Raw genomic sequence first — 451,938 nt, 5'->3', positions numbered from 1 at the left:
TCTACAGCAGCCTCATTTGCTGTCAAGTGATTATTTTCAGAAGTTTTCGAAGATTTCTTCAACAACTTCAACCACTTGCGCTTCCGATCTCTCGTTAGCGGGAGGCGAATTCTACAGCGTTACACGCTGCTGTCAACACCTCTTTTTCTCCGCTTTCGACCGAGAAGATCGAACCGTCAAAAGAGCCAAACATCACCGCTCTTTCAACTCCTTCCAGGCTTCGATGAACTGAAGCAACCCGCTATCGAAAACTGCGTAACTCATTGAATCTCAAGGAGTTTTCCGTTTCGACTGCGCCGGAAGTGGGGCGAATTATAGACCTCCAGAATCTGCCGTCAACCGTTAATTTCAGTTTTCTTTCAACAACTTACGGATCGGTTAAAAAACATACAAACATCTCTATATATAAGAAGGAAAACCACTCCTTCTATATAGAAGGAACGCTCAAAGCACTCCATCCGCCCTGAGCGCATCCACTGTGCCTGCGCCCAGACCCAGCACCCGCTGCAAAACCTCCAGCGTATGCTCGCCCAACAACGGAGGCGCGCGACGGTACTCGACAGGCGTCTGCGACAACCGGATCGGACTCGCCACCTGCGGAACCATCCCCGCCAGCGCATGCGGGAGTTCTATAGCCAGCCCACGCGCCTTCACCTGCGGATCCTCAAACACTTGGGACAGATCATTGATCGGACCACACGGCACACCCGCTTGCTCCAACTGAGCCACCCATTCGGCGGTGGTCTTGAACACCGTCGCCTGACGGATCAGCGGAATCAACACCGCACGGTTAGCCACCCGCAGCTTGTTAGTCGCGAATCGCGGATCGTCCGCCCACTGCGGCTGGCCCGCCACCTCGGCAAACTTGCGGAACTGGCCGTCATTGCCAACGGTAAGAATGAAATCACCGTCGGCCGTCGGGAAGTCCTGATAAGGCACGATGTTCGGGTGTGCATTACCCAGACGTTTTGGCGCATTGCCGGTAGTCAGGTAGTTCATTGCCTGGTTCGCCAGGCATGCGACCTGTACATCCAGCAAAGCCATATCGATGTGTTGCCCGCCACCGTCGTGATCACGATGCGCCAGCGCCGCCAGTATCGCCACGGTCGAATACAGCCCCGTAAGAATGTCCGTCAGCGCCACTCCCACCTTCACCGGCCCGGCGCCTTCATCACCTTCAGGGCGACCGGTCAGGCTCATCAGCCCGCCCAGCCCCTGAATCATGAAGTCATAGCCCGCACGCTTGGCATACGGCCCGGTTTGACCGAAGCCTGTGATCGAGCAATAGATCAGGTCCGGATTGATCGCCTTCAGCGACTCATAGTCCAGCCCATAGGCGGCCAACCCACCGACCTTGAAGTTCTCGATCAGAATGTCCGACTTCGCCGCCAGCTCCCGTACCAGGTTCTGCCCTTCAGGCCGAGTGAAGTCGATCGTCACCGATTGCTTGTTGCGGTTGGCCGACAGGTAATAGGCCGCCTCGCTGGTGTTCTCCCCATAAGCGTCTTTAAGGAAGGGCGGCCCCCAGGCACGCGTGTCATCGCCATTGCCCGGGCGCTCGACCTTGATCACCTCGGCGCCAAGGTCGGCGAGAATCTGCCCGGCCCACGGCCCGGCCAGCACACGCGATAAATCCAGTACCCGCAGATGCGACAGCGCGCCCATGGTCGCTCTCCTGTTAATAGAACGCCTGCAGACCGGTTTGCGCGCGACCGAGGATCAGCGCGTGAACGTCGTGGGTACCCTCATAGGTATTCACCACTTCCAGGTTGACCAGGTGACGGGCCACGCCGAACTCATCGGAGATGCCGTTACCGCCCAACATGTCACGGGCCATGCGGGCGATATCCAGCGACTTGCCACAGGAGTTGCGCTTCATGATCGAGGTGATTTCGACCGCAGCCGTGCCCTCATCCTTCATGCGCCCCAGACGCAGACAGCCTTGCAGGGCCAGAGTGATTTCGGTCTGCATGTCGGCCAGCTTCTTCTGGATCAGTTGAGTGGCAGCCAGTGGGCGCCCGAACTGCTGACGATCGAGGGTGTACTGACGAGCGGTGTGCCAGCAGAACTCGGCAGCGCCCAAGGCACCCCAGGAAATACCATAGCGTGCGGAATTGAGGCAGGTGAACGGGCCTTTCAGACCGCGCACGTCCGGGAAGATGTTCTCTTCCGGCACAAATACGTTGTCCATGACGATTTCGCCGGTGATCGATGCGCGCAGACCGACCTTGCCGTGGATCGCCGGAGCGCTCAGGCCCTTCCAGCCTTTCTCCAGTACGAAGCCACGGATGTCGCCGGCATCGTCCTTGGCCCAGACCACGAACACATCGGCGATCGGGCTGTTGGTGATCCACATCTTGGCGCCGGTCAGGCTGTAGCCGCCGTCGACCTTGCGCGCACGGGTGATCATTGCGCCCGGGTCGGAACCGTGGTTTGGCTCAGTCAGACCGAAGCAGCCGATCCATTCGCCAGACGCCAGTTTCGGCAGGTATTTCTGTTTCTGTGCTTCTGTACCGAATTCGTTGATCGGCACCATCACCAGCGAGGACTGCACACTCATCATCGAACGGTAGCCGGAGTCGACGCGCTCTACTTCACGGGCGATCAGACCGTAGCTGACATAGTTCAAGCCGCTACCGCCGTACTGCTCGGGAATGGTCGCCCCCAATAGGCCGACTTCGCCCATTTCGCGGAAGATTGCCGGGTCGGTTTTCTCATGGCGGAAAGCTTCAAGCACGCGGGGCGCCAGGCTCTGCTGAGCGAATTGGGTGGCGGTATCGCGGATCATGCGCTCCTCTTCGGTGAGCTGTTGATCCAGCAGCAGGGGATCGATCCAGTTGAAGCTAGCTTTACCGCCCATGAGTGCGTCCTCGCAAATCGGTGAATTAACGTGGCATTGATCCTAGGCCCGGTTCGCCAGCGCAGCAAACGAGGATTTCGCATCCTGTTGTGCTAATTTCTCACTCCGAAACGTCGTTGAATGCCTTTTATGCGGTGCATTAGTGAGGTTGCAGTACATGCGCAGAAAGATTCCCAGTACCACGGCCCTGATCAGTTTCGAAGCCGCCGCCCGGCACGAAAGCTTTACCAAGGCAGCCGAAGAACTTTCCCTCACCCAGGGCGCCATTTGCCGACAGATCGCCAGCCTTGAGGAGTTCCTCAGTGTGGAACTGTTCCGACGCTCGCGACGCGGAGTGAAGTTGACGGAAGCAGGCCTTTCCTACAGTCGTCGGGTGGCCATGCAACTCGACGCCGTCGAGCGCGACACACTTTCGGTGATGGGCCAGCAGGGCACAAATGTGATCGAACTGGCGGTGGTGCCCACCTTCGGCACGCAATGGCTGCTGCCACGGCTCAAGGACTTCCAGCTCAAACACCCGGAAGTAACGGTCAACCTGACCAACCGCACCCGCCCGTTCCTGTTTGCCGACACTGAGTTCGATGCGGCGATCTACTTTGGCGACGCCGATTGGTCGGGTACCGAATCCCACAGGCTGATGGGCGAAAATCCGATGCCGGTGTGCAGCCCCGCTCTCCTCGGCAGCAAGAAACATCTGACACCCAACGAGATTGCCGAGCTGCCTCTGTTGCAGCAAACCACCCGTCCCTACGCCTGGCGGCAGTGGTTCAACTCCCTGAACCTGAACATCCCACGCGACATGACAGGCCCGCGCTACGAGCTATTCTCCATGCTGGCCCAAGCGGCCATGCACGACATGGGCATCGCGCTGATTCCACCGTTCCTGATTCAGCGCGAGCTGGCCGAGAAACGCTTGGTGATCGCCAACCCGAGTGCGCTCTCCAGCATCAAGGCGTATTACCTGATGATTCCGGAGCGAAAGGTCGAATCGGCGTCACTCAAGGCTTTTCGCGATTGGCTGGTCAACCAGGCAAACAGCTACAGCCTAGAAGGATAAGGCCTTACAGCGATTACTAACCCGGTAGTCAGGAAAATCAAAGCCCTACAGATATAAGTATTTGTCGCAAAATCGCAGACTGTATCCGAAAGTCGTACAGACGTCCCACAAGCGCCTGCGGACGTGGCTTTGAGCCTCTATTCACGACTCATTACGGCCTATTCACGCCGCCGATGAGAAATTTTTTCAAATTCAGCCAGAATCCTTACAAGGCACGGCCTGCAAGGGATTCAGCTGGCCATCTGCGACATTCGGTCACGGGATGACTTGTAGTTAATTTTCCGTCACCCGTCATAATCCCTTGAAGGGCATAAAGTTCGCCTGCAAAATGCCGCGCCCCGCCCTGATTTGGCGGGATCGTGCTGATCGGCCGCCCCAGTCGCACCATCCGCAGTGCCTGGGTTTACTCAATAAGATCACGCAGGAGATTTGACGTGCACATTGGTGTTCCTCTCGAAACCCAGACCGGTGAAACACGGGTTGCTGCAACCCCGGAAACCATTAAAAAGCTGATCAGCCAAGGTCATAAGGTCACTGTGCAAACCGGCGCCGGCGTCAAAGCCAGCGTTGTCGACAGTGCCTATGAAGCGGCGGGCGCAACCATTGGCAGTGCCAACGATGCGTTCGCTGCCGAGCTGATTCTCAAAGTGATCGCCCCCAGCGACGCCGAACTGGCGCTGATCAAGCGCGGCACGGTGCTGGTGGGCATGCTCAACCCCTTCAATAACGACACCATCGCCAAAATGGCCGAGTGCGGGATTACTGCGTTCGCCCTAGAGGCGGCGCCGCGTACCTCTCGGGCGCAGAGTCTCGATGTGCTGTCGTCGCAGGCGAACATTGCCGGCTACAAGGCTGTGTTGCTGGCCGCGCACTACTATCCGCGCTTCATGCCGATGCTGATGACCGCTGCGGGCACCGTGAAAGCGGCGCGCGTGCTGATTCTCGGCGCGGGCGTGGCCGGGTTGCAGGCGATTGCCACGGCGAAACGTCTGGGTGCGGTGATCGAAGCGTCTGACGTGCGTCCGGCAGTGAAGGAACAGATCGAATCCCTCGGTGCGAAGTTCGTCGATGTGCCTTACGAGACTGACGAAGAACGTGAATGCGCGGTCGGTGTCGGCGGTTACGCCCGCCCGATGCCGGCGAGCTGGATGCAACGTCAGGCCCAGGCTGTGCACGAACGCGCCAAGCAGGCCGACATCGTCATCACCACCGCACTGATCCCGGGCCGCAAGGCACCCGTATTGCTGAGCGCGGAAACCGTGGCGCAGATGAAGCCAGGCTCGGTGGTCATCGACCTCGCAGCAGCTCAGGGCGGCAACTGCCCGCTGACCGTGGCTGATCAGGTCGTGGTGGAGAACGGCGTGACCATCGTCGGCCCGACCAACCTGGCGGGTGAAGTCGCTGCAGACGCCTCGGCGCTGTACGCACGCAATCTGCTGGACTTCCTCAAGCTGGTGTTCACCAAAGAAGGCCAGTTCGACGTCAACCTCGAAGACGACATCGTCGCCGCGTGCCTGATGTGCCGCGACGGCCAAGTCATCCGCAAAAACGCCTAAGCAGGGATTCAGACGATGGAAGAGCTTATCTCCCCCGGTATCTACAACCTGATCATCTTCGTGCTGGCGATTTATGTCGGTTACCACGTGGTCTGGAACGTTACACCTGCGCTGCACACGCCGTTGATGGCAGTGACCAACGCCATTTCGGCGATCGTGATCGTCGGCGCCATGCTGGCCGCCGCGCTCACCGTCACGCCGCTGGGCAAGACCATGGGCACCCTCGCCGTAGCGCTGGCTGCGGTCAATGTGTTCGGTGGCTTCCTGGTCACCCGCCGCATGCTTGAGATGTTCAAGAAGAAAGCCCCGAAAGCAAAAGAAGAGGCGCCGAAGTAATGAGCATGAATCTCGTCACGACGCTCTACCTGATCGCGTCGATCTGTTTCATCCAGGCCCTCAAAGGCCTGTCGCACCCGACCACCTCGCGGCGCGGCAATCTGTTCGGCATGCTCGGCATGGCGCTGGCCATCCTCACCACCATCGGCCTCATCTATAAGCTCGGTGCTGAGCTGGCAACTGCCGGCATCGGTTACGTGATCGTCGGCCTGCTGACCGGCGGCACTGCCGGTTCGATCATGGCCAAGCGCGTTGAAATGACCAAGATGCCGGAACTGGTCGCGTTCATGCACAGCATGATCGGTCTGGCGGCGGTGTTCATCGCCATTGCCGCCGTCGTCGAGCCGCAATCGCTGGGCATCGTCAAGCAACTGGGCGACTCGATTCCGGCGGGCAACCGCCTGGAGCTGTTCCTCGGCGCGGCGATTGGTGCAATCACCTTCTCCGGTTCGGTGATCGCTTTCGGCAAGCTCTCGGGCAAGTACAAGTTCCGCCTGTTCCAAGGTGCGCCGGTACAGTTTGCCGGTCAGCACAAGCTGAACGCGGTACTCGGTCTGGCGACACTGGTGCTCGGCGTGACCTTCATGCTCACCGGCAACCTCGCAGCGTTCGCGCTGATGCTGGCCCTGGCGTTCGTGATGGGCGTGCTGATCATCATCCCGATCGGCGGCGCCGACATGCCGGTGGTGGTGTCGATGCTCAACAGCTATTCGGGCTGGGCGGCAGCGGGCATTGGCTTCTCGCTGAACAACTCGATGCTGATCATTGCCGGTTCGCTGGTGGGTTCGAGCGGCGCGATCCTCTCGTACATCATGTGCAAGGCGATGAACCGTTCTTTCTTTAATGTACTGCTCGGCGGTTTCGGCAACACGGCTGATGCTGGCCCGGCCGGTGCGAAAGAAGCCCGTCCGGTGAAATCCGGTTCGGCCGACGACGCAACGTTCCTGCTGACCAACGCCGACACCGTGATCATCGTCCCGGGTTACGGCCTGGCGGTGGCCCGCGCGCAGCATGCCTTGAAAGAGCTGACCGAGAAGCTGACCCATCGCGGCGTGACCGTGAAGTATGCAATCCACCCGGTGGCCGGCCGTATGCCGGGACACATGAACGTCCTGCTCGCCGAGGCCGAAGTGCCTTACGACCAGGTGTTCGAGATGGAAGACATCAACTCCGAGTTCGGCCAGGCCGACGTGGTGCTGGTGCTTGGTGCCAACGACGTGGTCAACCCGGCTGCCAAGAACGATCCGAAATCGCCGATTGCCGGCATGCCGATTCTCGAAGCGTTCAAGGCCAAGACCATCATCGTCAACAAGCGCTCGATGGCCAGCGGCTATGCCGGTCTGGACAACGAACTGTTCTACCTGGACAAGACCATGATGGTCTTCGGCGACGCGAAGAAAGTCATCGAAGACATGGTCAAAGCGGTCGAGTAATCCTCCGTGGCGGCACCCAACGCCCCGACTTGTCGGGGCGTTTTTGTTTGCGCAAAACGTCGGACAATTTGCCACGTTGTTGCAGATCCAGTAACGGTGTTTTACTTCAAACCCGCTAAATAGACGCCTCGTTTGCGACCTTGGTAGCGGGACAGGCGCCCGTGAAATTCACTAGACTGCGCATCCTGCTACTCGCTTCCCGAGAAAATAATCCATGTACCGTGACCGTATTCGCCTGCCTTCGTTGTTGGATAAAGTGATGAGCGCCGCCGACGCCGCCGCGCTGATTGAAGACGGCATGACCGTCGGCATGAGCGGCTTCACCCGCGCTGGCGAAGCCAAAGCCGTCCCTCACGCACTGGCCGAGCGAGCCAAGGTCACGCCGCTGAAGATCAGCCTGATGACCGGCGCCAGCCTGGGCAACGACCTCGACAAGCAACTGACCGAGGCCGGCGTGCTGTCGCGCCGCATGCCGTTCCAGGTCGACAGTACCTTGCGCAAGGCCATCAACGCCGGTGAAGTGATGTTCATCGACCAGCACCTGTCGGAAACCGTCGAGCAACTGCGCAACCAGCAACTGAAGCTGCCGGACATCGCAGTGATCGAAGCCGTGGCCATCACCGAGCAAGGCCACATCGTGCCGACCACCTCGGTGGGCAACTCGGCGAGCTTCGCGATTTTCGCCAAGCAGGTGATTGTCGAGATCAACCTGGCGCACAACGCCAACCTCGAAGGCCTGCATGACATCTATATCCCCACCTATCGCCCGACGCGCACGCCGATCCCGCTGGTGAAAGTCGACGATCGCATCGGCAGCACCGCGATCCCGATCCCGCCGGAGAAAATTGTCGCCATCGTCATCACCCAGCAGGCGGACTCGCCGTCCACGGTGTCGACACCGGATGTCGACACCAACGCCATCGCCGAGCACCTGATCACCTTCTTCAAGCAGGAAGTCGACGCCGGGCGCATGACCAACAAGCTCGGCCCGTTGCAGGCCGGGATCGGCAACATCGCCAACGCGGTGATGTGCGGCCTGATCGACTCGCCGTTCGAAGACCTGACCATGTACTCCGAAGTGCTGCAGGACTCGACCTTCGACCTGATCGACGCCGGCAAGCTGAGCTTCGCCTCGGGCAGCTCGATCACTTTGTCGGAGCGGCGCAACAGCGACGTGTTCGGCAACCTGGAGAAGTACAAGGACAAACTGGTGCTGCGTCCGCAGGAGATCTCCAACCACCCGGAAGTGGTGCGCCGCCTGGGCATCATCGGCATCAACACTGCGCTGGAGTTCGACATCTACGGCAACGTCAACTCCACCCACGTCTGCGGCACGCGGATGATGAACGGTATCGGCGGTTCGGGGGACTTTGCGCGCAACGCGCACCTGGCGGTGTTCGTGACCAAATCGATCGCCAAGGGCGGCGCGATTTCCAGCGTGGTGCCGATGGTCAGCCACGTTGACCACACGGAGCATGACGTCGACATTCTGGTGACCGAAGTCGGTCTGGCTGACCTGCGCGGCCTGGCCCCACGCGAACGCGCCCGGGTGATCATCGACAACTGTGTGCACCCGGACTATCGCCAGGCGCTGAACGACTACTTCACCGCAGCGTGCGCCATCGGTGGCCACACCCCGCACATTCTGCGTGACGCCTTGAGCTGGCACATGAACCTGGAAGAAACCGGGCACATGCTGGCGGTGTAATTCACACAGTCAAACCGCCGATGCAAACACAGTTTGTGTCGGCGGTTTTTTTCATCAGCTTCTTCTGTAAAAAACTGTACTACTGTACCGGTGTTTTCCTACAGCTTTTTCCTACTTTCTCCCCCGAATCGAGCAAAAATGCACCAGTTAAGTGCAGACAGGTACAGTTTGCTCAATTTTGACCCGTACACCCCCTATAAACAGTTAACTGGTCACTCACAATACAGTTGAACTGTATCTAGAGAGACTAGGCAAACGAGAGGATCATGGGCACCAGTCAAACCACTACCTGATCCCGCCACAAGCGGAAGGATGTCAACCATGGAACGTACACTCAGTTCCGAACTGTTCTTCGAAGACAAAGCTGCAAAAACCCAGGCTTCCCTGCCTCTGCGCGTTATCGCCAACCTGATGTTGTGGCAGCGCCGCATCTCCAGCCGCCACCAACTGGCTCGTCTGGATTCGCGTCTGCTGGCTGACGCCGGTATCAGCGAAGCACAACGCTACGAAGAGCTGAGCAAGCCGTTCTGGCGCTAAGTAGCGTCGCTGGCTCTGGTCGTTAGACCCACCGCCAGCAACCCGAATCGAACAAACAAGACCCGTCGCGGGAAACCGCGACGGGTCTTGTCGTTTCAGGGTTCGAAAACGCCCGTACAGCTTGGTTTTGGAAGTACAAGTACAGTTTCTAGCAATCAATATCTGAACCAGTACAATTTTCCATTGGTGTATCTGCCGACCAAACTGCATCGGGCGCAGCATGTCCTTAACCTGTCTCGGCTTAAGGGAAACGCCATGAAAGACTTACAGGATGTTTCGGCAATTTCGGCTCAACCTCTCATTCACTCGCACCCGCTGCGGCGCCTTTTTCGAAGCCTGTTGCAAGGACTGGAGCGCGCCAGGACGCGGCGCTTGCTGGCTCAACTGGATAACCGCGATCTGGCGGATCTGGGCTTAAGCCACGCCGATCGACTGAATGAACTGGAGAAACCCTTCTGGCGCTAGCATTTTGCCCACTGTGCGAACCCGGCGCGCAGGCCTAATATCGCCGCCAGAACGTGGCGAATCTTCTGTAACCCGCGTCTGACTCATCAGACACAAGCCACCTCTCTATACGGTTTACTTTCAGGAGATCCACCATGTCCCGTCTTCGCCTGCTCAGCGCTGCCGCCTTGCTGGCCGTGGCTGCCAATGCCAGCGCATCCAGCTTCATCGTGACCACCGACGCAGTGGTTGGCGCATTGAAGTCCTCTTCCGACGCCACCTCCGATGCCACCTCGTCCCTGCGCGACAACAAGGTTGTAATCGCCGCTCGGGACGACGCTGCCAGCTTCGTCGCCAGCGAAGGCCAGATCCGCGGCGTGAAACTGGAAAGCGCTCTGGACCTTATTCGCCATCAGGCACCGCAATTGAACGCGACTGATGCTCAGCTGGCGCAAGCCATCCTGGCAATCTGATCCTGCATTGCTTGAAGGGACACGCCAGTCGTGTCCCGATGTTTCGCCGCTGGCTCTGGCCCGGGCGTTTGCGCTAGCCTTGGGGCTCGTTAACAGTTATCGAGCCCCATGCGTTTACTCAAACTGCTTTTCCCTTCTGTCCTGATCAGCGCCTGCTGGGCGACGTCGGTCGATGCCTTTGATGTCTCCACGCAAAACACCGTGGTCAGCCTTTGGGCGACCGGCATGGTGTCTTCCGCGCCGTTCGACCGTAAACTGATCATCGCTGCTCACGATGATGCGGCTGCGTTTGTTGCCAGTGACGGTGAATTGCGAGGCGCGCAGCTCGAATCCGCACTGCATTACCTACGCAAGAGCCGACCAAAACTTCATGCTGGCGACCTTGAACTGGCGCAGGCAATTCTCGTCCAATAGCTATCCTGATCCCTCGTTAACATTGCCCCTCCGGAGTCGTTCCATGCGTAGCCCGCTGATTGCTGCCGCCCTTGGCCTGTTGTTGTTGGCCGATGTGGCCCAGGCGCACACCCTGGTAGCCACCAGTAACATCATCGTTCGCGCCTCCCAGCGCACCGTTGATTTCACCTCAGACACCACCACCTCGATTCGCGACTCGAAAATCATCCGTGAAGCCCACGACGATGCCGCCAGCTTCGTCGCCAGCAATGGCGACATTCGTGGCGCCAACCTCGAAGCGGCCTTCAATACCTTGCGCAGCCGCGTGCCGGAAGCCCGCGACGCTAGCGACCAGGTATTGGCCGAAGCCATTCTCGCCCTGTGAAGTCACTCAGCGCCTGGCTGCTGGCCAGCGCGTTGTTGCTCCTGGGCAACAGCGCCCACGCCAGCCTGCAATTGCGGCTCAAGACCGACGGTCTGAGCCCTGCCGAACAACAGGCCAGCCAGGCGCTGCTCGATGAAGCGATGCAGAAATTGCCGCCGCGCTTCATCGAGCAACTGGACCGGCGCATCGATGTCGGCTGGACCGACGAAATGCCCGACAACGCCTATGGCGAAGCGGCGCTGGTCTCCGAACTCGATCTGAACCGCAAACTGCTCGCCGGCCTCACCGACGGTAGCGCGGCCAAAGAGAAAACCAACCGCCCCCACGGCACCGTGCGCCAGGAACTGCTGGCAACCGTGCTCCACGAACTCACCCACATTTATGACCGCGCCCGCCTGTGGCCCGCCGCCGAACGCACGCTGATCCAGCGCTGCACTCGGCGCAGCAACAGCGCGGGCCTGATCGGCATTCCCGATGAATGTCGCGGCCAGAACGGTCGCCGCTTCACCCTCAGCGATGACCCACGCCTGCTCGACCTCGCCGGCTGGCAGCAATACGTCGGGCGCCGTGGCGAGCGCGAACAGCACAACCGGCAGATCGCCCGCAGCCCGGACCTTTACGAGATCTCCAGCCCCAAGGAGTTCGTCGCGGTCAACATGGAGTATTTCCTCCTCGACCCGAGCTACGCCTGTCGACGTCCGGCGCTCTATCGCTACTACCAGGAACGCTTTGGCTGGACCCCGCCCGCCAAGGACACCTGCAGCAAGACCTTTGCGTTTCTCAACGCCGGTAACGACTTTGCCAAACAGCCGCTGGGCCAGGTCGATCCGGAACGGGTTTACGCCGTCGACTACCTGCTGGCGGAGGCCAACCAGAACTGGGTCAGCCGCTGGGGTCACAGCATGTTGCGCCTGGTGATCTGTGCACCCGGCCGACCACGGGGTCCGGATTGCCGGCTCGATCTGGATCAACATCTGGTGCTGTCCTACCGCGCTTTCGTCGGTGATGTGCAGCTGTCGAGCTGGGATGGACTGGTCGGCAAGTACCCGTCGCGGCTGTTCGTACTGCCACTGGCGCAAGTGATCGACGAGTACACCAAAACCGAAATGCGCAGTCTCGCTTCGGTGCCGCTGAACCTGTCGCGTACCGAGATTGAAGAGGTGGTCGAACACGCCGCCGAGATGCATTGGAGCTACGACGGCAACTACTTCTTCCTGTCCAACAACTGCGCCGTGGAAAGCCTGAAACTGCTGCGCAGCGGCAGCAACAACAAGCAACTCGTCGGTCTGGACAGCATCATGCCCAACGGTTTGCTCGAAGTGCTCAAAGGCCGTGGCCTGGCCGACATCAGCGTGCTGGACGATCCGAAAGAGGCCTTGCGGCTGGGCTACCGATTCGACTCGTTCCGTGATCGCTATCAGGCGATGTTCGATGTGTTGAAGAAGCAGTTGCCGATCAAACAGACCAGTGTCGAAGAGTGGCTCTCACTTTCCGCCGAAGAACGTCGTCAGTGGTTCGAGCGTGCAGACCTGCGCACCAGTGCCGCATTGTTGCTGCTGGAACAGGCGAGTTACCGCCGCCAGTTATTGCTGGCCCAGGATGAGGTCAAGCAGCGCTACCTCGGCGCTCGGGAGCTGGAAAACGGTGGCATGGACAAAGCCAACGCGACCTTGCAGGAGATTCTTGCCAACAGCGGCTTCCTCAGCCGTCCGGCGGAGTTGCTCGACTCCCATGGCTACGGCCTGCCGCAGCCAAGCGAATTCGGTCGTCTGGAAGCTGAAAGCAGCCAGCGCCAGAAACAACTGCTGGCGCTGAGCGGCGACCTGGACAAAGAAGTACGGGCACTGCTGGAGCCCAAGCGCGCTGCGGAAATTGCGGCCTGCGAGGCCAACGTGAAGCAGGTTGGCGAGCATTTGCGCAAATTGCACAAGGCATCCGGCGGACTTGAGCTGCCCTGAAAAAAAAGATCGCAGCCATAGGGCTGCGATCTTTTTAGGGTCTGTCGATCAGTTCAAAACACCGTCCAGAATTTCGTAGACGATCCCGGTACCTACCGCGATCAGCACAATGTCACCCCCGGCGCGGCGCCACTCATAACCCGGATACACCGGCAGACGGCTCAGCGCCCGCCCGTCCAGCCGCTCGCCGTAGTAACCGTGCGGCAACGGCCGGCCGCGCTCCAGACGAATGCCCGGCGGTGGCGGTGCACCGCGCACGAAGTAGCCGTGGTTGTCGCGAATGGTCTGGCGCACTGGACCAAAATCGCGTGGCGGACCGCCACGGTGGTCGTTTTGCGGGCCACGGTGATCGTCACCGTGGTTCTCGTAATGGCCCGGTTGCGGGCCGCCGTGGTCATGATCATCGCGTGGATCGGCGCTGGCCAGCAGCGGGGTCGCGCTGATCATCAGCACACCCAGTCCGGCAATCAGACGTTTCGGCATTTTCATCGGGTCTTTCCTCACTGCACCAACAGCAAAAAGGGATTCAGAACGTGGTTCTGAATCCCTCGGTCTTGCTCATTAGGTTGCGCAGCGAGACGCTAATTCCTCTGTATCAGGAACTTTACTTTCAGCTGACGCGGGCCTGACGCACGCCTTCGGACAGCGCCTTGCACAGACCCAGCACACCATCGACAGCCTGGGCCGGCGTGGTCGCATTGGCGATATGGTCGATCAGTGCCGAACCCACCACCACACCGTCGGCCAAACGAGCGATGGACGCCGCCTGCTCCGGAGTCCGGATGCCGAAACCGATGCTGATCGGCAGGTCAGTGTGTCGACGCAGACGAGTCACCGCTTCCTCGACGTGTTCCAGGGTTGCCGCACCGGCACCGGTCACACCGGCCACCGACACGTAGTAAACAAACCCGGAACTGCCGTTGAGCACCTTCGGCAGACGCGCATCGTCGGTGGTCGGCGTGGTCAGGCGGATGAAGTCCAGGCCCGCAGCCTGCGCCGGATCGCACAGTTCATTGTTGTGCTCTGGCGGCATGTCGACCACGATCAGACCGTCGACGCCAGCGTCTTTGGCGTCAGCGATGAAACGCCCAACGCCATACATGTGGATCGGGTTGAAGTAGCCCATCAGCACCAGCGGCGTGTCGCTGTTGCCGTCGCGGAATTCGCGAACCATTTGCAGGGTTTTCGCCAGATTCTGCTTGGCACCCAACGCACGGATGTTGGCCAGTTGAATCGCCGGGCCGTCGGCCATCGGGTCAGTGAACGGCATGCCCAGCTCGATCACGTCGGCGCCAGCGCCCGGCAGACCTTTGAGGATCGCCAGCGAAGTGTCGTAGTCCGGATCACCGGCGGTGACGAAGGTCACCAGCGCGGCGCGATTCTGTTCTTTGAGATCGGCAAAACGGGTTTGCAGGCGGCTCATCAGTGTTTCTCCTGCTTCGACTGTTCCATGTGATGCATGACGGTCTGCATGTCTTTGTCGCCACGGCCGGACAGGTTGACCACCATCAGGTGATCCTTCGGCAGTTTTGGCGCGCGTTTGAATACTTCAGCCAACGCATGAGCGCTTTCCAGCGCCGGGATGATGCCTTCGAGGCGGCAGCACTGGTGGAACGCGGCGAGGGCTTCGTCGTCGGTCACCGAGGTGTACTGGACGCGGCCGATATCATGCAACCAGGCGTGCTCGGGGCCGATGCCCGGGTAGTCGAGGCCGGCGGAAATCGAGTGGGCGTCGATGATCTGGCCATCGTCGTCTTGCAGCAGGAACGTGCGGTTGCCGTGCAGCACACCCGGTACGCCGCCGTTGAGGCTGGCCGCGTGCTTGCCGGTTTCGATGCCGTAACCGGCCGCTTCGACGCCGATGATTTCGACGCTCTGATCATCGAGGAACGGGTGGAACAGGCCCATGGCGTTGGAACCGCCGCCGATGCACGCCACCAGGCTGTCCGGCAGACGACCTTCCTGAGCTTGCAGCTGCTCGCGGGTTTCCTTGCCGATCACCGCCTGGAAGTCGCGCACCATGGCTGGATACGGGTGCGGGCCGGCCACGGTGCCGATCAGGTAGAAGGTGCTGTCGACGTTGGTCACCCAGTCACGCAGCGCTTCGTTCATCGCGTCTTTCAGTGTGCCGGTGCCGGCCACTACCGGGATCACTTCGGCGCCCAGCAGCTTCATGCGGAACACGTTGGCCTGCTGACGCTCGATGTCAGTGGTGCCCATGTAGATCACGCAGTCCAGACCGAAACGTGCGGCCACGGTGGCCGTCGCCACGCCGTGCATGCCGGCGCCGGTCTCGGCGATGATGCGTTTCTTGCCCATGCGCCGCGCCAGCAGAATCTGGCCGATGCAGTTGTTGATCTTGTGCGCGCCGGTGTGGTTCAGCTCTTCGCGTTTGAGGTAGATCTTCGCGCCGCCGCAGAACTCGGTCAGGCGCTCGGCGAAGTACAGCGGGCTCGGACGTCCGACGTAGTCACGCTGGAAATAGGCCAGTTCTTCTTTGAATGCCGGATCTTCCTTGGCCGTTTCGTATTCACGGGCCAGATCGAGGATCAACGGCATCAGGGTTTCCGCCACGTAGCGGCCGCCGAACGCGCCGAACAGGCCGTTATCGTCCGGGCCGCTACGCAGGTTGGAGGTGTTCGAAGTCTGGGTCATGATGTGCTCCAGGTGAATTCGGGTAAGAAGACAATGGCGTCCACTCTACCCCTGACCTTCCAGGCTGAAAACCGATAAGATCGCCGCAACCTGTCAGGAAAACTCACAGATACCATGAGCCACGACCTTCCCCCGCTGAACGCCTTGCGCGCGTTCGAAGCCACCGCCCGACTGAACAGCGTCAGTCAGGCGGCCGAACAGCTGCACGTCACCCACGGCGCGGTTAGCCGTCAGCTCAAGGTGCTCGAAGAGCATCTGGGCGTGAGCCTGTTCGTCAAGGATGGTCGCGGCTTGAAACTCACAGATGCCGGAGTGCGTCTGCGGGACGCCAGCGGTGAGGCCTTTGATCGCTTGCGCAGCGTCTGCTCCGAGCTGACGCAGAGCACCGCTGATGCGCCGTTCGTACTCGGCTGCTCCGGCAGTCTGTTGGCGCGCTGGTTTATTCCACGCCTGGGACGACTCAACGCGGACTTGCCGGACTTGCGTCTGCATCTGTCGGCCGGTGAAGGCGATCTCGACCCGCGGCGCCCGGGACTCGATGCCTTGCTGCTGTTCGCCGAGCCGCCATGGCCGGCCGACATGCAGGTGTACGAGTTGGCGGCGGAACGCATCGGGCCGGTGATGAGCCCGCTGTTCAGCGGTTATCAGCGCCTGCAAACCGCGCCAGCATCAGCCTTGCTCAGCGAACCGCTGCTGCACACCACATCGCGCCCGCAAGCCTGGCCGAGCTGGGCACAGCAAAATCACCTCGACGCCAAGGCGTTGAAGTTAGGGCAAGGTTTTGAGCATTTGTATTATCTGCTGGAGGCCGCAGTGGCCGGACTCGGCGTGGCAATCGCGCCAGAGCCGCTGGTGGCCGAGGACTTGAAGGCCGGTCGCCTGGTTGCGCCGTGGGGCTTTTGCGAAACCCCGGCGCAACTGGCGTTGTGGCTACCCAATCGCGCCGCAGACGGGCGCGCCCGGCAACTGGCGCAGTGGCTCAAGAATGAGCTGCGCCAGTCGGATCACTCGCCGCGCTTGAACAGCAAGTAAGCGGCCAGCAGACCGATTGCACCGACTGCCACACCGGCGGTGGTCCAAGGATGTTCCTGAGCGTAATCGCGGGTGGCGATGCCGGTCTCGCGGGTTTTCACTTTTACTTCTTCGTAAGCATCGCTGAGCAGGCTGCGCGAATGTTTCAGCGCGCTTTCAGCGTTGCTCTTGAGCGCCTTGAGGGTCTTGCGCGACTCGTCCGAAGCGTCGTCTTTCAGGCTTTCCAACGATTTGAGCAGACTCTCGATCTCGGCTTCCATGCTTTGCAACGAGGCTTTACGTAAAGAGGTGTTGGCCATGGTGGCTCTCCTGCATTGGTGATGAGTGGCGTGTGTTGTTTGGGACTTCAGCGGTTTGAGAAAGTGCAGAAAATCTGAACTTCACTTGCATCGAGCCGCCGAAATCATCAGTGCAGATTCACTGCTAGTCTCAAATCCACACATCCAGGAGATCGCCATGAGTGACCATCACACGTACAAGAAAGTCGAGCTGGTCGGCTCGTCCACCAGCAGCATCGAAGACGCCATCAACAACGCGCTGGCCGAAGCCAACAAGAGCATCAAGCATCTGGAATGGTTTGAAGTGGTCGATACCCGTGGCCACATCAAGGACGGCAAGGCTGCGCATTTCCAGGTAACACTCAAAGTCGGCTTCCGCATTGCCAGCAGCTGAGTTTGGGCTACGCTTCTGAACTTGCGCGCTGGCCGAGTGCCATAGGAATGGCAAAGCGCTACAAGGTGAGCGCATCGGCACCGCCGGTGCCCGCCTCTTTTAATCCGACCAGGGAGTGCGACCGATGAAGAAGTTCATATTGGCAGTAGGTTTGTTGAGCCTTGCGGGTGGCGCGTTTGCTGCTGGCAAGTCGTGTGATCAGTTGGAGAAGGAAATCAAGGACAAGCTGGAAGCCAAAGGCGTACATGGTTACGCGCTGCAGATTGTCGACAAGGGAAGTAATAAGGGCGCTGACGGCAAAACCGTAGGAAGCTGCGACGGTGGCAAAAAAGAAATCGTCTACAAACGCCATTGATCTCACTGAAAATGCAAAAGCCGACGCAAATGCGTCGGCTTTTTTGTGTACAACACATTCCCAATGTGGGAGCGGGCTTGCTCGCGAGAGCGTTATGTCAGCCGACATCCAAGGTGTCTGACACTCCGTCTTCGCGAGCAAGCCCGCTCCCACAAGGGCGGTATTCCAGAGTCAACCCTTCATGACTTGAGCCAGCAGTTCGTAGGAGTGCAGGCGATCGGCATGCTCATACAGGTCGCAGGTGAAAATCAGCTCATCAGCCTGCGTCTGCTCGACCAGTACCTCCAGCTTCGCGCGGATTTTCTGCGGGCTGCCGACCATCGCCAGGCCAAGGAAATCGCCCACCGCTTCACGCTCATGGGGCAGCCACAGGCCATCCATGCTCTTCACCGGCGGGCGCTGCACCAGACTTTGCCCACGCATCAACGCGAGAATGCGCTGGTACACCGAGGTCGCCAGGTAGTCGGCCTGCTCATCGGTATCCGCCGCCACCAGCGGCACACCGAGCATCACATAAGGCTTGTCGAGTACCGCTGACGGCTTGAAGTGGTTGCGATAGACGCGAATCGCCTCGTGCATGAAACGCGGGGCGAAGTGCGAGGCGAAGGCGTAGGGCAAACCGCGCTCACCGGCCAGTTGCGCGCTGAACAGGCTGGAACCGAGCAACCAGATCGGCACGTTGGTGCCGGTGCCGGGCATGGCGATCACCCGTTGATCCGGAGTGCGCGGGCCGAGGAAGCGCGCCAGTTCGGCGACGTCTTCCGGGAAATCATCGGCACTGCCGGAGCGTTCGCGGCGCAGGGCGCGGGCAGTCATCTGGTCGGAGCCCGGCGCGCGGCCCAGACCCAGATCGATGCGTCCCGGATACAGGCTTTCGAGGGTGCCGAACTGCTCGGCGATCACCAGCGGCGCGTGGTTGGGCAGCATCACCCCGCCGGAGCCGACACGAATTGTCGAGGTGCCGCCGGCCAGATAACCCAGCAGCACCGAGGTGGCGGAGCTGGCGATGCCATCCATGTTGTGGTGTTCGGCGACCCAGAAGCGCGTATAGCCGAATCTCTCGACATGCTGCGCCAGATCCAGCGAATTGCGCAGCGATTGCGCCGGGCTGCCGTTCTCGCGCACGGGCACCAGATCGAGGGTGGAAAACTTTACATCGGACAGTTGCTTCATAAACCTGCGTCTCCGAGTGGTCTGCAGGTTTTTTCTTGCGAACGAAAACCTGCCGAATTCATAAGCGTGTTCTGTGCAATGAGGGCATATACCCGAGTTTCAATAGCTGAGGGAAAAATCCTACTAAAAAAGTCAACGATTCACTCGGGCTGAACTTTGTCCCGGCGTCTATCCTCAGAAGCCTTGCAAGCAAAAACCACGACGGCGCGGCGTTCCGCGCCAGATCTTGAGGAGGCAGACATGGCTATCGTGAAGAAAGCATCCGCGCATTGGGCAGGCGATCTGAAAACCGGCATCGGCTCGATCTCTACCGAGACTGGCGTGCTCAGAGAAGCGCCGTACGGCTTCAAGGCCCGCTTCGAAGGCGGCAAGGGCACCAACCCGGAAGAACTGATCGGCGCGGCGCATGCCGGCTGTTTTTCCATGGCGTTCTCGATGATTCTCGGTGATGCGGGCCTGAAGGCCGAGAGCATCGACACCCAGGCTGAAGTCACCTTGGATCAGGTCGAAGGTGGCTTTGCCATCACCGCGATCAAGTTGATCCTCAAGGCGAAAATCCCGGGCGCTACTCAGGCGCAGTTTGAAGAGCTGAGCAACAAGGCCAAGGAAGGATGCCCGGTGTCCAAGGTGTTGAATGCGAAGATTACCCTTGAGGCTTCGCTGGTCAGCTGAGTCAGCGCTGACTGACCTATTCGCGAGCAAGCCCGCTCCCACCTTTGAAATGCATTCCAATGTGGGAGCGGGCTTGATCGCGAAGGCGATCTGAATAGCACCACAGTCTCTGAAGATGTGAGCGAAGTCAGAACCCGCGCTGCAAAAATATGGTCGAATAAGTGACAGCAGGTTCAGCGCACGCCCGTGCGCGCTGCCCCAGGGAGCTTCAAAATGAAACGTATTGGCTTGGCGATCCTCTGCAGTGCACTGGCCACCTCGGTTCTCGCCGCACCCAAAGACTGCGAAGAACTCAAGAAAGAAATCGAAATCAAGATCCAGGCGAATGCCGTGCCCTCCTACACACTGGAAATCGTCAGCAAGGAAGAGGCCGACAAACATGACGCGGCGATGGTCGTTGGCAAATGCGATTACGGCAGAAAAGCAATCATCTATCAGAAAAACAGCAACTGACTCATCTCAGCTGAGGCAGTCCATGTCGTGATCCTCGGCAACGATCTCACGCTTGGCGTTGTACAACCGTGCGCTTGGTGTGAAGCCGAGTGAACGGCCCTCCAGCATGTAACGCTGCCCGGCCTCGAAATGGTCGTAGCGGATGTACAGATAGCACAGTCGCTCGACAGGGCCGGTCATCAGACTGCCGCCGCCGCCAAACACTTCGAAGTCGTAACGCACCCGCAGCTCATGGCTGCCGGGGGTGACCTGGAAGAAACGCCCGTCGCTCAGGCGTTGATTGTCCAGGCGCTCGGCCATGAGCAATTTGCCGCCCGGGGTCGGCGTCGAGAAATCGACCCAGGCCATTTGTGGATCGACCGGTGGCAATGGGGTCTGGCAGCCGGCGATAACGCCAAACGCGAGCAACAGCATCAACTTGCGCATGATGGATGTCTCAGGATTCAGACCTTAAGCATAGCCCCGATCAAGTGCGCTGACAGCCTGCCGGTGTGCCTTGGCCGACCACATTGTGTTGCTCGTCATAGAGCCTGGCCCATGGCCGGAAACCGATGCTGCCAGCTTGCAGCTGATAACGCTGACCGGCGTTGAAGTCCTTGAATTTCACATTCAACTGGCAGTCGCGCCACAGCGGTTCGGCATCGGGGCCGATGTTGGTGGCTTCGACCGGGAATTGATAGCGCACCTGCAATTGGTGGCTGCCGGGCTCAACCTCAAAATAACGTTTGTCGACGGTCACCTTGTCATCGACTTTCAGCGCTTGCAGCGCGGTGTCCTGTTGCCGGGCATCGAGATCGATCCAGGCTTGCGAGGGGTCAGGATCGGGCATTCCGAATCCGGCACAACCGGCCAGCGTCAGCAGGCCTCCTGTCAGCATCAACATGCGCATAGCGAAGCTCCAAATGGCGGGATAGTCTTGCGGGCAGACTTTCCAAAGGATTTTTATTTTGAGCAGGCCGCTTCCAAGCCATGGGTTACTTGATCGCGTTTTTCGGATTTTGTTTCCGGGTGTGATGCTTTTGTTGCTCAACGGTTGTTCCAGCGTCAGCTATTACAGCCAGTTGGCTGGCGGCCAGTTGCAGTTGCTGCGGGCGCGTGAGCCGGTGGCGGAGGTGATTGCCGACCCGAGCCGCGACGCAACATTGCGCGCGCACCTGGTCCAGTCGCAAAAGGCCCGAGTCTTCGCCAGCGAGCACTTGCACCTGCCGGACAACCAGAGCTATCGGCTGTACGCTGACATCGGCCGGCCCTATGTGGTGTGGAACGTGTTCGCCACTCCGGAGTTTTCCCTGACGCCCCAGAGCCATTGCTTCCCGATTGCCGGGTGCGTGGCCTACCGTGGGTATTACAGTCAGAGCGCGGCCCGTGGCGAGGCGGCGATCCAGCGCCTGCAGGGCATGGACGTGTCGATTGGCGGCGTCGAGGCCTACTCGACGCTCGGCTGGTTCAATGACCCGATTCTCAATTCGATGATGGGCTGGGGCGACGAACGCGTGGCCACGCTGATCTTTCACGAACTGGCGCACCAGCGCTTCTACGTGAAAGACGACACCGAGTTCAACGAGTCTTACGCCACCTTCGTCGAACAGGAAGGTACCCGCCAGTGGCGCGCGTTTCGCGGCTTGCCGCCGGAGAACAGCTCGTTGATCACCCAGCGCGACCAGTTCACCGTACTGGTGCTCGAGACCCGTTCACGTCTGGAGAAGCTCTATACGCAGCCGCTGCCAGCCGAACAGATGCGAGCCCGCAAAGCGGCGGAGTTCGAGCGGTTTCGCCAGAATTACCGGGTGATGCGCGACAGCCAGTGGGGCGGCGACAAGCGTTATGACACTTGGGTCAATGCGCCGTTGAATAATGCGCGGTTGTTGCCGTTCGGGCTGTATGACCAGTGGGTGCCGGCGTTTGCGGCGTTGTTCAGGCAGGTCGGGGGGGATTGGCTGCGGTTTTATGCTGAGGTCGAGAGGTTGGGTGAGCTGCCGGTGGCTGAGCGTAAGGCGGCACTTAGAGCGCTGGCCGAATCCTGATTGCGCATTGGCTGAACCGGCCCCTTCGCGAGCAAGCCCGCTCCCACAGTTGAAATGCATTCACTCTGTGGGAGCGGGCTTGCTCGCGAAGACTGACTGATCAGCGCCGCAAAAACGCCTGATGCAGCTCTGCCAGCGTTTCAAAGTGATAAGCCGGCGCCTCGGCACTCAACTCTTCAAAGCTGCCAAACCCATACCCCACCGCCGCCGCATCCACGCCGTTGCTGCGCGCGCCGATCAGGTCATGTTTGCGGTCGCCGATCATCAGCGTATTGGCCGGATCCAGCCCTTCTTCGGCGATCAGGTGCGCAATCAGCTCGACCTTGTTGGTTCGCGTGCCATCCAGCTCACTGCCGTAGATCACCTTGAAGTGCCGCGCGAAGTCGAAGTGCCGGGCGATTTCCCGGGCGAACTCCCAAGGTTTGGAGGTCGCGATATACAGCTGTCGCCCTTGCCCGCTCAGGGTTTCCAGCAGCGGCGTGACGCCATCGAACACACGGTTTTCGTACAGGCCGGTGACCTTGAAGCGCTCGCGGTAGAAATTCACCGCTTGCCAGGCCTTGGCCTCGTCGAAGCCATAGAACTGCATGAACGCCTGCAACAGCGGCGGGCCGATGAAGTGTTCGAGCCTGGTCAGGTCCGGCTCGTCGATGCCGAGTTTGCTTAAGGCAAACTGGATGGAACGGGTGATGCCTTCACGCGGGTCGGTCAGGGTGCCATCGAGGTCGAACAGTACGGTCTGGTAATGCATGAGAAATCCTGAGCAGGTGTAAGTCGTTTCAGAGCTGGTCGTAGCCTTCGGCCAGATGCAGGTCCTTGAGCTTCACGTAGTTCGCCGCGCTGTAGGTGAAGAAGGCTTGCTCCTTGTCGGTCAGCGGGCGGATCTGCTTCACCGGGCTGCCCACGTAGAGGAAGCCACTTTGCAGGCGCTTGCCCGGCGGCACCAGGCTGCCGGCGCCGATGATCACGTCATCTTCGACCACCGCGCCATCCATGACGATGCTGCCCATGCCAATCAACACGCGACTGCCGACGCTGCAGCCATGCAGCATGACCTTGTGGGCGATGGTCACGTCATCGCCGATCAGCAGCGGGAAACCATCCGGGTTGAACGGGCCGGCGTGGGTGATGTGCAGCACGCAACCGTCCTGCACACTGGTGCGCGCACCGATGCGGATGCGGTGCATGTCGCCACGGATCACGGTCAGCGGCCACACGGAGCTGTCTTCGCCGATTTCGACGTCGCCGATCACCACCGCCGAGGCGTCGACAAACGCGCCTTTGCCGAGTTGCGGGGTGTGATTCTGGTACTTGCGAACGGGCACGATAAGTTCTCTCTCTGTCGCCGATAGCTGCGGTGAGTGTCGATTGTAATTAAGATGGGCGCATGTTTCTTCCAGCCAAGGTGCCAACCGTGAGCGTGAACAACCCTCTTCTGCAGTCCTACGACCTGCCGCCGTTCTCCACGATCCGTGCCGAACACGTGCTGCCAGCCATCGAAACGATCCTGGCCGACAACCGCGCCGCCATCGCCGAAATTCTCAAGACCCAAGGCCAGAACCCGACGTGGGCCGGTCTGGTATTGGCGATGGACGAACTCAACGATCGCCTCGGCGCTGCCTGGAGCCCGGTCAGCCACCTCAACGCCGTGTGCAACAGCGCTGAACTGCGCGAAGCCTACGAGTCGTGCCTGCCAGCCCTGAGCGCCTACTCCACCGAGATGGGCCAGAACCGCGAACTGTTCCAGGCTTATGAAGCGCTGGCCAACAGCCCGGAAGCCGCCGGTTTCGATGTGGCGCAAAAAACCATTCTGGAACACGCCCTGCGCGATTTCCGTCTGTCGGGTATCGACCTGCCGGAAGCCGAACAGAAGCGTTACGCCGAAGTGCAGAGCAAACTGTCCGAGCTGGGCAGCCGCTTCTCCAACCAGTTGCTCGACGCCACGCAAGCCTGGACCAAGCACATCACCGACGAAGCCGCCCTCGCCGGCCTGACCGATTCGGCCAAGGCGCAAATGGCCGCCGCCGCGCAGGCCAAAGGCCTCGACGGCTGGCTGATCACCCTGGAATTCCCGAGCTACTACGCGGTGATGACCTACGCCCAGGACCGTGCGCTGCGTGAAGAAGTCTACGCCGCCTACTGCACCCGTGCGTCGGATCAAGGCCCGAACGCCGGTCAGAACGACAACGGCCCGGTGATGGAAGAGATCCTCGACCTGCGTCAGGAGCTGGCCAAGCTGTTGGGCTTCGCCAGTTTCGCCGAGCTGAGCCTGGCGACCAAAATGGCCGAGTCCAGCGATCAGGTGCTGAGCTTCCTGCGCGACCTGGCCAAGCGCAGCAAGCCGTTCGCTGCGCAGGATCTGCAGCAGCTGCGCGCCTACGCCGCCGAACAGGGCTGCGCTGATCTGCAAAGCTGGGACAGCGGTTTCTACGGGGAAAAACTCCGCGAGCAACGCTACAGCGTCGCTCAGGAAACCCTACGCGCCTACTTCCCGATCGATAAAGTCCTCGGCGGTCTGTTTGCCATCGTCCAGCGCCTGTACGGCATCGAAATCGCTGAACTGAAAGGCTTCGATACCTGGCACCCGGACGTGCGCCTGTTCGAAATCAAGGAAAACGGCCAGCACGTCGGCCGCTTCTTCTTCGACCTGTATGCCCGCGCCAACAAGCGCGGCGGTGCGTGGATGGACGGCGCCCGCGACCGTCGCCGCACCGTCGACGGCGTGCTGCAAAGCCCGGTGGCCAACCTGGTGTGCAACTTCACCCCGGCCGACAGCGGCAAGCCTGCGCTGCTGACCCACGATGAAGTGACCACCCTGTTCCATGAATTCGGCCATGGCCTGCATCACCTGCTGACCCGTGTCGATCACGCCGGTGTCTCAGGGATCAACGGCGTAGCGTGGGATGCGGTCGAGCTGCCAAGCCAGTTCATGGAAAACTGGTGCTGGGAGCCGGAAGGCCTGGCGCTGATCTCCGGTCACTACGAAACCGGCGAACCACTGCCGCAAGACCTGCTGGAAAAAATGCTCGCGGCGAAGAACTTCCAGTCCGGGTTGATGATGGTGCGGCAGCTGGAATTCTCACTGTTCGACTTCGAGCTGCACGCCACCCACGGTGACGGTCGCAGCGTGGCCCAGGTGCTGGAGGGCGTGCGCGACGAGGTGTCGGTGATGCGTCCACCGGCGTACAACCGCTTCCCCAACAGCTTCGCGCACATCTTCGCCGGCGGTTACGCGGCGGGTTACTACAGCTACAAGTGGGCAGAAGTGCTGTCAGCCGATGCCTTCTCCAAGTTCGAAGAAGACGGCGTGCTCAACGCCGAGACCGGTCGCGCCTTCCGCGAAGCGATTCTGGCGCGCGGCGGTTCGCAGGCGCCGATGGTGCTGTTCGTCGACTTCCGTGGCCGTGAGCCATCGATTGACGCACTCTTGCGCCATAGCGGCCTGAGTGAGGACGCAGCAGCATGAGTGAGGCACCTGTGATTACCAAGAAGCGCTTTATCGCCGGGGCTGTCTGCCCGGCGTGCAGCGAGCCGGACAAACTGATGATGTGGAACGAGGACAGCGTGCCACACCGCGAGTGCGTGGCCTGCGGTTACTCGGATACGCTGAACGAGCAAGGGTTGTCGGTTCCCAAGGAGTTGGGCACGCGGGTCAATACCAGCGCGCTCAAGCCGGCGGCGGACAAGACGGTCCAGGCCGTGCAGTTTTTCCCGAATCCGAAACTGAAGAAAAAGTCCGAAGACTGAGCCGGCGATTGACCCTCCACGGTGCAATGCCGTGGAGGGTGCGGTTTACTTGAGGTTGACCGACTGAAACCAGCTCTTCATCGAGCAGGTGGCAAAGGCACTGGTGCTGCAATCGCCGTTGGCCAGCGCGGTGCGCAGTTTGTCGACATCAGCCTGCATCACGTAGCGCACGCTATCTTTGAAGTGACCGCTTTCGCCAAAACCACCTTCGGTCATTTCGCGCAACGCGTCTTCCTTGCTCCAGCCCTGCACCACAATCCGGTACATCGCCGCCATCAGGCCGGTGCGGTCGGAACCATGCTTGCAATGCATCAGCACCGGGCCATTGGTTTCGGCAGCCTGAATCGCGCGCAGGGTCTTGAGCACATCGCTGTCATCAACGTGGTTGGTGCGATATGGCAACTGCACCTGATTGATACCCGGCTCGGACAACCAATTGCTGTCAGCTTCCGGCAGGAAGTTGATCACCGTCACCACTTTCAGATTTTTCAACAACGGCACCACGCCGCCATCCGGCAAGGCACTGCGGTAGAGCGTGGGCGACATCTGAAACAGGTTGTATTGCACTTCCACCGGCTGCGCCCACTCCGGCGGGCGCGACGGCGCAGAGGCGTCAGCCTGGGCCGGCATCAAATGCAGCAGGGCAACAAGCGACAAACACAAAGCAGGAAAAAGGCGCACTCGAGACATGCTGGGCTGACCGTATCGGGATTCATCAATGAAAGGTCCAGTAGTTTCCAGGGATGAGGGTCAAAGCCCTGTGAGGCACTTGTCAAAGAATCGTGAATCCGCACGATTTCATTGAGCACTTCAGTAAAAAACTGTGGGTTTTTCCGCTGAATCGGTTCATCCCGATGTGTAGCCTGCTACCATTTGTCACACGATGTTGCAGGCGTCCCCCTTTTCCCGGTCAACCACCGGGCCACGCCGCGACGAAAAAATGCTTAAGCCGTTCGCAGAAACGGACAACCATCAATGCCTGATGAGGTGCACCCCCATGTCTGATGCAGATCGAGACAACCCCCGGCGTGAGTTTCTGCGCAAATCCCTGACCCTGATTCCCGTGGTCACCCTCGCCGGTACCGGTCTGGGCAGCAGCGTGTTGCAAGCTGCGCCTGAGGCTACCCCGGCGGCGCCAGCAGCCACACCGGCCAAGGCGGACGCCAGTGCTTATCAGCCGAGCTATTTCACCGCCGAGGAATGGGCCTTCATCAACGCCGCCGTGGCGCAATTGATCCCCAACGACGAGCAAGGCCCGGGCGCCCTGGAAGCCGGCGTGCCGGAATACATCGACCGCCAGATGAACACCCCGTACGCCGCCGGTGCCCTGTGGTACATGCAAGGCCCGTTCAACGCCGACGCCGCGCCGGAGATGGGCTGGCAGAGCAAACTGGTGCCAAAAGAGATCTATCGCCTGGGCATCGCCGCGACGGATCAGTGGGCAAAATCGCTCAACGGTAAAACATTTGCCGAGCAAGACAGCGCTACCCGAGACGATCTGCTCAAGCAACTTGAAGCCGGAAAACCGCAGTTCGATGCGGTTCCCGCGAAGATTTTCTTCAGCCTGCTGCTGCAAAACACCAAGGAAGGGTTCTTCTGCGACCCGATCCACGGTGGCAATAAAGGCATGGTCGGCTGGACCATGATCGGCTTCCCCGGCGCCCGCGCCGATTTCATGGATTGGGTGGAACGCAACGAGCAATACCCCTTCCCGGCAGTTTCGATTCGCGGCGAGAGGGCTTGAGCATGGCAACGGTAATGAAGAAGGTCGACGCAGTGATCGTCGGTTTCGGCTGGACTGGCGCGATCATGGCCAAGGAGCTGACCGAAGCCGGGCTCAACGTGCTGGCGCTGGAGCGCGGGCCGATGCAGGACACCTATCCCGACGGCAACTATCCGCAGGTGATCGACGAACTCACCTACAGCGTGCGCAAAAAACTCTTTCAGGACATATCGAAAGAGACCGTCACCATCCGCCACAGCGTCAACGACATCGCCCTGCCGAACCGCCAGTTGGGTGCGTTCCTACCGGGCAATGGTGTCGGCGGTGCCGGTCTGCACTGGTCGGGCGTGCACTTTCGCGTCGATCCGATCGAACTGCGCATGCGCAGCCATTACGAAGAACGCTACGGCAAGAGTTTCATCCCCAAGGACATGACCATCCAGGACTTCGGCGTCAGCTATGAAGAGCTGGAGCCGTTCTTCGATTTCGCCGAAAAAGTCTTCGGCACCTCCGGCCAGGCCTGGACTGTAAAAGGCCAACTGGTCGGTCAGGGCAAGGGCGGTAACCCGTACGCACCGGATCGCTCCAATCCGTTCCCGCTGGAAGCGCAGAAGAACACCGTTTCCGCACAACTGTTCGGCAAAGCGGCGACAGAGGTCGGTTACAAACCCTACAACCTGCCTTCGGCGAATACTTCAGGCCCGTACACCAATCCCTACGGCGCGCAGATGGGTCCGTGCAACTTCTGCGGATTCTGCAGCGGTTACGTTTGCTACATGTATTCCAAGGCTTCGCCGAATGTGAACATTCTGCCGGCGCTGCGTCCGCTGCCGAATTTCGAGCTGCGGCCCAACGCCCATGTGCTGCGGGTCAACCTCGACAGCACCAAGTCCAAAGCCACCGGCGTGACTTACATCGACGGCCAGGGCCGCGAGATCGAGCAACCGGCGGATCTGGTGATCCTCGGCGCTTTCCAGCTGCACAACGTGCGCCTGATGCTGCTCTCGGGCATCGGCAAACCGTACGACCCGATCAGCGGCGAAGGCGTGGTCGGGCGTAACTTCGCCTACCAGAACATGGCGACCATCAAGGCGTTCTTCGACAAGGATACCCACACCAACAACTTCATCGGCGCCGGCGGCAACGGCGTGGCGCTGGACGATTTCAACGCCGACAACTTCGACCACGGTCCGCATGGCTTCGTCGGCGGCTCACCGATGTGGGTCAACCAGGCGGGCAGCCGTCCGATTGCCGGCACCTCGAACCCGCCCGGCACCCCGGCCTGGGGCAGCCAGTGGAAGCGCGCGACCGCCGATTACTACACCCACCAGGTGTCGATGGACGCCCACGGCGCGCATCAGTCCTACCGTGGCAACTACCTCGATCTGGATCCGGTGTACCGCGACGCCTACGGTTTGCCGCTGCTGCGCATGACCTTCGACTGGCAGGAAAACGACATCAAGATGAACCGCTTCATGGTCGAGAAAATGGGCAAGGTCGCCCAAGCCATGGGCCCGAAAGCCATCGCGGTGATCGGCAAGCAGGTCGGTGATCACTTCAACACCGCGGCCTACCAGACCACCCACCTCAACGGTGGCGCGATCATGGGCACCGATCCGAAGAAGAGTGCTCTGAACCGTTACTTGCAGAGCTGGGACGTGCACAACGTGTTCGTGCCGGGTGCTTCGGCATTCCCGCAGGGCCTGGGTTACAACCCGACCGGGCTGGTGGCGGCGTTGACCTACTGGTCGGCCAAGGCGATTCGCGAGCAATACCTGAAAAACCCCGGCCCGCTGGTTCAGGCTTAAGGAGCGATGACCATGAAAAATCTCGTTATCGCCACCCTGGCCCTGCTCGGCAGTGCTGCCGTGTACGCCGCCGACGTCGATCAAGCGTTGATCAAACAAGGCGAATACCTCGCCCGCGCGGGTGACTGCGTGGCCTGCCACACCGCCAAGGGCGGCAAACCGTTCGCCGGCGGCCTGCCGATGGAAACGCCGATCGGCACGATCTACTCGACCAACATCACCCCGGACAAAACCGGTGTCGGTGATTACAGCTTCGAGGATTTCGATAAAGCGGTGCGCCACGGCGTCGCCAAAAACGGCAGCACGTTGTACCCGGCAATGCCGTATCCGTCCTACGCCCGGGTCAGCGAAACCGACATGCAGGCGCTTTACGCCTACTTCATGCACGGCGTCGAACCGGTGGCCCAGGAGAACAAGGCCAGCGACATTCCATGGCCGCTGAGCATGCGCTGGCCGCTGATGGGCTGGCGCTGGCTGTTCGCGCCGAAGGTCGAGGACTATAAGGCCACCTCGGATGATCCGGTGATTGATCGCGGCGCCTATCTGGTCGAAGGCCTCGGCCATTGCGGCGCCTGCCACACGCCACGGGCCCTGACCATGCAGGAAAAATCCCTGAGCGCCACCGACGGCAAAAACTTCCTCGCCGGCAGTGCGCCGCTGGAAGGCTGGATCGCCAAGAGTTTGCGCGGTGATCACAAGGATGGCCTGGGCAGCTGGAGCGAAGCGCAACTGGTGCAATTCCTCAAAACCGGGCGCAGCGACCGCAGTGCAGTGTTCGGCGGCATGAGCGATGTGGTCACCCACAGCATGCAATACATGACCGATGCCGACCTGACGGCGATTGCTCGTTACCTCAAGTCGCTGCCGGCAGTTGATCCAAACGATCAGCCGCACCAGTACGACGAGAAAGCGGCCAAAGCCCTGTGGAACGGCGACGACAGCCAGCGCGGCGCGGCGGTGTACATCGACAACTGCGCGGCCTGCCACCGTACCGACGGCCATGGTTACACCCGGGTGTTCCCGGCACTGGCGGGCAATCCGGTGCTGCAATCGGAGGATCCGACCTCACTGATCCACATCGTGCTCAAGGGCGGCACCCTGCCGGCCACACACACCGCGCCATCGACCTTCACCATGCCGGCGTACGCCTGGCGGTTGTCGGATCAGGAAGTGGCGGATGTGGTGAGTTTCATTCGTGGCAGCTGGGGCAACAAAGGGGCACCGGTCAAGGCCAGTGATGTGGCCGCGCTGCGCAAGGATGATATGCAGACCACGTCCGCTGATGACCTCGGTCAGGTGACGCAACACAACAACTGAGCAATCGCCCGACGGCACTAGTCAGATGTGCTACGCCCCGATACTGTGTGCATATACAGTATCGGGGCGTTTTCATGTCTACTCCATTGCCACCTCGCGGTCGCGGCACCGCGACCAACCCGCACAACCGCTTTGCGCCGAATCGCTCGGTGGTCGAGGACGACGGCTGGTACCAGGAAGTGCCCGAGACGCAGAACACCGAGGTGATGATCGAGACCGCGAAAACCATCATCACCCGCAACACCTCGCCTGACCTGCCGTTCGACCGCTCGATCAATCCCTACCGCGGCTGCGAGCACGGTTGCATCTATTGCTATGCGCGACCGAGCCACGCCTATTGGGACATGTCGCCGGGGCTGGATTTCGAAACCCGACTGATCGCCAAGACCAACGCCGCGCGGGTGCTGGAGGAACAGCTTGGGAAAAAAGGCTATCAATGCGCGCCGATCAATCTGGGTTCCAACACCGATCCGTATCAGCCCATCGAACGCGAGCACAAGATCACCCGGCAGACCCTCGAAGTGCTGCTGCGTTACCGGCATCCGGTGACCATTGTCACCAAGGGTTCGCTGATCCTGCGCGACCTCGACCTGCTTACAGAACTGGCGCAGCAACGGCTGGTGGCAGTAATGATCAGCCTGACCACGCTGGACGACGAACTCAAACGCATCCTCGAACCCCGTGCCGCCGCGCCCAAAGCCCGCTTACGAGCGATCCGGGTGATGCGCGAGGCGGGGATTCCCGTGGGGGTGCTGTGTTCGCCAATGATTCCGATGATCAACGACAGCGAAATCGAAAGCCTGCTGGCCGAAGCCCACGCCGCTGGCGCGCAAAGCGCCGCCTACATGATGTTGCGCCTGCCGCTGGAGGTGGCGCCGCTGTTCGAGGAATGGCTGCAGGCGCACTATCCGCAGCGGGCCGCCCATGTGCTGAGCCTGATCCGCCAGAGTCGTGGCGGCGAGCTCTATGACAGCCGTTACGGCGCGAGGATGCGCGGCGAGGGGCCGTTTGCCGACCTGCTGGCGCAGCGTTTCGCCAAAGCCATTAAACGTCTCGGTTTGAACCACCGTGAAGCCTACAACCTCGATTGCACTGCCTTCTGTCCGCCGGGTCGCCAGATGTCATTGATTTAGCGACAATTAGCCTACGGTTGATGGGTTGGAATCCTTCCGTCGAAACACGCCAGTCACGTTTTTTGTGATCTGGAACACACGTTCTAGAGCGCTTGATTCAGTTTGAGTTAAGTTTCGGCGGCTACCTTGTTCATCGAGTGACTGACGGGTCGGGATGGCCCGGATGTTTTAAACAGCCACTGGCTTCGTACCGGAATACACGGGAACGACTCCCCGAATCCGCCAAAGAGGATGAATCATGAGTGATAAGGATAAACAGCCGTTGGCTGCGTCGGCGCAAGCCGTCCCTGGGGCGGAATCCGCCGATGCAGCGCTGCGAACGATCGTTGACGGCTTTTTGCATTTTCATCATGAGGTCTTCCCCCAGCAGGAAGAACTCTTCAAGAAACTCGCCACGGCGCAATCGCCACGGGCAATGTTCATCACCTGTGCCGACTCGCGCATCGTGCCCGAGCTGATCACCCAGAGCTCCCCCGGGGATCTGTTCGTGACCCGTAACGTCGGCAACGTCGTGCCGCCTTACGGCCAGATGAACGGCGGCGTTTCCACCGCCATCGAATACGCGGTGCTGGCACTGGGCGTGCAGCACATCATCATCTGCGGCCATTCCGATTGCGGCGCCATGCGTGCGGTACTCAACCCGGACAGCCTGGAAAAAATGCCGACGGTCAAAGCCTGGTTGCGCCACGCCGAAGTGGCAAAAACCATGGTGCACGAAAACTGTAACTGCACCGACGAAAAAGAAAGCATGCCGATCCTCACCGAGGAGAACGTCATCGCCCAACTGCAGCACTTGCGTACCCATCCTTCGGTAGCCTCACGCATGGCGAACGGTCAACTGTTCATCCATGGCTGGGTCTACAACATCGAAACCAGCGAAATCAAAGCTTACGACGCGGATCAGGGACGCTTCCTGCCGCTCGACGGCAGCCATCCGATTCCGGTGGCGACACCCAAAGCGCGCTTCTAAATCTTCCTAAAAATCTGTGTGGTTTGACGCCGGCCGCTGTTTCAGCGGCCCGGCCTCGCCATGCCTGAAGAAAACTTCGGGAGAGTCACCATGCGTGCTGCTCAATTGAAAGCGGTTCTGCCACGGGAGCTGCTGGCTTCGGTGGTGGTGTTTCTGGTCGCGCTGCCGCTGTGCATGGGCATTGCGATTGCGTCAGGGTTGCCGCCAGCCAAAGGCCTGATCACCGGGATCATCGGTGGCCTGGTGGTCGGTTGGCTGGCGGGTTCGCCGTTGCAGGTCAGCGGGCCGGCGGCGGGTCTGGCAGTGCTGGTATTCGAGCTGGTGCGCCAGCACGGGATCGAGATGCTCGGGCCGATTCTGTTGCTCGCCGGGTTCCTGCAACTGGTGGCCGGGCGTTTGAAGCTCGGGTGCTGGTTTCGGGTCACGGCACCAGCGGTGGTCTACGGCATGCTCGCCGGGATCGGCGTGCTGATCGTTCTGTCGCAGGTGCATGTGATGCTCGATGCCAAGCCGCAACCCTCCGGGCTGGATAACCTCACGGCCTTCCCCGGCGCGGTGGCGCAGGCCTTGCCGTCGTTCGGCTGGCAGGCCGGGTTGCTCGGGCTGGCGACCATTGCGGTGATGTGGCTGTGGGAGAAGTTTCGCCCGCATTCGCTGCGCTTCATTCCCGGTGCGCTGCTCGGTGTCGGTCTGGCCACGGGTGCCAGCCTGCTGCTGGCGCTGCAGGTCAAACGCGTCGAGGTGCCGGAGAATCTGGCCGAAGCCATCGACTGGCTGAAACCGGCGGACCTGCTCAGCCTTGCCGACCCGACGCTGCTGATCGCTGCGTTTGCCGTGGCGTTTATCGCCAGCGCCGAAACGCTGTTGTCCGCCGCCGCGGTGGATCGCATGCACAACGGCGTGCGCTCGGATTTCGACCGTGAACTGTCAGCGCAAGGTGTCGGCAACATGCTCTGCGGTCTGGTCGGTGCGCTGCCGATGACCGGGGTGATCGTGCGCAGTTCGGCCAACGTGCAGGCCGGCGCGACCACCCGTTACTCGACGATCTTCCATGGTCTGTGGCTGCTGGCATTCGTGCTGTTGCTGTCGAGCGTGCTGCAGAGCATTCCGGTGGCGAGTCTGGCGGGGGTGCTGGTGTACACCGGTTTCAAACTGGTGGACTTGAAAGCGTTTCGCGGCCTGGGCCGTTACGGGCGGATGCCGATGTTCACCTACGCCGCCACGGCGCTGGCGATCATCTTCACCGACCTGCTGACCGGTGTGTTGATCGGTTTCGGTTTGACCATGTTGAAACTGGCCTTCAAGGCTTCACGCCTGAAAATCAGCCTGATCGACCTGCCGCAGGACGGCGAGATGGAGTTGCGTCTGGTGGGCGCAGCGACATTCCTCAAGGTGCCGGCACTGACCCAAGTGCTGGGCAGCATTCCAGCGGGCACAACGGTGCATGTGCCGCTCAATAACCTGAGCTACATCGACCATTCGTGTCTGGAGTTACTGGAAGAGTGGGGCCGGGCGAATGCGGCGAAGGGGTCGAAGCTGTTGATCGAGTCGCGCGGGTTGAAGCGACGGCTTGAAGGTAGGGTTCGGACTAATACCGGGATCGGTGCGGCTGGTTAAATCCCCCGCTTGCAAAGAACCCCTGTGGGAGGGGGCTTGCTCCCGAAGGCGATGGATCAGTCGATATTGATATTGACTGACCCACCGCCTTCGGGAGCAAGCCCCCTCCCACAATTGGGATTTGTACCGGGCTTTGAATCAGGCAGCTGGCTGATCCAGCTCCAGGCCCACACCCAGGCGACGGCCCATGCACGGCCAGCGCTTCCACGCGGCACCGGTATCCGGGCTGATCAGTTTGTCGCGGTAGGCATCTACCGATTCCAGCGCAAAACTATCGTCGTCGAGCATCTTGTCGATGGCGTGATGCACCACTTCGTCCAGTTGATTGGCAAATTCCTCACCGAGCAATTGGTGAGCAATCAGATTGGCGACCGTCATGTCCAAGGGGATCAGTGGCTGGCCGAGGTGCTTGATGTACAGGTCGTTGACCTCTTCGACAAAGCGGTGCGCCAGATAGGCTTCGTCCAGCAGGCTGTCCAGGCCGACCGGCGGCTGGAGGAAGTACTGCTCGGCGATTTTCAGCACCGGTTTGATCTGCGACTCGATTCCCGCTTCCCTGGCAACTTCATTGGCTGCGTCCAGCATGTCTGGTACTTCGTCGATATAGGCGGTGACAAAGCTCGTCAACGCTTCTTCGCGGTTAGCGTCCGGCAACTGGATGGCCGAATGCAGATGAGGCAACTTGGCTTCCAGCTGACGCTTGAGGCGTCCGGTTTCATTTTCGGTTTGTCGGGCTTTTTGGATCTGCTCGCGCAATGCGGCGGTGTTCATGAAAACTCCAGGAAACAAGGCAATGAAATAGGGAAGACATAACTTAGCTGGCTTACGAAAAATGCTAAGACGCATTTGTCATAATTATTTCATCCTTGATACACCTGCGTTATATCGGTTTGCCACCACTCGTCTGCATCCTTCTCCATTCGTGCCCTTGAGCGCAAGTCCCGGCTGTTTCAGATCATTTACGCGATCGCGTTGCAATTCTCCGCCGCTGTCTATACTCGCCATTGAATGGAGTTAGCTGATGACGCCCGACTGCACCCGCAGCAAGGCCCGGCGATTCAAGTTCGTAGTCTGATGCAGCCGCTCCCTTGCCGCAGGCCGAAGCCGGCGGGATAACAAGAACGATAAGGGGAACCCGCAATGATGCGACATCCACACGTCTGGATGGGCCTCCTGTTGTGGTCGATTTTCAGCCCGGCCAATGCGGCCTGGACTGTGAATATGGCGCCTGGAGCGACTGAAATCAGTCACGCAGTATTCGACCTGCACATGACCATTTTCTGGATCTGTGTGGTGATCGGGATCATCGTCTTCGGCGCCATGTTCTGGTCGATGATCGTGCACCGCCGCTCGACCGGGCAGGTCGCCGCAAAATTCCACGAAAGTACCACCGTCGAGATCCTCTGGACCGTCGTGCCGTTCCTGATCCTGGTGGCGATGGCCGTGCCGGCGACCGCTACCCTGATCCGCATGTACGACACCAGTGAACCGGATATCGATATCCAGATCACCGGTTACCAGTGGAAGTGGCACTACAAATACCTCGGTCAGGACGTCGAGTTCTTCAGCAACCTGGCCACCCCCGCCGAACAGATCCACAACAAGGAAGCCAAGGGCGAGCACTACCTGCTCGAAGTCGACAAGCCGCTGGTGCTGCCGGTCGGCGCCAAGGTGCGCTTCCTCGTGACTTCCGCCGACGTCATTCACTCATGGTGGGTGCCGGCGTTCGCGGTCAAGCGCGATGCGATCCCCGGGTTCGTCAACGAAGCCTGGACCCGCATCGACAAGCCCGGCATCTACCGCGGGCAGTGCGCCGAATTGTGCGGCAAGGATCACGGCTTCATGCCGATCGTGGTCGACGTCAAAGAGAAGCCCGATTACGACAAATGGCTGGCCGACCGCAAAGCCGAAGCTGCGCAGCTCAAAGAGCTGACCAGCAAGGAATGGACCCTCGACGAACTCAAAGAGCGCGGCGACAAGATCTACCACACCACCTGCGTGGCCTGTCACCAGGCTGAGGGCCAGGGTCTGCCGCCGATGTTCCCGGCGCTCAAGGGCTCGCCGATTGCCACCGGGCCGAAAGCCGACCACCTGCACCGCGTGTACTTTGGCAAGCCCGGCACCGCCATGGCGGCGTTCGGCAAGCAGCTGTCGGAAGTCGATATCGCAGCGGTCGTGACCTACGAACGTAACGCCTGGGGCAACAACAAGGGCGACATGGTCACGCCAAAAGAAGTGCTGGAGCTCAAACAGGCGGAAAGCAAATGAGCCGGTCTATCGCGTACTTCGTGAACCGGCCGGGGCAACGCGCCCCGGCCAGCCCCGTCCACTCACGTAAAGGAGACCGGCCATGAGCGCTGTAATCGATGACCACGGTCATGCCGACCACGCCCACGGCCCCGCCAAAGGCCTGATGCGCTGGGTGCTGACCACCAACCACAAGGACATCGGTACGCTGTACCTGTGGTTTGCGTTCTGCATGTTCCTGCTCGGCGGCTCGTTCGCCATGGTGATCCGCGCCGAGCTGTTCCAGCCCGGGCTGCAGATCGTCGAGCCAGCATTCTTCAATCAGATGACCACCATGCACGGCCTGGTGATGGTGTTCGGGGCGGTGATGCCGGCGTTCGTCGGCCTCGCCAACTGGATGATTCCGTTGATGATCGGCGCGCCGGACATGGCCCTGCCACGGATGAACAACTTCAGCTTCTGGCTGCTGCCGGCGGCGTTTCTGCTGCTGGTCTCGACCCTGTTCATGCCCGGTGGCGGGCCGAACTTCGGCTGGACGTTCTACGCACCGCTGTCCACCACCTACGCGCCGGAAAGCGTCACCTACTTCATCTTCGCCATCCACCTGATGGGGATCAGTTCGATCATGGGCGCGATCAACGTGATCGCCACCATCCTCAACCTGCGCGCCCCCGGCATGACCCTGATGAAAATGCCGCTGTTCGTCTGGACCTGGCTGATCACCGCGTTTCTGCTGATCGCGGTGATGCCAGTGCTGGCCGGTTGCGTGACGATGATGCTGATGGACATCCACTTCGGCACCAGTTTCTTCAGCGCCGCCGGTGGCGGTGACCCGGTACTGTTCCAGCACGTGTTCTGGTTCTTCGGCCATCCCGAGGTGTACATCATGATCCTGCCGGCCTTCGGCGCTGTCAGCCAGATCATCCCGACCTTCTCGCGCAAGCCGCTGTTCGGCTACACCTCGATGGTCTACGCCACGGCGAGCATCGCGTTCCTGTCATTCATCGTCTGGGCGCACCACATGTTCGTGGTCGGCATCCCACTGGTGGGCGAGTTGTTCTTCATGTACGCGACCATGCTCATCGCCGTGCCGACCGGGGTGAAAGTGTTCAACTGGGCCAGCACCATGTGGCAAGGCTCGCTGACCTTCGAGACACCGATGCTGTTCGCCGTGGCGTTCGTGATCCTGTTCTCGATCGGCGGGTTCTCCGGGCTGATGCTGGCCATTGCTCCCGCGGACTTCCAGTACCAGGACACTTACTTCGTGGTCGCGCACTTCCACTACGTGCTGGTGCCGGGGGCGATCTTCGGGATCTTTGCCTCAGCCTATTACTGGCTGCCGAAGTGGACCGGGCACATGTACGACGAAACCCTCGGCAAGCTGCACTTCTGGCTGTCGTTCGTCGGCATGAACCTGACTTTCTTCCCGATGCACTTCGTCGGGCTGGCGGGGATGCCGCGACGGATTCCGGACTACAACCTGCAGTTCGCCGACTTCAACATGGTCTCGTCGATCGGCGCTTTCATGTTCGGAACCACACAGATCTTCTTCCTGTTCATCGTTATCAAGACCATCCGTGGCGGCGAACCGGCACCGGCCAAACCTTGGGATGGCGCCGAAGGCCTGGAGTGGAGCGTGCCGTCACCGGCGCCGTATCACACTTTCACCACGCCACCGGAAGTGAAATGAAACGCTTCTCTGCTGACACATCCCCTGTGGCGAGGGAGCTTGCTCCCGCTTGGGTGCGCAGCGCCCAGACAATCTTTGGGGCTGCTGCGCAACCCAGCGGGAGCAAGCTCCCTCGCCACAAAGGCTCACTCGCACCTTCGAGGGAGGCATGACTCATGGCTGACTCGATCTCGCTGAAAAAACTGGTCACCCGCCTGCTCGGCGTGGTGGTGGCAATGTTTGTCTTCGGTTTTGCCCTGGTGCCGATCTACGACGTGATGTGCAAGGCCTTCGGCATCAACGGCAAGACCGCCGGGCAGTACGAGGGTGAGCAGGTGGTGGATAACTCGCGGCAGGTGCGCGTGCAGTTTCTGTCGATGAACAACGCCGACATGCCGTGGGAGTTCTACCCCAAGGGTGAGGAACTGGTGACCCATCCCGGCGGCGTAAACGAGATGATCTTCGTCGCCCGCAACCCCACCGACAAACCGATGAGCGCCCAGGCCGTGCCGAGTATCGCACCCAGCGAAGCGGCGGCGTATTTCCACAAGACCGAATGCTTTTGCTTTACCCAGCAGGTGCTGCAGCCCGGTCAGCAGATCGAGATGCCGATGCGTTTCATCATTGACCGCGACATGCCCAAGGACGTGAAGCACCTGACGCTGTCCTACACGCTGTTCGATATCACCGCCCGTCATCCACCGGTGGCTGCAAACACTGGCGGTTAAGCGTGCCCGATAAGGAGAACAATAAATGGCAACTCATGAGCACTATTACGTTCCGGCCCAGAGCAAATGGCCGATCGTCGCCACCATCGGCATGGTCACCACCGTGTACGGCCTGGCGACCTGGTTCAACGATCTGAAGGCAGCGCGCCCCGAATCCCACGGCCCATACATCTTTTTCGTCGGCGGGCTGCTGCTGGCGTACATGCTGTTCGGCTGGTTCGGGGCGGTGATCAAGGAAAGTCGCGCCGGGCTGTACAGCCCGCAGCTCGACCGCTCGTTCCGCTGGGGCATGAGTTGGTTCATCTTCTCCGAGGTGATGTTCTTCGTCGCCTTCTTCGGCGCACTGTTCTACGTGCGGCACATTTCCGGCCCGGCGCTGGGTGGCGAAGGCCCGAAAGGCATCGCGCACATGCTCTGGCCGAACTTCCAGTTCACCTGGCCGCTGCTGCACACCCCGGACCCGAAACTGTTCCCGCCGCCCAAGGAAGTCATCAGCCCGTGGGGCCTGCCGCTGATCAACACGATCCTGCTGGTCAGCTCCAGCGTGACCATCACCATCGCCCACCACGCCTTGAAAAAAGGCCATCGCGGTGCGCTGAAAATCTGGCTGGCGATCACCGTGCTGCTGGGCTGCGGCTTCCTCGCGTTGCAGGCCGAGGAGTACATGCACGCCTATCACGAACTGGGTTTGACGCTGGGTTCGGGCATTTACGGCGCGACGTTCTTCATGCTCACCGGTTTCCACGGCGCCCACGTGACCATCGGCACGATCATTCTGTTCGTGATGCTGATGCGCATCATGAAGGGCCATTTCGATGCCGAGCATCAGTTCGGCTTCGAGGCGGCGAGCTGGTACTGGCACTTCGTCGATGTGGTGTGGATCGGCTTGTTCGTCTTCGTTTACGTACTCTGAGCGCTGATCACCAAGGCGCGTGCGACACCAGTTGGCCGCTGTAGAAGCCCCAGGCGATCAGGCCGACGGTGGCCGCGGCCAATGCCACCCGAACACTCAAGGCGATCACCAGGCGATTGGAACTGCTGTCGTCCTTGACCAGGAAAAACAGGCCGCTGAACAGGCTGATCACCGTGGCAATCAGCAGCAGGACGATGGCTGCTTTGAGCATGGGAAGACTCCGGGGGACAGGCGATGCAGTTGAGTATAGCGATCGCGACGACTGACTTTGTGGCACGGCCATGAAGCGCTTCCGGCCGGGCGTGATACCGACCGTGGTGGTGGCGTTGCTGTTGCCGCTGCTGGTGTCGCTGGGTTTCTGGCAACTGGGCCGGGGGGCGGAGAAAACCGCCCTGCTCGCCACTTATGCCGAGCGCCGCGCGGCTGATCCGATGGCCAGCAGCGAATTGCTGCACAGCGCCGACCCGGCCTTTCGCCGCGTGCATCTGTACGGCCAGTTCGATGGCGCCCACAGCCTGCTGCTCGACAACCGCCAGCGCAACGGCAAGGTCGGTATCGAGCTGCTGCAACCGTTTCAGGATCGGGCCACCGGCCAGTGGCTGCTGGTCAATCGCGGCTGGCTGCCATGGCCGGATCGCCGGGTGACGCCGCAATTTGCTACCCCCACCGACGCGGTCAACCTGGATGCCTGGGTCTACGTCGCCCCCGGCGCGACCTTCCAGTTGCACGCCGACCCGGCCAGCAGCATCTGGCCGCAAACGATCACCGCCGTCGAGCCGGCCAAGCTGTGGAAAACCCTCGAACGCGACGGCTTCGCCTACGAACTTCGTGCCGAACCCGGCCCCGCCAGCTATGAGGCCGACTGGCCGGTTGTCGCCATGGGCCCGGAAAAACACCTTGGATACGCCGTGCAGTGGTTCGCCATGGCCACCGCCCTGCTCGGCCTCTACCTCTACCTTGGATTGCACAACGCAAAGGAGAAACACCATGGGAACGGCCATGAATCCACCCAGCATGTCTGAGGCGAAAACCCCGGCCACCCGCCGCCGCGGGCGGATTCAGCTGCTGCTGATTCTGCTCGGCGTGGTCGGCCCGATGGTGCTGGCGACCGGCATGTACAAACTGCAGTTCTGGGTACCGGAAGGTCGCAGCTACCACGGCGAACTGATCGGCAACGGCCAGACCCGCGCCGACCTCGGCGTACAAGCCGATGACCAGCGCTGGCAGATGCTGGTGACCGCGCCGAAGGATTGCGCGGTGGACTGCCAGCAACTGGTGTACCTCGCCCGGCAGATCCAGATCGGCCTCGGTCGCGACGCCGGTCGCGCCAGCCACGCCCTCGCCGCCGCGCAACCGTTGAGCGCCGACTACGAGGCCAAGCTGACCCGCGAATATCCGCAGCTGCAACGTTATCCACTGGACAGCGCTGCGTTCAGCAAGACCACCGGCGACAAGGCCACGCCGCAACTGTGGATCATCGACCCCCACGGCAACCTGGTGCTGCGCTACGACCCGAGTGTCAAAGGCAAGGATCTGCTCAACGACCTGCGCCACCTGCTGAAACTGTCGAACATCGGATAAGGGCATCGTCATGGCCAAACCTGGATTTCGCCTCGCGTTGTTTGCCACCCTGCTGGCACTGATCGTCGTGCTGCTCGGCGCCTACACCCGCCTGACCCACGCAGGCTTGGGCTGTCCGGACTGGCCGGGCTGTTACGGTTTTATCAGCGTGCCGAAAAGCGAAGCCCAACTGGCGCATGCCGAGCTGCATTACCCCGACTCGCCGGTGGTGGCGCACAAGGGCTGGAACGAGATGATCCACCGTTACTTCGCCGGCACTCTCGGCCTGCTGATTTCGATTCTGGCCGGACGCGCCTGGGTCAATCGTCGTCATCCGGGGCAGCCGCTGAAGCTGCCACTGTTTCTGCTGGCCGTGGTGTTCGCCCAAGCGGCGTTCGGCATGTGGACGGTGACGCTCAAGCTCTGGCCGCAAGTGGTCACCGGGCATCTGCTCGGCGGTTTTGCGACATTGAGTCTGCTGTTCCTGCTGACCTTGCGCCTGTCCGGCGTGCTGCCGGCGCTGACCGTGCCCAAACGCTTGCAGTACTGGGCGACGGCGGGGCTGCTGCTGGTGATCGGCCAGATTGCCCTCGGCGGCTGGGTCAGCTCCAACTACGCGGCGGTGGCCTGCATCGACTTCCCGACCTGCCACGGTCAATGGCTGCCACCGGCGGACTTTGCCAACGGCTTTCACCTGACCCAACACATCGGCCCCAATTATCTCGGCGGCCAACTCGACAGCGATGCGCGCACGGCGATTCACCTGACCCACCGCATCGGCGCGCTGCTGGTGACGATCGTCCTGCTCGGTCTGGCCTGGCAACTGAAAGCCGTCGGCATGACCCGACTCGCCGGGCTGGTGCTGGTCGCCCTCGGCGCACAGATCACCCTCGGTATCAGCAACGTATTGTTCCATCTGCCGCTGCCGGTGGCCGTGGCCCACAACGCCGGTGGCGCAGCGCTGCTGCTGACCATGGTGTTGGTCAATTATCACGCGCGCACCAGTCTGGTTCGGGTCAAACAGCCGGTGCTCGCCCGCTGGCGCCTCAGCCCGCGTAAACACGTGGCGGCGCCCATCACCATTAAAGGAGAAACGCCATGGCGCTTCTGATCGGCGAACGTCCCGCGCAAGCGCTGTGGCGTGACTATCTGGAGCTGACCAAGCCGAAAGTGGTGGTGCTGATGCTGATCACCTCGCTGGTCGGCATGTTCCTCGCGACCCGCGCCGGGGTGCCGTGGACGGTGCTGGTGTTCGGCAATCTGGGGATTGCGTTGTGTGCCGGCGGCGCGGCGGCGGTCAACCATGTGGTCGACCGGCGCATCGATGCGGTGATGGCGCGCACGCACAAACGGCCGTTGGCCGAGGGCCGGGTTTCACCGGCAGCGGCGCTGACCTTTGCGCTGGTGCTGGCGCTGCTCGGGCAGGCGATGCTGCTGACCTTCACCAATGCGCTGACCGCGTGGCTGACCCTCGCTTCGTTACTCGGCTACGCGGTGATCTACACCGGTTTCCTCAAACGCGCGACGCCACAGAACATCGTCATCGGCGGTCTTGCCGGCGCCGCTCCTCCGCTGCTCGGCTGGACCGCCGCCACCGGCCATGTCAGCGCCGAACCGTTGCTGCTGGTGCTGATCATCTTCGCCTGGACCCCGCCGCACTTCTGGGCGCTGGCGATCCATCGAAAAGAGGAATACGCCAAGGCCGATATCCCGATGCTGCCGGTGACCCACGGCGAGCACTACACCAAGGTGCATATTCTGCTGTACACCTTCGCGCTGCTCGCGGTGAGCCTGCTGCCGTACGTGATTCACATGAGCGGCGTGCTCTACCTGATCTGCGCCCTCGCGCTGGGCGCAAGGTTTCTGCAATGGGCCGTGGTGCTGTACCGTGGCACTCGGCCGCACGCGGCGATCAACACCTTCAAGTACTCTATTTATTACTTGTTCCTGTTGTTCATCGCCCTGCTCGTAGACCACTACTTACTGTTGAACCTATGACTCGAACCCAGAAAACCGTCTTCATCCTCGTCGCCGTGATCGCGCTGATCCTGGGACTTACCGTCAACAAAGTGCTGAGTGGCAAGGGCCAGGGCGACCCCACCGCGCTGATCGACGCCGGCATCATCCTGCTACCGCAGAGCCGCACGTTGCCGGGCGTGACCATGACCAATCAGGACGGCCAGCCGGTCGCCATCGACGAGTTGAAAGGCAAGTGGAGCCTGCTGTTTTTCGGCTACACCTTCTGCCCGGACATCTGCCCGACCACCCTCGCCCAACTGCGCCAGATCAAGAGCGAGTTGCCCAAGGATGCTGTGGATAAACTGCAGATCGTGCTGGTCAGCGTCGACCCGAACCGCGACACCCCGCAGCAGTTGAAGCAGTACCTGGGTTACTTCGATCCGCAGTTCGTGGGCCTGACGCCGAAGTCGATCGAAGAACTGCAGAAGGTCGCCAATGCGGTGAGTATTCCGTTCATTCCGGCGGACACCAGCAAGCCGAATTACACCGTGGATCACAGCGGCAACCTGGCGGTGATCGGCCCGGACGGCACGCAGCGCGGCTTTATTCGGGCGCCGCTGAACAACGCCAAACTGGTGGCGCAGCTGCCGGTGATGCTTAACCGCAAGTAACACCAACAGAGATCACCTGTGGGAGCGGGCTTGCTCGCGAATGCAGTGGGTCAGATAAGGAAATGTTGGCTGACACACCGCATTCGCGAGCAAGCCCGCTCCCACAAAGGCTGTGATTCAAACGAAAAAGGGGCGCATTCAATGCGCCCCTTTTTCGTTGCAACAACCCAAATCAGAACGCCGGCAATACCGCGCCTTTGTACTTCTCGGTGATGAATTTCTTCACTTCCGGGCTGTGCAGCGCAGCAGCCAGTTTCTGCATCGCGGCGCTGTCCTTGTTGTCGGCACGGGACACCAGGATGTTGACGTACGGCGAGTCGTTGCCTTCGATCACCAGCGCGTCCTTGGACGGATCGAGCTTGGCTTCCAGCGCGTAGTTGGTGTTGATCAGCGCCAGATCGACCTGGGTCAGCACGCGCGGGATGGTCGCGGCTTCCAGTTCACGGATTTTCAGGTCTTTCGGGTTCTGCGCGATGTCTTTCGGGGTCGACAGAATGTTGGTCGGATCCTTCAGGGTGATCAGGCCAGCCTTGGCCAGCAGCAACAGCGCACGGCCGCCGTTGGTGGCGTCGTTCGGGATCACCACGTTGGCGCCGCTTGGCAGGTCTTTCAGATCCTTGATCTTGCTCGAGTAGGCGCCCAGCGGCTCCAGGTGCACCCCGGTCACAGCCACCAGGTTGGTGCCCTTGGCCTTGTTGAACTCATCGAGGTACGGCTGATGCTGGAAGAAGTTGGCATCCAGGCGCTTCTCGGCAACCTGTACGTTCGGCTGGATGTAGTCGGTGAAGACCTTGACCTTCAGCTCCACGCCTTCTTTGGCCAGGGCCGGCTTCACGAATTCGAGGATTTCCGCGTGCGGCACCGGGGTGGCGGCAACGGTCAGGGTTTCTTCTGCGTGCGCGGAAAAGGCAGCAACGGCAGCGAGGGCAACGATCAGTTTTTTCATTCAGCTAACTCCTTATAAGGCGCCCGTGTGGCGCCTGCCAGCGAATGGCCGGCTCATCTCTTGATTTACAAAAACCGGTTATTTGCGCGAAAAATGCACGACCAGTCGGTCGCCGACCATTTGCAGCACTTGTACCAGAATCAACAGCAACACCACGGTGACGATCATCACGTCAGTCTGGAAACGCTGGTAGCCGAAACGGATCGCCAGGTCACCCAGACCACCGGCGCCGACCACACCGGCCATCGCCGTGTAGGACACCAGAGTAATCGCGGTCACCGTAATCGCTGCGAAGATGCCCGGACGGGCTTCCGGCAGCAAGGCGTTCATGATGATTTGACGGGTAGTCGCGCCCATCGACTGGGTCGCTTCGATGATGCCGCGATCGACTTCACGCAGCGCGGTTTCCACCAGACGCGCGAAGAACGGCGTCGCACCCACCACCAGCGGCGGAATCGCACCGGCCACGCCCAGCGAAGTGCCGGTGATCAGCACGGTGAACGGGATCATCACGATCAGCAGAATGATGAACGGCAGCGAGCGCAGGATGTTCACCGCCAGCGACATGAAGGCGTAGAGGCCACGACTTTCCAGCAACTGACGCGGGCTGCAGAGGAACAGCAACACGCCCAACGGCAAGCCGAGCAACACGGTGAACAGCAGCGATCCGCCAAGCATCAGCATCGTGTCGCCGGTGGCCAGCCAGATTTCGTACCAGTCGATATTGGTGAAGAAACTCATCAGGGCTTCCATTAACGCAGCACCTCCATGTGAACGTCAGCGGCGGTGAAGCGGGCGAAGGCCGCTTCCATGTCGCCACCGGTGACGGCGAGGGTCAATTGCCCGTAAGGAATGTCTTTGATGCGGTCGATGCGACCGGCGAGGATGCTGTAGTCGACCCCGGTTTCCCGGGCAACGGTACCGAGCAACGGCGCGTAGGTTGCTTCGCCCTGGAAGGTCAGACGTACGATGCGACCCGGCACGTGAGCGAAGTCATCGCGCTGTTCACTTTCGTCGATCTGCTCGCTTTCCTGGACGAAACGCTTGGTGGTCGGGTGCTGCGGATGCAGGAACACATCGGCCACCGAGCCTTGCTCGACGATCACCCCGGCGTCCATCACTGCCACCTGATCGCAGACGCGACGGATCACGTCCATCTCGTGGGTGATCAGGACGATGGTTAGCTTCAGTTCGCGGTTGATCTCGGCCAGCAGTTGCAGGACCGACGCGGTGGTCTGCGGATCGAGGGCACTGGTGGCCTCGTCGCACAGCAGGATCTTCGGCTTGGTCGCCAGGGCGCGGGCGATGCCGACGCGTTGTTTCTGACCGCCGGACAATTGTGCCGGGTACTTCTTGGCGTGATCGGACAGACCGACCCGCGCCAGCAACTCGGCGACACGCTGATTGATCTCGCTGCTCGACAGCTCGCCCGCCAGGGTCAGGGGCAGCGCGACGTTGTCGGCCACGGTCTTGGAGGCGAGCAGGTTGAAGTGCTGGAAGATCATCCCGACTTGCTGACGGAAGCGCCGCAGGCCGTTGGCGTCCAGCGCGGTGACTTCTTCGCCGTCGACGATGATCTTGCCGCCGCTGGAGTCTTCCAGGCGATTGATCAGACGCAGCAGGGTACTTTTTCCCGCACCGGAATGGCCAATCAGGCCGAAGACCTGACCATTTTCAATCGAAAGACTGGTCGGGTGCAGGGCGGGGATGTCCTTACCGGCGACGCGGTAAGTTTTGTGGACGTTTTGAAACTCGATCACGTAGCGAACCTTGTGGGGCGCGTTAGAAAAGGATCAGCGGTTAGCCGGGCGCGCATTTTAGCCTGTCCGTATAGAGGTTCTTAGCATTTATTTCGCAATTAACCTTCGATTTGGCAATAACAAGATCAAAGGTCATAAAAAAGGAACGCCCATTCCTGCTCATTGGTCACTAGTTAAGCGACTTGAAACCCTGGGTAACCGTGCCCGGAAACGCTCAAGAGTCCCCGTTGAAACGGGGTCAACCGAGGAGTTTACGTCTGATGAGCAGCAAGAAACCTACGACCGACAAAAGCCAACTGGCCGGAACCGATACCAAGGATCGCGCCAACACCAACGCCAAACTCGACAGTCTGGAGAAGTTTCGCTCCGACGCCACCGGCCAGGCCCTGCGCACCAATCAGGGAGTGAAGGTCGCCGATAACCAGAACACCCTCAAGGCCGGTCCGCGCGGGCCGTCGTTGCTGGAAGACTTCATCATGCGGGAAAAGATCACGCATTTTGACCATGAGCGAATTCCGGAGCGCATCGTTCACGCGCGCGGTACTGGCGCCCATGGTTTCTTTCAGGCCTACGAGAACCATTCGACGCTGACCAAGGCCGGCTTCCTGCAGGACCCGGGGAAAAAGACCCCGGTGTTCGTGCGTTTTTCCACGGTGCAGGGGCCGCGCGGTTCCGGCGATACCGTGCGTGACGTACGCGGTTTCGCAGTGAAGTTCTTCACCGACGAGGGCAACTTCGATCTGGTCGGCAACAACATGCCGGTGTTTTTCATTCAGGACGCGATCAAGTTTCCCGACTTCGTCCACGCGGTAAAACCCGAACCGCACAATGAGATCCCGACCGGCGGCTCGGCCCACGATACGTTCTGGGACTTCGTTTCGCTGGTGCCGGAATCGGCGCACATGGTGATCTGGGCGATGTCCGACCGGGCGATCCCGAAAAGCCTGCGCAGCATGCAGGGCTTTGGCGTGCACACCTTCCGCCTGGTCAACGCCGAGGGCAAATCGCGCTTCGTCAAATTCCACTGGCGCCCGACCGCCGGCACTTGCTCGCTGGTGTGGGACGAGGCGCAGAAGCTCGCCGGTAAAGACACCGACTACCACCGTCGCGACCTCTGGGAAGCCATCGAGATGGGCGACTACCCGGAATGGGAGCTGGGTGTGCAGATCATCGAAGAGGAAAACGAGCACGACTTCGATTTCGACATCCTCGACCCGACCAAGCTGATACCCGAGGAGATCGTGCCGATCATCCCGCTGGGCAAGATGACCCTGAACCGTAACCCGGACAACTTCTTTGCCGAGACCGAGCAGGTCGCGTTCTGCCCGGGCCATATCGTGCCGGGGATCGACTTCTCCAACGATCCGCTACTGCAAGGCCGGCTGTTTTCCTACACCGACACGCAAATCAGCCGACTCGGTGGGCCGAACTTTCATGAGCTGCCGATCAACCGCCCGGTCGCGCCGTTCCACAACGGTCAGCGCGACGCGCAGCACCGCACGGTGATCGACAAGGGGCGCGCGTCCTACGAACCGAACTCGATTGATGGCGGCTGGCCGAAAGAGACCCCGCCAGCCGCGCAGGACGGTGGTTTCGAGACTTATCCGGAACGCATCGACGCCGCCAAGATCCGCCAGCGCAGCGAATCGTTCAGCGATCACTTCTCGCAGGCGCGACTGTTCTTCAACAGCATGAGTGACCATGAGAAGGAACACATCATTGCCGCCTACAGCTTCGAGCTGGGCAAGGTTGAGCGCGAGTTCATCCGTGCGCGGCAGGTGAATGAGATTCTCGCCAATATCGACCTGGAACTGGCCAAACGTGTCGCGGCCAACCTCGGGCTGCCGGCGCCAAGCAAAGGTACGGTCGAGGTGCGCAAGACTTCGTTCGATCATTCGCCAGCGCTGAGTCAGGCCAATCTGCTGCCAGAGAACATCAAAACCCGGAAAGTGGCGATTCTTGCGGCGAACGGCGTCGATGGTGCGGCAATTGATGCCATGAAGAAGGCATTGGCAGCGGAAGGTGCCCACGCCAAGCTGCTCGGCCCGACTTCGGCACCGGTGAAGACGGCCGACGGCAAAGCCCTGCCGGTGGACGCTTCCATGGAAGGCATGCCTTCGGTGATCTTCGATGCGGTGTTCGTGCCCGGTGGCGCGGCGTCGATCAAGGCGTTGAGCGCTGACGGTGTGGCGTTGCACTACCTGCTGGAGGCGTACAAGCACCTGAAGGCGATTGCGCTGCACGGCGAGGCCAAGCAGTTGCAGGATCTGCTGAAGCTTGAAGCGGATGCGGGGTTGCTGCAGGGCAAGGATGTGCCGGGGTTGACCAAGCCGTTCTTCGCGGCGATCGGGCAGCATCGGGTTTGGGATCGCGAGCCTAAGGCCAAAGCCATTCCAGCTTAAGGAAACTGGCTGCCTGAGAGGACGCCTTCGCGAGCAAGCCCGCTCCCACAGGGTTCACGCTGGACCTGTGGGAGCGGGCTTGCTCGCGAAGCTTTTCAGGGTTTAGCTGGAATCAGAACCATCTGCGCCGGCACCGTGCGCAGAATCTGCTTCTCAATGCGCAACTCGAAATCCGGATTCAGTTTCTTCACCCGCTTGCTCAGCAGAGTCGCCAGCCAAGGGTAATCCTGAGTGCGCGGTGCCTGAATGCTCACGGCACATTCGTAATTCACCACATCGGCGGCGATCGCGTCGAGTTGCCGGCGAAGTTTGCGGCTATCGTTGATGTTCAGCGCCACCGTGGTGCTTTCGGCAGTCGGATCGATGACCTTGGCTTTCGGTTTGGCTTCGGCCGCCAGCAGCGCCGCTTCGGCTTTCTCCAGCTCGGCTTTACGGGCTTCGGTGATCGCGCCGTTTACGCCACCGGTCAGCGCCGGGGCCTTGGGCATCAGGGCGCGAGCACGGCTCAGTGCGGTCGCTGCCGCGTTCACATCACCTTTCTGCAACACGATCTGACTGCGGCGCAGGTAGGCCTCGGCCAACTGGCGCTGGTACTGCTCGAGCGACTGATCGTTGGGGTTCTGTGCCTGCAAGGCGGCCAATTGGTCTTCGGCGGTGGCCAGTTCGCTGCTGGCCAGGCTTTGCTCCAGCTGTGCGATGGCCGTGGCCCGCGCGTCGGGGGCTTCGGCCACCGGCGGCGTGCTTTGGCAGGCGCCCAGCAGCACGGAAAATGCGACAAGGAGCAGATAACGGGAGGCGAACGGCTTCATTCCTGCGACTCTCTATTTGCGCAAAAAGCGAGCAAGTCTACACCCCTCGACGGGGCAGAACAAAACTCAGCAGAAACAGTGCGGCTGCCGTCACAACGATTGACGGCCCCGCCGGGGTGTCCTTGAACCATGACAGCGCCAGCCCGCCACACACGGCGAGCATGCCCAGCAGGCTCGCGCCCAGCGCCATCTGCTCCGGCGAACGGGCGTGACGTTGTGCCGCAGCCGCCGGGATGATCAACAGCGAAGTAATCAGCAACACACCGACGATTTTCATCGCCACCGCGATCACCACCGCGATCAACAGCATCAGCGCCATGCGCAGACCCGCCACCGGCAGGCCTTCGACCCTGGCCAATTCCTCATGCACGGTAATCGCCAGCAGCGGCCGCCACAGCGTCACCAGCAGCACCAGCACTGCCGCGCTGCCACCGAGGATCCACGCCAGATCGGTCGGGCTGATCGCCAGCAGGTCGCCGAACAGATAGGCCATCAGGTCGATCCGCACTTCATGCATGAAGCTTAGTACCACCAGGCCAAGAGAGAGCGTACTCGGCGCGAGAATCCCCAACAGCGTGTCCGACGCCAGCGGCTGGCGCTGTTGCAAGGTCACCAACAGCACCGCCAGCAGCAGGCAGCCGACGGTCACCGCGACTGTCGGGCTGACGTCCAGCAGAAAGCCCAAAGCCACGCCCAGAAGCGCAGCGTGGGACAGGGTGTCGCCGAAATAGGCCATGCGCCGCCAGACCACGAACGAACCCAATGGCCCGGCCACCAGCGCCAGCGCCAGACCTGCAAGCAGGGCATACAACAGAAAATCAGCCATGCTTGCAGTTGTCTCCGTGAACGTAGGTGTGGCCCGCACCGGGCGCCTTGACCACTGAACCGTGCAGGTCATGGGCGTGGTCGTGATGGTGGTGATAGATCGCCAGGCTCGGCGCATTCTTGCCGAACAGCTCGACGAACGCCGGATCGCCGCTGACCTGCTCGGGGTGCCCGGAGCAGCAGACGTGGCGATTCAGACAAACCACCTGATCGGTGGTGCTCATCACCAGATGCAAATCGTGCGAGACCATCAGCACGCCGCAACCGTGACGGTCGCGCAGGCGAGTGATCAGGCTGTACAGCTCGGCCTGGCCGGCGACATCCACGCCCTGCACCGGCTCGTCGAGCACCAACAATTCCGGCTCGCGCAACAGCGCCCGGGCCAGCAGCACACGCTGCATTTCGCCGCCGGAAACGGTCTGCACCGGGCTGTCGATAACGTGCTCGGCACCGACTTCCTTCAGCGCAGCCAGCGCACGCGGGCGATCAACACCCGGCACCAGACGCAGGAAACGCAGCACCGACAGCGGCAAGGTCGGGTCGACGTGAAGTTTTTGCGGCATGTAGCCGACACGCAGTTTCGGCTTGCGCCACACGCTACCGCTGTCCGGCTTCAACAGCCCCAACACGGCGCGCACCAGGGTGGTCTTGCCGGCGCCGTTGGGGCCGATCAGGGTAACTATCTGCCCCGGTTCGACGCTCAGCTCGATGTTGTCCAGCACGGTCTGCCCGGCAAAAGTGACGGCTACGTGCTCAAGACGGATCAACGGGTTGCTCATCAAGCCCCCTGGCAACCAGAGCACAGGCCGACCACTTCGACGGTCTGCGCTTCGACGATGAAACCGACATCCTTGGCGCTGTTGATGATCGCGTCGCTGATGGCTTTCTGTTCCAGCTCAATGGCGGCGTGGCAGTCGCGGCAGATCAGGAACTGGCCCTGATGCGCATGCTCGGGATGCACACAACCGACGAAGGCGTTGAGCGAGGAGATGCGGTGCACCAGGCCGTTTTCCAGAAGGAAATCCAGCGCACGATAGACGGTCGGCGGCGCGGCGCGGCGGCCGTCCTGCTCGCTGAGCACCGCCAGAATGTCGTACGCGCCCAGCGGCTTGTGGCTCTGCCACACCAGCTCCAGCACCCGCCGGCGCAACGCAGTCAGGCGCAGGCCTTTCTGGGCGCACAAGTTATCGGCCTCGGTCAGTGCGCTGTGCACGCAATGAGAGTGGTCGTGTGGACGGCTGGCAATCGGTGTAATAGGCATGGGCGGCGACGAGTTTTGATAGAGACGTTATTATGTTACCCGTTCTCGCCTCCTTGAGTGGTCATCGTGTCCCGACTTTTTTCTGTTTTTGTGGCGTTTATCGCCAGTTTTCTGCTGATCGGTTCGGCTCAGGCCGAGGTCAAGGTCCTCACCAGCATCAAACCTTTGCAGCTGATTGCCGCGGCCGTGCAGGACGGCGTGGCGATTCCCGAAGTACTGCTGCCGCCGGGCGCGTCGCCGCATAACTACGCGCTGCGCCCGTCCGACGTGCGCAAGGTGCAATCGGTGGATCTGCTGTACTGGATCGGCCCGGACATGGAAGGTTTCCTGCCACGGGTGCTCAACGGTCGTACGCTGCCAAGCGTGGCCGTGCAGGATCTGCCGGGCATGAAGCTGCGCCGCTTCGCCGAAGACAGCCACTCCCACGCCGAAGACGCCGACGAGCATGACCACGATCATCGCCCAGGCACACTGGACGCGCATTTGTGGCTATCGCCGGTCAACGCGCGGGTCATTGCCGAGAAAATGGCTGCCGACCTCAGCGCAGCCGATCCGGCCAACGCCGAACGCTATCAGAACAACGCCAAGGCTTTCGATGAGCGCCTCGACGCACTGGATGCACGCTTGAAGAAGCGCATGGCTGATGTCGAGGGCAAACCGTACTTCGTGTTCCACGAAGCGTTCGATTACTTCGAAGACGCTTACGGCCTGAAGCACACTGGCGTGTTCAGCGTGGCCGCCGAAGTCCAGCCGGGCGCGCAGCATGTCGCCGCGATGCGCAAGCGCCTGCAGGAAGTGGGCAAGACCTGTGTGTTCAGTGAACCCCCGCTGCGTCCGCGCCTGGCGGAAACCCTGGTGGCAGGCCTGCCGGTGAAGCTGGCGGAGCTGGATGCCCTGGGCGGCTATACGCCGGCGACAGCTCAGGGGTACGAGCAGGTGCTGGAGAAGCTGGGCAACGATTTGGCCGGGTGCCTGGAATCGTTGTAAGCCCACAAGACCTGTGGCGAGGGAGCTTGCTCCCGCTTGAGTGCGCAGCACTCACAAAATATGGCTGACTGCCAGAATTTTGGGGCCGCTTCGCAGCCCAGCGCGAGCAAGCTCGCTCGCCACACTTTAGAGAGCGAACGGCAGCGGCGTATGTACCTGCTGCCGCTGCGCCAAACGCTGCTCGAACTCCTGCGGATCGTGAATCAGCACGTCCTGCCCGGCAAACTGCTCGGCGGCGATCAACCGCGACAGCCAGAACCGCACACACGCCACGCGCAGCATGGTCGGCCATAGCTCCGCTTCAGCGGCCGTGAACGGACGCAGCGCCGCATAGGCACCGAGGAATGCGCGGGCACGCGGCCCGTCAATCAGGCCTTGCTCGTCCGAACACCAGTCATTCAAGGCAATCGCCACGTCGTAGAGCATCGGCCCCGAGCAGGCGTTGTAGAAGTCGATCAACCCGGTCAGGTGCGTGCCTTCGAACATCGCGTTGTCGCGGAACAGATCGGCGTGGATGTTGGCCCGTGGCAGCGCGAGAATTCTGTCTTTCTGCAGGGTGATTTCTTCCAGTGCCTTGTGCAGCAACGCACGCGGCTCGTCACTCAGGTGCGAAAGAAACTCGGTGCCCTCCTCCAGCATCCAGTCCAGGCCACGGTCGGTCTTGCGTTTGATCATGCGCTCGCCCTGGGTCGCCAGGTGCAGATGCGCCTGCAACTCGCCGACCTGCGCGCAATGCTGGGCGTTGGCGACCTTGATGTGCTTGCCGGACAGGCGCGGCTGCAGCAGCGCCGGTTTGCCCTTGAGCTCACGCAGCGCCACGCCGTCAGTGGTGCGCAGCGCGTAGGGCACCGGCAGATCAGCCTCGTGCAGCACGTCGAGCAGGTCGATGAAGAACGGCATTTCCTGCACCGGGCCGCGTTCGACCAGGGTCAGGACGAACTCGCCCTGCTCCAGGCTGATAAAGAAATTGGTGTTTTCGCTGCCGGCGGCGATCCCCTGGAAATCAAGCAGACGGCCGAGCCCGTAAGGGGCGAGAAAGGTTTCCAGCTCGGGCCGAGCCAGGGGGGTGAACACAGACATGGTTAAAAACTGCTCAGTTCGGGCGCCGCGATCAAGCGGCGCCGATTAAAAGTCGGGAATCTTACTTCCAGGTAAAGATTTCCCACGACGGAATCAGCATATCCGGCTGGTCGGAACGGATGTAGTTCGCGTCCGAACCATCGGCGCGCACCAGGAAATACGGTTTACCGCCCTTCGGCGTGACCTTGATCGCATAGACGAAGCCACTGCGGCTGTATTCCTGAATGACCTTGTCGCCTTCGGTGTGCGTGTTAATGGTAACTTCCGGCTCCTTTGACGGCGCATCATCCGCCGCGATCGCGGCCAGCGGTGAGACAGCAATCAAACTGACCAGCAGCAAGCGATTTAACGTACGCATGATAACCTTGTCCCTTTGTCGTCAACGGTCCCGCTATTCTAGCGCCGGGCCCGCCGAAAAGGTTGATTCTGCTCATGAGCCAAGCCCCCCTCGTCCTGGTGGACGGTTCGTCTTACCTGTACCGCGCGTTCCATGCACTGCCACCCCTGACCACCTCCAAAGGCCTGCCGACCGGCGCGGTCAAAGGTGTGCTGAACATGCTCAAGAGTCTGCGCAAGCAGTACCCGGACAGCCCGTTCGCCGTGGTCTTCGACGCCAAGGGCGGGACGTTTCGCGATGAGATGTACGCCGAATACAAGGCCAACCGCCCGAGCATGCCCGACGACATGCGCGTGCAGATCGAGCCGCTGCACCAGAGCGTGATCGCCCTCGGCTTCCCGCTGCTGTGCGTGGAAGGCGTCGAGGCTGACGACGTGATCGGCACCCTGGCCCGCAGCAGCGCGGCGGCGGATCGTCCGGTGATCATCTCCACCGGCGACAAGGACATGGCGCAACTGGTCGACGGTCACATTACCTTGGTCAACACCATGTCCGGTAGCTCGATGGACGTGGAGGGCGTGAAGGAGAAATTCGGCGTCGCTCCCGAGCAGATCATCGATTATCTGGCGCTGATGGGCGATTCTTCCGACAACATCCCGGGCGTACCGGGCATCGGCCCGAAGACCGCTTCCGGCCTGCTGGTCGGGGTCAACGGTGGCCTCACCGAGCTTTACGCGAATCTCGACATCGTGCCGACCCTGCCGATCCGTGGGGCCAAGACGCTGCCGGCCAAGCTCGAAGAGCACAAGGAGATGGCCTTCCTCTCCTATCAACTGGCGACCATCAAGGTCGACGTGCCGCTGGACATCGGCCTCGACGACCTGCAAATGGGCCCGGAAGACCCGGCCAAGCTCTACGAGCTCTACACCCTGCTGGAATTCAAGAGCTGGCTGAATGATCTGGATCGCGACGCCAAGCGCCAGGAACTGAACGCGGCCGCCGAGCCTGCGCCGGCTGGCGATCTGTTCAGCGCGCCTGAAGCCGAAGCGCCAGCCGCTCCCGCTGAAGCCGCTTACGAAACCATCCTCGATCAGGCGCGTTTCGACGTCTGGCTGGAGAAACTGAACAACGCCAAGCTGTTCGCCTTCGACACCGAAACCACCGGCATCGACGCGCAACAGGCGCAACTGGTCGGCCTGTCGTTCGCGGTGCAGGCCAACGAAGCGGCGTACATTCCGCTGACCCACTCCTACATCGGCGTGCCGGAGCAACTGGATCGCGACACAGTGCTGCGCGCGCTGAAGCCGATTCTGGAAGACCCGAACAAACTCAAGGTCGGCCAGCACGCCAAGTTCGACATGAACATCCTGGCCAACTGCGCCATCGGCGGCGATCAGAGCCAAGGCATCAACGTGCGCGGGATCGCCTTCGATACCATGCTTGAGTCCTACGTGCTCAACTCCACCGCGACCCGCCACGACATGGACAGCCTCGCGCAGAAGTACCTGGATCACACCACCGTGAGCTTCCAGGACATCGCCGGCAAAGGCGCCAAGCAGCTGACCTTCGACCAGATCGCCCTGGAACAGGCCGGCCCGTACGCCGCCGAAGACGCCGACATCACCTTGCGCCTGCACCAGACCCTGTTTGAAAAACTCAGCGCAATCCCGAGTCTGGCCAGTGTGCTGACCGACATCGAGATCCCGCTGGTGCCGGTGCTGGCTCGCATCGAGCGTCAGGGCGCGTTCGTCGACGCCGAGCTGCTCGGCATCCAGAGCATCGAGCTGGGCAACAAGATGGTCGCGCTGGAGCGCGAAGCATTCGAGATCGCCGGGGAAGAATTCAACCTCGGCTCGCCGAAGCAGTTGGGCGTGATCCTCTACGAAAAGCTCGGCCTGCCGGTGCTGAAGAAAACCGCCAAGGGCCAGCCATCGACCGCTGAGGAAGTGCTGGCCAAGCTCGCCGAGGATGATCACCGTCTGCCGAAAGTGCTGATGGAACACCGCTCCATGAGCAAACTGAAAAGCACCTACACCGATCGCCTGCCGGAGCAGATCAACCCGCGCACCGGGCGTATCCACACCTCGTACCACCAGGCCGTGGCTTCTACCGGGCGCCTGTCCTCCAGCGATCCGAACCTGCAGAACATTCCGGTGCGAACCGCTGAAGGCCGGCGTATCCGTCAGGCATTCGTTGCGCCAAAGGGCTACAAACTGCTGGCGGCGGACTATTCGCAGATCGAACTGCGGATCATGGCCCACCTGTCCAAAGACGAAGGCTTGATGAACGCCTTCCGCAACAACCTGGACGTGCACACCGCGACCGCCGCTGAAGTGTTCAAGGTTGAGCTGAATGAAGTGACTTCCGACCAGCGCCGTGGCGCCAAGGCGATCAACTTCGGCCTGATCTACGGCATGGGCGCGCAGAAGCTCGGCAAGGACATCGGCGTCGACACCAAGACCGCCAAGGCCTACATCGACACCTACTTCGCCCGCTACCCGGGTGTGCGCGAATACATGGAGCGCACCCGCAAGCAGGCCGCTGATCAGGGCTATGTCGAGACCTTCTTCGGTCGCCGCCTGTATCTGCCGGAAATCAACTCGAACAAGCCGCAGGAACGCGCTGCGGCCGAGCGCACGGCGATCAACGCGCCGATGCAGGGCACCGCCGCCGACATCATCAAGAAAGCCATGGTGGCGGTGGATAACTGGCTGGCGGCTTCAGGGCTGGACGCCAAAGTCATCCTGCAGGTGCACGATGAACTGGTGCTGGAGGTTCGCGAGGATCTGGTCGATCAGGTCAGCCAGGAAATCCGCCTGCACATGAGCGAAGCAGCGAAGCTGGACGTGCCGTTGCTGGTGGAAGTCGGCGTCGGCAACAACTGGGATGAAGCGCACTAAGGCATCTGGCCCGGGCGTTTGCCGCGACACCGTCGCGGCAAACGCCCGAAGCGCGCTTATTTCGAAACGCGCTTGGGGTTATTCCAAAGCTTTTTGAAAAAAATCTGAACTAATCTGACAACTCACTACTCAGAGATACTGAATGGCTGGTGAAGCCCTTCAATGCTCCTATGTTGTGTTAAGTGTTGGCAGATATCTGAACCCCGCCCTAGCGGTTCGGAGCTTAAACCCCGGAACTTCTCCCTCCCCAAATGAAGTCCGGGGCTTTTTTTTGCCTGCGATTTACTCAGCAGGCAATTCGGCACCTTTATCGGCCAGTTCCATCCAGCCTGCCAACACAGTGTAGGCCTCTTCCAGGCCCATGCGTTTTGGCGCCGAGAACAGCTGGATCGTCACCAGATCACCCCAGCCCTTGCGGATTTCCGACTGCACTTTCAGCAGCGTGTTCTTGGCGGCGCCATAGGTCAGCTTGTCGGCCTTGGTCAGCAGAATGTGCATCGGCATGCCGGCGGCAACGGCCCAGTCGAGCATCAGCAGGTCGAAATCGGTCATTGGATGACGGATGTCCATCATCAGAATCAAACCCTTCAAACTCTCGCGGCCACCGAGGTAAGCCTCGAGGTGACGCTGCCAGTGTTGCTTGAGCGGGATTGGTACTTTTGCATAACCGTAGCCCGGCAGGTCGACCAGACGCCGTTCATCGTCTAGCTTGAAGAAGTTCAACAGCTGTGTGCGACCCGGAGTTTTCGAGGTGCGCGCCAGGCTGGCGTGAGTCAGGGTGTTCAGTGCGCTGGATTTACCGGCGTTGGAACGACCGGCGAATGCCACTTCGAAGCCTTCGTCGTCAGGGCATTGATCGACTTTGGCGGCACTGAGCATGAACGTGGACTGTTGGCACAGGCCGAGGATGGGATTCTTGAGTTGCATGGGATTTCCGATGTGGGCGGCGCCGGGATTGGGCGCGGAACGCGGTGTCGCTTCCGTTTCAGTGACGCCAGTATATAATGCCGCAGATTTTGTGTGTGCTTTGTCCCAGCGAAGGATGAAGTTCACGAGAGCCAAAGACCTTGATTGCGCATCAGAACGCAGAACGCTCTCAACCCTGAAAAGGTCGTTTTATGACGAAATGGCTGCTGGCTGCCGGAGTCCTGATACCGCTTTGCGGCGCACAGGCTACACAGGAACCGGAAGCCGTGTACAACCGTGTTTGTGGTGCCTGTCATTCCGGCCAACTACCCATGGCGCCCGAAAGAGGCGATCAGGCAGCTTGGACGCCGAGGTTGGCGAAAGGTATGGAGACGCTGGTGCAACACGTGACCCAGGGTTTCAAGGCGATGCCGCCGCGTGGTTTGTGCATGGACTGCAGTGCCGAGGATTACCAGGCCATCATCCTTTGGATGAGCGAGAGTAAACCCGGTCCATAACTCTTAACCCTTAGCCGTAGTTGGATTAGCTGATGAACAAATTGATCGTGAGTCTGCTGTTGACCGTGGGAATTTCAGGCTTCGCCCATGCTGCCGGTGATGCCGCCGCCGGCCAGGCCAAAGCTGCCGTATGCGGAGCCTGCCATGGCCCGGATGGCAACAGCATGGCGCCAAACTTCCCGAAACTGGCCGGTCAGGGTGAACGCTACCTCGACAAGCAGTTGCACGACATCAAATCGGGCAAGCGCGTCGTTCTGGAAATGACCGGCCTGCTGACCAACCTGAGCGATCAGGATCTGGCCGACATCGCCGCCTACTTCGCCAGCCAGAAAGGCAGCGTCGGCGCAGCCGATCCTAAGATCGTCGCTCGCGGTGAAGCGTTGTTCCGCGGCGGTAATCTGGCCAAGGGTCTGCCGGCCTGCACCGGCTGCCACTCGCCGAACGGTGCCGGCAACGCCGCCGCAGGCTTCCCGCACCTGGGTGGCCAACACGCTCAATACATCGCCAAACAACTGACAGAATTCCGCAAGGAAGAAGGCGGTCGCGCCAACGACGGTGACTCCATGCCAATGCGCACCATCGCACGCAAACTGAGCGACGAAGACATCGCCGCGGTCGCCAGCTACATCCAGGGCCTGCACTAACCGCCCCGAATCGAGCGTTAACGCTGATGGACATCTCCTGCAACGTTAACGCTCGATTAATCCGTCGCAGCAAGTATAAAAAGGGTGGCTTTGGCCGCCCTTTTTTGTGGCCGCTGCCGTTACACTACAGAACTCATGCCCGCCAGGATCTGTCTGAAAACAGGTCGCGCGAGGCGACCAAAATTGTCCAGGAGTAAAGCATGCGTAATCTGATCATCAGCGCCGCTCTCGTCGCTGCCAGCCTGTTCGGCTTCACCGCCCAGGCTGCCGAAGCACCGGCCGCCCCTTATGTCGAGCTGGCCAACCCGGTGCCGGTGGCAGTACCTGGCAAGATCGAAGTGGTGGAGCTGTTCTGGTACGGCTGCCCGCACTGCTACTCCTTCGAGCCAGTGATCAATCCCTGGGTTGAAAAACTGCCATCCGACGTCAACTTCGTGCGTATTCCGGCCATGTTCGGCGGCCCGTGGGACGCTCACGGCCAGATGTTCCTGACCCTGGAAGCGATGGGCGTCGAGCACAAGGTTCACGCTGCGGTATTCAATGCCATCCAGAAAGAACGCAAACCCCTGACCAAGCCCGAAGACATGGCTGACTTCCTTGCCACTCAAGGCGTCGACAAGGACAAGTTCCTGGCCACCTTCAACTCGTTCGCCATCAAAGGGCAGATCGTCAAGGCACGTGAGCTGGCCAAGAAGTATGAAATCACTGGCGTTCCAACCATGATCGTCAACGGCAAATACCGCTTTGACGTCGGCTCTGCCGGTGGCGAGAAAGAAGCGCTGCAACTGGCTGATCAACTGATCGCCAAAGAGCGAGCGGCCAACAAGGCAGCTGCCAACTAAGCGCGGTAATCGCCATGCGCCGCTGGGGCACCGAACGCATCGTTGGCCTGCATGATCCGCAGGTCAACGAGCATCACCTGGAGTCCACGGGCCTGCCCGCAGACCATCGTCTGCGCTTGCTCAGCTTCAACATCCAGGTCGGCATCAGCACCGAGCGCTATCGGCACTACCTGACCCGCAGCTGGCAGCATCTGCTGCCGCACACCGGGCGCTCAGGCAATCTGCAAAAAATCGGCGACCTGCTTGGCGACTTCGATCTGGTCGCCCTGCAGGAAGCCGATGGCGGCAGCCTGCGCTCAGGCTACGTCAATCAAGTCGAACACCTGGCCCACCTCGGCGCTTTCCCCTACTGGTATCAACAACTCAATCGCAACCTCGGCCGACTGGCCCAGCACAGCAATGGCGTGCTCAGTCGCCTGAAGCCGTGGGCGATCGAAGATCATCCGCTACCCGGCCCGAAAGGTCGCGGCGCGATCCTGCTGCGCTTCGGCGAAGGTCCGGAGGCGCTGGTGGTGGTGATGATGCACCTGGCCCTCGGCGCCCGGGTGCGCAGCTTGCAACTGGCCTACATTCGCGATCTGATCGGTGGCTACAAGCACCAGATATTGATGGGCGACATGAACACCCATGCCAGTGATCTGCTACAACACTCACCGTTACGCGATCTCGGCCTGCTGGCCCCGCAGATGGAAGCGACGTTCCCCAGCTGGCGGCCGCAGCGTTGCCTGGATCATATTTTGCTCAGCCCGACCCTGACCCTGGAAAAGGTCGAAGTGCTGGCTCAACCCATTTCCGATCACCTGCCGGTCGCGGTAGAGATCCGTCTGCCGGGTTCGCTCACGGCCGATGCATTGCCCGCGATGAGTCCTGCCCCTCGCGGAACCCCTGAATGAGCGACGACGCCCAGCGCTGGAAAGAGAAGTACCTTAAAAGCATCGAACAACAGGACAAGCTCGAACGTCGCTGGGCCGCCCGGCTCGACTTGCTGCGTCGCGGTCTGGTGCGCAGCACGCTGGCCGCTGAAGGCACCGACAAAGTCGTTGATCAGTGCATGAAAGAGATGCGCGACGTGGTGCGCACCGACGACATGGACGCTGGCCTCGCTGCCCTGCTGCCGCGCCTGGAAAAAGCTGTGCTCGACTCCGAGCAGCGCCGCGAGACCCGAATCGATCAGGTCAGCACCGCGCTGACCGCGCTGGTCACCCAACTGCAAGCCTTGCCGCTGCCTCGGGAAGTCGCTCAGCCGCTGAAAAAATTCGCCAAGCAACTCGACAGCAGGGTCGGTCAGGCGCGGGAAATGCCGCTGCTGCTGAGCGAACTCAGCGGTTTGCAGGGCAAGGCGTTAAGCCAGCTGGAAACACCGGCCGAGCCGGACCGTCCGGGCTTCCTGCAGCGTTTGTTTGGCAGCCGCGACAGTGAAGAGGCAACAGCCGCGCCACCGGCCCCGGATCAGCCTCAAGCGCCTGCGCCATCCAGCGCGGGACCTGCGCCAGAGCCAGAGCCGGTGCCCGTGCCCGTGCCGACAAAAGCAATCGAACCGGTGCCGGCAGCGCCGCTCACCGCAGAGACCATCGCGCAACCACCGGAGGCTGAGCTTCAGCAAACGCCAGCCGTGCAACCCCAGGCCGAATCGCCCGTGGTTTCATTTGTACCACCCGTGGTTGCGGTCGAGCCGATCAGCGAACCCGCTGCCGCGCCCGCACTGCCGGCAACCGAACCAGAAGTCGCGCGGCCGGCCACCCCGATCACATCACCAGCGCTGGTTGCCGCGATCAACCCCGACGAGTTGATCCACCCTGGTGACAGCCCGACACCGTTGCTGCTCGACAGCCTGCCCCTGCCCGAACCGATCGCCCAGGCCCTGGCCGCTATCGATCCGGAGCAACCCGAGCAAGACATACTGTACGCCCTGCCCGACTCGCCGGAGCCGTCCTACAGCTCGGTGGCCAAACACATTGAAGACACGCTGATCGGGCTACTTGACGACTTGACCTTGCCCGAGCGCCATCGCCCGCAGGCCGAGGCGATGCGCGACCGTTTGAAAAATGGCCTGAACTGGTACGAACTGCTGCCGATTCTCGACGATCTTGCGACCTTGATGCTGGCCATCACCGACAGCGGCCAGCACGAGTTCGAAGCCTATCTGCAACAACTCAACGAACGCCTCGAAGCGTTCCAGAGCAACTTGCAGGCCGCCAGCGAGGGCCACGCCGACAACAGCTCGGCGGCGCGGGCAATGGACACGCAGATCCGCGAGCAAGTCGACGGCTTGCAGACCAGCATGCAGGAAGCGGCCGATCTGGATGACCTCAAGCAGGTGCTGGAGAACCATCTCGAAGGCCTGCTCGGCACCATGGACCAGCACCAGAAACAACGCGATGCCCGCGAACAGGAAGTGGCGGCACGTCTCAAGGGTCTGGCCGAGCGCGTGGCGCACATGGAGCAGGAAGCCCTGGGCTTTCGCGAGCACCTGGAAGAACAACGGCAGAAAGCCCTGATCGATCCGTTGACCGGACTGCCCAACCGCGCCGCCTGGAGCGAACGGCTGGAACACGAGATCAAGCAGTGGCAGCAACACGGCAACACCTTGAGCCTGGCGATGCTCGACCTCGATCATTTCAAGCGCATCAATGACAACTACGGCCATCTGGCCGGCGACAAGGTACTGAAGATCATCGCCACCGTACTGCGCAAACGCCTGCGCGGTGCAGATTTCATTGCCCGCTTTGGTGGCGAAGAATTCGTTCTGCTGCTGCCGGCGACCACGCCGGCCGTGGGCGCCAAACTGCTGGAAAGCCTGCGCGCGGCGATCGAAGCCTGCCCGTTTCACTTCAAGGGTGAACGGGTGACGATCACCATTTCCATGGGCCTGGCGTCGTTCAGGACGGGAGAACACAGCGATCTGGTGCTCAAAAGAGCCGATCAGGCGCTGTACCGCGCGAAAAATGCCGGGCGCAACCGGGTCGAGCTGGGCTGAGCAATTGTTCCATTTTGTTTAAATCAGCTCGTCGGCCGTCGAGACGCAAGGCAGTACGTTACACTGTTGCATTACTGTCTTGCGTGTACTGCCTCCTGCCATGAAATTTTTTGCCCTCCTCGCGTCGCTGCTCGTTCTGGCCGGTTGTGCCAGCGCCCCGCGTTACGACACCAGCCATCCTTCGGCCAATCACGACAGCCGCGTGCAGTTCGTGATCGTGCATTACACCTCTGCATCGCTCGCACGTTCGCTGCAGCTGTTGACCCACGGCGAAGTCAGCAGTCACTACCTGATCGGCGACGACAAAAGCGCCACCATCTACAAACTGATGGATGAAAACCAGCGTGCATGGCATGCCGGGGAAAGTCAGTGGCAGGGCCGCACCTGGCTCAACTCCAGCTCGATCGGCATCGAAATCGTCAATCCGGGCTTCAAGGACACGCCGACCGGGCGCCACTGGTTCCCGTACAGCGAAGCGCAGATCCAGTCACTGATCGTTCTGCTCAAGGACATCAGCCAACGCCAGGGCATCAGCCCGCGCCATATCATCGGTCACAGCGACATCGCCCCCCTGCGCAAACTCGACCCCGGCCCACTGTTCCCGTGGAAACGTCTGGCTGCCGAAGGCCTGGGCGTATGGCCCAATGAACAAGCGGTGGCCCGCCAGCAGGCGCAGTTCAGCGCCGAACTGCCGAGCATCAGCTGGTTTCAGGAACAGCTGGCGCGTGTCGGTTACGACACTCCGCAAACCGGCGAGCTGGATGTCGCGACCCGTCATGTACTCGCCGCCTTCCAGATGCACTTCCGCCCTTCACGTTTCGACGGTATGCCGGACGCACAAACAGCCGCGTTGTTGCTGGTACTCAATCAGACAAAATAATGACGCCCGCCCGACGGTCAGGGCGAAACCGTCATCAGCAGCTATAACTCATTGGTAATTCTTCGGATATTCCATGATGGTTGCTACCCGAGCGACGCTGCGTAGCTGGTTCTATCGCCCGTGGTTTTTGGCGATGATCGCGGCTGTCCTCAGCGCTGCGCTGCTGATCACCGGTGGAATGTTCTTCGCCATGCACCAGATCGAACAAAACGAGAGCCAGGAGATGAACGCTCAGGGCGAGCGTTTTCTGGCTCGACTGGAGCAACTGTTCGGGCAATTGCGCGAAAGTCTCGACGACCTCGAGGCGCAGCCGTTACGCAGTTGCGATGACGAAATGATCGCCACCCTGCAACAGGTCACCTTCAACTATCGCTTCGTCTATGAAGCGGCCTACATGGACGGCAAGCGAATCTGCTCCAACCGGCCCCGGCAAGAGGGGCTGTCGGTCGTCCGTGCGCCGGACATCAAAGGCCCGACTTACAGCTACTGGCTCAACACAACCACCGAACCCGATGAAAACCGCGCAGCCCTGATGCTCGGGCGCGGCAATTTCCGCGTGGCCACATCCCGTGGGCATTTGACTGACATGGTCGACTTGCCACCGGACAGCAGCCTGCTGGTGGTGCTCGATCACGGCAAGCGAGCTATTCCGGTACTCGGCAAAGCCCAGGCATGGCCACCGACCGAGGCCTGGCCGCCAAAAAGCCGCGAGGCGCTGCAAGTCACCCAGTCACGGCTGATCTACCGCATGCCAACTAAAAATCCGGAATACCAGTTGGTGCTGATCACGCCACGAACCGGCATGCACATTCCCACCGTCTGGTGGTGGATGGTGCCGGTCTGCCTGCTGCTTGGAGCGTTGTCGGGGTTCCTGGTGTTTCTGCTGGTGCGCCAGCGACAGTCGCTGGACGCCGAGCTTCAGGGCGCGATTCGTCGCGGCGAACTGCAAGTGCTGTATCAACCGATCTTCGACCTCGACAGCCGCAACTGCGTGGGCGCCGAAGCCCTGCTGCGCTGGCGCCGGCCGGACGGTACGTTGACCAGTCCCGACCTGTTCATCCCCATGGCGGAAAACACCGGGCAGATTCGCCAGATGACCGATTTCGTCCTGCAACGGCTGCTTGAACAACTGGGACCGGTGCTGCGCGCCAACCCGCAGCTGTACATCTCGGTCAATCTGGCTGCGTGCGACGTGATGGTGCCGCGCATCGGTCAGGTCATGGCCAAGCTGTTGACCCTGCACCGGGTCGCGGCGCGGCAGATTGCCTTTGAGGTCACCGAACGCGGGCTGATCGACGTGGTGGTCGCGCGGGAGAACCTGCAAGCCTTGCGTGATGTCGGCCACCAGGTGCTGATCGATGATTTCGGCACTGGCTACTGCAGCCTCGCCTATTTGCAGACGCTGCCGGTGGATTGCCTGAAAATCGACAAGGCCTTCATCGATGCCCTCGGCCATGACGCCGCCAGCAGCGGCGTTGCTCCGCACATCATTCACATGGCGCAGGCACTGGATCTGAAGGTGATCGCCGAGGGCATCGAGCACGAAGCACAAGCGGTGTTTCTCAGCAGTGAGGGGGTCAAGTTCGGTCAGGGCTGGCTGTTCGCCCAGGCACTGAGCGCGGTGCAGTTCATCGAACTGATCACCCGTGGACGGCGCCTCGCCGGGCGCCGGCTGGACGACGAAGCCTAGACCGCCAGCGCCATGTAGAACTGAGTGCCCTGCCCCGGCCGCGAATAGACGCCCATCCGCCCGCCATGCAACTGCACAATTTCCTTGCACAGTGCCAGGCCAAGGCCGGCGCCGCCCTTCTTGCGCCCGACCTGCACGAACGGTTCGAAAATCCGCCCCTGCTGACCGTAGGCAATGCCTTCGCCGTTGTCTTCGACGCTGATGATCACCCGCTCGCCATGCCGACGCGCTTGCAGGCGAATCTGCCCGTCGCGGGCGGTATGACGCAGGGCGTTGTCGATCAAGTTGTCGAGCACCCGTTCAAGTTGCGCCTGGTCGGCCTGCAGGCGCGGCAACGGCCCCTGCACTTCGACGTTCAAGGCAATGCCCTTGGCCGCCGCCGAATCGGCGAAACGCGACTGCGACTGCTCCAGCAAATCTTCGATGGAACACGGCGCCAGGGTAAGTTTCTGCAAACCGTTCTGATAGCGCGAGAAGTTGAGCAAGTCGTTGATCAACTGCATCAGGCGCTGCATCTCTTCGTTGACCGTGTCGAGCAGGTCCGCCTCGCGTGACTCCGGGGGAAACTTCGCCCGCTCGCGAAACAGGCCGAACGCCATGTGCATGCCGGTGACCGGCGTGCGCAGCTCATGGGAGGCGCGCAGCACGAACTCACTGCGTACCCGTTCGAAGGCGCGCTGCTCGGTGACGTCGTGCAGCACCATCACCGCGCCAAGAATATGCCCCTGGGTGTGGCTGACCGGAGTCAGGCTATAGGTCAACAAGCGTGATTCGCCATCGACCTCGATGCTCAAATCCTCCGGAGCGCGCTCAAGGGTGCCGCCGCGCAGCACCAGTTGCAGCTGCGCGTCGAGCTCCGGGCGCTCAAGCGCAGTGCCAAGGCCCTGCCCCAAGCGGTCACTGTCCCAGCCCAACTGGCGCTGGGCCACCGGATTGAGGTGCTCCAGATGCCCTTCGCGGTCGATCATCAGCAAGCCGTCGTCGATGCTGTCGAGCACCGCCTGCAAGCGCTGCTGACCGGCCAGCAGCTCGTCGATGTTGGTCGCCTGATGCTCGCGCAGTGCCTCGGCCATGAGGCCGAAGCGTTTGGTCAGCTGGTTCATTTCCATCGCCGAGGAAATCGGCAGCGTGACTTCGAAATTGCCCTGGCCGATGTTGTCCGCCGCTTGCGCCAGCGCCTCGATCGGCGCGCCGAAGCGCCGGGCAATCGCGTGGGCAGTGACAAACCCGATGATCAACACCGCCAGCCCTACCAGTCCGAGCAAGCCAGAGACCAGCAGCGCCCGCTCCCGGGCGTCATGCTGTACCGCGTTGATGTTGTCCAGCGCATGCTTGTGTTCGGCGATCAGACCGTTGCGCAAGGTGTTGAAGCGCTCTCTGAGTTCGCTGTTGCCGCTGAGCACGTTGCCGGGGTCACGCGACTGCTCGAACGCCTGGAGAAAACTCAGGTAGTCGGCTTTGGCCTGGGTAAACCCGTACTGTCGGCCATCGCCGTCTGCCTCCTGCGAAATGCCTTCATCGAGTAATTGCAGGTAATGCTGCTTGGACGCCTCGAACGCCGCAGGATCGGGCTTTTCAGCCAGCATCAGCACCAATTGGTCGCCGAGGGTCTGGCGCAATTTGAGCCCCAGATCCAGGGTCACGAAGTTGCTGCGAATCGTTGCTTCCTGAGTACCGGCCATCTGCATCACGCTGACCAGCCCGAGCAACAGCCCGAGCAAGGCAACCGTGATCAGCGCAGAAATACTCAGGAACAAGCGAGTGCGCAACTTCATCGCCAGCTTCATCGTCGGGCGCTCACAGGTTGTACTGCTTGCGTTTGCGATACAGGGTCGACGCATCGATGCCCAGGGTTTTCGCCGCCTGATCGAGGGTGCCTGCCGTCGCCAGCACCGCGCCGATGTGGGCTTTTTCCAGCTCATCGAGACTCAGCGCCGCGCCGACCCGTGGTGCGTTGTTCGCCGGCTGCTCGGCCATGCCCAGGTGGCTGATTTCCACGCGTTCCTGCGGGCAGATGATGCTCGCCCGCTCCACCACGTTGCGCAGCTCACGGATGTTGCCCGGCCAGCGATAGCCCAGCAGTGCCTCCCGCGCCTCGTCACTGAAGCCCCGGGCCGGACGCGCGTACTCTTTGACGAAGCGCGCGAGGAAACGGTCAGCCAGGGTCAGAATGTCTTCGGCACGCTCGCGCAGTGGCGGCAGATGCAGGGTGATTACGTTGAGGCGATAGAGCAGGTCTTCACGGAAGCGCCCGTCGCGCACCATGTCCTCGAGGTTGAGGTTGGTCGCCGCGAGAATCCGCACATCGGCGCGGCGGGTCACCGGATCCCCTACCCGCTCGTACTCCTTGTCCTGAATAAAACGCAGCAACTTGGGTTGCAATGTCAGCGGAAAATCGCCGATCTCGTCGAGAAACAGCGTGCCGCCGTCAGCCTGATTGACTCGACCAAGCGTGCTTTCGCTGGCGCCGGTAAACGCACCGCGACTGTGACCGAACAGCTCGCTTTCCATCAGTTCGGCAGTCAACGAAGGGCAGTTGATGGTCACGCAGGATTTCTTCTCGCGCTTGCTCCAGCCGTGAATGGCCCGGGCCAGTTCGCCCTTACCCGTGCCGGATTCGCCGAGGATAAGTATGTTGGCGTCGGTACCGGCGACCTGACGTGCGGTTTCCAGCACGACTTTCATCGCCGGGCTGTGGGAGTCGAGGCCGTCCTTGGGTTTGCGGATCTCGCCTTCGAGCGCTTCCAGGCGCGCCGAGAGCTGGCGCACTTCCAGTTGCTTGGCGGTGGCCAGACGCAACTGGTCGGGGCTGCACGGTTTGACCAGATAGTCGGCGGCGCCCGCCTGGATCGCGTCCACGGCGGTATCGACTGCCGAGTGCGCGGTGACGATCACCACGCGCATCCACGGCGCCTGAACGCGCATCTGCGCCAGTACATCGAGACCGTTGTCTTCACCCAGACGCAAATCAAGGAAGCACAGGTCGAACACCTGGCGTTGCAACAATGCCTCAGCCTGGGCCGCGCTGTTGGCGGTGGCCACCGTATAACCTTCGTCTTCGAGGCAGTAACGAAAGGTTCGCAGGATGGCGGACTCGTCGTCCACCAGCAGAATGCGGCCTTGATGCTCAGTGGCAGATTCCATTTTTCCTACGCTCCATAGTGATTGATCTTGGGTTAGTCCCGGAAAAATCGGGCAAGTTGCATGGTTGATTCTGAACGATGCGAGCCATAGGAGGGTAGCTCTCTCCTGCCTTAACGGCCAATCCATTGATTTTGTTGAGTTTTTAAACAATCACCGATTTGCAGGGGGTTCCCTGCGTACTTTTCTGACATCCGGGACGTGCTCTCAATTCAATAAGAATGAAATCTCCTACGAAATAATCGTGCATTCCGCACGACCGTAGACGACCCATCGTGCAGGATGCGTCCGTCGCTGAATTTTCATCGCTTATAACTTATTGATTTTATTGAATATTTTTCAAATAAAAAACTGGCATGCAGCCTGCAATAACTCATTCAGCCCGGGCAGATTCCACTGCCCCCACCGAATAAGAGTGAGGAACCCAGGATGACTCGCCAACGTGCCGCCCAAGTGCGTATCTCGCCACTGCATATCCAGCAAGGCCTGTTTGGCGTACTTGCGCTGTTGATCACCCTGATCGCCTGCCAGCAATACCTGAGCTGGGAAAACAGCCAGAAGCCTGAGCCACTGATCTCGATTCAACACAGCACGCAGACGCACTTCAGCGCCGTCAGCAGCAGTCAGGCCGAAAGCGCCTCGATGCGCATGATGGATGTCGATCAGCCACAGCCGCTGGATCAACTGCCACGTGAAGAGCGCTGGGTTTTCTGACGAACCGAAGAATTCGGGCGCATCGCGCCGGAACACGCAATATCCCTAAATAGAGAAGTAAGGAGAATCACCATGTTGAGCTGGGCAATTACATTCTTGATCATTGCCATCATCGCCGCCGTACTGGGCTTCGGTGGTATCGCGGGCACCGCCACGGGTATCGCCAAGATTCTCTTTGTCGTGTTCCTGGTGATGTTCATCGCTTCCTTCTTCTTTGGCCGTCGCGGCCGAGGTTAACGATGATTGCTTTAAAGACACTGGCAGCCGCCCTGCTTCTGGGCGGTAGTGCCATGGCGATGGCGGCCAATGATGGCCAGGCGCGGGTCAACGAGCTGCTCAGTTCGAACTCGCAATACCGGGAAACCTGGCAAGGCGTTGTGAAGCACGAAGAACGCCTGCCGGAATGGGTGATGAACCTGTCCGGTACGCCAGACCAGCAGATGAATGCCGTGACTGAAGACGGCGACAAGTACTTGGTCGGCCCGCTCTGTGAATCCGCAGACAAGTGCCTCAACCATCGCTTGATCGTAGCTTTCAGCTTCGACAAGAAAGATGCGTACGCCATGCTCGTCGATGTGCCCGAAGGATTGCCGGCCGACAAGTCGCCCACGCGACATGCCACCTACCGCTTCCTTGGCAAACCGAATCAGGGCATGCAGAACCTGTTGATGGAAACGCTGAAGAAAGATCCGAACTGGTACTGATTCGAACATGAGGGCAGCGCCCCGCTGCCCTTTATTGCGCCTGCCCGAGGAAGGCCGGCGCATGACCAGGGGGCCGGGACGTTCTGACTGTTACAGGGTCGGAGTGACCTACGGGTACAGGGAGTGCCTGCGTGAGGGCCGGGTCAGGGTAAAAGCTGCGACGCAGGTTCGCCGACCCACAGCGGTTCGACGGACTTGCGCTGAGCTTTGTCCGATGCAAAACATTGATCTAGAGCGTCCTGCTCGTCTTTTAATGCCTCACACTGCGCGCGAAAACATTTCGCGGTGTTTCCTGGCGACCGTATATCGAGAAAGAGTCCCTTTAAACAGTGGGAGATCTAGTCTGCAAATGTAGGCTTTTTCCTAAATTTTCCGACGAATTCACTCGTTCAAAAAATAACCAACCTCGGCTGTAATGGCCGGTTCACGGCACTTATGCCGGCTGAAATGTCGTAATCGAACCGGTTGGGACGCCAGTTTCATTTAAAAAAGCTCATGCCGATTCGGCATAGGGTAGGCGTTTACGGCATTAGACGGCGCAACCTTGCATCGGAATAGTTGCGCCTTTTTTCGCCTGCCGAAGAGCCGTAAACACGCGCTTCGGGGCACCTTATACGGAGGCAGATGCACAGACTTTTCCGCTGAAAGAGCGTTCCAGTTCCTGCATGTGCCTGAGTCAAACGCAAGTAAGGGTAAAGATAATGAAGAAGGCAAAACTCAGCCTCGCCTGGCAGATCCTCATCGGTCTGGTATTAGGGATTGCAATCGGAGCGTTGCTCAACCACTTCAGTGCCGAGAAAGCCTGGTGGATCAGCAACGTCCTGCAACCGGCAGGCGATATCTTTATCCGTCTGATCAAGATGATCGTGATCCCGATCGTCATCTCTTCCCTGATCGTCGGCATTGCTGGCGTGGGCGACGCCAAGAAGCTCGGGCGTATCGGCCTGAAGACCATCATCTACTTCGAAGTCGTCACCACCATCGCGATCCTCGTCGGTCTGGTGCTGGCCAACGTGTTCCACCCGGGCGCCGGCATCGACATGAGCACCCTGGGCACAGTGGATATCTCCAAGTACCAGGCGACCGCCGCCGAAGTGCAGCATGAACACGCGTTCATCGAGACCATCCTCAACCTGATCCCGTCGAACATCTTCGCGGCCATGGCCCGCGGCGAGATGCTGCCGATCATCTTCTTCTCCGTGCTGTTCGGTCTCGGCCTGTCGAGCCTGCAGTCGGACCTGCGCGAGCCGCTGGTGAAGATGTTCCAGGGCGTCTCGGAAAGCATGTTCAAAGTCACCCACATGATCATGAACTACGCCCCGATCGGCGTGTTCGCCCTGATCGCGGTGACCGTGGCCAACTTCGGCTTCGCCTCGCTGCTGCCGCTGGCCAAACTGGTGATCCTGGTTTACGTCGCCATCGCTTTCTTCGCCTTCGTGGTGCTAGGCCTGATCGCCAAGCTGTTCGGCTTCTCGGTGATCAAGCTGATGCGCATCTTCAAGGATGAGCTGGTCCTGGCTTACTCCACCGCCTCCTCGGAAACCGTGCTGCCACGCGTCATCGAGAAGATGGAAGCCTACGGCGCACCGAAAGCCATCTGCTCCTTCGTGGTACCGACCGGCTACTCGTTCAACCTCGACGGTTCGACCCTGTACCAGTCGATCGCCGCGATCTTCATTGCCCAGCTGTACGGCATCGACCTGTCGATCAGCCAGCAACTGCTGCTGGTGCTGACCCTGATGGTCACCTCCAAAGGCATCGCCGGCGTACCGGGCGTGTCCTTCGTGGTGCTGCTGGCGACTCTGGGCAGCGTGGGTATCCCACTGGAAGGTCTGGCGTTCATCGCCGGTGTCGACCGCATCATGGACATGGCGCGTACCGCACTGAACGTGATCGGCAACGCCCTGGCAGTCCTGGTTATCGCGCGTTGGGAAGGCATGTACGACGACGCCAAGGGCGAGCGCTACTGGAACTCCCTGCCGCACTGGCGCAGCAAGGAAAAACTGCCGGCTGGCGAAATTTCCAAGCCGTAATGCAAACCCCTGTGGGAGCGAGCTTGCTCGCGAAGAGGCCGGCACATCCAACAATTATGTTGATTGACACACCGCCTTCGCGAGCAAGCTCGCTCCCACAGTGACTGATGCAAGCCTTACCGACAAACCCCGGAGCAATCCGGGGTTTGTCGTTTCTGGCGACCCCGCTATCATTCGCCGCATCTTCCGGGGGATTTGACTGATGCTTAATGGCCTGTGGCTTGGCTTCTTCGTCGTGGCGGCAATATCTGCGCTGGTGCAGTGGCTGGTCGGTGGCAACGCCGGGATTTTCGCGGCGATGGTGGAAAGCATTTTCGCCATGGCCAAACTCTCGGTCGAGGTCATGGTGCTGCTGTTCGGCACGCTGACCCTGTGGCTGGGATTTCTGCGCATCGCCGAAAAGGCCGGGATCGTCGAATGGCTGGCCAAGGTGCTCGGCCCGCTGTTTCTGCGGCTGATGCCGGAAGTCCCGGCCGGTCACCCGGCACTCGGTCTGATCACCCTGAACTTCGCCGCCAACGGTCTGGGGCTGGACAACGCCGCCACGCCGATCGGCCTCAAGGCGATGAAAGCGCTGCAGGAGCTCAACCCCAGCGCGACCATCGCCAGCAACGCGCAGATCCTGTTCCTGGTGCTCAACGCCTCGTCGCTGACCCTGCTGCCGGTGACGATCTTCATGTACCGCGCCCAGCAAGGCGCGCCGGACCCGACCCTGGTGTTTCTGCCGATCCTGCTGGCGACCAGTTGCTCGACCATCGTCGGCTTCCTCTCGGTGGCGTTCATGCAGCGCCTGCGTATCTGGGACCCGGTGGTGCTGGCCTATCTGATTCCCGGCGCACTGATCCTCGGCGGCTTCATGGCGCTGCTGGCGACGATGTCGGCCACAGCGCTGGCCGGGCTGTCGTCGATCCTCGGCAACCTGACGCTGTTCGGCCTGATCATGCTGTTCCTGGTGATTGGCGCGTTACGCAAGGTCAAGGTCTACGAAGCGTTCGTCGAGGGCGCGAAGGAGGGCTTCGACGTCGCCAAGAACCTGCTGCCGTATCTGGTGGCGATGCTCTGCGCGATCGGCGTGCTGCGTGCTTCCGGAGCATTGGACTTCGGCCTCGATGGCATTCGGCATCTGGTGCAGTGGGCCGGCTGGGACACACGTTTCGTCGATGCGTTGCCGACCGCGATGGTCAAACCGTTTTCCGGCAGCGCCGCACGGGCGATGCTGATCGAGACCATGAAGACCTCCGGCGTCGACAGCTTCCCGGCACTGGTCGCGGCGACGATTCAGGGCAGTACCGAGACCACGTTCTATGTGCTGGCAGTGTATTTCGGTGCGGTGGGGATTCAACGCGCAAGGCACGCGGTGGGTTGTGCGTTGCTGGCGGAACTGGCTGGCGTGCTCGGCGCCATTGGCGTCTGCTACTGGTTCTTCGGTTAACCACAAATCAAAAACTGTAGGAGTGAGCCTGCTCGCGATAGCGGTAATTCAGTCACCACTAATGTGATTGGTAAACCGCTATCGCGAGCAGGCTCACTCCTACATTGGTTTTGCGTGGGGCTTAAGGTCGGGGTTGTTGGCTGAATTGCTGGCCTTGCTGAACAGCCCACGCGACAACCTTGGCCGTCAGCCGATCACTGGCCTGCCCAAACCCCGCCACCACCGCCGGCACCTGCACATCGTTCAACGGCTGACGCTCTTCGAAGCGGCGGCTGGCGAGGATCTTCTGGTCATAGCCGCGCACCAGCAGCGCATCGACGCGCACCACGACGCTGGCCTGATTGCCCTGATACTCGGTCTGAAAGGCCTGCAAATTGCCGCCCAGTTCCAGATCCGCGGCGAAGTTGCTGTCATCGGTACTGAGCAGCGTCACCCGACCATCCCGGGCAAAGCCATCCAGCAGCCGATTACGCACCAGCACCGGCGCCGGATCGCTCCAGCGCGAAGCCTTGTAGCTGCTGATCACGTCACCCTGGGGAATCACCGCGATGTTCGGCCGGTTCAGCGCTTCGCTGGCCTGCAACTTGTTCAGGCGCAGCGACCAGTGCTGGGTCGCTGCTGAGCTGGCCGAGGCGGGCGCTTGCGCGGCGGGCAGGCGATAGACGTCCGAAGGCTCGGCCTTGGGCAGGATCGAGCATGCCGAGAGCAGGGAGAAACTGGCGAGGAGAGCGAAGTGAGTCAGCTTCATGGGGTGAATTCCTTGTTCTTGTCACTGCCCAGCAGGTAGCCGCTGGGGTTGGCCTCAAGGCGTTGGGAAATGCCGCGCAGCGAGGTCAGGGTTTCGCGCAGTTCGCGGATCGCCGGGGCCAGGCCATTGAGGCCCTGCAGGCCGTTGTCGAGGGAGTTCTGGTTCTTGCTGAGCAAGCCGTTGATGGTGGCGCTGCTTTGCTCCAGCGACTTCATCGCCTGCTCGGCACTGCCCAGCGCCTGCTTGCCCTGATCGTTGAGCAGGCCGTTGGCGTTGCGCATCAACGCCGAGGTTTGCTCGAGCATGCTGCCGGCCTGCTTGCCGACGCTCGCCAGTTGCTGCATGGCCTGGCGCAGGTCGCCGCGCTGATCGTTGATCGAACCGGTGGTTTGCTCCAGATGCGCCAGGGTGTTGCTGACGCGCTCGACGTTCTCCGGGGAAAACATCTGGTTGGCATTGTTCAGCAGGGCGGTGATGCCGGTCATCAGGTCGTTGCTGTCGTTGAGCAGCCGGGAAATGGGCGAGGGCGCCGCGACGATGGTCGGCAATTCGCCATCATGTCCGCGCAGTTTCGGGCTCTCCGGGGTGCCGCCGCTGAGCTGGATGATCGAAGTGCCGGTGATCCCGGCCAGCGCCAGTTTGGCCTGGGTGTCTTCCTTGACCGGGGTGTCACCGCCCAGACGAATCCGCGCCAGCACCCGGCGGGGATCTTTCGGGTCGAGACGCAGGCTGACCACGTCACCGACCTTGATCCCGCTGTACTGCACCGGGCTGCCCTTGGACAGGCCGCTGACCGCCTCGTTGAAGACCACTTCGTAATCCTTGAACTCGCTGTCGACGCTGGACTTGGCCAGCCACAGGCCGAAGAGCAGGGCGCCTGCCACGACAATCACTGAGAACAGGCCGATCAACACATGATGGGCTCGGGTTTCCATGTCAGACCTCGTTGAGCAATTTGGCGGCGTCCAGCGCCGAGCGGCCGCGCGGGCCGTGGAAGTATTCGTGAATCCACGCGTCGTTGGTTTCCGAGACCACATCGATCGGGCCGGCCACCAGCACTTTCTTCTGCGCCAGGACTGCCACGCGGTCGGTGATGGTGTAGAGCGTGTCGAGGTCGTGGGTCACCAGAAACACGCTCAGGCCCAGTGCATCGCGCAGGGTCAGGATCAGTTGATCGAACGCTGCCGCGCCAATCGGGTCGAGGCCGGCGGTGGGTTCGTCGAGAAACAGAATGTCCGGATCCAGTGCCAGAGCCCGGGCCAACGCGGCGCGCTTGATCATCCCGCCGGACAGCGAGGCCGGGTATTTGTCCGCCGCCGACAACGGCAGCCCGGCCAGCGCCAGCTTCACCGCCGCCAGATGCTCGGCGTCGTTGCGGCTCAGGCCGGCGTGTTCGATCAGCGGCAGGGCGACGTTTTCGGTGACGGTCAGCGAGGAGAACAGCGCGCCTTTCTGGAACAGCACGCCGAAACGTCGCTCAACCAGCGAACGCTCATGCTCGGACAGGCTCGGCAGGTTCTGGCCGAACACCTTCACGTTGCCTTCGCTGGGCCGACGCAAACCGACAATGCTGCGCAGCAGCACCGATTTACCGCTGCCGGAACCGCCAACCACGGCGAGGATTTCGCCTTTGTACAAATCCAGATCAAGGTTCTCGTGCACGCTCTGGCTGCCAAAGCGATTGCACAGGCCACGGACTTCGATCACCGCCTCCGAGGGCGCGCGGGGTAGACGACTCACCAGCCCATCTCCATGAAGAACAGCGCAGCCACCGCATCGAGCACGATCACCACGAAAATCGACTGCACCACGGCAGACGTGGTGTGCGCGCCGACCGATTCGGCGCTGCCGCTGACCTTGAAGCCTTCCAGGCAACCGATCGTGGCGATCAGGAAAGCAAAGATCGGCGCCTTCACCAAGCCGACCAGAAAGTGCTGAATACCGATGTCGCTTTGCAGCAGCGAGAGGAACATCGCCGGCGAAATCCCCAGCGACACCGCGCACACCACACCGCCGCCGATGATCCCGCAGAGCATCGCCAGAAACGTCAGCATCGGCAGCGCCACCAGCATCGCCAATACCCGCGGCACCACCAGCAACTCCATCGGATCGAGGCCGAGGGTGCGGATCGCGTCGATCTCTTCATTGGCCTTCATCGAGCCGATCTGCGCGGTGAACGCACTGGCGGTGCGCCCGGCCATCAGGATCGCCGTGAGCAGCACACCGAATTCACGCAGGAAGGAGAAGCCCACCAGATCCACGGTGAATATCGTCGCTCCAAAACTGGCGAGCACCGTGGCGCCGAGAAACGCCACCACCGCACCGACCAGAAAGGTCAGCAGCGCCACGATCGGCGCGGCGTCGAGACCGGTCTGTTCGATGTGGGCAACGACGGGGGTGATGCGCCAACGCTTGGGGCGCAGCAGATTGCGGGCGATGGTTTCGAGGATCAGGCCGATGAAGCCCAGCACTTGCAGGGTGTCCTGCCAGACCGTTTCCACCGCGCGCCCGATGCGGGTCAGCAGTTGCACGCTGACGCTGACTTCCGGCTCCTTGATCGGCACGCAGAAATCGGTCAGCGAGCGATACACCGTTTGCAGCAGTGCGCGGTCAGCCTGGGAAATCGTGCAGTCGGGGTGTTCGGCGGATCTGCCCAGACGCTCGGAGCCGAGCAGTTCCACCAGCAACGAAGCGCCAGCGGTGTCGAGGGCGCCGAGGCTGTTGAGGTCGACCACGGTATTGGCGTCGTACTGGCCGCGGAGTTTTTCGGTCAGGTGCTTGAGGTCGGCGTAATGGGCAAGCGTCCAGTCCCCGGAAACCCGCAGGCGGGCAGGGCTGATCGAGGTGTCCAGCTGGGCATTACCGCTCATTGAGCTGCTGATCATAAGCTCCGTGCTTGTTCGGCTAAATACGCTGGCATACGTAATAGCACGAACCGGATTACTTTTCTTTGATCGCTGTGCTGTCGGTCACTTCGAAACGCAGCACGCCGATCACCTGACCGTCCTCGGTCAGCACCCGCACCTGCCACTTGCCCGCCGGGTTGCCGGGGAAGTTCTGCTTGTGCGTCCACGCCCGGTAGCCTTCCTTGCGCCCGCCGTGGATGTCGAGGGCGATGCGGTCGACTTCCTGACCGTTGAACTGCCACACATGGTAGATCCGCTCATCCAGCCCGCGCGGCGCATTGATCGCGGTGTAGGCGTAGAGGCCGCCGTTGCGGATCTGCTCGGCACTGACCTGTTCGAGGCTGTCGCCCGGGGTGCGATCCTGCAACTGAGTGCTGATCGCCACGTCGGTCATCCACAGCGTTGCCGGCGGCACCCACGAGCGCAGGGTCCAGCCGACCGCGCCGATGCCGACGGTAATGCACAGGATCGCCAGCGCGTTGCGCACCGTACGGATCGGGAAGATCGACGCCAGGCTCGGGAATGACAACACCACCGCCGTACCCAGCGCCCATTTGAAACTCTGCGCGGTGGTCAGGTGCATGATCACCGGCAACGCAGTGAGCAGGGCGGCGAACAGGGTCAGGGTGTGCAACGCGAGAAACGCCCAGCGCCGTGGCGCCAGCCATTTGTAATAGAGCGGATCGACAATCGAGATCAGCGCGGCGATGCACAGCAGCCCGGTGAAGATCAGTTGGCCGCTGTTCCAGGTGGTGGTGATGAAGAAGAACGGCAGGACGAAAAACAGGCTTTCCTGATGGATCATCTGCGTCGCGTAACGCAGCAGCGGCTGGGGGATTTCCCGCTTGAAGATGCGCGTGAACAGGCCGGTCAGGGTGTTTTCCAGCATCAGCCAGATCCAGCTGAGCAGCATGATGATGGTGATCCAGCTCGCCAGCCCCTGCTGGCGGTCGACCAGAATGAAACTGCCGACCCCGGAGATGAAACCGCCAAGCGCAATCACCCCGGGATAGCGCTTCATCAGCTCGAGAATACGCTGGATCAGGAGGGGGATTTTCGGCATGTGGGCGGTTCACGACTGGATAGGAAAAAACCTCGACAGAGTACCGTCCGCCGGGCGACGTGGCGAGGCTCCCGGTCAGTAAAATCACCACAGTTCCCTGTGGGAGCGGGCTTGCTCGCGAAGGCGGTGTGTCATTCAGCAATGATGTCGACTGACACGGCCCCTTCGCGAGCAAGCTCGCTCCCACAGGTTCAGTGGTCGGCTGGCTTACGGCGGTGCAAGCGCCAACCCACCAGAATGAGCAGCACGACGCCCAATCCACCCGCCACCAGCCACAACACCTCATCATCACTGAGCAACGGTTTCTCGATCCGCAGATACCCCGGTTGCAACAGCAACTCGCGCATGGCCTTGTTCGCCGTTTCCAGCGTCACGCCTTGCAGCTCACGGGCGGGGTTGGCGAAGCGGCCGTCTTCGTAGTCGCCCAGCGCGCTCCAGTAGTAATCGGCCATCGCGCTGTTGCCCTGGACCGCCCAGGCCTGATGGGCGATGGCGGCTTGTTTGATCCGGGCGAAGGTGTCCGGGTCGAGGCCGTTTTTCAGCAGATCGGCCTTGAGGTCTTCCAGCACCTGTTGGGCTTCGGCGAGGTCATCGCGATCGACGTCAGCATTGAGGCTCATGAAACCGACCCCGCCAAACACTTCACGCTCGGCCCACGGCCCGTAGGACAAGCCATGGTTCAGGCGGATCTGCCGGTACAGCGCCCAGTCGAGGTAGTCCTTGAGGATGTCGAAGGTCTCGTCGTATTGATCGTCGAGCATCGGCTCCGGCACCAGCCAGTGCAACTTGGCGCTGTCGCCGATGAAGCCGCGGGTGAGGGTGCGTTCATGGGCGGCGCTGGTGCGGATGTCCGGCAGCTCACGGTGCTCCGCCGGGTCCACCGCTTCGAGCGCGCCCCAGGTGCGTTCCAGATAGGCTGGCAGCAGTTTGTCGAGCTCGCCGACGACGATCAGGGTCATGTTGTTCGGCGCGTACCAGGTCTTGCGCACCTTCTCCAGTTGCTCCTGGGTCAGATGGCCGACTTCGGCGCGTTGCGGGCATTTCAGGCCCAGTTCCACGGCCAGTTGATTGCTCGCGGTGTGGCCCAGATCCTGGCGGTCGAGGAAGCGCTGCAGGCGCGTGTAATGGCCGCCGTCCTCACGCTCGACCACACGTTTGGCGGCGTTGATCGCGTTGTCGTCGATGCGGGTCTGGGTCAAAAGGTCGAGCAGCAGGTCGAGCACCTTGCGCTGATTCTTCGCCGGGGCTTCGATGACGAACGTGGTGTCGGCGTTGCTGGTGAACGCGTTCCACTCGCCGCCCAGCGCCTGCATGCGCTCCTCGAGCCCGCCTTCGCCCGTGGCATCGACGCCGCTGAACAGCAGATGCTCAAGCAGATGCGGCAGCTCTTTTTCATCGCAATCGAAATCGTCGAGACCAACGCCCACCACCAGACGAATCGCCACATGCCCGCGTTCGGTGCCGGGCTTGAGCAACAGCTGCAAACCGTTGGGCAGCGCATAGCCTTCGACCTGAAATCGATCAACAGCGAAGGCGGGCAGGGAACCGAGCAACAGACAGGCGAACAACAGGCAACGCATAACAGGCTTCCATACGGCTGATTTGGAGATCCGTGTCGTCAGTCAGGCCCTCGTCGCGAGCAGGCTCACTCCTACATTTGAAACGCGTTCCCCCTGTAGGAGTGAGCCTGCTCGCGATAGCGCCCTGAAGGCTGAATCAATGTTACTGACTGGCCCCAGCCCCAGACGTTCAAGGCGAATGCGTAATGTCTACCATATCGTCCGACTCCAGCGCCCCGGTGTCCGAGGTTTCCAGCACCACATAAGCACTGCTGCAAAACAGCGAATTCAAGCGTTTCATATCCGCAATCAACTCCAGATGCAGGGAGCTGGTTTCCAGACTCTGCACGATCTTGCGTTGCAAACGGCTGACATGCGCATGGGCCAAACGGCGTTCCTGTGCGCGGAAACGACGTTTCTCGCGTAACAGTTGCCGAGCACTTTCCTTGTCGCCGCTGAGGAACACCGACAGGCCCAGGCGCAGGTTGGCGATCAGTTGCTGATGCAACCCGGCCAGCTCTTCCAGACCGTCCTCGGAGAACGAGCGACGCTGCGAAGTCTTCTGCTGCTGCACCTTGCGCAGCATGCGTTCGATCAGGTCGCTGGCCAGTTTCAGATTGATCGCCAGCTCGATGGTCTCCGCCCAGCGCCGACTGTCCTGCTCGCCAAGGTCCTCGCGGGGCATTTGCGCCAGATACAGCTTGATCGCGCTGTACAGCGCTTCGACGTCATCGGTCAGACGGCGCATTTCCTGGGTGATGGCGGTCTGCTTGCCGCGCAGCACATCGAGCATCGCGTCGAGCATGTTGTCGATCAGGTCGCCCATGCGCAGGGTCTCGCGGGCGGCATTGGCCAGCGCCAGGCTCGGGGTGACCAGCGCCGTTGCATCGAGATGGCGCGGCTTGGCGGTGCCGTTGACCTCCGCACGCTCCGGCAGCAGCCAGGCACACAGCCGTGCCATCGGCGCCACGCTGGGCAGCAGGATCAGGCAGCGTGCGGTGTTGTAGAGCAGGTGGAAGCCGATGACCATTTCCTGCGGGCTGAAATCCAGGCCGTCCATCCAGTGCACCAGCGGATCGAGCACCGGGATGATCAGCAGCAGGCCAATCAGCTTGTACAACAGGCTGCCCAGCGCCACTTGCCGGCCCGCCGAGTTCTGCATGCTGGTGCTCATGAACGCCAGCACGCCGCTGCCGATGTTGGCGCCGATCACCAGACCAATCGCGACCGGCAGGCTGATCACGCTGGCGCCAGCGAGCGTTGCGGTCAGCAGCACGGCAGCGAGGCTGGAATAGGAAATCATCGCGAACAACGCGCCGACCAGGGCGTCGAGCAGAATGTCGCCGGTCAGCGAGGCAAAAATCACCTTCACCCCTTGGGCATGGGTGATCGGCGCAGCGGCCTCGACGATCAATTGCAGCGCGAGAATGATCAGTCCCAGGCCAATCGCCACCCGGCCCATCTGCCCGAGCCGCGTCTGTTTGCGCGACAGAAAGAAAATCACCCCGAGGAAAATCAGCAGCGGCGACAGCCACGACAGATCGAACGTCAGCACCCGCGCCATCAGCGCGGTACCGACGTCGGCGCCGAGCATGGTCGCCAGCGCCGGGGTCAGCGCCATCAGGCCCTGGCCGACGAAGGAGGTCACGAGCATGGCGGTGGCGTTGCTGCTCTGCACCATCGCGGTCACGACGATGCCGGCGACGAACGCGAGCCAGCGTTTAGACATGTTCTGGCCGATCACATGGCGCAGATTGGTGCCGTACACCCGCAGGATGCCGGTTCGGACGATATGCGTGCCCCAGATCAACAGGGCCACGGCAGAAAGCAAATTGAGCAGGGTGAGCATGCAGACCCCCTGTAATGGCAGCGCCCCAGAGGGGCAAGTTGACGGTACCGCGCGGTTTCTACGTTTTTGATACTTAAGCTGTAGTTGGCTAACGGACTGGGCGCCAGCATTGCACAGCTAAAGTGCGGATTGAAACAAAAGTGTCATGAAAATGGGTTTATTCACCTCATCTGAAATCAACGCGGTCCCCTGTAGGAGTGAGCCTGCTCGCGATAGGTCCATCAACTTCAACATCGTTGTTTACTGACGGACCGGCGATCGCGAGCAGGCTCACTCCTACAGGTATTACGGCTGCCCCGGATTCTTCTGTACCCCTGAACAACTTTGGGAGCGGGCCTGCTCGCGAAAGCGGTGGATCAGCCAACATTGTTGTCGACTGACACTCCGTCTTCGCGAGCAGGCTCGCTCCCACAGGGATGTTGCGTGATTCAGGACTACCGGATTACTGCCCCGGAACATCCTTGCGCAGTTTCACCGGATCTTGCTGCTGTTTCTTCCTGGCCATCGCGCCGCGCAGTTTGATGTTGATCGCTTCCACGGCCAGCGAGAACGCCATGGCGAAGTAGACGTAGCCTTTCGGTACGTGCACGTCGAACGATTCGGCGATCAGCACGGTACCGACCACCAGCAGGAACGACAGCGCCAGCATCTTCAGCGACGGGTGCTTGTCGATGAACTCGCTGATCTTGCCCGAGGCCGCCATCATTACCAGCACGGCGACGACGATTGCCGCGACCATCACCGGCACATGGGAAACCATGCCGACAGCGGTGATCACCGAGTCCAGCGAGAACACGATGTCGATGATCGCGATCTGGATGATCGTGTAGAGGAAGTTGCCGCCCTTGCCCGAAGGCTCGTCGCCGCTTTCGTCTTCGCCTTCCAGCGCGTGGTACATCTCTTGCGAGCTCTTCCACAGCAGGAACAGGCCACCGAAGAACAGGATCAGGTCACGCCCGGAAATGCCTTGGCCAAACACCACGAACAGGTCGGCGGTGAGGCGCATGACCCAGGTGATCGACAGCAGCAACAGGATCCGCGTGATCATCGCCAGGCCCAGGCCGAAGATGCGCGTGCGCTGCTGCATGTGCTTGGGCATGCGGCTGACCAGGATCGAAATCATGATGATGTTATCGATGCCCAGAACGATTTCCAGGGCGGTCAGGGTAAAGAAGGCAACCCAGATTTCGGGGTTGGTCAGCCAATCCATGTGTATTCCTTTGAGCGAGTGTTAAACCATGACGCCAGCAAGCAGCTGGCGTCATGGTGAGTGAATGCCGTTACAACGTGCTGAACAGCGGGAAAGTCCCCAGCAGCAAGGCGGCCACCAGTATGCACAGGCAGACCAGCACTGCCCACTTCAGGGTGAAACGTTGGTGATCACCGAACTCGATGCCGGCCAGCGCCACCAGCAGGTAGGTCGACGGCACCAGCGGGCTGAGCAAGTGGACGGGCTGACCGACGATCGAGGCACGGGCCATTTCCACTGCGGTGATGCCGTAATGGCTGGCCGCTTCGGAGAGCACCGGCAACACGCCGTAGTAGAACGCGTCGTTCGACATGAAGAACGTGAACGGCATGCTCACCAGCGCCGTGATCACCGCCAGGTACGGGCCGAGGAAGTCCGGAATCACTGCCAGCAGACTTTTCGACATGGCGTCGACCATGCCGGTTCCGGACAGAATACCGGTGAAGATACCCGCAGCGAAAATCAGACTGACCACCGACAGCACGCTGCCGGCGTGGGCCGCAACGCGGTCCTTCTGCATTTGCAGGCACGGGTAGTTGACGATCATCGCGATGCTGAACGCCACCATGAACAACACCGGCAGCGGCAGCAGGCCGGCGATCAGGGTGCACATCAGCGCCAGGGTCAGCAGGCCGTTGAACCAGATCAGCTTCGGACGGCGGGCATCGGGGAATTGCGACACGCTGATTTCGCTGTGGTCGATTTCGTCGCCGATCAGGTGCAGCTCGCCCAGACGCGCACGCTCACGTTTGCCGTAGAAGTAGGCAATGATCAGGATCGCCACCACACCGGCGGCCATGGCCGGGATCATCGGCACGAAGATGTCCGACGGGTCCACATGCAGCGCACTGGCGGCACGCGCGGTCGGGCCGCCCCACGGGGTCATGTTCATCACGCCACCGGCGAGGATGATCAGACCGGCCATGATCCGCGGGCTCATGCCGATGCGGCTGTACAGCGGCAGCATGGCGGCCACGCAGATCATGTAAGTGGTCGCGCCGTCACCATCGAGGGAAACGACGAGCGCCAGCACGGCGGTACCGACCGAAACTTTCAGCGGGTCGCCCTTGACCAGTTTGAGGATCTTGCGCACGGCCGGGTCGAACAGGCCGGAGTCGATCATCAGGGCGAAGTACAGAATGGCGAACATCAGCATCACGCCGGTCGGCGCAAGCTTGGTAATACCTTCGAGCATCATCGGGCCGATCTTCGGCGCGAAACCACCGAACAGGGCGAACAGGATCGGGATGATGATCAGGGCGATCAGCGCAGACAGGCGCTTGGTCATGATCAGGAACATGAACGTGATGACCATGGCAAAGCCAAGGAAAGTCAGCATGGGAATACTCCAAGCGTAGCGCGGCTAATTGAGTGAGCGGATCGGAGGGGATCAGCGCAGAACGGGAAGCACGAGACGTACGGGTGGAGTGACAGCGAAGAGGCGGGTTACAGAGGACATCAGATCACCATTGTTGTTGTTAATTGGGCCTGACGTGCGAGCGATCACACGCGCTGGCCAACCGGTCTGTTGCCGGTAGTGGCGGCGATCCTAATCGGGCAACCTTTCAGCTACCTTTCGCGGATGAAAGGTCTGACGAGAGGCGCGGCCACTTTCATGCAACCTGAAGGAGATACAACGATGAACGTCGTAAGACCTTTCTGTAGTTTCTGAGGGAGCGTCTTCACCCGCTGTATGGAAGGGAAACGCAATGCTAGGCTTGCGCCACTGCAATGTTTGAGAGGAGCTCCAACCAATGCTTAATAGCGTTGAATTAGATAATTTCGGCCCGCTACAAAAAATCCGCTGGGGCAAGCTCTCAAACTTGAATCTGATTATCGGAGCAAACAGCAGCGGCAAGACGTTTTTGCTCAAAGCGCTTTACTGCACGATGCGCACGCTCGAAGAGTACCAGCGTGGAAATGAACAACGTTCCGCCGCGGAGATACTGGCAGACAAACTTTACTGGACGTTTCAGGCAGACAAGATTGGCGACCTGGTAACAAAAAGCGCAGACGGTCCGTTGATGTGCAAGGTCAACGTTGACTCTCGAGCGTTTCGGTACGGATTCGGCAAAGACACGACAAAGAACATTGCCACGTTAGAAAATCACGTCCCTCCACGAGGCAGCAACTCAATATTTCTTCCTCCCAAGGAAGTACTTTCCCTGCAACACATTATTCTGAAAAGCCGTGACATCGATAAAGACTTCGGTTTCGACGACACCTATTACGATCTGGCGAAAGCACTCCGCCTCCTACCGACGAAAGGAAAAAATCACGCTCATTTCGCAAAGGCCAGGGAGAATCTGGAGGAGATGTTCGGCGGCAAGGTGGAATTCGACAGCAGTACAAATCGCTGGCAATTCAAAAAAGGCAATCAGAAGTTCCAGATTGGCTCTACTGCTGAGGGCATCAAGAAAATTGCCATTCTCGACACCTTGCTGGGCAATCGATTCCTGACCAAAGATTCCATGGTATTCATCGACGAACCCGAGTCGGCCTTGCATCCGGTAGCCATCACCAGGCTCGTCGATATCATTGTGTCTCTGGCCGAAAGCGGGATTCAGTTTTTCATTGCCAGCCACTCGTATTTCGTCATTAAAGCGCTGTATCTCGCGGCGCAAAAACAGAACATGTCTATCCCTGTTCTCTCGTCAATTGACGGCGAATGGCTCGGTGATGATCTTCTCAAAGGTATGCCGGACAACCCCATCGTCGATGAGTCCATTCGTCTTTATGAAGAGGAAGTGGAGCTGGCTCTGGGATGACTATTTCAATCGAAGAATCAGGGATGATTTTCGGGCCGTTTTCAGAGGATCAGCTTTTTCCGATCGAAAACAGTCCACTGTCCAAAAAAATAGGAAACGGCATCAAGGTCACTGAGTTTGTTCTACTTCGCGATCTTCAGGACAAACCTCAGGAAGTCTGGTTTGTAGAGGCAAAATCAAGTGCTCCTCGGCAGACCGAAGTATTCGTAGAAGAGATCAGGCAAAAATTCACCAACTCAGTGCAATTGACGCTTGCGGCCTGCCTTAGGCGGCACCCTCACAGTGATGAACACCTTCCAGCGGGTTTCTTGAATCTTGATCTCTCAAACTGCGCCATAAAATGCATTCTGGTCATAAACCAATTTCCAAAGGAATGGATGATCGGACTACGTGACGCGCTGAATAAGGCAATGAGCTCTTTAGCGAAGACTCTCGGGCTAAAACCGGGCTCAGTCGTCGTCATTAATGACGAAATGGCACGGGCCAGGAATCTGATAAGTTAACTAAGAGGGCAGGCGATGACTTTATCGCACAGCGGTGGCTGCCATTGCGGACATATCCGCTATCGGTTCAGCGGGCCATTGCAGGACATTGCCCACTGCCACTGCTCGATCTGCCGCAAGGTCAGCGGTGGAATCGTCACCACCTGGATCACGGTTCCGGCAGCCAGCTTTCATTGGCTGGCGGGGACGCCTTCGCGCTATGACTCGTCGGACAGTTGCGCGCGGTATTTCTGTCCGCGTTGTGGCGCGCAGCTGGCTCTGGTGACATTGCTCAGTCCCGAGAGCATCGATGTGACCATCGCCACGCTGGATCACCCGGAGCGGGCGCCGGCCGAGCGGCACATCTGGACCGACAGCCAATTGCCCTGGCTGCATCTGGACGAGCATCTGCCGGGCGAGCCTGAAGAAACGCTTTGATCAGAAAATAGACAGATCCAGCGGACGCATCGCTCCCATCCAGATCGCATGCTCAGTGTGATCGAGCAAGTCATCGCCGGTGTCCGGGTGGAGGAACACCACCAGCCCCTTGCGATTGAGCGCCAGCCACGGCAACAGATCGCCGATCAGCTGCGGGCCGAAAGCCAACTGGCAGCTCCAGTCCGGGTGTGGGCCGACCGGACGTTCGTGCATCCGGCCCATCTGCACTGGAAACAACTGCGCGGCCTGTTCGCACAAGGCCCGGGCCTGAGCAATCGTGCTGGCGTCGTAATAAATATGGGCGTGGTAGCCCTTGATCGTGTGCATTTGAAAGCCTCTGAATCGAATTCGAACCCTCGCCGTTTCCTGTAGGTCACACGCCATATGACAGGAACAGGAGCTCAGCCATGAAAAATGCCGAAACCCCGACGGTGAAAGTGGTGCTCTATGGTGCCATGGCCAGCCTCGGCGGTGCGTTGATGGCTGAATTGCTGCGACGGCAGCACGAAGTGATCGCGATTCTCGACGATTTGAACGTACTCGCACCACGTCCCGGCCTGCGCACCAAAAGCGGCGATCTGTTCGATGCCGAGCGGGTCAAGCAAAGCGTAGCGGGCAGCTCGGCGGTGATCTGTCTGCTGGATGCTCCGGGTTTGCCGTTCAGCAGCGACCATGTGGAAAGGTCCGTGGTGCTCGGCCCGGTGGAACAGGTGCTGGCGGTCGATGCGTTGGTCGACGGCCTGCAAGCGGCCAACGTTTCCAGGCTGTTCCTGGTGGGGAATTTTGCCGTGCTCGACGAGCCGGAGCTGGACGACGGGCTGCAACGCCACGCCGCCGAAGAAATCCGCGAAGCCCTGCAAAGCAGCCCGCTGCAGTGGACACTGGTTAATGCGCCCCACGGGGTAGCGGGGCTGACCATTGAGCATTTCAGTCAGGTGGGCGGCAATCTGGAGCCGGGACTGGCGGAGCCGCTGGAACGGCTGAACCGGGTCGCGGTGGGGATTGCCGATGAGCTGCGATTGAACCTGCATGTGGGGCAACATGTGAATTTTGTCGCCGCAACTGGCTGAGCGTTCAAACCGCAATCGACGGTAACGCTAACCCGGCGAGAGATTCGGCGCTGCTGGCCTGTTCCGCCATCAACCAATCGACAAACTGCTGAATCAACGCGCCCCGGCGTTTGCGTTGCGGCAGCACCACGTAATACCCCAGACGCGACAACGTGGTCTCGGCGATTGGCCGACAGAGCAAGCCTTGGCTCAGCAAGTTATCCACAAGGTGGCGCCAGCCGATGGCCACGCCCTGACCGCCAATCGCCGCTTGAATCAACAGCGTGTAATTGTCGAAGCGCAATTGGCCCGGTGCTGGCGGGGTGCTGATACCCAGTTCGCGAAACAGCCCGCTCCAGTCAAACCAGTTGCTGCTGTTCTCCCCGCGCAGGTGCAGCAGCGGCAACTCCAGCAATGCCTGAGCGGGCAAGGGCAGGGCACGCTCCTTGAGCAATTGCGGACTGCATACGGGAAACACTTCTTCGCTGAACAGCCAATGGCTTTCGCCCTGCTTGAAGCGCCCGTCTCCAAACAAGATCGCGACATCGATGTCGGTGCGCAGCATGTTGTGGTTGCGCTCGCTGGTGACCAGGCTGACGTCGACATTCGGATTGGCTTCGTGGAAGCGATGCAGGCGCGGCATCAGCCAGTACGCCGCAAACGCGAAGTCGGTGGCGACCTGCAATACCTCATGCTGTTGCTGCGCGCTGATCGCGCTCAAGCCTGCGTCGATGTTCTGCAAACCGAGCTGAACCTGCTCGAACAGGATTGTCCCGCCCTCGGTCAGTTCGATGCCGCGGTAGATCCGGTCAAACAGTCGTGCGCCCAGCTGTTCTTCCAGACGCTTGATCTGCTGGCTGATCGCTGGCTGTGTGGTGCCCAGCTCCACCGCCGCCGCGGTAAAGCTGCGGTGACGGGCCGCCGCCTCAAAGGCGCGCAACAGGTCGAGAGACAGATTGCCGAGGGCTTCATACATAAGCTGTGCTTATCCTAGTCATTGTCCGGCGCGGGCTTTACCGGACACAGCATGGACTCCATGCTCGATCGCAGCAATGTCGCATAAATATTCACTATGGAATGCCGCGATCACATGAAGCGCAAGAACATTCTCTTCATCATGGCCGATCAAATGGCCGCGCCAATGTTGCCGATCTACGGCCCGTCGCCAATCAAACTGCCGAATCTTTCGCGCCTCGCCGCTCAGGGCGTGGTGTTCGACGCCGCTTATTGCAACAGTCCGCTGTGCGCGCCGTCGCGCTTCACCCTGGTCAGCGGCCAGCTGCCGAGCAAGATCGGCGCCTACGACAACGCCGCCGATTTCCCCGCCGACATTCCGACCTACGCCCATTACCTGCGCCGCCTCGGCTACCGCACCGCGCTGTCGGGCAAGATGCATTTCTGCGGCCCGGATCAATTGCACGGCTACGAAGAGCGCCTGACCAGCGACATCTACCCGGCCGATTACGGCTGGGCGGTGAACTGGGACGAGCCGGACGTGCGCCCGAGCTGGTATCACAACATGTCGTCGGTGCTGCAGGCCGGGCCGTGCGTGCGCACCAACCAGCTCGACTTCGATGAAGAGGTGGTGTTCAAGGCCCAGCAATACCTGTTCGATCACATTCGCGAGGACGGCGATCAGCCGTTCTGCCTGACCGTTTCGATGACTCACCCACACGACCCATACACGATTCCCAAGGCGTTCTGGGATTTGTACGACGACGGTGACATCCCGTTGCCGACCACCCCGGAACAACATTCCCTCGATCCACACTCGCAACGCCTGCTCAAGGTCTACGACCTTTGGGACAAACCGCTGCCTGTGGATAAAATTCGCGATGCGCGCCGTGCCTATTTCGGCGCGTGCAGCTATATCGACGCCAACGTCGGCAAACTCCTGCAAACCCTCGAAGATACCGGGCTGATCGACGACACCATCATCGTCTTCTCCGGCGACCACGGCGACATGCTTGGCGAGAAAGGCCTCTGGTACAAAATGCACTGGTTCGAGATGGCCGCGCGGGTGCCGCTGTTGATCAGCGCTCCGGGGCAGTTCGCTGCCGGCCGGGTCAGCGCTGCGGTGTCCACCGCTGACCTGTTGCCGACCTTCGTCGAACTGGCCGGCGGCAGCCTGGAACCGAACTTGCCGCTGGACGGCCGCTCGCTGCTGACGCACCTGCAAGGGCAGGGCGGGCATGACGAAGTATTCGGCGAGTACATGGCGGAGGGCACGGTCAGCCCGCTGATGATGATCCGTCGCGGCGCCTACAAATTTATCTACAGTGAAAGCGACCCGTGCCTACTCTTCGATGTGCACAACGATCCGCGTGAACTCGAAGAACTCAGCCAGTCGCCGCAACATCGCCAGCTGTTCGACGAATTTCTCGCCGAAGCGCGGGCCAAGTGGGACATCCCGGCGGTTCACCGCGAGGTGCTCGCCAGCCAGCGTCGCCGACGTTTTGTCGCCGACGCCCTGACCATCGGCAAGCTGAAGAGCTGGGATCACCAGCCGCTGGTGGACGCCAGTCAGCAGTACATGCGCAACCACATCGACCTCGACGATCTGGAGCGCAAGGCCCGTTATCCACAACCCTGCCAAAATCAATAATGTAAGGGGAAGTCCATGCGCAAGTTATCCACAGCACTGACGATTGGCCTGCTGGCTCTGGGCAGTGCTTCGGCATTCGCCGAGCAAAGCTGCGAAACGGTGAAAATGGCCGACCCGGGCTGGAGCGACATCGCCGCGACCAACGCCATCGCCGGGTTTCTGCTGGACGGCATGGGCTACAAGGCGAAGGTCGACACCCTCGCGGTGCCGATCACCTTCGGTGGTTTGAAGGACGGTCAGGTGGATGTGTTCCTCGGCAACTGGATGCCGGCGCAGCAGGGCTTCTACGACAAGTTCGTCGCCACCGGTGACGTCACGCAACTGGCGAAGAACCTCGACGGCACCGAGTTCACCCTCGCCGTCCCGGATTATGTGTGGGACGCCGGTGTGCATGACTTTGCCGACCTGAACAAATACGCCGACAAGTTCGACAAGAAGATCTACGGCATCGGTTCCGGGGCGCCCGCGAACATTTCGCTGCAGGAAATCATCAAGAAGAACGACTTCGACCTCGGTCAGTGGAAGCTGATCGAATCCAGCGAACAGGCGATGCTCGCCGAAGTCTCGCGGGCGGTGAAGAAACAGAAATTCGTCACCTTCCTCGGCTGGACCCCGCACCCGATGAACGTGCAGCTGAAGATGCATTACCTCAAGGGCGGCGAGAAGTATTTCGGCGACACCGGCAGCGTCTATACCCTCACGCGCAAGGGCTACGCCGAGGCCTGTCCGAATGTGGGCAAGTTGCTGACCAACCTGGCGTTCACCCAGGACATGGAGAACAGCATCATGGCTGAGGTGGTGAACAAGAAAGTCAGCAATGCCGATGCGGTGAAGGCATGGATCAAAGCCAATCCGGCGGTGCTGGACAAGTGGCTGGATGGGGTGAAGACCGTGGATGGCAAGGATGCTTTGGCGGCTGTAAAGGCAAAGCTTTGACCGTGGGGTGGCTTTGAATTTTGCTCGGCTTGAGATTTTTGCCCCCTCACCCCAGCCCTCTCCCCCAGAGGGGGCGAGGGGGAAGGGAGCCGATCTTTATGTTGTTCAGAACCTGAGTTCGACTGGATATCTCAGGTCGGCGTACTTCCCTCTTTCACCTCGATCAGTGCCCTCTCCCTCCGGGAGAGGGTTAGGGTGAGGGCCTTTACCCTGGCACCCTGATAACCTTGAACAAAACCCGCCCGCGAGGACCCATGGCCCTGCCCAGTCGCCATTCACTTTTCCCCTTCCTCACCTGGCTGCCCCGGCAAACCCGCGCCAGCGTCGGCCGGGATCTGGTCGTTGGCCTGAGCGGTGCCATTCTCGCGCTGCCACAGTCGATCGCCTACGCGCTGATCGCCGGCCTGCCGCCGGAATACGGCCTCTATGCCGCGATCATCCCGGTGCTGATCGCCTGCCTGTGGGGTTCCTCGTGGCATCTGATCTGCGGCCCGACTGCAGCGATTTCGATTGTGCTGTATGCCAGCGTCAGTCCCTTGGCCGTGCCCGCGTCCCAGGACTACATCACTCTGATTCTGCTGCTGAGCTTTCTGGCGGGGATTTTTCAGTGGCTGCTCGGCCTGCTGCGCTTCGGCGCGCTGGTGAATTTCGTCTCGCATTCGGTGGTGCTCGGCTTCACCCTCGGCGCGGCGGTGGTGATTGCCATCGGCCAGTTGCCGAATCTGCTGGGGCTGGATCTGCCGGCCAAAGCCACGGCCCTGGACAGCCTGATGGATCTGCTGCAGCACCTGCAGGCTGTGGATAAACCTTCATTGGTATTGGGCGTGGCCACGGTGGTGGTCGGTTTCGTGCTCAGACAATTGCTGCCGCGCTGGCCGACCCTGTTGATAACGCTGGTGCTCGGCAGCCTGCTGGTGTGGCTGTGGCCGACGATGTTCGGCCACGTGCATCGGGTCAGCGCCTTTGTCGGGCGCTTGCCGCCGTTCAGCGCGTTGCCGCTGGATCTGGATCTGGTGCTGCGTTTGCTGCCGAGCGCCGTGGCGGTGGGCATGCTCGGGCTGGTAACGAGTCTGTCGATTGCCCGTTCGATTGCCGCGCGCTCCCAGCAGTTGCTCGATGCCAATCAGGAAGTCCGTGCGCAGGGTCTATCGAACATCGTCGGGGCGTTCTTTTCCGGCTCGTTGTCCGCCGGCTCGTTCACCCGCTCAGGTCTGAGTTACGAGGCCGGTGCCTGTTCGCCGCTGGCCGGGGTGTTTTCGGCGATCTGGGTCGCGCTGTTCGCGATTTTCGGCGCCGGGCTGATTTCACACATTCCCATTCCGGCGATGGCCGGAAGCATTCTGCTGATCGCCTGGGGGCTGGTGGATCATCGCGGGATTCGTTCGCTGCTGCGGGTCAGCCGCGCCGAGTTCGTGGTCATGGCCCTGACCTGCCTCGCCACCCTGCTGCTGGAATTGCAGACGGCAATCTACGCCGGAGTGCTGGCGTCGCTGTTCTTCTACCTCAAGCGCACCTCGCAACCGCGGGTACAGCACTGGCGCGAGGGTGAGGAGGATGTGTTGCGGGTTGGCGGCTCGATTTTCTTCGGCGCCAGCCATTACCTGCAAGTGCGCCTGCAACGGCTGCACGGCACGCGGGTGGTGATCGAGGCGCAGCAGATCAACTTCATCGATTATTCGGGGGTGGAAATGCTGCATCAGGAGGCGCGGCGCCTGCTGCGTCAGGATCGCAGCCTGACCCTGCGCCGAGCGCGGCCGCAGGTGGTGGAGGAGTTGAGAAAGCTGGAAGGGCCGGAGAAATGCCCGATCCGGTTTGAGGATTGATCCAGAATCGGCGGTGCGGCCATTCGCGAGCAAGCCCGCTCCCACATTTGATCGCATTCCAATGTGGGAGCGGGCTTGCTCGCGAAGCTTTTAAAGGGCCAACTGGCGGCGTAGTTCGGCGAGCACCGGCGCCGTATCCGGACGTACCCCGCGCCACAGGAAAAATGCCTCGGCAGCCTGTTCAGCCAGCATCCCCAGGCCATCCATCGACACCGCCGCGCCATGCTCGCTGGCCCAACGGCAGAACGCGGTCGGTTCCTTGCCGTACATCATGTCGTAGCACAGGGTCTGGCCCGGTTCGATCAGGCTCGGCGCAATCGGCGGTACATCGCCGGTCAGACTGGCGGAGGTGGCGTTGATGATCACGTCCACCGGCTCCTGCAACCAGTCGAAACCACTGGCCGACACCGGACCCAGATCACCGAACAACTCTGCCAGCAGCTCGGCCTTGTCCACCGTGCGGTTGGCGATGATCACCGATGCCGGCTTCTCGGCCAGCAACGGCTCCAGCGCGCCACGCACCGCGCCGCCAGCGCCGAGCAGCAGGATGCGTTTGCCGGTCAGGCTGAAACCGGCATTCACCGTCAGGTCGCGCACCAGTCCGGCGCCATCGGTGTTGTCACCGAGCAACGAGCCGTCGGCCAGTTTGCTCAGGGTGTTCACCGCACCAGCGCGTTGCGCACGAGCGGTCAGGCTGTTCGCCAGGCGAAAGGCTTCTTCCTTGAACGGCACAGTGACGTTGGCGCCGCGCCCGTCCTGGAAGAACGCCGTGGCGCAGGCGCTAAAGTCGTCGAGTGGTGCCAGCAGGGTGCTGTAGTCGAGGCGCTGGCCGGTCTGCTCGGCGAACAGTTTGTGAATCATCGGCGACTTGCTGTGCCCGATCGGGTTACCGAAAACGACGTAACGATCCATCAGCAGTCCTCAGGCCTCGGCCAGCCAGTCGCGGTCTTGCAGGAAGTAGTCGGTCAGGCGCGCTTCTTCGCTGCCGGGCTCGGCCTTGAAGTCATAGGCCCAGCGCACTTGCGGCGGCAGCGACATGAGGATCGACTCGGTACGCCCGCCCGATTGCAGGCCGAACAGCGTGCCACGGTCGTAGACCAGGTTGAACTCGACGTAGCGGCCACGGCGGAATTCCTGGAATTCACGCTGTTTCGCGGTGAACGCATCGTTCTTGCGGCGTTGCACGATGGGCAGGTACGCATCGATGTAAGCGTCACCGATGGCGCGCATGAAGGCGAAACTGGTGTCGAAGTCCCACTCGTTCAGGTCATCGAAAAACAAGCCGCCGATGCCGCGCGGTTCGTGGCGATGCTTGATGTGGAAATAGGTGTCGCACCACGCCTTGTAGCGCGGGTAGACGTCCGCACCGAACGGCGCGCAGGCCTGTTCGGCGACGCGGTGCCAGTGGATGCAGTCTTCTTCGTTGCCGTAATACGGCGTCAGGTCGAAGCCGCCGCCGAACCACCAGACCGGCTCTTCGCCTTCCTTCTCGGCGATGAAAAAGCGCACGTTGGCGTGGGACGTCGGCACATGCGGGTTGTGCGGATGGATCACCAGCGACACGCCGAGGGCTTCGAAACCGCGACCGGCCAGTTCCGGACGGTGGGCGCTGGCCGACGGTGGCAGGCCGCTGCCGAACACGTGGGAGAAGTTGACGCCGCCCTTTTCGATCACCGTACCGTTCTCGATCACGCGAGTACGACCGCCACCGCCGGCAGGCCGGGTCCAGGCGTCTTCGACGAAGCGCGTGCCGCCGTCTTCGGTTTCCAGCGCGGCGCAGATGCGGTCTTGCAGGTCGAGCAGATAGGCCTTTACGGCGTCGGTGCGGGTCGTCATGGCTTCACCTTGAATCAGGGGCATCACTACGCGGGCGCCCCGCAGGCAGGGGGCGGCGCAAATGGGCGCGTAGCATAACACCGCAGACCCGAGCGCCGCAGTTGACGAAGATCAAGCATGGGAGTTGGATAGGGGCCTCGCAAAACGACCCAAGGAGTAGGCAGATGGCAAAGCGTATCCAGTTCCGCGCCCACGGCGGACCCGAAGTACTCGAGTATGTCGATTACCAGCCCGCCGCCCCCGGCCCGCAACAGGTGCGAGTGGCCAACAAAGCCATTGGCCTGAACTTCATCGACACCTATTTCCGCAGCGGTCTCTATGCGCCACCGGCGCTGCCATCGGGTCTGGGCGCTGAAGGCGCGGGTATCGTCGATGCGGTGGGCAGTGAAGTCACCCGGTTCAAGGTCGGTGATCGCGTGGCGTATGGCAGCGGCCCATTGGGTGCCTACAGCGAGTTGCACGTGCTGCCCGAAGCCAACCTGGTGAAACTGCCGGACGAGATCAGCTTCGAAACCGCCGCCGGGGTCATGCTCAAGGGCCTGACCGTGCAGTACCTGCTGCGCCAGACCTATGAACTCAAGGGTGGCGAAACCATTCTGTTCCACGCTGCTGCGGGGGGTGTCGGTTCGCTGGCCTGCCAATGGGCCAAGGCACTGGGCGTGAAACTGATCGGCACCGTCAGCTCGAAGGAAAAAGCCGAACTGGCCAAGGCCAACGGCGCCTGGGCAACCATCGACTACAGCCACGAAAACGTGGCACAGCGGGTGCTGGAGCTGACCGACGGCAAGAAAGTCCCGGTGGTGTACGACGGCGTCGGCAAGGACACCTGGCTGACCTCGCTCGACAGCGTCTCACCGCGCGGGCTGGTGGTGAGTTTCGGCAATGCCTCCGGTGCGGTGGACGGGGTGAACCTGGGGATTCTTTCGGCCAAGGGCTCGCTGTACGTGACCCGCCCGACCCTGGCGACCTACGCCAACAACGCCGAGAACCTGCAGCGTATGGCCGACGAGCTGTTCGAGATGATCATCAGCGGCAAGATCAAGGTGGACATCAGCCAGCGTTATCCACTGGCTGACGCGGCAAAGGCGCAGACCGAACTGTCGGCGCGGCGCACCACCGGCTCGACCATCCTGCTGCCCTGATCAACCTTCGGCATCTTGCCAGTCAGGTTTGAAACCCCATGGCTGGCAAGACAGTTCGAACGCGTTCAGCACCTCGGCAGAGGACACTCCAACGGTTTTTGCACCAGGTGGCCAACCGTCGCGTGATCGGGCTGTTGAACCGCCGCGAGGATTTGCCGCCACTCGGCTGACAACACCCAGTAATCGCCGCGTGCGCGCTGGTCGATGTGCAGCGCATTGGAGGCGATCGGCATCAGGCCGAAACGCTGATAAAAGCGCAGTTGTTGCGATCTGCACAACGCGGTCACCCCCTGATAACCGCGTTTTATCGCCCACTCGGTAGCGGCCGCCAACAGACCGTTGATCGCGATTGGCAGTTGATTGGGCGTGTACGAGATCAAGCGGCTGAATTCGACATGGCGCGACAGCGCCACCGTGGGCGAAACATGTTGCTGCGCCAGCGATACCCATTCGAACGGCGCCGGAGTCGCCCTCAAGACTGCCAACAGTTGATCGTGCCGATACAGCAGAAAGTGGGTACTTCGCGACTTTATCGCCAGTCTGGTTTCGAGCATCCGCGCCCGTGATGTCAGCATGTAATGCTGCAGCCGGAGTCGAAATTGCCGATCGACAAACCGGTCGAACTCCTGAGTATCCGCCCCCGCTTCAAGCATCACGATACGGCAACCCTCATGGTGACTCTTTAACGTCACCTGAAGCGCCTGCAGATAATCCGTGAGTTGCAAATTCGTAGTGTCCATTCTTTCTCCGCAGACCTTAACTTATCGAAGTATTTCGAGTGCAGGGAAAGGATGGTTGCTTTTGGCGATTCCGCCACGCCAGAAAGTCTGATAATCCGGTGGGAAAACTCAATGAATCCGGGTACTTGGCGACTTTTCCGACATAGAAACGGGCGTCATTGCAGGACAAATCGCACGTACGCGTAGTCCTCCTCGCCATCAAGGCGAAGAGGACTCACGTAAAGGTTTTCGAGCCAGGATCAGTCGGGACGAATGACCTTGCCGGTCGCCAGATCACGGATCACGCTGGGGTTCTTGCGCCCACCCAGTTGCCCGCCGAGGATCAGGTCGATCTGCCCACGGAAATACTGCTCGACGCGCAACCGCGTGCGCGCCGCCGGCCGTCCTTGCGGGTTCGCCGAGGTGGAGATCAGCGGCCCGACCATCGAGCACAGATCCCGCACCTGCGGATGATCGCTGACCCGCAGCGCCACCGTGTCATGCACGCCCGTCACCCACTCCGGCAGCAGGTTTTGATGCGGCACCAGCCAGGTGTTCGGCCCCGGCCAGGTACTGGCCATGCGGTCGAGCCACTCTTGCGGGAAGTCTTCGAACAGGAAGTCGAACTGGCGAATGTTGTCGGCGACCAGGATCAGGCCCTTGTCCACCGAACGGTTCTTGATCGCCAGCAGACGATCCACTGCCTCTTCGTTCCACGGGTCGCAACCCAGCCCCCAGACGGCTTCGGTTGGATAGGCAATCACCGCCCCGGCGCGAATCTCTCGTGCGGCTTGCTGCACACGCCAACTGTTGACCATGAAAAAACTCTCCGCAAACAGGTTTTGCGCAGTTTACCGATCTTCCCTGTAAAACCTAGCGTGTCCTGGCCTGCCAGCGACCGTTTTCACACACTGCCCGGCCTTCCATTTCCAGCTCGGTGAGTGCCGCGAGAACTTTGGGCAACGCCCAGCCGCTGCTGTCGACCAACGCTTCGCTGGTGTGCGGCGCCGCGTGCAGCAGGCGCAGCAAGGGGTGCCCGGCATCCGGCGTGTCTGTGGATAACGGCACATGCTGCCAGCCGCGCAGGGCTTCGAGGATGTGTTCGATGGTTTCGACCAGCACCGCACCGTCGCGGATCAACTGGTGACAGCCGCGTGCGCCAGGGTGATGGATCGAGCCCGGAATCGCGTACACCTCGCGGCCCTGCTCTGCCGCCAGCCTGGCAGTGATCAGCGAACCGCTGGCAACACTCGCTTCGACCACCAGCACACCGAGGGACAAACCGCTGATGATCCGATTGCGTCTGGGGAAGTTGCTCGCCGTCGGACCGGCGTCCAGTGGAAACTCCGAAAGCACCGCGCTGCCCGAGGCAATCATCGCGTCGGCCAGTCGGCGATTGCGCTGTGGATAAAACTTTTCCAGGCCGGTGCCGAGCACGCCGACGGTTTGCCCGCCGACGTCCAGCGCCGCTTGATGGGCAGCTGCATCGATGCCCAGCGCCAAGCCACTGGTGATGACAAAACCGGCCCCGGCGAGGCTGCGGGAAAATGCTGCAGCGGTGTCCATTCCCGGGCGTGAAGCACTGCGACTGCCGACCATCGCCAGTTGCGGTTTTTCCAGAATCAGCGGGGCGCCCGCAACAAACAACAGCGGTGGTGGGTCAGGGATCTGCGCCAGCAGCGCCGGATAATCCGCCTGGTCCAACAGCAATAGGTGCTGGCCGGGCCGCTCTAGCCAGCGCAATGCATGGCTGGCGCCGTCGCGCACTTCGGGGCTGCGCCGGGCCTCGGCCGACGCCGCCGGCAACCCCAGCGCACGCCAGGCACTGGCCGGCGCGCTCAGGGCTTTTGACGCAGAGCCGAAGGCTTCAAGCAGTTTGGCAAAACGTTTCGGACCGATTTCCGGCAAGCGGTGCAGGCGCAAACGCGCTTCCAGTTCCGCAGGGGAAACCGGCGTACAGGCAGACAGCATCGTGGATCATCCTTGATCGTTATAAGTCCCGAACCATTCGGAACAAGCTGTGGATAACTCTGTTGGTAACTTGTGAAGCCAGCTAAGGATTTCGTACCTTGTCGAGCACCGCCAGCGAGCGCGATGCGTTGAGTACCAGGCCATAACTGATTTTTTCGTAGGTGCGGAACACCATCAGCAAACCGGCGCGTTCGTCGGGGATTTTCAACGGCTGGCCGGTTACCCGGTCACGTACGGTTTCCCCGGTTTTCATCACTGCCAGAACGTTGCCTTCGACCAGGCCGTCGCGCTGGCCCTTGTTCAGGGTGACCACGTCCATCACGCCGATCTGCGTGACGCCGCGCGGCACGTCGATGATCAGGCCGTTGATGTTGGTGCTCGGGGCGCTGGGCATGAAGGTCGAATTGATCGAGCGCTCTTCGCCGCTGAACAAACGGTCGCCGAGGCGCACTTCCTGCGTGGTGCGTTGCAGGGCGAGGGTGGCGACATCGCCTTCGGTGGCAACGATTTCGCCGCCACCAACGTCATCGGCGTTGATCCCCAGGAACTCCTTGGTCTGCGGGTCGGTGTAGACCTTGCCCTGGCGGAAGATGCCGTACACCGGCTGACTGGGGTCGAAATGGCCACGGGCATAAATCCGGTCACCGGTGCCGGAAAGCACCCGCTCCGCATCGCCGGCGACGATATAGGGTGCCTTGTCGAAGTCCTCGACCTTGTCGACGATGCGGTTGCTCAGCAGAAAGGCGTTGATCGATTTCAGCGGAATGCTCGGGATCGCCTCGGCCACCGGGCTGGTGCGGATGCGTGGCGACAGTTTGATGGTGCCGCGCGACTCGCCGCGATTGACGGTCAGTCGAGGCTGGCCGTCGACATAACTCAGCGTCAGCGTGTCGCCGGGATAGATCAGGTTGGGGTTTTCAATTTGCGGGTTGGCCCGCCACAGCTGTGGCCATTGCCAGGGCTCGCGCAGGTATTTGCCGGAAATGTCCCAGAGTGTGTCTCCCGAAACCACCGTGTATTGCTGTGGAAAACCATCCCTGAGTTGCACTTGCCCTTGCGCCACGCCGGCCGAGACCAGAAGCAGCAGGGCGAGTAGTGTTTTCCTCATGCAGCGAATCCCTTTATCATGTGCGTTCGCGTGAACCGTCAGAGCCCCCGTGGCTCGCTACTGCAAATTGCATTAGCTACGCTTCACAACGGTAGCCTGCATCTTCGGACCTGCCAGGCCATCGACCCGACTTTACTCAATACGTGCAGCAATCAGCCTATGGCCATTTTAAACATCCTCGAATTCCCGGACCCGCGTCTGCGTACTATCGCCAAGCCTGTGGCTGTAGTGGACGACGAAGTGCGTCAGTTGGTCGATGACATGTTTGAAACAATGTATGAAGCGCCGGGCATCGGCCTCGCCGCGACCCAGGTCAACGTGCACAAACGTATCGTCGTGATGGACCTTTCCGAAGACCGCACCGAACCCCGGGTGTTCATCAACCCCGAGTTCGAATCGCTGACCGACGAGATGGATCAGTACCAGGAAGGCTGCCTCTCGGTGCCGGGTTTCTACGAAAACGTCGACCGCCCGCAGAAGGTCAAAATCAAGGCGCTGGACCGCGACGGCCAGCCTTACGAACTGATCGCCGAAGGCCTGCTCGCGGTGTGCATCCAGCACGAATGCGACCACCTCAACGGCAAGTTGTTCGTCGATTACCTGTCCACGCTCAAACGCGACCGGATCAAGAAGAAACTGGAAAAGCTGCATCGCCAGAACGCTTGATGCCCTCCTTCAAAGGCTTGCTGCGGCAAGCCTTTTTCTTTTTATGAGACGCCCTTCATGACTGAGCCACTGCGCATCGTTTTTGCCGGTACCCCGGAATTTGCCGCCGAACACCTCAAGGCCCTGCTGAACAGCCCTTACGAGATCGTTGCGGTCTACACCCAACCGGATCGTCCGGCCGGTCGCGGGCAAAAACTGATGCCGAGCCCGGTCAAACAGTTGGCCCTGGAAAATAATATCCAGGTGTTGCAGCCGCCGACCCTGCGCAACGCTGACGCTCAAGCCGAGCTGGCCGCGCTGAAACCGGACTTGATGGTGGTGGTCGCCTACGGCCTGATCCTGCCGCAAGCGGTGCTGGATATTCCGCGTCTGGGCTGCATCAACAGCCACGCCTCCCTGCTGCCACGCTGGCGCGGTGCGGCGCCGATCCAGCGCGCCGTGGAACACGGTGATGCCGAAAGCGGCGTGACCGTGATGCGCATGGAAGCGGGCCTCGACACCGGGCCGATGCTGCTCAAGGTCGTGACCCCGATCAGTGCCGACGACACGGGCGGCACGCTGCACGACCGTCTCGCCGAAATGGGCCCGCCCGCCGTGGTCCAGGCGATTGCCGGCCTGGCCGCCGGGACCCTCGAAGGCGAAGTGCAGAACGACGAGTTCGCCACCTACGCCCACAAACTGAACAAGGACGAAGCGCGCCTCGACTGGAGCCGTCCGGCGGTTGAGCTGGAGCGTCTGGTACGCGCCTTCAATCCATGGCCGATTACCCACAGCACCCTCAACGGTGAAGCGCTGAAAGTACTGGCCGCGACCCTGGCTGACGGCAAAGGCGCGCCGGGTGCAATCCTCAGCGCCAGCAAGGACGGCCTGATCGTCGCGTGCGGTGAGCAGGCGTTGTGCCTGACCCGTCTGCAACTGCCCGGCGGCAAGGCGCTGAACTTCAGCGACCTGTTCAACAGCCGTCGCGAGAAATTCGCCGTCGGTACCGTGCTCGGCGCCGTGGTGGACGCGCAATGAACCCGCGTCTGGCTGCCGCCAAGGCACTCGCTGCCGTCCTCAGCGGCAAGGCTTCGTTGAACAGCTCCCTGCCGACGCAACTGGACAAGGTCGAAGACCGTGATCGCGGCTTCACCCAGGATCTGGCGTTCGGCACCGCGCGCTGGCAGCCACGGCTGTCGGCGCTGGCAGAAAGACTTCTGCAGAAGCCGTTCAAGGCTGCCGACGCCGATGTCGAGGCGCTGCTGTTGGTCGGTCTCTATCAACTGCTCTACACCCGCGTGCCGCCGCACGCGGCCATCGGCGAAACCGTCGGTTGCGCCGACAAGCTGAAAAAGCCGTGGGCCAAGGGTCTGCTCAACGCCGTGCTGCGTAATGCCCAGCGCGAAAGCGAGACGATTTTTGCCGAACTGGAGCGCGATCCGGTGGTGCGCACCGCCCACCCGCGCTGGCTGCAAAAATCCCTGAAAGCCTTCTGGCCGGAGCAATGGGAAGCGATCTGCGCCGCGAACAACGCGCACCCGCCGATGATCCTGCGGGTCAACCGCCGGCATCACAGCCGCGACGCCTACCTCGGCTTGCTCAGCGACGCCGGCATCGTTGCCACGCCCTGCGTCTATAGCCGCGACGGCATCGTCCTTGAGGCCGCTGCCGATGTGCGCAGCCTGCCGGGGTTTGCCGAAGGCTGGATCAGTGTGCAGGACGAAGCCGCGCAACTGGCCGCCGATCTGCTCGATCTGGCCCCGGGCCAGCGAGTGCTCGACGCCTGCTGCGCCCCCGGCGGCAAGACCTGCCACATCCTTGAAGCCGAACCGGCGCTGGCCGGCGTGGTGGCGGTGGATCTGGAAGCCAAACGTCTGGTGCGGGTGAAGGAGAACCTTGAACGGCTGGGCCTGAGCGCCGAACTGATCGCTGCCGACGGTCGCGATACCGCCGCGTGGTGGGACGGCAAACCGTTCCAGCGCATCCTGCTCGACGCGCCATGCTCGGCCACCGGCGTGATCCGCCGCCATCCGGACATCAAGCTGACCCGTCAGGCCGACGACATCGCCGCCCTCGCGCTGCTGCAAGGCGAGCTCCTCGACGCCCTGTGGAAAACCCTCGAAGTCGGCGGCATCCTGCTCTACGCCACTTGCTCGACCTTGCCCACCGAGAACACCGAAGTCATTGCCGCGTTCCTTGAGCGCACGCCCGGTGCCCGCGAGCTGGATCTGGCCACCACGGCCGGGATCAAACAGCCCCATGGTCGCCAATTGCTGGCCCAGCAGGGCGGGCATGACGGGTTCTACTACGCCAAGCTGATCAAGATCGCTGCCGCGCGCGGCTAAACGGATTCAATGGAGTGACTGGATGAAAATCATCATCCTCGGTGCGGGGCAGGTCGGCGGTTCGCTGGCTGAACACCTGGCGAGCGAAGCCAACGACATCACCGTGGTCGACACCGACGGCGAGCGCCTGCGCGACCTCGGCGACCGCCTCGACATCCGCACCATTCAGGGCCGCGGCTCGCTGCCTTCGGTGCTGCGCCAGGCCGGCGCCGACGATGCCGACATGCTGGTGGCGGTGACCAACAGCGACGAGACCAACATGGTCGCCTGCCAGGTCGCCCACACGCTGTTCCACACCCCGACCAAAATCGCCCGGGTGCGCGAAGCGTCCTACCTCAATCGCGAAGAACAGCTGTTCCAGAACGAAGCGATTCCGGTCGACGTGCTGATCAGCCCCGAGCAGGTGGTGACCAACTACATCAAGCGCCTGATCCAGCATCCAGGCGCGCTGCAAGTGATCGACTTCGCCGAAGGCCAGGCGCAACTGGTGGCGGTGCGCGCCTATTACGGCGGGCCGCTGGTGGGCCAACAGCTGCGCCAGCTGCGCGAACACATGCCGAATGTCGAGACGCGTGTCGCGGCGATTTTCCGCCGCGACCGGCCGATCCTGCCGCAAGGCGACACGGTGATCGAGGCCGATGACGAAGTCTTCTTCATCGCCGCCCGTGAGAATATTCGCGCGGTGATGAGCGAAATGCGCCGCCTCGACGAAACCTACAAGCGCATCGTGATTGCCGGCGGCGGGCAGATCGGCGAGCGTCTGGCCGAGGCCATCGAGAGCCGTTATCAGGTGAAGATCATCGAGATGAACCCGGCACGCTGCCGCTACCTCTCGGATACCCTCGACAGCACCGTGGTGCTGCAGGGCAGCGCGTCGGACCGTGATCTGCTGCTGGAAGAGAACATCGCCGACGCCGACATCTTCCTCGCCCTGACCAACGATGACGAAGCCAACATCATGTCGTCGTTGCTGGCCAAACGCCTGGGCGCGAAGAAGGTGATGACGATCATCAACAACCCGGCGTACGTCGACCTGATCCAGGGCGGCGACATCGACATCGCCATCAGCCCGCAACTGGCGACCATCGGCACCTTGTTGGCCCACGTACGGCGTGGCGATATCGTCAGCGTGCACTCACTGCGTCGGGGCGCGGCGGAAGCCATCGAGGCGATTGCCCACGGTGATGCGAAGTCGAGCAAGGTCATCGGCCGACCGATCGAAAAAATCGGCCTGCCACCGGGCAGCACGATTGGCGCGATCATCCGCAACGAAGAAGTGATCATCGCCCACGACGATACGGTGATCGAAACCGGTGACCATGTGATTCTGTTCCTTGTGGATAAAAAGCATATCCGCGATGTGGAGAAGCTGTTTCATGTGGGTCTCAGCTTCTTCTGATCCGGATTACTGGGTGATCAGACTGGCCCCATCGCGAGCAGGCTCACTCCTACAGGGGAACGCATTCCAAATGTGGGAGCGGGCATGCTCGCGAAAGCGGTGTAACTGACACCGATCAACACCTGACACTCCACAGAAAAGGACTCCGCCCATGCTCGAATCCCTGGAAAAAATGCTCGCCAAGGGTGTGGATAACTCACTGCTGCGCTTCGGCCTCGGCAAGGGTTATCTGGATTTGGGCGAGAACGCCAAAGCCGCCGAGCATTTCCAGCGCTGTGTCGGCTTCGACCCGAAGTACTCGGCGGCGTGGAAGCTATTGGGCAAGGCGCAACTCGCACTCGGCGATCACGCCGCCGCAAGGCAGGCATGGGAACAAGGTCTGGAAGCCGCCCGCGCCCATGGCGACAAGCAGGCCGAGAAGGAGATGGCGGTGTTTCTGAAGAAGCTCGATCGTCAGGCGCAATAAGCTAGAGATAGCGCAGGCCGATGCCCTCGGCATCCACCGTCACCACTTCCATTCGCACCCGTGGCGCGCCTGTGGGTAAATCCTGCACTTGGCCATAAACCACCGCACCCTTGGGCAGCGAAGCCAGGCGCGGATGCTCGACATACACCCCGGTGGCCGACAGATTGCGCGTCTGGCCCAGGCATTCGCCAAAGCTGTCGTGGGTGATCTTGATGCGAAACGACTTGCGGTGTTCGGACATCTTCTTGCGCCCTTGAATGAACGTTGTGGATAACCTCGACGCAAGGTTATCCACAGATCATGCCAATATCGTTGAATCCAGCTCAGTACCAGCGCGCTTCGCCCGGCGGCCGCTTTTTGAAACGCTTCATGCTCCACATGTACTGGCTCGGATATGCCGCGACATAGCGCTCGACCACCTTGCTCATGGCCGCGCAGGATTCCTCGGTATCGGTGCTGTACATGGCTTCCGGCGCCGCTTCGAGGATCACTTTGTAGCCAGAACCGTCCGGCAGACGCAAGGCATGCAGGAACACGCCGACCGCTTTGCCGCCGGCGAGCATGTTCGGCACGAATTTGCTGGTCAGCGCCTGGGTGGCGAAGAACGGCACGAAGATCCCGGCGGATTCGGCCGGTTCCGGGTCAGCCGGAATGCCCACTGCACCACCTTTGCGCACTTCCTTGATGACGCTGAGGATGCCTTCCTTGGTGGAAGCGGCGACTTTGTTGCCCAGTTGCACGCGTTGTTTGCGCAGCAGCTCATCCACCGCTTTGAGCTTCGGCGGGCGGTAGAAAATGATCGGTTTGCACTGGCTGCAATAGAAGTGGTTGAGCACTTCCCAGTTGCCCAGGTGGCTGGTGATGCCGACCACGCCTTTGCCCGAGGCCAGCGCCTCCTTGAGGATGTCGAGGCCTTCGACTTCGCGCACCAGATCGATGGAGCGCTGGGCCGGCCAGATCCACGCGCAGGCGCTTTCGGTCAGGGACTTGCCGATGTCTTTGAGGCTCTGGCCGACCAGGCGCTCGCGCTCGGCCGGGTCCATCTGTGGAAAACATTTGGCGAGGTTGATCCGCACCACGTCGCGGGAGCGGTTGGGGGTTTTCCACATGATCCAGCCGATCGCCGAACCCACGGCCTGCACGGCCCGCCATGGCAGCAGGGCAAACAGCCGCAGAGCGCCTACCAGCAAGGCGCCTTTAAACTTTTCCACAGGTCACTCCTGATTTTGTGCTGTGCGCGAGGCGGCCATTCTAACCGCCGTTGACCAGCTGCGCGTAGCGGTCGCAGTCCTGAGTGTGATCCATGACCATGCCCGAGGCCTGCATCAGCGCATAGCAAATGGTCGGGCCGACGAAGGTGAATCCGGCCTTTTTCAGGGCTTTGCTCATCGCCACGGCTTCGGGGGTGATGGCCGGGACTTCGCTGCGATCCTTGAAATGATTGATGACCGGTTTGTCACCGACAAACGACCAGAGGAAGGCCACCGGATCTTCCAGCGCCAGCCAGGCCTGGGCGTTGCGCCGGGCGGCATTGAGTTTGAGGCGGTTGCGGATGATCCCCGGATCAAGCATCAACTCAGCGATTTCGGCGTCGCTCATCTGCGCCACGCGCTGCACGTCGAAGCCGTACAACACCTCGCGGTAGCGCTCGCGTTTGCGCAGCACAGTGATCCAGGAAAGGCCGGCCTGGAACCCTTCGAGCAAAAGCAACTCGAACAAACCCTGCGCATCGCGTAGCGGCGTGCCCCACTCCTGATCGTGATAAGCCATGTACAGCGGATCTTCGGTACACCAAAAGCAGCGTGGCATAAGGCTCCAGGGGGTGGAGGTGCGACTGAATCGGGTATACTCCCGCTCTTTAAATCGCAGCCCAAGAAACAGGTGAATTTCGTGAGCCAGCCTACGCCAGCCGTGCGTACCTTCCAAGACTTGATCCTCGCGCTCCAGCAATACTGGGCCGAGCAAGGTTGTGTGGTACTTCAGCCCTACGATATGGAAGTAGGCGCCGGCACTTTCCACACCGCGACCTTCCTGCGCGCCATCGGCCCGGAAACCTGGAACGCCGCGTACGTGCAGCCAAGCCGCCGTCCGACTGACGGCCGCTACGGGGAAAACCCGAACCGTCTGCAGCACTACTATCAGTTCCAGGTCGTCCTGAAGCCGAACCCGGACAACTTCCAGGAACTGTACCTGGGCTCGCTCAAGCATGTCGGCCTGGACCCACTGGTCCACGACATCCGCTTCGTCGAAGACAACTGGGAATCGCCGACCCTCGGCGCCTGGGGTCTGGGCTGGGAAGTCTGGCTCAACGGCATGGAAGTGACCCAGTTCACTTACTTCCAGCAGGCCGGCGGCATCGAATGCTACCCGGTGACCGGCGAGATCACCTACGGTCTCGAGCGTCTGGCCATGTACCTGCAGGGCGTGGATTCGGTCTACGACCTGGTCTGGGCCGACGGTCCGTTCGGCAAGGTGACCTACGGCGACGTGTTCCACCAGAACGAAGTGGAACAGTCCACCTACAACTTCGAACACGCCAACGTCGACAAACTGTTCGAACTGTTCGACTTCTATGAAAGCGAAGCCAAGCGCCTGATCGAACTCGACCAGCCGCTGCCGTTGCCGAGCTACGAAATGGTCCTGAAGGCCTCGCACACCTTCAACCTGCTGGATGCGCGCCGGGCGATCTCGGTGACCGCGCGTCAGCAATACATCCTGCGCGTGCGCACCCTGGCGCGTTCCGTTGCGCAAGCCTACCTGCTGGCCCGCGCCAAGCTGGGCTTCCCGATGGCGACCCCGGACCTGCGTGACGAAGTACTGGCCAAGCTGGAGGCTGCACAATGAGTGCTCAAGATTTTCTGGTTGAACTGGGCACCGAAGAACTGCCACCCAAAGCCCTGAACACCCTGGCTGAAGCGTTCCTCGCCGGTATCGACAAGGGCCTGCAAGCTGCCGGCCTGAGCTACGAAAGCAAAACCGTCTACGCCGCACCGCGTCGTCTGGCCGTGCTGATCACGGCGCTGGCCACCCAGCAGCCGGATCGCAGCATCAACCTCGACGGCCCGCCGCGTCAGGCTGCGTTCGACGCTGAGGGCAACCCGACTCAGGCAGCCCTGGGCTTTGCCAAGAAGTGCGGCGTCGAGCTGAGCGAAATCGACCAGAGCGGTCCGAAACTGCGCTACAGCCAGAACATCGCCGGCAAGCCGACCGCGAGCCTGCTGCCGACCATCGTCGAAGATTCGCTGAACGACCTGCCGATCCCGAAACGCATGCGTTGGGGTGCGCGCAAGGAAGAGTTCGTGCGTCCGACCCAGTGGCTGGTGATGCTGCTCGGTGATCAGGTCATCGACTGCACCATCCTCGCGCAAAAGGCTGGCCGCGACTCCCGCGGTCACCGCTTCCATCACCCGGAAAGCGTGCGCATCGGTTCGCCGTCGAGCTATCTGGCCGACCTGCGTGCCGCTTATGTCCTGGCCGATGCCAACGAGCGTCGCGAGATCATCAGCAAGCGCACCGAAGAGCTGGCGACCCGTCAGGAAGGCACCGCGATCGTGCCGCCGGCGCTGCTCGACGAAGTGACCGCGCTGGTTGAATGGCCGGTGCCGCTGGTGTGCTCGTTCGAGGAACGCTTCCTCGACGTGCCGCAGGAAGCGCTGATCACCACCATGCAGGACAACCAGAAGTATTTCTGCCTGCTGGATGCCGACGGCAAGTTGCTGCCACGGTTCATCACCGTCGCCAACATCGAAAGCAAGGATCCGCAGCAGATCGTCGCCGGTAACGAGAAAGTGGTTCGCCCACGCCTGACCGACGCCGAGTTCTTCTTCAAGCAAGACAAGAAGCAGAAACTCGAAGACTTCAACCTGCGCCTGCAGAACGTGGTGTTCCAGGAAAAGCTCGGCAGCGTCTACGACAAGGCCGAGCGCGTGTCGAAACTGGCGGCGTACATCGCCGCACGTATCGGCGGCAACGCTTCGTGGGCGGCCCGTGCCGGCTTGCTGTCGAAGTGCGACCTGGCCACCGAAATGGTCGGCGAGTTCCCGGAGATGCAAGGTGTCGCCGGTTACTACTACGCGCTCAATGACGGCGAGCCGGAAGACGTCGCGCTGGCGCTGAACGAGCAGTACATGCCACGCGGTGCCGGTGCTGAACTGCCGGCGACCCTGACCGGTGCGGCCGTGGCAATCGCCGACAAGCTCGACACCCTGGTCGGCATCTTCGGTATCGGCATGCTGCCAACCGGCAGCAAAGACCCGTATGCCCTGCGCCGTGCGGCACTGGGTGTGCTGCGCATCCTGATCGAGAAAAAACTCGACCTCGATCTGAACGATGCTGTGGCTTTCGCCGTGGCCGCGTTCGGTGCCAAGGTCAAGGCTGCCGGCCTGAACGACGCGGTGCTGGAATTCATCTTCGACCGTCTGCGTGCGCGTTACGAAGACGAAGGCGTCGATGTCGCCACTTACCTGTCGGTACGTGCGCTGAAGCCGGGTTCGGCGCTGGACTTCGACCAGCGTGTGCAAGCGGTTCAGGCCTTCCGCAAACTGCCGGAAGCGGCAGCGCTGGCAGCGGTCAACAAGCGTGTGTCGAACCTGTTGAGCAAAGTCGAAGGCTCGGTGCCGACCGTGGTCGAAGCCAAATACTTCGACAACGCCAACGAGTTTTCGCTGTACTCGGCGATCCAGCAAGCGGATCAGGCGGTGCAGCCAATGGCCGCAGCGCGTCAGTACAACGAATCGCTGGCACGTCTGGCTGCATTGCGTGAGCCGGTAGACGCGTTCTTCGACGCCGTCATGGTCAATGCCGAAGACGCCAAGGTCCGGGCCAACCGCTACGCGCTGCTGGCGCGCCTGCGTGGTCTGTTCCTCGGGGTTGCCGACATTTCGCTGCTGGGTTGAGGGACTGCTGTTGAAACTGCTGATTCTCGATCGGGACGGAGTGATCAATTACGACTCCGACGCTTATATCAAGTCGGTGGAGGAGTGGATTCCTTTGCCCGGCTCGATCGCAGCGATTGCGCAGTTGAGCAAGGCCGGCTGGACGGTGGCGGTGGCCACCAACCAGTCGGGCATTGCTCGCGGCTATTACGACCTCGCCACCCTCGATGCCATGCACGCGCGCCTGCGCGAGCTGGTGGCGGAGCAGGGCGGTGAAGTCGGGCTGATCGTGTACTGCCCGCATGGCCCGGATGAGGGTTGCGATTGCCGCAAACCGAAACCGGGGATGTTGAAAACCATCGCCGAGCATTACAACGTGGCGCTGACGAATGTCTGGTTCGTCGGCGACAGCCTTGGTGACCTGGAGGCCGCCAAAGCCGTCGATTCACAGCCCGTTTTGGTAAAGACCGGGAAAGGCGAAAAAACTCTGGGCAAGACCCTTCCGGTCGGCACCCTGATTTTTGACGATCTGGCGGCGATTGCCGCAGAACTTATCCACAACTAGAGTGCTTCTGAAGTTCCTGACCAGGGATTGATCGGGAGTGCGCTTGAACAGTCGGGCATCGCCCGTAACGGTAAACGTCGCCATGTCGATACTGCAGGCCATCAGAATCTTCCTCTTTTACCTGCTGCTGGGCACCACTGCCTTGCTGTGGTGCAGCCTGAGCTTTTTTATCGCGCCCTTTTTGCCGTTCAAGGCGCGCTATCGTTTCATCAACGTGTACTGGTGCCGTTGCGCCTTGTGGTTGACCAAGGTGTTTCTCGGCATTCGTTACGAGATCAAAGGCGCGGAAAACGTGCCGGACCGGCCCTGCGTGATTCAGTCGAACCACCAGAGCACTTGGGAGACGTTCTTTCTCTCCGCTTATTTCTCGCCCTTGAGCCAGGTGCTCAAGCGTGAATTGCTGTACGTGCCGTTCTTCGGCTGGGCCATGGCCATGCTGCGGCCGATCGCGATTGACCGCGACAACCCGAAAGCGGCACTCAAGCAAGTGGCCGCCAAAGGCGATGAACTGCTCAAGGATAACGTCTGGGTATTGATCTTTCCTGAAGGCACCCGCGTTCCTTACGGCACCGTCGGCAAGTTCTCCCGCAGTGGCAGCGCGTTGGCGGTGAATGCGGCGCTTCCGGTACTGCCGATTGCACACAATGCCGGCAAATTCTGGCCGAAAATCGGCTGGGGCAAGCAGCCGGGCGTGATCACCGTGGTCATCGGCGAGCCGATGTATGCCGAAGGCACTGGCCCGCGCGCTATCGCCGATCTGAACGACCGGGTACAAGCCTGGAACGAACGGACTCAGCGCGAAATGGGTTCGCTTCCGCCGGCACCGCAGGCGCCTGCAGCCAGTGATCAGATGGCTGTCTGAGATTTTGTGGATAACCTGTGTACGGTTTTGTTAAAAAGGCCTGAATCTTTAATTTAAGTAACTGATTTACTTATATATTTCTCAAGCTCATAAAGCACCGTAAAAGGTGCATAAGTTTTTTTCGGAAGTAAAAAAACCGGCTGATATAGCCGGTTTTTTTGTGCCTGTTCACTCAGCGATCAGCGGTAACTGCAGCCGGAACGTGGTGCCTCGATCGACGATGCTATGGCACTCGATGCTGCCGCCATGATGATCAACTACTGCCTTGACCATCGACAGCCCTAAACCCACACCATCGATACCTTGCGCCGATGAAAAGCGTCGGTACTGCATGAACAGATCCGGCAATTCCTCAGCGGCGATGCCTTTGCCCTGATCGCTCAGTTCACAGCGCAACCAGTCGCCCTGGCAACTGACACTCAACTCGATCGTTGTGTCGGCCGGGCTGTACTTGATGGCGTTTTCCAACAGGTTGAACAAGGCGCGGGTCAGCAGGCCTTGATCAGCGTTGATCAGACGCTCCTGGGATTGTTCGTCCATCGTGTGCAGCAGTTTTATGCTTTTCTGCTGGGCGATGGGCAACGCCTGATCCAGCACGTCCAGCACCAGCATCGCGAACAGGCTGGGCTGAAACTGGTAAGCCTCGGATTCCGCCCGCGCCAGCAACACGAAGCCATCGGTCAATTCCAGCGCGCGGCGTACCTGGCGCTCGATCTGCTCGAACAGCGGTGAATCCGCTCCGGCCTGATGGCGATGCACATCGAGCAGAGCAAGGATCGCCGAATGCGGGGCGCGCAGGTCGTGGGACAGAAAACGCAGCAGTACGCCGCGCTGTTCTTCAGCGGCGCGTTCGGCACTCAGGTCGGTGAGGCTCAGCAGCCAGCCAATGGGAGTATCGCCGTCCACCGGCAGCAATGCCGCCCGCTCCAGACGCAGGCTGCGTTCCTTGTGATCGCGAAACTCCAGCAGTGCCAGGGTGGACAATGCCGGGCGCGGTTCTGTGGACAACTCCGGGTAACCGAGACGGGCCAGTTGCTCGAGAACGTCGCCGCCCACCAGCGGGTGATCGAACAATACCCGAGCCTTGCGATTACCCAAGAGAATCTGCCCCTTGGGATCGCTGATCAGCGTCGCCACCGGCAGGTACTCCAGACCGTCGGCAATGAAGCGCCGGGTATCGCGGGTGCGGCTCATGGCTTGCTCCAGCGCCATGATCTGGCCCTGCAGCTGATCAGCGCTGGTGAATTGCGCGCGGCGCCGTTCCGGAAATACTTTTGGCTCGCGGTCCAGCCGCGCCAGCTCCCAGCCAAAGTACGTCAGCACCACGCTCAGGCGCCGCCAGTTCCAGATCAGGTAACCGAACAACATGCCGAGCGCCGATGGGGTCGGTGACCACCAGTGCCGAACTTCCGCCAGCCCGGCGCTGGCCAGCAACACGCACGCCACCCCGCCCAATGTTACCCAGATCGCCCAGCGCGGGCGCCACAGCAGCAAGCCGAGGACACACGCCACCAGCCCCACCGAAAGCAATGCGCTCAAGCCCGGCGACGTGTCATGCAGATTGATCTGCGCGCGATACGACAACAAGGCAGTCAGCGGCAACAACACTAGACTTATCCACAACCACTCACGGACCAGCCGCCGAAACAGGCGCTGGACCTGACTCGGCTCGCGGCTTTCACGCCGACGCGGGCTATTCATGACAAACAGGGCAGGTGACAGTGAATGGTTTCATGGGTCACAGGTCTGAGGATGTAGATCCGAAGAATCATAGCGGACGACGACCGATGGTGGATTGCTTACTTTCACCGCACAGGCCAAGCCGTTATGGTGGCCGGCCACTGCCCAAGCAACAAGGAACCCACGCGTATGCGCGTTGCGATACTGGACGATGAACCCGCCGAACTGCGTCGGGTCGAGCAAACCCTGCAGCAGATGGCTGCGGTGGGAGACCAGCCCTGGTCGCTGCACAGCTTTGAGCGGGGCGAGGATCTGCTGCGCCAGTTGCGCCGGGACACCTTCGACCTGCTGATCCTCGACTGGCAACTGCCCGACCTGACGGGCCTGGCGCTGCTGCGCTGGACCCGTGAGCACATGGAGTCGCCACCCGCCGCGATCATGCTGACCAGCCGCGACGGCGAAAGCGATATCGTCCAGGCGCTGAACGCCGGTGCCGACGATTACGTGAGCAAACCGTTCCGCCCCAACGAGTTGAAAGCCCGAGTCGCCGCCGTACTGCGCCGGCATAGTCAGCAACGCAGTACCGCTGCCGAAGTCCTGACCTTCAATGACCTGACCTTCGACGATGCCGAACTGAGCGTCACCCGCGAGGGCAAGGCAGTCATCATGACCGAGCGTGAATACCGCCTGGCGCGCTGCCTGTTCAGTAACCTGGGTCGACCGTTGTCGCGCGAGTACCTATACGAACGCTTCTGGCCCCATGAAGAAGTGGCGTCGTCACGGCCACTGGATACGCACATCTATCGCCTGCGCAACAAACTGGGGCTGACGGCGGATCGGGGTTGGCAGTTGCTGACCATTTATGGGTATGGCTATCGATTGGAAAGCGTAACGCCAGCTCAGGAATAAAGCCCACCGCATCGTAGCCTTCGGCAGCCCGACAAGAGATCAATGAAGCGTCAGCCCTAATAGCCCGATTGCCAGTTCACGCTCATCATCGCCCATACCCAATTCACGAGGGCTGATGGCGAGGGGAAGATTGAACTTGAGACGCATGAAGCCTTCGCGCGCTATCGACGCTCGTACTTCGGCCGGGAGCGTAATGTCGAATGTGTTGGAAGCGGTGGTCAGGCTGGCGCCAAGGACCTGGAAATCATTAATACGGATCTCCATTGCCTGGCGTGGGTAGGCCTGGGTCACGAAGGTATTGGTTTCGAGCGACACAGCGCTCACATCTGCGCTGGGTCTGAGTATCACTTCAGCCTCTTTGCCGACTGAACCGGTGCCCCATGCTTCGGAGTCCCACCAGCCTTTGGCAAGCGCGGTACTCCCCGTACTTCCTTCCGTGAACTGGATTCTCTCGCCGAGCCTGACCGCGGGGATCAGCTCGTGCAAATCGGCTTCAGGAAATTGTGGGCACTCGGAACAGCGTTTCCAACCCGGTGCGAGCACCTGAAAACCGTCGACTTTTATCAGCGAATCGGTACTTCGATCGATGGTGAATGCCGCTTGAAGCGTTGAACGCTGATCGAGAACGTAGAGGGAATCAGCCTCGAAACGTCCTGATGCAATGACCTTGGCTGCCGCGCTCTGCGCGGACTGCAGAGACGCATAATTCACTCTTCCCAGATAAACCGCGTCCGTTGCGAGATGGTATTTACCCGCGTAATCGGCAAGTTCTATCCAATGGGTCGAATAGCTTTGTGGCTTGATCCATCGCACCTTTTGATAGTGCGACGCTGCGATGCTCCAGAAAGGATCAACCAATGGGGTTTTCCATTGCGCGCTGGGGGAGGCCATCAGTTTGCTGCGAATGGTTTCCCAGCCCGCACGGGTATCGACCACCTGCAGCACGAGTGCTGTCGCGAATAACAGGACCGCAGTACGAGACCTGTAACCACGCACAATCACAAACAGCACCGCAAAGATCGTCGCGTACATGACGGGCCAGATCATCCGGCCAGCTGCGCGGAAAACACCGGCTTTCGCGATGATGAATTCCGGTAGCCAATAGTGGAGTTCGAAGGGACCAATGCCGACATTATTGGAAAACGCATAGATCATCAGCCCGAACAGGGCGAGCAATAACACCCAACGCGGACGAATAACAGAAAGGAACTGACTGCGACCCGACAACAGCAACGGCAGCGCGCAAACGGTTAGAAAAAGCACCCCCAGCCCTGGAAAAGCCAGCCCATCGATATCGCCCGGTACGCCGGGCAAATCACCCAGTACGTAGGACCATCCGGCAGAGTCGAAGAAGGTCAGCACATTGGCGCGCAACAATCCAAACCCGATTAAACCGAGTCCAGCACTATCGACACTGAAATAGCCTGCCTGCCAGCAGCAGAAACCCGTCAGCACCAGGATGCCGGCCAGTTCGGCAAAGGCTTTCCCCGGCGTCAGCTGGCGTTTGATGGTTCTCGCCAGCAGATCCGCCAGCCAGATCAACGCGACCATAGCCAGCAGATAGGCATGCACCAGCGCCGATGCAACCAACAAAGCTGCCCAGGCAAAGGATTGTTTACGGGTAGAAGGGCGCAGGGCCAGATACAAAGCGGTCAGGACCAGAAAATGCCCCGCGAGGGACAAGTGCTCGCCCATCCGAAGAATCATCGCGGGAGCGAAGAGAAAGAGCGCCGAACCGAGCAAGCGCACCATCAGGTGGTCGCTGGCCAAACCCATCAGCTTCCACGCAAACCAACTCTGGAGCACGAAACACATCAGGAACCAGAGACCGAAATATTGGAACGGTTCGGGCAATAACGCTGCGAACGGCTTGAAGAGCAACGCAAAGAGCGGGTTTGAATCCGAAAATACGATGGCGTTGCTCAGTTCCAGCCCGTACGACGGATTGAGTCCGACAGGAAATGACCAAGGCGCATTCCTGAAAAACACCCACCCCAAATAATGCGTAGCCGGATCGCCACTGCTCAGCCATGCGATGTTTTGCGGATTCAGCGCTCTGGGGCCAACGACAATCAGAAAGGCCAGCACGCCCATCAATAGAGGTAAAAGATTGACCGGCAAGCGTTTGACCAGATCCTTCATCGATAAACGTCCATTTGTCATGCGCCCGTCAATGTGCAGGCAGAAATCGAGCTGTATCGTACGTAAAAAAAAGCCCGCTTGCGCGGGCTTTCTCTTGCTTTGGCAGGCCGCCCTGAAGGGTGCCCGAGCGGTCACTGACCTGGATCAGAAGTCCAGGTTGGAAACCGCCAGCGCATTGCTCTCGATGAAGTCACGGCGAGGTTCGACCGCATCACCCATCAGGGTGTTGAAGATCTGGTCTGCGCCAATGGCGTCTTCGATGGTGACTTTCAGCATGCGGCGCACGCTTGGGTCCATGGTGGTTTCCCACAGCTGATCCGGGTTCATTTCGCCCAGACCTTTATAGCGCTGGATGGTGTGGCGCTTGGTGCTTTCGGCCATCAGCCAGTCGAGGGCTTCCTTGAACTCGGTGACCGCTTTCTTGCGCTCGCCACGCTGGATGTACGCGCCGTCGTCGAGCAGGGTGCTCAGTTGAGCGCCGAGGGTGACGACGGTCTTGTAGTCGTTGCTGCCGAAGAAGTCGCGGTTGAAGGTGACGTAGTTCGACAGGCCGTGGGAGATCAGCTCGACCTCTGGCAGCCACACGCCACGTTCACGATCTTCACGCAGGCTGGCCTTGTAGACCAGACCCGACTTCTCGACGGTGCGCAGACGTACTTCGTACTGAGCCAGCCAGTCTTGCATCTTCGCGTGGTCGCCGAGCATTTCCAGGCTCACGGCAGGCAGGTAGATGAAGTGCTCGGTCAGTTCCTGCGGGTACAGGCGCGACAGACGTTTGAGGGTCTTCATCACCATGCGGAAGTCGTTGACCAGACGCTCGAGCGCTTCACCGGAAATGCCCGGGGCCTCTTCGTTCAGGTGCAGGCTCGCATCTTCCAGGGCCGACTGCGTCATGTACTCTTCCATGGCGTCGTCGTCTTTGATGTATTGCTCTTGCTTGCCTTTCTTGACCTTGTACAGCGGCGGCTGGGCGATGTAGATGTAGCCGCGCTCGATCAGCTCCGGCAACTGACGGAAGAAGAAGGTCAGCAGCAGGGTACGGATGTGCGAACCGTCGACGTCAGCATCGGTCATGATGATGATGTTGTGATAGCGCAGCTTGTCGATGTTGTACTCTTCGCGCCCGATACCACAGCCCAGTGCGGTGATCAGCGTGCCCACTTCCTGGGACGAGATCATCTTGTCGAAGCGTGCTTTCTCGACGTTGAGGATCTTGCCCTTCAGCGGCAGGATCGCCTGGGTCTTGCGGTTACGCCCCTGCTTGGCAGAGCCGCCCGCGGAGTCACCTTCCACGAGGTACAGTTCAGACAGCGCAGGATCTTTTTCCTGGCAGTCAGCGAGCTTGCCCGGCAGACCGGCGATGTCCAGCGCGCCTTTGCGGCGGGTCATCTCACGGGCCTTGCGCGCCGCTTCACGGGCACGGGCCGCGTCGATCATCTTGCCGACGACCAGCTTGGCTTCGTTCGGGTTTTCCAGCAGGAAGTCGGAGAAGTACTTGCCCATCTCCTGCTCGACCGCGGTCTTCACTTCGGAAGACACCAGCTTGTCTTTGGTCTGCGAGCTGAACTTCGGATCCGGCACCTTCACCGAGATGATCGCGGTCAGGCCTTCACGGGCATCGTCACCGGTGGTGGCGACTTTGTGCTTCTTCGCCAGACCTTCCTGCTCGATGTAGTTGTTCAGGTTACGCGTCAGTGCGGAACGGAAACCCACCAGGTGAGTACCGCCGTCGCGCTGTGGAATGTTGTTGGTGAAGCACAACAGGTTCTCGTTGAAGCTGTCGTTCCACTGCAGGGCGATTTCCACGCCGATGCCGTCTTCACGCTGGATGTTGAAGTGGAACACCTGGTTGACCGCAGTCTTGTTGGTGTTCAGGTATTCAACGAACGCACGCAGGCCGCCTTCGTACTTGAACAGTTCTTCCTTGCCGCTGCGCTCGTCCTTGAGGACGATGCCGACACCGGAGTTGAGGAAGGACAGTTCACGAATGCGCTTGGCCAGGATGTCCCAGCTGAAGTGAATGTTCTTGAAGGTTTCGCTGGAAGCCTTGAAGTGGATCTGGGTACCGGTGGTTTCGCTGTCGCCAACGATCGCCATCGGCGCCTGAGGTACACCGTGGATGTAGGTCTGTTCCCAGATCTTGCCGCTGCGGCGTACGGTCAGTACCAGCTCTTCGGACAGGGCGTTCACGACCGAAACACCTACACCGTGCAGACCGCCGGATACCTTGTAGGAGTTGTCGTCGAACTTACCGCCAGCGTGGAGGACGGTCATGATGACCTCGGCGGCGGAAACGCCTTCCTCTTTGTGCACGTCTACCGGGATGCCACGGCCGTTGTCTTTGACGGTGATGGACTCATCCGGGTGGATGATGATGCTGATGTCGTCGCAGTGGCCAGCGAGGGCTTCGTCGATCGAGTTGTCGACCACCTCGAACACCATGTGGTGCAGACCGCTGCCATCGTCGGTGTCACCAATGTACATACCGGGACGTTTGCGTACGGCATCCAGGCCTTTCAGCACTTTAATGCTCGTTGAGTCGTACGTATTTTCTTCGCTCAATGCCTTCACTCCCGATGGTCGTGGGTCTGGGTGATACGGCCCTGTTCCACGTGGAACAGAGCGACTGGCGTTTCCGTCTGCCAGCCTTCCCTCAATAATTCGTGATCTACACAGGTGATGAACACCTGGCAGCGTAAGTCTTCCAGCAAGCGGCACAGCGCGCGACGGTGGCTCTCGTCCAGCTCGGACGGCAAGTCATCCACCAGATAAATACACTGGCCGCGTCGGGCCTGGCTTACCAGATGCCCCTGGGCAATTCGCAAGGCACAGACCACCAGCTTCTGCTGACCCCGGGACAAGATGTCCGCGGCATTGTGTGCGCCCAATCTAAGACGCAAATCAGCCCGTTGCGGCCCGGCCTGGGTATGACCCATTTGCTGGTCCCGTTGCACGGAGCCAGCCAGTACGGCACTCAATTCCCGGTCCTTGTCCCAGCCTCGGTAATAGCTGAGCGTCAAACCTTCAAGCTCAACCAGTTCGCTCAAGGTTTGTTCAAAGACTGGTTTCAAGGCTTTGATGTAAGCGCGGCGGTATTCATCGATTTCAGCGCTGGCCTGGCACAGTTCCCTGTCCCAAACCGCTTGCGAAACGGCGTCAAGTGTACCATGCCGCAGCCAGGAGTTTCTCTGGCGCAAGGCCTTCTGCAAACGCTGCCAGGTCGACATGAAAAGCGGTTCGACGTGGAACACACCCCAATCGAGAAACTGCCGGCGAATCTTCGGCGCACCTTCGAGCAGGCGAAAGCTGTCGGGGTTGATCAGCTGCAACGGCAGGATTTCTGCCAGTTGCGCGGCGCTGCGGGCGTTCTGCCCGTCGATGCGGATCTGGAACTCTCCCTGACGGTCGCGAGATATCCCCAACGCACTGTGGCCACCCTCGGCCAATTCGACCTGACCGAACACGGTGCAGGCGAGTTGTTCGTACTGGATGACCGGCAACAGCCGCGTACTACGAAACGAACGGGCAAGCCCGAGCAGATAAATGGCTTCCAGAACACTGGTTTTGCCGCTGCCGTTGGCGCCGTAAAGGATGTTGATGCGGGGGGAGGGGGAGAAGGTCACCGGGTGCAGATTGCGCACCGCGGTGACCGAAACACGACTTAAGGACATCCAGGATCAGCTGATTACAGACGCATCGGCATGACAACATAAGCCGAGTCGTCATTGTCGGACTCTTGCACCAGCGCACTGCTGTTGGAGTCGGACAGGATCAGGCGAACCTGCTCGGTGGTCATCACGCCCAGCACGTCGAGCAGGTAGCTCACGTTGAAGCCGATTTCCAGCGAGCCGCCGTTGTATTCAACGCCCACTTCTTCTTCCGCTTCTTCCTGCTCCGGGTTGTTGGCCTGGATCTTCAACTGACCGTTGGCCAGTTGCAGACGGATGCCGCGGTACTTCTCGTTGGAAAGAATCGCGGTACGGCTGAACGCTTCACGCAGGGCCTGACGATCGCCCAGTACCAGCTTGTCGCCGCCCTTCGGCAGAACGCGCTCGTAGTCCGGGAATTTGCCGTCGACCAGCTTCGAGGTGAAGGTGAATTCGCCGGTGGTGGCGCGGATGTGGTGCTGACCCAGAACGATGCTGACGTTGCCATCCGGCTCGGTGAGCAGACGCGCCAGTTCCAGAATACCCTTGCGCGGCACGATCACCTGATGGCGATCCGGCTGACCGATATCGGCCTGCATCGAGCACATCGCCAGACGGTGACCGTCGGTGGCCACGGCGCGGATCACACCGGCCGAAACTTCCAGCAGCATACCGTTGAGGTAGTAGCGCACGTCCTGCTGGGCCATGGCGAAGCTGGTCCGTTCGATCAGACGACGCAGTTTGCTCTGCTCCAGGCTGCAGGTCAGCGAACCCGGCCCTTCTTCAACCGTCGGGAAATCGTTGGCCGGCAGGGTCGACAGGGTGAAACGGCTACGGCCGGCCTTCACGACCAGCTTCTGCTCGTCGACCTTGATGTCGATCAGCGCGTCGTTGGGCAGGCTCTTGCAGATGTCCATCAGCTTGCGCGCAGGCACGGTGATGGAACCGGTTTCGGCCGGCTCTTCGAGTTGTACGCGACCCACCAGCTCGACTTCCAGATCGGTACCGGTCAGCGACAGTTGCTGGCCATCGACGACCAACAGCACGTTGGACAGTACCGGCAAGGTCTGTCGGCGCTCGACGACGCCTGCGACCAGTTGCAGGGGTTTCAACAGGGCTTCGCGTTGAATGGTGAAATGCATGGTCTAGTCCCTTGCCTTAATAAGCTGCGCTGGTGTTCATCAAGTGGTCAGTGTACGCAGCAGGTTCTTGTAGTCCTCGCGGATGTCCGCGTCGGATTCCTTAAGTTCGTTGATCTTGCGGCAGGCGTGCAACACCGTCGTGTGGTCGCGACCACCAAACACATCGCCGATTTCCGGCAGGCTGTGGTTGGTCAGTTCCTTGGACAATGCCATGGCCACCTGACGCGGACGAGCCACCGAGCGCGAACGGCGCTTGGACAGCAGGTCGGAAATCTTGATCTTGTAGTACTCGGCGACAGTGCGCTGAATGTTATCCACAGAGACCAGTTTGTCCTGCAGTGCCAACAAGTCCTTCAGGGATTCGCGAATCAACTCGATGGTGATGTCGCGGCCCATGAAGTGCGAGTGGGCGATCACGCGTTTCAGCGCGCCTTCCAGCTCGCGGACGTTGGAACGAATTCGCTGGGCAATGAAGAACGCCGCGTCGTGCGGCAACTCGACTTTGGCCTGGTCGGCCTTCTTCATCAAGATCGCCACGCGGGTTTCCAGTTCCGGCGGCTCGACGGCAACCGTCAGGCCCCAGCCGAAACGCGATTTGAGGCGCTCTTCAAGGCCTTCGATTTCTTTCGGGTAGCGGTCACTGGTGAGAATGACCTGCTGGCCACCTTCAAGCAGGGCGTTGAAGGTGTGGAAAAACTCTTCCTGGGAACGCTCTTTACGGGCGAAGAACTGAATATCGTCGATCAGCAACGCGTCCACCGAACGATAGAAGCGCTTGAACTCGTTGATCGCGTTCAGTTGCAGCGCCTTGACCATGTCGGCAACGAAGCGCTCGGAATGCAGGTACACGACCTTGGCATTCGGGTTCTTCTTTAATAGATGGTTACCCACCGCGTGCATCAAGTGGGTTTTACCCAAGCCGACGCCGCCATAAAGGAACAGCGGGTTGTAGCCGTGCTTCGGGTTATCCGCTACTTGCCAGGCCGCCGCACGGGCGAGCTGGTTGGACTTGCCTTCGACGAAGTTCTCGAAGGTAAAGGTGCGGTTCAGGTAGCTGGTGTGTTTGAGCGCGCCTTCGACCTGCACAGTGCGCTGTTCGGCGCGAACCGGGGCCTGTTGCGACGCCGCACCGGCCATCGGATCAAAGCTGTCGCGGGACGGCTCTTCACTGACTTCCTCGGTTTTCTGCGTCGAGCGCTTGGCCGGGGCTGCGCTCGGCGCTGGCGTTGGCGGGCTGGCCGGCGCGGCATTGGCCTGAGCTTGCGCCGCAGCCAACGGTGCATTCGGCGCGGCGCGCGGTGCCGAGCTGCGTTTGCTGCCTATTAATAAGGAAAGCGCTGGCGCCATGCCGTTGCCGTGCTCATCCAGCAGTTCAAGGACGCGACCGAGGTACTTTTCGTTGACCCAGTCCAGCACAAAACGGTTCGGTGCGTAGACGCGCAACTCGTCGCCTTCGGCTTCGACCTGTAGTGGACGGATCCAGGTGTTGAATTGTTGGGCAGGCAGCTCCTCGCGCAAAAGCTCCACGCACTGCTGCCAAAGTTCCACTGACACGGATATCCCCTAAGTTGAAAGCCGGTGAGGCAAAAACAAGCGGCCATTGTAACGGCGAGCCGTCCACTTATCCACATGCAGGTTGTGTGGTGACCATGATTAATCAATGCGTTAACCGGTAAAAAGGCGACCAACGGTGTGTGAATAAGCTCTGTGGATAACCGCCTCTGAGGGCACTGGACAACTGGGGGTGGAACTCGGTGGATAACCTGCCTGTGGATAACTGACGATTCCACACACAGGTTATCCGACAGCGCAGCACAGGCTGACCACGGTTTTCCACTGTAGTTGTCATTCTCTGTACATCAAGCCAGACAAGGGCTCAACGTGGTTATCCACAGAAGACTGTCGCCCTAGCTCTTATAAACTTTACAGAAAAGCTTTAAATAATTCCCTTCTTTATTTTTATGTTTGGCAGGCAAGGTCTTGGTTCTGGATGCTCCAGATATCTATTTATAAGGAAACGTTGGTTGGAAATTGACCTGAAGGCTTGCTTTCTCTAGAATCCCCGGTCTCTTAAAACGGGGGCCATTCCGGCCCGTTGTGGACGAACCAGGTAACACGACATGAAACGTACTTTCCAACCAAGCACTATCAAACGCGCTCGTACCCACGGTTTCCGTGCTCGCATGGCTACCAAGAACGGTCGTGCCGTCCTGTCGCGTCGCCGCGCCAAAGGTCGTGCGCGTCTGGCAGTTTGATAATCCGGCACTGGAGGTGAGTCAGGACTTCAGTCGGGAAAAGCGTCTGCTTACCCCCCGGCATTTCAAGGCAGTCTTTGACTCCCCTACCGGCAAGGTTCCGGGGAAAAATCTCCTGCTCCTTGCGCGCAACAACGATCTCGATCACCCCCGTCTCGGGCTGGTTATCGGGAAAAAGAGCGTAAAGCTCTCCGTTGAGCGCAATCGCCTCAAACGTCTGATGCGCGAATCGTTCCGTCTGCACCAGGACTCACTGGTCGGCTGGGACATCGTTATCGTCGCGCGTAAAGGTTTGGGCGATGTAGAAAACCCCGAATTGATTCAGCATTTCGGCAAACTCTGGAAGCGCCTGGCCCGTAACAAGCCAGTTCCAGCAGTCAACACCGAAACTGTAGGGGTAGACAGTCCAGATGCGTAAACTGGCCCTCGTTCCGATCCAGTTTTATCGCTATGCCATTAGTCCCCTGATGGCTGATCACTGTCGTTTCTACCCCAGTTGTTCCTGCTACGCGTTAGAAGCCATCGAAAATCATGGCCTTCTGCGCGGTGGCTGGCTGACCTTTCGTCGTTTAGGTCGCTGTCATCCGTGGAATCCCGGTGGTTATGACCCGGTTCCACCTATCCCTACCTCCCGTTCTTCTTCGATGGCCGAGTAATCATGGATATCAAACGCACGATCCTGATCGTCGCCCTGGCAATCGTGTCCTACGTTATGGTTCTTAAATGGAACCAGGACTATGGCCAAGCTGCCCTGCCGACTCAGAATGTTGCTTCCAGTACGACTGCATCCGGTTTGCCGGACACCGTTCCTGGCAATAACGCTTCCGCCAGTGACGATATTCCGCGTGCCGCAAGCGATACCAGCGCGCCTGTGGAAACTCCGGTCGCTGCCAGCAAGGATCTGATCCAGGTCAAAACCGACGTGCTCGATCTGGCGATCGATCCACAGGGCGGTGACGTTGCTCAACTGACTTTGCCACTGTATCCACGTCGTCAGGACCGTCCTGATGTGCCGTTTCAGCTGTTCGACAACGGCGGCGAGCGTACTTATCTGGCACAAAGCGGCCTGATCGGCACCAACGGTCCGGACGCAAGCCCGGCCGGTCGTCCGGTTTACTCCTCGGAGAAGAAAAGTTATCAACTGGCTGACGGTCAGGACCAACTGGTCGTCGACCTGAAGTTCAGCAAGGACGGCGTTAACTACATCAAGCGTTTCACTCTGAAACGCGGCCTGTATGACGTGACCGTGACCTACCTTGTGGATAACCAGAGCGCTCAGCCTTGGTCCGGTTCGATGTTCGCCCAACTGAAGCGCGACGCCAGTGCCGATCCTTCGTCGACCACTGCCACCGGTACCGCGACTTACCTGGGCGCCGCCCTGTGGACAAGTTCCGAGCCGTACAAGAAAGTGTCCATGAAAGACATGGACAAAGGTCAGCTCAAGGAAACCGTCACCGGTGGCTGGGTAGCCTGGCTACAACACTACTTCGTGACTGCATGGGTTGCGCCGAAGGGCGAAAACAACATCGTTCAGACGCGTAAAGACAGCAAAGGCAACTACATCATCGGTTACACCGGCCCTTCGCTGACCGCTGCACCGGGTGCCAAAGTTGAAACCAGCGCCATTCTGTACGCCGGTCCGAAAAGCCAGGCCGTGCTGAAAGAGTTGTCCCCAGGTCTGGAGCTGACTGTCGACTACGGCATTCTGTGGTTCATCGCTCAGCCGATCTTCTGGTTGCTGCAACACATCCACGCGATCGTGGGTAACTGGGGCTGGTCGATCATCTTCCTGACCATGCTGATCAAGGGCATCTTCTTCCCGCTGTCGGCTGCCAGCTACAAATCCATGGCGCGCATGCGTGCCGTGGCGCCGAAACTGGCTGCACTGAAAGAGCAACATGGCGATGACCGGCAGAAAATGTCGCAAGCCATGATGGAGCTGTACAAGAAAGAGAAGATCAATCCGCTGGGCGGCTGCTTGCCGATCCTCGTGCAGATGCCGGTTTTCCTTTCGCTGTACTGGGTTCTGCTGGAAAGCGTGGAAATGCGCCAGGCGCCGTTCATGCTGTGGATCACCGACCTGTCGATCAAGGATCCGTTCTTCATCCTGCCGATCATCATGGGCGCGACCATGTTCATCCAGCAGCGTCTGAACCCGACTCCGCCGGATCCGATGCAGGCGAAGGTCATGAAAATGATGCCAATCATCTTCACCTTCTTCTTCCTGTGGTTCCCTGCTGGTCTGGTGCTGTACTGGGTTGTGAACAACTGCCTGTCGATTGCCCAACAGTGGTACATCACGCGTAAGATCGAAGCGGCGACGAAAAAAGCCGAGGCGTAACTTACTCTGTGGATAACACCACTCAAAACGCCCCCTAGTGGGGCGTTTTGCTATCTGCCACTTTTGTCTGGATACCGGTTTATGAGCGCACCTCGTGAAACCATCGCTGCTGTCGCCACCGCTCAAGGTCGCGGCGGTGTCGGCATTGTCCGCATTTCCGGGCCGCTGGCCAGCGTTGCGGCCAAAGCCATTAGCGGCCGTGAACTGAAACCGCGTTACGCGCATTACGGTCCGTTTTTCAGTGATGACCGGCAGGTGCTGGACGAAGGTCTGGCCCTGTATTTCCCGGGACCGAACTCGTTTACCGGCGAAGACGTGCTTGAACTGCAGGGGCACGGTGGCCCGATCGTTCTCGACATGTTGCTCAAGCGTTGTCTGGAAGTGGGTTGTCGTCTGGCTCGCCCGGGTGAATTCAGCGAGCGCGCGTTCCTCAATGACAAACTCGACCTGGCTCAGGCCGAGGCCATCGCCGACCTGATCGAAGCCAGTTCTGCACAGGCTGCACGCAATGCCTTGCGCTCCCTGCAGGGGGCGTTTTCCCAGCGTGTGCATAACCTCACCGAACAACTGATCAGCCTGCGCATCTACGTCGAAGCCGCCATCGATTTCCCGGAAGAGGAAATCGACTTCCTCGCCGATGGCCACGTGCTGAGCATGCTCGACAAGGTGCGTGAAGAGTTATCCACTGTGCTGCGTGAAGCCGGGCAGGGCGCGTTGTTGCGTGATGGCATGACCGTGGTGATCGCCGGTCGTCCGAATGCCGGCAAGTCCAGTCTGTTGAATGCCCTGGCCGGCCGCGAAGCCGCGATCGTGACGGAGATTGCCGGCACCACCCGCGATATCTTGCGCGAACATATCCACATCGACGGCATGCCGTTGCACGTGGTGGACACCGCCGGTCTGCGCGATACCGATGATCAGGTAGAAAAAATCGGCGTCGAGCGTGCGTTGAAGGCGATCACTGAAGCGGATCGGGTGCTGCTGGTAGTCGACGCCACCGCGCCGGAAGCTGCAGATCCGTTTGCCCTGTGGCCGGAATTCCTCGAAACCCGGCCGGATCCGGCCAAGGTCACCTTGATCCGCAACAAGGCTGACCTGACGGGTGAAACAATCGCTCTCGAAGTCAGCGACGATGGCCACGTAACCATCAGCCTGAGCGCCAAATCCGCCGGCGAAGGTCTGGAATTGCTGCGCGAACACCTCAAGGCCTGCATGGGCTACGAGCAAACCTCGGAAAGCAGCTTCAGTGCCCGTCGCCGGCATCTGGAAGCTCTGCGCCACGCCAGTGCAGCGCTGGAACATGGTCGTGCACAGCTGACCTTGGCGGGTGCCGGTGAGCTACTGGCCGAAGATTTGCGCCAGGCACAGCACTCTCTGGGCGAAATCACCGGGGCATTCAGCTCCGATGACCTGCTTGGGCGGATCTTTTCCAGCTTCTGCATCGGCAAATAACCCTTCTGCTGTTCACAGACAGGCCCGTTCGCGGCCTGTCTGCACTCATCATTTCTCAATTCCTTTCTCCAGTGCCGGGCAGATTCTCTCGCCCTGAGCGGATTTCCGTTGCCCGCCAATCACTCATTCAGCTGATTTCTGTGGATTAAGCCCTGTGAATAACTGCCAATGAGGTCAGTTGATAACAGGGCCTAAAAACTGGATATAACTGCCTCTGTGGATAACCGCCCCATTCATCCACAGGCTTAAACCGGTTATCCAAGGGCCTCATTGGCACCTGATAACAGGGTTTTGAAACTCTGTACACATTGAATAATAAGGCCTGTAGCAATCTATCCACAGAAAGGTCGGTCAGTAAAAATAAACATAAAAACAAAGGTTTTATAAATTTCTCTCTTTTTTATTCTTTTAACTTCGAGTTCTCCACAGCTGGTTAAATTTTGTGCAAAGGGTTCTTTAGGAAGGGCGAAGTCCCTATACTTGTCGACCAGGTCCAGAAACCTGATCTCAAACTATTCCTGAATTACCTACTTAAGCAGGCACGAGGTGCGTGGTGGATTTCCCTTCCCGTTTTGAAGTGATCGTCATCGGCGGCGGTCATGCCGGTACCGAGGCAGCACTGGCCTCAGCACGTATGGGGGCAAAAACCCTGTTGCTGACGCATAACGTGGAAACCCTCGGTGCCATGAGCTGCAACCCGGCCATCGGCGGCATTGGCAAAAGCCATCTGGTCAAGGAAATCGACGCCCTCGGCGGCGCGATGGCCGTGGCTACCGATCTGGGTGGCATCCAGTTTCGCGTGTTGAACAGCCGCAAAGGTCCGGCCGTGCGGGCGACCCGTGCGCAAGCCGACCGGATTCTGTACAAGGCCGCTGTCCGCGAAATCCTCGAAAACCAGCCGAACCTGTGGATATTTCAACAGGCCGCTGACGACCTGATCGTCGAGCAAGAGCAGGTACGCGGTGTTGTCACCCAAATGGGTCTGCGTTTCTTCGCTGATTCCGTGGTGTTGACCACCGGTACCTTCCTCGGTGGACTTATCCACATCGGTTTGCAGAATTTCTCCGGCGGTCGCGCCGGTGACCCGCCGTCGATTGCCCTCGCGCATCGTCTGCGTGAACTGCCGCTGCGTGTCGGTCGCCTGAAAACCGGTACCCCACCACGCATCAATGGCAAGTCTGTGGATTTCTCGGTCATGACCGAGCAACCGGGCGATACGCCGATCCCGGTCATGTCGTTCATGGGCAACAAGGAACAACATCCACGCCAGGTCAGTTGCTGGATTACCCACACCAACGCCCGTACCCACGAAATCATCGCGGCGAACCTCGATCGTTCGCCGATGTATTCCGCTGCCGGCGAAATCGAGGGCATCGGTCCACGGTACTGCCCGTCGATCGAAGACAAGATCCATCGCTTTGCCGACAAGGAAAGCCATCAGGTGTTCATCGAGCCGGAAGGCCTGACCACCCATGAGCTGTACCCGAACGGGATATCCACAAGCTTGCCGTTCGACGTGCAATTGCAGATCGTGCAATCGATCCGCGGTATGGAAAACGCGCACATCGTGCGTCCGGGTTATGCGATCGAGTACGACTACTTCGATCCGCGCGACCTGAAGTACAGCCTGGAAACCAAAGTCATCGGCGGTCTGTTCTTCGCTGGCCAGATCAACGGCACCACCGGTTACGAAGAGGCCGGTGCGCAAGGTTTGCTCGCCGGGGCCAACGCCGCGTTGCGTGCCAAGGGCAAAGAAGCCTGGTGTCCGCGTCGCGATGAGGCGTACATCGGCGTGCTGGTCGACGACCTGATCACCCTCGGTACCCAAGAGCCGTACCGCATGTTCACTTCCCGTGCCGAGTACCGCCTGATCCTGCGCGAGGACAACGCCGACCTGCGTCTGACCGAAAAAGGTCGCGAGCTGGGTCTGGTCGATGACGCGCGTTGGGCGGCTTTCTGCAAGAAACGCGAAAGCATCGAACTCGAAGAGCAGCGCCTGAAAAGCACCTGGGTTCGCCCTGGCACGCAGCAGGGCGATGCCATTGCGGAAAAATTCGGTACGCCGCTGACTCACGAATACAACTTGCTCAATCTCTTGAGTCGTCCGGAAATCGACTACGCTGGTCTGGTCGAAGTGACCGGGCAGGGCGCCGAAGATCCACAGGTTGCCGAACAGGTCGAGATCAAGACCAAGTACGCCGGTTACATCGACCGTCAACAGGACGAAATCGCCCGCCTGCGCGCCAGTGAAGACACGAAACTGCCTGTGGATATCGATTACACCAACATTTCCGGTCTCTCCAAGGAGATCCAGAGCAAGCTCGGTGCGACGCGTCCGGAGACGCTCGGCCAGGCTTCGCGGATCCCGGGTGTGACCCCGGCAGCGATTTCGCTGTTGATGATTCATTTGAAAAAACGCGGCGCGGGCCGTCAGTTGGAGCAAAGCGCTTGAGTTCTAAGGTCACTTCGCAACACGCCGAAGAGTTATCCACAGGAGCCCGCGAGCTCGGTGTCAATCTCAGCGCAGCCCAGCACGAATTGCTGCTGGGTTACCTGGCCCTGTTGATCAAATGGAACCAGGCCTACAACCTGACCGCCGTACGCGATCCCGACGAAATGGTCTCGCGGCACCTGCTCGACAGTCTGAGCGTGATGTCGTTTATCGAAAACGGTCGCTGGCTCGACGTCGGCAGCGGCGGCGGCATGCCCGGCATCCCGTTGGCGATCCTGTATCCGGACTCGCAAGTGACCTGTCTGGACAGCAACGGCAAGAAAACCCGCTTCCTGACTCAGGTCAAACTCGAACTCAAACTGGATAACCTGCAAGTTATCCACAGTCGCGTCGAAGCCTTCCAGCCTGCCCAGCCATTCAACGGGATCATTTCCCGGGCGTTCAGCAGCATGGAGAACTTCACCAACTGGACTCGCCACCTCGGCGATGCCGACACGCGCTGGCTGGCAATGAAGGGCGTCCATCCGGCCGATGAGCTGGTAGCATTGCCGGCAGACTTCAAACTCGATAGCGAACACGCCTTGGCCGTACCCGGTTGCCAAGGCCAACGCCATCTGCTGATACTGCGCCGCACGGCATGATTGGGAACACAAGCAAGAATGGCTAAGGTATTCGCGATAGCGAACCAGAAGGGTGGTGTGGGCAAGACCACCACCTGCATCAACCTCGCAGCATCCCTGGTCGCGACCAAGCGCCGGGTGCTGTTGATCGATCTCGATCCACAGGGCAACGCCACCATGGGTAGCGGTGTGGATAAACATGGCCTGGAAAACTCGGTCTACGACCTGCTGATCGGCGAATGCGATCTGGCCCAGGCCATGCACTACTCCGAGCACGGCGGTTATCAACTGCTGCCTGCCAACCGCGACCTGACCGCGGCCGAAGTGGTTCTGCTGGAAATGCAGATGAAGGAAAGCCGTCTGCGCAGTGCGCTGGCGCCGATCCGTGAAAACTACGATTACATTTTGATCGACTGCCCGCCGTCGCTGTCGATGCTCACCCTGAACGCACTGGTTGCCGCCGATGGGGTGATTATCCCCATGCAGTGCGAATACTTTGCGCTCGAGGGTTTGAGCGACCTTGTGGATAACATCAAGCGCATCGCCGAACTGTTGAACCCGAACCTGAAAGTCGAGGGTTTGCTGCGGACCATGTACGACCCGCGCCTGAGCCTGATGAACGACGTCTCGGCGCAGCTCAAGGAACACTTTGGCGAACAGCTGTACGACACGGTGATCCCGCGCAACATCCGGCTGGCCGAGGCACCGAGCTACGGTATGCCCGCACTGGCCTACGACAAGCAATCGCGCGGCGCTCTGGCCTACCTGGCCCTGGCGGGCGAGATGGTTCGCCGTCAGCGCAAAAATTCACGCATCGCCGCTGCCCAGCCAACTTAAGGAATCCCCATGGCCGTCAAGAAACGAGGTCTCGGACGTGGACTGGATGCACTGCTGAGTGGTCCGACCGTCAGCGCGCTGGAAGAACAGGCGGCGCAGGCCGATACCCGTGAACTGCAACATCTGCCGCTGGATCTGCTGCAGCGTGGCAAATACCAGCCGCGCCGCGACATGGATCCACAGGCGCTGGAAGAGCTGGCGCAGTCGATCAAGTCGCAAGGCGTGATGCAGCCGATCGTGGTTCGCCCGATTGGCGGTGGCCGTTTTGAGATCATCGCCGGTGAACGCCGCTGGCGCGCCAGCCAGCAGGCCGGGCAGGAAACCATCCCGGCAATGGTCCGTGATGTGCCGGATGAAACTGCGATCGCCATTGCGCTGATCGAGAACATCCAGCGTGAAGACCTGAACCCGATCGAGGAAGCAGTCGCCTTGCAGCGCCTGCAGCAGGAATTCCAGCTCACTCAACAACAGGTTGCCGAGGCTGTGGGTAAGTCTCGCGTGACTGTGGCTAACCTGTTGCGGCTTATTGCACTGCCGGAAGTCATCAAGACCATGCTGTCCCACGGTGACCTGGAAATGGGTCATGCCCGGGCTTTGCTCGGTCTGCCGGACAATCAGCAGGTGGAAGGGGCGCGACATGTTGTCGCACGCGGCCTGACTGTGCGCCAGACTGAAGCACTGGTTCGCCAGTGGTTGAGTGGTAAACCGGAGCCTGTGGAAGCTGCCAAACCCGACCCGGATATCGCCCGGCTCGAACAGCGTCTGGCCGAGCGCCTAGGCTCTGCGGTGCAGATTCGCCACGGGAAGAAGGGAAAAGGTCAGTTGGTGATCGGTTACAACTCCCTCGATGAGCTTCAAGGTGTGCTCGCACACATCCGCTGAAACATTTCCTCATGTAGCGCGCAGTCGGAAATCACTACCTGACAGTTGAATAGGGGCAGAACCGCCCCTATACTCTGCGCGCATTTTGTCGGCACAAATTATGCCAAGTTATTGAATTTCGGCAGCCGACCATTGGAGAGCAATCGTGATGGAAACCCGCAAGCCAAACCGCCTGCCGTTCCATCGCCTGGCGGTTTTTCCGGTGTTGATGGCTCAATTTGTCATTTTGCTCATTGCCGCTTTGGCGCTCTGGCAATGGCACGGAGTCGTTGCCGGATACTCGGGACTTTGCGGAGGCCTGATAGCCTTGCTGCCCAATGTTTATTTCGCTCACAAGGCATTTCGGTTTTCCGGCGCCCGAGCAGCCCAGTCCATCGTCCGGTCATTTTATGCCGGCGAGGCAGGCAAACTGATTTTGACGGCAGTGCTGTTTGCACTGGTGTTTGCAGGTGTGAAGCCATTGGCGCCGATCGCAGTATTCGGCGCTTTCGTGCTGACTCAGTCGGTCAGCTGGTTCGCTCCCCTGCTGATGAGAACAAGACTTTCGAGACCTTAGGGCGTTTGAGGCAACCATGGCAGAAACAACCGCTTCGGGCTATATCCAGCACCACTTGCAGAACCTGACCTTCGGTCAGCTACCTAACGGCGGCTGGGGCTTTGCCCACACCGCAGCAGAAGCCAAGGAAATGGGCTTCTGGGCTTTCCACGTCGATACCCTCGGCTGGTCGGTCGCGCTGGGTCTGATCTTCGTTCTTCTTTTCCGCATGGCGGCAAAGAAAGCGACTTCGGGTCAGCCAGGTGCTTTGCAGAACTTCGTTGAAGTATTGGTCGAATTCGTCGATGGCAGCGTGAAAGACAGCTTCCATGGCCGTAGCCCGGTGATCGCACCGCTGGCACTGACCATCTTCGTCTGGGTGTTCCTGATGAACGCCGTCGACCTGGTACCGGTCGACTGGATTCCTCAGCTGGCCATCCTGATCACCGGCGACCACCACATCCCGTTCCGCGCCGTGTCGACTACCGACCCGAACGCGACCCTGGGCATGGCGTTCTCGGTTTTCGCACTGATCATTTTCTATAGCATCAAGGTCAAGGGCATCGGCGGCTTCATCGGCGAACTGACCCTGCACCCGTTCGGCAGCAAGAACATCTTCGTTCAGGCCCTGCTGATCCCGGTGAACTTCCTGCTGGAATTCGTGACTCTGATCGCCAAACCGATCTCTCTGGCTCTGCGTCTGTTCGGCAACATGTATGCCGGCGAGCTGGTGTTCATTCTGATCGCTGTGATGTTCGGCAGCGGCCTGCTCTGGCTGAGCGGCCTGGGCGTTGTTCTGCAGTGGGCGTGGGCGGTGTTCCACATCCTGATCATCACCCTGCAGGCGTTCATCTTCATGATGCTGACCATCGTCTACCTGTCGATGGCGCACGAAGAAAACCATTAAGAGCAGCCTCGGCTGATCTGATGTCCCTCCCGGTCAAACGGGAGGGGGCTCTTAAACGGGCCTCTGAAACGATTTGTTTTACCGCTTTAATCTAAAAAACCTAAACCATACGACGTAAAAGTCGGGAGGAAAGATGGAAACTGTAGTTGGTCTAACCGCTATCGCTGTTGCACTGTTGATCGGCCTGGGCGCACTGGGTACCGCAATTGGTTTCGGCCTGCTGGGCGGCAAGTTCCTGGAAGGCGCAGCGCGTCAGCCAGAAATGGTTCCAATGCTGCAAGTTAAAATGTTCATCGTTGCCGGTCTGCTCGACGCCGTAACCATGATCGGTGTTGGTATCGCTCTGTTCTTCACCTTTGCGAACCCGTTCGTTGGTCAGATCGCTGGCTAATTACCCGGATTCTTCCGAGTAATTTGGTGTGATGGACAACGTAACTGCGAGGTGTTGGCGTGAACATTAATGCGACCCTGATTGGCCAGTCCGTTGCGTTCCTGATTTTTGTACTGTTCTGCATGAAGTATGTATGGCCTCCGGTCATCGCTGCTCTGCACGAACGTCAAAAGAAGATCGCTGATGGTCTGGACGCTGCCAGCCGAGCAGCTCGCGACCTGGAGTTGGCCCAAGAGAAAGCGGGTCAGCAACTGCGCGAAGCGAAAGCTCAGGCAGCTGAAATCATCGAGCAAGCCAAGAAACGCGGTAACCAGATTGTCGAAGAGGCTGTTGAAAAAGCCCGTGTCGACGCTGACCGTGTGAAGGTTCAGGCTCAAGCCGAGATCGAACAGGAACTGAACAGTGTCAAAGACAAGCTGCGCGCCCAAGTGGGCTTGCTGGCTGTCGGCGGCGCCGAGAAGATCCTGGGTGCCACAATCGATCAAAACGCGCACGCAGAGCTGGTTAACCAACTGGCTGCTGAAATCTAAGCGAGGGCGATCATGGCAGAACTGACCACGTTGGCCCGACCTTACGCTAAGGCGGCCTTCGAGCACGCTCAGGCCCACCAGCAACTGGCCAATTGGTCAGCCATGCTCGGCCTGGCAGCAGCGGTGTCGCAAGACGACACCATGCAGCGCGTGCTCAAGGCCCCGCGACTGACGAGCGCAGAAAAGGCCGCCACGTTCATTGACGTGTGCGGCGACAAGTTCGATGCCAAGGCACAGAATTTCATCAATGTCGTTGCCGAAAACGACCGTCTCCCGCTTCTGCCGGAGATCGCCGCTCTGTTCGACCTGTACAAGGCCGAACAAGAGAAATCGGTAGACGTTGAAGTGACCAGTGCTTTTGCATTGAACCAAGAACAGCAAGACAAACTCGCCAAGGTTCTCAGTGCACGACTCAACCGGGAAGTGCGCCTGCAAGTCGAGGAAGACAAATCCCTTATTGGGGGTGTTGTCATCCGCGCCGGCGACCTGGTTATCGATGGCTCGATTCGCGGCAAAATCGCGAAACTTGCCGAAGCATTGAAATCTTGAGTTTGAAGGGGCAGCAGAGCAATGCAGCAACTCAATCCTTCCGAAATAAGTGAAATTATCAAGGGCCGCATCGAAAAACTCGATGTGACCTCCCAAGCCCGTAACGAAGGCACTGTCGTCAGCGTATCTGACGGCATCGTGCGGATTCACGGTCTGGCCGACGTCATGTACGGCGAGATGATCGAGTTTCCGGGCGGCGTCTACGGTATGGCCCTCAACCTGGAGCAAGACTCCGTAGGTGCCGTTGTACTGGGCGCATACACCAGTCTGGCTGAAGGCATGAGCGCCAAGTGCACTGGCCGCATCCTCGAAGTTCCGGTTGGCAAGGAACTGCTGGGTCGCGTAGTCGACGCACTGGGTAACCCTGTTGACGGCAAAGGTCCACTGGGCAACACCGAGACCGACGCGGTCGAGAAAGTTGCACCGGGCGTGATCTGGCGTAAGTCGGTAGACCAGCCTGTACAGACTGGCTACAAGGCTGTCGATGCCATGATCCCTGTCGGCCGTGGCCAGCGTGAGCTGATCATCGGTGACCGTCAGATCGGTAAAACCGCTCTGGCGATCGACGCGATCATCAACCAGAAAGACAGCGGCATTTTCTGCGTCTACGTGGCAATCGGTCAGAAGCAATCGACCATCGCCAACGTGGTTCGCAAGCTGGAAGAAAACGGTGCACTGGCTAACACCATCATCGTTGCAGCGAGCGCTTCGGAATCTGCAGCACTGCAATTCCTGGCTCCGTACTCCGGTTGCACCATGGGTGAATTCTTCCGCGACCGCGGTGAAGACGCGCTGATCGTTTATGACGATCTGTCCAAGCAGGCAGTGGCTTACCGCCAGATTTCCCTGCTGCTGCGCCGTCCACCAGGCCGTGAAGCTTACCCAGGCGACGTGTTCTATCTCCACTCCCGTCTGCTGGAGCGCGCATCCCGCGTTTCGGAAGAGTACGTAGAGAAGTTCACCAACGGCGCAGTGACCGGCAAAACCGGTTCCCTGACCGCACTGCCGATCATCGAAACCCAGGCTGGCGACGTTTCCGCGTTCGTTCCGACCAACGTGATTTCCATCACCGACGGTCAGATCTTCCTGGAATCGGCCATGTTCAACTCGGGCATCCGCCCTGCAGTGAACGCCGGTGTTTCGGTATCCCGTGTGGGTGGTGCCGCTCAGACCAAGATCATCAAGAAGCTGTCCGGTGGTATCCGTACCGCTCTGGCTCAGTACCGTGAACTGGCGGCATTCGCCCAGTTCGCTTCTGACCTGGACGAAGCGACCCGTAAGCAACTTGAGCATGGTCAGCGCGTTACCGAGCTGATGAAGCAGAAGCAATACGCGCCAATGTCGATCGCCGACATGTCGCTGTCGCTGTATGCCGCTGAGCGTGGGTTCCTGACTGACATTGAAATCGCCAAGATCGGCAGCTTCGAGCAAGCGCTGATTGCTTACTTCAACCGCGATCACGCCGATTTGATGGCCAAGATCAACGTTAAAGGTGACTTCAATGACGAAATCGACGCTGGCCTCAAAGCCGGTATCGAGAAGTTCAAGGCCACCCAAACCTGGTAAGCCGCAGCGGGAGCCGCAAGGCTCCCGCTTGCTAACCTGATAGGTGTTACATGGCAGGCGCAAAAGAGATTCGCAGTAAGATTGCGAGCATCAAAAGCACGCAAAAAATTACCAGCGCCATGGAAAAAGTGGCGGTCAGCAAAATGCGCAAGGCACAAATGCGCATGGCTGCTAGCCGTCCTTATGCGGAGCGTATCCGCCAGGTAATTGGGCATCTGGCCAACGCCAACCCGGAATACCGCCACCCGTTCATGATCGACCGCGAAGTAAAGCGTGCCGGTTATGTCGTAGTGAGCAGTGACCGTGGTCTGTGCGGCGGCTTGAACACCAACCTGTTCAAGGCCCTGGTCAAGGACATGGCGGTAAACCGCGAAAACGGCGTCGAGATTGATCTGTGTGTAGTGGGTAGCAAGGGTGCGGCCTTTTTCCGCAACTTCGGCGGTAACGTCGTTGCAGCTATCAGCCACCTGGGTGAAGAGCCGTCGATCAATGATCTGATCGGCAGCGTCAAGGTGATGCTGGATGCCTACCTGGACGGCCGTATTGACCGCCTGTCCGTGGTATCCAACAAGTTCATCAACACCATGACGCAACAGCCTACCGTGGAGCAGTTGATTCCACTGGTGGCGACCCCGGATCAAGAACTCAAGCACCACTGGGACTACCTCTACGAACCAGACGCCAAAGAGCTGCTTGACGGCTTGATGGTGCGCTACGTGGAGTCGCAGGTGTACCAGGCGGTGGTCGAGAACAACGCGGCCGAACAAGCTGCGCGGATGATCGCGATGAAGAACGCTACCGACAACGCCGGTGATTTGATCAGCGATTTGCAGCTGATCTACAACAAGGCGCGTCAGGCTGCGATCACCCAAGAGATCTCGGAAATCGTCGGCGGCGCTGCCGCGGTTTAACGGTTCAAATATTCAGAGGATCCAGCTATGAGTAGCGGACGTATCGTTCAAATCATCGGCGCCGTTATCGACGTGGAATTTCCACGCGACAGCGTACCGAGCATCTACGACGCCTTGAAGGTTCAAGGCGCCGAAACCACTCTGGAAGTTCAGCAGCAGCTGGGCGACGGCGTGGTACGTACCATTGCGATGGGCTCGACCGAAGGCTTGAAGCGCGGTCTGGGCGTCAACAACACTGGCGCAGCCATCTCCGTACCGGTCGGTAAAGCGACTCTGGGCCGGATCATGGACGTACTGGGCAACCCGATCGACGAAGCTGGCCCGATCGGCGAAGAAGAGCGCTGGGGTATCCACCGCGCCGCTCCTTCCTTCGCTGAACAAGCTGGTGGCAACGAGCTGCTGGAAACCGGCATCAAGGTTATCGACCTGGTTTGCCCGTTCGCCAAGGGCGGTAAAGTCGGTCTGTTCGGTGGTGCCGGTGTAGGCAAAACCGTAAACATGATGGAACTGATCCGTAACATCGCCATCGAGCACAGCGGTTATTCCGTGTTCGCCGGTGTGGGTGAGCGTACTCGTGAGGGTAACGACTTCTACCACGAGATGAAGGACTCCAACGTTCTGGACAAAGTGGCACTGGTTTACGGTCAGATGAACGAGCCGCCGGGAAACCGTCTGCGCGTAGCTCTGACCGGCCTGACCATGGCCGAGAAGTTCCGTGACGAAGGTAACGACGTTCTGTTGTTCGTCGACAACATCTACCGTTACACCCTGGCCGGTACTGAAGTATCCGCACTGCTGGGCCGTATGCCTTCGGCAGTAGGTTATCAGCCGACTCTGGCTGAAGAGATGGGCGTGCTGCAAGAGCGCATCACTTCGACCAAGCAAGGTTCGATTACTTCGATCCAGGCGGTATACGTACCTGCGGACGACTTGACTGACCCGTCGCCAGCTACCACCTTCGCCCACTTGGACGCCACCGTCGTTCTGTCCCGTGACATCGCTTCCCTGGGTATCTACCCGGCGGTAGACCCACTGGACTCGACTTCGCGTCAGCTGGATCCGAACGTGATCGGCAACGAGCACTACGAAACCGCTCGCGGTGTTCAGTACGTGCTGCAGCGCTACAAAGAGCTGAAGGACATCATTGCGATCCTGGGTATGGACGAGCTGTCGGAAGCCGACAAGCAGTTGGTAAACCGTGCTCGTAAGATCCAGCGCTTCTTGTCGCAGCCGTTCTTCGTGGCTGAAGTCTTCACCGGTGCTTCGGGTAAATACGTTTCCCTGAAAGACACCATTGCTGGCTTCAAAGGCATCCTCAACGGTGACTACGACCACCTGCCAGAACAAGCGTTCTACATGGTTGGCGGCATCGAAGAAGCGATCGAGAAAGCCAAGAAACTGTAATCCCGGCGCCCGGCAACGGGCGCTAATTTAGGTTGAGGCAATCAGATGGCTATGACAGTCCATTGCGATATCGTCAGCGCGGAAGGGGAAATCTTTTCCGGCCTGGTCGAGATGGTGATTGCGCACGGTGCACTGGGTGATCTTGGTATCGCTCTGGGTCACGCGCCGCTGATCACTAATCTGAAGCCAGGTCCGATCCGCCTGATCAAGCAAGGCGGGGAAACCGAGGTGTTCTACATCTCCGGTGGTTTCCTCGAGGTTCAGCCGAACATGGTCAAGGTTCTTGCCGACACTGTGCAACGTGCCGCCGACCTGGATGAAGCTCAGGCTCAAGCAGCCCTCAAGGCTGCCGAAGCTGCTCTGCACGAGAAGAGCGCAGATTTCGATTACGGAGCTGCGTCCGCACGTCTGGCCGAGGCTGCAGCTCAGCTGCGCACCGTCCAGCAGATCCGCAAGAAGTTTGGCGGTTAATCCGTCAGCCACTTGTTGTGTGATTGATAAAAAAGGGTAGCCTCGGCTACCCTTTTTTCTTTTCCGATTTTTACAACCCGGTCGCAGTTGCTGACCACCCAGGATTGGTAGCCAGTCATGTCTCTCGAAATCGTTATCCTCGCGGCCGGTCAAGGCACCCGTATGCGTTCGGCGTTGCCGAAAGTGCTGCACCCGGTTGCCGGCAATTCCATGCTTGGCCATGTTATCCACAGCGCGCGGCAGCTTGATCCGCAGCGCATTCACGTGGTCATCGGTCACGGTGCTGATGTGGTGCGCGAGCGCCTGGCGGCTGACGATCTGAATTTCGTGCTGCAGGACAAGCAATTGGGTACTGGTCATGCAACGGCTCAGGCTGTGCCGTTCATCACCGCCGATACCGTGCTGATTCTCTACGGTGATGTGCCGCTGATCGAAGTCGAAACCCTGCAGCGTCTGCTCAAGCACGTCGTACCGGGCCAGATGGGCCTGTTGACGGTAGAGCTCGAAGATCCGACCGGTTACGGCCGTATCGTACGCGACGCGAACGGCAAGGTTGCCGCCATCGTTGAGCATAAAGATGCCAGCGAAGCTCAGCGCGCAATCACCGAAGGCAACACCGGCATCCTCGCCGTTCCGGCCAATCGTCTGGCTGACTGGATGAGCCGTCTGTCGAACAACAACGCACAGGGCGAGTACTACCTGACCGACGTGATCGAAATGGCGGTCAACGATGGCCTAGTGGTCGCCACTGAACAACCGCACGACCCGATGGAAGTGCAGGGCGCCAACGATCGCAAGCAACTCTCCGAGCTGGAGCGACATTACCAGTTGCGCGCCGGCCGCCGGCTGATGGCGCAAGGCGTGACCCTGCGTGACCCGGCGCGTTTCGATGTGCGCGGTGAAGTGACCGTTGGTCGCGATGTGCTGATTGACGTCAACGTGATTCTCGAAGGCAACGTTGTTATTGAAGACGACGTGGTGATCGGCCCGAACTGTGTAATCAAGGACAGCACCTTGCGCAAAGGCGTGGTGATCAAGGCCAACAGCCACATCGAAGGTGCGGTTCTCGGTGAAGGCAGCGATGCCGGTCCGTTCGCCCGTCTGCGCCCAGGCACCGTGCTCGAAGCACGCGCACATGTGGGTAACTTCGTCGAACTGAAAAACGCCCGCATGGGCGAGGGCGCCAAGGCCGGGCATCTGACCTACCTGGGCGATGCCGAAATTGGCGCACGCACCAACATTGGCGCGGGCACCATCACCTGCAACTACGATGGCGCCAACAAGTGGAAAACCGTGTTGGGCGAGGACGTGTTCATCGGCTCCAACAACTCGCTGGTGGCGCCTGTGGATATCTCGTCCGGTGCAACCACGGCGGCCGGTTCGACCATCACGCAGAATGTGGATAACGCCCAGTTGGCCGTTGGTCGCGCGCGGCAAAAGAATATCGATGGCTGGAAGCGGCCGGAGAAGATCAAGAAGAACTGAGTTATCCACAGCTGCACTTAATGCTTGAATCCAAATGTGGGAGCGGGCTTGCTCGCGAATGCGGTATTTCAGTTTCACATTTCAGTGACTGACCCTCCGCATTCGCGAGCAAGCCCGCTCCCACTTTCGTCTGGGTCGTTTCTAAAATTTTCGATCTGTCGCTTGACGATTTATGACCGATAGGTTTTGATTTCTTCCGTTATCTTTCGAATCGAAACTTAAGCCGCCATGTCGAAACGCAATACGCCCCAACGCCGGCACAACATCCTCGCCTTGCTCAATGAGCAGGGCGAAGTCAGTGTGGATGAACTGGCCAAGCGCTTCGAAACATCGGAAGTTACGATCCGCAAGGATCTGGCCGCGCTGGAAAGCCATGGACTGTTGCTGCGCCGTTACGGCGGGGCGATCACCATGCCGCAGGAACTGGTGGCAGAACCCGGCCAGAGCGTTTCGAAATACAAACAGGCAATTGCCCGCGCTGCCGTCAAACGCATTCGCGAGCACGCCCGCATCATCATCGACAGCGGCAGCACCACCGCCGCGATGATTCCCGAGCTTGGCCTGCAGCCGGGCCTGGTGGTCATGACCAACTCCCTGCACGTTGCCAACGCTTTGAGCGAACTCGAACACGAACCGGTGCTGCTGATGACCGGTGGCACCTGGGATCCGCATTCGGAATCCTTTCAGGGCCAGGTGGCCGAGCAGGTACTACGCTCTTACGACTTCGACCAATTGTTTATCGGCGCTGATGGCATCGATCTGGTGCGCGGTACCACCACGTTCAATGAACTGCTCGGTTTGAGCCGAGTGATGGCCGACGTGGCGCGGGAAGTGATCGTGATGGTCGAGGCCGACAAGATCGGCCGCAAGATTCCCAACCTGGAGCTGCCGTGGAGCAGCGTCCATACCCTCATTACCGATGATCGCCTGCCTATCGACGCACGCGATCAGATTCAGGCCCGCGGTATCACCGTGATTTGCGCGGCTGTCAGTCAGGAGAAATAAGCATGTGTGGAATTGTCGGCGCAGTTGCTGAACGTAATATCACCGCCATCCTGCTCGAAGGCCTCAAGCGCCTTGAATACCGCGGCTATGACAGCGCCGGCGTGGCGGTTTTCACCAACGATGAAAAGCTTGAGCGCATGCGCCGTCCGGGCAAGGTCAGCGAACTGGAAACAGCGCTGGCCGCACAGCCGCTGGTTGGCCGTCTCGGTATCGCCCACACCCGTTGGGCCACCCACGGCGCACCATGCGAGCGTAACGCGCACCCGCATTTTTCCGGCGATATCGCCGTGGTGCACAACGGCATCATCGAAAACCACGAAGCCCTGCGTGAGCAATTGAAAGCGCTGGGTTACGTGTTCACTTCGGACACCGACACCGAAGTCATCGCTCACCTGCTGAACCACAAACTCAAGGATCAGCCTGACCTGACCGTCGCGCTCAAAGCCACGGTCAAGGAACTGCACGGTGCCTACGGTCTGGCCGTGATCAATGCACAGCAACCGGATCGCCTGGTTGCCGCACGCAGTGGCAGCCCGTTGGTGATCGGCCTGGGCCTGGGCGAGAACTTCCTCGCGTCCGACCAGTTGGCCCTGCGCCAGGTCACTGACCGCTTCATGTACCTGGAAGAAGGTGATATCGCCGAAATTCGCCGCGATAGCGTGCAGATCTGGGATGTTGATGGCAAAACCGTCGAGCGCCAGACCGTACAATACAGCGATGGCGCCGAAGCCGCCGACAAGGGCGAATTCCGTCACTACATGCTCAAGGAAATCCATGAGCAACCGTCTGTGGTACAGCGCACCCTCGAAGGTCGTCTGAGCCCGAACCAAGTGCTGGTTCAGGCTTTCGGTCCACAGGCTGCCGAGCTGTTCGCCAAAGTGCGCAACGTGCAGATCGTCGCCTGCGGTACCAGTTATCACGCCGGCATGGTTGCGCGTTACTGGCTCGAAGAACTGGCCGGTATTCCGTGCCAGGTCGAAGTCGCCAGCGAATTCCGCTACCGCAAGGTGGTGGTGCAGCCAGACACCCTGTTCGTGACCATCTCGCAGTCCGGCGAAACCGCCGACACCCTGGCCGCGCTGCGTAACGCCAAAGAGCTAGGCTTCCTCGCCAGCCTGGCAATCTGCAACGTCGGCATCAGCTCGCTGGTGCGTGAGTCCGACCTGACTCTGCTGACCCAGGCCGGTCGCGAAATCGGCGTGGCCTCGACCAAAGCGTTCACCACGCAACTGGTTGGCCTGTTGCTGCTGACCCTGTCTCTGGGTCAGGTGCGCGGGACCTTGGGCAAAGACGTCGAAGCCACGTTGGTGGAAGAGCTGCGTCGCTTGCCGACTCGTCTGGGCGAAGCGCTGGCGATGGACAGCACGGTGGAAAAGATCGCCGAACTGTTCGCCGAAAAGAACCACACCCTGTTCCTCGGCCGTGGCGCGCAATTCCCGGTGGCGATGGAGGGCGCCTTGAAGCTCAAGGAAATCTCCTACATCCACGCCGAAGCCTATCCTGCTGGCGAGCTGAAACACGGTCCGTTGGCGCTTGTGGATAACGACATGCCGGTGGTCACGGTGGCGCCGAACAACGAACTGCTGGAGAAGCTCAAGTCCAACCTGCAGGAAGTCCGTGCCCGTGGCGGTGAACTGATCGTGTTCGCCGACGAGAAAGCCGGGATGACCAACGGCGAAGGCACCCACGTGGTGCAGATGCCGCACATCCACGACATCCTCTCGCCGATCCTCTACACCATCCCGCTGCAGTTGTTGTCCTACTACGTCGCCGTGCTCAAGGGCACCGACGTCGACCAGCCGCGCAACCTGGCCAAGTCGGTGACGGTGGAATAAGTTATCCACAGCTGACATTGACCCGCAAAAATCGCAGCCTCGGCTGCGATTTTTGTATCTGATTCGAGGACATCCATGGACCGCTTCCAGGAAATGCAGATCTTCGCCACGGTGGCCCAGGAGCAGGGCTTCTCGGCAGCGGCGCGGCGTCTGGGTTTGTCCGCCGCCAGTGTCACCCGGGCGGTGGCGGCGCTGGAGCAGCGCATCGGTACGCAGTTGTTGATTCGTACCACGCGCAATATGCACCTCAGCGAGGCCGGTCAGCGTTATCTGGAAGACTGTCGGAGAATTCTCGTCGAGGTGCAGGAAGCCGAGGATTCGGCGGCCGGCAGTCACGCCCAGCCCCGTGGGCAATTGACGGTGACGGCGCCGGTTTTGTTCGGCGAGTTGTTCGTCACGCCGCTGATGGCCGGCTATCTGACGCAGTACCCGGACGTTTCGATCAATGCGCTGTTGGTCGATCGGGTGGTGAGCATGGTCGAGGAGGGCATTGATGTCGCGGTGCGCATCGGTGAGTTGCCGGACAGCAATCAGCACGCGATCCGTGTCGGCGAGGTGCGGCGGGTGATCTGTGCTTCGCCGGCCTATCTGGCACAGCACGGTCGTCCCGAGCATCCGCAGGCGCTGGCCGGCGCGCCGGTGGTGGCGACTTCGTCCATCGGCCAGTTGCGTAGCTGGCCGTTTGTGGACCAGGGCGAAGCGATCAGCGTGCGGCCCGAGCCGAGGCTGGTGGTCACCGCCAATCAGGCGGCGATTGCCGCGGCCTGCCTGGGGTTGGGGCTGACCCGGGTGTTGTCCTATCAAGTCGCCGGCAAGGTGGCGTCAGGTGAGCTGGAAATCGTCCTCGCCGACTTCGAACTGCCGCCGCTGCCGATCCACGTGGTGTATCAGGGCGGCCGCAAGGCGCCGGCGCGGGTGCGCAGTTTTGTCGACTATGCGGTGAAGGCTCTGCGTGAGCATCCGGCGCTGCAGAACGCGGCGTTATTTCATCCGGTGAAATAATCGATTGCGATTGCTGGTGATTCTATTGCTTTGAGGATGGGTGGAAGATGGCCTCCATCGGCGCTGCCATCCCGAACGGCGCCACCTCCAGCGGAGTCGACCATGCAAGCGATCAAACTCTACAACTTCCCGCGTTCCGGCCACGCCCATCGGGTGGAGCTGATGCTGTCCCTGCTGCAACTGCCGACTGAACTGATCCTGGTCGATCTGGCCAAGGGTGAGCACAAGCAGGCGCCATATCTGGCGATCAACAGTTTCGGCCAGGTGCCGGCGATCGACGATGGCGGCGTGGTGTTGGCCGATTCCAACGCGATTCTGGTGTATCTGGCGCTCAAGTACGGCAATGGCCGTTGGCTGCCCACCGATCCGCTGGGCGCTGCGCGGGTCCAGCGCTGGTTGTCGGTGGCGGCGGGGCCGATTGCCTTTGGCCCGGCGGCAGCACGCCTGGTCACGGTGTTCGGCGCGCAACTGAATGCCGAGGAACTGATCACCCGCGCGCACAACCTGCTCAAGGTGATGGAACTGGAACTGGGCAAGACCCCGTACCTGGCCGGCAGCGAGCCGACCATCGCTGACGTATCCGCCTACAGCTACATCGCCCATGCGCCGGAAGGCAACGTGTCGCTGGATGACTACGCCAACGTGCGTGCCTGGCTGGCGCGTGTCGAAGCCTTGCCCGGTTTTGTCGGCATGCCGCGTACCGTCGCCGGTCTGCAGAAGACTGCTTGAGGGTTGGGCCCGATCTGATCGAGTTATCCACAGTGCGCCAGCGGCGCGGGGAGATGCGTGATGGAACGTTCACCGTGGCACGCTGGCGAGCAACAACTGCAGGCCCATGTCGGCGTTGCCGAACGCATGGAAACCTTCGGCCGCAAGGTGATTCGCGACTGGATGCCGGATCAACACCGCGCGTTCTATGCGCAATTACCGTTCATGCTGTACGGCGCGGTCGATGCCGAGGGGCGTCCATGGGCCAGCGTGCTCGAAGGCGCGCCGGGGTTTGCCGGTTCGCCCGATCCGCAGCACCTGCAATTGTCCAGTCTGCCGGCGGCCGATGATCCGGCGCAGTTGCACGACGGCGCCGCCATCGGTTTGCTCGGCATCGAGTTGCACACCCGGCGGCGCAATCGTCTCAACGGTCGCGTCGGCAACTTCGACGCCAGCGGTTTCGCGGTGACGGTGGATCAGTCGTTCGGCAACTGTCCGCAATACATTCAACTGCGCCAGTTCCAGCGCGTGCCGCTGAGTGATCCGCAGACGCGGCCAGCGCAGCATGGCAATGGTCTTGATGACGCGGCCCGGGCCATGATCGAAGGCGCCGACACCTTCTTTGTCGCCAGTTACGTCGAGGTCGACGGGCAGCGTGCAGTGGATGTTTCCCATCGCGGCGGTCAGCCGGGTTTCGTCCGGGTCGAGGGGAACCGCCTGACCATCCCGGATTTTGCCGGCAATCTGCACTTCAACACCCTCGGTAATCTGTTGCTCAACCCCCGTGCGGGACTGCTGTTCATCGACTTTTCCACAGGCGATCTGCTGCAACTGAGCGGGCGTACCGAGATCATTCTGGAAGGGCCGCAGATCGAAGCCTTTCAAGGCGCTGAACGCCTGTGGACATTCGAGGTGGAGCAACGGGTGTGGCGTCCGGCGGCACTGGCCTTGCGCTGGCGCTTCGACGGCATGTCGCCCACCAGCCTGTTGACCGGCACCTGGGCCCAGGCCGATGCACGCTTGCAGGCCAAGGCACTGGGTGACCGCTGGCGGCCGCTGCGAGTGACCCGCATCGAGCGCGAAAGCCAGCACATCCGCTCGATTTACCTGCAACCGGACGATGGCGCGGGGATGCCGGTGTTTCAGGCCGGCCAGCATCTGCCGCTGCGCTTCAAGCTGGGTGATGAAACGCCTATCCGCACTTACAGCCTGTCGAGTGCGCCATCGGATGATTTCCTGCGTATCAGCGTGAAACGCGAGGGCCTGGTCTCAGGCCATTTGCACCAGCAGATCCGGGTCGGCGATATCCTCGAGGCGCGGGCGCCACAGGGGCAATTCACGGTGGCGCCGCTGGAGCAACGACCGCTGGTGTTGCTGGCAGCGGGGGTTGGTATCACGCCATTGCTGTCGATGCTGCGCGAGGTGATTTATCAAGGCCTGCGCACCCGCAGGATCCGGCCGACGTGGCTGCTGCAGAGTTCGCGCAGCCTGGCTGATCAACCGTTTCGTCAGGAACTCGATCGCTTGCTGGAAAAAGCTGGCGATGCAGTGCGGGTGGTGCGCCTGCTCAGTCAGCCGGAGGCCGATCTGCAGGAGGGCGAAGATTTCGATCTGCGCGGGCGCATCGACGCTACGGTGCTGCGCGATCTGCTGGACGTCGAGGATTACGACCAGATCGATTTTGCGGTCTGTGGCCCCGGCGCTTTTACCCAAAGCGTCTACGACAGCCTGCGCGACCTCGATATTCGCGATGCGCGGATCCATGCCGAAACCTTCGGCCCTTCGACGCTCAAGCGCCAACCGGACCCGGATGCCGTGGTCATAGAGCAGCCGCCGGCCGCCATCACTTCGGTACCGGTAGTGTTCGAGCGTTCGGCAAAGGAAGCGCGCTGGCAGCCGGACGGCGGCAGTCTGCTGGAGCTGGCGGAAAGCCGTGGCCTGCGCCCCGAGTTCAGTTGCCGTGGAGGTTCGTGCGGCACCTGCAAGACGCGGTTGGTCAGTGGCGCGGTGAATTATCCACAGCCCCCGGCAGACATGCCGGAAGCGGGGCAGGTGCTGATTTGCTGCGCGGTGCCGGCGCAGAGTGAACAGCCGCTGGTGCTGGATCTCTGACGGCTCATTTGAAATCACGACAACCCCCCTGTGGGAGCGGGCTTGCTCGCGAAGGCGTCAGGTCAGTCGACATGATTGTTTACTGAAAGATCGCCTTCGCGAGCAAGCCCGCTCCCACAGGGGATGTGTTTCAGCAACGGGTCAGGCGTAGGACAGGTCTTTCTCTTCCAGCAGCTCCTGATACAGTTCGGTCCACTTGCGGGCCATCTCGTCGGCGGTGAACAGCTGCCGGTAACGCGCCTCGGCCTTGATGCCCATGGCTGCCGCACGTTCGGGGTTTTCCCACAAGGTGCGCATCGCCTCGCGAAACGCCAGTGGATTGCTCGGAGGCACCACCAGGCCGGTTTCATTGTGGATATTGATGTAGCTGGTGCCGGTACCGATTTCACTTGAGATCATCGGTTTGCCATACATCGCGCCCTCAAGCAGTGAAATGCCGAACGCTTCGGAGCGCAGGTGCGACGGGAACACGATGGCGTAGCTCAGTTGCAGCAGGGCGACCTTGTCTTCATCGCCCAGGCGTCCGAGGAAGTGGATATTGCGCAGGCCCAGCGCAGCGGCCTGGGCATGCAGCTCCAGTTCCAGCGGCCCGGCGCCGACGATTACCACCGGATAGTCCACGTCCTTCAAGGCATCGAGCAGGATGTGCAGGCCCTTGTAATAACGCATGACCCCGACGAACAGGAAAAACTTATCCCCAAGCTGCTGGCGCCAGCGATTCATGCGTTCGTTGTCCGCCTGTGGATAACCGGCCTTGTTCAAGCCGTACGGAATCACCCGGGTCTTGTCCTGGAACTGCTGCAACACGTCGCTGGTGTGCAGGTAGTTCGGCGATGCCGCGACAATCCGGTCGGCGCTGGCGAGGAAGCGGTTCATCAGCGGTCGGTAGAGTTTGAGCAGATGCTTCTGGCGGATGATGTCCGAATGGTAGGTCACCACGCTCGGCTTGTTCATGCCGCTGGCGAAGTGCACCAGGTCCATGAACGGCCAGGGGAAGTGGTAGTTGACCACATCGGCTTCGGCGGCCAGCTCGCGAAACTGTTTGAACACGCTCCAGGAAAAACCGGTGGAGGCGAACTGGATGTCGAGTCTGGCGCGATGCACTTCATGTTGACCGAGTTGCACCACGGGCGGGGTCGGATCGGCGCTGAGGGTCAGCACCTGACCGTCGATGCCATGATGCGCGCCGCTTTCGCACAGCTGGAAGATCACCTGTTCGATGCCGCCGACCGAGTCAGGCAAGTAGGTTTTGAAAAAGTGAAGAACTCGCATTCAGCCTCCCATGGCCTGGCGGTAGGCACCGGCGGTGGCCTGTGCGCAACGTACCCAGGAAAAAAGCCGCGTCCGGTGCAGTCCGGCTTCTCGGCAGGCCTGCCAATGCGCTTGATCGTCGATCAGGCGATTCAGCGCATCGCGCAAGCCGTGTGCATCGTCAGGTTCAATGTAGTTGCCTGCCGCGCCGGCGACTTCCGGCATGGCTGAAGATCGGGTGAGGATCACCGGGGTGCCGCTGGCCATGGCTTCCAGTACCGGCAGACCGAAACCTTCATACAGTGATGGAAACACCAGCGCCCGGGCGCCCGCCAGCAGCTGGGCGACGTGTTCATCCGGCAGATAGCCGAGCAGGCAAACGTGTCCTGACGCCAGGGCCTGGCGCAGTTCGTCGCTGAACTGGGCCTGTTGCCAGCCGGCCATGCCGACGATCAGCAGCGGAAAGCGCTGGCGTACGGCATCCGGCAGCAAGGCGTGGGCACGCAGGGCCAGGCTCAGGTTCTTGCGCGGTTCCAGGGTGCCGACACACAAAAAATATTCTCGCGCGGCAACGGCATGCGCTTTGAGCACCGCTTCGATGGCGTGTGGTTCCCGTGGGTGGAAGCGCTCGGCCACACCCAGTGGCGCCACCACGAAACGCTCGGCCGGCAGACCAAAATAAGCCTGCGCCTCGTCGGCAATCGCCTGCGAGTCGGTCACGATCCGTTGCGCCTGTTGCACGCCAGCAGCCAGGCGCCGTTCGATTTCCTTGAGGCGCGCCGCCGGTTGCGAATCAGGAAAGTGCAGATGGGTCAGGTCGTGCAGGGTGATCACGGTCGGGCCATCGAAGGCCAGCGGCCACAGGCTCGGCTCGTGATACAGGTCGATGCCTTGCGTGCGGCCCTGATCGAAGCGTTTCTGCTCCAGCCAGCGCCGCGCCTGATAGGCGCCGGGGATTTGCCGCAGCAGCGGCGTCAGGCGCGAATAGCCGGGCATCGCTGCTTCCGGCAGCGCCGAACTCCAGCCCCAGCCGTGGAACAGCGCCACTTCGACATCGGTGGTGCTGCGCAAGGCGCGAACCAGTTCGGCGACGTAATGGCCGATGCCGGTGCGTGGTGCCTGCAGGATCCGGGCGTTAAGGGCAATGCGCATACGGCCTCGCTGGCGCCGATGGCGCTTTCAGGACGTTGTGTGCGGTGCGTTCGGTCAATTGCGCGCTGGCCTCGCGCCAGCCGATCCAGCGCCAGTCAGCCACATTGCGGGCAGCGGGGAACTGACCGCTTTGCTGGAACCGGATGATCAACTCGGCGAGGCTTTGCGGGTCCTGCAAATCGAAGTAGGCCATGAACTCGCCACCAATTTCGCGGAACACCGCGATGTCACTGCCCATCGCCGGCAAGCCGCGCTGCATGGCTTCTACCAGTGGCAGGCCAAAGCCTTCGACAAACGAGGGGAACACCAGTGCACTGGCGTGGGCGTAGGCATGTTCGAGGCTGGTGTCGCTCAACTCGTTGAACATGAACAGGCGGCGATTCAGTTCGGGATGATTGTGCACCCGGGCGAGCAGAGCGTCGCACTTCCAGCCGATGCGTCCGGCGATGCACAGCCGCGCCGTGCAGCCGGCGGCCCAGGCCCGCTCGAAGGCATCGAGCAAGTACGTGTGGTTTTTGCGCGGTTCGATGGTGCTGACCATCAGGAACACGGGCTCCGGTGTACTGAACAGTTGTTGCAGGCGCGGTTCGACGGTAGCCCTGGCGCTGTGCAGATCCAGTTCGGAACCGAGATGAAAATAATCGAACCAGAGTCTGTCGGTGTGTGCCGGGCCGACCCGTCGCTGCAGTTCGGCGCGCAGCTGATCGCGCACCGTTGCGGAAATCGCCATGTAGCCATCGGCGGAACGGGTGATCCAGTCGAACCATGCGCTGAAGACCTGCACCAGCCGCGTGTCGTAGAACTGCGGGTGGGTCAGCGGGATCAGGTCGTAGATCACGGCGACGATACCCACCCCGTCACGCTTGAGTTGTTCGGCGTGGGGAAAAAAGTCCGAATGCCAGGACGAATCCAGTAGCACCAGTTGGTCGCCAGGCTGATGTTGCAGTGGCGTGCAGCGCTTGAGCAGTTGCTTGCGGTTCATCAGCCTGATCAGGCGCAGCGGACAACCAAACAAGCCGAAGGAGGTCAGTCGGTAAGCGACGTACAGAACGCGTCGGGTGAATTTCGACGGACAGCGTGGATCAAGGCGCTGGTGCCACTGCCAGAATCGGTGGGCGAGGCGTTCCAGCCGCTCGCCAAAGGCTGCAACGGCGTTGAGCAACGGCGCGTCCAGCGGGGCCAGGCGTGTGACCCGATAGAGCTGGTCCCTCAGCGAAATCACCGGCAGGCACTCGACATCACCCACCCGCTCGGGTAGTTGCTTGATGACGTTACGCACTACTCGTTGAATACCGGAGTTGATCGTCGGGTGCTTGAAGACGTGGGTGCACTCCACCAGCAGCCGGGTCATGGTGCACGCTCGGTCAGCTCTGCCTCGGTATGGCGGGTGATCGAGGTCTTGGCGTTGAGCCAGGAACAGCCGACGAAATCTTCCTGGCGGTTGTTGATCACATGAAACACCAGACCGTAATCGCGCCATTCGAAGTTGCGGTCCAGGTGCGAGTCCAGGCGTGACAGGCTCAGCGATACGGAATAGTTGCCCTTGCCCAGGCCCATGACGAAGGCAAAGCGGTAAGTGAAGCGTTCGCCGGCGTGCAGGTCAGTCAGAGCCTTGTTCAGGCGATGGGTGTTGATGCCATACATCATCTGGCCCAGACGATCCTTGAGGATGAAGCCGAGCACCAGTCGTTCAATGTCGCGCCGAACCTCCACCTGAACTTCCAGTACCACTGGCTGGCCGACCTCGGCAGCGTCGATGGCGCGATCGTGTTCGTCCAGCAGGCGCACACTGAGAATGCCTGCCTCGCCGGTGCCGGACACGGTTTGCACCTCGCCGCCGGCGAGCATTTCCTGACGCACGATCTGCCCTTCGCGTTCGGCCATCAGGGCGTTGTAATAATCGAGCACCACTTCTGGCTTGTCGTACAGGGCCATGCGCCCATCCTTGAGCAGGATGGCCGAATCGCAGATCGACTGGATGGCCGAGCGATCATGGGAGACGATCAGCAAAGTGGTCCCGGCCTTGCGGAAGCTGCGGATGCGTTCGAAGCTCTTGTGCTGGAAGTAGGCGTCACCCACCGACAGGGCCTCGTCGACGATCAGAATGTCCGGGCGCCGCGCGGTGGCGACGCTGAACGCCAGGCGCATTTGCATGCCGCTGGAGTAGGTGCGGACCGGATGGTCGATGGCTTCGCCGATTTCCGCGAAGTGTTCGATGTCCGGCATCAGCGCTTCGATCTCGCTGACCTGCAGGCCCAGCAACTGCCCGGCCATGAACGCGTTCTGGCGACCGGTGAAGTCCGGGTGAAAGCCCATGCCCAGCTCCAGCAGTGCGGCCACGCGACCTTCGATTTCGATCTTGCCGCACGTGGGCTGAGTGGTGCCGGTGATCATCTTCAGCAACGTGCTCTTGCCCGCACCGTTGGCGCCGACGATCCCCACCGCCTCGCCGGGCGCGATCTCGAACGCGACATCCTGCAGTACCCAGTGCTGATGGTGACGAACGGGTGAAAAAGGTATCAGCCATTCCGCAAGGCGACTCCAGCGCGTCGGGTACTGTTTATAGGCCTTGCCCAGCCCTGTAACGCGAATATGCCCCATCAGAGTTCATCCACCATTTCGCCGACGCGCTGGCGAAACAGGCGCAGGCCGATCAGACACATCAGTACGGCGGCGATGAACGCCGGTAGCAGCGAACTCCAGACCGGCCATTGCCCATACAGGAACAGGTTCTGATAGCTGCCGATCAGGCTGGTCAGCGGGTTGAGCTGCAACAGACGCTGGACCCACTCCGGCAGAATCGTGATCGGGTAAACAATCGGCGTCAGCCAGAACCAGAACTGCAGGCAGATGGCGAAGAGCTGGCCGACATCACGGAAGAACACGTTCAACACGCCAAGAATCATTCCCAGCCCGGCGCAGAACATCATTTGCAGCGCGATCAGCGGAATCAGCGCCAGCAGCGCCATGCCCGGCCAGCGCCCGGTGACCAGCAGGAAACCCAGAAAAAGGGCGATGATGATCGCGAAATTGATCCCGGCGTTGATCAGCACGATCACCGGCAGGCAGATACGCGGGAAGCTGATTTTCTTCAGCAGGTTGGCGTTGTCCAGAAACATGGTCTGGCTGCGCAGGGTGATTTCCGAAAACATTCCCCAGGCCAGCAACCCGGCGCAGAGATAGACGCTGTAGGCCATGCTGTCGTCCACACCCGGCAGGCGCGCGCGCATGATGTGCGAGAAGATCACGGTGTAGACGATGATCATCGACAGCGGATTGAAGATCGGCCACAGAGCGCCGAACAGTGAGTTGCGGTACCGCGCTTGAAACTCCCGCTGCACGCTGCCGAGGATGAAACCCCGGTAGCTGTGCAGCGAGCGGTAAAGGGAAAGCAGCATTCAATCCGTCCTGCCGTATTGGTCTTCGAAGCGCACGATATCGTCTTCACCCAGGTATTCGCCGCTTTGCACTTCGATGATCACCAGGTCGATCACGCCAGGGTTTTCCAGGCGATGCCGGTGTCCGGCGGCGATGAACGTCGATTCGTTCTTGGCCACCAGATGGGTGCCCGTGCCGTTGTTGGTGACCTTGGCCATGCCTTCGACCACGACCCAGTGTTCGTTGCGGTGATGGTGCATTTGCAGCGACAGCTTGCCGCCGGGCTTGACCACGATGCGCTTGATCTTGAAGCGCGGGCCTTCCTCGAGCACGGTGTAGGTGCCCCATGGCCGGCTGACGGTGCGGTGCAGGCGATAGGCTTCGTGGGATTTGTCCTTGAGCTGCTTGGCGACACGCCGCACATCCTGAGCGCGGTCGGCGTGGGCCACCAGCACGGCGTCGGCGGTGTCGACGATGATCAGGTTATCCACACCGACGGCGGCCACCAGCCGGCCTTCGCTCTGCACGAAGTTGTTGTGGCTGTCGATGAAGACCGCTTCGCCACTGGCGCGATTGTTGTCGGCATCGGCCGGCACCAGTGCGGCCACGGCGCCCCAGGAGCCGATGTCGCTCCAGTCGAAACCGGCGGGCACCACCACGACTTTTTCCGAGCGCTCCATCAAGGCGTAGTCGATGGAGATGTCGGTGATTTCGGCGAACAACGCCGGTGACAGTTCCTGTTGCAGGCAGCCGACGGTTTCCACCGGGGCGCTGGCGTCCATGCACGCGCGGGTCTGTTCCAGCAGCTCCGGGGCATGCCGTTGCAGCTCGTTGATCACGGTCGCGGTGGTGAAACAGAACATGCCCGAGTTCCACAGGAAGTTGCCGCTTTCCAGGTAATGCGTGGCGGTCTGCAGATCGGGTTTTTCCACGAAACGCTGCACTTTTGCCGCGCCTCTGGCGTCCAGTGGCGCGCCGGTCTCGATGTAGCCGAAGCCGGTTTCCGGGGCAGTCGGCAGCACACCGAAGGTCACCAGATACCCGTCCTTCGCCAGGTTGACCGCGTGCTCGACGGCACTCTTGAGTGCGTCCTGGTTGACGATCAAATGGTCGGCGGGCATCACCACCATGATTGCGTTGTCGCCGTGCAGCGCCTGCAGTGACAGGGCCGCTGCGGCAATCGCCGGGGCGGTGTTGCGCCCGGTCGGCTCCAGCAGAAAGTGCCCGCGATGGCGCGACACGTGTGCGGCGCAATAGTGATCCTTGCTCTGGAAGTAGTACTCGCGGTTGGTCACCGTGACGATGTCGCCCCAGCCGTCGAGCAATGCTGCCGCCCGCTGGTAGGTCTTGCCGAGCAGCGACTGGCCGTCGGGCAGGGTCATGAACGGCTTGGGATGGCCCTCGCGGGACACCGGCCACAAACGAGTACCGGCACCGCCGGACAGAATCACGGGGATCAGCATGACCTACTCCTTGGCGACGCGTTTCATGTCCGCATCCATCATCATGCGGATCAAGGTGTCCAGATCGGTTTTCGGCTTCCAGCCCAGTACGCGCTGAGCCTTGGCCGGGTTGCCGAGCAGCACTTCGACTTCGGCCGGGCGGAAGAACGCCGGGTCGATCTTCACGTAGTCGCGGTAGTTCAGACCGACGTGATCGAAGGCGATGCGGCACATTTCGCGCACGGTGGTGGTGACGCCGGTGGCGACCACGAAATCGTCAGGCTTGTCCTGTTGCAGCATCAGCCACATGGCTTCGACGTAGTCACCGGCAAAACCCCAGTCACGTTTGGCGTCGATGTTGCCCAGGGCCAGTTCCTGCTGCTTGCCCTGCTTGATGCGGGCCGCGGCGTCGGTGACCTTGCGGGTGACGAACTCGATGCCGCGCAGCGGCGACTCGTGGTTGAAGAGGATGCCGCTGCTGGCGTGCAGGTCGAAGCTTTCGCGGTAGTTGACGGTGATCCAGTGGCCATAGAGCTTGGCCACGCCGTAGGGGCTGCGCGGGTAGAACGGGGTGTTCTCGTCCTGTTGCTCGGCCTGGATCAGGCCGAACATTTCGCTGGTGGAGGCCTGATAGAAACGCGTGTGCGGGCTGAACTGGCGGATCGCTTCGAGCAGGTGGGTCACGCCCAGGCCATCGACGATGCCGGTGGTTACCGGTTGATTCCAGGACGCGGCGACAAAGCTTTGCGCGGCAAGGTTGTAGACCTCGTCCGGGGCTGACTTGATGACTGCGCGCTGCACCGAGCAGGCGTCAGCCATGTCGCCATCGAGGTACTCGATGTCGGCTTCGACGCCCATCTCGCGCAGGCGCCAGCGCGAATCGCTGCTGCGCCGGGCAACCAGGCCGTGAACCTTGTAACCCTTGTCGAGCAACAGTCTGGCCAGATAGGCACCGTCCTGTCCGGTGATCCCTGTGATCAATGCACTTTTCATTCTTGTTGTACTCGCTGCTCCCAGTCGGACAGGATCGCCCGCAGGGATTGTTGTGTTGTGATTTCAGGCGTCCATCCTGTGGTTTGGGTCAGTCGTGCGTGACTGCCGCAAACGCGACGCTGATCGGCACGACGCATGCGTGCCGGATCCTGAACCAGTTGCACCTGGACCTGCGCCAGATCGCTCAGCTGTTCGATCAGACTGCGGATGCTCTGCTCGCGGCCCGAGCAGATGTTGTACACCTGCCCCGGCGTGCCTTTTTCCAGCAGTGCGAAATAAGCCGAGAGCACATCGCCGACATCGAGGAAGTCCCGCGTTACGTCAATGTCGCCGACCTCCAGTTGCGGGGCTTGCAGGCCCTGTTTGATGCGGTTGATCTGGCGCGCAGCGCTGGCGATGACAAAGCTGTCTTTCTGCCCGCCACCGATGTGGTTGAACGGCCGCGCCACCAGCACCGGCCAGCTTTCGCTCAAGCCCCATTGCAGGCTGAGAAATTCTGCCGACAGTTTGCTCACCGCGTAGGGATTGCGCGGGCAGGGCGGTTGTTGTTCGGTGATCGGCAGGGCGGACTCGGCGACCTGGCCGTAGACATCGCCGGAGCTGACGTACAGGAACGTGCCGGCAAAACCGCGAGCCTTGAGGGCCTGTAACAGATTGAGGGTACCGAGCAGATTGATCTCGAGGGTGCGGGCCGGGTCGCGGAAGGCTTCGGGAACAAACGTCTGGCCGGCCAGATGAATCACCGCGTCGGGCAATTGCGGCCACAGGTCGACGAGACTGTCCGGCACCGTGAGGTCGTAGGGCGATGCGCCAGGCAGCAGCTGCCATGTCGAATCAGGCGACGCCAGACGCGACTGGATATGTTGCCCCACGAATCCACCCAGCCCCGTGACGAACAGACGCTTTTTCAAACCGCGACCCCTTGGTCTTGAATCTTCGCCATTTCCCACAGCCTCTATGGGCGTGTCTGTCAGAACGCTGGTAAATACCGGTCGGACATCGGGCGAAGTCATTGTTGTAGTTGTTTGGTTGCCAATCTGTGCCAATTACGCAGCAATTTCAACAGGCCAAACCGTGACTGGTCAGTTCTCGTCAGAGTAGCCTGATTTATTCTCGCCGGGTGGTTCGCGAATCCTCGACGGATGTGTTTAGAATGCCCCTCGTCGCGTTCTCCCGGTGTTGTCCAGCGTTACTGCAATCCCGGCTGCAACCGACCACTAAAACAAGAACAAAGACGGGCCCGAAGACGCAGGACGAGTGCCGGCATGCCGACCACGATCCAGCGCTTGGCCGTCATGGATTGAAGCGGCCGGGATGGCGACTTCATCGTGGGATGCCATGAATTTCATTCTTTACTCGGACGTCAACGACAGCTCCATCAGCCAGAGTCTCGGGCGTCCCGAATACAGTTATTACTTCGTACTCAAGGCCTATCGTCCGGTGCTGGAAAGCCTTGGGCGGGTGCATGTGGTGTCCTCCAGCGCCGACGTCGATCCGCTGTACCGCCAATTGCGCGCGGCCGGCGAAGACAGCCTGTTTCTCTCCTTCACCCCGCCGCAGAAAACCCCGACCGACCTTGAATGCCCGACCGTCTGCGTGGTGGCCTGGGAGTTCGACTCGATCCCCGATGAGCAATGGGACAATGACCCGCGTCAGGACTGGACGCAGATGCTCGCACGTCAGGGCCGGGTCATCACGTTGTCGAGCCATACTGCGCGGGCAATCCGCCGGGCCATGGGGGATGACTTCCCGGTGCTGGTACTGCCGACGCCACTGTGGGAAAACTTCGCTGCCATCCGCGCACGTCACGTCAGTGAGCCGGTCAATCCCGGCACAACGCTGGCGATCAAGGGCTGCGTGTTCGATAGCCGCACGCTGGGCTTGTCTGCCGATGCGCTGATTCCGATACCGCCGACTGCCGAGGAAGAGGCGGCGCTGGCCGCTGAAATCGAGGCTGCGCGTCCGCCACCGCTGACCCTCAAGCGGCGCTTTGTGATTGCCCGCCACTACCTGCGTCTGTGGGCCCTGGATTCAGGCCGCGAGCAAGTACCGGCGGTGCCACGCGTGAAGTTTCTGCATCACTGGTACTGGGAAGGTGTGCGCGATCTGCTGTCAGACAAGGCGCATGCCTGGCTCGAACAGCGTTTGCCGAACATCGCCGGCGCCCCCGCCGTGCCGGTCATCGAACCTGCGCCTCTGGATTTGCCGGACACCTCATCGGTTGTCGAAACCTGTGTCGATGGCGTGGTCTACGTCAGCGTGTTCAACCCTAGGGACGGCCGCAAGAACTGGCACCACATCGTCACCGCGTTCTGCTGGGCCTTTCGCGACAAGCCCGACGCTACGCTGGTGCTCAAGATTACCCATAACGATCTGACGTCCTACTACAGCGAATTGATGACCCTGCTTGCGCAGTTGTCGCCGTTCGCCTGCCGGGTGCTGGTGCTGCACGGTTACCTCGACGACGGGCAATACGCGCGGCTTTACGAAGCCGCCAGTTTTTACGTCAACGCCTCGCGCTGTGAAGGCCTGTGCCTGCCGTTGATGGAGTTCATGTCCAGCGGTAAGCCGGTGATCGCGCCGGATCACACTGCGATGGAAGACTATATCGACGATTCGGTGGCGTTCGTGGTCGAGTCCAGCGAGGAACTGACCATCTGGCCGCAGGACAGCCGTCTTATCTATCGCACGCTGCGCCACCGGCCGGACTGGGGTTCACTGAAAAACGCCTACGAAATCAGTTATCGGATGGCCAAGGCTCAGCCGCAGGATTATCGGCGCATGTCCACGGCCGCGGTCGAACGCATGCACCAATACTGCGCTTTCGCGCCCGTGCAGCAACGTATGGCGGACTTCTTCGGGCTGGTTGCACACACGCCGCAGGCTGTGTCAGTGACGGATAACGCCTCATGCTGATCATCATTTATTCGGAAACCAACCAGCACACCATCGCGCAGAACCTGGGACGCTCGGAGTACAGCTATTACTTCGTGCTCAAGGAATACCGGCCGGTACTCGAGCGGCTCGGGCGGGTGGTGGAAGTGCTCGATCCGCAGACCGAAGTCGACGCGCTCTATCGGGAGTGCGCCGCCCGGGGCGAGCCGTGCGTGTTCCTGTCGTTCTCGCCGCCGCACCGCACGCCGCTGAACCTGGCGTGCCCGACGCTGCCGGTGTTCGCCTGGGAATTCAGCACCATCCCCGACGAGCCGTTTGCCGGTGAGCCGCGCAACGATTGGCGCACCGTGCTGCGCGCCTGCGGTGCGGCGATCACTCATTCCAGCTACACGGTCAATGCCGTGCGCGAGGCGATGGGGGCCGATTACCCGATTGTCGCGGTGCCGGCGCCGGTGTGGGATCGTTTTGCCGCACGCGGTGCGCAGTTGCCACGTGAGCCGCAGGCGGGCCCGCTGCGCCTGAAGATCAAGGGCCTGGTGGCCGACAGTCGCCAGCTCGACCTGAACGCGTACGCTCCGCTGCAACTGCGCAGCGGCGTCGGCATTGATTTTGAAGCCCCGGTGACCGAGCAGGAGTTGCTGCTCGACGGCGTGGTCTACACCTCGGTGTTCAACCCCGGCGACGGGCGCAAGAACTGGCAAGACATGCTCAGTGCATTTTGTGTGACGTTCCGCGACAACGATGACGCGACGCTGGTGCTCAAGCTCACCCACCATGATGCCGAACTGGCGATGAGCGACATCCTCCATCACCTGTACAAGAACCAGTCCTATCGCTGCCGCATCGTGCTGATCTATGGCTATCTGGCGGATGCCGATTACGAGCGACTGGTGCAGGCGACCCGCTACGTGGTCAACACCTCTTACGGCGAGGGCCAGTGCCTGCCGCTGATGGAGTTCATGTCCTGCGGCAAACCGGCGGTCGCCCCGCGCACCACGGCGATGATCGATTACCTGAGCGCCGACAATGCGTTCCTGATCGACTCCACCGATGAACTCACTGCCTGGCCGCACGACCCGCGCAGTGCTTTCCGCACCTTGCGCTACGTGACCAACTGGGCGTCGTTGTGCGTGGCCTATCGCGCCAGCTACGAGGTGGCCAGACGCGATCCGCAACGGTATGCGCAGATGGCAGCGCAAGCGATTAACAGCCTGCAGGGTTTCTGCAGTCAGTCAGTGGCCGAGCAGCGTTTACAAATGTTTCTGACGCAGTTGTTCGACCGCCTGCCTGCCGCCCATGTAGAGATTTCCGGGGCATGAGCAGCAAACAGATCATGGACATCGAAGTGCTGCGGGCAATCGCGGTGCTTGGTGTGCTGTTTCATCATTTGCAGGGCAGCCTGTTCACCGATCCGGTGCCTCTGCTGGGAAACATTCACGCCTGGGCGCAGTCGTGGTGGGGCGTCGATCTGTTTTTCGCAATCTCCGGATTCGTTATCGCCCGCAGCCTGATCCCGGCGCTGCGAGCTTGTACGACCCGGCAGGAATACTGGGCGCAGACGCGTAACTTCTGGCTGCGACGGGTATTTCGTCTGTTGCCGTCGGCGTGGTTGTGGCTGGCGTTGATGCTGCTGGCGAGCGTGTTTCTCAACCGTTCCGGGGCGTTCGGCACCCTGCACGCCAACTTGCAAGCGACATTGGCCGGGGTGTTGCAGTACGCGAACTTCCGCTTTGCCGACAGTTTCTTTAACTACGAATACGGCAGCAGCTTCGTCTACTGGAGCCTGGCGCTGGAGGAGCAGTTCTACCTGTTGTTCCCGCTGCTGATTCTGGTGTGCCGCAGACACCTGGTCTGGGTATTGCTGGCGCTGGTGGCGGTGCAATTGTTCACCCTGCGCACGCCAATGCTGATGGTGGTGCGTACCGATGCGCTGGCCCTCGGCGTGTTGCTGGCGATGTGGAGCGTGCAGCCGGGTTATCAGCGCTGGCAGCCGACGTTCCTGCAGCGGCCATGGGCCGGCGTATCGACGCTGATTTTGCTGGCACTGATGCTGAGCTACATGGCCACCGACCGCTTCACCTTTTCCTCTTACCGCATCGGCTCGATTGCCGTGCTCAGCGCGCTGCTGGTGTGGATCGCCTCGTACAACCGCGATTACCTGCTGCCGGCCGGTGGTCTGCAACGGTTGATGGCGTGGATCGGCAGTCGGTCCTACGGCATCTACCTGATCCATATTCCGGCCTATCTGCTGGTCCGCGAGCTGATCTTCCGCTTGCAAAGCGCCGGTCTGCCGAACCCGGCCGGGCACCCTGTACTGACCATCCTGCTGGCGTTCGGCCTGATCGTGCTGCTCAGTGAACTCAATTACCGCTTTATCGAAATGCCGATGCGCAATCGCGGCGCTGCGCTGGTGCGTCGCCTCGATACTTCGCGAACCGCCGTCCCATCCTCTGGAGCCACCTCATGCTGAGCCTTTTGAAGAAACTCAGGGCAGCGTCGCCTGCGCCGGTCCCCGCGCCGTCTGCTGCGGACAAAGTCGACCCGTACATGCTCGGCCTTTACGACGCGAAGCTCAGCGGCTGGTTCAACCAGGAGACCGACGAGTTGTTCACCGGGTTCCGGGTGAGTGCTGACGACATCCTGCTTGATGTGGGGTGCGGGGACGGCGGCAACGTGTACTTTTGCGGCATGCGTGGGGCGAAGATCATCATTGCCGACATCGACGGTGCCAAGGTCGAGGCTACTCGCCAGCGCCTGAGCGATACGCCGGCGCGTGAAATCGAATGCCATGTCACCGACTGCAACCCGCTACCGATCGCCGATGCCACCGCCACTCGGGTGGTGTCCACCGAAGTGATTGAACACGTCGACGATCCGGCGCAATTTCTCGCCGAGCTGGTGCGCGTCGGCAAGCCGGGCGCGCTGTACCTGCTGAGTGTGCCGCACCCCAGTTCCGAAGACCTGCAGAAGGACATTGCCTCGCCGGAGTATTTCCAGAAGCCCAATCACATTCGCATCATCAGTGAAGAACAATTCAAGGCAATGGTCAGCGATGCCGGGCTGGAGATTATCAGCCATAGCCAGTACGGCTTTTACTGGTCGATGTGGATGCTGCTGTTCTGGGAGGCCAAGGTCGATTTCAGCAACCCGGATCACCCGTTGCTCGAGCATTGGGCCAACACCTGGCAAACCGTGCTCGACTCGCCACGCGGTGCGCAGATCAAGCAGGCGCTGGATGCGGTGGTGGCGAAAAGTCAGGTGATCATTGCCCGCAAGCCTTGAGCGGTTTGTGTAACCTTGCAGCCTGATGTCTCAGGGATCTGCAAGGTATGCGCGTTATCGTCGGCTTGTCGGCCATGCTGGCTGTGTTGTTGCTCTGCGCCTGTGAACGACAGGATGCAGCGCCGCTCGATCAGCAGCTCTACGTCTGGCAGCGGCATTGGACGCCGGCTCATGAGCTTGCACTGAAAGACAGTCGCGGCGACTTTTCGACGCTGCGGGTGCTGGCGTTGCAGGCCTTTCCGAATGCCGGATGGAGCCGCGCGCGCATCGATCCGGCGTTGCTCAAACAGGATGCTCGGCCGTTGATTGCGGTGATCCGGCTTGACGGCCAGCTCAAGGCGCTCGACGAGCAACAAGTCACGGCACAGATCCTTCAGGTGCTGGCGGACTGGCAAGGGCAGGGGCTGACCCTGAGCGGCATCGAGATCGATCACGACGCCGGGAATGCGCGTCTGCCGGCCTATACCGAATTCCTTCTCCATCTGCGCGGCGCATTGCCGGCCAGCCTGCCGCTGAGCATCACTGCGTTGCCGGCCTGGCTCGACAGTCCGCAACTGCCGGCGCTGCTGGCAGCTGTCGACAGCAGTGTGCTGCAGGTGCATGCGGTCAGCGATCCGCGTCGCGGCCTGTTCGACCCCGAGCAGGCGCGGCGCTGGGCCGAGGCTTGGGGACGGGTAACCGACAAACCGTTTTATCTGGCACTGCCGGCCTACGGGGTGGCGCTGTTGCCGGATGCTGACGGCGCCCCGGTGGTGGAAAGTGAAGTGCCACTTGAGCGCGGCGGACAACGGCGCGAATTGCTCGCCGATCCGCAGCAATTGAGCCGACTGGCCAAGGAGTTGCGTGAAGATCGCCCGGCGCATCTGGCCGGTCTGATCTGGTTTCGCCTGCCGCTGGTCAACGATCGTCGCGCGTGGAGCCTGAGCACGCTGCGTGCCGTCGCCCGTGGCGAAGCGTTAAGCAGTCAACTGAGCCTGACGCTCAGCGAGAGTAATGGCCTCTATGACATCGCCCTCAACAACCGCGGTAACCTCGACAACGCCTGGCCCGCACGCATCAGCGTGAAGGCGCGCGATTGCGAAGGCGCCGACGCGCTCGCCGGTTATGCGTTGCAACAAGGCCCGGATCTGCTTACCTTCACCCGCCAGCGCGACGGTCGTCTGCCGGCGGGCGGGCAACGCGCCATCGGTTGGGCGCGCTGTGCATTTATTGATCAAGGAGGTTCGCATGTTGACCCGTAACTGGCCCCGCCATCTGCTCTGTCTGAGCCTCAGCCTGCCGCTGGGTTCGGCGCTGGCCTGCGGCCCGGACTTCCCGATGCGCCTGCTCGACAATCGCGGGCAGACCCTGGCCGAGCTGCCGGAGGGCAACTTCAACTTTGAGCTCAGCCGCCTGGGCAAAGCCATCCCCGGGCTGAAGAACGTCACCGCGGCGACCTACAACCCCAACGATTTTTACGCTGAACCGACCGAGCCTGCCAATCAGCGTGACAAGGCCGAGCAGGCCGGTCTCACAGCCGAACAGCAAGCGCTGGTCAAACAGCTGCGCAGCCTGACTGACGCGCATCAGGTCGATGTGCAGGGCGCCAGCCTGCCGGCGGAGATTCGCCTGTACCTGGCCGGTGCCGTGGCGTTCGGCGCGGGCGACTATCAACTGGCGGTCGAGTATTTCCGCCAGTTGCTGGCGTTGCCGGCCGAGCAACGACCGTTGCGCAGCACTTGGGCGGCTTACTCGCTGGGCCGTGCGTGGGTGGCCAGAAGTACCGAGGCCAACAACGCCATCGATGCACTGGAGCAGGCACGGGATGCCTTCCGCCAGGCTCGGCAGTTGAGCATCGACGGTTTCAGTGACCCGTTGGAACTGGGCGTCGCCAGTCTCGGCGAAGAGGCGCGGGTACTGCGCACTTCGGGCGATTGGGCCGGCGCCATCGAATTGTACGAAGCGCAGAACCTGCACGGTTCGGCGGTGGGCAATACCTCGCTCAAGCTGCTGATGAATGATCTGGCGCAGTTGCCCGAGGAGCCACTGGCGAAGTTGCTCGAACACCCTTCGGTGCAGCAACTGGTCACCGCCTCGTTGATCAGTCGTCAGGGCTGGTCATTCGGCGATGAGCCGCCAAACCAGAAGAAACTGGTCAAGCTCCTGCAGAACAGCACCCGCGGCAGTTTCGACAACGCCGACCGGCTGGCGGCGGTCAATTATCAACAGGGCGATTACACCAACGCCAAGGCCTTTCTCGAACACGCCGGTGACGGCGGCCTTGCGTGGTGGTTGCGGGCCAAACTGGCGGTGCGTGACGGCGATAAAAATGCCGCGGCTGCCGCCTATTCCAAAGCCGCGCAGGCCTTTCCGCAGACCGAGGACTGGGGATATCGGCGCACGCAGGACTGGGACTTTGAAACCGTTCAGCCCAAATGCCGGGTCGAAGGCGAGAGCGCGATCCTGGCGCTGCAACGCGGTGAATACCTGCAAGCCTTTGTTCAGTTGTACCGCAGCAACAATATCTATTGGTTCGACGCCGCGACGGTGGCCGAGCGGGTGCTGACGGTCGATGAACTGAAACGCTACGTCGATGACAACGTGCCGGCGCCACCGCCGCTGACCCAGCAGGAGCGCGACAACTATGTGCAGTTGCCGGTTGCCGCCAGCCTGCGCAATCTGCTGGGCCGACGTCTGTTGCGTGAGGGGCGGTATGAAGAAGCGGTCGGCTACTTCGACAATCCCGACCTGCAAAACAAAGCGAAACTCTACGGCCAGCAGCGTCTGAAAGCCGACAGCGCCTGGTGGCCGACCAAACGCGCCAGTGCGTTGTACAACGCTGCCTGGACGGCTCGCGAGTGGGGTATGGATATTCTCGGTTACGAGATGGCACCGGATTACGCCACGTTCGGCGGCAACTACAGCCTGGAAAACGCCGCGCTGAAAGTCGGGCCGCTGGTGGCTGAAGACGAAGTCAAACGTCAGCAAGCCAGCGAAGCCAAGCCGGACGAGCGTTATCACTACCGCTTCGTTGCCACCGCGCTGGCCAGTCGTGCCGCCGACAACCTGCCGCACACCAGTCAGGCGTTTGCTGCCGTGTTGTGCAACGCCGCCGGTTGGAACAGCAGCCTGCAGGAGCAGAGCGATCTCTATGAACGCTATGTGAAGGAAGGGGCGTACGTGCCGTGGGCGGTGGATTTCGGTCATCAGTGCCCGTACCCGGACTTTGAAAACGCCGACAAGCGCTACGTCACCCAAGTCACCGATGCCGCGCGCTCGGCACTGCGCCCTTACAAATGGCCGGTGCAGATCGGTGGGGCGGTGCTGCTGGTCGGCGTTGCGTTGTTCCTGATCACTCGTCGGCAACGCCGGGCGCGCAAAGACTAGGCCTGTTGCACGAACGTCAGGCGCAGGGCGAAGCCGATCAACAGGCTGCCGAACAGCCACTGTTGCAAGCGTTGGGCCGAGGGACTGCGTTGCAGCCAGCGGCCCAATGCGGCGCCGATCAGCGCGTAGGTCGAGTCAAACAGCAGCCCGGCAGCCACCAGCAACATGCCGAGGATGGCGAACTGCGTCAGCACCGGGGCACCGTCGGCGACGATAAATTGCGGAAGCAGCACCGAGCAGAACAGCAGCGCCTTGGGGTTGAGCAGATTGGTCAGCAAGCCACGGCGGATCGCTTCACGCCATTGTCCGTGGATGTCGGCCTCACCGGCGGCATTCAGGTTCGGCAGCAAGGTACTGCGCAGGCATTGAATGCCGATCCACAGCAGATAGGCCGCCCCGGCCAGACGCACCACGTCGAACGTCCACGGCGCGGCTTTGAACAGCGCCGCCAGTCCCAACGCCGCCAATGCGACATGACATCCCCGAGCAATCGCCAGGCCCACCGCGGTGGCCAGCGCGGCGCCGCGGCCCTGCCGGGCGCCGGTTTGCAACAGCAAGATCATGTCCGGCCCAGGCAACAGATACACCACCGCCAGCGCCAGAAAAAACATCCACATACCCGCCATGCTGCCGCCCTTTCGTTGTCGATTCGGTCGGCTCAGTCTATGGCCGAAGGGTGGGGCAGGTGCTTGCGTAGTCGGCTTCAAAATGGGCCAGTATTGGCATAACCTGCTTTCTTTTTTCGATCTGACCATCAGGATCTGCCAAACATGAAACTCGACGCCTTCGACCGCAAGATTCTCGCCGCCCTGCAACGGGACGGACGCCTGAGCAACGTCGAACTGGCGGACGAAATCGGCCTGTCGGCGTCACCGTGCCTGCGCCGGGTGCGGATGCTGGAGGAGGCCGGGGTGATTCGCGGCTATCAGGCCAACCTTGATCGCGATGAAGTGGGACTGGGGCTGACGGTATTTGTCGGGGTCAAGGTCGAGCGCCACAACGATGAACAGGCCGAAGCCTTTTATGCGGCGGTGACGGCGTTACCGGAGGTGATCTCGGCGTTTCTGGTGTCGGGGGAGTCGGATTTTCTGTTGCAGGTGGTGGTGCCGGACTTGCGCGCGTATGACCGGTTTCTCAGCGGCTGCCTGCTGAAGCTGCCGGGGGTGAGTGACATTCGCAGCAACTTTGCGATTCACACGGTGAAGACCCCGGGGGCGTTGCCGTTGGGGCATCTTCCGGATTGAAACCGGGTGGCCTTCATCGCGAGCAGGCTCACTCCTACAATTGATCGCGCTCCTCTGTAGGAGTGAGCCTGCTCGCGAAAGCGGTCGTCCGGTCACCCAAACTTTTGCTGACTACATCTGTGTCGCCATTCCTTCCACATTCATCGCCGCCTGACGCAGCGCCTCGGAGCGGGTCGGGTGCGGATGGCAGGTCAGCGCGATGTCTTCGGCCGAGGCACTGAATTCCATGGCCACGCAGTACTCACCGATCATTTCGCTGACGCTCGGGCCGACCAGGTGCACGCCGAGGATTTCGTCCGTGCGTTCGTCGGCAAGGACCTTGGCGAAGCCTTCGGTCTCGTGGTTGATCTTCGCCCGGCTGTTGGCGGTGAACGGGAACTTGCCGACCTTGTAGGCGCGTCCTTCGGCCCTGAGCTGTTCTTCGGTCTTGCCGACGCTGGCCAGCTCCGGGCGGGTGTAGATGACGTTGGGAATCAGGTCGTAGTTGACCTCGCCGGCCTTGCCGACAATTTGTTCCACGCAGGCCATCGCTTCGTCTTCGGCCTTGTGCGCGAGCATCGGGCCGGACGTTACGTCACCAATCACCCAAATGCCGGAGGCTTCGGTGCGGTGCTGGCGGTTGGCGAGCATGCCGCGCTTGTCGGTGCTCAGGCCGACGTTCTCCAGGCCCAGACCTTTGGTGTACGGGCGCCGGCCGATGGCGACCAGCACGTAGTCGGCTTCCAGTAACTCGGCGCTGCCACCCGCTGCAGGTTCGACGCTGAGCTGTACGCCGCTGGCCGAAGTCGTGGCGCTGGTGACCTTCGAACTCAACTTGAAGCTGATGCCTTGCTTGCTCAGTGAGCGCTGCAGGGTTTTGCCGGCCTCGCCATCGACGCCGGGGCAGATGCGGTCGAGGTATTCGACCACGGTCACCTGGGCGCCGAGACGGCGCCAGACCGAACCCAGTTCCAGGCCGATCACCCCGGCGCCAATCACCACCAGATGCTTGGGTACTTCGCTCAGTGACAGCGCGCCGGTGGAGTCGAGGATGCGCTGATTGTCGATCTCGACGCCGGGCAGGGGCGTGGGTTCGGAGCCGGTGGCGATGATGATGTCCTTGGCGCTCAGCTCGGTCTTGTTGCCTTGATCGTCGCTCACCGTGACTTTGCCCGGGCCATCGATGTGGCCCCAGCCCTTGATCCAGTCGACCTTGTTTTTGCGAAACAGAAACTCGATGCCTTTGGTCAGGCCGCTCACGCTCTCGTCTTTCTGTTTCATCATTTGCGCGAGGTTGAGCGTGGGTTTGACCTCGATCCCGAGGTTGGCGAATTCGGTACCCATGGCCGCGTCGTACAGCTCCGAAGCATGCAGCAAGGCCTTGGATGGCATGCAACCGACGTTCAGGCAAGTGCCGCCGAGGGTGGCGCGGCCTTCCACGCAAGCCGCCTTCAGGCCCAACTGGCCGGCGCGGATCGCCGCGTTATAACCACCCGGGCCGCCGCCCAGAATCACCACGTCATAGTTGCTCATGCTGTTACTCCTGGTTGGGAATGCGGATCGCTAAAAGTAGTAGTCGAATAAAATTACGAGCGTAATATGTGCATTTCCGGACATTTCGGTCAAGGCTTCAGGCAAACGACAGGTTGTGCATCTTTAGATAAGCGAATTTGTGTACGAATATTTCACGCTTTTCGTTATATCGTAACGAATGGGCGAATGAACCAATGGTTTTGGGGTGATATGCAAGTCGATCTGGATGTCGATGGCACGCAAGTGACCGGGTTGCCGCGCTTTCAACAAGCGGCCACGCAGGGGCGGCGATTGCGTCGTCTGGCCATCGGTCTCGGCGCCTTGGCCGGGGCAGGGTGGGTGCTGGCGCTGTTTGTCGAGCTGTTTGCCGCGCAATCGATATGGCCGGCGTTGCTGATGAATCTGGGCGCGGCGTTGCTGGTGCTGGTCGCTGGCCTGCAGTCGGCGTGGTGGGTGACGCAATGGCGTGCGCGGGTCATGCACCCGGTGGCGCAGGAACCGCTGAACGAGGTCGAGCAAACGGCCCCTGATGGCTGGTACGAACGGCTGCTGGAGCGTTTGGGTCAGCGCGGCCTGCACCTGCTCGGTCAGATCGGCGCGGCCGCGTTGTGGCTGGGTGGCTGGTCAGTGCTGATAGTGCTCAGCATCGAACAGGTGTGGAATCTCGCGTTGCCGGCCGCGACCGTCGGTTTATCGGCCACGGTGGGCGCAGCGCTGATGTTGCTGTTGGGTTTCGGCTTGCTGGTGCTGGAGCGGCAACTGGCTCAGGAAACCCCGGCGCAATGGCCGGAAGCCGGAAACCTCGCACAATTGGCGCGGGTGGCGATCATCAGTCTGGTGCTGGGCGCGTTGTGCCTGTTGTTCGCCAGCGACGCTTCGGTGTGGCCCGTGCGCCTTGCGGTATTGATTGGAATCTTGCCGGGAATGGTCGCGATCGAGTTGCTATTGCGCGCGGTCCTGTCGGTTTTCAGTCCCCGTCGCGAGCAGCTCGAACCGACCCTGCTGGCACGCAGTTTTGTCGCTGACATGCTGCGCTGGCCGCCGCAGCCGCTGCTGGCCTTGCAGCACGAATTGCACAATCGTTTCGGCATCGATCTGCGTCAGATCTGGGCGTTCAGCTACATGCGCCGCGCCTTTCTGCCGGTGCTGGCACTGGTCGCTGCTGTCGGCTGGATGCTGACCGGGATCCACGAAATCCCGCTGCAAGGGCGCGGTATCTACGAGCGTTTCGGCAAACCGGTGCAGGTGTTCGGCCCCGGATTGCACGCTGGGTTGCCGTGGCCGTTGGGCCGCGTATTGAGCGTCGAGAACGGCGTGGTGCACGAGTTGGCAACCAGCGTCGGCGATGCGCCTGCGCCGACCCAGGCAGAGCCTGCCGAAGGCCCGGCGCCGGTGACTGCCAACCGCTTGTGGGATGCCAGCCACGTCAACGACAAATCCCAGGTGATTGCCAGCAGCCGTGGCGATCAGCAGAGCTTTCAGATCGTCAACATGGACGTGCGCTTCGTCTATCGCATCGGCCTGCGGGATCAGGATGCCTTGGCGGCTACCTACAACAATGCCGATGTACCGACGCTGATCCGCAGCACCGCGAGCCGGATTCTGGTTCATGATTTCGCCTCGCGCACCCTCGACGGTTTGCTCGGTGCCGACCGGGTAGGGCTGGGCGAGGAAATCGGCCGCGCGGTGCAAAACGATCTGCAGCAACTCAACAGCGGCGTGGAAATTCTCGCCACGGTGGTGGAAGCGATTCACCCGCCCGCCGGTGCTGCCAATGCTTACCACAGCGTGCAAGCGGCGCAGATCGGCGCGCAGGCGTTGATCTCCCGTGAGCGTGGCGCTGCGGCCGAAGCCAGTAATCAGGCGCAATTGCAGGCCAGTCTCGCCCGCGATCAGGCCAGTGCCAGCGCCCGTGAAATCAACGCCACAGCGCAGGCGGCGGATCTGAAGTTCAGCGCTGAACAGAAAGCCTACGCCAGCGCCGGCCAGGCATTCGTGCTGGAACAATATCTGAGTCAACTCAGCCTCGGCCTGAGCAAGGCCAAACTGCTGGTACTCGACCACCGTTTAGGCGGCAGCAGCAATGCGCCGACCATCGACCTGCGTACGTTCACGCTGCCGGCTGATCCGACGCCCGCGCGCACCCCCGCTCAACCAGGAGTTGCCCCTTGAGCCAGTCGCACACTCACGATTCCCATGACCACAGCGGCCACGATCACGGTCATGCCGGCCACCATCATCATGGGCATCATCACCATCACCACGGTGCGCCGGAAGAGGCCGGGCCGTTCCCGTGGCGGCGGATGGGCTGGGCGCTGTTGCTGGTGGCGTTTGCCATCGCTGCGGCAAGCCTGGTGCAGGTGCGCTCGGGCGAGGCGACCGTTATCACCCGTTTCGGCAATCCGTCGCGAGTGTTGCTAGATCCCGGTTTGAGCTGGCGCTGGCCGGCACCGTTCGAGGCGGCGATTCCGGTGGACCTGCGCCTGCGTACCACCTCCAGTGGTTTGCAGGATGTCGGCACCCGCGATGGTTTGCGCATCATCATTCAGGCTTACGTGGCGTGGCAGGTGCAGGGCGACCCGGACAATGTGCAGCGTTTCATGCGCGCGGTGCAGAACCAGCCGGACGAAGCGGCACGGCAGATTCGCACCTTTGTCGGCTCGGCGCTGGAGACCACCGCCAGCAGTTTCGACCTGGCGGATCTGGTGAACACCGATGCCAGCAAAGTGCGTATTGCCGATTTCGAAGCGCAACTGCGTCAGCAAATCGACCAACAGTTGCTCGCGACTTACGGCGTTCGCGTGGTGCAGGTGGGCATCGAACGCCTGACCTTGCCTTCGGTCACGCTGACGGCCACGGTTGATCGGATGCGCGCCGAGCGTGAAACAATCGCCACTGAGCGCACCGCCATCGGCAAGCGTGAAGCCGCGCAGATTCGTTCCGCCGCCGAGCGCGATGCGCGAATTGTGCAGGCCGATGCCACGGTGAAAGCGGCAGAAATCGAAGCGCAGTCGCGAGTCGAAGCCGCGCAGATCTATGGACGCGCCTACGCTGGCTCGCCGCAGCTATACAACCTGCTGCGCTCACTCGATACCTTGGGCACCATTGTCACCCCGGACACCAAGCTGATCCTGCGCACCGATGCCGCGCCATTCCGTGTGCTGGTGGACGGTCCGCCGAATGTTGAAAACAAATCCGGATCGCAACCATGAGTGATGAAGTTCCACGTGGAACACATTCGTTGAGCAGTCCGTGGATTCAGGCCGGACGCGTGGCGTTTTTCGCCTTGTACGCAGTGACCGTATTGGCGGCGTTGGCGTGGGCGTTTTCCAATGTGCGGCAGATTGATCCGCAGAATCGCGCGGTGGTTCTGCACTTTGGCGCACTGCAGCGCATCCAGAATGCCGGCCTGTTGTTGGCCTGGCCGCAGCCGTTCGAGCAAGTGGTTTTGCTGCCAGCAGCGGATCGGGTGATTGAGCGCCGAGTGGAAAATCTGCTGCGCAGCAGTGAGGCGATCAAGGCTGATCGCGTTGCGACTTTCGCCACACCCTTGAGTGATGCGCTGGCCGGCTCCGGCTATTTGCTGACCGGCGACGCCGGCGTGGTGCAACTGGATGTACGGGTGTTTTACAAAGTCACCGATCCCTATGACTTCGTGCTGCAAGGCGATCATGTGTTGCCGGCACTGGATCGGCTGGTCACGCGCAGCGCTGTGGCCCTGACCGCCGCACGGGATCTGGATACGATTCTGGTCGCTCGACCGGAGTTGATCGGTGCCGACAATCAGGCCGCTGAGCGCCGCGAACGCTTGCGCGGTGATCTGGTGCAAGGCATCAACAAGCGTCTGGCTGAATTGAAGGCGAGCGGGCAGGGCATCGGCATCGAAGTGGCGCGGGTAGATGTTCAATCGAGTCTGCCCGACCCGGCCGTCAGCGCGTTCAATGCCGTTTTGACCGCCAGCCAACAAGCCGACAAAGCCGTCGCCAATGCACGCACCGAGGCGGAAAAGCTCACCCAGACCGCCAACGAGCAAGCTGACCGCACCCTGCAAGTTGCCCATGCGCAGGCCGGTGAGCGGCTGGCGAAGGCGTCGGCCGACACCGCCACGGTACTGAGCCTGGCCAAGGCGCAGCAGCAGGGGACCGACCCGCAGATGCTGCTGCGGCTCTACCGCGAACGTATGCCGAAGATTCTCGGCCAGGCCGGTTCCGTGACCACGGTCGATCCGAAAGACGATTCCCGCCTGATCATTCAGGGAGCCAGTAAATGACCGCGACCACTGCCGCACCGAGCCTGTTGTCCTCGGCCGAACAGCGCCGCGCTGCACGGCAATTGACCCTGGCGATGCTCGCCCTTGGCTTGCTCGCCCTCGGTCTGATCTGGCGTTGGCTGGTGCCGGAGCAAACCGGTGTCAGTCAGTTGCTGCTGGGTTTCGCCTCCTTATTAGTGGCGGTGCCGGTGATGCGCTCGGCGTGGTACAGCCTGCGTTATCCAAGCCTGCACGGCATCACCGATCAACTGATTGCCCTGGCGATGCTCGGTGCGTGGGCGACCGGCGATCTGCTGACGGCGGCGTTGCTGCCAATCATCATGATCTTCGGCCATGTGCTGGAAGAGCGCAGCGTGATCGGCTCGCAGGAAGCGATTCATGCTCTTGGCCAATTGACCCGCAGCCACGCGCGCAAGATTCAGGCGGACGGCTCGATCATCGAAGTCGATAACGGCACGCTCAAACCCGGCGACACGGTCGAGGTGCGTGCAGGAGATCGGGTGCCGGCGGATGGCCGAGTGCTGTTCGGTCAGGCCAGCCTCGACACGGCGTCGATCACCGGCGAATCGGTTCCGGTGGAAACGGCGGTGGGCATGACGGTGTTTGGCGGGGCGATCAACCTCGACGGCTTGCTGCGCATTGAGGTGACCCGTACCGGCGATCAATCGACGCTGGGCAAAGTCATCGCGCTGATGCAGAACGCCGAACGCTCGAAGCCACCGATCACCCGCCTGCTTGAACGTTATGCCGGCAGCTACATGGTGCTGGTGTTGCTGTTGGCGGCGGTGACCTGGTTTGTCACCCATGACGCGCAAGCGATGCTCGCGGTGCTGGTGGCGGCCTGTCCCTGTGCCTTGGTGCTGTCGGCACCGGCCACGGCGATTGCCGGAGTGGCGGTGGCGGCGCGCCACGGCATTCTGATCCGCAGTTCGGCGTTTCTCGAAGAACTGGCGGACCTCACCTCGTTGGTGGTCGACAAAACCGGCACCCTGACTTACGGCACCTTGCGTCTGCAATCGATCAACAGCCCGCGTCTGCAACAGTCCGCGGTCATGGCGTTGGCGGCCAGTCTTGGCGCGGCCAGCAGTCATCCGGTCAGCCGGGCACTGGCGGGGCTGGTGAGTCAGGAGCAGAGCCTGGCGCTGACGGACATTCACGAGCGTCAGGGCCTCGGGGTCGTGGCCATGACCGCGCAAGGCGAGGCGGCGCTGGGGCGTCCCGAACTGTTCGCGCAACTGGGCATCGTCACGACGTCCGTTCCCGAGCACGATGGGCCGATCGCCGGGTTGGCGCTGAATGGCGAGTTTGTTGCTTGGTTGTTGTTGGCCGATAGCGTCAAGCCGGAAGCGCGCTTTGCCCTCAATGAATTGCGTGAACTGGGTCTGGGTCGCCAACTGCTGCTGACCGGCGATCGCCAGAGTGTCGCCCAGACACTGGCCCGCGAAGTGGGCCTGCAAGAGGTGGAAGCCCAGGCGCTGCCCGAGGACAAACTCAACCGCGTGCTCAAGGAAATCGACAACGGTTTCCGGCCGATGGTGGTGGGTGACGGCATCAATGATTCGCTGGCGCTCAAGGCCGGCGTGGTCGGCGTGGCGATGGGTGCCGGCGGGGCCGACATTGCGCTGGCCTCGGCAGATATCGTGTTGATCGGCAGCGACCTGCGCCGCCTCGGCACCTGTGTGCGGCTCAGTCGCCAGTGCCGGCGAACCTTGCAGGTCAATGTGATCATCGGTCTGGGCTGGACCCTGGCGATCGTGGTGTTTGCGGCATTCGGCTGGCTCGGCGCGGCGGGGGCAATGATTGCGGCGCTGCTGCACAACCTCAGTACGCTGCTGGTGTTGGGCAATGCCGGGCGTCTGCTGCGGTTTCAGGAGCCGCTGCTCAAGCTCAAGGATGATCACTGAAGCGGGTTTCATCGAACTGTGCGCCGAATAGACAGTCAGCTATGGAAGAGGGCGCACACTTCTTTGCCGTTACTTGGACTGAAACGTGGGTGCATGACGGCATGTTGGAGCGTCTGGAACGATAGTTTCGGCTAATTAAATCGATAGCCTGCTATTTTTCAAGGATGGTCTACCCTCAGATCTGACGTCTGAAACAAGGGGGATTTTCCATGCTCGCGCAACTTCCACCAGCCTTACAGAATCTGCAGCTTCCGCTTCGCCTGCGACTCTGGGACGGCCATGAATTCAATCTGGGTCCGGCGCCCAGCGTTACCATCGTGGTCAAGGACCCGCAGATGGTCAGCCAGCTTACGCATCCAAGTCTCGACGCGCTGGGGGCGGCGTTTGTCGAAGGCAAGCTTGAGCTGGAAGGCTCGATCAGCGAGGTCATCCGGGTCTGCGACGAATTGAGCAGCGCCTTGCTCAATGAGGACGACGATGCACAGCCTGTGCGTTCGGTGCACGACAAGGAAACCGACGCCAAGGCCATTTCCTATCACTACGACCTGTCCAACGCGTTCTACCAGTTGTGGCTGGACAGCGACATGGCGTATTCCTGCGCGTATTTCGAAACCGGCAGTGAAACTCTCGAACAGGCACAACAAGCCAAGTTCCGGCATCTGTGTCGCAAGCTGCGTTTGCAGCCGGGCGATTACCTGCTGGATGTCGGTTGTGGCTGGGGCGGTCTGGCCCGTTACGCGGCGCGTGAATTCGGCGCCAAGGTGTTCGGCATCACCCTGAGCAAGGAACAGCTGGAACTGGCCCGCGAGCGCGTCAAGGCCGAGGGCCTGGAAGACCAGGTTGAACTGCAATTGCTCGACTATCGCGATCTGCCGCAGGACGGGCGTTTCGACAAGGTGGTCAGCGTCGGCATGTTCGAACACGTCGGCCACGCCAACCTCGCTGAGTACTGCAAGGTCCTGTTCGGCGCGGTGAAGGAGGGCGGTCTGGTGATGAACCACGGCATCACCGCCAAACACACCGACGGCCGTCCGGTAGGGCGCGGCGCCGGCGACTTCATCGAGAAATACGTGTTCCCCAACGGCGAGCTGCCGCACCTGGCGATGATCTCGGCCGAGATCAGTGAAGCCGGGCTGGAGATCGTCGACGTCGAAAGCCTGCGTTTGCACTACGCGCGCACACTCGACCACTGGAGCGAGCGCCTGGAGGACAACCTCGAAGCCGCCGGGAAACTGGTGCCGGATCAGGCGCTGCGCATCTGGCGGCTGTATCTGGCCGGGTGTGCCTACGCGTTCGCGCGTGGCTGGATCAACCTGCACCAGATTCTCGCGGTGAAGGCGCATCCGGATGGCAGCCATGAACTGCCCTGGACTCGCGACGACATCTACCACCCTTGATGCCTGAACCATGCCCTCTCGCTCGGAGAGGGTGATGGGGCTTGCTAGAGAATCGGCGAAATGAGCCGGGCGATCCGCATGCCGAGCTGTTGCAGGCGGTGGACTTCCCGGCTCTCTTCTTTGGCGACTTCGTAAGCCTGCTCGAAGTCATCGTTGAGCATCTGTTCTACGCTGGCAGCGAACTCGCAGTCGACGGTCAACAGCATCACTTCGAAATTCAGCCGGAATGAGCGGTTGTCCAGATTGGCGCTGCCGATGGCGCTGATCTCACTGTCGATCAACACCACTTTCTGATGCAGGAACCCCGGCTCGTAGCGGAACACCCGCACGCCGGCGCGCACCGCTTCGAACGCATAGAGGCTGGAAGCGGCGTAGACGATGCGGTGATCGGGGCGCGATGGCAGCAGCAGGCGTACATCGACGCCGCGCAGCACCGCCAGGCGCAACGCGGCGAAGACGGCCTCATCGGGAATGAAGTAAGGACTGGTGATCCACACCCGCTCGGTCGCGGCGTGGATTGCTTCGACGAAGAATAGCGAACAGGTTTCGTAGGCATCGGCCGGGCCGCTTGCCAGCAACTGGCAGAGCACGCCGTCCTCCGGGTATACGTCCGGCAGGATCAGCGGCGGCAACGTGCGCGCGGCCCAGAACCAATCCTCGGCAAACGACTCCTGCATGCAGGCCACCACCGGCCCACGCACTTGCACGTGGGTGTCGCGCCATGGCGCCAGTGGCGGCTTCTCGCCCATGTATTCATCGCCGACGTTATGCCCGCCGACAAAGCCGAGCACGCCATCGACCACGACGATTTTGCGGTGGTTACGGAAATTTACCTGGAAGCGATTGAGCCAGCCGCTGCGCGTGGCGAAGGCTTTGACCTCGATACCGGCATCGCGCAACGCCTGCACATAACTGTGGGGCAGGGCGTGGCTGCCGATCCGGTCGTAGAGCAGATGAATCGCCACGCCCTCAGCCGCTTTCTTCAGCAACAGATCGCGCAGGCGCTGCCCGAGGCGGTCGTCATGGATGATGAAAAACTGGATCAGCACGGCTTCGCGCGCTTGATCGATTGCCTGGAAAATCGCCTCAAAGGTGGCGTGTCCATTCACCAGCAGCTGCACTTCGTTGTTTGCCAGGCACGGCATGCGCCCCAGCTTGGGCATGGCGCGTAGCGAGGCATAGGCTTTCGACGCGCGTGCGGTGAGCGCTTCTTCCACCCACGGGCGCCAGTTCAGCTCGGATATCGCCTGGCGCATCTGTTCGTTGGCCTGACGGCGCGCCTTGATGTAACCGTCGAAAGTGCTGCGGCCGAACACCAGGTAGGGGATGAGGGTCAGATAAGGAATGAAAATAAGCGACAATGCCCAGGCGATCGAGCCTTGGGCGGTGCGTACCGTCAGCACTGCGTGGATCGCGGCGATCAAGCCGAGGCTATGTATAAGAGCGATCAGATAACCGAAAATGTGCGGTCCAAAATAATCCATGGGGCAACCTTGCTCCTGAAGATTCAATGCGTAACAGACCATGTTCCGAGGCGATTGTCGCTATTTAATTGGCGCATGAACCGAAGCAATCGGCCGGCGTCTAACGGCCACTACTGATCAGGAGTTTTTCGATGAACGTTCGTCTGCTGGGTTTGGCACTGGGCCTGGGTTTGGCAATGCCAGTGATTGCGCAGGCACAAATGCTGCAGCCGGGGCTATGGGAAATGACCTCGAGCAACGTCAAGGTCGATGACCAGCCAATGGATGTGCAGTCGATCCTCGGTCAGTTGCAAGGCCAGATGACGCCGCAACAGCGCGCGGCGCTGGAAAAGAACGGAATCAACATCGGTGGCAAGGGCATCCGTGCCTGCCTGACACCGCAGCAAGTGGCGACCAACGATATTCCGCTGGCCGATCCGCAGTCGGGCTGCAAACAGCAGATCACCGAGCGCACCGGTAACCAGTGGAAATTCCGCTTCAGTTGCCCGAAAGCGCAAGGCACCGGTGTCGCGACGTTTGTCAGTGATCGTGAGTTCACCACCGTGGCCAACGGTACGTTCAACGCCATCGGGATCAACCAGAAGGGCAGCCTGGAAACCCGCGCGGTGTGGTTGGGTCAGGATTGCGGCACGGTGAAGCCAAGAGCTTAAAAGCTTCGCAAGCAGGCTCGCTCCCACAGGGCCAGTGCGATTCCTTGTGGGAGCGAGCCTCGCGAAGACGTCCTGTCAGACACCTGATCATTCAGCGCATAAACCGCAGCGGCAGCCCCTGACATCCTTCGTTGATACGCTGCTCGCGCCAGGCAATCTGCCCCGACACCAACGTCGTATTCACCCGATAGCGGAAAGTCTTGTCAGCAAACGGCGTCCACCCGCACTGCGACAGAATCGGTTGCCGCGACACCTCCAGAGCCGCTGGCTCAACCAGCACCAGATCCGCCCAATACCCCTCCCGCAAATAACCTCGATCCGGAATCGCAAACAGATCCGCCACCCGATGGCTGGTCTTCGCCACCAGCGTGGTGATCGGCAGCACGCCATCGGCCACCAGCTCCAGTAGCGCCGGCAAAGCGTGTTGCACTAGTGGCAATCCGGACGGCGCTTCGGCATATGGGCGCTGTTTTTCCGCCCAGGTATGTGGCGCGTGATCGCTGCCGATCACATCCAGTCGATTGCTCAGCAGCGCCGCGCGCAAAGCATCGCGGTCGGCTCGGGTCTTGATCGCCGGGTTGCATTTGATCAGGTTGCCGAGTGCTGGATAGTCGCTTTCATCGAACAGCAGGTGATGCAGGCAGACTTCAGCAGTGATGTGTTTTTGCGCGAGTGGTTTGTCTTCGAACAACGCCAGCTCGCGGGCGGTGGTCAGGTGCAAAACGTGCAGGCGAGTGCCGTGACGTCTGGCCAGTTCCACCGCCAGTGAAGAAGAGCGGTAGCAAGCCTCGGCATCGCGAATCAAGGCATGGATATTGGCCGGCAGGTGCTCACCCAGGCGCGCGCGCAGTCGGACTGCGTTGGCCTCGATGCTCGGCGTGTGTTCACAGTGGGCCAGCAGAATCGTCGGCACTTCGGCAAACAGGCGCTCGAGAACCTTGGGATCATCCACCAGCAGATTGCCGGTGGAGGCGCCCATGAACACTTTGACCCCGGCGACTTCGCAGGGGTTGAGCGCGGCGACGGTGTCGAGGTTGTCCCGGCTCACACCGAAGTGAAAGCCGTAGTTGGCCACGGAGTTGATCGCCGCCCGACGCTTTTTATCCGTCAGCGCTTCGAGGGTGAGGGTGGCCGGTTGGGTGTTGGGCATGTCCATGAAACTGGTGATGCCGCCCGCCACCGCCGCTCGAGATTCGGTGTGAATGCAGCCCTTGTCCGGCGCCCCCGGTTCGCGAAAATGCACTTGGTCATCAATCATCCCCGGCAACAGCCATTGGCCGTTGGCGTCGATTTCCACCCGCGCAGTTTCACCGTCGATGCTGCGCGCAATCTTGACGATGCGGCCATGGCTGACCAACAGATCGCCGTCGAACTCGCGTCCTTCGTTGACCAGTCTGGCGTTGCGAATCAGCACGCTGCTCATGGTTCAGAACTCGTTCTGCAAGGCTTTGTAACCGCGCACCAGATCGACGTTGGTGCGTGCCACGTCTTCGGAAAACTCCGAGGCGCTGACACTCACCGGCGGAAACTGCGAGAGGTCGGTGTTGGGGCCGATGCGGGTAGTGGAGGGCACGTAGAACGCGGCCGGCAAATCGCGGCCATCGACCACCGAGTTGTGCCGCACCACGCAGCCATCACCGACCACGCAATTGAACAACACACTGTTGAAGCCGATGAACACGCGGTCGCCAACCACGCACGGACCGTGCACGATCGAGCGGTGAGCGATCGAGCTGAACTCGCCGATGGTCACTGCCGCGCCGGATTTGGAGTGGATCACCACGCCGTCCTGAATATTCGAATTGGCACCGATGGTGATCGGCTCCATCGTGCCCGAAGCATCGACTTCGTCGGCGCGGATCACCGCGTAGGGGCCGACGAAAACGTTCTCGCCGATGATCACCTTGCCGCAGATGATCGCGGTTTTGTCGACGTAGGCCGACTCGGCAATTTGCGGCAGATCGCCTGAAGGATTCTTGCGGATCATGGCTGGCTCAATGCGTCGTAAAGGGTGTTGAGGTTGTATTCGAACAGCCCGGTAAAGGTGCTGGCCGGGCCGCTGGCGGCGAGAGCATCGGAGTACAACGTACCGCCGATATGTGCGCCGCTTTCATCAGCGATCTGCTTGAGCAGGCGCGCGTCCTTGATGTTTTCCATGAACACCGCTTTGACCCTGGCCTGACGAATCTGGGTAATCAACGCGGCGACTTCGGCGGCCGATGGCTCGCGTTCGGTGGACAGACCTTGCGGCGCCATGAAGTCGATGCCGTAGGCCTGACCGAGATAACCGAAGGCATCGTGGCTGGTGACGATCTTGCGGTTGCCCGGCGGCAGTGAACCGAGCTTGGCCTTGGCTTCGGCGAGCAGGGCGTAGATCTGTTTCAGATAGGCCTGGCTGTTGCGCTGGTAGTCGGCCTTGTTCGCCGGATCGGCGGCGATCAGCGCCTTGGTGATGTTGGCGATGTACAACTCGGTGTTCGCCAGATTGTGCCAGGCGTGCGGGTCGGGAACGCTCTCGCCGTCTTCATCCAGCGAGCGTGGAATCACGCCGTGACTGGCACTGATGACAGGGGCTTTGGTCTCGGTGCTGGTCACCAGGCGATCGAGCCATGGTTCGAAACCGAGGCCGTTCTTGATGATCAGCCTGGCCTTGAGCAGCGCTTTGGCGTCATCGGGCGTCGGTTCATACGTGTGGGCATCGGCGTCCGGGCCGACCATGTTGGTGATCTGAATATGCTCGCCCCCCACCTGATGAACCATGTCGGCAAGGATGCTGAAGCTGGTGACCACCGGCAATTTTTCCGCCGCCGACAACGACATCGACAGCATCAGGCTGAACAACACGAGTAGAGCACGCATCGGGAAACACCTCATTGGGATGTGAGCAAAGGCGGGCGGCGCAGCAAACCGTGCACCGGTCCGAACACCACGGACAGCAGATAACCGATGCCGGCGACCAGCACGATCGCCGGACCGCTCGGCAGCGAGTAGTAGAACGAGATCAACAATCCGCACCCCACCGAGAGGCAGCCGATCAGCGCGGAGATGGCAATCAGGCTCGGCAGGCGCCGACTCCAGAATCGTGAAGCGGCGGCGGGCAGCATCATCAGACCCACCACCATCAAGGCGCCGATGGCCTGGAAACCGATCACCAGATTGAGCACCACCAAGGTCAGGAACACGCCGTGGGCGAGTGGACCGAGACGGCTGACGGTTTGCAGGAATAGCGGATCGAGGGTGTCCAGCAGCAGCGGTTTGTAGATCAGAGTCATGGCGATCAGGCTCAGCCCCGACACCCACAACATGCCGTTGAGGGTCGGACCGTCGACGGCGAGTGCCGAGCCGAACAGCAAGTGCAACAGGTCGAGACGCTTGCCGGCGATGCCTAGAATCAACACACCGCTGGCGAGCGAGATCGGATAGATCGCGGCGAGGCTGGCGTCTTCGCGCAGACCGGTGCGACGGGTGATCCAGGCGGCGAGACCGGCCATGCCCAGGCCGGCGCCGAGGCCGCCGAGTGTCAGTGCCGGCAGACTCAGACCGGCGAACCAGAAGCCCAGCGCCGCACCGGGGAGGATGCCGTGGGCGACGGCGTCACCGATCAGGCTCATGCGCCGCAGGATCAGAAACACGCCAAGCGGAGCCGTGCTGCAGGCCAGTACCAGACCGCCGAGCAGTGCGCGGCGCATGAACACAAACTCGTTGAACGGTTGCCAGAGGTGGCTGACGGTGAGCATCAGGCCACCTGCGTGTTGGGTGTTTGCTGGATCAGTTCGGCACTGGGGCCGAACACGCACTGACGATTTTTGATCAGCAACGTCTGCGGGATGTGTTGGCGTACCGCGGCGAGGTCGTGGCAGACCACCAGCAGTGTTCGCCCTTCGGCATGCCAGGCGTGGAGGTGTTGCCAGAGTAACTGCTGGCCCAGCTCATCGAGGGCAGCGTGGGGTTCGTCGAGGAGTAGTAACGGAGCGTCGGCCAGACTCAAACGGGCGAGCAGCGCGCGTTGCAATTCGCCGCCGGAAAGGGCCATCAGCGGACGCTTTTCCAATCCGCTCAAGTGCCAGTTTTCCAGTGCGCTGGCGAGTCGTTGCGCGCGCAGTTGCGTCGACAATCGGCGGCCCCAGAAACCCGCGGCCACCAGTTCTTCGAGGCTGATGGGGAACTGTCGGTCGAGGTGTTGCTGTTGCGGCAGGAACGCCAAGCCGCCCTGACGTGGAACACCCAGTGCGACTTTTCCGGATAAAGGCTTCTGCAATCCGGCGATGACTTTCAGCAGGCTGCTTTTACCGCAGCCGTTGGCGCCGATGATGGCGCTGAGGCTGCCGTGTTCCAGCGAGAGCGTCAGTGGCGAAGTCAGTGGTTGGCCGAGTGCGCCCCAAGTCACGGTTTGGCAACGGATCATGCGAGTTCTCGGTGCCAGTGGCTTTCGGCGACAGCGTCGTGGGCGTGCAGGCTTTCGGCGTGGATCACCCGCAGGTGGAAACCACTGACGCCGGGGGAGCGGCGCAGGGCCAGATTGAGTCGTCGCGCGGCGTCTTCGCAGAACATCAGATTTTGCCCATTGGCCAGAGCGAAGGCTTGTTCGTCGGCGCGTTTCACGGCGGTTTGTACGGCGGTGCCGAGTGCCGCTTCGGCATCATTGATGATGACGCTCAGAGGTAGCTCGTCGATGAACTCGTCGAGATGCATATGCAGTTGCGCGGTGCTGCGTTGGCTGTGCGGGGTGGCGACAATGCCTTGGCTTGATCCAAGCCAGGCCAACACTTCGGCATGTTGCAGTGGCTTGTTGGCGAAATCATTGATGAATTGCTGCTGAATCAACTGCCGCGCCAACGCTGCTGAGCAGGGGCAAGTTGAGGAGTAAGGCACTTCGATTTTCAGTTCCACGTGGAACACTTTGCTTTTCAGGGTCGCACAAATACTCACTGGATAGCTCTTCCAACCGGCCAGAGGGCTGACTAACGCAGGCCTTTTCAGCAGTACTTCGCAATGGATGTTCAGGTAGGCGCTGTTGGATAAACCTTCGTGACTGACCAGAAAATCATCGAGTACCTCGCGCAATAAGACGGGAGAGAGGTTGTGCCGTTCAAGCGCCGCCAGCGCCAGATACAGCCGCGACATGTGAATACCGCGCGCCTCGCCATCCTCGAGACTGACGCCTGCATCTGCTTTTGCGCTCAGACGTTGGCCTTCCAACAGAACAGGCAGAGCGATACCGCACATGCCCACCCAATCAAGCGGTAACGCCTGGCGAGCGACTTGAGTCGCTATATCCGGAAGTGTCAGCGAATTCATGTTCGGAACCATCGTGTTGATTGAATTGAATGTTACATTATAACAATTCAAATCACGATAGCTTTTTCATGAACGGGCTTTCATATGCACAGACGTCATCTGCTCAATCTGCTGCTGGCCAGTACGGCCTTGGCTTTCCCCTTCAGTGTCTCGGCTACACAGATTCGCAATGCGCGGCTGTGGCGTTCGGATGAAAAGCTGCGATTGGTGTTCGACCTGAGCGGTCCGGTGCGCTACAAAACTTTCTCCCTGAGCGCTCCAGAACGCCTGATCATTGACCTTTCAGGGGCGAGTTTGAGCGGTGATTTTAGCCAGTTGGTGCTTGCCGATACCGCCATTCGCTCCATTCGATCAGGTCACTTTGGTCAGGGTGATACGCGGATTGTTCTCGACCTGAACCATCCAGTGCTGTTGAACAGCTTCCTTTTGGCGCCCGAAGATGGCCAAGGACACCGCTTGGTGCTTGATCTGGTGAACGCCAAACAGGCATCAAGTGCGGCAATGGTTCCACGTGAAACACCCTTGAATAAAACTCACCCCAAGCGCGACATCATCGTCGTCGTAGACCCCGGGCACGGCGGAAAAGACCCGGGCGCGGTTGGTGCCAAAGGTGAGCGGGAAAAAGATGTGGTGCTGTCCATCGCGCAATTACTCGCCAAACGGCTGAAGAGGGAGAAAGGCTTCGACGTGAAACTGGTGCGCAATGATGATTTCTTCGTGCCACTTCGCAAACGGGTGGATATAGCGCGCCAGCACAAGGCCGACATGTTTATCTCAGTGCATGCCGATGCGGCGCCACGTCTGACGGCGTCGGGAGCGTCTGTGTATTGCCTGTCCGAGGGTGGCGCGACGTCTGCGACTGCGCGCTTCATGGCGCAGCGGGAGAATGGCGCTGATCTGCTCGGTGCGACCAGTCTGCTCAACCTCAAGGACAAGGATCCGATGCTCGCCGGAGTGATCCTCGACATGTCGATGAACGCCACCATCGCCGCCAGTCTGCAACTCGGCAGCACGGTTCTCGGCAGTCTGGCAGGCATTACCACGCTGCATCAGAAGCGCGTGGAGCAGGCAGGATTTGCCGTGTTGAAGTCGCCGGACGTGCCGTCGATTCTGGTGGAAACCGGCTTCATTTCCAACGCCCGAGACAGTCAGCGACTGATCACGCCTCGGCATCAGCAAGCCGTGGCGGATGGTTTGTTCGAAGGGCTACAGCGTTACTTTCAGAAGAATCCACCAGTCGACAGCTATATCGCCTGGCAGCAGGAGCAGCAAAACGCGCAGGTTTAGCAGCCAGTGATCCGGCTGCAGGTGAACTTCGCGCTACTGCCGCCAGAGCTGGAAAAACGATTGATCGTCGTCCAGCCGACGCGACGGGTGTAGCCCACCCAGGCTTCCCCGTCAGAGGCGATCCCGGTAAAGAACGTCAGTTGGCCGAAACGGCTGTTGGTCTGCGCCCAGTAGCGGTTGCCGTCCTTTTCAAAGCCCCGCAGATAAATTGTGCTGCCCACCGTGTTCACGCTGTAGGCATTGCCTTGCGCGTCGATGCAGGCCAGCAGATTGGCGCTGTGTGTGCAGTTGGCGAGTGCGGGAATTTGCCCCCAGGCGTCGGCCCCCGACAGCAACGCGAGACTCAGCAGCGAGCATTTCAAAGCAGTTTTCATCTCGGTTCTCAATGGGCAGATTGCGTGCAGCTTCCTGCGCTTTATCGGTTTGGGCAAGAGCGGGGCTGGCTTATTCGTATTGTTATACTATAACATCAATTTGAATTGAGTCTGAGCTCGCCGATTTCAAGCGTCTGCTTCTACCAGATCGCTGTTTTGAAGCCATAGAACGCGGTGCGCTACGCCAAACCAGGCCAAAGTGCACATCGGCCGCCATCTGATGAGGATTATCCAATGTCATCTCCGCTTCCCGTGACCGTTCTTTCGGGCTTTCTCGGTGCCGGAAAAAGTACACTTTTAAATTACGTACTACGTAATCGAGAAGGCTTGCGCGTTGCTGTTATCGTTAACGATATGAGCGAGATCAACATTGATGGTAGCGAAGTTCAGCGCGATGTCAGCTTGAACCGTGCTGAAGAAAAACTGGTGGAGATGAGTAACGGTTGTATCTGCTGTACGTTACGCGAGGACCTGCTCGAAGAAGTCAGCAAGCTCGCCCGCGAAGGACGATTCGATTACCTGCTCATCGAATCCACCGGTATTTCCGAGCCGCTACCGGTCGCCGAAACGTTCACCTTCCGTGACGAGCAGGGCCAGAGCCTCGCCGACGTCGCACGCCTCGACACCATGGTGACGGTAGTCGACGGCGTGAATTTCCTCCTCGACTACCAGGCGGCCGAAAGCCTCGCGTCCCGAGGCGAGACCCTGGGCGATGAAGACGAGCGCTCGATCACCGATCTGCTGATCGAACAAATCGAGTTCGCCGACGTACTGCTGATCAGCAAAATCGACCTCATCAGCCGCCAGGAGCGCGAAGAGCTGATGGCAATCCTCAAGCGCCTCAATGCCCAGGCGGAGATCATTGCAATGGTGATGGGCGAGGTGCCGCTGGAGAAAATCCTCAACACGGGCCGATTCGACTTCGAGAAAGCCGCTCAGGCCCCGGGCTGGTTGCAGGAATTGCGCGGTGAGCACGTGCCGGAAACCACGGAATACGGCATCGCCTCGACGGCCTACCGCGCACGCCGCCCGTTCCATCCGCAGCGCTTCTTCAACTTCATCGATCGTCCATGGCCGAACGGCAAACTGCTGCGCTCCAAAGGCTTCTTCTGGCTCGCCAGCAAACCCTCCGACGCAGGCAGTTGGTCGCAGGCCGGCGGTTTGATGCGCCATGGTTTCTCAGGCCGCTGGTGGCGTTTCGTGCCGAAAAACCAATGGCCGCAGGATCAGGAAAGTACCGCAGCGATCATGGAAAACTGGACGCCGAGCGTCGGAGATTGTCGTCAGGAGCTGGTATTCATCGGCCAGAACATCGACTTCGTACAGCTCAAGTCGGAGCTCGATGCCTGCCTGCTGACTGACGAAGAAATGGCCATTGGCGTAGACGGTTGGCGCCGGCTGCCGGATCCGTTCGGCCCTTGGCACGAAGAGGCCGCCTGATGCTCGCGCTCAAGTTGCAGCAAAACCGGGCGCGCCATCAGCATCAGGGAGCGACGCCGAAAACGCTGACGCGAATCCTCGAAGACGACGTCAATCTTGCGGTCTGGCAGCGTCAACTGCCGCTGCACATCGCCGAATTTGCAGAGTTGCTGCTGTCGCTCAACGAGCCTCTGGCGGAATCGCTGTGCATCGAATTGCCGGATGAAGACGCCGAACCTGATCTAAAAGGATTGGCCGCCGGATTCCGTGATTTGCAAGGCTACGAAGCCTTCATCGCTGACCTGCAATGGCTGGTGAGTGCCTTCGCCTGTCTGCTGGGGGCACGGCGTATCGGTTTGCGCCTGCGGGTGTTGGATAAAGCCATGTGCCCACGTTTCCATGTCGATCATGTGCCGGTGCGCTTGATCACAACCTTTGCGGGGATTGGCAGCCAGTGGCTCAAGGAAGGCGTGATGGATCGCGAGCAACTGGGCCAGGCCAACGCCGAGCCACAGGGCATGAGCCAAATCCAGCAACTCAAACGGGGTGATGTGGCGCTATTGAAGGGCGAGAAGTGGCTCGGCAATGAAGGCTTTGGCCTGATTCATCGCTCCCCGCAACCGGCGCCAGGTGAGCGACGGCTGCTGCTGACCCTCGACTGGCTCGGCTGACAGCTCAAGGCTTGAGCCACTGGCCCTGGCTTTGGCCTTCGCAGTACGGCTGCAAATACGCCGCGTCGGAGGCGACGCCGTAATAGTGGATATCCTGGCGATAGGGCATATTGGCGACTTGCGCGTTGCTGCACACGCCGAACGCGCCGCTCGGACATTGATCGACGTACTGCACCTCGACTTTCTGCCCGGCCAGCGTCGGTTGGCAGAAGCCGTCGCTGAACAGTTTCTCGGGAATACTGCGGTTTTGCTGGCAGACTTTAACGTCAAGTCGCTCGCCCTGGCTGCGCACCACGCAGGCCTGGGCCCAGGCTTCGCTCGACAGCAGCATCAACAGCAACGACCATCCCATCCAACGCATGCCCAATCCCCTCAGAAAACTCCCAGTCATGTTGCAGAACATTCCTACCCATGTCATCGCCGGCCCTTTGGGCGCCGGCAAGACCAGCCTGATTCGCCAGCTCATGGCCCAGCGGCCGGAAGGCGAGCGCTGGGCGGTGCTGATCAATGAGTTCGGCCAGATCGGCCTCGATGCCGCGTTGCTGACCCGCGACGCCGATGGTATCGCACTGGGCGAGGTCGCCGGAGGGTGTCTGTGTTGCGTGAATGGTGCGCCGTTTCAAATCGGCCTCGGCCGTTTGCTGCGCAAGGCCCGGCCGGATCGGCTGTTCATTGAGCCGTCCGGGCTGGGCCATCCGGCGCAGTTGCTCAAGCAGTTAAGCGAAGCGCCGTGGCGTGGTGTACTGGCGGTACAGCCCTGTGTGTCAGTGCTGGATGCCCAGGCGCTGGCAGCCGGGAAAGCGCTGCCGCCCGCTCAGCAGGACGCTTTGGGCAGCGCCGGTCTGCTGTTACTGAACAAGGCAGAAAGTCTGAATGAGGCTGTTCGGCAGACCATCGCCGAGCGTTTGCCGGCAGTCAAACTGATCTGGACGCAGCAGGCGCAATTGCCCTTGCATGAGTTGCCGGGTGTGGCTGCGCAAGCAACGGCAGGTGTGGATAACCTCATCGTGCCGCAGGGATTGGCGTCGATTCCGGCGATCTGGAGCGATCCGGCCGTGCCGATCTGCCTGAGTCAGGCACAGGAGGGCGGTTGGAGCATCGGCTGGCGCTGGCACCCGGGACAGAGGTTCGATACGCAACGCCTGAGCCAATGGCTGCAAAGCCTGGACTGGCGACGGGCGAAACTGGTTATCCACAGCGCACAGGGTTGGGTTTCAGCCAATGCCCTGGATAACGCTGAACTGGACTGGCAACCCAGTGAGTGGCGCCGGGATTCACGTATCGAGCTGATCTTTGCTGACGCGCAAAGTGTCGAGGATTTGCAGGCAGGCCTGGCGCAATGCCGGGTTCAAGTGGGTTAGCTCAAGGCTTCCACTTGTTGTGATCCTGACGCCACTGGCTCAGCTCGATCACTTCGGCCCGTGGGCGGGTGACCTCGACCACGGGTGGCGTGTCGTCGAACGGTGCCGGGTAGGGCGCCAGTTCGATCTGCGCGCTGTGTGCGCCAAACTGGGTGATGGTGCCGTTGTGCCGGGTTTCGCCGGTCACGGTGAACTCGAAGTTGTAGACCCGGGCCAGGCGCCGCCGGCCGCTGGCATCCTTGATCAAACCGACTTTTTTCAACGCGACGTTACCGTCCAGCAGTTCGACGCCGACATTGATGCAATGCTGCTTGACCCGTTCCAGCGCCCGCTCGCGCAAGCCGTGGTTGTGCCAAAGCCATGCGCCGGCAGCGGCGAACAGCATCAGCACGAAGATGTTTTCGAGGGTCAGCATCAACAGGAAACTCCAAAAGATAAGCTCAGCTTAACTGCGTCGCCGGTCTGTCGTACAGGCTGTGTTTCGTCGCATACTGCGCGGCTTGAATTTCAATCGTTTTACGGAATAACCCGAATGAAACGTACGCCTCATCTGCTCGCCATTCAGTCCCATGTGGTCTTCGGCCATGCCGGCAACAGCGCCGCGGTTTTTCCGATGCAGCGGGTCGGGGTGAATGTCTGGCCGCTCAACACCGTGCAGTTTTCCAACCACACCCAGTACGGGCAGTGGGCCGGTGAAGTGCTGTCGCCGCACCAGATCCCCGAACTGGTCGAAGGCATTGCCGCCATTGGCGAGCTGGGCAACTGCGACGCCGTGCTCTCCGGTTATCTGGGCAGCGCGGCGCAGGGCCGGGCGATTCTCAGTGGTGTCGAGCGCATCAAATCGGTCAATCCGAAGGCGTTGTACCTGTGCGACCCGGTAATGGGTCATCCGGAGAAAGGCTGCAGTGTGCCGACCGAAGTCAGCGATTTCCTGCTGGAAGAAGCGGCAGCCGTGGCGGACATCATGTGCCCGAACCAGCTGGAGCTGGACAGCTTCTCCGGGCGCAAGCCGCAGTCCTTGTTCGATTGCCTGGGGATGGCCCGGGCACTGCTGGCACGCGGCCCGAAAGCGGTGCTGGTCAAACACCTGGATTATCCGGGCAAACCGGCGGACGGTTTCGAGATGTTGCTGGTGACCGCCGACGAAAGCTGGCACCTGCGCCGTCCGCTGCTGGCGTTTCCGCGTCAACCGGTGGGTGTGGGCGATCTGACGTCCGGTTTGTTCCTGGCACGGGTGCTGCTCGGTGACAGTCTGGTGGCGGCGTTTGAATTCACTGCAGCGGCGGTGCATGAAGTGCTGCTGGAAACCCAGGCGTGTGCCAGTTACGAGCTGCAACTGGTGCGGGCGCAGGACCGGATCGCGCATCCGCGGGTGAAGTTCGAGGCGACGGCGATCAGTCTGTAAAACCGCGTTACACCCATTCGCGAGCAAGCCCGCTCCCACCTTCGACCGCGTTCTCATGGGCGGACTGCGATTGAAGGTGGGAGCGGGCTTGCTCGCGAAGGCTATCTATAAAAGCAACATCATTCCAAAGGATCGATCAGGCGTCGCCCTTGATCTCCTGATAGCGCTTCTCCAGCTCCTGGCGAATCTGCCGGCGCTGCTGGGCCTGCATGTAGCGACGCTTGTCTTCGCTGTTCTGCGGTTGCAGTGGCGGTACGGCGGCAGGTTTGCGCTGGTCATCCACCGCGACCATGGTGAAGAAGCAGCTATTGGTGTGGCGTACCGAGCGCTCGCGGATGTTCTCGGTCACCACTTTGATGCCGACCTCCATCGAGGTGTTGCCGGTGTAGTTGACCGACGCAAGGAAGGTCACCAGTTCGCCGACATGGATCGGCTCGCGGAAAATCACCTGATCCACCGACAGCGTTACCACGTAGCGGCCGGCATAGCGGCTCGCGCAGGCGTAGGCCACTTCGTCGAGGTATTTGAGCAGGGTACCGCCGTGGACATTGCCAGAGAAGTTGGCCATGTCGGGGGTCATCAATACCGTCATCGACAGTTGGGCGTTTCCGGGTTCCATAACGTTCTCACGGATCAAGGCTGGATGGCTGGAAGCACCTCTGCGGGTGCCTGGTGGCTTTTTCAAAAGCACCGTTATCGGGACGCCAGACGACTGGCTGCCGTCACGCCGCGACCGATCTGTTTCCTTATATTGCACCGCCTTCCAGCCGGAAGTCGCGGTGTTAACCTGCAAAAGGCCCTGCCCAAGGGCAATTCCCACACGAAAAGCGGATTTTTACCCAGCTCGCTCAGACCTTTCTGATGTCTGACGGCGGGTCACGTCATACAAGGAGCCCACACCATGCATGCCATCAGCTTTATTCAGGACCTGGCAGTGATCATGTTGGTCGCAGGTGTGGTCACCGTGCTGTTTCACCGCTTCAAGCAGCCGGTGGTGCTCGGCTACATCGTCGCCGGTTTCATCATCGGGCCGCACACGCCGCCGTTTGGCCTGATCCACGACGAAGAAACCATCAAGACCCTCGCCGAGCTGGGGGTGATTTTTCTGATGTTCTGCCTCGGGCTGGAATTCAGTCTGCGCAAGTTGTTCAAGGTTGGCGCCACGGCGTTTATCGCGGCGTTCCTCGAAATCGTCCTGATGATCTGGATCGGGTACGAGATCGGTCGCTGGTTCGACTGGAACACCATGGACTCGCTGTTCCTCGGCGCGATCCTCGCCATCTCCTCAACCACCATCATCGTCAAGGCGCTTAACGACCTGAAGATGAAGAACGAGCGCTTTGCGCAGCTGATCTTCGGCGTACTGATCGTCGAGGACATCCTCGGCATCGGCATCATCGCCTTGCTGTCGAGTATCGCGGTCAGCGGCACGGTCAGCTCCGGCGAAGTGTTCTCCACGGTCGGCAAGCTGTCGCTGTTCATGATCGTTGCGTTGGTGGTCGGCATTCTGCTGGTGCCGCGTCTGTTGGCTTATGTCGCCAAATTCGAAAGCAACGAGATGCTGCTGATCACCGTGCTCGGCTTGTGTTTCGGCTTCTGCCTGCTGGTGGTCAAGCTCGAATACAGCATGGTGCTCGGCGCCTTCCTGATCGGCGCGATCATGGCCGAGTCGCGGCAACTGCTGAAGATCGAACGGCTGATCGAGCCGGTTCGCGACCTGTTCAGTGCAATCTTCTTCGTCGCCATCGGCCTGATGCTCGATCCTATGATCCTGCTGCAATACGCGTGGCCGATTGCAGTCATTACCGTGGCGGTGGTGCTCGGCAAGATGTTGTCCTGCGGCCTCGGGGCGTTTATCGCCGGCAATGACGGACGAACCTCACTGCGTGTGGGGATGGGGCTGTCACAGATTGGCGAATTTTCCTTCATCATCGCCGCGCTCGGGATGACGCTGCAGGTCACCAGCAACTTTCTGTATCCCGTCGCGGTGGCGGTGTCGGTGATCACCACGCTACTGACGCCGTACCTGATTCGCGCGGCCGACCCGTTGTCGATCAAGCTCTCGGCGGCGGTGCCCAAGCGTCTGGGCCGGGTGTTCGGCATGTATGGCGAATGGCTGCGCAGCATTCAGCCGCAAGGTGAGGGCGCGATGCTGGCGGCGATGATCCGGCGGATCCTGTTGCAGGTCGGGGTCAATCTGGCGCTGGTGATCGCGATCTTCTTCAGCGGCGCGTTCTTTGCCGGACGGCTGTCGGTGTGGATGCAGGACTGGATCGGTGATCCGAGCTGGCAGAAGGCGTTGATCTGGGGCGGGGCGCTGCTGCTGTCTCTGCCATTCCTGATCGCGGCGTATCGCAAGCTCAAGGCGCTGTCGATGCTGCTGGCGGAAATGGGCGTGAAGCCGGAGATGGCCGGGCGTCACACGCAGCGAGTGCGTCGGGTGATCTCCGAAGTGATCCCGATCCTCTCGCTGCTGGTGATCTTCCTGCTGTTGGCAGCCTTGTCGGCCAGTATCCTGCCGACCAACAAGTTGCTGGTGCTGGTCGCCGTGGTCGCGGCCGCCGTTGCGGCGCTGCTCTGGCGCTGGTTCATCCGCGTGCACACGCGGATGCAGGTGGCCCTGCTGGAAACCCTCGACAACCACAAGGAGTCGTCGGGGCACTGACCGGCCCGGGCATCTGGCTAATCAGCTCTCCAGCCAGACGTCCCGCGCCCAGTGCCACACCGATTCCCAGGATTCTTCGGTGATCAGCTCTTCTTCGCCGGACCACAGCACTACGGTGCCGTCTTCTTCGACGCAGTAGTAGTTGTCGCCGTCCTGGCAGATCGGGATCAGGTCGCGCGGTACGCCGATGTCCCAGGCGTTGGCCGCCACGTCCGGCAGATAGGTGTGCGATTGCGGGTCGGTGACGGTCACCGGCTCGAGGCTGCCGTACACCACGTCACTGACGGTCAGCAGAAACTCTTTGAAGACGAACGGGATGTTGATGAAGAGTTCTTCTTCGATTTCTACCAATTGGTCTTCGTCGGGCAATTCCAGGGGAACCGGTACGGGTTCGTTGGCTTCGCGCAGTTGTTCGATGATTTCTTCCACGTCCGGGATCCTCTTGCTTGAATGGCGCGGTTTATATGGGCCGGTTTATACAGTAGCTCGCTATAGATGCAACCGTGAAATAGAAAACCCCGGCCGAGGCCGGGGTTTTTATTACCACATGCGTAACGCGATGGGGATCAGCCGTTCTGGCGAATACCGGCCACCAGCCAAGGCTGGTTTTCGCCCTGTGGACGTTCCATGTTCCAGCTTTCACTGAACACTTCACCCTGGTCGAAACGCGAGGTCTTCGACACACCGCTGAAGGTCAGGGTGGCGATGGTCTTGTCGGCACGATCATCCACGCCGTCCAGCTGAACCTGCAGGTTTTCGATGTAAGTCGACTGGAAGCCGTCGCCCAGATCCGCACGCTCACGCTTGAGGAAGTCGAGCATCTGCGGGGTCACGAACTCGGCGATCTTGTCCATTTCGTTGGCGTCCCAGTGCTGCTGCAGCGCCTGGAAGTGGCTGCGCGCGGCGGCAAGGAAGTTCTGCTCGTTGAACCAGGCTGGTGCGTTGATCACCGGACGAGCGGCAACCGGCGCGGCCGAACCACCGAAGATCGAACCCATGGCAGCAGGCTTCTGCTCGAATACTTCACGCTGCATCGGCGCGCCGGCCGGAGCCAGGTGCTCCTGCTGCTTGCGTCGACGAGCGGCGATGAAGCGGAAGATCACGAACGCGATCACGGCCATGATCAGGATGTCGAAGATCTGCATGCCCTGGAAGCCGCCGCCCATGAACATGGAAGCGAGCAGGCCACCGGCGGCGATACCGGCCAGAGGGCCGAGCCATTTCGAAGCGCCGCCAGCCTTGGCCGCGGCACCGGCAGCGCCGGCAGCACCAGCGGTCGCTGCTGCGCCGCCCATGCCTGGGGAAGAAGGAGCCATCTGGCTGGTCTGGTGCGTCGGCGCAGCGCCGGCGCTTTTGCCACCACCAAAGCGCTTGGCGTTGGCGTCGAGGCTCATCGTCAGGCCGATGCACAACGCCATGGCGATGCTAAGAAAACGTTTCATAAAGGGAATTCCCGTTTGTGGAGACACGCGCGCCATGTTGCACAGCTGAAGTGTTACTGGCTAGCGAGAGAGTGTTTCGGGCTTTTGCCTGACAGGTTATGTTCAGCTCCGTCGAAGCAATAAGGCCATGTACTTTTGTCTGTAGGAAAATGGGATAGGTTCAGCGGGAAACTTGCTTATCGACGCAACGCCAGCAGCACCACACCGGCGGTGATCAGGCCGATGCCGCCCCATTGGCGCAGGTCGAGTTTCTCGCCCAGCAGGATCACGCCGAGCACCGCCACCAGTACCACGCTGAGTTTGTCCACTGGCGCAACCAGCGAGGCCGGGCCGACTTTCAGCGCGCGGAAGTAGCATAGCCACGACGCGCCGGTCCCCAGACCGGACAACAGCAGGAACAGATAGCTCTTGGCGGAAATCGATCCCAATGACTGATATTGGCCCGTCGCGTACAAAATCAAGGCCAGACTGACCAGGACCACGATGGTGCGCAGCAGGGTGGCGAAGTCGGAATTGACGTTTTCGATGCCGATCTTGGCGAAGATCGCCGTCAGCGCGGCGAAAGTCGCCGAGAGCAGGGCCCAGAATGTCCAGGAAGAAAAGAAGCCTGAGCCCATGGAAATGTCCTTGTTAGATCATCCAACGCCGACCCCTGTGGGAGCGAGCCTGCTCGCGAAAGCCACACTGCCGTTTATCAGATCAACCACGGTGATGTCATTCGCGAGCAGGCTCGCTCCCACAGAAAAGCGAAACCGGCGTCAGATGGCTTCCAGCTTGGCGTACCCCAGCATCAGCCACTTGCTGCCTTCACTGAAGTTCACCTGCACCCGCGCCTGCGCGCCGGCGCCTTCGAAGTTGAGGATCACGCCGTCGCCGAAGATCGAGTGACGCACTGCCTGACCCAGGCTGAAGCCGGTTTCCGGAATCTCGCTGCCGCTGAACAGGTTGCTGCCGCTCATCGACTGGTTGCCGCCGAACGGTCGGCTGACGCTGTTCGACAGGCGTACTTCCTGAATCAGACCCTTCGGCACTTCACGGACGAAACGCGAGACCTTGTTGTAGGTTTCGCTGCCGTACAGGCGTCGGGTTTCAGCATAGGTCATCACCAGGTTCTGCATGGCCCGGGTGATGCCGACGTAGGCCAGACGACGTTCTTCTTCAAGGCGACCCGGTTCTTCCAGGCTCATCTTGTGCGGGAACAGACCTTCTTCCATGCCCACCAGGAACACGTAAGGGAATTCCAGGCCCTTGGCGCTGTGCAGGGTCATCAATTGAATGCTGTCTTCGTGTTCGTCGGCCTGAGTGTCGCCGGCTTCCAGCGAAGCGTGGCCGAGGAACGCCGCCAGCGGCGTCAGCTCTTCGTCTTCTTCGGTGTTCTCGAAGTTGCGCGCGGCGCTGACCAGTTCCTCAAGGTTTTCCACCCGGGCCTGGCCTTTCTCGCCTTTTTCCGCTTCGTGATAGGCGATCAACCCCGATTGCTCGATGACGGTCTGGGTCATCAGGTGCAGCGGCATTTCCATGCACTTGGCGGCAAGGTTCTCGATCAGCTCGATAAACGCACCCAGGGCGCCGGCAGCACGACCGGTCAGGCCTTTATTGGCGACCAGTTGGCGCATCGCTTCCCACATCGACACATCGCTGTGGCGTGCATGGTCGCGGATCGCTTCGACGGTTTTCTCGCCAATACCACGGGTCGGGACGTTGATCACCCGCTCCAGTGCGGCGTCGTTGCCACGGCCTTCGAGCAGGCGCAGGTAGGCCATGGCGTTCTTGATTTCCGCGCGTTCGAAGAAGCGCTGGCCGCCATAGATGCGGTACGGAATGCGCTCGCGCAGTAACGCTTCTTCCAAAACGCGCGATTGGGCGTTGGAGCGGTAGAGAATTGCGATGTCGCTGCGGGCCAGGCCGGTTTTCAGCGCGCTTTCGATGGTTTCGACAACGTAGCGCGCTTCGTCGTGTTCGTTGAACGCGGCGTACAGGTTGATCGCTTCGCCGTCGCCGCCGTCGGTCCACAGCTCTTTGCCGAGACGCCCGGTGTTGTTCGCGATCAAGGCGTTGGCGGCCTTGAGGATGCCGGCGGTGGAGCGGTAGTTCTGCTCCAGACGAATGGTCACCGAATCCGGGAAGTCTGAGGAGTACTGATGGATGTTCTCGATTTTCGCCCCACGCCAGCCGTAGATCGACTGGTCGTCGTCGCCGACCACCATCAGGCTGTCGCCGCCCTTGCCGAGCAGACGCAACCAGGCGTACTGCACGGCGTTGGTGTCCTGGAATTCGTCGACGAGGATATGGCGGAAGCGCTTCTGATAGTGCGCCAGCAGGCCCGGATGGTCGCGCCACAGGTCGAGCGCGCGCAGCAGCAGCTCGGAGAAGTCGATGACGCCGGCGCGCTGGCAAGCAGCCTCGTAGGCCTCATAGATGCCGCGCATGGTGGCCAGGTACAAGTCGCCGCTGGCCTGAATGTGTTGCGGACGCAGACCTTCGTCTTTCTGCCCGTTGATGAACCACTGGGCCTGACGGGCCGGCCAGCGCTGTTCGTCCAGCCCCAGCTCGCGGATCACCCGCTTGACCAGTCGCTGCTGGTCGTCGCTGTCGAGAATCTGGAAGGTCTGGCTCAAGCCTGCTTCTTGCCAGTGCGCGCGCAGCAAGCGGTGCGCCAGGCCGTGGAAGGTGCCGACCCACATGCCGGCCGGGTTGATACCCAGCAACTGCTCGATGCGATGACGCATCTCGGCAGCGGCCTTGTTGGTGAAGGTCACCGACAGAATGGAGTGGGGCGAGGCGTTTTCGACCTGGATCAACCAGGCGATACGGTGCACCAGCACTCGGGTTTTACCGGAGCCGGCACCGGCCAGGACCAACTGACGGCCAACGGGGGCTGCTACGGCCTGCCGTTGGGCATCGTTGAGGGAGTTCAGCAGAAGGGAGAGATCATCGCGCATCGGGGCATTCTAGGGTGCGCCGCAGGCCCGGGCAAACCGAGCTTTGCATTAGCCGATGAAAGTGCCGCCAATGACGACCGGTCGGTCATTGGCTACAGGCTTCGGCCCGCCTCGCTCTGCGGGTTTTGTCGGCGCTGCGGGGGCGAAAAGTTTCGCTGAAATTATGATCTGGAGCAGTTTGGCAACTGGATCGGCTTGTGTATGCTCCGTGCACATTTCGGGCGCATGCCCGTCCTAATAAGAACAAGAACGTTGCCCATGACCCTCAGCTCCGAACTGTCGGGCCCCTCTGTGGAACCCCGGGTTATCCGCAAACACTACGCCACCGAGATGGCGGTCGAACGCACGCGTCTGCTTTATCAGGGCTCATTGCTGCCCACACTCTTCATGTTGATCAATGGTCTGGTCTGCGCCGGTTTGCTCTGGAGCCCGCAGCGCTATTTCGTGGTCAGCATCTGGCTGGTCTGGCTGCTGTCGCTGGTGGCGTTGCGGGTGATTCAGGTCGCGGCCTTCGATTCGGCGATCCCCGATCGTCAGGCCCAGCCGATCTGGTTCCGCATGTTCCTGCTCGGTTCGACCATGACCGGCCTGACGCTCGCCGGGGCCGGTATTGCGTTGGTGCCCGCCGACAACTTCATGCAGCAGGCCTGGGTCTTTGGCCTGATCGGTGCTGCGACATTGTCGGCCAGTGTTGCCTACGCGGTCAGTCTGCCGGCGTTTCTTTCCTTCACCTTGCCGTGCCTGCTGCCGGCGATCGGTTACCTGTTCTGGGGCGGCGATGAACTGGCGCGCGGTTGGGGCTGGCTCGGGCTGATCCTGCTGGGCTCGCTCAGCGTGGTGGCGTGGCAAGTCAATCGGCTGATTGATCGCGGCCTGCTGCGGCGCTTTCAGAACCAACACCTCATCGAACACTTGCAGCGGGCACAGAGTCGCAGCGAACAGCTCAATCAGGAACTGGGCAAAGAGATCGAACAGCGGCGCTGCGCCGAGGGCCAGTTGCGCGAGGCTCAGGTCGAACTGGAAGATCGCGTGGCCCTGCGTAGCCGTGAACTGGATGTGGCCAGCCAGGCACTCATCAAAAGCGAAGCCCGTCTGGCCTTGGCGTTAAAGGCCAGTGAGCTGGGGTTGTGGGACTGGAACCTGCAAACCGACGAAGTCCATCACACGCAGATCCAGGAACTGTTCGGCCTCGCGCCGGAGTACGTCACGGCGATCCTGCGCGACCTCAAGCCCCGCCTGCACCCCGAGGACGTGCCGTCGCTCAAGCAGGCGCTGATCGAACACCTGAAAGGGCGCACCGAGGATTATCAGATCGAATACCGCGTGCGCCACGGCGACGGCCATTGGGTGTGGATCGAGGACCGCGGTCGCGCCGTGGAGCGCAGTGAAAGTGGGCGGGTGATCCGCATGGTCGGTACCCGGCGCGACATCAGCGCGAGCAAAAGTCTTGAAGAACAGCAGCGACTGGCGGCCACGGTGTTCGAAGCGGCCAGCGAAGGCATCGTCATTCTCGATCCGAACTACGCGCTGATCGCGATCAATCAGGCGTTCAGTCGTGTCACCGGTTATGACATCGACGACATGCTCGGGCGCAATGTCGTCGAGCTGCCGTGCAGTCGTGATGCGCGGCGGCATTACGTCTCGATCCGTCACGCACTGGAGCAGCACGGCAGCTGGCAGGGCGAACTGGTCGAAACCCGCAAGAACGGCGAGCTGTATCCGCAGTGGCTGCAACTCAACGCGGTGCGCGACAGTCGGGGAAATGTCAGTCATATCGTCGGCTTCTTCGCCGATCTTTCGGCGCGGCGCGAATCCGAGGAGCGCATGCGCTTCCTGACGCACTACGATGAACTGACCGGGCTGGCCAACCGCTCGCTGTTCCGCGAACGCCTGCACGAAGCCCATCAGCGCGTGCGGCAGGGCGGGCGCCGCAGTCTGGCGCTGCTGCACATCAATCTGGATCGTTTCAAGCTGCTCAACGACAGCCTCGGTCACGAGGTGGCGGATCAGCTATTGCAGAAAATGGCACGACGGCTGGTCAATGCGTTGCCGGAGGCCGACACCATCGCGCGGCTCTCCGGTGATGAATTTGCCGTGCTGTTCGATGCCTACGGCAACCTGTCGAGCCTGGCGCGGGTCGCCACGCGTCTGTCGAGCAAGCTGCGTCTGCCGTTGACGATCGAAGGGCATGAGCTGGTGGTCAGTGCCTCGATGGGCATCAGCATGCTGCCGGACAACGCCCGGGAGATTTCCGCGCTGGTCAGTCAATCGAACATGGCGATGCAACACGCCAAGCATCTGGGCGGCAACAATTTCCAGTTCTACACCGACAGCCTGCAGGCCAGTACTCTTGAGCGCTTGCAGCTGGAAAACCAGTTGCGCAAAGCCATCGAGGACAAGCAGCTCAAGGTGTTCTACCAGCCGAAGCTGTGCCTGCAGACCGGGCGCCTGAATGCGGCGGAAGCGCTGGTGCGCTGGGATCACCCAAGCATGGGCCGGGTGCCGCCGGGGGACTTCATCGGTCTGGCCGAGGAAACCGGACTGATCGGCCCGATCGGCGAATTCGTGCTGCGCCAGGCCTGCTGGCAGGCGTGCGAATGGCAGCGCCAGGGGCTGGAGCCGATTCGGGTATCGGTGAACCTGTCGGTGCATCAACTGCGTCAGGGCAAACTGGTCAGTCTGGTGCGCCAGGTGCTGGAAGAAACCGGGCTGGCGCCGCACTACCTCGAACTGGAACTCACCGAGAGCCAGTTGCTCGACAGCGTCGAACACATCATCGCGACCTTCCAGCAGTTGCGCGATCTGGGGGTGAAGCTGGCGATCGATGACTTCGGCACCGGCTATTCGTCGCTGAGTTACCTGAAACGGATTCCGGTGGATTACGTGAAGATCGATCAGGCATTCATTCGCGGACTGGGGCAGGGCAGCGAAGATGCGGCGATCACTCGGGCGATCATCGCCATGGCCCATGGGCTGTCGTTGAAAGTGGTCGCCGAAGGTGTCGAGCGGCAAGAACAGCTGGATTTTTTACGTGCTGAACGCTGCGATGAGGTGCAGGGGTATCTGATCAGTCGTCCAGTGGAGGCCGAGCGTCTGGCCGGGCTTTTGAGCGAACAGGGAAATTCGTTTTAAGGGCTACATGTAGTCCATCGCGCCTGATACGGGGACATGGAGTTACGCATTGAGCAGGCAAAAAGCCAATTCATGTAGTATAACTACAAGCGTGCTACATCCTTGCCCATAAGAAGAGTCCAGCCCCTTGAATCTGCTGCAACACATCGCCCAGTCACGTCACCTGTTACGCAAGTCGGAGCTCAAGGTCGCCGACCACGTGCTGCTTGACCCTGCGGCCGTGATGCACAGTTCCATGGCCGACCTGGCTCACAGCGTCGGCATCAGCGAGCCGACCATCGTGCGTTTCTGCCGGGCCATCGGCTGCTCCGGGTTTCAGGATCTCAAGCTCAAACTGGCGCAAAGCCTGGCCGCCGGTGCCAGTTTCGGTCAGTTCGCGATCCATGAAGACGACTCGGTCGCCGACTACAGTCTGAAAATTTTCGACACCACGTTGCATACCTTGATGGAGGTTCGCGAGAAGCTCGATCCGGTGGAATTGCAGCGCGCGGTGACGCTGATGTCTCAGGCGCAGCGTGTCGAGTTCTACGGCTTTGGTGCGTCGGGCGCGGTGGCGGCGGATGCGCAGCACAAGTTCTTCCGTTTGCTGCTGACGGCGGCGGCGTATTCCGACCCGCACATGCAGGCGATGTCGGCGGTGACCTTGAAGCCGACCGATGTGGCGATCTGCATTTCCCAGTCCGGGCGCTCCAAGGATCTGCTGATCACCGCCAACCTGGTTCGCGAGAGCGGCGCATCGTTGATCACCCTGTGCCCGAGCCAGACGCCGCTGGCTGAGCTGTCGACCGTCAACCTGGCGATCGATGTGCATGAAGACACCGAAATCTATACGCCGCTGACCTCGCGCATCGCCCATCTGGTGGTGATCGACGTGCTGGCGATGGGCGTGGCCATGGCGCGCGGGCCGAGCCTGGTCAATCACCTGAAGAGCGTGAAGCGCAGTCTGCGCAGCTTGCGGCTGTCCCCGAAAGCTGCAAAAGCGCTGGATGACTGAAGCCTGCTTTTGTGGCGAGGGAGCTTGCTCCCGATGGGGCGCGCAGCGGCCCTGAAAGGCCGGGCCTGCTTCGCAGTCCAGCGGGAGCAAGCTCCCTCGCCACAATGAAACGCAATCGGCAAAGTTTCATCGCACTGTCATCCCCGCGCAGCCAAACCGTCATCCCCTACGCCTATCGTGAAACTCCCGTACTCGCCTTGGGAGACTCGAAATGGCTCAGCCCTACGAAGAACGCAACAGCGCCGCGAAAACCCGTCGTCAACAGGAAGACCAGCGCCGCATGGAATTCCGTCGCGCCATCGAAGATCGCTTCGAACTCCGTCAGCTTCAGAGCGAAATCAACGATTTTCCCGAGGACATCGAACTCAACTACTGGCAGGCAGCACCGGCAGCTTCCCGTCGAAGCGCTCAACCAGTGCGCTGATCTGCACGCGTTCGCTGCGGATAAACGCCAGGAAGGCGTGCGCCACCGGTGACAGCCGTTTGGCCTTGGCTTGCACCAGGCACCAACTGCGAAACAGCGGCAACTCTTCGACCGGCAGCTCGACCAGGCCGCCGGTTGCCAGCTCCAGGTTCAGGGCGTGGCGCGTCAACAGCGCCAGGCCCAGACCCGCCACCACGCATTCGCGCTGAGCTTCGGCCGAGGCCACTTCCTGAGTCTGGGTGAAGTGCACGCGTTTCTCTTTGAAGTATTCCTCGCAGGCCAGTCGTGTGCCCGAACCCGGTTCGCGGATCAGCAACGTGTAAGGCTCGAGATCCTGCAAACGCAGCGGCCCCATGTGCGCCAACGGATGATCCGGGCGCGCCACAGCGACAATCGGATTGTTCAGGAACGGCAGAAATTCCAGGCCCATGTCCTGCGGCACCATCGACATGATCACCAGGTCGTCGCGGTTGTCCGAAAGACGACGAATCACCTGGCCGCGGTTGACCACGGTCAGTTGCAGGTTCACTTCCGGGTGCTGGCGCTTGAAGGCGGCGAACAGGTGCGGCACGAAGTATTTGGCGCTGGATTCCACTGCCAGTTTCAGCTGGCCCTGCAGCGAGCCCTGCATGTCCGACAGCTGCATGTCGAGGTTTTCCAGGCGCCCGAAGATGTCCCGGCTGGCACGCTGCAGGGCCTCGGCAGCCTCGGTCATGTAGAGTTTTTTGCCGACATAATCGAATAATGGCTGGCCGATCAGCTCTTCAAGCTGACGAATCTGTAGGCTGACGGCCGGTTGCGTGAGAGACATTTCATCGGCGGCGCGGCTGTAGGAACGTAAATCACACACTTCGTTGAAGATCTGCAATTGGCGTAATGTCATACGCATCAAGGACTTACGCATTTTTTATGGGCTCTGACGGCAGGCTGATGGTTTAACTATAAGTCTTTGCTTATGCCTGACCCAATTTTAATTCATTTTTGTTAATCCCTTGCGAGGGCTAGTGTGGGGTCGCGACCAGATTGAAACATTTGGTCACGCGTCGACCTGGGTCTAGCAGGTCGTGGTGCCACCGGCTCAAGGGAATTTCCAAGTGATAAAAAAGATCCTGATCGCCAACCGTGGTGAGATTGCCGTACGAATCGTGCGGGCCTGCGCCGAGATGGGCATTCGCTCGGTAGCGATTTTTTCCGACGCTGACCGCCATGCCTTGCATGTGAAGCGTGCGGACGAAGCCCACAGCATCGGTGCCGAGCCACTGGCCGGTTACCTCAACCCGCGCAAGCTGGTGAATCTGGCGGTGGAAACCGGTTGCGATGCATTGCACCCCGGTTACGGCTTTCTCTCGGAAAATGCCGAGTTGGCAGACATCTGCGCCGAACGCGGAATCAAATTCATCGGCCCGTCGGCAGAAGTCATTCGCCGCATGGGCGACAAGACCGAAGCCCGCCGCAGCATGATCAAGGCCGGTGTGCCGGTCACCCCGGGCACTGAAGGCAACGTGTCGGGTATCGAAGAAGCGCTGACCGAGGGTGACCGCATCGGTTATCCGGTGATGCTCAAGGCCACCTCCGGTGGTGGCGGGCGCGGCATTCGTCGCTGCAACAGCCGCGAAGAACTCGAACAGAACTTCCCCCGGGTGATCTCCGAAGCGACCAAAGCGTTCGGTTCGGCGGAAGTGTTCCTGGAAAAATGCATCGTCAATCCCAAGCACATCGAAGCGCAGATCCTCGGCGACAGCTTCGGCAACGTGGTGCACCTGTTCGAGCGTGACTGCTCGATCCAGCGCCGCAACCAGAAGCTGATCGAGATCGCCCCGAGCCCGCAACTGACCCCGGAACAGCGCGCCTACATCGGCGACCTGTCGGTGCGTGCGGCCAAGGCTGTGGGTTACGAGAACGCCGGCACCGTGGAGTTCCTGCTCGCCGAGGGCGAGGTGTACTTCATGGAGATGAACACCCGGGTGCAGGTGGAGCACACCATCACCGAAGAAATCACCGGGATCGACATTGTTCGTGAGCAGATCCGCATCGCCTCTGGCCTGCCGCTGTCGGTTAAGCAGGAAGACATCCAGCACCGTGGTTTCGCATTGCAGTTCCGCATCAACGCTGAGGATCCGAAAAACAACTTCCTGCCGAGCTTCGGCAAGATCACCCGCTACTACGCCCCCGGCGGCCCTGGCGTGCGTACCGACACAGCGATTTACACCGGGTACACCATTCCGCCGTTCTACGATTCGATGTGCCTGAAACTGGTGGTCTGGGCGTTGACCTGGGAAGAGGCGATGGACCGGGGCCTGCGCGCCCTCGACGACATGCGTCTGCAAGGCGTGAAAACCACCGCCGCGTACTACCAGGAAATCCTGCGCAATCCGGAATTCCGTAGCGGCCAGTTCAATACCAGCTTCGTTGAAAGCCACCCGGAACTGACCAACTACTCGATCAAGCGCAAACCCGAAGAGCTGGCCCTGGCCATCGCCGCCGCCATCGCCGCCCACGCAGGCCTGTGAGGAATACAACAATGACCAAGAAAATTTTCGTAACCGACACCATCCTGCGCGACGCCCACCAATCGCTGCTCGCCACCCGCATGCGCACTGAAGACATGCTGCCGATCTGCGACAAGCTCGACAAAGTCGGCTACTGGTCGCTGGAGTGCTGGGGCGGCGCGACGTTCGACGCCTGCGTACGTTTCCTCAAAGAAGATCCGTGGGAACGCCTGCGCCAACTGCGCGCCGCGCTGCCTAACACCCGTCTGCAAATGCTCCTGCGCGGGCAGAACCTGCTGGGCTACCGCCACTACAGCGATGACGTGGTCAAAGCCTTTGTTGCCAAGGCCGCGGTCAACGGCATCGATGTGTTCCGCATCTTCGACGCGATGAACGACGTGCGTAACCTGCGCGTAGCCATCGAAGCGGTGAAGGCTGCGGGCAAACACGCCCAGGGCACCATCGCCTACACCACCAGCCCGGTGCACACCATCGACGCGTTTGTGGCGCAAGCCAAGCAGATGGAAGCCATGGGCTGCGACTCGGTCGCGATCAAGGACATGGCTGGTCTGCTGACCCCGTACGCCACCGGTGAACTGGTCCGCGCGTTGAAAGCCGAGCAGTCGCTGCCGGTGTTCATCCATTCGCATGACACGGCTGGTCTGGCGGCGATGTGCCAATTGAAAGCCATTGAAAACGGCGCTGACCACATCGACACCGCGATCTCCAGCTTCGCCTCGGGCACCAGCCATCCGGGCACCGAGTCGATGGTCGCAGCGCTTAAAGGCACCGAATACGACACCGGTCTGAATCTGGAACTGCTGCAGGAGATCGGTCTGTACTTCTACGCCGTGCGCAAGAAGTACCACCAGTTCGAAAGCGAGTTCACCGCCGTCGATACCCGCGTGCAAGTCAACCAGGTGCCGGGCGGGATGATCTCCAACCTCGCCAACCAGTTGAAAGAGCAGGGCGCGCTGAACCGCATGGGCGAAGTCCTGGCGGAAATCCCGCGGGTGCGTGAAGACCTTGGTTTCCCGCCACTGGTGACGCCGACTTCACAGATCGTCGGCACCCAGGCGTTCTTCAACGTGCTGGCCGGCGAGCGCTACAAGACCATCACCAACGAAGTGAAGCTGTACCTGCAAGGCGGCTACGGCAAGGCGCCGGGCGTGGTCAACGAGAAGTTGCGTCGTCAGGCCATCGGCAGCGAAGAGGTGATCGACGTACGTCCGGCCGATCTGCTCAAGCCGGAAATGACCAAGCTGCGTGCCGACATCGGCGCACTGGCCAAGTCCGAAGAAGACGTGCTGACTTTCGCCATGTTCCCGGACATCGGGCGCAAGTTCCTCGAAGAGCGTGCCGCCGGCACCCTGACCCCGGAAGTGCTGTTGCCGATTCCTGAAGCCGGCAAGGTCGCCTCAGCGGGTGGCGAAGGCGTGCCGACCGAGTTCGTCATCGACGTCCACGGCGAAACCTACCGCGTCGACATCACCGGGGTTGGCGTGAAGGCCGAAGGCAAGCGTCACTTCTACCTGTCCATCGACGGCATGCCGGAAGAAGTGGTGTTCGAACCGCTCAACGAGTTCGTCAGCGGTGGCAGCAGCAAGCGTAAACAGGCGTCTGCGCCGGGCCACGTCAGCACCACCATGCCGGGCAACATCGTCGATGTGCTGGTCAAGGAGGGCGACACCGTCAAGGCTGGCCAGGCGGTGCTGATCACCGAAGCGATGAAGATGGAAACCGAAGTCCAGGCGGCGATTGCCGGCAAGGTCACGGCCATTCACGTTGTCAAGGGTGACCGAGTGAATCCTGGCGAAATCCTGATCGAGATCGAAGGCTGAGATAACTGCCGCGATCCAACGCTTTAAACCTCGGGGGGGCATGTGCTCCCCTTTTTTTGCCTGCAATTTACCGTCCTCTGTAGGAGCTGCCGCAGGCTGCGATCTTTTGATCTTCAAGAGCAAAGTCAAAAGATCGCAGCCTGCGGCAGCTCCTACACAAGCGCGTTGTGTCAGAACGCCATTCGCCACTGGCCTGTCACGCCGTAACTGCGGCTGTCGTTGCCGGCCTCGCCAGTGAGGCCAATGCCCAAGGTGTTGCGGGCGGACAGAGTCAGATCCAGACCGGCGTCCAGCGTAAAGCTGTTGCGATCCATCTCGGCTCCGGTGACTTCAAAGCTTTTGCCACCCCTGACCAGTTGCTGGCGCGTTTCGTTGTCGAGCTCACCGTAGGTGTGTTTTACGCTCGCGCTCAGGCGCGGCGTCAGCTGCATGCCATTGGACAGGTGGCTGGTGTTCGCCATGCGCAGGCCGAGGGTGCTGCTTGGATTCGCCCGTGTTTGCCCGTGAACCTTGAGTGCCGCATCGCCACCTTTCTCGGTGTAGCCGTCACGCTGGTAGCGTTGATAACCCACGCTGGCGAACGGTTCGATGCTGACGTTGCCACGACCGAGGTCGTAGCCGACTTCGGCAAAGACCTGCTGGGTGCTGGCGTCATAGCTGCTCTTGAGCCGATCACTGAAACCATTGAAGTCGACGCGACGTTTGCCGTTGCCGTCATGATGGCCGTACGAGGCACCCAGGCGCAGGGCGAACGGGCCTTCCTGCCGCAGCGCGTAGGCACCGAGGTGCCAACTGTCGAGATCGCCGTCGAAGTGTCGGGCGTCGAAGTGGGTCTGCGCTTTTGCGCCCATCAGGCCGACATGCCATTGCTCGTCGAGTCGCCAGTCGGCACCCAGTACCAGACCTTGGGTGGAATGCTTCAGGACACTGTCGGCGTCACGATCGACCTTGCCGCCGTGCCCCAGCGCTTGCAGCCAGACCCGCCCGTTGCCTTCGCCGCCAGCCGCCAGACGCGGCGCATTCCCCGATCCCTGCGCTGCATTACGGTTGTCCAGTTGATGCATCGCCGAGAGCATGCTGGCGCTGACCGGATTGACGCTGCTCAGTGTGGCTTTGGCGAGGTTGGCGTTGCTGCCGGCGGCGAGTTGGTCGAGGGCGATGACGGTGGCGGTCTGGTCGGCCGTCTGCAGGGCCTCGACCGCCGCATTGTCCGGGGCAGCTATTTGCCGGGCGGGCTCAGGTGCCGGGGCTGGCAGAGTCTCTGGCTTTTTCGCCTGAACCGGATCGGGCGAGGAGGCTGGTTTTTGAATGCTTTTTTTGATCGCACTGCCGTTTTCTGTCGGGACGATTTTCTTCGGCGGAGCCTCACCCGGCGGATGGCCTGGCGCCACAGGCGTCTGCGCTCGGTCGGCGGCTTTTTCTGGAAGCGGATCGCTCTTTGCTGCTGTTTCCCCAGCGTCCATCGGCTTCGGCGTAACGGGCTTTTCCGTCTTCTTGCGCGGCTTCTTTGGCTTCACCTCGGCGTTGACCTGAGGTTCCGTTTGCTCGGCCAGTGAAAACTCTACGCACCCGACAGCCAATGCAACGGCCAGGACCAGATGTTGAAGCTTGTAGGTGTGAATGGGCATGCAGTTGGTCTCTCGAAGAATGAGACCAAACTCTAAAAGTCGATGCCGGTGCGCCGATGCCGGGCGATTCCGAGCAGAGTGCAGGTTTTGCGGGCTGGTTGTGTAGCCGGGTCACTGGCAAGTTTCGAATCTGCCTCGTTTACCCGACTGTCCAGACGCCTTTGCCTACAACACCTGCTGAAGTATCGATTGGCGAAATCTCAGAAACTCATCTGCCACTGCCCGATCAACCCATGGTTGCGGCTGTTGTTGCCGATCTCGCCGCTGTAGCCGACGCCCAGTGTGTGCCGGGCGGAAATCCCCAGATCCAGCCCGGCTTCCAGCACCAGACTGTTGCGATCCAGCGCGCTGCCATCAACATTGAATGCCGTGCCGCCGACCACAAATGCCTGACGCGTCGAGCTGCTGACATCGCCGTAGGTGTGTTTCCAGCCAGCGGCCATGCGCGGGGTCAGGCTCATGCCGTTGTCGAGGCTGTTCAGGTGCGCCAGGCGCAGGCCGAAGGTGCTGCTGAAGTTGTCCTGGGTCTGGCTGTCGACGTCGAGTGCGGCGGCGCCACCCTTTTCCTGGTAACGGTCGCGGTGGTAGCGCTGGTAGCCGAGGCTGGCGAACGGCTCGGCGCTGAGGCGACCGCTGCCCATGGCGTAGCCGAGTTCGGCGAAGGCTTGCTGGCTGTCGGCGTCGTAATCGCCTTTGGGCCGATCACTGAAACCATTGAACGCCACCGTGCGTTTGCTTTCGCCCTGATGGCCACTGTAGGCGGCGCCGAGGCGCAGGGAGTACGGGCCGCTCTGACGCAGTGCGTAGACGCCGGCGTGCCAGCTCTCGACATTGCCATCGACGCCGGTCGTGTCCAGATCAGTCTTCGAATAACCGCCGAGTACGCCGAGGCGCCAGTGCGGATTCAGTGCCCAGTCGGCACCCAGTACGCTGCCCTTGGTGCGTTGCTCCAGGCCGCTGTTGCCGTGCTCGCCGTCGAGCTTGCCGTAGCCGCCGATGGCTTGCAGCCACAGGCGTCCGCGCGCGTTCGGGTCATTCAGGTTGCGCGCCTCGGACGGTACGCCGTTGGCCGCCAGCACCGGGGTGTCGCGTTGATCAAGGCCAACCATCAACCCCGGGCTGCCGCCCATTTGTTGCATAGCCGACAGCATGCTGTTGCCCACCTGACTGCTGGCGCCGAGCGTGGCGCTGGTCAGGTTGGCGTTGCTGGCGCCGGCCAGTTGTTCGATCGCCGCGCCGGCCGTGCTTTGGGTGGTGTTGAGCAAGGCGTTGTACAGCGCGTTGTTCTTGCCCATCGTGGCCAGGCTGTTGGCCGCGTTGCTGCCGTTGCCGGTCGCCGCGAACTGATTGAAGGCCACGTCATTGCGGGTGTAGGTCAGGTCGACTTGTGTCGGCGTATAGGCCAGCGTCGGCGTGAGGAACGCGTAGTGGCTGGTGACGTTGCCGAAGGTGCCGTTGACGTTGGCGGCTTGCAGCACGGTGTAATGGCTCTGCCACGGATAAGTGCCGCTGCCGGGGTTCACCGCCAGGGTCGCACCATTGAGGCTGGCGGTGCCGCCGACCTGAACCGGGGCGCTGCTGCCATCGGCGTTGACGCCGTAGACGAGGGTCGAGCCGCTGCCCATATTCAAGTCATGGACGATGGTTGCGCGACCGAGGCCGGTGTCGGTACGCAGCGTGCCGTTGACGTTGAGATTGCCCACCGAGCCGCCACCGGCATACACACCGCCGGCGTCTACGGTCAGGCTGCCGGCAATGCCGCCCTGGTTGATCAGGGTCGCGCCATTGCGCACCGCGCCGCCATCGCTGAAATCGCCGCTGCCGGTGAGTGTCCACGCACCTTGCCGGACCTCCAGCCATTCGAAATTGCGGCTGGCGCCGAAGCTGCCGCCCGCCGCATCGTCCATCACCACCCGGTCGTACCCGCTGCCGCCATCAACCACGCCGACGAAGCGACTGCCGTTGCGCAGGGTCAGGCTGTCGTCGCCGCCACCGAGGTCGAGTGCCAGGCCGTTGCTGCCGCTGATGGTGCCGCCGTTGATCACGTTGTCGGCAAATTCGCCGACGAACTTCACGCCGAAGCCGTCGAGGCCTTGAATGGTGCCGTAGTTCTCCAGCGTGGTGGCTGCCAGCCCCGAACCACCGCTGCCGTCGTCCACCAGAATCGCGCTGTTGGCGCCGCTGATCAGTGCGGTGCTCGCGTTGAGAATGTAGCCGCCGCCGAGGGCGATGCCCTCGCTGCCGTTGGCAAATCCGCCCTTGTCCACGCCTCCCGCACCGACGCCCTGAATGGTGCCGTAGTTTTCGATGTGGGCGATCTTGTCGATGTCCACGCCATCACCGTCACCGTTCGCCTGCAAGCCTGAGTAAGCACCGGTGATGGTGCCGTGGTTGATCACCGTGCCATCGCCGTCGGAACCGAATCCGGAACCATTGCGTCCGGTGATCTGCCCATAGTTGACCAGCGTCGCACCGAGGTCGGTGGTGATGCCATGGCGGCCGCCGGAAATCACCCCGTAGTTGGTCACGCTGACACCGCTGGCCGAGTCGATGTCGACGCCATCGAACTTCTCATCGGCGTTGTGCGAGTCGCCGGTGGAGATCTCGCCGTAGTTGGTAATCGTCGCGTTGGCGCCGGTCTTCATGCCGTCGCTGGCATCGCCACGAATCAGTCCGCCAGCGCGGTTGATGAGGGTGGTTTTGACGCCGTTGCTGCGCAGCGCATCGAGGTCCAGGCCTTGGCCGCTGGTCGAGCGAATCACGCCGCTGTTGTCGATCAACAGACTGCCACTGACGAAGTTGCTGTCGATACGCAAAGCGTCATTGGCACCGAGAATCTGCCCGCCGCTGCGGTTGTAGATCTGGTAACTGCGCGCCTGGGTCAGGTCACCACTGCTGTCGATGGCCCGGCCACCGCTGGAAACGATTTTCCCGGCGTTATCGATCACCACACCGGCGCCGCTGGTGCCGTCCTTCAGGCTTACCGCCTTGCCGCTGTTGGTGATGCTGCCCGGTGCCGAGATCGTCAGCGTGTCACTGCCGCCAAGGGTTTGCGCGGCAGTAGTGGCAGTGTCGATCTGCACGGTCTTGCCGTGGGCGGTGCCTGCGGTGATCAGCAGAACGGCAGCAAGGGACAAGCGCTGAGGCGGGAAGGTCATGGACGGACGGCCTTTTGTTATAAGCGGGCCGTCCTGTATAGCGATGGGTTTTTACAAAATGATGTCTGTTGTCGGATCAGCTCAGCTACGCCGCACATAAGCCTTGCCGTAATGCCGCTCCATTCGCGCCTGAATCAACTCCAGCACAATCGACATCAGCCAGTAAATGATCGCCGCCGTGGTCAGCATCTCGATGTAGCGGTAGCTCGAGCGGCCGTAGGACTGCGCCAGAAACATCACTTCCCAGACGCCCATCACCGAGATCAGTGATGAGTCCTTGAGCATCGAGATGAACTGGTTGGTGGTCGGCGGGATGATCGTGCGCATCGCCTGGGGCAGGGTGATGCGCCAGAAGATCACGCTCTCGCGCATGCCCAGCGCCAGCGAAGCTTCGCGTTGGCCGTAGGGCACGCCGAGGATGCCGGCGCGGAAAATCTCGCTGAGGTAGGCGCCATAGTTGAGTGACAGGGCAATGATCCCCGCCACCACCGCGCCGGGTACGACGCCCAGTTGCGGCAGGCCGAGGTAGATCAGCAGGATCTGGATCAGCAGCGGCGTGCCGCGAAAGAACGAGGTGTAGAAACTGGCGATACCGAACGCCACGGCGCTTTTCGACAGGCGCGCGAGGGCGGTGACGAAGCCCAGCAAGGACGAGGCGACGATCGCGCACGCGCAGAGAAACAGGGTCAGTGCCGCACCCTGCAGAAAGCCGTTGGGCGCCAGGTGCACGCCGAGCAGATTCGGCAGCTTGTCGAGGATGATCGAGAGCTTCAAATCGAAGCTCAGGAAAAACCCGGCGAACAGGCTGAACATCGCCGCCCATGTCAGGTACAGGCGCGTGCGGAAACCGAACAGCCGTTGCAGGCGCGATTCAGCCACCGGTTGTGGCGGCTGTGGAGGTGTCGGGAAGGCAGTCATTGGCTGATGTCGGCGCCGATCCATTTCTGCGACAGCTTGCTCAGCGTGCCGTCCTGCTTGAGTTGCGCAAACACCTCGCGCACTTTGGCGTCCCACTCGGCGTCACCCTTTTCGATGGCCACCGAGTTCGGCTCCGAGTACAGCGGCGTGCCGGCCAGTTTGAAGCGCTGGTCCTGATTCAGGCGCGGCTGCGCGGTCACCAGGTTGGTGAGGATGGCGTCCAGGCGCACACCGGCGCCCAGGCCCAGGTCCTGGAAGGCAACGTTGTCGGTATCGTACGGAGCGATCTGCACATCTTCGAACGGGTATTCCAGGTGCGTGTCTTCGGCGCCTTCGATGACCAGATTCTTGTTCAGATAACTTTCGTAGCTGCTGGCGCTGGTCAGGCCGACTTTCTTGCCGCTCAGGTCCTTGGCGCCGTGGATGCGATCGTCCTTGGCGTTGACCACGATCACGGCAGGCGAGGCGTAGTACTCGACCGGGAAATCGAACACTTCGGCGCGGGCCTTGCTCGGCGTCATGGAGCAGATGCAGATGTCATAGCGCCCGCTCCAGCGGCCGGCCGCAATGACGTCCCAGGACGGCGTTTCGAGGCGCAGCTTGACCCCCAGCTTGTCCGCGACGGCTTTGGCGACGTCCACGTCGAAGCCGTCGAGCTGGTTTTGCTCATTGAGGAACGAGAAGGGTGGGTAGCTTTCCATCAGCACGCCGACCAGTTCTTTTTTCTGTTCGATGCGATCGAGTGTGGCGCCGCCGAAGGCTTGAGTGGACGCGGCCAGAATCGTCAGGCCCAGGGCCAGTAGCGGTTGAAATTTCACAGTCGACACCTGAAAAAAGGGGTTGTTATTAACCGGATGGTGCGTATTAAATAGTTATAAGAACCACTCTGGTAGTGAGTAATTATCATAAGCATATGAGTGAAAAGCATATGGGCACAGCAAGCACGGTAATTCTCGATGGCGGCATGGGCCGTGAGTTGCAACGCGCCGGGGCGCCGTTTCGGCAGCCCGAGTGGTCGGCGCTGGCCCTGATCGAAGCGCCGCAAGCGGTCGAAGCGGTACACGCCGCCTACATCGCCAGTGGGGCCGATGTGATCACCAGCAACAGCTATGCGGTCGTACCGTTTCACATCGGCGAGGCGCGGTTTGCTGCTGAAGGTCAGGCACTCGCGGCGTTGGCCGGAGAGCTGGCGCAGCGTGCGGTGCAGGCGTCGGGCAAAGCGGTGCGGGTGGCCGGTTCGTTGCCACCGCTGTTCGGCTCCTATCGCCCGGACCTGTTCGAAGCAGCGCGGGTGAACGAGTTGCTGGCGCCACTGGTGACCGGCCTGGCGCCGCATGTCGACCTGTGGCTGGCGGAGACCCAGAGCTCGATCATCGACGCGCGCTCCATCCGCGCCGGTCTGCCGCAGGACGGCAAGCCGTTCTGGCTGTCGTTTACTTTGAAGGATGAAGACACCGATGAGGTGCCGCGCCTGCGTTCCGGTGAATCAGTGGCAGAAGCGGCAGCCGTGGCGGCCGAGTTGGGCGTCGAGACGCTGCTGTTCAACTGCAGCCAGCCGGAGGTGATCGGCGCGGCGATTGATGCGGCGCGCGATACCTTCGAACGCCTGGGTGTGCAGATTCACATCGGCGCGTATGCCAATGCGTTCCCACCGCAACCCAAAGAGGCGACCGCCAACGACGGCCTCGACCCGTTGCGCGACGATCTGGATCCGCCGGGGTATCTGCACTGGGCGCAGGATTGGCAGCAGCGCGGTGCCAGCCATTTGGGCGGTTGCTGCGGGATCGGCCCGGAACACATCGCGGTGCTGGCGCAGAAACTGGGGTAAACAACAGATCAAAAGATCGCAGCCTGCGGCAGCTCCTACATGGGATTGATGTTCACCCTGCAGGAGCTGCCGCAGGCTGCGATCTTTTGCTTTGACGATTTAACTACGGCATTCAACCAAGCCTTTCAGCTGCCCGTCGGGCGTCTGATTTTCATCGGACAGCCACCTCTCGAACCCTGCCGCAATCGCCGGCCACTCCGCATCCACAATCGAATACCACGCGGTATCGCGGTTCTGTCCCTTGACCACCATGTGCTGGCGGAACACGCCTTCGAAGCTGAAACCCAGGCGTTCGGCGGCGTATTTGGAGCGGGCGTTGCCGTTGTTGCACTTCCATTCCAGGCGCCGGTAGCCCTGTTCGAAGGCGTATTTGGCCAGCAGGTAAACCGCTTCGGTGCTCTTCGGCGAGCGTTGCATCGGCGCGCCGAAGGTCACATGGCCGATCTCGATGCGACCCTGCGCCGGGACGATCGACATCAGGCTGAGGATGCCCTGCACCTGACCTGTGACGCGGTCGATGACGCTGAAGAAATATGGATCACTGCTGGCCGCATGGTTGTTCAGCCAGTCATTGAAAACGCTGCGCTGCGGGAACGGCCCATAGGGCAAATAATCCCAGAGCTTCGGGTCGGCGCCGGGGCCTTCGAGGGCATTGAATAACTCGTCGCCGTGGCGCGCCGGGTCGAGGCGTTCCAGGCGGATGAACCGGCCTTCGAGCAAGGTGGCGGTGGGGGCGGGGACGCCTTTCCAGTCGGCAAGTGCGGTGGTCATGTACGCGGCTCCTTAAATGGCTTTGCGAAACTGGATGAATCCGGGGCGTTCGGCGATGCGCTCGTAGAGCTGGATCGCGGTGGCATTGGTTTCGTGAGTCAGCCAATGCACCTTGCAGCAACCGTCGGCCTTGGCGGTGGCGTAAACGTGTTCGATCAGCAAGCGACCGACGCCGGTGCCACGAGTCTCTGGCGCCACCAGCAGGTCCTGCAGGTAGCAGGAGTTTTCGATGCTCCAGTTCGAACGGTGGTAGATGAAATGCACCATGCCCACCGCTTTGCCGTCGGCCCAGGCGAGGGCGGCGTGGGTCGGCTCGCTCGGGTCGAGGAAACGCTGCCAGGTGCTGTGGCTGACGGCGTCCGGCAATTCGCTGTTGTAGAAGCGCAGGTAGGCTTGCCACAGAGGCAGCCAGGCGGCGTGGTCGCCGGCAGTCACCGGGCGGATGTCGATCTGACTCATGCTGATTTCCTTAACGCATCAAGTGGGCGAGGGTCTGGTCATTGATGTCGGGGCTGGCAGCCAGGCCTTCGCGCACGCCGGCAATGTCTTCGGCGCTGCGGTTCTGGCTGAGCTTGCGCTTGCCTTCGAGACGGTCGATGGGAATGGCAAAACCGACGATGGCCTTGAGCATGCCGTCGATATAGTCGGCCGGCGCATCGTCGACCTTCCACGGTTGCGCGCGGCCGGCTTCATGGCGATCAGTCAGCGTGCTGACGATGTCGAGCAGGCGCCCGCCGTCGCTGAAGGTTTCGGCGTGACCGTAGGCGTGCACCGCGACGTAGTTCCAGGTCGGCACGACTTTGCCGTGCTCGGCCTTGCTCGGGTAAAACCCCGGGCTGACGTAGGCGTCGGGGCCGGCAAATATCAGCATCGCTTCAGCGCCGTCGCGCAGGTCTTTCCACTGCGGATTGGCTTTGGCCAGGTGCCCGTACAGCGTGCCGTTCGGGCCTTGTTCGCGGTGCAGCAGTACCGGCACGTGGCTGGCTTGCAGGCCGTTTTCACCGTGGCTCACCAGAATCGCGAGACGGCTGGCGAGGATCAGTTCGTGCAGTTGCGACAGTTCGTCGATGGCAAAGGCGCGGGGCGTGTACATGGAGAGATTTTCCTTGGCGAATGCCTGCATCCTAGGCAGGCTATTGGTCTGTTGTAAGAGCCATTGATGACCAATTTCATAGGTCCATTGTCATGCCCGAATCGCCCACGCTGTCCATGCCGTTCAATCCGGCCGGTATCGAGCTCGACCGTCGTCAGGGTTTGAGCCGCCAGCTCTATCAGGCGCTGCGTCTGCGCGTGCTGGACGGGCGTCTGGCCAGTGGCACGCGGCTGCCGGCCAGCCGTGATCTGGCGACGGCGTTGGCGATTTCCCGCAACAGCGTGGTGCGCGCTTACGATCAGTTGTACGCCGAAGGCTTCATCGAAGGCCGGGTCGGGGACGGCACGTATGTCGCTCAATTGCCGCAAAGCGCATTGCCCACGAAAAAACTATCCACAAAAGTATCCACAGGGTTTTCAACAGGCTTACCCACAGCCTTATCCACAAATTGGCTGGATTTACCTGTGATTCCATCCAGTAAAGTTATCCACAGCGGTGCTGCGCAGCGTCTGGAAAACAACCATTTATCGTTACCGCCAAGTGGCCCGCCGAAGGCTTTTCGGGTCGGTGTGCCGGCCTTCGATCTGTTCCCGTTCGAGGTCTGGGCCAAGCTCAACGCGGCTTTCTGGCGCAAACCCGATCTGCAGCAACTATGTTACGGCGATCCGGCCGGGGATCAGCGTCTGCGCGGATTGATCGCCGCGTATTTGCGCAGTTCGCGCGGCATGCAATGCACCGCTGAGCAAATAGTGATCACCAGTGGCGCGCAGCAGGGCATCAGCCTTTGTGCACAGCTGCTGGTGGAGCCGGGCGATGCGGTGGGCATCGAGAATCCCGGCTACCGCGCAGCCGGCCATGCCTTTGCGGTAGCCGGGGGCCGGTTGCACGGGGTGCCTGTGGATCAGGACGGCATTGATTGCACAGCACTGGGGCAAATTGCCGAGTGCCGGCTGGCCTATGTCACACCTTCCCACCAGTACCCGACCGGTGTGGTCATGAGCCTCGCCCGGCGGCTTGAACTGCTGGCCTGGGCCGAGCGCAGCCAGGGCTGGATCATCGAGGACGATTACGACGGCGAGTACCGTTACAGCGGCGCACCGCTGGCTCCGTTGGCGGCACTGGATCGTCAGGGCCGGGTGCTCTACGTCGGCACCTTCGGCAAAGTCGCCTTTCCGGCGCTGCGTCTGGGCTATCTGGTGTTGCCGCAGGGGCTGGTGCAGGCCTTCGCCCGACGCCGGGCGGTGGACGTGCGGCATTCGGAAGTCAGCACCCAGGCGGTGATGGCCGAATTCATGGCCGCCGGACATTTTCAACGGCATATCCGCCGGATGCGGCGCGCCGCCCTGAGTCGGCGCAACTGCCTGCTGGCGCACTGGCCGGAGTCCATCGAAGGCGTTGGCGGGCTGCCTGCGGTGGCCGCCGGTTTGCACCTGACGGTCGCCGTGGACAGCATTGCCCGTGAGCGTGAGCTGATTGCCCAGGCCGAGAGCGTCGGTGTCGAGGTCAACGGCCTGAGCAGCTACTGGTTGCCTGACTCGCGCACCCCGATGGATCGGCGCGCGGGTCTGGTGCTGGGTTTCGCCGCCGTGCCGGAGGCCGATATTCAAGCGGCTCTGGCACGGCTGCGCAGGGTCTGGTGCGCCTGATCGCGTCGACGCTTTTCAGCCAGCGGCCGGCTCCTGCTGGCGGGGGTGGATAAACAGGTCCCTGATGGTCGGGCTGACGATCCGCCGCAGCGCGTTATCCACGGCATCGAAGCGCTCCAGCTCCAGCCGGGTTTTAGCCGGCAGTTCCTGCAGATAGCCATCGGCGATTTTCAGGTGTGCGGCGGTGAAGCGGTCGCTCGGATCGGTCAGCGAGTTGTAGTGGAAATGGGCGACCCACAAGGGTTTGTTCTGGCGACGCTTGTCGAGAATCTGATACTCCTGAAAGTAGTCCTTGCGCTTTTTGGTGCGGATCCGCCCGTGGTCGTTTTTGACGATCTGTACCAGACCGTGTTGATGCAGCCATTGCAGATAACTCTCCCGAGGTCTGCGCCCGGTGAGCATGCTGCCGTAGACGCTGATACCTTCGCGACGCAGGCGCGCCGCCGCCTCGCGCAGTTCTGTAGGGAGACTGCCCACCGGCAGTTCGGCGCGCCGCCGGGCGAGTATCGCGTCGATATCTGCCGCCCGCTGATCGAGGCGGGTGGCCTGCTGGTCGAAGAGATCCTGCATGTCGGCGGGAATGCGCGACGGACGCTGGGCATCGGTGCGCCAGCGCCGGATCAGCGGCTCAAGTTCCTGGAGCATCTGCATGGCACTGCCGACCATTTGCTCATCGCTGAGGTTTGGGGTCGTAGCCGGTTGTTTGTGAATGGTCCTGATCAGCGGCAGTTCTTCCTGTGCATGCGTCGTGGAGGTTGCGCTGGACGCGGGCCTGGGGGTTTCGATGACCCGCGGCCGGGACTTGTTGACCTTGCCGGTGGCGCGGGAAGTGGAGGGCGTGGGTTCGGCTCTGGCGGTGACGGTCGCCGGCAACTCTTGCGGTTCCGGCAGGAGCTTGAGCAAGTGCTCGCGCGCGATCTGGTGAAAATCGCTGACCAGATACTGAATGCGCTGGAAGCGAACCGGCTCCAGCTGTGCGGACGAGCTTGCAAATACATCCTCCAGGCGGCGCTCTGCATCGGCGAGCCGGTCGACCACGCTGCTCAATTTCTCGACGTTCGGCGTGAGCTGGTGACGCCGCTCGACCAGTTGATGGCCGGCGTCCGCCGCGCTCTCGAAAATCGGTCCGATCAGCTCCCGTAACGGCTCCAGCACGCTGTCCGGCGCCTCCAGCATCGACAGCTCGATGGACATGCCGATCTCATTGGCGTGCAGGTCGCGGCGGCTGAACGAAGGCATCAGCCGCTTGAGATCAGCGGCCACCTTGCGCGTGCCTGAGGTGTGCTTTTGCAAGGTGTTCAGCGAGCTGTACAGATGCTCGAGACGCTCGACCATTTCGTCGCTGACGGCGATGGCCTTGCTCGCGGCTTGCATCTGCACTGACCGCGAGCGGGTCTGTGCCGGCTCCAGCGGGCTGATTTGCGGCGCGACAATGTGCGCGTATTCGCGCAATTTCATGCGCATCCAGCCGCTGAGGAAGCGGTGCTGTTCGACGGTCATGCGCATGAGTTCAGCTTGATAAACACCTCCGGTGCCGCCCGCCTCGCGCCACTTTTCCAGCTCTGCCAGGGCCTGCCGGTAGCCTGTGGACAAATCGTCGGCCTTGGCGATGTAGGTGCTGATCGCCTCTTCAGACAACGGCGTGTTCTGGTCGCCAGTGTCCAGGGGCAACAGGGCCTCGTCCAGACCGGCCTTGCGGGGGGCCTCCTGTGCGAAGAAACGACGCAGTGCCGCCCAGGCTTCGTCCTTGCGCGCCTCCCGTTCCCGGACAAAGGCGTCGATACGCCGCGTGGGGCCACCGCCACGCAGGCGCAGGCGCAAATCCCAGTGCCAGCGCAGGCTCTTGGGGTCGAGCCGGATGCACAGGCCGGGGCGCGCCGGATGCTCCGGGTCGAGGATCTGCACCGGCTCGTCCGCCTCGGCGCGGACCTGGAACCAGCGTTCGCCGACCTGGGCATACAGCTTTCCGGCGAACTCGTAGAGATGACGGGCGTTGGCCTGAGCGTTGGCGGCAAGGGCCGGCCTCGGCACTTTCAAGCGCTCGATCGTCAGCAGGAACGAGGGCTGCGTGTTGCGCGTGAGCGGGGTGGATACCAGCAGCGACGGCTGTGGCGCGGGATCGACGGACGTCAGTTCCACGGGGTCGTGAACGACGCGGGGTGGTGCCTCGTGGGGTATCGCGATCGCCGGCAATCGGTCGGAGCGCAGGCGGTATCCCGCAGTATTTTCGCTGCGCGGGCCGGAGGGCTGGATGCGCCGAATCGCCACCTTCTGCACCAGCAGAATGCTCAGTGTCAGCAGCACGTCGCCGATCGACGACCATTCAACCGAGGTTGCGCCTTGTTCATGGGCATCCAGCGCCTGCTGGATCTGGCTGATGGTTTGCCAGACCCAGACCGCCGCGCCCGCCGGGCCGCTGAGGAAGTTGGCGGCAACGCCGAACAGCGCCCAGCCGCTGTCCACCAGCAGGGCCCAGCGGCGCTCGGCGTTGGAGGTCGACTGGCGATCGGCAAGGTCGGCCATCGCCTGACTGTTACTGGCAAACAGCGTGGCGAAAATATCGCCGCTCAGGGGAGTGTTGGCCAAGTCGACGGCGGCGGTCAGGTCGAGGTGAATGAACGGCTCGAAGGCCAGTTCGGTCACGGTCCATGGCGAGGGCAGGCCGCTGGAAAACACGTACTGAGCGTACTCGAAGCTCAGTGCCCGGGTCGGCAGCCAGGCGAGTATCGAGTCCTGCAGTTCGCCGGGCTGGTAAAACGCGTACAGCAGGTTCTGCGCGGAGGGGAACTGGCGCAGCGGTTGCTCGAGCAGCGGTCGATACAGCAGACACGGACCGCTGCTGCCGTCCCGTGGGCCGATGATGTACATGTTCGCCACGGTGTCGGACGTGTGCCCCAGACGAAAGCGCGGGACGAACGCCAGCGGACGGATCTGCACCGGCCACTGCGCGACGGGCGTCTGCGCGGTGATCGAATCGAGCAACTGGCGAACCAGACGATAACCCTGCTCGTCGACATCGCCCTGATGCTTGAGTTTGCACTCCAGCGCCAGGATCGACAGCAGCCATGGCAACTGGCGGCAGTAGCGGGTCTTGTGGCGCCGGGCTTGAACCGGGTCATCAATCAGGGTGCGCTTGATCAACTGCGGGTAGTGTTCACCGATATTCACTTCACTGGCGATGCGTTGCAGCAGTTTGACGGTCAGCCAGGCTGGCGCGGACGTGCCGTCGGCGTAGTCGATAGTGGTGAGGTAGGCAGGTGTGTTGCGCAGGGCAAATTCGCCGAGGCTCAACTCGCGGATGCTGTGCGGATCGGGCAGAACGAATCCGCCGGCTTCGAAGCTGTCAGTGAGGGTGATCCGCAGGTCATCCAGGCGCAGCAGTGAAGCCTGTTCAGGAGGCTGCTCGGCGAGGATGGCGGCGCGCATCTTCTGCTCGGCATAGTCGAGGATCAGCGGGACTTCCCGGACATCGAACGCGTCGCTGTCGGGGCCGCCCCGCAAGTTGCCCAAGGCGCTCAGGTCAGTGCTGTAGCGCTGGATATCTTCAAGCGATGCGTTCTTGAGCCATTCGGGGATGGCCTGCTCCAGTTGTTCGAAACGTGCGTTGTCCTGCGACTCGATGACCTCGCCATAGGGCTGGCGTGCGCCGAACCGGGCCAGCGGCGAACGGCTGGCGGGATCCAGAGACTCGATCGCGTCGAGCTGACAACCCACCAGCGCCTGGACCATGGCATCGAAAATATTGCCGTCGGGTTCATACAACCGCCACTTCAGACCCCGGCCGCTCAAATCCATGTCGATGCGCTCAGGCAACGTGGCGGCCAGTTGCGCCAGTGAACTGAACGATTCGTAGCCATCTTCGATGGTGTACAGCGCGATCAGCTCTCGATCGCCGGCTGTTGCGGTCAGCACCAGCGCACCGGCGAGCATCAGGTGCCGGGTGCGGCTGCTCTCCGCGAGGTCGAAGACCAGATCGAGGTCAACCAGACGCGCGCGTATGTTGGTCAAACCGCCACCGGCCGTCGCGCGCAGCGTCTTCTCCGGCTGTTGTGCGACGTGCCGGGCGAGGCTGCACTCATCGACCGTCCAGCCGTTGGCGGTGTGTACGTTCAGGGCATTTCTCAGGTTGTCGGACAGCTGTTGCCAGCGCGGCTGGCGGTCAACGGTTTCATTCCAGTAGTGCAACTGACTTTTGGCAAAACCGAGGAACAGCGCCGGGGCCGTTTCGTTGAGGATTGTGGTGATCGCGTCCATGCCGACCGGCAGGTGCACCGGCTCGGCGTCGTTCGGGGACAGGGTGAGGAAATGCTCGCCTTCGATGTAATTGGCGCTGTCCTGGGTGAACGCCTGCCGCGCCAGCGCATGGGTCAGCGATTCGAAGTGGCTGCTGTGGCTCACCAGACGTTCTCCCTGCGCCTGCCAGAGCGGGGTGATCAGCATGGCTTTGTCCGGGTCGATCGGCAGTTGCGGAATATGCTGCTTCAGGCTGATGCGCAACAGGTGTGCGGCGGCGTCGTGGAGGATCGGACCGCCGCTGGTCTGCTCGATCAGGCGACTTTTGTTCTGCAGTTGGGGGACAACGTTGGTTCGGGTTGTGTCACTCATGGAATCTGCACCGGTAGGAGGGTGGATGGCGCGGCACCTGCCGCATGCAACCGACAGTAGCGAGGCCTCCACCGGCCCGGGTGGTAGATATGTATAGGGTGCATCCAGACCCGCGCGGTGTGCGCGGGCCTGGATGCCGGTCAGGCGAAGAACACCGCAGCGGCTTGCGTATGGCTGATGCTGCTGCGGTGAATCGCGATCAGCTCCTGGTTGCTGCGGTTGTCGCGTTCGACGTAAGCGCCGCCCAGGAGCCGTTGCTCAACGGTTTTCAGGTGCGCGGCGGTGAAGGCGGTCAGCGGGTCTGTCGGGGCAGCGTAGTGAAAGTGCGCGTACCACAGGACTCGGCCGCTCGGTCGGTCGAGAATCGAGTATTCCAGCAGGTAATCCTTGCGCGGCCCTTTGAGGCGCCGGCGCTCGGTGGTTTTGCCGATGCTCACTTCGCCCTTGCCGAGCAGCCACTCGACGCGCGCGGCCGTGGGCGGTTGTTGTTTGGTCAGGCTGATTCGGGCGCTGCGCCCCGTGGCATACAGTGCCTTGGCCTCGGTATCGAGTTGCTGGCGCAGCGCCGAAGCGGAGACCGTGCGGCTCTCGGTGTGGTTGCCAGCGACCAGTGCCTGATCGACTTTTTCCATGGCCTCGTGCAATCGCGTGGCGTGCAGATAGTAGGTTTCCTCGATTTCCGTCGGATTGCGTTGCGCCCGATCAATGTGCGCCTGGGTACGCCGGCGAAACACCGGCAAGCCGTCGATCAGGGCTTGTCCGTCCTGCAGGCTTTTCGCCAGATCGGGGCTCGGGCGAGGTGACGTACCTGGCCTGGCCGGTACCCGTTCGACCCAGTTGCCAGGGGTCTTCTCGTGGAACGTGGCGATCACGCGGCCGGTCAGCGGCGCGCGCACGTCGACCAGATCGCTGTCCTTGCCGTCGGCACTGCGCCGGGGCTGGCCGACCAGCGTGCCCTTGTAACGGGTCTTGATGATTTTGCGCGCCGGGGGTGTCGGCGATTTCGAGGGGCCGGCCACCGGTTCCACCAGGCGTTGTTCGCGCAGCAGGTTGGACAGCTGCTGCACGGCGTCCTGCTGGAATCCGCCCACGCGTTTTTTGATGTCCTCCAGCCGTTCGGTCATCAGCTCCTGCGGATACTCGGTGACGAGATCGGTGAAGCGCTGTTCGATGACGTCGAACTGTTCCACCAGATTGTTCATCGCGTCGATACGTTCGCCGAGCTGTTCCAGGCTCTCTTCAGCGCTCAGGTCCAGCGCGCTCTGAATATTCAGCGAGGCATCTTCGATCAGGCTTTCCAGATCGACACGGGCTTGTGCGCGAAACTCACCCGGCTCGGCCGTCAGGCACAGCTCTTGCCCCAGCGTGATCTGCAGCAGCTTCAGGTCGTCGAGGGAAAATTGCGGCAGCCGTGGCTTGTACTGCCGGATGGTATCCACCCCCTCTTTGCCCAGCAGGCTCAGTTCGGCGAAGCGCTCGTGGGCGAACTCGATTTTATCGATGATGCCTTTGGTCAGTTCGGCCATTTTCTCGAAGGGATCGCTGCGATCGCTGGCCGCGTTGTCAGCGGTTTCATCGAGCAATCCAAGGGTGACTTCCATGCTCTGGCGAAAGGCCGGGTAGGTTTCTTCGATCCATGACTGCATCAGAAACAGTTGCAGGGAGATGCGGTCGACCATCGCGGTACGGTAGTTGGGCACCGCTTCAAGAATGTTCAGCTCTTTGAGACCGTCGATGTGCACGCTGTAGGCCTGCATCTGGCTCTCGAGGGTATCGAGAAACTGCTGGCGCGCGGCTTCGGCTGTCTGCGGCGTGGACTCGAGCATGGCGCGGCGCACCGTGACAAGTTGGCTGCGCTGGTTTTCCAGGCTTGCTTCGAAGTCGCGGATGGCCTGTTTTTTCTGGCGTAAATTTTCCGCGTTCGCCTCCTGCAACTGCTTGCGCCGGCTCTTCAGGCCGCCGGCGCGCAGGCGCAGGCGCAGGTCGATGAACCATTCACCGCGGGCATTGCCGATCAGCAGGGGGCCGCTGCGGGGCGGTTGCTGACGGCTGTCGATGATCTGCACGTCATCGTTGTCGTTGAGTGCGACCTCGAACCAGCGGCTGCCGACCTCGGCGTACCATTTTTGTCCGGCACTGCGCAGATGGCGATGCGCGCCCTCGCTGGCGGGAGCGGACAGGGCTTCGGGCCGGCTGACTTTCAGGCTGTCGAGGAAGGTGCCGAGGTCCGCGGGTGCAGGGTGCAAGGCCCCGAGAATGTGCAATGACAGTTGATGGTCGTCCGGCAGTTGCGCACCGCCGATGTCCGGCAGGCGGGAGACGCGGATCAGCGGGCGGGTGGTGGGGCTGCTGATCGGGCGAGTCTGTTCATGGGGGCTTTCCACAGCCTTGTGCGGTACCGGTTTGCGGGTGGCGGCGCGATGGGCCAGAACCATGCCCAGCGACAGCAGCAGGTCGGTCAGCGCTGTCCAGTCCAGCGTCTGCTGTTGGTCCTCGGTGTCGGCGAGGCTTTGCAGGTCATCGAGGATTTGCCACACCCATGCAGCAGTGCCGACGCCGCGTCCCAGAAATGGCAGCGCCGCATTGAACAGCGCCCAGCCGCCCTGCTTGAGGCTGGCCCAACGCGCCTCGGCATTCGAGGTGCTGCTGCGATCGGCCTGGGTCACCAGTGCTTCGGCGTTGCGCTGAAACAGGGTCGCCAGCAGGTCGCCTTCAAGCACGCGGGTGCCCAGGGTCACATTGGCATCCGGGTCGGGCGCCGCCGTCGGGTCGATCAACAGCTGCGGGATCGTCCATACCGAGGGCAACGCCCCGGGGAACACATACTGTGAATAGTTGAAGCGCACGCGGTCCGGCAACCAGGCCAGCACCGACTGGCGCAACGTTCGCGAATGCTTGATGGCGTACAGCAGGTTGGCGGTTGACGGGTACTGCAACAGCGGTGCTTCGAGCAGCGGGCGATACAGCAGGCACGGGCCGGAGTCCGTCGCGCGCGGACCGATCACGAACATGTTGAGCACTTCGTCGCTGTTGCCGCCCATGACGAAGGCGAGCGGGCGAATCACGATGTCCTGGCCGTCGACCTGGCGGTCCGCCGGCTCAGCGGCCAGTGCGGCGGCCACATAGCGATAGCCCAATTCATCCACACCGGCTTCGCCGCGGATCTTGTGTTGCAGCGCCAGCAGCGGCAGTTCGATCGGCAACTGACGGCTATAGAGCTGGCGCAGGCGGGCAGCCTGGGTCGCGTCTGTGATCAGCCGGTTTTGCAGAAACTGGGGGTAGGCCTTGCCGATGTTCACCTTGCTCACCAGGGTTGTCAGATACACCGGGGTCATCCAGGACGGAACTGCGGTGACGCCATCGCGGTAGCGCACGCTGAAGTTACCCAGCGGCAAGCCCGACAGATTCTGCAACGCCAGTTCAACCAGGGACAGGGTCAGGGTCTGTTCATGCTCCGGTGCCACGAACGTGCCCCAGACCACCACGCTGGTGTCGGTGAGTTCCACATCCTGCAATGCGAACTTCTTGTCCGGTGCCAGATGGATGGCGTCGTTCAACTTTTCCAGGGTGAATGCCTGAATGCCCGGCACCTCGGTCTGGAAGGTCTTCCCGGCGTTCTGTTGCTGCACGGCGACCAGATCCAGCAGATGGCGGCTGTAGCGGGCCTGATCGGCGGGCGCAGCGCTGGCCAGCCATGCCGGCAACGATTGCTCGACGCGGACGATGGCGGGCGAAGGGTGGGGGGCGGCGCTGTCGTCATCGCGACGGGAGCGCGACATCCCGCGCCCGGTACGCTGGAAGAAGTCGATGTCACCAATCGCCTGGGCTTCCAGCGCAATCAGCGCGCAGGCCTGGTGAGCGAAAAAATTGCCCTGGGGTTCGAACAGTCGCCACTTCACGTGGATGTCGCCAACGCCGCCTGCCACGGGCCAGTGCAGTGATTGTTGCAGCTCGGCGAAGCTGTCGAAACGCTGGAAACCTCGGGGTGGCGAATGGCTGATGATCAGGGTGCGCGGGCCGACGGTTCCGACCAGCACGACCGTGTCGAGAATGTTGAGGTGGCGGCGGGTGGATGCTTCATCCAGGTCCAGATCAATCAGGCAGGCGCGGGTCTGATAGGGATCAGCGGGGGCGCGCAGGCGTTTGTCCGGTTGATTGAACACGGCACGCGCCATGGCACGCTGATCGGCGTCCCAGCCGTTGTCGTCGCTGACGTTCCACAGCTGCTGCAACGACTGCGAGAGCTGATGCCAGCGCGGCACGGAGGGGCTGACGATATCGTTCCAGTACTCGATCTGTTGCTCCTCATAGGCCTTGAACAATAGCGGGGCGAGTTCGTTGAGCAGAGCGCCGATGGCCTCGATCTTCACGGGCAACTGGATACCCGATTCCTGGGTCAGAAAGTGTTCGCCGCCGATGAAGGTGACCGCTGTGCCCGACAGGCTCAGGCGGACCAGCGCATCGGTCAGCGATTCGATCTGGTAAGGCCCGACCTCGATCCCGTCGTCATCGACCAGCCAGGTCGGGGTGGCAATCAGCGCCAGCGCCGGGTCGATAGTCACCGGCGGATCCATCCCGGCGAGAGCGGGGCGCAGGGCCCCTGAGGCGACTTCGGTGAGCGAGGGGCCGCTGACCAATTGTGTAAGTACATCGACAGCGCTGGGGGCGGTGCTTTCGGGCATGACCAAATCCTTGTCTGACGTTGGCGGCCTGCGGTGTGCAGTGCCGGACAAGGGCGAAGGTAGGGCGCTGGTCAGGACGTCGGGTGGTACATAGATATCGCCAGCAAAAAAAGACCCGCAACGGTGCGGGTCTCGGGTTTAGCGGCGGCTCAGGTGCCGGACTTGATCTTGGTCCAGGCCCGGGTGCGTGCCCGCTCGGCATCCCGCGGCAGCGGTTGCAGGGTGTAGAGCGTGCCCATTGCCGCATCGGTCGGGTACAGATTGGGGTTGTTACGGATCGCCGGATCGACCAGTTGCGTGGCGTCCTTGTTCGGGTTCGGGTAACCGACAAAGTCGCTGACTGGCGCAATCACCGCCGGTTGCAGCAGGTAGTTGATGAAGGTGTAGGCGTCCTCCGGGTTCTTCGCGCCCTTGGGAATGGCGAGCATGTCGAACCAGATCGGTGCGCCTTCCTTGGGCAGGCGCATGTCGACCACGACACCGTTCTTCGCTTCCTTGGCGCGGTTGGCCGCCTGCGAGAAACTGCCGGAGTAACCGACCGCGACGCAGATGTCACCGTTGGCGATATCGGCCATGTATTTGGAGGAGTGGAAGTAGGTGATGTACGGCCGGATCTTCATCAGCAGCGCTTCAGCTTTCGCATAGTCCGCCGGGTTTTTGCTGTTGGGGTCCAGACCCAGGTGCTGCAGCGCCAGCGGCAGGATCTCCGACGGCGAGTCGAGCAGGGCGACGCCGCACTGCTTGAGCTTGCTGATGTTGTCTTCGTTGAAGATCAGGTCCCAGCTGTCCACCGGCGCATTGTCGCCAAGCGCGGCCTTGACCTTGGCCGGGTTGAAGCCGATCAGGATCGTGCCGTACATGTACGGCACGGCGAACTGGTTGCCCGGGTCGTTGGCCTCGATCAGCTTCATCAGTTTCGGATCGAGGTGATTCCAGTTCGGCAGCTTGCTGCGATCCAGCGGCTGAAATACGCCGGCCTCAATCTGCTTGGCGAGGAACACGTTGGACGGCACCACTACGTCATAGCCGGAGTTGCCGGTCAGCAGCTTGGCTTCCAGTGCTTCGTTGGTGTCGAAGATGTCGTAGACCAGTTTGGTCTGGGTGTTCTGTGCCTTGAAGTCTTCCAGCGCCTTGGGCGTGATGTAGTCGAACCAGTTGTAGACGCGCAGGGTGCGTTCTTCGGCGTGGGCGCCGACGCTGAGCAGCGCCGCGCACAGGGCTGGCGCAATGCAGTGCTTGAGTCGGCTCATTGTGCAAAACCTTCCAGCACGTTCACTGCGTTGATGCCGATTTCTTCCACCGCGTAGCCACCTTCCATGACGAACAGCGTCGGTTTGCCGAGGGCGGCGATGCGCTTGCCCATGGCCAGGTAATCCGGGCTGTCGAGTTTGAACTGCGAGATCGGATCGTCCTTGAACGTGTCGACGCCCAGCGACACGACAATGATGTCGGCGCCGTAGCTGTCGATCTCGTTGCAGGCCTGTTCCAGCGCCGCGCTCCAGGTGTCCCAGCCGGAACCGGCCGGCAGCGGATAGTTGAAGTTGAAGCCTTCACCGGCACCTTCACCGCGTTCATCTTCGTAGCCGAGGAAGAACGGAAACTCGGCTTCCGGGTGGCCGTGGATCGAGGTGAACAGCACGTCGCTGCGCTCGTAGAAAATCGACTGAGTGCCGTTGCCGTGGTGATAGTCGACGTCAAGGATCGCGACTTTCTTGTGGCCGGCATCGAGAAATGCCTGGGCGGCGATGGCGGCGTTGTTGAGGTAGCAATAACCACCCATCAAATCGCCGGCGGCGTGGTGTCCCGGTGGCCGGCACAGGGCGAAGGCGCTGTGCGCGCCGCGCTGGATTTCGGCCTGGGCGGTGAGGGCGACTTGTGCTGCGCTGTAGGCTGCTTGCCAGGTGCCGGCGGTGATTGGCGCGCCGCCGTCGAAGCTGTAGTAACCGAGCTGGCCGTGCAGGCTGGTCGGTTTGATCTGCCGCAGGGTGCGCGCTGGCCAGGTGTAGGGCAGCAGGTCGCCGTCAGTGTTGAATTCGGTCCAGCGCGCCCATGCGCCTTTGAAGAAGTCGAGGTAGTCGTGGCTGTGAATCCGCGCGATCGGTTCGAGACCGAAGTCCTTCGGCGCTTCCACCGGGCCGAGATTCTGATTCTTGACCCGTTGCAGCACGTGGTCGGCGCGCGACGGCATTTCGAAGCACGGCTTGAGCTGGCCGTCGATGAGTTCGCAGCGGCCGTGGTGCAGGTGGTGATCGTCCGAGTAGATCGTCAGCATTTGTTGTTCTCCGCAGGGGGCTGATTCGGTTGCCCCCAGTGTTGCGGCGCGCGGCGAATCGGAGAACGGCAGGAAAGGCCAAAAGGGGATCGATATGGCCAAAACCTCTGACCGCAATTCGCCCCTCCTCTCAATGCAGTCAAGCTCCGATTCAGCCATGCAATGCGTCCTTGTGGGAGCGGGCTTGCTCGCGAATACGGTATGTCAGATGCAATGATGGCGACTGACACTGCGCATTCGCGAGCCACATTAAAAACTCAGAAAATTATGCGCAGCTAATCATGGTTGATAAGTTGGAAATGATCTTGAAGTTTGGTTTTTAACAGTGAGTGAGAAGTTTTTAAGTCGGTCTATAATGATTTTTTATTATTGTATTTAGTTGGCTTAAGGCATGACGCATGCCAATTTTAAAGTTGAAAACATGCGCGGTCTACTGTCAGAAATTACAGGTTTCTCTCGAATTCAATACCGTTTGTCGCATATTTTTATTTATATATTTGTTTTTTGACAGCCTGATAAGTTGGGTCTAGGTTGCCAAATGCTTACCTCTGGCTGTTTGAGGGTAGAGGTGGGCTATTCCTATGAACATTGACTTGATGATTTGCAAAAGGAGATTTGTATGAGTACTTCAAAGTTTGAAAAATATTCGCCGGAGTTCTTTCGGGGCATCAAAAAGGCAACCGAAGGTCAATTCGACATTAAAATTAACGGTAAAAAGCATTCCCTTCCGGTCAGTCATGCCGAAATACGCGAAAAAGACATTGTTCTGAGATTCGATCTGAGTGGGGGGAATCCTGAAGTTAACCACCTTATTTCAATAATTATTGAGAAGCAGTATTTGAATAAAAAAGTGGAATTTACCGGGGGAGGTAAGCCCGTTTATTTCCTGTTTCAGAATGCCAAGCAAGAGTGGTTGGCGGAAAAAGGCTGGATTCATGTGGATTGGCAAGAGAACAGCAAGAAAATCACTGGGCTGGTGGACGATGTGGAAAGCGGCCGGCCTGGTGACTCCAAACTGGAGCAAGGTAAATTTGAAGTAACCTTAGCTTGATTGTTAAACCTTCCTGCGTGAGTTTTGCAGGAAGGTTTATTGATGCTCCGAATCGCATTTTCAAGTTTTTATCAGATCAGTTCGCCACACAGGTCGAATTCGATCAGTCGGCTCACGTCAGCCGACTCCAGTCTGGGAGCTGCCCAAGCCAGCGATCTTTTGATCTTCAGGGTCTGTACTGACTCGGCGCAACACCGCTCCAGCGCACGAACGCATGGCGGAAGCTCGCGGTCTCGCTGAAACCCAGGGTCTCGGCGATGCGGTAGATCGGCAGTTGATCCTCACACAGCATCTGCTTGGCCCGCTCGAAGCGCAGTTCGTCGAGCAGTTCCTGATAGCTGCTGCCCATGTCCTTCAAATGGCGGCGCAAGGTGCGCGGCGAACATTTCATCTGCTGGGCCAGTCCCTCAAGCCCCGGTGCTGCATTGAGCTGGGCGCTGAGCAACTGGCGGATCCGCCCGAGCCACGCTTGCCGTCCGGTGAACTCGATGTTCTGTTTGCGGCAGCGTTCGGCCATGGCCTGGTGGGTGATGCTGTCGGCCAGCGGCAACGGTTGATCGAGCCAGCGCCGGTCGAAGGCGAAGGCGTTGTCCTTGGCGGCGAAATGCAGTGGACTGTTGAAGTGCTCGGCATAGCTGTCGCGATAATCCGGTGCGGCATGTTCAAAACGTGTCGCCCGCAACGGCAGCGGATGCCCGAGCAAGTCGTCGCAGATGACCTTCAACGACACCAGGCAGAATTCCGCGTTGAACACCGCCATCGACGGACTCTCGCGGTAATCGGCGGCGACGAACCAGACCTGCTCGCCATCGTCTTCCAGGCTCAGTTCGAAAAGTGTTCCCAGCAGCGCCGGATAGCGAATCGCCAGACGTAAAGCGTCACCTAAGGTGGCACTGGTGAGCAGCGCGTAACCGAGGATGCCGTAGCAGGACACGTGCATCCGCCGCCCCAGTTCCAGGCCAATGTCATGCTTGAGTGCGACGGCGTTGGCGCAGACCTGCATTTCCTGATTGGTGGTGATGCGCGTGTCGGCACGGGCCAGATCTGCCGTGCTGATGCCGCTGCCGGCCAGCAGCGCGTCGCTCGACAAACCTTCAGCCTTGAAGGTGTTGAGCACCAGCGAGACGGCGTTGAGCGTGGTGAGGTGGGAGTGCAGCATAAGATCTTCCAGCCTGGGGGATGCTGGAAACGGCAGCAAGTTATATGCCGCACGCGGATCAAACTGTACGAGGGCTGTTGTGGCGAGGGAGCTTGCTCCCGCTGGGGCGCGCAGCGGCCCCAAAACACTGCGACGGCTGCGCAGTCGAGCGGGAGCAAGCTCCCTCGCCACAGGGGCTCACTCCTGCAAGGTATTGCGTTGCGTCAGATAAGTTCGCCACACAGGTCGAGTTCGATCAGGCGCCGCACTTCGGCCGATTCCAGGCCTGCACCCAGCAGTGCCTGCAATTTGCCGAACGCCGCTTCGCGGGTCATGCCGCCACCGGACAGCACGCCAACGCCGCGCAAACGGCTGCCGGCTTCATACACATCCAGCTCGACCCCGCCTTCATGGCACTGCGTGACCGCGACCACCACCACACCGTTGTCCCGCGCGCGGCCGAGGCTGGCGAGGAATTCTGGATTGTCGCTCGGCCCGGTACCGCTGCCGTAGCACTCCAGCACCAGACCTCTGATACCGCTGGCCAACAGGCCATCAACCACCTCGGCGCCGATGCCGGGGAACAGTGGCAGCACAGCAACCTTGGCCAGTTGTTTCGGCTGGTTGTAGTTCAGTGCGGCCGGAATCGACGGCGCTTTCACCCCGCCGCCCTGACGCTCCAGGCGCTTGAACGGATGACGACCGAAGCTGCGTACTTTCGCGCAGCGGGTCGGCGCCAGCAGCTCGCCATGGAAGTACAGGTGCACGCCCGACGCCAGACCCTGGCCCAGAGCAACCAGCGCGCCACCGAGGTTTTCCCAGGCATCGCTGTCGGTGACGCCGGCTGGCAGCATCGAGCCGGTGAAACACACGCGGGCATGCAGGCCGAGCAACTGGAAACTCATCGCCGCAGCGCTGTAGGCCAGGGTGTCGGTGCCGTGCAGGATCAGCACGCTGTCGCAGCCTTGTACGTCCACCGCATCGACCACTGCTTCACGCAGTTGCTGCCAATAGGCCGGGGTCATGTTGGCGCTGTCGATCAGCGGCGCCATTTCCCGGAAGCGCCACTGCGGCACCACCAGCTCAGGCTGGCTGTGCAGGTAGTCGCGCATGCGGGCTTCGAAACCGGACGCCGGGGCCAGACCGTTGGCGCTGGCCTGCATGCCGATGGTGCCACCGGTGTAGAGCACCATGACGTGTTGGGCGGCGGGATAAGTCGAAGGGTTCATAGGATTCTCCGAAACGATGAGTTCCTGTGGGAGCGGGCTTGCTCGCGAATGCGGTGGGTCAGATACAGGAATGTCGACTGATCTGCCGCTTTCGCGAGCAAGCTCGCTCCCACAGGTATTGCATCACAATAACTGACGGGCGCAGGGGATGCGCCCCTCATTCACCCGTCAGCGTTGCGCTGCAGGGACGCCTTGCGGCTCGGCTGCGGTCTTGCCGGCGGCTGGCGCCTCGGCCGGCCAGGCCTTCAGGTCCAGGTCCAGATCGGCAAATTTGCTCGAGTCGAACACGGGCTGCTTGATGCCGGCGCGGCGCTGCTCGTCGTAGTCGCGCATCACGCGCATGCCGACCTTGAACAGCATGGCCAGGGCCATCAGGTTGACGAAGGCCAGGCAGGTCATGGTGATGTCAGCGAAGGCGAATACGGTCGAGAGGTCTTGCATCGAACCCCATACCACCAGCGCCAGCACCAGGCCGCGGAAAACCATCAGCAAGGCGCGGTTGCGGCTGAGGAACTGCAGGCTGTTTTCGCCCAGGTAGTAGTTGTAGAGGATGCAGGTGAAGACGAACAGCGACAGCGCGACGCTGACGAAGATGCGGCCCCAGTCACCGACCACGGCGGCCAGCGAGTTCTGGGTCAGGACGATGCCGTCACCTTCGAAGCCCGGGGTGTAGAAGCCCGACAACAGAATCAGCAGCGCGGTGCAGGTGCAGATCACGAAGGTGTCGAGGAACACGCTGAAAGCCTGAACCACGCCCTGAGCGCCCGGGTGTTTCACCGAGGCCACGGCGGCGACGTTCGGCGCACTGCCCAGGCCTGCTTCGTTGGCGAACACGCCACGCTTCACGCCCATGACGATGGCGCTGCCGAGCAGGCCGCCGAAGGCCGGGTCGAGACCGAAGGCGCTCTTGAAGATGGTTTCCAGCATGGCTGGCACGTGTTCGATCTGGGTGCCGATCACGTACAGGGTCACGCCGATGTAGGCCAGGGTCTTGACCGGTACCAGCAGGTCGGACACCGCGGCGATGCGCTTGATGCCGCCGATGAAGGTGATGGCCAGCAGCACCGCCAGGACGATCCCGGTGTGGCGTGGGTCGAAGGCAAAGGCGTTCTGCAGCGAGTGGGTCACGGTGTAGGACTGCAGGCCGATGAAGGCGAAGCCGTAGGTGACCAGCAGCAGGATCGAGAACACCACCGCCATGCCTTTCAGCTTCAGGCCGTGCTGGATGTAGTAGGCCGGGCCGCCACGGTACAGACCGTCGCCATCGGCGCGCTTGTAGACCTGAGCCAGGGTGCATTCGAAGAAGCTGCTGGACATGCCGACCAGTGCGGTCACCCACATCCAGAACACCGCACCTGGCCCGCCGAGGGTTACGGCGATGCCGACACCGGCGATGTTGCCTGCACCGACACGGCCGGCAAGGCTGAGCATCAGGGCCTGGAACGAGCTGAGTTGCCCGCCGCTGCTTTTGAGGCTGTCGCGGAACACCGCGAACATGTGGAAGAAGTGCCGCAATTGAACGAAACGCGAGCGAATCGTGAAGTAGCTACCGAGCCCGACAATGAGCACGATCAGTACTTTCCCTGAGAGGAAGTCGTTGATGACTTCGAGCATGGATTTTTCCTCGCTGTTTTTTGTGTAAGCAAATACTGGACGGTGGAAACATCGTGTTACACCGGTGTGCACGCGGCACGACAGGTGAGGCGATGGTTTCGTCCCGGATCCATTTCGCGGGTTTGTTATTAGTTCGGGTTTCGCATGGGTTATGGCCTCGTTACCGACGACCGCTCACGCGAAGAGGGGCGGCACTATACCGATCAGTGCGGCGCCCGTCTGCACGCTCGTGGTGCAAGCGACGAAACGAAGCTTTGAAACACCCGGCGTTACCGGCGCCGGGCTTGTGCGGGAATTGCTCTTTTGTGGGAGCGGGCTTGCTCGCGGATGCGGTGTGTCAGGTTCATTCTGTTCGACTGACACGACGCCTTCGCGAGCAAGCCCGCTCCCACATGAAGCAGTCCCCAGACATACGGGTCTCAGGGTCGGAAAGTTAAAAAAAAGGGCTTGGGGACTGATCCCCAAGCCCTCAAAAGGTGAGAGGTGTCTAGTCCCTCGACCTGGTGAGCGGTGCTACAAGTAACGCGTCGGCTCAGGCTTTGAGCGGAACCAGACGCGGGGCAATCATGTTTTCCGGGCGCAGGATGTCGGCGAGCATCGCTTCGTCGAGCAGGCCTTCTTCGCGCACCAGTTCCAGCACGCCGCGGCCGCTTTCAAGGGCGATACGGGCGATGCGGGTGGCGTTTTTGTAGCCGATGTACGGGTTCAGCGCGGTGACCAGACCGATCGAGTGCTCGACCAGTTCGCGGCAGCGCGCTTCGTTGGCGGTGATGCCCACGATGCAGTGCTCGCGCAGCATGTCCATGGCGCGTTGCAGCAGGCGGATCGAGTCGAGGATCTTGAACGCGATCAGCGGCTCCATCACGTTCAGCTGCAGTTGGCCGCCTTCGGCTGCCATGGTCAGCGCCAGATCGTTACCGATGACCTGGAAGGCCACCTGGTTAACGGCTTCCGGAATCACCGGGTTGACCTTGCCGGGCATGATCGAGCTGCCTGGCTGACGCGCTGGCAGGTTGATCTCGTTAATGCCGGTACGTGGGCCGCTGGACAGCAGGCGCAGGTCGTTGCAGATCTTCGACAGCTTGACCGCGGTGCGCTTGAGCATGCCGGAGAACAGCACGAAGGCGCCCATGTCGGAGGTGGCTTCGATCAGGTCGGCGGCGGGCACCAGCGGCTGACCGCTGATCAGTGCCAGGCGTTGTACGGCCAGCGCTTGATAACGCGGGTCGGCGTTGATGCCGGTGCCGATCGCGGTGCCGCCCAGGTTCACTTCAGTCAGCAGTTCCGGGGCCAGCGTCTTCAGACGGGCCAGGTCTTCGCCCATGGTGGTGGCGAAAGCACGGAACTCTTGACCCAAAGTCATCGGCACGGCGTCTTGCAGCTGGGTACGACCCATCTTCAGGACGTGGTTGAATTCTTCACCCTTGGCCGCGAAGGCCTGAATCAGGCTGTCGAGGCTGGCCAGCAGCGCGTCGTGACCCAGCAACAGACCCAGGCGGATCGCGGTCGGGTAGGCGTCGTTGGTCGACTGCGCCATGTTGACGTCGTCGTTCGGGTGCAGGTACTGGTACTCGCCTTTCTGGTGACCCATTGCTTCGAGTGCAATGTTGGCGATCACTTCGTTGGCGTTCATGTTGGTGGAGGTACCGGCGCCACCTTGAATCATGTCGACCACGAATTCTTCGTGGAAATCACCGCGGATCAATCGGGCACAGGCTTCGCTGATGGCAGCGTGCTTGGCTTCGCTCAGATGACCCAGCTCACGGTTGGCGTCAGCAGCGGCCTGTTTGACCATGGCCAGACCGACAACCAGTTTCGGGTAATGCGAAATCGGGACGCCGGAGAGACGGAAGTTGTTCACCGCTCGCAGGGTCTGGATGCCGTAATACGCTTGAGCCGGTACTTCGAGGGCGCCAAGCAGGTCATTTTCTGTGCGGAAAGATGCAGCGGAGGACATGATAGAAATCATCTCGATATGGACCCGGTCTATGCCGGAACGCTGCGAATGCTAGGCTTCCGGGATTTTTTGGGCCAATGCTGTTAAACACTGGCCTATGCACATTCGGCATAATGCCGGTGTGACGCCGCGTGCGCGGCAGACGTGTGACCTGTTTTGGTGCGTGTCCGGGAGGACGTGATGAATCTGGAAAGCAAATGGCTCGAGGACTTCAGTGCCCTGGCCGCCACCCGCAGCTTCTCGCAGGCGGCCGAACGGCGCTTCGTGACCCAGCCGGCCTTCAGTCGGCGAATCCGCAGCCTCGAGGCCGCACTGGGGCTGACGCTGGTCAACCGTTCGCGCACGCCGATCGAGCTGACGGCGGCCGGGCAACTATTTCTGGTGACCGCGCGCACGGTGGTCGAACAGCTCGGTGAAGTGCTGCGTCATCTGCATCATCTGGAAGGCGGGCAGGGCGAGGTGATCCAGGTCGCGGCGGCGCACTCGCTGGCGCTGGGCTTCTTCCCGCGCTGGATCGCGCAACTGCGCAACGAAGGCTTGAACATCGCCACGCGGCTGGTGGCGACCAACGTTGGCGACGCGGTGCACGCGCTGCGCGAAGGTGGCTGCGACCTGATGCTGGCGTTCTACGACCCGGACGCGGCAATGCAGATGGACCCGGAAATCTTCCCGTCGCTGCACCTGGGCCAGACCGAAATGCTGCCGGTGTGTGCAGCGGACGCCGATGGCAAACCGCTGTTCGATCTGGAAGGCGAAGCCAGTGTGCCGCTGCTGGCCTATAGCGCCGGGGCGTTTCTCGGGCGTTCGGTGAATGGTCTGCTGCGCCAGCGTCAGCTGCGCTTTACCACCATTTACGAAACCGCCATGGCCGATAGCCTCAAGAGCATGGCGCTGGAAGGCCTCGGCATTGCCTGGGTGCCGCAATTGAGCGTGCGCGCCGAACTTGGCCGAGGTGAACTCGTTGTTTGCGGCGGCCCGCAATGGCATGTGCCGCTGGAGATTCGTCTGTATCGCTGCGCGCTGGTGCGCAAGGCCAACGTGCGCTTGTTGTGGCGCAAGCTTGAGGGCGGGGCAGCCGGCCCGGCGACTTGAGGGGCCCAGGCGTGAAAGTCCCAATGGGCTTTCACGCTGTTGTTCATGATTTAAAGCGTTTCAAGCATTTTCTTCGAGATACTTGCGGATTCTTTCCCGGTTTTTATCACTGAAGCGTTTGGCATTGCCTCTGAGAGAGGATTCAAGCGATCCGGAGGCCATGATGGTTTCATCCCACCAACCGTTGTAATAAACCTCGAAGTCTTCATGGCGTGCGCCGAACATATGCCCCACTTCATGCGCGGGCGTCTGGTCACCGTTAATGGATGCAATGGCAACAAAGCCCGTTTGACTTGCAATCCCTGCAACCGTGCTGCTGAGATTGTCGCGTGTCAGCAGAAGATACTTGCGCGTGTGGTTGGTATAAGTGTCGGCGGGTTGGGTCTGTTTATGCTGTTCGACTTTTTTAGACCAGGAAAGAAGTGTCTGTTCCGGGCTGTCAATCTTGTAGCTCAGGTCTGTGAGGGCCGGCGCGTCTGAGGGTGACTTGAAAAGGATTGCGAGTGGCCGTCCGGAAAGTGTTTCGAATTCCTTGGCCAACCATTTGAATTGTTTTTCGTAAATATCATCAGCGTCATGATCTGCCAGATCTTTATGAACAAACACTAATAACAACAATGGGTGCGGCATTTAAATACTCCAATGGTTTCTGGATTCGGCGGTGGGTGCCGAAAATATTGATAATTGAATAAGGGCGAAATATTTTATTAAGTTGAAGTTAGCAAGTTGCCGGGACTTCACGTTGTTTATATAACATTGGTAGCGTGTGACGCGGCTGGTTAGTGTTTTAGCGTTTATTTCCTGATGCTCTTTACTTGGCGTTTATCGGGTGCAGTTCAGGGGCGATGTTCTTGATTCTCGAGTCAATAAAACCGCTGTATTGCCTCGGCTGACAGATGGTCGAATCGGGGGCTGTTTATTGCTTTCTTTGCGGTATACTGCGCGGCCTTCGGCCGGCACGTCCGGCCATTTTTCGTACAATCAAGCCACGCAATCCTGCGTGGCTTGTTGTTTTTGACGCGCCTGCGGGCGCCCAGAGAGAAGAGGCGCGACGATGAGTGCACTGGTTGGCGTGATCATGGGCTCCAAGTCCGATTGGTCCACCCTTAGCCACACCGCCGATATGCTGGAAAAGCTCGGCATCCCGTACGAGGTCAAGGTGGTTTCTGCCCACCGCACCCCGGATCTGCTGTTCCAGTACGCCGAAGAGGCTGAGGGCCGCGGCATCGAGGTGATCATCGCCGGTGCCGGTGGCGCAGCCCACCTGCCAGGCATGTGTGCGGCCAAGACCCACCTGCCGGTGCTGGGCGTTCCGGTGCAGTCGTCGATGCTCTCGGGCGTCGATTCGCTGCTGTCGATCGTGCAGATGCCGGCGGGCATTCCGGTTGCCACCCTGGCCATCGGCAAGGCCGGCGCGATCAACGCTGCGCTGCTCTCGGCGAGCATTCTCGGCGCCAAGCATCCACAGTTCCACGCGGTACTGAAAACCTTCCGTGCCGAGCAGACAGACAGCGTCCTGGACAATCCAGACCCACGTATTGCCTGAGGTTGTTGAGATGAAGATCGGTGTAATCGGTGGCGGCCAGTTGGGCCGCATGTTGGCGCTGGCGGGCACTCCGCTGGGCATGAACTTCGCTTTCCTCGACCCTGCGCCGGACGCTTGCGCCGCGGCACTGGGCGAACACCTGCGGGCCGATTACGGCGATCAGGATCACCTGCGCCAGTTGGCCGATGAAGTCGATCTGGTGACCTTCGAGTTCGAAAGCGTCCCGGCCGAAACCGTGGCGTTCCTCTCGCAATTCGTGCCGGTGTACCCGAGTGCCGAAGCCCTGCGCATCGCTCGCGACCGCTGGTTCGAGAAGAGCATGTTCAAGGACCTGGGCATCCCGACCCCGGCCTTCGCCGACATTCAGTCGCAAGCCGACCTGGATGCCGCCGTGGCTGCCATCGGTCTGCCGGCCGTGCTGAAAACCCGCACCCTGGGTTACGACGGCAAGGGCCAGAAAGTCCTGCGTAAGCCGGAAGACGTGGTCGGTACGTTCGCTGAACTGGGCAGCGTTGCCTGCCTGCTGGAAGGCTTCGTGCCGTTCACCGGCGAAGTCTCGCTGATCGCCGTACGTGCCCGCGATGGCGAAACCAGGTTCTATCCGCTGGTACACAACACCCACGACAGCGGCATCCTCAAGCTGTCGGTGGCCAGCACCGATCACCCGCTGCAGGCGCTGGCTGAAGACTATTCCAGCCGCGTGCTCAAGCACCTGGATTACGTCGGCGTGATGGCGTTCGAGTTCTTTGAAGTCGACGGTGGCCTGAAGGCCAACGAAATCGCCCCGCGCGTGCACAACTCCGGGCACTGGACCACCGAAGGCGCCGAGTGCAGCCAGTTCGAAAACCACCTGCGTGCCGTTGCCGGCCTGCCGCTGGGTTCGACGGCCAAGGTCGGCGAGAGCGCGATGCTCAACTTCATCGGCGTGGTTCCGCCGGTGGAGAAGGTCATCGCCATCGAAGATTGCCATCTGCACCACTACGGCAAAGCCTTCAAGGCCGGGCGCAAGGTCGGTCACGCCAACCTGCGCTGCGCCGACATGGCCACGCTGCAGGCGCAGATCGTCAAGGTCGAAGCGCTGATCGCCGAGTAAAAGCAGTTTCATCTGGCCGCGGCGGAACCATTGCGGGGCCGCCGTTCTCTGATGGCAGGATGCGAAAGTCTGACTAGGCTTTCGCATATCTACTATTCAGAGGGAAATGCCATGGGAATTATCGGAACCATCTTTATCGGCTTGATCGTCGGCCTGCTGGCACGCTTTCTCAAACCGGGCGATGACAGCATGGGCTGGATCATGACCATCCTGCTCGGTATCGGCGGTTCGCTGGCAGCCACCTACGGCGGCCAGGCCCTGGGCATCTATCAGGCAGGTCAGGGCGCAGGCTTCATTGGCGCACTGGTCGGCGCGATCATCCTGCTGGTGATCTACGGCCTGATCAAAAAGAACTGATCCAAAGCGACAAAGCCCTCTCTGCCAAACCGGTGGGGAGGGCTAGAATGCGCGGCGACTGTTCGTCCCTTCTTTTTTACCGAGCTCCTCCATGCGCCGCATTTTGTTGACTCTCCTTTTTCTGGGCAGCGGTTTGGCCCACGCCGGCGAACTGCCGGAAACCGACTGGCTGGAACTGATGCCCAAGTCGGACCAGAAAGCCCTCGAGGCCATGCCTGAAATCGATCACAACTCCCCGGAAGCCACCGGCACTTTCACCCAGAAGGGTGGCATGAAGCAGGCCAAGGGTTTGCCGGCGGTGATGTATTCGACCAAGACCGTGGCGGCGATGAACGACAAGCACATTCGTATCGGTGGTTATCCGGTGCCGCTGGAGTCCGATGCCAAGGGCCGCAGCACGGTGTTCTTCCTCGTGCCGTACCCGGGCGCTTGCATCCATGTGCCGCCACCGCCGCCGAACCAACTGGTGCTGGTGCGTTATCCCAAAGGCTTGAAGCTGGACGACATCTACACGCCGTTGTGGGTGACCGGTACGCTGAAGATCGAGAAGGTCAACAACGATCTGGCGGACGCGGCGTATGCGCTGGATGCGGACAAGGTGCGGGTGGTGCAGGAGTCCGATCTCTAAACACCTGGCGCAGAACCCAATGTGGGAGCGGGCTTGCTCGCGAATGCGGTCTATCAGAGAGATTAATGTATCTGACACACCGCATTCGCGAGCAAGCCCGCTCCCACAGTTTGTTTCGCACCAGGGTTTAGAGCGGTTTGCTGCCGACGCTGACACCCATCGTATGGCTCACACCCGAGCCCAGCGTGACCACGTCATCCATCACATTCGCCGTCTCGATGCACAGCATGCGCTGCCAGCCATCGTTGTCCATGTCGCTGAACGCCGCTGCGCGGTCGATCCATGGGTTCCAGATCACCGCCGTGCGTGAGCCAGTGGCGGTCAGCACGATGCGCCGTTTCCAGGTCGGATCGACGATGCTCAGTTGCGGCGGAGCGTCGAGGTAGATGCGGTCGGTTTCCCCGGCGAAGCGTAGTTCGCCCTGCTGTTTGTGGGTATTCCAGTTGTCCAGAGTCTCGATGTAGTCCAGGCCGTCCACACCGTCGACGTGCACGTTGCGCACATCGCTGACCGCGAAGTAACTGTGCAGCGCCTGGCTGATGCTGACGCTTTCGGCGCCCCGGTTGTGGCTGGTCAGGCTGATGTGCAACTGATCATTCAGGTGCAGGGTCAGGGTCAGATCGACCTGGTGCGGCCAACCCGGGAAGCCACCTTCGGGGTAGGGCAGCTTGAACTCGACCTTGATGCCATCGTCCTCGGCTTCGATGCCGCCCAGTTGCCAATCCATCGCCCGGACGAAACCGTGGGACGCTGCCGGTTCTTCGCTGACGCGCATGGCTTGCACGCTTTGCGGGTTGCGATCAAACACACCGAACCACGGCCAGCACACCGGCACACCGGCGCGGATGCTCTTGCCGGTCTTGAACAGCGCCTTGTCGTTGAGCCAGATGATCGGCGGCTGACCGTCAACCTGATAACTGAGGATGTGCGCGCCTTGCTGGGCCACCAGCACTTCGGCCTGACCGTGGCGGATGCGCCAGCAGTTCAGTTCATCCAGTTTCACGGCTTCAACGTTGGGCGTGTTCATGGGACAGCTCTCGATCAGACACTTGGGACGACTATCGACCGCAAAACCGCGGCGAGGTTTAACGCGCGCGTGGCGGTACCGAACGGGTACGACCGCTGCCGTCGATGGCGACGAAGACGAACACCGCCTCGGTCACTTTACGCCACTCGCTGGACAGCGGATCGTCGCTCCACACCTCGACCATCATCTGGATCGAGCTGCGGCCGATTTCCAGGGTCTGGGTGTAAAAGGACAATTGCGCGCCCACCGCCACCGGCACCAGGAACGCCATGCGGTCGATGGCCACGGTCGCCACACGGCCACCGGCAACCCGGCTGGCCATCGCAGTGCCGGCCAGATCCATCTGCGCCACCAGCCAGCCGCCGAAAATATCGCCAAAGCCGTTGGTTTCGCGGGGGAGTGCGGTAATTTGCAGGGCCAGGTCGCCTTGCGGGATCGGATCTTCTTGTTCGAGCTCTATCATGCCGGGGGTGCCTCTGACCCGTGACTCTTCTTTGGTATTGCTGGTGGTAGCCGTCTTCAGGAAAAACGATTCAGCACCGAACATACTGCGTTCGTCACGTTTTCCATAAGGCAACTAAAGGGGAAACTCTGCGAAACCGGCTGATCCCGTTCAAAGGCCGGGCCAACGACGTTTTCGCACAGCAACCCCCTACAAACCGGAGCAAGGTTGCGAGTATATCGGTCGGTAGACTCCGCGACGACCATCGGGTTCTGATTTTGACCGTCAAATACGCGCCTCTATGTGCTTTTTCGAACAATTTGCTATGGTGCCGAACCTGCCGAAGCCACAGCCAGCGTTGTGGTGGCGGCGGATCCGACTATAAGAGAAGCCCTTGCCATGACCACAGCGCCTTCGAGCCTCGCGCAGCCCGAGCAACCTGCACGCCCCCTGACCCGCAATGACTACAAGACTCTGTCGCTATCGGCCCTGGGCGGTGCGCTGGAGTTTTACGATTTCATCATCTTCGTGTTCTTCGCCACCGTGGTCGGCAAGCTGTTTTTCCCGGCCGACATGCCCGAGTGGCTGCGCCTGATGCAGACCTTCGGCATTTTCGCCGCCGGCTACCTGGCGCGGCCGCTGGGCGGCATCGTCATGGCGCACTTCGGCGACCTGCTGGGACGCAAGAAGATGTTCACCCTGAGCATTTTCATGATGGCCGTGCCGACCCTGATCATGGGCCTGCTGCCAACCTATGCGCAGATCGGTATGTGGGCGCCGATCCTGTTGTTGCTGATGCGAGTGATCCAGGGCGCGGCGATTGGTGGTGAGGTGCCGGGGGCGTGGGTCTTCGTTTCCGAACACGTGCCGCAAAAGCACATCGGCTACGCCTGCGGCACCCTGACCAGCGGCCTGACGGCGGGCATCCTGCTCGGCTCTCTGGTCGCTACGGCAATCAACAGCATTTATACGCCGGGGGAAGTCGCGGATTACGCCTGGCGCATCCCGTTCCTGCTCGGTGGTGTATTCGGTCTGTTCTCAGTGTATCTGCGCCGTTGGCTGCACGAGACCCCGGTGTTCGCCGAGCTGCAACTGCGCAAGGCGCTGGCCGAAGAAGTGCCGCTGCGCGCGGTGCTGCGTGACCATCGCGGGGCGATTGCGATCTCGATGCTGCTGACCTGGCTGCTGTCCGCCGGGATCGTCGTGGTGATCCTGATGACCCCGACCGTGCTGCAGACGGTCTATTACTTCTCGCCAACGGTGGCGCTGCAATCGAACAGCCTGGCGATCGTGTTCCTGAGCGTTGGTTGCATCATCTCCGGTGCCCTGGCGGATCGTCTCGGCGCCGGCCGGGTGTTTGTCTTCGGTTCGCTGGGCTTGCTGATCAGTTCCTGGACCTTCTATCACAGCCTCGCTGATCACCCGAACTGGCTGTTCCCGCTGTATGCGCTGACCGGTCTGCTGGTCGGCACCATCGGTGCGGTTCCGTACGTGATGGTCAAGGCGTTCCCGCCGGTGGTGCGCTTCAGTGGGCTGTCGTTCTCGTACAACGTGGCGTACGCGATCTTCGGTGGCCTGACGCCAATGGTGGTCAGCCTGCTGCTTAAAGAGAGTGCGATGGGCCCGGCTTACTATGTGGCCGTCCTTTGCACGATGGGGATTCTGGTGGGGGCGTGGCTCTGGAAGAAGGGGCGCTGAAAATCTTTACCTGTGGGAGCGGGCTTGCTCGCGAATGCGTTGTGTCAGTCTGCATATGAATAGGCTGACACGGCCTCTTCGCGAGCAAGCCGCTCCCACATTGGTTCTGTGTTGTTCTCTGAGATCTTCGAATCATCTTGCAAAACCCCGATACTGGCCTTTCATCCAATTGTCATATTTCAGCCATAGAGTGTTCACACGGCCTGCTGATACTTGGCCCCGACTTAACACCCCCTATCTGCTAGGAGTAAGGCATGAAACTGAAGCGTTTGATGGCGGCAATGACTTTTGTCGCTGCTGGCGTTGCGACTGCCCACGCGGTAGCCGCTGGCGTTGACCCGTCAATTCCGGCTTACACCAAAGTCACCGGTGTCTCGGGCAACCTGTCCAGCGTTGGTTCCGACACTCTGGCCAACCTCATGACCCTGTGGGCTGAGAACTACAAGAAAGAATACCCGAACGTAAACATCCAGATTCAGGCCGCTGGCTCCGCCACCGCGCCACCTGCGCTGACTGAAGGCACCTCCAACCTGGGCCCGATGAGCCGCAAGATGAAGGACACCGAACTGGCGGCCTTCGAGCAGAAATACGGCTACAAGCCAACCGCAATCCCGGTTGCCGTGGACGCCCTGGCGGTGTTCGTGCACAAGGACAACCCGATCCAGCACCTGACCATGGAACAGGTTGACGCGATCTTCTCGTCCACCCGTCTGTGCGGCGCCAAAGCCGACGTGAAAACCTGGGGCGACCTCGGCGTAACAGGCGACCTGGCCAACAAGCCGGTGCAACTGTTCGGTCGTAACTCGGTATCCGGCACCTACGGCTACTTCAAGGAAGAAGCCCTGTGCAAAGGCGACTACAAGCCTAACGTCAACGAACAGCCAGGTTCGGCGTCGGTCGTGCAGTCGATCAGCTCCTCGCTGAACGGCATCGGTTACTCGGGCATCGGCTACAAGACCGCCAGCGTGAAAACCGTTGCTCTGTCGAAGAAAGGCAGCACTGACTTCATCGAAGACACCGAAGAAAACGCCCTGAACGGCAAGTACCCGCTGTCGCGCTTCCTCTACGTTTACGTGAACAAGGCCCCGAACAAGCCTCTGGCCCCGCTGGAAGCCGAGTTCGTGAAACTGGTTCTGTCCAAACAGGGTCAGGAAGTCGTAGTGAAAGACGGCTACATCCCACTGCCGGCCAAGGTTGCTGCAAAAGCACTGGCTGACCTGGGTCTGCAGGAAGGCGGCGCTGAAGTCGCAAAGAAGTAACAAATTGAGTCAGGGGTGAACCCCGCCTGACTCAAGTGTGGGGCCCGGCCCGCAAGCGGCCGGCTCCCACACCCTCCGAATTTTTCTATCCACTGCCAGTACCCCGCTGGCGGCGGATTTGGTGCGTCACTGCATTGTCATCTTTCTGTCATACAGGATCGCTAGGGTGTGCGCATGAATGATCTGGCCAATTCCCCAATGACTACGACTTCCCCTCCCAAGCGCATTGATTTCAATACGCCTGAGCTGCAACGCAAGCGCCGCATTCGCGCGCTCAAGGATCGCTTCACCCGCTGGTACGTCCTCGTCGGCGGCCTCGCCGTGCTGGCAGCCATCACCCTGATCTTCTTCTTCCTCGCCTACGTCGTTGCACCGTTGTTCCACGGCGCCAGCCTGACCGCGAAGGATGCCATTACCCCGGCCTGGATGCAGGACGCTGGCAAGCCGCTGATGATTTCGCTCGAAGAGCAGAATCAGGTGGCGATGCGCGTTTCCGACAAGGGCCAGGCGCTGTTCTTTGACATCGACAGTGGCGCTGAATTGAAGCGCGTCGATCTGCCGGTTCCTGCCGGCGCCAGCGTAACCTCCATCGGTGAAGACCAGCCAGGTCATCCACTGGTCGCCGTGGGCCTGTCCAACGGTCAGGCGCTGGTGTTCCGTCACACCTATAAAGTCAGCTACCCCGATGGCAAGAAAACCATCACTCCGGCCATCGAATACCCGTATGGCGAAGCGCCGATCGCGGTGAACGAGGGCGGCGGGGCGCTGGAGCACGTCAGCCTCAACGCGACCGATTCGACCCTGATGCTGGTGGGTTCGACCGGTTCGCAGCTCAATGTGCTGGCGCTGACCAGCGAAGAAAACATGATGACCGGCGAAGTCACCAACGAGCAGAAGCGTATCGAGCTGCCGCAGATGACCGAGCCGGTGAAGAACATCTTCGTCGACCCGCGCCAGCAATGGCTGTACGTGGTCAACGGGCGGGCCCAGGCCGACGTGTTCAGCCTGCGCGACAAGAGCCTCAACGGTCGCTACAAACTGCTGGAAAACGCCGACGCCCAAGTCACGGCCTCGACCCAACTGGTGGGCGGTATCTCGCTGATCATCGGTGATTCCACGGGTGGTCTGGCCCAATGGTTCATGGCTCGCGATACCGATGGCGAGTTGCGTCTGAAGCAGATCCGCACCTTCCAGATGGGCACTGCGCCGATCGTTGAAATCACTGCCGAAGAGCGTCGCAAGGGCTTCGTTGCCCTCGATGCCAGCGGCAAGCTCGGCGTGTTCCACAGCACCGCGCACCGCACCCTGCTGGTCGAGCCGGTCGCCGAAGGCCAGGGCCTGTTCGGTCTGTCGCCGCGTGCCAACCGGGTGATCGTCGAGGCCGGCGGCAAGCTGCAACCGCTGCTGCTCGACAACCCGCACCCCGAAGTATCGTGGAGCGCGTTGTGGAGCAAGGTCTGGTACGAAAACTACGACGAGCCTAAATACGTCTGGCAATCGACCGCCGCCAATACCGATTTCGAACCGAAACTGAGCCTCTCGCCACTGACCTTCGGCACCCTGAAAGCCGCGTTCTACGCGATGTTGCTGGCCGCGCCGCTGGCGGTTGCCGCAGCGATCTACACCGCGTACTTCATGGCCCCGGGCATGCGCCGCAAGGTCAAACCGGTGATCGAGCTGATGGAAGCGATGCCGACGGTGATCCTCGGTTTCTTCGCCGGTCTGTTCCTCGCGCCGTATGTGGAAGGGCATCTGCCGGGCATCTTCAGCCTGCTGATGCTGCTGCCGATCGGCATTCTGGTCGCCGGTTTTACCTTCAGTCGTCTGCCTGAGTCGATCCGCCTGAAAGTCCCGGATGGCTGGGAAAGTGCGCTGCTGATTCCGGTGATCCTGTTTGTCGGTTGGTTGTCGCTGTACATGAGCCCGTACATGGAGAACTGGTTCTTTGGCGGTGACATGCGCATGTGGATCTCCCACGACCTGGGCATCACCTACGACCAGCGCAACGCTCTGGTGGTTGGTCTGGCGATGGGTTTTGCGGTGATCCCGAACATCTACTCGATCGCCGAAGACGCCGTGTTCAGCGTGCCGCGTGGCTTGACCCTCGGCTCCCTGGCACTCGGTGCCACGCCGTGGCAGACCATGACCCGCGTGGTGATCCTCACCGCCAGCCCGGGCATTTTCTCGGCACTGATGATCGGCATGGGCCGTGCGGTCGGCGAAACCATGATCGTGCTGATGGCTACGGGTAACACCCCGGTCATGGAAATGAACCTGTTCGAAGGCCTGCGCACCCTGGCCGCCAACGTCGCGGTGGAAATGCCCGAGTCGGAAGTCGGCGGCAGCCACTACCGCGTGCTGTTCCTCTCGGCGCTGGTGCTGCTGTTGTTCACCTTCGTCATGAACACCCTGGCAGAACTGATTCGTCAGCGTCTGCGCAAGAAATACTCGTCGCTTTAAGAAAGGTAGAAGTCTGTGAAACAGAACTCCCTGAATGGATGGTTCAAGAGCGGCGCCCCGGGCGTCTGGATCAGCGGTGGCGCGGTGTCCATCGCGGTCATCATGACCATTGGCCTGCTGGCGGTGATTGCCGTGCGCGGTCTGGGTCACTTCTGGCCGGCGGACCTGATCCATGCCAGCTACGACGTACCGGGCCAGGCCAATCACCTGGTCATCGGCGAAGTGGTACAGAAAGAAGAAGTGCCGCGTGCACGCCTGAAAAGCGCCGGCCTGCCGGTGCCTGATCAGGGCCCGGAATTCATGACTCGCGAGCTGATCAAGGTCGGCAACCGTGACCTGAACGGCAACGACTTCACCTGGGTGGTCGGCGAGTGGCTGACCAACCAGACCACGCCGCCGGAACTGATGGCGATCGAGCGTCGCGAGTGGGGCAACTTCTACGGCTACCTGGTCAACGTCAAACAGGACGGCAAGGTGATCGCCGAAGGCGAAGCGGCCTGGCCTGAGCTGCAAGCGCGGATCGACCGCGTGAACAAGCTCGCCGCGCAGCTCAAGTCGCTGGAAAAGACTGATATCGGGGCGATCAACGCAGGCCTGGAACGCATCCGTCTGCACGGTCGCAAACTGGAGCTGGACGGCAAGCTTGATGCCACTGCGCAAGCGGACATGGACGCCGAACGTGCCGAGCTGAACGCGCGTTATCAGGACATCGAAGCGCGTCTGGCCGATCTGCATGCGCAGTTCAACCGCGACGCTTTGACCGCTCGCGATGCCAACGGCAAAGAGATCGAAATCGGCCTGGGCAAAGTCGTTCACGCCTATCAGCCGAACGCGATGAGCACCTTCACCAAGGTCGGTTTCTACTTCAGCAAGATCTGGGAATTCCTCTCGGATGACCCGCGTGAAGCGAACACCGAAGGCGGCATTTTCCCGGCGATTTTCGGCACCGTGATGATGACCCTGATCATGGCGATGATCGTGACTCCGTTCGGCGTACTGGCGGCGGTGTACCTGCGCGAATACGCCAAGCAGAACACCCTGACGCGGATCATCCGGATCGCGGTGAACAACCTCGCCGGTGTTCCGGCGATCGTCTACGGCGTGTTCGGTCTGGGCTTCTTTGTTTATGTGTTGGGTGGTTCGGTCGACCGTCTGTTCTTCCCGGAAGCTCTGCCGGCACCGACCTTCGGTACACCGGGCCTGCTCTGGGCGTCGCTGACTCTGGCGCTGCTGGCGGTGCCAGTGGTGATCGTGGCGACCGAGGAAGGTCTGGCGCGTATCCCGCGTACCGTCCGTGAGGGCTCGCTGGCCCTTGGTGCGACCAAGGCGGAAACCCTGTGGAAGATCGTTATTCCGATGGCCAGCCCGGCGATGATGACCGGCATGATCCTCGCCGTGGCCCGCGCCGCCGGTGAAGTGGCGCCGCTGATGCTGGTGGGTGTGGTGAAACTGGCGCCGTCGCTGCCAGTGGACGGCAACTACCCGTACCTGCACCTGGACCAGAAGATCATGCACCTGGGCTTCCACATCTATGACGTCGGCTTCCAGAGCCCGAACGTCGAAGCGGCACGGCCACTGGTGTACGCCACGGCGCTGCTGCTGGTGCTGGTGATCGCGATCCTCAACCTGTCGGCGGTGTGGATTCGTAACCACCTGCGCGAAAAATACAAAGCTTTGGACAGTTGATATCCCTGTGGGAGCGGGCTTGCTCGCGAAAGCGGTGGGTCAGGCGACATTGATGTTGAGTGTGCCGGCCTCTTCGCGAGCAAGCCCGCTCCCACCCTAGATTGAGTACAGCCGCACCAAGCGGCTAACCGAACCGAATTTGTTAGCACAGGGAGCCTCCCATGCAGCACGAAACACCTACCCACGGCATCAACATGTCGGCCCTGGGGCGCGACAAGCAGAGCCTGAATCTCGAGCAGGAAACCGTGGCCATCGAAGTGCCGGGCCTGAGCCTGTACTACGGCGACAAGCAAGCCCTGTTCGACGTCAGCATGAACATCCCGAAACAGCGCGTGACCGCGTTCATCGGCCCGTCCGGCTGCGGCAAGTCCACGCTGCTGCGTACCTTCAACCGCATGAACGATCTGGTTGACGGCTGCCGTGTCGAAGGCGCAATCAACCTGTACGGCAACAACATCTACCGCAAGGGCGAAGACGTCGCCGAACTGCGTCGTCGCGTCGGCATGGTGTTCCAGAAGCCCAACCCGTTCCCCAAGACCATCTACGAAAACGTGGTTTACGGTCTGCGCATCCAGGGCATCAACAAGAAGCGCATCCTCGACGAAGCGGTCGAGTGGGCGTTGAAAGGCGCGGCGCTGTGGGACGAAGTCAAAGACCGTCTGCACGACTCGGCACTCGGCCTGTCCGGCGGTCAGCAGCAGCGTCTGGTGATTGCCCGCACCATCGCCGTTGAGCCGGAAGTGTTGCTGCTCGACGAACCGTGCTCGGCCCTCGACCCGATCTCGACCCTGAAAGTCGAAGAGCTGATCTACGAGCTGAAGTCCAAGTTCACCATCGTCATCGTCACCCACAACATGCAACAAGCGGCGCGGGTGTCCGACTACACGGCGTTCATGTACATGGGCAAACTGGTGGAATTCGGCGATACCGACACCCTGTTTACCAATCCGGCGAAGAAGCAGACCGAAGACTACATCACCGGTCGTTACGGCTAGCAGATGCTGGTTGTCGCTCACTGAATTGACTGCGGCCCGCCGCACCTTACCGGACGCTCCAAGGACGCCAACATGATTAGTAAAGAAGGCCTTACCCACCACATTTCCGCGCAGTTCAACGCTGAACTGGAAGAAGTGCGCAGCCACCTGCTGGCCATGGGCGGGCTGGTCGAGAAGCAGGTCAACGACGCGGTCACCGCGCTGATCGAGGCCGACTCCGGCCTGGCCCAGCAGGTGCGCGAGATCGACGACCAGATCAATCAGATGGAACGCAACATCGACGAAGAATGCCTGCGCATTCTCGCCCGTCGTCAGCCGGCGGCGTCCGACCTGCGTCTGATCATCAGCATCTCCAAGTCGGTGATCGACCTGGAGCGCATTGGCGACGAAGCGACCAAGATCGCCCGTCGCGCCATTCAGCTGTGCGAAGAAGGCGAAGCGCCGCGTGGTTACGTCGAAGTGCGTCACATCGGCGACCAGGTGCGCAACATGGTCCGTGATGCGCTGGACGCGTTTGCCCGTTTCGACGCCGATCTGGCCCTGTCGGTGGCGCAGTACGACAAAGTCATCGACCGCGAATACAAGACCGCGCTGCGTGAACTGGCCACCTACATGATGGAAGACCCGCGCTCTATCTCGCGGGTTCTGAGCATCATCTGGGTGCTGCGTTCGCTGGAGCGGATCGGCGACCACGCGCGCAACATCTCGGAACTGGTGATCTACCTGGTGCGCGGCACCGATGTGCGTCATCTGGGCCTCAAGCGCATGAAGGAAGAAGTTGAGGGCACAAGCGGCGAAACCGCTAATGTTCCCGGCAATGCTGACGATAAGTAAGATTGCCTGAGAAAAGCGCCCGGCCCTTTGGCCGGGCGTTTTTGTTTGGGCGCTAGAATCAGGAAACCGAATTAAAAAGCAGCACCCGCGAACGAAAAGTCCCGGCGTGACTGAAGATTGTTGGCAATGTGCCATCAGCAAAGCGGTATGCTTGCCGGGATTTTTATAGGGGTGTTGGATGAGCAAGATCAGTGTGTTGGTCGTGGACGACGCTTCGTTCATTCGCGACCTGGTGAAAAAGTGCCTGCGTAACTACTTCCCGGGGATTCGTACCGAGGACGCCATCAACGGCAAAAAGGCCCAGGCGATGCTGGCCAGGGAAGCGTTCGACCTGGTGCTGTGCGACTGGGAGATGCCGGAAATGTCCGGCCTGGAACTGCTGACCTGGTGCCGCGAGCAGGACAACCTCAAGACCATGCCGTTCATCATGGTCACCAGCCGTGGCGACAAGGAAAACGTGGTGCAGGCGATTCAGGCTGGCGTTACCGGCTACGTCAGCAAGCCATTCACCAACGAACAGCTGCTGACCAAGGTCAAGCAGGTGCTGAACAAGGTTGGCAAGCTCGATACCCTGATGAACAGCGCGCCGACCAAGATGAACTCGGCATTCGGTAACGACTCCCTGAGCGCGTTGACCGGCGGCAAGCCTGCCGTGGTCGGTGCTGCGCCGGCGGCCGCTGCTGCGGTGAATCCGTTCGCCAAGCCTGCTGTTGTCGCGCCAGCGCCAGCCGCTGCGCCGTCGCGTGGTTTGCTCAACAGCCCGCCGGTGCAGGCACCGGCTGCCTCGAAAGCGCCGGTCGGCGGTCGTGGCCAGGGCCAGTTGCGCTTGCCGAGCGGCACCCAGCAATGCGTGATCAAGGCCCTGAGCATCAAGGAAGCGCTGTTGGTGGTGAAACGCACCGACACCCTGCCACAGATCCTCGACAGCGCCGTGCTCGATCTGGAGCAGGGCGACAACGCCGAAATCGCCCGTCTCAATGGCTATCTGCACGCTGTGGTCGCACACGAGCCGAAGCCGGACAGTGAATGGCTGCAACTGACTTTCCGTTTCGTCGACCAGGATGCGCAGAAGCTCGATTACATCTCCCGCCTGATCGCCCGCGGCACGGCGCAGAAGCACTTCGTTCCGGGCGCTTGATCTTCGTCGCCTGACACACCGCTTTCGCGAGCAAGCCCGCTCCCACCTTTGAAATGCATTCCAAGGTGGGAGCGGGCTTGCTCGCGAAGGGGTCATCACTGACGACGTCCATTTTCCAGACTGCCCAATTTGAAACATCTGTCGACTAGCCTGGTCTGTCTCAGCTGCTAGGCTCTTTTCCAGGCCTTACTCGACAGAACCTTTGCCCATGCTCGCGCGCCTGCTGTTTTTCTGTGGTCTTTTCATGGCCTCCACCTCGACTGTGGCCATGACCATCTACAAATCCACCGATGCCAACGGCGTGGTCTCGTACAGCGACCGGCCGAGCAAAGGCTCGCAGGTGTTCGTGTTTCAGGACCGCATGGTCGAGCACCTCGAGCGCCAGGTGTATCTCGATATCAAGAAGCAGAAGGGTACCGACGTGGTGTTCGTGCGCAACGACCTGTATGCGCCGGTCGAGGTGGCGCTGGCGTTCACCGGCATGAGCAATGTGCGTGGCGCCCCGGCGCAAACGATCCGCCGGGTGCTGCCGGCGCGCAGCAATACCCGGTTGGCACTGCTGACGGCGATTAGCGGCAGCCAGCCGCTGGTGTATACGCCGCAGTTCCAGTACTCGCTGGGCGACCCCGCTGGCGCCGCGCAGAGCTATCGCTATCCGTTGCCGTGGCGGGGCGGGCCGTTCCGTCTGAGTCAGGGCGCCAACGGCCAGTACAGCCACTACGGGCCGAAGAACAAGTACGCGATGGACATCGCCATGCCGGTGGGCACGCCGATCATTGCCGCACGGGCCGGGGTGGTGGTGAAAACCGAAAACTCGCAGAGCGGGCGCGGCAATGATGCCTCCGGCAATTTCGTCCGGGTGCTGCATGACGACGGCACCATGGGCGTGTACCTGCATCTCAAGCAAGGTTCGGTGAGCGTACGTGAGGGGCAGCGAGTGACGGTCGGCAGCCCGCTGGCGCTGTCCGGCAACACCGGCAACAGCAGCGGCCCGCACCTGCACTTTGTGGTGCAGCGCAATACGGGGCAGGGGCTGGTGTCGATTCCGTATCAGTTCAACCAGCCGCTGGGGGCGCTGCCCAACTTTGCGTTGGGCAAACAGTAAAGGCAGTGGAGCTCAACTGTGGCGAGGGAGCTTGCTCCCGCTGGGCTGCGAAGCGGCCCCAAAAACCTGAAACCGCTTTCGATCAGATACACCTAGCACACAGTTCTGCGACTGCTGCGCAGCCGAGCGGGAGCTAGCTCCCTCGCCACAAAAGCTGTCCTGCAATCGCGATCAATCCAGCATCAACACCTTCGCCAGCACAATCTTCGGCCCTTTCATTTTCTTGATGATGATCCGCAGGCCTTCGACTTCCAGCACTTCTTCCTCTTCCGGCACCCGTTTCAGGGTTTCGTAAACCAGGCCAGCCAGGGTTTCGGCTTCGATGTGGTCCAGGTCGATCCCCAACAGGCGCTCAACCTTGAACAGCGGCGTATCGCCACGCACCAGCAGCTTGCCCGGCTGATACGCGAGGATCCCGCGCTCGGCCTTGCGGTGTTCGTCTTGAATGTCGCCGACCAGCACTTCCAGCACGTCTTCCATGGTCAGGTAGCCGATGATGTTGCCGTCGGCCTCTTCAACCACGGCGAAGTGCGAGCCGCCCTTGCGGAACTGCTCCAGCAGCTGCGACAGCGGCATGTGCCGCGACACGCGCTCCAGCGGACGGGTCAGTTCAGCCAGGTTGAACGACTCCGGAATGTGGTCCAGCGCCGCCAGTTCCAGCAGCAGGTCCTTGATGTGCAGCAGGCCGACGAACTCCTGGCGCTCGCTGTCGTACACCGGATACCGGCTGAACTTGTGGCGACGGAACATCGCCAGAATTTCTTTCAGCGGCGCGTTGAATTCGAGGGTGATCAGGTCTTCGCGAGAGTTGGCCCAGTCGACCACTTCCAGTTCGCCCATCTCCACCGCCGAGGCCAGCACGCGCATGCCTTGGTCGCTCGGATCCTGACCACGGCTGGAGTGCAGGATCAGTTTCAGTTCTTCGCGGCTGTAATGGTGTTCGTGGTGCGGGCCGGGTTCGCCTTGGCCGGCGATCCGCAGAATCGCGTTGGCGCTGGCATTGAGCAGGTAGATCGCCGGGTACATCGCCCAGTAGAACAGGTACAGCGGCACCGCCGTCCACAGCGACAGCAGCTCGGGTTTGCGGATCGCCCACGACTTGGGTGCCAGCTCACCGACGACGATGTGCAGGTAGGAAATGATGAAGAACGCGGTGAAGAACGAAATGCCCTTGACCACTTCCGGCGACTGCACGCCGACCGCGCTCAGCAGCGGTTCGAGAATGTGCGCGAATGCCGGCTCACCGACCCAGCCGAGGCCGAGGGAGGCGAGGGTGATACCGAGCTGACACGCCGAGAGGTACGCATCGAGCTGACTGTGGACGGTGCGCAGGATGTGCCCGCGCCAGCCGTTCTTGTCAGCGATGGCCTCGACCCGGGTCGAGCGCAGTTTGACCATGGCAAATTCCGCCGCAACGAAAAAGCCGTTGAGCAAAACCAGGATCAGAGCGAAAAGAATCATGCCGAAATCGGCGAAAATCGTAGCGAGGGACAAGCCAGGGGAAGGGTCCATGATGGAGTTTTGCAGGTTCCGTGTGATTCGTAAGAGAGAAGAAATCGCGCCTGAAAGGCAGACGCAAGTCAGCCAATGTAGCGGCTGACATGGCGATTGCCTAGTGGCGCGTGCTGGCCGGTATCACTCGGCGGCGCTGATGGCCCGTGCCTGGGCCACCTGGGCCGGGGCGAAATGGCAGGTGAACGTGCTGCCATGACCGGGCACGCTGCTGATCTCCATCCGCGCGCGGTGGCGCAGCAACACGTGTTTGACGATCGCCAGGCCCAGCCCGGTGCCGCCGGTGTTGGAGTTGCGGCTGGAGTCGACGCGGTAGAAGCGTTCGGTCAGGCGCGGCAGGTGCTTGCTGTCGATACCGATCCCGGAATCCTGCACGCTCAGGTGCGCGCCTTGCTCGTCGCCCCACCAGCGAATGCGGATGTTGCCCTCGGCCGGGGTGTACTTCACCGCGTTGAACACCAGGTTGGAGAAGGCGCTGCGCAGTTCCGCCTCGCTGCCCTTGAGCAGGATGCGCGCATCGGCTTCGAGGGTGATTTTCTGGTTCTTCTGCCCGGACAACTGCTGGGCGTCGCTCTTGATTGACTGCAGCAGGGCGTCGATCTGCACTGGCTGGTTGTCCGACGGGTAATCGGTGGCCTCCAGTTTCGCCAACAGCAGCAGGTCGTTGAGCAGCGTCTGCATGCGTCCGCCCTGTTGCTGCATCTGCTGCAGCGCGCGGCTCCAGCGCGGGTTCACTTCCTCGACGTTGTCGAGCAGGGTTTCCAGGTAGCCGCAGATCACTGTCAGCGGTGTGCGCAGTTCGTGGGAGACGTTGGCGATGAAGTCTTTGCGCATCTGTTCCAGCTGATGGATGCGCGTGACGTCGCGTACCAGCATCAAGTGTTCGTTGTTGCCGTAGCGCGTCAGGTACAGCTGAATGCGCACGCGATCATTGGTCGGAGAAGGGATTTCCAGCGGTTCGGCGTAGCTTTCCTGCTCGAAGTATTCCTTGAAGCGCGGATGCCGTACCAGGTTGGTCACCGGTTGGCCGCTGTCCTGCGGGGTCTTGAGGCCGAGCAGGGTTTCGGCAGCGCGGTTCCACCATTCCAGGTTGCCGTCGCTGTCGAGCATGATCACCGCGTCTTTGAGCGCGGCGGTGGACTCCTGCACCCGGTCGATCACCGCTTGCAGACGCCCGCGTACCCGTTGATCGCGGCGTTGCAGGTGGTAGATGCTGTCGAACACCTCGCCCCACAGGCCATAGCCGTCGGGCGGTGCTTCATCGGGTTGGTGCAGGCGCAGCCATTCGTGCAGACGCAACAGTTGCTTGAGCGTCCAGGCCAGGTAAATGCCCAGGCCTGCTGAGAGGCTCCAGCCGTAGTAGCCGGTGATCAGGCCGATCACCAGACACGCTGTGACCAGCAACAGCATGTGGCGAATCAGGGTGCCATGCCAGTTTTGATTCACGGAAAATACGGTCCTTGTCAGCGAGTCTGGCGGTCGGATCAGGCCTTGGTGGAAAACCGATAGCCGGTGCCGCGCACGGTTTGTACCAGATTTTCGTAGGCGTCGCCGAGGGCCTTGCGCAGGCGGCGGATGTGCACGTCGACGGTGCGCTCTTCAACATAGACGTTGCCGCCCCAGACCTGATCCAGCAACTGTCCGCGCGTGTAGGCGCGTTCCTGGTGGGTCATGAAGAATTGCAGCAGACGGTATTCGGTCGGGCCCATCTCGGCCGGACGGCCGTCGATGGTCACGCGGTGGCTGATCGGGTCGAGCAGCAGGCCGCCGACTTCGATCGGCGCTTCGCCATCGGTCGGACCGGCGCGGCGCAGTACAGCCTTGAGGCGGGCGACCAGTTCGCGTGGGGAAAACGGTTTGGTGATGTAGTCGTCGGCGCCGACTTCAAGACCCTGGATCTTGTTGTCCTCTTCGCCCTTGGCGGTGAGCATGATGATCGGGATGTCCCCGGTCAGCTCGTCACGCTTGAGGCGGCGGGCCAGTTCGATGCCGGAGGTGCCGGGCAGCATCCAGTCGAGCAGGATCAGGTCCGGTTTGCGGTCAACGATGATGGCGTGTGCCTGCTGCGAGTTCTCCGCCTCGAGGCAGTCATAGCCGGCCATTTCCAACGCAACGGCGATCATTTCGCGAATGGGCGCTTCGTCGTCGACGATCAGAATGCTCCTGCCAACCATGCCTTAATCCTCTTGTCATTTAACTGTCTTGCGCCGCATTAGATAACGGAATTATTGCAGTCGTGTGACAGTATTTTAGTCGCCCGGCGGTTGGCGCGATCCTGGACTAAGCTCTAAGTCCGAATCCTGACAACCACAAAAGAAGGTTTCCATGACACAAATGACTGCTTCTTTCAAAGCTCTGCTGCTGGCTGCTGCCGTTGCTTTACCGACCATGGCGTTTGCTGCTGAGCCAGCGATGGAGAAGGACGGCATGTTTACCGATCACAAGGGCATGACCCTGTACACGTTCGCCAAAGACTCGGCGGGCAAGTCCATGTGCAACGACAAGTGCGCAGCGAACTGGCCACCGCTGATGGCTACGTCCGGCGACAAGTCCATGGGCGACTGGACCGTGATCAAGCGCGATGACGGCAAGATGCAATGGGCCTACGAGGGCAAACCGCTGTACACCTTCGTGATGGACAAGAAGGCCGGTGACATGACCGGTGAGGGCAAAATGGACGGCGCCTGGCACGTCGCCAAAGCCAAGTAAACGCAGACCCCTTGTAGGAGTGAGCCTGCTCGCGATGACGGTGTATCAGTTAACAGCAATGTGGCTGATACACCGTCATCGCGAGCAGGCTCACTCCTACAGGTTGTGTTTAGCGCAATGCATAATCCAGCACGATCCCGACAAAAATCGCCAACCCGGCCCAGTGGTTGTGCAAAAACGCCTTGAAGCAACGCAGGCGGTCGCGATCACGGGTGTACCAAAACTCCCACGCATAGCATCCAGCGGCCACCAACAGGCCGAGATGGAACCAGATGCCCAGCTCGAACTTCGACCCGGCCAGCAACAGGCAGCCCAGCGACAGCGCCTGCAACGTCAGGATGATCACCCGATCCGCATCGCCGAATAGAATCGCCGTGGATTTCACGCCGATCTTCAGGTCGTCGTCACGGTCAGTCATCGCGTAATAGGTGTCGTAACCCACCGTCCACAGCAGATTGGCGATCCACAGCAGCCAGGCGGCGGCGGGCACCGCGCCGGTCTCGGCGGTGAACGCCATTGGCATGCCCCAGGAAAACGCCGCGCCCAGCACCACTTGCGGGTAATAGGTGTAGCGCTTCATGAACGGGTAGGTGAACGCCAGTGCCAGACCGCCCAGCGACAGCCAGATCGTCGGCGCGTTGGTGCACAGCACCAGCAGGAAACTCACGCCCATCAGCAGCGCGAAGAACACCAGCGCCTCTTTCGAACTGATCTTGCCGCTGGCCAGAGGGCGTTGCGCGGTGCGTTTGACGTGGCCATCGACCTTGCGGTCGGCCCAGTCGTTGATCACACAGCCACCGGCACGGGTCAACACCACGCCGAGGACAAAAATCGCGATGTTGGCCAGCGATGGCGAACCCTTGCCGGCAATCCACAGTGCCCACAGCGTCGGCCACAGCAGCAGGTAAATGCCGATCGGCTTGTCCATGCGCGTCAACTGAATGAAATCCCAGGCGCGCGGGTTCAAGCGGTTCAGGGACTTGAGCAGGCTCTGGTACATCAGCAGTTCTCCGGATGGGCGCGGGCGGCGTTCCACAGGGTCGGCAGGAAAATCTCCGCCACCAGTACGCTCAAGGCGCCACGGTCGAAACGCGAGCGGCGGCCCCACAGCTCGGGGGCGCGGCAGGTTGGCGGCAACCAGTCCTGCGGGTAGTGACAGACCTCGATGGCGCGGCGCTGGAAGGCGTGGTCGCAAAACAGCAGTTCGCCCAGCGAGCGGCTGCCGAGTTCGTCCATGTGCAAGCCGTCGCCTTGCAGGGCGGCGCGTGAAGCCACGCTGCGGGCGAACACCCAGGCTTCGCCGTGACCGCGCAGATACACCTCGCGCACCCAGCCTTCGCTGCCTTCGGCCAGATCCAGCGCCGCGCATTCGTCGCTGCGCAGGGTGTCCCAGCCTTCGAACAATGGCATGACGCTGAAGCCGTCGTTCGACAGCCGCGTCAGGCGGCGGGTCAGCGAACCTTCGTCGAACAACCAGTCCAGGGTCAACGAATCGGGAAGGGGCGTCAGTCGGCTTTGAGTCAGCCAGAGCGGGGCCGGGCAGGCATTTGAATGTTGCACAATGAGTCATTATTGGCCGCAAATGAGGCGGCGAGCTTAACATGGCGTGCTGCGAATTTGATGGATCCGGGGCGCCGTTGCGCCGAACAGGCTTGCATCTGCCCGGCACCCTCAGTACAAAACGCCCTGAGCCGGATGGCAGCGCAACCACCATCGACCATCCGCGCCGACAAAAGCCTGAATCCTGAGGAAGTACCTGAATGAAAAAGTGGCAATGCATCGTCTGCGGCCTGATCTACAACGAAGCTGACGGTTGGCCGGATGACGGCATCGCGCCGGGCACCCTGTGGCAGGACGTGCCGGAAGACTGGCTGTGCCCGGACTGCGGCGTGGGCAAGTCGGACTTCGAAATGATCGAAATCAACTGAGAAAAACCAAGGAGTAAGGCATGAACGCACCTGTCGTAATCGTCGGCACCGGGCTTGCGGGTTACAACCTGGCCCGGGAGTTTCGCAAACTCGATGGCGAAACCCCGCTGCTGCTGATTACCGCCGATGACGGGCGCTCTTACTCCAAGCCGATGCTTTCCACCGGTTTCGGCAAGAACAAGGACGCCGATGGCCTGAGCATGGCCGAACCCGGCGCCATGGCCGAGCAATTGAAGGCCGAAGTGCGCACCCACACGCGCATCAGCGGCATCGACGCCGGCCACAAGCGCCTGTGGATCGGCGAAGAAGCGGTGTACTACCGCGACCTGATCCTTGCCTGGGGCGCAGAAACCGTGCGTGTGCCGATCGAGGGTGATGGCTCCGAGCTGGTATTCCCGATCAACGATCTCGAAGACTATGCGCGCTTTCGTGCCGCCGCTGCGGGCAAACGCCGCGTATTGCTGCTGGGGGCGGGCCTGATCGGCTGCGAATTCGCCAATGACCTGATTCTCGGTGGTTACGAGGTGCAACTGGTGGCGCCGTGCGAGCAAGTGATGCCGATGCTGCTGCACCCGGCCGCTGCGGCCGCCGTGCAGGCCGGGCTGGAAAGCCTCGGCGCGCGTTTTCACCTCGGCCCGGTGCTGACCCGCCTGCAAAAAGTCGCAGACGGGCTGGAAGCGCATCTGTCCGACGGGCAGGTGATTGCCTGCGATGTGGTGGTGTCGGCCATTGGCCTGCGCCCGCGCATCGATCTGGCCGCGGCGGCCGGGGTGCAGGTCAATCGCGGCGTTGTTGTCGACCGCTACCTGAAGACTTCCCACGCCAATATCTACGCCTTGGGCGACTGCGCCGAGGTCGATGGGCTGAATCTGTTGTACGTGATGCCCCTCATGAGCTGTGCGCGTGCGCTGGCACAAACCCTGGCGGGCAATCCGACGGCCGTGAGTTACGGCCCGATGCCGATCACGGTGAAAACTCCGGTGTGCCCGTTGGTCGTTTCGCCACCGCCACGGGGCAGCGAAGGCGTCTGGACCGTCGAAGGGCAGGGCACCGACATCAAGGCCCTGTGCCACAGTGCCGATGGTCAGTTGCTCGGCTATGCGCTGACCGGCGCGGCGGTGATGGAAAAACTTGCTCTGAACAAACAGCTTCCGGCCCTGCTGGCGTAAATACCGGTCGTTCTGTCGGAATCACCCCGCTTTTGCCCCTACAAAGGTCGCGGGGAGACTGGCGCCGCCGGTATCCGCGTGCCATTCTCACTCCCGTCTGCCGCAGAGTAGAGCCTGCGGCGCCTTGGGCGCTGTTCCAACGAGAACAGCACGGACATAACAACAAAAAACCGTCAAAGGGGCTTCACTAATGCGTAAACCAGAACTCGCCGCTGCAATCGCTGAAAAAGCGGATCTGACCAAAGAACAGGCCAACCGCGTTCTCAACGCCGTCCTCGAAGAAATCACCGGCGCTCTGCACCGCAAGGACAGCGTCACGCTGGTGGGCTTCGGCACCTTCCTGCAACGCCACCGCGGCGCCCGCACCGGCAAGAACCCGCAAACCGGTGAGCCGGTGAAGATCAAGGCCAGCAACACCGTGGCATTCAAGCCAGGCAAGTCGTTGAAAGACAGCGTCAATCCTTAAATTGCGGCGAACTCCCTGAATGACGGGGAGTACCGCAATAAAAAATGGGCACACCGATTGCGGTCGGGTGCCCATTTTTTGTGGCTGACGATTAGCCGGATCAAGCCGAGAAGAAGTACCGGGTCAGGTGAAAGAAGGTCGGTGCGGCGAAGCAAATCGAGTTCATTCGATCAAGCATGCCGCCGTGGCCCTTGATCATCGTGCCCCAGTCCTTAGCACTCAGGCTGCGTTTGATCGCGGACATGACCAGCTCTCCGAGAAAGCCCATCACTACAATCACCCGTGATATCAGCAATGATTGCCAAAAACTGAACGGCGTCATCCAGAACATGCAGCCACCGATCAGCGTCGCTCTCGAGCCGCCGCCAATCAGCCCCTCGACGGTTTTCGACGGGCTCACCAGCGGCGCCACTTTGTGTTTACCGAAGAGCTTGCCGAACACTTACTGCAGCACATCGCTCATCTGCACCACGAAAACCAGATAGAACAACAGCAGTGCGCTCTGCCCTTGGAAACCCTGCAAATCCAGCAACGAGAGCGCCGGCGCGTGACTGATGCAGTAAATGCAGATCATCACGTCCCACTGAATTTTCGCCATACGCTCCAGAAAACCCTCGATGTCCTGGCTCAGCAAGGTAGTGGCCGGCAGCAAGAGGAAGGCATGCACCGGCATCAGCAGCGTGAACATCGAATAATTAGTAGTTACCTACCGTGCAGCAGTCTTTGGATCGCAGTGCCGGGCAAGGTGCCGTCTATTCGGTCATGCGAACTCTTAAACGCAATGTCTTATCTTGGATTTGCTCCAACCCTAGCGTGCCCAAAACTTTATCGTTCGACGTCTGCCCTTTGCATTCAAGTTCCTGTTTGAAGACTTTACTTAATCGGGAGTCTGAGTACTTGCAGTCGACTGACAGCAAATTCTCATCTGGCCCAAACCTTCTCAGTTCTTCATCGGCCAAGTCATCAACGTGTATCCAGACAGCGCTTAAGCCAAGCCTCTCTGGATCCTCGGTCATGTCCATAATCCAGAGTTTTATTCCGCTCAGTAGCGAGAGGCAGCCGCCAAGACTGGGGAGTAGTTTCACGTCGAATTTAGAGGTATGTGCAGTGGGCTTTGCGGGTTGGCTAAATTTCTTGACCCCAACGTTGGGGGCGCTCGGGTAGTTCTCGGGTACAAAACAGTAATGAGATGAAATTGGCTGATAGTACGCTTCGGCGTCAACCCTGATATTCGCAGGGACATCCATATTCAGTGTCGCAGAGCTTGAAAGTGAACCGCATGCAGTTCCGAATATTATGACGCTGGCCAATATCAAGGTTCGAAACCAATGCGCTGCAGTGGCGAGGTACAGGCTAGGCGTTAACAAGAGCATCAGTACTTCCTTATTGACTAAATTGATTTAGACGAACGAATCAATCTCCAGCTGAGATGGCGCTCCAACGGCATGTCCCCCGTCATTGCCGCGATCGCTGCATCGTGGCCCTGGGCGCCGGGAGGAATCATCGCCAGTTGCTCCTGAACGAGGTTTTCCGGGTGTGCATCCCGGCGCAGCAGGTTCTCCTGCACCCACTCGGGCTGTTCGGCATGGCTGCCGTAAACATAAGCCTCGGTGACTCGCTGGTTGCGCAAAGCGCAAAGCAAAACCGGCGACCGGATTAGGAGTTAGTACCACTCCGTTTGCGGTATGCATCGGCTTGGGTCTGGCGCAGGAGTTCATCCAGGCGGCGGGTAAGCTCGGCACGGGGTCGTCCTGGTTGACGATGCGGTGGTGGACCAGTGGCTGGACGCTGTTGATGAAAGTCGAATCGCTGGCGCGCGGTGCGCCGTAGGTGTAGAGCAAGATATCCGGTGAGTACTGAGGGTCGCGGCGCAGCATCTCGGACAAGATCAGTACTATTGCCCCGGCCCAGGCTGTGTCCGGTAATCAGCAGTTTTTGCCCGCTATAGAGTCTCTCGACCGTCAGATTCTGGAAAACCCGCTGATCATGACTGAACTGCAAATAATGCAACGCAGGCATCAGCGTCAGCTCATAGTGGGTCAGGCGTTTCCGCTTTCACCCACCCGCACATCTTCAATGCGCCCGTGAATACCTTCGTTGTCGAACCCGAATTGCAGAAATGCCGGCTGACTGAGCAGGCTTTCCAGATCGATATCTGCACGTTCGCTGGCTAGCTCGACCCGGATCGCGTATAGGCAGCTGATGGCTTCTGCACCATCAAATGCGAGCACCTTGGAGTCGTGGCGAAAGCCGGGATTCTGCAGGGTAAAAGGCGCGCAACTGCCCGTGCTGAACATACGCTTGTCCTTAAGCAGGTGAGTCGATGCGCGGTGTTCGAGCGTCCCTGATCGCCACGCGAAAAGAATTTGCCCAAGCAAGCTAGCAATGCGAGAAATAAATTGATGTAAGAAATATCCCTGACATTTGTCAGAGTATTCCGAAGTGAAAGTGTTGTGCGGATTGAAGGAAATGACTGTAGGAAGTCACTTCGATAATTATTGAGTTGGCACTGAAGTACAGCATTCACGAGATGAATAAAGTTTCAGAAAAATGAATTGCCATCAAATTGATGGCACTTTTTTTGTTGAGCGTTGTCGCCGCTGAATTGTTTGTAATTCCAGCGGGTTTTCGGAAAAATCCTACTTCTATTTTTTTCGAGAGTTGTCATGCTGGCCCCCGTGTAATAGGACGGATGTTCGACGCGATTCGCGCAGGCTGGATCGGGCCGCTCTGGATCAAGGGTTCTGAGGGCGCAGGGCAAATGTTCACAATATAATTCGCCATCAGGGATTCCCCTGCCACATATAGGGCGATCTCCTACACGGCCCAATGAACACTTCGTCTTGTTGTTTAACCAGATGCTTGCTAGTGGCCATCATAGTGATTACGATGCGCCCACTTGAAAGAGCACATCTCAATTGGATGAGTCGCTTCACCGCTCTTCGATACTGTCCCGCGCCGTGGCAACTCCAATAGGCGCATGACTGTAATCCTAATTAAAGGCCATGGATGTCCTACTCAAGCAAACTTTCCGCCCATTACCTCGAACTCGCAAAAGTCTCTGTTTCCAAAGAGAATTTCGCGGGCGAAGACGTTCGTTTTTCGAGCGAATTCGAGGCGCTGGAAAGCGAGCTGGCCAAGGCTTCGTCGATGCACGAAAGCGGGCAGATCGACTGGCTGAAAATCCGTGAAAACAGCGAAAATCTGCTGCGCACCCAATCCAAGGATTTGCGCGTCGGCGCCTGGCTGACCTGGTCGTTGTACCAGCGTGAATCCTTCCCCGGGCTGCTGGCCGGCCTCGGTCTGCTGCACCATCTGTCGGAAAATCACTGGGCCGACGTTCACCCGCTCAAACCACGCACCCGTGCCGCCGCCATCGGCTGGCTGGTGCCGCGTCTGGAGCAGGTGCTCACCGAAAACATCGCGATCAAGGAACAGCTGCCGATGTTCCGGCAGTTGTCCGAGCATCTGGCCGGCCTCGATGCCGCGTGCACCGAGCACTTGGGCGACGACGCGCCGCTGTTGCTGCCGCTCTCGCGTCGCTTGAAAACCATGATCCAGCGCGCCGCCGACAACCAGCCGGCCCCCGGTGTGGTGGGCGCAGCGGTGGCGCAGGTCAAGCAGGCCGCGAGCCAGTTGCTGACCCCCGGCGCACCGATCGACAACGAAAAAGACGCTTACAAGGCCCTGCGCGCCCAGCAGGAAAGCGCGCGTCCGTTGTGTGCCTGGTGGCTCAAGCAGAAGGCCACCGACCTGCGCGCCCTGCGTCTGAACCGCACTTTGCTCTGGCTGCCGATCGACGCGGTGCCTGAGCGTAATGCCGAGCAGATCACCGTGCTGCGCGGTCTGCCTGTCGACAAGCTCAAGCAGTATCAGGATCGCTTCGATCAGGGCAAATACGCCGACCTGCTGGTGGAACTGGAGGCGAGCCTGGCGAAGGCGCCGTTCTGGTTCGATGGTCAGAGGATGGTCTGGGAATGTCTCCAGAACCTCAACGCCGAGATGGCAATGCGCGAAGTGGAAATCCACTTCGCGCTTTTGGTTCAGCGCCTGCCCGGCATCATCGAATGTCGTTTCCATGACGGCGCGCCGTTTGCCGATCCGTCCACCCGGGCGTGGATCGCCGGCAATGTCATGCCGCACCTGCAAAGCGCCAGTGCGCCGCGCAAGGTCGAAACCGACGACGTTGAAACCCAGCCGGCCTGGGAAAAGGCCCTGCAGGAAGTGCTGCCGCTGCTGCGCAAGGAAGGCCTGAAGCCTGCCGTACAGATTCTCAAGCAGGGGCTGCAGTCGGCCCACGGTGGCCGCGAGCGGTTTTTCTGGCAGTTCGCCCTCGCCCGGCTGTGCTTCATGGCCAAGAAGTACGAACTGGCCAAGAACCAGCTCGAAACCCTCGATCAGACATTACAGGACTCAGGCCTGCACGCCTGGGAGCCCGATCTTGCATTGGAAGTGCTGCACCTGCTGCACAGTTGCTGCGAGTTGTTACCGCAGAACCATGCAGTGCGTGAACGCAAGGAAGAGATTTATCGCAGGCTGTGCCACCTCGATCTCGAAGTGGTACTCGAATAGGCCCCAGGGCCACAACCGCAAGGAGAAAAGCCATGGCCAAAGAAGGCTCGGTAGCCCCCAAGGAACGCATCAACGTCACCTTCAAACCCGCCACCGGCGGTGCTCAGGAAGAGATTGAACTGCCGCTGAAGCTGCTGGCAATCGGTGACTACACCCACCGCAAGGACGATCGCAAAATCGAAGATCGCAAGCCGATCAGCATCGACAAGATGACCTTCGACGAAGTGTTGGCCAAGCAAGAACTGGGTCTGACGCTGAGCGTGCCGAACCGTCTGCAGGAAGATGGCGAGGCCGACGAGCTGGCTGTGCAATTGCGCGTCAATTCGATGAAGGACTTCAACCCGGCCAGCCTGGTCGAGCAAGTGCCTGAGCTGAAAAAACTGATGGAACTGCGCGATGCGCTGGTGGCCCTCAAAGGCCCGCTGGGTAACGCACCTGCGTTCCGTAAAGCGATCGAAGGCGTGCTCGCCGACGACGAATCCCGCGGTCGCGTACTCGGTGAGCTGGGCCTGAACGCCGCAGCCCCGGACGCCTGAGACTCCAGCCAAGGAAGCCAACACAATGAGCACTAGCGCAGCACAAGAGAAGAGCGCCGAAAGCGGTGAGTACAGCATTCTCGACAGCATCATCGCCGAAACCCGTCTGACTCCGGACGACGAAGCCTACGACATCGCCAAGCGTGGCGTGTCGGCGTTCATCGAAGAACTGCTCAAGCCGCAGAACAACGGTGAGCCGGTCAAGAAGGCCATGGTTGACCGCATGATCGCCGAGATCGATGCCAAGCTCAGCCGTCAGATGGACGAGATCCTGCACCACCCGGACTTCCAGGCTCTGGAATCGTCGTGGCGTGGCCTGCAGTTGCTGGTCGATCGCACCAACTTCCGCGAAAACATCAAGATCGAAATCCTCAACGTCTCCAAAGAAGACCTGCTGGACGATTTCGAAGACTCGCCGGAAGTCATGCAGTCGGGCCTGTACAAGCACATCTACACCGCTGAATACGGCCAGTTCGGTGGTCAGCCGGTGGGCGCGATCATCGCCAACTACTTCATGTCCCCAAGCTCGCCGGACGTGAAACTGATGCAGTACGTGGCCAGCGTTTCGTGCATGTCCCACGCGCCGTTCATCGCGGCGGCCGGCCCGAAATTCTTCGGTCTGGAAAGCTTCACCGGCCTGCCGGATCTGAAAGATCTGAAAGACCACTTCGAAGGCCCGCAATTCGCCAAATGGCAGAGCTTCCGTACTTCGGAAGACTCCCGTTACGTCGGTCTGACCGTGCCGCGTTTCCTGCTGCGTAACCCGTACGATCCGGAAGAAAACCCGGTGAAATCGTTCGTGTACAAGGAAACCGTCGCCAACAGCCACGAGCACTACCTGTGGGGCAACACCGCGTTCGCGTTCGGCACCAAGCTGACCGACAGCTTCGCCAAATTCCGCTGGTGCCCGAACATCATCGGCCCACAGAGCGGTGGCGCAGTTGAAGACCTGCCGTTGCACCACTTCGAAAGCATGGGCGAAATCGAAACCAAGATCCCTACCGAGGTTCTGGTCTCCGACCGTCGTGAATACGAACTGGCCGAGGAAGGCTTCATCTCCCTGACCATGCGCAAAGGCTCCGACAACGCGGCGTTCTTCTCCGCCAGCTCGGTGCAGAAGCCGAAGTTCTTCGGCATCAGCGCAGAAGGCAAGGCGGCAGAGCTGAACTACAAGCTCGGCACCCAACTGCCGTACATGATGATCGTCAACCGCCTGGCTCACTACTTGAAAGTGCTGCAGCGCGAGCAACTCGGTTCGTGGAAAGAACGCACCGACCTCGAGCTGGAACTGAACAAGTGGATCCGCCAGTACGTGGCCGACCAGGAAAACCCGAGCGCCGAAGTCCGTGGCCGTCGCCCGCTGCGTGCTGCGCAAGTGATCGTCAGCGACGTTGAAGGCGAGCCGGGCTGGTACCGCGTCAGCTTGAACGTGCGTCCGCACTTCAAGTACATGGGTGCCGATTTCACCCTGTCGCTGGTTGGCAAGCTGGACAAAGAGTAAGAGCAGCTCATGGACGGATACGGCAGCCTTTTCGAACGCCTCAACGGCGATGCGGAACTACGCAAGGGCAGGAGCCTCGAGGCTTCTGCCATGGCGTCGGTGGCTGCCCATCTGGCCAAAATGCTCAGCACCCGGGCGGGCAGCGTGCAAACGCTGTCCGACTACGGGTTGCCCGATCTCAATGACATGCGCCTGAGCCTGCACGACTCCCTGAGTCAGGCCCGCCTGGCCATCGAAAGCTTCATCGAAGCCTACGAACCGCGCCTGAGCAACGTGCGTGTCATTTCCCTGCCGCGTGACCACGACCAGCTGCGGCTGGCCTTCAGCATCGAAGGCCTGCTGGAAGTCGAGGGTTTCAAGCGTCAGGTCAGTTTTTCCGCGCGCCTGGATGGCAGCGGTCAAGTGAAGGTCACCTAAGGAGATTCCCGATGTCTGGCAAACCCGCAGCACGCGTATCCGACCCCACCGCTTGCCCACTTCCAGGCCACGGTACCAACCCGATCGCCGCCGGTTCCGGCGACGTGTTCTTCGACGGCCTCGCGGCCGCCCGCCAAGGCGATGCCTCGGCGTGTGGTGGTGCGTTGGTTGGCGATCTGGCGACCACCGTTTTGATCAATGGCAAACCAGCTGCGACCGTAGGTTCGGTTGGTTCTCACGGCAATAAAGTCACGGCAGGTTCCGGGACGGTGATTATCGGGAATTCGCATTCGCCGGCGCCGTTTGTGCCACCAATTCCGTTGAACATATTTGGCTTTGATGTACGTGTTCAGTTAATGGACCCAGTATCGGGAGCCCCACTTAAAAATATTGCATACACCGCTACGCTTGAGGATGGTTCGGAAATTCGAGGCGTAACAGACGATACCGGACTATCCAAGTCGCTGGGCTCAAAAGCTCAAGTCCAAAATATACAAATTTCGGCTATACCAAATTGGTTGGTTAGGGGAGAGTGAAATGCCTCAAGCCGTAAAAGTCGCAACTGTAGCGACCACTCCTGCTAAGGATAAGACCCCAGTACAAATTTACTTGGTAAGTGATCATGATTTTGTGATTCCTGTTGTGTTTCCGGACTACAAAATTCATGTGGAGGCTTTGGGTATTAGTCATAAGTTCTCTGACCTAGGTCACGCAGGTGTACTAATTGTCAACGGTAAAACGGGGCTGACGAAGTACGGAGAGTACGGGCGTTATGAAGGAGCAGGTCCACCGGGAATTGTGAGGTTACGCCCCGTTCCTAATGTGACGATCAAAGGCGGAGCGATTACTGAGTCATCACTCAAAAAAACGTTGAGAAGTATGTCTTTAGCTTATGGTCAGTCGAGCAATGTGTCTGGGGTTGTGCTCAGGGGGGCCGCTTTTTCTCAGGCCGAAGCGTGGCTTAAAAATAAAGAAAAAGACAACGACAACATGAATAGAGAACCGTACAGCATAAGAAGCCACAACTGCATGACGTTTGTGGCTGATTTAGTTGATAGTCTGGATCTCGGTGCGCCTAAAAGATCCTATTTTGCAGTGATACCAAAAGATTATATGGAGGATTTCCAAGAAACAAAGCCAGATCTGGATTACACATTCAGCAGCGATACGTTGGAGATAAAAGATTGATCTGGTTGAAGCGTTTTCTGATGGCCGTTGGTGCACTGTCTCTGTTGATAGCATTCGGGGTAATGTTTTTTATGGATTTTTCAGAAGATAAGCCGCATGTACTCAGCGAATATCCAAATGCTCATTGGAGAGGTGGTGCTGATGGAGGTCAATACATTGAAGTGACTAAGTCAGAACCTCCATATTATTTCGTTCAAGTCAGGCATGAAAGTGGTGAGTTGTGGGATGAAGGATGGCTCAAGTTTGGAGACGAGAATAGCGAGCCACTCACATCTAACAGTGTAATTGCCTTTTCAGGAGAAGGTGTTATTTATCTTCAGCAACGCAAAGTCCTAAGTTCTGAAAAAGCTAAAGCGAAATAGCTATGAGCAAATATTGAAAGGCATTCTTGGGTATACGTTGGAAGCTGATGAAAATATCTGAAGCAGGTGAAATTCAAGGCTACCTCGCCTTTGTTGCCGACAGCGACCTGTTCGGCTGGCTGGCCCTGTTGAGCTTTTTTTTACTCGCGGCAGCAATTTTTCCCGCTGCTCGGAAATCGCGCCTGCACCGTGTGATGACGTTTTCGGTTCTGGTAGCCATTGTTGCTATCCATGGCTTTGGTTCGTGGTATGGGAATTTGAGGCTTGCATGAGTAGCTACGTTCGTCTCGCCCTATGCCTATTAATCCACGCCCTCGGATGCGTGGCTTATGCATTTTTGAATGACGCGGTTGTGCATGCTTACAGGCTTTTTAACGGCGGATTTACCTCCCATGGTGTCGCCATCGGCATTGCGAGTTACGCACTGTTTTACATTTTTCTGGGCGTCAACCTGATCGTTGCGCTGATTCCAGGTCTGGTCGCCAAGCTGGCCATCCTTTTTCTGATGGTGGGCTTCATCCTGCTCTGGATGCTACCCGACAACCCGTTAAGAGCCCTGTTTTACGGCGTAGCTCAAGGCTGCGTCACGTTGCTGGCGATCCTCACCACTCAAGTCATCGAGTTGCGTTGGGCTTTGCGAAACATCGCAGGTCGCATTCAGCCAAGTCAGCCTGCAGGTGCAATCCAATGACCAGGTCGGACATCCAGCGTAATCCGCAGGACAGTTATTCCATGAGTTCCACTACCAGGCAGGTAACCCGTGTCCTTTAACCACTACTACCAAAGCGAACTCACCGCACTGCGCCAACTCGGTCGCCGTTTCGCCGAGCGTAGTCCGGCGTTGGCGCCGTTCCTGGGCCAGGCTGGGCGGGATCCTGATGTGGAGCGGTTGCTGGAAGGCTTTGCGTTCCTCACCGGGCGGCTGCGGCAGAAGCTCGATGACGAGCTGCCGGAGCTCAGCCATTCGCTGATGCAGTTGTTGTGGCCGAACTACATGCGCCCGCTGCCGGCGTTCAGCATTTTGCAGTTCGATCCGTTGAAGCGTTCCGGGCCGGCGCTTTTGGTCGAGCGCGATACGCCGATTGAAAGCAAACCGATCGAAGACGTGCGTTGCCGTTTCCGCACCTGCTACCCGACCGAAGTGCTGCCTCTGGATCTGGCCGCGCTGAACTACTCGGTGAAGGGCGACGGTTCGCTGCTCAGCCTGCGTCTGGAGATGAGCGCCGACGGTCACCTCGGTGAGCTGGAGTTGAGCAAACTGCGCCTGCACTTTGCCGGCGAACGCTACATCAGCCAGATGCTCTACCTGAGCCTGCTGCGCAACCTGGAAGGCATCGAGCTGATCCCGCTCGACGGCGCCGGCAAGCCAATCGATGGCGTGGCCGGCAAACCGATGGCGTTCAAGATTCCCGGTGACCGGGTCAAGCCGGTGGGCTTTGCCGAAGAAGAAGCGTTGATCCCGTATCCGCTGAACACTTTCCGTGGCTATCGCTACCTGCAGGAATACTTCGCCTTCCAGGACAAGTTCCTGTTCGTCGACGTCAACGGTCTGGACATCCTCAAGGCGCTGCCGGAAGACACCCTCAAGCAGATGCGCGGCCTGGAGTTGCGTTTCGATATCCGCAAGAGCGGCATCATGCGCATGCGTCCGACCCTGGATAACGTGAAGCTGTTCTGCACGCCGATTGCCAACCTGTTCGCGCACGACGCCTTGCCGATCCGCCTCGACGGCAAGCAGGATGAATACCTGCTGCTGCCGGCGGAATACGATCTGGAAAACTGCGGCGTGTTCTCGGTGGAAACCGTCACCGGCTGGAAGCCCGGCGGCCTCGGTTATCAGGAGTACGTGCCGTTCGAATCCTTCGAGCATGACCCGAGTTTCGACGTGCCCAACAGCCGTCCGCACTACAGCATCCGCCAGCGTTCGTCGTTGCTGCATGACGGCCTCGACACCTACCTGAGCTTCGGCATCCGCCACACCGAAGCCCACGAAACCCTGTCGATCGAGCTGATGTGCACCAACCAGAACCTGCCGCGCAAGCTCAAGCTCGGCGACATCTGCATGGCCTGCGAAGAGACTCCGGAGTTCTTGAGTTTCCGCAACATCACCCCGGCCACTTCGAGTTTCGCGCCGCCGCTGAACCGTGACTTCCTGTGGAAGCTGATCAGCAACATGTCGCTCAACTATCTGTCGTTGGCCGACGTCAACGCGTTGAAGGTGATTCTCGAAACCTACGACCTGCCGCGCTACTACGACCAGCACGCGGAGAAGGTCAGCAAACGCCTGCTCGGCGGCCTCAAGCACATCAAGCACCATCACGTCGACCGGCTGCACCGTGGCTTGCCGGTGCGCGGTCTGCGCACCGAGCTGACCATCGACCCGGAAGGGTATATCGGCGAAGGCGACCTGTTCGTTTTCGCTTCGGTTCTTAACGAGTTTTTCGCGCTTTACGCCAGTCTCAATTCGTACCACGAGCTGCGGGTAAAAAGCACACAGGGAGAGGTGTACCAATGGACACCACGTATGGGCCTGCAGCCCCTGCTTTAAGCGGGCTGACCAAGGTAATACGCGAGTACTCGCTGTTTCAGGCCGTGCTGCTGGTGATCGACCGGCTGCGCGAGGCGCACCCGTACCTCAGCGAAGACGATTTGTACGATCAGGTGGAGTTCCAGGCCAACCCTAGCCTGGGCTTTCCGCGCAGCGACGTCGATCGCGTGGAGTTTTTCGAAGAGCACGGGCAGATGCGCGCGCGCATGCGTTTCAACCTGATCGGGCTGGTCGGCTCCGGTTCGCCGCTGCCGGCGTTCTACGGCGAACAGGCCTTGGGCGACAGCGAGGACGGCAACCCGACGCGCAACTTCCTCGACCTGTTCCACCATCGCCTGCAACGACTGATGCTGCCGATCTGGCGCAAGTACCGCTATCGCGCCAGCTTCCAGAGCGGAGCGATCGACCCGTTCTCCTCGCAGCTGTTCGCGCTGATCGGTCTGGGTGGCGACGAGATCCGCAAGGCCAAGGAACTGAACTGGAAGCGTCTGCTGCCATACCTCGGGTTGCTCAGCTTGCGCGCGCACTCCGCGGCGCTGATCGAAGCCGTGCTGCGTTACTACTTCAAGCACGAAGACCTGGTCATCGAGCAGTGCATCGAGCGTCGCGTGGAGATCCTCGACGAGCAGCGCAACCGTCTCGGTCGCGCCAACAGCCTGCTCGGTGAAGACCTGGTGCTGGGCGAACAGGTGCGCGACCGCAGCGGCAAATTCCGCATTCACATCACCGAACTCGACTGGGAGCGATTCCACGAATTCCTGCCGATCGGTTTCGGTTACCAGCCGCTGTGCGCGCTGGTGCGGTTCACCTTGCGTGACCCGCTCGATTACGACATTCGCCTGGTGCTGCGCCCGGAAGAAATCCGCGAACTGCGCATTGGTGAGAAGAACGACTGTCGCCTGGGGTGGACCAGTTGGCTGGGCTGCGAAAAGGCAGACGGCGTGGTCACCCTGGGCAGCAAAATTCATTAAGGACGTGAGCCATGATCAACGTAGACCTGCAACAACTCATCCAGGCGCTGGACGCCGAAACCCGTCGCGATCTGGAGCGTTCCGCTGAACGTTGCGTGGCCCGTGGCGGCAGCAAGATCCTCGTCGAAGACCTGCTGCTGGGTCTGCTGGAACGTCAGAATGGCTTGCTGTCCCGCGCTTTGCAGGATGCCGATGTCGACGCCGGTGAACTGAGCGCCGCGCTGCAATCTCGCGTTGAACACAGCGCCTCGCGCAACCCGGTATTCGCCCCGGAACTGGTGCAGTGGCTGCAAGACGCGCTGCTGGTGGCCAACCTCGAACTGGGCCAGACCCAGGTCGAAGACGCCGCGTTGATCCTCGCGCTGCTGCGCAACCCGATGCGCTACGCCGGCAGCCGTTACCAGCCGCTGCTCGCAAAACTGAACATCGATCGCCTGAAGGAATTTGCCCTGTCGCAACAGGAGCAACCGGCCGCCAACGGCAAACCGGCGGCGCAAGGCGAATCGCTGCTGCAGCGCTTCACGCACAACCTGACCCAACAGGCCCGCGACGGCAAACTCGACCCGGTGCTGTGCCGCGATGGCGCGATCCGGCAGATGGTCGACATCCTTGCCCGTCGCCGCAAAAACAACCCGATCGTGGTCGGTGAGGCCGGCGTCGGTAAAACCGCCATCGTTGAGGGCCTGGCCTCGCGCATCGCTGCCGGTGAAGTGCCGCAGGTGCTCAAGGGCGTCGAGCTGCTGTCGCTGGACATGGGCCTGCTGCAGGCCGGTGCCAGCGTCAAAGGTGAATTCGAGCGTCGTCTCAAAGGCGTGATCGACGAGGTCAAAGCCTCGCCGAAACCGATCATCCTGTTCATCGACGAAGCCCACACCCTGATCGGCGCGGGCGGCAATGCCGGCGGATCCGACGCAGCCAACCTGCTGAAACCGGCGCTGGCCCGTGGCGAGCTGCGGACCATCGCCGCCACCACCTGGGCCGAGTACAAGAAATACTTCGAGAAGGATCCGGCGCTGGCCCGGCGTTTCCAACCGGTGCAGTTGCACGAACCGACCGTCAGCGAAGCGGTGACCATTCTGCGTGGTCTGGCGCAGGTCTACGAGAAGAGCCACGGCATCTACCTGCGGGACGACGCGGTAGTTTCCGCTGCCGAGTTGTCCGCCCGCTATCTGGCCGGTCGCCAACTGCCGGACAAAGCCGTCGACGTGCTCGACACCGCGTGTGCCCGCGTGCGCATCAGCCTCGCCGCCGCCCCGGAAAGCCTCGAACGCCTGCGCGGCGAACTGGCCGAAGGTGGCCGTCAACGTCAGGCTCTGCGCCGCGATGCCGAGGCCGGTTTGCTGATTGACTACGAAGCGCTGGATGCGCTGGAAGCGCGACTGGACGAAGCCGAAAGCGAAATGGTCGCGCTGGAAAGCCTGTGGACCGAACAGAAGCAGCTGGCCGAGCGCCTGCTGGAACTGCGTCAGCAACTGGCCAAGGCTCGTGAAGCTGCTGCCGTCGAGCCGACCGTCAGCGTTGAAGAAGACGCCGAAGGCACGGTGATCGAAACCCTCGCCGCCGAGGTCGAGGAAGGCCAGAGCGTCGAAGCGCTGGAAGCCGAGCTGCACCAGACCCACAGCGCCCTGACCGCTGCGCAGGTCAAAGAGCGTCTGGTCAGCTTCGAAGTCTGCCCGCGTCTGGTGGCCGAAGTGATCAGCGCCTGGACCGGCGTGCCGCTGGCGCAACTGGCCCGCGAACACAACGCCAAGGTCGCGAGTTTCGCCACCGACCTGCGCACGCGCATCCGTGGTCAGGAACAAGCCGTGCACGCTCTGGATCGCTCGATGCGCGCCACCGCCGCTGGCCTGAACAAACCGGACGCGCCGGTCGGCGTATTCCTGCTGGTCGGCCCGAGCGGCGTCGGCAAGACCGAAACCGCGCTGGCCCTGGCTGACCTGCTGTACGGCGGTGACCGTTTCATCACCACCATCAACATGTCCGAATTCCAGGAGAAGCACACCGTCTCGCGTCTGATCGGTGCGCCACCGGGCTACGTCGGTTATGGCGAGGGCGGCATGCTCACCGAAGCGGTGCGGCAGAAGCCGTATTCGGTGGTGCTGCTCGATGAAGTCGAGAAGGCCGATCCGGACGTACTCAACCTGTTCTACCAAATCTTCGACAAGGGCGTGGCGAACGACGGCGAAGGTCGCGAAATCGATTTCCGCAACACTTTGATCCTGATGACCTCGAACCTGGGCAGCGACAAGATCAGCGACCTCTGCGAAGACGGCGCCCGCCCGACCGCCGAGCTGCTGGAAGAGACCATTCGCCCGGTGCTGAGCAAACACTTCAAACCGGCGCTGCTGGCGCGGATGAAAGTGGTGCCGTACTACCCGGTCGGCGGCCCGGTGCTGCGCGAGCTGATCGAGATCAAGCTCGGTCGTCTCGGCGAGCGCCTCAACCGTCGTCAGCTGGATTTCAGCTGGTGCCAGAACCTCGTCGACCACCTGTCCGAGCGTTGCACGCAAAGCGAAAGCGGCGCGCGCCTGATCGACCATCTGCTCGACCAGCACGTGCTGCCGCTGGTAGCCGACCGCTTGCTCGATGCGATGGCCACCGGTGAAAGCCTCAAGCGTGTGCATGCCACGCTCGACGGCAACGCCAGCGTGACGTGCGAGTTCGCCTGAGGTGGGTGTGATGTTCACTCAAGTGCCGCAGCCACTGGTCTATGCCGAAGCCTTGCTGGCGCAGTTCGCCAGCCTGTCGCGCGCGGCGGACGGTGCTGCGCTGCTGGGTGACTTCGTGCGTGGTCTGGCCGAGCTGAGCGGTTGCGAATTGACCCAGCTGTACCTGCTCGACGCCACCCACACCTGCCTGGGGATGAACGCCGAATGCCTCGACGGCGCGCTGCAACCGCGCGCCGCCACCAGCCTGCCGGCGGACTACAACGGTGAGCAGTTGCTGCAGTTTGCCCTGTGCCAGAACCGCGTGGTGTGCCTGGATGATCTGGGTGCCAGCCTGCACGAAACCAGTTTCCTGCCGGCCACCGCCGGAGCCTGGCAATCGCTGCTGTGCGTGCCGCTGGTCAATCAGCAGAAGGCGGTAGAAGGCCTGCTGCTGTGCGCCAGTCGTCGTCACGTTGACCTGCAGGGTTTTGCCGATTCCCTCGGCCAGCTCGGCTCGTTCGTCCTTGGTCAGTTGCACTTGCTGCAACGCCTGCGTCAGCCGGTCGGGGTCGAGACGCCAGTGAGTCGTAGCGTGCCGAGTCTCAACGGCTATGGCCTGATCGGCAAAAGCGCGGCGATGCGCCAGACCCACTCGCTGATCAGCAAAGTCCTGCACAGCCCGTACACCGTGCTGTTGCGCGGCGAGACCGGCACCGGCAAGGAAGTGGTGGCGCGGGCGATTCACGATTGCGGTCCCCGTCGCTCCCAGGCGTTCATCGTGCAGAACTGCGCAGCGTTCCCGGAAAACCTGCTGGAAAGCGAGCTGTTCGGCTACCGCAAGGGCGCCTTCACTGGCGCTGATCGCGACCGCGCCGGACTGTTCGATGCGGCCAACGGCGGCACCTTGTTGCTCGATGAAATCGGTGACATGCCGCTGTCGCTGCAGGCGAAGATTCTGCGGGTGTTGCAGGAAGGCGAGATCCGCCCGCTGGGTTCCAACGACACGCACAAGATCGACGTGCGCATCATCGCCGCGACGCACCGCGACCTGGCGGTGCTGGTCAGCGAAGGCAAATTCCGCGAGGACTTGTACTACCGCCTGGCACAGTTCCCGATCGAACTGCCGGCCCTGCGTCAGCGCGAAGGCGACATCCTCGATCTGGCCCGGCACTTCGCCGACAAGGCCTGCGCTTACCTGCAGCGCGACCCGGTGCGTTGGTCCGACGCGGCGCTTGAACACCTGTCCGGTTACACCTTCCCCGGCAACGTGCGGGAACTCAAGGCACTGGTCGAGCGCGCGGTGCTGTTGTGCGAGGGCGGCGAATTGCTGGCCGAGCATTTCTCCCTGCGCATGGAGCCGATGCCCGAAGACCATAGCGGCCTGAACCTGCGCGAACGCCTGGAGAAAGTCGAACGGACTTTGTTGCTCGACTGCCTGCGCAAGAACGACGGCAACCAGACCCTCGCTGCCCGCGAACTGGGCCTGCCGCGCCGCACGCTGCTCTACCGCCTCGGGCGCCTGAATATCAACCTGGGTGACTTCGATGGTTGATCTGCAGAAGTGTCCTGAATCGGAATATTCCCCTGTGGCGAGGGAGCTTGTCGAATCGTCGCACCGTCCCGCTCGGCTGCGCAGCAGTCGCAACCCGATGAACTCGGTTTCCCTGAGGCACCGCAGTGTCTGGTTTTGGGGCTGCTGCGCACCCCGGCGGGAGCAAGCTCCCTCGCCACAAATTGCTCATTTGCCACAAGAGGTGCGTGCACCTCGCTGGTCTGGCTCAAGGCCCCGATGTAGAGCCTTCGAGACCACCCAAAGAATTAATTTCAGCGCCGCCCGCAAGGGTCGGCGCTTTGTGCTTTGTCTACCCCTGGAGACCCTCTGATGTCTGTTCGTCACTGGCACGCTGTCCTGCTGACCCTCGTCGTTCTATGCGGCCTTGGCGGCTGTAGCGGCAATTACAAATTCAACGACAACGACTATCGCCCGTTGGGTGATCCGCAAGCGGTCAATCGCGGCAAGTGACCGCAAGGAGCATCAAACATGGAATTGGTTTTCGAAATGCTGAACACCAAGCAGTTCGTGCCCACCGAGTTGTGCCAGAAGACCTTCAAACAGGCTGGCGGCGTGATCGGGCGGGGCGAGGACTGCGACTGGATCATTCCTGATCGCAAGCGTCATCTGTCCAATCACCACGCGATTGTCAGCTACCGCGAGGGCACGTTTTTCCTCACCGACACCAGCAGCAACGGTGTCCAGGACGGCGACAGCGGCGCACGCCTGCACAAGGGCGAACCGGTGCGCATCGAGCACGGCAGCACCTACGTGCTCGGTGACTTCGAGATTCGTGCGCGGCTGGTGCGTGACCCGGCGACCTTCGACGGTGAAGTCGGCCGTCCGCGTGCCGCTGGCAGCATCATTCCGGACGACGCCTTCCTCGATCTTGATCCGCTGAACGCGATTGAACAGCAAGAGCGCGTCTATTCGGAAATCGACGAACTGTTGGCCCCGACCGCCAAGCCCGAGGACTCCCGTCAGCGCGCCGACTATGCGCGCATCGACATGGAAAGCCTGATGGTGCCGGAGCTGATCGCCCCGGTTGAGCCCGAGCCAGCTCCGGCCCCGAAGGTCGTCGAGCGGCAGAGCGAGGGTTTCTGGGAGCATTTCGGCGCGGCGCTGGGCGTTGACGTCAAAGGCCTGGATCACGACGCCCGCGAAGCGCTGGCACTCAACGCCGCACGCCTGCTGCGGCAGAGCATCGGCGGTTTGCAGCAGAGCCTGCGCACCCGTTCGGAGCTGAAAAACGAACTGCGTCTGGCCCAGACCACCGTGCAAGGCACCAACAAGAACCCGCTGAAATTCGCCGTCGATCCGAGCGAAGCGCTGGAGATTCTGTTGCAGCCGCACAAGCCCGGGCACTTGCCAGCCGAGCAGGCGATCTCCCGTGCGTTCCGCGATCTGCAAGCGCATCAGGTCGCGCTGCTCACCGCCAGCCGCGCCGCCGTGCGCGGCACCCTGGAGCACTTCTCGCCAGAGCAGTTGACCCTGCGGTTCGAGCGCGACAACAAGCCGTTGATCGCCACGTCGGGCGGGCGCTGGAGAGCGTTCGGCCGTTACCACCAGGCACTGCGTCAGGACGATGACTGGAGCGAGCGCCTGCTGGCCCGCGATTTCGCCCAGGCCTACGAAGAACAGATCCGCCTGATCTCCACCCTCCACACCGACCACCAAGGATGATGCGCATGTCTCGCCGCTCGACCGCTTTTTTCAAGACGCTGACTGCGCTCACCGTACTGGTGCTGCTCGCCGGTTGCTCGTCGCTGTCGCCGTACTCGAAAGTGACCAAAGTCAATCTGAAGCTGACCGGCAGCGATCAGCTCAACCCGGACCTCAACGGTCGTCCGTCGCCGATCGTTGTGCGCCTGTTCGAACTCAAGCACCCGGTAACCTTCGAGAACGCTGATTTCTTCAGCCTCTACGAGCGCGCCAAGGAATCCCTCAACCCGGATCTGGTGGCCAGCGAAGAACTCGAACTGCGCCCGGGTGAGACCGTGGAAATGAAGCTCAGCGTGGAGGAGGGTAGCCGCTACGTCGGCGTTCTTGCCGCCTACCGTGATCTGCCGGAAACCAAGTGGCGCTACACCGTGCAGGTCACGCCGCTGGAACTGACCGATGCCGATCTGACCCTGGATCAGGCCGGTATCCGCAACACCCATGAAGCGCTCGCCAAGGCGGATGACTGAACATGAATACCCATAAAGTCATTTGGCAGGAAGGCATGTTGCTGCGGCCGCAGCACTTCCAGCACAACGATCGCTACTACGATCACCAGATGAAAACCCGCACCCAGTTGCTGGGTGGCTACACCTGGGGTTTCCTCAATCTGGAGATCGACCTGCAGTTCCTCAACATGGGCAAACTGGTGATCAGTGCCGCCTCTGGGATCCTGCCGGACGGCAGCCTGTTCGAACTCGGCGGCAACACCGAGCCGCTGGCGCTGGACGTGCCGCCGAACACCGGCAACACGCCGATTTACCTGGCGCTGCCGTTGGTCACCGGTAATCACATCGAGGCGCGCCGTCCGGAGCAGTCCGATGTGCTCGCGCGGTACACCGCGTATGACGCCGAAGTGGCTGACTCCAACGCCGGCGACGATTCCGCCAGCCAGGTCAGCTGTGGCCGCCCGGACTTCAAGCTGTTGCTCGGCGAGCAGCAGAGCGATCAGGCCTATGTGAAGCTGAAGATCTGCGACGTGCTCGACACTACGCCGGACGGCGTGATCAGCCTCGATCCGGATTTCGTACCGACTTACATCCAGGCCCACGCTTCCAGTTATCTGCTGTCGTGCCTGAAAGAAGTCATCAGCATGCTCAACCACCGTGGCGACACGATTGCCGAGCGGATTCGCTCCAACGGCAAGGTCGGTGGCGCGGAAGTCGGCGACTTCATGATGCTGCAACTGATCAACCGTACCGAACTGCTGCTGCGCCACTACCTCGGTCTGGAGCAGGTGCACCCGGAAGAGTTGTACCGCACGCTGCTGACCATGCTTGGTGATCTGGCGACCTTCTCCAGCGACAGCAAGCGCCCGCGTCTGGACAGCCGCTATTCCCACGCCGATCAGGGCGCGAGCTTCCGCAAACTGATGGAAGCGATTCGTCAGGTGCTGTCGATGGTGCTGGAACAGCACGCCATCGAACTGATCCTGCAGGCGCGTCAGTACGGGATCATCGTTTCGCCGTTGCACGACCACAAACTGCTCGGCTCGGCGTCGTTCGTGCTGGCGGCAAGTGCCAACTGCGACTCCGAAGAACTGCGCCACCGCTTGCCGGCGCACCTCAAGGTCGGCCCGGTGGAGCGCATCCGCCAACTGGTCAACCTGCACCTGCCGGGGATCAAGGTCAAACCGTTGCCGGTGGCCCCGCGGCAGATCGCGTTCCACTCGAACAAAACCTACTTCATCCTCGAACTCAGTTCCGAAGACCTGGCGCAACTCGAGCGCTCCGGCGGCTTCGCGTTCCACGTGTCCGGCGAATTCGCCGAGCTTGAACTGAAATTCTGGGCCATCAGGAACTGACCGACATGATCAAGGAAACGGATTACAACCAGGACGACAAAACCGTCCTGCTCGATCGTCAGGGCCACGGACCGGCAGCCAGTCCGCTGACCGACTTCGCCGCGCCGCCGCGCTTCGAGCAACTGGAAGAACGGATGATCTACGCCGCGCGCCTGCGCCCGGCGGAGGCGTTCAACATCAGCCTCAATTCGCTGGTGGCGGCGTCGTCCGAACTGCTCTCGGAAGTGGTGCGCCTCAAGCACAGCGAAACCCGCGAAGACCTCTACGCGCTCAACGAGCGCCTGACCGCCGGGCTCAAGCTGTTTGAAGTGCGCGCGTTGCACAACGGCGCCGAAAGCAGTCAGGTGATGGCCGCCCGTTACGTGCTCTGCACCGTGGTCGACGAAGCTGTCGTGACCACACCGTGGGGCAACGAAAGCGAGTGGTCGCAGATGAGCCTGCTCAGCAGCTTCCACAACGAGACGTTCGGCGGCGAGAAGTTCTTTCAGCTGCTTGATCGGCTGTCGAAGAACCCGGTCAAACACCTGCCGATGCTAGAGCTGATGTACCTGTGCCTGTCCCTCGGTTTCGAGGGCAAGTACCGCGTGCAGGCGCGTGGCATGCTCGAGCTCGAAGGCATCCGCGACGCCCTGTACCGGCAGATCCGCCAGTTGCGTGGCGACGTGCCGCGCGAGTTGTCGCCGCACTGGGAAGGCCTCAACGATCAGCGCCGCAACCTGGTGCGCATCGTGCCGGCGTGGATGGTGGTGCTGTTCACTGTCGTCTGCCTGGTGGTGATGTATTCGGGCTTCGCCTGGGTTCTGGGCGAGCAGCGCGACACTGTTCTGCAACCCTATCAGCCGATCGATCCGGCCGCGGTTCAACCGCAGTCGCAGCCGTAACAGGGACGTGTGATGAAAAAGTTTTTCAAGAAAGTCGGCGCCTTCCTGCGCAAGACCTGGGTCTGGACCTTGCTGCTGGTGCTGTTCGTGGCATTGCTGGTGTGGTTCGTCGGCCCGTTGTTGGCGGTGGATGACTACAAGTTCTGGGAGAGCGCGACCTCGCGCCTGCTGACCATCAGCGTGCTGTTCCTGATCTGGGGCCTGACCATGGTCTTCGTCAGTTGGCGCGCGGGCATCCGCAAGAAAGCCGTCGAAGAAACCGAAGACGGTCAGGATCGCATTCGTCGTGACGAGCTGATCGAAGAAGAGCAGAAAGAGTTGAAGGCGCGCTTCAAGGACGCGCTGAAAACCCTGAAGACCTCGAGCCTGTATCGCGGCCGCAGCGAACGCTGGCGCAACGACTTGCCGTGGTACCTGCTGATCGGTCCGCAGGCTTCCGGCAAGACCAGCCTGCTGGACTTCTCCGGGCTGGAATTCCCGATCAACAAGATCGACCGCAAGCTGACCCGCGACACCCTCGGCACCCGTCATTGCGACTGGTACTTCGCCGACCACGGTGTACTGATCGACACCGCCGGACGTTACACCACACAGCCGGACGCGGAAGTCGACGGCAGCGCCTGGACCACCTTGCTCGAGTTGCTGCGCAAGCGTCGTCGCGGGCGTCCGTTGAACGGTGTGCTGGTGACCATTCCTGTGGAATCCCTCACCGGTGGCAGCGAGCAGGACATCGACACCCTGGCGCGCCAGGTGCGCGGTCGTCTGCAAGACGTCTATCAGAAACTGCACGTCGATGTGCCGGTGTATCTGGTGCTGAGCAAGGCGGACAAGCTGCTCGGTTTCGACGAGTTCTTCGATCAACTGACCCGCGAAGAAAGCGATCAGGTGCTGGGGACCAGTTTCCGCAAGGATCAGGTCGGCACCGACGTGGCGGTACTGCGCAGCGAGTTCGAAGAGCTGCTGCGGCGCCTGAACAATCAAGTGATCATGCGCATGCACTCCGAGCGCGATACCCAGCGCCGTGGCCGCATCCTCGACTTCCCGCATCAACTGGGGCAGATCGGCGAGCGCCTGTGCCTGTTCGTCGACCTGGCGTTCACCGGCAACCGCTACCAGCGTGCGACGCTGTTGCGTGGTTTCTACCTGACCAGCGCTCCGCATCTGACGCAGGAAATGGACGCGAACACCGCCGGCATCGGTGCCAACCTGGGCATGAATGCCGGTGTGCTGCCGACCCTGCGCAGCGGCCGTTCGCGCTTCATCCATCATCTGCTCAGCCGGGTGATCTTCCCCGAGTCGGATCTGGCCGGTCTGGACAAGCGCGAGCGCAGCCGCATTCATTGGGGCCAGCGTGCGTTGTACGTCGGTGCACTGGCGGCACTGGCGCTGTTCGGCATGCTCTGGGCCGGTGGTTTCTCGGCCAACTATGAGCGTCTGGAAAACCTGCGCACACTGGCGCAGAACTGGACTCAGCAGCGTTCAGCGCTGACTCCGCGTGATGATGCGATGGGCGTGCTGAAAACCCTCGACACCAGCTACGCCGCGACTCAGGTGTTCCCGAAGAAAGGCGACGTCTCGTACCACGAGCGTGGCGGTCTGTATCAGGGCGAAGACGTCAATCCGGTGGTCAGGCAAGCCTACGAGCATGAGCTCGAAGCGCAATTGCTGCCACGGGTCGCGACCCTGCTTGAAGGGCAGATCCGCGCCAACATGAAGGACCGCGACAAGCTGCTCAACAGCCTGCGTGCGTACCTGATGCTGAACATGAAAGACCGTCGTGACGCGGCGTGGCTCAAGGACTGGGTCGCCACTGACTGGTCACAGCGCTACACCGGCAACACCGCGGTGCAGAACGGCTTGAACACCCACCTTGAGCGTCTGCTGAAGCAGCCGTTCATCTACCCGCTGAACGATCAACTGGTGACTCAGGCACGTCAGGTGCTGCGCGCCGAATCGCTGGCCACCGTGGTCTACCGCATGCTCCGCGAGCAGGCACGCAACCTGCCGGAATACCGTTTCAGCCAACACCTTGGCCCGCAGGGCTCGCTGTTCATCGGCACCGAATACGTGATCCCGGGGTTCTACACCCAGCAGGGTTATCAGCAGTATTTCTCGGTGCAGGGCTCGGCGCTGGTCACCGACATCCTGCGTGACAACTGGGTGCTGGGCGAAGGCGCGGGCATCAGCGACATGGACTTGCGTCGCCTGATGGTCGAACTGGAGCAACTGTACTTCCGCGACTACGCCAATTACTGGAGCGAAGCCGTTGGCCAAGTGGCCTTGCCGCCGATCAGCGACGCCGGTGAAGGCGCCGAGCAACTGGCGGGCCTGACGTCGGCCAACTCGCCGGTGCTGGCATTGCTCACTGAAGTGCGCGAGAACACGCGCTTCCCGGCGGCTGCCGATCCGGTGGATGAAGCTGGTGATGCCGCCGATGCACTGGCAGGGCAGAAGGGCAAACTGGGCAAGGTCGGCAAACTGGCCTCGGCTGTCGCCGACAAGGCTTCGGCGCTGAACGTGGCGAAGAGCCTCCCGGATACCGCGAAGAAATCCCTGCAACGTCGCTTCGAGCCGCTGCATCGTTTGCTCGATGACAACAACGGCCCGGCCGCTGACCTGACCCCGGCCCTCACCGCGCTCAACGACCTGCAACTGCAACTGTCCGGTCTGGCCCGTTCCAGCACGCCGGAACAGGCCGCGTTCGAAATGGCGAAAACCCGCATGAGCGGCCAGCGTGATGCGCTGACCAACCTGCGTGCGGCCTCGGGTCGCCTGCCGCGTCCGCTGAGCGTGTGGTTCAACGTGCTGGCCGAGGACTCGTGGCGCCTGGTGCTCAACGACGCTTACCAATACCTGAACGGCCGTTATCAGAACGAGCTGTACAGCGTGTATGGCAAAACCATCAGCAAGCGTTATCCGTTCAGCGCCAGCAGCACCAGCGACGTGGCGATCAGCGACTTCCGCGAGTTCTTCCGCGCTCAAGGCACCGTCGACCGCTTCTTCGACAGCTACATGCGTCCGTTCGTCAGCGGTGATCCGGGCAACTACCGGATGCGCAGCGTCGACGGTCACAGCCTGCCGGTATCGAAGATGTACCTCGACCAGATGGCGGCGGCGCTGACGATTCGCCAGAGCTTCTTCTCGATCAACCCGGCCGAGCCGACCGTGCAGTTCAAACTGGAACCGTACACCCTCGATCCGGCGGTGAGCCGTTCCGAGTTCAAGTTCGGCGACAAGACCATCGAATACCGTCACGGTCCGATTGTGCCGGTGTCGTTCAAGTGGCCGACCGATGCTGAAGACGGTCGCACCAGTCTGGTGATGGACAAGATGGCGGGGCGTCCGATCGGTATCGAGAAGAACTCCGGCCCATGGTCGCTGTTCCGTCTGTTCGACCTGATGCAGACCGAGTACCTGACCGGTCGCGACGTGCTGGTGCTGAAAGCCGACGTGGGTGGCCTGCGCGCCAACTACCTGCTGACCAGCCAGCGCACGCCGAACCCGTTCGACATGGGCGTGCTGCGCACCTTCCGTATGCCGGTGCAGCTCTGATGCTGGTGGCCAGTTCCTGGCGCAGCGCGGCGCGTACCGACCCGGGCAAGGTGCGGGCGCGCAACGAAGATGCCTTCCTCGATAATCCACAGCAGGGGCTGTGGGTGGTCGCGGACGGCATGGGCGGTCATCAGGGTGGCGACATCGCCAGCCAGTTGATCGTCGCCAGCCTGGCTGAGCTGCCGCAGCACGAGGACTTCGACGAACGCCTCAAGGCCATCCGCCAGTGCCTGCACTGGCTGAACCGGCGTTTGGGGCAGGAGTTGACGGTCACCGCCGGACGCCACGACAGCATCATGGGCAGCACCGTCGTGGCGCTGCTGGTGGAAGGCAATCGCGCGGCCTGCATCTGGGCCGGCGACAGCCGCTGCTACATGTGGCGCGGGCAGCGGCTGTATCAGCTGTCCAAGGACCATTCGCTGCAGCAGCAACTGATCGACGAGCAACAGATGAGCGTCGAACAGGCGGCGGCGCACCCGGCGGCTCAGGCCTTGACCCGAGCCGTCGGCGCCGCCGAACAGCTGACCCTGGATGTCCTCGAACTCGAGGTCTATCCGGGCGATGCGTTTTTGCTGTGCAGCGATGGTTTGTATCAGGGCCTGAGCAGCGATGCCCTCGGCAACGCCCTCAGCCTCAGCGCGCCGCACGTGGCGCTGGAACGTCTGTTCGACGGCGCCCTGCGTGGCGCCGCCCGGGACAACCTGACTGCCGTGGTGATCCGCCAATGACTGAAATCGAATCCTCAGTCGATGACTTGCTGATGAGCGAAGAGCAGGCCAGCAACCTGACCTACTTCGCCTTCGCCAAGGCAAACAACGCCGAGCCGCTGCTGGCGCCGACCAAGGCCAGCATCGGTGAATTGCCGGACGTACTCGCCGGCCGCTACCACCTCGAGCGTCTGCTCGGGGCGGGCGGCATGGGTGCGGTTTACAGGGCGCGAGATCTGCTGCACGAGCAGTTCGGCGATCCCGACCCTTACATTGCGCTGAAAATCCTCAGCGAAGAATTTGCCGAATCGCCGGACGCCAGTGCCTTGCTCTACAGCGAGTTCGCCCTGACCCGACGCCTGCGCCACGACAACGTCGTGCGTGCACATACTTTTGAAGTCGATACCGACTGCCAGCGGGCCTTCATCACCATGGAATACATGCGTGGCCTGACCCTGGACAAATTGCTCTGCGAGCGGCCTCTGGGCCTGCCGTGGAAAGAACTGCGCGACATCGCGTTGCCGCTGCTCGATACGCTGGCCTACGCCCACCGTCGCGGCGTGCTGCACGGTGACATGAAACCGAGCAATGTCATGCTCAGCGAAGACGGCCTGCGCCTGTTCGACTTCGGTCTCGGCCAGGCAGACGAAGGCGTGTTGCCCGGCCTGCCGCACCTGAGCCGCGAGCGTTTCAACGCCTGGACCCCGGGCTACGCCGCCCCCGAACTGCTTGAGGGCCAACCGTTGTCGGCCAGCGCGGACGTGTATGGCGTGGCCTGCGTGATCTATGAACTGGCGAGCGGCAAACACCCGTTCCGCCGCTTGCCCTCGACCCAGGCCCGCGACGAGCACCTGGAGCGCGAGCTGCAAGCCCCGGCGAACTTACCGAAACACGGCTGGCCAGCGCTGCGAACCGCGCTGAGCTTCAATGCGGCAGAACGCACCATCACTGCCCAACAATTGCGTGACGCCTTGGGCGCCACTTCGTCCTGGCTGCAACGGTTGCGACTTCGGGCGTAACGGACGACATTCGAACAGGGAGCGCTTTATGTTCAACCCAGCTAACGAAACCCACTTCAGCCTCAAGGTCGAAGACTACGTGGGCGACCTGCAAGTGCTGTCGTTCACCGGCACCGAAGGCATCAGCCAGCCGTTTCGTTTCGACCTCGAACTGGTCAGCGAAAACCCCGATCTGGACCTGGAAAAACTCCTGCACAAGCAGGCGTTTCTCGCATTCGATCCACAGGGCTCGGGCATTCACGGCCAGATATACCGTGTCGCCCAGGGCGATGCCGGCAAGCGCCTGACCCGCTACAAGGTCTCGCTGGTACCGCAACTGCAATACCTGCATCACCGCACCAACCAGCGCATCTACCAGCAGATGTCGGCGCCGAAAATCATCGCGCTGATCCTCGACGAACACGGGATCAAGGGCAACGCCTACAGCTTCCAGCTGAGCCAGCCGTGCCCGGATCGCGACTACTGCGTGCAGTACGACGAAACTGACCTGCACTTCGTCCAGCGCCTGTGCGAAGAGGAGGGTATTCACTACCACTTCCAGCACAGCGAAAAAGCCCACCTGTTGGTGTTCGGCGACGACCAGACCGTGTTCCCCGACCTCGGCCAGCCGACCGCGTACGTGCAGGGCAGCGGCATGGTCGCCGAAGAACCGGTGATCAAAGGTTTCAAACTGCGCCTGGAAACCCGCACCAGCCGCACCACGCGCCGCGACTACGACTTCGAAAAACCGCGCCTGCAAATGGAAGCGGCGTACAAACCGGATGGCGAGAGCACTGAACCGGATCTCGAAGACTACGACTACCCGGGCCGCTTCATCGACCGTGCGCGCGGCAAGTTCCTCAGCCAGCGTGCCCTCGAACGCCACCGCGCCGACTACCGCCAGGCCGAAGGTCGCGGCGACCAGACCAAACTGGTCAGCGGCCACTTCATGGCCCTGTCCGACCACCCGCGCAGCGAGTGGAACGACCTGTGGCTGCTCACCGAAATCTTCCACGAAGGCAAACAGCCGCAAGTCCTCGAAGAAGGCGTGACCAGCGACACCACTGACAACAAGGACGACTTCCACCAGGGCTACCGCAACACCTTCCTCGCCACCCCGTGGGACGTGTTCTACCGCCCGGCCCTCGAACACCCGAAACCGCGGGTGCTCGGCAGCCAGACCGCTATGGTCACCGGCCCCAAAGGCGAAGAAATTCACTGCGACCAATACGGCCGCATCAAAGTCCAGTTCCACTGGGACCGCGAAGGCCTCGCCGACGACAAAACCAGCTGCTGGCTGCGCGTCTCCAGCTCCTGGGCCGGCGACCGCTACGGTGCGATCAGCATTCCGCGCGTCGGCATGGAAGTCCTCGTCACCTTCCTCGAGGGCGACCCCGACCAACCCCTCGTCACCGGCTGCCTGTACCACAAGGAAAACCCGGTGCCGTACGCCCTGCCGGCAAACAAAACCCGCAGCGTCTTCAAAACCCTCAGCTCCCCGGGTGGCGGCGGTTACAACGAACTGCGCATCGAAGACAAAAAAGGCGCCGAGCAAATCTACATCCACGCCCAGCGCGACTGGGACGAAAACATCGAGCACGACCAGAAAATCCGCGTCGGCAACGAACGTCACGACACCGTGGTGAAGAACACCTACACCGAGCTGAAGGCCGAAGAGCACCGCACCACCATCAGCGACCGCAAGATCGAAGCGAAGCTGGATGATCACCTCACGGTTGGGCAGAACCAGCATGTGAAGCTGGGGACTGCGCAGCTCACCAGCGTGGGGAAAGAGATTCACCTCAAGGCTGGGGACAAGATTGTTATTGAGGCGGGGACGGAGCTGACCATTCTTGGTGGTGGGAGCTTTATCAAGCTCGATGGCGGTGGTGTGACGGTGGTTGGGCCGGTGGTGAAGATCAATGCGGGTGGCTCGCCGGGGAGTGGGACTGGCATCGGGATTAAACCGCCGGTACTGCCGGGGGCGGCGGATAAGGATAAGGCGGGGAGTTTGATGGATCAGGCGTTGTTGAATGCGTCTGAGGAAAAGATCAAACGCAAACCGAAGCGCATGCTCAATTTTTCCGGGTAAGACATCGACGGCAATCCAAGCCACCAAGGATCAGAATTCAGGTAATTGGTAATGACAGAGACAACCAAGAAAGTAGAAAAATGGTCGTATCCCTTGAAAGTAGGGACGGCCGAAGCGACCGATCCGCAGCAGTTCTACAAGGCGTTAGCCAAAGCGAAGGATGGCTATTATCCGCTGGGGGCCAATGGTCTTTGGCATGGTGGTGTTCATTTCGATGAAGCTTCGGGGTTGGTGAAGGATCTGACGGAGGTCAGGTGCATCGCTGATGGAGAAGTCGTCGCATACCGTATTGACGAGAAATATCCGACTTCTGATTTTGGCTCGACGCACTCGGTTTATTCGACGGGGTTTGTGCTGGTTAAGCATCGACTTGAGTTACCGGCACCGTCTACGCCGGCTCCTGCTACTGGTACGGCTGCTGCGACTGGGCCAAGCCTGACGTTCTTCAGTCTCTATATGCACCTACTTGATTGGGAAACCTATAAAGCGAATCCTTCGCTTAAGCCTCCGGGTTTCTGGGGGAAAGGCCTTTATCAAGTAAAGGAAAATCTTCGAACCAAATCATTGGGACTTAGGGTTCGTGAAGGCAATTCGTCTCAAACACCTATTTTGGCAGTACTACCCCGTGGCACTAAGGTACTCACCAAACCGGGACCACCTAACCAAAACTGGCTGGAAGTCGTCAGTGTCACTCCTGAGTTCCCAAGCTTGCCTGTCAATACTGGATGGGTATTTAAGGGGCAAATGAAGCATTTGGGGGGAGACAGCTATCTGGTAGGAGAGGAAGCAAAAGACGCTCCTCCGAACCAAAAGAGCGGTGCTAACGTTCGTGATGCGACCAGCGGTGGGCAACCTATTGCGTTATTACCGGCGGGTACGCAAATCAGAATTAGCGATGAACAAGCCGCGAGGCAGTATCGAAAGCTAGTTGAGATTGTAGGTGGTCAGCCTATTCCAGCAATTGAGGTTAGTAGTGACGGTAAATTGCCTGGATTTGTTTGGCTTGAAGATTTGGAAGCCAAGAACGAGCCACATGCCCCTATTGGGCAGGTGGTTCCACTGCCTCAGACCTACAAAATTAAGGCCGGTGAGGTGTTGGGGCATGTTGGGAAATATCAGACCCATACAGATGCCGCTCCGAAAAATTTATTACACCTGGAAGTTTTCAGCTGTGAGGACGTGGAATCTTTTACTAGTAAAAGTAAAGAGAAGGCTGTAGGCCTTCCCGCTGCTGAAAAAACAATAGTCAAGATACCAGCAGATACGTGGTTAGTTACTCATGCACCACATATGAATGCCGCGACTCCTCCTAAAGCAGCAGATCCAGGCAACAAAGTGGGCTATGACTTCTATATTCCCGTTGGACTGCTTGAAGCACTACCCGCGGAGAAGAAAATCAAAGAATCTGTAGTGATGGGTACATCGACTTCCACCACCTATTGGTGGCGCCTAGATGGTTTGTTAGGCGACAAAAATGGTAATGGAATTGATGGATGGTTTGCAGAACCCGATACAGTGCTCTCGCGGCACTCTCCGTTTGAGTGGAACGGATTCACCTTTATTAACGAAACCACAAGCAATGTCGACCACCTAGCAGCTTTTCTGCATGCTCAAGAGAGTCTCGATGAGCAAGAGCGTGAGTCGTATCTGCCGAATGTAGAGACCGCCCTAGCGGGTTCTGTTAACGAGACGCTGTACAAAATTCTCGACAGAAATGGAGATAAAAAACTCGCGCCGTCTGAAATTGCGGAGGCGTTGGGCAAACCGTGGTTCTCCCAACCCATATCGCAGATGGTGACGCGATATGAAAATGAATGGGACTATAAAAAAGAAAATTGGGATACTCTGGATGAAATTATTGGCCATAGTGATTCTGATCCTCACAAGGCTTGGCTTGAGGAAAAAGCAAGGATTGAGCGTCTAAGTTGGTGGGGTAAGCTTATAGGACAACATGGTATTACTGCTGATGCTAGCGTTCAGCATATTCATCCGGTTGGTTTGATTTCAAATTGCATGAAGTATTCTTGCGGCTGCTTGAATATTGAAAAGTTCGTGGAGGAGTACAAAAAAGAGCATCAGCATGTATTTGGTTGGTTCGCTAGCAATAATGTCACTCATGTTTCATTGGTGCATCCGCTAAATCAAGAGTCAGAAGATAATCTTAAAAAATTGCTCTCCATGATGATGAAGTTGTGGGGAGAGTATTTTGATGAATGTAATGATGTGTATCTATCTTACATGCTGGCAACTATCAGGGTTGAGTCTTATGACTGGAATAGGGTAGTATTTTTTGCACCTGTTAGCGAAAAAATTTCCTATGCGGATGCTGAGGTTGACTACGGTTCAGGTCCAACTGGGCGACGCGCTAATATGGCGAGATTGAATCATAATATTGAAATTGGTGATGGTTACAAGTATAGAGGGCGAGGGCTTAGCCAGATCACTTGGAAGATAAACTATGAGAAGTTCTCCGCAGGTTTGGGTATTGACTTTACGGGTAACCCAGACCTTGCGTTGGATCTGGAGTATGCGACCAGAATTATGCTTGGTGGCATGCGTGACGGTTTGTTCTCAACTGGAAATACACTGGCAGCACATTTGTCGCCTGGTAGTAAAAACTATGTTTCGGCTCGTAAAATTATCAATGGTACTGACCGGAAAGATGTATTTGCTTTTTATGCGCAAAAATTCGAAGCGCTTTTGACGAGGATTAAAAGTTGAAAACATTATTTTTTATTTTAGCTATTTTATTGCCGTCCATAAGCTGCGCTAAGCCTTTTTTCCCAAAGCATGGGTCATGTACTGATGGCCAGGAAAAGTCAGAAAATTGCGAAATTTTGCTCAATGAAAATGGGTTTTTAGTTGAGGCATCTACAGGCAGTAAATTTTCTGAAGTCTCCGAGAATATGGGAGCGATGAGTTCTAACTGGCTTTATAAATATGGTGAAAAATATGTCTTGGAGCACTTGGATTTTTCATCATCTAAAAGCCGGAGTTGGGTTGTATTTTCCTATGTTGACAAGAAAATTTCTCTCGATAGGGTCTACAGCTTTTCACAAGTTATTTCACCTGCATCGATACCTGCTTGGTATGGGTATGAGTGCCGTGTTAGCGAAAAAAGTCAAATAATTTCTAAGAGTCAAACATTTAGTGATGCAGCAATAAGTTCGTTGTGTGGTGACGCTGTTCAGGATAATCTCGAATTAAAAAAGGAAACGCCAGATTCGTCCATGGGGGTGGATATCGCAATAAAGGTTCCAGTCTATAAAGCAGGAAAAATTGACGGTTCAGCTACGTATTTGTTTTTCGACTCTAATAAGCCCGATATTTTTCAGATGGCATGTTATTCAAATTGCGAGCTTAAGTCTGATGGTGTGGCGATAGCATATATTGGAAGGGTTGCTGAGAAGGCTTGGTTTATAGGCGATATAAAAAAGAATTCGTGCTCTAGTAAAGGCGGTTATAAATATAAACCTTCTTCAGAGAGGATTGTTTTTGAAGGATGTGTAGACGCGGCGGGATTGAATGTAACTGAGTACGCAGAAGATGGGAAAAAGCAGCGAGCTCTGTTTGTAGGGAAGGCAGATGGTGACGGTTATAAAGGCGATTGGGTATCGAAAGCCGGAGATAATAAAAAGTATAGCTTTTTCATGTTTCCCCTAACTGTATACTGATTGTTGAGAGTATGAAATGGGGACAGACCACGTTTTAATAATGATCCGAAAAACGTGGTCTGTCCCCATTTTTACTTAAAGGCAGGGCTTTGAAAATGTTAAAGGCAAAATTTTTTATAGGTACGTGTCTAATTTTTTCAATTGGATCTTTTTGTAATGCCGCAGATTCGAGTTTGACGAGTGCCGATGGTGCGATGCTCAAGTTTTCTTCTTGGGATCAAGGTGCCGCTGTATGGAAGCGCGCTACCTTCTCCAAGATGAACGAAAGCTATGATTTATACGATAGTGGGAGCAAAGCTTCAGTTGACGTAGGTATTAACTCTGATTCTCTTTCACCCAGCAAAAAATATGCGTTGGTTCAGCGAACTGTATTTGGAGAGTTGAGCAATGGGCAAGAGGTGGTTGCCACCGAGAATAATTATTGCGATATGGTTTCAATGGATACTGGTTGCGTACTTTTGTCACGCTCCGCTGAAGCGTGTTCTGGAAGTTGGAAAGGGGGAAATTGGTTGACTGATGGGGGAGAGGTGATTGTGCCGAACTTGGAAACGATTTCTCCTAACAATCTAATAAAGTCAGTGGAATCGATTAATAATGCTTCTGCGAGAGGACTTGCTGTAAAAGACCAACTATTCATGGGGGTCGAATCTTATATGAGTTGCTACCCAGCCAGTAAGAACGTCCAAGCCTTGAACAATGTCGGTTTCTATCTAGCACAAGCAGGTGATGATTCGTCCGCACTGAGGATTTATCGGGGAATCGAAGTAGTTGGTAAGCGGACTGTGCTGATGCTCAATATCGCGGACTCTTTGTGGAATTTGAAAGAAACTTCCGAGGCTGCGAAATATTACAAAAAATACTCTGACGCCATGATCGCGGAAGGTAAAGTCGGAAAAGTGCCTGCACGCGTTGCTGAACGGGCGAAATAGCGACGCGAGGGAGGTTTCGATCCTGGGCGGCATGGGCACCACCGAGGCGTATGTGCGGTGATTGGTAAAGGGGACGGATTTATTTGTTGCGCTCGATCGCTTTGAGTTTGGTTGAGAACTTAAATAGATCTGGCCCGTTTGTCGGTTCTGACTCTATCTTCTTTCGCAGGCCCGTTCACAATTGAACGGATCACTGTGCTTTTTTACGGACGCCAAGGAATGCATATTTTCAGATTCAGCCTCATTTTTTTACTTTCAATACTGTCGCCTGTGGTCATGGCTGAGGGCACGATGATTGCCACCATCCTTCAGGCCGACTTTTCCAAGGACCCGGAAGTCCGGTTGCTTGTCAGAGTCGTTGATGTGGGTGGCGGTTCGGATACCCCTTCAATGGCGGTTCGTAATCAATGCCTGGAGAGGAAGGCGTCCGCAGAACGTCCTGGGCCGGATCCGTGCTTTTCGATAGAGATCACTGAGAGCGATAAGCAACGGGCCATTGTTCGGCAAACGCTATTGAATGATCCTCAGCGCACAACCGATCCTATCTATTTGGAAATTGTTTATCGCTCGGAGGTCAGCGAAAGCGATCCGACGAATCACCATCAGCGATCCGCCACACTGAAGATCGAAGAAAACGGCCTCTACAATTGGAACAATGAGAGCGAACAGGCATTGGCGGACGTAGAGTGGTTTCCCTCGGGAAATGGTGTTCTTGATCTGATGGTTCCTGACGCGGATGCATTGTTGAATTCTGTATTTCGGGATCGTATGAGCCGGCTGGACGAAAGCGATCAGAAAGCACTGAGGGAAACTCAAAGAGCCTGGATGAAATTTCGAGATGCGGAGTGCCAGGCCGACCCGAAATTGCATAAATCAGTTTTCGGTGAGTGGTCCGATGCCTGCCTGATTCGCGCGACGATAGAGCGTGCTCGCCAATTGGCTTTGGCACCGGACAAGAACAGACGTTGAAACGGACAAGTCAGAGCATTGGCGCGAAAGCGTCTACTTGGATGAGCATGAACAAACTTTTCTTTCTCTTTTTTGCGCTATTTCCTTTAGGCGCTCAAAGCGCAGTCACCACCGAATCACTTTGCTTCGAACTATCCCAATCGAGCCCGGTAAAGTTCGAACTCCGGACCTACTACGACGAAGCCAGCAAATGGTCCGGTGGTTTTGTGAAGTACGCCAAATCCAGCGAGCCTATTTCCATTGTGTTGACGGATTCTCAGAATGAAATCCTCGATCCGGACGCGCCTTGGCAGTACACCAGAACTTGGTCCGAAGTCATCAACGGCGAGGTCACGGGCACTTATGAGTTGATGACACAAGGCTCGCAGATCGTCTCGATGTCTTACACAAAGCAGTCCAACGGCAAGGTGTACAGCTTCGGAATGAATACCAGCATCGACTCCTCTCCGGAGTCCGGATGCAAGTGGGAATAGGGCGAGTACATGCATTTCAAAACTTTAGCGTTATCACTGCTGGGCCTGCTGTGGACGATCCCGTCGCTAGCCGAAACCGCTACGTTCAGCCCAACCCAAGGCGTTGAAGCAACGCTGGTTCTCAAAGGCTCCACGCTGAACGTCGCGGTTAAAGGCGAAACGCATAACGAGTCGCGGACGGTCGATTTTGAAGCCGTAAACGAACTCCACATGCAGTTCGACGATTTCAATTTCGACGGCGCACAGGATTTCGCGATCTGGCAGCTTGATGACGGCATGGGTACTTACGACTACTACCGGGTGTTCATTTACCAAGCCAGAACCGGCACCTTCGAAGAATTGCAGCCGGATTGCGGCGATGGTTTCGTTAATTTGCGCGTCGACAAAAAGCGTAAAGCGTTGCTCAGCACCTACTGGGAAATGAACATACCCAAGCAATGCGTCACCCGGTTCTCCAAACGCAAAGCCTGAATGACTCAAGGAAGAACACAGTGAAACGGTTTGTTGTGGCGAGCTTAGAACGAAGGGTATGTCTCGGGCGTTAGCCTGTTATCAAATGGCGGCTGACAAAGGTAATCAGTTGGGTCTCTTCAAGTGGGGCGATTGGGATCGTCAGGCACCGCGCCGATCAAGGCTAGTCGCTGCATCTGAGTTTTGGGGGCATGTTTGATGCGCTTTCGCACGCGTTGAGCCTGAATCCCTCACGCTAAAACGTTTAATGCTTGAGCATCTGACGACTGCGATTTTCCTTTAAACTCCCCACCCCCAAGGAATGCGCTCAGGACACGGAATGCCAGCCCCCTCGATCTCCCTTCGCCCCGCGTTAGTACTCTGGCTATACGCCGCCTCAATCGTGCACATTCTCGCCGGCCTCACCCTGACCTGGGCCGGTCATTCCGGATTACTCGACGGCTACCTGCACACCCTGGAACTCGCATTCTGGGGCGCCGATGCGGTGCCCGCCGCCGGCCACGAACAACAGGTCTGGTGGCTCGCGCTGTTCGGCGCGACGCTGCAAAGTTATGCGCTGTATATGCTCGCGTTGGTGCATTTGGGTAATCGCTTGAAAGCCCCAGCAGTGTGGGGATGGTTGATCGCCGGCATCCTGTTATGGGCGCCGCAGGACATGTGGCTTTCAGCGCAACGGCAGGTCTGGTCGCATCTGTGGCTCGATGGTTTTGCGTTGCTGGTGTTGTTGCCGCCGCTGGTTTGGCTATATCGCCATGACCGCCGAAAATCCCCTTCAGTAAAGACTCCGAGCTCATCCAGTCCGTTTGCTGGCGGCGCTTTCAAGCGCGTACTGATCACCGGCGGCACCGGGTTTATCGGTGAAGCCTTGGTTAACCAACTGCTCGATGCCGGTCATTCAATCAGCGTCCTGACGCGAGATCCGTCGAACGCCGCCAATTTATTCAACGGCCGCGTCCGCTGTGTGCACTCGCTCAGCGAACTCAGCCGCGACGAAGCCTTCGACGTAGTGATCAATCTCGCCGGCGCACCCGTCGCCGGTCCACGCTGGACTCCCAAGCGTCAGGCGCAACTGCTCGCCAGTCGAGTCGGCACCACCGAAGCCCTGATGATCTGGCTGAAGAACACCAAGCAAAAACCACCGCTGTGGATTCAAGCCTCAGCCATCGGTTTCTACGGCGTGCGCGATGCCAGCGAAAGCCTCGCTGAACACGCCAGCAAGGGGGACGGTTTCATGGCCGAACTCTGTGCGCGTTGGGAAGCCGCCGCGCAACCGGCCACTGAGTTTGGCGTGCGTCAGGTGGTGCTGCGTCTTGGCGTGGTGTTCGGCCCGGGCGGCGCGTTGACGCCGTTGCTGCTGCCGTTCCGCTTGGGCTTCGGCGGGCGCATGGGCGATGGTCGGCAGATCATGAGCTGGGTGCATCGCGATGATGTGCTTCAGGTGATCGCAAGGGCTTTCAATGACGACAGTCTGCGCGGCACCTACAACATGGTGGCGCCGGAAACGGTCAGTCAGGCAGCGTTCGCCGAGCAGGCCGGCAAGGTCCTCAAGCGTCCGGTGTGGTTCCATATTCCCGCCGCGCCAGTGCGTGCAATGGCAGGGGAGATGGCGCAGCTATTCTTCGACGGTCAGCGCGTGGTGCCGCAGCGTTTAACGGAGGCGGGCTACACGTTCCGCTATCCGACCCTCGACGCGGCTCTGCACGATCTGACCTGAGGATCGCCCATGAGCAAGCCCCTGATGTACCTGTTGGCCGGCAACGGCAGCGCCGCCGATTGGTGGGATGACGCGCTGCCGCATTTTCAGCGTTACGAAGTGGTGCCGCTGGAGTTGCCGGGCTTCGGCGCCAATCCGCAGCCGCCCTGTGAGGATCTGGCGGGCTACGCGCAGACCTTGCTGGCGATGACACAGCAGGGCAGCGCGATCATGGCGGTCGGGGTCAATGCGTTGCTGGTGCTGCATGCGCTGCAACGTCGGCCGGGGCATTTTTCGCGTAGCGTTTTGTTGGCGCCGGTCGGTGCGTTTCTGTGGCAGCGGCGGTTGCCGGCGCTGATGTCGCCGCTGCCGATTCGCAAGACCATTCACTGGTTGCTCTCGAACAAACCCACGCTGTTCGCGCGCAAGTTCTCCAACCAGACCTGGACGCCCGCGCAGTACCAGCGCATGGGCGCCGGCTATGCGCGTTGCCGTGCGTTCGTGCCGCATTGGGACGTGATTCGCGCAGATACTGCGTTGCCGCTGCTGGAGTGGATCACCGATCCGGTCGAGCTGGTCTGGGGCGATCAGGATGCGGTGCTCGGCATCGAGCAAGCGGCGGCGTGGTCGGCGATTCTCGCTCGCGCTGATCTGACTATCAGTCTCAAACCCGGTTGGGGCCATTACCCATGGATCGACTCGCCCGCGCAGTTCGCGCAATGGCTGGAGTCGGGCGAGCGCGGGTTTGTTGCGCACACCAAGGGCGGGCGTTTGCGCCTGGCTGAACTGGCCCGGCAAGCGGTGCCGGCCGCGCTGACCCTCAACGATTGCAGCGATCCGCGTCTGCCGGCATTTCTCGCTGCCCAACCCGACGTGACCTGGGCGGTGCGCTCCTCCAGTTATGGCGAGGATCAGGCCGATTCGGCGAATGCCGGTTTGAGCACAACCTATCTGCGCGAGCCGCAAGCCAATGTGCCGAAACGCATCGCCGAACTGACGGCCGAAGGCGTCGAGGAAGTGGTGGTGCAGCGCTTCATCACGCCGGTAGTTTCCGGCATCGCGTTCGTGCGCCATCTCTCGGTAGAACTGGAATGGGTTGAAGGCCATCTCGAATCGTTGGCCGACGGTCACGTCAGCCCCTCACAAGCAACGCTTTCGCGACTCGGCGATGCGTGGCGTAGCGGCACGTTCACGCCGTCCCACGGCTTGACCGAAGACCGGCTCTGGCGCTTTCTGCAAGAGGTGTTGCGCGTGTTCCACTACGTGCCCGGCGACGTCGAATGGGCCTGGGACGGTGCGCAATTGTGGCTGCTGCAATACCGGCCGATCAGCGACTACGGCTGGCGCCGGCACCTGACCGCCGCGAACATCGCCGAGATCCTGCCGCCGCAACCGAGCGTGCTGGTGGAGTACGCCCAGCGCCGCGCGGCGGTGAGTATCCCGGCGATCATGGCGCGCTGGGATGCGCGAGTGTTGCAGGACAACGAGCCGTTCACTGCTGTGTTCGGCGGCGCGTCCTACATCAACAATGACCTGTTTCTTGCCCGGTTGGCCGACTGGGGCATCAGCGCCGATAACTACGCCGGTGAAGTTGGTGGTGCGACGCCGCATCTGCCGTGGCAACCGCTGAAGATGCTGCGTTCGTTGCCGCTGTTTTTGCGTATGCAACGCAAGGCTCGCGGCCATTTGCTGAACCTTGAAAACGGTTTGCAGCGCTTCGATCGGGAGCTGGCCGAACTGGTCGCCCAAGGTGCCAATGGCCAGCAATTAGCAGACTGGTTCACCCGGTTCTACGTGTTCGTGGTGCAAGGCAATTTGTGCATTGCCACTGCACTGGCCAGCAGTGGCGGCGACTGGCTGGGCCGCCCGCCGACCGCGTACGACAACCTGGAAAACAGTCCGCATCGATTGCCATGGGAGACCGACCCGGCCACCCCGCGACCCGCGTCGAGCGAACTGCCGCTACAGCCATTCCCGCAATGGTCCGGGCTGATCCGCCTCGCGCATTCGACCGGCCTGCCGGGCCTGCGCGGTTACTACCTGCAAGTACGCGAGTGGTATCGCGACAATCTGATGCGCATCTTCTTCCGTCTGCACCACGCCATGCCCATGGCGGATCGCGAGCATTGGTTCGCGCCGCATCCCGACGTGCGCACCCGCGATGGCAGCTTTTGGCAGGACGGTCGCGAAGGTGCGGAGCAAGCGACCGGATTCATGATTTATCCGGGGCAGGTGCAAGGCATTCTCGGCGAGGACATCTTGCTCGAAGACACCCTCGATCCCGGGCGGCATGCGCACTACCAAACCGCCCGGGCGGTGATTGCGCGGATGGGCGGGCGGCTGTCCCATGGCTCGACGTTGTTGCGGGAACTGCGCAAGCCCTCGGCGGTGATGCCGCAGGTGGATCCGGCGTGGATGGGGTGTGAGGTGTTGTATCGGGATGGTGAGTTGGAATTGATCAATTCGAAGGATAGGAAGTGAAAACACTATTGTTGCGTATGAACTGGCTGTCACTGGTAGCGGGCAGTCTCTTGGCAATTTCAACCGCCATGGCCTTCGCTGCAGATCCAACCTTCAAGGATTACACCGTCACGCCAGTTTTCACCGGCCCCAACCATAAGCTGGTGCCGCAAGAAAACAGCAGCCCAATGATGGACCAAGCGCGGGCACAAGCCCTGAAAGGCAAGGTCAACTTCGCCGGCCATTACATCCTGCACAGGCTCGGCTGCGGCGGCAACGCCATTTGCGGCGAAGTGCTGGACGCCCAGACTGGGGAAGTCGTTGGTGGTCTGCCGAATGCCTACGACGGCAGCACCTTCGGCATTGTCTACCAGCCCGATAGTCGCATGCTCATCGTTTCCGGCATTTCCGCCGATACTGAAGAAGACGCACAGGGCAATGAGCTGGAAACCCGCTACAGGACTCGCTACTACGAGTTTGTGAACAACGAGTTCCGATTGCTGATGTTCAAAGACTTGTAATCGCCGCCGCTTGATTAAGGATGATTGGATGAACCGTTTTTCCATTCGGCTCACGCCGAATGCTCTTTTACTCTTGCCACTTATCTGCGCCATCCCGGCATCCGCCGAGGCAGCGAATTGCTATGGCTATCTCACCGAAATGGTCAGGAGCAGCAATTTCCCGTTTCGCTATGTCAGCAAGGACAAGGTCAACTTGCTGATTGATGAAGATGACGGCGAAGTGGTGCGTGCGAAGTTGCTCTTTGACACCGACGGTACCGGCACCATCGGCTGGATCAAATACACCCCGGCCACTCGGGTATTGCTCAACACCTCGGCGGAACTGGAGGACCCAGTGGAGCTGTCATTCGATGCCAAGTTCGCCGACGGCTATGCAAAGTGCATGACTAAACAGCAGGTCGGTTAACGGCGAAAAGGATGTCTTCATAAGTCATCGTTATTTGGCGGGCAGCCTTGCGCTGCTGCTTTCGCTTCCAGCTTTCGCCGCTCCGGAAGGACGCCTACACCCAGCGCGATGTTATGCAATGTGGCGGTGTTGAAGTGGTGTTGGTGTCGTCCTGCCGTTGGGCGATGGCGTAGGCGGCTGAAGCTAGAGGCCGCGGATTGCTCGGACCAGATAATCAATGTCAGGGTATTTCTGTTGATGTTCAAAAGCTTTCAAACGCCGTTACTCTCTCGACCTTGAAAATTGCCAGTGGTTGTCCATGTCCAAGAGTCGAGGGAACGGGTATCGCTACCAGATCTGGAGATCTGAGGCGCGTAAGGCAGCGGAAGCCCTGGCGCGCGAGAACCAGAACCTCATAACCAGAGGTATTGATACAACTCAAATTCGATATGAGCCCATTACTCTTGCTGCCATCGAAGCCGCCGATCTGTGGGGGGATGAGGCTACGCTATACCCATGGCATGACGTGCATCAATGGAAGCAGGCTGACATCCGAGGCTTTGATGTCTCGCTTTGGTTCGACCGGGAATTATGTGGGTTGTGTTATGCCTCGCCTCGCAAGAGCAAGCTGTGCATCAAGATTGTGATTCTGGAGGGCAAGCCGGACAGATCTCATCCGTTGCGAGGCACCGTGGCTGCTTTGGCGCTAACCGCGATTGAAAACTACGCGATCTTAATAGGTTGTACGGAAATTGAAGTTCAAGAACCAGCCGCCGCTGCTATACCATTGTATGAGAGTTTAGGGTTTGGCTTTGATCCGACGGGCCGGCTTGTTATTGGGGTTGAGCGGTAATACTATCCAGTCAAATTTCGAGACCCGAGAGGTTTCCATGAAAAAGTCCAAACATGAACCCAAGCCTATGATGGCTGCCCGGTTCCAGGCCGAAGCTCGTGAGGTTTTGGCCAAACGTTCCGGTAAGCGCAGCCGCTTTCTGGATGTCGCACTGTCCAAAGGCAGTGATTTCGAGCCTGTCGGTCGACTGGCCGGCTGAAGGTTTCGGATTCTCGAAAAAGCTGCCTGATTGGCAGTTTTTTTGTGTCTGGATTTTTTACCGATAGGTGCAGAAAGGGGACTTAACGTCCCCTTTTTTCATTCGCAAATCCCGCTACGACTTGGCCGCCAGGTTTCGCACTTCAATATGGTCGAGCGTCCCTTCCACCATCAATCGCACCCCATCCGCCATTCTGCTCAGGGCCAGCGCGACCGAGCGGCGGGAGCCGTGGAGGTCGTCGGCGAGGTCGCAGGCGATGGCGCTGATGGACAGGAGGTCTTCGGAGGCGTTGGCCATGAGGGCTTCGGCGTCGGTGCCGGGGGTGAGGCTGAAGAGGCCGGTTTCGCGTTTGGGTTGGGATTCGGTGCGCGGTTTGAAGTGGTGGTCGAGGGCGCGTTCGGCGGCTTCGTGGAATTTCTTGGATTCCAGCGATTCGTAGGGCGATATGTCTGGGGTTTCGGGGGGATTGGGTGTTGGTTTGATCATGGTGCAGCTTCCTGGAGTTGTGAGGCCGACACCTATTCGCTTTGCACTTCGAAAGAGGTGGCAGCTGTGCGTTGGTGTGCAAGACCGGTCCAGGTGGCCGGCAGACCCGAAGGTCTCCGACGCACAGCCGCCATAACGATCCGCGAGCATAGGAAAACGCTCGGCGAAATGCCATCAACGAATGTGCACCTGAACCGGACTTGCACGTCCGAGTCGCCGATTTGGCGGCGACACACAGAGGCTATCGACGAACTGCCAACCTGCCTAGTTCATAGGTATCGCGGCACTTTGCAGGAAATTTCCCATAGGTTTGCAGGCCGGAAGATCAAAAGATCGCAGCCTTCGGCAGCTCCTACAGGGATGTGTTTCAACAGGTGTAGGACGGTAGGTGCTGAGGCGTGACTTGGCAGTCATCGTGCGGGAAATGGGCTGCATCATCTTCCATTAGAGGCAGATAGTGGCGTTATCGTCTGAATCCCTTACACTGCCCCGGCCGTTCATTTTCCTTTTGAGGCTGTGCGCATGAAATTTCGTTTTCTTCTGTGGATGATGGGTTTGTTGATGGGTAAGGCCAGCCGGACAAATCCTGCATTCCAGCAGCAGTTGGGTGACAAGGATCTGGTGTTTCAGCTGCAGACGCTGGACGGGAAAGTGGCGCGGCATTTCGTGGTGAAGAATCAGCGCGTTACCAGCAAGTCTGGGGTGGTGGCGGAGCCGGCGTTTGCGATTGCGTTCAAGGATGCGGGTTATGCCTTTGCCACGATGCAGGCGAAGAACAAGCAGCTGGCGTTTATGCAGGGGATTCAGGACAAGTCGATCCAGCTGAAGGGTAATCCGGCGCTGGTGATGTGGTTTCAGGGATTGATGAAGTATTTGAAGCCGAGGAAGGCCAAGCCTAAGGCTTGAGCCGAGTCTTGATCAGAAGAGCTTTTGTGGCGAGGGAGCTTGCTCCCGCTGGGCTGCGGAGCGGCCCTAAACCCTGAGGCCTTGTTGTGTCAGGCATATCTTGTTGGCTGGTTTTGCGACTGCTGCGCAGTCGAGCGGGACGGTGCGACGATTCGACAAGCTCCCTCGCCACAGGGGTTCAGTACATCCAGGAAACCGAGTTGGATTCTTCGCGAGCAGGCTCGCTCCCACAGGGATTTGTATAAATCCTGGGGGAGCGGGCCTGTTTGCCTTCAGGCCTGGCTGAACTGCGAGGCCAGTTCGCGCAGCAGGACTTCGGCTTCGAGGACTTTGCTGACCACATCATTGGCCTTGTCGCGGGTCAGGCCGACGCGTTCGAGCAGGGCGTCGGGGATGTCTTCGTCGGGGCCGGAGCCGATGCCGCGGCTGCGCAGCAGGCGTACGGCCAGGCAGACGAGATTCGGGTATTCGGCGTAGGCGCCGTCGTAGCTTGGGTCGTGCTGGAAGCGCAGGGCGGTGGCCAGTTCATCGGGCATGTCCCAGTAGCGCATCAGCCACGAGCCGATCTGTTCGCGGCTGATGCCCAACAGGTGCTGCTCGATGTAGCTGTGGCACAGGTGCGGGTTGACCTCCAGGTGACGGCAGATCAGCGAGAAGTGCGGCGGGAACACGTGGGCCAGCAGCAGGTAACCGAAGTTGTGCAGCAGACCGGCCAGATACGTCAGGCCGGCTTCCGGGCGCTGGGCGCGCGGCATGGCGCGGGTCAGGCCTTCGATGACGGCGGCGGTGTAGATCGACTGCTGCCAGTACGGCGTGGTGTGTTGCGGGTGATCTTTGGGCAGGCTCAGGGTCTTGCCGAGGGCCAGGCCCAGGGCGAGGTTGATCACCAGATCGAAACCGAGCACGCGAACGATCGCGTCTTCCACGGAACGGATTTTGCCCGGCGACGCGTAGTACGGCGATGCGGCCCAGCTCACCACTTGTGCAGCCAGCGCCGGATCGGTTTCGACCACGCCGGTGATGTCGTCGATGGTGGCGTTGGGGTCGACGCGCAACTTGATGATTTTTTGCGCGGTTTCGGCCAGCGGTGGAATCTCGATGGTCGCTTCCAGACGCTGCTGAATCCGGCGTGCAGTGAACGCCTGCACAGCCTGGGTGATTTCCTCGCGGTCATCGTCCGGGCGGTCGAGGTTCGGGCGGATGCTGCTCAGGGCTTCGCCGAAATTGGCGGCGCTGGCCTTGGTCAGCATGCTCTTGAAGTCTTCGCTGGCGATTTCCAGCAGCAGGCCCGGCTCGCCGGAGTTGATCAGCAGCTTCGGCTCACGCAGCAGGCTTTCTTCGTAGAGACACGGCGAGCTGGTCAGCGCCGGCAGGCCCGGCAGCAGGCTCAGGCTATGTTTGCCGAGCATCTTTTCCAGGCGCTCGGTGGACACGGCGGTCAGGCGTCGGCCAGTGAGTTCGGCGAGGCGATTGAGGTCGAGCAACTGGCTCTGCGGAAACAGCACCATCAGCGCGCCCACAGCATCGTCCAGCAATACGGCTTGTACCTTGCGCGAAGCATTGAGGCCGTGGTGGTCGAGCACTTCTTCGTAAGCGATGCCCAGCTTGCCCAGCAGCAGCCGAATGACGGACGGAGCGTGCGGGAGTTCGGGGGCGAGAGCGGCTTCGGTCATGGTGTGTATCCGTTTTTGAAACAATGGCAGGAGTATAACCAGCTCTGTAGGAACGATCCTGCACAAACTGCGACGGTGCTCACACTTGGCCGTATTGCTGCCCGTGGCGCAACCAGCGGTCGAGCAATGGGCTGACGTGAGTCGGCCAGCGCTCGAGCAAAGCTTGTGCGGCATCGCGTACGGCGGGCAGCAGATCGGCGTCGCGCATCAGGTCGGCGACCTTGAATTGCAGCAGACCGGTCTGGCGCGTGCCGAGCATTTCGCCGGGGCCGCGCAGTTCGAGGTCTTTTTCGGCGATGACGAAACCGTCGTTGGTCTCGCGCATGATGCCCAGGCGCTGGCGGCCGATCTGCGACAGCGGCGGATGGTAGAGCAGCACGCAATGGCTGACCGCGCTGCCCCGGCCGACGCGGCCGCGCAATTGGTGCAACTGCGCGAGGCCCAGACGCTCAGGGTTTTCGATGATCATCAGGCTGGCGTTGGGCACGTCCACGCCGACTTCGATCACGGTGGTGGCGACCAGCAGTTGCAGGTTGCCGGCCTTGAATTCGGCCATGACCGCCGCTTTTTCGGCGGGCTTCATGCGCCCGTGAATCAGCCCGACTTTCAGCTCGCCGAGGGCGGCAGTGAGGTCTTCGAACGTGGTTTCGGCGGCCTGGCAGGTCAGCTCTTCCGACTCTTCGATCAGGGTGCACACCCAATAGGCCTGACGCCCTTCGGCGCAGGCGCTGCGCACCCGTTCGATGACTTCGACGCGACGGGTGTCGGTGACCAGCACGGTGTTGACCGGGGTGCGCCCGGGCGGCAGTTCGTCGAGGATCGAGGTGTCGAGGTCGGCGTAGGCGCTCATCGCCAGCGTGCGCGGGATCGGCGTGGCGGTCATGATCAGTTGGTGCGGACACATGCGCCCGCCGACGCCTTTCTGCCGCAGCGCCAGGCGCTGCTGCACGCCGAAGCGGTGTTGTTCGTCGATGATCACCAGTGCCAGATTTTTGAACTGCACTTCGTCCTGGAACAGCGCGTGGGTGCCGACCACCATCGGCGTGCCGCTGGCGATCTGTTCCAGCGCGGTGACGCGATTCTTGCCCTTGAGCTTGCCGGCCAGCCACGCGACTTCAATGCCCAGCGGTTCGAGCCAGCGCTTGAAAGTGATGAAGTGTTGCTCGGCAAGGATCTCGGTCGGCGCCATCAGTGCGACCTGATAACCGGCCTCCAGTGCTTGCAGCGCCGCGAGGGCGGCGACCACGGTTTTGCCCGCGCCAACATCGCCCTGAATCAGCCGCAGCATCGGTTCGTGCTGGCTGAGGTCGTAGGCGATTTCGTTGCCGACGCGTTGCTGGGCGCCGGTCGGGTTGAAGCCGAGGTTGGCCAGGTATTTCGGTGGCAGCTTTTTCGCCTTCGGCATCGCCGGCGCGCGTAGCGAACGCATGCTCTCGCGCAGACGTTGTTGCGACAGTTGATGGGTCAGCAGTTCTTCGAAGGCCAGCCGATGCTGGGCCCAGTGATGACCGAGGGCCAGCTCATCGACATCGGCGTCGGCGGGCGGGTTGTGCAGGTAGCGGATCGCGTCGGCCAGCGGCGCCAGTTGGTAGTCGCGGGCCAGTTCGGTCGGCAGCCAGTCGGGCAGGGTGTTTGGCTTGAGCAGCGTCAGGGTCTGCATGCACAACTGGCGCAGGCGCTGTTGGGTCAGGCCTTCGGTGAGCGGGTAGACCGGGGTCAGGGTTTCATCCACGGGCGGCGGTTCGTCACCGGTGATGGCGCGGTATTCCGGGTGGTAGATTTCCAGCCCCGAAGCGCCGGGCCGTACTTCGCCGTAGCAGCGAATCCGCGTGCCGCGCTTGAGGCCTTCTTTCTGCGCGTTGCTGAAATGGTAGAAGCGCAGGCTCAGCCCGCCGGTGCCGTCCTGCATGCGCACCACCAGGCTGCGACGCCGGCCCATGACCACGTCGGCGCCGCTGACGGTGCCTTCGACCACGGCGTCCTGGCCCGGTCGCAAGTGGCCGATCGGCACCACGCGAGTGCGATCCTGATAACGCAGCGGCAGGTGAAACAACACGTCCTGGAGGTTTTCCAGGCCGACCTTGGCCAGTTTCTCGGCCATGGCTTCGCCGACACCCTTGAGTGCCGTCACTGACACTTGCGACAGCTCGGTCATGACCCTGGCTTAACCGGCCGTAACCGGTGCGGCGGGCTTGGCCACCGAGCACAGGCGAACGGAGTCGGCGAGGATTTCGATGGCTTTCGGCCGCGGGAAGCTCGCGCGCCAGGCAATCGCCACGGTGCGGAACGGCACCGGCGCCGACAGTGGACGCACTTCGATCACGCCGGGGGCGTAGTGGTGGCTGTCCACCGCCGACAGCGGCAGGATCGAGATGCCCAGACCGGACGCGACCATGTGGCGGATGGTTTCCAGCGAACTGGATTCCACCGTGGTGTGCTTGGCGCCGTCGTTGCCCTTGGTCAGGGTCGGGCAGGCCTCAAGCACCTGGTCGCGGAAGCAGTGGCCTTCGCCGAGCAGCAGCAGGCTCTTGTCGTTGAGCAGGGCAGCGTCGATGGATTCCTTTTGCGTCCACGGGTGCTGGGCCGGCATCAAGACGTAGAACGGCTCGTCGTACAGCGGCAGGGTCAGCACGTCGGCTTCGTTGAACGGCAGGGCGATGATGATCGCGTCGAGTTCGCCGTTGCGCAGTTTGTCGCGCAGCACGTGGGTGAAATTTTCTTCGATGTACAACGGCATCTGCGGGGCGACCCGGTGCAGTTGCGGAATCAGGTGCGGGAACAGGTACGGCCCGACGGTGTAGATCGCGCCGACTTTCAGCGGGGCGGTCAGCTGGTTCTTGCCTGCCTGGGCCAGTTCACGGATGCCTTGGGCCTGCTCCAGGACTTTCTGCGCCTGGGCGACGATGCCTTCGCCGACCGGAGTCAGGCGCACGGCGCTTTTGCTGCGCTCGAAAATCAGCACACCGAGTTCGTCTTCAAGTTTTTTCACGCCCACCGACAGGGTCGGCTGACTGACGTGGCAACGCTCGGCGGCGTGGCCGAAGTGCTGCTCTTGGGCGAGGGTAACGATGTAGCGTAATTCTGTGAGAGTCATAGCAAGCGTCCATGAAGTTGCGGGCCAAGCATAACGGCTGCAATCGATAGACGCACGTTATCAGACTGAGTGAGGAATGCGACACCGGGCAATGTGAGTTTGCCGTTGCCAGATAGGCAAAAGGCACCTTTCGGTGCCTTCTCGATCCCACTGTCGATACATAACCCCTGTGGGAGCGGGCTTGCTCGCGAATGCGGTGTGTCAGAACCATTGATGTCGACTGACATGACGCTTTCGCGAGCAAGCCCGCTCCCACATTGGATCAGCGGCGTCTCTCGAGGGAGTACACAAACGGCGCGACAATTTCGATCGAGCCGTTGGTCAACATGTCCGCCGGTGGCTTGGGCAGCGGTTGGGCGCGGCGGATCATTTCCAGGGTAGCCCGGTCCAGATCGGCATTGCCGGAGCGGCCCACCAGTTCGAACGACAGCACATTACCTTCGGCATCCACCACGAAACGCAGACGGTTCAGGCCTTCCTTGCCCCGTGCCTGTGCGCTTTGCGGGTACTTTTTGTACTTGGCCAAGTGCGCGAGCAGGGTGCCTTGCCAACTGGCCTTGGCGGCCAATTGTGCGGGCGACGGGCCCGGTGCCGGCTGGGCGGATTTCTCCGTCGGTGCCTGGGTCGGTTGCGTGTCGGCCGGTTTTTCCTCGGAAGGTTTTTCCTTCACGGGTTCCGGTTTTTTCTCGACCGGTTTGGGTGGCTGCGGTTTCGGCTTTGGCTTGGGTTTCGGCTTCGGTACGGCAATCTCGGCCTTGGGTGCTTCAGCCAGTTTCGGAATCGGCAGCTCTTCAACCGGAGCCGGTGGCTGCGGCGGTGTGACGACTTTCGGCGGAGCAGGCGGTGGCGGGGCCGGAACCGGTGCCAGCTCGACCACCATTGCCTGCGGCGGCAGTTCGATGGGCGGGCGGGCGGTCCAGTTCAGCGCCAGCGCGATGGCCAGCGCGTGAACGCCCAGCACCACGGCCAGGCTACCGCTGTAACGCGTCAGCTTATGGCGCGTCGTGATCATTTCTTGGCTGCGCTCTCGAGGCCCACCAGACCGACCTTCAAGTAACCGGCCGAGCGCAATTTATCCATCACGCTCATCAAGTCGCCGTAGTCCACGCCCTTGTCGGCCTGGAAGAAGATGGTGGTGTCTTTCTTGCCCTGGGTCTTGGCGTCGAGGACGGCACCAAGGGTTTCGGCGTTGACTTCGTCGTCGCCGATGTACAGACGCTGATCAGCTTTTACGCTGAGGAACACCGGTTTCTCCGGGCGCGGCGCCGGTTTGGCGGTCGAGGCCGGCAGATCGACTTTGATGTCCACGGTGGCCAGCGGCGCGGCCACCATGAAGATGATCAGCAGTACCAGCATCACGTCGATGAACGGCGTGACGTTGATTTCGTGGTTCTCGGCCAGATCGTCGTCTGCGCCTTCTTTCAAATGCAGGCCCATGGCCGATTACCCCACTTTCACCATGTGCGGTTGCGAGCTGCTGCGCTCAGGCTGGTGGTCGAGGTCACGGCTGACCAGCAGCAGAACCTGCGCCGAAGCGTCGGACACCTGCGCCTTGTAGCCGGCGATGGAGCGGGCGAACACGTTGTAGATCACCACCGCAGGAATCGCAGCAACCAGACCCAGCGCGGTGGCCAGCAGCGCTTCGGCAATGCCCGGCGCCACGACGGCGAGGTTGGTGGTCTGGGTCTTGGCGATGCCGATGAAGCTGTTCATGATGCCCCACACGGTACCGAACAGGCCGACGAACGGCGCGGTGGAACCGATGGTGGCGAGGACGCCGGTGCCGCTGCTCATGTTACGGCCACAGGCAGCGACCAGACGCTCAAGACGGAAGCTGACGCGCTCCTTGATGCCTTCTTTCTCGCGGCTGTTGACCGACAGGCGCATCTCATCGAGCGCGTCGTGCACCAGCAGGTTGGCCAGGGTGCCTTCTTTAGCTGCGGTGGCGCTGGCTTCCTTGAGGGTCGCGGCTTTCTTCAGCGCAGCGATTTCACCCCGCAGACGACGCTTGGCGCCCATCAGCTCGAAGCCTTTGGCGATCCAGATGGTCCAGGTGATGATGGAAGCAATTGCCAGACCGATCATCACGATTTTCACGATGATGTCGGCGTTCTGGTACATGCCCCATGGCGACAGGTCGTGGGCCATGCCCAGGGTGTTGTCGGGTTCGAGCACTTCAGGCGCGTCTGCTGCGCTGGCGTCTACAGCCTGTACCGGGTCGGTGGCGGCTGGCGCGGCGGCAGCAGGGGCGTGCTGTTCGGTGGCAGCCGGAGCGGCTGGCGCTTGTGCGTCAGCGAAAGCAGCGGTCGGTGCCAGCATCAGGCTGAGCAGCAGGGCCGCCACCGCGCTGAAGGCGCGAGGTCGTTTGGTTGGCGAAGCGGGGATTTGATTACGTGTCATGCTGGCCGGACCTGAGGTAGAAAAACGGTGATGCTCTTCCAGGCCTCGTGAGGCCGAGAACAAAAGTGGGGTGCATTATTGCAAGTAATTCTTGTTAACAAAAGTAATAGAGTTTCTTTTTTTCCTTCATTGCTAGCCGTTCGTCCTTTGCGAGGGCTAGTCTGTTCCTTTCGTTTGGGAGTTTTTTGATGTCTGCGCCTTCTGTTTTGATTGCCGGTTGTGGTGACGTCGGCAGTCGTCTGGCTACGCAATTGTTGGCCGCCGGCTGGGAGGTGCATGGTCTGCGCCGTGATGTTTCGCGTTTGCCGGACGGCGTCATCGGCGTGGCCGGTGACTTGTTCAAGGAAGATTGCCCAGAGACCTGGCCGGTCGGGGCGGTGGATTACCTGGTGTATTGCGCAGCGGCAACCGATCACGATGAGGCCGGTTATCGTGCGGCTTACGTGCAGGGTTTGCAGAACGTGCTGAGCTGGCTGGACGACTATGGGCAGACCCCTGAGCGGCTGCTGTTCGTTTCCAGCAGCAGTGTGTACGGGCAGCAGGAAGGGGAGTGGGTCGACGAGAACTCAGAGACTGTCGCCAGCGGCTATTCCGGGCGACTGATGCTTGAGGCCGAGCAAGTGGCGCTGAACAGCGGCATCCCGGCGAGCATTGTGCGTCTGACCGGCATTTACGGCCCGGGTCGTGAATGGCTGTTGACCCAGGTGCGTCGCGGTTATCGGGTGGCGGTCGAGCCGCCGCTGTACGGCAATCGCATTCACGCCGATGACGCGGCAGGTCTGATGGCGTTTCTGCTGCAGGCGGCTCACCGGGGCGAGCCATTGCAGGATATCTATATCGGTGTGGACGATGCGCCGGCGCCGCTGGCCGAGGTGGTCGCCTGGCTGCGGGACTATCTGGGGGTTACCGAGTGGGCGGAAGACGCCAGCGTACGTCGCACCGGCAGCAAGCGCTGCAGCAATGCCCGGGCGAAGGCGCTGGGCTGGACGCCGAAGTATCCAAGCTACCGCGAAGGCTATGCGGCGATTCTTGAAGGCAAATGCTGACCTTCTAACGCCACAAACCACTGTGGGAGCGGGCTTGCTCGCGAAGAGGGTGTGTCAGGCAACATTGATGTCGACTGACACACCCCCTTCGCGAGCAAGCCCGCTCCCACAGGGTTACGTGTTGCTCTCAGGCGCGGTTACTGCTTCTCAAGCAACCACTTGCGTTCACCCGGGGTGAACTGCGGCATTTCATCTGCCAGTGCGGTATTCACTGCCTGGAAAATCTCCAGCGCCTTGCCCTTGCGGGCAAAGATCCAGTTGTTGCCCTGGCCGTTGAGTTGCAGCCACATGCTGTCGTGGTCGCTGTTCATCGAGGCACAGTCGCCTGCCAGGCACAGGGCATAGCGGTCGGCGCCGGGCAGACCGGACACCTGGCCGTCGGCCTGGAACTGCACGGTGCCGCCTTCGCCGTCGCCGCTGGCAATCTTCCAGCTGCCGCCCAGGTAGGCCGAATACAGTGCGCGCTCGAAGCTGGCGCCGATTGGCGCGCCTTCCGGCACGGGGATTTGTGCGCGGTCGAACAACTGGTCGGGTTCGTTCTCGGTGGCGGCTTGTTTCATCCGGCCGCCGTCACGTTTCAGCTCACTGCCGGAGCTGCCATAGAAGTCGACTTTCCAGGCGCCGGACTGTTCGCCCTGCAGCCGTCCTTCGACGTTCTCGAAGCCGTTGGTGTAGCGGGCCTGACCGGCCTTGGTGTTGACGTCCCACTCCAGGTTCGGGCCATAGGCCTGAAGCGCTTCGCGCAGGGGGCCGCCCTTGGCAGCAGCATCGATCGCCACCTGGTTGATCCAGGTGCCGCTGATGTCACGGTCGGCGGGGTCGCTGGCACAGCCGCCGAGGAAAATGGCGAGCAGCGAGAGAGCAAGCGCTTTGCGCATGGTGGAATCCTTTCAAAACCTTTTCTTTACCGCAGAGCAGTCGGCGCAGCGTGTGAGGGCTGCGCCGTGTGCATTACTCGATGACCAGGATGGCATCCATTTCGACTTGCGAACCCTTCGGCAGGGCAGCAACGCCGATGGCGGCGCGGGCCGGGTACGGCTGGTCGAAGTACTTGCCCATGATCTCGTTGACCTTGGCGAAGTGGCTCAGGTCGGTGAGGAAAATGTTCAGCTTGACGATGTCCTTGAACGAACCACCAGCGGCTTCAGCCACAGCTTTGAGGTTCTCGAACACCTGGACGGTCTGGGCTTCGAAGCCTTCAACCAGTTCCATGGTTTTTGGGTCCAGAGGAATCTGGCCCGACATGTAGACAGTGTTGCCGGCCTTGATCGCCTGGGAGTAGGTACCGATGGCGGCTGGGGCCTTGTCGCTGGTGATAACAGTCTTGGTCATGTATGACTCCTTGTTAGGTGTGAGTTAGGCACGCATGCGGGTGATGCGGATGACCCCGGTCAGGGCGCGCAGTTTCTTGATCACGCGGGCCAGGTGCACACGGTCGTGGACGCTGACCACCAGCTGGACGACGCTGATGCGGCCATCGCGCTCGTCCATGCTGATTTTCTCGATATTGCCGTCGGCCGCGTTGACGCTGCTGGCCAGCAGGGCGATCAGGCCGCGCTGGTGTTCCAGCTCGACGCGCAGCTCGACGTTGAATTCGCCGGTGACATCCTTGGCCCACGAGAGCTGGATGCATTTTTCCGGGTTGTGCCGGATTTCGCTGATGTTGCGGCAGTTGTCCAGGTGCACGACCATGCCTTTGCCCGCCGACAGATGGCCGACAATCGGGTCGCCCGGGATCGGCGTGCAGCACTTGGCGTAACTGAGCACCAGACCTTCGGTGCCGCGAATCGCCAGCGGACCTTCCGGACTTGGCAACTGTTCACCTTCGCCGAGCAGACGGCGCGCCACGACATAGGCCATGCGATTGCCCAGGCCGATGTCTTCGAGCAAATCTTCGATCAGTTCGAGGCGGTACTCGGTAAGCATGGCCGTGACGCGCTCGGCCGGGATCTTCTCCAGCGAGCTGTCGAAACCGTTGAGCACCTTGTTCAGCAGGCGTTCGCCGAGGCTGATGGACTCGGAGCGGCGTTGCAGTTTCAGCGCGTGGCGGATGTGCGTGCGTGCCTTGCCGGTGACCACGAAGTTGAGCCACGCCGGGTTCGGCCGCGCGCCTGGCGCGCTGACGATCTCGACCGTGGAGCCGCTTTGCAGCGGTTCGGACAGCGGTGCGAGACGGCGGTTGATCCGGCAGGCAATGCAGCTGTTGCCGACGTCGGTGTGCACCGCATAGGCAAAGTCGACCGCCGTGGAGCCTTTGGGCAGCTCCATGATCCGGCCTTTGGGCGTGAACACGTAGACCTCGTCCGGGAACAGGTCGATCTTCACGCTCTCGATGAATTCCAGCGAGTTGCCGGCACGTTGCTGCATTTCCAGCACACCTTTGACCCACTGACGGGCGCGGGCGTGAGTGCCTTTCGGCTGCTCGTCACCGCTGGATTTGTACAGCCAATGGGCGGCAATGCCGTTGTTGGCCATCTCTTCCATTTCGCGGGTGCGGATCTGGATCTCGATCGGTACGCCGTGCATGCCGAACAGTGTGGTGTGCAGCGACTGATAGCCGTTGGCCTTGGGGATCGCGATGTAATCCTTGAAGCGCCCCGGCAACGGTTTGTACAAATTATGCACAGCACCCAGCACGCGGTAGCAGGTATCGACCTTGTCGACGATGATCCGGAACGCATAGACGTCCATGATCTCGTTGAAGGCCCGACGCTTGCCGCGCATTTTCTTGTAGATGCCGTAGAGGTGTTTCTGGCGCCCGCTGACTTCGCCCTGAATGCCGTCGATCGCGAGGCAGTGGCCGAGGGACTCTTCGATCTTGTTGACGATTTCCTTGCGGTTGCCCCGGGCGCGCTTGACCGCCTGGTAGATCCGCGCGGAACGCATCGGGTGCATCGCCTTGAAGCCGAGGTCTTCGAATTCGATACGAATCGCGTGCATGCCCAGCCGGTTGGCGATGGGCGCGTAGATTTCGAGGGTTTCCTTGGCGATCCGGCGGCGTTTTTCCCCGGACAGCACTTCCAGCGTGCGCATGTTGTGCAGGCGGTCGGCGAGTTTGACCAGGATCACGCGAATGTCGCGCGCCATGGCCATGGCCATTTTCTGGAAGTTTTCGGCCTGGGCTTCGGCCTTGGTCTCGAAGTTCATCTGGGTCAGTTTGCTGACCCCGTCGACCAGTTCGGCCACGGTTTCACCGAACTGCGCTTGCAGCGCCTCTTTGGCGATACCGGTGTCTTCGATCACGTCATGCAGCATCGCGGCCATCAGGCTCTGATGGTCCATGTGCATGTCGGCAAGAATATTCGCCACCGCAAGAGGATGCGTGACGTACGCCTCGCCGCTGCGACGGCGCTGACCATCATGGGCTTGTTCGGCGTAGAAATACGCTCGGCGGACCAGGTTGACCTGGTCGTTGCCGAGGTAGGTCGATAAGCGATCGGCGAGGGCGTCTATGCTCGGCATGATGACTCCTGCCGTAGGCTGTGTTCCCGCGCCGTGCTACGTCGACCAGGCATAGGCTTAGACGGCCTCGTTGGACTCGTCCTCGAACGCAGCGAAGACCGGGTCTTCGTGGACGATTTCCTGCTCGGCGATGAACTCGTAGCTCATCAGGCCTTCAGCGATTTCACGCAGGGCGACAACGGTAGGCTTGTCGTTTTCCCACTGGACCAGTGGCTCTTTGCCGCCGGTGGCCAGTTGACGGGCACGCTTGGTAGAGAGCATGACCAGCTCAAAGCGGTTTTCCACGTGTTCTAGGCAGTCTTCAACGGTTACGCGGGCCATGGTATTCCTCGGAGCGAATGCAATATGCGCGCTGCCCGGTTGGGCGAGCGGACTGAGCAGTTTAAAAAATCACCAGCGATTAGGGAAGCGCTGATTTTTTGACCAGACCCTTCAACGCGCTGCAAGCACCAATGTAAAGCCCTTGCAGCGGTTTTGGGAAGTGCTGATTAACCCAGCAGTTCGGCCAGCAATTTGCCAAAACGTACCTGCTGACGTTTCTGTTGCAGCTGGTTGGCGCGGAAAATCGCCTTCAGATCGTCCAGTGCATGGGCGAAATCGTCGTTGATGATCAGGTAGTCGTACTCGACATAGTGGCTCATCTCGCTGACGGCTTCGCGCATCCGGCCGTCGATGATCTCGTCGCTGTCCTGACCGCGGTTGGTCAGGCGCTGGTGCAGGGCCTGAAGCGACGGCGGCAGGATGAAAATCGAGCGTGCCTGCGGCATCAGCTTGCGCACTTGCTCGGCGCCTTGCCAGTCGATTTCCAGAATCAGGTCGTGACCTTCGTCCAGCGTCTGCTGCAAGCGGCTTTGCGAGGTGCCGTAGAAGTTGCCGAAGACTTCGGCGCGTTCGAGGAAGTCGCCGTGCTCGCCCATTTTCACGAACTCTTCGCGGGTCACGAAGTGATAGTTCACGCCGTCCACTTCACCCGGACGCATGGCGCGGGTGGTATGGGAGATCGAGACGCGGATCTCCGGATTGGCATCGGTCAAAGCCTTGACCAGGCTGCTCTTGCCCGCACCCGATGGGGCGGAAATGATGTACAGGGTGCCGGTGCTGTGGGTCATGTCTGTTGCCTTACTCAATATTCTGCACTTGTTCACGCATCTGCTCGATCAACACCTTGAGGTTGACGGCGGCCTGGGTGCTGCGCGGGTCGAAGGCCTTGGAGCCCAGTGTGTTGGCTTCGCGGTTGAGTTCCTGCATCAGGAAGTCCAGGCGCCGGCCGGCGGCACCGCCGGACTTGAGCACCCGGCGAACTTCGATGATGTGCGTGCTCAGGCGATCCAGTTCTTCGGCCACATCGCTCTTTTGCGCGAGGATGACCATTTCCTGTTCCAGACGCTGCGGATCCAGTTCGGCCTTCATGTCGGTGAAGCGGTCGAGGACTTTCTGGCGCTGGGTCGCGAGCATGTGCGGCACCAGTTCGCGCAAGGTCACGACATCCTCTTCAATTGAAGTCAGGCGCTCGTTGATCAGGCGTGCCAGCTCCGCGCCTTCGCGCTCGCGGCCGGCCTTGAGTTCTTTCAGGCCTTGATTGAACAGGGCCAGCGCCTCGGCGTTCAGGGCTTGCGGATCGGTCGCGTCGGCCACCAGCACGCCTGGCCAGGCCAGCACTTCCAGCGGGTTCAGCGCCGCCGGGTTCTTGATCAGGCCGGCAACGGTTTCGGCGGCGGCGACCAGTTGCGCGGCGCGCTCTCGGTCGACCTGCAACGGTTTGCCGGTGCTTTCTTCGGTGAAGCGCAGGGTGCATTCCAGTTTGCCCCGCGACAGGCCCTGACGCAGGGCTTCACGCACCGCGCCCTCAAGGTCGCGGAACGACTCCGGCAGGCGCAGGTGCGGTTCGAGATAGCGGCTGTTGACCGAGCGCAGCTCCCAGCTCAGGGTGCCCTGGACGCCGGCTTTTTCGACGCGGGCGAAGGCGGTCATGCTGTGCACCATGGCGGTGACCTCGCAATGCAGATCGGCGCAGAAGGGATGTTCCGCAGGCTCGATATCAATGAATTTAAGCCGACTGGCAGCAAAGGCGCAGGATTGTAGCGCAGTGCGGCGGATGCGCCCAAACACACGGTGTGACAAAGGGCTGCAGGCCGTCGGTTATGCGCGTTTCAGGCCTCTGGGTCGACGGTCGGAATTTTTAACCCGTGCCCAGGCGCGGTGCAGCGCTCTATAATGCTCGGCAGTTTTCCGTCCCCAGTACAGGTATTCCCTATGAAACGTCCAAGTGGTCGCGCTGCCGATCAGCTTCGCTCGATCCGCATTACCCGCAACTACACCAAACACGCCGAGGGATCCGTACTGGTCGAATTCGGTGATACCAAGGTCATCTGCACCGTCAGCGTCGAAAACGGCGTGCCGCGCTTCCTCAAAGGGCAAGGCCAGGGCTGGTTGACCGCCGAGTACGGCATGCTGCCGCGCGCCACTGGCGAGCGTAATCAGCGTGAAGCGAGCCGTGGCAAGCAGGGCGGCCGCACTCTGGAAATCCAGCGTCTGATCGGTCGTTCCCTGCGCGCTGCGCTGGACATGTCCAAGCTGGGCGACGTCACCCTGTACGTCGACTGCGACGTGATCCAGGCTGACGGCGGCACCCGCACCGCGTCCATCACCGGCGCGATGGTGGCACTGGTCGATGCGTTGAAAGTGATCAAGAAGCGCGGCGGCCTGAAAGGCGGCGACCCGCTCAAGCAAATGATCGGCGCCGTGTCGGTCGGTATGTATCAGGGCGAGCCGGTGCTGGATCTGGACTATCTTGAAGATTCCGCCGCCGAGACCGACCTCAACGTGGTGATGACCAGCACTGGTGGCTTCATCGAAGTTCAGGGCACCGCCGAAGGCGCGCCGTTCCAGCCGGAAGATCTGAACGCCATGCTGGAACTGGCCAAGAAAGGCATGAACGAAATCTTCGAACTGCAAAAGGCCGCACTGGCCGACTGAGCAGGTTCGTAACCCGCAAGGAGGACGCGATGAGTGATGAGCAAGAGTTGCTGCCTAAGCCGAGCCAGGAGGTTCGCCAATGGGCGATGTTTTGTCACTTGTCCGCCTTGCTGGGGATCTGGATTCCGTTCGGCAACCTGATCGGGCCGCTGATCCTGTGGCAGATGAAGCGCGAAACCGATCCGTTCATCGACGCTCAGGGCAAGGAAGCGCTGAATTTTCAGATCACCGTGGCGATTGCTGCCGCGATCTGTCTGCTGCTGATGGTGTTGATCATCGGCTTCTTCTTGCTGGGGCTGCTGGCCATCGGGGCATTGGTGCTGACGATCATTGCCGGGGTGAAGGCGAACGAAGGCTTTCCCTACCGTTATCCATTCACCTGGCGACTGATCAAATAATAACCAGCGACGATTTCCCTTGTGGGAGCGGGCTTGCTCGCGAAGACGGTGTATCCGTCAACGAGTAGGTGGCTGACACGACGCCTTCGCGAGCAAGCCCGCTCCCACATTTGAAAAGCAGTTACCCACAAAAAAGCCGACAGCAATGTCGGCTTTTTTGCATTCACGGATCGACGCTCAGATGGTCAGCGTCCAGTCGTAGTCGACGATCAGCGGCGCGTGCTGCGAGAACCGTGGCTGACGCGGCAGGCGTGCGCTGCGTACGAAGCGGCGCAGGCCCGGGGTCAGCAGCTGGTAGTCGAAGCGCCAGCCCAGATTCAGCATCTCGGCCTGTTCGTTGTCCGGCCACCAGCTGTACTGGTCGCCTTCGCGGCTGACTTCGCGCAGGGCATCGACGTAGCCCATGTTGCCGACAATCTCGTCCATCCAGGCGCGTTCTGGCGCCAGGAAGCCCGGGGATTGCTGGCTGTCGCGCCAGTTCTTGATGTCGAGCTTCTGCTGCGCAACGTACAGCGAGCCACAATAAATGTACTCGCGACGTTTACGCCGCTGCTTGTCCAGGTACTTGCCGAAGTCGTCCATGAGCTTGAACTTCTGGTTCAAGTCCTCATCGCCGTTCATCCCCGAAGGAAGCAGCAAGGTGGCAATACTGACTTTGTCGAAATCTGCTTGCAGGTAGCGCCCGTAGCGGTCGGCCGTCTCGAAACCGAGACCGCTGATGACAGCCTTCGGTTGCAACCGCGAATACAAAGCCACGCCGCCTTGGGCAGGGACTTCAGCATCGCAGGCATAAAGGAAGTAGCCATCCAGTTGGAAGGCTGGGTCATCCAGTTCAAAGGCGGAGGCACGGGTGTCCTGCAGGCAGATGACGTCGGCATTCTGTGCCTGCAGCCAACTGAGCAAACCACGCTCGACTGCAGCCTGAATACCATTGACGTTCACACTGATGATCCGCATAAATGGCCCCAAAAATCGCGTGCGTGTATGATACACGGCGTCAAGCTAATTAGCTAAATCCGTGGTATTTGGGGTTTTTTTCATGCAAGCGTATCAGCGCGATTTCATTCGTTTTGCCATCGATCGCGGCGTTTTGCGCTTCGGTGAGTTCACCCTGAAGTCCGGGCGCACCAGTCCCTACTTCTTCAATGCCGGCCTGTTCAACTCGGGTTCGGCCCTGGCGCAGCTGGGGCGTTTCTACGCTGCAGCCATCGCCGAAAGCGGCATTCCCTTCGATGTACTGTTTGGCCCGGCCTACAAAGGTATCCCGCTGGCAGCCACCACCGCCGTCGCGCTGGCCGAACACCACAACCGTGACCTGCCATGGTGCTTCAACCGCAAGGAAGCCAAGGCCCACGGTGAAGGCGGCAGCCTGGTCGGTGCGCCGCTGACCGGTGACGTGCTGATCATCGACGACGTGATCACCGCCGGCACCGCGATCCGCGAAGTGATGCAGATCATCGCTTCCCAGGAGGGCGCCAAGGCGGCCGGCGTGCTGATCGCCCTGAACCGTCAGGAGCGTGGCAACGGCGAATTGTCGGCGATCCAGGAAGTCGAGCGTGATTTCGGTATTCCGGTGATCAGCATCGTTTCGCTGAACCAGGTGCTGGAATTCCTCGCCGACGACCCGCAGCTCAAGCAGCATCTGCCCGCCGTGGAAGCGTATCGCGCCCAGTTCGGCGTCTGAACTGTGGAATGAGCTTTTGTGGCGAGGGAGCTTGCTCCCGCTGGGCTGCGTAGCAGACCCGAAAAGCTTGTGAGCGCTGCGCACTCAAGCGGGAGCAAGCTCCCTCGCCACAATAGATGGAAGGCCGCAGGCAAAAAAAGACCCCGCTCAGCCAGGCTGAGCGGGGTCTTTTTGTTTGCGCGACGCCTTACGGACGCTTGCGATTGCTGATCAGTGTGCCCACACCGGTGTCGGTAAAGATTTCCAGCAGGATTGCGTTCGGTACGCGACCGTCGATGATCAGCGAGCTGCCAACGCCACCCTGAACCGCTTCCAGCGCGCAACGGATCTTCGGCAGCATGCCGCCGTAGATGGTGCCGTCGGCGATCAGGTCGTCGACCTGCTGGGTGCTCAGGCCGGTCAATACGGTGCCCGACTTGTCCATCAGGCCGGCGATGTTGGTCAGCAGCATCAGCTTCTCGGCTTTCAGCGCCTCGGCGACTTTACCGGCCACGAGGTCGGCGTTGATGTTGTACGACTCACCGTTCTCACCGACGCCGATCGGCGCGATCACCGGGATGAAGTTGCCTTTGACCAGCAGGTTCAGCAGTTCGGTGTTGATCCCGACCACTTCACCGACCTGACCGATGTCGATGATTTCCGGCTGGGTCATCTCCGGGGTCTGGCGGGTGACGGTCAGTTTCTTCGCACGAATCAGCCCGGCGTCTTTACCGGTCAGGCCGATGGCACTGCCGCCGTGACGGTTGATCAGGTTGACGATGCTTTTGTTGACCTGACCGCCGAGGACCATTTCCACCACGTCCATGGTCGCGGCGTCGGTGACGCGCATGCCATCGACGAAGTGGCTTTCGATCGACAGACGCTTGAGCAGATCACCGATCTGCGGGCCGCCGCCGTGAACCACGACCGGGTTGATGCCCACGGCTTTCATCAAGACGATGTCGCGGGCGAAGCCGGTTTTCAGCTCCTCGCTTTCCATCGCGTTGCCGCCGTATTTGATCACCAAGGTCTTGCCGACATAACGTCGGATGTAAGGCAACGCTTCGGACAGAACCTGGGCGGTGTGGGCGGCGGCTTCGCGTTCGAGGGTCATTCAGGGCTCCGGGTGAATCAGAACGGTAGTTGGAGATCAGGTGCAACGCGTTTCAATTGGGCGTGGAACACATCCTTGATGCGCTGCAATTCAGCCTCGTCATCGGCCTCGAAGCGCAGCACCAGCACCGGTGTGGTGTTGGAGGCGCGCACCAGGCCCCAGCCTTTGGCGTAATCGACCCGCACGCCGTCGATGGTGGTCAGGTCAGCGCCTGGGCCCCACTGTGCGTCGTGCAGTGCATCAATGATGCTGAATTTGCTCTCCTCGGTCACATGGATATTGATTTCCGGCGTAGAAATATCGTTCGGGAAGGTCGCAAACAGTTCTTCCGCGGTGGATTTTTCCTTGCTGAGGATCTCCAGCAGCCGTGCGGCGCTGTAGATGCCGTCGTCGAAACCGAACCAGCGCTCCTTGAAGAAGATGTGGCCGCTCATCTCACCGGCCAATAGAGCACCGGATTGTTTCATTTTCTTTTTGATCAACGAGTGACCGGTCTTCCACATTAGCGGGCGACCGCCGTATTCCTTGATCAACGGCACCAGACGGCGGGTGCATTTGACGTCGAAGATGATTTCCGCGTCCGGGTTGCGCGCCACCACGTCGCGGGCGAACAGCATCAGCAGGCGATCCGGGTAGACGATGCTGCCAGTATTAGTCACTACGCCGACGCGGTCGCCGTCACCGTCGAAGGCCAGACCGAGGTCGGCATTGGTTTCCTTGACCTTGGCGATCAGGTCGACGAGGTTCTCGGGCTTGCCCGGATCCGGGTGGTGGTTGGGGAAGTTGCCGTCGACTTCGCAGAACAGCGGGATGACTTCGCAGTTCAGTGCTTCGATCAGTTGCGGAGCGATCACCCCGGCCGCGCCATTGCCGCAGTCGACCACGACTTTCATGCGCCGGGCCAGTTTGACGTCCCGGACGATTTCGGTGGTGTAGCGGTCAAGGATTTCGACCTGGGTCACGCTGCCCTGGCCGCTGCTCAGATCGTTGGTCTTGATGCGCTCGTGCAGCACCTGGATCTGCTCGTTGGCGAGGGTGTCGCCGGCGATTACGATCTTGAAGCCGTTGTAGTTCGACGGGTTGTGGCTGCCGGTGAGCATCACCCCGGATTTACCCGCGAGCACGTTGGCCGCGTAGTACAGCGCCGGGGTCGGGACCAGGCCGACATCGCTGACATGGCAGCCGCTTTCGGCGATACCACGGATCAGCTCGGCAACCAGCTCCGGGCCGGACAGGCGACCGTCACGGCCGACAGAAACGTTCGGCTCACCCTGGGCCAGGCTCTGCGAGCCGATGGCGCGGCCGATCCAGTAAGCGGTTTCGGCATTGAGGAATTCCGGCACGGTGCCGCGAATGTCATAGGCGCGGAAGATGCTGTCGGGAAGCTTCGGGGCGATCTTGGCGGGGGTGCTCATCTGCACAAATGCTCCATCTCGAAAGTGGCGGGACACACCGACGATTCACTCGGCGGCAGGCTCAAACTGAAGGGTATGACGGCGTTTTCCGCAGAGAGTTCGTGGTGTGAAAGGGCCATGACGCCTTGTCTGGCGTGGCCTGCGGCCGGCAAAACCTTGATTTTCGGTGCTAAAACCTGCTGCACAAATTTTGTGGCGAGGGAGCTTGCTCCCGCTTGGGGCGCAGCGCCCACAAGATTTCGGGTCTGCTGCGCAGCCCAGCGGGAGCAAGCTCCCTCGCCACAGAAATTACCCGTGGATCATTTAGTGCCGGTATGGCCAAAACCGCCCGCGCCGCGTTCGGTTTCGACGAACTCTTCAACCATTTCGAAGTGCGCCTGCACCACGGGTACCAACACCAGTTGCGCCAGACGTTCTCCGACAGTCATGGTGAAGTCGGACTGGCCACGGTTCCAGCAGGACACCATCAGCGGTCCTTGATAATCCGAGTCGATCAGGCCGACGAGGTTGCCCAGCACGATGCCGTGCTTATGGCCCATGCCCGAGCGCGGCAGGATCAGTGCGGCGAGGTTCGGGTCGCCGATGTAGACCGACAGACCGGTAGGGATCAGCACGGTTTCACCCGGCTTGATCACGATGTCCTGTTCCAGCATGGCGCGCAGGTCGAGGCCGGCGGAGCCTGGGGTGGCGTATTGCGGCAGCGGGAATTCGGTACCGATGCGTGGGTCGAGGATCTTGGCTTGCAAAGCGTGCATGTAAATTAAACCTGGTTCAGACGTTCGGCGATAAAAGTGACCAGTTGGCGAGCGATCTTGCTCTTGCTGGTCTGGGCGAAAACAGTGGCATGAAGCTCACGGTCGATCACGCTGCAGGCGTTTTCTTCGCTGTTGAAACCGATGCTCGGGTTGGCGACGTCGTTGGCGACGATCAAATCGAGATTCTTGTCTTTCAGCTTGCGTGCAGCGTAGTCGAGCAGGTGTTCAGTCTCGGCGGCGAAGCCGACACTGAACGGACGGTCGGGAAGGGTCGCGATGGTGGCCAGGATGTCCGGGTTACGCACCATTTGCAGGACGAAGCCGTCGCCGCTTGTAGGGTCTTTCTTGAGTTTTTGCGGGGCAACGACTTCCGGACGGTAGTCCGCCACCGCGGCCGAGGCGATGAACACATCGCACGGGATGGCTGATTCGCACGCTGCAAGCATGTCGCGGGCACTGACCACGTCGATGCGCGTGACGCGATCCGGCGTCGGCAGGTGTACCGGGCCGCTGATCAGGGTCACGCGGGCGCCGGCTTCCACCGCGGCTTCGGCCAGAGCGAAGCCCATTTTCCCGGAGCTGTGGTTGGTGATGTAGCGCACCGGGTCGATGTTTTCCTGAGTCGGGCCGGCGGTGATCACCACGTGCTTGCCGGTCAGGGCCTGACGCTGAAAGCAATCCGCCGCGCACTGCGCCAGATCGGTGGCTTCCATCATCCGGCCCATGCCGACGTCGCCGCAGGCCTGGCTGCCGGAGGCCGGGCCGAAGGTCTTCAGGCCACGGCTTTCAAGGAGTTGCAGGTTGGCCTGGGTCGCCGGGTCGCGCCACATCGCCTGGTTCATCGCCGGCGCGACGGCTACTACGGCATCGGTAGCAAGAACCAAAGTGGTCAGCAAATCGTTGGCGATGCCTTGGGCCAGACGGGCGATCAGGTCGGCGGTGGCCGGGGCGATCAATACCAGATCGGCCCACTTGGCCAGCTCGATGTGGCCCATCGCCGCTTCGGCGGCCGGGTCGAGCAAGTCGAGGTGAACCGGGTGCCCGGACAGGGCCTGCATGGTCAGCGGGGTGATGAACTCGGCGCCGCCATGGGTCATGACCACGCGCACTTCGGCGCCCTGGTCGATCAGGCGACGAACCAGATCGGCGCTCTTGTAGGCCGCAATGCCGCCGCCGACGCCCAGAACGATGCGTTTCCGATACAGCCGCTGCATAGGTCTGCCTTTCATTTCGTGGGTGACATACGTGGCGAAACCCCCTCCCCAGGGTGAATTCGCCCGCAAAAAAGATGGGCTACGATATCACAGCGACCGCTACGGAACAGCGGCGCCCACAGACAAGGAAGGTGTATGAGTATTCGCGATTGGCCAGCGGCGGAGCGGCCGCGGGAAAGGTTACTTGAACAGGGTTCTGCGAGCCTTTCGGACGCCGAGTTACTGGCGATTTTTTTGCGCACGGGGGTGGTTGGAAAAAGCGCAGTGGACTTGGCGCGACACTTGTTGAATCAGTTCGGCAGCCTGCGTTTGTTGCTTGAGGCCGATCAGGAAGCATTCAGCAAACAGTTGGGATTGGGACCCGCAAAGTTTGCACAGTTGCAGGCTGCTCAAGAAATGAACCGGCGGTATCTGGCCGAGCGCTCACGCAGAGAGCCGGCGCTGGAGAATCCGCAGGCTGTTCGCGATTACCTCAAATCCATGCTCCGACACGAGCCACACGAGGTGTTTGGTTGCCTGTTTCTGGACTCTAAGCATCAAGTGTTGACGTTCGAGGCACTGTTTCGCGGTTCCATCGACAACACCAGTGTGCATCCGCGAGAAGTGGTGAAACGTGCCTTGGCGAACAACGCCGCGGCCGTGATCCTCTGCCACAACCATCCGTCGGGCAATACCGATCCCAGTCAGGCGGACAGGCAGTTGACCAAGCGTTTGCAGAAGGCGCTGGAGCTGATTGATGTGCGGGTGCTGGATCACTTCATCATTGGCGAAGGGGAGCCGCTGTCGATGGCGGAGTGTGGCTGGATGTAGCTCTCACGGGCAAAACGCAAATCCATGTAGGAGTGAGCCTGCTCGCGATGGCGTCATTTCAGTCAGCTTATTCAGTGACTGGAAGATCGCTATCGCGAGCAGGCTCACTCCTACAGGTTTTGTGCAGGGCGGGTTATTTGAGATTGACCTTGGAGTAGTCCTGGCGACCGAACGGGCTCACTGAATAACCCTGCACATCCTTGCGCGTCAGCGCATAGGCGGTCGGGTGCGCCAGCGGCAACCACAGCGCCTGCTGCTGAATCTGCGCCTGGGCCTGTTCATACAGCTTGGTGCGCACGCCTTGTTCGCTGGTGGTTTTGCCGGCGCTGATCAGCTTGTCCAGATCGGCATTGCAGTAGCGCGCGAAGTTGGTGCCGGACTTGACCGCCGCGCAGGAAAACTGCGGCGTGAGGAAGTTGTCCGGGTCGCCGTTGTCGCCGGCCCAGCCCATGAACAGCAGGTCATGTTCGCCAGCCTTGGCGCGGCGGATCAGTTCTCCCCACTCGATCACGCGGATTTCCGCCTGAATGCCGATTTCCGCCAGATCCGATTGCAGCAACTGCGCCCCCAGACTCGGGTTCGGGTTGAGCAGGCTACCGGACGGACGGGTCCAGATGGTGGTCTGGAAGCCGTCCTTGAGTCCGGCCTTGGCCAGCAACGCCTTGGCTTTGGCCACGTCATGTGGATAGCCCGGCAGGTTCTTCGCGTAGCTCCAGGTGTTCGGCGGGTAAGGGCCGTTGGCGGGTTCGGCGGTGTCTTCGAACACGGCTTTGACGTAGTTGGCCTTGTCGAAGGCGAGGTTGATCGCCTGGCGCACTTCCGGCTTGTCCAGCGGTGGGTGCTGGCTGTTGATGCCGACGAAAGCCGTCATGAACGCGTCAGTCTTTTCCACTTTCAGGGTCGGTTCTTCCTGCGCCGCTTTCACGTCCAGCGGTTTCGGCGACAGGGCGATCTGACACTCGTTGCGCCGCAGCTTTTGCAGGCGCACGTTGGCGTCCGGGGTGATGGCGAAGATCAGCGGGTCGACCGCCGGCTTGCCGCCGAAGTAGTCCGGGTTGGCCTTGTAGCGCACCGAAGCGTCTTTCTGGAAGCGCGTGAACACAAACGGGCCGGTGCCGATCGGCTGGCTGTTGAGCTTGTCGGTGGCGTCGGCCTTGAGCAGCTTGTCGGCGTATTCGGCGGAATAGATCGAGGCGAAGCCCATGCTCAGGGTCGCGAGGAACGTCGAATCCGGGTGATCGAGGGTAAAGCGCACGGTCAGCGGATCGAGTGCGTCGATTTTCTTGATCAGCGCCGGCAACTGCATGGATTGGGCGTGCGGGAAACCGCTTTGCGCCACTTTGTGCCATGGGTTGGCCGGGTCGAGCATGCGGTCGAAGCTGAATTTGACGTCTTCGGCGCTCAGGGCGCGGGTCGGTTTGAAATAGTCGGTGCTGTGAAACTTCACCTGCGGGTGCAGCTTGAACACATAAGTCAGGCCGTCGGTGCTGACTTCCCAGCTGTCGGCCAGGCTCGGCACGACTTTGCCGCTGGCGGTGTCGAAGTCCACCAGGCGGTTCATCAGCACGTCGGCCGAGGCATTGGTGGTGGTCAGCGAGTTGTATTGCACCACGTCAAACCCTTCAGGGCTGGCCTCGGTGCAGACGCTCAGGGCGGCGGCCTGGGCCAGGGGGCTCAGCAGAAGCGGGGCGAGCAACAGGGGTAGGGCAGCGAGGCGCATGGTCGGCTTCCTTTACAGATCGAAGGCCATCTGCAGGTGCAGTCTGGAAAAGGGTTACCCTAGAGGGCTGGATTGCAAATGACTATCCCCTTTTGTATTTTTCGGGGCCGGGCATTGGCGTTTTTCAGACCGCAGTGCGCCAGGAAAAGTCGGAAACCTCTGTCAGAGCGGTTTTCTGCGACGAGTGGTCAAAACTCGCGCCAGCCTTTATCCAAAGCGTCCGCAGCCGGAAAATGCGCTTTTTTAGCGGTTGATTGCACATCGATTGTTGTTGCACCCCGGTCTTTCTGGTATAAAGCAGCGCTCTTTTCTAGGGGCCCGGTTCCTTCACTGTAGGTGTAGCCGGTAAGACCTCTAAAGAAACGCGGCGCCTGGCGCCAAATGACTGAGAGATTAAGCGGCCAACCCATGCCGGGTTGGGCATGTGGTTTTAGAGGGCTGAGGCATGTCGAGAGTATGTCAAGTTACCGGTAAGGGTCCGGTAACCGGGAATAACATTTCCCACGCAAACAACAAAACCCGTCGTCGTTTCCTGCCGAACCTGCAGCATCACCGCTTCTGGGTTGAAGAAGAGAAACGTTTTGTGCGTCTGCGCGTATCTGCCAAAGGCATGCGCATCATCGACAAGCGTGGCATCAGTGTCGTGCTCGCCGAACTTCGCCGCGATGGCAAGATTTAAGGGAGCTAATCATGCGTGAATTGATTCGTTTGATCTCGAGCGCCGGTACTGGTCACTTCTACACTACCGACAAGAACAAGCGTACTACTCCGGACAAAATCGAGATCAAGAAATATGATCCGGTTGTTCGTAAGCACGTGATCTACAAGGAAGGCAAAATCAAGTAATTGATTTTTCCCGACTTACAAAAAAGGCCCGTATCTCACGATACGGGCCTTTTTTGTTGTCTCGGATTTCTGTGGTGTCTCGTCGGGCCTCTTCGCGAGCAGGCTCACTCCTACATTGGAATTCGGTTCCCTGTAGGAGTGAGCCTGCTCGCGATAGGGCCGGATCAGTCAGCGAAAATCCTCAAGCCTTCTGCTCAAAGATCACATAGATCTTGCGGCAAGCCTCCAGCACTTCCCAGGTACCACGGAAACCGGCCGGAATCACAAAGCGGTCGCCAACACGCAAGGTCTTGGCATTGCCGTCGCTGTCGCGCAGCACCGAAACCCCCTGCAGGATTTCGCAGTATTCATGCTCGGTGTAGTTCACCGTCCACTGCCCGACAGCGCCTTCCCACACGCCGACGCCCATTTGCCCACAAGGGCTGTCGTATTGATTGAACACCGCTTGCTCGGGATCGCCCTTGAGCACTTTGGCCGGGTCCGGGCGATAGCGTTCGGCTGTGCTGGTGGTCAGGCTGATATCGACGACGTTCTGGATGTTCATTGTTGTTTTCTCCCGTGATGACGGCGCGGTGGCTTGAAAGGGCCAAAGTCTATGTTTATTAAAATGAACACCGCAAGGCCGTATGGCGTGCTTATGTCAAATATATTGAAACAACCCCGGTCGCTGGTTTAGGGTGGCGGGTGCCTTGGGCCGAAAAAGCAGGCCGGCCGGGCAGCATTCCTGAAGACGTCCGCGAAGAACGCGGCGCTCGTATTCAACAAGAGGAGGACACTCGAATGACCACCCTGACTCGTGCCGATTGGGAACAACGTGCTCGCGACCTGAAGATTGAAGGCCGCGCCTACCTCAACGGCGAATACACCGACGCCGTCTCCGGCGAGACCTTCGAGTGCATCAGCCCGGTCGATGGCCGTCTGCTGGGCAAGATCGCCAGCTGTGACGCCGCCGACGCTCAGCGCGCCGTGGAAAACGCTCGTGCCACCTTCAATTCCGGCGTCTGGTCGCGCCTGGCGCCGACCAAACGCAAAGCCACCATGATTCGTTTCGCCAGCCTGCTCAAGCAGCACGCTGAAGAGCTGGCGTTGCTCGAAACGCTCGACATGGGCAAGCCGATCAGCGACTCGCTGTACATCGACGTCCCGGGCGCGGCGCAAGCGCTGAGCTGGAGCGGTGAGGCGATCGACAAGATCTACGACGAAGTCGCCGCCACGCCGCACGATCAACTGGGTCTAGTCACCCGCGAGCCGGTGGGCGTGGTCGGTGCCATCGTGCCGTGGAACTTCCCGCTGATGATGGCCTGCTGGAAACTCGGCCCGGCGCTGTCGACCGGTAACTCGGTGATCCTCAAGCCGTCGGAAAAATCTCCGCTGACCGCCATCCGCATCGCTGCATTGGCCGTTGAGGCCGGCATTCCGAAAGGCGTGCTCAACGTGCTGCCGGGCTACGGCCACACCGTCGGCAAGGCGCTGGCGCTGCACAATGACGTCGACACTCTGGTGTTCACCGGTTCGACCAAGATTGCCAAGCAGTTGATGATCTACGCCGGCGAATCGAACATGAAGCGCGTATGGCTGGAAGCCGGCGGCAAGAGCCCGAACATCGTCTTCGCCGATGCGCCGGATCTGCAAGCCGCTGCCGAATCCGCCGCCAGTGCCATCGCCTTCAACCAGGGCGAAGTCTGCACCGCCGGTTCGCGTCTGCTGGTCGAGCGCTCGATCAAGGACAAATTCCTGCCGATGGTGATCGAGGCGCTGAAGGCCTGGAAACCGGGCAACCCGCTGGACCCGGCGACCAACGTCGGTGCGCTGGTCGATACCCAGCAGATGAACACCGTGCTGTCGTACATCGAATCCGGTCACAGCGACGGCGCCAAACTGGTGGCCGGCGGCAAGCGCATCCTCCAGGAAACCGGTGGTACCTACGTCGAGCCGACGATTTTCGACGGCGTGAGCAACGCGATGAAGATCGCCCAGGAAGAGATCTTCGGCCCGGTGCTGTCGGTCATCGCTTTCGACACCGCCGAAGAAGCGATCCAGATCGCCAACGACACGCCGTATGGCCTGGCCGCAGCGGTATGGACTCAGGACATTTCCAAGGCGCACCTGACCGCCAAGGCGCTGCGTGCCGGTAGCGTGTGGGTCAACCAGTACGACGGCGGCGACATGACCGCACCGTTCGGCGGCTTCAAGCAGTCGGGCAACGGTCGTGACAAGTCGCTGCACGCGTTCGACAAGTACACCGAGCTGAAGGCGACGTGGATCAAGCTGTAAGCCGTTAGCGGGAGCCCGGTCACTCCGGGCTCCCTGACGAAACAGAGATTCCCTGTGGGAGCGGGCTTGCTCGCGAAAGCGGTGTATCAGTCAGCACATCTGCTGAATGTGAAACCGTTTTCGCGAGCAAGCCCGCTCCCACAGTGATTTTGTGGCGCACATAAGAATATCCACAGGAGCGTGGAACATGCGTTGGGCGACGTATTTCGCCGTGTTGGCGTCTGTCTTGAGTGTCGGCCTGGCCCTGGGGGTCAGCATGCCGTTGGTGTCGTTGCGTCTGGAAGGCTGGGGTTATGGCTCCTTTGCCATCGGTGTGATGGCGGCGATGCCGGCGATTGGCGTGCTGCTGGGGGCGAAGATTTCCAGTCATCTGGCGGCACGTTTCGGCACGGCGAACCTGATGCGTCTGTGCCTGTGGGCGGGTGCGTTGTCGATCGGCTTGCTCGCGCTGTTGCCGAGTTATCCGGTCTGGCTGGTGCTGCGCCTGATGATCGGGGTGATCCTGACCATCGTGTTCATCCTTGGCGAGAGCTGGATCAATCAACTGGTGGTCGAACACTGGCGCGGTCGTCTGGTGGCGCTGTATGGCAGCAGCTATGCGCTGAGCCAACTGTCTGGTCCGTTACTGTTGGGCGCGATCGGCACTGAGCACGATTACGGGTTCTGGGTCGGCGTCGGGCTGCTGACGGTCTCGCCATTGCTGTTGATGGGCCGCAGCGGTGCGCCGAGTAGTGAAGCCAGCAGTGTGACGTTCAGCGATCTGTGGGGTTTTGCCCGCGAGCTGCCGGCGATTGCCTGGGCGGTGTCACTGTTCGCCGCGTTCGAGGCGATGATCCTCACGTTGTTGCCGGTGTATTGCCTGCAGCAGGGCTTTACTGCCGAGATCGCGTTGGCAATGGTCAGCACGGTGGTGGTCGGCGATGCGCTGTTGCAACTGCCGATTGGTGCGCTGGCGGACTACCTGTCGCGACGTACCTTGTTCACCGGTTGCGCGGTGGTGTTGATGCTGTCGAGCCTGGCGATTCCGCTGTTGATCGACACGCTGCTGATCTGGCCGTTGTGGGTGTTGTTCGGGGCCAGTGCCGGTGGGCTGTTCACCTTGTCACTGATCCTGATCGGCGAGCGTTATCGCGACGATGCGCTGGTGCGCGCCAATGCGCACATTGCGCAGCTGTGGGGTGTCGGTTGTCTGATCGGGCCGTTGATGGCGGGGGCGGGCAGCCAGTGGATCAGCGGGCATGCGTTGCCGCTGTTGATGGCGGTCGGGGCGTTCGGGTTGGTGATTCTGCTGATGCGCCAAGGTGCGTTCGGGGCGGTCGCCGAGCCGGCCTGATTCGATTTCCAATTGAATGATTACCTGTGGCGAGGGAGCTTGCTCCCGCTTGAGTGCGCAGCACTCACAAAATTCCGGGGCCGCTGCGCAGCCCAGCGGGACGGTGCGACGACTCGACAAGTTCCCTCGCCACAATTGACTACAACATCCGCTCCAGACCGACAGTGGTGCTGAACCACGCATTGAACCGCCGCCACCAGCTCCCCGGCTCTTTGGTCAGCGTGTGCATCTGGCCGTTGTCCTCGGTCACCCAGACAATCTTGCCATCCTGCAGTTTCGCCTCATAACTCAGTGCCGGTGCCATGCCTTGCAAGGCCAGTTCGCGTACGCGTTCGGCCAGTTCCGGGCTGTCCACCAGGACCCCGACCTCGGTGTTCCACAGCACCGAGCGCGGGTCGAAGTTGAACGAGCCGATGAACGCTTTCTGCCTGTCGAAAATCATCGCCTTGCTGTGCAGGCTGGAATCCGAACCCCGGAATGACTTGCTGTAGAACAGGTGTGGGCCGCTGCCATAGTTATCCCCAGGCTGACGGCGCAGTTCATACAGCTTCACCCCGTGCTCCAGCAGCGCCTTGCGATAGGGCGCATAACCGCCGTGCACCGCCGGTACATCGGTGGCCTCCAGCGAGTTGGTCAGCAGACTCACCGAGACCCCGGCGTCGGCACGCCCGGTCAGGTACACCAGTCCCGGCTGGCCGGGTACGAAATACGCCGAGATCATGATCAGTTCTTTGCTGACGCCGCGCAGTTCCGGCGCCAGTTGCGTGGTCAGCAGCAGTTGCGGGTCCGGCTCGTCCTTGGCCAGCACCTTGCTCGGCGCGTCCCACAGCGCCTGGTTCCACGCCCAGATCAGTTCCTTGCGCCAGATGTCCATGCGCGGCGCGGTCTTGAACGTCATCAGCTGTTGATACAGCGCGTGGTTCTGTTTGCGGGTTTCATCCAGCGATTCTTCGAGGCGCGTGCGGGTGTTCTGCAGGTCTTTGGCGCTCGGTTTGCTGGAGAGGAATTCGTTGATCGGCTTGCTCAGCGCGCTGTTCCAGTACTGATCGAAACTGTGTCCGAGCTGCTCGGCCACCGGGCCGACGCTGAGCATGTCGATGTCGGTGAAATTCAGGTTCGGTTCGGCATCGAAATACTCGTCGCCCAGATTGCGCCCGCCGACGATGGCCACGCTGTTGTCCGCCAGCCACAGCTTGTTGTGCATGCGACGGTGTTGCAGCGACAGGTTGAACAGGCGGCCGGCGGCGCGGGTCACGCCCGTGCTGCGGCCCAGGTGCAGTGGATTGAACAGGCGGATCTGGATCTGTGGATGCGCCGCCAGCGTGGCGATGATCGTGTCGAGACCGTCGCTGGTGGTGTCGTCGAGCAGGATGCGTACGCGCACGCCGCGGTCGGCGGCCTTGAGCAGTTCTTCCACGAGCATCCGTGTACTGACGCCGTCGTGGACGATGTAGTACTGCAAGTCGAGGCTGGTTTGCGCATTGCGGATCAGTTCGGCGCGAGCGGTGAAGGCCTCAGTGCTGTTGGACAGCAGGCGGAACCCGGAGCGGCCCTGATAGGGCGCCGCCTGTGCCTGAATCGAGCGACCGAATGCGGAGCCGGCAGCCGGCAACGCCTGACTGGGTTCACGTGCTACATCGAGATTGGCGCAACCACTGGCCAACGAACACAGGACAAAGACAGCGAGCAATTTTTTTCCGGGGCGCACGTTGCTTTCTCGGCTGGGGCTGGGGGTGACGGAGTATGGCATGCAGAGGATTTCAAAGACCGCTTCCAGGCGGATCCTCGCCACACTGTGTAAACAATTAGTCGTTCGAAAGTAGGAATGAGTTCGCATGTGTTTTTGGACTATTTGCCATGTCGTTTTTTCCGCTCTTGGTTGGTGCCTATTCCTACATACGGATCCTGCAAAAAAGGAAATCATCGCCCCCGGTATTCACGGCCCCGGTGAAAGCGATGCCCTGAATACCTGCCATTTATAAATAGCCGAACAAGTAGGGACTGATGAAAAAAACAACATGGATGGCGGCCATCGCGGCCGCGGTATTGCCGACGCTGGCCGCTGCCGAGAGCTTGGATCTGAACGTGATCGGAACCATTATTCCGACCTCGTGCATCCCGGCATTTGCCGGTGGTGGCACCGTCGATCTGCGCAAGATTTCGGCGGCCACACTGAACAAGACCACGCAAACGCTGCTGCCGACTCACGATATTTCGCTGCACATCAATTGCGATGCGCCGGCGCCGGTGGAGGTGTCGGTCAGAGACAATCGTGCGGCAACCAAATTGCCGGGCATCAACGATGGCGCCGGTAACAGCGATCCGGCCTTGTTTTACGGGCTAGGCGAAATCGGCGGCATCCGTATCGGCGGCTTCGCTCTGCGCCACGGGCGTCCGGAAGCCGACGGTATCCAGCAGACCCTGATGACCCGCACCCTGGCGGCGCCGGCGTGGCAATTGCCTTCCTCGCCGCTGGTGAGCAATGCCCCGGCGCTGTACTCCTGGGGTACCGTGGCAGCCGGCCCGGTCGCGGCGCGCCATCACGGGTTTCCGATGAGCCTGTTGCCGATCATTGGCCCGAGTAACGCGCTGCCGATCGCCAGCGAGATCCCGCTCGATGGCTCGGTCACCTTCGACATGTACTACCTCTGATCGACAGAGCCCGGCCGTTGCCGGGTTCTTTCAGGTTCATTCGGCGCGTCCTTAGACGGGGGCGCTGAAACTTTCCAGCGGAACAATCCCGATGCCGATTTCAATGTGCCGTCCTGGCTTCAGGGCGCTGCCACTGTGCCTGCTCGCCGTGATTTTGATGCCCAACGCCCACGCTGCCGGAATGGTGCCGCAAACACCTGTGCTGGTGGTGGATGAAGGTCTCGGGGAGGCGACGATGAATGTCCGAAATACCGAGTCCCGTCCGGCCCTGCTGCACACCACGGTGGTAAACATCGAGCCGCATGATCAAACGCAGTTGCTGTTCAGCCCGTCGGTAACCCGTGTCGAGGCCGGGGCAGTGCAGCAAGTGCGGTTCATTTTGCAGAGCGCCGAACCGTTGCAGACCGAGCGTCTGAAGCGGGTGATTTTTGAAGGGATCAATCCTGTGGCAAGTGCTGACGGCGCCCGGGTCAATCTGGGCGTGCGGCAAAACTTGCCGGTGATCCTGCGCCCCGCCGGCCTGCCGGTGGAGCGCGAGCCATGGCATCGCCTGAGCTGGTCGGCCACTGCTGAAGGCTTGCTGGTCAGTAATCCCAGTCCTTACGTCGTTCGCCTGGCGAAGGCGATTGTTCCGCTGCCGGGCACACAGGCGGTGGATCTGCCGCGCACCTGGATCCTGCCTGGCGAGCGCCTGTCTGTCGCGTTGCCCTTGAGTTCGACGGTGCGGACCATGGGCGTGCGGATTTTTCCGGCCACCACCTATGGCTTTGCGGTCGATCACTTCGATGCTCCGGTAACGCACTGATGCGCAGGCCTGCCCGTCGGGGACTGGCACTGGTGATGGTTCAGGGCGCAGGCGCAGCGCTGGCCGGCGAGGTGGTGGAGTTCGATGCGCAGCTGCTTCGCGAGCGCGGACTCGACCCCGCATTGGCTGCGTACTTCCGCCAGGCACCGCGTTTCTCCCAGGGCACGCGCCTGGTAGCACTGGAGGTCAATGGACAGCCTCGCGGCCGCGTGTTCGTGACGTTCGATGCCGAGGGCGAGCCGTGCCTGCAGCCGGCCTTGCTCAAGGCTGCCGGCGTGCGCTCGCAAACCTCTGCGGCGTCGGCAGACCGACAGCCGTGCCTGACACTGCGCGAAGGTCTGCCCTCGGCCATCATTGAGTTGCATCCCGGCCAGGAACAGATCGACCTGCTGTTGCCGACCGACCTGCTGGCGTTGCCGGAGTTTCAATCGCGCAGCTTCGCCAATGGTGGTGTGGGCGGTGTGTTTAACTACGATGCGTTGCTGATGGGCAGCCGGCACGAGGGACAGCGCAGCGACTTTCGCAGCCTGGGCTCGGAGATTGGCTTGAATGCCGGTGACTGGATCCTGCGTAGCCGGCAGTCCTACACGCAACTTCCGGACAGCACGCGTTTCGAGCATCTGTATGCCTATGGCATGCACACCCTGGAAGACGACGAAGCCAGCGTGCAGATCGGCCAGTTGAATCTGCAGTCGCCCCTGTTTGCCGGCGAATCGTTCAGCGGCGTGCAGATCCTGCCGGAAGACGCGTTCGCGCAAATGCGTGCGGCACAATGGGGTGCGCGTGGTGAGGTCGAGGGCATTGCCTGGTCGCCATCGCGGATCGAAGTCCGGCAGAACGGCGTGCCGATCTACACCACGCGAGTTCCTGCCGGGCCGTTCACCCTGCGCGCGCTGCCGTTGTTGAGCAACCAGCTTGACCTTGAGGTGAGCGTGCACGAGCAAGAAGGGCAGGTGCGGCGCTTTCGCGTCCCGGCCGCCAGCCTGCAGGATGCCCGGTTCGAGCGGGCCGACACGTTCAATCTGGCGCTGGGCACTGTGCGACGCCAGGGCTCGGATGATCGTCGGGCGCCGTCGTTCGCCACCCTTGGCAAGGAATGGAGCCTGTCGCGAGCGCTGCGCATGAGTGGCGGTGTACTCGGTGGTTCGGACTACCTGTCGGCGGGGTGGGGGCTGCAGCGGCAATGGCCGGGTAATCTGACCACCGGTGTGCGCCAGCTGCTGTCCAGCGACCGGGCTACAGGCGTTGCGGGTCATCAGGTGCAAATGACCGTCAATGCCGTGCTGGCGCCGAGCCTGTCCACCAGCGTGGTCGCTGTGCGTCGTGGCCAGGGCTTTCGTACGCTGTCGGACACTGGCTGGAACTCGCAGCAGGGCCGTGCCGAATTGCCCGGGCGCGAGCACTGGACGTTTGCCCTCAACGGTTCCGTCGAACGCTGGGGCGCGTTCGGCATGACCTGGTCGCGGTACACCCGCGTGGATCAGCCGCCGCATATGCGCCTGGGGCTGTCGTGGTCGCAGACGCTGCCCGCGCGGATCAGTCTGTCGTTGAGCCTGGAACGGGGAATCGGCGATGCCGACGCGGGGCGTCGGGGCACCTCGGCTTACCTGACGGCGGCGATGCCATTGGGCGAACAGCGCCGGGTTCGCAGCTACCTGCGCAGCGACCCACGATCCGGGGTGCGCAGTGGCGTGTCGATGAGCGAAGTGCTCAGTGAAACCCTGGCCTACAGCGCCAGTGCCGAACACCGTGAAGACGCGGCGCCGTCCCTCGGATTGCGAGTCAACGCTCTGGCCCGTTACACCCGTCTGGACCTCGGTATGAGCCAGCGGGACGAAGCGCGCGAATTCGACGTGGGCCTGCGTGGCGGCATGGCACTGCATCGCGATGGCGTCACGCTGTCGCCCTATCCGCTGCGCGAGACCTTTGGCGTGCTCAAGGCCGGCGATCGTGCGGGTCTGAAGTTGTCCACGCCGCAAGGTCCGGTGTGGACGGACGGAGCGGGCCGGGCTGTGGCGAGTCTGCCGGCGTATTCGACCGCCCGGCTGGAAGTCGACCCGTTGAGCCTGCCGCGCAACGTCGAGGTGCTCGACGGTTATCAAGAAGTGGAAGCCGGGCGTGGGTCGGTGCAGCACCTGGAGTTCTCCATCACCCGCGTGCGGCGCGTGCTGTTGAAGGCCAGGACGGTTGATCGGCAATGGCTGTCCAGTGGCCTGGCCGTACAGGACGGGCAAGGTGAATACGTGACCACGGTGCTTGAGGCCGGGACGATCTTTGTGCCGGACATCAAGCCTGGGCAACCGTTGCGGGTGCAGCTATCGGACACCACGCACTGCGAGCTGCAATTCACCCTGGCCGAATCGCCTGACGAGCACGCACTGATCGAGCCTGTCGAAGCGCTCTGTCAGCCTTTGAGCAATACATGACTGAGGTTTTTCCCATGCAACGATGGATTGTCCAGATCATGCTGGCATGGCTGTTGTCCGCATCCGCCATGGCCAGTGCGAGCTGCCAGATGACGCTGTCGCCGGACGCTGTGGACTATGGCGTCCTGACGAGGGCGCAACTGCTGGCGCGGCCATCGAGTGGCGACGACGGCAGCTTCGGGGTGCGCAGGGTTCATCTGCGGATTCAATGTCCGGATGTGCGCTCGATCAGTTGGTCCTTTGCTGCCCCGAGCAGCGATGCGCTGCATTATCGCTGGGCACCGGGACGGTTGCAGGTACGCATAGTGACGGTGCGTCTGGACGGCGCGCCGGTGCAGTGGCAGCGCGAGGGAGAGCGGGCGGGCGCGGCGGATTTGCTGCAGCCTGGCGATCGCATCGTGAGCTGGCGCGCGGGCAGCATCGCCACCGGCCGTCATCTCGACGTGGAGCTGGACATCGAGGCCCGCGTCAGCGATGCCTCAAGCCGTGTCGCCGACCTTCGTCGCTTCGACGGGCACGGTACGTTTCGGCTCGAATGACTCGGTTTCGGCCAGCAATCTGCTCGCCGCTGCGCCGACCTTGCGCACTGCTTCTTCGATCTGCGGTGTCGGTTTGGCAGCGTAGTTCATTCGCAGGCAATTGCGGTATTTTCCCGAGGCGGAAAAGATGCTGCCGACGGCGATCTGTACACCTTGATCGAGCAGCGCACGGTTGAGTTTCAGCGTATCGAAACCCTCGGGCAGTTCGACCCAGAGCATGAAGCTGCCCTGCGGGCGACTGGCGCGGGTGCCGGCAGGAAAGTAGCGAGTGACCCAGTCGATCATCGCGTCGCGATTGCGCTGGTATTGCGTGCGCATCCGCCGCAAGTGCGGTTCGAAATGGCCGCCCTTGAGAAATTCGGCGATGGCGATCTGCGGCTGCGGTGCGGTGGAACCGGTGCTGATGTATTTCATGTGCAGCACCCGTTCCAGATAACGACCCGGTGCCACCCAACCGATGCGCAGGCCCGGGGCCAGGGTCTTGGAAAACGAGCTGCACAGCAGCACTCGACCATCTTCGTCGAAGGATTTGATTGTGCGCGGGCGCGGGTAGGTGTAGGCCAGCTCGCCATACACATCGTCCTCGATGATCGCCACGTCGAAACGCTGTGCCAGGTTGAGCAGGGCGCGCTTGCGCGACTCCGGCATGATGTAGCCCAGCGGGTTGTTGCAGTTGGGGGTGATCTGGATGACCTTGATCGGCCACTGCTCCAGCGCCAGTTCCAGCGCTTCGAGGCTGATGCCGGTGAGCGGATCGGTGGGGATTTCCAGGGCTTTCATGCCCAGGCCTTTGAGCGTTTGCATGGCGCCGTGGAAGCTCGGCGAATCCACCGCGACGATGTCGCCCGGCTCGCAGATGGCGTGGATGCTGGTGGACAGCGCTTCGTGGCAACCGGTGGTGATCACCAGGTCGCTGGCGCTCAACTGGCAGCCGGAGTCGAGCATCAATCGAGCGATCTGTTCGCGCAGTTCGAGGGTGCCGTGAATGTTGTCGTAATACAGACCGGGCATGTCCTGGCGGCGGCTGATCCGCGCCAGTCCGCGCAGCAGCGGTTTCATGGTGGGCGTGGTTACGTCGGGCATGCCGCGCCCCAGTTGCACCACGTCCTTGCGTGGCACCGCACGAATCAGCTCCAGCACCTGATCCCACTGCGAAATCTCCACCGGCCGCTGCGCCGGCCGCCCGACTGCGGGTAACTCCGGCAGCTCGCGACCCACCGGCACGAAGTAGCCGGACTTGGGTTTCGGTGTGGCCAGGCCGCTGTCTTCGAGCATGCGATAGGCCTGCTGCACCGTGCTGAGGCTGACCCCATGTTCTACGCTCAAGGCGCGCACCGAAGGCAGGCGATCGCCAGGACGGTAGAAGCCTTGTTCGATGCGGGTGCCGAGCAGCTCGGCGAGGTTCACATACAGGGTCATGGCACTGCCTCGATGCAGGTGATTCGTTAAACCAGTACAGATGCGGCAAAAATCGGTGATTCAGTCTCAGGAATGGCAAATCTGTATGGAGTTAATACAGAAGTGTTGAATCTGTAATGCTTTTGCCGACCCGCGCATCATGGAATCTCTGGCTACCCAAGTAAACAGGAGCGACAAAAATGAACGGCTTGAGCGATGTGCGGCTGACGTTACACAGTCAGGAACTGGAGGCAGGGCAGGAGGACAGTGCATGGAATACCGCCATGCGCAACGCGCCGTCCGGCCTGAGTCGCTGGGGCCTGTTCTGGCATCGTCTGCACACGCGCAAGGCGCTGTTGAACCTGACGCCGGAGCAGCTCAAGGATGTCGGGTTGACCCGGGAGCAGGCGCATGAAGAGGGGTTGAAGCCGTTCTGGCGGATCTGAAGGATGTGGTGCTGTTTCTGACCCCATCGCGAGCAGGCTCACTCCTACAGGGGAATACGCTCCCACTGTAGGAGTGAGCCTGCTCGCGATGAGGGCATTAAGGCTGGTGCAAAAACCTCAGACCAGCTCTTTGAGCCGATGCCACAACATCCCCAGCGCCAGCAACGGCGAACGCAAGTGCCTGCCGCCGGGGAAAGTGATGTGCGGCACCTTGGCAAACAGGTCGAAGCCACCGCTGTGCTGCCCGCTGATCGCCTCGGCGAGCAATTTGCCCGCCAGGTGCGTGGCATTCACCCCATGCCCGGAATAGGCCTGGGCGTAATACACGTTCGGCTGATCATTGAGCCGGCCGATCTGTGGCAGTCGATTGGCACCGATGCCGATCATCCCGCCCCATTGATAGTCGATCTTCACGCCTGCCAGTTGCGGGAACACTTCAAGCATCTTCGGCTGCATGTATGCGCCGATGTCTTTCGGATCGCGCCCGGAATAATGGCAGGCGCCGCCGAACAACAAGCGTCGATCCGCCGAGAGCCGGTAGTAATCCAGCGCCACGCGCTGGTCGCAGACCGCCATGTTTTGCGGCAGCAGGCTGTGCGCCAGTTCTGCGGAAAGCGGTTCGGTCGCGATGATGTAACTGCCGGCGGGCAGTACTTTGCCGCTGAGTTGTGGATTGAGGTCGTTGAGATAAGCGTTGCAGCCCAGCACCAGGGTTTTCGCCCGCACTGAACCTTGAGCGGTGTGTACGCGAACCTCGGGGCCGTAGTCGATGCGGGTGACGGCCGACTGTTCAAACAGTTTGACGCCCATTTGTTGCGCAGCAGCGGCTTCGCCCAGCGCCAGATTCAGCGGATGCAAGTGCCCGGAACCCATGTCGATCAAGCCGCCGACATAACGCTTGGAGCCAACCACGGTGTGCATTTCATCGGCTTGCAGCAGACGGGTTTCATAGCGATAGCCGAGGCTGCGCAGCTCTTCGGCGTCTTCGGCAAAGCCTTCAAGGTCGGCAGGTTTGTTGGCAAGGTCGCAGTAGCCCCAGGTCAGGTCGCACGGGATCTGGAAACGTTCGACGCGCTGGCGGACGATTTCCACCGCTTCCAGGCCCATCAGTTTCATCTGGCGTACGCCGTCGGCACCGATGACATTAGTGAACTGGTCGAGCCCGTGGCCGACCCCGCGAATCAACTGCCCGCCGTTGCGACCACTGGCGCCCCAACCGATCCGATGCGCTTCCAGCAACACTACGCTGAGGCCGCGTTCGGCCAGTTCCAGCGCGGTGTTCAACCCCGAGAAGCCGCCGCCGACCACGCACACGTCGGCAATCACTTCGCCTTGCAGCACCGGATGGTCAGGCTGCGGCAGGCTGCTGGCGGCGTAGTAAGAGGCAACGTGGGGTTGGCTCGCGAAGGTTCGGGCGCGGGCATTCATGGGCATCATCCAACGGCTGGGTGTCGAGAAAATTTGACGGAGCATAAGCCGCACGGCCAAAGACGGGCAACACTGGTCGGCCGTTGCTGTCTGGATCACGGCTTTTGCGGCACAATTGCCGCCTATTTCATGTGGGTTACTGTTTCGATGAGCTGCAACAGCCAGAAAATCCGCACCCTGCGTCAGCAGATCCCCTCGTTCGAGTGCGTACCCGGTTGCCACGATTGCTGCGGGCCGGTGACCACCTCGCCGGAAGAAATGTCACGCCTGCCGCGCAAGACCCGCGCCGAGCAGGATGCGGCGATGGAAGAACTGAACTGTGTGCACCTGGGGCCGAATGGTTGCACGGTGTATGAAGAGCGACCGCTGATTTGCCGGTTGTTCGGGACGACGAAGACGTTGCCGTGCCCGAACGGGCGGGGGCCGGTGGAGTTGATTCATCCGCGGGTTGAAAGGCAGATCTTCGAGTACATGGCTTCGAATCGGCAGGTGCTGGTCTGAAAAGATCGCAGCCTTCGGCAGCTCCTACAGGAGAACGCATTTCCATGTAGGAGCTGCCGAAGGCTGCGATCTTTTGATCTTCCAAATCTCAGTCCGGTATCGGCAGGCTCAGGCTCTCTTTCACCTCTTCCATCACGATATAGCTTTTGGACTCACGCACATGCGGCAGTTTCAACAGAATGTCGCCCAGCAGTTTGCGGTACGAGGCCATCTCGGAAATCCGCGCCTTCACCAGATAGTCGAAATCCCCTGACACCAAATGGCACTCCAGCACGTGCGGCAATTTCAGCACCGCGCGGCGGAACTCTTCGAACGTGTCGCCGGATTTGTAGTCGAGGCTGATCTCGACGAACACCAGCAGGCTACCCTTCAAGTGCTGCGGATTCAGGCGGGCGTTGTAGCCCATGATGATCCCCTCGCGCTCCAGCCGCCGCACCCGCTCGGTACACGGCGTGGTGGACAGCCCGACCTTTTCCCCGAGTTCGGTAAACGATATGCGCCCGTCCGCCTGCAGGATCCGCAAGATGTTGCGATCGATCTTGTCCAGCTCACGTTTGGTCTGAGTGTTGGTACGCATAGGGGATGCGCCTCCGTGAAAAGGGTTTTTGCCGAGAATTGTCGCCAAATATAGGCGCTTATATAGTGAAATGCACTGGCCATTCTTTTTTACACTGCGCGCATCATTGCTCTAACAACAGACGTACGCGGCCCTGCCGCGATGAGGGATACAAAAATGCGCGTAATGGTCTTGGGTAGCGGCGTCATCGGTACCGCCAGTGCTTACTATCTGGCCCGTGCCGGGTTTGAAGTGGTGGTGGTCGACCGGCAGCCAGCCGTGGCCATGGAGACCAGTTTCGCCAACGCCGGTCAGGTGTCGCCGGGCTACGCCTCGCCGTGGGCCGCGCCGGGCGTGCCGCTCAAGGCCATCAAGTGGCTGCTGCAGCGCCACGCGCCGCTGGCGATCAAGGCCACTGCCGACATCGACCAATACCTGTGGATGGCGCAGATGCTGCGCAACTGCACCGCCAACCGTTACGCGGTGAACAAGGAACGCATGGTGCGTCTGTCCGAGTACAGCCGCGACTGCCTCGACGAACTGCGCGCCGAAACCGGCATCGCCTACGAAGGCCGCAGCCTCGGCACCACCCAGCTGTTCCGCACTCAGGCACAGCTCGATGGCGCCGCCAAGGACATCGCCGTCCTGAAAGAATCCGGCGTGCCGTTTGAAGTCCTCGACCGCGCCGGCATTGCCCGCGTCGAGCCGGCACTGGCCAACGTCACCGACATCCTCGCCGGCGCCCTGCGTCTGCCGAACGATCAGACCGGCGACTGCCAGATGTTCACCACGCGCCTGGCGGAAATGGCGGTGAAACTCGGTGTGGAATTCCGCTTCGGCCAGGACATTCAGCGCCTCGACCACGCTGGTGACCGCATCAACGGCGTGTGGATCGACGGCAAACTGGAAACCGCCGACCGCTACGTGCTGGCCCTCGGCAGCTACTCGCCGCAGTTGCTCAAGCCGCTGGGCATCAAGGCGCCGGTGTATCCGCTCAAGGGTTATTCGCTGACCGTGCCGATCACCAACCCGGACATGGCCCCGACTTCGACCATTCTCGACGAGACCTACAAAGTCGCGATCACCCGTTTTGACAACCGCATCCGCGTCGGCGGCATGGCCGAGATCGCCGGTTTTGACCTGTCGCTGAACCCGCGTCGGCGCGAAACCCTGGAGATGATCGTCAACGACCTTTATCCTCAGGGCGGCAATCTGGCCGAGGCGAGCTTCTGGACCGGTCTGCGTCCGACCACGCCGGACGGCACGCCGATCGTTGGTGCCACGCCGTTCAAGAACCTGTTCCTCAACACCGGTCACGGCACCCTGGGTTGGACCATGGCGTGCGGTTCCGGTCGTTTGCTGGCCGATCTGATGGCGAAGAAAAAACCGCAGATCAGCGCCGAAGGCCTCGATATTTCCCGTTACGGCAACAAGCCTCAGGAGTCCGCAAAACATGGCAATCCAGCGCCAGCTCACCAATGAGCGCATGAGTCAGATCGTCAGCCACAACGGTACGGTGTATCTGGCCGGACAGGTCGGCGACGACTTCAACGCCGGGATTGAACAACAAACCCGCGAAGTTCTGGCCAATATCGAGCGCCTTCTCGATCTGGCCGGGACTGACAAGCAGCATCTGCTGTCGGCGACGATCTACCTGAACGACATCGAGGCGCACTTTGCCGGGATGAATTCGGTGTGGGATCAGTGGTTGCCTAAAGGCGCCGCCCCGGCCCGTGCCACCGTCGAAGCGAAGATGGCCAAGCCGAGCATCCTGGTCGAGATTTCCATCGTCGCCGCGTTGCCGTAACCGTTTCAAAGATCCCTCTCCCGGCGCTGTTGGCGGTTCACGCCGTCAGCCAGCGCCGGTTTTTCTTCCCATGACCGCCAAGAAGTCTGCTGCCATGCGTCCTGCCCGTGCCCTGATCGACCTTCAAGCCCTGCGTCACAACTACCGAATTGCCCGCGAAGTCACCGGCGCCAAGGCGCTGGCGGTGATCAAGGCGGATGCCTACGGCCACGGCGCGGTGCGTTGCGCCCAGGCGCTGGAAGCCGAGGCCGACGGGTTTGCCGTCGCCTGCATCGAAGAAGCGCTGGAGCTGCGCGCGGCCGGCATCAAGGCCCCGGTGTTGTTGCTCGAAGGCATCTTCGAAGCCGATGAGCTGGCGCTGATCGTCGAGCATGATTTCTGGACTGTGGTGCACTCGCTGTGGCAGCTCGAAGCCATCGAGCAGGCAACCCTGGGCAAGCCGATCACCGTGTGGCTGAAGCTTGATTCGGGCATGCACCGCGTCGGCCTGCATCCGAAGGATTACGCGGCCGCCTACCAGCGCCTGCTGGCCAGCGGCAAAGTGGCGAAGATCGTGCTGATGAGCCACTTCGCCCGCGCCGATGAACTGCATGAGCAAAGCAGCGCCGATCAGGTTGCGGTGTTCGAGGCGGCGCGTCAGGGCCTCGCCGCCGAAGTCAGCCTGCGCAACTCGCCGGCCGTGCTCGGTTGGCCGCAGATCCACAGCGACTGGGTGCGTCCGGGCATCATGCTCTACGGTGCCACACCGTTCGAAGAAGCCAACGCCGTGGCCGAGCGCCTGCAACCGGTGATGACCCTCGAATCGAAAGTCATCTGTGTGCGCGAATTGCCCGCCGGCGAGCCGATCGGCTACGGCGCCAAATTCGTCACCGACAAACCGATGCGCATCGGCGTGGTTGCCATGGGTTATGCCGATGGCTACCCGCGTCAGGCGCCGACGGGCACTCCGGTGTTGGTGGCCGGCAAACGCAGCCGGATTCTTGGCCGTGTGTCGATGGATATGCTGTGCATCGACCTCACTGATGTGCCGGAAGCCGACCTCGGTTCGACCGTCGAGCTGTGGGGCAAGAACATCCTCGCCAGCGAAGTGGCGCAGTGGGCGGACACCATTCCGTATCAGATCTTCTGCAACCTGCGTCGCGTGCCAAGGCTCTATTCCGAGGGTTGACGCCGCTGCGGGGGCCAAGTGTTGTAAATACTGAACGCTGTCGCCATGATAACGCTCAATATTCTTACAACATCAGGAGGCTCCCGCCTTGGACGTCGGTGAACGACTGCAATCGATCCGCAAGCTCAAAGGGCTTTCCCAGCGTGAACTCGCCAAGCGCGCGGGCGTCACCAACAGCACCATTTCGATGATCGAAAAGAACAGCGTCAGCCCTTCGATCAGTTCGCTGAGGAAGGTTCTGGGCGGGATTCCCATGTCCATGGTCGAGTTCTTTTCCGAAGAAATCCTGCAGGAAAAACCGACCCAGATCGTCTACAAGGCCAACGAGCTGATCGACATTTCCGACGGCGCCGTGACCATGAAACTGGTCGGCCGCGCACACCCGAGCCGGGCCATCGCGTTCCTCAACGAAATCTACCCGCCGGGCGCCGATACCGGCGAAGAAATGCTCACCCATGAAGGCGAGGAAACCGGGATTCTGGTGGAAGGTCGTCTGGAATTGGTGGTGGGCCTGGAAACTTTTATTCTCGAAGCCGGCGACAGCTACTATTTTGAAAGTACCAAGCCGCATCGCTTCCGTAATCCGTTCGACGCGCCTGCGCGACTAATCAGCGCAGCCACGCCGGCAAATTTTTAACGATAGAGGCGCCAAGCCATGACGGCGAAGGCATCCGCAGAGTTTTTCCATCGCGCGGTATAACCCCTTCGACTATGGGGTTGTTTCAGTGTGGCGGGCTACCCGCTATACTTGCGCCCGCCTGCGAACCGTGGCCGCAGGCGTGAATAGCCACCATTGAGGGTGAACGCGTGAATCTAATTATGAAAATGCTGGCCGCACCAGCAACCGTACTGGCCCTCTGGGCTGTCAGCGCTCAAGCTGCGACGAATGACGACATTGCCAAGCGCCTCGAGCCGGTCGGCCAGGTGTGCGTTCAGGGGCAGGAATGCAAAGGAATGGAAGTCGCTGCCTCCACTGGCGGCGGCGGTGGTGCAAAGACGCCGGACGAAGTGATTGCAAAACATTGCAACGCTTGCCACGGTACCGGCCTGCTGGGTGCACCGAAAATCGGTGACACCGCCGCCTGGAAAGACCGCGCCGATCATCAGGGCGGCCTCGATGGCATTCTCGCCAAAGCCATCACCGGGATCAATTCCATGCCGCCAAAAGGCACCTGCGCCGATTGCTCGGACGACGAGCTCAAGGGCGCGATCAAGAAGATGTCCGGCCTGTAACAAGGCGCGCTTCTGACGAAAAAAACCGTCTTCGGACGGTTTTTTTGTGCCTGCGATTCACGGCTTTCGCTGTCCTTTGCAGCAAAGTCGAGGCAAGCTCGGTCTACCCCTATTCACGGAACGGGCAGGAGGCTTCAGATGGTGCAGTTGTGTTCGATCGAACAGGCAGTGGACGACGTGCTTGCACGCTTGCCGGCGCACATCCACATGGGCATGCCGCTGGGGCTGGGCAAGCCCAATCACTTCGTCAACGCGCTGTACCGGCGGATCAAGGACTTGCCCGAGCGGCAACTGACGATCTATACCGCGCTGTGCCTCGGTCGGCCGACGCTGGGTGACGGTCTGCAGAAGCGCTTCATCGAACCCTTCGTCGATCGTGTATTCGGCGACTACCCCGAATTCGATTTCCTTGCCGACCTGCACCGCGACAGCCTGCCCGCCAATATCCGCATCGAACAGTTTTTCATGCAGCCCGGCAGTCTGCTCAACAGCCCGCCGGCCCAGCAGGATTACGTCAGCAGCAACTACAGCCACGCCGCCCGCGACATCAATGCCGCCGGCCTCAATCTGGTGGCGCAATTGCTCGCCAGCAGCAGCGAACATCCTGATCGCCTGAGCCTGAGCTGCAACCCCGACATCACCCTCGACCTGTTGCCGATGATCGCCAAGCGCCGCGACGCCGGGGAGACCATTCTGCTGGTCGGCCAGGTGCACACCGATCTGCCGTACATGCCCGGTGATGCCGAAGTCGATATCGACACCTTCGACCTGCTGATCGACGCGAAGGACAGCAGCACGCTGTTTTCCACGCCGAACATGCCGGTGGGCTTTCAGGATCATTTCATCGGCCTGCACGCCAGCACCCTGGTGCGCGATGGCGGCACCTTGCAGATCGGCATCGGTTCGATGGGCGACGCGCTCACCGCCGCATTGCTCGCGCGGCAAGCGGACAACGCCGGTTATCAGGCGGTACTGGCTGATCTCAATCTCAGTCAGTGGGCACAGTTGATCGAGCGCGAGGGCGGTACCGCCCCATTCGCCAAAGGCCTGTATGGCTGCAGCGAAATGTTCGTCAACGGCCTGCTGGTGCTGGCCGATGCCGGGATCATCCGGCGCAAGGTCTACCCCGACGTGCACACTCAGGAGCAGGCCAACGCCGGCACCCTCGATGAGTCGGCGCAGACCGATGGCATCTCGGTGCACGGCGGCTTCTTCCTCGGCCCACGCAGTTTCTACGAGCGCCTGCGCGAATTGCCGTTGAGCAAGCGCCTCGAATTCAACATGACCCGCATCAGCTACATCAACGAGCTGTACGGGCAGGAAGAATTGAAGCGCTTGCAACGGCTTGATGCACGGTTCATCAACACAGTGTTCACCATGACGCTGATGGGCGCGGGCGTGGCCGATCAACTGGAAGACGGGCGGGTGCTCAGCGGTGTTGGCGGGCAATACAACTTCGTCGCCCAGGGCCATGCGCTGCACGATGCGCGTTCGATTCTGATCCTGCGCAGCTGGCGTGAGTCCGGCGGCGAGGTCAGTTCGAACATCGTCTGGGAATACGGGCATTGCACGATTCCACGGCACCTGCGCGACATCGTGGTCACCGAGTACGGCATCGCCGATCTGCGCGGCAAGACCGATGCGGTGGTGATCGAGTCGTTGCTGAACATCAGCGATTCACGCTTCCAGCCAGAACTGATCGAGCAGGCGCAGAAGGTCGGCAAACTGCCGCAGGATTTCCGTCTCGATCCGCGTTTCGCCGATAACACGCCGCAACGCTTGCAGGCGATTGCCGCAAAGCATCCGAATCTGTTTCCGGAGTATCCGCTGGGCTGTGATTTCACCGTGATCGAGCGGGATCTGCTGCGGGCGCTGAACTGGCTGAAGAGCAAGTTCAAGCTGAGCGAGATATTGGAGCTGGGCAAGGCCGCGCTGGATGCGCCGGAGGCTTCGACGTTCCCTGAACACCTTGAACGTATGCAACTGACCCACCCGGAAGGCCTGAAAGAAGACCTGTTCCAGCGCCTGCTACTCACCGGCCTCAAAGCCACCGCGCAGTAACGGCTCACCCAAAACCAACTGTGGGAGCGGGCTTGCTCGCGAAGGCGTCGTGTCAGTCAAAGAATAGCTCGACTGACACGACGCCTTCGCGAGCAAGCCCGCTCCCACAGGGGGTAATGCGGCGTGGATTATTCGATGAAGGTAACGACGCCATCCTTCAGCGATTTCACGCGGGCCAGCGATTCAACGCGGTAGCCCTGCGAGTCCAGTTCGGCCCGGCCGCCCTGGAACGACTTCTCGATCACGATGCCCAGACCGGCAACGGTGGCGCCAGCCTGTTTGATGATCGAGATCAACGCCTGCGAGGCCTTACCGTTGGCCAGGAAGTCGTCGATGATCAGCACGCGGTCGCTGCTGGTCAGGTGCCGTGGCGAGATGGCCACCGTGCTTTCGGTCTTTTTGGTGAACGAATAAACGGTCGCCGACAGCAGGTTTTCTGTCAGGGTCAGGGACTGTTGCTTGCGGGCGAAGATCACCGGCACGCCCAGGTTCAGACCGGTCATGATCGCCGGGGCAATGCCCGAGGCTTCGATGGTGACGATCTTGGTGATGCCCGAATCCTTGAACAGCGTGGCGAATTCGTCGCCGATCAGCTTCATCAGGGCCGGGTCGATCTGATGGTTCAGAAAGGCGTCGACTTTCAGGACCTGGTCGGAAAGCACGATGCCTTGTTCGCGGATTTTCTGGTGCAATGCTTCCATGAAGCTGTCCTCGTTCAGCGCCTGTGCGCCCTAAGCTTTAAAAAAGTGGTCAATTCTAGCGCTTTAACATCGCGCGTATATCAGCCAATGCGCTATTGCCACGCACGGCTTTGACTTCGGTCGGTGTGTCGTCGTTGCCTTCCCACGCCAGGTCGTCCGGCGGCAGCTCATCGAGGAAGCGGCTTGGCGCGCAGTCGATGATCTCGCCGTACTGTTTGCGCTTGGCGGCGAAGGTGAAGGCCAGGGTCTGACGCGCGCGGGTGATGCCCACGTAGGCCAGGCGGCGTTCCTCTTCGATGGTGTCGGCTTCGATGCTGGAGCGGTGCGGGAGGATTTCCTCTTCCATGCCCATGATGAACACGTAAGGGAATTCCAGGCCCTTGGACGCATGCAGGGTCATCATCTGCACGCCTTCGGCGCCGTCCTCTTCTTCCTGCTGCCGCTCGAGCATGTCGCGCAGGACCAGTTTGCCGATGGCGTCCTCGACGGTCATCTCGCCGTCTTCGTCTTTTTCCAGGGTGTTCTTCAAGGCTTCGATGAGGAACCAGACGTTGCTCATCCGGTAGTCCGCAGCCTTGTCGCTGGAACTGTTGGTGCGCAGCCAGTTCTCGTAGTCGATGTCCATGACCATGCTGCGCAGCGCCGAGATCGGATCTTCGCCGGCACACTGCTCACGGACCTTGTCCATGAAGCGCTTGAAGCGCGACAGGCGATCGGTGAAGCGGCTGTCCAGATGCTCGCCCAAACCGATTTCGTCGGTGGCGGCGTACATCGAGATCTTGCGTTCGGTGGCGTAGTTGCCGAGTTTTTCCAGGGTGGTCGAGCCGATTTCCCGGCGCGGCACGTTGATCACGCGCAGGAAGGCGTTGTCGTCATCCGGGTTCACGATCAGGCGGAAGTAGGCCATCAGGTCTTTCACTTCCTGACGGCCAAAGAAGCTGTTGCCGCCGCTCAGGCGGTACGGCACCTGGTGGTGCTGCAACTTCAGCTCGATCAGCTTGGCCTGGTAGTTGCCGCGATAGAGGATTGCGAAATCGCTGTACGGGCGGTCGGTGCGCAAGTGCAGGCTGAGGATTTCCATGGCCACGCGCTCGGCTTCGGCGTCCTCGTTGCGGCAGCGGATCACGCGGATCTCGTCGCCGTGGCCCATCTCGCTCCACAGCTGTTTTTCGAATTCGTGCGGGTTGTTCGAGATCAGCACGTTGGCGCAGCGCAGGATGCGGCTGGTGGACCGATAGTTCTGCTCGAGCATCACCACTTTCAGCGAAGGGTAATCGTCCTTGAGCAGCATCAGGTTTTCCGGCCGCGCGCCACGCCAGGCGTAGATCGACTGGTCGTCGTCGCCCACCACGGTGAACTGATTGCGCTTGCCGATCAGCATCTTCACCAGCAGGTACTGGCTGGCGTTGGTGTCCTGGTATTCGTCGACCAGCAGGTAACGCACCTTGTTCTGCCACTTTTCGAGGATGTCGGCGTGCTCTTCGAAGAGCTTCACCGGCAGCAGGATCAGGTCGTCGAAGTCCACCGCGTTGAAAGCCTTGAGCGTGCGCTGATAGTGGGTGTAGACGATGGCGGCAGTCTGTTCTTTCGGATTGCGTGCGTTTTCCAGCGCCTGGGCCGGCAGGATCAGGTCGTTTTTCCAGGCGCCGATCATGTTCTTGATCTCGTCGACGCCGTCGTCGCCTGCGTATTCCTTCTGCATGATGTCGGTCATCAGGGCTTTGACGTCGGTCTCGTCGAAGATCGAGAAACCGGGTTTGTAGCCCAGCCGCGCATGCTCCTTGCGGATGATGTTCAGGCCCAGGTTGTGGAAGGTGCAGACCGTCAGGCCGCGACCTTCGCCGGCACGCAGCAGGGTGCCGACCCGCTCCTTCATCTCGCGCGCGGCCTTGTTGGTAAAGGTCATGGCGACGATGTACTGGGCGCGGATGCCGCAGTTCTGGATCAGGTGCGCGATCTTGCGGGTGATCACGCTGGTCTTGCCGGAGCCAGCGCCGGCGAGCACCAATAGAGGGCCGCCGACGTAGTTCACGGCTTCTTGCTGCCGGGGATTGAGTCGGGACATACGAAAATTCGGGAGTCGTTGACGAAATGGGCCGGCATTTTAACAGGCTCAGCGATTTGTGCTGCTCTGTCCGACTTGTGACGCACCACGCGATTCAAATTTGCCGGTTTTGTTACTTTCACGCAGGATGCGCGGTGATTTTGCGGCTAATGTACTCATTCATGACACAAAATAACGGTTTGATAACCGTTGTCATTTGGTCATTGATCATCGCAACGGCATAATGCCCCGCCCACATCATTGCAGAGTCTAGGGAGCTAGCTTGTCTACGCCTGTCGAACCCTTGCGTTTGCTGCTACTGGCCGAAGAGCCAGCGTGGACAGCGTTATTGCGCGAGTGTCTGGCTCCGATGGGGAGCGCGGCGGTGCTGATCAGCGCGCCGAGCTGGGAGTCGGTCAGCAGTCTGTTCGAAGACAACCGTCATGCGGTGTTGTTGACCGTTCCCGCGTTGCAGCCGGCCCCGGGCCGTTGCAGCCTGCCGACCGTGTTGCTGCTGGAACACGAACCGGCCACTGCGCCCGTTGGCGTCAGCGACTGGCTGGTGTTCGACGCCCTCGATGCCGGCATGCTGCGCCGTTGCCTGCGTCATGTGCGAGAGCGCGGCGTTCTCGAAAACACTCTGCAACGCCTCGCTGAACAGGATCCGCTGACCGGCATCGCCAATCGCCAGGGCTTTCAGACCCTGCTCACCGCGCGGCTGGCAGAAAACGACGGGCGCGGTCTGGCCCTCGGACATCTCGATCTCGACAACTTTCGTCATGCCAACGACGCCCTCGGGCATCAGGCCGGCGACCGGCTGATCCTGCAAGTCGTCGCCCGGCTGAAAAGTCAGCTGGAGGCCGGTGATCAACTGGCGCGCCTGGGCAGCGACGAATTTGCCCTGCTGATCGACACCCGCCGCGCGCCGCAACGCGCGGAGTGGATGGCCGAACGCATCACAGAAGCCTTGTCCGAACCCTATTGGGTCGACGGCGAAAGCCTGTTGATCGGTTCCAGTCTCGGTATCGCCCATGCCCGCGCACAAGGTGGTGCCGACCCGCTGATGTGGCACGCGCACATCGCCATGCAGCAGGCCAAGAGCACGCAGGGCTGCACCTTCCATATCTTCAACGAACGCATCAATCGCAACGCCCGGAGCATGGCCGACCTCGAAAGCGAGCTGCGCCGGGCGTTGCGTCGCGATGAGCTGGAGCTGCATTACCAGCCGCGGCTGAATCTTGCAGACGGGCAGATCGTCGGCCTCGAAGCCTTGGTGCGCTGGCGCCATGGCGAGCGCGGGCTGCTGCCACCGAGCGAATTCGTGCCGCTGGCCGAGCAGAGTGGCTTGATCGTGCCGCTGGGCTACTGGGTGATTTCCCGCGCGTTGCGCGACATGCAGGCACTGCGCGAGCGCGGGCTGCCGGCGCTGCACATGGCGATCAACCTGTCGTTCCGCCAGTTTCAGGACAGCCAGTTGCTGCCGACGCTCAGCCGGCTGATTGCCGAGCGTGGGGTCGAGGCGCAGTGGCTCGAATTTGAACTCACCGAAACCGCCGTGATGCGCCGCAGCGATCTGGTCAAGCAGACCATGGACGCCCTCGGCCGCCTCGGCGTGCGTTTCTCGCTGGATGACTTCGGCACCGGGTTCTCCTCGTTCGTACACCTCAACAGCCTGCCGATCACGCTGCTGAAGATCGACAAAAGCTTCGTCGGCGGCATGGAGCAACGCGAAGAGAACCGCAAACTGGTGCATGCGATGATCAACCTCGCGCACAACCTGCATCTGGAAGTGGTGGCCGAGGGGGTGGAGACGCCGGAGCAGCTGGATCTGCTGCGCGGGTTTGGCTGTGATCAGGTGCAGGGTTATCTGATCAGCCGGCCGTTGCCATTGGCGGAGTTGGTAGAGTACCTGACGTTTGGTGCCAGCCAGCAGCCAGCCCTCGAAATCGTGAGCTGAACACATAACCCCTGTGGGAGCGAGCTTGCTCGCGAAGGCGGCGACACGTTCAATATACATGTGTCAGGTACACCGCTTTCGCGAGCAAGCTCGCTCCCACAGGGAAACTTCATTCAGGTTGAGGGATGTTGAAGCCTCGAGATTGCGGCTCCAGCCGAATCATCCGCTTCATCTTCCATTCAAACGCCAGCGTCAGGCTCACCGCCGCGCATGCCAGCCCCAGCGCCAGCCCCCACCAGACGCCAGTCGGCCCCCAATGCAGGTGAAACGCCATCCACCACGCCGCCGGCGCGCCGATCAGCCAATAGCAGCCGAGCCCGACCAGAAACGTGGTTTTCGCGTCCTTCAGCCCACGAATGCAACCCATGGCAATGGTCTGCGTACCATCGAACAGCTCGAACCACGCGGCCACCGCCAACAGGCTTACGGCCAGACGAATCACCTCGGCAAACGCCGGATCGTTGTGATCAAGGAACAGCCCGACCAGTTGATTCGGCAGCAGCCAGAACACCATGGCGAAGCCCAGCATCACCACCGCACCAAAGACGATGCCGACCCGTCCGGACATTCGTGCATCGCTCAGTTGCCCGGCGCCGTAATGCTGGCCGACGCGCATGGTGATCGCATACGACATGCCCGCTGGCACCATGAACGCCACCGAAACGATCTGCAGAGCGATCTGGTGCGCGCCCAACTGCGTGCTGCCCATGGTGCCCATGCACAGCGCGGCGAAGGCGAACAAGCCGACTTCCACCGCGTAGGTGCCGCCAATCGGCAGGCCGAGGCGCCACAGCTCTTTCAGATACTGCCGATTTGGCCGCGACAGACCGGCGCGCAACGGATAAGCGTCATACGCCGGGTGCCGACGAATGTGCCAGGCCAGCGCCAGCGCCATGCAATTGGCCACGATCGCCGTCACCAGACCGATACCGGTCAGCCCCAGTTTCGGCAGGCCGAACATGCCGGTGATCAACGCGTAGTTGAGCAGGAAGTTGGCCACGGTGCCGCCCAGGCTGATGACCATTACCGGTGTCGCCCGGCCGATCGCACTGGTGAAGCCGCGCAGGGCCATGAAGCTCAGGTAGCCGGGCAGGGCGAAGGGCAGGGCAATGAGGAATTGCCCGGCGGCATGGACGTTGGTTTCGGTCTGGCCGAACAGCAGCAACACCGGTTTCAGGTTCCACAGCAGCAGTGCGGCGCCGAGCGCCATCAGCCACGCCAGCCACAACCCGGCCTGGGTCAGGCGTGCCGCGCCGATGATGTCGCCGGCGCCCTGACGGATCGCCACCAGGGTGCCGACCGCCGCGATCACGCCGATGCAGAAAATCGACACGAACGAATAGCTCGCCGCGCCAAGACCGCCACCGGCCAGCGCTTCGGGACTCAGGCGCGCCATCATCAGGGTGTCGGTCAGCACCATCAGCATGTGCGCCAACTGCGAGGCAATCAGCGGCCCGGCCAGCCGCAGGATGGCCCAGAGTTCGGTACGCACGGGATGCTGCATGGTCATCACCACTCATTCAAAGAGGGAACAGAGAGCCGACGATTCTCGGCGCTTGGCAGGGTTTGCACAAAGGGATAAAAAGGATGGGTGGCATGATTAAAACTCATCATGAGAAGATCCTGCCGGGTTGGTCTTAACCCGCTATAGGAGCTTTGCGAATGTCCCGTCGTCTTCCTCCGTTGTATGCCCTGCGCGCATTCGAAGCGGCGGCGCGGCACAGCTCGTTCACCCGCGCGGCCGAGGAACTGTCGATCACCCAGAGTGCAGTCAGCCGGCACATCAAGACGCTGGAAGAGCATTTCGCTTGCAAGCTGTTTCATCGCAGCGGGCGCAACCTGCAGCTGACGGAATCGGCGCGGATGCTGTTGCCTGGAATCCGCGACGGCTTCGCGGCCCTTGAGCGCGCCTGCAACACCTTGCGCGCCGAAGACGACATCCTGCGCATGAAAGCGCCGTCTACCCTGACCATGCGCTGGCTGCTGGCGCGCCTCAGCCGCTTCCGCCATCTGCAACCGGGTAACGAGGTGCAACTGACCAGCGCCTGGATGGACGTGGATTCGGTGGACTTCAACAACGAGCCGTTCGACTGCGCTGTGCTGCTCAGTGATGGGCATTTCCCGCCGGACTGGGAAGCCAGCCTGCTATTCCCGGAAGAGCTGATACCGGTGGGCGCGCCCAATCTGTTGAACGACCAGCCGTGGGATGTTGCGCGTCTGGCGTCCACCGAACTGTTGCACCCGACTCCGGATCGGCGCGACTGGCGCAGTTGGCTGGAGCACATGGGCCTGTCCGATCAGGTCTCGCTCAAGGGCGGACAGGTGTTCGATACCCTCGAGCTGGGGATGATCGCCGCAGCCCGAGGCTACGGGGTGTCGATGGGCGATTTGCTGATGGTCGCCGAAGATGTGGCGCAAGGAAGACTGAGCCTGCCATGGCCGACCGCGGTCGCCAGCGGACTGAATTACTACCTGGTGTGGCCGAAGACCCGTCCGGGAGGTGAACGTTTGCGCCGCCTCAGCGACTTCCTGCAAGGCGAAGTGCGCGCCATGGCGTTGCCGCTGGTCAAGCGCTTGAGCTGAAACGTTCGAGCCCGCACAATGCCGGCCTTGCGCCATAACCCCGCTATTTACTCAAGTATTCGGTTTCACCGCCGAAAATGAGCATGTGGAACCGTCGTGCCGGTCGCCACGATTTCACCCCCATTATTAGAATTTTCCGAGCAAGTGCTGCGATCAAGGAGGATCCGGTGGCTCGGCCAGGAGCTGTCCATGTCTCAACCTCGCGCCCGGATCGCCTCGCAGCTGGGCCTTGCGCTCGCTGTGATACTGGCGATTGTCATCAGCGGCAGTACGGTGTTTGCCCTGCGTTCGCTGGATACCGCCAACCTCGCCACCCGTGAAGAGCACCTCGCCAGTGAGGCGCGGCTGCTGGCCGACCAACTGAGCACCTTCCACGGCACGCTGCGCGAAAGCACCCAGCGCCTGAGCGGGCTGTTCGAGAAGCGCTTCAGCGCGGGTTTGAGCATTCACCCGGATCAGCCGGTGGCAGTTGCGGGTACGCAGACCCCGGGCCTGCACCTGGGCGGCGAAGTGCTGAACAACAACTTCAAGGAAGTCGACGAGTTCAAGCAGATGACGGCCGGCGTCGCCACGCTGTTCGTGCGCAGCGGCGAAGACTTCGTGCGGGTCAGCACCTCGCTGACTAAGCAGGACGGTACGCGCGCCATCGGCACCTTGCTCGATCATGCGCACCCGGCTTATGCGAAGTTGATGGCGGGGCAGGGCTATGTCGGCCGTGCCTTGCTGTTCGATCGCTCGTATATGACCCAATACACCCCGGTGCGCGATGGCAGCGGCAAGGTGATTGCGGTGCTGTTCGTCGGCTTCGATTACACCGACGCGCAGAACGCCCAGTTCGATAACCTCAAGCGCTTCCGCATCGGTCAGAACGGTTCGCTGGCGTTGCTCGATGAGCAAAACAAATGGCTGGTCGCCCCGGCCGGTGTGCAAGCGCTGGATCAGGCCGTTCCGGTGATCAAGGGTCTGGCGGCGAAACCGGGCAAGGGTGAGTTCTGGAGCGACACCGCTGAAGACTTCTACAGCATCGCCGTGCCGTTCGAAGGCGGGCCGTGGTCGGTGGTGGCGAGCATGCCGAAAGCGGAAATCCGCGCCGTGACCTGGAGCGTCGGCACCCAACTCGCCATCGGCAGCCTGCTGGCGATGTTGATCGCGGTGGGGGCGGCGATGTGGCTGTTGCGCAGCAAGTTGCAACCGCTGGGCGACCTGGTGCGTCAGGCCGAAGCCTTGGGCGCCGGTGATCTGAGCGTGCGCCTGAATGTGTCGAGCCACGATGAAATCGGTCAATTGGCCCGCGCGTTCAACCAGATGAGCCAGGCGTTGTCGACCATGGTCGAGCATATCCGCCGCTCCTCGGAAGAGGTCAACAGCCGGGCCCAGGCGCTGTCCGGTTTGTCCGGTGGTGCTTATGAAGGCATGGAGCAGCAGTCGGGCGAAATCACCAGCATGGCCGGCGCCGTGGAAGAGTTCAGCGCCACCTCGCTGAACATCGCCGACAATATGGGCGCAACCCAGCGTCTGGCCCAGGAAAACGCGCAGCAGACCCAGATCGGTCGCACCTCGATGGACGAGGCCTCTTCCTCGCTGGAGCAAATCGCTGGCGCACTGAACACCACTGCCACCGTGATCAACACCCTTGGTCAGCGTTCCCAGGAAATCGGCGGCATCGTCAGTGTGATCACCTCGATTGCCGAACAGACCAACCTGCTGGCACTCAACGCGGCCATCGAAGCAGCGCGTGCCGGTGAGCAGGGGCGTGGCTTTGCCGTAGTGGCCGATGAGGTGCGCAACCTGGCGTCGCGCACCCGTCAGGCCACCGACGAAATTTCCGGGATGATTCACAGCATCCAGCAGGAAACCGGCAACGCCATCAGCACCATGGAGCAGGGCAACCTGTTGATGCAGGAAGGCCTGTCGCGCAACGCCAATGTCGCATCGGCGCTGGCGCGGATTGATGAACAGAGCCGTTCGGCAGGGCAACAGTTTGCTGCGATTACTACGGCGACCCAGGAGCAGAGCAGTACCGCTACGTTGCTGAGCAGTAACCTGCAAAGCATTGCGCTGGCCAACAGTGAGCAGCGTGAGGTGGTGTCGAACCTGGCGGTGACGGCCAAGGAGCTGGAGAAACTGGCGGCGGACTTGCGTTCCGAGGTTGATCGCTTCCGTTGATGTACAGCTGAAATAGCTATCGCGAGCAGGCTCACTCCTACAGGTATATCGGTTGGTCGCAATGTTTGTGATCACTGAAGATCCCTGTAGGAGTGAGCCTGCTCGCGATCGCTTCACTGCCAATCCTGGGTAAAACACTCGATCTCTTGCTCTTTCACACTTGCTGAAACGTTTCCGCAGCGCTATAAAAATGGCACAACTCCAATAAAGGCTGCTGCCATGACCCCGTTCAAACTCGCCGTTGCACTCGGCGCACTCTCTGCTGCTTCCCACGCCATGGCTTGGGATTACGTACTCCTCGATACCAACAAACCCGCGCAAAACTGGAGCATCACCAGTGAGCAGCTCGGGGTGAAAACCGACAAACCCTTTTCCGTGAGTCTGCGAACCTTGCACGGCGGTCGACAGGAAGGTGTCAGCATCGTCGATATCGATAACGGCACAATGAAACTCTCGGTGGTACCGACCCGTGGCATGAATGTCCTGCAAGCCTCTGTTGGTAGTGTGCGCATGGGCTGGGATTCGCCGGTCAAGGAAGTGGTCAACCCGGCCTACATCGAACTCAACGGGCGCGGTGGCCTGGGTTGGCTGGAAGGCTTCAACGAGCTGGTGGCCCGCTGCGGTTACGAATGGGTTGGCCATCCCGGCATGGACAATGGTGAGTTGCTGACTCTGCACGGCCGCGCCGCGAACATTCCGGCCAGCAGCGTCACCCTGCACATTGACGAAAAACCACCCTACGCCATCAGTCTGCGCGGCGAACTGAAAGAGCAGGCATTCAAGAAAGTCGACTTCTCGGTCGTCACCGAACTGGTCACTGTGCCAGGCAGCACAGCGTTCGCGCTGAACGACACACTGACCAACAACGGCGATTATCCAAAGGAATACCAGGCGCTGTACCACAGCAATTTCAGTACGCCATTCCTTGAGCAGGGCGCACGTTTTGCGGCTCCGGTAAAACAGGTTTCGCCTTTTAACGACAAGGCCAAGGGCGATCTGCCCGACTGGCAGACCTACCGCGCGCCGACCAAGGACTACGACGAAACCGTCTACAACGTCGTGCCGTATGCGGACGCCAAAGGCGAAACCCTGGCCGTGCTGCACAACAAGGCCGGCAGTCTTGGCGTTTCTGTTGGCTTCAATACGCAGCAGCTGCCGGTTTTTTCCCTGTGGAAAAACACCGATACCCAAGGGCAGGGCTATGTCACGGGCCTTGAGCCGGGCACCAGTTTTTCCTACAACCGCCGCTATCAGCGTCCGTTGAATCTGGTGCCGACCATTGCGCCAAAGGCCAGCCAACAGTTTCAGATCAGCTACAGCCTGCTGGCAGACAAAGGCGCTGTGGATAACGCGCTGAAGCGCGTGACCGAGATTCAGGCCGGGCGTGAAACCGAAGTGCGGCAGGCGCCGTTGGTGGATCTGACCGAGCATTAAGGCGTCGCCGGCCGATACTGCAGCGCTTCGGCCAAATGCTCACGGCGGATTGCATCGACTTGCTCAAGGTCTGCCAGGGTTCTGGCGACTTTGAGCAAACGATGGGCTGAGCGTAGTGACAGGGTCAGCCGTTCGCAGGCCGATTCCAGCCAGGTTTCATCGGCTGTGGATAACTTGCAGTGGCGTTTCAGTCCCGGCAGATCGAGAAAGGCATTGGCACAAAGCTGACGCTTTTGCTGGCGTTCGCGTGCCTCGGCCACCACGGCTGCCGCACTGGCGCTGTCCTCGCCTGGCTTCACTGCCGGATTCAACGCCGTCGCTTCCCGCGCCACCGTCAGGTGCAGATCAATCCGATCCAGCAACGGCCCCGATAGCTTGTTGCGGTAGCGCTGCACCATGTCCGGTGTACACGAGCACTTGCCGCTCGGCTCGCCAAGATATCCACAGGGGCAAGGATTCATGGCCGCCACCAACTGGAAACGCGCAGGAAAGCGCACGCGATCCTTGGCTCGGGCGATCACGATATGTCCGGACTCCAGCGGCTCGCGCAGCACCTCCAGCACCTTGCGATCAAACTCCGGGAGTTCGTCGAGAAACAGCACACCGTGATGCGCGAGGGTGATCTCGCCGGGTTGTGGTTTTGAGCTGCCTCCGACCAGCGCCGGACCGGATGCCGAGTGGTGCGGCTGGCGAAACGGGCGCTGCGGCCAGTGTGTCAGCGGCACGCCGCTGGCGACCGATTGAATCGCCGCCACTTCCAGTGCTTCGCATTCAGACAGCGGCGGCAGCAGCCCCGGCAAGCGACTAGCCAGCAATGTTTTGCCCGTCCCCGGTGGCCCGCTGAACAGCAAATTGTGCGCGCCCGCTGCGGCAATCAGCAGCGCGCGTTTCGCGGCCATCTGACCTTGCACTTCATTGAGGTCGGGATAGGGTTTCGCTGCATGAATCAGCCCGTCCGACACATAAGGCTCGACCGGTGTATGCCCGTTGAAATGCGCCACCGCCTCCAGCAGATGGTCCACCGCAAACACCTTCAGGCCCGAAGCCAGGCACGCCTCCTCGGCATTCGCCCGCGGTACCACCAGTGCCCGCCCGGCCTTGCGCGCCGCCAGTGCCGCCGGCAACACCCCGCGTACCGGTCGCACCGCACCGGACAACGCCAGCTCACCGAGGCATTCCACCTCATCCAGTGTGAGACACGGCACCTGCACACTCGCCGATAGAATCCCCAAGGCAATCGCCAGATCAAACCGTCCGCCATCCTTGGGCAAATCCGCCGGCGCCAGATTCAGGGTGATCCGCCGCGCCGGAAACTGCAGCCCGGAATTGATGATCGCGCTGCGCACCCGGTCCTTGCTCTCCTTCACCGCCGCCTCGGGTAGCCCGACCATGGTCAGCGACGGCAGACCGTTGGCGAGATGAACTTCGACGGTGACGGCAGGGGCTTCCACGCCAACCTGGGCGCGGCTGTGGACGATGGAGAGGGACATGGTCGTTCCTTGAGCTGAATCGGGGGCCGCTTCCTGCGGGTTTTTGAAGGGTAGTCTGGGGAGAGGGCGTTGGTCGGACAGTTTTAAGGTCGAACTTTCACTTGATGTTTCTGAGGGCACTAATCCTCAGGCATAAAAAAACCGCCTGTCAGGCGGTCATTTTTGCGGTACTCAGGTTCCACCACCGGCGAGCCAACCATCGGGCTCCATTTCCTTGCCATAGGTCGCGGCCACTTTCAGAAAATGCCGCTGACTGGCTGAAACTCTGTCCGGCAAACCGAGTGCCTCGGTACCCGGTTTGGAAACCCGTGCCGGTTGAGCTTTCTGCTTCTTCTGCTTCATAAACACCTCAGGTGCCGGGACACTTGATTCGATCTTATTGGTCGTCCAATGGAAAGACAGGCGACCGGTTGTATCAAAATAAAATCCCAGTGTTTGATAGTAAGGGATGGCGCCTGAGTCTGGCTCTTGGACTTCGATTTGCGTGTACCCCAGCTTCCGGGCGTAGAACTCTGTTGTCAGCAATGCCATCGGAGCGATCCAGCCCCGCAAGGTATTCGTCTTGCAGGTGTGTCCCTGCAAAAGGACGATTTTCATGCAGATCGTGCTTCTTCGCGGCGTTGCGTAGCACAATCCGCACAGTTCTTCTTCGTACCACAACGCCAAGTCCAGTCCTTTTGCATCTTTGGTCTTCCAGTCCAGAACAGCTTCCCAAGGAAATCCAATTGGGCCGCTCCACTGGTGATATGCGTTGATTGCTAATGGAGTAATCGGATCGATCCTGAGTGATAGAGGATCAACTCCAGCTGCCAGGGCTTCTGGGTCCATGGACATTGTTTGATGTGCGAGTTTGCGGGAATCAGATTTGAGTGTCTGATTTCGAAGCTCGGTACCTTTTCCTTTTCGTCGCATCGTCTTGTTCTGTGGGATCAATCTGCAGACGATATCGAAGGCATTGATGCTTACGTAATCAGGCGTAGGAGCTGATTTTTGTAGGGCCATGCCCTGATAGTTGTAGGACGCCGGCGAAACGGTTTCGATAGCTTGCTGGAACCGTTGGGCATGACTGTCATGGACCTGGCCATGCCCACGAAATGGCCTGAAACCGAGATCGAGAAGCTTGTGAAATGCCAGCTCAGGATCTGCGCCGATCTGGCAATCAGGCTGGCGATCCACCTCAAAACCACGCCTGAGTTCTGGATGAATCTTCAATCGACTTACGATTTACGCCGAGCTCAGATCAGGTACGCGGGTTAGCGAACCGGAGCAAAAGGAACCCGGCAGACCCGAAGGTCTCCCAGGCACAATCGCCATGAAACGATGTGCGGTAAATGTAGCCGCCATCATGGTCGTCGTGCGCCTTGAGCTGTTCGGGTCGCCAAACCCGGTGCTGAACATTCAGCATCGGGTGAGCTTGGAGACCTGGGCTTTTCGGCGCAATCGGACGGCGGTGCAAGTTGTAGGACGTTGCCGGGATGGTTGAAGGGCTGGAGATCAAAAGATCGCAGCCTTCGGCAGCTCCTACAGGGGGAGCGGATTATTCAGCGGGCGGTGTCAGCTTCGCTTCCATCTCGGCAACTTTCGCTTCGAGGCTCTCGAGGCGAGCGCGGGTACGGGCCAGTACGACCATCTGACTGTCAAACTCTTCCCGGCTCACCAGATCCAGTTTGCTGAATGCACTTTGCAACAGCATCTTGAACTGGCTTTCGATTTCGGCTTTCGGCAGCGGGGTGTCACCGCTGAACAGGCGGGAGGCAGTGCCGCTCAGGGCGTCGAGGAAGTCTTTGGGCGCGAGCATGGTGGATGTCCTGTAAACAATGGCGGGCAGTGTATCACGCAGTGTCTATAGTCATTTGCGCAGGCATGGATGCACGCTTTTCGCGCAAGCGGACGGACGGCAGCGCACCGTTGTTGTGCGTATCCATCGCGGGTTTTGTGCGCGAGCGCCTGCGGCTGCGGCCAAGGGATTGAAATCAGGGGAATTTCGCGAGATGGCAAGCTTTCTGCTTAGTCGGTAGTGACCCATGCACTGATGCAGTCGCTGTGACGAATGCAGTGCGGCAGGCGGGACGGGGAGTTTCGCCGGCAGCGGTTAGCTGGCGTCAGTCGGGCAGGTAAGGCCGACGATGCGTTACAAAGCCAGGCACTGCGCTTAGACTTGAGTCGGGTTTGTTTTCCTGGGGCAAGTCCACCAATTCGGGAGAGAGTTTCATGAAGCTAGTCACTGCCATCATCAAGCCGTTCAAGTTGGACGACGTGCGCGAGTCGCTGTCCGAAATCGGCGTGCAGGGCATTACCGTCACTGAAGTCAAAGGCTTCGGCCGGCAGAAGGGTCACACCGAGCTGTATCGCGGCGCGGAGTATGTGGTCGATTTTCTGCCCAAGGTGAAAATCGACGTTGCCATCGACGACAAGGATCTGGATCGGGTGATCGAGGCGATCACCAAGGCTGCCAACACCGGCAAGATCGGTGACGGCAAGATCTTCGTGGTCAATCTGGAACAGGCGATCCGCATTCGTACCGGCGAAACCGATACCGACGCGATCTAAACGCCGCCACAAACCCAACGCCCCAGGAGAAAACAATATGACTCTGCGTAAATTCGCAGGGCTAGGCGCCCTGTTGTCCATCGTAATGCCCGGCCTGGCTATGGCGGCAGATCCGGTGGCGCCTCCAGTCCTCAATTCCGGCGACACCGCCTGGATGCTGACCTCCACAGCCCTCGTGCTGTTCATGACCATTCCCGGCCTCGCGCTGTTCTACGGCGGCATGGTGCGGTCGAAAAACATTCTTTCGGTGATGATGCAGTGCTTCGCCATTACCGGCCTGGTCACCATCCTGTGGTTCCTTTATGGCTACAGCATGGCGTTCGACACCACCGGGATGGAAGCCAACGTCGTCAACCTGAACTCCTTCGTCGGCAGCTTTGCCAAGGCCTTCCTCGCGGGCATCACGCCTGCCAGCATTACCGGCCCGGCAGCACTGTTCCCTGAAGCGGTGTTCGTCACTTATCAAATGACCTTCGCCATCATCACCCCGGCGCTGATCGTCGGTGCCTTCGCCGAGCGCATGAAGTTCTCCGCGATGCTGGTGTTCATGGGCGTCTGGTTCACTCTGGTGTATGCGCCGATCGCGCACATGGTCTGGAGCGGTCCGGGTTCGCTGCTGGGCGACTGGGGCGTGCTCGATTTCGCCGGCGGCACCGTGGTTCACATCAACGCCGGTATCGCCGGTCTGGTGGCGTGCCTGGTGCTGGGCAAGCGCAAAGGCTTCCCGACCACCCCGATGGCACCGCACAACCTTGGTTACACCCTGATGGGCGCGGCGATGCTGTGGGTCGGCTGGTTCGGCTTCAACGCCGGTTCCGCCGCGGCCGCCAACGGAACTGCCGGCATGGCGATGCTGGTGACTCAGATCGCTACCGCTGCTGCAGCATTGGGCTGGATGTTCGCCGAGTGGATCACCCACGGCAAACCTAGCGCACTGGGCATTGCCTCGGGTGTGGTTGCAGGTCTGGTGGCAATCACGCCGGCAGCCGGTACCGTGGGCCCGATGGGCTCGCTGATCATCGGTCTGGCGGCCGGTGTGGTGTGCTTCTTCTGCGCGACCACGCTGAAACGCAAACTCGGTTACGACGACTCCCTGGATGCCTTCGGCGTGCACGGTATCGGCGGTATCCTCGGCGCGATTCTCACCGGCGTGTTCGCCGCGCCGGCGCTGGGTGGCTTCGGCACCGTGACCGACATCGCTTCGCAAGTGTGGATTCAGTGCAAAGGCGTCGGCTTCACGGTGATCTACACCGCGATCGTCACCTTCATCATCCTCAAGGTACTGGACGTGGTCATGGGCCTGCGTGCCACCGAGGAAGAAGAGGCAGTGGGTCTGGACCTGGCACAACACAACGAACGCGGCTACAACCTGTAAGTACGCGCATCGAAAAAACTTGCCCGGCTTGCCGGGCATTTTTTTGTCTGGAATTTGTCATTCAGGTAGTGGCTGAAAGGATTTTTCGTACGGCTTTGGTCGTGTTTACGACAAGCGTTTTTCTGCGGCCAATGGCTTACATCATTGCAGGAATATTAGGGCCTTTGTTTTTTCCCAGAGCGCGCTAGAATGCGCCCCGAACGTGCGGAGAACTGTATGTGGCAACAGACTCTGATAACCCTGCGGGCACGGCCCCGGGGCTTTCATCTGGTAACGGACGAGTTACTCGCCGGCCTGCCTGAACTCAAGGCGTGCCGGGTCGGTCTGTTGCATTTGTGGCTGCAGCATACCTCGGCGTCGTTGACCATCAACGAGAACGCCGATCCGGCGGTCCGTCGCGACTTCGAACGATTTTTCAATCGTCTGATCCCACAAGGAACAGACGGCTATGAGCATAACGACGAAGGCCTGGACGACCTCCCGGCGCACTTCAAGGCCAGCGTACTTGGCTGCCAGATCAGTCTGCCGGTTTCGGCAGGGCGACTGGCTCTGGGAACCTGGCAAGGCGTTTATCTGGGCGAGCACCGTGATCATGGCGGTGCCCGTAAAGTCCTCGCCACCCTGCACGGTGAAGGGGCGTAAACCGTTGGTCACCAGCGGTTACCGATTTTTTTACGGCGACTTTCGACAGTCGCCAAAGCTGGTCTATAACTAATCTGCTTTTCGCAAGTCATGAGGTAGAACATGAGCGACGATGATCTGGAAAACGACGACCTCGAAGTAGGCGACGAAGACGAGGCCGAGGAAGGCCTGGAAGCAGCAGCGGAAGACGTTGCTGACGACGATGGCGGTGACGATACGCCGGCCCCGGCTGCCAAAGGCAAAGCCAAGGCTGCGGTGTCGATCGACGAATTGCCGAGCATCGAAGCCAAGAACAAGGAGCGCGACGCCCTGGCCAAGGCCATGGAAGAATTCCTTGCGCGCGGCGGCAAGGTGCAGGAAGTGGAGGCCAACGTGGTCGCCGATCCGCCCAAGAAGCCGGACAACAAGTACGGCAGCCGCCCTATCTGAGGCGTGCCGCTTGCTTGCTGAAAAAGCCCGCCGTCGCTGCGGGCTTTTTCATGCCTGAAATAAAGTCATGGATGCACGCAATCCCCTGTGGGAGCGGGCTTGCTCGCGAAGGCGGTGTGTCATTCAAATTATATGTCGGCTGACACGGCCTCTTCGCGAGCAAGCCCGCTCCCACAGGGGATAGTGGATCAGTTCGAGAGGGCATTCCAGCGCGCCAGTACTGCCGGCAAATCAGTCAGGCTGCGGATCTCGGCGTCCGGCAGGCGCTCGGCTTCCCAGACCTTGCCCGCCGGGTTGAACCAGATCGCGCGCATGCCCGCTTGTTGCGCCCCGGCAATGTCATCGCCGGGATGATCACCAATGTGTACCGCCAGATCAGCGCTCACACCACCACGCTGCAACGCCTCGTGAAACAGCCGCACATCCGGCTTGGCGATGCCGATGTCTTCCGCGCACAACGCAAACTTGAAGTAATCCGCCAGGCCCAATCGACGCACGTCGGCATTGCCGTTGGTGACCACGCCGAGGGCGTAGTGGTTGGCGAGGATTTCCAGAGTCGGTTCGACCTCGGGAAATACCGTGATCTGGTGCCGCGCGTGCAGGAACACTTCAAAACTCTTGTCGGCCAGATCGGAAGCTTCACCGTAGGTGTATCCGGCTTCTTCCAGCGCGTGGAACAGCACGCGCCGACGCAACGCGCTGATGCGATGTTTGAGGCCCGGTTCGCTGGCCAGCACCCGCTCGCGAATCGCCCACAGATGCTCCACCGGCACCGCGCCCAGATTGGGTGCGTGTTCGCTCAACCACTGGCGCAATACCGCTTCGGCGCTGACGATCACCGGGGCGGTGTCCCACAGGGTGTCGTCGAGGTCGAAGGTGATCAACTGGATGTTCATGAATCGTCGCCTTTGCTGCGTTTGGCCCGTGGATGGGCGCTATCGTAGACCGCCGCCAGGTGCTGGAAGTCCAGGTGGGTGTAGATCTGCGTGGTCTTGATGTCCGAGTGGCCGAGCAGTTCCTGCACCGCGCGCAGATCCTGCGAGGATTCCAGCAAGTGGCTGGCGAAAGAGTGCCGCAGCATGTGCGGGTGCAGGTTCTGCCCCAGTTCGCGCGCGCCGGCCAGTTTCACCCGAACCTGAATCGCCCGCGGACCAAGACGCCGGCCTTGCTGGCTGACGAACACGGCGTCGTCGGCCGGGTTGGTCATGGCCCGCAGCGGCAGCCATTGCTCGAGTGCTTCGCGAGCCTTTTTGCCGACCGGCAGCAGACGGGTCTTGCTGCCCTTGCCGAGCACCTGAACCATGCCGTCGGCCAGATCCAGCTGATCGAGATTGAGCCCGGTCAGCTCGGACAGGCGCAGGCCCGAGGAATAGAACAGTTCGAGAATCGCCTGATCACGACGGGCGAGAAAATCGTCCTCGACCGCACCTTCAAGCAGTTGCAACGCACGGTCGGTGTCGAGGGTTTTTGGCAGGCGCCGCTCGCCTTTCGGCGGCGCCAGACCGGTCGCCGGGTCGTGGTCGCACAGGCCTTCGCGATTCAGATAGTGATAGAGCCCGCGCACCGCTGAAAGTAATCGGGCGAGGCTGCGCGACGACTGCCCCTGGGCATGCAGGCGGGCGATCAGGCTGCGCAGACGCTGAATATCCAGCGCCGCCCAACTGCCGATGTTCTGCTTGAGGCACCAGCCGAGGACTTTATCGAGGTCGCGGCGATAGGCCGACAGGGTGTGCGGCGACACCTGTCGCTCACTGCGCAGGTGTTCGCAGTAAGCGTCCAGTTGTCGTTCCATGCTCAGCGTACCGAGCGCAGGGAACTGTTGACCCGTGGCAGCACGCGGCCCATGACTTCGGCGATGTAGCTGAGGAACAGCGTGCCGACCGAACTCTTGTAATGCTGCGGGTCACGGCTGGCGATTGCCAGAATGCCGTGGATGCCTTGATGGCTGACCGCAACCACTGCAGTTGAGCCGATCTGCTTGCGCTGTTCTTCGCCGAACAGGAAGTCCAGCTCATGTTCACGCAGGGTGCCGCTGACGCTCTTGCCTTCGGTGAGCAGACCGCCGATGGCGGTCTGCGCGTCGGCATGGGTCACCCAGCGGCCAACCGGCGCCGGGTTGTCGCCGAGCAAGATCAGGCTGACAAAGGGCACCTGAAAATCCTGACGCAGGCTGTCTTCGACGCTGATCACCACGTCTTCCAGACTGGCGGCGTCCATCAGGGACAGGATCAGGCGGCGGGTCTTGTCGAACAGGCGGTCGTTGTCGCGGGCCACGTCCATCAACTGCGAGAGGCGATGCCGCATCTCGATGTTGCGGTCGCGCAGGATGCTCATCTGCCGTTCGACCAGCGATACGGTGTCACCGCGCTGATGCGGAATGCGCAGGGCGGGCAGCAGTTCTTCGTGCTCGACGAAGAAGTCCGGATGAGCCTCGAGGTATGCGGCAACCGCTGCCGCCTCCAGGCTCTCGGACGCTGATTCGTCGGACTGTCGGGCGGGTACCTGAGGCTTATCGGTCATGGCTTCTGCTCACTCAAAGACGCACTTGTCCTTCGTATACACGCACTGCCGGGCCGGTCATCAGCACCGGTTGGCCTGGGCCTGCCCATTCAATGGACAGACGCCCGCCGGGCAGGTCGATCATCAGCGGCGAATCCATCCACCCCTGACTGATTGCAGCTACAGCGGCGGCGCAGGCGCCGGTGCCACAGGCCTGAGTTTCCCCGGCGCCGCGTTCCCAGACGCGCAACTGCGCACGGTTGCGGTCGATGACCTGGATGAAACCGACATTGACCCGCGCCGGGAAGCGCGGGTGGTGTTCGATTTTCGGCCCCAGTTCATGCACCGGTGCGTTGTTGATGTCCTGTACGCGCAGCACAGCATGGGGATTGCCCATCGACACGGCGGCCAGCTCGACCGTGGTGCCGTCGACCTCCAGTTGATAGCTGGTAGCCTGCGCCGGCGCGTCGAACGGAATGTCCGCCGGCACCAGGCGCGGCGCGCCCATGTTCACCCCGATCTGGCCGTCGTTACGCACGTCCAGCTCGATGATGCCGCCCTTGGTCTCGACGCGAATCTGCCGTTTGGCCGTCAGGCGCTTGTCCAGAACGAAGCGCGCGAAGCAGCGTGCACCGTTGCCGCACTGTTCCACTTCCGAGCCATCGGAGTTGAAGATCCGGTAACGGAAATCCACGTCCGGGTTGCTCGGCGCTTCGACGATCAGCAACTGGTCGAAACCGATACCGGTGTGCCGGTCGCCCCATTGCTTGGCGTGCTTGGGCTGAATATGCGCGTGCTGGCTGACCAGGTCGAGAACCATGAAGTCATTGCCCAGGCCGTGCATTTTGGTAAAACGCAGCAGCATGGGTTACTCCGGCAGCAGGCTTTCGCCGGCAAACAGCTCGGCCACGGTTTCGCGGCGGCGCACTTCAAAAACCTGATCACCGTCTACCAACACTTCAGCGGCACGGCCACGGGTGTTGTAGTTGGAACTCATCACGAAGCCGTAGGCACCGGCCGAATGCACGGCCAGCAGGTCGCCTTCTTCCAGCGCCAGCTCACGATCCTTGGCGAGGAAATCGCCGGTTTCGCAGATCGGGCCGACCACGTCGTACTGGCGTGCGGCGGTGTCGCGCGGCTTGACCGCGGTGATGTCCATCCAGGCCTGATACAGCGCCGGGCGGATCAGGTCGTTCATCGCCGCGTCGACGATGGCGAAATCCTTGTGTTCGGTGTGCTTGAGGTACTCGACCTGAGTCAGCAGCACGCCGGCGTTGGCGACAATGAAGCGGCCCGGTTCGAACACCAGCGCCAGGTCACGGCCGTTCAGACGCTCGCGCACAGCCTTGATGTAGTCGCCGGCCAGTGGCGGCTCTTCATCGCGATAACGCACGCCCAGGCCACCACCGAGATCGATGTGGCGCAGGTGAATGCCGCAATCGCCGAGGCGGTCGACCAGATCCAGCAGACGGTCGAGGGCATCGAGGAACGGTGGCAACGTGGTCAGTTGCGAGCCGATGTGGCAGTCGACACCGATCACTTCCAGGTTCGGCAGGTGCGCGGCACGCACGTACACGTCTTCGGCGTCGGCAATGGCGATGCCGAACTTGTTCTCTTTGAGACCGGTGGAAATGTACGGGTGGGTGCCGGCGTCGACGTCCGGATTCACGCGCAGCGAAACCGGTGCGCGAACACCCAGCTCGGCAGCCACGACTTGCAGGCGCTCAAGCTCGTCGGTGGATTCGACGTTGAAGCAGTGCACGCCGACTTCCAGCGCGCGACGCATGTCGTCACGGGTCTTGCCGACGCCGGAGAACACGATCTTGTCGGCGCTGCCGCCAGCGGCCAGCACACGTTCCAGCTCGCCACGGGAAACGATGTCGAAACCGGCGCCGAGACGGGCCAGGACATTCAGCACGCCGAGGTTGGAGTTGGCCTTGACTGCGTAGCAGACCAGGTGCGGCATGCCGGCCAGCGCATCGGCGTAGGCCAGATATTGGGCTTCGATGTGCGCACGCGAGTAGACATAAGTGGGCGTGCCGAAGCGGTCGGCGATGGCGGACAGGGCCACACCTTCCGCGAACAGCTCCCCGCCACGGTAGTTAAAAGCGTCCATGGCGATCCCTTATTGGTAAACGTCGTGCTTGTGCGCCTTGGAGGCAGGTTGTTGTTGCGACGACTTGGCTTGCTCGGCCGGATCCTGATCGTCATCCGGCAGGTACAGCGGGCCTTTTTGACCACAGGCGGAAACGAGGCAGGCAACCGCGACGAGCGCAGCAAGGGAAGAGATCAGGCGCTTCATGGCGAAATCCTTGAAAATGCGTTAATTGCGCCGGAGTATACCGGCCACCCGGCAGCTTGCCTATGCGAGGGGGTTCCCGTCCGGCGGGGCTTGCCCAAAGCTGTCCGGGCTTGCGCAATGCCCTGTAGGAGTGAGCCTGCTCGCGATTGCGGTGTGTCCGCCAGCAATAATGTTGAATGTGCCGGCCATTCGCGAGCAGGCTCACTCCTACAGGGTTTGGTGTCGGGAGTGGGGCAGGTGCTTGGTCGTTATCCTTTGCAATCGGCCGGCAGCGTCCGTATCTTGCGGCGCTTGAGCCTGATCAGACATTTTTTGAGGTTGCCACAATGAGTTTGTCCGAAGCGCGTTTCCACGATCTGGTCGATGAAACCCAGGAAAAACTGGAGGACATCTTTGACGAAAGCGACCTGGATATCGACCTGGAAAGCTCGGCCGGTGTACTGACTGTGAAGTTTGAAAACGGCACGCAGCTGATCTTCAGCCGTCAGGAGCCGTTGCGTCAGCTGTGGTTGGCGGCGGTCTCCGGCGGTTTCCACTTCGACTACGACGAAGAGAGCGAGCGCTGGATGTGCGACAAGAGCGAAGAGCAACTGGGCGAGATGCTCGAGCGCATCGTCAAGCAGCAGGCCGGTGTCGAATTCGATTTCGAAGGTCTGTGATTTCGTGACTGACACCGCACCTGTTCGTCCGCCAAAGCCGCTTTACAGCAACATCAGCCCGGCCGTGCCTTCGCCGTGCAGCGGCGTGTGCCGGCTGGATGAACAGAAGGTTTGTCTCGGCTGCTTCCGCCATGTCGAGGATATTCGCGAATGGCGCTCGGCAGACGATCAGCGCCGTCGGATCATCTGCCAGCAGGCTGCCGCACGAAAATCACAAGCCTGATCCGATCTGTGGCGAGGGAGCTTGCTCCCGCTCGGCTGCGCAGCAGTCGTAGGCATTTCAGGGCCGCTACGCGCCCCAGCGGGAGCAAGCTCCCTCGCCACAAGGGTCTCCTCCGGTCTGGAGGGTGGCTTGTATATTTTTTGAGCTGTGATAGTGTCCGAACACGCCTCAACCCATCGAGGCCTGGTGAAAACCCCGTCTTTTTTGGCGGGGTTTTGCTTTTTTTGTGTGCAGAAGAAAGGAGTCTGCCCGGATCATGACCGCACCTTCCATCACCCTTACCCGTCTGGACGTACAACGTCTGGAGCGCCTGATCGACAGCCTGGATGACACGCTGCCGGGCGTGATCGCGCTGCAAACCGAACTGGACCGCGCCGATACACTGGTCGGCCACGATGAAGTGCCCGCTGATGTCGTGACGATGAATTCCCGCGTGCACTGCCGCGAAGAAGGCAGCGGCAAGGACTATCACCTGACGCTGGTCTATCCCAAGGACGCCAACGCCGACGAAGGCAAGATCTCGATCCTGGCGCCGGTCGGCAGCGCGCTGCTCGGCCTGAAAGTCGGTCAGCACATCGACTGGCCTGCACCGGGTGGCAAGACCCTGAAACTGACCTTGCTGGAAGTGGAATCGCAGCCGGCCAACGGCGGTGAATTCCGCGAATAAACCCGCCTCAGACTTGTTCGAGCGCCTCGTTCAGGGCGCGCTCCAGGTCGGCCTTGTAGCGCAGATACAAATTGCTTGAACTCTGACCATCACCGAGCAGGCCCGAGAGGTCCAGGTCGGTGATGTAGCAGCGATAGCGCTCGGTCTCGCGGCGTTGCTCGACGATCTCCCGGGCGACCACGCGGAACAACTGGTCGCCATGTTCCAGCTCGCTGAATTCCCGTTGATTGCAATACAGCGTGACCTGCACCTCTCCGGGTGCGGCTTTGCCGACAATCGCCTGTACGTCGTAGAAAGGTTTGTTGACCGGTGTCTGCGGCGTTGGCCGAGCCTCGACCCGTCGAGCCCTGCCCGGGCCCGAGGGCAACAGCTGGTAATACAAAATATCGAGAACCGCCGGGCTGGCATCCATTGGCAGCAGCGCTTCACGGCGGTACTGGATCGATTGCAGAAAACGCTGCAGCGGCACCAGCAGGCTCTGTTCGTCGTGATACGGCAGATGCTGTTGCCACAGCGCGTTGAACTCATCCAGCACGTACAGTTCGGCCTGTTGTTCAGTGATCCGGTAGAACACCTGAATCGATTCCGGCTGGCCCATCGGCAGGATCAGTGCGAGATCGTGATCCTCCAGCGCCATCGGGTCCAGGTGCAGCGGGCTGTAGCGCGGCTGTTCTTCGCCGAGGTAATCCAACAGCGCCGGCAAGGTAGCGAGCGCGACATGGTTGACCTGGCCCGGCACCAGCTCCAGCACGTGATAGTGCTGTTGCACCTGAATCAGGTAGCGGTGATTGAGCTCGCTGAGCAGCAGGGTCTGCGCGGTGTCGATGACTTCTTCGACGCGCCGGGCAATGAACTGCGCGCGGTTGTGGCAGAAGCAGCGCACTTTCAATGTCGGCTGCTGCGGGCCGCGCGGCAGATTATTGAGGTAGTCGCGCAGGCAATCGAGCAACGCGTGGGGGCCGTCGAAACGGTTGACCAACACTTCGTTCCAACTGTTGAGCGTGACCTGATCGAGGGTCAGCACAAGGTTTTCGCGCACCCCGGCGTAACTCAGCGAGTCGGTGCGTTCGGTGGTCATCAGGATGTTCAGGTCGCGGTGATGCTTGAGCGGATCGACACCGACGTTGACCAGGATCAGCACTTCGCTCGGCACCGCGGCGCGCAGCAGCGGTTCTTCGGCGACGGTCGGCAAGGGCAGGGCGATGCACTGCTGCAGGCTGCCGAGCAGGTTGAACAGTTCGAACTCGCTCAAGTCGCTGGTGCCGGGGTGCAGGGCCAGACGGGTGCTGCTGTCGATCACGCCGTTGCGGTGGCACCAGGTCAGCAGTTCGAGCAACTCACGGCTGCGCTTGATCGGCGCGAAGTGCTCCCACTCCAGCGCGGTCAGGCTGCCGTTGTACAGGCCCCACTGGGTTTGCCCGGGCTCTTTTTTGTTCGGCGACTGCACCAGGGTCAAGGTGTCTTCGGCCAGATCCGGGGCGATGCCGGGATTGATGAACTCGACCTTGTCGGCCTTGCGTTCGAACGCGGCGTACAAGCGGCGGCCGAGCACATTGAGGTCGCGCTTGTTGATCAGGCTGACGGTCTGTTCGCTGCGGGCGAACTGGGTCAGGAAGCGATAACTGTAGTTCAGTTCATTGACCAGGGCGCGGCGTTCGGCACTGACCTGGCGGACTTTCCACTGGCTGCGGCTGTCGAGCAAGGCCAGTTGCCGCTGATCCCAATGCCACTCGTGGGCTAGGCGTTCCAGCAGCGAGCGCTGCCAGCTCTGGGTGCGGCTGTTGCCGGTAAGCTTGCGGTTGACCTTGAGATAAAGCGCGCGCCGCACCAGCTCCAACCGCTCCGGTTCGTTGCGGGCGCTGAGGTATTCCTCGATGCGTCGGTACACGACCATGTACGGATCGAGCTCATCCAGATCCAGCTGATTGGCGAACACGGCCTGCTTGTAGCGCAGGCTCAGGCACCGCACGTTCGGGTGCTCGCTGGCGTAGACCTCGGTCAGCAACAGCTTGAGCACCGACTTGTAGGGCGACTCGATGCCCTTGAACAATTGCCACAGGCCGGCGCCGATGAACTCGCCCGGTGGAATCGTCGCCAGATGCCCGAGATCAAGTGTCTCGTCGGCGCGAATGAAGCGCTTGGACAGTAGGGTGTGGGTGTACTGGTCGTAAGCGGTTTCTTCGTAGACCGGCACCAGCCACCAGATCGGTGTGCGCCCGGCCAGCCAGATCGCGGTGCGATAAAACTCGTCCAGCAACAGATAGTGCTGAGTGCTGCCGCAGTTTTCGGAGCTGAGCTGAGTGTCGCGTTCGCCTTTGACGAAGCGCACCGGATCGATCAGGAAGAAGTGCGCCTCGGCGCCCTGGGTCGCGGCCCAGGCTTCGAGGAGCTGGCATTTTTTGCGCAGTTCGGCGAGTTCGTTTTCGCTCAGGTCCGGTGCGTGGCAAACCCACACGTCCATGTCGCTCTGATCGGCCTGGGCCAGGGTGCCGAGGCTGCCCATCAGAAACAGTCCGTGAATCGGCCGAGGCGGGTTGCTGCCATGGCGTGGCTTGTAGGAGAACGAGCGGGTCAGGCGCTGCGCTTCGGCGAGGGCGCTGGCGTCCGGCTCATAGTTGGACAGCCCGGCGGGGGTGCTGCCGGAAACATAGCCTGGCAACAGCGGGTGATTGACGTGGAAGAACAGTGGCAGCAGGGTCAGCACGCCTTGCTGGCGGCTCGACAGACCTTCGAGTGCCCGGCCGAGCCGGCCTTCATTGAGTTTGAGAAAACGCGCGCGCAGCTGGCTGAGCACCTTGCGGTCGATGCCTTCGTCCAGGTCGGGGCGGATTTCATGGGTGCGCGTCATGTCAGCTCAAACCGGCTCGCAGGCTCGGACGAAGAGGGTCTCGGAATGGGGGGCAGTTTAGCCTTTGCGCAGCGGGACTTTTAAGCTGAATTTGTTTTTTGACGTCAGATTTTTAGCGCGGGGTGCCGGGTGGGCCCGCGGAAATCCCGTGGCAGGAGTTCCCGTGGGCAAAGACGGGGGGAATCAGGCGGTTTCCTGCTCTCTCAGAATGGTCAGCACGGTTTGCACATTTTGCGCGGCATCACGACCCAGGCTGGTCAGATACCCGCCATCAGGCTGGTCGGTGAGTTCTTTCTCGAAGAGGCGTTTGGCGGCGGCGATATGTTTCGGGGCAGCGGTCTGATGAATTTTCAAACCTTCCTGGGAACTGTCCAGGTTGAAGAGTGCGAGGACTTCCAGTTCGGCAACCAGCTCAGGGGTAAGCGACATAAGGACTCCAGACTTTCTAGGAATTGGACGACAGCGCCCCTAAGGTGAACCCGCTTTTGCGGCATGTCCAGTGCCGGTGGCCGGGTTTTTCCTTTCGAGGTGGAGTGCAGTGTAGTCAGGGGCCAGGAGATGGTGCGGCAGATACGTAACAAACATTGTAGGAGTGAGCCTGCTCGCGATTGCGCCGTGTCAGTCAGCTGATTTTTTGCTGAAAGAACGCAGTCGCGAGCAGGCTCACTCCTACAGGATCGGGGTTTACTGCTTTTCCGGTGGCAACTCGGGCAACTTACGCAGCGCCGCTTCGTACCACTCGGTATTGAACGCGCGGTCTTCGTCGAGCATTGCGTCAATCTCGTAGGCCAGCACATGGGCCATCAGATTAAGGATCTCTTCGCGCTCGACGCCCACCAGGGTCAGCTTGTTGTAGGTCGCCTTGGCCGCTGGCGGGTTGTCGCTTTCGATCTGGTTCTCGATGGCTTCGATCAACGTCGCCTCGGTGAACTCTTCTTCGTCGTTGTCGATGTCTGTCGGCTCGCTCATGGCAGGCTCCTCAAGGAAAGGCGCCAGTTTATCCGCATTCAGTAACGTGATGTTACTGGCGAGATTAACCGTTGCGATCTATAAAAAAGCACTGCCCACCCCGCACGGCCTGGAGGCTATGTGATGTTCAAGCTCTACGGATTCGCTGTCAGCAACTACTACAACATGGTCAAGCTGGCGCTGCTGGAAAAGGGCCTGGCGTTCGAAGAAGTCACCTTCTACCCGACGCCGACGCCTGAATCATTGGCGATCAGTCCACGCGGCAAAGTGCCGGTGCTGGGCGTCGAGGCGGGTTTCATCAACGAAACCGCGATCATCCTTGAATACCTCGAACAGACCCAGAAGGGCACGCCGCTACTGCCGAGCGATCCATTCGAGCGGGCGCAGGTGCTGGCGATTGCCAAGGAAATCGAGTTGTACATCGAGCTGCCGGGCCGCGCCTGTTATGGCGAAGCGTTCTTTGGCGCGGCGGTGCCGGAGGCGATCAAGGAGAAAACCAAAGCCGAGTTGCTGCTGGGTTTCGCGGCGTTGGGTCGACACGGCAAATTCGCCCCGTACGTGGCGGGCGACAGTTTGAGCATCGCGGATGTGTACTTCCTGTACAGCGTGCCGCTGGCGTGTGCGGTCGGGCAGAAACTGTTCGGGATCGATTTGCTGGCAGAGATGCCGAAGGCCAAGGCGCTGCTGGAGCGGCTTGAGCAGAATCCGCATGTGCAGAAGATTGCGGCGGACAAAGAATTGGCGATGCCGGCGTTTTTGGCGATGATCGCTGCCAAAAAGTGAGTTTTATAGCGCTCTGAAGGAAGCCTTCGCGAGCAGGCTCGCTCCCACAGGGGATTTTTGTCGGCCACAAATTTTGTGTTTAACAAAAATCCAAATGTGGGAGCGAGCCTGCTCGCGAAGCTTTTGACCTTTAGCGGCTGGCGATCAGGGCCTGACCGCGAACCACAGCTGCCTTGACCTGTGCCGGCGCAGTGCCGCCGATATGGTCGCGGGCATTCACCGAGCCTTCCAGGGTCAGCACGGCGAACACGTCCTGCTCGATCTGGTCGCTGAACTGACGCAGTTCTTCCAGGCTCATCTCGGCCAGATCCTTGCCGGTGTCGACGCCGTACTTCACCGCGTGACCGACGATTTCGTGGCAGTCACGGAACGGCAGGCCACGGCGCACCAGGTAGTCCGCCAAATCGGTCGCGGTGGAGAAGCCGCGCAGGGCCGCTTCACGCATGATCGCGTGCTTCGGCTTGATCGCCGGGATCATGTCGGCAAAGGCGCGCAGCGAATCGCGCAGGGTGTCGGCTGCGTCGAACAGCGGCTCTTTGTCTTCCTGGTTGTCCTTGTTGTAGGCCAGAGGCTGGCCTTTCATCAGGGTCAGCAGGCCCATCAGCGCACCGAACACACGGCCGGTCTTGCCGCGAACCAGTTCCGGCACGTCCGGGTTTTTCTTCTGCGGCATGATCGAGCTGCCGGTGCAGAAGCGATCAGGCAGATCGATGAACTGGAACTGCGCGCTGGTCCACAGCACCAGCTCTTCGGAAAAACGCGACAGGTGCATCATCGCGATGCTCGCGGCCGAGCAGAATTCGATGGCGAAGTCGCGATCGGAAACGTTGTCCAGCGAGTTGCCGCCGACGGCGTCGAAGCCCAACAGTTGCGCGGTGTATTCGCGATCGATCGGGTAGGTGGTGCCGGCCAGCGCGGCGCTGCCCAGTGGCATGCGGTTGGTGCGCTTGCGGCAGTCGACCAGACGCTCGTAGTCGCGGCTGAGCATTTCGAACCAGGCCAGCATGTGGTGGCCGAAGGTCACTGGCTGGGCAGTTTGCAGGTGAGTGAAGCCGGGCATGATGCTCGCGGCTTCGCGCTCGGCCTGCTCCAGCAGGCCTTTTTGCAGGCGGGTGATCTCGGCCAGGATCAGGTCGATTTCATCACGCAGCCACAGCCGGATGTCGGTGGCGACCTGGTCATTACGGCTGCGCCCGGTGTGCAGTTTCTTGCCGGTGATGCCGATGCGATCGGTCAGGCGCGCTTCGATGTTCATGTGCACGTCTTCGAGGTCGACGCGCCAGTCGAACTGGCCGGCCTCGATTTCGCCCTGAATGGTCTTCAGCCCGTCGATGATGCTGTCGCGCTCGGCATCGGTCAGCACGCCGACCTTGGCCAGCATAGTGGCGTGGGCGATCGAGCCCATGATGTCGTGGCGATACAGGCGCTGGTCGAAGGTGACGGAGGCGGTGAAGCGGGCGACGAAGGCGTCGACGGGTTCACTGAAGCGGCCGCCCCAGGACTGATTGGTCTTGTCAGTGCTCATGAATTCGCTCGTATCGGCTTGAAGAAAGAAGGCGTGAAACGCTGGCGCGGATAATAACAGGGTTGCCAATCCTGTCGCTGACACCGGTCGATACGTTTTTTTCTCATCTGCTCATTCATAGTCGGCGCTGTCTGCGGGGGATTTGCGCAAGGATATTTTTCGATTGAGCAATATCGGCCCGGCAAGCGTCTACAGTTGGACATAAGGGTCGGCGCGACTGCGGATCGCGCAAGTGCCGACTATAAGAAGAGGGGGTGGGTGGTTTTGTCCTTTGGCATACCCCGTGAAAAACGCAGGAAACAGCGGGCTTTGAGCAGTACGACCCGGACACTGGCAAATATTGCTGGCCGACGTACGGCACTTTTTGGCGCTCGGGCTAGTCTTAGCGTGGATCGCGGTGACGGACGTCACTTCACCTGTCTACGCTATCCTTGTGCGAGACTCACGCAGGAATCCAGCGCAATATGAATGTCCTGATCGTTGATGACGAACCACTGGCTCGCGAGCGCCTAAGCCGAATGGTAAGCGAGCTCGAGGGTTATACAGTCCTGGAGCCCAGCGCCACGAATGGCGAAGAGGCGTTGGCGCTGATCGACAGCCACAAGCCGGATATTGTGCTACTCGATATCCGCATGCCGGGCCTCGATGGCCTGCAGGTCGCTGCCCGTCTGTGCGAGCGCGAAACGCCGCCGGCCGTGGTGTTTTGCACCGGCCCCGATGAATTTGCCGTGGAAGCCCTGCAGGCCAGCGCCGTGGGCTATGTGGTGAAACCCGTGCGAACCGAACATCTGCATGACGCCCTGAAACGGGCTGAACGTCCCAACCGGGCGCAACTCTCGGCCCTGACCCGTCCCGCCGCCGAAAGCGGTAACGGCCCGCGCAGCCATATCAGCGCCCGGACCCGCAAAGGCATCGAGCTGATCCCGCTGGATCAGGTGGTCTATTTCATTGCCGATCACAAATACGTGACGCTGCGCCATGAAAGCGGCGAGGTTCTGCTGGACGAGCCGCTGAAAGCCCTCGAAGACGAATTCGGCGAGCGTTTCGTGCGTATCCATCGCAACGCGCTGGTCGCCCGTGACCGCATCGAGCGTCTGCAACGCACGCCGCTGGGGCATTTCCAGCTGTTCCTCAAAGGCCTCAATGGTGATGCGCTGATCGTCAGTCGTCGACATGTGGCCGGTGTGCGCAAGATGATGCAGGGCCTCTGACCCGGCCTTCGCGCTTGGTTTCACTTTCTTCTACCGGGCATCGCAGGCCAGGGAGGCCACGCCGTTTCTGATTCAAGTCAAAGTGGATTTGGCTGAGCTGTTATTATCCGCCGTATCTATTCAGTACGGATTGATCCATGTCCTCTCGCGAAATCCGCATCGCCACCCGTAAAAGTGCGCTGGCCCTCTGGCAGGCCGAATACGTCAAAGCCCGTCTGGAAGCGGCCCATCCGGGTTTGCTGGTGACGCTGGTGCCCATGGTCAGTCGCGGTGACAAGCTGCTCGACTCGCCGCTGTCGAAAATCGGCGGCAAGGGCCTGTTCGTCAAGGAACTGGAAACCGCGCTGCTGGAAAACGAAGCCGACATCGCCGTGCACTCGATGAAAGACGTGCCGATGGACTTCCCCGAAGGCCTTGGCCTGTTCTGCATCTGCGAACGCGAAGACCCGCGCGATGCTTTCGTTTCCAATACCTACGCCAGCCTGGATGCGCTGCCTGCCGGCGCCATCGTTGGCACCTCCAGCCTGCGGCGTCAGGCGCAGTTGCTGACCCGTCGTCCTGATCTGGAAATCCGCTTCCTGCGCGGTAACGTCAACACTCGTCTGGCCAAGCTCGATGCCGGCGAGTACGACGCGATCATCCTCGCGGCGGCCGGTCTGATCCGTCTCGGTTTCGAAGACCGCATCACCTCGGCCATCAGCGTCGACGACAGCCTGCCGGCCGGTGGCCAGGGCGCCGTTGGCATCGAGTGCCGCAGCGCCGACACGCAAATCCACGCCTTGCTCGCACCGTTGCATCACGCCGACACCGCTTCGCGCGTGACCGCTGAACGCGCGCTCAATAAACATCTGAATGGCGGCTGCCAGGTGCCGATTGCCTGCTACGCCGTGCTCGAAGGTGAGCAGTTGTGGTTGCGTGGGCTGGTGGGCGAGCCGAGTGGTGGCAAGCTGCTCAGCGCCGAGGCGCGCGCGCCGCGTGCCGATGCCGAGACGCTGGGGGTGAAGGTTGCCGAAGACTTGCTCAGCCAGGGTGCCGACGACATTCTCAAAGCGGTGTATGGCGAGGCAGGTCACGAGTGACTGGCTGGCGCCTGCTGCTGACGCGCCCTGCGGATGACTGTGCGGCGCTGGCCGCGGAGTTGGCCGGACAAGGGATTTTCAGCAGTTGCCTGCCGCTTCTGGACATAGCGCCGCTGCCGGTCTCTGCCAAGATACGTCAGGCGCTGGCGCGGCTTTCGGGTTGCAGCGCGGTCATCGTGGTCAGCAAACCGGCGGCGCGGATTGCGCTTGATCTGCTGGACGCTTATGAACCTCGGTCGTTGTCGATGCCGTGGTTCAGCGTCGGCGCGGCGACCGCGCAGATTCTTCGCGATCACGGTCTCGACGTACACTTTCCCGCCGACGGCGATGACAGTGAAGCCTTGCTGCAATTGTCGCGTCTGCGCGAGGCGGTCACCGAGCCCGGCGCGCAGGTGCTGATCCTGCGTGGCGAGGGTGGCCGCGAGCTGCTCGCCGAGCGCCTGCGCGCGCTTGGTGCTAGTGTCGAGTATCTGGAGTTGTATCGGCGTGACCTGCCGGCCTACCCGCCGCAAGAGCTGCCGCGGCGGATTGCAGCGGAACGCTTGAACGGGCTGGTGGTCAGCAGTGGACAGGGTTTCGAGCACTTGCGCCAGATGGCCGGCGATGCCTGGCCTTCAATTGCGCAGTTGCCGTTGTTTGTGCCGAGCCCAAGGGTCGCCGAGCTGGCGCGTGCCGCCGGGGCCCGAACAGTTGTGGATTGCCGCGGCGCGAGTGCCGCGGCTTTGCTGACGGCGTTACGGGAGCATCCCGTGCCCGTTCTCTAATGCAAAGGATGGATACGTGAGCGAAACAGCCTTGCCTAAAGATGATGTCCAGCCTGTGATCGATGCCCAGGTTGAAACTCCACCGCCGGCCAAAGAGCCGCGCCGAGGCAACGGACTGGCCATTGTCGCCCTGTTGCTCGGCGCTGCCGGCGTGGCGATCGGTGGCTGGGGTGTCTGGCAGGTGCGTCACCTGCAGACCAACACCGCACAACAGTCCGATCAGGTGCAGGCGTTGAACGATCAGGCGCAGAGCCTCAAGCTCAACGAACAGCGCCTGACCGAGCGCCTCGCGCAACTGCCCGGTGCCGATGAACTCGCCGAGCGCCAGCGTCTGGTGACGCAACTGCAGGGTGATCAGCAGCGCCTCAACCAGCGCCTGGAAACCGTTCTCGGCGCCAGCCGCAAGGACTGGCGTCTGGCCGAGGCCGAGCATCTGCTGCGTCTGGCCAGTCTGCGCCTCTCGGCCCTGCAGGACATCAGCAGCGCCCAGGCGCTGGTGCAGGGGGCCGACGAAATCCTCCGTGAACAGAACGATCCCGGCTCGTTCGCCGCCCGCGAGCAAGTGGCGAAGACCCTCGTCGCCCTGCGCAGCACCGAGCAGCCGGATCGCACCGGTCTGTTCCTGCGCATCGGGGCCTTGCGTGATCAGGTCATCCAACTGACCGAACTGGCGCCGGAGTACAAGGATCGCGGCGAATCGCTGCTGGGCCTGACCGCTGACGGCGATGGTGCCAGTCGCTGGGCGCAGTGGTGGGATAAGGTGTCGCGCTACATCCGCATCGATTTCAATGCCGACAAGAATGTGAAGCCACTGCTCGCCGGGCAAAGTCTGAGTCAGGTACGCCTGGCGCTGAGTCTGGCGCTGGAGCAGGCGCAATGGGCGGCGCTCAATGGTCAGGGGCCGGTCTACAGCCAGGCACTGACCGAAGCACGGGACGTGCTCAAGGGCAATTTCAATCCGGATAATCCGCAGAGCAAAATCATGCTCGAACAGGTTGCCGAGCTGAGCCAGCAACCTGTGACGGTCAAGACCCCGGACCTGACCGGCACGTTGAGCGCGGTGCAGGCTTATCTGGAACGCCGTAACGTCAACGCCGAAGAATCGGTCAAACCGTTCGCCAAACCTGCCGCCAACACCGCGCAGGAGACCACGCCATGAAACGCCTGTATGTGATCGTGTTTCTGGTGATCGCCGCGACGGCGGCGCTGGGCCTGGCGATTGCCGAGCATTCCGGTTACGTGCTGGTTGCCTACAAGAGCTTTCGCTATGAATCGAGCCTGTGGGCGACGCTGGCGCTGATCGCGGTGTTGTGGCTGCTGATCTGGGGCATCAAGGCCCTGGTCGAGCTGGTCATGACGTCCGGTGGCGTGGTCAATCCGTGGTCACGGCGCAACCGCAGCCGGCGGGTGCAGGTGGCCATCGAACACGGTCAGCTGGATCTGGCCGAAGGTCGCTGGGCCAGCGCGCAACGTCACCTCGCTCGCGCCGCCGAGGCCGAGCGCCAGCCGCTGTTGTATTACCTCGGCGCGGCACGCGCGGCCAACGAACAAGGCAAGTACGAGGAGTGTGATCAGTTGCTCGAGCGTGCCCTGGAGCGCCAGCCTCAGGCCGAACTGGCGATTGCCTTGAGTCACGCGCAGTTGCAGACCGATCGTGGTGACACTGACGGCGCCCTGGTGACCCTGCAAGCGATGCACGAGCGGCATCCGCATAACGTACAGACCTTGCGACAGTTGCAGCGTCTGCATCAGCAGCGTGGTGACTGGGCGGCGGTCATTCGCCTGTTGCCGGAACTACGCAAGGACAAGGTGTTGCCGCCGGCCGAGCTGGCGGAACTCGAACGGCGTGCCTGGGGCAACAACCTGTCCCTGGCGGCGCATCGTGACGAGGACGGCAAAGTCGGTCTGCAGTCACTCACGCGTGCCTGGGAGCAATTGACTTCCGCGCAGCGTCAGGAGCCGGCGCTGGTGCTGGCATACGCCGAACAACTGCGTCAGCTGGGGGCCCAGGTCGAGGCGGAAGAAGTCCTGCGCAGCGCCCTCAAGCGCAAGTACGACAGCCACCTTGCACGCCTTTATGGCCTGGTGCGCGGCAGCGATCCGGCGCGTCAGTTGCAGACCGCCGAAGGCTGGCTCAAGGAGCATCCGGCTGATCCAAGCCTGTTGCTGACCCTCGGTCGTCTCTGTCTGCAAACCAGCTTGTGGGGCAAGGCACGGGATTATCTGGAAAGCAGTCTGCGGGTGCAGCGTAACCCGGAAGCCTGCGCCGAGTTGGCGCGCCTGCTCGCGCAACTGGGTGATACCGAGCGCAGCAACCAGTTGTTCCAGGAAGGTCTTGGCCTGCTGGATGAACGCCTGCTGGCCGCGCCGTTACCGGTGCCGGTTCGCGCCTGAAATCACGAGGGAGGCCACTCCCTCGTCAACGTTCAGTGAGCGAATAATTACCTCTGGCGGGCGTGTTGGGCAAAGTCCTACAGCGGACTACACCTATTCCTCTCGCGCCTGTCGGGTTTTCCCTACACTTCTGGTGAACTGTCGCCAGGCACCTGCCTTGAAAGGCTGACAAGCTTTCCTCTACCGTAACTGCCTGTCTCCACTGCTACGGAAAAGCCATGTCGTTGGCCTGTTCACGCTCCTTGTTTTTTACGGCTTTCACTGCAGGCGCACTGGCCCTGGGAGCTTCCTATTACCTCGAATATGCGGTCGGGCTGACGCCCTGCAGCCTGTGCCTGGCGCAACGCTTCTTCATGGCGTTGCTGATGGTCTGTTGCGGGCTGGCGGCGATTCATGGCCCACGGCGTGTCGGCCTGTCGCTCTATTGGGCGACCGCGCTTGGCCTGAGCCTGGGCGGGACCACGGCGGCCTGGCGGCAGGTGTTGTTGCAGAGTGATCCGCTGGTGCAAATGACCAGTTGCGCGCCCGATTCCGAAGCGCTGTTCAGCAACCTGCCGTGGTTGTGCGCAACGCTACGGATGTTCAAGGGCGGTGTCGATTGCGCGGAAATTTCCTGGACGCTGTTCGATTTGAGCATCCCGGAATGGAGTCTGCTGTTCTTTGTGGCGATGTCGATCCTTGCGGTTTACCAGTTACTGCGTCTGGTCTGGAGCGCGCTGCAACGACCGCTCAGCGGCGAAGCGTCGCACCGGGCGCTGGTCGGGGATTAAACACTTGTATGAACTTTATCTCCTGCGTACCTTGAAGCCATAGGCGTGCGGGCATAATCTGGCCCGCACGTGTCATTGGATTTATGTTGCTCGATGACGCTCTGCCCGGTCGGCCTCCAAGCGATAAAAGCCAGAAGAGGGGCGCGGGTGTAGAGCAGCATGACCCACAAGGGAAGAGAGATCGCCATGCTCGAAAGTTGTCAGAATGCTCAGGAACGCTGGGGTGGAGTTCATCTGCTGATCGACCGCTGGTTGCAGGAGCGTGAAGATCTGATCGGTGCCTACGACAAGTTGGGTGACAAACCCCAGGCTCTGTCCGAGAACCGTAAACCCTTGCTTGAATTCTGCGGCGTGCTGGTCGATTACGTCTCGGCCGGGCACTTCGAAATCTACGAACAGCTGACCGGCGAAGCCAAGGCGTTCAACGACAAGCGCGGCCTCGAGCTTGCCGAAACCCTCTATCCGCGTATCGACGTCATCACCGAAAAACTCCTCGCCTTCAACGACCTTTGCGATGAAGGCAAATGCGTTGCCGAGAAGTTCAAGGAGCTGGGTGGCCTGCTGCACGAGCGCTTCGAGCTGGAAGATTGCCTGATTGAAGTGCTGCACACCGCACACAAGCAGGAAGATCCGGTTCAGGCCTGATTCGTTTCTCGCCGACATGAAAAAACGCGGTGTGCCGAAAGCGCACCGCGTTTTTTCATGCCTGCACGTCGGCTGCGCTCAGCTCGTTACGCCGCGCAATTCGACTTCAAACACCAGCGGTGTGAACGGCGCGATCAGATCGCCCGCACCATCGGCGCCATAGGCCTGATCCGATGGAATCACCAGTCGCCACTTCGCGCCAACCGGCATGTTCTGCAACGCCGTACGCCACCCGGCAATCACGCTGTCGAGGCTGAACCATTGTGGCTGAGTGTTCTGATCGAACACGGTGCCATCCGGCAGGCGACCGACATACAGCACCTGCACTTTTCCATCCGGCCCGGCCTTGGGGCCAGTGCCCGGGCTCAGCTCGGTCAGCAGGATGCCGTCGGCCAATTCCTTCACACCCGGTTTGGCTTTTTCGGCGGTGAGAAAACGCTGCTCGTTTTCCATCGCGGCATCACTGGAAGGCAGCGACGAGTGTTCGGCGTTTTGCGATTCGTGATCCGCCAGGATCTGCTCGATCCGCGCTTCGCTCAGGGCCAGCGGCTTGCCTTGATAGGCCTGCTGCAAACCTTCGACCAATGCCTGAATCTGCAATTGCGGCACCTCTTGGCGCAAGCGTTCACCGAGGCTGGCACCGAGGCTGTAGGCCAGATCGTGAGCATCGTTCGCGGTGGTTTTTTCGTCGGCGTGGGCGGCGGAAAAAATCATCCAGAGGGATAAAAAAAGGTAGCGCGACATGGGCACTCTCCGTCCTGAGATGCGGGCGATTATGCCAGCGCGAAGGTCTGCAACGGTGAACTGCTTTTGTCTTTGTGCAGAACATTTTCACTTCGTTGCAACGCAACGGTTTCGATACTGTCAAGATGACCTAGCGGCGGTAACTGCAGAGGTCTAGTATGAGCCGCACTCACGTCAGCCAGGAGGTAAACCATGTCGGCCACCAAGAAGCCTGTAAACACTCCGTTGCACCTACTCCAACAACTCTCGGGCAGCCTGCTCGAGCATTTGGAAAACGCTTGCTCCCAAGCCTTGGCTGATGCTGAAAAACTGCTCGCCAAACTGGAAAAGCAACGCGGCAAGGCGCAAGAAAAACTGCACAAGTCCCGTACCAAATTGCAGGACGCGGCCACTGCCGGTAAAGCCAAGGCGCAGAACAAGGCCAAGGCTGCCGTCAAAGAACTCGAAGACTTGCTCGACGCGCTGAAGGGGCGTCAGTCCGACACTCGCGGCTACATTCTGCAACTCAAGCGTGATGCCCAGGAAAGCCTGAAACTGGCCCAGGGTGTCGGCCGTGTGCAAGAGGCTGCCGGCAAAGCGCTGTCCTCCCGCGCCGCCAAACCAGCAGCAGCGCCTGCGAAAAAAGCGGCAGCCAAACCTGCTGCGGCGAAAGCCCCGGCGAAAACCGCTGCGGCAAAACCGGCAGCCAAACCAGCAGCCAAGGCACCGGCTAAAACCGCCGCCAAACCTGCTGCAAAAACCGCAGTGAAAAAACCGGCTGCGGCGAGCGCTGCGAAACCGGCCGCACGTACTGCCGCTGCCAAACCTGCAGCGGCAAAACCGGCTGCCAAGCCAGCAGCAAAACCTGCTGCGCGCAAAGTCGCTCCGGCAAAAACCTCTGCTGCTAAACCAGCTGCCAAAGTAGCGGTAAAACCGGCTGCCAAACCTGCCGCGAAAACCGCCGCTGCAAAACCGGCAGCCAAGACTGCGGCCAAACCGGTCGCGGCAAAACCTGCTGCCAAGGTTGCTGCCAAACCAGCGGCCAAGCCTGCCGCTAAAACCGCTGCCAAACCTGCAGCAGCAAAACCTGCGACCGCTGCAGCCAAGCCTGCCGCCAAACCAGTAGCCGCAAAGCCAGCCGCTAAACCAGCCGCCAAGCCAGCTGCCAAACCTGCCGCGAAAAAACCGGCCGTTGCCAAACCAGCTGCCGCCAAACCGGCGACTGCACCTGGCGCCAAGCCAGCCGCTCCGGCGCCGGCCGCCGCGCCTGCTCCAGCCGCTTCCACCTCGACCACCACGACTGCGCCAACGCCAGCCGCTGCGTCGAGCGCCAGCAGCAACCCGACCAGCGCTTCCTAAGTGCCGGTTGCCGCGACGCGCAGCACTTGCAGCGCGTCGCGGTTCGGGCTGGCGGCCGATCCCGTCAGACTCTCCAGCCACTCCCCCGACGCTGATGCGTCATCGCGCGGCCAATCCTGTGCAACCTGTTCCAGTTGCCACAGCAGATGCCGTTCGGCTTCCAGCTCCAGCGCTTTCATTTGTGCTCGCAGCCCCTTGAGTACCGGATCTTCCTCGGCCAGGGTTTTCCACTGAGTACGCAACGCACGCAGTGGCTGCACCACCTCCACATCCCACGGCCCCACCAGCATTTTCAGCTGCTGCACGCGCTGTTCGTCGCAGGCCGCGCCGCGCTGTTCCAGCCATAAACCACACAGTAGCAGGCAGACATTGGCCCCCGCCGTTTGCAGTTGCAGGCAAGCAGGTTCCACGCCCGGTCGGGCGTAGATGGCAAGGGAAAAGCTCCACAGGTCAGAGGACATCGTGCTACTCGCGCCAGTTGTGAGCGAAGCTGGTAGACTCCGCCGCCATTATGATCCGACTTCAGAACCTGACTTTACAGCGTGGCCCGCAACGTCTGCTAGAAGACGCCGAGCTGACCCTGCACGCCGGCCACAAAGCCGGCCTCATCGGTGCCAACGGCGCCGGCAAATCCAGCCTGTTTGCCTTGCTGCGCGGCGAGTTGCACCCGGACTCGGGCGATTGCCTGCTTCCGGCCGACTGGCGGATCGCGCACATGCGCCAGGAGGTCGACACGCTCGAACGCCTGGCGGTCGACTATGTGCTCGATGGCGACCTGCGTCTACGCGAAGTGCAACGTGACCTCGCCGCCGCCGAAGCGGCCCACGATGGCACGGCTCTGGCCCGTCTGCACGCCGAACTCGACAGCGCCGACGGCTATACCGCCGATGCGCGGGCGCGCAAGTTGCTGGCCGGTCTCGGTTTCACCAATGAACAGATGGATCGTCAGGTAGGAGATTTCTCCGGTGGCTGGCGGATGCGTCTGAACCTGGCGCAGGCCTTGATGTGTCCGTCGGACTTGTTGTTGCTCGACGAACCGACCAACCACCTGGATCTCGACGCGATCATCTGGCTCGAGGAGTGGCTGAAAAGCTACCCGGGCACGTTGCTGCTGATTTCCCACGACCGCGACTTCCTCGATGAAGTGGTCGATCACGTGGCCCATGTCGATCAGCGCAAACTGACCCTCTACCGTGGTGGCTACACCGCGTTCGAACGCGCCCGTGCCGAACGTCTGGCCCAGCAGCAACAGGCCTACGAGAAGCAGCAGGCGCAACGTGCGCACATGGAAAGCTACATCGCCCGCTTCAAGGCCCAGGCCACCAAGGCCCGTCAGGCGCAGAGCCGGATCAAGGCCCTGGAGCGCATGGAAGAGCTGTCGGCGGCCCACGTCGATTCGCCGTTCGATTTCGTGTTCCGCGAATCGACCAAGATCTCCAGTCCGCTGATCGACCTGTCCGATGCGCGTCTGGGTTACGGCGATAAAACCATCCTGGAGAAGGTCAAGCTGCAACTGACCCCAGGTGCGCGGATCGGTCTGCTCGGGCCGAACGGCGCCGGTAAATCGACCCTGATCAAGAACCTCGCCGGCGAGCTCGAACCGCTGGCCGGGCGTCTGACCCGTGGCGAGAACACGGTGGTCGGCTACTTCGCCCAGCATCAGCTCGACTCGCTGGATGCCAAGGCCAGCCCGCTGCTGCATTTGCAGCGTCTGGCGCCGACCGAACGTGAACAGACTCTGCGCGACTTCCTCGGTGGTTTCGACTTCCGTGGCGCACGCATCGACGAGCCGGTGCTGAATTTCTCCGGTGGCGAGAAAGCGCGTCTGGCGCTGGCATTGATCGCCTGGGAACGGCCGAACCTGCTGCTGCTCGACGAACCGACCAACCACCTCGACCTGGAAATGCGCCTGGCGCTGACCATGGCGCTGCAGGAATTCAGCGGCGCGGTATTGGTGGTATCTCACGATCGGCACTTGCTCAAGAGCACCACCGACAACTTCTACCTGGTCGCCGATGGCAAGGTCGAAGAGTTCGATGGCGACCTCGAAGACTACGCGCGCTGGCTGGTGGAATACCGTCAGCGCAATGCGCCGGTCAGCAACACTCCGGTCAATCCGGACAAGACCGACAAGAAGGCTCAGCGCCAGGCCGCTGCTGCATTGCGTCAGCAACTGGCACCGCACAAGCGCGAGGCCGACAAGCTTGAAGCCGAACTGGGCAAGCTCCACGAGAAGCTGGCGAAGGTCGATGCCAGCCTCGGCGACAGCGACATCTACGAGCCGGCACGCAAGAACGAGTTGCGTGATCTGCTGGCCGAACAGGCCAAGTTGAAGGTGCGTGAAGCCGAGCTCGAAGAAGCGTGGATGGAAGCGCTGGAAACCCTGGAAAGCATGCAGGCGGAGCTGGAGGCGTTGTCCTGATGGACGCGTTCAAGTGGCCATTGCCGGCGGTGTGGGTCGAGCCGATCTGGCTCGGTGTGCAGATTCTGCTGATCCTGCTGGCCGGTTATCTCGCTCAGCGCTTCGTTGCCAAAGGCCTGACCCGTCTGGGTGAGCGCTACCCGTTTCCGCCGCAGCTGCTGATGCCGCTGCGTGGCGGTCTGCGCTGGCTGATCATGGGCAGCGCGCTGATCTTTGTGCTGGAACGCCTCGGGGTGTCGGCCACGGTGCTGTGGACGGCGCTGTCGGGTTTCGTCGCGGTAGCGGCGGTGGCGTTCTTCGCGATGTGGAGTGTGCTGTCGAACCTGCTGTGCGCGATTCTGATCTTCACCGTCGGCCCGTTCCGCCTCGGCGATGTGGTCGAACTGGTGGACACCACCGACAAGCCCGGCGTCAAGGGTCGGGTGGTGGCGATCAATCTGTTGTACACCACGTTGATCGAGGCTGAAGAGCTCGGGACGGGCAGCGCCATGGTGCAGGTGCCGAACAGCCTGTTCTTCCAGCGTTCGGTGCGGCGCTGGCGCGGGAGTGATGTGTTTCCTTCGAGCGGTTTCGAAAAGTAGTCTTCGGGCGTCTGATCTGACGCCTTCGCGAGCAAGCCCGCTCCCACATTGGATCTGTGATCGACACAAATCCAGTGTGGGAGCGGGCTTGCTCGCGAAGAGGCCATCAGCCGCGCCCGGACCATCCAGCAAAAATCGGTAGTCATCCGCGCCAAACCGCATTAGCTTTGACGTCTGTCACGATTCACAGTCGAGGTGTGCGATGGAGCTTCAAACATGGCTGGCATTCTTTGCCGCCTGCTGGGTGATCAGTCTGTCCCCGGGCGCAGGCGCCATTGCGTCGATGTCCAGCGGTCTGCAATACGGTTTCTGGCGCGGCTACTGGAACGCGTTGGGCCTGCAAGTCGGCCTGGCGGTACAGATTGCAATTGTCGGCGCCGGGGTCGGCGCGATCCTCACCGCATCGGCCACCGCGTTCTATGCGATCAAATGGTTTGGCGTGGCCTATCTGGTCTACCTGGCGATCAAGCAATGGCGTGCGCTGCCCATGGACATGAGTGATGACGCCGCCGTGCGCCCGATCGGCAAGCCGCTGGCGCTGGTGTTCCGCGGCTTTCTGGTGAACATCAGCAACCCAAAGGCACTGGTGTTCATGCTCGCGGTGCTGCCGCAGTTCATCAATCCGCACGCACCGCTGCTGATGCAGTACCTGGTGATCGGCGTGACCATGATCTGCGTGGATCTGATCGTCATGGCCGGCTACACCGGTCTGGCGTCCAAGGTGCTGCGCCTGTTGCGCACACCGAAGCAGCAGAAGCGCATGAACCGCACGTTTGCCGGGCTGTTCATTGGCGCGGCGGCGTTCATGGCGACGTTGCGTAAAGCGGTGGTGTAAAACCCGCAGGCAGAAAAAAGGCGACCTGATGAGGTCGCCTTTTTTTATCCGCCTAGACTTTGGAGTGACGCTCAATTGTGGCGAGGGAGCTTGCTCCCGCTTGAGTGCGCAGCGCTCACAAGCTTTTGGGTCTGCTTCGCAGCCCAGCGGGAGCAAGCTCCCTCGCCACAGAACGCGTTCAGCCAAGAGTCAGCGCAAGATCACCGGCGCGGTATCACGCGGCAAGTTGTTGCGCTGCGGCGCTTCGCGCGGCTGCTCGTACCCGCCGCCACCGAGCTGCTGGCTCAGCTGCCCGGCAACGTCCTCACCCAAAGCCTTGGACACTTCACGCACCACCCGGGGGCGGTTCAGCGAGATCTTGATGTCGCGGCCGTTCACCAGTTTGGTGTCCTGCGCTTCGCCCATCGCCGTGAAGGCCGAAGTGATCTCGTAGGTCTTGGTGTTGATCAGGCTGAAATCGGCCACCAGCGTCAGGCCCAAAACCGCCGAATAGCTGTCGGTGTGCGCCAGCTCGTTCATGTCCTGGGTGAAGTCGATGTCCGACACGGTGCCGAACAGCACATAGTCGGCGCCCTTGAAGTTGCCGGCCTTGATCCGCTTGATCACGTCGTACACGTCACCCTTGGACGATGCGGTGTACGGGGTGCCCTGCACCAGCTGAAACATCCCGGTGCGGAGGATTTCACCCTTGATGTCGCCGGTGAATTTACGCAGCTCAACTTGTTCGATGTAGCTGGTGGTCGCTTCCAGTTCGTTGTAGTTCGAGGAACCACTGGAGCTGTAATAACCCTCGCGATAATTGTTCTGCGCCGAAACGATGTGGATGTACTGCTCCACCCGTTCCTGATACGCCAGATCCGTTACCGCGACTTTCGGGGCCGCTTGCACGCTGAACGCGCAAGCCAGGGCCATCATGCCAATCCATGTGCGCATCAATTAACGCTCCGTGGTTTTGCGGATCTCTTTTTCGTCCATCCACTCGGCCAGACCGCTTTCAACGTCGATCAGTTGCAGGCTGAATTTGTAGAAGACGTCCTTGTAGTCGCTGCTGCGCTTGACGATCGAGCTGATCGAGCCTTCCAGGCGGTATTTGGCAGCGATCATGTTGCCGGTCTTGGCCACGGTGCTCTTCTTGTACAGGCCGCTCTGGTTTTGCAGCTTGAGCTGATCGACCTGGCTCTGCATTGCGGTGTTGTCGCTGGCGAAGCGGGCGGTGCCGGACTTCATCAGCTGAGTCTTGATGCTGGTGGTGATTTCGCGGGTATCGATGTACTCGCTGGTCTTGTTCTTCACGTCGTAGACCTGCACCACCGGGCGGCCCTGCAGGATGCCGGACTGGGCCAGCGAGCGGGTCATCGATTCGGCGATCATTTGCAGGTCGGTCGAACCGAATTCGTTGGTCACGGTTTCAACCGCTTTGGTATCGCCGTAGCTGATGTTCTTGCTGCCCAGGGTCGGCGAGGTGTTGGCGCAACCGGAAGCCAGCAGGGCGAGGACGGCGATCAAGGAAAAGCGTGCAAACATGGGAATGCTCTCTAAAACAGAAATAGGGTGGCGGACTTAAGGCGTCTTGAGTTCCAGGCGGAAATCCACGGCTTTCGGGGTCGGGGCGATGCCCTGGATGAAGCTGGTCTGGGCGCCGTACATCATCTGGCTTTTCCAGACTTCTTCCTCGGCGATCGGGAAACCTTCCGGGCCCAGCCAGGCGAAACGGTAGTAGAACGTCTTGTTGCTGTTGAGGGTGTTGGTCAACTGCACATTGACGGTCATGAAGCCGTTCTCGCGGGCGACGCGCATGGCGCCGACCGCGATGTGCTTCTGTGGACCCATGGCCACGACCTTGCTCGCGGCGCTGCCCGGCTCCGGTGGTGGCGGGGTGGCGCAGCCGCTGGCCAGGACGGCGAGAGCGGCAACGGCGAAGAGTTTGAAGCGCATGCAAAGACTCCGTTCTTAAGGTTGTTTGAGGCTGGCGACGTTGGTCGCGCCGGCGCTCGGGATGACGTGGGCGGCGAGGCCCGCAGCGAACACCTGATTGCCCACGGCGCGCAGGCTGATCACCTGGTAGCGCTGATCGACGGTGACCTTGACCACCGAGCCACCGACGGCGCTCGGCAGACTGACTTGGTGTTCGCCTTTCTTCAAGCGCAGACGCACCACTTGGGTGTTGTCCGGCAGGGTGCGCCACGTACGGGTATCGGCACCTTCCAGCACCGCTGAAGAAATACCCACGGCGAGGCCGGCCAGCGGGTTGGTTTCGTTGATTTTCTTCTGCGCCACACCTTTGGTGATCGCGCGCACGGTGGTGCGCACGATGATCCCCGGCATGTCATCGCGCAGGGCGCGACGGGACATGGCGGTGGTGCTGTTGAGGGCGGTCAGGTTGAGTTGCTGGCCATCGACGCCAATCTGCGCGAACGGTGCGGTGGAGGTGTCAGGCTTGATGATCGGGAACGACAGCGGGGTGATCACCACGTTGTTGGAGATCGGCAACGGCAGCGGCACGCGGATCGAGTCGCGCGCTGGCGCCAGACCGCTTTGCACCACGATCAGGATGTCGCTGTCGTCGCTCTTGGTCGGCTTGTCGAGATTGACCAGCGCCTGCTCCAGCAGCGGCGTGTTCGGACGCAGTTCGGCGGCTTTGCGGTAGCCTGGCGCAGCCAGGTCTTTCTCGCCCAGGGCTTCGTAGACGAAACCGGCCAGGTAATGGCTGAACGCACTCTGGTAGCTGTTTTTCAGGCTGACCACTTCTGGCGCATCGAGGCTGGCGACCGGGTAACCCTGCAGATCCTTGTACTGAGTCTTGATGCCTTCTTTTTCGGCCTCTTCCTCGCTCTTGAGGTATTCCTTGTCACGCAGGTCGGCGATCACCGCTTCACGTTCGTGAGTCTTCTTGATCGCGGTGCGGGCGCCGTCGAAGTCGTTGACCGCCAGCAGGTTGAGGGCCATCTGCGTGGTCAGCATGACTTTTTCGTAGTCGTAGCCTTCGTAGCGGCGGACCTTGTCATTAACGATGAAGCTGCCGAACTGCGCCAGGTATTTGCCGGAGTCGAGCTTGACCGCATCTTCCCACTGCCCGACCACCTGATCGGCACTGGTCCAGGCGTTCTGACTGCCGGACAGGTCGCCCTTGGCGCGCAGCAACTCACCTTTCTCGAAGTAATAGAGCAGGTCTTTGTCGGGGCCGGTGTTGTTTTTTTCCAGCAGGGTCAGCGCGGCATCGACGTTGCCGGTGGCCAGTTGCTGGTTGGTCTGGGCCAGTTCCGAATCGTAGTTGCGAAACGCCGAACAGCCGGACAGCAGGGTGACAGCGCTGAGCGCGATCAAGGTGGGAGTGCGCAATGCCATGGGGGTACTTCTTCCCTGAGCTAGAAACTGCATCAGCCGCCGGTGCTGGTCGGGCTGGTGTGACCCATCGACAGTGGCGCTGGCCTCCTGCCAATTCCTCATAACCAGAGGAGCTTTTATGCCGCGTCGCTATAGCGCGGGCGCGGCATTATAAGCGGGCGATGCTGGCCATGTAATAGCTTTTTAATCGCACTTGTTAGTTTGGTGCCATCACTTATTTCACGGCGGATACGCGATTTCCCACCGACGTGGCAGGTTGAAAAGCGCTGCCGTTTGCGTAAATCCGCTCGCCCAGCACGCGCAGGCCGATCATCTGGCGATTCTGGTCGATGCGGATGTTCAGTGGAGCGCCTGAAGTGTTCGGCAGGCTGATCTGGTGCTCGCCCTTTTTCAGACGCAGGCGCACGACCTGTGTCAGGTTGGGCAGGGTGCGCCAGGTGCGGGTGTCGGCCTGCTCGAAACCATCCCACTGGGTGACGTAGGAGGCCTTGGCCGGATTGCGGCGATTGTCGGTACCTTGAACGTCCGCCGCGAGGAACGCCCGGTAGGTGGTGCGCTGGATAATCCCGGGCATGTCGTCACGCAGTGTGCGCAAAGACATATCGGTGATGCTGTTGACCGCGATCAGCTTTTTCTCGCGACCGTCGATGCGGACCTGATTGAACGGCGCGGTGGAGTTATCCGGCACCATCACCGGGAAGGAAATGTTGGCGACGATCACCTGACCGTCCTTGAGCTGCACCGGATACGGTACGCGCACCGAGCTGCGGGCCGGTGCCAGACCACTTTGCACGATGATCAGCACATCGCTTTCGTCGGCCTTGAGTCCGGGGCTGTCGAGGTCGCGCAGTGCCTGTTGGAAAAACGGCATGTCCGGGCGCAGCTCGATGGCCTGACGATAACCGGGCGCCGCCAGGTCTTTTTCGCCGAGCGCCTCATAGGTGAAGCCGGCGAGGTAGTGACTGAACGCGCTCTGGTAACCGTTTTTCAGGGCAATCACTGCCGGGGATTCGAGCATCACCACCGGATAACCCTGCAGGTCCTTGTAGTGCACGCGCGCGCCCTGGGCCTTGGCCGCATCTTCGATACGTTCGTATTCCAGCTCCCGCTGCCGGGCGATCAGCGCTTCGCGTTCGTGGGTTTTCTTGATGTCGGCACGGGCACCGTCGAAGTCATTCAGCGCCAATTGGTTGAGGGCCATTTGCGTGGTCAACATGACTTTTTCATAGTCGTGCCCATCGTAGCGCCGCAGCTTGTCATTGATGATGCCGCCCCAGTGATCGCCCATCGTCGCGAGCAACTTGTCACCGGTGGTCTCGATCGTGTCCTGGCGCTCGATGATCATCTGCTCAGCGCTGCGCCAGGTTGTCTGGCTCTGCGGCAGCGCGCCGCCGGCGCTGAGGACGGCGCCCTTTTCGAAGTAGTAGAGCAGGTCTTTTTCCGGATCCGGGTTGTGCGCTTCGATCAGCGCTAGGGCGCCGTCGATATTGCCGGCCTTGAACTGGTCGGTGGTCTGTTGCAGTTCCAGGTCGTAGTTGCGATACGCGGCGCAGCCGCTCAGTTGCACAACAGCGGTGATCAACAGGGGCAGCAGCAAGCGGTGGCGCATGAGGGGGTTCATCCTTGAGCGGGAAATGCGACGAGGTGGCGCATTATAGGCGGCAATAGTGGCCAAGTGATGCGTGGTTTTTGTTTGCTGATTGCACAGATCATTGGGATCACGCGGCGGATTTACCGGTGGGATGGATGCGGGGTTTGGGCTAGCCTTGCTGGCCTGACGCTTAACCATTGCGGGACTTCAATGAATCAACTGCAAGCCATGCGCGCGTTTCGTTGCATCGTCGAGTGTCGCGGGTTCAGCGCCGCTGCCGAGCGCCTCGACACCACCCACTCGACGATCTCCCGACAGTTGCAGCAGTTGGAAAGCGAACTCGGCACGCGGCTGATCAATCGCAACACCCGGGGATTCAACCTGACCACGGCGGGGCAGCAGTATTACGCGGCGTGCGTGGACATTCTCGAACGCCTCGATCAAGCCGCGCTGGCGGTTGGTCAGGCCCATGAAAGCCCCAGCGGTGTGCTGCGCATCAGTGCACCGATGGTGATCGGTACGCTGGAACTGGCGAGCTGGCTGCCGGCATTCCAGCAGCGCTATCCCGAGATTGAGGTGGACCTGTCCTGCGATGACCGTTTCGTCGATCTGATCGCCGAGGGCTTCGATGTAGCCCTGCGCATCTGCGGACCCTTGGCCGATTCATCCATGGTGGCGCGGTTGCTGACCGTCTCGGACATGTTGCTGGTGGCTTCGCCGGCTTACGTGGCGCGCAATGGTCTGGTGCGTCTGGTGCGCGAACTCGCCGAGCATCAGTTGCTGGCGTTTGCCGGTGGCAGCGACTGGACGCTGACCGATGCGCGCGGGCTCACCAGCAGCGTGCGCGCGCAGGGCCGCTTCAAGGCCGATTCGATCAGTGCGTTGCATGCTGCCGCGCTGGCCGGGGTCGGCATCGCCGCGTTCACCCGGGCCACGGTTCAGGAGAATCTGCTCAGTGGTCGGCTGGTGCAGATCCTGCCCAACTATAACCTGGGGCAGCGCCACTATTACGCGCTCTATCCGCATGCCCGGCACGTCGCGCTGAAGGTGCAGGTGTTCGTCGAATTCATGCTGGAGCATTACCGCAACACACCCGTCGCGCTGCGTTAAAACGCCACGAGACATCGACAGAGCTTGAGTGAAAAGCGTTCGAAGTGAACAATATGTAACTTCGCATTTCCATTTGAGACTCATTCATGACTGCCGCGTCCCGATTCCTGGCCTGGCTGGTGTTCCCTCTTTTGGCCCTGAGCAGTTCCAGCCTGCTGGCCGACACCGTGGAAGGCGCCCCGCAGGCGCTGCACCTGCTCGATTACATCAGCGCCGACTACCCGCCGACGGTCGAGGCGGGCAAGGTCGTCGACGACGGCGAGTACCGTGAGCAACTGGAATTCACCCAGGTGTTGCAGGGGTTGATCGGCGGCCTGCCGGCCAAACCGGAGAAGGCCGCGCTGGAGCAGGGCGTCGAGGCTTTGCATGCGGCTATCACCGCGAAGCAGGACGGCGCTGAAGTCGCGCGTCAGGCCCGGCAACTGGGGGCGCAACTGGCGGTGGCGTATGAAGTCAGCCAGGCGCCGATCATCACTCCCGATCCGACCCGGGGCGCGCCGCTGTACGCCCAGAACTGCTCGGTGTGTCACGGCGCCAGCGGTGCCGGCGACGGCCCGGCGGGCCTCGGCATGACGCCGCCGCCGGCCAATCTGCGCGATGCCGCACGCATCGATCACCTGAGCCTGTACGCGATCTACAGCACCCTCGGCCAAGGCGTCGAAGGCACCGACATGCCGGCGTTCGCCGATCAACTGGACGACCGTCAGCGTTGGGATCTGGCGACCTACATTGCCGGTTTCAGTGCCGACCCGGCCGCAGCCAAGTCCGACAAGACCTTCAACATCGCTGATCTGGCGCGCCAGACCCCGGCCGAGGTGCAGGCCGCCGAAGGCCCGCAAGCGGCGGCGACCTTCCGTGCTCAGCGCGCCCAGCCACCGCAGGTCAAGCGCGGCCCGGCGCAGTTGCTCGATTACACCGCCGCCACGCTGGACAAGAGCCTGGCGGCGTATCGCGCCGGCGATCACGATCAGGCTTACGACCTGTCGGTGGCGGCGTATCTGGAAGGCTTCGAACTGGTCGAAAGCTCGCTGGATAACGTCGACGCCAACTTGCGCAAGGACACTGAAAAATCGCTGATGGCCTACCGTCAATCGTTGCAGGACGGCTTGCCGGTGGCGCAGGCCGAACAGCGTCTGGACGCGGCCAAGGGCAAATTGAAAGAGTCCGCCGAACTGCTCGGCAGCGATGGCCTGAGCTGGTCGCTGAGCTTCATTTCCGGCCTGCTGATTCTGCTGCGTGAAGGCCTCGAAGCGATTCTGGTGCTGGCGGCGATCCTCGCGTTCCTGCGCAACACCGGCCAGCAGTCGGCAGTGCGCAGCGTCAACATCGGTTGGGGCCTGGCGCTGCTCGCCGGGCTTGGTACCTGGGCGCTGGCGGCGTATGTGATCGACGTCAGCGGCTCGCAGCGGGAACTGCTTGAGGGCGCTACGGCGCTGTTCGCCAGCGTCATGGTGCTGTGGCTCGGCGTGTGGATGCACGACCGGCGGCACGCGGCGGCCTGGCAGGATTACATCAAGCAGAGTCTGGTGGGCGGCGGCGGGCGTTTCGGCTTCGCGATCCTCGCGTTCTTCTCGGTGTACCGCGAGTTGTTCGAAGTGATCCTGTTCTACGAAACCCTGTGGCTGCAGGCCGGCCCCGCCGGGCACGACGCGGTGCTGGCCGGTGGTGCGACGGCGCTGGTGCTGCTGATCGGTCTGGCCTGGGTGATCCTGCGTGGCTCGGCGAAACTGCCGCTGACGTTGTTCTTCAGCATCAACGCCGGTCTGCTCTGTGCGCTGTCGGTGGTGTTTGCCGGGCATGGTGTGAAAGCGCTGCAGGAAGCCGGGATCTTTGGCACGCGGCCAGTGGCGTTCTTTGAATTCGACTGGCTGGGGATTCATGCCGATGCCTATTCGCTGACGGCGCAGGCGCTGGCGATTCTGGCGATTGTTGTGTTGTATGGGCGCAGCCGGATGGCCGAGAAGCGGCGGGTCGTCGCTTAAAAAGCATTCGCTGGCGCTCACATTCGCGGGCAAGCCCGCTCCCACAGGTTTAGCGTTAACCTTGTGGGAGCGTGGCTTGCCCGCGATGCTTTTAAGAGAGGAAAAGAAGATGCGTGTATGGATCGATGCCGACGCCTGCCCCCGGGCTGCCAAGGATCTGGTGGTGAAGTTCGCCCTCAAGCGCCAGTTCGAAGTGGTGCTGGTGGCCGGGCAGCCGCAGACCAAACCGGGGCTGGCCATCGTCAAACTGATCGTGGTGCCCAGCGGCCCGGATGCGGCGGACGATTATCTGGTGGAACACGCGGTGCCCGGAGAGCTGGTGATCTGCAGCGATATTCCGCTGGCCGATCGTCTGGTGAAGAAGGGCGTGGCGGCGCTGGATCCGCGCGGCAAGGAGTTCGACGCGCAGAACATGGGCGAGCGCCTGGCGGTGCGCAACCTGTTCACCGACCTGCGCGAACAGGGCCAGATCAGCGGCGGCCCGGCACCGTTCGGCGAGCGCGAGAAGCAGGCGTTTGCCAATGCGCTGGACCGGATCCTAACGCGCCTGATCCGCAAACCCTGAGCCAAACACAAATCCCATGTGGGAGCGGGCTTGCTCGCGAAGGCGTCGTATCAGACAACATTGATTGGAATGACACACCGCTTTCGCGAGCAAGCCCGCTCCCACATTTCGCTCTGCATGCAGTCAGAGATCAAACATCGTTGTCGTGGGTCAGTTCGAGCACCCGATCGACCAGTTTGTTGATCCCCGAAGCCGCTTCACTGATGTTCTGCGCCAGCATGTAAGCCGGGGTCGTCACCAGTTTGCGTGCCTTGTCTTCGATGATGTCGGTCACCGCGCAGTCTTCGTGGGTGGCGCCCATCTTGTTCATCGCGGTAGCAGTGTCGGCGTCATTGCCGATGGTGCAGGTCACGCCCGGGCCGTAGATCTTTGCCGCCAGTGCCGGCGAGATGCACATCAGGCCTACCGGTTTACCCGCTTCGGCAAACGCTTCGGCCAGTTCCAGCACTTGCGGCTGCACGCTGCAGCCGGCGCCTTCGACGGCGAAATTCGAGAGGTTCTTCGCCGCACCAAAACCGCCAGGCACGATCAGCGCGTCGAAGTCATCGACGTTGGCCTCGCGGATGTCCTTGATGTTGCCGCGGGCAATGCGCGCCGACTCGACCAGCACGTTGCGCGTCTCGGGCATTTCTTCACCGGTCAGGTGATTGATTACATGCAATTGCGCGATGTTCGGGGCGAAGCATTGCACCTGCGCGCCACGTTGATCCAGGCGTAGCAGGGTGATGACGCTCTCGTGGATCTCGGCGCCGTCGTACACGCCGCTGCCGGACAGGATCACTGCAACTTTTTTGCTCATGGGTTTCTCTCCAGATTCATGGCGCTAAATGTCCACTAAATTGTCGCGCGTTGCCATAGGGGGAAAGGGCGGCTACACCTAGGATCTGTCCATAGAATCCGACCGGGGCGCGCCATGGACTTCATTCTGTATGCAGTGCCGTTTTTCTTCGTGCTGATGGCCGCCGAGCTGCTTGCCGATCGCTGGCGCGGGACCAGCCACTATCGCCTCGCCGATTCGGTCAACAGCCTCAGCGCCGGGGTGTTGTCGACCAGCACCGGCCTGTTGACCAAGGGGTTTGGGCTGCTGACGTATGCGTTTGCCCTGGATCATCTGGCGCTGATCAGGTTGTCGGCCGACAGCCTCTGGGTCTGGGTGCTGGCCTTCGTCTTCTATGACTTCTGCTATTACTGGCTGCACCGGTTGGGCCATGAGCGCAACATTCTCTGGGCCGCGCACTCGGTGCATCACCAGAGCGAGGAGTACAACCTCTCCACGGCGTTGCGCCAGACCAGTACCGGTTTTCTGCTGGGCTGGATCTTCTATTTGCCGATGGCCGTGCTCGGCGTGCCGCTGCTGGTGTTTGTCAGCGTCGCGGCGATGAATCTGCTGTATCAGTTCTGGGTGCACACCCGGCACATTCCCAAGCTCGGCGGGTTCGAGTGGTTCTTCGTTACGCCATCCAATCATCGGGCCCACCATGCACAGAACGCTCTCTACATGGATCGCAACTACGGCGGGGTGTTCATTCTTTGGGATCGACTGTTCGGCACGTTTCAGGAAGAGGACGATAACGAGCCAGTGATATTCGGTGTAACTACGCCGCTGGCGAGCTGGAATCCGCTGTGGGCCAATGTGCAGTTTTATGCGCAGTTGTGGGACGACGCCCGCCGCGCCGAACGCCCGTGGGACAAGCTGCGAATCTGGTTCATGCGCACTGGCTGGCGTCCGGCGGATGTCGCGGCCAAGTACCCGCTCAACAAGCCGGACCTGAGCCGCTTCCGCAAATTCGAAGTGCCGCTCGACAGCCGCCGTCAGTGGTATGTGGCCTTGCAGTTCTGCGTCTATATCGCGCTGGGCAGTTACCTGATGGGGCAGGCGCAGCATCTGCCGATCGCCGCGTTGCTGCTGGGGTGGGGCGCGGTGGCGTGGGGTTTGTTTGTGCTGGGGGTGGCGCTGGAGAGTCGCCCATGGGCGTTGTCGGTCGAGCTGCTGCGGCTGGCGTCGAACCTGCCGCTGGTGTGGCTGGCGCCGCTGCTCGGGCTATGGCCGGCCAGCCCGTTGGCCTGGGCTGGTTTGCTCGGTTACAGCCTGCTCAGCGGCATCGGGCTGTATGGCTGTCGCCAGCGTGTTACTCGGCTGGCGTCTTAGGTTCGGCGGGTTTGGCTTGCTCCGCTTGAAGCAGGTGCGCCGCTTTTGCGGCTTGCTCGTCGGCGTAAACCTGCTTGGCCAGGCGCGCATTCTTGAAGCGGCGACGCAGCCACAGGCCGACACCCAGTACCAACAGCGCGCCGAGGACCCACAGTTCGTACTTCTTGATGCTGCCGAGCATGCCTTCGAGCACCGCGCCGAAGTGGTAGGCAGCGGCCGCGAGGGCGGTGGCCCAGATTGCCGCACCGATGCCGTTGAGCAGCAGATAACGTCCCGGCGGATACCCCGACAGACCGATCGCCACCGGCATCACCGTGCGCAGGCCATAAACGAAGCGAAAGCTCAGGACCCAGATGTCCGGGTGCTTGCGGATGTGTTCCAGCGCGCGGTCGCCCATCATCTGCCAGCGCGGTTTGCGCGCCAGCAATTTGCGCCCGTGCTTGCGCCCCAGGAAGTACCACAGCTGATCGCCGGCATAGCTGCCGAAGAACGCCACGACCACCACCAGGTTGATGTCCATGTATCCACGGAACGCGAGGAAGCCTGCGAGCACCAGGATGGTTTCGCCTTCGAAGAACGTGCCGAGGAACAAGGCAAAGTAGCCGAAGTCATGCAGAAATTGTTGGAGCATTGTCTGGGTGCTGGCGAAATGAACGCGCAGCCTAACCCTTCGGACACATTCAGGAAAGTGTCGAAATGTGTCTCGACGTGAACAATTCCTACGCTGACAATGGAATGCGGCTACATGTCACGGGGTGCGCACAACTGTAATCTGTTGGTCATAATGGCCGCTTATAACTGTCACGCTCGCCCGTTTGCGCGGGCTCAGGAGTCTGCCGTGAGCTTTACCCCTGCCAACCGTTTGTTCCCAGCCACGCGTTTGCGCCGCAACCGTCGTGATGATTTTTCACGCCGGCTGGTACGGGAAAACGTGCTGACGGTCGATGACCTGATCCTGCCGGTGTTCGTGCTTGAGGGTGAAAACCGTCGCGAAGCCGTGGCCTCGATGCCCGGTGTCGAACGTCTGACCATCGATCTGCTGCTTGAAGAGGCGGCGCAATGGGTCGAACTGGGGATCCCGGCGCTGGCGCTGTTCCCGGTCACGCCAACCGAATTGAAATCCCTCGACGCTGCCGAAGCCTGGAACCCGCAGGGCATCGCCCAGCGCGCCACCCGCGCCTTGCGTGAGCGTTTCCCGGAATTGGGAGTGATCACCGACGTCGCGCTTGATCCGTTCACCACCCACGGTCAGGACGGCATTCTCGACGAAGACGGCTACGTGCAGAACGACATCACCGTCGACGCACTGGTCAAACAGGCTTTGTCCCACGCCGAAGCCGGCGCTCAGGTCGTGGCCCCATCGGACATGATGGACGGTCGCATCCAGGCGATCCGCGAGGCGCTGGAGCTGGCCGGTCACGTCAACGTGCGGATCATGGCCTACTCGGCCAAGTACGCCAGCGCCTATTACGGGCCGTTCCGTGATGCCGTGGGTTCGGCAGCGAATCTGGGCAAGGCCAACAAGGCCTCCTATCAGATGGACCCGGCCAACAGCGACGAAGCGCTGCACGAAGTCGGTGCGGACTTGTCTGAAGGCGCGGACATGGTCATGGTCAAACCCGGCATGCCGTACCTGGACATTCTTTTCCGGGTAAAAGATGCCTTCAAGGTGCCGACCTTCGTCTATCAGGTTAGCGGCGAATACGCCATGCACATGGCGGCGATCCAGAATGGCTGGTTGAGCGAGGCGGTGATTGTCGAATCACTGACCGCCTTTAAACGTGCCGGCGCTGATGGCATCCTGACTTACTTTGCTGTCCGTGCCGCTCAATTGTTACGAGAGCAGAAATAGCCCTCCCAGGAACATTCGATGAATACCGAAGGACTCACTGAAACTGCAGTAAAAGAAGCTCAACCGGTGGTGGAGCAAATCACCGAAACCCCGCCGGAACTGGAGCCTGCGCCACCCGCGCCGGTCACCGAACCCGTCGCGGCGGCGCCAGTGATTGCGATCCCGGGGCTGGATGACAGCAGCCTGTACATCCACCGCGAGCTCTCGCAACTGCAGTTCAACATCCGCGTGCTGGAACAGGCGCTGGACGAGTCCTATCCGTTGCTGGAGCGGCTGAAGTTCCTGCTGATCTTCTCCAGCAACCTCGACGAATTCTTCGAGATCCGCGTCGCCGGCCTTAAGAAGCAGATCACCTTCGCCCGCGAACAGGCCGGTGCCGACGGTCTGCAACCGCATCAGGCGCTGGCGCGGATCAGCGAGCTGGTGCACGGTCACGTTGACCGCCAGTACGCGATTCTCAACGATATCCTGCTGCCGGAGCTGGAAAAGCATCAGGTGCGCTTCATCCGTCGCCGTCACTGGACGACCAAGATCAAGACCTGGGTGCGCCGTTATTTCCGCGATGAGATCGCACCGATCATCACCCCGATCGGCCTCGACCCGACGCACCCGTTCCCGTTGCTGGTGAACAAGAGCCTGAACTTCATCGTCGAACTGGAAGGCATCGACGCCTTCGGTCGCGACTCCGGTCTGGCGATCATCCCGGCACCGCGCCTGCTGCCACGGATCATCAAGGTTCCGGAAGAAGTCGGCGGCCCGGGCGACAACTATGTGTTCCTGTCGTCGATGATCCACGCCCACGCCGATGACCTGTTCCAGGGCATGAAGGTCAAGGGCTGCTACCAGTTCCGCCTGACCCGAAACGCCGACCTGGCGCTCGACTCCGAAGACGTCGAAGACCTGGCGCGCGCTCTGCGTGGCGAGCTGTTCTCGCGGCGCTACGGTGATGCGGTGCGTCTGGAAGTCGCCGACACCTGCCCGAAACACCTGTCGGACTACCTGCTCAAGCAGTTCAACCTGAGCGAGACCGAGCTGTATCAGGTCAACGGCCCGGTCAACCTGACCCGTCTGTTCAGCATCACCGGTCTGGACAGCCACCCGGAGCTGCAATACACGCCTTTCACCCCGCAGATCCCGAAACTGCTGCAGAACAGCGAGAACATTTTCAGCGTGGTGAGCAAGCAGGACATCCTGTTGCTGCACCCGTTCGAGTCGTTCACCCCGGTGGTCGACCTGTTGCGCCAAGCCGCCAAAGATCCGCATGTTCTCGCCGTGCGTCAGACCCTGTACCGTTCCGGCGCCAACTCGGAAATCGTCGATGCGCTGGTGGACGCCGCGCGTAACGGCAAGGAAGTGACCGCGGTCATCGAACTGCGCGCACGCTTCGACGAAGAGTCCAACCTGCAACTGGCCAGCCGTCTGCAAGCGGCCGGTGCGGTGGTGATTTACGGTGTGGTCGGCTTCAAGACCCACGCCAAGATGATGCTGATCCTGCGTCGCGAGGCCGGCGAGATCGTGCGTTACGCGCACCTCGGCACCGGTAACTACCACGCCGGCAACGCCCGTCTGTACACCGACTACAGCCTGCTGACCTCCGATGACGCGCTTTGCGAAGACGTCGGCAAACTGTTCAGTCAGTTGATCGGCATGGGTAAAACCCTGCGCATGAAGAAGCTGCTGCATGCGCCGTTCACCCTGAAGAAGGGCATGCTCGACATGATTGCCCGGGAGACCCAGTTCGCCCTCGATGGCAAACCGGCGCACATCATTGCCAAGTTCAACTCGCTGACCGATCCGAAGATCATCCGCGCGCTGTACAAGGCCAGCCAGTCCGGCGTGCGCATCGATCTGGTGGTGCGTGGCATGTGCTGCCTGCGTCCGGGCATCGCCGGGGTTTCGCACAACATCCATGTGCGCTCGATCATCGGTCGCTTCCTCGAGCACACCCGGGTGTTCTACTTCCTCAACGGCGGCGAGGAGCAGATGTTCCTCTCCAGCGCCGACTGGATGGAGCGCAACCTCGACAAACGCGTCGAGACTTGCTTCCCGGTGGAAGGCAAGAAGCTGCTGACCCGCGTCAAGAAAGAGCTGGAGCTGTACCTGACCGACAACACCCACAGCTGGAGCCTGCAGTCGGATGGCCGTTACATCCGCAACACGCCAACCGGCAACCAGAACCCGCGCAGTGCGCAGGCGACGTTGCTGGAGCGGCTGGGCAGCCCGATTCTGCCGGTGAGCAGCTAAGCCGCAAGCGCAATAAAAAAGGCGATCCCTCGGGATCGCCTTTTTTGTACCTGTCGTTCACCCACCTGTGGCGAGGGAGCTTGCTCCCGCTGGACTGCGCAGCAGGCCCACGCTTTAAAAGAAAGGGCCGCTTCGCGCCCCAGCGGGAGCAAGCTCCCTCACCACGAGGATCAGTGCACGGTGAGGACGATGCCAACCCGCGTCAGCCAGTCGGCTTCGAGACCAAAGTCGGCCTGAGTCAGCTGATTCTCATCCAGCCAGTTCTCCGGGAATTCCACGTCGAGGTTGTCGCCCTTGGCATGCAGCGTCACTTGCGGCATCGCCTGGGTGCCACGGATGTGGTGGAACAGGATCGCGAAGCGCAGCAGCACACAGAGGCGGATCAGCTTGTCGCCGTCGTCACCGAATTCGGCGAACTTGTCCTTGGGGATGTTGCGGCGATGGCCGCGCACCAGCAGGGCGAGCATTTGCTGGTCTTCGCGGGAGAAGCCGGCGAGGTCCGAGTGCTCGATCAGGTAGGCGCCGTGCTTGTGGTAGTGGTAGTGCGCAATGTCGAGGCCGACTTCGTGGACTTTCGCCGCCCAGCCCAGCAGTTCACGCCAGATGCCGTCGTCCAGTTCCCAGTCTTTGGCGACCTGATCGAAAGCGTGCAGGGCTTTGCGTTCTACCCGCGCGGCCTGTTCCAGGTCGACATGGTAACGCTCCATCAGCGAAGTCAGGGTGCGTTCGCGCACGTCTTCGTGGTGATGGCGGCCGAGCAGGTCGTAGAGCACTCCTTCACGCAGCGCGCCTTCGCAGTGATCCATGCGTTGCAGTTCGAGGGCATCGAAGATCGCCTCGAGAATTGCCAGACCTGCGGGGAAGATCGCCCGGCGGTCAGGCTTGATGCCTTCGAAGTCGATCTTGTCGACATCACCCAGTTTGAACAGACGACGCTTGAGCCATGCCAAACCTTCGGCATTCACTTCGCCGGTGCCATGCCCGCCGGCCTTCAGCGCCAGGCCGATGGCGCGGATGGTGCCCGAGGAGCCGATGGCTTCATCCCAGGTCAGGCGATGCAGGGCGTGCTCGATGCTCATGATCTCCAGCCGCGCCGCGGTGTACGCCTGAGCGTAACGGGCCGGGGTGATCTTGCCGTCCTTGAAGTAGCGCTGGGTGAAGCTGACGCAGCCCATTTGCAGGCTTTCGCGCAGCAGCGGTTCAAAACGCTGCCCAATGATGAATTCGGTACTGCCGCCGCCGATGTCGGCCACCAGGCGCTTGCCCGGGGTGTCGGCGAGGGTGTGCGAAACGCCCAGATAAATCAGCCGCGCTTCTTCACGGCCGGAGATGACTTCCACCGGGTGACCGAGGATTTCTTCGGCGCGGTGGATGAATTCCAGGCGATTGCGCGCTTCGCGCAGGGCGTTGGTGCCGACGATCCGCACGGCGCCCAGCGGCATGCCGTTGATCAGTTGGGCGAAACGCTTGAGGCAGTCGAGGCCACGCTGCATCGATTCTTCGTTGAGATGGCGCTCATCGTCGATACCGGCGGCGAGCTGCACTTTCTCTCCGAGGCGCTCCAGGATACGGATTTCACCGTTCTGGGCCTTGGCCACGACCATGTGGAAGCTGTTGGAGCCCAGGTCGATTGCGGCGATCAGGGACAGATTCTTGGCTTTGGATTGCGGCATGGTCTGGGGGTCTCGGTCGATAACCCCGCCATCGTGCCACGATCAAACGCTGGCGCCAACGCGCATGGCTCAAACCGTTGATCCTGCGCATAAAAGCTTGAGACCGCGGCGCGGCCATTCGCGAGCAAGCCCGCTCCCACAGGTGACCGCGTTCCAATGTGGGAGCGGGCTTGCTCGCGAAGAGGCTATTACAGCCACTGCAAATCCTTCAGGCTGTCGTTTCGACCGTCCCAATGAAATTCGCCAGCTCCGCCGTCTGCGGATGGGCGAACAACACCTGCGGATCCCCCACCTCATGCACCTTGCCATGGTGCATGAACACCAGTTTGTCGCCGACCTCGCGGGCAAAGCGCATTTCGTGGGTGACCATGATCAGGGTCATGCCTTCCTTGGCCAGTTGGCGCACCACAGCGAGCACTTCGTTGACCAGTTCCGGGTCCAGCGCCGAGGTGATTTCGTCGCACAGCAACACTTTCGGCGACATCGCCAGTGCCCGCGCAATCGCCACGCGCTGTTGCTGACCACCAGACAAACGATCCGGGAAGGCGTCGAATTTCTCTCCAAGGCCCACGCGTTCGAGCATCTTGCGCGCCAGCTCCGCAGCCTTGGCCTTGGGTACTTTCTGCACCACCTGCGGCGCGAGCATCACGTTTTCGCCGACGGTCAGGTGCGGGAACAGGTTGAACTGCTGAAACACCATGCCGACTTTCTGCCGCAGGCTGCGCAGGTCGGCGCGGGCGGCGTCGAGGTATTCGCCGTCGACTTCGATCACCCCGTCGTTGATCGACTCCAGGCCGTTGAGGGTGCGCAGCAGGGTGGATTTGCCCGAGCCGCTGCGGCCGATGATTGCCACCACCTGGCCTTCCTCGACACTCAGGTCGATGCCTTTGAGTACGTGGTGATCGCCGTAGTATTTATGCAGGGCGGAAATTCTAAGCAGAGGCATGCAGTCTCCTTTCCAGGTAGCGCGCACTGAGCGACAAGGGGTAGCAGAGCAGGAAGTAGCCGAGGGCGACGAGGCCATAGACCATGAACGGTTCGAAGGTGGCGTTGGCGAGCATGCCGCCGGTCTTGGTCAGCTCGGTGAAACCGATGATCGAGGTCACCGCAGTGCCTTTGACCACTTGCACCGAGAAGCCCACGGTCGGCGCCACGGCGATGCGCAGCGCCTGCGGCAGGATCACGTAGCGCAACTGCTCCAGTGGATTCAGCGCCAGGCTCGACGAGGCTTCCCACTGACCATTGGGAATCGCTTCGACGCAGCCGCGCCAGATCTCCGCCAGGTACGCACTGGTAAACAGCGTCAAGGCAATCGCCGCGGCCATCCACGGCGAGATTTCGATCCCGGCCAGCGCCACGCCGAAGAACACCAGAAACAGTTGCATCAGCAACGGTGTGCCCTGGAACAGCTCGATCCAGGTGCGGGCAATGTTGCTCGGCAAGCGGTTTTTCGAAATGCGCATCACCAGAATCAGCAGCCCGACGAGCCCTCCACCGATGAACGCCACCAGCGACAGCGCCAGCGTCCATTGCAGGCCGGTGAGCAGGTTGCGCAGGATGTCCCAGAAGGTGAAGTCGCTCATCGGCTGCTCCTCGCGATATAGCGGCGACCGACCCAGTTCAGCAGTTGGCGTATCAGCAGCGCCATGCACAGGTAGATCAGCGTGGTCAGCGCGTAGGTTTCAAAGGCGCGGAAATTGCGCGACTGAATGAAGTTGGCGGCGAAGCTCAGCTCCTCGGTGGCGATTTGCGAACACACCGCCGAGCCGAGCATGACGATGATGATCTGGCTGCTCAGGGCCGGCCAGACCTTGCCCAGCGCCGGCAGCAGGATCACGTGACGGAACGCCTCGAAACGGCTCATCGCCAGTGCGGCGGCGGCCTCCAGTTGTCCGCGCGGAATCGCCTGGATGCCGGCGCGGATGATCTCGGTCGAATACGCGCCGAGGTTGATCACCATCGCCAGCACCGCCGCCTGCCACTCGGAAATCTGCACCCCGAGCGAGGGCAGGCCGAAGAAGATGAAGAACAGTTGCACCAGAAACGGCGTGTTGCGGATCAACTCGACGTAGACGCCGAAGATTGCCGAGAACGGGCGGATGTTCCACGCCCGCACCAGCGCGCCGACAATGCCCACGCCGACCCCGAACAGCGCGCCAATGGCCGTCAGTTCCAGGGTGAACAGTGCGCCGCGCAGCAACAGATCGGTGTTTTGCAGCACCGGCATGAAATCGAACTGATAAGCCATCAATTGTCTCCCGCGCGATCGATCAGAGATCGGCCGGCAGCGGCTCTTTGAGCCAGGTCTGCGAGTTTTTCTCCAGCGCGCCGTCAGCCTTGGCGGTGGCGAGGATCTCGTTGACCTTGCCCAGCAGCGCCGGCTCGTTCTTGTTCACGCCAACGTAGACCGGCGAATCCTTGAGCTTCACTTTCAGCGCCGGTACGCGTTTCGGGTTCTTCTCGCTGATGGCGACCATCACCACGTTGCCGCTGGCGATCAGGTCGACTTGCCCGGCGAGGTAGGCGGCGATGGTCGAGTTGTTATCTTCGAAGCGCTTGATGGTCACGCCTTCGGGGGCGACCTTGGTCAGCTCAATGTCTTCGATGGCGCCACGAGTGACGCTGATGGTCTTGCCTTTAAGGTCGTCGAGGCTGCTGATTGCCGCGTCCGGCGGGCCGAACACGGCGAGGTAGAACGGCGCGTAGGCGTTGGAGAAGTCGATGACTTTCTCGCGCTCCGGGTTCTTGCCCAGGCTGGAGATCACCAGATCGACCTTGCCGGTGGTCAGGAACGGGATGCGGTTGGTGCTGTTGACCGGGGTCAGTTCTAGTTTGACCTTGAGTTGGTCGGCCAGCAGCTTTGCCGTGTCGATGTCCAGGCCACGGGGTTTCATGTCCGGGCCGACTGAGCCGAACGGCGGGAAGTCCTGGGGCACCGCGACTTTCAGCGTGCCGCGTTTGACCACGTCGTCCAGACCGTCGGCGTGGGCGGGGGCCTGGCTCAGCATCAGGCTGGCAAACAGGGCGGTGAGGAGGGCGCTGTAACGCAGGCTCATGGCAAATCTCCAGATCGGCGGGAAGTGTTTTCTGCGATCGGACAGAGCACGCGCCGTGCCAATACCCGGATTTATCCCCGGCAGGCCGCGGGTTTGCCGGGTTTGTTCGGTCTTACTGGTCTGAACAGTCAGGTGGTTTTTCGCACCTCGATAGCGCATCGACAGCGGACGCCGAACCCCGCTGGGGCACGACTTGCCGGATCCGGCGAATAGCTTTACAACTAGCCGCACCTTGGCCTGGCTCGTCTGAAAAACCATGAACTCGATCTCCCGTGCGGTACCCGAAGTGGCGCTGCAAGCGATCCGCAAACTGATCACCGAACAGGGTTTCGGCGTGGGCGATGCGTTGCCGTCGCAACGGGACCTGGCGGTGCAACTGGGGGTCAGCCGCGCATCGTTGCGCGAGGCGCTGTCGTCGCTCAGTGCGCTGGGGGTGATCAGCATCCAGCCGGGCAAAGGCGTGTTCGTGCAGGCGCCGGTGGAACTTGGGCACGGTGAAAATGCCCCGGGCTGGCCGTTTGCGGCGCAGGCCTCGCCGCTGGATATCTTTCAGTTGCGCTATGCACTGGAGGGATTCGCCGCCGGGTTGGCGGCGGTGACCTTGAGCACGTTCGATCTGGATGCGCTGGAGGACAACGTCGCGGCGATGCGCGAGCAATTGAAGGCTGGGGACTTCGAGGCCGCGGCGAAACTCGACTTCGAATTCCACCGGCGCATTCTGCTGGCCAGCGGCAATCAGGCGATGCTGAGCATCCTCACCGCCAGCGCCGAAATCTTTCTCGAGAGTCAGAAACTACCGTTCATCCGCGCCGAACGGGCGATGGAAACCTGGCAGGAGCACCGCAAGATCCTTCGTGCCCTGGCCCGCCGGGCGTCCGCCGCCGCCCAGAAAGCCATGCAGGAGCACGTGCGCAACGCGGCACTGCGCACCGGGATCGCCTTCATCGCCCCCGCCACCGCGTGACTTGAGCTATACCCAGACTCATGGGCCGCCATAGCAAGACTCAATCATCTGCGGCTTCCTGAACAAGGGAAGGGCGGATATGATGGGCCACGTTTTTTTGCTTACAACCTGGAGAATTCCATGAGCAGCGATCTTATCAAACACGTTAGCGACGCCAGCTTCGAAGCCGACGTACTCAAGGCCGAAGGCGCTGTACTGGTCGACTACTGGGCTGAATGGTGTGGCCCTTGCAAAATGATCGCTCCGGTTCTGGACGAGATTGCCGAGACTTACAAAGGCAAGCTGACCGTCGCCAAACTGAACATCGACGAAAACCAGGAAACCCCGGCCAAGCACGGCGTGCGTGGTATCCCGACGCTGATGCTGTTCAAGAACGGCAACGTTGAAGCGACCAAGGTCGGCGCTCTGTCGAAGTCGCAACTGGCTGCTTTCCTCGACGCCAACATCTAAGCGTCGCTGCAAAGTGCCCTGAAAAAGCCCCGCAAATTGCGGGGCTTTTTGCGTATTCAGGGCTAGACGCTCCGAAATTCAGGTGGTACATTCGGCCCCGCACTGGTTTCTCCACTGCCCCCTGCTAGCCGTCGCCGACGCACTCCTTTTCGAACAAGTTCGCGATCCTGTCGCCTTCTCCGCGGCGCGGCCTCATTAAGCCAAAAGCTTAATTTCCCCCCTCCATAAATGATTACGTCATTCCTATATGAATCTGACTGAACTCAAGCAAAAGCCGATTACCGAACTGCTCGAATTGGCCGAACAGATGGGCATAGAAAATATGGCCCGTTCGCGCAAGCAGGACGTGATTTTCTCCCTGCTGAAAAAGCACGCGAAAAGCGGCGAGGAAATCTCCGGTGATGGCGTGCTGGAGATTCTCCAGGACGGCTTCGGCTTCCTGCGCTCCGCTGACGCTTCCTACCTCGCCGGCCCGGACGATATCTACGTCTCGCCGAGCCAGATCCGTCGTTTCAACTTGCGCACCGGTGACACCATCGTTGGCAAGATCCGCCCTCCAAAGGAAGGCGAGCGTTACTTCGCTCTGCTCAAGGTCGACACGATCAACTTCGATCGTCCGGAGAACGCGAAGAACAAGATTCTCTTCGAGAACCTGACCCCGCTGTTCCCGACCGTGCGCATGAAGATGGAAGCCGGTAACGGTTCCACCGAAGACCTGACCGGTCGTGTGATCGACTTGTGCGCCCCGATCGGCAAAGGCCAGCGTGGTTTGATCGTTGCACCGCCGAAAGCCGGTAAAACGATCATGCTGCAGAACATCGCCGCGAACATCGCCCGGAACAATCCTGAAGTTCACCTGATCGTGCTGTTGATCGACGAACGTCCGGAAGAAGTGACCGAAATGCAGCGCACCGTGCGTGGCGAAGTGGTTGCCTCGACCTTCGACGAGCCGCCGACCCGTCACGTGCAGGTTGCCGAAATGGTGATCGAGAAGGCCAAGCGCCTGGTCGAACACAAGAAGGACGTGGTGATCCTGCTCGACTCCATCACCCGTCTGGCCCGTGCCTACAACACCGTGATCCCGAGCTCCGGCAAGGTGCTGACCGGTGGTGTTGACGCCCACGCCCTGGAGAAACCGAAGCGTTTCTTCGGTGCTGCGCGCAACATCGAAGAAGGCGGCTCGCTGACCATTATCGCCACCGCGCTAGTTGAAACCGGCTCGAAGATGGACGAAGTGATCTACGAAGAGTTCAAGGGTACCGGCAACATGGAGCTGCCGCTGGACCGCAAGATTGCGGAAAAGCGCGTCTTCCCGGCCATCAACATCAACCGCTCCGGCACCCGCCGCGAAGAGTTGCTGACGGCCGACGACGAACTGCAGCGCATGTGGATCCTGCGCAAGCTGCTGCACCCGATGGACGAAGTGGCTGCCATCGAGTTCCTGGTCGACAAGCTGAAAACGACCAAGACCAACGACGAGTTCTTCCTGTCGATGAAGCGCAAGTAAGACGAAAGCTGTTTAAAAAGAGCGCCCCGCAAGGGCGCTTTTTTTTGTACCGGTATATTTGTATCTGGATTGAAATTTGTACGACTGATAACTTTCGCCCTTTCCTTGGACTTTGTATCCGAAAAACGAGAAAGGGCTTTCATGCACACGTTTGGCAATCGCCGTGATATCGACGGATTACGGGCACTGGCGGTTATTCCCGTCGTACTTTTTCATTTCGGATTCAATACATTCAGTGGCGGCTTTGTCGGCGTTGATGTGTTCTTCGTCATCTCCGGCTTCCTGATCACCACCATCCTGTTCCGTGAAATCAGTGCACAGCGTTTCAGCTTCGTTGATTTCTGGGCGCGCCGTGCCCGCCGCATCATTCCTGCCCTGACCGTGGTGATGCTGGTCACGCTGGCGTTCGGCTGGCTGCTGCTGACAGCCAAAGACTTTGCCGAACTGGGACGAACGGTGCGCTATCAGTCGCTGTTCATCTCCAACATTCTGTTCATGCGCGAGGACGGCTACTTTCAGCCTGCCTCCGATCTGAAGCCGCTGCTGCATACCTGGTCGCTGGCGGTGGAAGAGCAGTACTACATTTTCTTCCCGTTGCTGATGGCAGCCCTGATTCGTTATGCCCGTCATTGGCGCTGGATGTTGTTCGCCGTGCTGCTGTTGTCGTTCGGCCTGAATATTCATCACATCGGGTACAAGCCGGAATTCACCTTCTTTTCGCTGCCAACCCGGGCCTGGGAGCTGCTCTGTGGCGCCATGCTGGCAGTGATCCCGGTGCCAAGGCAGGCCGTGCGTGGCTGGGTTTACCAAGGGGTGGGACTCGCCGGTCTGGCGGCGGTGCTGGTCGCGGTGTTCACGTTCGACAAGTCCACCGTGTTCCCGGGCTGGGCCGCGCTGTTGCCGGTCCTGGGCACCACGGCGCTGATCTGGTCGGGTGCGCAAGGGCCGAGCTGGACGGCGCGCCTGTTGAGTCTGCGTGCGCTGGTCTGGGTCGGTTTGCTCTCTTACTCGCTGTACCTGTGGCACTGGCCGGTCTACGTCTACGCCAATGCCATTTCCATCGACGGTATTCAGCCGCTGGAGGCGCTGGGCTGGATTGCCCTGTCGCTGGGCCTGGCGTGGCTGAGCCTGCGCTATGTCGAGTTGCCGTTCCGGGAGAAGCGTCTGCTCGCCAGCCGTAAGGCGGTGTTGACCGGGGCTGTCGCTGCCATAGTGGTACTGGCGACGACAGGCACGATGATCCGCGAGTCTGACGGTGTTCCGCAGCGGTTGACCGGCAAGGCCCTGGAATATGCACAGTCCCGCGAATGGCGGAACGGGCAGATGAAATGCATGTTGGTCACCCAGGACACGGTGCCGGACAAGGCCTGTCTGCTTGGTGACAATCAGGATGTACCGGCCACTCAAATGGTTTGGGGTGACAGTCACGCCGCTGCGCTGCTGCCGGCCATCGATAGCAATGCACGTCACGAAGGCCGCCCTGTCTGGTTGTTCAGCATGAGCGCCTGCTCGCCGATTATCGCCGATGACCAGCGTCAACGGTGCAAAGACTTCAACGTCCACACCATGGAAAAAGTGCGCAGCCTCGGGATCAAGGATGTGGTGCTGGCGTCCAACTGGAGCCTGTACATGTATGGTCGCGAAGACGGCGACAAAAAGGTTTTGCTCAACCCCCGGGACAATACCGCCGAAGCCGAACAACGCATGGCTGCCGGGCTCAAGGCGCGCGTGGCCGCGTTGCGAGAGGCTGGGGTGCAAGTCTGGCTGTTCAAGGATGTGCCGCTGCAACGCAAAGGCAGCATCAACCGCCTCACCAGCCTGGCGCGGATCGGGCGTTCGGCCGAGGGCCTCGGTCGCCCGCTGGAAGAACATCTGGCGCGACAGCATTTCATCAGTACATTGTTCGACGCCATGAGTGCTGCCGACCCGGGGGTCCATGTGATCGACCCGACGCCGATGATGTGCGCGAACGGCGTTTGCAGCATTGAAATCAACGGTCACTCGCAGTACCGGGACGAGGATCACCTGTCGGATGTCGGCAGCGCCCGATTGAGCCCGTTATTTGCGCCAATGCTGCTGGGCGCTAGCCAGAATTGAGCGATGCCGGGCACTGACGGGCTGCTGTTTGCCCGTCAGAGCAGGTAGGATGTACGCCTATTTTGAGGGTGCCATCGTCAATGAAATTCAAGGATCTTCGGGATTTCGTGCAGCAGCTTGAGCAGCGCGGAGAGTTGAAACGCATCCAGATTCCCGTCTCGCCGGTGCTGGAGATGACCGAGGTGTGCGACCGCACACTGCGGGCCAAGGGCCCGGCGCTGCTGTTCGAGAAACCGACCGGTTACGACATTCCGGTGCTCGGCAACCTGTTCGGCACTCCTGAGCGGGTGGCCATGGGCATGGGCGCCGAGTCGGTCAGCGAGCTGCGCGAGATCGGCAAGCTGCTGGCCTTCCTCAAGGAACCGGAGCCGCCGAAGGGCCTGAAGGACGCGTGGTCGAAACTGCCGATCTTCCGCAAGATCATCTCAATGGCGCCGAAAGTCGTCAAAGACGCGGTGTGCCAGGAAGTGGTCATCGAAGGCGACGACGTCGACCTGGCGATGCTGCCGGTGCAGACCTGCTGGCCTGGCGACGTCGGCCCGCTGATCACCTGGGGCCTGACCGTCACCAAAGGCCCGAACAAGGACCGCCAGAACCTCGGTATCTACCGTCAGCAAGTGATCGGCCGCAACAAGGTGATCATGCGCTGGCTCAGCCACCGTGGCGGTGCGCTGGACTTCCGTGAGTGGTGCGAGAAGCACCCGGGTCAGCCGTTCCCGGTGTCCGTGGCGCTGGGTGCAGACCCGGCGACCATTCTCGGTGCAGTGACGCCAGTGCCGGACAGCCTTTCCGAATACGCTTTCGCCGGTCTGTTGCGCGGTAACCGCACCGAATTGGTCAAATGCCGTGGCAACGACCTGCAAGTGCCGGCCACTGCCGAGATCATCCTCGAAGGCGTGATCCATCCGGGCGAAATGGCCGACGAAGGCCCGTACGGCGACCACACCGGGTACTACAACGAAGTCGATAGCTTCCCGGTGTTCACCGTCGAACGCATCACTCACCGGATCAAGCCGATCTACCACAGCACCTACACCGGTCGTCCGCCGGATGAGCCGGCGATTCTCGGCGTGGCGCTGAACGAAGTGTTCGTTCCGATCCTGCAGAAGCAGTTTCCGGAAATCACCGACTTCTACCTGCCGCCCGAAGGCTGCTCGTACCGCATGGCCGTGGTGACGATGAAGAAGTCGTATCCGGGGCATGCCAAGCGCGTGATGCTCGGTGTCTGGTCGTTTTTGCGACAGTTCATGTACACCAAGTTCGTTATCGTCACTGACGACGATATCAACGCCCGGGACTGGAACGACGTGATCTGGGCCATCACCACGCGCATGGATCCCAAGCGCGACACGGTGATGATCGACAATACGCCGATCGACTACCTCGACTTCGCCTCGCCGGTGTCCGGCCTGGGCTCGAAAATGGGCCTCGATGCCACCCACAAGTGGCCGGGCGAAACCACTCGCGAGTGGGGCCGTGTGATCGTCAAGGACGACGCCGTCACCCAGCGGATCGATGCCATCTGGAATCAGTTAGGAATAGATTGATGCGTGTAACCCTGCAGCCCTCCGGAGCGGTGCTTGAGATACGGCCCGGTGAGCGGATTCTTGATGGTGCGCGGCGCCTGGGCTACGACTGCCCGCAAAGCTGCCGCAACGGCAATTGCCATGTGTGTGCGGCGTTGCTGGTGGAAGGCCGGGTCGAACAGGCCGGCAAGGTGCACGACCACGGCGAGTTCTACACTTGCATAGCCGAGCCGCTGGAAGATTGCATCCTGCTGTGGGATGGCGTGCTCGCGTTGGGAGAACTGCCGGTGCGCAGCCTGTCGTGTCAGGTCATCGAATGCCGGGACGTCGGCGGCGACACCTGGCGCGTGCGTCTGCGGGCGCCGGCCGGCAAGCCGCCGCGTTATCACGCCGGGCAGTACCTGATGATCGAGCGTGAGAGCGGCGAGAAGTCGGCGTTCTCCATGGCCTCGGCGCCGCACGGCGGGCGCGACCTGGAAATCCACGTACTCGCCCGCGAAGCCAGTGCCCTGAGTCTGATCGAGCAACTGCAGCGCAACCCGCTGGTGCGCGTCGAATTGCCGTTCGGTGACACTCACCTCGCCGAATTGCCCGACGGGCCGCTGGTGCTGATCGCCGCCGGTACCGGCATGGGCCAGATCCACAGCCTGATCGAACACTGCCGTGCCAACGGCTTCAAACACCCGGTGCATCTGTATTGGGGTGTACGCCGTCCGGAAGATTTCTACGAGATCGAGCATTGGGACGAATGGTTGAAGCTGCCCAATCTGTTCCTGCACAAAGTCGTCAGCGACCAGTGCGGTTGGGAAGGGCGCTGCGGGATGTTGCACCAGGCCGTGTGTGAAGACTTCGCCGATCTGAAGTCCCTGCACGTCTACGCCAGCGGCTCGCCGGCGATGGTCTATGGCACGCTGGATGCGTTAGTTGAAGCCGGCATGGATGCACACCAGATGCGCGCCGACGTATTTGCCTACGCGCCTCGATCCTGATCCGTGCGAATTGAGCCGCGCCCTTAGAAACGCACGCCGGTCGTCACCATCGCCGCATTGGCGCCGAGAAACACCAGCTCGGCGGCCAATGGGCCGTAGTGAGTGCCGACGGACGGAATGATCACCGGCGCAACGCCGTAGCGGTTCAACGGAATCTTGTCCTTGTAATCACCGCGATAGCCCTGCAACAGCCCACCCGTGACTTTCAGATACACCGGATACTCGCTGCTGTCATAGCGTTTGCCGGCATAGGCGTAATTCGATCGCTGGCGGAACGAGTTACGGAAAGTTGCCCCGCCAAATACCCAGCCGGAAGCCTGATTGCGTTCGATGCCGATCAAGTCCTGATGATTATTGTGTTCGGGGTCGGGCGCATAATGTCGGGTATAGACACTGGTCTGTGCATACCAGAAGCCCTGGTCTTTTTGAGTGTCATCCTCGGCCAGCGCCTGGTCGGTTTGAATCAATAGCAATGCGGCCAAAAGCCTTGGTTTCTTCATTGTGCAGCCTCGGTTAAACGGGATGGCTTGCGCCAGAGGAAGGCCGTTATACGTAGGCGTTCAGCGACGGGAAAGACAGAAAGTCCGACAGTTTAGTAGGAAGATTCCTGCGCTTTCTTGAACCAATCCTGAACAAGCGAAGGCTTATGCATATTTCATTCGGGTATTTAAGATATTTCCGCAATGGTATTAGGCTATATGAAACCGCATAGCGTTGACTGATACACCCGATTTAGCGCTATCGAGCAGGTCATACATCCTTTAGCACTTTTCGTTTTAGATTTACTGCTATATGTTCTATCGAACGAATTGCGCTTACATCTTGTAATACTTGCGGGGCCGAACACTTCCGTCATGACAGCCATAGAATCTGCTTTTCTGAATCTGGCTTATCCTCCGCGGCTCGATCTGGGGCCGCAGCTCACTCACGAACAACTTCTCGCTTCCATGCAATCGACCATGGCGCGCCACAAGGGCGGGCCGGTGTGGCTGTTCGCCTACGGGTCGCTGATCTGGCGCCCGGAATGTTCGGCGGTGGAGCGGGTGCGCGGGCGGGTGCATGGCTATCATCGCGGTTTGTATCTGTGGTCGCACGAGCACCGTGGGACGCCGGAAATGCCCGGGCTGGTGTTCGGTCTGGATCGTGGCGGTTCGTGCAGCGGCTTCGCCTATCGGCTACCGGAAGAGAATCTCGACGCTGCGCTGTACGCACTGTGGAAACGCGAGATGCCGTTCCCGTCCTATCGCCCGCACTGGCTCAACTGCCGTCTTGAGGACGGTAGCCAGGTTCAGGCGTTGGGGTTTGTTTTGGAGCGACACCTGCCCAGCTATGCCGGCAACTTGCCGGATCATGTGCTGAGTCAGGTGTTCGAAAGCGCTTGCGGGCGCTACGGCACCACTCGCGATTATGTCGAGCAGACCGCCCACGCCCTGCGCAGCCACGCCATGCCGGATCGAAATCTGGAGGCGCGGCTCAAGCGCTGTCAGTCAAAAGCCGATCAGGCGACGGCTTCACGACTCTGACTGGCGACTTGTTTGTGCCATAGCGTCGGCGCCAGGAAGGCCATCGACAGCAGGCAAGCGCCCACCAGCAGCACGAAACCACCGTCCCAGCCGAAGTGGTCAACGGTGTAGCCCATCGCCGCACTTGCCGCGACCGAACCACCCAGATAGCCGAACAGACCGGTAAAGCCCGCTGCCGTACCGGCGGCTTTCTTCGGCGCCAGTTCCAGCGCCTGCAGGCCGATCAGCATCACCGGGCCGTAGATCAGGAAGCCGATGGAGAACAGCGCGATCATGTCCACGGTCGGGTTGCCGGCCGGATTCAGCCAGTAAACCAGGGTCGCAACGGTCACCAGCGCCATGAACACCATGCCGGTCAGGCCACGGTTGCCACGGAAGATCTTGTCCGACATCCAGCCGCACAGCAGCGTGCCCGGAATTCCCGCCCATTCGTAGAAGAAGTAGGCCCACGAAGTCTTGTCGACGTCGAAGTGCTTGGCTTCTTTCAGATAGGTCGGCGCCCAGTCCAGTACGCCGTAACGCAGCAGGTAGACGAAGACGTTGGCCATGGCGATGTACCAGAGCATTTTGTTGCGCAGCACGTATTTGACGAAGATTTCCTTGGCACTGAATTCGTCTTCGTGGCTGGCGTCGTAGCCTTCCGGGTAGTCGTTCTTGTACTTTTCGATCGGCGGCAGGCCGACCGATTGCGGGGTGTCGCGCATGGTGATGAAGGCAAACACCGCCACGCCCAGCGCCACCGCTGCCGGAACGTAGAAGGCTGCGTGCCAGTCATTGAACAGGCCCATGCCGATCAGGAACAGCGGGCCGATCAGGCCGCCGCCGACGTTATGCGCCACGTTCCATACCGAAACCACGCCGCCACGTTCCTTCTGCGACCACCAGTGCACCATGGTGCGACCGCTCGGCGGCCAGCCCATGCCCTGGGCCCAGCCGTTGATGAACAGCAGGATGAACATCATGGTCACGCTGGACGTCGCCCACGGCGCGAAACCGAAAATGAACATCACTCCCGCCGACACCAGCAGACCGAACGGCAGGAAGTAGCGCGGGTTGGAACGGTCGGAGACCAGGCCCATCAGGAACTTGGACAGGCCGTAGGCAATGGCGATGGCCGACATCGCCAGACCCAGATCGCCACGGCTGTAGCCCTCGTCGATCAGGTACGGCATGGCCAGCGAGAAGTTTTTGCGCAGCAGGTAGTAACCGGCGTAACCAAAGAAGATACCGGCGAAGATCTGCCAGCGCAGGCGTCGGTAAGTACTGTCTATTTTTTCTTCAGGCAATGGAGCCTGATGTGCGGCAGGTCGAAAGAAAGCAAACATTCAAGAGCTCCAGATTTCTTGTTTTGACTGCGGATGCGAATGTTACAGTTTCGTTACCGAAAATAGCACCGGTTCGCATCGGCAAAACAGCGGAAAATGTTGGAAGTCGCACGTTCTTTTACGAACCTGTCGCTCAGCTGTAAGAACAGGGCGTTTTCACCCCTTATCAACATTGGGTGACTTAGACTCGCGGCCCGTTCAGCCGATTGATCAGCCGAGATAAGAAATGTCACTGAAGGTTCGCATGTTGGTGCCGAGATTTTTGGTGGCGGCTGGAATCGCCGTTGTCATGCTGATCTTGATCGTCACTGATCATCCGGCCCATTCCGGTCTGCGCAACGCCACGGTGCTGATCATTCGGCACGCGGAAAAGCCGGATGCGGGATCGCTACTCAATGCCCGCGGCGAACAGCGTGCGGCCGCCTACGTCGACTATTTCAATCCGCTGAAACTCGACGGCCAGACGCTCACCCCCCAGCGCTTGATCGCTGCCGGCGACACCCCGGAGAGTTCGCGTTCGCGCCTGACGCTGACGCCGCTGTCCGAGCGTTTGAAACTGCCGATCGAGCAGCCCTATGTCAATGGTGATCTCCATCAACTGGTCGGGTTGTTGCGCAAGAGCAATCAGGCGCCGACGGTGCTGATCGCCTGGCATCACGGCCATATCAATAAGCTGATCAAGGCGTTCGGCGGCGACGCGACAGCGCTGATGGGACAGGAAAAATGGCCGGATGATGTATTCGACTGGCTGATCGTCCTGCGCTTCGATGAGAACGGGCGACTGATCCCGTCTCGCAGCCATAAAGTGCAGGAACACCTGTTGCCGGGCGACCTCGCTGGTGCAAGCGGCGGCTAAACGTCCGTCAGAAAATGTACCTGAAGCCCTTTGCGCAGGGGGCTCGCCAGAATTCTCACCGAGATCAGGAAATGTCCTGCATCGCAAAGCGAAGCTGCGCCATTCAGTTAAAGGACCTTGCTCCGTAACCTTTCTGTAGTTGCCGAACAGGCATTTCACTAGGGAAGGGGCGGGATCATGCGATGGTTTTTTGCTGGGCTTTTATTGATGATCTTCAGCCTCGCGCTGGCAGCGGAAGGGTTGCTCATACCCGAAAACAATCCCATGCCGATTTACCCCAAGGTGTTGTCCAGAGCCGGGGTCGAAGGCGAGGTCAGGGTCAGCTTCATCGTCAAGGCGGATGGTTCGGTCAGCGGGATCAACATTGTGCAAAGTGCTCATCCCGAGCTGGCTGAGGTGGTTAAAGATGCGGTAACACAGTGGCGATTCAAACCCTGGACGGTAGCGGGAGAGCGGCCGGCGGAGCAGTCGGTCGTTGCGCCGATAGTCTTTCGCCTGGATCTGGACCAGCCGATCGACATCAATCAGTGGCTGAAGTCAGTTAAGTGTCACGTCATCAATGGCGGTTTCAGAAACATGCCAGAGCACGCGTTGGTTGACGCGAAGGTGTTCGACTACACCCGTGCGTACATTTCGAACGTGATCCACAAGAGTCAGTTGGCCTATGAGCAGCGACTGGCGATCATCGCCGAGATGAACCGGCGCGTACCGATGATCGTCAGGGGCTGCCGGGAAAACCCCATGCGTAGATACATGAGTTTTCTGCCGGGGGAGGTTCGCGATTTGCTTTGACAGGTGGCGACGCAGCGCCGCTGAGGGTGACGCTGCGTCGCTGCTGTGCGCGGCTCAAGCTGGTTGCGGGAAGTCACCGGCCTGAAAAACTCAGCGCACCTGCACCACCACCTTGCCCACAGCCTTGCGTTGCCCCAGATCATTGATCGCCTGCGCCGCGTTGCTCAGCGGATACACCTGCGACACCAGCGGTTTCAACTTGCCCTCGGCGAACCAGCTGAACAACTGCTGGAAGTTCGCCGCGTTATCCTGCGGCTGGCGCTGGGCGAAGGAGCCCCAGAACACGCCGACCACTGCCGCGCCCTTGAGCAGGGCGAGGTTGACCGGCAGTTCGGGGATGCGCCCGCTGGCGAAGCCGACCACCAGCAGGCGGCCGTTCCAGGCGATGGCCCGAATGGCCTGGTCAAACAGGTCGCCGCCGACCGGGTCGTAGATCACGTCGGCGCCCTGGCCGTCGGTGAGGCGTTTGATTTCGTCCTTGAGGCTGGTTTCGCTGTAGTTGATCAGTTCATCGGCGCCGGCGGCCTTGGCCACGGCGAGTTTTTCCGCGCTGCTGGCGGCGGCAATCACCCGGGCGCCCATGGCTTTGCCGATTTCCACCGCCGCCAGACCGACGCCGCCGGAAGCGCCGAGCACCAGCAGGGTCTCGCCCGGTTGCAGGTTCGCGCGCTGCTTGAGGGCGTGCATCGAAGTGCCGTAGGTCATGCTGAACGCCGCAGCGGTATTGAAATCCATCGACGTCGGGATCGGCAGCACGTTGTAGCCCGGCACGGCGACCTGTTCGGCGAAGCTGCCCCAGCCGGTCAGGGCCATGACCCGGTCGCCGACTTTCAGATGGCTGACTTTCTCACCGACGGCGCTGACCACGCCGGCCGCTTCGCCCCCCGGAGAAAACGGGAAGGGCGGCTTGAACTGATACTTGCCCTCGATGATCAGCGTGTCCGGGAAGTTGACCCCAGCGGCGTGCACCTCCAGCAGGATTTCGTTCTTCTTCGCGACAGGACTGGCGACGTCTTCCAGCACCAGCGATTCGGCAGGGCCGAAGGCTTTGCACAGCACGGCTTTCATCAGGGCTATTCCTTTGGGAGTGATGGCCGATAAGTGTAGGTGTGTCAGTCAACGGGTCAACGAGCATGCCCGACCCTGATAGTCAGCCATAAGCTTGTGCTTGCGCGGCGGGTCGTTATGCTAGGCCGCAAACCGGATAAGGAGCGAATTGTGAAAGCGTGGATCATGTTGTTGCTGGCCCTGTCTCTGCCTATGGCAGCGCTGGCCGAAGAAGCCAAAGAAGGCGAGGCGCCGAAGGTCAACTACATCACCCTGAACCCGCCGTTCGTGGGTAACTACGGGCTGGACGGCACGCCCAAGCTCAAGGTCTACAAGGCCGACGTGGCGCTGCGTGTGACCGGCGACGAGGCGACCAAACTGGTCAAGGCCAACGAGCCGCTGATCCGCAATCAACTGGTGGCGCTGTTCACTCAGCAGACGACCGAGGCGATGGGCAGCATCGAAGGCAAGGAGAAACTGCGTCAGGAAGCCCTGAAGCAGACTCAGCAAGTGATGAATGACGAGACCGGCAAACCGGTGGTTGAAGATCTGTTGTTCAACAACTTGATCATTCAGTAACCACGCTGGCCGCTGTTCAGGACGCCAGGCTTTTGCGAAAGCGCGCCAATGCGATGACGAAGAACAGCAGGCCGATAGCCGTCAGCGCCAGCAAGTCCGGCCAGACCACGCTCAGCCCGGCATCGCGAAACAGAATCGCGGCGCTGAGGCTGACAAAGTGTGTGGACGGCGAGCCCTGCATGACCCATTGCAGCCACTGCGGCATGCTGTCCAATGGCGTGCTGCCGCCGGACAGCAGCAACATCGGGATGATCACCGGAATCGCCAGCAGACCGAACTGCGGCGTCGAACGCGCCAGCGTCGCCAGAAAAATGCCCAGCGCGGTACTGGCAAACAGATAAACCGCAGTCACCAGCAAAAACAGGCTCATCGAGCCGGCCAACGGCACGCCCAACGCGCCTTTGACCACCACCTCCAGCGACAGCCAGGTGCACAGCACCACCACCAGCAGGTTGCTCCAGATTTTCGCCAGCATGATTTCCAGCGCCGTCAGCGGCAGCACCAGTAAATGGTCGAGCGTGCCGTGTTCGCGTTCGCGCAGCAGCGCCGTGCCGGTGAGGATGATCGCCAGAATGGTGATGTTGTTGACGATCTGAATCACCGCCAGAAACCAGCCACCCTCCAGATTGGTGTTGAACAGGGCGCGAGTAGTCAGTTGCACGGGCGCCTTGGCCGCTGCGTTGCCCTGACCGGCATAGTCGAGCAATTCGCGTTGGAAGATCCGGCCGATGTAGCCGGCGCCCATGAACGCTTGGCTCATGGCTGTGGCATCGACGTTGACCTGAATCGTCGGTTGCCGCGCGGCGAGCAAGTCGGTTTGAAAGCCCGCCGGAATATTGATCACGAAGGTGTACTGACCGCTGTCCATGACCTGATCCAGTTGCGCGTAAGGCAGCAGCACCGGCGTCTGGAATTCCGGCGGCTGCAGGGCCTGGGCCAATTGGCGTGAAAGGGCGCTGTGGTCTTCGTCGACGATGGCCACGCTGGCGTTGTGCACGCCGATCACCGAACCGGCGGCGGGCATGTAGATCGCCACGGTGAAAGCGTAGAACAGAAACAGCAGCAACACGCTGTCATGGCGCAGGCTGGTCAGTTCCTTGAGTCCCAGGCGCAGGATGTGCGCGAACTTGTGCATCAGGCCTCCTGCTTTTTCAGCATGATCAGGCTCAGCCCGGTGAACCCGACAAAGAACCCGAACAGCGCCAGGCACTGCGGCCACAGCTGACGCAAGTCCAGCGCTTTGGTGAACGTGCCCACCGCAATGTCGAGGAAGTGCCCCGCCGGAAACAGCATGCCCATCACTGCTGCCGCACCTTCCAGTGAAGAGCGTGGCACGATCAATCCGGAGAACTGGATGGTCGGCAGGCTGGTGATGATCATGGTGCCGAGGATCGCGGCGATTTGTGTGCGGGTGAATGCCGAAATCAGCAGGCCCATGCTGGTGGTGGCCAACACATACAGCAGTCCGCCGAATGCCAGTGTCAGCAGGCTGCCCTTGAACGGCACGCCGAACAGCCAGCGATTCATCGCCACCAGCACTGCGAGGTTGACCAGACTGACCAGCAGGTACGGCGCCTGTTTGCCCAGCAGAAACTCCAGACGGGTCAGGGGCGTGGCGTAGAAATTGGTGATCGACCCCAGCTCCTTTTCGCGGACGATGCCGAGCGCCGTGAGCATCGCCGGAATGAAGGCGAGGATCAGCGCCATGACCCCGGGGCCGATGGCGTTGACGCTGACCACGTCCTGGTTGTAGCGAAAGCGGGTTTCCAGACTAGCTGCCGCCGGGTGGGCCAGCGCGGGGCTGCTCTGCTCGGCCAGCTGTTGCAGATTGCCCAGGTGCACGGCTTCAACATAGTTACGGCTGGTTTCGGCGCGAAACGGCATGCCGCCATCCAGCCACGCCGCCACGGCGGGTTGGCGCCCGGCGTACAAATCGCGGCCGAATCCGGGGGGAATCTCCAGCGCCAGTTTGATTTCCGAGCGTTGCAGGCGCCGGTGCAGTTCCTGCGGGTCATGAATGGCCGGCTGTTCGTCGAAGTACCGGGAGCCGCGAAACGCCTCCAGATAAGCTCGGCTTTGCGGTGTCTGATCCTGGTCGTACACGGCGAACGCGAGGTTTTCCACGTCCAGCGAGATGCCGTAACCGAAGATCACCATCATGAAAATCGCCCCGGCCAAGGCGAACGCCATACGCACTTTGTCGCGCAGCAGCTCCTTGCCTTCGCGACTGGCCACGGCCAACAGGCGACCGAGGCTGAAACCGTGCTGGGGCACTGGTGTTGTCGCAGCGCTCGGCGGCGCCATTTGCGGCTCGGCCACAGGCGCTGATGCCTGAGCACCCTGAGCCTGTTCCAGGCAGGTGACGAAGGCCGCTTCCAGCGTCTCTCCCGCAAACTGGCGTTGCAGCGCCTCCGGGGTGTCGCACGCGAGGACCTTGCCGGCGTGCATCAGTGAGATGCGGTCGCAGCGCTGCGCTTCGTTCATGAAGTGCGTGGAGAGGAAGATCGTCACGCCTTGCTCGCGGGACAACTCGATCAACAGTCGCCAGAAGTCATCGCGAGCCGCCGGATCGACGCCGGAAGTCGGCTCATCGAGGATCAGCACTTCCGGGCGGTGCAGCACCGCCACCGCCAATGACAGACGTTGGCGCAGTCCCAATGGCAACGCCCCGGAAGGCTGGTCGGCGACCGCAAGCAGATTGAAGCGCTGAATCAATGACTCGATGCGTTGTGCACTCTCGGTTTTTGGCAGATCGAACAGCCGCGCGTGCAGCTCGAGGTTCTGCCGCACACTCAGTTCGCCATACAGCGAAAAACTCTGCGACATGAAGCCTACCCGCTTGCGCGTGGCCAGATCCTTGGCGTTCACCGGGTTGCCGAGCAGCGTTGCACTGCCTTCGCTGGCCGGCATCAGCCCGGTCAGGACTTTCATGGTGGTGGTCTTGCCGCAGCCGTTGGAGCCAAGAAAGCCGAAAATTTCGCCACGCCCAATGGCAAAACTGACGTGATCCACAGCGGTGAAATCGCCGAAGCGCAGCGTCAGATCGTGGGCTTCGATGGCGATGTCGCTGCTGTTGCCGGTGCGCGGTGGAATCACCAGCGGTTGAGCGTCGTGATGGCTGTCACCCTGAAAATGAGTGAAGGCGTCATCGAGCTTGCCGCTGGAGGTGACGGTCGCCAGCTCACGACTCAGGCCGGTGGCGATCAACTTGCCGGCGTCGAGCATCAGGCAATGCTCGAACTGCTCGGCTTCTTCCATATAGGCCGTGGCAACCAGCAGCGTCAGTTGCGGGCGCTGGCGTCGCACATCGTCGACCAACTCCCAGAAGCGCCGGCGCGAGAGCGGGTCGACGCCGGTGGTAGGCTCATCGAGGATCAGCAGATCCGGTTCATGGATCAGCGCGCAGCACAGCCCGAGTTTCTGCTTCATGCCGCCGGACAACTTGCCGGCGGGGCGCTCGGCGAACTTCAGCAGATCCGTGGCGAGCAGCAGGCTATGCATGCGTTGCTCGCTTTCAGCCTTGGACAGGCCGAACAACGTCGAAAAGAACTGGATGTTTTCGCGGATCGACAGCTCGGGGTACAAGTTGCCGCCCAGCCCCTGCGGCATGAAGGCGATGCGCGCATAGAGTGTGTCGCGATGCCGGCGATCCTCGATCGCGCCACCGAGCACCTCCAGTTGCCCTTGCTGTAAGGTCTTCACGCCGGCAATCAATCCCAGCAGGCTGGACTTGCCCGCACCATCGGGGCCGATCAGCCCGCAGCGGGTGCCGGTGGGCAGGCTAAAGGCAATGTCGCTCAGCGCTTGCTGTTTGCCGTAGCGGTGGGCGATACCGTTCGCTTGAACCGCAAGGCCGCTCATTGCAGATTGGCCGGCCATTCGACGGGCGCGATCCGCACGTAGCCGGCGCCGGGCATGCCGGGTTTGGCCTGCGGCACGGCGCTGGGCTGGACCAGGCGCAGCTTGACGCGGAACACCAGTTTTTGCCGCTCGTCGCGGGTCTCGACCTCTTTGGGGGTGAACTGCGATTTGGCCGCGACGAAACTGATTTTTGCCGGCAGCGGTTTATCGGGCAAGGCATCGAGCAGCACTCGCGCCTCGTCGCCCACCGCCAGGCGTCCGGCCACCGCGGCTGACAGATAGAGGTTCATGTACTGGTCGTTGGGATCGATCAGCAGCAAGACCCGGCCCCCGGCTCCCAGCACTTCGCCGGGCTCGGCCATGCGCAGCTGGATCACGCCATCAATCGGCGCGCGCAGACTGCTGTCGTCAATTTCGCTGGTCAACTGCGCGACTTGAGCCTGTGCCGCGCCAATCGCCGCACTGACAGCAGACACCTGGGCCCGGGCGGCGACAACGGCGGCATTACCGGTGCCAAGACGTGACTGCAGTTGATCGATGATTTGCGCGCTGACATAACCGTGCTTGAACAGTGATTGCGAACGCCCGAGCTCTTGCTGGGCCAGCAACAGCTCACTCTGGCGCAATTGCACATTGGCCTGAGCGGCGTTGAGATTTTCCCGGGCGCGCAACACTTCGGCTTCGGCCTGATTGCGCTGGGCTTCGAGGGTTCGAGTGTCCATGCGCGCCAGCAGTTGCCCTTTACTGACCTTGTCGCCTTCATCCACAAGCACCTCGGCGAGGCGCCCGGGAGTCTTGCTGGCGATCTGCACTTCGGTGGCTTCCAGCCTCCCGTTGCCCATCGACAGTCCTTCGACCAGGCGGCTGCTGATGGACATCCAGTAACCCAATCCGCCAGCGGCGGCGAGTAACACCAGGAGCGAACCGGCGTATACAAGTGAAGAACGGCTGTGCGTCGACATGGGGGCATCCTGCGGCAGTGGCTTGCAGTCTGACTGTTCAAGCGTTCCGTTCGCTTGATGTCAGTCAAATGAGCGTCAAGCCTAGCCCCTTTTGTCGGTAAAAACCGTGACCGGCAAGTTCTCAGCGCAAGCCGAGCACGGCGGCCCACTGTTCGGCTGTCACCGGCATGACCGATAGACGACTGCCTTTTTGCACCAACGGCATTTCAGCCAGGGCGGTCTGCTGTTTCAGATAATCGAGCTTCAGCACTCGGGCAAACGTCTCGACATGCGCAACATCAATCGCAGTCCAGGCGTTTTTATCGGGTGTGGCCTTCGGGTCGAAGTAATGGCTCTCGGGTTCCAGTGCGGTGGGATCCGGGTACGCCGCCTCGATTATTTTGCCGATTCCGGCGATACCCGGCTCCGGGCAGCTGGAGTGGTAGAAAAAGAACTCATCGCCGACCGCCATCGCCCGCAGGAAATTGCGCGCCTGATAGTTGCGAACCCCGTCCCAGCGCGCTTTGCCGAGTTTCTCCAGATCTTTGATCGAGAGTTCGTCGGGCTCGGATTTCATCAGCCAATAGGCCATGTCTTTTGCTCCTCAAGCGGTCATTGGGCAGGTTGTCGGGCAATTTTATGACAAACCGACGGTCGGTTGACGTCAGCGTTTGCGCCGAGGTTCACGTTGTCGCAAAATGCCGGCCTTTAAAGCTTGACGCTGCTGCACGGCCTACGAATGGAAACCGCTGCTGTCATCGTGATGATGTGCCTTGAGGGGGGCAATCGATGAAACGCAAACCGGATTTGCTATGGACTTTGGTTATTTTGTTCGGCCTTGGCGTCGTGACCACCGGTTACGCGCAAAGTCTATGGACGAGCAAGACCGATGCTCCGGTTGAAGTCGCGCAACAGGTCCAACAATCGACCGCCTTCAAGCGCTGAAACTGCCTTCCCGACGCCGCTGATCTGCGCGGCGTCTATCCCGCGAAATACCACGCCTTATCGGTGACCGTGCCTTGCAACGGTACATCCCAGCTGGCCTGCGCCAGGCGTTCGACCTTCTGACATTCATGGGCCAGGCCCAGCAACGTCGGCTTGCGCCAGTTTTTGCGCCGGGCCAGGTACGCCAGACTGCGGTCGTAGAAACCGCCGCCCATCCCCAGGCGTCCGCCAGCATCGTCAAACCCCACCAGTGGCAACAACACCAGATCCAGGGTCCAGATCTTGCGCTGATGGGCCAGATTGGCTCGTGGTTCGAGAATGCGGAAGCGGTTGGGCTTGAGCTTTTCGCCGGGGCGAATCCGCTGGAACACCATTTTGGTGCGCGGCCAGGCGCTGAGCACCGGCAGGTAGGTGGCCTTGCCGCGACGCTGGGCTTCGCGCAGCAGCAGGCGCGGATCGATTTCGCCATCGGTGGGCAGGTACAGAGAGATGTGTCTGGCCCGGCGAAAGTGCGGGTCTTGCGCCAGTTGCCGGAACAAGCCTTTGGCGGCCTGCCGTTGTTCACCGGGAGTCAGTGCACGGCGCGCCTTGCGCAGCAGGCGGCGGAGTTGCGGGCGGGGCAGCAGCGCAGGTTCGGTCATGGTTCGGCTTCGGCAGGTGAGGGCGAAAACGCACGCATAAAAAATCCGATGCCGGCAAAAACCGGCATCGGATTCGAATCAGGCTCCCCGGATGAACCGCTGTCAACTTAGCCCTTGAACCCGAAAGTTCAAGGTGGAAGATGCAGTAGACTTTAAGGCTTTCCGTCTGGCGGACATGCACACCAGCCCAACGTGCAACTTCCAGGGTAGTGCGAATCGGCTCAGGGACATCGTCAACTGGCAAGCACCCCAGGGAGTGCGGCGAGTATACCTCAAGCGGCCTGGCGAATCAGCCCTTGCTGATGTCCGGATCGTCGGCCAGCACCAGATCGACACGATCGAGCAAGTCGCGCACCTGTTCACGGGTCGAGCCGCTGGCCTGGATGTCCGGGCGCTCTTCTTTGTGCAAGAGGTCGTGGGTGATGTTCAGCGCGGCCATCACCGCAATACGGTCGGCGCCGATGACTTTGCCGCTGCTGCGGATCTCGCGCATCTTGCCGTCCAGGTAGCGGGCGGCGCTGACCAGATTGCTGCGTTCTTCCTGGGGGCAGATGATCGAATACTCTTTGTCGAGGATCTGCACGGTAACGCTATTGCTTGAACTCATGAGTCTTGCTCCAGGGCCTTGAGGCGCGAAATCATCGATTCGACCTTACGCCGGGCGATTTCGTTTTTTTCAATGAGGTGAGCGCGTTCCTCGCGCCAGGTCTTTTCCTGAGCTAGTAAGAGTGCGTTTTGACTCTTTAGTTGCTCGACTCGGGTAATCAGCTTTTCGAGTCTGGCCATCAGCGCTTGCAGGTCGGTGTCTTCCATTGTGTCCACTGAATTCATCTGATGGGCGGCAGGCGCCTGGCTGGCGGACAGCCTTTAATAGTCTTGGCGAGTCTGTCGATGTAGGATACAAGGCCTTCATTCTAGACATAGCGCCGTCTGGCGCCTAGCTGCCCATGACCATTGCGAATTCCCCGTACCAAGCCTTTGCCACCCTGCTGACTGCCAGCGGCCACAACGTCTCGCCTGCCGAACTGCACGGCCTGCTGCTCGGCCGCAGCTGCGCCGGTGCCGGCTTCGACGCCGACGAGTGGCTGATCGATGCCGCCGAACTGCTCGAAGGCGACCTCCAGGACAACGTCCGCAACGCCCTGATCGGCCTGCAAGAGATGGTCAAGGGTGAGTTGACCGGCAGCGACGTCACCGTCGTTCTGCTACTGCCGACCGATGACGCGCCGCTGGCCGACCGCGCCGCCGCACTGGGCCAATGGTGCCAGGGCTTCCTCAGCGGTTTCGGCCTGAACTGCCGCGACAGCAGCATGCTCAGCACCGAAGCCACCGAAGTGCTGCAGGATCTGGCGGCGATCTCCCAGGTGCAAGACGCTCTGGAAGAATCCGAAGACGGCGAAAGCGACTACATGGAAGTCATGGAATACCTGCGCGTCGCGCCACTGCTGCTGTTCTCGGAAACCAAAAAAGCCGACGTGCCGCCAGCCGCCAAACCGTCGCTGCATTAATCGCGTGCCAGGGAAAGCCATCTGCCCATGACCCATATCCCCAAAGCGGAATACAGCCGTCGCCGCAAGGCCCTGATGGCGCAGATGGAACCCAACAGCATCGCGATCCTGCCCGCCGCCGCGGTCGCGATCCGCAACCGCGACGTCGAGCACGTCTATCGCCAGGACAGCGACTTCCAGTACCTCAGCGGATTCCCCGAGCCACAGGCGGTCATCGTCCTGATGCCCGGCCGCGAGCACGGCGAGTACGTGCTGTTCTGCCGTGAACGCAATGCCGAACGCGAGTTATGGGACGGCCTGCGCGCCGGCCAGGAAGGCGCGATCCGTGATTACGGCGCCGACGACGCGTTCCCCATTACCGACATTGACGACATCCTCCCGGGCCTGATCGAAGGCCGCGACCGAGTGTATTCGGCAATGGGCAGCAACCCGGAATTCGATCGGCACCTGATGGACTGGATCAACGTGATCCGCTCCAAGGCGCACCTCGGCGCCCAGCCACCGAACGAATTCGTTGCCCTGGATCACCTGCTGCACGACATGCGCCTGTATAAATCGGCGGCAGAAGTGAAGGTGATGCGCGAAGCCGCACGGATTTCCGCTCAGGCGCATATCCGCGCTATGCAGGCCAGCCGGCCGGGACTGTACGAGTACAGCCTGGAAGCCGAGCTCGATTACGAGTTCCGCAAGGGCGGGGCGAAGATGCCGGCCTACGGTTCGATCGTCGCTGCCGGGCGCAACAGCTGCATCCTGCATTACCAGCAGAATGACGCGCTGCTCAAGGACGGCGACCTGGTGTTGATCGACGCCGGTTGCGAGATCGACTGCTACGCCAGCGACATCACCCGCACCTGGCCGGTCAACGGCAAGTTTTCCGCCGAGCAGAAAGCGATCTACGAACTGGTGCTGGCTTCGCAGGAAGCCGCGTTCGCTGAAATCGCCCCGAACAAAAACTGGAATCAGGCGCACGAAGCCACGGTCAGGGTGATTACCGCAGGCCTGGTCAAACTCGGAATCCTGCAAGGCGAGGTCGATGAGTTGATCGCGACCGAAGCCTATAAAGCGTTTTACATGCACCGTGCCGGCCATTGGCTGGGCATGGATGTACACGACGTTGGCGAGTACAAGGTCGGCGGCGAATGGCGGGTGCTGGAGGTCGGCATGGCGCTGACCGTCGAGCCGGGCATCTACATCGCCCCGGACAACCAGAACGTAGCGAAGAAATGGCGCGGCATTGGCGTGCGCATCGAGGATGACGTGGTAGTGACCAAGACCGGTTGTGAAATATTGACCAACGGCGTACCGAAAACCGTCGCCGAAATCGAAGCGCTGATGGCGCAAGCACGGACACACGCGGCATGAGTCGAGTCAATCTGGCAATCATCGGTGGCGGCCTGGTCGGCGCCAGCCTGGCGCTGGCCTTGCAGGCCGGGGCCAAGGCGCGTGGCTGGAAAATCGTCCTGATCGAACCGTTCGCCCCCGGCGACAGCTGGCAGCCGAGCTACGACGCACGTTCGTCGGCGCTGTCCTTCGGTTCGCGGCAGATCTATCAGCGGCTGGGCGTGTGGCAGGACATTTCCCGCCGCGCCGAGCCGATCAAACAGATTCACGTCTCTGACCGTGGTCGGTTCTCCACCGCTCGTCTGTCGGCGATGGAAGAGGGCGTGCCGGCCTTGGGCTACGTGGTGGAAAACGCCTGGCTCGGCCAATGCCTGTGGCAGCATCTGGATAAAGACGTGATCAGCTGGCGCTGCCCGGCGGAAGTCACGCGCATGGAGCCGCTGCCCGACGGCTATCGCCTGACCCTCAACGATGAAACAACCGTCGAGTGTGATCTGGCAGTGCTCGCCGATGGTGGTCGCTCCGGTCTGCGCGAGCAACTGGGCATCAACGTGCGCAAGCGTCCGTACAACCAGAGCGCGCTGATCGCCAACATCACCCCGAGCGAAGCGCACAACGGCATGGCCTTCGAGCGTTTCACCGACGAAGGCCCGATGGCCTTGCTACCGCTGCCAGACAACCGTTGCGCGCTGGTCTGGACCCGCCTGGGCATGGACGCGCAACGCCTGGCCGATTTGAGCGAACGCGATTTCCTCAGCGAACTGCAAGGCGTGTTCGGCTACCGACTCGGCACCTTGAAACAGGTCGGCGCGCGGCATTTGTATCCGCTGTCGCTGGTCGAGGCCGAGGAGCAAGTACGCTCGCATCTGGCCGTACTCGGCAATGCCGCGCACAGCCTGCACCCGATTGCCGGACAAGGTTTCAACCTGTCCCTGCGCGACGCCGATGCCTTGGCCGCCGCACTGCTCGCCAGCGACAAACCGCTGGGCGACTTCCCTACATTGCAGGCGTATCGCGAGCGACAGCGCCTGGACCAGGAGCTTACCGTGGGCTTCTCCGATCAGGTCACCCGACTGTTCGGCAGCACCCAGCCGCTGGTCTCGCTGGGGCGCAACATCGGCCTGCTCGGCCTCGATCTGCTGCCGCCGGCCAAACGCTGGTTCGCCCGTCAGGCCATGGGGCTCGGGACGCGGCCGGATGCTTGAGTGGTTGAGCCGTTCGTTCGGCAAGGCGCGCTTGATGCGCTGGGTGATGACCTTCTACCCACCGTACCTCGGCTCCGGGGTGCGGGTGCGGCACATCAGCGATGATTTTCGCGACGTTCAGGTGTCGATGGGGCTGGGCTGGTACAACCGCAACTACGTCGGCACCCAGTTTGGCGGCAGCCTGTACTCGATGGTCGATCCGTTCTACATGCTGATGCTGATGGAGAACCTCGGGCCGCGTTACATCGTCTGGGACAAAGCGGCCGACATCGATTTCATCGCCCCCGGCAAGGGCCCGGTGTTTGCCCGGTTCAACATCGACGACACCCTGCTCGACGAGATCCGCCGGCAGACCGCCAGTGGCGAGAAATACCTGCCGCAATTGCAGGTCGACATTCATGACGGCGCCGGCAACCTCGTGGCGCGAGTCGGAAAAACCCTTTACGTGCGGCTCAAGCCGCAAGCGAGACAGGCTTAAAGCATGGAAATGCGCGCAGATCTGCTGATTGTCGGAGCCGGAATGGTCGGCAGCGCCCTTGCGTTGGCGTTGCAGGACAGCGGCCTGGAAGTGCTGCTGCTCGACGGCAGCCCGCTGAGCGTCAAACCGTTCGATGCCGACGCGCCGTTCGAGCCGCGGGTCAGCGCGCTGTCGGCGGCCAGCCAGCGGATTCTTGAACGCCTCGGCGTTTGGGACGGCATCGCCAAACGTCGCAGCAGCCCGTACACCGACATGCACGTGTGGGACGGCAGCGGCACCGGACAGATTCATTTTTCGGCGAGCAGTGTGCATGCCGAAGTGCTCGGTCATATCGTCGAAAACCGCGTGGTGCAGGATGCCTTGCTCGATCGTTTGCACGATTGCGATCTGGGCATGCTGGCCAACGCACGGCTGGAGCAGATGCGCCGCTCCGGCGACGACTGGCTGCTGACCCTGGCCGATGGTCGCCAGTTGCGTGCGCCGCTGGTGATTGCCGCGGACGGCGCCAACTCGGCGGTGCGCCGCCTGACCGGCGTCGCCACCCGCGAGTGGGATTACTTGCACCACGCCATCGTCACCAGTGTGCGCAGCAGCAAGCCACACCGGATGACCGCGTGGCAGCGCTTCACCGATCACGGGCCGCTGGCGTTTCTGCCGCTGGAGCGTGACGGGCAGCAGGACTGGTGCTCGATTGTCTGGTCGACCACCCCGAGTGAAGCCGAACGCCTGATGGCGCTGGATGAAACCGCGTTCTGCCGTGAACTGGAGCGGGCGTTCGAAGGCTGCCTGGGCGAGGTGATCAGCGCTGATCCGCGTCTGTGCGTGCCGTTGCGTCAACGCCACGCCAAACGTTACGTGGCCGAAGGCCTGGCACTGATCGGCGACGCGGCGCACACCATTCACCCGTTGGCCGGGCAGGGTGTGAACCTTGGTTTCCTCGATGCGGCGGTGCTGGCTGAAGTGCTGTTGCAGGCCGCCGAACGTGGCGAGCGTCTGGCCGATGTGAAAGTGCTGAGCCGCTACGAACGCCGGCGCATGCCGCATAACCTGGCGTTGATGGCGGCGATGGAGGGCTTCGAGCGTCTGTTCCAGGCCGATCCGCTGCCGCTGCGCTGGTTGCGCAACGCCGGGTTGAAACTGGTGGAGCAGATGCCCGAGGCGAAGGCGTTGTTTGTGCGTGAGGCGCTGGGGTTGACCCGGGATCTCCCAGCGCTGGCCAAACCCTGAAGGCAATTATTTCTTTGTGGCGAGGGAGCTTGCTCCCGCTGGGCTGCGAAGCGGCCCCAAAAGCCATTTTGGCAGCATTGGGAGTCCTTCGGCCTCCAGCGGGAGCAAGCTCCCTCGCCACAGAGGCCAGCAATTTGGAAGTCATGCAACATCTGGTAACTCCTTGCTCAAGTGTTCGATTGAGCTGGTAAATGTGAGTCCTTATCATTTGGCCCACATTTTCCGACCGAGAGACCACTCCCATGTTGGCACCCAAGCGTCTTCTGACCGCACTGGCCCTGACCCTGATCGGCAGCGCCACCGCCCAGGCCGCCGACGAGGTGGTGGTCTACTCCTCGCGTATCGATGAGCTGATCAAACCGGTGTTCGACGCCTATACCGCGAAAACCGGGGTGAAGATCAAGTTCATCACCGACAAGGAAGCGCCGCTGATGCAGCGCATCAAGGCCGAAGGCGAAAACGCCACCGCCGACCTGCTGCTCACCGTCGACGCCGGCAACCTCTGGCAGGCCGAGCAGATGGGCATCCTGCAGCCGTTCACCTCGAAGACCATCGACAGCAACATTCCTGCGCAATACCGCTCATCCACGCATGCCTGGACAGGTCTGAGTCTGCGCGCGCGGACCATCGCCTATTCCACCGAACGGGTGAAACCGGGCGAGTTGACCACCTACGAAGCGCTGGCCGACAAGAATTGGGAAGGGCGCCTGTGCCTGCGCACGGCGAAGAAGGTCTACAACCAGTCGCTGACCGCGACCATGATCGAAGTGCACGGCGCCGAGAAGACCGAAAAGATCCTCAAGGGCTGGGTCAACAACCTGTCCACCGATGTGTTCTCCGACGACGTGGCAGTGCTGGAGGCGATCAATGCCGGCCAGTGCGACGTCGGCATCGTCAACACCTACTACTACGGTCGCCTGCACAAGCAGAAGCCGGACCTGCCGGTGAAACTGTTCTGGCCGAATCAGGCCGACCGCGGCGTACACGTGAACCTGTCGGGCATCGGCCTGACCAAGCATGCGCCGCACCCGGAAGCAGCCAAGGCGCTGGTCGAGTGGATGACCACGCCTGAGGCGCAGAAGATCTTCGCTGACGTGAACCAGGAATTCCCGGCCAACCCGGCGGTGAAGCCTTCGGAGGAAGTGGCGGCGTGGGGCCAGTTCGTCGCTGATACCTTGCCGGTGGAAGTGGCGGGCAAGCGTCAGGCGGAAGCGATCCGGATGATGGATCGCGCGGGCTGGAACTAAGCCGGCCACCACGGCGAGCCCTCTGTGGCGAGGGAGCTTGCTCCCGCTGGGTCGCGAAGCGGCCCCTGGCGCCCTTGCGTCTGGCGTGAATTGAACTGTTAACTTCCTGCGGCTGCTTCGCAGCCGAGCGGGAGCAAGCTCCCTCGCCACAACATGTGGTCGACGTCGAATGGGCGTTGGCCCTCTTGCAGAGAACCCCCTTGGCCCACCCCGCCCAACGCCGCTGGTATCCCATCGTCCTCGCCATTGCCGCGCTGGTGCTGCTACCCCTGAGTGTCCTGCTGCTGTCGTGGCAGACCATCGATCAGCAAATCTGGTCGCACCTGTGGGAAACCCAGATGCCGCGCCTGCTGGGCAACACGTTGATGCTGGTGCTTGGCGTCGGTGTCGGCGTGACGCTGCTCGGTGTCAGTCTGGCGTGGCTCACCAGCCTCTGCGAATTCCCCGGACGGCGCTGGCTCGACTGGGCGTTGATGCTGCCGTTCGCCATCCCCGCCTACGTGCTGGCGTTCGTCTTCGTTGGCCTGCTGGATTTCGCCGGCCCGGTGCAAACGCTGCTGCGTGAGTGGTTCGGCAGCGGCTTGCGCCTGCCACGGGTACGCTCCACCGGCGGGGTGATCGTGGTGCTGGTGCTGGTGTTTTATCCCTACGTTTACCTGCTGGCGCGCACCGCGTTTCTCGCGCAGGGCAAAGGCCTGATGGAAGCGGCGCGGGTACTCGGCCAGTCGCCCTGGCAGGCGTTCTGGCGGGTGGCGTTGCCGATGGCGCGTCCGGCGATTGGCGCCGGTGTCGCACTGGCGCTGATGGAGACGTTGGCGGATTTCGGCGCGGTGTCGGTGTTCAACTTCGACACCTTCACCACCGCCATCTACAAGACCTGGTACGGCTTCTTCAGCCTGCCGAGCGCGGCGCAACTGGCCAGTCTGTTGCTGCTGGTGGTGATGCTGGTGCTCTACGGCGAGCGACGCGCGCGCGGCGCCAACCGGGCAAGCAACGAGCGACCACGGGTCAAGGCGCTGTATCAGCTGCGCGGACTCAAAGCGTTCGCGGCGACCGGTTGGTGCCTGGTGGTGTTTGCCTGCGCGTTCGTGATTCCGCTGTTGCAACTGCTGGTGTGGTTCTGGCAGCGCGGGCGCTTCGATCTGGATGAGCGTTATGCCGGGCTGATCCTGCACACCCTGTATCTGGGCGCTATGGCGGCGTTGATCACCGTCAGCGTCGCGCTGTTGCTGGCGTTTGCCCGACGTCTGGCGCCGACCCGGGCGATCCGTTCCGGAGTCAGTCTGGCCAATCTCGGTTATGCGTTGCCGGGTTCGGTGCTGGCAGTGTCGATCATGCTGGCGTTCAGTTATCTCGACCGCGCATTGGTGATTCCGCTGTCGGGCTGGCTCGGCGGCGCCGGCAAGCCGCTGCTGCTGGGCAGTCTGGCCGCGTTGCTGATGGCCTATCTGGTGCGCTTTATCGCGGTGGCCTACGGGCCGCTGGAAAACAGTCTGGCGCGTATACGGCCTTCATTGCCCGAAGCGGCACGTAGTCTGGGTGTCAGTGGGCCGCGACTGTTTTTCAAAGTGTATCTTCCGTTGTTGCTGCCCGGCACGCTGAGCGCGGCGTTGCTGGTGTTTGTCGATGTGCTCAAGGAAATGCCCGCGACCCTGCTGATGCGCCCGTTTGGCTGGGACACACTGGCCGTGCGGATCTTTGAAATGACCAGCGAGGGCGAGTGGGCGCGTGCATCGCTGCCGGCGCTGACCCTGGTGTTGGTTGGTTTATTGCCGGTCATCGGCCTGATCCGCCGCTCGGCGCACCGAAACACTTAGTAGTGAGTCCTGAATCATGCGGCTACAATGCGCGGCATTCGGTGCGGTTCGTCTGATAGACCCGTTCGCTGAAATCGGCTGAAAGCCTTCTATTTCGTGGCTTTCACCCCGTACAGCGGCTGTCCGCACCTTCGCCACGCCCGGAAGGAGAAACCCATGGGACAGCGTACGCCTCTGTATGACCTGCATCTTGCCCTCGGCGCGAAGATGGTCGATTTTGGCGGTTGGGACATGCCACTGCATTACGGCTCGCAGGTCGAGGAACACCACGAGGTGCGCCGCGATTGCGGGGTGTTCGATGTTTCCCACATGACCGTGATCGACGTTGATGGCCCCCAGGCCAAGGCCTGGCTGCAGCATTTGCTGGCCAATGACGTCGAACGCCTGCACCGCCCCGGCCGTGCGCTCTACAGCACCATGCTCAACGAGCGTGGCGGCATCGTCGACGACATGATTGTCTATCGCCTCGAAGACCGTTATCGCCTGGTGTTCAACGCCTCCACCCGCGACCAGGATCTGGCGTGGATGCAGGCGCATGTCGCCGGTTACGAGGTGCAACTGCACGAACGCCAGGAACTGGCGATGCTCGCCATTCAAGGCCCGCAGGCCCGGCACAAGATTGCCGAACTGGTGACCCAGTCCCGCGCCGCACTGATCCAGCACCTCAAACCGTTCGAAGCCGAAGTCGATGGCGACTGGTTCATCGCGCGCACCGGTTACACCGGTGAAGACGGGCTGGAAATCGCCTTGCCGGCCGAGCAGGCACCGGGCTTCTTCAACGATCTGGTCGGCGCCGGCATTTCTCCCATCGGTCTCGGTGCCCGCGATACGCTGCGGGTCGAGGCCGGGATGAACCTCTACGGCCAGGACATTCATCAAGATGTCTCGCCGCTGGCGTCCAATATGGCCTGGAGCATTGCCTGGGAACCGGCCTCGCGGCAGTTCATCGGCCGTGCTGCGCTGGAAGCGGAAAAAGCTGCCGGTGTTGCCCACAAACTGGTGGGGCTGGTGCTTGAGGAGCGGGGTGTTTTGCGCGCCCATCAAGTGGTTCGTATCGCCGATGTTGGCGAAGGAGAGATCACCAGTGGTAGTTTCTCTCCTACGCTAAGCAAATCGATTGCCCTGGCGCGTGTACCGATGGCCACAGCCGACCGCGCCGAAGTGGAAATTCGTGGCAAGTGGTATCCGGTACGAGTGGTCAAACCGACCTTCGTGCGCCATGGCAAAACCTTGATCTAACCTTTCCCGGCGGGCCTGACCGCTGACAATTTCTTGAGGACACCGAGCATGAGCAATATCCCCGCTGAACTGCGTTTTGCCGAAAGTCATGAGTGGGCGCGTCTGGAAGCCGACGGCACCGTTACCGTGGGCATCAGCGATCACGCGCAGGAAGCGCTGGGCGATGTGGTGTTCGTTGAACTGGCCGAAGTCGGCAAGGTGTTTGATGCCGGTGAGGCTGCCGGTGTTGTCGAGTCGGTGAAGGCCGCGTCCGACATCTACTCCCCGGTCGGCGGTGAAGTGATCGCGGTCAACGAAGCGCTGGCTGACTCGCCGGAAGAACTGAATAACGATCCGTACGCTGCATGGATCTTCAAGCTCAAGCCAAGCGACAAGGCCGAGCTGGACAACCTGCTGGACGCTGCTGCCTACAAGGCTGCCATCGGCGAATAATCCTCGCCCCCTGTAGGAGCTGCCGCAGGCTGCGATCTTTTGATTTTGTTTTTAAAGACAAGATCAAAAGATCGCAGCCTGCGGCAGCTCCTACATTAAGAGCGCTTCAGGGTTTCAATACGGCTTTCACTGCCGCCACCGAACGCTCGACGTCGTCCTTGGTCATGGTGGTGAACATCGGCAATGACACGATCAAGCGTCCAACGCGCTCGGCAACTGGCAACATGCCTTCCTTGAACCCGCGCTCGCGGTACAGGCTCAGCAAGTGGATCGGCGGGTAGTGATAGCCGATGCCGATGCCTTTGGCCTGCATCTGCTCCATGAACGTGGCGCGGGCCGGCAAGCCGTCCTTGCGCTCCGGCAGGACCAGTTGGAACAGGTGCCAGTTGCTCTGGGTGAAGTCCGCCGGTGGCAGTTGGGCGCCATAAGTCGCTTCAAAGTCATCGCCAAAACATTTGAAGTAGTGCCGGGCCAGTTCCTGACGATGGGCGGTCAGCGCCTCGATATGGGCGAACTGGCCGAGGCCGATGGTGGCGGCGATGTCGGTCATGTTGAACTTGCCGCCGAGCACGTCGACGTCCAGACCATCGAAGCCGTTGCGGGTTACGCCCTGCAGGCGGTACTTCTCCGCCAGCCGCGCTTCTTCCGGGGTGTTCAGCACCAGGCAGCCACCCTCGGAGCAGGTAACGTTCTTGTTCGCCTGAAAACTGAACGAGACGAAATCGCCGGTGGCGCCGATGCGCTGACCGTTCCAGCTCGAACCCAGGGCCTGAGCGGCGTCTTCGACAATGCGCAAGTTGTGTTTGCGGGCGATGGCGTACAAGCGTTCCATGTCCACGGGCAGGCCGGCGAGGTACACCGGAATCACCGCTTTGGTGCGCGGGGTGATGGCCGCTTCCAACTGGTCCAGATCGATGTTGCGGGTCACCGGATTGATGTCGGCAAACACCGGCGTGGCGCCGACTTCGAGGATCACGTTGGCGGTGGCAACCCAGGAAATCGGCGTGGTGATCACTTCGTCACCCGGCCCGATGCCGGCGATGCGCAAGGCGATTTCCATGGTGCAGGTGCCGGAGTTGAAGGTGCGTACCGGGCGCCCGCCGAAGTATTCCGACAGTTGTGCTTCAAAGGCCTGGACCTTCGGCCCGCTGGTGATCCAGCCGGAGCGCAGCACATCGCCGACGGCGGCAATCGTGGCTTCATCAATGACAGGTTTGGAAAACGGCAGGAACGGCAGTTGGCTCATGAGGATTCGATCATCCGAAAGTTGGACGCCTGATGCAGGCGCTACAGCATGCCCCGGAACCCCCTCTGCCGCCAAGCCGTGCGCGTCGGTATCGGCTGCTATGCTGGTTTGACCGTGTTGCATTGACGCCGAGCGCCAGCCAAGAGAGAGCCCGTCATGTCCCAGTTGCCATCCTTGAGCCAGTTACGCGACCCCGAAGCCTTCCTGCGCCGCCATTTGGGCCCCGACGCCGCCGAACAACAGGCAATGCTCGACAGCCTCGGCCTCGGCAGCCGGGGCGAACTGATCGAGCAGACGGTGCCGCCGGGCATTCGTCTGAATCGGGCGCTGGATTTGCCGCCGGCCCTCGACGAACAGGCGGCGCTGGCCAAACTGCGCGGGTATGCCGAGCAGAATCAGGTCTGGACCAGCCTGATCGGCATGGGTTACCACGGCACGCTGACGCCAACCGTCATCTTGCGTAACGTGCTGGAAAACCCCGGCTGGTACACCGCGTACACCCCGTATCAACCGGAGATCGCCCAGGGCCGTCTCGAAGCGCTGCTGAATTTTCAGCAACTGACCATCGACCTCACCGGACTTGAACTGGCCAACGCCTCGTTGCTCGACGAAGCCACGGCCGCCGCGGAAGCCATGGCGCTGGCCAAGCGTGTGGCGAAGTCGAAGAGCAATCTGTTTTTCGTTGATGAAAACTGTCATCCGCAGACCATTTCCGTGGTGCAGACCCGCGCCGAAGGCTTCGGTTTCGAGCTGATCATCGACGCTGTGGATAACCTCAGCCAGCATCAGGTGTTCGGCGCGTTGCTGCAGTATCCCGACACCCACGGCGAGATCCGTGATCTGCGCCCGGTCATTGATCAGCTGCACGCGCAGCAGGCGCTGGCCTGTGTCGCCACCGATCTGCTGAGCCTGTTGCTGTTGACGCCGCCGGGTGAACTGGGCGCGGATGTGGTGTTCGGGTCGTCCCAGCGCTTTGGCGTACCGATGGGCTACGGCGGCCCGCATGCGGCGTTTTTTGCCAGCCGCGAAGAGTACAAACGGGCGATTCCGGGGCGGATCATCGGCGTGTCGAAAGACGCCCGAGGCAATGTGGCGTTGCGCATGGCCCTGCAAACCCGTGAGCAGCATATTCGCCGCGAGAAGGCCAATTCGAACATCTGTACCGCGCAGGTGCTGCTGGCCAACATCGCCAGTTGCTACGCGGTGTATAACGGGCCGCAAGGCTTGAAGCGCATCGCCCAGCGTGTGCACCGCTTGACCTGCATTCTGGCGGCGGGCCTTGAGCGCCATGGCATCCAGCGGGTCAACGGGCAGTTTTTCGACACCCTCACGCTGGAGGTGGGCGGCGCGCAGAGCGCGATCATCGACAGCGCCAGGGCCGCGCAGATCAACCTGCGGATTCTCGGCCGTGGCCGAGTGGGGTTGAGCCTCGACGAGACTTGCGATGCAAACACGGTGGCCAAACTGTTTGATGTGCTGCTGGGTGCCGATCATGGGCTGAACGTCGACGAAATTGATGCAGAAGAGCTGGTTTCCGGGATTCCCGAGCACCTGCAACGCAACACGCCGTACCTGCGCCATCCGGTGTTCAATGCGCATCACAGCGAAACCGAGATGCTGCGCTACCTCAAGCAACTGGAGAACAAGGATCTGGCGCTCAACCAGTCGATGATCCCGTTAGGCTCCTGCACCATGAAACTCAACGCCACCAGCGAGATGATCCCGATCACCTGGCCGCAGTTCGCCAACCTGCACCCGTTTGCGCCTCGGGAGCAGGCGGTCGGTTACACCTTGATGATCGAAGAACTGCAGCGCTGGTTGTGCGCGATCACCGGGTTCGATGCGATCTGCATGCAGCCCAACTCCGGAGCCCAGGGCGAATACGCCGGGCTGTTGGCGATTCGCAAATATCACGAGAGCCGACAGCAGGGCGCGCGGAATATCTGCCTGATTCCGTCTTCGGCCCACGGCACCAACCCGGCCTCGGCGCAGATGGCCGGGATGCGCGTGGTGATCGTCGAGTGCGACGAGGCCGGCAATGTCGATCTGGACGACCTGAAAACCAAGGCTGCCGCGGCGGGGGACAAGTTGTCGTGTCTGATGGCGACCTATCCTTCGACCCATGGTGTGTACGAGGAGGGTATCAGCGAGATCTGCGAAGTTATCCACAAGCACGGCGGGCAGGTGTACATGGACGGCGCCAATCTCAATGCGCAGGTCGGGCTGGCGCGGCCGGCGGACATTGGCGCCGATGTGTCGCACATGAACCTGCACAAGACTTTCTGCATCCCCCACGGCGGTGGCGGGCCGGGCATGGGGCCGATCGGCATTCGCGCGCATCTGGCGCCGTTCGTTGCCAATCACCCGGTGGTGCCGATTGACGGCCCGTTGCCACAGAACGGCGCAGTCAGTGCGGCGCCGTGGGGCAGTGCGAGCATTTTGCCGATCAGCTGGATGTACATCGCGATGATGGGGCCGCAACTGGCGGATGCCAGCGAAGTGGCGATCCTCGCCGCGAATTATCTGGCGCAGCATTTATCCGGCGCATTTCCGGTGCTGTACACCGGACGCAACGGGCGGGTGGCCCATGAGTGCATTCTCGATCTGCGGCCGTTGAAGGCGCAGACCGGGATCAGCGAAGAGGACGTCGCCAAGCGCCTGATGGACTATGGCTTCCATGCGCCGACCATGTCCTTCCCGGTGCCAGGGACGTTGATGGTCGAGCCGACCGAGAGCGAGTCCAAGGCTGAACTCGATCGGTTCATCGGCGCGATGCTGAGCATCCGCGCGGAAATCACCGAAGTGCAGAACGGCAACTGGCCGGCGGAGGACAACCCGCTCAAGCGCGCGCCGCATACCCTGGCGGATGTCACCGGAGTGTGGGAGCGGCCTTACAGCATCGAGCAGGGGATCACCCCGGATGCGCACACCAAGGCGCACAAGTATTGGCCGGCGGTGAATCGGGTCGATAACGTTTATGGGGATCGCAATCTGTTTTGTGCCTGCGTCCCGGTGGACGATTACCGCTGATCCTCAGGAAACACACAGACCCATTGTGGGAGCGGGCTTGCTCGCGAAGGCGGTGGGTCAGGCATATGTATTTTTTCTGACAGGACGCCTTCGCGAGCAAGCCCGCTCCCACAGGGTGGCGTGGTGAATTCGGAATGACAGGCAAAAAAATGCCGCTCGATCGAGCGGCATTTTTGTCGGCGCAAGGCTTACTCGGATTCCACCGCGTTCTTCGCCAGAATCGCATTCGCTAGTTCCATGTCCGTGGCCTGCAGGCCCGGGTTGTCGGCGCGGACTTTCTGCATCGCCGCTTCCAGGTACGGCCCGCGGATACCGCCGTCGCTGGCGACGAAGCTGCCGGCGTCGTCCTGTGCTGCGACGATCAGCTTGTGATCCTTGAAAGTCAGGTAGGTCGAACCGGTGGTGGCACCGGAGGAAATGACGTTACGCCAAAAGCCGTCGGCCATCGCTGAACCAACGGGAAGGGACAGCAAGGCAAGGGTCGCGACAGCAAGTTTGAGACGCATGATTGAGTGACTCCTGGGGGTTATCTAAGGCGTTGGATCGTCATTTACCCGATCCGGTTCCATGACTGCTCAGTCATGGAGCTGATGAGCTGGAGGTACGCAGGGTAGTTTGGCACCATGCACCCCGGTTTTTCATGCATGGACGCTGCCTTGGCTTTTATTTCTCTGATGTACGTGATGGTGTGGACAGTATGCACGGCGGCCTTTATCGGGCTTACGGTACTGGTGATCATGCTGTGTGTGCCGACGTGGCGTCGTGCACTGTTGCGTCATCCACGCAAAGTGAGTGTTCTGGGGCTGCTTTGTCTATCGGTTGTCGGTGTGACCATCAACCAGATCACCAGCAGCATCGCAGACACTCTTGCCCGCAATTTAAGACTGAAGCACGAGGTTCAGGTCGAGGGTCTCAAATTGCCTGCGGGCACGTGGTTGCATCTAATGACCATCGATCCACTGGACGCGAACGGTCAACCGCAGATCCATGGCCTGGCGAGTCTGGACACTGCCAGGTTTCCTGCGCCGCAAACCCTCATGGGGGCGCGGGTTTCTTCACTGCAGATGTATCACCTGACGAGCGGAGAGATGCGCCTCGTCGGTGACCAGATAATTGATGGCTGGCCCTGTGCCCGCGACACGTTGCTGACCGTGAACTTCAGCGAAGAAACCCGGTTGCGCCCCGACCTCTGGCAGTTTGACGGCTGTACTTTGGTCGCCGGTGCAAAAGTCGCCGGTTTGGCCTGGCCAACCAAGAGTGGAGTGCAGAAGCAGGGCAACGAATACAGTGTCAGCTATTGGCAGGCATCGGAGTCCGTTTCGATTCAGGGCATTGAGTTGATGACCGCGACCGTGGAGCTCGATCAGCAACGCAATCCTCTGCATTGGAGTGGTCAGTTGCGCAATCCAATGGCGCTGGGTGATTGGCGGTACCCCCGAGGCACTCGGGCAGCCCAGGGCAAGCCGCAAACATTGCGCATGACGTCGAGCCAGACGTATACCGCGAAAAATGTGCGCACCGGTGAGACCCTGAAGCCCAATTACTCGATCCTGCAACGTGTGCCAAATGGGCAGGTGCTATGGATCAAGCCCAATGCCGAGATTGATGATCTCGACTGGTAGCCGGTTATTTCTGTTCGCTCTGCGGTGTTACCCGCAGCACCTCCTCAATGGTGGTCAGCCCCGCCGCAACCTTTTGTGCGCCCGACAGGCGCAGGCTGCGCATGCCTTCCTTGAAGGCTTGCCGCCGGATCGCGGTGAGGTCGGCGTCGGGGGTGATGAAGGCCTTGAGGCTGTCGCTCAGTTGCATGATTTCGTAGACCCCGGCGCGTCCGCGATAACCGGTGTCGCGACATTCCAGACAACCGATAGCGCGTTGCGCATTGCCCGGCAGCGGCGCCTGCCAGGGCCGGGTCAGGGTTTGCCAGTCTTCCTCTTCCAGCGTCAGCGGCGCCTTGCAGTGCGGGCACAGCGTGCGCACCAGACGCTGGGCCATGACCCCGAGCACCGTGGCCTTGATCAGATAGTGCGGCACGCCGAGTTCCAATAGCCGACTGATCGCGCTGGGGGCATCGTTGGTGTGCAGGGTCGACAGCACCAGGTGGCCGGTGAGTGCAGCCTGAATCGCCATTTCCGCGGTTTCCAGGTCGCGAATCTCGCCGATCATGATGATATCCGGGTCTTGCCGCATCAGCGCGCGTACCCCGGCGGCGAAACTCAGGTCGATGTTGTGCTGGACCTGCATCTGGTTGAACGCCGGCTCGACCATTTCGATCGGGTCTTCGATGGTGCAGAGGTTGATCTCCGGCGTCGCCAGTTTCTTCAGCGTGGTGTAGAGCGTGGTGGTCTTGCCCGAACCGGTTGGCCCGGTGACCAGAATGATGCCGTTGGGTTGGCGGGTCATGTCCTGCCAGCGGCGCAGGTCGTCGGCGGAAAAGCCCAACTGATCGAAGTCCTTGAGCAGCACTTCCGGGTCAAAAATCCGCATGACCATTTTTTCGCCAAACGCGGTGGGCAACGTTGAGAGCCGCAGCTCCACCTCGCCACCGTCCGGGGTCTTGGTCTTGACCCGGCCGTCCTGGGGTTTGCGCTTCTCGGCGACGTTCATCCGCCCGAGGCTTTTCAGGCGGCTGACAATGGCCATGGTCACCTGCGGCGGAAATTGATAGACGTTGTGCAACACGCCATCAATGCGGAAACGCACGGTGCCCTGTTCGCGGCGCGGTTCGATGTGGATATCGCTGGCGCGCTGCTGGAAGGCGTACTGGAACAGCCAGTCGACGATGTTGACGATGTGCGCATCGTTGGCGTCCGGCTCCTGATCGCTGGCGCCGAGGTTGAGCAGTTGTTCGAAGTTGCCGAGGTTGCCGCTCTGCGCGTCGGCATTGCTGGCGCCGCTGACCGATTTGGCGAGGCGGAAGAACTCGACGCTGAAGCGCTGGATATCCGCCGGGTTGGCGACGACCCGTTTGATCGGCAGCTTCAGCACGTGGGTCAGGTCAGCCTCCCAACCGGTGACGTAGGGCTGGGCGCTGGCCACGACCACCGCGTCGCGGTCGACCGCTACCGCGAGAATCTTGTGGCGCTGGGCAAAGGCGTAGGACATCAGTGGGGTGATGGCGGCGACGTTGATCTTCAACGGGTCGATGCGCATGTACGGCTGGCCGGCCTGTTGCGCCAGCCACAGGGTCAGGCTTTCCAGATCCAGATGCTTGCCCGGACGGCTGAGGTCATCCAGTTGCTGGCTGGCAATGAATTCCAGCGGATGCTGCTGGCCGTGGGGCGCGTGGCGGCGCCGGGCATTGAGCGCCTGCTCCGCCGAATCCTGGCTGATAAAGCCCTGGGCGACCAGTTCACGCAACACATCGTTGAGATCCAGCCAGCGGTCCTGAGTGGCGAGTTGAACGGACATGCGGGCTCCTTTTGAACGACTGTGCGCAAAGGATAGTCGTGGCCCCGCAGACTGTTGGGCCACTACCCGACAAAGCCGTTGCCGGATTTGTCAGCCGGCCGCCTGGGCTGGCGCAGCCCACGCCGTGTCAGCGTTTTGCAGGTTCACCGAGCAGACGCTGATCAGGTTACGAAGTTTTTCCGCAATCACCTGCGCGCGATGCCAGCTCAGCCCGTCGATGACGATGTCGATCGACAGCAGATCGTCGAGCCGTTCGACGTGGACCTGCTGCGGCGTGAGGAACTGCAGCGCGAACAGGTTCAGCACCCGCACCAGCAGATCCGGCTCGGCTTCGGCGAGCAGCTGATAACGCGCACAGCAGTGGGCGTTGTTGACGTTCCACACATCGGCGCGGGGCGCAGGGGTATTCACGGCTTCGAGGTGAGGCATGTCCGGTCTCCAGAATCAGTGGAGGAATTTTTACATTCGGTGTCGGGCATTTCTTGTCTAAGATGAGCGGATTCGCGGATTACTCGACTGGAGCGATTCGTAAAATGATCATTTTGAGGATTGATTATGCATAGCGAGCTGGACAGCTACGACCGGCGGATTCTCGCCTTGCTGCAAGAGGACGCGTCACTGTCCAGCGCGCAGATCGCCGAGCAGGTGGGACTGTCGCAATCGCCGTGCTGGCGGCGGATTCAGCGGATGAAGGAGGAGGGGATCATTCGCGGGCAGGTGACCTTGCTTGATCGCAAGAAGATCGGCCTGAACACGCAGATCTTCGCCGAGATCAAACTCAACGCCCACGGGCGTTCGAACTTCACCGAATTCACCGAGGCGATTCGCGGTTTTCCGGAAGTGCTGGAGTGTTATGTGCTGATGGGCGCGGTGGATTTTCTGTTGCGCATTGTCGCGGCGGACATCGAGGCGTATGAGCGGTTTTTCTTCGAAAAACTGTCGCTGGTGCCGGGGATTCAGGAAGTGAACTCGATTGTGGCGTTGTCGGAGATCAAGTCGACGACCAGCCTCCCGGTCTAGCACGGATGGCCTCTGTGGCGAGGGAGCTTGCTCCCGCTGGGCTGCGAAGCGGCCCCAAAATCTGCAATTGCAGGAATCGGGAGTCCTTCGGCCTCCAGCGGGAGCAAGCTCCCTCGCCACAGTTTTCAGGTGTTGCTGAGCATCACATGCGCAGCAGCATTTTCCACGCACGATTCTGGTAAACCGCAATCGCCTGCTGCTTGCGCGCATCGAGCAGTTCGTCAGTGATGGTCGGTTCGTTGGCCAGTTGCGCCAGTTTGTTCAGCTCGCCGTACAGGCGATCCATTTCCGCGATCTCCAGCACGTTACGCGCATGGTGCAGCCAGACCTGGATGCGTTCGATGCGCGGCAGTTGTTCGGCCAGATCTTCCGGTTGCTGCTGATAGCGCTGCAATTGCAGGGACGTGGCTTCTTCGCCCAGCAGGCGCGGCAGCCAGCTGTGCAGTTGCGCGGCGCCCTGGCGGTTGCCGCGGGTGTTGCGCTCGGCGGTCCAGGTGCGGGCCAGCAACCAGCGCGACGCAGTCAGCGAGAACAGACCCCAGCGCGGGTCTTCCAGCTCCTCGAGGAACTGTTCCGGCGCCGCTTTGCGCACGTCTTCGTCTTCGATGCCGACCTGAACCAGCGGGCGCCAGTCTTCGAGCAATGCGTCCAGCGCCACGCGCAGGTCGTGTGTGGCCGGACGCGGTGCGGCCTGGCCGAGGCTGCTGAGCAGGGCGCGCATCTCCGCAAGGTTCTCAACCCAGTCCTGCAGCAGGCGCCAGTGGCCGTTGAAACGATATTGTTCGGCCAGACGCTGGCTGCTGCCGAGCAAGTGCCAGCCCAGCGCGGCGAAAGCGTCGTCGAGTTGGGTTTCCGGGGTCAGTTGCGGCGCCGGCAGGCTCAGCGAGTAGCTGTTGGCGTCGTACAGACGGTAGCCGCGCTCGGCCTTGCTGATGTCGCACGGCATCAGGGCCAGGGTCTCGGCCAGTTCGGCGGCCAGTTCCAGCAGCGCGGCAGGCTCGCCTTCGCGCAGCTCCAGTTCCAGCTCGCAGATTTCTTCTTTCTGTTTGCCGACCACCACGTGACCGAGGTCCAGCGCCGCTTCGATGACCACTTTGGCCTTGCCGCGGCCCCAGGCGATTTCCGCGCGCTCGCGGACGAAATCGGTGGTGAAGATCGGCTTCAGGGTTTTCTTGTCCAGCTCGGCCAGCGACTCGGGCCAGCATTCGCCGTCGAGTTTCTTCACGTCGAGCTTGGCTTTGGGCAACTTCCAGTCGTACTCGTTACGCTCGGACAGACCGGCAACACTCTGACCACGGGTCTTGAGGGTCTGAATCACTTCGTCACCGTCCTTGCGCAGACGCAGGGCGACTTTGGCCTGAGCCAGATCGCGCTCGGGGGTGTCGAAGTACTGGTTCATCAACTCACGGCGTTCCCAGCCATTTTTGTTGCGTTTCTTCAGTAGCGGGTGCTCGCGCAGGGCAGCGAGGGTTTCGCGGCTGACGCGGAGTTTGATTTCGGTTTCTTTCTGCATGGCCGGAAAATCCAGGATCGGGAGCGCAGCCGGGGGAATGTGTGGCTGCCAAGGCCGTGCAGTGTACAGGACTCAAACTTCCTACGCCCTGCGGCGGTTTATTCCGAGCGCCGGATGGCTCTATGATGGACTTCAAATCGGGAGTTGGAGTCAGCGATGCCTTTGCCATCCATGCAAGACCAGTTCGCTGCACTGATCGCCGCACCGTCGGTCAGTTGCACCCAACCGAGCCTGGATCAGTCCAACCGGGCGGTGATCGATTTGCTCGCCGGTTGGCTGGGCGATCTGGGCTTCAACTGCGATATCCAGCAGGTCAGCCCCGGTAAATTCAACCTGCTCGCCAGTTTCGGCAGCGGCCCCGGTGGCTTGGTACTGGCCGGGCATAGCGATACCGTTCCTTATGACGATGCGCTGTGGCAGACCGATCCGCTGAAACTCACCGAGGTCGACGGCCGCTGGGTCGGGCTGGGCAGTTGCGACATGAAGGGTTTTTTCGCGCTGATCATCGAGGCCGTGCAGCCGTTGCTCGACCAACCGTTCAAGCAACCGCTGCTGATCCTCGCCACCTGCGATGAAGAAAGCTCGATGTCCGGTGCCCGGGCACTGGCCGAGGCCGGCAAGCCGCTGGGGCGTGCAGCGGTAATCGGCGAGCCGACCGGGCTTAAACCGATCCGCCTGCATAAAGGTGTGATGATGGAGCGCATCGACATCCTCGGGCAGAGCGGCCATTCGTCGGATCCGCGCCTGGGCCACAGCGCCCTCGAAGCGATGCACGATGCCATCGGCGAACTGCGCGGTTTGCGTCTGTTGTGGCAGCGTGAATTCAACAACCCGCAGTTCAGCGTGCCGCAACCGACCATGAACTTCGGCTGTATTCATGGCGGCGACAACCCGAATCGCATTTGCGGCCAGTGTTCGCTGGAGTTCGACCTGCGTCCGCTGCCGGGCATGGACCCCAATGTCCTGCGTGCGGAAATCCTGCGCAAGCTCAATCCGGTGGCCGAGCGGCATCAGGTGAAGATCGATTACAAGCCGTTGTTCCCGGAAGTGCCGCCATTCGAGCAGGCCGCAGACACCGAATTGGTGCGCATCGCCGAAAAGCTCACCGGTCACAGTGCCGAAGCAGTAGCGTTCGGCACCGAAGCGCCTTATCTTCAGCGCCTGGGTTGCGAAACCATCGTGCTCGGCCCCGGCGACATTGCCTGTGCGCACCAGCCCGGCGAATACCTTGAAATGTCACGTTTGCAGCCTACCGTGCATCTATTGCGGCAGTTGATTGAACATTACTGCCTGAGCCCGGACAAAGTTCTATGAATTGAACAATGTCGATGTGGGAGCGAGCTTGCTCGCGAAGGCGTCGGGTCATTCGACATTGATGTATCTGATACACCGCTTTCGCGAGCAAGCTCGCTCCCACAGGGATTGTGTTTTGTCTGACCAAACGCTGTAAATTGCCAGCACCCCAACCCGTATTCATGAGGAGAGCGCGCGTGTCGCCAAGCCTGTTCCGACGATAACCATCAGCCCGCTGTGCGTTTTCCGTTTCGCCCTTTTTCCGGCTGCTATTTATTACAGGCCCAGGTTCATGCCCGAATACGTTAATTGGCTTCGTCACGCGTCCCCTTACATCAATGCCCACCGCGACTGCACCTTCGTCGTCATGCTGCCCGGCGACGGCGTGGAGCATCCGAACTTCGGCAATATCGTCCACGACCTGGTGCTGTTGCACAGCCTCGGCGTGCGCCTGGTGCTGGTCCACGGTTCGCGCCCGCAGATTGAAACCCGCCTCGCCGCCCGCGGCCTG

The 451,938-nt window shown here is 60.9% G+C and carries 417 protein-coding genes, 1 other RNA gene and 5 pseudogenes (1 of these 423 only partly in view); 247 read left to right on the top strand and 176 right to left on the bottom strand.

From position 1 onward, the window contains the following. Positions 1–444: 444 nt before the first annotated feature. Positions 445–1,665, bottom strand: coding sequence for a CaiB/BaiF CoA transferase family protein (locus ACVHNU_RS25715; RefSeq protein WP_003220421.1), 1,221 nt, complete (start codon positions 1,663–1,665; stop codon positions 445–447). A 13-nt stretch (positions 1,666–1,678) separates the two neighbouring features. Beyond that, a complete protein-coding gene (locus ACVHNU_RS25710) occupies positions 1,679–2,860 on the bottom strand; it encodes an acyl-CoA dehydrogenase (RefSeq protein WP_473018541.1) in 1,182 nt (393 codons plus the stop codon). Between the two features lie 157 nt (positions 2,861–3,017). Here ACVHNU_RS25710 and ACVHNU_RS25705 point away from each other — a divergent pair, with 157 nt between their 5' ends. From ACVHNU_RS25705 to ACVHNU_RS25655, 11 genes are all read left to right on the top strand, one after another. Further along, positions 3,018–3,917, top strand: coding sequence for a LysR family transcriptional regulator (locus tag ACVHNU_RS25705; RefSeq protein WP_473018540.1), 900 nt, complete (start codon positions 3,018–3,020; stop codon positions 3,915–3,917). Positions 3,918–4,351: 434 nt separating this feature from the next. Beyond that, positions 4,352–5,473, top strand: coding sequence for a Re/Si-specific NAD(P)(+) transhydrogenase subunit alpha (locus tag ACVHNU_RS25700; protein ID WP_473018539.1), 1,122 nt, complete (start codon positions 4,352–4,354; stop codon positions 5,471–5,473). A gap of 15 nt (positions 5,474–5,488) precedes the next feature. After that, entirely contained in the window at positions 5,489–5,809 is a 321-nt protein-coding gene (locus tag ACVHNU_RS25695) for an NAD(P) transhydrogenase subunit alpha part 2 (RefSeq protein ID WP_003220416.1), read from the top strand. Beyond that, positions 5,809–7,242: an NAD(P)(+) transhydrogenase (Re/Si-specific) subunit beta gene (locus tag ACVHNU_RS25690; protein ID WP_338800470.1), complete on the top strand. Its 1,434-nt coding sequence runs from the start codon at positions 5,809–5,811 to the stop codon at positions 7,240–7,242. Before ACVHNU_RS25695 ends, ACVHNU_RS25690 begins: the two co-directional genes overlap by 1 nt. 214 nt (positions 7,243–7,456) lie before the next feature. Continuing rightward, positions 7,457–8,950: an acetyl-CoA hydrolase/transferase family protein gene (locus tag ACVHNU_RS25685; protein ID WP_253150176.1), complete on the top strand. Its 1,494-nt coding sequence runs from the start codon at positions 7,457–7,459 to the stop codon at positions 8,948–8,950. A gap of 321 nt (positions 8,951–9,271) precedes the next feature. Continuing rightward, on the top strand, positions 9,272–9,487 hold the full coding sequence (locus ACVHNU_RS25680) for a DUF1127 domain-containing protein (protein ID WP_003220409.1): 216 nt from the start codon (positions 9,272–9,274) through the stop codon (positions 9,485–9,487). A gap of 255 nt (positions 9,488–9,742) precedes the next feature. Beyond that, entirely contained in the window at positions 9,743–9,952 is a 210-nt protein-coding gene (locus ACVHNU_RS25675; protein WP_473018538.1) for a DUF1127 domain-containing protein, read from the top strand. 134 nt (positions 9,953–10,086) lie between these two features. After that, a complete protein-coding gene (locus tag ACVHNU_RS25670; RefSeq protein ID WP_003220405.1) occupies positions 10,087–10,404 on the top strand; it encodes a DUF2388 domain-containing protein in 318 nt (105 codons plus the stop codon). A 108-nt stretch (positions 10,405–10,512) separates the two neighbouring features. Beyond that, positions 10,513–10,818, top strand: coding sequence for a DUF2388 domain-containing protein (locus ACVHNU_RS25665; RefSeq protein ID WP_003220403.1), 306 nt, complete (start codon positions 10,513–10,515; stop codon positions 10,816–10,818). Positions 10,819–10,861: 43 nt separating this feature from the next. Then, complete coding sequence (locus ACVHNU_RS25660) at positions 10,862–11,182, top strand: DUF2388 domain-containing protein (protein ID WP_003220401.1); 321 nt, start codon at positions 10,862–10,864, stop codon at positions 11,180–11,182. Next, complete coding sequence (locus ACVHNU_RS25655) at positions 11,179–13,140, top strand: DUF7844 domain-containing protein (RefSeq protein WP_473018537.1); 1,962 nt, start codon at positions 11,179–11,181, stop codon at positions 13,138–13,140. The genes ACVHNU_RS25660 and ACVHNU_RS25655 overlap by 4 nt, the downstream gene beginning before the upstream one ends. 48 nt (positions 13,141–13,188) lie before the next feature. Here the strand turns inward: ACVHNU_RS25655 and ACVHNU_RS25650 are convergent, their stop codons facing one another. The 3 genes from ACVHNU_RS25650 to trpB form a co-directional block, all read right to left on the bottom strand. Continuing rightward, complete coding sequence (locus ACVHNU_RS25650) at positions 13,189–13,629, bottom strand: anti-virulence regulator CigR family protein (RefSeq protein WP_003220396.1); 441 nt, start codon at positions 13,627–13,629, stop codon at positions 13,189–13,191. A gap of 121 nt (positions 13,630–13,750) precedes the next feature. Beyond that, positions 13,751–14,563: a tryptophan synthase subunit alpha gene (gene trpA / locus ACVHNU_RS25645; protein WP_400509262.1), complete on the bottom strand. Its 813-nt coding sequence runs from the start codon at positions 14,561–14,563 to the stop codon at positions 13,751–13,753. Beyond that, positions 14,563–15,795 (bottom strand): tryptophan synthase subunit beta, encoded by a 1,233-nt coding sequence (trpB, locus tag ACVHNU_RS25640; protein ID WP_103483941.1) that lies wholly within the window; start codon positions 15,793–15,795, stop codon positions 14,563–14,565. The genes trpA and trpB overlap by 1 nt, the downstream gene beginning before the upstream one ends. Before the next feature lie 114 nt (positions 15,796–15,909). On the opposite strand from trpB, the gene ACVHNU_RS25635 reads away from it, so the two are divergent. Then, positions 15,910–16,827, top strand: a complete 918-nt coding sequence (locus tag ACVHNU_RS25635) for a LysR family transcriptional regulator (RefSeq protein WP_473018536.1) — start codon at positions 15,910–15,912, stop codon at positions 16,825–16,827. On the opposite strand, the gene ACVHNU_RS25630 is transcribed toward ACVHNU_RS25635, so the two are convergent. Then, a complete protein-coding gene (locus tag ACVHNU_RS25630; RefSeq protein ID WP_003220391.1) occupies positions 16,800–17,126 on the bottom strand; it encodes an ElaB/YgaM/YqjD family protein in 327 nt (108 codons plus the stop codon). The genes ACVHNU_RS25635 and ACVHNU_RS25630 overlap by 28 nt on opposite strands. Before the next feature lie 157 nt (positions 17,127–17,283). Here ACVHNU_RS25630 and ACVHNU_RS25625 point away from each other — a divergent pair, with 157 nt between their 5' ends. Both ACVHNU_RS25625 and ACVHNU_RS25620 read left to right on the top strand, forming a co-directional pair. Next, positions 17,284–17,499 (top strand): dodecin, encoded by a 216-nt coding sequence (locus tag ACVHNU_RS25625; protein WP_003220389.1) that lies wholly within the window; start codon positions 17,284–17,286, stop codon positions 17,497–17,499. Positions 17,500–17,623: 124 nt separating this feature from the next. Beyond that, entirely contained in the window at positions 17,624–17,854 is a 231-nt protein-coding gene (locus ACVHNU_RS25620; protein ID WP_003220387.1) for a DUF1161 domain-containing protein, read from the top strand. 171 nt (positions 17,855–18,025) lie between these two features. Here the strand turns inward: ACVHNU_RS25620 and ACVHNU_RS25615 are convergent, their stop codons facing one another. Next, positions 18,026–19,027 carry an LLM class flavin-dependent oxidoreductase gene (locus ACVHNU_RS25615; protein ID WP_473018535.1) on the bottom strand — a complete coding sequence of 334 codons (1,002 nt, stop codon included), beginning with the start codon at positions 19,025–19,027 and terminating at the stop codon, positions 18,026–18,028. Positions 19,028–19,267: 240 nt separating this feature from the next. Here ACVHNU_RS25615 and ACVHNU_RS25610 point away from each other — a divergent pair, with 240 nt between their 5' ends. Both ACVHNU_RS25610 and ACVHNU_RS25605 read left to right on the top strand, forming a co-directional pair. Beyond that, positions 19,268–19,699 carry an OsmC family protein gene (locus tag ACVHNU_RS25610; RefSeq protein WP_007962818.1) on the top strand — a complete coding sequence of 144 codons (432 nt, stop codon included), beginning with the start codon at positions 19,268–19,270 and terminating at the stop codon, positions 19,697–19,699. A gap of 213 nt (positions 19,700–19,912) precedes the next feature. After that, positions 19,913–20,152: a DUF1161 domain-containing protein gene (locus ACVHNU_RS25605; RefSeq protein ID WP_201136122.1), complete on the top strand. Its 240-nt coding sequence runs from the start codon at positions 19,913–19,915 to the stop codon at positions 20,150–20,152. 6 nt (positions 20,153–20,158) lie between these two features. Here ACVHNU_RS25605 and ACVHNU_RS25600 read toward each other — a convergent pair whose 3' ends face one another. Both ACVHNU_RS25600 and ACVHNU_RS25595 read right to left on the bottom strand, forming a co-directional pair. Continuing rightward, on the bottom strand, positions 20,159–20,578 hold the full coding sequence (locus ACVHNU_RS25600; protein ID WP_003220381.1) for a PA0061/PA0062 family lipoprotein: 420 nt from the start codon (positions 20,576–20,578) through the stop codon (positions 20,159–20,161). A 40-nt stretch (positions 20,579–20,618) separates the two neighbouring features. Further along, positions 20,619–21,041: a PA0061/PA0062 family lipoprotein gene (locus tag ACVHNU_RS25595; protein WP_473018534.1), complete on the bottom strand. Its 423-nt coding sequence runs from the start codon at positions 21,039–21,041 to the stop codon at positions 20,619–20,621. 58 nt (positions 21,042–21,099) lie between these two features. Here ACVHNU_RS25595 and ACVHNU_RS25590 point away from each other — a divergent pair, with 58 nt between their 5' ends. Continuing rightward, the gene (locus ACVHNU_RS25590; RefSeq protein WP_262143513.1) at positions 21,100–22,176 is read left to right on the top strand and encodes an aminopeptidase; all 1,077 of its coding nucleotides are present in this window, start codon (positions 21,100–21,102) and stop codon (positions 22,174–22,176) included. Positions 22,177–22,276: 100 nt separating this feature from the next. On the opposite strand, the gene ACVHNU_RS25585 is transcribed toward ACVHNU_RS25590, so the two are convergent. After that, positions 22,277–22,927: an HAD family hydrolase gene (locus ACVHNU_RS25585; RefSeq protein ID WP_473018533.1), complete on the bottom strand. Its 651-nt coding sequence runs from the start codon at positions 22,925–22,927 to the stop codon at positions 22,277–22,279. A 28-nt stretch (positions 22,928–22,955) separates the two neighbouring features. Continuing rightward, positions 22,956–23,501 (bottom strand): gamma carbonic anhydrase family protein, encoded by a 546-nt coding sequence (locus ACVHNU_RS25580; protein WP_103519928.1) that lies wholly within the window; start codon positions 23,499–23,501, stop codon positions 22,956–22,958. Positions 23,502–23,563: 62 nt separating this feature from the next. Between ACVHNU_RS25580 and prlC the strand changes: the two genes are divergently transcribed. Both prlC and ACVHNU_RS25570 read left to right on the top strand, forming a co-directional pair. Next, positions 23,564–25,642, top strand: a complete 2,079-nt coding sequence (prlC, locus tag ACVHNU_RS25575) for an oligopeptidase A (RefSeq protein ID WP_473018532.1) — start codon at positions 23,564–23,566, stop codon at positions 25,640–25,642. Next, a complete protein-coding gene (locus ACVHNU_RS25570; protein ID WP_003220371.1) occupies positions 25,639–25,923 on the top strand; it encodes a YheV family putative zinc ribbon protein in 285 nt (94 codons plus the stop codon). Before prlC ends, ACVHNU_RS25570 begins: the two co-directional genes overlap by 4 nt. Before the next feature lie 45 nt (positions 25,924–25,968). On the opposite strand, the gene ACVHNU_RS25565 is transcribed toward ACVHNU_RS25570, so the two are convergent. Next, positions 25,969–26,613, bottom strand: coding sequence for a dual specificity protein phosphatase family protein (locus tag ACVHNU_RS25565; protein ID WP_045122239.1), 645 nt, complete (start codon positions 26,611–26,613; stop codon positions 25,969–25,971). A gap of 307 nt (positions 26,614–26,920) precedes the next feature. On the opposite strand from ACVHNU_RS25565, the gene ACVHNU_RS25560 reads away from it, so the two are divergent. The 6 genes from ACVHNU_RS25560 to ACVHNU_RS25535 all read left to right on the top strand — a co-directional run bounded on the left by ACVHNU_RS25560 (position 26,921) and on the right by ACVHNU_RS25535 (position 34,491). Beyond that, complete coding sequence (locus ACVHNU_RS25560) at positions 26,921–27,667, top strand: gluconate 2-dehydrogenase subunit 3 family protein (RefSeq protein WP_103519929.1); 747 nt, start codon at positions 26,921–26,923, stop codon at positions 27,665–27,667. A gap of 2 nt (positions 27,668–27,669) precedes the next feature. Then, positions 27,670–29,454, top strand: a complete 1,785-nt coding sequence (locus ACVHNU_RS25555) for a GMC family oxidoreductase (protein ID WP_103483950.1) — start codon at positions 27,670–27,672, stop codon at positions 29,452–29,454. Between the two features lie 12 nt (positions 29,455–29,466). Then, complete coding sequence (locus ACVHNU_RS25550; protein ID WP_473018531.1) at positions 29,467–30,771, top strand: c-type cytochrome; 1,305 nt, start codon at positions 29,467–29,469, stop codon at positions 30,769–30,771. 74 nt (positions 30,772–30,845) lie between these two features. Beyond that, entirely contained in the window at positions 30,846–31,904 is a 1,059-nt protein-coding gene (locus ACVHNU_RS25545; protein ID WP_473018530.1) for a PA0069 family radical SAM protein, read from the top strand. 238 nt (positions 31,905–32,142) lie between these two features. After that, a complete protein-coding gene (locus tag ACVHNU_RS25540; RefSeq protein WP_098966495.1) occupies positions 32,143–32,874 on the top strand; it encodes a carbonic anhydrase in 732 nt (243 codons plus the stop codon). A gap of 90 nt (positions 32,875–32,964) precedes the next feature. Next, positions 32,965–34,491 (top strand): SulP family inorganic anion transporter, encoded by a 1,527-nt coding sequence (locus tag ACVHNU_RS25535; RefSeq protein ID WP_003220357.1) that lies wholly within the window; start codon positions 32,965–32,967, stop codon positions 34,489–34,491. Positions 34,492–34,629: 138 nt separating this feature from the next. Here the strand turns inward: ACVHNU_RS25535 and ACVHNU_RS25530 are convergent, their stop codons facing one another. After that, positions 34,630–35,262, bottom strand: coding sequence for a hypothetical protein (locus ACVHNU_RS25530; protein WP_262143509.1), 633 nt, complete (start codon positions 35,260–35,262; stop codon positions 34,630–34,632). Positions 35,263–35,631: 369 nt separating this feature from the next. On the opposite strand from ACVHNU_RS25530, the gene coxB reads away from it, so the two are divergent. The 4 genes from coxB to ACVHNU_RS25510 all read left to right on the top strand — a co-directional run bounded on the left by coxB (position 35,632) and on the right by ACVHNU_RS25510 (position 40,048). Further along, complete coding sequence (gene coxB, locus ACVHNU_RS25525) at positions 35,632–36,759, top strand: cytochrome c oxidase subunit II (protein WP_003220352.1); 1,128 nt, start codon at positions 35,632–35,634, stop codon at positions 36,757–36,759. An 82-nt stretch (positions 36,760–36,841) separates the two neighbouring features. Beyond that, the gene (ctaD, locus tag ACVHNU_RS25520) at positions 36,842–38,428 is read left to right on the top strand and encodes a cytochrome c oxidase subunit I (RefSeq protein WP_103483955.1); all 1,587 of its coding nucleotides are present in this window, start codon (positions 36,842–36,844) and stop codon (positions 38,426–38,428) included. Between the two features lie 155 nt (positions 38,429–38,583). Then, complete coding sequence (locus ACVHNU_RS25515; RefSeq protein ID WP_003220348.1) at positions 38,584–39,135, top strand: cytochrome c oxidase assembly protein; 552 nt, start codon at positions 38,584–38,586, stop codon at positions 39,133–39,135. Between the two features lie 25 nt (positions 39,136–39,160). Then, positions 39,161–40,048 (top strand): cytochrome c oxidase subunit 3, encoded by an 888-nt coding sequence (locus tag ACVHNU_RS25510; protein WP_103483956.1) that lies wholly within the window; start codon positions 39,161–39,163, stop codon positions 40,046–40,048. 7 nt (positions 40,049–40,055) lie between these two features. On the opposite strand, the gene ACVHNU_RS25505 is transcribed toward ACVHNU_RS25510, so the two are convergent. After that, positions 40,056–40,259, bottom strand: coding sequence for a twin transmembrane helix small protein (locus tag ACVHNU_RS25505; RefSeq protein ID WP_003220344.1), 204 nt, complete (start codon positions 40,257–40,259; stop codon positions 40,056–40,058). A gap of 70 nt (positions 40,260–40,329) precedes the next feature. On the opposite strand from ACVHNU_RS25505, the gene ACVHNU_RS25500 reads away from it, so the two are divergent. The 5 genes from ACVHNU_RS25500 to ACVHNU_RS25480 are packed head-to-tail and all read left to right on the top strand — an operon-like array spanning position 40,330 to position 44,238. Beyond that, entirely contained in the window at positions 40,330–41,070 is a 741-nt protein-coding gene (locus ACVHNU_RS25500; protein ID WP_473018529.1) for an SURF1 family protein, read from the top strand. After that, on the top strand, positions 41,036–41,629 hold the full coding sequence (locus ACVHNU_RS25495) for a hypothetical protein (protein ID WP_473018528.1): 594 nt from the start codon (positions 41,036–41,038) through the stop codon (positions 41,627–41,629). The genes ACVHNU_RS25500 and ACVHNU_RS25495 overlap by 35 nt, the downstream gene beginning before the upstream one ends. A gap of 10 nt (positions 41,630–41,639) precedes the next feature. Further along, entirely contained in the window at positions 41,640–42,719 is a 1,080-nt protein-coding gene (locus ACVHNU_RS25490) for a COX15/CtaA family protein (RefSeq protein ID WP_103483958.1), read from the top strand. Further along, positions 42,707–43,606, top strand: a complete 900-nt coding sequence (cyoE, locus tag ACVHNU_RS25485) for a heme o synthase (RefSeq protein ID WP_003220336.1) — start codon at positions 42,707–42,709, stop codon at positions 43,604–43,606. Before ACVHNU_RS25490 ends, cyoE begins: the two co-directional genes overlap by 13 nt. Further along, entirely contained in the window at positions 43,603–44,238 is a 636-nt protein-coding gene (locus tag ACVHNU_RS25480; protein ID WP_226500689.1) for an SCO family protein, read from the top strand. The genes cyoE and ACVHNU_RS25480 overlap by 4 nt, the downstream gene beginning before the upstream one ends. A gap of 172 nt (positions 44,239–44,410) precedes the next feature. On the opposite strand, the gene ACVHNU_RS25475 is transcribed toward ACVHNU_RS25480, so the two are convergent. From ACVHNU_RS25475 to ACVHNU_RS25465, 3 genes are all read right to left on the bottom strand, one after another. Continuing rightward, complete coding sequence (locus ACVHNU_RS25475; protein ID WP_473018527.1) at positions 44,411–45,184, bottom strand: MetQ/NlpA family ABC transporter substrate-binding protein; 774 nt, start codon at positions 45,182–45,184, stop codon at positions 44,411–44,413. A 78-nt stretch (positions 45,185–45,262) separates the two neighbouring features. Beyond that, the gene (locus ACVHNU_RS25470; protein ID WP_003220331.1) at positions 45,263–45,937 is read right to left on the bottom strand and encodes a methionine ABC transporter permease; all 675 of its coding nucleotides are present in this window, start codon (positions 45,935–45,937) and stop codon (positions 45,263–45,265) included. Further along, positions 45,937–46,944, bottom strand: coding sequence for a methionine ABC transporter ATP-binding protein (locus ACVHNU_RS25465; protein ID WP_027610230.1), 1,008 nt, complete (start codon positions 46,942–46,944; stop codon positions 45,937–45,939). Before ACVHNU_RS25465 ends, ACVHNU_RS25470 begins: the two co-directional genes overlap by 1 nt. A 260-nt stretch (positions 46,945–47,204) precedes the next feature. On the opposite strand from ACVHNU_RS25465, the gene katE reads away from it, so the two are divergent. Beyond that, positions 47,205–49,346, top strand: coding sequence for a catalase HPII (gene katE, locus ACVHNU_RS25460; RefSeq protein WP_473018526.1), 2,142 nt, complete (start codon positions 47,205–47,207; stop codon positions 49,344–49,346). Positions 49,347–49,441: 95 nt separating this feature from the next. Here katE and ACVHNU_RS25455 read toward each other — a convergent pair whose 3' ends face one another. Genes ACVHNU_RS25455 through ACVHNU_RS25440 form a run of 4 tightly spaced genes read right to left on the bottom strand, consistent with a single transcriptional unit; the run spans position 49,442 to position 52,241 of the window. Then, positions 49,442–50,155 carry a PA5502 family lipoprotein gene (locus ACVHNU_RS25455; protein WP_003220324.1) on the bottom strand — a complete coding sequence of 238 codons (714 nt, stop codon included), beginning with the start codon at positions 50,153–50,155 and terminating at the stop codon, positions 49,442–49,444. 37 nt (positions 50,156–50,192) lie between these two features. Next, a complete protein-coding gene (gene znuB / locus ACVHNU_RS25450; protein ID WP_003220321.1) occupies positions 50,193–50,981 on the bottom strand; it encodes a zinc ABC transporter permease subunit ZnuB in 789 nt (262 codons plus the stop codon). Further along, positions 50,974–51,759 carry a zinc ABC transporter ATP-binding protein ZnuC gene (gene znuC, locus ACVHNU_RS25445; RefSeq protein WP_473018525.1) on the bottom strand — a complete coding sequence of 262 codons (786 nt, stop codon included), beginning with the start codon at positions 51,757–51,759 and terminating at the stop codon, positions 50,974–50,976. Before znuC ends, znuB begins: the two co-directional genes overlap by 8 nt. After that, the gene (locus ACVHNU_RS25440) at positions 51,759–52,241 is read right to left on the bottom strand and encodes a Fur family transcriptional regulator (protein WP_473018524.1); all 483 of its coding nucleotides are present in this window, start codon (positions 52,239–52,241) and stop codon (positions 51,759–51,761) included. Before ACVHNU_RS25440 ends, znuC begins: the two co-directional genes overlap by 1 nt. Positions 52,242–52,307: 66 nt before the next feature. Between ACVHNU_RS25440 and ACVHNU_RS25435 the strand changes: the two genes are divergently transcribed. After that, on the top strand, positions 52,308–53,228 hold the full coding sequence (locus tag ACVHNU_RS25435) for a zinc ABC transporter substrate-binding protein (RefSeq protein ID WP_473018523.1): 921 nt from the start codon (positions 52,308–52,310) through the stop codon (positions 53,226–53,228). Between the two features lie 126 nt (positions 53,229–53,354). On the opposite strand, the gene ACVHNU_RS25430 is transcribed toward ACVHNU_RS25435, so the two are convergent. Together ACVHNU_RS25430 and ACVHNU_RS25425 are read right to left on the bottom strand one after the other, a co-directional pair. Continuing rightward, on the bottom strand, positions 53,355–54,308 hold the full coding sequence (locus ACVHNU_RS25430; protein ID WP_473018522.1) for a homoserine kinase: 954 nt from the start codon (positions 54,306–54,308) through the stop codon (positions 53,355–53,357). A 61-nt stretch (positions 54,309–54,369) separates the two neighbouring features. Continuing rightward, a complete protein-coding gene (locus ACVHNU_RS25425; RefSeq protein WP_003220313.1) occupies positions 54,370–54,666 on the bottom strand; it encodes a DUF2782 domain-containing protein in 297 nt (98 codons plus the stop codon). Between the two features lie 74 nt (positions 54,667–54,740). Between ACVHNU_RS25425 and polA the strand changes: the two genes are divergently transcribed. Further along, positions 54,741–57,545 carry a DNA polymerase I gene (gene polA / locus ACVHNU_RS25420; RefSeq protein ID WP_473018521.1) on the top strand — a complete coding sequence of 935 codons (2,805 nt, stop codon included), beginning with the start codon at positions 54,741–54,743 and terminating at the stop codon, positions 57,543–57,545. Positions 57,546–57,827: 282 nt separating this feature from the next. On the opposite strand, the gene yihA is transcribed toward polA, so the two are convergent. Continuing rightward, on the bottom strand, positions 57,828–58,472 hold the full coding sequence (yihA, locus tag ACVHNU_RS25415; protein ID WP_115986479.1) for a ribosome biogenesis GTP-binding protein YihA/YsxC: 645 nt from the start codon (positions 58,470–58,472) through the stop codon (positions 57,828–57,830). 191 nt (positions 58,473–58,663) lie between these two features. Between yihA and ACVHNU_RS25410 the strand changes: the two genes are divergently transcribed. The 7 genes from ACVHNU_RS25410 to ACVHNU_RS25380 all read left to right on the top strand — a co-directional run bounded on the left by ACVHNU_RS25410 (position 58,664) and on the right by ACVHNU_RS25380 (position 66,002). Further along, positions 58,664–58,969: a c-type cytochrome gene (locus tag ACVHNU_RS25410; protein ID WP_041073683.1), complete on the top strand. Its 306-nt coding sequence runs from the start codon at positions 58,664–58,666 to the stop codon at positions 58,967–58,969. 32 nt (positions 58,970–59,001) lie between these two features. Next, positions 59,002–59,613 carry a c-type cytochrome gene (locus ACVHNU_RS25405; protein ID WP_473018520.1) on the top strand — a complete coding sequence of 204 codons (612 nt, stop codon included), beginning with the start codon at positions 59,002–59,004 and terminating at the stop codon, positions 59,611–59,613. A 200-nt stretch (positions 59,614–59,813) separates the two neighbouring features. Next, positions 59,814–60,455, top strand: coding sequence for a thiol:disulfide interchange protein DsbA/DsbL (locus ACVHNU_RS25400; RefSeq protein ID WP_338800442.1), 642 nt, complete (start codon positions 59,814–59,816; stop codon positions 60,453–60,455). A gap of 14 nt (positions 60,456–60,469) precedes the next feature. Next, positions 60,470–61,348 carry an endonuclease/exonuclease/phosphatase family protein gene (locus tag ACVHNU_RS25395; RefSeq protein ID WP_103483967.1) on the top strand — a complete coding sequence of 293 codons (879 nt, stop codon included), beginning with the start codon at positions 60,470–60,472 and terminating at the stop codon, positions 61,346–61,348. Continuing rightward, positions 61,345–63,432, top strand: coding sequence for a GGDEF domain-containing protein (locus tag ACVHNU_RS25390; protein ID WP_473018519.1), 2,088 nt, complete (start codon positions 61,345–61,347; stop codon positions 63,430–63,432). The genes ACVHNU_RS25395 and ACVHNU_RS25390 overlap by 4 nt, the downstream gene beginning before the upstream one ends. A gap of 100 nt (positions 63,433–63,532) precedes the next feature. Beyond that, entirely contained in the window at positions 63,533–64,312 is a 780-nt protein-coding gene (locus ACVHNU_RS25385) for an N-acetylmuramoyl-L-alanine amidase (RefSeq protein ID WP_473018518.1), read from the top strand. 76 nt (positions 64,313–64,388) lie between these two features. Beyond that, a complete protein-coding gene (locus ACVHNU_RS25380; RefSeq protein WP_262142565.1) occupies positions 64,389–66,002 on the top strand; it encodes an EAL domain-containing protein in 1,614 nt (537 codons plus the stop codon). Here the strand turns inward: ACVHNU_RS25380 and ACVHNU_RS25375 are convergent. Then, positions 65,999–67,789 carry a KinB sensor domain-containing domain gene (locus ACVHNU_RS25375; RefSeq protein ID WP_473018517.1) on the bottom strand — a complete coding sequence of 597 codons (1,791 nt, stop codon included), beginning with the start codon at positions 67,787–67,789 and terminating at the stop codon, positions 65,999–66,001. The two genes, ACVHNU_RS25380 and ACVHNU_RS25375, sit on opposite strands and share 4 nt — an antisense overlap. 10 nt (positions 67,790–67,799) lie before the next feature. Then, a complete protein-coding gene (gene algB / locus ACVHNU_RS25370; protein WP_003220286.1) occupies positions 67,800–69,146 on the bottom strand; it encodes a sigma-54-dependent response regulator transcription factor AlgB in 1,347 nt (448 codons plus the stop codon). Between the two features lie 426 nt (positions 69,147–69,572). Between algB and ACVHNU_RS25365 the strand changes: the two genes are divergently transcribed. From ACVHNU_RS25365 to ACVHNU_RS25345, 5 genes are all read left to right on the top strand, one after another. Next, positions 69,573–69,857, top strand: coding sequence for a hypothetical protein (locus tag ACVHNU_RS25365; protein WP_047297449.1), 285 nt, complete (start codon positions 69,573–69,575; stop codon positions 69,855–69,857). Positions 69,858–69,929: 72 nt separating this feature from the next. After that, positions 69,930–70,094: a DUF1328 domain-containing protein gene (locus ACVHNU_RS25360; RefSeq protein WP_003177151.1), complete on the top strand. Its 165-nt coding sequence runs from the start codon at positions 69,930–69,932 to the stop codon at positions 70,092–70,094. 2 nt (positions 70,095–70,096) lie between these two features. After that, a complete protein-coding gene (locus ACVHNU_RS25355; RefSeq protein ID WP_473018516.1) occupies positions 70,097–70,561 on the top strand; it encodes an inhibitor of vertebrate lysozyme family protein in 465 nt (154 codons plus the stop codon). A 701-nt stretch (positions 70,562–71,262) separates the two neighbouring features. Further along, positions 71,263–72,594 (top strand): glutamate/aspartate:proton symporter GltP, encoded by a 1,332-nt coding sequence (gene gltP, locus ACVHNU_RS25350; protein ID WP_103519952.1) that lies wholly within the window; start codon positions 71,263–71,265, stop codon positions 72,592–72,594. 202 nt (positions 72,595–72,796) lie between these two features. Next, positions 72,797–74,026, top strand: a complete 1,230-nt coding sequence (locus tag ACVHNU_RS25345) for a nucleoside recognition domain-containing protein (RefSeq protein WP_338800435.1) — start codon at positions 72,797–72,799, stop codon at positions 74,024–74,026. Positions 74,027–74,147: 121 nt separating this feature from the next. Here the strand turns inward: ACVHNU_RS25345 and ACVHNU_RS25340 are convergent, their stop codons facing one another. The 9 genes from ACVHNU_RS25340 to ACVHNU_RS25300 form a co-directional block, all read right to left on the bottom strand. Then, positions 74,148–74,774: an ABC-type transport auxiliary lipoprotein family protein gene (locus tag ACVHNU_RS25340; protein WP_473018515.1), complete on the bottom strand. Its 627-nt coding sequence runs from the start codon at positions 74,772–74,774 to the stop codon at positions 74,148–74,150. After that, entirely contained in the window at positions 74,771–75,709 is a 939-nt protein-coding gene (locus tag ACVHNU_RS25335) for an MlaD family protein (protein WP_103483975.1), read from the bottom strand. Before ACVHNU_RS25335 ends, ACVHNU_RS25340 begins: the two co-directional genes overlap by 4 nt. A 1-nt stretch (position 75,710) precedes the next feature. Beyond that, positions 75,711–76,514, bottom strand: coding sequence for an ABC transporter ATP-binding protein (locus tag ACVHNU_RS25330; protein ID WP_103483976.1), 804 nt, complete (start codon positions 76,512–76,514; stop codon positions 75,711–75,713). Then, positions 76,511–77,659 carry an ABC transporter permease gene (locus ACVHNU_RS25325; protein WP_045122236.1) on the bottom strand — a complete coding sequence of 383 codons (1,149 nt, stop codon included), beginning with the start codon at positions 77,657–77,659 and terminating at the stop codon, positions 76,511–76,513. The genes ACVHNU_RS25330 and ACVHNU_RS25325 overlap by 4 nt, the downstream gene beginning before the upstream one ends. Positions 77,660–77,714: 55 nt before the next feature. Beyond that, on the bottom strand, positions 77,715–78,743 hold the full coding sequence (locus ACVHNU_RS25320; protein ID WP_201136157.1) for a DUF5924 family protein: 1,029 nt from the start codon (positions 78,741–78,743) through the stop codon (positions 77,715–77,717). Positions 78,744–78,934: 191 nt separating this feature from the next. Further along, the gene (locus ACVHNU_RS25315; protein WP_473018514.1) at positions 78,935–80,323 is read right to left on the bottom strand and encodes a M16 family metallopeptidase; all 1,389 of its coding nucleotides are present in this window, start codon (positions 80,321–80,323) and stop codon (positions 78,935–78,937) included. 169 nt (positions 80,324–80,492) lie between these two features. Further along, positions 80,493–82,151 (bottom strand): Na/Pi cotransporter family protein, encoded by a 1,659-nt coding sequence (locus ACVHNU_RS25310; RefSeq protein ID WP_262142544.1) that lies wholly within the window; start codon positions 82,149–82,151, stop codon positions 80,493–80,495. Positions 82,152–82,593: 442 nt separating this feature from the next. Then, entirely contained in the window at positions 82,594–83,361 is a 768-nt protein-coding gene (locus ACVHNU_RS25305) for a TerC family protein (RefSeq protein ID WP_027610258.1), read from the bottom strand. 70 nt (positions 83,362–83,431) lie between these two features. Beyond that, positions 83,432–84,739: a CitMHS family transporter gene (locus tag ACVHNU_RS25300; protein WP_007954069.1), complete on the bottom strand. Its 1,308-nt coding sequence runs from the start codon at positions 84,737–84,739 to the stop codon at positions 83,432–83,434. A 415-nt stretch (positions 84,740–85,154) separates the two neighbouring features. On the opposite strand from ACVHNU_RS25300, the gene ACVHNU_RS25295 reads away from it, so the two are divergent. The 3 genes from ACVHNU_RS25295 to ACVHNU_RS25285 are packed head-to-tail and all read left to right on the top strand — an operon-like array spanning position 85,155 to position 87,088. Further along, complete coding sequence (locus ACVHNU_RS25295; RefSeq protein ID WP_262142542.1) at positions 85,155–86,168, top strand: AAA family ATPase; 1,014 nt, start codon at positions 85,155–85,157, stop codon at positions 86,166–86,168. Next, complete coding sequence (locus tag ACVHNU_RS25290) at positions 86,165–86,671, top strand: hypothetical protein (RefSeq protein WP_103483982.1); 507 nt, start codon at positions 86,165–86,167, stop codon at positions 86,669–86,671. Before ACVHNU_RS25295 ends, ACVHNU_RS25290 begins: the two co-directional genes overlap by 4 nt. Before the next feature lie 15 nt (positions 86,672–86,686). Further along, complete coding sequence (locus ACVHNU_RS25285; protein ID WP_103483983.1) at positions 86,687–87,088, top strand: GFA family protein; 402 nt, start codon at positions 86,687–86,689, stop codon at positions 87,086–87,088. Here ACVHNU_RS25285 and ACVHNU_RS25280 read toward each other — a convergent pair whose 3' ends face one another. Beyond that, a complete protein-coding gene (locus tag ACVHNU_RS25280) occupies positions 87,089–87,415 on the bottom strand; it encodes a DOPA 4,5-dioxygenase family protein (protein WP_103522039.1) in 327 nt (108 codons plus the stop codon). Between the two features lie 80 nt (positions 87,416–87,495). Between ACVHNU_RS25280 and ACVHNU_RS25275 the strand changes: the two genes are divergently transcribed. Next, on the top strand, positions 87,496–88,158 hold the full coding sequence (locus ACVHNU_RS25275) for an NAD(P)-dependent oxidoreductase (RefSeq protein WP_473018513.1): 663 nt from the start codon (positions 87,496–87,498) through the stop codon (positions 88,156–88,158). A gap of 4 nt (positions 88,159–88,162) precedes the next feature. On the opposite strand, the gene ACVHNU_RS25270 is transcribed toward ACVHNU_RS25275, so the two are convergent. After that, entirely contained in the window at positions 88,163–89,113 is a 951-nt protein-coding gene (locus ACVHNU_RS25270; RefSeq protein ID WP_473018512.1) for a choline sulfate utilization transcriptional regulator, read from the bottom strand. A gap of 114 nt (positions 89,114–89,227) precedes the next feature. On the opposite strand from ACVHNU_RS25270, the gene betC reads away from it, so the two are divergent. The 3 genes from betC to ACVHNU_RS25255 all read left to right on the top strand — a co-directional run bounded on the left by betC (position 89,228) and on the right by ACVHNU_RS25255 (position 93,501). After that, positions 89,228–90,742, top strand: coding sequence for a choline-sulfatase (betC, locus tag ACVHNU_RS25265; protein ID WP_473018511.1), 1,515 nt, complete (start codon positions 89,228–89,230; stop codon positions 90,740–90,742). A 15-nt stretch (positions 90,743–90,757) separates the two neighbouring features. Next, positions 90,758–91,678 (top strand): choline ABC transporter substrate-binding protein, encoded by a 921-nt coding sequence (choX, locus tag ACVHNU_RS25260; RefSeq protein WP_003220255.1) that lies wholly within the window; start codon positions 90,758–90,760, stop codon positions 91,676–91,678. A gap of 254 nt (positions 91,679–91,932) precedes the next feature. Then, on the top strand, positions 91,933–93,501 hold the full coding sequence (locus tag ACVHNU_RS25255; protein WP_003220253.1) for a SulP family inorganic anion transporter: 1,569 nt from the start codon (positions 91,933–91,935) through the stop codon (positions 93,499–93,501). 90 nt (positions 93,502–93,591) lie between these two features. Here ACVHNU_RS25255 and aroE read toward each other — a convergent pair whose 3' ends face one another. Next, positions 93,592–94,413: a shikimate dehydrogenase gene (gene aroE / locus ACVHNU_RS25250; protein WP_473018510.1), complete on the bottom strand. Its 822-nt coding sequence runs from the start codon at positions 94,411–94,413 to the stop codon at positions 93,592–93,594. Between the two features lie 9 nt (positions 94,414–94,422). Further along, complete coding sequence (gene hemF / locus ACVHNU_RS25245; protein ID WP_003220249.1) at positions 94,423–95,337, bottom strand: oxygen-dependent coproporphyrinogen oxidase; 915 nt, start codon at positions 95,335–95,337, stop codon at positions 94,423–94,425. Positions 95,338–95,501: 164 nt separating this feature from the next. Between hemF and ACVHNU_RS25240 the strand changes: the two genes are divergently transcribed. Next, positions 95,502–96,479, top strand: a complete 978-nt coding sequence (locus ACVHNU_RS25240; protein WP_103521328.1) for an NADPH:quinone reductase — start codon at positions 95,502–95,504, stop codon at positions 96,477–96,479. A 65-nt stretch (positions 96,480–96,544) separates the two neighbouring features. Here ACVHNU_RS25240 and ACVHNU_RS25235 read toward each other — a convergent pair whose 3' ends face one another. From ACVHNU_RS25235 to ACVHNU_RS25220, 4 genes are all read right to left on the bottom strand, one after another. Further along, positions 96,545–97,219: a hypothetical protein gene (locus tag ACVHNU_RS25235; RefSeq protein WP_003220245.1), complete on the bottom strand. Its 675-nt coding sequence runs from the start codon at positions 97,217–97,219 to the stop codon at positions 96,545–96,547. A 239-nt stretch (positions 97,220–97,458) separates the two neighbouring features. Beyond that, positions 97,459–98,016 (bottom strand): L-threonylcarbamoyladenylate synthase type 1 TsaC, encoded by a 558-nt coding sequence (tsaC, locus tag ACVHNU_RS25230; protein ID WP_003220243.1) that lies wholly within the window; start codon positions 98,014–98,016, stop codon positions 97,459–97,461. Positions 98,017–98,071: 55 nt separating this feature from the next. Further along, positions 98,072–99,169, bottom strand: a complete 1,098-nt coding sequence (gene dprA, locus ACVHNU_RS25225; protein WP_473018509.1) for a DNA-processing protein DprA — start codon at positions 99,167–99,169, stop codon at positions 98,072–98,074. Positions 99,170–99,251: 82 nt separating this feature from the next. Continuing rightward, positions 99,252–100,277 (bottom strand): LysM peptidoglycan-binding domain-containing protein, encoded by a 1,026-nt coding sequence (locus ACVHNU_RS25220; RefSeq protein ID WP_473018508.1) that lies wholly within the window; start codon positions 100,275–100,277, stop codon positions 99,252–99,254. Between the two features lie 159 nt (positions 100,278–100,436). On the opposite strand from ACVHNU_RS25220, the gene def reads away from it, so the two are divergent. From def to ACVHNU_RS25195, 5 genes are all read left to right on the top strand, one after another. Then, the gene (gene def, locus ACVHNU_RS25215) at positions 100,437–100,943 is read left to right on the top strand and encodes a peptide deformylase (protein ID WP_027610272.1); all 507 of its coding nucleotides are present in this window, start codon (positions 100,437–100,439) and stop codon (positions 100,941–100,943) included. Between the two features lie 57 nt (positions 100,944–101,000). Then, a complete protein-coding gene (fmt, locus tag ACVHNU_RS25210; protein WP_103521331.1) occupies positions 101,001–101,960 on the top strand; it encodes a methionyl-tRNA formyltransferase in 960 nt (319 codons plus the stop codon). Next, a complete protein-coding gene (gene rsmB / locus ACVHNU_RS25205) occupies positions 101,957–103,267 on the top strand; it encodes a 16S rRNA (cytosine(967)-C(5))-methyltransferase RsmB (protein ID WP_473018507.1) in 1,311 nt (436 codons plus the stop codon). The genes fmt and rsmB overlap by 4 nt, the downstream gene beginning before the upstream one ends. 22 nt (positions 103,268–103,289) lie before the next feature. After that, positions 103,290–104,666 (top strand): Trk system potassium transporter TrkA, encoded by a 1,377-nt coding sequence (trkA, locus tag ACVHNU_RS25200; RefSeq protein WP_003220233.1) that lies wholly within the window; start codon positions 103,290–103,292, stop codon positions 104,664–104,666. Between the two features lie 151 nt (positions 104,667–104,817). Further along, a complete protein-coding gene (locus ACVHNU_RS25195; protein ID WP_103483994.1) occupies positions 104,818–105,132 on the top strand; it encodes a tetratricopeptide repeat protein in 315 nt (104 codons plus the stop codon). A 1-nt stretch (position 105,133) separates the two neighbouring features. Here the strand turns inward: ACVHNU_RS25195 and ACVHNU_RS25190 are convergent, their stop codons facing one another. The 3 genes from ACVHNU_RS25190 to ACVHNU_RS25180 all read right to left on the bottom strand — a co-directional run bounded on the left by ACVHNU_RS25190 (position 105,134) and on the right by ACVHNU_RS25180 (position 106,941). Beyond that, complete coding sequence (locus ACVHNU_RS25190; protein WP_473018506.1) at positions 105,134–105,373, bottom strand: PilZ domain-containing protein; 240 nt, start codon at positions 105,371–105,373, stop codon at positions 105,134–105,136. Between the two features lie 82 nt (positions 105,374–105,455). After that, positions 105,456–106,343 (bottom strand): lysophospholipid acyltransferase, encoded by an 888-nt coding sequence (locus tag ACVHNU_RS25185; RefSeq protein ID WP_003220227.1) that lies wholly within the window; start codon positions 106,341–106,343, stop codon positions 105,456–105,458. Between the two features lie 40 nt (positions 106,344–106,383). Beyond that, entirely contained in the window at positions 106,384–106,941 is a 558-nt protein-coding gene (locus ACVHNU_RS25180) for a DNA-3-methyladenine glycosylase I (protein WP_003220226.1), read from the bottom strand. Positions 106,942–107,022: 81 nt separating this feature from the next. On the opposite strand from ACVHNU_RS25180, the gene glyQ reads away from it, so the two are divergent. From glyQ to ACVHNU_RS25160, 4 genes are all read left to right on the top strand, one after another. Then, positions 107,023–107,976: a glycine--tRNA ligase subunit alpha gene (glyQ, locus tag ACVHNU_RS25175; RefSeq protein WP_003187265.1), complete on the top strand. Its 954-nt coding sequence runs from the start codon at positions 107,023–107,025 to the stop codon at positions 107,974–107,976. Beyond that, positions 107,973–110,027 (top strand): glycine--tRNA ligase subunit beta, encoded by a 2,055-nt coding sequence (gene glyS, locus ACVHNU_RS25170; protein WP_473018505.1) that lies wholly within the window; start codon positions 107,973–107,975, stop codon positions 110,025–110,027. Before glyQ ends, glyS begins: the two co-directional genes overlap by 4 nt. Positions 110,028–110,031: 4 nt before the next feature. Continuing rightward, the gene (gene gmhB, locus ACVHNU_RS25165; protein WP_177434763.1) at positions 110,032–110,571 is read left to right on the top strand and encodes a D-glycero-beta-D-manno-heptose 1,7-bisphosphate 7-phosphatase; all 540 of its coding nucleotides are present in this window, start codon (positions 110,032–110,034) and stop codon (positions 110,569–110,571) included. 82 nt (positions 110,572–110,653) lie between these two features. Next, entirely contained in the window at positions 110,654–111,433 is a 780-nt protein-coding gene (locus ACVHNU_RS25160) for a lysophospholipid acyltransferase family protein (protein ID WP_003220219.1), read from the top strand. A 168-nt stretch (positions 111,434–111,601) separates the two neighbouring features. Here ACVHNU_RS25160 and ACVHNU_RS25155 read toward each other — a convergent pair whose 3' ends face one another. After that, positions 111,602–113,134 carry a sensor histidine kinase gene (locus ACVHNU_RS25155; RefSeq protein ID WP_473018504.1) on the bottom strand — a complete coding sequence of 511 codons (1,533 nt, stop codon included), beginning with the start codon at positions 113,132–113,134 and terminating at the stop codon, positions 111,602–111,604. A gap of 168 nt (positions 113,135–113,302) precedes the next feature. Between ACVHNU_RS25155 and ACVHNU_RS25150 the strand changes: the two genes are divergently transcribed. After that, positions 113,303–114,022 carry a response regulator transcription factor gene (locus ACVHNU_RS25150; protein ID WP_003220215.1) on the top strand — a complete coding sequence of 240 codons (720 nt, stop codon included), beginning with the start codon at positions 113,303–113,305 and terminating at the stop codon, positions 114,020–114,022. 39 nt (positions 114,023–114,061) lie between these two features. On the opposite strand, the gene ACVHNU_RS25145 is transcribed toward ACVHNU_RS25150, so the two are convergent. From ACVHNU_RS25145 to dnaA, 5 genes are all read right to left on the bottom strand, one after another. Next, complete coding sequence (locus ACVHNU_RS25145) at positions 114,062–116,164, bottom strand: DUF6311 domain-containing protein (protein WP_473018503.1); 2,103 nt, start codon at positions 116,162–116,164, stop codon at positions 114,062–114,064. 144 nt (positions 116,165–116,308) lie between these two features. Beyond that, a complete protein-coding gene (gyrB, locus tag ACVHNU_RS25140) occupies positions 116,309–118,726 on the bottom strand; it encodes a DNA topoisomerase (ATP-hydrolyzing) subunit B (RefSeq protein ID WP_003220210.1) in 2,418 nt (805 codons plus the stop codon). 5 nt (positions 118,727–118,731) lie between these two features. Next, positions 118,732–119,835 (bottom strand): DNA replication/repair protein RecF, encoded by a 1,104-nt coding sequence (gene recF / locus ACVHNU_RS25135; protein WP_473018502.1) that lies wholly within the window; start codon positions 119,833–119,835, stop codon positions 118,732–118,734. 14 nt (positions 119,836–119,849) lie between these two features. Further along, on the bottom strand, positions 119,850–120,953 hold the full coding sequence (dnaN, locus tag ACVHNU_RS25130; RefSeq protein WP_003220202.1) for a DNA polymerase III subunit beta: 1,104 nt from the start codon (positions 120,951–120,953) through the stop codon (positions 119,850–119,852). Positions 120,954–120,992: 39 nt separating this feature from the next. Then, complete coding sequence (gene dnaA, locus ACVHNU_RS25125) at positions 120,993–122,507, bottom strand: chromosomal replication initiator protein DnaA (protein WP_003220200.1); 1,515 nt, start codon at positions 122,505–122,507, stop codon at positions 120,993–120,995. Positions 122,508–123,073: 566 nt separating this feature from the next. Here dnaA and rpmH point away from each other — a divergent pair. The 24 genes from rpmH (at position 123,074) to ACVHNU_RS25005 (ending at position 147,203) form a co-directional block, all read left to right on the top strand. Further along, entirely contained in the window at positions 123,074–123,208 is a 135-nt protein-coding gene (rpmH, locus tag ACVHNU_RS25120) for a 50S ribosomal protein L34 (RefSeq protein WP_003213577.1), read from the top strand. A gap of 16 nt (positions 123,209–123,224) precedes the next feature. Beyond that, on the top strand, positions 123,225–123,626 hold the full coding sequence (gene rnpA / locus ACVHNU_RS25115) for a ribonuclease P protein component (protein ID WP_045122860.1): 402 nt from the start codon (positions 123,225–123,227) through the stop codon (positions 123,624–123,626). Further along, entirely contained in the window at positions 123,619–123,864 is a 246-nt protein-coding gene (gene yidD / locus ACVHNU_RS25110) for a membrane protein insertion efficiency factor YidD (protein ID WP_010565858.1), read from the top strand. The genes rnpA and yidD overlap by 8 nt, the downstream gene beginning before the upstream one ends. Before the next feature lie 2 nt (positions 123,865–123,866). Continuing rightward, positions 123,867–125,549 carry a membrane protein insertase YidC gene (gene yidC / locus ACVHNU_RS25105; RefSeq protein WP_025112252.1) on the top strand — a complete coding sequence of 561 codons (1,683 nt, stop codon included), beginning with the start codon at positions 123,867–123,869 and terminating at the stop codon, positions 125,547–125,549. Between the two features lie 81 nt (positions 125,550–125,630). Continuing rightward, positions 125,631–127,001 (top strand): tRNA uridine-5-carboxymethylaminomethyl(34) synthesis GTPase MnmE, encoded by a 1,371-nt coding sequence (mnmE, locus tag ACVHNU_RS25100; RefSeq protein WP_473018501.1) that lies wholly within the window; start codon positions 125,631–125,633, stop codon positions 126,999–127,001. 553 nt (positions 127,002–127,554) lie between these two features. Then, positions 127,555–129,453 (top strand): tRNA uridine-5-carboxymethylaminomethyl(34) synthesis enzyme MnmG, encoded by a 1,899-nt coding sequence (mnmG, locus tag ACVHNU_RS25095; protein ID WP_473018500.1) that lies wholly within the window; start codon positions 127,555–127,557, stop codon positions 129,451–129,453. Next, positions 129,450–130,094, top strand: a complete 645-nt coding sequence (gene rsmG / locus ACVHNU_RS25090; RefSeq protein WP_003229789.1) for a 16S rRNA (guanine(527)-N(7))-methyltransferase RsmG — start codon at positions 129,450–129,452, stop codon at positions 130,092–130,094. The genes mnmG and rsmG overlap by 4 nt, the downstream gene beginning before the upstream one ends. Positions 130,095–130,112: 18 nt before the next feature. After that, positions 130,113–130,910 carry a ParA family protein gene (locus ACVHNU_RS25085; protein WP_003229787.1) on the top strand — a complete coding sequence of 266 codons (798 nt, stop codon included), beginning with the start codon at positions 130,113–130,115 and terminating at the stop codon, positions 130,908–130,910. Positions 130,911–130,919: 9 nt separating this feature from the next. Beyond that, complete coding sequence (locus ACVHNU_RS25080) at positions 130,920–131,792, top strand: ParB/RepB/Spo0J family partition protein (RefSeq protein WP_003229785.1); 873 nt, start codon at positions 130,920–130,922, stop codon at positions 131,790–131,792. A gap of 148 nt (positions 131,793–131,940) precedes the next feature. Next, positions 131,941–132,348, top strand: coding sequence for a F0F1 ATP synthase subunit I (locus ACVHNU_RS25075; RefSeq protein WP_003229783.1), 408 nt, complete (start codon positions 131,941–131,943; stop codon positions 132,346–132,348). A 16-nt stretch (positions 132,349–132,364) separates the two neighbouring features. Next, a complete protein-coding gene (gene atpB, locus ACVHNU_RS25070; protein WP_003229782.1) occupies positions 132,365–133,234 on the top strand; it encodes a F0F1 ATP synthase subunit A in 870 nt (289 codons plus the stop codon). A 133-nt stretch (positions 133,235–133,367) separates the two neighbouring features. Next, positions 133,368–133,625, top strand: coding sequence for a F0F1 ATP synthase subunit C (gene atpE / locus ACVHNU_RS25065; protein WP_003097235.1), 258 nt, complete (start codon positions 133,368–133,370; stop codon positions 133,623–133,625). Positions 133,626–133,684: 59 nt separating this feature from the next. After that, complete coding sequence (locus ACVHNU_RS25060; protein WP_003229781.1) at positions 133,685–134,155, top strand: F0F1 ATP synthase subunit B; 471 nt, start codon at positions 133,685–133,687, stop codon at positions 134,153–134,155. Between the two features lie 12 nt (positions 134,156–134,167). Continuing rightward, positions 134,168–134,704 carry a F0F1 ATP synthase subunit delta gene (locus ACVHNU_RS25055; protein WP_003229779.1) on the top strand — a complete coding sequence of 179 codons (537 nt, stop codon included), beginning with the start codon at positions 134,168–134,170 and terminating at the stop codon, positions 134,702–134,704. A gap of 21 nt (positions 134,705–134,725) precedes the next feature. Beyond that, a complete protein-coding gene (gene atpA / locus ACVHNU_RS25050; protein WP_003229777.1) occupies positions 134,726–136,270 on the top strand; it encodes a F0F1 ATP synthase subunit alpha in 1,545 nt (514 codons plus the stop codon). 50 nt (positions 136,271–136,320) lie between these two features. After that, on the top strand, positions 136,321–137,181 hold the full coding sequence (gene atpG, locus ACVHNU_RS25045; protein WP_003229775.1) for a F0F1 ATP synthase subunit gamma: 861 nt from the start codon (positions 136,321–136,323) through the stop codon (positions 137,179–137,181). Positions 137,182–137,208: 27 nt separating this feature from the next. Next, the gene (gene atpD, locus ACVHNU_RS25040; protein ID WP_003229774.1) at positions 137,209–138,585 is read left to right on the top strand and encodes a F0F1 ATP synthase subunit beta; all 1,377 of its coding nucleotides are present in this window, start codon (positions 137,209–137,211) and stop codon (positions 138,583–138,585) included. A gap of 45 nt (positions 138,586–138,630) precedes the next feature. Further along, positions 138,631–139,056 (top strand): F0F1 ATP synthase subunit epsilon, encoded by a 426-nt coding sequence (locus tag ACVHNU_RS25035; protein WP_003229772.1) that lies wholly within the window; start codon positions 138,631–138,633, stop codon positions 139,054–139,056. 117 nt (positions 139,057–139,173) lie between these two features. Beyond that, on the top strand, positions 139,174–140,541 hold the full coding sequence (gene glmU, locus ACVHNU_RS25030; protein ID WP_201136176.1) for a bifunctional UDP-N-acetylglucosamine diphosphorylase/glucosamine-1-phosphate N-acetyltransferase GlmU: 1,368 nt from the start codon (positions 139,174–139,176) through the stop codon (positions 140,539–140,541). 228 nt (positions 140,542–140,769) lie between these two features. After that, positions 140,770–141,546, top strand: a complete 777-nt coding sequence (locus ACVHNU_RS25025) for a DeoR/GlpR family DNA-binding transcription regulator (RefSeq protein ID WP_045122690.1) — start codon at positions 140,770–140,772, stop codon at positions 141,544–141,546. Positions 141,547–141,548: 2 nt separating this feature from the next. Then, positions 141,549–143,381 carry a glutamine--fructose-6-phosphate transaminase (isomerizing) gene (gene glmS / locus ACVHNU_RS25020; RefSeq protein ID WP_473018499.1) on the top strand — a complete coding sequence of 611 codons (1,833 nt, stop codon included), beginning with the start codon at positions 141,549–141,551 and terminating at the stop codon, positions 143,379–143,381. Between the two features lie 75 nt (positions 143,382–143,456). After that, positions 143,457–144,383 carry a LysR family transcriptional regulator gene (locus ACVHNU_RS25015; protein ID WP_473018498.1) on the top strand — a complete coding sequence of 309 codons (927 nt, stop codon included), beginning with the start codon at positions 143,457–143,459 and terminating at the stop codon, positions 144,381–144,383. A 102-nt stretch (positions 144,384–144,485) separates the two neighbouring features. Then, positions 144,486–145,112 (top strand): glutathione S-transferase family protein, encoded by a 627-nt coding sequence (locus ACVHNU_RS25010; protein WP_003229768.1) that lies wholly within the window; start codon positions 144,486–144,488, stop codon positions 145,110–145,112. 60 nt (positions 145,113–145,172) lie between these two features. Then, positions 145,173–147,203, top strand: a complete 2,031-nt coding sequence (locus tag ACVHNU_RS25005; protein WP_473018497.1) for a pyridoxamine 5'-phosphate oxidase family protein — start codon at positions 145,173–145,175, stop codon at positions 147,201–147,203. Positions 147,204–147,344: 141 nt separating this feature from the next. On the opposite strand, the gene ACVHNU_RS25000 is transcribed toward ACVHNU_RS25005, so the two are convergent. From ACVHNU_RS25000 to ACVHNU_RS24965, 8 genes are read right to left on the bottom strand one after another with little or no spacing between them, the layout of a single operon-like run. Further along, the gene (locus ACVHNU_RS25000) at positions 147,345–148,475 is read right to left on the bottom strand and encodes a glycosyltransferase family 4 protein (protein WP_400507679.1); all 1,131 of its coding nucleotides are present in this window, start codon (positions 148,473–148,475) and stop codon (positions 147,345–147,347) included. After that, positions 148,476–149,606, bottom strand: coding sequence for a glycosyltransferase family 4 protein (locus ACVHNU_RS24995; protein ID WP_103521801.1), 1,131 nt, complete (start codon positions 149,604–149,606; stop codon positions 148,476–148,478). Next, a complete protein-coding gene (locus ACVHNU_RS24990; RefSeq protein ID WP_473018496.1) occupies positions 149,590–150,957 on the bottom strand; it encodes a glycosyltransferase family 4 protein in 1,368 nt (455 codons plus the stop codon). The genes ACVHNU_RS24995 and ACVHNU_RS24990 overlap by 17 nt, the downstream gene beginning before the upstream one ends. After that, positions 150,954–152,207, bottom strand: a complete 1,254-nt coding sequence (locus ACVHNU_RS24985; protein ID WP_473018495.1) for an ABC transporter ATP-binding protein — start codon at positions 152,205–152,207, stop codon at positions 150,954–150,956. The genes ACVHNU_RS24990 and ACVHNU_RS24985 overlap by 4 nt, the downstream gene beginning before the upstream one ends. Beyond that, positions 152,207–153,004 carry an ABC transporter permease gene (locus tag ACVHNU_RS24980; RefSeq protein WP_003229757.1) on the bottom strand — a complete coding sequence of 266 codons (798 nt, stop codon included), beginning with the start codon at positions 153,002–153,004 and terminating at the stop codon, positions 152,207–152,209. The genes ACVHNU_RS24985 and ACVHNU_RS24980 overlap by 1 nt, the downstream gene beginning before the upstream one ends. Next, positions 153,005–154,447 carry a mannose-1-phosphate guanylyltransferase/mannose-6-phosphate isomerase gene (locus ACVHNU_RS24975; RefSeq protein WP_003229756.1) on the bottom strand — a complete coding sequence of 481 codons (1,443 nt, stop codon included), beginning with the start codon at positions 154,445–154,447 and terminating at the stop codon, positions 153,005–153,007. A 3-nt stretch (positions 154,448–154,450) separates the two neighbouring features. Beyond that, positions 154,451–155,419: a GDP-mannose 4,6-dehydratase gene (gene gmd / locus ACVHNU_RS24970; protein ID WP_003229754.1), complete on the bottom strand. Its 969-nt coding sequence runs from the start codon at positions 155,417–155,419 to the stop codon at positions 154,451–154,453. Then, the gene (locus ACVHNU_RS24965; protein ID WP_473018494.1) at positions 155,416–156,330 is read right to left on the bottom strand and encodes a GDP-mannose 4,6-dehydratase; all 915 of its coding nucleotides are present in this window, start codon (positions 156,328–156,330) and stop codon (positions 155,416–155,418) included. The genes gmd and ACVHNU_RS24965 overlap by 4 nt, the downstream gene beginning before the upstream one ends. Before the next feature lie 427 nt (positions 156,331–156,757). Here ACVHNU_RS24965 and ACVHNU_RS24960 point away from each other — a divergent pair, with 427 nt between their 5' ends. The 6 genes from ACVHNU_RS24960 to ACVHNU_RS24935 are packed head-to-tail and all read left to right on the top strand — an operon-like array spanning position 156,758 to position 164,962. Continuing rightward, a complete protein-coding gene (locus tag ACVHNU_RS24960) occupies positions 156,758–158,335 on the top strand; it encodes a glycosyltransferase (RefSeq protein WP_473018493.1) in 1,578 nt (525 codons plus the stop codon). Next, positions 158,329–159,633 (top strand): glycosyltransferase, encoded by a 1,305-nt coding sequence (locus tag ACVHNU_RS24955; RefSeq protein WP_473018492.1) that lies wholly within the window; start codon positions 158,329–158,331, stop codon positions 159,631–159,633. The genes ACVHNU_RS24960 and ACVHNU_RS24955 overlap by 7 nt, the downstream gene beginning before the upstream one ends. Beyond that, the gene (locus ACVHNU_RS24950) at positions 159,630–160,784 is read left to right on the top strand and encodes an acyltransferase family protein (protein WP_473018491.1); all 1,155 of its coding nucleotides are present in this window, start codon (positions 159,630–159,632) and stop codon (positions 160,782–160,784) included. The genes ACVHNU_RS24955 and ACVHNU_RS24950 overlap by 4 nt, the downstream gene beginning before the upstream one ends. Then, a complete protein-coding gene (locus tag ACVHNU_RS24945; RefSeq protein WP_003229744.1) occupies positions 160,778–161,596 on the top strand; it encodes a class I SAM-dependent methyltransferase in 819 nt (272 codons plus the stop codon). The genes ACVHNU_RS24950 and ACVHNU_RS24945 overlap by 7 nt, the downstream gene beginning before the upstream one ends. Positions 161,597–161,643: 47 nt before the next feature. Then, positions 161,644–162,837, top strand: coding sequence for a DUF3142 domain-containing protein (locus ACVHNU_RS24940; RefSeq protein ID WP_473018490.1), 1,194 nt, complete (start codon positions 161,644–161,646; stop codon positions 162,835–162,837). Next, entirely contained in the window at positions 162,824–164,962 is a 2,139-nt protein-coding gene (locus tag ACVHNU_RS24935) for a hypothetical protein (RefSeq protein WP_473018489.1), read from the top strand. Before ACVHNU_RS24940 ends, ACVHNU_RS24935 begins: the two co-directional genes overlap by 14 nt. Here the strand turns inward: ACVHNU_RS24935 and ACVHNU_RS24930 are convergent. Then, positions 164,959–165,588, bottom strand: a complete 630-nt coding sequence (locus tag ACVHNU_RS24930) for a LysE family translocator (protein ID WP_400496848.1) — start codon at positions 165,586–165,588, stop codon at positions 164,959–164,961. The two genes, ACVHNU_RS24935 and ACVHNU_RS24930, sit on opposite strands and share 4 nt — an antisense overlap. Before the next feature lie 144 nt (positions 165,589–165,732). On the opposite strand from ACVHNU_RS24930, the gene ACVHNU_RS24925 reads away from it, so the two are divergent. Further along, entirely contained in the window at positions 165,733–166,206 is a 474-nt protein-coding gene (locus tag ACVHNU_RS24925; protein WP_103522514.1) for an Lrp/AsnC family transcriptional regulator, read from the top strand. A 111-nt stretch (positions 166,207–166,317) separates the two neighbouring features. On the opposite strand, the gene lpdA is transcribed toward ACVHNU_RS24925, so the two are convergent. Further along, a complete protein-coding gene (lpdA, locus tag ACVHNU_RS24920) occupies positions 166,318–167,718 on the bottom strand; it encodes a dihydrolipoyl dehydrogenase (RefSeq protein ID WP_473018488.1) in 1,401 nt (466 codons plus the stop codon). A 210-nt stretch (positions 167,719–167,928) separates the two neighbouring features. On the opposite strand from lpdA, the gene hflK (ACVHNU_RS24915) reads away from it, so the two are divergent. From hflK (ACVHNU_RS24915) to cfaB, 5 genes are all read left to right on the top strand, one after another. Next, on the top strand, positions 167,929–169,890 hold the full coding sequence (gene hflK, locus ACVHNU_RS24915) for a protease modulator HflK (RefSeq protein ID WP_473020100.1): 1,962 nt from the start codon (positions 167,929–167,931) through the stop codon (positions 169,888–169,890). Further along, positions 169,887–170,930, top strand: coding sequence for a protease modulator HflC (hflC, locus tag ACVHNU_RS24910; protein WP_103522512.1), 1,044 nt, complete (start codon positions 169,887–169,889; stop codon positions 170,928–170,930). The genes hflK (ACVHNU_RS24915) and hflC overlap by 4 nt, the downstream gene beginning before the upstream one ends. Beyond that, positions 170,927–171,988 (top strand): protease modulator HflK, encoded by a 1,062-nt coding sequence (hflK, locus tag ACVHNU_RS24905; RefSeq protein WP_473018487.1) that lies wholly within the window; start codon positions 170,927–170,929, stop codon positions 171,986–171,988. The genes hflC and hflK (ACVHNU_RS24905) overlap by 4 nt, the downstream gene beginning before the upstream one ends. Beyond that, a complete protein-coding gene (locus ACVHNU_RS24900; protein WP_473018486.1) occupies positions 171,985–173,892 on the top strand; it encodes a heavy metal translocating P-type ATPase in 1,908 nt (635 codons plus the stop codon). Before hflK (ACVHNU_RS24905) ends, ACVHNU_RS24900 begins: the two co-directional genes overlap by 4 nt. Before the next feature lie 209 nt (positions 173,893–174,101). Then, positions 174,102–175,289: a C17 cyclopropane fatty acid synthase CfaB gene (cfaB, locus tag ACVHNU_RS24895; protein WP_003229726.1), complete on the top strand. Its 1,188-nt coding sequence runs from the start codon at positions 174,102–174,104 to the stop codon at positions 175,287–175,289. Positions 175,290–175,333: 44 nt separating this feature from the next. On the opposite strand, the gene cls is transcribed toward cfaB, so the two are convergent. Beyond that, entirely contained in the window at positions 175,334–176,773 is a 1,440-nt protein-coding gene (gene cls / locus ACVHNU_RS24890; protein WP_473018485.1) for a cardiolipin synthase, read from the bottom strand. A 131-nt stretch (positions 176,774–176,904) separates the two neighbouring features. Between cls and ACVHNU_RS24885 the strand changes: the two genes are divergently transcribed. Further along, on the top strand, positions 176,905–177,423 hold the full coding sequence (locus tag ACVHNU_RS24885) for a DUF3617 domain-containing protein (protein WP_003229722.1): 519 nt from the start codon (positions 176,905–176,907) through the stop codon (positions 177,421–177,423). A gap of 91 nt (positions 177,424–177,514) precedes the next feature. On the opposite strand, the gene ACVHNU_RS24880 is transcribed toward ACVHNU_RS24885, so the two are convergent. From ACVHNU_RS24880 to folE2, 6 genes are read right to left on the bottom strand one after another with little or no spacing between them, the layout of a single operon-like run. Then, the gene (locus ACVHNU_RS24880) at positions 177,515–178,846 is read right to left on the bottom strand and encodes a dihydroorotase (RefSeq protein ID WP_473018484.1); all 1,332 of its coding nucleotides are present in this window, start codon (positions 178,844–178,846) and stop codon (positions 177,515–177,517) included. Positions 178,847–178,849: 3 nt separating this feature from the next. Then, on the bottom strand, positions 178,850–179,410 hold the full coding sequence (locus ACVHNU_RS24875) for a gamma carbonic anhydrase family protein (protein ID WP_473018483.1): 561 nt from the start codon (positions 179,408–179,410) through the stop codon (positions 178,850–178,852). Continuing rightward, the gene (locus ACVHNU_RS24870) at positions 179,407–180,282 is read right to left on the bottom strand and encodes a metal ABC transporter substrate-binding protein (protein WP_473018482.1); all 876 of its coding nucleotides are present in this window, start codon (positions 180,280–180,282) and stop codon (positions 179,407–179,409) included. Before ACVHNU_RS24870 ends, ACVHNU_RS24875 begins: the two co-directional genes overlap by 4 nt. A gap of 11 nt (positions 180,283–180,293) precedes the next feature. Then, positions 180,294–181,160 (bottom strand): metal ABC transporter permease, encoded by an 867-nt coding sequence (locus ACVHNU_RS24865; protein WP_473018481.1) that lies wholly within the window; start codon positions 181,158–181,160, stop codon positions 180,294–180,296. Further along, on the bottom strand, positions 181,160–181,828 hold the full coding sequence (locus tag ACVHNU_RS24860) for a metal ABC transporter ATP-binding protein (RefSeq protein ID WP_473018480.1): 669 nt from the start codon (positions 181,826–181,828) through the stop codon (positions 181,160–181,162). The genes ACVHNU_RS24865 and ACVHNU_RS24860 overlap by 1 nt, the downstream gene beginning before the upstream one ends. After that, positions 181,825–182,721 carry a GTP cyclohydrolase FolE2 gene (folE2, locus tag ACVHNU_RS24855; protein WP_473018479.1) on the bottom strand — a complete coding sequence of 299 codons (897 nt, stop codon included), beginning with the start codon at positions 182,719–182,721 and terminating at the stop codon, positions 181,825–181,827. Before folE2 ends, ACVHNU_RS24860 begins: the two co-directional genes overlap by 4 nt. A gap of 84 nt (positions 182,722–182,805) precedes the next feature. On the opposite strand from folE2, the gene ACVHNU_RS24850 reads away from it, so the two are divergent. Then, on the top strand, positions 182,806–184,008 hold the full coding sequence (locus tag ACVHNU_RS24850; protein WP_473018478.1) for an N-acetylmuramoyl-L-alanine amidase: 1,203 nt from the start codon (positions 182,806–182,808) through the stop codon (positions 184,006–184,008). Here ACVHNU_RS24850 and ACVHNU_RS24845 read toward each other — a convergent pair. After that, the gene (locus ACVHNU_RS24845) at positions 184,005–184,382 is read right to left on the bottom strand and encodes a hypothetical protein (RefSeq protein WP_003229706.1); all 378 of its coding nucleotides are present in this window, start codon (positions 184,380–184,382) and stop codon (positions 184,005–184,007) included. The genes ACVHNU_RS24850 and ACVHNU_RS24845 overlap by 4 nt on opposite strands. 234 nt (positions 184,383–184,616) lie before the next feature. Between ACVHNU_RS24845 and zigA the strand changes: the two genes are divergently transcribed. Both zigA and ACVHNU_RS24835 read left to right on the top strand, forming a co-directional pair. Next, complete coding sequence (gene zigA, locus ACVHNU_RS24840; protein ID WP_473020099.1) at positions 184,617–185,822, top strand: zinc metallochaperone GTPase ZigA; 1,206 nt, start codon at positions 184,617–184,619, stop codon at positions 185,820–185,822. Beyond that, on the top strand, positions 185,822–186,472 hold the full coding sequence (locus ACVHNU_RS24835) for a DUF1826 domain-containing protein (protein ID WP_473018477.1): 651 nt from the start codon (positions 185,822–185,824) through the stop codon (positions 186,470–186,472). The genes zigA and ACVHNU_RS24835 overlap by 1 nt, the downstream gene beginning before the upstream one ends. 4 nt (positions 186,473–186,476) lie before the next feature. Here the strand turns inward: ACVHNU_RS24835 and ACVHNU_RS24830 are convergent, their stop codons facing one another. After that, positions 186,477–186,833, bottom strand: a complete 357-nt coding sequence (locus tag ACVHNU_RS24830) for an NADH:ubiquinone oxidoreductase (protein ID WP_473018476.1) — start codon at positions 186,831–186,833, stop codon at positions 186,477–186,479. 28 nt (positions 186,834–186,861) lie between these two features. Between ACVHNU_RS24830 and ACVHNU_RS24825 the strand changes: the two genes are divergently transcribed. Next, on the top strand, positions 186,862–187,833 hold the full coding sequence (locus ACVHNU_RS24825) for a CobW family GTP-binding protein (RefSeq protein ID WP_473018475.1): 972 nt from the start codon (positions 186,862–186,864) through the stop codon (positions 187,831–187,833). Between the two features lies 1 nt (position 187,834). Here the strand turns inward: ACVHNU_RS24825 and ACVHNU_RS24820 are convergent, their stop codons facing one another. Beyond that, a complete protein-coding gene (locus ACVHNU_RS24820; RefSeq protein ID WP_473018474.1) occupies positions 187,835–188,248 on the bottom strand; it encodes a DUF3301 domain-containing protein in 414 nt (137 codons plus the stop codon). Between the two features lie 117 nt (positions 188,249–188,365). On the opposite strand from ACVHNU_RS24820, the gene pdxY reads away from it, so the two are divergent. Next, positions 188,366–189,238: a pyridoxal kinase PdxY gene (pdxY, locus tag ACVHNU_RS24815; protein WP_003229694.1), complete on the top strand. Its 873-nt coding sequence runs from the start codon at positions 188,366–188,368 to the stop codon at positions 189,236–189,238. 136 nt (positions 189,239–189,374) lie between these two features. Here the strand turns inward: pdxY and ACVHNU_RS24810 are convergent, their stop codons facing one another. Then, positions 189,375–189,857, bottom strand: coding sequence for an acyl-CoA thioesterase (locus ACVHNU_RS24810; RefSeq protein WP_003229693.1), 483 nt, complete (start codon positions 189,855–189,857; stop codon positions 189,375–189,377). Between the two features lie 282 nt (positions 189,858–190,139). Here ACVHNU_RS24810 and ACVHNU_RS24805 point away from each other — a divergent pair, with 282 nt between their 5' ends. Further along, complete coding sequence (locus ACVHNU_RS24805) at positions 190,140–191,903, top strand: cation:proton antiporter (protein ID WP_003229692.1); 1,764 nt, start codon at positions 190,140–190,142, stop codon at positions 191,901–191,903. Positions 191,904–191,924: 21 nt separating this feature from the next. Here the strand turns inward: ACVHNU_RS24805 and ACVHNU_RS24800 are convergent, their stop codons facing one another. The 4 genes from ACVHNU_RS24800 to uvrD form a co-directional block, all read right to left on the bottom strand. Next, the gene (locus ACVHNU_RS24800) at positions 191,925–192,332 is read right to left on the bottom strand and encodes an SMI1/KNR4 family protein (RefSeq protein WP_047596914.1); all 408 of its coding nucleotides are present in this window, start codon (positions 192,330–192,332) and stop codon (positions 191,925–191,927) included. A 137-nt stretch (positions 192,333–192,469) separates the two neighbouring features. Then, positions 192,470–193,345: a Tim44 domain-containing protein gene (locus tag ACVHNU_RS24795; protein WP_003229688.1), complete on the bottom strand. Its 876-nt coding sequence runs from the start codon at positions 193,343–193,345 to the stop codon at positions 192,470–192,472. A gap of 176 nt (positions 193,346–193,521) precedes the next feature. Beyond that, the gene (locus ACVHNU_RS24790) at positions 193,522–193,962 is read right to left on the bottom strand and encodes an EamA family transporter (RefSeq protein WP_003229686.1); all 441 of its coding nucleotides are present in this window, start codon (positions 193,960–193,962) and stop codon (positions 193,522–193,524) included. Between the two features lie 141 nt (positions 193,963–194,103). After that, on the bottom strand, positions 194,104–196,287 hold the full coding sequence (gene uvrD, locus ACVHNU_RS24785) for a DNA helicase II (protein WP_473018473.1): 2,184 nt from the start codon (positions 196,285–196,287) through the stop codon (positions 194,104–194,106). A 258-nt stretch (positions 196,288–196,545) separates the two neighbouring features. Here uvrD and ACVHNU_RS24780 point away from each other — a divergent pair, with 258 nt between their 5' ends. The 3 genes from ACVHNU_RS24780 to ACVHNU_RS24770 all read left to right on the top strand — a co-directional run bounded on the left by ACVHNU_RS24780 (position 196,546) and on the right by ACVHNU_RS24770 (position 200,837). Further along, a complete protein-coding gene (locus ACVHNU_RS24780; RefSeq protein ID WP_473018472.1) occupies positions 196,546–199,419 on the top strand; it encodes a putative bifunctional diguanylate cyclase/phosphodiesterase in 2,874 nt (957 codons plus the stop codon). A 127-nt stretch (positions 199,420–199,546) separates the two neighbouring features. Continuing rightward, positions 199,547–200,413, top strand: a complete 867-nt coding sequence (gene hexR / locus ACVHNU_RS24775) for a transcriptional regulator HexR (protein WP_007912071.1) — start codon at positions 199,547–199,549, stop codon at positions 200,411–200,413. Positions 200,414–200,624: 211 nt separating this feature from the next. Continuing rightward, positions 200,625–200,837: a PA3496 family putative envelope integrity protein gene (locus ACVHNU_RS24770; RefSeq protein WP_473018471.1), complete on the top strand. Its 213-nt coding sequence runs from the start codon at positions 200,625–200,627 to the stop codon at positions 200,835–200,837. Here the strand turns inward: ACVHNU_RS24770 and ACVHNU_RS24765 are convergent. Then, positions 200,779–201,741 (bottom strand): LysR family transcriptional regulator, encoded by a 963-nt coding sequence (locus ACVHNU_RS24765; protein WP_045122685.1) that lies wholly within the window; start codon positions 201,739–201,741, stop codon positions 200,779–200,781. The two genes, ACVHNU_RS24770 and ACVHNU_RS24765, sit on opposite strands and share 59 nt — an antisense overlap. A gap of 190 nt (positions 201,742–201,931) precedes the next feature. Between ACVHNU_RS24765 and ACVHNU_RS24760 the strand changes: the two genes are divergently transcribed. Both ACVHNU_RS24760 and oadA read left to right on the top strand, forming a co-directional pair. After that, positions 201,932–203,347, top strand: a complete 1,416-nt coding sequence (locus ACVHNU_RS24760; protein WP_027610345.1) for an acetyl-CoA carboxylase biotin carboxylase subunit — start codon at positions 201,932–201,934, stop codon at positions 203,345–203,347. Positions 203,348–203,358: 11 nt separating this feature from the next. Then, on the top strand, positions 203,359–205,167 hold the full coding sequence (oadA, locus tag ACVHNU_RS24755; RefSeq protein WP_473018470.1) for a sodium-extruding oxaloacetate decarboxylase subunit alpha: 1,809 nt from the start codon (positions 203,359–203,361) through the stop codon (positions 205,165–205,167). 170 nt (positions 205,168–205,337) lie between these two features. On the opposite strand, the gene ACVHNU_RS24750 is transcribed toward oadA, so the two are convergent. The 4 genes from ACVHNU_RS24750 to ACVHNU_RS24735 all read right to left on the bottom strand — a co-directional run bounded on the left by ACVHNU_RS24750 (position 205,338) and on the right by ACVHNU_RS24735 (position 211,689). Continuing rightward, the gene (locus tag ACVHNU_RS24750; protein WP_473018469.1) at positions 205,338–206,795 is read right to left on the bottom strand and encodes an autotransporter outer membrane beta-barrel domain-containing protein; all 1,458 of its coding nucleotides are present in this window, start codon (positions 206,793–206,795) and stop codon (positions 205,338–205,340) included. Between the two features lie 200 nt (positions 206,796–206,995). Beyond that, the gene (locus tag ACVHNU_RS24745; RefSeq protein ID WP_473018468.1) at positions 206,996–209,953 is read right to left on the bottom strand and encodes an autotransporter outer membrane beta-barrel domain-containing protein; all 2,958 of its coding nucleotides are present in this window, start codon (positions 209,951–209,953) and stop codon (positions 206,996–206,998) included. Between the two features lie 81 nt (positions 209,954–210,034). Continuing rightward, positions 210,035–210,871, bottom strand: coding sequence for an amino acid ABC transporter permease (locus ACVHNU_RS24740; protein ID WP_473018467.1), 837 nt, complete (start codon positions 210,869–210,871; stop codon positions 210,035–210,037). Then, positions 210,868–211,689, bottom strand: coding sequence for an ABC transporter substrate-binding protein (locus ACVHNU_RS24735; RefSeq protein WP_473018466.1), 822 nt, complete (start codon positions 211,687–211,689; stop codon positions 210,868–210,870). The genes ACVHNU_RS24740 and ACVHNU_RS24735 overlap by 4 nt, the downstream gene beginning before the upstream one ends. A 110-nt stretch (positions 211,690–211,799) precedes the next feature. Here ACVHNU_RS24735 and ACVHNU_RS24730 point away from each other — a divergent pair, with 110 nt between their 5' ends. Beyond that, a complete protein-coding gene (locus ACVHNU_RS24730) occupies positions 211,800–212,699 on the top strand; it encodes a homocysteine S-methyltransferase family protein (protein ID WP_473018465.1) in 900 nt (299 codons plus the stop codon). A 99-nt stretch (positions 212,700–212,798) separates the two neighbouring features. Here the strand turns inward: ACVHNU_RS24730 and ACVHNU_RS24725 are convergent, their stop codons facing one another. From ACVHNU_RS24725 to ACVHNU_RS24715, 3 genes are read right to left on the bottom strand one after another with little or no spacing between them, the layout of a single operon-like run. Beyond that, positions 212,799–213,470 carry a GNAT family N-acetyltransferase gene (locus tag ACVHNU_RS24725; protein ID WP_473018464.1) on the bottom strand — a complete coding sequence of 224 codons (672 nt, stop codon included), beginning with the start codon at positions 213,468–213,470 and terminating at the stop codon, positions 212,799–212,801. Between the two features lie 12 nt (positions 213,471–213,482). Beyond that, the gene (locus ACVHNU_RS24720) at positions 213,483–213,929 is read right to left on the bottom strand and encodes a GNAT family N-acetyltransferase (protein ID WP_003229664.1); all 447 of its coding nucleotides are present in this window, start codon (positions 213,927–213,929) and stop codon (positions 213,483–213,485) included. A gap of 10 nt (positions 213,930–213,939) precedes the next feature. Then, complete coding sequence (locus tag ACVHNU_RS24715) at positions 213,940–214,563, bottom strand: FMN-binding negative transcriptional regulator (protein WP_103521545.1); 624 nt, start codon at positions 214,561–214,563, stop codon at positions 213,940–213,942. Positions 214,564–214,655: 92 nt separating this feature from the next. On the opposite strand from ACVHNU_RS24715, the gene pdxR reads away from it, so the two are divergent. Then, complete coding sequence (gene pdxR, locus ACVHNU_RS24710) at positions 214,656–216,209, top strand: MocR-like pyridoxine biosynthesis transcription factor PdxR (RefSeq protein ID WP_473018463.1); 1,554 nt, start codon at positions 214,656–214,658, stop codon at positions 216,207–216,209. Positions 216,210–216,224: 15 nt separating this feature from the next. Here the strand turns inward: pdxR and ACVHNU_RS24705 are convergent, their stop codons facing one another. From ACVHNU_RS24705 to ACVHNU_RS24690, 4 genes are all read right to left on the bottom strand, one after another. Beyond that, positions 216,225–220,814 carry a dermonecrotic toxin domain-containing protein gene (locus ACVHNU_RS24705; protein WP_473018462.1) on the bottom strand — a complete coding sequence of 1,530 codons (4,590 nt, stop codon included), beginning with the start codon at positions 220,812–220,814 and terminating at the stop codon, positions 216,225–216,227. Positions 220,815–220,954: 140 nt separating this feature from the next. Next, complete coding sequence (locus ACVHNU_RS24700; protein ID WP_473018461.1) at positions 220,955–225,496, bottom strand: dermonecrotic toxin domain-containing protein; 4,542 nt, start codon at positions 225,494–225,496, stop codon at positions 220,955–220,957. Between the two features lie 149 nt (positions 225,497–225,645). Then, entirely contained in the window at positions 225,646–226,746 is a 1,101-nt protein-coding gene (locus tag ACVHNU_RS24695; RefSeq protein WP_003229657.1) for a polyamine ABC transporter substrate-binding protein, read from the bottom strand. Further along, a complete protein-coding gene (locus ACVHNU_RS24690) occupies positions 226,743–227,768 on the bottom strand; it encodes a histone deacetylase family protein (protein ID WP_473018460.1) in 1,026 nt (341 codons plus the stop codon). Before ACVHNU_RS24690 ends, ACVHNU_RS24695 begins: the two co-directional genes overlap by 4 nt. Positions 227,769–228,387: 619 nt before the next feature. On the opposite strand from ACVHNU_RS24690, the gene ACVHNU_RS24685 reads away from it, so the two are divergent. After that, positions 228,388–228,819: a hypothetical protein gene (locus tag ACVHNU_RS24685; RefSeq protein ID WP_003229653.1), complete on the top strand. Its 432-nt coding sequence runs from the start codon at positions 228,388–228,390 to the stop codon at positions 228,817–228,819. Positions 228,820–228,985: 166 nt separating this feature from the next. Here the strand turns inward: ACVHNU_RS24685 and ACVHNU_RS24680 are convergent, their stop codons facing one another. The 4 genes from ACVHNU_RS24680 to aspA all read right to left on the bottom strand — a co-directional run bounded on the left by ACVHNU_RS24680 (position 228,986) and on the right by aspA (position 234,757). Further along, positions 228,986–229,978, bottom strand: coding sequence for an AraC family transcriptional regulator (locus ACVHNU_RS24680; protein WP_003229651.1), 993 nt, complete (start codon positions 229,976–229,978; stop codon positions 228,986–228,988). Positions 229,979–230,181: 203 nt separating this feature from the next. Next, complete coding sequence (locus ACVHNU_RS24675; protein WP_473018459.1) at positions 230,182–231,186, bottom strand: asparaginase; 1,005 nt, start codon at positions 231,184–231,186, stop codon at positions 230,182–230,184. 168 nt (positions 231,187–231,354) lie between these two features. Next, on the bottom strand, positions 231,355–232,800 hold the full coding sequence (locus ACVHNU_RS24670) for an alanine/glycine:cation symporter family protein (protein WP_103484633.1): 1,446 nt from the start codon (positions 232,798–232,800) through the stop codon (positions 231,355–231,357). Between the two features lie 532 nt (positions 232,801–233,332). After that, positions 233,333–234,757 (bottom strand): aspartate ammonia-lyase, encoded by a 1,425-nt coding sequence (gene aspA, locus ACVHNU_RS24665; protein ID WP_003229645.1) that lies wholly within the window; start codon positions 234,755–234,757, stop codon positions 233,333–233,335. A gap of 180 nt (positions 234,758–234,937) precedes the next feature. On the opposite strand from aspA, the gene ACVHNU_RS24660 reads away from it, so the two are divergent. After that, a complete protein-coding gene (locus ACVHNU_RS24660) occupies positions 234,938–235,849 on the top strand; it encodes a LysR substrate-binding domain-containing protein (protein ID WP_201136219.1) in 912 nt (303 codons plus the stop codon). 60 nt (positions 235,850–235,909) lie between these two features. On the opposite strand, the gene ACVHNU_RS24655 is transcribed toward ACVHNU_RS24660, so the two are convergent. After that, positions 235,910–236,479 carry a zinc metalloprotease gene (locus ACVHNU_RS24655; RefSeq protein WP_003229643.1) on the bottom strand — a complete coding sequence of 190 codons (570 nt, stop codon included), beginning with the start codon at positions 236,477–236,479 and terminating at the stop codon, positions 235,910–235,912. Between the two features lie 424 nt (positions 236,480–236,903). On the opposite strand from ACVHNU_RS24655, the gene purE reads away from it, so the two are divergent. From purE to ACVHNU_RS24635, 4 genes are all read left to right on the top strand, one after another. Then, on the top strand, positions 236,904–237,395 hold the full coding sequence (gene purE, locus ACVHNU_RS24650; RefSeq protein ID WP_003229641.1) for a 5-(carboxyamino)imidazole ribonucleotide mutase: 492 nt from the start codon (positions 236,904–236,906) through the stop codon (positions 237,393–237,395). Positions 237,396–237,405: 10 nt separating this feature from the next. Then, positions 237,406–238,488 (top strand): 5-(carboxyamino)imidazole ribonucleotide synthase, encoded by a 1,083-nt coding sequence (locus ACVHNU_RS24645; protein WP_003229637.1) that lies wholly within the window; start codon positions 237,406–237,408, stop codon positions 238,486–238,488. Positions 238,489–238,599: 111 nt separating this feature from the next. Beyond that, positions 238,600–238,845 carry a GlsB/YeaQ/YmgE family stress response membrane protein gene (locus tag ACVHNU_RS24640; RefSeq protein ID WP_085696742.1) on the top strand — a complete coding sequence of 82 codons (246 nt, stop codon included), beginning with the start codon at positions 238,600–238,602 and terminating at the stop codon, positions 238,843–238,845. A 91-nt stretch (positions 238,846–238,936) separates the two neighbouring features. After that, on the top strand, positions 238,937–239,473 hold the full coding sequence (locus tag ACVHNU_RS24635) for a DUF3299 domain-containing protein (RefSeq protein ID WP_103484631.1): 537 nt from the start codon (positions 238,937–238,939) through the stop codon (positions 239,471–239,473). A gap of 127 nt (positions 239,474–239,600) precedes the next feature. Here ACVHNU_RS24635 and ACVHNU_RS24630 read toward each other — a convergent pair whose 3' ends face one another. Next, entirely contained in the window at positions 239,601–240,500 is a 900-nt protein-coding gene (locus tag ACVHNU_RS24630) for a D-hexose-6-phosphate mutarotase (protein WP_003229630.1), read from the bottom strand. Positions 240,501–240,558: 58 nt separating this feature from the next. Continuing rightward, positions 240,559–240,963: an acyl-CoA thioesterase gene (locus tag ACVHNU_RS24625; protein WP_003229628.1), complete on the bottom strand. Its 405-nt coding sequence runs from the start codon at positions 240,961–240,963 to the stop codon at positions 240,559–240,561. A gap of 378 nt (positions 240,964–241,341) precedes the next feature. Here ACVHNU_RS24625 and ACVHNU_RS24620 point away from each other — a divergent pair, with 378 nt between their 5' ends. The 8 genes from ACVHNU_RS24620 to ACVHNU_RS24585 all read left to right on the top strand — a co-directional run bounded on the left by ACVHNU_RS24620 (position 241,342) and on the right by ACVHNU_RS24585 (position 252,117). Further along, a complete protein-coding gene (locus ACVHNU_RS24620) occupies positions 241,342–242,640 on the top strand; it encodes an MFS transporter (RefSeq protein ID WP_473018458.1) in 1,299 nt (432 codons plus the stop codon). Between the two features lie 254 nt (positions 242,641–242,894). Further along, on the top strand, positions 242,895–243,899 hold the full coding sequence (locus ACVHNU_RS24615; protein WP_003229623.1) for a phosphate ABC transporter substrate-binding protein PstS: 1,005 nt from the start codon (positions 242,895–242,897) through the stop codon (positions 243,897–243,899). 426 nt (positions 243,900–244,325) lie between these two features. Next, complete coding sequence (locus tag ACVHNU_RS24610; RefSeq protein ID WP_473020098.1) at positions 244,326–246,359, top strand: ABC transporter permease subunit; 2,034 nt, start codon at positions 244,326–244,328, stop codon at positions 246,357–246,359. Between the two features lie 15 nt (positions 246,360–246,374). After that, positions 246,375–248,045 (top strand): phosphate ABC transporter permease PstA, encoded by a 1,671-nt coding sequence (pstA, locus tag ACVHNU_RS24605; RefSeq protein ID WP_003229620.1) that lies wholly within the window; start codon positions 246,375–246,377, stop codon positions 248,043–248,045. Between the two features lie 161 nt (positions 248,046–248,206). After that, positions 248,207–249,040 carry a phosphate ABC transporter ATP-binding protein PstB gene (gene pstB / locus ACVHNU_RS24600; RefSeq protein WP_103484627.1) on the top strand — a complete coding sequence of 278 codons (834 nt, stop codon included), beginning with the start codon at positions 248,207–248,209 and terminating at the stop codon, positions 249,038–249,040. A gap of 72 nt (positions 249,041–249,112) precedes the next feature. Further along, a complete protein-coding gene (phoU, locus tag ACVHNU_RS24595) occupies positions 249,113–249,874 on the top strand; it encodes a phosphate signaling complex protein PhoU (RefSeq protein ID WP_003229617.1) in 762 nt (253 codons plus the stop codon). Positions 249,875–250,052: 178 nt separating this feature from the next. Next, positions 250,053–251,012 (top strand): response regulator, encoded by a 960-nt coding sequence (locus ACVHNU_RS24590; RefSeq protein WP_473018457.1) that lies wholly within the window; start codon positions 250,053–250,055, stop codon positions 251,010–251,012. A gap of 208 nt (positions 251,013–251,220) precedes the next feature. Beyond that, positions 251,221–252,117 carry a peptidoglycan DD-metalloendopeptidase family protein gene (locus tag ACVHNU_RS24585; protein WP_103521157.1) on the top strand — a complete coding sequence of 299 codons (897 nt, stop codon included), beginning with the start codon at positions 251,221–251,223 and terminating at the stop codon, positions 252,115–252,117. 171 nt (positions 252,118–252,288) lie between these two features. Here ACVHNU_RS24585 and ACVHNU_RS24580 read toward each other — a convergent pair whose 3' ends face one another. The 3 genes from ACVHNU_RS24580 to phoB form a co-directional block, all read right to left on the bottom strand. After that, the gene (locus ACVHNU_RS24580; RefSeq protein ID WP_003229612.1) at positions 252,289–253,629 is read right to left on the bottom strand and encodes a hemolysin family protein; all 1,341 of its coding nucleotides are present in this window, start codon (positions 253,627–253,629) and stop codon (positions 252,289–252,291) included. Positions 253,630–253,752: 123 nt separating this feature from the next. Then, a complete protein-coding gene (phoR, locus tag ACVHNU_RS24575) occupies positions 253,753–255,039 on the bottom strand; it encodes a phosphate regulon sensor histidine kinase PhoR (RefSeq protein ID WP_400509819.1) in 1,287 nt (428 codons plus the stop codon). 74 nt (positions 255,040–255,113) lie between these two features. After that, on the bottom strand, positions 255,114–255,803 hold the full coding sequence (gene phoB, locus ACVHNU_RS24570) for a phosphate regulon transcriptional regulator PhoB (RefSeq protein ID WP_003229608.1): 690 nt from the start codon (positions 255,801–255,803) through the stop codon (positions 255,114–255,116). A 151-nt stretch (positions 255,804–255,954) separates the two neighbouring features. Here phoB and ACVHNU_RS24565 point away from each other — a divergent pair, with 151 nt between their 5' ends. Then, positions 255,955–256,338, top strand: a complete 384-nt coding sequence (locus tag ACVHNU_RS24565; RefSeq protein WP_201136221.1) for a COG4315 family predicted lipoprotein — start codon at positions 255,955–255,957, stop codon at positions 256,336–256,338. Positions 256,339–256,447: 109 nt separating this feature from the next. Here the strand turns inward: ACVHNU_RS24565 and ubiA are convergent, their stop codons facing one another. Further along, positions 256,448–257,338 (bottom strand): 4-hydroxybenzoate octaprenyltransferase, encoded by an 891-nt coding sequence (ubiA, locus tag ACVHNU_RS24560; RefSeq protein WP_473018456.1) that lies wholly within the window; start codon positions 257,336–257,338, stop codon positions 256,448–256,450. Continuing rightward, positions 257,338–257,898, bottom strand: coding sequence for a chorismate--pyruvate lyase family protein (locus ACVHNU_RS24555; protein ID WP_473018455.1), 561 nt, complete (start codon positions 257,896–257,898; stop codon positions 257,338–257,340). The genes ubiA and ACVHNU_RS24555 overlap by 1 nt, the downstream gene beginning before the upstream one ends. 200 nt (positions 257,899–258,098) lie before the next feature. On the opposite strand from ACVHNU_RS24555, the gene ACVHNU_RS24550 reads away from it, so the two are divergent. From ACVHNU_RS24550 to ACVHNU_RS24540, 3 genes are all read left to right on the top strand, one after another. Next, on the top strand, positions 258,099–258,266 hold the full coding sequence (locus tag ACVHNU_RS24550) for a rubredoxin (RefSeq protein ID WP_003229600.1): 168 nt from the start codon (positions 258,099–258,101) through the stop codon (positions 258,264–258,266). Positions 258,267–258,286: 20 nt separating this feature from the next. Next, positions 258,287–259,435, top strand: coding sequence for an NAD(P)/FAD-dependent oxidoreductase (locus ACVHNU_RS24545; protein WP_338800359.1), 1,149 nt, complete (start codon positions 258,287–258,289; stop codon positions 259,433–259,435). A 190-nt stretch (positions 259,436–259,625) separates the two neighbouring features. Continuing rightward, positions 259,626–259,901 (top strand): HU family DNA-binding protein, encoded by a 276-nt coding sequence (locus tag ACVHNU_RS24540; protein ID WP_003213368.1) that lies wholly within the window; start codon positions 259,626–259,628, stop codon positions 259,899–259,901. 100 nt (positions 259,902–260,001) lie between these two features. On the opposite strand, the pseudogene ACVHNU_RS24535 reads toward ACVHNU_RS24540, so the two are convergent. The 5 genes and pseudogenes from ACVHNU_RS24535 to ACVHNU_RS24515 form a co-directional block, all read right to left on the bottom strand. Next, positions 260,002–260,595: pseudogene (locus ACVHNU_RS24535) on the bottom strand (phosphatidate cytidylyltransferase); the annotation flags it as partial. 58 nt (positions 260,596–260,653) lie between these two features. Then, complete coding sequence (locus ACVHNU_RS24530; RefSeq protein WP_473018454.1) at positions 260,654–261,274, bottom strand: hypothetical protein; 621 nt, start codon at positions 261,272–261,274, stop codon at positions 260,654–260,656. Positions 261,275–261,291: 17 nt separating this feature from the next. Beyond that, positions 261,292–261,531: a hypothetical protein gene (locus tag ACVHNU_RS24525; protein WP_473020108.1), complete on the bottom strand. Its 240-nt coding sequence runs from the start codon at positions 261,529–261,531 to the stop codon at positions 261,292–261,294. Between the two features lie 154 nt (positions 261,532–261,685). Beyond that, positions 261,686–261,778, bottom strand: a pseudogene (locus ACVHNU_RS24520) (hypothetical protein); the annotation flags it as partial. A 31-nt stretch (positions 261,779–261,809) separates the two neighbouring features. After that, positions 261,810–262,198, bottom strand: a pseudogene (locus ACVHNU_RS24515) (contractile injection system protein, VgrG/Pvc8 family); the annotation flags it as partial. Between the two features lie 712 nt (positions 262,199–262,910). On the opposite strand from ACVHNU_RS24515, the gene tssA reads away from it, so the two are divergent. The 34 genes from tssA (at position 262,911) to ACVHNU_RS24345 (ending at position 300,576) form a co-directional block, all read left to right on the top strand. Then, positions 262,911–264,473, top strand: a complete 1,563-nt coding sequence (gene tssA / locus ACVHNU_RS24510) for a type VI secretion system protein TssA (RefSeq protein WP_003229588.1) — start codon at positions 262,911–262,913, stop codon at positions 264,471–264,473. Between the two features lie 32 nt (positions 264,474–264,505). Further along, positions 264,506–265,009 carry a type VI secretion system contractile sheath small subunit gene (tssB, locus tag ACVHNU_RS24505; RefSeq protein ID WP_003229587.1) on the top strand — a complete coding sequence of 168 codons (504 nt, stop codon included), beginning with the start codon at positions 264,506–264,508 and terminating at the stop codon, positions 265,007–265,009. 25 nt (positions 265,010–265,034) lie between these two features. Continuing rightward, positions 265,035–266,510, top strand: coding sequence for a type VI secretion system contractile sheath large subunit (gene tssC, locus ACVHNU_RS24500; RefSeq protein ID WP_003229584.1), 1,476 nt, complete (start codon positions 265,035–265,037; stop codon positions 266,508–266,510). A gap of 9 nt (positions 266,511–266,519) precedes the next feature. Then, positions 266,520–266,927: a type VI secretion system baseplate subunit TssE gene (tssE, locus tag ACVHNU_RS24495; RefSeq protein WP_003229582.1), complete on the top strand. Its 408-nt coding sequence runs from the start codon at positions 266,520–266,522 to the stop codon at positions 266,925–266,927. An 11-nt stretch (positions 266,928–266,938) separates the two neighbouring features. Then, a complete protein-coding gene (locus ACVHNU_RS24490) occupies positions 266,939–267,463 on the top strand; it encodes a PAAR domain-containing protein (RefSeq protein ID WP_098966311.1) in 525 nt (174 codons plus the stop codon). 1 nt (position 267,464) lies between these two features. Continuing rightward, on the top strand, positions 267,465–268,115 hold the full coding sequence (locus tag ACVHNU_RS24485; RefSeq protein ID WP_098966309.1) for a hypothetical protein: 651 nt from the start codon (positions 267,465–267,467) through the stop codon (positions 268,113–268,115). A gap of 5 nt (positions 268,116–268,120) precedes the next feature. Beyond that, on the top strand, positions 268,121–268,477 hold the full coding sequence (locus ACVHNU_RS24480; RefSeq protein WP_225136803.1) for a hypothetical protein: 357 nt from the start codon (positions 268,121–268,123) through the stop codon (positions 268,475–268,477). 47 nt (positions 268,478–268,524) lie between these two features. Beyond that, entirely contained in the window at positions 268,525–268,749 is a 225-nt protein-coding gene (locus ACVHNU_RS24475; RefSeq protein ID WP_098966306.1) for a hypothetical protein, read from the top strand. Continuing rightward, positions 268,746–269,168 carry a hypothetical protein gene (locus ACVHNU_RS24470; RefSeq protein WP_027610383.1) on the top strand — a complete coding sequence of 141 codons (423 nt, stop codon included), beginning with the start codon at positions 268,746–268,748 and terminating at the stop codon, positions 269,166–269,168. Before ACVHNU_RS24475 ends, ACVHNU_RS24470 begins: the two co-directional genes overlap by 4 nt. Before the next feature lie 69 nt (positions 269,169–269,237). Then, positions 269,238–271,025: a type VI secretion system baseplate subunit TssF gene (gene tssF / locus ACVHNU_RS24465; protein ID WP_003229572.1), complete on the top strand. Its 1,788-nt coding sequence runs from the start codon at positions 269,238–269,240 to the stop codon at positions 271,023–271,025. Then, on the top strand, positions 270,989–271,996 hold the full coding sequence (gene tssG / locus ACVHNU_RS24460) for a type VI secretion system baseplate subunit TssG (protein ID WP_003229570.1): 1,008 nt from the start codon (positions 270,989–270,991) through the stop codon (positions 271,994–271,996). The genes tssF and tssG overlap by 37 nt, the downstream gene beginning before the upstream one ends. Before the next feature lie 11 nt (positions 271,997–272,007). Then, the gene (gene tssH / locus ACVHNU_RS24455) at positions 272,008–274,665 is read left to right on the top strand and encodes a type VI secretion system ATPase TssH (protein WP_473018453.1); all 2,658 of its coding nucleotides are present in this window, start codon (positions 272,008–272,010) and stop codon (positions 274,663–274,665) included. Between the two features lie 10 nt (positions 274,666–274,675). Beyond that, the gene (locus ACVHNU_RS24450; RefSeq protein ID WP_045122679.1) at positions 274,676–276,196 is read left to right on the top strand and encodes a sigma-54 interaction domain-containing protein; all 1,521 of its coding nucleotides are present in this window, start codon (positions 274,676–274,678) and stop codon (positions 276,194–276,196) included. Positions 276,197–276,526: 330 nt separating this feature from the next. Further along, on the top strand, positions 276,527–276,667 hold the full coding sequence (locus tag ACVHNU_RS24445) for a hypothetical protein (RefSeq protein WP_003229566.1): 141 nt from the start codon (positions 276,527–276,529) through the stop codon (positions 276,665–276,667). 18 nt (positions 276,668–276,685) lie between these two features. Further along, complete coding sequence (gene tagH / locus ACVHNU_RS24440) at positions 276,686–277,879, top strand: type VI secretion system-associated FHA domain protein TagH (RefSeq protein ID WP_003229565.1); 1,194 nt, start codon at positions 276,686–276,688, stop codon at positions 277,877–277,879. Positions 277,880–277,884: 5 nt separating this feature from the next. Beyond that, on the top strand, positions 277,885–278,385 hold the full coding sequence (tssJ, locus tag ACVHNU_RS24435) for a type VI secretion system lipoprotein TssJ (protein WP_003229563.1): 501 nt from the start codon (positions 277,885–277,887) through the stop codon (positions 278,383–278,385). Positions 278,386–278,387: 2 nt separating this feature from the next. Beyond that, positions 278,388–279,719, top strand: a complete 1,332-nt coding sequence (gene tssK / locus ACVHNU_RS24430) for a type VI secretion system baseplate subunit TssK (RefSeq protein ID WP_007962327.1) — start codon at positions 278,388–278,390, stop codon at positions 279,717–279,719. A 5-nt stretch (positions 279,720–279,724) separates the two neighbouring features. Further along, entirely contained in the window at positions 279,725–280,600 is an 876-nt protein-coding gene (gene icmH / locus ACVHNU_RS24425; protein WP_103483741.1) for a type IVB secretion system protein IcmH/DotU, read from the top strand. A gap of 12 nt (positions 280,601–280,612) precedes the next feature. Continuing rightward, entirely contained in the window at positions 280,613–284,152 is a 3,540-nt protein-coding gene (gene tssM, locus ACVHNU_RS24420) for a type VI secretion system membrane subunit TssM (protein ID WP_473018452.1), read from the top strand. Continuing rightward, positions 284,152–284,880, top strand: a complete 729-nt coding sequence (locus ACVHNU_RS24415; protein ID WP_473018451.1) for a PP2C family protein-serine/threonine phosphatase — start codon at positions 284,152–284,154, stop codon at positions 284,878–284,880. The genes tssM and ACVHNU_RS24415 overlap by 1 nt, the downstream gene beginning before the upstream one ends. Then, positions 284,877–285,878, top strand: a complete 1,002-nt coding sequence (locus ACVHNU_RS24410; RefSeq protein ID WP_473018450.1) for a serine/threonine-protein kinase — start codon at positions 284,877–284,879, stop codon at positions 285,876–285,878. Before ACVHNU_RS24415 ends, ACVHNU_RS24410 begins: the two co-directional genes overlap by 4 nt. A 28-nt stretch (positions 285,879–285,906) precedes the next feature. After that, positions 285,907–287,949, top strand: coding sequence for a type VI secretion system Vgr family protein (locus ACVHNU_RS24405; RefSeq protein WP_473018449.1), 2,043 nt, complete (start codon positions 285,907–285,909; stop codon positions 287,947–287,949). A 51-nt stretch (positions 287,950–288,000) separates the two neighbouring features. Beyond that, the gene (locus ACVHNU_RS24400) at positions 288,001–290,670 is read left to right on the top strand and encodes a hypothetical protein (RefSeq protein ID WP_473018448.1); all 2,670 of its coding nucleotides are present in this window, start codon (positions 288,001–288,003) and stop codon (positions 290,668–290,670) included. Continuing rightward, entirely contained in the window at positions 290,667–291,623 is a 957-nt protein-coding gene (locus ACVHNU_RS24395; protein WP_262141237.1) for a hypothetical protein, read from the top strand. Before ACVHNU_RS24400 ends, ACVHNU_RS24395 begins: the two co-directional genes overlap by 4 nt. Before the next feature lie 95 nt (positions 291,624–291,718). Beyond that, the gene (locus tag ACVHNU_RS24390; RefSeq protein ID WP_262141238.1) at positions 291,719–292,552 is read left to right on the top strand and encodes a tetratricopeptide repeat protein; all 834 of its coding nucleotides are present in this window, start codon (positions 291,719–291,721) and stop codon (positions 292,550–292,552) included. Positions 292,553–292,771: 219 nt separating this feature from the next. Continuing rightward, positions 292,772–293,521, top strand: a complete 750-nt coding sequence (locus tag ACVHNU_RS24385; protein WP_262141239.1) for a lysozyme inhibitor LprI family protein — start codon at positions 292,772–292,774, stop codon at positions 293,519–293,521. Positions 293,522–293,568: 47 nt separating this feature from the next. After that, a complete protein-coding gene (locus ACVHNU_RS24380; protein ID WP_473018447.1) occupies positions 293,569–293,994 on the top strand; it encodes a hypothetical protein in 426 nt (141 codons plus the stop codon). A 9-nt stretch (positions 293,995–294,003) separates the two neighbouring features. Next, complete coding sequence (locus ACVHNU_RS24375) at positions 294,004–294,465, top strand: XAC2610-related protein (RefSeq protein ID WP_247267179.1); 462 nt, start codon at positions 294,004–294,006, stop codon at positions 294,463–294,465. Between the two features lie 319 nt (positions 294,466–294,784). Further along, positions 294,785–296,179, top strand: coding sequence for a TIGR01777 family oxidoreductase (locus tag ACVHNU_RS24370; RefSeq protein ID WP_473018446.1), 1,395 nt, complete (start codon positions 294,785–294,787; stop codon positions 296,177–296,179). Between the two features lie 9 nt (positions 296,180–296,188). Beyond that, positions 296,189–298,639, top strand: coding sequence for an alpha/beta hydrolase (locus tag ACVHNU_RS24365; RefSeq protein ID WP_473018445.1), 2,451 nt, complete (start codon positions 296,189–296,191; stop codon positions 298,637–298,639). 17 nt (positions 298,640–298,656) lie between these two features. Next, positions 298,657–299,139: a hypothetical protein gene (locus ACVHNU_RS24360; protein WP_103520509.1), complete on the top strand. Its 483-nt coding sequence runs from the start codon at positions 298,657–298,659 to the stop codon at positions 299,137–299,139. A 28-nt stretch (positions 299,140–299,167) separates the two neighbouring features. Further along, on the top strand, positions 299,168–299,545 hold the full coding sequence (locus tag ACVHNU_RS24355; RefSeq protein ID WP_473018444.1) for a hypothetical protein: 378 nt from the start codon (positions 299,168–299,170) through the stop codon (positions 299,543–299,545). 298 nt (positions 299,546–299,843) lie between these two features. Continuing rightward, a complete protein-coding gene (locus ACVHNU_RS24350; RefSeq protein WP_064589829.1) occupies positions 299,844–300,377 on the top strand; it encodes an N-acetyltransferase in 534 nt (177 codons plus the stop codon). 37 nt (positions 300,378–300,414) lie between these two features. Further along, positions 300,415–300,576, top strand: coding sequence for a hypothetical protein (locus tag ACVHNU_RS24345; RefSeq protein WP_177434699.1), 162 nt, complete (start codon positions 300,415–300,417; stop codon positions 300,574–300,576). A gap of 114 nt (positions 300,577–300,690) precedes the next feature. Here the strand turns inward: ACVHNU_RS24345 and ACVHNU_RS24340 are convergent, their stop codons facing one another. Then, complete coding sequence (locus ACVHNU_RS24340) at positions 300,691–301,062, bottom strand: DUF6124 family protein (protein WP_027610398.1); 372 nt, start codon at positions 301,060–301,062, stop codon at positions 300,691–300,693. A gap of 522 nt (positions 301,063–301,584) precedes the next feature. On the opposite strand from ACVHNU_RS24340, the gene ACVHNU_RS24335 reads away from it, so the two are divergent. Further along, positions 301,585–301,968, top strand: a complete 384-nt coding sequence (locus ACVHNU_RS24335) for a helicase (protein WP_003229522.1) — start codon at positions 301,585–301,587, stop codon at positions 301,966–301,968. A gap of 272 nt (positions 301,969–302,240) precedes the next feature. Here ACVHNU_RS24335 and ACVHNU_RS24330 read toward each other — a convergent pair whose 3' ends face one another. From ACVHNU_RS24330 to exbB, 6 genes are all read right to left on the bottom strand, one after another. Beyond that, entirely contained in the window at positions 302,241–303,641 is a 1,401-nt protein-coding gene (locus tag ACVHNU_RS24330) for an aminoacyl-tRNA deacylase and HDOD domain-containing protein (RefSeq protein WP_103520508.1), read from the bottom strand. A gap of 79 nt (positions 303,642–303,720) precedes the next feature. After that, positions 303,721–305,796, bottom strand: a complete 2,076-nt coding sequence (recG, locus tag ACVHNU_RS24325) for an ATP-dependent DNA helicase RecG (protein ID WP_003229518.1) — start codon at positions 305,794–305,796, stop codon at positions 303,721–303,723. Positions 305,797–305,805: 9 nt separating this feature from the next. Further along, on the bottom strand, positions 305,806–306,735 hold the full coding sequence (locus ACVHNU_RS24320) for a hydrogen peroxide-inducible genes activator (RefSeq protein ID WP_027610401.1): 930 nt from the start codon (positions 306,733–306,735) through the stop codon (positions 305,806–305,808). Positions 306,736–306,997: 262 nt separating this feature from the next. Continuing rightward, on the bottom strand, positions 306,998–307,747 hold the full coding sequence (locus ACVHNU_RS24315; protein ID WP_103483728.1) for an energy transducer TonB family protein: 750 nt from the start codon (positions 307,745–307,747) through the stop codon (positions 306,998–307,000). Next, the gene (gene exbD, locus ACVHNU_RS24310; protein WP_103483727.1) at positions 307,744–308,172 is read right to left on the bottom strand and encodes a TonB system transport protein ExbD; all 429 of its coding nucleotides are present in this window, start codon (positions 308,170–308,172) and stop codon (positions 307,744–307,746) included. The genes ACVHNU_RS24315 and exbD overlap by 4 nt, the downstream gene beginning before the upstream one ends. A gap of 6 nt (positions 308,173–308,178) precedes the next feature. Next, positions 308,179–309,135 (bottom strand): tonB-system energizer ExbB, encoded by a 957-nt coding sequence (exbB, locus tag ACVHNU_RS24305; RefSeq protein ID WP_473018443.1) that lies wholly within the window; start codon positions 309,133–309,135, stop codon positions 308,179–308,181. Between the two features lie 188 nt (positions 309,136–309,323). On the opposite strand from exbB, the gene ACVHNU_RS24300 reads away from it, so the two are divergent. Next, the gene (locus ACVHNU_RS24300; RefSeq protein ID WP_473018442.1) at positions 309,324–310,181 is read left to right on the top strand and encodes an SDR family oxidoreductase; all 858 of its coding nucleotides are present in this window, start codon (positions 309,324–309,326) and stop codon (positions 310,179–310,181) included. A gap of 137 nt (positions 310,182–310,318) precedes the next feature. Here the strand turns inward: ACVHNU_RS24300 and ACVHNU_RS24295 are convergent, their stop codons facing one another. From ACVHNU_RS24295 to ACVHNU_RS24270, 6 genes are all read right to left on the bottom strand, one after another. Further along, positions 310,319–311,059 carry a putative periplasmic lipoprotein gene (locus tag ACVHNU_RS24295; protein ID WP_003229511.1) on the bottom strand — a complete coding sequence of 247 codons (741 nt, stop codon included), beginning with the start codon at positions 311,057–311,059 and terminating at the stop codon, positions 310,319–310,321. 73 nt (positions 311,060–311,132) lie between these two features. Further along, positions 311,133–311,513 carry a RidA family protein gene (locus ACVHNU_RS24290; protein ID WP_003229509.1) on the bottom strand — a complete coding sequence of 127 codons (381 nt, stop codon included), beginning with the start codon at positions 311,511–311,513 and terminating at the stop codon, positions 311,133–311,135. Between the two features lie 24 nt (positions 311,514–311,537). After that, the gene (gene spoT / locus ACVHNU_RS24285) at positions 311,538–313,643 is read right to left on the bottom strand and encodes a bifunctional GTP diphosphokinase/guanosine-3',5'-bis pyrophosphate 3'-pyrophosphohydrolase (RefSeq protein ID WP_003229505.1); all 2,106 of its coding nucleotides are present in this window, start codon (positions 313,641–313,643) and stop codon (positions 311,538–311,540) included. A gap of 57 nt (positions 313,644–313,700) precedes the next feature. Then, on the bottom strand, positions 313,701–313,964 hold the full coding sequence (rpoZ, locus tag ACVHNU_RS24280) for a DNA-directed RNA polymerase subunit omega (protein ID WP_003229503.1): 264 nt from the start codon (positions 313,962–313,964) through the stop codon (positions 313,701–313,703). A gap of 167 nt (positions 313,965–314,131) precedes the next feature. After that, positions 314,132–314,752: a guanylate kinase gene (gene gmk / locus ACVHNU_RS24275; protein WP_003229498.1), complete on the bottom strand. Its 621-nt coding sequence runs from the start codon at positions 314,750–314,752 to the stop codon at positions 314,132–314,134. Between the two features lie 10 nt (positions 314,753–314,762). Continuing rightward, positions 314,763–315,626 carry a YicC/YloC family endoribonuclease gene (locus ACVHNU_RS24270; RefSeq protein WP_003229497.1) on the bottom strand — a complete coding sequence of 288 codons (864 nt, stop codon included), beginning with the start codon at positions 315,624–315,626 and terminating at the stop codon, positions 314,763–314,765. A 270-nt stretch (positions 315,627–315,896) separates the two neighbouring features. On the opposite strand from ACVHNU_RS24270, the gene rph reads away from it, so the two are divergent. Together rph and ACVHNU_RS24260 are read left to right on the top strand one after the other, a co-directional pair. Next, positions 315,897–316,619 carry a ribonuclease PH gene (gene rph / locus ACVHNU_RS24265; protein WP_027610407.1) on the top strand — a complete coding sequence of 241 codons (723 nt, stop codon included), beginning with the start codon at positions 315,897–315,899 and terminating at the stop codon, positions 316,617–316,619. A gap of 29 nt (positions 316,620–316,648) precedes the next feature. Further along, positions 316,649–317,017, top strand: a complete 369-nt coding sequence (locus tag ACVHNU_RS24260; protein ID WP_003229492.1) for a DUF4870 domain-containing protein — start codon at positions 316,649–316,651, stop codon at positions 317,015–317,017. Between the two features lie 177 nt (positions 317,018–317,194). On the opposite strand, the gene ACVHNU_RS24255 is transcribed toward ACVHNU_RS24260, so the two are convergent. After that, positions 317,195–317,974, bottom strand: a complete 780-nt coding sequence (locus ACVHNU_RS24255; RefSeq protein WP_003229491.1) for an exodeoxyribonuclease III — start codon at positions 317,972–317,974, stop codon at positions 317,195–317,197. A gap of 82 nt (positions 317,975–318,056) precedes the next feature. Here ACVHNU_RS24255 and pyrE point away from each other — a divergent pair, with 82 nt between their 5' ends. Continuing rightward, positions 318,057–318,701, top strand: coding sequence for an orotate phosphoribosyltransferase (gene pyrE / locus ACVHNU_RS24250; RefSeq protein WP_103369702.1), 645 nt, complete (start codon positions 318,057–318,059; stop codon positions 318,699–318,701). Between the two features lie 187 nt (positions 318,702–318,888). On the opposite strand, the gene argB is transcribed toward pyrE, so the two are convergent. From argB to coaBC, 4 genes and pseudogenes are all read right to left on the bottom strand, one after another. Further along, on the bottom strand, positions 318,889–319,794 hold the full coding sequence (gene argB, locus ACVHNU_RS24245) for an acetylglutamate kinase (protein ID WP_003229488.1): 906 nt from the start codon (positions 319,792–319,794) through the stop codon (positions 318,889–318,891). Between the two features lie 17 nt (positions 319,795–319,811). Beyond that, a pseudogene (locus tag ACVHNU_RS24240) lies at positions 319,812–321,188 on the bottom strand (phosphomannomutase/phosphoglucomutase); the annotation flags it as partial. Positions 321,189–321,508: 320 nt separating this feature from the next. Continuing rightward, on the bottom strand, positions 321,509–321,964 hold the full coding sequence (gene dut / locus ACVHNU_RS24235) for a dUTP diphosphatase (RefSeq protein ID WP_003229483.1): 456 nt from the start codon (positions 321,962–321,964) through the stop codon (positions 321,509–321,511). A gap of 5 nt (positions 321,965–321,969) precedes the next feature. Next, the gene (gene coaBC / locus ACVHNU_RS24230) at positions 321,970–323,178 is read right to left on the bottom strand and encodes a bifunctional phosphopantothenoylcysteine decarboxylase/phosphopantothenate--cysteine ligase CoaBC (protein WP_473020097.1); all 1,209 of its coding nucleotides are present in this window, start codon (positions 323,176–323,178) and stop codon (positions 321,970–321,972) included. Positions 323,179–323,313: 135 nt separating this feature from the next. Here coaBC and radC point away from each other — a divergent pair, with 135 nt between their 5' ends. Continuing rightward, a complete protein-coding gene (gene radC / locus ACVHNU_RS24225) occupies positions 323,314–323,988 on the top strand; it encodes a RadC family protein (protein ID WP_473018441.1) in 675 nt (224 codons plus the stop codon). 133 nt (positions 323,989–324,121) lie between these two features. On the opposite strand, the gene ACVHNU_RS24220 is transcribed toward radC, so the two are convergent. Further along, positions 324,122–325,708: an ABC transporter substrate-binding protein gene (locus tag ACVHNU_RS24220; protein ID WP_473018440.1), complete on the bottom strand. Its 1,587-nt coding sequence runs from the start codon at positions 325,706–325,708 to the stop codon at positions 324,122–324,124. Between the two features lie 445 nt (positions 325,709–326,153). On the opposite strand from ACVHNU_RS24220, the gene rpmB reads away from it, so the two are divergent. Together rpmB and rpmG are read left to right on the top strand one after the other, a co-directional pair. Continuing rightward, on the top strand, positions 326,154–326,387 hold the full coding sequence (rpmB, locus tag ACVHNU_RS24215; RefSeq protein ID WP_003229474.1) for a 50S ribosomal protein L28: 234 nt from the start codon (positions 326,154–326,156) through the stop codon (positions 326,385–326,387). Positions 326,388–326,398: 11 nt separating this feature from the next. Beyond that, positions 326,399–326,554 (top strand): 50S ribosomal protein L33, encoded by a 156-nt coding sequence (gene rpmG, locus ACVHNU_RS24210; RefSeq protein WP_003177274.1) that lies wholly within the window; start codon positions 326,399–326,401, stop codon positions 326,552–326,554. A 181-nt stretch (positions 326,555–326,735) separates the two neighbouring features. On the opposite strand, the gene ACVHNU_RS24205 is transcribed toward rpmG, so the two are convergent. Beyond that, positions 326,736–327,098: a cupin domain-containing protein gene (locus ACVHNU_RS24205; protein ID WP_003229472.1), complete on the bottom strand. Its 363-nt coding sequence runs from the start codon at positions 327,096–327,098 to the stop codon at positions 326,736–326,738. 236 nt (positions 327,099–327,334) lie between these two features. Here ACVHNU_RS24205 and ACVHNU_RS24200 point away from each other — a divergent pair, with 236 nt between their 5' ends. Both ACVHNU_RS24200 and ACVHNU_RS24195 read left to right on the top strand, forming a co-directional pair. After that, a complete protein-coding gene (locus ACVHNU_RS24200; protein ID WP_201136244.1) occupies positions 327,335–328,828 on the top strand; it encodes an aldehyde dehydrogenase in 1,494 nt (497 codons plus the stop codon). A gap of 187 nt (positions 328,829–329,015) precedes the next feature. Beyond that, positions 329,016–330,161, top strand: coding sequence for an MFS transporter (locus ACVHNU_RS24195; protein ID WP_473018439.1), 1,146 nt, complete (start codon positions 329,016–329,018; stop codon positions 330,159–330,161). 139 nt (positions 330,162–330,300) lie between these two features. Here ACVHNU_RS24195 and ACVHNU_RS24190 read toward each other — a convergent pair whose 3' ends face one another. Next, complete coding sequence (locus tag ACVHNU_RS24190; RefSeq protein ID WP_473018438.1) at positions 330,301–331,911, bottom strand: phospholipase D family protein; 1,611 nt, start codon at positions 331,909–331,911, stop codon at positions 330,301–330,303. Positions 331,912–332,165: 254 nt separating this feature from the next. Here ACVHNU_RS24190 and ACVHNU_RS24185 point away from each other — a divergent pair, with 254 nt between their 5' ends. From ACVHNU_RS24185 to ACVHNU_RS24170, 4 genes are all read left to right on the top strand, one after another. After that, positions 332,166–332,813, top strand: a complete 648-nt coding sequence (locus tag ACVHNU_RS24185; RefSeq protein ID WP_473018437.1) for a DUF1120 domain-containing protein — start codon at positions 332,166–332,168, stop codon at positions 332,811–332,813. 91 nt (positions 332,814–332,904) lie between these two features. After that, a complete protein-coding gene (locus tag ACVHNU_RS24180) occupies positions 332,905–333,618 on the top strand; it encodes a fimbria/pilus chaperone family protein (RefSeq protein ID WP_262141651.1) in 714 nt (237 codons plus the stop codon). Then, entirely contained in the window at positions 333,618–336,044 is a 2,427-nt protein-coding gene (locus ACVHNU_RS24175) for a fimbria/pilus outer membrane usher protein (RefSeq protein ID WP_473018436.1), read from the top strand. Before ACVHNU_RS24180 ends, ACVHNU_RS24175 begins: the two co-directional genes overlap by 1 nt. Before the next feature lie 14 nt (positions 336,045–336,058). After that, on the top strand, positions 336,059–336,583 hold the full coding sequence (locus ACVHNU_RS24170; RefSeq protein WP_473018435.1) for a hypothetical protein: 525 nt from the start codon (positions 336,059–336,061) through the stop codon (positions 336,581–336,583). Here ACVHNU_RS24170 and ACVHNU_RS24165 read toward each other — a convergent pair. After that, positions 336,524–338,002 carry an aminotransferase-like domain-containing protein gene (locus ACVHNU_RS24165; protein WP_003229457.1) on the bottom strand — a complete coding sequence of 493 codons (1,479 nt, stop codon included), beginning with the start codon at positions 338,000–338,002 and terminating at the stop codon, positions 336,524–336,526. The genes ACVHNU_RS24170 and ACVHNU_RS24165 overlap by 60 nt on opposite strands. A gap of 179 nt (positions 338,003–338,181) precedes the next feature. Between ACVHNU_RS24165 and ACVHNU_RS24160 the strand changes: the two genes are divergently transcribed. Further along, positions 338,182–338,427, top strand: coding sequence for a DUF1127 domain-containing protein (locus ACVHNU_RS24160; RefSeq protein WP_003229454.1), 246 nt, complete (start codon positions 338,182–338,184; stop codon positions 338,425–338,427). 117 nt (positions 338,428–338,544) lie between these two features. Here the strand turns inward: ACVHNU_RS24160 and ACVHNU_RS24155 are convergent, their stop codons facing one another. Further along, the gene (locus ACVHNU_RS24155) at positions 338,545–339,855 is read right to left on the bottom strand and encodes an NAD(P)/FAD-dependent oxidoreductase (RefSeq protein ID WP_473018434.1); all 1,311 of its coding nucleotides are present in this window, start codon (positions 339,853–339,855) and stop codon (positions 338,545–338,547) included. A 147-nt stretch (positions 339,856–340,002) separates the two neighbouring features. Between ACVHNU_RS24155 and ACVHNU_RS24150 the strand changes: the two genes are divergently transcribed. Then, positions 340,003–340,356 carry a YkgJ family cysteine cluster protein gene (locus ACVHNU_RS24150; protein ID WP_473018433.1) on the top strand — a complete coding sequence of 118 codons (354 nt, stop codon included), beginning with the start codon at positions 340,003–340,005 and terminating at the stop codon, positions 340,354–340,356. 88 nt (positions 340,357–340,444) lie between these two features. Here ACVHNU_RS24150 and ACVHNU_RS24145 read toward each other — a convergent pair whose 3' ends face one another. Further along, complete coding sequence (locus ACVHNU_RS24145) at positions 340,445–340,933, bottom strand: Lrp/AsnC ligand binding domain-containing protein (protein WP_003177284.1); 489 nt, start codon at positions 340,931–340,933, stop codon at positions 340,445–340,447. Positions 340,934–341,089: 156 nt separating this feature from the next. On the opposite strand from ACVHNU_RS24145, the gene dadA reads away from it, so the two are divergent. From dadA to ACVHNU_RS24115, 6 genes are all read left to right on the top strand, one after another. Next, positions 341,090–342,394: a D-amino acid dehydrogenase gene (gene dadA, locus ACVHNU_RS24140; protein WP_473018432.1), complete on the top strand. Its 1,305-nt coding sequence runs from the start codon at positions 341,090–341,092 to the stop codon at positions 342,392–342,394. Beyond that, a complete protein-coding gene (locus tag ACVHNU_RS24135) occupies positions 342,366–342,719 on the top strand; it encodes a RidA family protein (protein ID WP_003229450.1) in 354 nt (117 codons plus the stop codon). Before dadA ends, ACVHNU_RS24135 begins: the two co-directional genes overlap by 29 nt. Positions 342,720–342,813: 94 nt before the next feature. Next, positions 342,814–343,887: an alanine racemase gene (gene alr / locus ACVHNU_RS24130; RefSeq protein ID WP_473018431.1), complete on the top strand. Its 1,074-nt coding sequence runs from the start codon at positions 342,814–342,816 to the stop codon at positions 343,885–343,887. An 88-nt stretch (positions 343,888–343,975) separates the two neighbouring features. Further along, the gene (locus tag ACVHNU_RS24125; RefSeq protein ID WP_003229444.1) at positions 343,976–344,524 is read left to right on the top strand and encodes a cupin domain-containing protein; all 549 of its coding nucleotides are present in this window, start codon (positions 343,976–343,978) and stop codon (positions 344,522–344,524) included. 182 nt (positions 344,525–344,706) lie between these two features. Further along, positions 344,707–345,120 carry a c-type cytochrome gene (locus ACVHNU_RS24120; RefSeq protein ID WP_400498810.1) on the top strand — a complete coding sequence of 138 codons (414 nt, stop codon included), beginning with the start codon at positions 344,707–344,709 and terminating at the stop codon, positions 345,118–345,120. A gap of 138 nt (positions 345,121–345,258) precedes the next feature. After that, positions 345,259–347,181 carry an acetyl-CoA hydrolase/transferase C-terminal domain-containing protein gene (locus ACVHNU_RS24115; RefSeq protein ID WP_473018430.1) on the top strand — a complete coding sequence of 641 codons (1,923 nt, stop codon included), beginning with the start codon at positions 345,259–345,261 and terminating at the stop codon, positions 347,179–347,181. Positions 347,182–347,309: 128 nt separating this feature from the next. On the opposite strand, the gene ACVHNU_RS24110 is transcribed toward ACVHNU_RS24115, so the two are convergent. Beyond that, a complete protein-coding gene (locus ACVHNU_RS24110; protein WP_003229440.1) occupies positions 347,310–347,882 on the bottom strand; it encodes a xanthine phosphoribosyltransferase in 573 nt (190 codons plus the stop codon). 55 nt (positions 347,883–347,937) lie between these two features. Beyond that, positions 347,938–349,947, bottom strand: coding sequence for a DNA helicase Rep (gene rep, locus ACVHNU_RS24105; RefSeq protein ID WP_027610430.1), 2,010 nt, complete (start codon positions 349,945–349,947; stop codon positions 347,938–347,940). 262 nt (positions 349,948–350,209) lie between these two features. Here rep and ACVHNU_RS24100 point away from each other — a divergent pair, with 262 nt between their 5' ends. Continuing rightward, a complete protein-coding gene (locus ACVHNU_RS24100; RefSeq protein ID WP_473018429.1) occupies positions 350,210–351,883 on the top strand; it encodes a putative bifunctional diguanylate cyclase/phosphodiesterase in 1,674 nt (557 codons plus the stop codon). A 109-nt stretch (positions 351,884–351,992) separates the two neighbouring features. Here the strand turns inward: ACVHNU_RS24100 and ACVHNU_RS24095 are convergent, their stop codons facing one another. Further along, positions 351,993–353,387, bottom strand: a complete 1,395-nt coding sequence (locus ACVHNU_RS24095) for a NorM family multidrug efflux MATE transporter (RefSeq protein WP_473020096.1) — start codon at positions 353,385–353,387, stop codon at positions 351,993–351,995. A 158-nt stretch (positions 353,388–353,545) separates the two neighbouring features. Here ACVHNU_RS24095 and ACVHNU_RS24090 point away from each other — a divergent pair, with 158 nt between their 5' ends. The 3 genes from ACVHNU_RS24090 (at position 353,546) to ACVHNU_RS24080 (ending at position 358,066) form a co-directional block, all read left to right on the top strand. Further along, a complete protein-coding gene (locus ACVHNU_RS24090) occupies positions 353,546–354,466 on the top strand; it encodes a LysR substrate-binding domain-containing protein (RefSeq protein ID WP_045122673.1) in 921 nt (306 codons plus the stop codon). A 189-nt stretch (positions 354,467–354,655) separates the two neighbouring features. Further along, positions 354,656–356,632, top strand: a complete 1,977-nt coding sequence (locus ACVHNU_RS24085) for a methyl-accepting chemotaxis protein (protein WP_473018428.1) — start codon at positions 354,656–354,658, stop codon at positions 356,630–356,632. 219 nt (positions 356,633–356,851) lie between these two features. Continuing rightward, positions 356,852–358,066 carry an aldose 1-epimerase family protein gene (locus tag ACVHNU_RS24080; RefSeq protein ID WP_473018427.1) on the top strand — a complete coding sequence of 405 codons (1,215 nt, stop codon included), beginning with the start codon at positions 356,852–356,854 and terminating at the stop codon, positions 358,064–358,066. Here ACVHNU_RS24080 and ACVHNU_RS24075 read toward each other — a convergent pair. Both ACVHNU_RS24075 and ACVHNU_RS24070 read right to left on the bottom strand, forming a co-directional pair. Continuing rightward, positions 358,063–359,556: a YifB family Mg chelatase-like AAA ATPase gene (locus ACVHNU_RS24075; RefSeq protein ID WP_473018426.1), complete on the bottom strand. Its 1,494-nt coding sequence runs from the start codon at positions 359,554–359,556 to the stop codon at positions 358,063–358,065. The genes ACVHNU_RS24080 and ACVHNU_RS24075 overlap by 4 nt on opposite strands. A 171-nt stretch (positions 359,557–359,727) precedes the next feature. Continuing rightward, on the bottom strand, positions 359,728–360,558 hold the full coding sequence (locus tag ACVHNU_RS24070; RefSeq protein WP_473018425.1) for a hypothetical protein: 831 nt from the start codon (positions 360,556–360,558) through the stop codon (positions 359,728–359,730). 60 nt (positions 360,559–360,618) lie between these two features. Here ACVHNU_RS24070 and ACVHNU_RS24065 point away from each other — a divergent pair, with 60 nt between their 5' ends. Further along, complete coding sequence (locus ACVHNU_RS24065; RefSeq protein WP_473018424.1) at positions 360,619–360,813, top strand: HigA family addiction module antitoxin; 195 nt, start codon at positions 360,619–360,621, stop codon at positions 360,811–360,813. A gap of 280 nt (positions 360,814–361,093) precedes the next feature. On the opposite strand, the gene ACVHNU_RS24060 is transcribed toward ACVHNU_RS24065, so the two are convergent. After that, the gene (locus ACVHNU_RS24060) at positions 361,094–361,354 is read right to left on the bottom strand and encodes an accessory factor UbiK family protein (RefSeq protein ID WP_007920416.1); all 261 of its coding nucleotides are present in this window, start codon (positions 361,352–361,354) and stop codon (positions 361,094–361,096) included. Positions 361,355–361,767: 413 nt separating this feature from the next. Here ACVHNU_RS24060 and glnK point away from each other — a divergent pair, with 413 nt between their 5' ends. The 4 genes from glnK to sutA all read left to right on the top strand — a co-directional run bounded on the left by glnK (position 361,768) and on the right by sutA (position 364,552). After that, a complete protein-coding gene (glnK, locus tag ACVHNU_RS24055) occupies positions 361,768–362,106 on the top strand; it encodes a P-II family nitrogen regulator (protein ID WP_002555808.1) in 339 nt (112 codons plus the stop codon). 37 nt (positions 362,107–362,143) lie between these two features. Then, complete coding sequence (locus ACVHNU_RS24050) at positions 362,144–363,481, top strand: ammonium transporter (RefSeq protein WP_103483682.1); 1,338 nt, start codon at positions 362,144–362,146, stop codon at positions 363,479–363,481. A 216-nt stretch (positions 363,482–363,697) separates the two neighbouring features. Continuing rightward, entirely contained in the window at positions 363,698–364,123 is a 426-nt protein-coding gene (locus ACVHNU_RS24045; RefSeq protein WP_003229414.1) for a secondary thiamine-phosphate synthase enzyme YjbQ, read from the top strand. A gap of 102 nt (positions 364,124–364,225) precedes the next feature. Continuing rightward, positions 364,226–364,552, top strand: a complete 327-nt coding sequence (sutA, locus tag ACVHNU_RS24040) for a transcriptional regulator SutA (RefSeq protein ID WP_003229413.1) — start codon at positions 364,226–364,228, stop codon at positions 364,550–364,552. A gap of 188 nt (positions 364,553–364,740) precedes the next feature. Here sutA and ACVHNU_RS24035 read toward each other — a convergent pair whose 3' ends face one another. The 6 genes from ACVHNU_RS24035 to lptM are packed head-to-tail and all read right to left on the bottom strand — an operon-like array spanning position 364,741 to position 369,353. Then, on the bottom strand, positions 364,741–365,448 hold the full coding sequence (locus ACVHNU_RS24035; protein WP_473018423.1) for an HAD family hydrolase: 708 nt from the start codon (positions 365,446–365,448) through the stop codon (positions 364,741–364,743). Next, a complete protein-coding gene (gene xerC / locus ACVHNU_RS24030) occupies positions 365,445–366,344 on the bottom strand; it encodes a tyrosine recombinase XerC (protein WP_226500818.1) in 900 nt (299 codons plus the stop codon). Before xerC ends, ACVHNU_RS24035 begins: the two co-directional genes overlap by 4 nt. A 2-nt stretch (positions 366,345–366,346) precedes the next feature. Further along, on the bottom strand, positions 366,347–367,072 hold the full coding sequence (locus tag ACVHNU_RS24025; protein ID WP_003229406.1) for a DUF484 family protein: 726 nt from the start codon (positions 367,070–367,072) through the stop codon (positions 366,347–366,349). Positions 367,073–367,085: 13 nt separating this feature from the next. Beyond that, the gene (gene dapF / locus ACVHNU_RS24020; protein WP_103483680.1) at positions 367,086–367,916 is read right to left on the bottom strand and encodes a diaminopimelate epimerase; all 831 of its coding nucleotides are present in this window, start codon (positions 367,914–367,916) and stop codon (positions 367,086–367,088) included. A 3-nt stretch (positions 367,917–367,919) separates the two neighbouring features. Next, on the bottom strand, positions 367,920–369,167 hold the full coding sequence (gene lysA, locus ACVHNU_RS24015; protein ID WP_262142428.1) for a diaminopimelate decarboxylase: 1,248 nt from the start codon (positions 369,165–369,167) through the stop codon (positions 367,920–367,922). Between the two features lie 9 nt (positions 369,168–369,176). Then, entirely contained in the window at positions 369,177–369,353 is a 177-nt protein-coding gene (gene lptM / locus ACVHNU_RS24010; RefSeq protein ID WP_003229400.1) for an LPS translocon maturation chaperone LptM, read from the bottom strand. A 326-nt stretch (positions 369,354–369,679) separates the two neighbouring features. On the opposite strand from lptM, the gene cyaY reads away from it, so the two are divergent. From cyaY to rnk, 3 genes are all read left to right on the top strand, one after another. Next, positions 369,680–370,012, top strand: coding sequence for an iron donor protein CyaY (gene cyaY / locus ACVHNU_RS24005; RefSeq protein ID WP_003229398.1), 333 nt, complete (start codon positions 369,680–369,682; stop codon positions 370,010–370,012). A gap of 4 nt (positions 370,013–370,016) precedes the next feature. After that, complete coding sequence (locus ACVHNU_RS24000) at positions 370,017–370,235, top strand: DUF1289 domain-containing protein (RefSeq protein WP_083367570.1); 219 nt, start codon at positions 370,017–370,019, stop codon at positions 370,233–370,235. Positions 370,236–370,491: 256 nt separating this feature from the next. Next, complete coding sequence (gene rnk / locus ACVHNU_RS23995) at positions 370,492–370,902, top strand: nucleoside diphosphate kinase regulator (protein WP_047596730.1); 411 nt, start codon at positions 370,492–370,494, stop codon at positions 370,900–370,902. 7 nt (positions 370,903–370,909) lie between these two features. Here the strand turns inward: rnk and ACVHNU_RS23990 are convergent, their stop codons facing one another. The 3 genes from ACVHNU_RS23990 to ACVHNU_RS23980 all read right to left on the bottom strand — a co-directional run bounded on the left by ACVHNU_RS23990 (position 370,910) and on the right by ACVHNU_RS23980 (position 374,719). Next, complete coding sequence (locus ACVHNU_RS23990; RefSeq protein WP_473018422.1) at positions 370,910–373,750, bottom strand: class I adenylate cyclase; 2,841 nt, start codon at positions 373,748–373,750, stop codon at positions 370,910–370,912. 183 nt (positions 373,751–373,933) lie between these two features. Continuing rightward, the gene (locus ACVHNU_RS23985) at positions 373,934–374,179 is read right to left on the bottom strand and encodes a TIGR02647 family protein (protein WP_003229392.1); all 246 of its coding nucleotides are present in this window, start codon (positions 374,177–374,179) and stop codon (positions 373,934–373,936) included. Between the two features lie 255 nt (positions 374,180–374,434). Further along, positions 374,435–374,719 carry a hypothetical protein gene (locus tag ACVHNU_RS23980; RefSeq protein WP_226500822.1) on the bottom strand — a complete coding sequence of 95 codons (285 nt, stop codon included), beginning with the start codon at positions 374,717–374,719 and terminating at the stop codon, positions 374,435–374,437. A gap of 123 nt (positions 374,720–374,842) precedes the next feature. On the opposite strand from ACVHNU_RS23980, the gene ACVHNU_RS23975 reads away from it, so the two are divergent. Further along, entirely contained in the window at positions 374,843–375,502 is a 660-nt protein-coding gene (locus ACVHNU_RS23975) for a glutathione S-transferase family protein (protein ID WP_103483675.1), read from the top strand. Positions 375,503–375,632: 130 nt separating this feature from the next. Here ACVHNU_RS23975 and argH read toward each other — a convergent pair whose 3' ends face one another. After that, positions 375,633–377,027 (bottom strand): argininosuccinate lyase, encoded by a 1,395-nt coding sequence (argH, locus tag ACVHNU_RS23970; protein WP_027610449.1) that lies wholly within the window; start codon positions 377,025–377,027, stop codon positions 375,633–375,635. A gap of 327 nt (positions 377,028–377,354) precedes the next feature. On the opposite strand from argH, the pseudogene ACVHNU_RS23965 reads away from it, so the two are divergent. The 8 genes and pseudogenes from ACVHNU_RS23965 to ACVHNU_RS23930 form a co-directional block, all read left to right on the top strand. Continuing rightward, positions 377,355–377,495, top strand: a pseudogene (locus ACVHNU_RS23965) (sensor histidine kinase); the annotation flags it as partial. Then, positions 377,492–378,238, top strand: coding sequence for a LytR/AlgR family response regulator transcription factor (locus ACVHNU_RS23960; protein WP_003229385.1), 747 nt, complete (start codon positions 377,492–377,494; stop codon positions 378,236–378,238). The pseudogene ACVHNU_RS23965 and the gene ACVHNU_RS23960, both read left to right, overlap by 4 nt. Before the next feature lie 137 nt (positions 378,239–378,375). Further along, entirely contained in the window at positions 378,376–379,317 is a 942-nt protein-coding gene (hemC, locus tag ACVHNU_RS23955) for a hydroxymethylbilane synthase (RefSeq protein WP_103483673.1), read from the top strand. Next, the gene (locus ACVHNU_RS23950) at positions 379,314–380,081 is read left to right on the top strand and encodes a uroporphyrinogen-III synthase (protein ID WP_473018421.1); all 768 of its coding nucleotides are present in this window, start codon (positions 379,314–379,316) and stop codon (positions 380,079–380,081) included. The genes hemC and ACVHNU_RS23950 overlap by 4 nt, the downstream gene beginning before the upstream one ends. Before the next feature lie 16 nt (positions 380,082–380,097). Continuing rightward, a complete protein-coding gene (locus ACVHNU_RS23945; protein ID WP_473018420.1) occupies positions 380,098–381,240 on the top strand; it encodes a uroporphyrinogen-III C-methyltransferase in 1,143 nt (380 codons plus the stop codon). Continuing rightward, positions 381,237–382,475: a heme biosynthesis protein HemY gene (locus ACVHNU_RS23940; RefSeq protein WP_226500825.1), complete on the top strand. Its 1,239-nt coding sequence runs from the start codon at positions 381,237–381,239 to the stop codon at positions 382,473–382,475. Before ACVHNU_RS23945 ends, ACVHNU_RS23940 begins: the two co-directional genes overlap by 4 nt. 218 nt (positions 382,476–382,693) lie before the next feature. Next, the gene (locus tag ACVHNU_RS23935) at positions 382,694–383,245 is read left to right on the top strand and encodes a disulfide bond formation protein B (RefSeq protein ID WP_103521691.1); all 552 of its coding nucleotides are present in this window, start codon (positions 382,694–382,696) and stop codon (positions 383,243–383,245) included. A gap of 186 nt (positions 383,246–383,431) precedes the next feature. Further along, entirely contained in the window at positions 383,432–383,890 is a 459-nt protein-coding gene (locus ACVHNU_RS23930; RefSeq protein ID WP_007964519.1) for an Rsd/AlgQ family anti-sigma factor, read from the top strand. 78 nt (positions 383,891–383,968) lie between these two features. Here ACVHNU_RS23930 and ACVHNU_RS23925 read toward each other — a convergent pair whose 3' ends face one another. Beyond that, positions 383,969–384,634 carry an FKBP-type peptidyl-prolyl cis-trans isomerase gene (locus ACVHNU_RS23925; RefSeq protein ID WP_473018419.1) on the bottom strand — a complete coding sequence of 222 codons (666 nt, stop codon included), beginning with the start codon at positions 384,632–384,634 and terminating at the stop codon, positions 383,969–383,971. Positions 384,635–384,826: 192 nt separating this feature from the next. Between ACVHNU_RS23925 and ACVHNU_RS23920 the strand changes: the two genes are divergently transcribed. Then, complete coding sequence (locus tag ACVHNU_RS23920) at positions 384,827–385,972, top strand: AlgP family protein (RefSeq protein ID WP_473018418.1); 1,146 nt, start codon at positions 384,827–384,829, stop codon at positions 385,970–385,972. On the opposite strand, the gene ACVHNU_RS23915 is transcribed toward ACVHNU_RS23920, so the two are convergent. Then, positions 385,969–386,433, bottom strand: coding sequence for a TIGR02444 family protein (locus ACVHNU_RS23915; RefSeq protein WP_473018417.1), 465 nt, complete (start codon positions 386,431–386,433; stop codon positions 385,969–385,971). The two genes, ACVHNU_RS23920 and ACVHNU_RS23915, sit on opposite strands and share 4 nt — an antisense overlap. A 50-nt stretch (positions 386,434–386,483) precedes the next feature. Here ACVHNU_RS23915 and ACVHNU_RS23910 point away from each other — a divergent pair, with 50 nt between their 5' ends. The 3 genes from ACVHNU_RS23910 to rhtB all read left to right on the top strand — a co-directional run bounded on the left by ACVHNU_RS23910 (position 386,484) and on the right by rhtB (position 389,810). Continuing rightward, positions 386,484–388,394: an ATP-binding cassette domain-containing protein gene (locus tag ACVHNU_RS23910; RefSeq protein WP_003229372.1), complete on the top strand. Its 1,911-nt coding sequence runs from the start codon at positions 386,484–386,486 to the stop codon at positions 388,392–388,394. Beyond that, positions 388,394–388,975 (top strand): mechanosensitive ion channel family protein, encoded by a 582-nt coding sequence (locus ACVHNU_RS23905; RefSeq protein WP_003229371.1) that lies wholly within the window; start codon positions 388,394–388,396, stop codon positions 388,973–388,975. The genes ACVHNU_RS23910 and ACVHNU_RS23905 overlap by 1 nt, the downstream gene beginning before the upstream one ends. Positions 388,976–389,177: 202 nt before the next feature. Beyond that, positions 389,178–389,810: a homoserine/homoserine lactone efflux protein gene (gene rhtB, locus ACVHNU_RS23900; RefSeq protein WP_064589768.1), complete on the top strand. Its 633-nt coding sequence runs from the start codon at positions 389,178–389,180 to the stop codon at positions 389,808–389,810. Positions 389,811–389,999: 189 nt separating this feature from the next. Here the strand turns inward: rhtB and ACVHNU_RS23895 are convergent, their stop codons facing one another. The 5 genes from ACVHNU_RS23895 to ACVHNU_RS23875 all read right to left on the bottom strand — a co-directional run bounded on the left by ACVHNU_RS23895 (position 390,000) and on the right by ACVHNU_RS23875 (position 394,764). Next, positions 390,000–390,743: a penicillin-binding protein activator LpoB gene (locus ACVHNU_RS23895; RefSeq protein WP_473018416.1), complete on the bottom strand. Its 744-nt coding sequence runs from the start codon at positions 390,741–390,743 to the stop codon at positions 390,000–390,002. A gap of 3 nt (positions 390,744–390,746) precedes the next feature. Beyond that, a complete protein-coding gene (gene lpoB, locus ACVHNU_RS23890; RefSeq protein ID WP_003229365.1) occupies positions 390,747–391,334 on the bottom strand; it encodes a penicillin-binding protein activator LpoB in 588 nt (195 codons plus the stop codon). 36 nt (positions 391,335–391,370) lie between these two features. Further along, positions 391,371–391,745, bottom strand: coding sequence for a YcfL family putative periplasmic lipoprotein (locus tag ACVHNU_RS23885; protein ID WP_065258120.1), 375 nt, complete (start codon positions 391,743–391,745; stop codon positions 391,371–391,373). Between the two features lie 15 nt (positions 391,746–391,760). Then, complete coding sequence (locus tag ACVHNU_RS23880) at positions 391,761–393,155, bottom strand: COG3014 family protein (protein WP_473018415.1); 1,395 nt, start codon at positions 393,153–393,155, stop codon at positions 391,761–391,763. Between the two features lie 214 nt (positions 393,156–393,369). Beyond that, entirely contained in the window at positions 393,370–394,764 is a 1,395-nt protein-coding gene (locus ACVHNU_RS23875; protein ID WP_473018414.1) for a COG3014 family protein, read from the bottom strand. 192 nt (positions 394,765–394,956) lie between these two features. Between ACVHNU_RS23875 and ACVHNU_RS23870 the strand changes: the two genes are divergently transcribed. The 3 genes from ACVHNU_RS23870 to ACVHNU_RS23860 all read left to right on the top strand — a co-directional run bounded on the left by ACVHNU_RS23870 (position 394,957) and on the right by ACVHNU_RS23860 (position 398,403). Further along, positions 394,957–395,856: a LysR family transcriptional regulator gene (locus ACVHNU_RS23870; protein WP_473018413.1), complete on the top strand. Its 900-nt coding sequence runs from the start codon at positions 394,957–394,959 to the stop codon at positions 395,854–395,856. An 86-nt stretch (positions 395,857–395,942) separates the two neighbouring features. Then, positions 395,943–397,838, top strand: a complete 1,896-nt coding sequence (locus ACVHNU_RS23865) for an FTR1 family protein (RefSeq protein ID WP_473018412.1) — start codon at positions 395,943–395,945, stop codon at positions 397,836–397,838. A 109-nt stretch (positions 397,839–397,947) separates the two neighbouring features. Continuing rightward, the gene (locus ACVHNU_RS23860; RefSeq protein WP_103483661.1) at positions 397,948–398,403 is read left to right on the top strand and encodes a YaiI/YqxD family protein; all 456 of its coding nucleotides are present in this window, start codon (positions 397,948–397,950) and stop codon (positions 398,401–398,403) included. 130 nt (positions 398,404–398,533) lie between these two features. On the opposite strand, the gene elbB is transcribed toward ACVHNU_RS23860, so the two are convergent. Further along, positions 398,534–399,202, bottom strand: a complete 669-nt coding sequence (gene elbB, locus ACVHNU_RS23855; RefSeq protein WP_473018411.1) for an isoprenoid biosynthesis glyoxalase ElbB — start codon at positions 399,200–399,202, stop codon at positions 398,534–398,536. Positions 399,203–399,316: 114 nt separating this feature from the next. Between elbB and ACVHNU_RS23850 the strand changes: the two genes are divergently transcribed. Continuing rightward, positions 399,317–400,552, top strand: coding sequence for a sterol desaturase family protein (locus ACVHNU_RS23850; RefSeq protein WP_473018410.1), 1,236 nt, complete (start codon positions 399,317–399,319; stop codon positions 400,550–400,552). On the opposite strand, the gene ACVHNU_RS23845 is transcribed toward ACVHNU_RS23850, so the two are convergent. Beyond that, positions 400,533–401,183 carry a DedA family protein gene (locus ACVHNU_RS23845; protein WP_401067318.1) on the bottom strand — a complete coding sequence of 217 codons (651 nt, stop codon included), beginning with the start codon at positions 401,181–401,183 and terminating at the stop codon, positions 400,533–400,535. The genes ACVHNU_RS23850 and ACVHNU_RS23845 overlap by 20 nt on opposite strands. Before the next feature lie 207 nt (positions 401,184–401,390). Between ACVHNU_RS23845 and hemB the strand changes: the two genes are divergently transcribed. Continuing rightward, positions 401,391–402,404: a porphobilinogen synthase gene (hemB, locus tag ACVHNU_RS23840; protein ID WP_003229349.1), complete on the top strand. Its 1,014-nt coding sequence runs from the start codon at positions 401,391–401,393 to the stop codon at positions 402,402–402,404. 18 nt (positions 402,405–402,422) lie between these two features. Then, the gene (ppk1, locus tag ACVHNU_RS23835; RefSeq protein WP_003229347.1) at positions 402,423–404,648 is read left to right on the top strand and encodes a polyphosphate kinase 1; all 2,226 of its coding nucleotides are present in this window, start codon (positions 402,423–402,425) and stop codon (positions 404,646–404,648) included. A gap of 170 nt (positions 404,649–404,818) precedes the next feature. On the opposite strand, the gene ppx is transcribed toward ppk1, so the two are convergent. From ppx to ACVHNU_RS23810, 5 genes are all read right to left on the bottom strand, one after another. Further along, entirely contained in the window at positions 404,819–406,321 is a 1,503-nt protein-coding gene (gene ppx, locus ACVHNU_RS23830; RefSeq protein WP_003229345.1) for an exopolyphosphatase, read from the bottom strand. 208 nt (positions 406,322–406,529) lie between these two features. Further along, positions 406,530–407,267, bottom strand: coding sequence for an amino acid ABC transporter ATP-binding protein (locus ACVHNU_RS23825; RefSeq protein ID WP_103483657.1), 738 nt, complete (start codon positions 407,265–407,267; stop codon positions 406,530–406,532). Then, a complete protein-coding gene (locus tag ACVHNU_RS23820; protein WP_103483656.1) occupies positions 407,254–407,904 on the bottom strand; it encodes an amino acid ABC transporter permease in 651 nt (216 codons plus the stop codon). The genes ACVHNU_RS23825 and ACVHNU_RS23820 overlap by 14 nt, the downstream gene beginning before the upstream one ends. Beyond that, positions 407,901–408,569, bottom strand: coding sequence for an amino acid ABC transporter permease (locus tag ACVHNU_RS23815; RefSeq protein WP_003229338.1), 669 nt, complete (start codon positions 408,567–408,569; stop codon positions 407,901–407,903). Before ACVHNU_RS23815 ends, ACVHNU_RS23820 begins: the two co-directional genes overlap by 4 nt. Positions 408,570–408,591: 22 nt before the next feature. After that, positions 408,592–409,377, bottom strand: a complete 786-nt coding sequence (locus ACVHNU_RS23810; RefSeq protein WP_103483654.1) for a transporter substrate-binding domain-containing protein — start codon at positions 409,375–409,377, stop codon at positions 408,592–408,594. 256 nt (positions 409,378–409,633) lie between these two features. On the opposite strand from ACVHNU_RS23810, the gene ACVHNU_RS23805 reads away from it, so the two are divergent. The 6 genes from ACVHNU_RS23805 to ACVHNU_RS23780 all read left to right on the top strand — a co-directional run bounded on the left by ACVHNU_RS23805 (position 409,634) and on the right by ACVHNU_RS23780 (position 416,910). Continuing rightward, on the top strand, positions 409,634–410,341 hold the full coding sequence (locus ACVHNU_RS23805) for a FadR/GntR family transcriptional regulator (protein WP_473018409.1): 708 nt from the start codon (positions 409,634–409,636) through the stop codon (positions 410,339–410,341). A gap of 120 nt (positions 410,342–410,461) precedes the next feature. After that, positions 410,462–410,791, top strand: coding sequence for a thioredoxin TrxA (gene trxA, locus ACVHNU_RS23800; protein WP_003206727.1), 330 nt, complete (start codon positions 410,462–410,464; stop codon positions 410,789–410,791). Positions 410,792–411,038: 247 nt separating this feature from the next. Beyond that, complete coding sequence (gene rho, locus ACVHNU_RS23795) at positions 411,039–412,298, top strand: transcription termination factor Rho (protein WP_003229334.1); 1,260 nt, start codon at positions 411,039–411,041, stop codon at positions 412,296–412,298. Positions 412,299–412,439: 141 nt separating this feature from the next. Beyond that, positions 412,440–414,395: an acyltransferase family protein gene (locus tag ACVHNU_RS23790; protein ID WP_473018408.1), complete on the top strand. Its 1,956-nt coding sequence runs from the start codon at positions 412,440–412,442 to the stop codon at positions 414,393–414,395. 80 nt (positions 414,396–414,475) lie between these two features. Then, a complete protein-coding gene (ubiD, locus tag ACVHNU_RS23785; RefSeq protein ID WP_003229330.1) occupies positions 414,476–415,942 on the top strand; it encodes a 4-hydroxy-3-polyprenylbenzoate decarboxylase in 1,467 nt (488 codons plus the stop codon). Further along, positions 415,942–416,910 (top strand): CDP-6-deoxy-delta-3,4-glucoseen reductase, encoded by a 969-nt coding sequence (locus ACVHNU_RS23780; protein ID WP_103483652.1) that lies wholly within the window; start codon positions 415,942–415,944, stop codon positions 416,908–416,910. Before ubiD ends, ACVHNU_RS23780 begins: the two co-directional genes overlap by 1 nt. Before the next feature lie 23 nt (positions 416,911–416,933). Here ACVHNU_RS23780 and ACVHNU_RS23775 read toward each other — a convergent pair whose 3' ends face one another. After that, entirely contained in the window at positions 416,934–417,410 is a 477-nt protein-coding gene (locus tag ACVHNU_RS23775; protein WP_473018407.1) for a sn-glycerol-3-phosphate transporter, read from the bottom strand. A gap of 354 nt (positions 417,411–417,764) precedes the next feature. Here ACVHNU_RS23775 and ACVHNU_RS23770 point away from each other — a divergent pair, with 354 nt between their 5' ends. Next, positions 417,765–418,433, top strand: coding sequence for a gamma-glutamylcyclotransferase (locus ACVHNU_RS23770; protein ID WP_045122668.1), 669 nt, complete (start codon positions 417,765–417,767; stop codon positions 418,431–418,433). Here the strand turns inward: ACVHNU_RS23770 and glpT are convergent. Then, positions 418,409–419,758, bottom strand: a complete 1,350-nt coding sequence (gene glpT / locus ACVHNU_RS23765) for a glycerol-3-phosphate transporter (protein ID WP_003229323.1) — start codon at positions 419,756–419,758, stop codon at positions 418,409–418,411. The two genes, ACVHNU_RS23770 and glpT, sit on opposite strands and share 25 nt — an antisense overlap. Positions 419,759–419,984: 226 nt before the next feature. Here glpT and ACVHNU_RS23760 point away from each other — a divergent pair, with 226 nt between their 5' ends. Together ACVHNU_RS23760 and ACVHNU_RS23755 are read left to right on the top strand one after the other, a co-directional pair. Next, complete coding sequence (locus ACVHNU_RS23760) at positions 419,985–420,614, top strand: flagellar basal body-associated protein FliL (RefSeq protein ID WP_473018406.1); 630 nt, start codon at positions 419,985–419,987, stop codon at positions 420,612–420,614. Between the two features lie 177 nt (positions 420,615–420,791). Next, the gene (locus ACVHNU_RS23755) at positions 420,792–421,406 is read left to right on the top strand and encodes an energy transducer TonB (RefSeq protein WP_103483649.1); all 615 of its coding nucleotides are present in this window, start codon (positions 420,792–420,794) and stop codon (positions 421,404–421,406) included. 90 nt (positions 421,407–421,496) lie between these two features. Here ACVHNU_RS23755 and ACVHNU_RS23750 read toward each other — a convergent pair whose 3' ends face one another. Then, positions 421,497–422,474 carry an NADPH:quinone oxidoreductase family protein gene (locus ACVHNU_RS23750; protein WP_003229317.1) on the bottom strand — a complete coding sequence of 326 codons (978 nt, stop codon included), beginning with the start codon at positions 422,472–422,474 and terminating at the stop codon, positions 421,497–421,499. Between the two features lie 150 nt (positions 422,475–422,624). On the opposite strand from ACVHNU_RS23750, the gene ACVHNU_RS23745 reads away from it, so the two are divergent. Then, complete coding sequence (locus tag ACVHNU_RS23745) at positions 422,625–423,032, top strand: flagellar basal body-associated protein FliL (protein WP_003229316.1); 408 nt, start codon at positions 422,625–422,627, stop codon at positions 423,030–423,032. A 16-nt stretch (positions 423,033–423,048) separates the two neighbouring features. On the opposite strand, the gene ACVHNU_RS23740 is transcribed toward ACVHNU_RS23745, so the two are convergent. From ACVHNU_RS23740 to ACVHNU_RS23725, 4 genes are all read right to left on the bottom strand, one after another. Next, positions 423,049–424,167, bottom strand: a complete 1,119-nt coding sequence (locus tag ACVHNU_RS23740) for an ABC transporter permease (protein ID WP_473018405.1) — start codon at positions 424,165–424,167, stop codon at positions 423,049–423,051. Next, entirely contained in the window at positions 424,167–426,893 is a 2,727-nt protein-coding gene (gene rbbA, locus ACVHNU_RS23735; protein ID WP_473018404.1) for a ribosome-associated ATPase/putative transporter RbbA, read from the bottom strand. The genes ACVHNU_RS23740 and rbbA overlap by 1 nt, the downstream gene beginning before the upstream one ends. Next, entirely contained in the window at positions 426,890–427,855 is a 966-nt protein-coding gene (locus ACVHNU_RS23730; protein WP_226500853.1) for an HlyD family secretion protein, read from the bottom strand. Before ACVHNU_RS23730 ends, rbbA begins: the two co-directional genes overlap by 4 nt. A 121-nt stretch (positions 427,856–427,976) precedes the next feature. After that, on the bottom strand, positions 427,977–428,426 hold the full coding sequence (locus tag ACVHNU_RS23725; protein ID WP_103483644.1) for an EVE domain-containing protein: 450 nt from the start codon (positions 428,424–428,426) through the stop codon (positions 427,977–427,979). Positions 428,427–428,623: 197 nt separating this feature from the next. Here ACVHNU_RS23725 and ACVHNU_RS23720 point away from each other — a divergent pair, with 197 nt between their 5' ends. Continuing rightward, on the top strand, positions 428,624–428,779 hold the full coding sequence (locus ACVHNU_RS23720) for a hypothetical protein (RefSeq protein ID WP_003229308.1): 156 nt from the start codon (positions 428,624–428,626) through the stop codon (positions 428,777–428,779). A 35-nt stretch (positions 428,780–428,814) separates the two neighbouring features. Here ACVHNU_RS23720 and ACVHNU_RS23715 read toward each other — a convergent pair whose 3' ends face one another. From ACVHNU_RS23715 to ACVHNU_RS23700, 4 genes are all read right to left on the bottom strand, one after another. Continuing rightward, positions 428,815–429,420 (bottom strand): 5-formyltetrahydrofolate cyclo-ligase, encoded by a 606-nt coding sequence (locus tag ACVHNU_RS23715; protein WP_103483643.1) that lies wholly within the window; start codon positions 429,418–429,420, stop codon positions 428,815–428,817. Between the two features lie 80 nt (positions 429,421–429,500). Next, positions 429,501–429,679: non-coding RNA, 6S RNA (ssrS, locus tag ACVHNU_RS23710), on the bottom strand. A 30-nt stretch (positions 429,680–429,709) separates the two neighbouring features. Continuing rightward, entirely contained in the window at positions 429,710–430,027 is a 318-nt protein-coding gene (locus ACVHNU_RS23705) for a cell division protein ZapA (RefSeq protein ID WP_007967943.1), read from the bottom strand. Continuing rightward, complete coding sequence (locus ACVHNU_RS23700) at positions 430,024–430,233, bottom strand: TIGR02449 family protein (RefSeq protein WP_103483758.1); 210 nt, start codon at positions 430,231–430,233, stop codon at positions 430,024–430,026. The genes ACVHNU_RS23705 and ACVHNU_RS23700 overlap by 4 nt, the downstream gene beginning before the upstream one ends. Positions 430,234–430,367: 134 nt before the next feature. On the opposite strand from ACVHNU_RS23700, the gene ACVHNU_RS23695 reads away from it, so the two are divergent. The 9 genes from ACVHNU_RS23695 to gcvH all read left to right on the top strand — a co-directional run bounded on the left by ACVHNU_RS23695 (position 430,368) and on the right by gcvH (position 439,914). Further along, positions 430,368–430,928 (top strand): YecA/YgfB family protein, encoded by a 561-nt coding sequence (locus ACVHNU_RS23695; RefSeq protein WP_473018403.1) that lies wholly within the window; start codon positions 430,368–430,370, stop codon positions 430,926–430,928. A 27-nt stretch (positions 430,929–430,955) separates the two neighbouring features. Next, on the top strand, positions 430,956–432,290 hold the full coding sequence (gene pepP, locus ACVHNU_RS23690) for a Xaa-Pro aminopeptidase (RefSeq protein WP_139055153.1): 1,335 nt from the start codon (positions 430,956–430,958) through the stop codon (positions 432,288–432,290). Then, positions 432,287–433,474: a 2-octaprenyl-6-methoxyphenyl hydroxylase gene (ubiH, locus tag ACVHNU_RS23685; protein ID WP_003229299.1), complete on the top strand. Its 1,188-nt coding sequence runs from the start codon at positions 432,287–432,289 to the stop codon at positions 433,472–433,474. Before pepP ends, ubiH begins: the two co-directional genes overlap by 4 nt. Next, positions 433,467–433,952, top strand: coding sequence for a DUF4442 domain-containing protein (locus ACVHNU_RS23680; protein WP_103483640.1), 486 nt, complete (start codon positions 433,467–433,469; stop codon positions 433,950–433,952). The genes ubiH and ACVHNU_RS23680 overlap by 8 nt, the downstream gene beginning before the upstream one ends. A gap of 9 nt (positions 433,953–433,961) precedes the next feature. Next, a complete protein-coding gene (locus ACVHNU_RS23675) occupies positions 433,962–435,179 on the top strand; it encodes a 2-octaprenyl-3-methyl-6-methoxy-1,4-benzoquinol hydroxylase (RefSeq protein ID WP_473020095.1) in 1,218 nt (405 codons plus the stop codon). A 242-nt stretch (positions 435,180–435,421) separates the two neighbouring features. Further along, positions 435,422–436,426: an extracellular solute-binding protein gene (locus tag ACVHNU_RS23670; protein ID WP_103483638.1), complete on the top strand. Its 1,005-nt coding sequence runs from the start codon at positions 435,422–435,424 to the stop codon at positions 436,424–436,426. Between the two features lie 200 nt (positions 436,427–436,626). Next, positions 436,627–438,243, top strand: a complete 1,617-nt coding sequence (locus ACVHNU_RS23665; RefSeq protein ID WP_003229293.1) for an ABC transporter permease — start codon at positions 436,627–436,629, stop codon at positions 438,241–438,243. Positions 438,244–438,399: 156 nt separating this feature from the next. After that, positions 438,400–439,482 carry a glycine cleavage system aminomethyltransferase GcvT gene (gcvT, locus tag ACVHNU_RS23660; RefSeq protein ID WP_003229291.1) on the top strand — a complete coding sequence of 361 codons (1,083 nt, stop codon included), beginning with the start codon at positions 438,400–438,402 and terminating at the stop codon, positions 439,480–439,482. Between the two features lie 48 nt (positions 439,483–439,530). After that, entirely contained in the window at positions 439,531–439,914 is a 384-nt protein-coding gene (gene gcvH, locus ACVHNU_RS23655) for a glycine cleavage system protein GcvH (protein WP_473018402.1), read from the top strand. Positions 439,915–440,020: 106 nt separating this feature from the next. Here the strand turns inward: gcvH and ACVHNU_RS23650 are convergent, their stop codons facing one another. Continuing rightward, entirely contained in the window at positions 440,021–441,160 is a 1,140-nt protein-coding gene (locus ACVHNU_RS23650; RefSeq protein ID WP_473018401.1) for a DegT/DnrJ/EryC1/StrS family aminotransferase, read from the bottom strand. Positions 441,161–441,316: 156 nt separating this feature from the next. Here ACVHNU_RS23650 and gcvP point away from each other — a divergent pair, with 156 nt between their 5' ends. Further along, positions 441,317–444,190 (top strand): aminomethyl-transferring glycine dehydrogenase, encoded by a 2,874-nt coding sequence (gene gcvP, locus ACVHNU_RS23645; RefSeq protein ID WP_473018400.1) that lies wholly within the window; start codon positions 441,317–441,319, stop codon positions 444,188–444,190. A gap of 188 nt (positions 444,191–444,378) precedes the next feature. Here the strand turns inward: gcvP and ACVHNU_RS23640 are convergent, their stop codons facing one another. Then, positions 444,379–444,696 (bottom strand): DUF2388 domain-containing protein, encoded by a 318-nt coding sequence (locus ACVHNU_RS23640; protein WP_003229284.1) that lies wholly within the window; start codon positions 444,694–444,696, stop codon positions 444,379–444,381. Positions 444,697–444,834: 138 nt separating this feature from the next. On the opposite strand from ACVHNU_RS23640, the gene ACVHNU_RS23635 reads away from it, so the two are divergent. Further along, positions 444,835–445,812, top strand: coding sequence for a hypothetical protein (locus ACVHNU_RS23635; RefSeq protein WP_045122851.1), 978 nt, complete (start codon positions 444,835–444,837; stop codon positions 445,810–445,812). Between the two features lie 4 nt (positions 445,813–445,816). Here ACVHNU_RS23635 and tfpB read toward each other — a convergent pair whose 3' ends face one another. Together tfpB and ACVHNU_RS23625 are read right to left on the bottom strand one after the other, a co-directional pair. Further along, positions 445,817–447,601 carry a type IV pilus assembly ATPase TfpB gene (gene tfpB / locus ACVHNU_RS23630; RefSeq protein WP_226500862.1) on the bottom strand — a complete coding sequence of 595 codons (1,785 nt, stop codon included), beginning with the start codon at positions 447,599–447,601 and terminating at the stop codon, positions 445,817–445,819. A gap of 90 nt (positions 447,602–447,691) precedes the next feature. Beyond that, positions 447,692–448,030 (bottom strand): hypothetical protein, encoded by a 339-nt coding sequence (locus tag ACVHNU_RS23625; protein WP_226500863.1) that lies wholly within the window; start codon positions 448,028–448,030, stop codon positions 447,692–447,694. 126 nt (positions 448,031–448,156) lie between these two features. On the opposite strand from ACVHNU_RS23625, the gene ACVHNU_RS23620 reads away from it, so the two are divergent. Next, positions 448,157–448,621, top strand: coding sequence for an Lrp/AsnC family transcriptional regulator (locus ACVHNU_RS23620; protein WP_027610503.1), 465 nt, complete (start codon positions 448,157–448,159; stop codon positions 448,619–448,621). Positions 448,622–448,763: 142 nt separating this feature from the next. Here ACVHNU_RS23620 and ACVHNU_RS23615 read toward each other — a convergent pair whose 3' ends face one another. Further along, positions 448,764–450,134 carry a CYTH domain-containing protein gene (locus tag ACVHNU_RS23615; RefSeq protein ID WP_003229277.1) on the bottom strand — a complete coding sequence of 457 codons (1,371 nt, stop codon included), beginning with the start codon at positions 450,132–450,134 and terminating at the stop codon, positions 448,764–448,766. A gap of 156 nt (positions 450,135–450,290) precedes the next feature. Between ACVHNU_RS23615 and argE the strand changes: the two genes are divergently transcribed. Further along, positions 450,291–451,448 (top strand): acetylornithine deacetylase, encoded by a 1,158-nt coding sequence (gene argE / locus ACVHNU_RS23610; RefSeq protein WP_338800274.1) that lies wholly within the window; start codon positions 450,291–450,293, stop codon positions 451,446–451,448. A 271-nt stretch (positions 451,449–451,719) separates the two neighbouring features. After that, a protein-coding gene (gene argA / locus ACVHNU_RS23605) for an amino-acid N-acetyltransferase (protein WP_003229273.1) crosses the window boundary here: on the top strand, positions 451,720–451,938 show its beginning. Its footprint extends 1,080 nt past the window's final position; the window shows 219 of its 1,299 coding nt (coding positions 1–219); its start codon is at positions 451,720–451,722; its stop codon lies beyond the right edge, outside the window.

The sequence above is a fragment of the Pseudomonas sp. Ors-4-3C genome (assembly GCF_055755035.1).
This window is presented reverse-complemented; position numbering and strand designations above follow the sequence as displayed.

What these genes read in the sequence shown, in the direction of transcription:
- ACVHNU_RS25715 (WP_003220421.1), bottom strand. Translation starts at nt 1,665, where the DNA reads ATGGGCGCGCTGTCGCATCTGCGGGTACTGGATTTATCGCGTGTGCTG.
- ACVHNU_RS25710 (WP_473018541.1), bottom strand. Translation starts at nt 2,860, where the DNA reads ATGGGCGGTAAAGCTAGCTTCAACTGGATCGATCCCCTGCTGCTGGAT.
- ACVHNU_RS25705 (WP_473018540.1), top strand. Translation starts at nt 3,018, where the DNA reads ATGCGCAGAAAGATTCCCAGTACCACGGCCCTGATCAGTTTCGAAGCC.
- ACVHNU_RS25695 (WP_003220416.1), top strand. Translation starts at nt 5,489, where the DNA reads ATGGAAGAGCTTATCTCCCCCGGTATCTACAACCTGATCATCTTCGTG.
- ACVHNU_RS25690 (WP_338800470.1), top strand. Translation starts at nt 5,809, where the DNA reads ATGAGCATGAATCTCGTCACGACGCTCTACCTGATCGCGTCGATCTGT.
- ACVHNU_RS25685 (WP_253150176.1), top strand. Translation starts at nt 7,457, where the DNA reads ATGTACCGTGACCGTATTCGCCTGCCTTCGTTGTTGGATAAAGTGATG.
- ACVHNU_RS25680 (WP_003220409.1), top strand. Translation starts at nt 9,272, where the DNA reads ATGGAACGTACACTCAGTTCCGAACTGTTCTTCGAAGACAAAGCTGCA.
- ACVHNU_RS25675 (WP_473018538.1), top strand. Translation starts at nt 9,743, where the DNA reads ATGAAAGACTTACAGGATGTTTCGGCAATTTCGGCTCAACCTCTCATT.
- ACVHNU_RS25670 (WP_003220405.1), top strand. Translation starts at nt 10,087, where the DNA reads ATGTCCCGTCTTCGCCTGCTCAGCGCTGCCGCCTTGCTGGCCGTGGCT.
- ACVHNU_RS25665 (WP_003220403.1), top strand. Translation starts at nt 10,513, where the DNA reads ATGCGTTTACTCAAACTGCTTTTCCCTTCTGTCCTGATCAGCGCCTGC.
- ACVHNU_RS25660 (WP_003220401.1), top strand. Translation starts at nt 10,862, where the DNA reads ATGCGTAGCCCGCTGATTGCTGCCGCCCTTGGCCTGTTGTTGTTGGCC.
- ACVHNU_RS25650 (WP_003220396.1), bottom strand. Translation starts at nt 13,629, where the DNA reads ATGAAAATGCCGAAACGTCTGATTGCCGGACTGGGTGTGCTGATGATC.
- trpA (WP_400509262.1), bottom strand. Translation starts at nt 14,563, where the DNA reads ATGAGCCGCCTGCAAACCCGTTTTGCCGATCTCAAAGAACAGAATCGC.
- trpB (WP_103483941.1), bottom strand. Translation starts at nt 15,795, where the DNA reads ATGACCCAGACTTCGAACACCTCCAACCTGCGTAGCGGCCCGGACGAT.
- ACVHNU_RS25635 (WP_473018536.1), top strand. Translation starts at nt 15,910, where the DNA reads ATGAGCCACGACCTTCCCCCGCTGAACGCCTTGCGCGCGTTCGAAGCC.
- ACVHNU_RS25630 (WP_003220391.1), bottom strand. Translation starts at nt 17,126, where the DNA reads ATGGCCAACACCTCTTTACGTAAAGCCTCGTTGCAAAGCATGGAAGCC.
- ACVHNU_RS25625 (WP_003220389.1), top strand. Translation starts at nt 17,284, where the DNA reads ATGAGTGACCATCACACGTACAAGAAAGTCGAGCTGGTCGGCTCGTCC.
- ACVHNU_RS25620 (WP_003220387.1), top strand. Translation starts at nt 17,624, where the DNA reads ATGAAGAAGTTCATATTGGCAGTAGGTTTGTTGAGCCTTGCGGGTGGC.
- ACVHNU_RS25615 (WP_473018535.1), bottom strand. Translation starts at nt 19,027, where the DNA reads ATGAAGCAACTGTCCGATGTAAAGTTTTCCACCCTCGATCTGGTGCCC.
- ACVHNU_RS25610 (WP_007962818.1), top strand. Translation starts at nt 19,268, where the DNA reads ATGGCTATCGTGAAGAAAGCATCCGCGCATTGGGCAGGCGATCTGAAA.
- ACVHNU_RS25605 (WP_201136122.1), top strand. Translation starts at nt 19,913, where the DNA reads ATGAAACGTATTGGCTTGGCGATCCTCTGCAGTGCACTGGCCACCTCG.
- ACVHNU_RS25600 (WP_003220381.1), bottom strand. Translation starts at nt 20,578, where the DNA reads ATGCGCAAGTTGATGCTGTTGCTCGCGTTTGGCGTTATCGCCGGCTGC.
- ACVHNU_RS25595 (WP_473018534.1), bottom strand. Translation starts at nt 21,041, where the DNA reads ATGCGCATGTTGATGCTGACAGGAGGCCTGCTGACGCTGGCCGGTTGT.
- ACVHNU_RS25585 (WP_473018533.1), bottom strand. Translation starts at nt 22,927, where the DNA reads ATGCATTACCAGACCGTACTGTTCGACCTCGATGGCACCCTGACCGAC.
- prlC (WP_473018532.1), top strand. Translation starts at nt 23,564, where the DNA reads ATGTTTCTTCCAGCCAAGGTGCCAACCGTGAGCGTGAACAACCCTCTT.
- ACVHNU_RS25570 (WP_003220371.1), top strand. Translation starts at nt 25,639, where the DNA reads ATGAGTGAGGCACCTGTGATTACCAAGAAGCGCTTTATCGCCGGGGCT.
- ACVHNU_RS25565 (WP_045122239.1), bottom strand. Translation starts at nt 26,613, where the DNA reads ATGTCTCGAGTGCGCCTTTTTCCTGCTTTGTGTTTGTCGCTTGTTGCC.
- ACVHNU_RS25560 (WP_103519929.1), top strand. Translation starts at nt 26,921, where the DNA reads ATGTCTGATGCAGATCGAGACAACCCCCGGCGTGAGTTTCTGCGCAAA.
- ACVHNU_RS25555 (WP_103483950.1), top strand. Translation starts at nt 27,670, where the DNA reads ATGGCAACGGTAATGAAGAAGGTCGACGCAGTGATCGTCGGTTTCGGC.
- ACVHNU_RS25550 (WP_473018531.1), top strand. Translation starts at nt 29,467, where the DNA reads ATGAAAAATCTCGTTATCGCCACCCTGGCCCTGCTCGGCAGTGCTGCC.
- ACVHNU_RS25545 (WP_473018530.1), top strand. Translation starts at nt 30,846, where the DNA reads ATGTCTACTCCATTGCCACCTCGCGGTCGCGGCACCGCGACCAACCCG.
- ACVHNU_RS25540 (WP_098966495.1), top strand. Translation starts at nt 32,143, where the DNA reads ATGAGTGATAAGGATAAACAGCCGTTGGCTGCGTCGGCGCAAGCCGTC.
- ACVHNU_RS25535 (WP_003220357.1), top strand. Translation starts at nt 32,965, where the DNA reads ATGCGTGCTGCTCAATTGAAAGCGGTTCTGCCACGGGAGCTGCTGGCT.
- ACVHNU_RS25530 (WP_262143509.1), bottom strand. Translation starts at nt 35,262, where the DNA reads ATGAACACCGCCGCATTGCGCGAGCAGATCCAAAAAGCCCGACAAACC.
- coxB (WP_003220352.1), top strand. Translation starts at nt 35,632, where the DNA reads ATGATGCGACATCCACACGTCTGGATGGGCCTCCTGTTGTGGTCGATT.
- ctaD (WP_103483955.1), top strand. Translation starts at nt 36,842, where the DNA reads ATGAGCGCTGTAATCGATGACCACGGTCATGCCGACCACGCCCACGGC.
- ACVHNU_RS25515 (WP_003220348.1), top strand. Translation starts at nt 38,584, where the DNA reads ATGGCTGACTCGATCTCGCTGAAAAAACTGGTCACCCGCCTGCTCGGC.
- ACVHNU_RS25510 (WP_103483956.1), top strand. Translation starts at nt 39,161, where the DNA reads ATGGCAACTCATGAGCACTATTACGTTCCGGCCCAGAGCAAATGGCCG.
- ACVHNU_RS25505 (WP_003220344.1), bottom strand. Translation starts at nt 40,259, where the DNA reads ATGCTCAAAGCAGCCATCGTCCTGCTGCTGATTGCCACGGTGATCAGC.
- ACVHNU_RS25500 (WP_473018529.1), top strand. Translation starts at nt 40,330, where the DNA reads ATGAAGCGCTTCCGGCCGGGCGTGATACCGACCGTGGTGGTGGCGTTG.
- ACVHNU_RS25495 (WP_473018528.1), top strand. Translation starts at nt 41,036, where the DNA reads ATGGGAACGGCCATGAATCCACCCAGCATGTCTGAGGCGAAAACCCCG.
- ACVHNU_RS25490 (WP_103483958.1), top strand. Translation starts at nt 41,640, where the DNA reads ATGGCCAAACCTGGATTTCGCCTCGCGTTGTTTGCCACCCTGCTGGCA.
- cyoE (WP_003220336.1), top strand. Translation starts at nt 42,707, where the DNA reads ATGGCGCTTCTGATCGGCGAACGTCCCGCGCAAGCGCTGTGGCGTGAC.
- ACVHNU_RS25480 (WP_226500689.1), top strand. Translation starts at nt 43,603, where the DNA reads ATGACTCGAACCCAGAAAACCGTCTTCATCCTCGTCGCCGTGATCGCG.
- ACVHNU_RS25475 (WP_473018527.1), bottom strand. Translation starts at nt 45,184, where the DNA reads ATGAAAAAACTGATCGTTGCCCTCGCTGCCGTTGCTGCCTTTTCCGCG.
- ACVHNU_RS25470 (WP_003220331.1), bottom strand. Translation starts at nt 45,937, where the DNA reads ATGGAAGCCCTGATGAGTTTCTTCACCAATATCGACTGGTACGAAATC.
- katE (WP_473018526.1), top strand. Translation starts at nt 47,205, where the DNA reads ATGAGCAGCAAGAAACCTACGACCGACAAAAGCCAACTGGCCGGAACC.
- ACVHNU_RS25455 (WP_003220324.1), bottom strand. Translation starts at nt 50,155, where the DNA reads ATGAAGCCGTTCGCCTCCCGTTATCTGCTCCTTGTCGCATTTTCCGTG.
- znuB (WP_003220321.1), bottom strand. Translation starts at nt 50,981, where the DNA reads ATGGCTGATTTTCTGTTGTATGCCCTGCTTGCAGGTCTGGCGCTGGCG.
- znuC (WP_473018525.1), bottom strand. Translation starts at nt 51,759, where the DNA reads ATGAGCAACCCGTTGATCCGTCTTGAGCACGTAGCCGTCACTTTTGCC.
- ACVHNU_RS25440 (WP_473018524.1), bottom strand. Translation starts at nt 52,241, where the DNA reads ATGCCTATTACACCGATTGCCAGCCGTCCACACGACCACTCTCATTGC.
- ACVHNU_RS25430 (WP_473018522.1), bottom strand. Translation starts at nt 54,308, where the DNA reads ATGTCTGTGTTCACCCCCCTGGCTCGGCCCGAGCTGGAAACCTTTCTC.
- ACVHNU_RS25425 (WP_003220313.1), bottom strand. Translation starts at nt 54,666, where the DNA reads ATGCGTACGTTAAATCGCTTGCTGCTGGTCAGTTTGATTGCTGTCTCA.
- polA (WP_473018521.1), top strand. Translation starts at nt 54,741, where the DNA reads ATGAGCCAAGCCCCCCTCGTCCTGGTGGACGGTTCGTCTTACCTGTAC.
- yihA (WP_115986479.1), bottom strand. Translation starts at nt 58,472, where the DNA reads ATGCAACTCAAGAATCCCATCCTCGGCCTGTGCCAACAGTCCACGTTC.
- ACVHNU_RS25410 (WP_041073683.1), top strand. Translation starts at nt 58,664, where the DNA reads ATGACGAAATGGCTGCTGGCTGCCGGAGTCCTGATACCGCTTTGCGGC.
- ACVHNU_RS25405 (WP_473018520.1), top strand. Translation starts at nt 59,002, where the DNA reads ATGAACAAATTGATCGTGAGTCTGCTGTTGACCGTGGGAATTTCAGGC.
- ACVHNU_RS25400 (WP_338800442.1), top strand. Translation starts at nt 59,814, where the DNA reads ATGCGTAATCTGATCATCAGCGCCGCTCTCGTCGCTGCCAGCCTGTTC.
- ACVHNU_RS25395 (WP_103483967.1), top strand. Translation starts at nt 60,470, where the DNA reads ATGCGCCGCTGGGGCACCGAACGCATCGTTGGCCTGCATGATCCGCAG.
- ACVHNU_RS25390 (WP_473018519.1), top strand. Translation starts at nt 61,345, where the DNA reads ATGAGCGACGACGCCCAGCGCTGGAAAGAGAAGTACCTTAAAAGCATC.
- ACVHNU_RS25385 (WP_473018518.1), top strand. Translation starts at nt 63,533, where the DNA reads ATGAAATTTTTTGCCCTCCTCGCGTCGCTGCTCGTTCTGGCCGGTTGT.
- ACVHNU_RS25380 (WP_262142565.1), top strand. Translation starts at nt 64,389, where the DNA reads ATGGTTGCTACCCGAGCGACGCTGCGTAGCTGGTTCTATCGCCCGTGG.
- ACVHNU_RS25375 (WP_473018517.1), bottom strand. Translation starts at nt 67,789, where the DNA reads ATGAAGCTGGCGATGAAGTTGCGCACTCGCTTGTTCCTGAGTATTTCT.
- algB (WP_003220286.1), bottom strand. Translation starts at nt 69,146, where the DNA reads ATGGAATCTGCCACTGAGCATCAAGGCCGCATTCTGCTGGTGGACGAC.
- ACVHNU_RS25365 (WP_047297449.1), top strand. Translation starts at nt 69,573, where the DNA reads ATGACTCGCCAACGTGCCGCCCAAGTGCGTATCTCGCCACTGCATATC.
- ACVHNU_RS25360 (WP_003177151.1), top strand. Translation starts at nt 69,930, where the DNA reads ATGTTGAGCTGGGCAATTACATTCTTGATCATTGCCATCATCGCCGCC.
- ACVHNU_RS25355 (WP_473018516.1), top strand. Translation starts at nt 70,097, where the DNA reads ATGATTGCTTTAAAGACACTGGCAGCCGCCCTGCTTCTGGGCGGTAGT.
- gltP (WP_103519952.1), top strand. Translation starts at nt 71,263, where the DNA reads ATGAAGAAGGCAAAACTCAGCCTCGCCTGGCAGATCCTCATCGGTCTG.
- ACVHNU_RS25345 (WP_338800435.1), top strand. Translation starts at nt 72,797, where the DNA reads ATGCTTAATGGCCTGTGGCTTGGCTTCTTCGTCGTGGCGGCAATATCT.
- ACVHNU_RS25340 (WP_473018515.1), bottom strand. Translation starts at nt 74,774, where the DNA reads ATGAAGCTGACTCACTTCGCTCTCCTCGCCAGTTTCTCCCTGCTCTCG.
- ACVHNU_RS25335 (WP_103483975.1), bottom strand. Translation starts at nt 75,709, where the DNA reads ATGGAAACCCGAGCCCATCATGTGTTGATCGGCCTGTTCTCAGTGATT.
- ACVHNU_RS25325 (WP_045122236.1), bottom strand. Translation starts at nt 77,659, where the DNA reads ATGATCAGCAGCTCAATGAGCGGTAATGCCCAGCTGGACACCTCGATC.
- ACVHNU_RS25320 (WP_201136157.1), bottom strand. Translation starts at nt 78,743, where the DNA reads ATGCCGAAAATCCCCCTCCTGATCCAGCGTATTCTCGAGCTGATGAAG.
- ACVHNU_RS25315 (WP_473018514.1), bottom strand. Translation starts at nt 80,323, where the DNA reads ATGCGTTGCCTGTTGTTCGCCTGTCTGTTGCTCGGTTCCCTGCCCGCC.
- ACVHNU_RS25310 (WP_262142544.1), bottom strand. Translation starts at nt 82,151, where the DNA reads ATGCTCACCCTGCTCAATTTGCTTTCTGCCGTGGCCCTGTTGATCTGG.
- ACVHNU_RS25305 (WP_027610258.1), bottom strand. Translation starts at nt 83,361, where the DNA reads ATGGATTGGCTGACCAACCCCGAAATCTGGGTTGCCTTCTTTACCCTG.
- ACVHNU_RS25300 (WP_007954069.1), bottom strand. Translation starts at nt 84,739, where the DNA reads ATGCTGACTTTCCTTGGCTTTGCCATGGTCATCACGTTCATGTTCCTG.
- ACVHNU_RS25295 (WP_262142542.1), top strand. Translation starts at nt 85,155, where the DNA reads ATGCTTAATAGCGTTGAATTAGATAATTTCGGCCCGCTACAAAAAATC.
- ACVHNU_RS25290 (WP_103483982.1), top strand. Translation starts at nt 86,165, where the DNA reads ATGACTATTTCAATCGAAGAATCAGGGATGATTTTCGGGCCGTTTTCA.
- ACVHNU_RS25285 (WP_103483983.1), top strand. Translation starts at nt 86,687, where the DNA reads ATGACTTTATCGCACAGCGGTGGCTGCCATTGCGGACATATCCGCTAT.
- ACVHNU_RS25280 (WP_103522039.1), bottom strand. Translation starts at nt 87,415, where the DNA reads ATGCACACGATCAAGGGCTACCACGCCCATATTTATTACGACGCCAGC.
- ACVHNU_RS25275 (WP_473018513.1), top strand. Translation starts at nt 87,496, where the DNA reads ATGAAAAATGCCGAAACCCCGACGGTGAAAGTGGTGCTCTATGGTGCC.
- ACVHNU_RS25270 (WP_473018512.1), bottom strand. Translation starts at nt 89,113, where the DNA reads ATGTATGAAGCCCTCGGCAATCTGTCTCTCGACCTGTTGCGCGCCTTT.
- betC (WP_473018511.1), top strand. Translation starts at nt 89,228, where the DNA reads ATGAAGCGCAAGAACATTCTCTTCATCATGGCCGATCAAATGGCCGCG.
- choX (WP_003220255.1), top strand. Translation starts at nt 90,758, where the DNA reads ATGCGCAAGTTATCCACAGCACTGACGATTGGCCTGCTGGCTCTGGGC.
- ACVHNU_RS25255 (WP_003220253.1), top strand. Translation starts at nt 91,933, where the DNA reads ATGGCCCTGCCCAGTCGCCATTCACTTTTCCCCTTCCTCACCTGGCTG.
- aroE (WP_473018510.1), bottom strand. Translation starts at nt 94,413, where the DNA reads ATGGATCGTTACGTCGTTTTCGGTAACCCGATCGGGCACAGCAAGTCG.
- hemF (WP_003220249.1), bottom strand. Translation starts at nt 95,337, where the DNA reads ATGACGACCCGCACCGACGCCGTAAAGGCCTATCTGCTCGACCTGCAA.
- ACVHNU_RS25240 (WP_103521328.1), top strand. Translation starts at nt 95,502, where the DNA reads ATGGCAAAGCGTATCCAGTTCCGCGCCCACGGCGGACCCGAAGTACTC.
- ACVHNU_RS25235 (WP_003220245.1), bottom strand. Translation starts at nt 97,219, where the DNA reads ATGGACACTACGAATTTGCAACTCACGGATTATCTGCAGGCGCTTCAG.
- tsaC (WP_003220243.1), bottom strand. Translation starts at nt 98,016, where the DNA reads ATGGTCAACAGTTGGCGTGTGCAGCAAGCCGCACGAGAGATTCGCGCC.
- dprA (WP_473018509.1), bottom strand. Translation starts at nt 99,169, where the DNA reads ATGCTGTCTGCCTGTACGCCGGTTTCCCCTGCGGAACTGGAAGCGCGT.
- ACVHNU_RS25220 (WP_473018508.1), bottom strand. Translation starts at nt 100,277, where the DNA reads ATGAGGAAAACACTACTCGCCCTGCTGCTTCTGGTCTCGGCCGGCGTG.
- def (WP_027610272.1), top strand. Translation starts at nt 100,437, where the DNA reads ATGGCCATTTTAAACATCCTCGAATTCCCGGACCCGCGTCTGCGTACT.
- fmt (WP_103521331.1), top strand. Translation starts at nt 101,001, where the DNA reads ATGACTGAGCCACTGCGCATCGTTTTTGCCGGTACCCCGGAATTTGCC.
- rsmB (WP_473018507.1), top strand. Translation starts at nt 101,957, where the DNA reads ATGAACCCGCGTCTGGCTGCCGCCAAGGCACTCGCTGCCGTCCTCAGC.
- trkA (WP_003220233.1), top strand. Translation starts at nt 103,290, where the DNA reads ATGAAAATCATCATCCTCGGTGCGGGGCAGGTCGGCGGTTCGCTGGCT.
- ACVHNU_RS25195 (WP_103483994.1), top strand. Translation starts at nt 104,818, where the DNA reads ATGCTCGAATCCCTGGAAAAAATGCTCGCCAAGGGTGTGGATAACTCA.
- ACVHNU_RS25190 (WP_473018506.1), bottom strand. Translation starts at nt 105,373, where the DNA reads ATGTCCGAACACCGCAAGTCGTTTCGCATCAAGATCACCCACGACAGC.
- ACVHNU_RS25180 (WP_003220226.1), bottom strand. Translation starts at nt 106,941, where the DNA reads ATGCCACGCTGCTTTTGGTGTACCGAAGATCCGCTGTACATGGCTTAT.
- glyS (WP_473018505.1), top strand. Translation starts at nt 107,973, where the DNA reads ATGAGTGCTCAAGATTTTCTGGTTGAACTGGGCACCGAAGAACTGCCA.
- ACVHNU_RS25160 (WP_003220219.1), top strand. Translation starts at nt 110,654, where the DNA reads ATGTCGATACTGCAGGCCATCAGAATCTTCCTCTTTTACCTGCTGCTG.
- ACVHNU_RS25155 (WP_473018504.1), bottom strand. Translation starts at nt 113,134, where the DNA reads ATGAATAGCCCGCGTCGGCGTGAAAGCCGCGAGCCGAGTCAGGTCCAG.
- ACVHNU_RS25150 (WP_003220215.1), top strand. Translation starts at nt 113,303, where the DNA reads ATGCGCGTTGCGATACTGGACGATGAACCCGCCGAACTGCGTCGGGTC.
- ACVHNU_RS25145 (WP_473018503.1), bottom strand. Translation starts at nt 116,164, where the DNA reads ATGAAGGATCTGGTCAAACGCTTGCCGGTCAATCTTTTACCTCTATTG.
- recF (WP_473018502.1), bottom strand. Translation starts at nt 119,835, where the DNA reads ATGTCCTTAAGTCGTGTTTCGGTCACCGCGGTGCGCAATCTGCACCCG.
- dnaN (WP_003220202.1), bottom strand. Translation starts at nt 120,953, where the DNA reads ATGCATTTCACCATTCAACGCGAAGCCCTGTTGAAACCCCTGCAACTG.
- rpmH (WP_003213577.1), top strand. Translation starts at nt 123,074, where the DNA reads ATGAAACGTACTTTCCAACCAAGCACTATCAAACGCGCTCGTACCCAC.
- yidD (WP_010565858.1), top strand. Translation starts at nt 123,619, where the DNA reads ATGCGTAAACTGGCCCTCGTTCCGATCCAGTTTTATCGCTATGCCATT.
- yidC (WP_025112252.1), top strand. Translation starts at nt 123,867, where the DNA reads ATGGATATCAAACGCACGATCCTGATCGTCGCCCTGGCAATCGTGTCC.
- mnmE (WP_473018501.1), top strand. Translation starts at nt 125,631, where the DNA reads ATGAGCGCACCTCGTGAAACCATCGCTGCTGTCGCCACCGCTCAAGGT.
- ACVHNU_RS25085 (WP_003229787.1), top strand. Translation starts at nt 130,113, where the DNA reads ATGGCTAAGGTATTCGCGATAGCGAACCAGAAGGGTGGTGTGGGCAAG.
- ACVHNU_RS25080 (WP_003229785.1), top strand. Translation starts at nt 130,920, where the DNA reads ATGGCCGTCAAGAAACGAGGTCTCGGACGTGGACTGGATGCACTGCTG.
- ACVHNU_RS25075 (WP_003229783.1), top strand. Translation starts at nt 131,941, where the DNA reads ATGGAAACCCGCAAGCCAAACCGCCTGCCGTTCCATCGCCTGGCGGTT.
- atpB (WP_003229782.1), top strand. Translation starts at nt 132,365, where the DNA reads ATGGCAGAAACAACCGCTTCGGGCTATATCCAGCACCACTTGCAGAAC.
- atpE (WP_003097235.1), top strand. Translation starts at nt 133,368, where the DNA reads ATGGAAACTGTAGTTGGTCTAACCGCTATCGCTGTTGCACTGTTGATC.
- ACVHNU_RS25055 (WP_003229779.1), top strand. Translation starts at nt 134,168, where the DNA reads ATGGCAGAACTGACCACGTTGGCCCGACCTTACGCTAAGGCGGCCTTC.
- atpA (WP_003229777.1), top strand. Translation starts at nt 134,726, where the DNA reads ATGCAGCAACTCAATCCTTCCGAAATAAGTGAAATTATCAAGGGCCGC.
- atpG (WP_003229775.1), top strand. Translation starts at nt 136,321, where the DNA reads ATGGCAGGCGCAAAAGAGATTCGCAGTAAGATTGCGAGCATCAAAAGC.
- atpD (WP_003229774.1), top strand. Translation starts at nt 137,209, where the DNA reads ATGAGTAGCGGACGTATCGTTCAAATCATCGGCGCCGTTATCGACGTG.
- ACVHNU_RS25035 (WP_003229772.1), top strand. Translation starts at nt 138,631, where the DNA reads ATGGCTATGACAGTCCATTGCGATATCGTCAGCGCGGAAGGGGAAATC.
- glmU (WP_201136176.1), top strand. Translation starts at nt 139,174, where the DNA reads ATGTCTCTCGAAATCGTTATCCTCGCGGCCGGTCAAGGCACCCGTATG.
- ACVHNU_RS25025 (WP_045122690.1), top strand. Translation starts at nt 140,770, where the DNA reads ATGTCGAAACGCAATACGCCCCAACGCCGGCACAACATCCTCGCCTTG.
- glmS (WP_473018499.1), top strand. Translation starts at nt 141,549, where the DNA reads ATGTGTGGAATTGTCGGCGCAGTTGCTGAACGTAATATCACCGCCATC.
- ACVHNU_RS25015 (WP_473018498.1), top strand. Translation starts at nt 143,457, where the DNA reads ATGGACCGCTTCCAGGAAATGCAGATCTTCGCCACGGTGGCCCAGGAG.
- ACVHNU_RS25010 (WP_003229768.1), top strand. Translation starts at nt 144,486, where the DNA reads ATGCAAGCGATCAAACTCTACAACTTCCCGCGTTCCGGCCACGCCCAT.
- ACVHNU_RS25005 (WP_473018497.1), top strand. Translation starts at nt 145,173, where the DNA reads ATGGAACGTTCACCGTGGCACGCTGGCGAGCAACAACTGCAGGCCCAT.
- ACVHNU_RS25000 (WP_400507679.1), bottom strand. Translation starts at nt 148,475, where the DNA reads ATGCGAGTTCTTCACTTTTTCAAAACCTACTTGCCTGACTCGGTCGGC.
- ACVHNU_RS24995 (WP_103521801.1), bottom strand. Translation starts at nt 149,606, where the DNA reads ATGCGCATTGCCCTTAACGCCCGGATCCTGCAGGCACCACGCACCGGC.
- ACVHNU_RS24990 (WP_473018496.1), bottom strand. Translation starts at nt 150,957, where the DNA reads ATGACCCGGCTGCTGGTGGAGTGCACCCACGTCTTCAAGCACCCGACG.
- ACVHNU_RS24985 (WP_473018495.1), bottom strand. Translation starts at nt 152,207, where the DNA reads ATGGGGCATATTCGCGTTACAGGGCTGGGCAAGGCCTATAAACAGTAC.
- ACVHNU_RS24980 (WP_003229757.1), bottom strand. Translation starts at nt 153,004, where the DNA reads ATGCTGCTTTCCCTTTACCGCTCGCTGCACAGCTACCGGGGTTTCATC.
- ACVHNU_RS24975 (WP_003229756.1), bottom strand. Translation starts at nt 154,447, where the DNA reads ATGCTGATCCCCGTGATTCTGTCCGGCGGTGCCGGTACTCGTTTGTGG.
- gmd (WP_003229754.1), bottom strand. Translation starts at nt 155,419, where the DNA reads ATGAAAAGTGCATTGATCACAGGGATCACCGGACAGGACGGTGCCTAT.
- ACVHNU_RS24960 (WP_473018493.1), top strand. Translation starts at nt 156,758, where the DNA reads ATGAATTTCATTCTTTACTCGGACGTCAACGACAGCTCCATCAGCCAG.
- ACVHNU_RS24955 (WP_473018492.1), top strand. Translation starts at nt 158,329, where the DNA reads ATGCTGATCATCATTTATTCGGAAACCAACCAGCACACCATCGCGCAG.
- ACVHNU_RS24950 (WP_473018491.1), top strand. Translation starts at nt 159,630, where the DNA reads ATGAGCAGCAAACAGATCATGGACATCGAAGTGCTGCGGGCAATCGCG.
- ACVHNU_RS24945 (WP_003229744.1), top strand. Translation starts at nt 160,778, where the DNA reads ATGCTGAGCCTTTTGAAGAAACTCAGGGCAGCGTCGCCTGCGCCGGTC.
- ACVHNU_RS24940 (WP_473018490.1), top strand. Translation starts at nt 161,644, where the DNA reads ATGCGCGTTATCGTCGGCTTGTCGGCCATGCTGGCTGTGTTGTTGCTC.
- ACVHNU_RS24935 (WP_473018489.1), top strand. Translation starts at nt 162,824, where the DNA reads ATGTTGACCCGTAACTGGCCCCGCCATCTGCTCTGTCTGAGCCTCAGC.
- ACVHNU_RS24930 (WP_400496848.1), bottom strand. Translation starts at nt 165,588, where the DNA reads ATGGCGGGTATGTGGATGTTTTTTCTGGCGCTGGCGGTGGTGTATCTG.
- ACVHNU_RS24925 (WP_103522514.1), top strand. Translation starts at nt 165,733, where the DNA reads ATGAAACTCGACGCCTTCGACCGCAAGATTCTCGCCGCCCTGCAACGG.
- lpdA (WP_473018488.1), bottom strand. Translation starts at nt 167,718, where the DNA reads ATGAGCAACTATGACGTGGTGATTCTGGGCGGCGGCCCGGGTGGTTAT.
- hflK (WP_473020100.1), top strand. Translation starts at nt 167,929, where the DNA reads ATGCAAGTCGATCTGGATGTCGATGGCACGCAAGTGACCGGGTTGCCG.
- hflK (WP_473018487.1), top strand. Translation starts at nt 170,927, where the DNA reads ATGAGTGATGAAGTTCCACGTGGAACACATTCGTTGAGCAGTCCGTGG.
- ACVHNU_RS24900 (WP_473018486.1), top strand. Translation starts at nt 171,985, where the DNA reads ATGACCGCGACCACTGCCGCACCGAGCCTGTTGTCCTCGGCCGAACAG.
- cfaB (WP_003229726.1), top strand. Translation starts at nt 174,102, where the DNA reads ATGCTCGCGCAACTTCCACCAGCCTTACAGAATCTGCAGCTTCCGCTT.
- cls (WP_473018485.1), bottom strand. Translation starts at nt 176,773, where the DNA reads ATGGATTATTTTGGACCGCACATTTTCGGTTATCTGATCGCTCTTATA.
- ACVHNU_RS24885 (WP_003229722.1), top strand. Translation starts at nt 176,905, where the DNA reads ATGAACGTTCGTCTGCTGGGTTTGGCACTGGGCCTGGGTTTGGCAATG.
- ACVHNU_RS24880 (WP_473018484.1), bottom strand. Translation starts at nt 178,846, where the DNA reads ATGAGCAGCGTGCTGATTCGCAACGCCAGACTGGTCAACGAAGGACGC.
- ACVHNU_RS24875 (WP_473018483.1), bottom strand. Translation starts at nt 179,410, where the DNA reads ATGATCCGCAAGAATCCTTCAGGCGATCTGCCGCAAATTGCCGAGTCG.
- ACVHNU_RS24870 (WP_473018482.1), bottom strand. Translation starts at nt 180,282, where the DNA reads ATGCGTGCTCTACTCGTGTTGTTCAGCCTGATGCTGTCGATGTCGTTG.
- ACVHNU_RS24865 (WP_473018481.1), bottom strand. Translation starts at nt 181,160, where the DNA reads ATGCTCACCGTCAGCCACCTCTGGCAACCGTTCAACGAGTTTGTGTTC.
- ACVHNU_RS24860 (WP_473018480.1), bottom strand. Translation starts at nt 181,828, where the DNA reads ATGATCCGTTGCCAAACCGTGACTTGGGGCGCACTCGGCCAACCACTG.
- folE2 (WP_473018479.1), bottom strand. Translation starts at nt 182,721, where the DNA reads ATGAATTCGCTGACACTTCCGGATATAGCGACTCAAGTCGCTCGCCAG.
- ACVHNU_RS24850 (WP_473018478.1), top strand. Translation starts at nt 182,806, where the DNA reads ATGCACAGACGTCATCTGCTCAATCTGCTGCTGGCCAGTACGGCCTTG.
- ACVHNU_RS24845 (WP_003229706.1), bottom strand. Translation starts at nt 184,382, where the DNA reads ATGAAAACTGCTTTGAAATGCTCGCTGCTGAGTCTCGCGTTGCTGTCG.
- zigA (WP_473020099.1), top strand. Translation starts at nt 184,617, where the DNA reads ATGTCATCTCCGCTTCCCGTGACCGTTCTTTCGGGCTTTCTCGGTGCC.
- ACVHNU_RS24835 (WP_473018477.1), top strand. Translation starts at nt 185,822, where the DNA reads ATGCTCGCGCTCAAGTTGCAGCAAAACCGGGCGCGCCATCAGCATCAG.
- ACVHNU_RS24830 (WP_473018476.1), bottom strand. Translation starts at nt 186,833, where the DNA reads ATGCGTTGGATGGGATGGTCGTTGCTGTTGATGCTGCTGTCGAGCGAA.
- ACVHNU_RS24825 (WP_473018475.1), top strand. Translation starts at nt 186,862, where the DNA reads ATGTTGCAGAACATTCCTACCCATGTCATCGCCGGCCCTTTGGGCGCC.
- ACVHNU_RS24820 (WP_473018474.1), bottom strand. Translation starts at nt 188,248, where the DNA reads ATGCTGACCCTCGAAAACATCTTCGTGCTGATGCTGTTCGCCGCTGCC.
- pdxY (WP_003229694.1), top strand. Translation starts at nt 188,366, where the DNA reads ATGAAACGTACGCCTCATCTGCTCGCCATTCAGTCCCATGTGGTCTTC.
- ACVHNU_RS24810 (WP_003229693.1), bottom strand. Translation starts at nt 189,857, where the DNA reads ATGGAACCCGGAAACGCCCAACTGTCGATGACGGTATTGATGACCCCC.
- ACVHNU_RS24805 (WP_003229692.1), top strand. Translation starts at nt 190,140, where the DNA reads ATGCATGCCATCAGCTTTATTCAGGACCTGGCAGTGATCATGTTGGTC.
- ACVHNU_RS24795 (WP_003229688.1), bottom strand. Translation starts at nt 193,345, where the DNA reads ATGAAACGTTTTCTTAGCATCGCCATGGCGTTGTGCATCGGCCTGACG.
- ACVHNU_RS24790 (WP_003229686.1), bottom strand. Translation starts at nt 193,962, where the DNA reads ATGGGCTCAGGCTTCTTTTCTTCCTGGACATTCTGGGCCCTGCTCTCG.
- uvrD (WP_473018473.1), bottom strand. Translation starts at nt 196,287, where the DNA reads ATGCGCGATGATCTCTCCCTTCTGCTGAACTCCCTCAACGATGCCCAA.
- ACVHNU_RS24780 (WP_473018472.1), top strand. Translation starts at nt 196,546, where the DNA reads ATGACCCTCAGCTCCGAACTGTCGGGCCCCTCTGTGGAACCCCGGGTT.
- ACVHNU_RS24770 (WP_473018471.1), top strand. Translation starts at nt 200,625, where the DNA reads ATGGCTCAGCCCTACGAAGAACGCAACAGCGCCGCGAAAACCCGTCGT.
- ACVHNU_RS24765 (WP_045122685.1), bottom strand. Translation starts at nt 201,741, where the DNA reads ATGCGTAAGTCCTTGATGCGTATGACATTACGCCAATTGCAGATCTTC.
- oadA (WP_473018470.1), top strand. Translation starts at nt 203,359, where the DNA reads ATGACCAAGAAAATTTTCGTAACCGACACCATCCTGCGCGACGCCCAC.
- ACVHNU_RS24750 (WP_473018469.1), bottom strand. Translation starts at nt 206,795, where the DNA reads ATGCCCATTCACACCTACAAGCTTCAACATCTGGTCCTGGCCGTTGCA.
- ACVHNU_RS24745 (WP_473018468.1), bottom strand. Translation starts at nt 209,953, where the DNA reads ATGACCTTCCCGCCTCAGCGCTTGTCCCTTGCTGCCGTTCTGCTGATC.
- ACVHNU_RS24740 (WP_473018467.1), bottom strand. Translation starts at nt 210,871, where the DNA reads ATGACTGCCTTCCCGACACCTCCACAGCCGCCACAACCGGTGGCTGAA.
- ACVHNU_RS24730 (WP_473018465.1), top strand. Translation starts at nt 211,800, where the DNA reads ATGGGCACAGCAAGCACGGTAATTCTCGATGGCGGCATGGGCCGTGAG.
- ACVHNU_RS24725 (WP_473018464.1), bottom strand. Translation starts at nt 213,470, where the DNA reads ATGACCACCGCACTTGCCGACTGGAAAGGCGTCCCCGCCCCCACCGCC.
- ACVHNU_RS24720 (WP_003229664.1), bottom strand. Translation starts at nt 213,929, where the DNA reads ATGAGTCAGATCGACATCCGCCCGGTGACTGCCGGCGACCACGCCGCC.
- ACVHNU_RS24715 (WP_103521545.1), bottom strand. Translation starts at nt 214,563, where the DNA reads ATGTACACGCCCCGCGCCTTTGCCATCGACGAACTGTCGCAACTGCAC.
- pdxR (WP_473018463.1), top strand. Translation starts at nt 214,656, where the DNA reads ATGCCCGAATCGCCCACGCTGTCCATGCCGTTCAATCCGGCCGGTATC.
- ACVHNU_RS24705 (WP_473018462.1), bottom strand. Translation starts at nt 220,814, where the DNA reads ATGAGTGACACAACCCGAACCAACGTTGTCCCCCAACTGCAGAACAAA.
- ACVHNU_RS24700 (WP_473018461.1), bottom strand. Translation starts at nt 225,496, where the DNA reads ATGCCCGAAAGCACCGCCCCCAGCGCTGTCGATGTACTTACACAATTG.
- ACVHNU_RS24695 (WP_003229657.1), bottom strand. Translation starts at nt 226,746, where the DNA reads ATGAGCCGACTCAAGCACTGCATTGCGCCAGCCCTGTGCGCGGCGCTG.
- ACVHNU_RS24690 (WP_473018460.1), bottom strand. Translation starts at nt 227,768, where the DNA reads ATGCTGACGATCTACTCGGACGATCACCACCTGCACCACGGCCGCTGC.
- ACVHNU_RS24685 (WP_003229653.1), top strand. Translation starts at nt 228,388, where the DNA reads ATGAGTACTTCAAAGTTTGAAAAATATTCGCCGGAGTTCTTTCGGGGC.
- ACVHNU_RS24680 (WP_003229651.1), bottom strand. Translation starts at nt 229,978, where the DNA reads ATGCTGCACTCCCACCTCACCACGCTCAACGCCGTCTCGCTGGTGCTC.
- ACVHNU_RS24675 (WP_473018459.1), bottom strand. Translation starts at nt 231,186, where the DNA reads ATGAACCCTTCGACTTATCCCGCCGCCCAACACGTCATGGTGCTCTAC.
- ACVHNU_RS24670 (WP_103484633.1), bottom strand. Translation starts at nt 232,800, where the DNA reads ATGCTCGAAGTCATCAACGACTTCCTCTCAGGGAAAGTACTGATCGTG.
- aspA (WP_003229645.1), bottom strand. Translation starts at nt 234,757, where the DNA reads ATGTCCTCCGCTGCATCTTTCCGCACAGAAAATGACCTGCTTGGCGCC.
- ACVHNU_RS24660 (WP_201136219.1), top strand. Translation starts at nt 234,938, where the DNA reads ATGAATCTGGAAAGCAAATGGCTCGAGGACTTCAGTGCCCTGGCCGCC.
- ACVHNU_RS24655 (WP_003229643.1), bottom strand. Translation starts at nt 236,479, where the DNA reads ATGCCGCACCCATTGTTGTTATTAGTGTTTGTTCATAAAGATCTGGCA.
- purE (WP_003229641.1), top strand. Translation starts at nt 236,904, where the DNA reads ATGAGTGCACTGGTTGGCGTGATCATGGGCTCCAAGTCCGATTGGTCC.
- ACVHNU_RS24645 (WP_003229637.1), top strand. Translation starts at nt 237,406, where the DNA reads ATGAAGATCGGTGTAATCGGTGGCGGCCAGTTGGGCCGCATGTTGGCG.
- ACVHNU_RS24640 (WP_085696742.1), top strand. Translation starts at nt 238,600, where the DNA reads ATGGGAATTATCGGAACCATCTTTATCGGCTTGATCGTCGGCCTGCTG.
- ACVHNU_RS24635 (WP_103484631.1), top strand. Translation starts at nt 238,937, where the DNA reads ATGCGCCGCATTTTGTTGACTCTCCTTTTTCTGGGCAGCGGTTTGGCC.
- ACVHNU_RS24630 (WP_003229630.1), bottom strand. Translation starts at nt 240,500, where the DNA reads ATGAACACGCCCAACGTTGAAGCCGTGAAACTGGATGAACTGAACTGC.
- ACVHNU_RS24625 (WP_003229628.1), bottom strand. Translation starts at nt 240,963, where the DNA reads ATGATAGAGCTCGAACAAGAAGATCCGATCCCGCAAGGCGACCTGGCC.
- ACVHNU_RS24620 (WP_473018458.1), top strand. Translation starts at nt 241,342, where the DNA reads ATGACCACAGCGCCTTCGAGCCTCGCGCAGCCCGAGCAACCTGCACGC.
- ACVHNU_RS24615 (WP_003229623.1), top strand. Translation starts at nt 242,895, where the DNA reads ATGAAACTGAAGCGTTTGATGGCGGCAATGACTTTTGTCGCTGCTGGC.
- ACVHNU_RS24610 (WP_473020098.1), top strand. Translation starts at nt 244,326, where the DNA reads ATGCAGGACGCTGGCAAGCCGCTGATGATTTCGCTCGAAGAGCAGAAT.
- pstB (WP_103484627.1), top strand. Translation starts at nt 248,207, where the DNA reads ATGCAGCACGAAACACCTACCCACGGCATCAACATGTCGGCCCTGGGG.
- phoU (WP_003229617.1), top strand. Translation starts at nt 249,113, where the DNA reads ATGATTAGTAAAGAAGGCCTTACCCACCACATTTCCGCGCAGTTCAAC.
- ACVHNU_RS24590 (WP_473018457.1), top strand. Translation starts at nt 250,053, where the DNA reads ATGAGCAAGATCAGTGTGTTGGTCGTGGACGACGCTTCGTTCATTCGC.
- ACVHNU_RS24585 (WP_103521157.1), top strand. Translation starts at nt 251,221, where the DNA reads ATGCTCGCGCGCCTGCTGTTTTTCTGTGGTCTTTTCATGGCCTCCACC.
- ACVHNU_RS24580 (WP_003229612.1), bottom strand. Translation starts at nt 253,629, where the DNA reads ATGGACCCTTCCCCTGGCTTGTCCCTCGCTACGATTTTCGCCGATTTC.
- phoR (WP_400509819.1), bottom strand. Translation starts at nt 255,039, where the DNA reads ATGCTGTTGCTGGTCACAGCGTGTCTGGTGATCGGCCTGATCACCGGC.
- phoB (WP_003229608.1), bottom strand. Translation starts at nt 255,803, where the DNA reads ATGGTTGGCAGGAGCATTCTGATCGTCGACGACGAAGCGCCCATTCGC.
- ACVHNU_RS24565 (WP_201136221.1), top strand. Translation starts at nt 255,955, where the DNA reads ATGACACAAATGACTGCTTCTTTCAAAGCTCTGCTGCTGGCTGCTGCC.
- ubiA (WP_473018456.1), bottom strand. Translation starts at nt 257,338, where the DNA reads ATGTACCAGAGCCTGCTCAAGTCCCTGAACCGCTTGAACCCGCGCGCC.
- ACVHNU_RS24550 (WP_003229600.1), top strand. Translation starts at nt 258,099, where the DNA reads ATGAAAAAGTGGCAATGCATCGTCTGCGGCCTGATCTACAACGAAGCT.
- ACVHNU_RS24545 (WP_338800359.1), top strand. Translation starts at nt 258,287, where the DNA reads ATGAACGCACCTGTCGTAATCGTCGGCACCGGGCTTGCGGGTTACAAC.
- ACVHNU_RS24540 (WP_003213368.1), top strand. Translation starts at nt 259,626, where the DNA reads ATGCGTAAACCAGAACTCGCCGCTGCAATCGCTGAAAAAGCGGATCTG.
- ACVHNU_RS24530 (WP_473018454.1), bottom strand. Translation starts at nt 261,274, where the DNA reads ATGCTCTTGTTAACGCCTAGCCTGTACCTCGCCACTGCAGCGCATTGG.
- tssA (WP_003229588.1), top strand. Translation starts at nt 262,911, where the DNA reads ATGTCCTACTCAAGCAAACTTTCCGCCCATTACCTCGAACTCGCAAAA.
- tssB (WP_003229587.1), top strand. Translation starts at nt 264,506, where the DNA reads ATGGCCAAAGAAGGCTCGGTAGCCCCCAAGGAACGCATCAACGTCACC.
- tssC (WP_003229584.1), top strand. Translation starts at nt 265,035, where the DNA reads ATGAGCACTAGCGCAGCACAAGAGAAGAGCGCCGAAAGCGGTGAGTAC.
- tssE (WP_003229582.1), top strand. Translation starts at nt 266,520, where the DNA reads ATGGACGGATACGGCAGCCTTTTCGAACGCCTCAACGGCGATGCGGAA.
- ACVHNU_RS24490 (WP_098966311.1), top strand. Translation starts at nt 266,939, where the DNA reads ATGTCTGGCAAACCCGCAGCACGCGTATCCGACCCCACCGCTTGCCCA.
- ACVHNU_RS24485 (WP_098966309.1), top strand. Translation starts at nt 267,465, where the DNA reads ATGCCTCAAGCCGTAAAAGTCGCAACTGTAGCGACCACTCCTGCTAAG.
- ACVHNU_RS24475 (WP_098966306.1), top strand. Translation starts at nt 268,525, where the DNA reads ATGAAAATATCTGAAGCAGGTGAAATTCAAGGCTACCTCGCCTTTGTT.
- ACVHNU_RS24470 (WP_027610383.1), top strand. Translation starts at nt 268,746, where the DNA reads ATGAGTAGCTACGTTCGTCTCGCCCTATGCCTATTAATCCACGCCCTC.
- tssG (WP_003229570.1), top strand. Translation starts at nt 270,989, where the DNA reads ATGGACACCACGTATGGGCCTGCAGCCCCTGCTTTAAGCGGGCTGACC.
- tssH (WP_473018453.1), top strand. Translation starts at nt 272,008, where the DNA reads ATGATCAACGTAGACCTGCAACAACTCATCCAGGCGCTGGACGCCGAA.
- ACVHNU_RS24450 (WP_045122679.1), top strand. Translation starts at nt 274,676, where the DNA reads ATGTTCACTCAAGTGCCGCAGCCACTGGTCTATGCCGAAGCCTTGCTG.
- ACVHNU_RS24445 (WP_003229566.1), top strand. Translation starts at nt 276,527, where the DNA reads ATGTCTGTTCGTCACTGGCACGCTGTCCTGCTGACCCTCGTCGTTCTA.
- tagH (WP_003229565.1), top strand. Translation starts at nt 276,686, where the DNA reads ATGGAATTGGTTTTCGAAATGCTGAACACCAAGCAGTTCGTGCCCACC.
- tssJ (WP_003229563.1), top strand. Translation starts at nt 277,885, where the DNA reads ATGTCTCGCCGCTCGACCGCTTTTTTCAAGACGCTGACTGCGCTCACC.
- tssK (WP_007962327.1), top strand. Translation starts at nt 278,388, where the DNA reads ATGAATACCCATAAAGTCATTTGGCAGGAAGGCATGTTGCTGCGGCCG.
- icmH (WP_103483741.1), top strand. Translation starts at nt 279,725, where the DNA reads ATGATCAAGGAAACGGATTACAACCAGGACGACAAAACCGTCCTGCTC.
- tssM (WP_473018452.1), top strand. Translation starts at nt 280,613, where the DNA reads ATGAAAAAGTTTTTCAAGAAAGTCGGCGCCTTCCTGCGCAAGACCTGG.
- ACVHNU_RS24415 (WP_473018451.1), top strand. Translation starts at nt 284,152, where the DNA reads ATGCTGGTGGCCAGTTCCTGGCGCAGCGCGGCGCGTACCGACCCGGGC.
- ACVHNU_RS24410 (WP_473018450.1), top strand. Translation starts at nt 284,877, where the DNA reads ATGACTGAAATCGAATCCTCAGTCGATGACTTGCTGATGAGCGAAGAG.
- ACVHNU_RS24405 (WP_473018449.1), top strand. Translation starts at nt 285,907, where the DNA reads ATGTTCAACCCAGCTAACGAAACCCACTTCAGCCTCAAGGTCGAAGAC.
- ACVHNU_RS24400 (WP_473018448.1), top strand. Translation starts at nt 288,001, where the DNA reads ATGACAGAGACAACCAAGAAAGTAGAAAAATGGTCGTATCCCTTGAAA.
- ACVHNU_RS24390 (WP_262141238.1), top strand. Translation starts at nt 291,719, where the DNA reads ATGTTAAAGGCAAAATTTTTTATAGGTACGTGTCTAATTTTTTCAATT.
- ACVHNU_RS24385 (WP_262141239.1), top strand. Translation starts at nt 292,772, where the DNA reads ATGCATATTTTCAGATTCAGCCTCATTTTTTTACTTTCAATACTGTCG.
- ACVHNU_RS24380 (WP_473018447.1), top strand. Translation starts at nt 293,569, where the DNA reads ATGAACAAACTTTTCTTTCTCTTTTTTGCGCTATTTCCTTTAGGCGCT.
- ACVHNU_RS24375 (WP_247267179.1), top strand. Translation starts at nt 294,004, where the DNA reads ATGCATTTCAAAACTTTAGCGTTATCACTGCTGGGCCTGCTGTGGACG.
- ACVHNU_RS24370 (WP_473018446.1), top strand. Translation starts at nt 294,785, where the DNA reads ATGCCAGCCCCCTCGATCTCCCTTCGCCCCGCGTTAGTACTCTGGCTA.
- ACVHNU_RS24365 (WP_473018445.1), top strand. Translation starts at nt 296,189, where the DNA reads ATGAGCAAGCCCCTGATGTACCTGTTGGCCGGCAACGGCAGCGCCGCC.
- ACVHNU_RS24360 (WP_103520509.1), top strand. Translation starts at nt 298,657, where the DNA reads ATGAACTGGCTGTCACTGGTAGCGGGCAGTCTCTTGGCAATTTCAACC.
- ACVHNU_RS24355 (WP_473018444.1), top strand. Translation starts at nt 299,168, where the DNA reads ATGAACCGTTTTTCCATTCGGCTCACGCCGAATGCTCTTTTACTCTTG.
- ACVHNU_RS24350 (WP_064589829.1), top strand. Translation starts at nt 299,844, where the DNA reads ATGTCCAAGAGTCGAGGGAACGGGTATCGCTACCAGATCTGGAGATCT.
- ACVHNU_RS24345 (WP_177434699.1), top strand. Translation starts at nt 300,415, where the DNA reads ATGAAAAAGTCCAAACATGAACCCAAGCCTATGATGGCTGCCCGGTTC.
- ACVHNU_RS24340 (WP_027610398.1), bottom strand. Translation starts at nt 301,062, where the DNA reads ATGATCAAACCAACACCCAATCCCCCCGAAACCCCAGACATATCGCCC.
- ACVHNU_RS24335 (WP_003229522.1), top strand. Translation starts at nt 301,585, where the DNA reads ATGAAATTTCGTTTTCTTCTGTGGATGATGGGTTTGTTGATGGGTAAG.
- ACVHNU_RS24330 (WP_103520508.1), bottom strand. Translation starts at nt 303,641, where the DNA reads ATGACCGAAGCCGCTCTCGCCCCCGAACTCCCGCACGCTCCGTCCGTC.
- recG (WP_003229518.1), bottom strand. Translation starts at nt 305,796, where the DNA reads ATGACCGAGCTGTCGCAAGTGTCAGTGACGGCACTCAAGGGTGTCGGC.
- ACVHNU_RS24320 (WP_027610401.1), bottom strand. Translation starts at nt 306,735, where the DNA reads ATGACTCTCACAGAATTACGCTACATCGTTACCCTCGCCCAAGAGCAG.
- ACVHNU_RS24315 (WP_103483728.1), bottom strand. Translation starts at nt 307,747, where the DNA reads ATGATCACGACGCGCCATAAGCTGACGCGTTACAGCGGTAGCCTGGCC.
- exbD (WP_103483727.1), bottom strand. Translation starts at nt 308,172, where the DNA reads ATGGGCCTGCATTTGAAAGAAGGCGCAGACGACGATCTGGCCGAGAAC.
- exbB (WP_473018443.1), bottom strand. Translation starts at nt 309,135, where the DNA reads ATGACACGTAATCAAATCCCCGCTTCGCCAACCAAACGACCTCGCGCC.
- ACVHNU_RS24300 (WP_473018442.1), top strand. Translation starts at nt 309,324, where the DNA reads ATGTCTGCGCCTTCTGTTTTGATTGCCGGTTGTGGTGACGTCGGCAGT.
- ACVHNU_RS24295 (WP_003229511.1), bottom strand. Translation starts at nt 311,059, where the DNA reads ATGCGCAAAGCGCTTGCTCTCTCGCTGCTCGCCATTTTCCTCGGCGGC.
- ACVHNU_RS24290 (WP_003229509.1), bottom strand. Translation starts at nt 311,513, where the DNA reads ATGACCAAGACTGTTATCACCAGCGACAAGGCCCCAGCCGCCATCGGT.
- spoT (WP_003229505.1), bottom strand. Translation starts at nt 313,643, where the DNA reads ATGCCGAGCATAGACGCCCTCGCCGATCGCTTATCGACCTACCTCGGC.
- rpoZ (WP_003229503.1), bottom strand. Translation starts at nt 313,964, where the DNA reads ATGGCCCGCGTAACCGTTGAAGACTGCCTAGAACACGTGGAAAACCGC.
- gmk (WP_003229498.1), bottom strand. Translation starts at nt 314,752, where the DNA reads ATGACCCACAGCACCGGCACCCTGTACATCATTTCCGCCCCATCGGGT.
- ACVHNU_RS24270 (WP_003229497.1), bottom strand. Translation starts at nt 315,626, where the DNA reads ATGGTGCACAGCATGACCGCCTTCGCCCGCGTCGAAAAAGCCGGCGTC.
- rph (WP_027610407.1), top strand. Translation starts at nt 315,897, where the DNA reads ATGAAACGTCCAAGTGGTCGCGCTGCCGATCAGCTTCGCTCGATCCGC.
- ACVHNU_RS24260 (WP_003229492.1), top strand. Translation starts at nt 316,649, where the DNA reads ATGAGTGATGAGCAAGAGTTGCTGCCTAAGCCGAGCCAGGAGGTTCGC.
- ACVHNU_RS24255 (WP_003229491.1), bottom strand. Translation starts at nt 317,974, where the DNA reads ATGCGGATCATCAGTGTGAACGTCAATGGTATTCAGGCTGCAGTCGAG.
- pyrE (WP_103369702.1), top strand. Translation starts at nt 318,057, where the DNA reads ATGCAAGCGTATCAGCGCGATTTCATTCGTTTTGCCATCGATCGCGGC.
- argB (WP_003229488.1), bottom strand. Translation starts at nt 319,794, where the DNA reads ATGACCCTCGAACGCGAAGCCGCCGCCCACACCGCCCAGGTTCTGTCC.
- dut (WP_003229483.1), bottom strand. Translation starts at nt 321,964, where the DNA reads ATGCACGCTTTGCAAGCCAAGATCCTCGACCCACGCATCGGTACCGAA.
- coaBC (WP_473020097.1), bottom strand. Translation starts at nt 323,178, where the DNA reads ATGCAGCGGCTGTATCGGAAACGCATCGTTCTGGGCGTCGGCGGCGGC.
- radC (WP_473018441.1), top strand. Translation starts at nt 323,314, where the DNA reads ATGAGTATTCGCGATTGGCCAGCGGCGGAGCGGCCGCGGGAAAGGTTA.
- ACVHNU_RS24220 (WP_473018440.1), bottom strand. Translation starts at nt 325,708, where the DNA reads ATGCGCCTCGCTGCCCTACCCCTGTTGCTCGCCCCGCTTCTGCTGAGC.
- rpmB (WP_003229474.1), top strand. Translation starts at nt 326,154, where the DNA reads ATGTCGAGAGTATGTCAAGTTACCGGTAAGGGTCCGGTAACCGGGAAT.
- rpmG (WP_003177274.1), top strand. Translation starts at nt 326,399, where the DNA reads ATGCGTGAATTGATTCGTTTGATCTCGAGCGCCGGTACTGGTCACTTC.
- ACVHNU_RS24205 (WP_003229472.1), bottom strand. Translation starts at nt 327,098, where the DNA reads ATGAACATCCAGAACGTCGTCGATATCAGCCTGACCACCAGCACAGCC.
- ACVHNU_RS24200 (WP_201136244.1), top strand. Translation starts at nt 327,335, where the DNA reads ATGACCACCCTGACTCGTGCCGATTGGGAACAACGTGCTCGCGACCTG.
- ACVHNU_RS24195 (WP_473018439.1), top strand. Translation starts at nt 329,016, where the DNA reads ATGCGTTGGGCGACGTATTTCGCCGTGTTGGCGTCTGTCTTGAGTGTC.
- ACVHNU_RS24190 (WP_473018438.1), bottom strand. Translation starts at nt 331,911, where the DNA reads ATGCCATACTCCGTCACCCCCAGCCCCAGCCGAGAAAGCAACGTGCGC.
- ACVHNU_RS24185 (WP_473018437.1), top strand. Translation starts at nt 332,166, where the DNA reads ATGAAAAAAACAACATGGATGGCGGCCATCGCGGCCGCGGTATTGCCG.
- ACVHNU_RS24180 (WP_262141651.1), top strand. Translation starts at nt 332,905, where the DNA reads ATGCCGATTTCAATGTGCCGTCCTGGCTTCAGGGCGCTGCCACTGTGC.
- ACVHNU_RS24175 (WP_473018436.1), top strand. Translation starts at nt 333,618, where the DNA reads ATGCGCAGGCCTGCCCGTCGGGGACTGGCACTGGTGATGGTTCAGGGC.
- ACVHNU_RS24170 (WP_473018435.1), top strand. Translation starts at nt 336,059, where the DNA reads ATGCAACGATGGATTGTCCAGATCATGCTGGCATGGCTGTTGTCCGCA.
- ACVHNU_RS24165 (WP_003229457.1), bottom strand. Translation starts at nt 338,002, where the DNA reads ATGACCCTGTATGTGAACCTCGCCGAGCTGCTCGGCACCCGCATCGAA.
- ACVHNU_RS24160 (WP_003229454.1), top strand. Translation starts at nt 338,182, where the DNA reads ATGAACGGCTTGAGCGATGTGCGGCTGACGTTACACAGTCAGGAACTG.
- ACVHNU_RS24155 (WP_473018434.1), bottom strand. Translation starts at nt 339,855, where the DNA reads ATGAATGCCCGCGCCCGAACCTTCGCGAGCCAACCCCACGTTGCCTCT.
- ACVHNU_RS24150 (WP_473018433.1), top strand. Translation starts at nt 340,003, where the DNA reads ATGAGCTGCAACAGCCAGAAAATCCGCACCCTGCGTCAGCAGATCCCC.
- ACVHNU_RS24145 (WP_003177284.1), bottom strand. Translation starts at nt 340,933, where the DNA reads ATGCGTACCAACACTCAGACCAAACGTGAGCTGGACAAGATCGATCGC.
- dadA (WP_473018432.1), top strand. Translation starts at nt 341,090, where the DNA reads ATGCGCGTAATGGTCTTGGGTAGCGGCGTCATCGGTACCGCCAGTGCT.
- ACVHNU_RS24135 (WP_003229450.1), top strand. Translation starts at nt 342,366, where the DNA reads ATGGCAATCCAGCGCCAGCTCACCAATGAGCGCATGAGTCAGATCGTC.
- alr (WP_473018431.1), top strand. Translation starts at nt 342,814, where the DNA reads ATGCGTCCTGCCCGTGCCCTGATCGACCTTCAAGCCCTGCGTCACAAC.
- ACVHNU_RS24120 (WP_400498810.1), top strand. Translation starts at nt 344,707, where the DNA reads ATGAAAATGCTGGCCGCACCAGCAACCGTACTGGCCCTCTGGGCTGTC.
- ACVHNU_RS24115 (WP_473018430.1), top strand. Translation starts at nt 345,259, where the DNA reads ATGGTGCAGTTGTGTTCGATCGAACAGGCAGTGGACGACGTGCTTGCA.
- ACVHNU_RS24110 (WP_003229440.1), bottom strand. Translation starts at nt 347,882, where the DNA reads ATGGAAGCATTGCACCAGAAAATCCGCGAACAAGGCATCGTGCTTTCC.
- rep (WP_027610430.1), bottom strand. Translation starts at nt 349,947, where the DNA reads ATGTCCCGACTCAATCCCCGGCAGCAAGAAGCCGTGAACTACGTCGGC.
- ACVHNU_RS24095 (WP_473020096.1), bottom strand. Translation starts at nt 353,387, where the DNA reads ATGCAGCATCCCGTGCGTACCGAACTCTGGGCCATCCTGCGGCTGGCC.
- ACVHNU_RS24090 (WP_045122673.1), top strand. Translation starts at nt 353,546, where the DNA reads ATGTCCCGTCGTCTTCCTCCGTTGTATGCCCTGCGCGCATTCGAAGCG.
- ACVHNU_RS24085 (WP_473018428.1), top strand. Translation starts at nt 354,656, where the DNA reads ATGTCTCAACCTCGCGCCCGGATCGCCTCGCAGCTGGGCCTTGCGCTC.
- ACVHNU_RS24080 (WP_473018427.1), top strand. Translation starts at nt 356,852, where the DNA reads ATGACCCCGTTCAAACTCGCCGTTGCACTCGGCGCACTCTCTGCTGCT.
- ACVHNU_RS24075 (WP_473018426.1), bottom strand. Translation starts at nt 359,556, where the DNA reads ATGTCCCTCTCCATCGTCCACAGCCGCGCCCAGGTTGGCGTGGAAGCC.
- ACVHNU_RS24070 (WP_473018425.1), bottom strand. Translation starts at nt 360,558, where the DNA reads ATGGCCCTACAAAAATCAGCTCCTACGCCTGATTACGTAAGCATCAAT.
- ACVHNU_RS24065 (WP_473018424.1), top strand. Translation starts at nt 360,619, where the DNA reads ATGACTGTCATGGACCTGGCCATGCCCACGAAATGGCCTGAAACCGAG.
- ACVHNU_RS24060 (WP_007920416.1), bottom strand. Translation starts at nt 361,354, where the DNA reads ATGCTCGCGCCCAAAGACTTCCTCGACGCCCTGAGCGGCACTGCCTCC.
- glnK (WP_002555808.1), top strand. Translation starts at nt 361,768, where the DNA reads ATGAAGCTAGTCACTGCCATCATCAAGCCGTTCAAGTTGGACGACGTG.
- ACVHNU_RS24050 (WP_103483682.1), top strand. Translation starts at nt 362,144, where the DNA reads ATGACTCTGCGTAAATTCGCAGGGCTAGGCGCCCTGTTGTCCATCGTA.
- ACVHNU_RS24045 (WP_003229414.1), top strand. Translation starts at nt 363,698, where the DNA reads ATGTGGCAACAGACTCTGATAACCCTGCGGGCACGGCCCCGGGGCTTT.
- sutA (WP_003229413.1), top strand. Translation starts at nt 364,226, where the DNA reads ATGAGCGACGATGATCTGGAAAACGACGACCTCGAAGTAGGCGACGAA.
- ACVHNU_RS24035 (WP_473018423.1), bottom strand. Translation starts at nt 365,448, where the DNA reads ATGAACATCCAGTTGATCACCTTCGACCTCGACGACACCCTGTGGGAC.
- xerC (WP_226500818.1), bottom strand. Translation starts at nt 366,344, where the DNA reads ATGGAACGACAACTGGACGCTTACTGCGAACACCTGCGCAGTGAGCGA.
- ACVHNU_RS24025 (WP_003229406.1), bottom strand. Translation starts at nt 367,072, where the DNA reads ATGACCGATAAGCCTCAGGTACCCGCCCGACAGTCCGACGAATCAGCG.
- dapF (WP_103483680.1), bottom strand. Translation starts at nt 367,916, where the DNA reads ATGCTGCTGCGTTTTACCAAAATGCACGGCCTGGGCAATGACTTCATG.
- lysA (WP_262142428.1), bottom strand. Translation starts at nt 369,167, where the DNA reads ATGGACGCTTTTAACTACCGTGGCGGGGAGCTGTTCGCGGAAGGTGTG.
- lptM (WP_003229400.1), bottom strand. Translation starts at nt 369,353, where the DNA reads ATGAAGCGCCTGATCTCTTCCCTTGCTGCGCTCGTCGCGGTTGCCTGC.
- cyaY (WP_003229398.1), top strand. Translation starts at nt 369,680, where the DNA reads ATGAGTTTGTCCGAAGCGCGTTTCCACGATCTGGTCGATGAAACCCAG.
- rnk (WP_047596730.1), top strand. Translation starts at nt 370,492, where the DNA reads ATGACCGCACCTTCCATCACCCTTACCCGTCTGGACGTACAACGTCTG.
- ACVHNU_RS23990 (WP_473018422.1), bottom strand. Translation starts at nt 373,750, where the DNA reads ATGACGCGCACCCATGAAATCCGCCCCGACCTGGACGAAGGCATCGAC.
- ACVHNU_RS23985 (WP_003229392.1), bottom strand. Translation starts at nt 374,179, where the DNA reads ATGTCGCTTACCCCTGAGCTGGTTGCCGAACTGGAAGTCCTCGCACTC.
- ACVHNU_RS23980 (WP_226500822.1), bottom strand. Translation starts at nt 374,719, where the DNA reads ATGAGCGAGCCGACAGACATCGACAACGACGAAGAAGAGTTCACCGAG.
- ACVHNU_RS23975 (WP_103483675.1), top strand. Translation starts at nt 374,843, where the DNA reads ATGTTCAAGCTCTACGGATTCGCTGTCAGCAACTACTACAACATGGTC.
- argH (WP_027610449.1), bottom strand. Translation starts at nt 377,027, where the DNA reads ATGAGCACTGACAAGACCAATCAGTCCTGGGGCGGCCGCTTCAGTGAA.
- ACVHNU_RS23960 (WP_003229385.1), top strand. Translation starts at nt 377,492, where the DNA reads ATGAATGTCCTGATCGTTGATGACGAACCACTGGCTCGCGAGCGCCTA.
- hemC (WP_103483673.1), top strand. Translation starts at nt 378,376, where the DNA reads ATGTCCTCTCGCGAAATCCGCATCGCCACCCGTAAAAGTGCGCTGGCC.
- ACVHNU_RS23940 (WP_226500825.1), top strand. Translation starts at nt 381,237, where the DNA reads ATGAAACGCCTGTATGTGATCGTGTTTCTGGTGATCGCCGCGACGGCG.
- ACVHNU_RS23935 (WP_103521691.1), top strand. Translation starts at nt 382,694, where the DNA reads ATGTCGTTGGCCTGTTCACGCTCCTTGTTTTTTACGGCTTTCACTGCA.
- ACVHNU_RS23930 (WP_007964519.1), top strand. Translation starts at nt 383,432, where the DNA reads ATGCTCGAAAGTTGTCAGAATGCTCAGGAACGCTGGGGTGGAGTTCAT.
- ACVHNU_RS23925 (WP_473018419.1), bottom strand. Translation starts at nt 384,634, where the DNA reads ATGTCGCGCTACCTTTTTTTATCCCTCTGGATGATTTTTTCCGCCGCC.
- ACVHNU_RS23920 (WP_473018418.1), top strand. Translation starts at nt 384,827, where the DNA reads ATGTCGGCCACCAAGAAGCCTGTAAACACTCCGTTGCACCTACTCCAA.
- ACVHNU_RS23915 (WP_473018417.1), bottom strand. Translation starts at nt 386,433, where the DNA reads ATGTCCTCTGACCTGTGGAGCTTTTCCCTTGCCATCTACGCCCGACCG.
- ACVHNU_RS23910 (WP_003229372.1), top strand. Translation starts at nt 386,484, where the DNA reads ATGATCCGACTTCAGAACCTGACTTTACAGCGTGGCCCGCAACGTCTG.
- ACVHNU_RS23905 (WP_003229371.1), top strand. Translation starts at nt 388,394, where the DNA reads ATGGACGCGTTCAAGTGGCCATTGCCGGCGGTGTGGGTCGAGCCGATC.
- rhtB (WP_064589768.1), top strand. Translation starts at nt 389,178, where the DNA reads ATGGAGCTTCAAACATGGCTGGCATTCTTTGCCGCCTGCTGGGTGATC.
- ACVHNU_RS23895 (WP_473018416.1), bottom strand. Translation starts at nt 390,743, where the DNA reads ATGCGCACATGGATTGGCATGATGGCCCTGGCTTGCGCGTTCAGCGTG.
- lpoB (WP_003229365.1), bottom strand. Translation starts at nt 391,334, where the DNA reads ATGTTTGCACGCTTTTCCTTGATCGCCGTCCTCGCCCTGCTGGCTTCC.
- ACVHNU_RS23885 (WP_065258120.1), bottom strand. Translation starts at nt 391,745, where the DNA reads ATGCGCTTCAAACTCTTCGCCGTTGCCGCTCTCGCCGTCCTGGCCAGC.
- ACVHNU_RS23880 (WP_473018415.1), bottom strand. Translation starts at nt 393,155, where the DNA reads ATGGCATTGCGCACTCCCACCTTGATCGCGCTCAGCGCTGTCACCCTG.
- ACVHNU_RS23875 (WP_473018414.1), bottom strand. Translation starts at nt 394,764, where the DNA reads ATGCGCCACCGCTTGCTGCTGCCCCTGTTGATCACCGCTGTTGTGCAA.
- ACVHNU_RS23870 (WP_473018413.1), top strand. Translation starts at nt 394,957, where the DNA reads ATGAATCAACTGCAAGCCATGCGCGCGTTTCGTTGCATCGTCGAGTGT.
- ACVHNU_RS23865 (WP_473018412.1), top strand. Translation starts at nt 395,943, where the DNA reads ATGACTGCCGCGTCCCGATTCCTGGCCTGGCTGGTGTTCCCTCTTTTG.
- ACVHNU_RS23860 (WP_103483661.1), top strand. Translation starts at nt 397,948, where the DNA reads ATGCGTGTATGGATCGATGCCGACGCCTGCCCCCGGGCTGCCAAGGAT.
- elbB (WP_473018411.1), bottom strand. Translation starts at nt 399,202, where the DNA reads ATGAGCAAAAAAGTTGCAGTGATCCTGTCCGGCAGCGGCGTGTACGAC.
- ACVHNU_RS23850 (WP_473018410.1), top strand. Translation starts at nt 399,317, where the DNA reads ATGGACTTCATTCTGTATGCAGTGCCGTTTTTCTTCGTGCTGATGGCC.
- ACVHNU_RS23845 (WP_401067318.1), bottom strand. Translation starts at nt 401,183, where the DNA reads ATGCTCCAACAATTTCTGCATGACTTCGGCTACTTTGCCTTGTTCCTC.
- ppk1 (WP_003229347.1), top strand. Translation starts at nt 402,423, where the DNA reads ATGAATACCGAAGGACTCACTGAAACTGCAGTAAAAGAAGCTCAACCG.
- ppx (WP_003229345.1), bottom strand. Translation starts at nt 406,321, where the DNA reads ATGCCGCAATCCAAAGCCAAGAATCTGTCCCTGATCGCCGCAATCGAC.
- ACVHNU_RS23825 (WP_103483657.1), bottom strand. Translation starts at nt 407,267, where the DNA reads ATGCCTCTGCTTAGAATTTCCGCCCTGCATAAATACTACGGCGATCAC.
- ACVHNU_RS23820 (WP_103483656.1), bottom strand. Translation starts at nt 407,904, where the DNA reads ATGAGCGACTTCACCTTCTGGGACATCCTGCGCAACCTGCTCACCGGC.
- ACVHNU_RS23815 (WP_003229338.1), bottom strand. Translation starts at nt 408,569, where the DNA reads ATGGCTTATCAGTTCGATTTCATGCCGGTGCTGCAAAACACCGATCTG.
- ACVHNU_RS23810 (WP_103483654.1), bottom strand. Translation starts at nt 409,377, where the DNA reads ATGAGCCTGCGTTACAGCGCCCTCCTCACCGCCCTGTTTGCCAGCCTG.
- ACVHNU_RS23805 (WP_473018409.1), top strand. Translation starts at nt 409,634, where the DNA reads ATGAACTCGATCTCCCGTGCGGTACCCGAAGTGGCGCTGCAAGCGATC.
- trxA (WP_003206727.1), top strand. Translation starts at nt 410,462, where the DNA reads ATGAGCAGCGATCTTATCAAACACGTTAGCGACGCCAGCTTCGAAGCC.
- rho (WP_003229334.1), top strand. Translation starts at nt 411,039, where the DNA reads ATGAATCTGACTGAACTCAAGCAAAAGCCGATTACCGAACTGCTCGAA.
- ACVHNU_RS23790 (WP_473018408.1), top strand. Translation starts at nt 412,440, where the DNA reads ATGCACACGTTTGGCAATCGCCGTGATATCGACGGATTACGGGCACTG.
- ubiD (WP_003229330.1), top strand. Translation starts at nt 414,476, where the DNA reads ATGAAATTCAAGGATCTTCGGGATTTCGTGCAGCAGCTTGAGCAGCGC.
- ACVHNU_RS23780 (WP_103483652.1), top strand. Translation starts at nt 415,942, where the DNA reads ATGCGTGTAACCCTGCAGCCCTCCGGAGCGGTGCTTGAGATACGGCCC.
- ACVHNU_RS23775 (WP_473018407.1), bottom strand. Translation starts at nt 417,410, where the DNA reads ATGAAGAAACCAAGGCTTTTGGCCGCATTGCTATTGATTCAAACCGAC.
- ACVHNU_RS23770 (WP_045122668.1), top strand. Translation starts at nt 417,765, where the DNA reads ATGACAGCCATAGAATCTGCTTTTCTGAATCTGGCTTATCCTCCGCGG.
- glpT (WP_003229323.1), bottom strand. Translation starts at nt 419,758, where the DNA reads ATGTTTGCTTTCTTTCGACCTGCCGCACATCAGGCTCCATTGCCTGAA.
- ACVHNU_RS23760 (WP_473018406.1), top strand. Translation starts at nt 419,985, where the DNA reads ATGTCACTGAAGGTTCGCATGTTGGTGCCGAGATTTTTGGTGGCGGCT.
- ACVHNU_RS23755 (WP_103483649.1), top strand. Translation starts at nt 420,792, where the DNA reads ATGCGATGGTTTTTTGCTGGGCTTTTATTGATGATCTTCAGCCTCGCG.
- ACVHNU_RS23750 (WP_003229317.1), bottom strand. Translation starts at nt 422,474, where the DNA reads ATGAAAGCCGTGCTGTGCAAAGCCTTCGGCCCTGCCGAATCGCTGGTG.
- ACVHNU_RS23740 (WP_473018405.1), bottom strand. Translation starts at nt 424,167, where the DNA reads ATGCACAAGTTCGCGCACATCCTGCGCCTGGGACTCAAGGAACTGACC.
- rbbA (WP_473018404.1), bottom strand. Translation starts at nt 426,893, where the DNA reads ATGAGCGGCCTTGCGGTTCAAGCGAACGGTATCGCCCACCGCTACGGC.
- ACVHNU_RS23730 (WP_226500853.1), bottom strand. Translation starts at nt 427,855, where the DNA reads ATGTCGACGCACAGCCGTTCTTCACTTGTATACGCCGGTTCGCTCCTG.
- ACVHNU_RS23725 (WP_103483644.1), bottom strand. Translation starts at nt 428,426, where the DNA reads ATGGCCTATTGGCTGATGAAATCCGAGCCCGACGAACTCTCGATCAAA.
- ACVHNU_RS23720 (WP_003229308.1), top strand. Translation starts at nt 428,624, where the DNA reads ATGAAACGCAAACCGGATTTGCTATGGACTTTGGTTATTTTGTTCGGC.
- ACVHNU_RS23715 (WP_103483643.1), bottom strand. Translation starts at nt 429,420, where the DNA reads ATGACCGAACCTGCGCTGCTGCCCCGCCCGCAACTCCGCCGCCTGCTG.
- ACVHNU_RS23705 (WP_007967943.1), bottom strand. Translation starts at nt 430,027, where the DNA reads ATGAGTTCAAGCAATAGCGTTACCGTGCAGATCCTCGACAAAGAGTAT.
- ACVHNU_RS23700 (WP_103483758.1), bottom strand. Translation starts at nt 430,233, where the DNA reads ATGGAAGACACCGACCTGCAAGCGCTGATGGCCAGACTCGAAAAGCTG.
- ACVHNU_RS23695 (WP_473018403.1), top strand. Translation starts at nt 430,368, where the DNA reads ATGACCATTGCGAATTCCCCGTACCAAGCCTTTGCCACCCTGCTGACT.
- pepP (WP_139055153.1), top strand. Translation starts at nt 430,956, where the DNA reads ATGACCCATATCCCCAAAGCGGAATACAGCCGTCGCCGCAAGGCCCTG.
- ubiH (WP_003229299.1), top strand. Translation starts at nt 432,287, where the DNA reads ATGAGTCGAGTCAATCTGGCAATCATCGGTGGCGGCCTGGTCGGCGCC.
- ACVHNU_RS23680 (WP_103483640.1), top strand. Translation starts at nt 433,467, where the DNA reads ATGCTTGAGTGGTTGAGCCGTTCGTTCGGCAAGGCGCGCTTGATGCGC.
- ACVHNU_RS23675 (WP_473020095.1), top strand. Translation starts at nt 433,962, where the DNA reads ATGCGCGCAGATCTGCTGATTGTCGGAGCCGGAATGGTCGGCAGCGCC.
- ACVHNU_RS23670 (WP_103483638.1), top strand. Translation starts at nt 435,422, where the DNA reads ATGTTGGCACCCAAGCGTCTTCTGACCGCACTGGCCCTGACCCTGATC.
- gcvT (WP_003229291.1), top strand. Translation starts at nt 438,400, where the DNA reads ATGGGACAGCGTACGCCTCTGTATGACCTGCATCTTGCCCTCGGCGCG.
- gcvH (WP_473018402.1), top strand. Translation starts at nt 439,531, where the DNA reads ATGAGCAATATCCCCGCTGAACTGCGTTTTGCCGAAAGTCATGAGTGG.
- ACVHNU_RS23650 (WP_473018401.1), bottom strand. Translation starts at nt 441,160, where the DNA reads ATGAGCCAACTGCCGTTCCTGCCGTTTTCCAAACCTGTCATTGATGAA.
- gcvP (WP_473018400.1), top strand. Translation starts at nt 441,317, where the DNA reads ATGTCCCAGTTGCCATCCTTGAGCCAGTTACGCGACCCCGAAGCCTTC.
- ACVHNU_RS23640 (WP_003229284.1), bottom strand. Translation starts at nt 444,696, where the DNA reads ATGCGTCTCAAACTTGCTGTCGCGACCCTTGCCTTGCTGTCCCTTCCC.
- ACVHNU_RS23635 (WP_045122851.1), top strand. Translation starts at nt 444,835, where the DNA reads ATGGACGCTGCCTTGGCTTTTATTTCTCTGATGTACGTGATGGTGTGG.
- tfpB (WP_226500862.1), bottom strand. Translation starts at nt 447,601, where the DNA reads ATGTCCGTTCAACTCGCCACTCAGGACCGCTGGCTGGATCTCAACGAT.
- ACVHNU_RS23625 (WP_226500863.1), bottom strand. Translation starts at nt 448,030, where the DNA reads ATGCCTCACCTCGAAGCCGTGAATACCCCTGCGCCCCGCGCCGATGTG.
- ACVHNU_RS23620 (WP_027610503.1), top strand. Translation starts at nt 448,157, where the DNA reads ATGCATAGCGAGCTGGACAGCTACGACCGGCGGATTCTCGCCTTGCTG.
- ACVHNU_RS23615 (WP_003229277.1), bottom strand. Translation starts at nt 450,134, where the DNA reads ATGCAGAAAGAAACCGAAATCAAACTCCGCGTCAGCCGCGAAACCCTC.
- argE (WP_338800274.1), top strand. Translation starts at nt 450,291, where the DNA reads ATGCCTTTGCCATCCATGCAAGACCAGTTCGCTGCACTGATCGCCGCA.